Source organism: Flavobacterium sp. PL02, from assembly GCF_035013205.1.
Classification (GTDB): Bacteria; Bacteroidota; Bacteroidia; order Flavobacteriales; family Flavobacteriaceae; genus Flavobacterium.
Window position 1 is genome coordinate 1,441,783 of the sequence record NZ_JAYGJP010000001.1, and the last position, 436,333, is coordinate 1,878,115.

A 436,333-nucleotide genomic window follows, 5' to 3' on the forward strand; every position below is an offset into this window, starting at 1 on the left:
GAAACTTTTGATTCTTTGTTTTATAATATTCAGTTAAATACTGATTTGCTATTTTAAGCGAATTAGTATCGTTTAAATTATCTTTTTTATTACACGATAATAGTATTACACAGCTTATTAAATAGATTAAATTTTTCATAGTTTATTTGTTAGTCAAAATAAATTTTTAGTCTATTTGATACTTACTTCTTTTTAGAATAAAAAAAAGTAATAAGGTGATAATTAAAGCGGTTAAAAACACATAAAGTCTAAGATTGGTACTAGTTGTTCCTCCTACATTATCCCATGGCGCGCCTAATGTAATTGTAGTAAGAATTGCTTCTACAAGACCAATGAATATTCTACCAAATATCTCACTTATTCCTTCGCCACAATCTTTGCAAACAGAAAAACCATAAATAAATCCCGTTAATGGAAACGAAAATATAATTCCTATAATTGCGGAAATAAAGAGCAATTTTCTTTCTGATGTTGTCTTTTTTTCCATCGATTAATTATTTTTCGAGTTACTTAATGGTTATGACTTATTTATGTATTGTGTTTGCTACGAAGTTAGGAGAGTTCATAGAGTAATCAAAATAATTATTTAATTATATGACACATAGGCTTCTATTTTTCGTGTTCTTTTGATTTAAAACGCTTGAATTCGGCATAGTATTTACTTGTGCAACTTTCGTCCAGGAAGATATCCGGTAGTGCTGATTTGTGATCTGTGCCTTTAACGGACTATACAAAAAAAAGATAAGTTATATTGTTTGTGAATACAGAAAGAATTTTAGCGCTATCGTTGTGTACATCCGAGCCATCTAGTTATTCTTTATCTTGTCCCGTTGCTTTCATATAATCTCTAAATTGTTGTTCCCAAATAGGACTTTCATAACTGATTCCTCCATAAAGATAACTTCCGTCTTTTTCAGTATTAAGACCGAAATTTTTGGTGCATTTTTTATTTGTTATCATGTTACTATGACTTTTTCCTCGAATAAAATTATTCTTATTTTTATCTAATGATTTTAAAATTCTATCATAAAATTCTGGTGCTTTCCTAAAGTCTCCAATATTTACTTCAAAATCATATGCCATAAGTATATTGTCTTTAAATTTTAAATTAAACGCAATAGTTTTTTTTTCTTTCAGAAGGATGATATTTTCATTGAATGTTACAATATCAATTCCATAAACACTTTCTTTCTTGAATTTTCTTTTTAATGATTTACTGTCCTTTATAAATTGAGCATAATTTGTCCCCAATGTAAAATCCCTTATACCTATTTCTTTAAAAAATAATTGACAGCTATCTTGTTTCACGTTTTGTGAAATTGCTGTAAAATAGAATAAACTAAAAACTATAATGATTGCTTTTAATTTCATGTTTTATTCCCTTTATCATCATATACAGTTGAATAAGAGTACTTATAAAAGCCATTGTCAATTAACTCCTTTTGCGTTATTGGTTTATTTAGATAGTGATTGATTTTATCTGTTTTTTGACAGGAAATAAGGTGCAGTGCTATTAATAATGGTAATATTATTTTCATTTTGTTGTTATTTTTAATCCATAATCTTCCAATTCTCTCAAGATATCTCTTTTCTCTTTTTTGGGCTCCTTATCTGCTCTTTGAGCAGATATATAACCATTTGCACTTTCTCGTTTATACTCTTGGATTACTGTCATTTCATCCAAATAAACTGGTCCTTTTATAGGGAAAGTGTATTCTGCAAGACTAAATTGTGGTTCTATACTTAAAGGCAGTCCTAGGATTTTCATGGCAGTATCAGCTATTATAGGAGTTTTTCCAGGTGTAAACCACAGCTATTATCCGTTACGTTTTTTTTTGTTTAAAAAGTCTATTCTTATAAAGAACCTATTAATCTAAATCCTTTCTTATTGGAATGGGGATGAAGTCGTGAGACTTCGTACAGCGATAACGATTATAGGAACACTTCGGAGAGCGGAGTTTTTCATTTACAACAAATAATGCATTTCACTTATATGTCCAGAATACCAATATTCTCGAACATTATAATAAGTAGAGTTAGTTAAATAATTTGTAAACATTTCGTAATATTTTTCTTTTTCGGAGAAATAAAAACGTGTTTTGTAATTATCAATCATAAATTGTCCTGGATATATTTCTCCTGTTTTACTATTTTTTATTACCGGCTTTATAGAAATTTTCAGACTATCATAATATTTAATAATTTTTCCTCGACTAGTAAAATCGACTATTTCTTTGTGCTTATTATCAAAAACCTCTACATGAATATTTTTATAAAACAAAGAATCATTTCTAAACAGATAGGTAATAACCCTACTATCCAATTTGTTTTTGAGATAGTAAGCATTTTTTTTCTCTTTAATTGAATCTTCATTATAAAAATTCCATAATTGTGTTGGGCATAATTTTCCTTCTTTATTTCTTTCTGACTTTACATTCGAATACATATCATATTTTACTATTGACCTGATTGTATCATCAACTTTATCTTTATCATCGATTGTGTATGTGTACGAATATTTATAAAAACCATTGTCAATTAATTCCTGTTGTGTCACGGGTTTGGTTAAATAATGATTGATTGTATCTCGTTTTCTACATGAGAAAAGAGATAGTAGAATTATCAATAGTATGATTGTATTTTTCATTTACAATAAATAATATATTTCACTTATATGTCCAGAATACCAATATTCTCGAATATCATAATAAGTAGAATTGGTTAAATAATTAGTAAACAGATTATATGATTTATTCTCTTCGGAGTAAAAAAAACGAGTTTTGCAATTATCAATCATAAATTGGCTTGTATATATTTCTCCTGTTTTACTATTTTTTACTACTGGCTTTATAGAAATTTTCAGACTGTCGTAATATTTAATAATTTTTTCCCTACTAGTAAAATCAACTATTTCTTTGTGCTTATTATCAAAAGCCCCTATATAAATATTTTTATAAAACAAAGAATCATTTCTAAACAGATAGGTAATAACCCTATTATTTAGCTTATTCTTGACATAATCAGCATTTTTCCTCTCTTTAATAGAATCTTCACGATAAAAATTCCATATTTGTGTTGGGCATAATTTTCCTTCTTTATTCCTTTCTGGCTTTACGTTCGAATACATATCATATCTTGCTATTGACTTAATTGTATCATCAACTTTATCTTCATCATCTAATATTGCAGTGTAAGAATACTTATAAAAACCATTTTCGACTAATTCTTGTTGTGTTATAGGTTTGGTTAAATAATGATTGATTGTATCTCGTTTTCCACATGAAAAAAGAGAAAGTATTGTGATTAATAGTATACTTATATTTTTCATGTTGTTACTTTTTTTATTTTTAGTCCCCATTCTTCTAATATTTTTAAAATATCTTTATTTTCTCTTCGAGGCTCACTGATTTTTCTTTGAGATGATACATAGCCATTCACACTTTTTCGTTTATAATTTTGAATTACTGTTATTTCATCAAGATAAACAGGTCCTTTTATAGGAAGAGTATAATCTGCAATGCTTACCCTTGGGTCTATGGTTAAAGCTAATGCTAAAATTTTAATACTCGTATCTGCAATTGTGGTGGCTCTCCCTGGGATGAAACCAATTGTAGATAATCCTATACCTAAAAGGCTTAGTGTTTTATTTATCTCCTCTCTATTTGCCATTACTTTCATATTGGTATAGTTAACATCGGTACGGCGGTTGCAAAGAGAAGCCTGACAAATATATTCGTGAAATTTATTTAATAAATATATTTTCCCGTTCCTGAAATTAATTTGCTTGTTTTTAATGACATGATTATGCAATTCTTCACCATCTACACAAAGTTCTATTTCTTGCTTTACTTTAAATGAAGTGTTTAAAACATCTCTATTTTTGGATTTAAATGAGCTTAAATCTAGTTAACACTTTCTCTCCTTTTATTATTTGGCCTTTATTGTCTATATAAATTGTCAAGGCATTTAAATAAAAATTTCTAAGAGATTGGGAAATAAATATTCGCATTCTTTTTTCGGGTTCCTTTCTTATTAACTTCTTAAGTCATTGATTATCATTGGGTATAAATTTATACGACGAATTTTCACCGTATAAATCCCATACTAACTTATCCTCATCTCCTCTTTTTTTACTTCTATAATAAGTAATCATTTCATTCCTGTCTGATAAATAAAAATAGGATTCATAATTATTAATTATAAATTTAACGCGTAATCCCATACTGTCATTATGATTACGTAGTCTTTCAAGGGGAACTTCTTTGTTTGTGATTTTGAGACTATCGTAATACTTTTTAATGTCCGTTTTAGTTTTAAATATTTCTTTTCTATTTGCCCTAGCATAAATTGGCATCATTATACTTTTAAATTCTAAAGTGTCATTTCTAAAGAAGTATGTAATTATTTTTCCATTTATATCATTTTCAGAAGCATTTATAAATATTGGGAGAGGTCTCTTAGGAATTCCATTTATTATTTGTGGCTTAACATTAGAATAAGCCTCAATGATAATTGTGTCAAATTTAATTGGAACGTTAGGATCCTCTTTAGAACTATCTATAAATTTTAGTTTCTTTTCAGAACTTCCCTCCAAATGAGTCATAGAGTATCTATAAAAACCATTCGAAATCAGCTCTTTCTTTGTTACTTTTTGATTGCTATAATGATTTATATTATCATTTTTCACACAAGAATACATAAATAAAATCAGCAATAACACGATTAATTTTTTCATTATATCATTCTTTTTTTATATTCTACAATTGGCAAAATTCCGTCTAAAATATTCTCTTGTCTTTGTTCTACTTTTCCTTGTTTTTTTTGGTAAAACTCTCCATCTTGCCCTTGTACTAGAAGATAGTCTTGATGGAATGATTTTTTCCCTATCTGATACATGTCATACATAGGAAAGGCTTTGTCTAATGTATTAATTTCAGAATCAATATCCAATAGAAAACAAAACACGTTTACGACTTCTTGCGCAACTATTAGTGTCCCAGCAGATTCAGAAATAGGAATAAAACCTATTATACCTCCAACTATTGCGAGTCTACCAAGTATCTTTTCTATTTCAGATTTATCTTCGGTTATCATTACCCTTGTATAATTCTGATCAAGTGTTCTATTTACGATTGTAGCTTCTTTTATATAACTAAGAAAAGTATTTAATACATATTCGTTCCCGTTTCTAAATCTAACTTTACCCTCTCTAATTACAAGATTATGCAATTCGGTACTTTCTATTAATAGTTTTTTTTCTTTTTTTACGCCATAAACTTTATCTAACGTTTCATTACCATTTCTATCAGCAATAGTTCTATAAGTTGTCAATACACAATCACCTCCAATTATTTCACCTATGTTATTAATGTATATATTTAAAGCACTCGCATATATATTCTTATCTTGTTGATATGGATAGCCATCAGCTTTTTCGTATCCATAACCTGAATATTTTTTTAAACTTGTTAGAGCAGTTACACAATGCCTAAGCCCATTTATTCTCATAGAAATACTTTGCGTATAATATGCCCATTTTAAATCTATTCTAGGGTGTTCCTCCCAAGGTTCTTTTCTTTCTTCTGGCTCATAATCGCCAAGGCTAATTGATGTTCCCATTTTTTATAATTTTTTCTGTACTGTTTAATTCAATATTTCCATAGGTAGCTACTATTTTCATAGTTTCTGCTGTTTTTTCTATTTCGCTTGCCAATATATGATAGCCTTTTGTAATCTTGATTGTAATGTTTTTTGCTCGTTTTATAATTGCCATAATAATAGTTTATTTAATTAAAATTACTTTTTTCACCGCTATTGGCTATAATCGATTTAGATGCCTTTAGGGTCATATCTCCTTGAGTGGTATTTAGACTTATTTTTTCGGCAACTTCGGTATATTCGGCAGAGGTTACTGTAATTTTTTCGTCTATAAAATCTAATTTTTCATTACCCATTTCGGTAATTTTTCCACCAGCACTTATATTAACATCATTATTTGCTTCTTGGATAATATCTTTGCCTGCAGTATTAGTAATACTCTCTGAAGCATTCAGATTAATGTTTTCGGCATTTAAATTTATTGTTTTTAATGCAGTAATATTTAGCGTATCTCCTGTACTGTCAATATGAAATTTGTTTCCTTTTTTATCGGCAAGCGTTATGTTTTTTAACACCTCAAATTCCAGATACTGTCCTGAACGATCTTTTATTACTTTAAAATCATTTTTCTCGGTTGCATATTCACTTTTTTCTTTACCGTTATAATAGGTGCCTGATATGTAAGGACAATCGACATTATTGCCTTCAAAGCTTACTTGTACTTCATCGCCAATTTCGGGTATAAAATAAAAACCCCGACCTGTTCCTGCATAAGGTTGTACCATACGCATCCATTCACTTTTTGTGCTTCCAGCTGCCCAATAAAAGTCTACTTTTATACGTCCTATTCCTTCGGGGTCGTTGTTATCTGTTATTCTTGCAGGTTGGCTTTCGGCAGTAGCAAATACTTCGATATTGGTATAATGTGGTGCAGCTACATCGGCAGGAATGGCTATAAACTCACAGTTATAATTACCGTTTACTTCTGAGTGGTGTATTACTTCTATTGCAATAAGTTCGTGCTCTACAGTTTGATTCTGGATTGTAAATACTTGTCCTAATCCTATTGGCAAATAGGAGATTCCGCTATAAAAAACACTATTTGCATCTCTACCCGCTGTTTGTAGTTTTACTATTTCGGTAATTTCGGTTGCATCTTTTGCCTGATTAGTATAAGCGGCGATACTTAAATCGGGTTGTGCTACCGATGCTTGTCTGTCGCCAACTACTCTCGCAAAACTGTCGGCACTTCCTGCACTGGTTTTTGCTTCGGCACCTCTTAATGGTGTTGCATTGGTATAATTATATCCTGCAAATGAGGTTTTATGCGATACCAAATTGGTTTCAATACTAAAATTGTGTAAAGTTGCTCCATTGATTAGTTTTACTTTGGATGTTTTAGTTTGCCCAAATTGCATACGCATTCCGTCAAAATAAAACCATTGTCCGTAACGTGCCGAGAGTCGTTTTAGGAACTCAAAACTGGTTTCGTTGTATTGTGGTTTGTATTCAAGGTATTTTGTGTATGTAGGTTCAATAGCATCTATTTGGTAAAACTCGCCAGCCGTTTCTTCTGAAAATATTTTTAAAGCTATTTCTTTTATACTACGATCAAGAAAGGTTCTTGATTTTTTCATATCGTCCAATAAAATCGTGTGACTTATACCTTCTACATATAAACCTACTGGGCTACCGTTTACATCAACAGATTTTAGCTTTGAAATTATTCCTTTAGACATTAATCTTGTTCCGTTGACGATGAAGGTAAAAATTACTTCTCGTCCCTTATATTTGCGAAGTGCAGCAGCTTGGTCAGCGGGTTTAATCACTGCTTTGCCTGTATATTGCCATACAAACGAAAAATGATGATGATCCATCATAGTTTGCGAAAGCTTTAAGTCATAATAAACTACATTTTGGGTAAATTCATCAATTGTTATATGTATTTGTTCTGAAAATTTTGACATGATTTCTTAGTTTAATTATATGACAAATAGGCTTCTATTTTCTCGTGTGTTTTTGATTTAAAACGCTTGAATTCTGCATAGTATTTACTTGTGCAACTTTCGTCGAGGAAAATCAGATAACTGAATTTCTTTTTTATTCCGTAATTGTTGTCTGTAAACTTTTCAAAATAGGTTGTTGCAATTGCTATAACTGCTTCTTTGGTAGTAAAATAATATTTTACGCCATTTTTAAGCGTAAACTCATCTCCAACTACTGGATAGTGAACGGTTTGATTGATAATGAAAGATTTGGGAACTGTTACCCAATAGTTTTGGTCTTTATCTCTATAGCTGTATATAGCATTATCTGATACTGTAAATAAAGTACCATTATCGGTATCGAGAATGCATTTACGTCTAATATCTCGATTACTAGCAAAAACAGCTATTTCTGAAGTGTATTTTTGTGTCAGTAATTCGGTTACCTTTTTTTCTATTTGCATAATAATTACTTTAGGTACAGTTGATTGACTGTAAGGTTGAGGTAAAAATATGTTTAAGGCTGTTTGGCTGTAACCCAAATAAATTATAAGAATGATATAATAAGGTATTTTCTTAAAGCGAAAAATAGAAGTATGATTTTTAGGTTTTAGCCCTGATGGGAACGGCATCCTTTTATGGCAGGGTTTGCCATAAAAGATATAGTGTACAGCAGGAAATAGCTCAAAAAAAAAATGCTATAAAACTAAGTCTTACAGCATTTTTATACTAAATGTGATTTATGTTAAGCTACTATGGCTTTTTGTTTTCTAAAGATTGTAAGTTGCATTAGCAAGGAAAGGAATATGGTTAATATTGCTCCGATAAAGTTGAGCCATAAATAACCTAATTTTTCTTGCCCGCTTGGATAAATCCAGATTGAGTAATAAAAGATGATAAATATGGTGATCTGGCTAATAAGTGCACTATAAAAGACGGCTTTAGACTGTACGTGTTTGATATAAAAACCAACCAGGAATATACCTAAAACTGTTCCGTAAAATATGGATCCGATGATATTTACTAATTGTATTAAATTCTCGAATAAGGTTCCTACACAAGCAAAAAGTATGGCGATAATCCCCCAGAATAGAGTAAAAAACTTGGTTGCATACAGATAATGCTTGTCTGATTTTTCGGTTTTGAGGTTACGTTTGTAAATGTCGATTGCTGTTGTCGATGCCAATGCATTTAGCCCTGAAGCGGTAGATGACATGGCTGCCGAAAGGATTACTGCCAATAACAACCCGATTAATCCTTTTGGTAAATAGTGCAGGATAAAGTGGAAGAATACATAATCTTTGTCGTTGGTTTCACTATTACTGTCGGCTTTTATAATGATTTCTTTAGCTCGCTCACGCAAATCTCTTTCTTTATTAGATAATGTTACCAATTCTTTGCGTAGAATCGGATTGTCGTAATCCTGATTTAACTGATCGATGTATAATAAATTGATTACTTTTTTATCTTCAGAAAGTACGTTGAGTTTTTTCTCGAGCGTATGATATTCGTCTTTATACGCCGATTTCTCGATTATGACTTTGTTATTTGGATTAAAATTTAAAGGAACTGGATTGAACTGAAAAAATACAAATACCATTATTCCGGTTAACAAAATAAAGAATTGCATAGGAACTTTTAAAAGTCCGTTCATGATTAATCCCATTTGGCTTTCTTTTACCGATTTACCCGATAAGTACCGTCCTACTTGTGATTGGTCGGTTCCGAAATAGGCAAGGGCAAGGAAAAATCCTCCTGTGATTCCGCTCCAAAAGGTATATTTTTCTTCTGGGTTAAAAGAGAAATCTACGATATTCATTTTATCATTTGCTCCAGCAATATGCATGGCATTAGTAAATGTCATATCGTTTGGCAGGTAATGTAATATCAGGAAAAAGGTAATAAACATTCCCGACATGATGACAAACATTTGCTGTTTTTGGGTAACGTTTACTGCTTTTGTACCGCCTGAGAAGGTGTAGATAATTACCAGTAATCCGATCATGACATTCATTAAAGTTAGATTCCAACCTAAAAGTGCTGATAGGATAATTGCTGGCGCATATATGGTAAGTCCTGTTCCTAAACCTCGCTGAACTAAGAATAGTATTGCTGCTAGTGAGCGGGTTTTTAAATCGAATCGTTTCTCTAAGAATTCATAGGCTGTAAATACTTTGAATTTGTGGTATAAAGGGATAAAGGTTACGCAAATGACTATCATAGCAATTGGTAATCCAAAATAGAATTGCACAAAACCCATTCCGTCATGATATGCTTGTCCCGGAGTTGATAAAAAAGTAATGGCGCTTGCTTGTGTTGCCATTACCGAAAGTCCTACGGTGTACCAAGGAGTTTCGTTATTGCCTAGAATAAAATCTTCGACATTTTTGCTTCCTTTGGTTTTCCAAGATCCGTAACCAACAATAAATAAAAGTGTAACTATGAGTACAATCCAATCAAATAGTTGCATATGTTATGAGTATAAGTGCATTATTAAATAAAAAATCAGAATATAGATGGCGTTGGCTACAAGCACATAGGTGTAGCTTTTTTTCCATGTTTTTATTTTTTTCGTTGCCATATTAAAGCTTTTAATTCTTAATTTCTTTATTTGGGATTTGTACTGGTTGTTTTAATGAGATTATATTTGATAATAATCGATAAGCTCCGGGAACTCCTTCGGGTAATTCTCTAAAGAAGCTTAAGCCGGTGTAAATATAATATCCTTTTCCGTATGGGGCGACTAATAACGCGCCCTTTTTAGCCGATTCTCCTTTGTCATGGGAAGATAGGATAGGAGTGAAGGCTTTGTCGTATTCACTTGGGTAATACAACCCTTGTTCTTGTTTCCAGCCCTCAAAATCTTTGGAAGTAATTTTATTAGGTGTACTTAAAACAGGATGATTTGGTGCCAGAAATGTAACTTCGGCGTTTTCTTCGGTTACTCTATCTGAGGAAATTTTTAGAGGATATGGCGCAATAGTATCGGTTACAAGATCTCCTGCTGTATTGTATTGTACTATCATTGTTTTTCCGTTTTTGACAAAGTCAAATAATACAACTTGTTTATTAGCAAGTGCCTGAATGGTGTTGTAGGCACGGATTCCTGTTATTACGACATCAAAATTATCTAGTCTTGTTGGTGTAATTTCTTCGGGTTTTAAGATGGTTACTTTGTACCCCATTTGTGCCAGACTATTAGGAACTTCATCGCCTGCGCCCATAATATAAGCAATTGAATCTCCTGTTGTTTTTAGGTCAAATCGAATACATTTGGCTTCTGCTGGGGCTAAAACCTGCTGTTTGGTGATATGACTGTAATCGATGATGGTTTGGTCTTTATCGTAGCGTTTATTGCCTACAATCGCTACGCTTTTTACTGTTGCGTTTTCTGGGTTTACTGGTGGTGTAACTTCAAAATAAACAATTTGTTCTATTCCTTTTTTGGCCAGGGTAAACGGAATTTGTTTTGGAGAAATTATCCAGCTTTTAGGTAATTCTAATTGTAAATTACCACTTACATCATCTTTTCCTGCTTTTATTTTTACAGCAACTGTTTTGGTCTGAGTATCTTTAAATAGTAATACTTTTTCTAGAATTGTGGTTGTAACTTCGGGAACAATATCCAAGAAATCATACATTTCGCCTTTTACATCGTCATTATATTTATAAACAACGGTACGCTCAAACGGAATTTCAACATTGTTTATCTTAATATTAAAAATAACTTTTACATCACGAATAATATCTGGAACGCCTATGTTTTCCTGATTAGAAACGGTGTACATTCCTATAGTTGCTTTTTCGGCTAACCAATACGGTTGTGTGTAGGGAATTGTAGTTGGTAATTGAGTTTTTAAATTGATTTTTTGATCTTTATTATTAATTAAATCAATGTTTTGAGGTGTAGTTTTTTGGTCAGGCAATGTTGTTATACTTACTAATTGCATAGGAACCGAAGTACGATTAATAGCTTCTAGTTTTAGGTTTACAGTGCTTCCTTGTGTTGTTTCTTGCTGTTGTGCAACTGCTTCCAGGTATAAACCAGAACAGGCTGCTATTATTTTTTTGATTTCTTCAGATTTCAAGACTTTCCAATGATTTTCATTTAATGACTGAATCATTGTGTAGGCTTTTACCAAATCGGGTATGCTTGCCGATGGATTATTAAAATTGTATTGTGTCAGGATTGTATTGATTAATTCTCCAATAGGTTTTCCTCCTTTAATACGATTCCAAGTAGTATCGATTCCGTCAAAAATATTAGATGGGTCTTTTGGTGTATCTCCGTTAATAAGTTCCAGATATTCGGTATCCTGACCACGGCTTCCAGTTGCACCAAAACCTTGTGATTGATGACGACTGCGGCTTAAGGCTGCGATTTCCTGATTAGATTTTCCTATTCCGGGATAATAAACCCCAGTTTCTAATGTTGTAAATTTAGATTTATTGGCTGCTTCAAATTTTTCCTGACTGCCGTAAAACCACCATGAAGTATTAAAGAATTGGCGCTTAGGTTGCCATGGCGTTACATATTTTAATTGTTCGGGATATATGCTGGGATTATTGGCCAGATCAAAGCTCTCGATGCTTAACATCGCCGATGAGGTATGATGCCCATGTGTTGTACCGGGTGTGCGATGATCAAAACGATTAATGATTACATCGGGTTGAAACTTACGAACTGTCCATATGATATCGGCAAGTACTTTTTGTTTATCCCAAAGAGTTAATGTCTCATCTGGTGTTTTTGAGTAACCAAAATCATTGGCACGTGAAAAGAATTGTTCGCCACCATCAACTTTTCTGGCTTCGATAAGTTCTTGCGTTCTAATTACTCCTAATAATTCTCTTAATTGTGGTCCTATTAAATTTTGACCACCATCGCCTCGGGTTAAAGATAAGTAGCCTGTTCTTGCATTTACTTCATTAGATAAATAAGAAATTAATCTTGTGTTTTCATCATCTGGATGTGCAGCTATATAAAGTACCGAGCCCAAGAAATTTACTTTTTTTATCTGATTGTAAATTTCAACCGAATTTGGTTTTTGTGGTTTTTGGGCAAAAGCAGCTTGTAAGCTAATAAGAACTAAAAGGATAATCTTTAGAAGGAGTCGGTGCATCTGAGAATTATTTAATTTTTTAAGATTGTTTTCAAAAATAGTAATAATAGAAACTGGTAATTGTTAATGACATGTAAAGATGTTAAAGTATTTGTTAAAAAAAAAGAGAGCGCCATATCTTGGCACTCTCTTTTAATTACGAAATGTTGTTTAATGTCTTCCGTGTCCACGACCATGTCCTCTTCCGTGATCATCATCATCGTCATGGTCGTCATCACGGTCATGTCTGTCATGACGATTGTGTTTGTCTTTTTTGTAGTAATCATTACGATCTTTTTTATAATAACCGTATGTTCTTTGCGGTTTACCACGATACCCTTTGCAATATTGAACTCTATGTCTGTCAAAATAAGCATACGGAGTTCTACCGTGATAATCATTTAAAACTACTTTGTATCCTCCGTACAAATCATAATTTCTATATTGTCTTGGTAAACTGGTTGATCTAATCCATCTTCCTCCACCAAAATAAATAAACTGTGTGGCACGAACGTCATAATAAGCCTCAACGTCTGGTAAATAATAATATTCTGTTTCAGCATATCCAACTGGACCCCATTGTGGCGGTGAGCCTATGTTTACGTTTATCGAAACTTGAGAATGCATGGTACTTGAAATAAATAGAAATATTCCGAAAGTAATAATTTTTAGTGTTTTCATTTTTTCTGGGGTTTTGGATTCTTAATTTCAATATTGAAATGTTTGACTATTTCGATATCTGATTTGTGAAATCCAAAAGTTGTGCCACAAAAAGTTTTTAAAATGATAAAAAAAGACAATATTTATTTATTTAAAAATAAAAACGCTGATATATAAAGTGTTAGATTGGTTTTTATTTTTAGTTTTTTTCTGAAAAATAAAATAAAATGAGGGAATATTCTGTGCCTATCTATACTCGACTAATCTTGGTTTAGCTAATTCAAAATTTTGTAATCCAAAATCGGTGGTTTCAAATGTGTTTGTTTTAAAAACATTATCGCCTTCAAAAGGAATTGTTGGGTAGTAAGAAATAGATAACTGAAAGGAACTAAAAACTAAATAGTCATTACTTATTAGTAATCCCAGAGTTATTTTAGAATATACTTTATTTCTCATCATTGCATCGCCAGTACTTCCTAATACTGCAGCGGTATAATTAAAAAAGGGATTCACACGAAAACCTACTACTGCATGTGGCGCATAGGTTTGGGTTTGTAATGACAATACCATTTTGCTAGTACCATATATTGGACTGTTAAAACCTTGCAGACCATTATTTCCATTAATATTAAGTTGGTCACCGACAGTATTTTCTCGATTAGCACCAATAACTAATGCAGGTTTTACAAACTGTCTTAGTTTCCAGTTCCCTATTTTTACTAGGTTTGTAAAATAATTGGCTTCAAAAGCAAATGCGCTTTGGTAGGTTTTAGATTGATGAAAGAAAGTTCCAAATTCAAAATCGGCACTAAAGAATCCCCATTTATGATAATCTCCAAATGATGCCTGAGCACCTATATAAGGACGCCAAAATGTATTTTTATATTGATATCCGGCTGTTATCCCAAAGATTCTTCCTGTGGCAACATCTTCGGTAGCTCCATTTCTAAATATATAATTGTCTTTAACAAACTCTCGGGTGTTGATTCCGATTCCGGTAAGCAATAATTTTTCGTCCGAATAAAAGCCAATAGGGTCGTATTGTGGCTCGGGAGATTCTATATAGTCTACATTTAAAATACGCCCTGAGATAATTAAGTTGGTTTTTCTTTCTTTTTCTTTAAAAATAGGAAATGCTTTTCCTAACCATGCATCTTGCGTATTGTATTTGAAATTCTGAAAGCTGTACTTAAGATCAGGTCCTTGCAAGGAATCTCGTCTAAATTGCTGACCAATATAAACTCCGCCTGCCCATCTTGTTAAAGGGGAGTAGAAAGGTCGCTCAACCGCAATACTTTTATTATAATTGTCATCTAAATCGATATTATATTTTGCAGTGGCATTGATAAAGGTATTTTTTATATTAGGAACTGTATAGGTAAAATCATTGGCGTTTTTTCCATCACTAAAACGGTTTGTAAATTTATATTCTAATTGCTGACCTGTTCCGAAGAAGTTTTTATCTTTTATTCCCACACCAACCTGATTGCTGGAAATAGAAAATTTAGGTATGTAACTCCAGGAATCCAGAACTCGAATTGTAACATCTACCGAATCAGATTGTACGCTGGTTAATTGCTCTGAAATACTTACAGTATTAATATATTTTTGAGATCGGATGATACGCTCCGATTCTTGTACTTTGTAGGAATCGTAAGGCGTATTTTTTTTAAATAATAATAAATTACGTATTGCGAATTGTTTTGTTTTTAGATGAAGCCTATTTCCGGTTCTTTCTCCCCAATTTCTAGGTGTAACTGTCGAGTCACTCTCAGAATACCCAAAAGGATCTAGGGTTACAATGGTAATTTTGCGTATAATTTTTCCATCATAATTGGTAGTATCTACTTTTTGGATTATTTCCTGATTTTTTTTTGGACGCGTAGTTCTAAAAACAAACCGGTGAAAGAAATTAGTGAACTTATGTTTCTTGGTATATGATTTAAGCTTAGAATACATTTCGGTACTATCTTTTTTAGGCTCATTTACCTGCGAAAAAGAACTAGTATAGCAAAAACATACTATGATGAGTAATAGGTATGTTTTATATTGAAATAGTTTTATTATCAAGTTAGGTAATTTTTATGAATTCATTTTAAATAGTATATAAAACGGCATTCTATTCTTTTAATTTTGTTTTCTTTATTTTCCAGCTAAATTTTTTCGGCAAATCATTCCCTATTAAATATCCCCAAGGTTCTAAAGATTCTATCCTGTCAAAAATTATTTTAAGAATAGCCAGTAAAGGTATTGCCAGAAACATTCCTGATATTCCTGCAACTCCGCCACCAACAATAATTCCGATGATGGAGAATAGGGCATTTATTTCGACCTTAGTATTTATAATTAATGGTACAAGTACGTTATTATCTATTAGCTGAACAATTATATTTACTATCAGAATTCCCAGAATTATAGAAATTTCGGGAGTTCCTGTAAGTGATGCTAAAACGGTTAATACGCCTGCAATAAAAATCCCTATGTACGGAATCATGTTTAAAATTCCAGTTATAAGACCTAATAAAACAAAATATTTCACCCCAATAATATAAAGGCCTAAGCTTGTTAATACAGCCACTACAATCATTTCTATAATAAGACCTACAATATAATTGTTTATCGATACTTTTATCTGAGTTAATATCTCTTTTAGTTTAGTATGATGTTCTTTCTTAAACAATTTAGCCAAGAAAAGGGTAAAGTGTTTTTTATATAAAAGAAACAGGAATATAAAAATAGGTATTATGGTACAATCCAAAAGAACATCTGAAAGAGATCCTAATGCTGTTCCTAGTTTTTCTCCTCCATTTTTTACAGAATCAGAAGTAACGTTTTCAATATATTTTTTTTGTTCTCCATTACTGATATTAAAATTTGCTTTTATAAAATTCTGCAAATCATTAAAAACGGCAATTGCATTTTTCTTAATTATAGAAAAATCATTGGCAATATCACTAATTTGATACGAGATAAATGTGAGTATCCCTATTATTACAAGTACAAAAATAAGAACTGTAACTATAGATGCTAAAAAATGTGGAAAGCGTAACTTTAAATGCAATAATGAAAATAAGGGTAGTAATAATACTGAGAATAAAAAGGCTAATAGTACTGATGTTATGATGTCTTTACCAATAACAAATATAAAACCAATACAAATTATACTTATTAAAACACACACAAGTTTTACATAAAAAGGCAATTTAATTGATTCCATAACTGATTTGTTGAGGTTAAAAAGCTTTTATTACCACTAATAAAAGCTAAGTTAAACAAATGTTATGCTTTATTCCTCTTTTTACGTTCTACATTTTTAAAGTTAGCTTATAAAATTCCCATAAAAGAGCTTAATCAAAAAACTCTTTGTCTTCAAATTGAGCTGGTATAATTGAGATTCCTTTTTGCAGAAGCAAATTATTAGGATAGATTATTTTTTCTCCTTCTTTGGTTTTTAAACTTACGTGAAATGCATTTATATCTTCGATTTCGGCTTCGATAGGGAAATCTTTATCATGAATTTTTATTGAATCTCCTATTTTAAACGGAAAGGAGAAAAACAAAATAATTCCTGAAGTTATATTACTTAATATAGACCATTGTGCAAACATTGCCACACCAATAACGGTTGCTATAGAAGATACGGTAAGGAAAATATCATCGGTTTGAACACCCCAAACAACAAATAAACCTATTACAAATAAGATATTGGTTAGTAAATGAATGTATTTGATTATCAAATTGGTTCGATGCTCTAAGAAATGCTCTTTTTTAGCGTATCGTCGTACCAGTTGGGTAATAGTAACTCTTACCGCAGCCGTTATTACAATAAGGATTCCTGTTGCAAATATTTCTTTGGCGTAATCGGTAAAAAAAGTAGTCATAATTGTATATTTTTAATCTAATGTACTTAAATATTCATAAACTCTGTGTGTAGGAAGCCCCATAACGTTGGTATAAGACCCTTCTACTTTTGCAACTCCTACAAAACCAATCCATTCCTGAATACCATATGCGCCAGCTTTATCGTATGGTTTGTAATTTTTGAGATAATATAAAATGGCTTCATCGCTCAATACTGTAAAGGTAACCTTTGTAGTTTCGTTTATAACAACCGATTTTTCATTGGTCCTAAAACAAACAGAAGTAATTACATCATGAGTTGTATTCGATAATGATTTTAATATATTAAATGCATCTTCTTCGTCTTTTGGTTTACCCAAAGCTTTATCATTATGCCAAACAATTGTATCACTTGTAATCAGGATTTCGTTTGGTTTTAATTGACCGTCAAAAGCTGCTGCTTTAAGTTCAGCCAGATAATCGGTAATTTCGCTTCCTTTTAATTCTGGAGGAAAGATTTCTTCTACATCTTTTAATCTAATTTCGAAATCTAGATCCAGGTCTTTAAAAAATTGCTGACGTCTAGGTGAGCCCGAAGCCAGTATTAAAGTATATTTTTCTAATTTTTGCTTAAGCATTGTATTTAATATTAAGATTGATGATTAAAATAGACAGGATCCCGAAGAATAAAATCCATTTTAAAACTGCGCTCAAATGATGAAACTCTTTATTGGTTTTGGCAGTGATTATTTTTGCTATAAAGTAAAATAGTGGTGCCAGCACAAATACAAACGCATATAATGTAGCGATGTACAGATTATAAGCTACAAAATAATTATTGATATAAATTAGTAATAAACCGATTGGAATTATTGCAAGCGCAAAAACTACTTTGGCAGTTCGGCTTGTGCCAATTGCGATAGGTAATGTCTTCATCCCTTGATTATAATCGCCATTTGCATCTTCGATGTCTTTTACAATCTCACGTATAAAATTAATTATAAAAGCAAATATGGCATAATCTAAAAGAATAGAGAACATACTCGCCATTTGTGCTCTATTGCCGACGTCTGTAGCAGGAAAAATATCAAAAACTCCGATTATTATAACACTAAAAGATAATACTAAGGCAACAACAACATTGCCCAAAATCATGATTTGTTTTAAAGTTGTAGAGTAAAAATAAAGACTGGCAGCAATTAGAATAAAAAGGGTTGCAAAACCTGGTCTCATAATTACATTAGATAAATAAAACCCAATAGCAACTCCTGTAATATTAAGCGCTACGTATATGTTATATGCAGCAGTTTCAGAAATGCTTTTGCCAACTACAACATCGCTTGGTTTATTAATTAAGTCAGTTTCCTGATCAAAAATATTATTTATAACATATCCAGCTGCCGCAATTAAAACAGTGCTTAAAACCAATAAACCATACTGCCAATCGGCTAATGCCAACGGTATATTTTGCAATTTTAAGAAACCATAACGAAATAGTATTTGCATAAATGCAAGCATTAATAGGTTTTGGTAGCGAATGAGTTTGAGGTATTTCATTTTTTTTTAAGGTTCAAAGGTTTTCTGTAGAGGTGCACCGCAGTGCGTCTATAAGAGATCCAAAGGGACAAAGGTTTCTCGTAGAAGCGCACAGCTGTACGTATTTATGCGAGAATCTAAGGTTCTAAGTTTTTTGTATTGCGTGAATTACGGATTATTTATATTATATACTACACGCATTAAGTCTTACTTCTTGCATCTATCATCTTTTTATCTACCATTTCACAATTAACAATTAAACTAATCGTGTTTTCCGTTAAAATGCTCCATCCATTTCCCTTGTACTTTCATAACTTGTTCTATTACATCGCGTGCAGAACCTTTTCCGCCTTTTACGTGTGAGATATAACGACAAATTGTTTTTATTTCTGGGCTAGCATCTTGCGGGCAAGTAGGTAATCCTACCAGTTTCATTACGTGGTAATCAGGGATATCATCACCCATGTATAATACGTGCTCAGGATTAATGTTGTATAATTCGGTATATTCTTTAAAAGTTTCAACTTTATCCGGAGTTCCTAAATGAATATCTTTAATTCCAAGATTGCGTAATCGTACACGTACACCTTCATTGCTACCGCCAGAAATAATACATACGTTATACCCACTTTCTACAGCCGCTTTCATAGCATAACCATCACGAATATTCATCGTACGAAGAATTTCTCCTTCATTGGTTACAAAAACCGAACTATCAGTAAGTACTCCGTCAACATCAAAAATAAAAGTAGTGATGTCGTTCATTATTTCTTTATAACTTTTTGCCATTATTTTGTATAGATTTTGTTAGTAATGTATATATGTTTTTTTGATTTTCATCAGATAAATAACTCAAATGAGCTTTAATTGTTGTAGCATCTTTACGTTTTGCAGGTCCTGTTTGAGCATCAATAGGAGGAAGCGTATTGATTTTATTAGCTGTTTCGGCTATTAAAGGCTTAAGGATTTCGAAAGAAACGCTATGTTCCGTGCAAATTTCCTGTCCGATTTGGTATAGGTGATTGGTGAAATTATTTACAAAAACGGCAGCTACGTGCAATGCTTTTCTTTGTTCAGAATTGATAGGATATACGGCATTCGAAATGATCTTAGCAAGCTTTTCGAGTACTAAATAATCGGTTCTGTTTTCGGCTTCCAAACAAAGCGGAACCTCCTTAAAATTGACTTCTTTATTTTTTGTAAATGTTTGTAAAGGATAAAACACCCCACTTCGGTTTTTTATATTAATTGCTTGTAATGGAGCAGTTCCTGATGTATGAGCAACCAGTTTATTTTTAAAAGGTAATTGCTCCGAAATAGTAGAAATAGCATCATCAGAAACAGCAATAATATACAAATCGGCTTCTTTTAAAAGAGCCAAATCAGTTACAATTTTGCTAGAATCGAGTAGAGGAGATATCACTTTTTTTGTTCTGGAATACACCTGAATAAGTTCAATCGCACTACTTTTTGCGAAAGCATTTATTAAATGTTGGGACACATTTCCCGAGCCAATTAGTGTTATTTTAATCATATTGCAAAATTAGCATTTTTTTTTAAAGGACTCTCGTTACAAAGTAAGTTCGTACAGAAACTCTTTTTGGTAAGAAAAATAGCTCTTTGTAGCTTGCTAAAGTGCTTTATTTTGGATATTATTAACAAATCCACGAATATCTGAATCAACATTTTTGAGTACTTTTGTGCCACTTTATAAAATGTAATTCCTCAATAATGGATAAAAAAATATTCTCCTTTTTGTTTTCTACACGATTAATGGCTGTCCTTTTTTTAACATTTGCAATTGCAATGGGAGTTGGGACTTTTATCGAAAGTAAATACAATACCGATACCGCTAGAATTTTTATTTACAATGCATGGTGGTTTGAGGTCATAATGGTCTTCTTCTTAATTAACTTCTTCGGAAACATAAAAAGATATCAATTACACAAAAAAGAAAAATGGGCTACCCTAATGGTGCATTTGGCTTTTATATTTATCCTTTTAGGAGCATTCATAACACGTTACATTAGTTACGAAGGAATGATGCCAATACGCGAAGGCGCTGCCGAAAATCAAATCTATTCAGATAAAACATTCATTACCATTTTTGCCGATGGAGAGTACAAAGGCGAGATGAAACGCCGTGTTTTCGAGAAAAGCTTACTATTATCTCCAGTTGCCGATAACGATTTTAGTATTTCGGGTAAATTCAACGAAACTCCATTTGAAGTTGAGTATAAAGATTTTATCATGGGAGCAAAAGAGGTTATAAAACCAGATCCTAGCGGAATCGTATATTTAAAACTAGTAGAAGCTGGTGAAGGCGGGCGAGAAGAACATTTTCTTAAAGACGGAGAAGTTCAAAACATACACAACGTTCTGTTTGCATTAAACAAACCTACAGACGGAGCTATCAATATTAATACAACAGGCGAAACCTATACGATACAAACCCCTTTTGAAGGAGATTTTATGCGTATGGCCGATAAACTTAAAGGAAAAGTAACTAAGGATAATGTACAGCCATTAATGATGCGTTCATTATACAGCATTGGCGATATCCGAATTGTTTTCCCAGATCCAGCCGTAAAAGGAGTTATAGCTTATGAATCTAATAATGATTATAAAGCCAAAACCCACGAAGACGCATTAATTGTAAAATTAACAGCCGAAGGACAAGAAAAAGAAGTAACCTTATTAGGGTCTAAAGGTAAAATTGGAGACTTTAAAACAGTTAAAATCGGAAATATCGATTACACATTCTTCTACGGAAGTAAAGCTTACGTATTGCCATTTAAGGTTAAACTGAATGATTTTATTGCTCAAAAATATCCAGGAACCGAGAAAAGTTATTCTTCGTTCGAAAGTAAAGTTACCGTTATAGATTCAAGTAAAACATTTGATGCCAGAATTTATATGAACCACGTATTAGATTACAGAGGATTCCGCTTCTTTCAATCTTCATTTGATCCAGACGAAAAAGGAACAGTATTATCTGTAAACCACGATTTCTGGGGAACTAATATCACCTATTTAGGTTATTTTATGTTATTCTTCGGGTTAATGGCAATCATGTTTACCAAACATTCTCGTTTTGCCGACTTAAAACGCAAACTAGAAGTGGTGAAAAATAAAAAAGCAAAACTAATTACTATTTTAGTATTAATGTTGAGCTTTAACGGATTTGCACAAGAACAACATGATCACGACCATGACCACGATCATGCGGCACATAGTACAGACCCAAATCATGACCATGCGAAAGATCATAAACATGATCATGCACCACAAAGCACAGATCCAAACAATCATGCAAATCATGTAACAAGACCACCAAGTCAGAAACAACTTGATTCGTTAATAAATATCTATAAAGCGCCAAAAGAGCATGCTGCTAAATTTGGACGTTTAATCATTCAGGATGCAGGCGGAAGAATGAAGCCTATTAATACTTTCTCATCAGAATTATTGAGAAAAGTAAGCCATGACGATACATATAACGGAATGAATTCAGACCAAGTATTTTTGTCAATGACACAATACGCACAGGTTTGGATAGAGATCCCGATTATATACATAAAATCAGGAAATGATAGTATTCGTAAAATTATAGGAGTTGATAAAGATGCAGGATTTGCACCTTTTATTAAGTTTTTTGACGAAAAAGGAAACTATAAATTATCACCTTATTTAGATGCGGCTTATAAAGCAGCAAATCCGAATCAATTTGAGAAAGATTTTATCGAAACCGATAAAAAAGTAAACCTTATGGAATCGGCTTTAAGCGGAAGTATGCTTAAGATTTTCCCGATACCAAAAGATCCAAACAATAAATGGATTTCATACCTTGAGATTAGTAATGCTGGTTTAAAAGGAATGGACGAAACGTACGTAAAGCAAATACTACCAATGTATTTTGCTGCTTTAAACAACGCTTCGATAACCAAAGATTTTAAACAAGCCGATGAGTTACTAGAAAGTATTAATGGGTTCCAGAAGAAATTTGGAAGCAAAGTACGACCAAGCGAAGAGAAAATTACATCAGAGTTATTGTATAATAAATACGATGTGTTTAAAAAGCTTCCGTATTGGTATATTACAGCTTCAATCCTGATGCTTATTTTTACAATTCTGAATATTTTCTTCGAGAAAAAGTCATTAAGAATAACAGTTAATGTTTTCCATATAATTATTGGAGCCTTATTTGGGTTGCATACATTAGGATTAATAGCACGTTGGTACATTTCAGGACACGCACCATGGAGTAATGCTTACGAGTCTATTATATATGTAGCCTGGGCAACAATGTTCTTCGGGTTGGCTTTTGACAGAAAATCTAAGCTTACCGTAGCATCATCTGCATTTGTAACAGCAATGATCCTAATGGCAGCGTATATGAACTGGATTGACCCAGAAATAGCCAATTTACAGCCAGTTCTTAACTCATACTGGTTAATGATACACGTAGCAGTAATTGTTGCTAGTTACGGACCATTTGCATTAGGAATGATATTAGGATTTGTATCGTTGGTGTTAATATTCTTTACCAATAAGAGCAATAAAGCCAAAATGGATTTAAATATCCAGGAAATTACCTATATCAACGAAATGGCATTAACAATCGGATTGATTATGCTAACCATAGGAAACTTCCTTGGAGGACAATGGGCCAATGAAAGTTGGGGACGTTACTGGGGATGGGATCCAAAAGAAACTTGGGCATTAATTAGTATTATGATTTACGCATTTGTAATTCACGCTCGCTTTGTACCAGCCCTACGCGGAAAATGGATATTTAACCTAATGAGTATGTTTGCGTTTATCTCAATCTTATTTACATATTACGGAGTAAACTTCCACTTAGTAGGATTACATTCATACGCAAGCGGAGAAGCGCATTCACTAGACTGGATTTGGTATTCATTAGCAGCAATTACCTTAATAGGAGCTGTGACATACCCAAAATACCGCAAGTATTATAAAAAATAACAGATTATTAATTCACATAAAAAGGTTCAACTGCAAAGTTGAACCTTTTTTTATTTAGCATTTTTCTTAGTAACAGTACAGCTTTGCGAACTTTGCGTAAAAGCTTGCGTTCATTGCGGTAAAAAAAACTTAGTCTCTTAGCTACTTAGTATCTTTATTCCTAAAATTAGAAGCTATTTCCTGCTGTCCACTATATCTTTTTATTTTTAAAGAAAAAATAAAAAGGATGCCGCTCCCATCAGGGCTAGGACACCCGTTTTCATGATAAAGCAATCAATATAACTCTGCTTAATCAGCTAAATCTGCGAGAGTCATTGAGAAACGGGACTCCATCGATATCAAACCGATTAGTAATAACTCTCCAAACTGTTTAGAGTTACTAGTGGAGACCCTTCCTTCGTCAGGGTGACAAGATTGAGAGATGCTGTGGTAAAACTAACTGCAAAGAGTGCAGGGATTTATACACAAACTAAGCAACCTTAGAACCTTTGCAACTCAGAACCTTAGTACCTTTTAAAAAAAATCCGTTTTTATCCGCGTTTTCGCCCAAGCGAATCAGTTAAATCCGCGTCCAAAACCAGAGTAAGTTGCTCTCCAAACTGTGTAGAGTTACTAGTGGAGACCCTTCCTTCGTCAGGGTGACAAGATTGAGAGATGCTGTGGTAAAACTAACTGCAAAGAGTGCAGGGATTTATGCAAAGTTCACAAAGAAAACCTCACAAAGATTTATACACAAACTAAGCAACCTTTGAACCTTTGCAACTTAGAGCCTTAGTATCTTTAAGAAAAAGAACCTTAAAAAAAGAACCTTTTCCTAAACCAAAAAGCAACATTAACCAAAGCAATCAAAGCGGGAACTTCGACTAATGGGCCAATTACGCCAGCAAAAGCTTGTCCGCTATTGATTCCGAAAACCCCAATGGCAACAGCAATCGCAAGTTCAAAATTGTTTCCAGTAGCTGTAAATGCAATTGCAGTAGCTTTAGAATAATCGGCGCCAAAATATTTTCCTGTAAAAAAGCTAAATACAAACATTATTGCAAAATAAAGCACGAGCGGAATAGCAATTCGTATAACATCCATTGGGATTTGTACAATTAATTCTCCCTTTAGGCTAAACATTATTAATATGGTAAAAAGCAAAGCAATCAATGTAATAGGGGAAATAGCAGGCACATATTTAGTCTCAAACCAAGTGATACCTTTTAGCTTAATAAGAATATAACGACTACCAATACCAAGTGCAAAAGGAATCCCTAAATAAATACCAACGCTTTCGGCAATTTGACCTATGGAGATATTTACATTAAAACCCGTATATCCAAAGTAAGGAGGTAAAACAGTAATAAAAAACCAAGCATAAATGCTATAAAGCAAAACCTGAAAAATACTGTTTAGTGCAATTAATCCAGCAGCATATTCACGGTTTCCATCGGCAAGATCATTCCATACAACAACCATTGCAATACATCGGGCTAAACCTATTAAGATCAAGCCAATCATATATTCAGGATAACCATTTAAGAATAATAAAGCCAAACCAAACATTAAAAAAGGACCTACAACCCAGTTAAGAAAAAGAGAAGCACCCAATACACGAGTGTTTTTAAAAACTTCACCCATGAGTTCATACTTAACTTTTGCTAGCGGAGGATACATCATAAGTATTAAACCAATTGCTAGCGGAATATTGGTAGTTCCGCTAGAGAAAGAATTGATAAAATCTCCGCTAGACGGAACAAAATAACCAATAGAAACCCCAGTTGCCATGGCAATAAAAATCCAAAGCGTTAAAAAACGATCAAGAAAACCTAACTTTTTTCTTTCGATAGTAGGGGCGCAAGTATTTGCAGACATATTATTTGTTTATTTGTGAGAAAACATAAAACATTTCGGTAGCAATTTGCAAACTGCGCTCCTGATATTTCTCAAGTTGTAAAGGTGTATTATCAAATGCTTTTGGGTCTTCATAAGTAATCGGAATTCGCTTCTCGGCACCAGCAATAAATGGGCAATCACCATCGGCTTGAGAACATGTCATGATAGCCGCAAATTTGCTATCGGGATTGAAACTAGCGTCAAATGGTTTAGAAAATCCAATAACAGGATGTTCATTCGATGCAAATTTTATTGAATAAACAGGGTTTTCTCCCTCAGAAATAGCTTCGATTTTAAAACCAGATTTTTCTAATGTTTTTACTACCATTGGATACAAAGCTGTGGCTTCAGTTCCTCCCGAATAACTAGAAACGTTTTTTATGTCAAAATGTACCGCTGCAGTTTGCGCCCAAACTTGAGCCAGATGACTTCTTCTTGAATTATGAGTACAAATAAAAACAAGCCTGGTTTCTTGTAGCGTATTTACTTTATCTTGTATATAAACGATTAAAGGCAGCAAAGCATTCTTTCGTTCATTGGGAATAGATTTAAAATCAAAAGAACGAATTGTGTTTTCGATTTCAGGAAATAGTATGCTCATATTTAAGAGATTCAGAGATTAGCAACAACTACCGCCCGGAGTACAAGAACTAGATTGATTTGATATATCCGAAAGACGAACTTTTGGTTTTTCAGATGGAATTCCGCATTGATCTTGAGCCAAGCAAGCCGTTTGTTTATTTAGTAAAACAAAATCTTTACCATTAAAGCCTAAATCATATTTACCGATAGTAGTATCTTGATATTCAACTTCAATTTCAAAATCTTCGATCCCGATAGCTATCGGGACTAAAACCTTTTCCGAAAGTTCGATGATATGAACTAGTTTTTGAGGTTTTAATCTATGTTCGTAATCATTGGCGTCCCAAAGTTGAAAGTTTACAACCGTTTCCTTGCGAACAGTCCCGCCACAATCGATAAAATTCTTGGTTATTAAACCAACTTCAGTTACGTGAAAATATTCGGGTACAAAAGTCCCATTTGGAAGCTGAAAATTAATAGCTTCAACTGTTTTTAAGATGTTTTTAATTTCTGAAAGTTTCATAATTTTTATTTTTTAATATTTAACAACATTCATTATTTCTTTTCTCCAAATGCGTTTCAACATGTTGGAAAAAGACTTTAATTTTTTCAAATCCCGATTCGTTAATGCAATAGCAAATAGCGTTTCCTTCGATATTACCTTTTATTAAACCTGCATTTTTAAGCTCTTTAAGATGCTGAGAAACCGTAGGCTGCGATAGAGGTAATTCGTTTACGATATCACCGCAAATGCATGCATTTACTTTTAGTAAGTATTCAATAATGGCAATTCTAGCAGGGTGACCCAATGCTTTTGCCAGAATAGCAAGTTCGTTTTGGTTGTCTGTAAAGAAATCTGATTTAGTTGCTCCCATTGTTATATTTTTATATTGCAATATTACGATATAGATTTTAGAAAATAAATAAAATTAAGAAGAATTTATTATAATTGGTTTGTTTTGATGTGAGTAGACTTAAAAATTAGAGTATAAAAAACAGTATTCTTTAAATCGATTTTAGGCGATAATAGTAGTTATTCTGGGGGAGAAATAAATTCTGAATTAAGTATTTTTGTTACAGATTTAAAATGATCATTCATAGACTAAAAAATATATAGATATTATTAATTCAAAAAATATGATAAGACAAATTGCCGAAAAATTATTAGGGCGTTCATTAACAAACAATGACGGATTTGATGTAGAAACAATTGAAAATGCAGAAACGAAACTAGGACAATCAATACCAGTAATACTGAAAGAGTTTTATATTACCGTAGGTAAATTGGATATTTTTATGTCTTCATTTCAGCGATTTCTAAAACCCGAAGATTTGTTTTATGAAGATGGAAAATTAGTTTTTCTAGAAGAAAACCAAATGGTTTGTTATTGGGGAGTTAATATAACAGATACTTTAGTTTATCAAACTCAAAATATAGATAATGCAATATGGAATTCAGAAGAAATATTGCTTTCAGATTTTTTACAAATGATAATGTACGGACAATGCGCAGAAGGTGGCTATCCGTTTTCTGGTGCAATTTATGACATGGATCAGGATGAGTTATCAGAATTTATAGAAGAGATAACCACTAAAGATTGGCAAAAAGTTGTAGATCATAATAACTGGATTATTTATGAAAATGACAGAAAGCTAATTTGGTATTTTACAGATGATAATGGGAACTTATCAGAAGATTATCCCTTATTTGTTTCAACTCCAACCAAAGAAGACTTTTTGAAGATGGAAGAAGAGTTTGGTTTTTCAGATTTAGATTGATTTTTTTATAAGGTTCTGAGGTACTAAGAGACAAAGGTTCAAAGGTTGCATAGTTTGTGTAAAAAAAATAATCGCAAAGGGCACAAGGTTTTACGCAAAGTTCGCAAAGCTATTGTGATTATTTTATGTGCAAACTATGCAACCTTTGAACCTTTGCAACTCAAAACCTTAGCTCCTTTAAAAAACCTTTGAACCTTAGCTTCTTAGTTCCTCAGAACCTTTATTTCTCAGAACCTCCAAAAAATCCTTTTGGAAACATAATTGCCAGTAAAACGCAAATCAGTAAAAAGTTATATTCCATTCCGTTTCTTCCGCCACCTACAACAAACCATCCTTCTTGAAAATGAACCAGAATAATCCCCATAATAAGAACTAAAATAGTAACGATTGCAGCAAAGTTGATGTATTTATTGATAAGCAAAAGTACAGCAGCTACAATGTGTGATAGTTTTATAGACCAAGCGAGAAATACACCAAAAGGAGCAAACCCAATTTGGTTTAAATAGAGATTCCCAAAATTATTAATGCCATTGTCGAATATTCCGAAAACGCTGTGTGTAAGTAAGATAATCGCAACTGCAACTCTTAAGATTAATGTACTGTTCATAAATTGGTTTAGTTATTGGTTAGTTTAGATTTTAAAAATAATAAAAAAACGCATATTAATTTGTTTTAATATGCGTTTTGAATTTTTATAATAAGTTGGTTTTTAAACCTTTCCTAAAGTATATAATTGATCCATTGTAGGACTTGGACTTCCGCCTTCAGGTTCGAGTGTGATTCCAAAAGCTTCGGCATAACCAGTATTTTCTACCTTGAATATTTTTTGATTGTTAGAGTCAAATTCAGTCAACAAACCAATGCTTGTAGGAGTAAGTACAGGACTTAATTTTAAAGCCCAAACCTGATATACTTTTCCTTTTGGAGGTTTTGGTAATCCAGCAGCATCAATATAAGTTACTTTAGTGTCTTTATTCCAATATGCTTTGGCAAAAGATTGTGGCGCAACTGCTTGTCCGCCCAGTGTAACTCCAGTGTTTTTTATATCCCTTACAATCGATAAGTTTTTCTCGGTGATTTTGCTTTCTTGGTCTAAGAGTGCATATTCACTTTTTAATTTATCTTTTTCACTACCTACAACTTCTATTGCTTGTTTTGTTTGGGTAAGTTGCACATACTGATAAGCAAAACCTAATAAGAAGAGTACAGCCGCTGCCCAACCAACATATTGAGACCAAGTAGAAGCTGGTTTCATATCGACAACCTTGCCGTGTTTAAGTTCTAGTTTAGCTTTAATTTTAATTTTTTCAAAATTAGCTACCGAATGAAAAGGAGAAAAACTTGAAGACAATGCAACTATTGCTTTTTCAATCGCAATAATCTCATCATTAATTTCATCATGTTTTTTAGCCATTGCGGCTACTTCTATGCTTTCAGACTCTGTAAGTAATCCGTAAACATAAAGCTCTAAAATTCCTGATTCTATATATTCTTTTGTTTCCATTATAATTTCAAATAAATTCGTAAGTCGTTAATACAATTTCTGTTTTGCGTTTTTATAGTTCCCAAAGGCATCGCAAGCTCTTCTGAAGCTTCTTGTTGCGTATATCCTTTAAAGAATAATAAATCGATTATTGCAATACATTTAGGTTTTAGTTTTTTTACAAACTCATGAATACCAATAGTATCTATTTTATTGACGAGTTTGTTACTGTCGTCAAGTAGATGTACGAAATTATCTGAAGAAAGGTTTTTTTGACTGTTATTGAAATTTTTTGATCGAAGTTTATCAATGGATGTATTCCTGGCAATATTAAGGATCCAGGTATAAAATCGACCTTTACTTTCGTGGTAAGAATCGATGTTTTTCCAAATTTTAACAAATACTTCCTGAAGCACATCTTCGGCTTCTTCTCTATTTTTTATAAGAACATTAATTACAGCAAATAAACTTTTGGAATACATATCGTAGAGATGTGTAAAAGCTTTTTCGTCTTTCTTATAAATTAATACTAATAACTCTTCTTGACTCATATTCTATAGATTTAGGGTGAATAAACGCATGAACTTTAGTTTATAAATGGGGAATATTGGTAAAGTTGGTATAAATATAATTCAAAAATTTAAAGAAATTGTAATTTATTTCTAACAAGAAAACTTCCTAAATACGTGAAAAATAAAATATTACCTTTTTTTTATTTTTTTAAAACCAAACTCAAACCAATCTCGTATATACAAAATAATGAAGGTCTGAATGGGGGATAATTTAGACTTAAATATTTGTTTTTAATCAGGGATAGGTTTCCATTCTAATGTATTTAGGATAGTAATGGTAAATATGGGGGATAATATTTTGCCATTTTCTACAGAGCAGATGAAGGAACGAATTCGGAAACCTTTTCCTAATTAAATTGCATTCTACTTCAAAATTCCATTCACCAAAAGTTAGATTTAACCACAAAACGCTTAAAATTGAGTTATTAATGTCGTTTAAGGTTTTAAATTAAAGTTCGACTTGGCGATGAGTTATAAAAAGAATATTTTTGCCAAAAAAAATGTAAGAATAATCAATTCAAAATCTTGCATGCAAAAATAATTCAGATTATAAAATTCCCCAATGAAAAAATATTTATTAATACTCCTGATGACCTTTGGGTTAAAAAGTTACAGTCAAATTTTAAAAGGTATTGTGGTTGATGTAAATGGAAACACTATTGAAAATGCCTATATTTTTAATACAAAATCCGAAAGTCACGCACATACTAACGAAATTGGAAATTTTAGTATCGAGAAATCTACCATTGGAGATGTTTTAAAGGTTAGCGCTTTGGGATATAAAAAGACAACCTACACAATAACTGACTCAGATATCATAATTGCGCTAGAAGACGATAGTTTTAAATTAGATGAAGTTGTAATTCAGCCTAAAGTACTAGCTATGAATGTGATTTCGAAGATAGATTTGGAGGTAACTCCAGTAAACTCTTCGCAAGAAATTTTACGTAAAGTGCCAGGATTATTTATTGGACAGCATGCTGGAGGAGGAAAAGCCGAGCAAATGTTTTTAAGAGGGTTTGATATAGATCACGGAACTGATATTGCAATTACAGTTGACGGAATGCCTGTAAATATGGTTTCGCATGCACACGGACAAGGATACTCAGACTTGCATTTTGTGATTCCAGAAACGGTAGATAAAATAGATTTTGGTAAAGGAGCATATTATGCCAATAAAGGCGATTTTGCAACAACAGGATATGTTGATTTTAAAACCAAAGACAAACTAGAAAATAGTAGTATCGGTGTCGAAGTAGGACAGTTTAATACCTTTAGAACCGTTGGTTTATTTGACTTATTAGGAAAACAAAAAAAGCAAAGCGCTTATATTGCTACCGAATATATTATAACCGATGGCCCTTTTGATTCTCCTCAAAACTTTAATAGAGTAAATTTATTAGGTAAATATTCGGCGATACTTAATGATAATAGCAAAATATCGATTTTAGCCTCACGTTTTTCGAGCAAATGGGATGCATCAGGACAAATTCCGCAACGATTGGTAGATCAAGGGATAATTTCGAGATTTGGATCTGTAGATGATACAGAAGGAGGAAACACATCTAGAACAAACTTTAATGCTTCTATTCATAAAATAATTGACGAAAACACATTCTTAAAAGCCAATGCTTTTTATACCAATTATGAGTTTGAATTGTATTCTAATTTTACTTTTTTCTTAAATGACCCAGTAAATGGAGATCAGATTAAGCAAAAAGAAAATAGAAATATTTATGGAATGAATGCCGAATTGAACAAAAAGGTTAAAACAGATAAATTAGATTTAGGTTTTCAATGGGGAGTTGGATTTCGTAGTGACGCTACAACCGATTCTGAACTTTCGCATACACTAAACAGAAGAACCGTTTTAGAACAAATTAAGTTAGGAGATATCGATGAGTCTAATCTTTTTACTTATTTAAATTCTGAGATAAACATTGGAAAACTGATTATAAACCCAGCTGTAAGAGTCGATTATTTTAAGTTTAATTATCAGGATAAATTAACGATAGATTACAAAACACAATCAGAGAATAAAGTGAGAGTTTCGCCTAAGCTTAATTTTATTTATACTCAAAACAATAATTTACAGTATTATCTTAAATCGGGTTTTGGTTTTCACTCTAATGATACTAGGGTAGTAGTGGCTAATAAAGGAATAGATATTTTACCTATTTCTGTTGGAGCAGATTTAGGAACAATCTGGAAACCATTCCCTAATTTAATCGTAAACTCGGCTTTATGGTATTTATATTTACAACAAGAGTTTGTGTATGTTGGTGATGCAGGAATTGTTGAGCCAAGCGGTAAAACCAGGCGTATGGGAGCAGATTTAGGTTTGCGTTACCAATTAAACCAATGGTTGTATTTTGATTTTGATGGAAATTATACCTATGCTCGTAGTATAGATGAACCTAAGGGAGAAAACTATATTCCGTTAGCACCAGATTTTACGACAACAGGAGGATTAAGTTTTCATAAATGGAACGGGTTTTCGGGAGGAATACGTTACCATTACTTAAAAAATCGTCCTGCCAATGAGGATAATTCTATTGTTGCAGCAGGTTATTTTGTATGTGATATGAATGTGAATTATGATTATAAAAAATTCACTTTTGGAGTTTCAATCGATAATTTATTTAATACAGCATGGAATGAAACCCAGTTTGCAACGGAATCGAGATTAAAAAATGAGCCAGAAAGTGTCGAAGAAATACATTTTACGCCAGGAACTCCCTTTTTTATGAAAGGAAGAATTATATACAAATTTTAATAAGATAATTTAATTTGTTTGTTAAAGAAGCCTAACGTTTATAGCGTTAGGCTTCTTTGGTTAATTAACAATTGTTCATCATAAAATAAAGTGAAGAACGAAATCAGGTAAATCAAATTTGATTAATTTTATAAAAAATTTAATTATGAAAAATATATTGTTTCTATTCTGTGGAGTTATGTTTTTATTTAGCTGTCAGAATCAAGCACAAACTAAAAAAAATAAAAACAGCAAAAGCGAAAACGTCATGGAAAAACAAACCATTTATCAGTTTAAAGTAGAAGACTTATCAGGAAATCCGTTTGATTTTGCTTCTTTAAAAGGGAAAAAGATAATGATTGTAAATACAGCTTCAAAATGTGGATTAACGCCACAATACAAGGATTTAGAAGCGATTTACAAAGAATATAAAGATAAAGGTTTTGTAATTGTTGGGTTTCCTGCAAATAACTTTGCCTCACAAGAACCAGGTACAAATGAAGAAATTGGCGCTTTTTGCCAACAAAATTACGGCGTTACTTTTCCTATGATGGACAAAATCTCAGTAAAAGGAGATGATATGAACGAAGTATATAAGTTCTTAACTCAAAAATCTAAAAACGGAGTGCAAGATTCAGAAGTAGAGTGGAACTTTCAGAAATACCTAATCAACGAAAAAGGAGAATTAGTAAAAGTAATCTCTCCTAAAACATTGCCAACTGATCCAGAAATTATCAATTGGATTAAAAGCTAATTAGCATTTAAAAAATAAAAAAAAAGCGATTTTCATTATTGAGAATCGCTTTTTTTTTATGGGTAAAAGTCTATTTATTTAAGTGATTTAGATTCTTATTTTTAATCGCAAACAAAATAGAAAGTAAGGATAATGTGATGAGTATTAAACCAAAATTTTGAACTAATCCAGAAATAGCCAACCCAATTCCTATTAGAACATAATACATTAGTCCAAATAAAGCACCAGCAGTACCTGCAACATCTTTGTATTTAATTAGAGCCTGACTTAATATATTTGGAATTGCCAGACCATATGCTACGATAATTAGCATCATAGGTATTAAAAAGTATAAACTATGTTGTAATAATAGAACTCCTAAACTCCCTAAAGATGCAATTATTGTCGCAATTAGAATTAGACGATCAGCAGAAATGTTATTATGAATCAGTTTTTTATTTATCATACTACCTATAAAAGAGCTTATCGCTAAGATAATCCCACTATATCCAAACTGAGTTGAATTGTATCCTAATTTTTCAAAGATAAATGGAGTAAGCGAATAATAGCTAAATAACATTATGTTAAAGACACTAACCAAAAAGGTGTTTAACCAAATAGATTTATCATTAAGTAACTTAATCAGGGTTATTTTGAAGTTAAGCTTGTTTGCTGAGTCTTTTTTTGTTTCAGGAAGAAATTTAAAGGACATTAAGCTCAATATAAAAGCTAGTAGCAGGAGAATTGAAAAAACTCCAATATGTCCATATTTTTCAGCAGCTATTCCTCCAGTTATAAGCCCAATGACAGGACTAATGGAAAGTGCGATTCCTACTATCGAAAATACTTTACCAAGTTCTTTTTTATCATAAATATCTCTGAGGATAGTTTGTGTTACTACAGAACCAACTGCTGCTCCAAAAGCTGATATTATTCGGGCAATTAGGATTATATTAAAATTGCTGGCTAATATGGCAAGAATTGACCCAATTGTGTAGATGATTAAGCCAGAAAGCATAGACTTCCGCCTTCCAATTTTATCAGATAGGATGCCCCAAAATACAACGCCAAGTGCAAACGCGATAAAATATATTGATATGGTTTGGGAAGCTTCTTTATTACTAACATCAAATTGCTCGACTATACTTGGTAGCGCAGGACTATAAATTGTCTCTACAAATTGAGGAAACATTATTAAAACAATCAATATAGTTATAGTTGGTTTCTTTTTCATTGTGGTTCAATTGTAATTATTTTTTATTTTTAGCAAAAGTATCTTTATGATTTAGTATCTTATTAACGACATTAAGACTAAAAACATCAAAATAAGGACAAATGGCATTCATTTTAAAAGACAGTTATTTTAATCCTGATGATTTAGAGGCATCAGTTATTGGTATTGCATCAGATTTTACTAATCATGATTCGGGGTTGCATCAGCATGAAAAGGCACAATTTTTATATGCCCCAAGTGGTTGTATTACAGTTATTAGTGAAAACAAAAAAAGTATTTTGCCTCCCACTATGGGAGTATGGCTTCCTGCAAATTTTCCACATAGAGTCATTACCCGAAATGTTGTGGCTTATCGTTCTATATATTTTGATACCGCTTTGTTCCCGGAAATACCTGTAGGATTAACAATTTTGAATGTAAATAATTTATTAAAAGAGATAATAGAAAGAATCTCTTTTTGGGAATGGGATATGCCTTTTGATTTGCAAAAAAATGTATTATCTGTTTTTTGGGAAGAGTTTTATAGTGCTGCAAAAGAAAATCTAACATTAATAGTTCCTCAGGATTTAAGAATTAAACCATTTGTAGAGCATTGGAATCTGGGAGAATCGCTACCACCTTTTTTAAAAAAATTAGCCATAGATGCTCTTGTAAGCGAAAAAACAGTAAGTCGTATCTTTTTAAAAGAGACTGGCATGTCATATCAGGAATGGAGGCAACAATGGCGGCTTCAAAAAGCAATTGAATTACTGGCTGAAGGTAAAAATGTTGGCGAAACGGCTTATGCTCTCGAATTTTCAAGTGATAGCGCTTTTATCGAATTCTTCAAAAAATATTTAAGAGCAACACCAATGAAGTATTTTCAATAACCTTAATTTAATAATTTCGGGTATCAACAAAGTTTATTCTTCATGAATAAGAGGTGTTGTATCAGGTCATTACTTTAAGAGCTCTTGTTTTAAGGGCTCTTTTTTTATTGTAATACTTGTATGAATAATTTTTATATTTACGTAGTGCATTTAAAAAATGTCTTAATCTGATATTTTTTAAACATATTGAGCCGAAAATATTGTTTCATTTTGCAGTCTGGTTTTTTAGAAATAGAAGATAAATAACCAGATTAAGTAGTATTGACTCTATCATTGCCCCGCGATAGTTGATTAATAAAATACAATCCATTAGATTTTTCATTTAAATATGGAGGTTTTTTGAAATTAAATTAACGCAAAACCAACTTTGTTTTGTAAAAGGCTTAAGTAAAAAATTCATGAAGAAAATCACACATCATTACGGGGTAGAGTTGGACTGGGTAGAGCCCCTGGCAAATCAACTTGAAGGAAAGGTTGATGGTAATTTTATTGTGGTACCAGATCATATTCATACAGGTTATAGGTATTTTTTAAGTTGTGACTTTGGAATCTCAGCACTTTATCTGGATGTTTTGTATCATTCAGACATTCATTACAGGCAAGAGAATAAAACAGATGATTTTATAGGTGTTTATTATAATCTTACCGAAGGAGAAGCAGTTTTTGTATCAAATGGTTTATCGAGTCCTATTGGCAGGTGGAATTATAATTTAGCTTTTGTAGACAGTAGCTTATATCATGATTACTTTGTTAAATCAGGTAGTCAGGTGCTTTCGCTTTGTATTTTTATAAAAAAAGAAGTGATAAAAGGGTATTTTAAAAACAATCCTTCTATAAAAGATCATGCAGATGATATTTTTAATCCAGAGCTTAATACGATAGTTAAATTAACAAGGATGACTAATGAAAGTTATAATCTTTTGATGAATTTAAAGGCTCAGAAGCCTGAGGATGGATCTTTTGAGCTACACTTAAGGGGTACGGTACAAAATCTTCTGGCAGAATATATAGAAAAAATGATTCTGGATGAGATTGTAGTCGACACTGTCAATGAGATTGATTTGGGTAGTATCATAAAATCACAAGCCTATTTAATTGAAAATTTAAATCACACCTTTCCAAGTATCAATTTCTTGGCGCAAGAGGCAAATATGTCCGAATCAAAGTATAAAAGCCTATTCAAGAAGATTACAGGAATGACTCCTAATTCTTTTTTCTTAACCAATAAACTCTTAGAAGCCAAACGACTTTTACATGAAAAACAATTAACGATAGCTCAAGTTTCACATGAATTAAATTTTACCAACAATTCTTATTTTACTGCTAAGTTCAAGGAATTATTCGGAATGTCTCCAAAGGATTTTATTAAACAACTGCAATAATGATCGAAATTAGTCACACTTATACTTTAACATCGGTATGGCAAAAACAACTTGTAAAACAACTTATTGAGCAACTTGGAGCAGAGTTAATAGATGATAAATTCTTGCAGATGCCTAAAAAAGTTGGAGATGGAGGTTTTTACTATACCGAGGTTGTTCCTGGACTATCTGTTGTAATTTGGGATTTAATATTTAAAGAAACTATTCTTATAAGAAAACTTAAATCCGATGAGGCTTTATATATAATTCATTATGATTTTAGCGATGAGATGAATCTAATTCATATTCAGGGGATAAAACATAAAATAGGATATAAAGCAAATTTAGGTTTAGGAGTATTTGATAATGCTATTGATAAGGTTTTTCAACCTGTTGTGGGAGAAAGGGTTTTTGCGATGCGATTATTGGTTGCTAAGGATTTATTAAAATTTTCGGTAGTAAACGGAGCTATAAAAGATGTTAATAAGCGTAAAATAAAAAGCGGAAAAAACACACTTTTTTTTTATGATCATATAGATAGTGAAAGCAAGGTCATTATGCACGCTATTAAAAGTAAATCCTTTCTGGATCCTGCTTTTGAAATATATTTACGAGGAGTAGCGCTTAGATTACTGGCAACATTTATTGATCGGTATTCTAATCTTGCACCCATGCTTCATCATATACCAGAAAGAGAGGCGGAAATTTTGAATACTACCAAAGATTATTTGTTGGATAATTTATATACAGGGTTTGTTGGAGTTGAATTTTTGGCTGATATGGCAGGAATGTCAGTTTCAAAATATATGTCTTTGTTTAAAAAAATGTTTATTAGTCCCCCGAATAATTTCTTTGTAAGAGAAAAAATGATTCTAGCCAGTGAGCTTCTTAAAAGCGGCAAGTTTGATTCATTGCTGGATATTTCTCAAGAACTAAATTATACCAAGCTAAGTTATTTTACTTCAAAATATGTTCAGCAATTCGGAAGAAAGCCTTCTGAAGATTTTGTTAAAGCCTCTTATTAAATCTTTTTATTCGACTCTGTTTTACTACTTCTTTTTGTTTAATAAATAATTCGCATTTATTTGATATTTAGATGCTTGTTGTTTGCTTAATATTCAAAGTATGTCTTATTCTGTTACTTTTTAAACATATTGTGTCAAAAAGTTTGTGTCATTTTGCATTCTAAATTATTTAGTAATGGGAAATAAAAGAATAAGGCTAATACTAGTAGCACTATTGGTATATAGTGCTGCTTGGGCGCAGCAAGATTCGCAATACACACAATACATGTACAATACAACAAGTATAAATCCTGCTTATGCGGGTTCACGTGGCGTAATGAGTATTTTTGGTTTGCATAGGAATCAGTGGGTTGGGTTAGATGGCGCTCCGCTTACCAATGTCATATCTTTTAATACGCCTATTAACAATAGTAATGTTGGTTTAGGAATATCGGTTATCAATGATCAGATAGGACCAATGACTGAGAATGACATTGCGGTCGATTTCTCTTATACAATTAATACTTCGGTTAACTATAAATTATCTTTTGGGTTAAAAGCTACGGCAGGTTTACTTAATGTCGATTACACCAAACTAAATATTTATGATCCTTTAGATCCCAATTTTCAAGATAATATCGATAATAAGTTTTCTCCAAATATTGGAGCAGGAGTTTATTTACACTCAGATAAATTTTATGTTGGATTATCGATTCCAAAAATATTACAGAATAGTTATTTTGATAAAAGTGCCTATAGCTATGTTGCCAAAGAGCGCATAAACTATTATTTAATGGCAGGATATGTTTTCGATTTAGACTACAATTTAAAATTCAAACCCTCCTTATTGACAAAAATGGTTGATGGAGCTCCTTTACAAGTGGATATATCGGCTAATTTTTTATTCGATGATAAATTCACCGCTGGAGTTGCTTATCGCTGGAGTGCAGCTTTAAGTGCAATGGTAGGTTTTCAGGTATCTGATGGTTTGTTGATTGGCTATGCTTATGATGCCGAAACGACTAAGTTGGCAAATTACAACTCGGGTTCACATGAGATTTTTCTACGGTTTGAGCTTTTTAAAAATTATACCAGAATCATTTCTCCCCGATTCTTTTAAGATCCAATTTATTACAAAATAGAACTACATATGAAACTAAAATTACTATTTATATTTCTGTTCAGTATCAGTATTGCTTTTGCTCAAAAGAGAGAAGTTAAAGCAGCAGATAAAAACTATGATCAATTTGCTTATATCGATGCTATAAAGGTTTACGAAAATATAGCGGGGAAAGGATATAAATCGACGGACTTATTTCAGAAACTAGGAAATGCATATTATTTCAATGGTGAATTGGCGAAAGCCGAAAAATGGTACACAGCACTTTTTGATTTAAAAGAAACCGTACCAACAGAGTATTACTATCGTTATGCACAAAGTTTAAAAGCGATTGGAGATTATAAAAAAGCTGATGCAATATTGGATCAATTCAGCCTGAAATCTGGTCAGGATAGCAGAGCTCAATTGTATAATAAGCAAAAGGACTATCTGGAAGTGATTAAGAAAAACTCAGGAAGATATATTGTAGAGAATGCAGGAATCAACTCAGAATATTCGGATTATGGAACTAGTTTTCTAGGTAATCAACTGGTTTTTACTTCGGCAAGAGATACAATGGGATTTGTAAAGCGCAGAGATAAATGGACAAATCAATCGTTTACCAATTTATATGCTGCAATTATTGATGATAATGGACATCTAAGTACTCCGAAACGATTTTCGGAAGTAATAACCACTCATGTAAACGAGTCAACTCCGGTATTTACCAAAGATGGGAAAACGATGTATTTTACCCGAAATAATTTCTTGGATGGGAAGAATCAAAAAAGCAAAGAGAAAATGATTCTTTTAAAAATATACAGAGCAGTTTTAAAAGATAATAAATGGACAAATGTTGTCGAATTACCTTTTAACTCCAATGAATATAGTGTAGCACATCCGGCGCTTAGTCCAGATGAGAAAACATTTTACTTTGTTTCGAATATGCCCGAAACCAAAGGAGATTCGGATATATTTAAAGTATCGATTAATGCTGATGGAAGTTTTGGAACCCCAGAAAATTTAGGAGATAAAATTAATACTGAAGGAAAAGAAACATTCCCTTTTATTTCGGAGGCAAATGAATTGTATTTTGCTTCGAATGGGCATCCTGGATTAGGCGGACTGGATATTTTTGTATCTCCATTAGAAAAAAACAATACCTACCAAAGAGTATTTAATATTGGGGCACCAGTAAACAGCAATAATGATGATTTTGCTTTTTGGATTAATTCGCAATCCAAACATGGTTTTTTCTCGACAAATAGAGAAGGCACTCTGGGTTATGATGATATCTTCAAACTAAAAGAGAAACTTCCCTTAACCTATAATTGTGACCAAGAACTTGTAGGTATTATTACCGATGATGTTGCAGGGATGCCTTTGGCTAATGTACAAGTACAATTATTCGACTCGAAATTTAATTTATTAAAAGAGGTTTATTCCAATGATAACGGAGCATATACTCATGAAGTTGTATGCGAAGAAAATTATTATGTACGTGTTTTACAGAAAGACTACGAAACAAAAGAAGTTAATGTTACGACTTCTCAAATTAAAGGAAAAACACAACAAGATTTTGCTTTAAGTAAAAAAGTAAAAACAATTACTACAGGAGATGATTTAGCAAAAGTTTTTGGGATCTCTAATATTCATTTCGAATTAAATAAATCGAATATTAATCCAATTGCAGAGCATGATCTAGCCAAGATTATAGCTGTTATGAATGAATACCCGACAATGAAAGTTGACATTCGTTCTCATACAGACAGTCGCGCAAGTATAGCTTACAACCAAAAACTATCAGAAAAAAGAGCGCAGGCTACTATGAAATATTTGATTAAAAAAGGTATTGATAAAAGCCGACTAACGGCAAAAGGATATGGAGAATCACAATTGATAAACAGTTGTAATGATGGTGTATCGTGTACAGAAGAGCAACATCTAGCCAATAGGCGTAGTGAGTTTATTATAAATATGGGTAAATAGAAATTATTTAGTTCAAAGAATTACAATATAAAAATATGAAGAATATAAAATTACTAATATTGCTTTTGGTTTTTTTGCCATTAGTAGGAGGAGCTCAAGTACTTGATTTTACGACAGTGAGTACACCAGCCTTTTGTGTAAACGATGGTTCGATTACAGTAACGGCGACTAATGCAGTTGGAAGAGTACAATATGAACTGGTAGATTATAAAGTAACCCGATCAGTAATTGGTACTCCCCAAGATGATCCTGTTTTTTTAAATTTGGCACCGGGTACTTATACCGTAGGAGTATATGATGACAACAATGCATCGACTCCAATAACCAAAGAGGTTATTGTACCAGATTATGGATCAGGAAGGACATTAACAATAAATAATATTTATTCTAACCGATTGGCTTATTGTGCTACGGATACAAATCCTGGGGCAAGATTAACAGTTGTTCCCAATGGAGGTGCTGTTCCTTATACAATAACAATATTAGATACTAATGATGTAATAGTAAGAGAAGAAACTTCATATAGTAGTTATAATTTTCAAGGTATGCCTGCTGGCACTTATAAAATAAGAGTAAAAGACAATTGCGGGACAATTGTAAACAGTAATAGTCCTTATGTTATTGCCCCAAATATTGTTTATAATTTTACTGTTACTACGCCTACATACTGGTATTGGGACAATAATGTTAAAGTTGCTCATGGTGGTGCAGGAACAATATGTGACCCTGTTACTGATGCTTATTATGATTTTAGTTATTCTGGTGGGATTCCTGTAATTACAGGTAATGATGTGTTTCCTATTTCGCAAGTACCAGGAATGACAAGAATGTATGCTGTAGAATATGATGGTGTAAAAACGCCTTATATGACTTATAATGAGCTTATAGCTTATAAGCAACCTTTGCCATTGGATATAAATGCGTGGAAATCTATGACTTTGTGGGTTTCTATTTGCGGAATAGAAAAATCGACTATTTATAACCTGCCATCTCGTAAAAATGAATTTTTGCCTAAGCTTATCGCAAATGCGGGATTAACATTTTACTTAGCCGATGATAAAGCAAGTACGCTTTGTACCCCAACAGGTTTAGTCACATTATCAAGATTATCATTACTTTCGGGTTTTTGTGATCCACTTACTTTAACCATTACTGAAAAAAATGGAGTAGTACCTCCAAAACAATACACTATAACGGCAGCAAACCAAAATGATTTTGAAGCACAGTTAGCGATAGGGAATACTTATACTTTTAAACTTACAGATATTAATGGAAGTGAATTAAACAGACTTTCTTTTGTAAACGTAACAAGAGGGCAATGGATAAACATGAATTCAAGAACAGAAGTGTTTATAGATCCAGCTAATTTTCGTTATTATAATCAAGATGAATTACCGCTTGAATTGGCTAGTATGGCCGATTTTAAAAACTTTGGTAAGAGTCAGCTTGGTATTAAATTAGATTATTATATGCCAATGCCTTATACTATAGCAGTTACAGGGCCCAATGGCTTTTATCTAGAGAAAACGGTTAACACGATGAGCTATAGTGGTACATTGATTAGTGATAATCTGGAAGTGGGCAATTATTCTGTTCATATTACTTCGGCAACAGGATGTTATGACAGGACTTTTACAACTACGTTAGACAGAGCAATAGATAGTATTTCGGTTACTTCAACCATTACACCAGATCCTGTATCTTGTGATCGTTATATAAAAACATTTAATTATAAAATTAGTAATCAGGGATTATTAAGACCTTATCCCAGTACGAGTTTTGAATCTATGTTCAATGTTCCCCAAATAGGTTTTAAAGTAATTGATGGTCCAGCTGGTTATACTGAAACTAATGCAATAGTAAATAGTAGTTATAGTTGGCCAATGTCTTTCCGCGAAACTGTAACAGCAGCTTTTCGAGGCGATATTACAGGACTTTATAAAATAAACCTGGTCGATTATTATACTCCAACAAATGTGTATGGAGGACCTTGGGAACTTGATGTAAAATCAGAATTTCCTGTGTTTGACATGAATGGTTCCGGTGGGACAATTTGTACAGGATCTACAACCGGAACACTAAGTGTTGTGGTAAAAAATGCAACATCGCCAATGTATTACTTAAAAAAGACAACAGATACCGATTATCCTGTAGTAGGGCAAAGTTCCTCTGATTTTCCTAATCTTACCGCAGGTGTTTATATGGTAAAAGTAGAAACGGCTTGTTATCCAACAGCATTGGAAGCTTCTTTTAAAATGGATTATGTTAGTAATTTAGGGCATGTTATTACGGGAACCAATGTTTTATGTGATACAGATACATTGAATTTATCAGTTAAATCAATAGGTCCGATAACTAGTGCCGAATGGAGGCTGCCAGATGGAACTACTCAAACTTCTAATACTTTGGTACTTGATAATCCTCAATCTGGAGAATATACGGTAAATATTATTACTCGTTCTGGATGTATTGTAACAGATACGGTAGAGGTAAAAATAAACAGGAGAGCCACTGCAGCCGATATTACTGGAGCTTCTAATTCAACAATCTGTGAGGGAACTGGAGTTGATATGCTTTTATTCTCTAGTATTACTAATCCAATATTTACTTGGTATAGTGATGTTGCCTTGACAGATGTAATTGCGACAGGCGAAAATTATGGTGCAATGCCAACCGTAACAACTTCATATTATGTAACCGTACAAGGAGATGATATTTGTGAAAATTTACCCGGCACAGCCAAAGAGATAGTTATAACAGTGAAACCAAGACCAGCAATACCAACAGGAGATGCCGTGCAAAAATTTTGTACAGCCACTACAGTAGGCAACATTGTAACTAATGAAACTGGGGTTGTTTGGTACACAGCAGCAACAGGAGGTATTGCAATACCAAACAATACATCTTTAATAAATGGAAGAACATATTATGGGGAGTTACAATCGGGTATTTGTGCTAGTCTCTCTCGATTAGCTGTAACAGTTACAATAAATCGATTAGCAGTTGCTGCCGATATTAGTATTCTTGACCAGACGATATGCCCAGGTATAGGTATTACGTTACCTCCTTACACAACAATAAGCAATCCTATTTTTACTTGGTATGATGATGAAGCGCTAACAAACCCAATAGGTACCTCGCCAATATGGTTAGAACCTCTTGTAACAACAACTTATTATATAACTGTAAAAGGAGATGGTGTTTGTGAAAATTTGGCAGGTACCGCTAAACCGTTTACTATTATCGTAAATCCACATCCTGACACACCTATTGGAGATGCCAATCAATCCTTTTGTGAAGCAGCTACAGTTGCCGATTTAGTAGTATCGGGAATTAATGTTGAATGGTATGATAGCCCAGAGTTTGGTAGGTTTGTTACGCCGAATACTCCTTTGGTTAATGGAACAACTTATTACGCAGCTTCACATGTTTACCCACTTTGTGAAAGCGAAATTCGTCTTGCAGTAACGGCAACAATTTATCCTGCTTTGGTTGTAACGCTACCAGTTCCACAGATCTCAGGCAACCAATGTATTTTTCCTGATATTAATTTTGATAGTAATAATCCAGGGACTTTATATGTGTGGAGCGTTGATAATTGGAGTATAGGTTTAGAAGATAATTGGATTTCAAGTCCTAATATACCCTCTTTTAAAGCAATTAATAGTGGAACAAAGCCCGTAACAGCAACAGTAACGGTCCATCCAATTGGAACTGTTTGCGGAACGGGGTCTTTTACATTTACCATTACTGTAAATCCAGATATAATCTTGACTAAACCAACTGATAAAGAGGTTTGTACCAATAATATAGTTTCAGAAATTGTTTTTGATAGTAATATAACAGGAACTACTTATGGTTGGACAAATGATAATCCTAGAATTGGTTTAGCTGCTGTTGGTACAGGAAATATACCTGCTTTTACAGCGATTAATACTAGTGATTCTACAGAAATTGCTACAATTACAGTAATGCCTACAGCTGCTGGCTGCACAAGTATTCCAGTTGTATTTACTATTAAGGTAAATCCTGAAGGAGTGATAGATAAAATAGAAAACCAGAAAATTTGTGTAGGAGAAACAGCAGTATTAACAGCAAGTAGTTCTACAGTTATCAATCCAGTATTTACTTGGTATAGAGATGCAGCTTTGACAGATGTTTTAGGTGTTGGAGTTAGTTTTACTACACCTGTATTAACATCTAATAAAATTTATTATGTAACAGTTAAAGGTGACAATGCATGTGAAGCGAATGCAGGTATGACAGTGATGGTAACTGTTAACGAAACACTACCTCCAACTGGAGATGTTACTCAGGAATTTTGTTTAGCATTTAATGCTACAGTTTCAGATTTAGTTACTAATGAAAACAATGTCATTTGGTATGATGCTCCAATTGCAGGGAATATAATTCCGACAGGAACAGAATTAGTAAATGGAACTATTTATTACGGATCCTTAACCGTTGGAACGTGTGAAAGTGCCACACGTTTAGCCGTAACGGCAATAATTAATGATGCAAGAACACCAACAGGAGATGCTAACCAAGAATTCTGTTTAAATGAAAAAGCTACAGTTGGAGATTTGGTTACTAATGAAAGCAATGTTATTTGGTATGATGCTCCAATTGCAGGAAATATAATTTCGACTAAAAGAGCATTAAATCATGGAGCAATTTATTATGGTTCGTTAAGAGTTGGAGCTTGTGAAAACGTAGTACGTTTAGCTGTAACAGCAATTATTAAAACCGATTTACCAGGAGAAACCATTGGTTGGAATACTACAGCATGTATTGGCGATGAGGTAACCTACAAAACAACAGTTGCGATGTCCGATTATAATTGGATTGTTACAGGAGGTGTAATTAAGGCAGGAGGGCAATTAAATGATGATTTTGTGACTGTTACATGGACAGCAGCAGGAAATGGTTCAATCGAAGTAGAGTTTATCAATGTTTTTAATTGTAACCCGATTGTTACGATACATTTTCCAGTAACAATAGCGGTTTGTTCAGATATAGCAATAGGAAAAGTGGTAAACAATCCAACATCAACAATTGGAGAAAACGTAATATTTACAATAACAACAACCAATATTGGAACAGGTGATTTTAAAAACGTAAGCATCGACGAAATGTTACCATCGGGGTATAGTTACGTAATGGCAACAACTACTTCAGGCAATTATAATAGTGTCAATGGTGTTTGGAATCTTCCAGTTTTAGCTGCGGGAACAACCGAAACATTAACGCTTACAGCAAAAGTATTAGAAACAGGAGATTATCTTAATGTAGCCTATTTAAAGGATTCAACACCTACAGATCCTAATCCAGATAATAACCGTGCAGAAGCAGCAGTTGTTCCTACAGGTATAGTGATCTATAATGCAGTTTCGGCCAATGGAGATGGGTTAAATGATTATTTTAAAATAGAAGGGCTGCAGCATTATCCGGACAATACCGTAGAGATTTATAATCGCTGGGGAGTAAAGATTTATGAAGCCAATGGATACGGATTAAACAATAATGTATTCCGTGGTATATCTGAAGGAAGATCAACGGTTAAAAATGGAGATATCGTACCAGCTGGAACGTATTTTTATATTCTGCGTTATAAAACAAATACAGAATCAAGAATTGAAAAAAGCGGGTATTTATATATTAATTAAGCCCAGCAATAAGATTAGATTATAAAACAAAAATTGTTCAATAAATGATTTTGGACAGTTTTTGTTTCTCAATTTGTATTGATAAGTAAGGATACAAATCAATACTATAAGAATATAATAACAGTTTTGGGTTTTGCTCAGAGCTAAATTATTAGGAAACGATGAAGAAAAAAAGAGGATTGGTATATGATAGCCAGAAATGCTTTTCGAGATTCTTAAAATATGAATTCAAAGAACATTTTGCATTCGATGTATATAAAAATTTTAAAAACTTCGATGGAGAAGTAGAAGAATATGCTGTTATGTTATTTGTGGTTTATTCGGATAAAGAGTTAATAGATTTAATGCAAATACATAGAAGAGGAGTTCCATTAATAGTTTCGACCCTAAATGAAGAAATGAAATCAAAATTAGAAAAAATAGAGGATATACTATTATTTGATCCAACCAAAGTTAAATCAGAAATGAGAGCTGAATTAAAGTTCTATCTAAATATAGTTGCATAAAAGGGGTTATAATAAAGTAAAAAACAAGTATGCCGTTACTCTTTGATAAAGTTAAATACAGAAATACTAATTTATATAAAATAAAGCTAGATAAGCTAAAAGCTATATACCTATTTATAGATAAGTTTTTATCTAAAAGAATCCCCAAAGCAATTGCTTTAAGAAAACAAAAAGCAAAATTTAAACTATCAGAAGAGCATTTTCAATTTGCATTAGAAGCGTCCTCCATAGGAGTTTGGGACTGGGATATAAGAACAAATACCGTTTTTTATTCGTCGCAATCAATGAAAATACTTGATTTAAAATTGACAGATACTTTTGATAATTCACAACGTTGGGATAAAATAGTCCATCCAGATGATTTAGAAAAATATTATGCAACCATTCAAAAACACTTTGATAAAAAAATACCCTTTTACGAAAATTACCATCGAATAATAACTTCAGATGGAGAGTATAAATGGATTCTGGACAAAGGTAAAGTTATAGAACGGGATATAAACGGGAGACCATTAAGAGTTATAGGAACGCATATTGATATCTCTTCCCAAAAAGAGAAAGAATTAGAATTAAAAAATAAGATAGAATTATACCGCAAGCAAAAACATCGCTTGTTGAATTTCTCATATATCGTTTCACATAATTTAAACACCCATATAAGTAATATTAAATTGCTTTTGGATATTAATGAATTAAAAGGAAATAAAAACGATATCGAAACTTTAATGAATCTGCGAACAGTTTCTAATGACCTAAACGACACATTAACAGATTTGTCTCAGATAGTTAATATTCAGAATAACCTAAACATAGTGGTTAAGCCATTAGATATAAATTTTTATTTCATGAAAGTTTTGTCTTTAATTAATGGATACAATCATAAAAACAAAGTAGCTATAGAAAACAATATTCCCGTAGGAACTGTTGTTAATTTTAATCCGGCCTATTTAGAAAGTGTGTTGTTGAATTTTTTTACAAATGCAATTAGATATGCACATCCCAATCGTTTTCCGATAATTAAATTAAACTTCTTTATAGAAAACGAAAAAAAAACGCTGACAATAGCCGATAACGGTTTAGGAATTGATCTGGATAAATACGGGGATTTATTATTTGGAATGTATAAAACATTTCATAGACATAAAGACGGACAAGGATTAGGTTTATATATTGCAAAAAATCAAATCGAAGCCATGAAAGGGCAAGTAAGTGTAAGTAGTAAAGTAGGTGAAGGAGCAACTTTTAAAATTGTATTTAATGATTGATTCTTCAGAGATAAAAATATAAATGTAGTAAGATGAGTATTATTATAAAACCAATAGTAGATCACGAAAAATATATGGTCAATGAGCATTTAGTCTATAGAGACAGGCTCTGGAACTGGTCCTGCAAAGATGATTTGTCAAACAAAGAACTCCAAGCTTTTAAACTCTATGAAAAATTGATTATAAAGAATTCAAGAATAAAAAAACATATTAAAGCAGTATATAACATCAATAATGTAAAAAATAGGTCCTAATTGAACAGTTTGATACTAATTCAAACAAACTCTTTTTAAATAAATGAATTAGTGAAAATTGATGCAAAAAATTAACCGCAAAGACCACAATCCCGACGTTCAATGTTATTAAGTTAAGGGAAAATAGAGAAAAATGATTGATGATTTTTGATTAACGTCCCGAAGCGTCGGGATTGATTTCAGATGAATGAAACCTAAGAAAAATCGACAATCTTACTATTTACAAACACCATACCTTCAATCTGAAATTTCTTAACTTAATGACATTGAGTGTCAGGACGAGAGAAAATCCGTGTTTGTCTGTGTTTTCGCTTTAGCGAATCTGTGTCATCCGCGTTCCCTTATAGACAATCTTTGTTGAGAATACAATTAACCATAATTGGCTAAAAAAGAGCTTAACTTAATAACATTGAACGTCGGGATATGCAAAGGTCACAAAGTTTATAATTAGTAAAAATTAGTGGCTAACTTCTTTTTAGTTGTTTAAAAATGTAATAATTCTATTTTCAATTGCAGGTTCGGTGTCAGAATGCCCTGCATTTTCAATATATAAGACAGAATTATTTAATTTTTCATGTAGTTCCTGAGCATATTCAATTGGGCAAATTACATCGTTTTCTCCGTGAATTATAGTTATTGGTATACTATCTAGTTTATCCACATTTTTAGTAATATAGCCTTCTTCAATAAAACAATTATTACCAAGATAGTGTGCTTCTAATATTGAAAGAGAATGATAAGGAATTTGTTTTACAATAGCATCAATTTCCTTATCTGATAATTCTTGTTTAAAAATAGATATTTCGTAGAATGCCCATTCGTAACAATAGAATTCCTTGTTTTCGGCTGTTCCGTTTAACATCTGTGATAGATAATATTCAGATATTTTTTGCCTAGAGTTTATGGGGACATTATTTTCAAACCGATTCCATTCTTTTGGGTACTTATCTTTGATACCGCCATTAGTAAAATGGTCAATTGATTTTTTATCTCCCAGAAAAACAGCTCTAAGCAATAGACTTTTAGTTTTTTCAGGATTCTTAATGGCATATACAAGACTTAAAGTTGTTCCCCATGAACCTCCAAAAATGTTGATTTTATCAATATTCAGATGATTTAAAAGTGTATTGATATCATCAACTAAATGTTGAGTGTTATTTTCTTCTATACAGCCAAAAGGTTCACTTTTAGAAGAGCCCCTTTGGTCAAAAAAAATCACTTTATGTTTTTTAAAATCAAAGAAACGCTTGTCATTTTCAGAAAAACCAGCACCAGGCCCTCCGTGAACAAATAGGTACGGAATTCCATTTATATTTCCGCAAACCTCATAATATATTTTATGAAGTTTACTGACCTCAAGAAAACCTTTTACGATAGTGTAGTTTTGTTCCAATAGATTTTTATTTAAGAATCAATTGCATGAAAACCAAATCCAGCCAATGGTCAAATTTATATCCAACTTCACGAATAGTTCCAGTTGCCACAAATCCGAACTTCTCATGAAAAGTAATACTTCCTGCATTGTCGGCATCAATTGCACCAATCATAACGTGATATCCCTGTTCCTTGGCAAGCCGAATTAATTCAGTCAATAATTTAGAACCAATACCTTTGCCAATAGTGTTTTCTGTAACATACACAGAATGCTCTACAGTGTATTGATAGCCAATTTTTTCTCTAAACGGACCATAACTACCAAAACCAATAACATCACCGTCTAGCTCAGCTACAATAACGGGCAGGTTTTTAGCATTCTTATCTTCAAACCATTTTTGCTGAACATCAATAGTCTGAATTTCATAGCTATAATTAGCCGTAGTATGTAAAATAGAATAGTTAACAATATCAAGAATTTTTTCTAAATCCTCAGAGGTGGCTTGTCGAAGTGTAACAGACATATTGAGTTGTATTATTTGTGGTTTTATTTAAGTTCTGCAAGTAAAGCGTCGGCATCTTTAGAATCCCAATCCATTTCCTTGCAAATAGCTTTTGCTTTCTTAGCATATACCAATGCCGATTTTTTGTCTTTAATTTTAATATAAAGGCGGGATAACAGTAAATTGCCATCATAAGAATCATTTAGTTCTAACGAACGTTTTACCCATTCTATTGATTTTTTAAGACTTTCGACATCAGTAATGTTTTTTAAGTATACTTCACCGATTTCTTTTAAGATACTTGGAGTATTCCACATATATTTTTGAGTTCCATCTAAAGTTGTTTTCTTATAATATCCCCAATTAGTACTTCTTTCTGCAATGGTTAAATCATAAGAAAAAATAAGAGAATCAGTTTTTTGAAGCTTAATCGTCTTAGCAATTTCCCTTTGTTTGTAGTAATTAATAGTATCCAGGCTTTCGGTATAAGGACGAAGTAATTCGGTAACGATATTAATTATTTTTTTCTCTACACGATCAGCAGAAGCAACGGTTTCGAACTCTTTTTGGTGTTGTAATACATATTGAAATTCATGCGACTTGATATCACTCACACCATTGGCAATAATGCGCCAGTTCATTTCGGTAAGCAATTGAGCGTCAGATTGTGTGGCAAGATAAGTATGAGTAGCTTTAGATAAATCGACTCTTTCACGGCCTTTTCTTAACGTATTTAAATAAGCCAAACATTTATTAGCATTACTTGGATCAGCCATAAAAACAGACTCCAAATAAGGCAATTGCATTTTTGGATTTAATGCATTTTTAATTTCGTTTAAAAAGTCAGCAGTTTTTATTTCACCTTTCAAATTATATAAAACAGTTTCATTAGCATCAACAATCAAAAAACTAGGCAAGGATTTAGTGTCAAACTTCGTTTTTAGAGCAAGACCTTCTTCCTTATCAATATCTTTCCAGACACAAATATAATTATCCTTTAAAAAAGCCATTACCATAGCGTCCTGAAAAGTGCTATTTTTCATTGCATTACAATGTGGGCACCAAGTAGCATAAAGCATGATAAAAACAGGTTTGTTTTCTTGTTTAGCCTTAACCAATGCATCTTTATAAGTAATATCATCGTGAACAAATTGTTTTTGAGCATTTCCGGTATGAATAAAAAGGATAAGTAAGGATAGATAAATAAAACGCATGATTCTACTGTTTTTAGTAAAGATAATAGTTACAAATATATTTCCTTTTTCTATAATTAGATGGTAATATATTGTTATTTATACCCTAAATCATTTCTGAACTTACTAACTTTGTACTTTATAATTTCCAAGAAAATGATTTACCCCAAAATACCTCTGGCTCAGAGTATCATTCAGATTTGTTTAGAAAAAGGAATCACCAACATAATTATATCTCCAGGATCACGAAATGCACCTTTAACCATAGGATTTGTTAGTAATCCGGCTTTTCAGTGCTATAGTATAGCCGACGAAAGGTGTGCTGCATTTTTTGCATTAGGAATCGCACAACAAACCAGGCAACCAACAGCGTTAGTATGTACTTCGGGTTCAGCATTATTAAATTATTATCCCGCTTTTGCAGAAGCATTTTATAGCCAGATTCCACTTATTGTAATCTCAGCAGACCGTCCTCAAAGCAAGATAGATATTGGCGATGGGCAAACCATTCGTCAGGAAAACGTGTATATAAATCATTCCATATACAACGCCAATTTACACGAAGATGTTTCGCTCGAAAACGATAAAAAAATAAACGAAGCAATAGATACAGCCAGAGCTCAAAAAGGGCCAGTACATATTAATGCACCTTTTGAAGAGCCATTGTATGAAACCGTTTCAGAACTTGCCGTAAAACCTATAATAAACACTTACGTAAAAGAAAACCAGCCAGAAACAATCGGAGATTTAGCCGATATGATTGCTGCTTGGAACAAATCGGCTCGTAAGATGGTTCTTGTGGGAGTAAATGAGCCAGACACTATTGATAAAGAAATAATAGACGGATTGGCAAATGATAAATCAGTAGTAGTTTTAACCGAAACAACGTCTAATTTACATCATCCGAGTTTTATCAATAGCATCGATACCTTAATTACCCCATTTACAGCCACTGATTTTGAAGATTTTCAGCCTGAAATTCTGGTAACTTTTGGAGGAATGATCGTTTCTAAACGTATAAAGGCATTTTTACGAAAGTACAAACCAAAACAACATTGGCATATAGATACATTAAGAGCTTATGATACATTTGGAGCTTTATCAAAGCATATAAAAACAAACCCAAATGATTTCTTTAAAGCCTTTTTGCCACAAACGGAAACTATAGCGAGCGATTACTTTTTAAGAATTAATAAAATAAATGATTTAAGAAAAGTAAGAGCAAAGGAATATTTAAGTAAAATCCCGTTTTCGGATTTTAAAGTATTCGAAAAAGTGATAGCATCATTGCCAAAAAATAGTCAATTACAAATAAGCAACAGTTCAGCCATTCGATATGCACAATTAATAGACATCGATTCATCTATTAGCGTATTCTGTAATCGTGGTACAAGCGGTATCGATGGTAGTACATCGACAGCCATAGGAGCAGCGGTTGGCAATTCTAAACCAGTAGTTTTTATTACAGGAGATATTAGTTTCTTGTACGATAGTAACGCTTTATGGAACAGTTATATCCCTAAGAATTTTAAGATTATAATCATAAATAATGGAGGAGGAGGAATCTTCCGTATTTTGCCAGGACATCAGGAACAACCAGTGTTTAATACCTTTTTTGAAACATCACATCATTTAACCGCCGAGCATTTGGCAGGAATGTTTAAGATGAATTACATAAAAGCAGACAATGAAAGTTCGTTACAATCAGGACTAGAAACACTGTATAATGTAAATGAGGCATCAGCTATTTTAGAAATCTTTACACCAACAGTCGAAAACGATAAAATATTACTTCAGTTTTTTAAAGAGTTATTGTAGGTTTAATTTTCATAAAAATTACTTAAAATAAAGGCTTGTATAGAATAAATGCTTAAATTTGAGAATATAAACTAGTATTAATCAAATATTAAAATTTTATTTATGAGCGCAAGAGATGAATTAATTGTAAAGTATGCTGCTGACTTAAAAGATAAATGCGGCGTAACTCCGAATATGGATTTATTGACAAAAGTAACCATCGGTTGTGGGCCGTCAATATATAACGCAGATGCAGCTACAGTTGCAGGAACTCAAAAATCGGAATTAGATACTGTAAAGAATAATTTTTTAATCAAAAAATTAGGCTTGCCAGATGGTCCCGCTTTAGATGCAGGAATTGATGCAGTATTAGAAAAATACGGGCGCTCAAACAAACATAAATACAGAGCAGTAGTATACTACTTATTAACGCTACATTTTAAAAAAGAAAGTGTTTATAAATAGTATTTAAACTTCCAAATATAGAAAGCGCCTTAATGGCGCTTTTTTTAATAGAATAATTTTTATGCTTCTCATTTTCAAACTTCGTACCTTTGCGACTTAGAAACTTGCTTAAATAGCAATACAGAACTTTAAAGAAGATGATTGAAATAGGAAAATACAACACCCTAACTATATTACGTGATACCAAAGTAGGATTGTTTTTGGGTAACCCCGAGAAAGATCCAGAAGGAATCCACGACATACTATTACCAAACAAATATGTTCCAAATGAATTTGAAATAGGCGAAGAACTTATCGTTTTTGTTTATTTAGATCACGAAGAACGTCCAGTTGCAACAACCCTAGAACCATATATTTTGTTGAACGAGTTTGCTCTTTTACGAGTAAATTACATTAACCAGATAGGTGCTTTTATGGATTGGGGAATGGAAAAAGACATTCTTGTTCCGTTTAAAGAACAAGCGCGCCCTATGGAAAAAGGAAAGCGTTATTTGGTTTATTTATACATGGACGAAAAAACCAATCGTTTGGTGGCTTCAAGTAAAACAAACCAATTCTTAAGTAATGATAACCTAACGGTAGAAAAAGGCGAAGAAGTAGATTTAATCGTTTCGCATATTACCGAGATAGGAATCAATGTAATTATTAATGAAAAGCATAAAGGATTATTATACAAAGATGAGGTTTATGATGATGCCATTCGTACGGGAGACCGTATGCGAGGATATATCAAGAACATACGTCCTGATAATAAAATAGATGTTTCATTACAAGTGCAGGGATACCAAAGTATCGAACCAAATGCTGAGAAAATAATGGACGAATTAAGAGCAAGTCGTGGTTTTTTAAGACTCACAGATAACTCGCATCCAGAAGACATTAAAACGGTGCTTAAAATGAGTAAGAAAACATTTAAGAAAGCGATTGGAGCTCTATACAGAGAGAAACTAATCGAGATAAAAGAAGATGGTATTTACTTGGTAAAAGAGTAATACTAAGTTACAATAACAAAAAAGGCTAATCATTACGATTAGCCTTTTTCTTTTTATTCTAGTTTTATAAAAAAATTGTAATTAAAAAAAAACAAAAATAAAAATAAATCTACTTTCATCACGAAAAGTGAATAGAACCACACAATATGTAATACTGTACTTAATCTTGTTGCGTGTGACTTACTACTTTTTCAGATGGGTTTGTCTTGAATGGGATAACAATTTCTTACATGCTGAAATTGATTTCACGGCAGAACCTTTGGTTTATTTTTAATATTTTTAAAGATGATTAAACAATAATAAGTACCCATTTGTAGAGTAGTTTAATATATCTTTCTTGTTAACCGTAGGTGTTACTATCTCTTTTTTGCAATTTCGACAAATGCTAATCTCATTTGCTCTTTGTCTAAAGGTTTTAAATTTAAAACCATAGAAAAATGAGCGACAAATTTTTTAAATTTTCTCAAAAAATCATTTTTTAGGTTAATAAATCAGTGAAAGAAAATTAATCTTAAATGTGTACGAAAAATAAATGTATTACATTGATTAATAGAGGGTAAAGATAAATATAAAAAATAGAATACACTATAAAATGATTGCAGTTTTTAATTGAAAAACAATATTTAACATTTGATCAAAATTTTTTTAGAATAGACTTCATGATGATTGTATAGTCTAAAGTGTAAAAAATGATTTATTTTTACACTATAATTAATTAAAAATACATCTAATGGATTGGATTACTGCCAGAGAATTTGAAGATATAACCTATAAAAAATGTAATGGAGTTGCAAGAATAGCATTTAACAGACCTAATGTACGCAACGCTTTCCGCCCAAAAACAACATCCGAATTATACCAGGCATTTTACGATGCACAAGAAGATACCTCGATAGGAGTAGTTTTATTATCTGCCGAAGGACCTTCGACCAAAGACGGAGTATATTCTTTTTGTAGTGGTGGAGACCAAAATGCAAGAGGACATCAAGGATATGTTGGAGAAGATGGACAACATCGTTTAAATATTCTAGAAGTACAACGATTAATTCGTTTTATGCCAAAAGTGGTCATAGCCGTAGTTCCAGGTTGGGCAGTAGGGGGCGGACATAGTTTACACGTAGTTTGCGATATGACATTAGCGAGTAAAGAACACGCTATTTTTAAGCAAACAGATGCCGATGTAACTAGTTTTGATGGCGGATATGGATCAGCTTACCTTGCCAAAATGGTAGGACAGAAAAAAGCACGTGAAATTTTCTTCTTAGGACGCAATTATTCAGCTCAGGAAGCAATGGATATGGGAATGGTAAACGCTGTTATTCCTCATGATGAACTAGAAGATACTGCTTACGAATGGGCGCAAGAGATATTACAAAAATCGCCAACATCTATAAAAATGCTAAAATTTGCTATGAACCTTACAGATGATGGTATGGTAGGGCAACAGGTTTTTGCTGGAGAAGCAACCCGTTTAGCATATATGACCGAAGAAGCCAAAGAAGGAAGAAATGCCTTTTTGGAAAAAAGAAAGCCTAATTTTGGCGAAAATAAATGGTTGCCATAAAAAGAGTTTAAAGTTTAAGGTTTCAAGTTCAGGAACCTTAAACTTTAAACCTTAAATTTTAAATTAAATAAAACATAAGAATGAAACATTGGATTGAAGCCGCTAGATTAAGAACATTACCCTTATCAGTTTCTGGGATTATCGTCGGTAGTATGTATGCTTTGGCAAATCCCACAGAAAACGTTTATACGCCTACAGAAGTTTTTAATTGGAAAATTTTTGGTTTTGCACTTTTAACAACGCTAGGATTGCAGGTATTATCCAATTTTGCCAACGATTATGGCGATGGAGTAAAAGGAACCGATAACGAAGACAGAATTGGACCAAAACGTGCTATACAAAGCGGAGTAATAACGCCACAAGCCATGAAAAAGGCTATAATCATTACTTCATTGTTAACTTTATTATCGGCAGTTACATTGATTTATTTTGCCTTTGGCGAGACAAATTTTGTGTATTCAATCTTTTTCTTATTATTAGGGATTGCGGCAATTGTTTCGGCAATACGTTATACAGTAGGAAACTCAGCTTATGGATATAAAGGCTTTGGAGATATTTTTGTATTCGTATTCTTTGGCTTAGTAAGTACATTAGGCGTTAACTTTTTATACTCAAAAGAAATAGATCCACTTTTAATCCTGCCAGCAGTAGCCATAGGATTATTAAGCGTAGGAGTTTTAAACCTAAACAACATGCGTGACGAAGCCTCAGATAGAAAATCGGGCAAAAACACAATTGTAGTAAAAATGGGCGGACAAGCTGCAAAAAAATACCATTACTTCTTAATCATAACAGCAATGATTTCGGTAGTTGCATTTGCTATTTTAAGCGATTATAACTTTGATCAATACTTGTTTTTATTGGCTTACATACCATTAACCAAACATTTAATTGTTGTTTATAAAAACCAAGAACCTAAATTACTAGACCCAGAATTAAAAAGAGTAGCACTTAGCACATTTTTGCTTTCAGTATTATTGACTTTGTGCATGATATCATTAATTTCAGACATTATTGTAAACCTCTTCTTAGGAGGAAGATAATTTATTAAACTTTAAATTTGTATCAATATGAAAATTACATTTTACGGTCATGCATCATTAGGAATCGAAGTAGGAGGAAAGCACATTCTGGTAGATCCTTTTATCTCAGGTAATCCATTGGCATCACATATCGATATTAACACATTAAGAGCCGATTATATCTTGCTAACGCATGCGCATGGAGATCATATTCTAGATGCCGAAGCAATTGCAAAACGTACCGAAGCTGTAATCGTGTCTAATGCCGAAATTGCGAGTTATTTTGCCCAAAGAGAGCTAAAAGCACACCCAATGAATCACGGAGGAAGCTGGCAATTTGACTTCGGAAAAGTAAAATATGTAAATGCTATACATTCAAGTTCATTTCCCGATGGTAGCTACGGAGGGAATCCAGGAGGATTTGTAATCGAAGGTGAACACAAAAATATCTATATCGCAGGAGATACAGCACTTACGATGGATATGAAGTTAATCCCGATGCGTACCAAGCTAGATTTAGCGATTTTACCTATAGGAAACAACTTTACAATGGATGTAGATGATGCCATTATAGCATCAGATTTTATCGAATGTGATAAAATTCTAGGGTATCATTATGATACCTTCGGATATATCAAAATCAATCATGACGAAGCAATACGTAAGTTTTTCGATAAAGGAAAAGACCTAATGCTTATAGAAATTGGAGAATCTATTGAATTGTAAATAGCATTATTCTAAGAGAAATTGAAGAATTAGGAGCTATCCCGATAGCTATCGGGACCCGCCATACGCTTTATCTTTTCCTGGCTAAAGAAACCAGGAAAAGGATATCGCTGCTGTCAGGGCTAAAAAAAAACACACATCCAGTCAAGAAAATGAAATCTAAAAAACTGATTTTAGTACTTTTATTAAGCTCGTTTTATTCAGCTTTTGCACAAAAAGAAGGATATTGGGACAAAGAACGATCCACTACAAAAGAAATAATCGTTTCAGCCCGCGACAGAATCATCATTCCAACCGAAGATTTACCATTAGGAACCACCGAAGTAATATATAGGATCACTCTGTTGGACGAAAACCAACAATTGGCAAGTAGCTTAGTCTCGGTATTAAAATCGATTCCAGATCCATCAGGAATTAGTCAGGGATCTGCCGGTGCAGTATTCCTAATGTCAAAAATATCAGGAGATGATAAGTGTAAATATGCTTTGTTTACCGATCAGGCAATTGCAAAAAGTTATGTACAAACAGGAAAAACCGATAAAGCCTGTTATGCACAAGAAGAACCAGTAAGCAAAGACGCAAAACGATTATCATTAGATAAAACAAGTTGCTTACAACCAAATGTAAATACAATTTGGTTTGGATTCGAAAGCAAGAATTGGCTTTTAAAACAAAAAATAGTGCTAGAAGTAGTGCCGTGGGTTGATGTAAAGCTAAGTCGTGGTTGGAATCAGGAGAATAAAAAAGAAATTATCAGCCAATGCAAGACCTCAAATCTGGCACAGAAAATGGCAAGTTCTGATGAATTTTGCGTTTGTATCCTCGAAAAAATCCAAAAGCAATACCGTTACACAGAGTTTGATAAGCTATTGGCAATGGAAAAAATCAAAGCTTATAAAGATTATGGGAACACCTGTTATAACGATACCAGTATCTCTAAAAACATTTATAACGATTTAAGAAATCAGGCTTCTAAATTAATTAAAAGTCAGAAATATGGTGAAGCGATAACATTGTTAAACACTGTAATTGCTGACAAAAAGGCTACAGCACTAGATTATAGCGCTATTGGATATTGTTATATAATAACCAAACAATACGAGAAAGCGATTAAGTTTCTAAAAGAAGGAGAAAAACTAGATGAAACAGAGTTGCAATTAAAACTCAACCTAGCTCATGCTTATTTGGTAAGCGACGATTATAAAGACGCCAAAGCTATTTATAAAAAATACCAAACACAAAACGTTACTGATAGTTTAAGCTGGATTCAAAAAGTAAAACTTGATTTTGCAGCTTTTAAGAAAGCAAATTTACCTTCAACAAACTTTGATAGAGTTTTAGATCTTTTTAATTAATAATTAATCCTATAAGTGATGCAAGCAAATATAAATTGTATTTTCTAAATGCTTTATTATATGAACTTATATCACTAATATGTTTAAAAAAAGTAAATAATATTGAAAGCCACTTACCACAAATATATTCTCAATTTTAAGCGCCCATCGGGAACTTCCAGAGGTGTAATGAACGAAAAAGAAACTTGGTTCATTGTTATTGAAGAAAATAATAAAAAGGGAATAGGCGAGTGCGGAATCCTTAGAGGACTAAGCGCAGACGATCGAGACGACTACGAAGAGAAATTGCAATGGAGTTGCGATAATATACATCTTGGCGAAAAAGCCCTTTGGGAAGCCTTATTAGAGTTCCCTTCAATACAATTTGGTATAGAAATGGCTTTCCGTTCATTGCACAGTAAAACGCCCTTTTTACTCTATCCTTCACCTTTTACTACGGGAGAGAAATCTATTGCAATAAATGGGTTAGTCTGGATGGGAGAACCAGAGTTTATGAAACAGCAAATAGAAGAGAAGCTGGCTTCAGGTTTTCGCTGTATAAAACTTAAAATTGGTGCTATCGATTTTGATAAAGAGTTGGAATTACTGGGTTTTATCCGCAGCCACTTTAGCCCGGAAGAAATAGAAATACGAGTAGATGCCAATGGAGCTTTTAGTTTAGAGACAGCTTTAAATAAGCTAATTCAGCTTAATGCATATAAGTTGCATAGTATCGAACAGCCAATAAAACCAGGCAATACACAGGTTATGGCTAGTTTATGTGAGACAACACCTTTTCCTATAGCACTAGATGAAGAATTGATTGGAGTGTTTACATTACAGGAAAAAGAAAAATTACTGCAAAATATAAAACCACAGTATATTATTTTAAAACCAAGCTTTATAGGCGGTTTTCGAGGGACTCAGGAATGGATTGCATTGGCAGAGAAGTATAATATCGGTTGGTGGATAACATCGGCTTTGGAAAGCAATATAGGTCTTAACGCAATTGCACAATGGACATTTTTGCAAAATAATACTATGCCGCAAGGTTTAGGAACAGGAGCATTATACACGAACAATTTCGATTGTCCGCTAGAAGTTACACAAGGACAATTATGGTATAACCCAGATTTAAACTGGGAAATAGATATTGATGCCCTATAAATAAAACGGCTATCTACATCTTTGTCAAAGTTCAAAACCAAGGCTGTAGCTTTAGTTTTATACAAAATTGTCATAATCTTTGTCATTCGACTAAGGAGAAATCTCCGCGAAGCTAACTTATTATTCTTTTCATTGCTTAAACTCTTCCAATTTTGGTCATGGCCCACGGTTTCAACCGTGCGGTACTGTGATAATGCATTGCGCTCCAACGGTTGAAACCGTTGGCAATGTTTGTAACATGTTATTTGTGTTTACAATCCGTATCTAGCCATTAGATTGATTTACATTGTTTGAGTTTCCTCATATCAAAAGACAATATTGTGTCCGTTTCTATAAAAATAAAATAAAATCCTGAAAGCTAGTTTTTGCAGTTTTTATTCAAAATTTCAATAAGATTTTATAATCTGTTTAAAATTAGAAATAAAAAAAACTGGCATAAAGCCAGTTTTTAAATTTTAGAGAATAAAAATTATTCTTTTCCGCCATCTAAGACATCTTGCCATTCTTTTAATTCTTTCCATTTTCCTTCATAAGCCAACTTAGCTTGTCTTGCCCAGGTTCCAGGATTATGAATTGCATAGTTTTCACCAGCGTTATCTAGAATAGTTTGAGATTTTTCTGTTGGTGTTTCCGATAAAGCCAACCAGGTTTTGATTCCAGCCTGATGATACAGCTCTTCGATTTTAGGACCAATTCCTTCGATTATCTTCAAATCATCTTTCTTTATTTTTTTGCCAAATACAGTTGCTGCCAATGCAGCATCAAAAGCAATTTCTGGAATTGTAGTTTTACCCACAAATGATTGTGCAGATGCCGAAGCATTATTTAACTTAGCTGCTAAATCTGCTTCAAGCGAAGATATTTTGGCATTTAAGTTCTTAGTATTAGCTCTGCAAGCGTCTAAATCAGCTTGTAAAGAAAGCAAATCAGAATCGTTTCCTTTCGAAGCCATTTTTCCTATCAAGTAACCTAAAATTCCACAGATTAACCCAACTAAAGCTGGTATTAAGATACAAGGTATATTCATAATGTTATTTTTTTGGATTAATTATTTTATTGTAACTACAGTTCTACGATTATTTGCTTTACCATCGGCGGTTGTATTATCTCCTACAGGTTCATCTGGACCTTTTGATTGAGTTTCGATTTTACTACCATCAATGCCATTTTTAGACAAATAATTTTTAGTAAAGTCAGCACGTTTTTGGCTTAACACAACATTCGATTCACGGTTTCCAACATTATCAGAATGCCCAACAACCAATAATGCGCCATCATTTACATGAAGAATGTAATACGAGATGTCTTTAATTTTCTGACGATCGGCAGCATTTAGATTATTATTGGATTTATTGGTATTAAAATGAAGAACCAAAGGATCAGCATTTATTTTGGTTTTTAAAGCAGCAAAATCTTCACCATCTGTTTTTGTTGCAACCGAATCCGTCGAAGTATTAATTTCGAAAGAAACTGGACCTAATAGCGTATCTCCACTTGTTTTCCAGCTATCGATTATTTCGCCATTAGTATTAAACTTTCCAGCCGATAGTCCTTTTGATACAAAATAATTTTTAACATCATTTGCCCTTGCAATACCAAGATTAGGGTACGTTGTGGTGTTCTTTTCATCGGTAGTCGCATATCCAGTTATGGTAACCTTTTGCTCTGGATTGGCATCTAAGAAAGTTTTCAGTTTTTCAATACCAATATTAACAGAGTCTTTAACTGGCATAATCACCGAAGCACTATTCTTCAGGAACTTCAGATTGTCGCTACTGCGGTAGTCAATACCGGTACCATTAATTACAAAAGGAACAATCTCCGTGACCGTTTCTTTAATAACAACTACTTTTTCGATATCGTCTGCGGGTTCTTTCGTACAGCAATTGCAGCAAAATTTCAGATACAGGAATGTACCTAAGATAATTGTGACTACAATGCCTAAGAGATAAAGTGTTTTTTTAGACATAATTTTTATGAGTTAAAATTCTCTCAAATTTAACAAAAAAATAAATGTAAAACGTTACTAATCAGTTATTTTAATATTATTGTTAAAAAAAGAGGTTTTTTATGTTTAAGAATTTACTTACTTTTTAAAATTAACAATTAATTTGAATAATTGTAAGGAGAAAATCTTAATTCGCCAATTAATTAAAATGAGTAACTTGCTAACTGAATTTAGTTATGGATATGATGGTCGAAATAGAAAGAAAATTTTTAGTTAAAACAACCGATTTTAAAGAGCAGGCTTTCGCCAAAAATCGAATTGCTCAGGGATATTTAAGCTCCGAACCAGAGCGAACAGTACGTATACGTATAAAAGGCACGAAAGGGTTTATTACTATAAAAGGAATAGGAAGTGATAGTGGAATGTCACGATTTGAGTGGGAAAATGAAATTCCGCTAGACGAAGCACAAGAATTATTGAAATTGTGTGAGAAAGGTAAAATTGAGAAAACGCGATTCGAAATAAAATCAGGAAACCATGTTTTTGAGGTTGATGAGTTTTATGGAGAAAATGAAGGATTGATAATTGCCGAAATCGAGCTTGAATCAGAAACAGACACGTTTGATAAGCCTGATTGGTTAGGAGAAGAAGTAACCAGTGATCCAAGATATTATAATTCTTATTTAAGCAAGCATCCGTTCTCAGAATGGAATAAAGAATAATGTTTATGGCAATTGAAGCATATGATTTGATTATAGTAGGAGGAGGACCAATAGGTTTAGCTTGCGCGATCGAAGCACAAAAGAAAAATTTAAAGTATTTAATTATAGAAAAAGGAGCAATTGTAAACAGTATTTTTAATTATCCGCTGTATATGACGTTTTTTTCTACAGCCGAAAGACTAGAAATAGGAGATATACCTTTTAATTGCCTGGCTCCGAAACCAGGCCGACAAGAAGCATTGGAGTATTATCGCAATATTCACCGTTATTTTGACTTCTCCATTCATTTATTCGAAAATGTGACCCAAGTTATCAAGCAAGAAAATTCGCTTTTTAAAATAACCACAAATAAGGCATTGTATGAAGCCAAGAATGTAATTATTGCAACAGGCTTTTATGATATTCCGATTTATATGAATGTAAAAGGCGAGGAGTTGCCACAAGTGCGCCATTATTACAAAGAGGCACATGAATATGCTTTTAGGAATGTTCTTGTTGTAGGCGCAAATAATTCATCTGTAGATGCAGCCTTAGAATGTTGGCGAAAAGGAGCTAATGTTACGATGGTAATTCGCAAAAGCGAAATAAACAATCGTGTAAAATATTGGGCTAAACCAGATATCGAGAATAGAATAGCCGAAGGAAGCATAAAAGCTTATTTTGAATCGAATATTACTGAAATCAGAGAGAATGAAGTTGAAATTGAAACTCCAAACGGAAAAGTGACTATCGAAAATGATTTTGTTTTGGCACTTACTGGTTATAAGCCAGATTTAACGTTTCTGGAAAAAATGGGAATTCAATTATCTGATAATGAAAGAAAAGTACCAACATACAATCCCGAAACAATGGAAACCAATGTTACAGGATTGTTTTTGGCAGGTGTTGTGTGTGGCGGAATGGAAACTCATAAATGGTTTATTGAGAATTCCCGTGTTCATGCCAATATGATTGTAGATTGTATTACTTCGAAATAGAAAAATATTGCCATGATCCGAGCGCAATGTTATTAAGTTAAGCTTTTTGGACTATAATTTTACTCGCAAAACCGCAAAAGCGCAAAGTTTACACATTCTTTCTTTGCGTTTTTGCGACTTTGCGGGAGATTTAATTCGACAAAGCATTATAAATATTCCCTTTATTTAATGAAATTGCGCTCGGATTGTGACAAAAAATAGCTAAGAACTACAAGAAAGCATAGAACAGCCTACTTTGTCTCTTGCCCAATCTGGACGTTTGGCAAACCATTTTTCGTATTCTGGTTGCTCATCGTAAGGATTTTTAAGTAATAAATGTAATTCCTCTATTAGAGAATAATCACCTTCATCGGCAGCATCAATACTTAGTTGAGCCATGTAGTTACGCAATACATATTTAGGATTTACTTTGTCTTGGCTTGCAGCACGTTCTTCATTAGGTATTTTTTCAGTATTTAAACGCGTTAAATACACCGAGAACCATTCTAGCCAAGTATTTAAAATAGTGCCTTTAATTTCTTCAGGTTTATAAAAAGCATCCTGAATGCAGGCAAATGCTTCTTCTGCAGATTGTTCTTTTTTGATTTTATTTAAATTTCTAAAAAAGATAGTCATATCTGTTTCAGATAATTGCAAGTTGGTTTCTAGATCTAAGATGATTTTATCATCAATTTCTTTTGATGTAGAAATCCCTAATTTGTTTAGCATCATTTCTTTATACTCTTCATCAAATGAATCAGAGAATGATTCTAATATACTCTCTAAACCTTCGGCTTCATTGATTAAAGGGTATAATGCATTTGCTAACTGAAATAAGTTCCATTTAGCAACATTAGCCTGATTACCAAAACGGTATCTTTTATGTTGATTATCGGTAGTATTTGGTGTCCAATTCGGATCATAATCTTCTAACCAACCATAAGGTCCAAAATCTATTGTTAAGCCGTGAATCGACATATTATCGGTATTCATGACCCCATGTACAAAACCTACACGTTGCCAATCCAGAATCATCTTACGGGTTTTATCAGCTACAGTTTTAAAAAACTGGATATAAGACTTCTTAGGATCTTCCTCGGTTATCTCAGGATAATAATACTTGATGGTATAATCAGTAAGAGATTTAAGATTTTTAAGTTCATTACGTGCCGTTAGCATTTCGAAACTTCCAAAACGAATAAATGACGGTGCTACACGACATACAATTGCCCCTTTTTCATAAGCAGGATTGCCATCATATAGTTTATCGCGCAATACTTCGTCACCAGATAACATTAAAGCAAGAGAACGAGTGGTAGGAACTCCTAAATAAAACATGGCTTCGCTACATAAATGTTCTCGTATAGAGGAACGTAAAACTGCTAAACCATCGGCAGTTCTCGAATAAGGTGTTTTTCCTGCTCCTTTAAGCTGTAAAGTGTAAAACTGGTCATTGTGTTCAACCTCGGTTAAATTAATCGCTCTACCGTCTCCTAATTGTCCCGCCCAATTCCCGAATTGATGCCCTGCATAGCACATCGCGTATGGATGCGTTGTTGGCAAAACTTCTTTACCCGAAAAAACATTCAGAAATGATTCCGATTGAATGTCTTTTGGCGAAAGCCCGATTAACTCAGCCACAGCTTCAGAAGCGTGAATTAATTTAGGTTCAGCTGGAATTCGAGGGTTAACATATGAGAAACAAGTATTTAAAACCTGCCTTATTTCGTTAGTACTTAGTGGATCTTCGGGTAGTTCGGCTGTAAACCGATTATGTATATTTAATTTTTTCATTTTATTTAATTTCAATAACAGTAATACGTGCTTGTTTATGCGAGTTTATCGGCATACATTTTTCTTAGTTTTTGCACTTTAGGGTCGATTACCATTCGGCAATAACCAGCTTCCTGATTATTGTTGTAATAATTTTGGTGATCTTCCTCAGCTTCATAAAACACTTCAAAAGGTTTTAATTCAGTTACGATTGGATCAGCATAAAGAGGTTTTACAGCTTCAAAAACTTGCTCTGCAATTACTTTTTGTTCCTCATTATGGTATAAAATGATAGAGCGGTATTGTGTCCCTCTGTCAGCTCCTTGTTGGTTTAATGTCGTTGGGTCATGACTCGTCATAAAAATGGCAATTAAGTCATGGTATGAAATGATTTCGGGGTCGAAAGTGACCTGAATAACTTCGGCATGACCTGTTCTCCCAGTACAAACCTCGCGATAAGCTGGGTTTTTGATATGACCATCGGCATAGCCTGATTTTATTGATATTATCCCCTTTAAGCGTTGAATAACTGCTTCGATACACCAGAAACAGCCCCCTCCAAAAGTAGCTATAGATAAGTTTTTCATAATATATAATTTAAATAATTATTGTTCTTTGTTGATAATGAGTAACATATTTAAAATAGATACTCAAATTTAATTCTAATTTGTTGGTTTTGCTAAAAAGAAACCTGTTTAAGAGGTGTTTATTTAAAAATAACAGAAATTGTAGTACAGTTTTCACTTAAGTATTAACAAATTCACAATTATATAAAAAATATATACCTTTGTCATCAAATCAGTTTATAATGAATATCAAAAACAATACCACGGCTTTAGAAGCTTATTTCCAAGATTTTCGTAAAAATATCATTGGAATCGACCAGGAATTTACCTCTCCTTATGGTAAAAAACAGATAATTTATACCGATTGGACTGCCAGCGGACGATTATATAGACCGATTGAAGAGAAAATTATAAACCAATTTGGACCTTTTGTCGCAAATACGCATACTGAGACCACTGTGTCAGGTACTGCCATGACAAAAGCGTACCATCATGCCAGAAATATCATCAAACGTCACGTTAATGCCAATCAGGATGATATTTTAATTACTGATGGAACAGGAATGACTGGTGTTGTTAATAAATTTCAGCGTATTTTGGGTTTGAAAATCCCTGAAAACCTAAAGGATTTTACAACTATACCAGCTGATAAAAAACCAGTTGTTTTTATATCTCACATGGAGCACCACTCAAACCAAACGAGTTGGTTAGAAACGATTGCTGATGTTGAAATTATTCCTGCTTGCGAAAAAGGACTTTTTAGCCTTGAAAGTTTAGAAATTTTATTAGATAAATATAAAGACAGAGCTTACAAAATAGCTTCGATCACTTCTTGTTCTAACGTAACAGGGATAAAAACACCCTATTATGAAGCGGCTAAGTTAATGCACCAACATAATGGAGTTTGTTTTGTAGATTTTGCGTGTTCTGGACCGTATGTAAAGATAAATATGCACCCAGAAGATCCAGAAGCGTATTTGGATGCGATTTTCTTTTCTCCGCACAAATTTTTAGGAGGCCCTGGAACATCGGGAGTTTTAGTTTTTAATAAAAAATTATACAAAAACATGATTCCGGATTGTCCTGGAGGAGGAACTGTAAGCTGGACAAATCCTTGGGGAGAGCATAAATATATCGATAATATCGAAGACCGTGAAGATGGCGGAACTCCTGGCTTTTTGCAAGTTATAAAAACTGCTTTGGCAATTGAGCTAAAAGAACAAATGGGAGTAGATAACATGCTACAACGTGAGCATGAAATCGTAGATTATGTGTTTAATGAACTAAATGATATCCCGAATATTAAAATCTTAGCAGGACAACATCAGGAACGTTTAGGAGTAGTTTCGTTTTTTATCGAAGATTTACATTTTAACTTAGGTGTGAAAATTTTAAATGACAGATTCGGAATCCAAACCAGAGGAGGTTGCAGTTGTGCAGGTACTTACGGGCACTTTTTGTTACATGTTGACCAAGAAACATCTAGTAAACTGATTGATCAAATTACTATTGGAGATTTAATCCGTAAACCGGGATGGATAAGAATGTCAATACATCCTACAACTACCAATGAAGAGATTGCTTTTGTTTGCGAAAGCATCAAAGAATTAGCCAAAAACCATAAAACATGGGCTTTGGATTACGAATACAATAAAGAAACCAATGAGTTTATTCATGAAAATGTAACTTCATTCGAAGACGAATTAGTCGCAGGTTGGTTTGCATCATAAAACAAAAAAATAGCTTCAATTGAAGCTATTTTTTTTTGATTTTTTTTAACCATTAAGATATTAAGGAAAATTAAGAATGCTATTAGAAAGGCAAGTTTTGATTATTGAATCTCGTAAAGCAGCCAAGTCGCAGTTTTTAAAGAACATTTTAAGAAATTTAAAATAACAGTAAAAGCTTAATTTCTCTTAATTTCTTAATGGTTTAATTTATTATCGATCAACCATTTTACGCGTCTAATAATCGGCGGTGATAGTTTATTTGTCCTAAATGATAGGCGAGGTGAGTGGTGAGATGTGTTAGGATAAAATCGGTAGAATTTTTACCTTCAAAAACAAATACAGGAAATTCATGTTCCAAATCTTCTTCGGATAAATTACTTAAAGCGGCATCAACAACACTAATTGTCTCTTCAATTTTAGTAATTAATTCTGTTTTTGGGATGTTTTTTAGAGAAAACTCTAATTCTCGATGTCTTATATAACCAGAATTACCCAATGCAGCGCCTATATAAGTGTTTAAATTGCCAATTAAGTGTAAACATAGATTACCACCCGAATTTAGAATTTGTTCGCTTACGAGCCAGATTTTAGCTTCGTTTTGATAAGATTCTATTTCGAGTTTTAATTTATTAAGATCTCGGTTAAAAAGAGCCCTTAATGTCTCGAGATGTGCCATTATTTCTTAGTTTGATAATTATGAAGTGATAATAAGGCTTGTTCTTGTATTTTTTTCTGAAAAAAACCAGTCCAGCCCAATAAGTATCCTGTAATACCAAATGCTTGTTTAGACCATTTCCAGACATCAAATGTATCGGTATGTTTGATGATTAAGCCATCCTGAAACTGAAATTCGGCAGAAATACTATTGATTACCTTTCTGTTTGTTTTGCTAAAGTTGTAAGTAGCAACCCAATGCGCTGAACCTACAAAATCATCGGCTTTTACATCCGAGAATTCTATTTTTATGTTTCCTTTGCTTTTTTTAAGTAGCATTTCCCACATTTTAGAAACCTGATTCTCTTTTAATAAACCAAAAGCAGGATCACGAAATTGTACTTTAGGATGGTAACATTCGCTCATTTTGGCTGCGTCGGCATTGGCAAATGCAGTATAAAATTTCGTAATTGTGGCTTCGTTTGCAGTCATTTTTAATCTAATTAGAATATAAATGTACAGAATTATTGACTATTTACTCCAAAAATAAGCTTATAAACCTTGAATTTCTGTTGCAGTATCAAAGCTTTTTTTAGTTTTGTCAAATTTGGTCGAAAAATAAGACTTCTTATTTACGGCAGTAAAATTACCAATTTGGCTACTAAACTTATTTGCAGTCCCTGTTATATTGAATCTAATAGATTGTATATCAGTTTTCTTTAGTTTATTCATTTCAATAGCCGAAAGATTGTAATAATTTGCCGTTTTATTTTCGGCAGCTTCAGTATTTTTTTTATCAATACATACAATAATCGTATTGTCTACTAAGTAAATATAGGCAACGCCTGTAATTTGTAATTTAGGATCTGTTGTGGCAACACTAAGTTTTAAGAGACCTCCCGTTTCTGTTTTTGCAATTTGCACCTTGGCTTCGCCAGATAAAGCATAATTTTCGCAGATAAAATCCCAAGATTGGGTAGCTGGATATGTTTTTCCTTTAAAATTAAGCGACTCCTGAGCATTAACCAAAATGGATAAGAAAAAAAAGGGTAAAATCAGTAGTGTTTTATAATTCATATGTAGATAGTATTTATTTTTTAAAGGAATATGGAATTTGCATATCTTCATTGGTATTTGCGACCAATTTTCGGTAATGCTCATTTCATAAGGTTTTATTTTTCAATTAAATTCGACTCGAATGTTTCGTCCCAGTCCAACGATTTTATGGCAGAAATCAGATTGTCTTCGTTTACATACACGCGAAGTTCTTTATTGGCTACTTTTTTTTCATATAAAGCTCTGTATCTGTAGATGGTTTCATGTTTGGTTTTATAAACACCATCTAATTTAAGATCTTTAAATGCTCCGTACCATTGTCGGAATTTCTGGCATGTTTTTGTCAATCGTTCTTCTGTTGTATTTGCCATAACCGATGGCGTAACTTCAGTTTCGTTAAAAGGCTTAAATTTTGAGGTATTACAAGTCAATAAAACTCGTTTTCCTAAATCGTAGGCCTTTTTTTGTTGGCTATTATCTACTTCTGTAGGTAAAACTTTTGATATTTTTAAATCCTCTGTTTTGTTTCCTCCTGTTTTAGATTTGCAACCAATCAACAGAAGCAAACTTAGAATAAATAGTACTTTTTTCATCGTTCTTTATGTTATTTTTAATACTAAATTGGGATTTGGGCAGTTGTTAGCATAATAATCTGCGTCGATTTTACTGCAAACACCTGGATAATCGCCAAAATTATCTCCAATATTTTTTATAATCTGAAAGTGCAAGTGTGGTGCATAATCCCCATTTACATTTGATTCTCCTAAAGTGCCCAAAATTTGTTCTTGAATAAAAACATCTCCAACTTTAAGATTCTTTATACTTTCTAACGATAAATGCCCGTATAAAGTATAGAAAATATGATTTTCGATATCATGTTTCAGGATAATTGTAGGGCCATAATCACCCAAACCAATATTGTTTTTAAAACTATGCACTGTTCCTTTAAACGCTGCCAATACTGGAGTTGAGGCTTTTATCCATAAATCGACACCAATATGAATATTACGTTCTGGTGTAGCAGAATTATTGAAATTTTCACTTCGTTTGTATAGATTGCGTTCCTCTAAATACCCGCCAAAAGCAACTTTTGCATTGGCGTGAGCTAATAAATTATCGATATAATTCTCAAAATCGGCAGCAGTTTGTGGCTTGTTGTTTGCTAAATCCTGATTTGTGATTGATAAATCCAAAGGCATATACTGAGCATAACCGATTGTTGCATCGATTACTTTTGCTGGAGCTAATTTTTTTAAAGTAGTTTCTAAATCAGGCATATATTTTACTTTTTTTAATTTTCTATTTAACACTTTGTGGAAGGAACGCGGATTAAGCGGATTCGCTAAGGCGAAAACGCAGATTATAAACGGATTTTTTCCGTACAGATGCTTTGGGATTAGTAAGGGATTGGGATTGTTTTTGAAAATCCGTTTAAATCCGCGTTCCTTCGTAGACAATAAACAACTCGTTAAATAAATTTACCGCTAAGCTAGTTTTTCAATAATTATCAATTCATTGTGCTCTTCGATTCGAGGAAGCATTTTTACAGTATGTTGATCATTGTTTATCTCCGAAATATATTTTTGGTTTCGCACATTATGCTTCTCATCCAGAATCATAGTATTGAAAAGTACAAAACCGCTATTTTTTAAAAGATCACAAACCCTATTACTGAAGAAACTTTCAAATAAAAAATTTGGCATCGTAGTATCTTCAAAAACATCAATTATTATGAGGTCGTATTTTTTATTTGTTTTTAGTACAAATTCAAAAGCATCATCAATAATAACTTCGAGTTGTTTTATTTTATTTAGATTAAAATATTTATTGGCAACCTGAATCATTTCGGGGTCAATTTCGACTCCAGTGATTTTGCCTTTGTATTTTATTTCATCGACCAATGTTTTGATTACACTTCCTCCGGCAACACCAAGAAGTAAAATATGTTTCATTGGAGTAATCTTTTCGAAACCAATATTTTTTAAACCATATCTTAGAATGCGTTGCAAACTTCCGTAAGAGTAATTGGTATTTTCGGAATCTAGGACTAATTCTCCGTTTGCCCAAGTAACTTCAATTGCTTTACTGCGGGCAGATTTTTTTTCAAATATTTTTATAGGAACCAGGTAACTGAATATTTTCTTAATCATTCGTATGCGTTTTTACCAAATTTAAGATTTAAATTATTTATTTTGCAGGTTAAAATAAAATAATGAAGAAACAATTATATAAATTCATCTTTCTGAAGTTGATGGGATGGAAAATTGTAGGGGTTGAAAATGCTGAGGTTAAAAAATGTGTATTAATGGTAATGCCACATACAAGTAACCATGATTTTTATTTAGGAATTTTTACCCGAGGTATTTCAGGATTAGAAATGAATTGGGTTGGAAAGAAGGAATTATTTAAATTTCCTTTTGGATATTATTTTAGAAGTGCAGGAGGAGAGCCGCTGGATCGTTCAGGAGGTTTGAACAAAGTCGATTCTATTGCAGCCATTTTTGATAGAAAAGAAACTTTTCGATTAGCAGTTGCTCCAGAAGGAACTCGCAAAAAAGTTTCGGAAATTAGAACAGGATTTTATTACATCGCTCTAAAAGCAAATGTGCCTATTGTTCCTGTTGCTTTTGATTGGGGTAAAAAAGAGGTTAATCTCGGAAAACCGTTTTATCCGACAGGAAATTATGAAGCTGATATGGAAGTTTTAAAACAACATTATAAAGGCGTAGTGGGGAAAATTCCAGAAAATGGATTTCAATTATAAAAAAATGCTCAGTGAGCTTTCTTTTGGATATAAAAAAAAACACAATTTTCTTTAGTGGTATCGGAAATTGTGTTTTTTATTTAAACGAGGTGCTCGTTTATTTTTTTTTGACGTCTTTTTTCTCAAAAAAGCCTTTAAAAAAGCCTTTTTTTACTTTTTCTTTATCGTCTTTTCCAGTAGCTACAAGATGATCTACATATTCCATGTACGTCTTGTTGCGTTCCTCCAGAAAACCTATCAAATATTCTTCAGAGGCTTTAACTCCGCTAGCTTCCTCAATATGTATTAACTTTTTATACAAAGGCTCTATAAACTTTACTATAATGGCTTCAGGAACAGATTTTCTTGTTCCAAAGAATCCCGCAATTTCTCCATCTGAATCGGCAATTATTTTAAAATCGGTAATTACCCAATAGTATCTACCGGTTTTAGACATGTTTTTGATAATAGCATGTATGTTCTTGCTTGCTCTAATATTATCCCACAAGAATTTAAAAATTACTTTAGGCATATCGGGGTGTCGTATAACATTGTGAGGTTGTCCAATTAGTTCAAACTCATCATAACCTGACACGTCTATAAAGGCTTCATTTGCATATAAAATTGTTCCTTTTGTATCTGTTTTACTTAGCAGTACTTTAGTTTTGTTCCAATCAACTTCTCTATCAGATGGAGTCGGGCGAGTAGTTCTTGTTTCCATAAATTTTTATTTTAAGTTAATATATGAGTTGGTTTTTTTATAAAAGGTGTGATATTTTTTATAAAGTAGTGCTTAGTTAAATTCTTTTTCTAAAGTTGCTAATAGGTCATTTATTTTCTGGAAAACCGTACCTAATTCATCTTCTAGCCAATCAGGCAGCGTATCATCATTTACTAATCTCAAATGTTGGATATCGCTTGCAATATGAATGATTTTCTTGTATTGAAAGTCGAGGTTTTTAACGGTTGCATTGGTGCTGTGTTTGCTTAATAATTTTTCAACTTCTTTGCCAAAACCAGTTTCAGATACTACCATATCCCTTGGATTTAGCGCGATGTTGTTTTTTAAAAAATCATCAAAAGATTTTTTCCAGGTAATCAGTGTTTTATTTGCTGATTGAAAATCATATTCTGCCATAAAATAGAGGTTAAGGTTACTAATTGATTTGGAGGGAAATAACAAATACGCCTAAAATTTGGAAATAAAAAGTTTAATTCGCCATATGGTTTGCCGATTTACCGTGGATATCATTGACCAAGCCATCTATTTTTTTTGTATTTTCTTTAATCATTTCAAAATAACCAAGGAGTTTCTCATTGTCGGTTTGCCCTTTAGAAACTTCGATTAAAGTGAGTACGGAGTGTACAGGTGATTTTAAATCTTGTGACGTTTTATAAATAAAACTATTAAATTCATTGTTTGCAGAGAGAGAACTATATTTTGCCGATGCCAATTTGATATTTTCCAATTCGTATTCATCAGAAATTTTAGAAATATGATTTTCACTATGTTCTTTAAAATAATAAGACCAATAGCCATTCATAAAAAATACAACAGCAGCAAGGACAACGTGAATGATAAAAGTTTCTATATCAAAATTAACTTGCGAAAAATATATTTGAGGACCATTAGCATCATTGTAAACAAAATTTTGCAAGTAAGCCAATGCTCCATGATGAAGTACAACTAAAAGCGTAAGCGGAATTTGTAATTTCCAGTTCTGATAAATAATCAAAATCGTACTGGCGATAAATACTGTAAAATGCATTTCGAACAAACCATGCATTTGGTAAATATACTGCGCCATAAATATAGCCAGAACTACAGAGAGAACGTATTGATAGAATTTAGATTTTTTGAGAAAAAATTTTGCAGAATAATAGGCGATGAGATTAAGTGCTCCAACACCGACTCCAATTTCCCATGTATCATATTTAAATGCCAAAGCTATTCCGAAGAGGAAATAGAACGCAAGAACATAGTTGATAATGGTATCAGATTTTTGTGTCATCGTAGACATAAAATTGTGCAGGTAATCTCGTTCATTCAAACTTGCTTTTGTTTTCATAGTAATTAGAAATTGGTTAAGGTTAGATTTATTTAGTACATTTAGGTAATGAACATCCATAAGCTTTAAGGGCCAAAGCATCAAAAGAAGGTTTGTTGTTTTGGATTAATAAAGAATCAATTGCCATTTGTGCATAATTAGTATTTGCATCAGTGCAATATCTTGTCTTGTTATAATTTCCTCGATAATATAAATTTTGGGAAGCATCAATAAGAACCGCTTGAGGTGTAGAGAACACACCGCATTTTTCAGCAATATCATTATCAAAGAAAACAGGAACCTTAGAATCAAATTTGTCTTGAATTTCTTCTACTGTGAAATTTTTTACTTTGTTGAGAACTACGATATTGAAATTAATCTTATCTCCATATTTTTTTATTAATTCACTTACATGTGGCACGTTAAAACGGGAGCATGGACAATCGGGATTAAAAAAATGGATGAAAACAGGTTTATTTTTAGTAGTAAACTGTTTTCCTAGATTAATGTGAGATCCCATAGCAATATCGTGATGATTTTTTGGGACGGGTGTAGGTAAACTGTATTGGTATTCATTTTGCCAGAACAAAACTAAGATGGCACCGAAAAGAAATGAAAACCACACGGCAAGAAGGAATTTTTTCCTCATAAATTGGTTGTTTTTTTGGTTGAAAATATAGAATTAAACACTTGTTAATTATTTTCATTATAAAACACATTTAGTTAATATGAATAAAAATATCATATTTAAATACTATTTAAATAGATAATAATAAGATATTATTGTTAAAATATGTTTTTCTTAAGCCGTATCAATGTTACAAATAAAATCGATAAACAACAAATAAAATGGACAAATTGCGATAAAAAAAGCAATATGTAAGAATAGGATTAATTATAGGAAAATATCGTACAATTTTAGGTTAAACAAAAAATACTTTGTTTTAGAAGTAGCTTTTGCAAACAAGTCTTGATTTTGCAGTAATAGTTTGAGAGTAAGACAGAAGAGAGGTAGTGTAGAGGATGTTTTTTTCTGTCTTACAAAAATCGAAAAGGGCTCGCTTATTTTTAAGGAGTGTAAATTTTAAAAGTTCCATTTTTATAAAAAAGCACAATTTTTTCTATTTCTTCGGAAGAAGAAGAATTAGGAATTACGTTTTTTATTTCAGGAGTATTTTTTTCAATTGGTTTTTTCTCCGTTGGATTTTCTATCTCTAAGAATATATCTTCGGGGATAAAGCTTTTAGTTGGAAAAATAGGAGCGATGGGTTTTTCAATTTCTTGTGGAATTGAATTTGTAACCACTTCGATATTTTCACTTTTAGGAAAAGTACCTTTTCCGTTCAAGACCCAATACAAATCTACATCGGGAAAAATCTCAATAATTTTTAATATAAAATCTAAGCTAGGTTTGTTTCTGCCAGAAAGTAGGTGAGACATACTAGAGCGTTGCACCCCAATTTTGTCTGCGAAAGAAGAAGCATTTAAACCATAATAATCTAGTATGGTTTCCAATCTTTTTATAAAATCCTCGATGTTTACCATTGTAAATTGTGTTTTAAATTAAGATGGTTTACAAATGTAACTAAAATATACCGAAGCACCAATTATACAATTGTAAATTGCCTAATTCTAGCTATTTTACTGACTACATGGCTTTATGTGATGTTGTGTAAGTTATTAGTATTTAGTGTTATAAGTATGTTTTTGTAAATAGGTAACAAATGTCACCAAAACCAAGGGAAATGGAGGTTATTTCGAGAAAATAAGCGTTTACAAATGTAGATTATGGCAAAATTTAATTGTTTACAATTGTAAAAATAAAGATGTTTACTTTTGTAAACCAAACAATACGACATGAATTTAGAAGAATTATTTAGCTTACATAAAGAACAAAGTATTCAAGGAAGGTATCTTACACTAGATGCAATTACTCCCTTATTAGACAAATTAAATACTAATAATCAAGTTAAGATTATTGGTAAATCAGTTTTGGATCAACCTATATATAGTTACGAAATTGGGTCTGGTAAAACACGAATTTACCTTTGGTCGCAAATGCATGGAAACGAAAGCACGACCACAAAAGCCTTATTTGACTTTATTAATGTCTTAAATAGCGGTTCAGATTTTGCAAATAAAATGCTAGAAACCTTTACTTTTTATTCCATTCCTATACTAAACCCCGATGGTGCGAAGTTATATACCCGAGAAAACGCTAACAAAGTCGACTTAAATCGTGATTCACAACAGTTAACTCAGCCAGAGAGTAAGGTATTAAGAGCTGCTTTTGAAGCGTTTAAACCTCATTATTGTTATAACCTGCATGATCAGCGTACTATTTTTGGCGCAGGAGACACAGGAAAGCCTGCTACGGTTTCGTTTCTGGCACCTGCATATAATGAAGAGAGAGAGATAAATGAGTCCCGTACAAAGGCTATAGATCTGATTGTTGCTATGAATGATGTTCTGCAGCAGTATATCCCTGGGCAAGTAGGGCGTTTTGATGATTCTTTTAATATTAATTGCATAGGAGATACGTTCCAATATCTGGGAGTGCCTACAATTTTATTTGAGGCGGGGCATTATCCGAATGATTATGAAAGAGAAGTTACTAGGAAGTATATATTTTTCGCCTTAATTACTGGATTTAAAGCACTAAGCGAAAACGATATAGTTGTCAATGGAATTAATAAATATTTGAATATTTCACAAAATAAAGTCGTTTTTTATGATTTTATGTATAAAAACATCAAAATAAATTATGATGGTATCGAAATAATCACGAATTTTGCCGCACAATACAAAGAAGAATTGATTGAAAATAAAATTTGTTTCACTGCTTATATTACCGAAGTTGGTGAATTAGAAAATTATTACGGTCATTTTGAATATGATGCTAAAGGGGCAACATATACTGATGATTTTAGTAATATTCCGAAAACAAGTCAGAAAGCAGATTTTTATTTAGATAAAAACATAAAATTTGTTAATGGATTGATAAAAAGTTAGTTTTTTTGTCATTTTGTTATTTTTTATATATATTTTTATACTTTGTAATAGCAATTAGTAATATTAATTAAAGAATTATGAGTAAATTTCGTTTGGATGAAGTAGATCACCAGATTTTAGACATGTTGATAGACAACACAAGAGTACCGTTTACTGACATTGCAAAAAAATTATTGATATCTGCAGGAACAGTACATGTAAGGGTGAAAAAAATGGAAGATGCCGGAATAATAATGGGATCTTCATTAGCCTTGGATTATGATAAATTAGGATATTCATTTATAGCTTATGTAGGTGTTTTCTTGAATAATACATCTCAAACAAAATTTGTTTTAGAGCGTATTAATCAAATTCCATTCGTAACAGTAGCATCTGTAACTACAGGAAAATTCAATATTTTCTGTAAAATAAGAGCAAAAGACACGAAACATGCTAAAGAAGTTATCTTTATGATTGATGATATCGAAGGAGTTTACAGAACAGAAACTATGATCTCGTTAGAAGAAAGTATTAATGATAAGAAGCGTTTGATGCATACTATTTTTAAAAATATGTAATTGACCTTGAATGCTATATTGAATATAACCTCAAGTTTTTCTTGGGGTTTTTTTATGAAAAATTAACTATTAACAACCAACCAACTATAACACATTATGTATACGCTTCCTAAAATTGAACGTTTTAATCAAGACGTTCTTTCTAAATACCATATTTACAATAGTGTCTTTATTACATTACCATTTGATTCTATTGATAATACTGGGGTTTTGCTTCCTTTATTTACCGAAGTTTGCGAAACAGGCTTCAAAAAACAAGAAACACCTAAAGAAATTGTGAATTTTTTCTCAGGAAAGTATTTAAATAATGCTTCCGAGAAAGATAAAATCGACTTAATGTTTCGATTTATTCAATATATCGAGCGTCAAATTGTATTGTTTGATGCTATCGAAGACGCAGCATTTCCTACTGTAAACAATATGGAAGGAAGAGGATCGCTTCGTGATATCAAAGAAAAGTCTGATGCTAAAGAAAAAGAAGATGATTTAGTAGAGTTTTTAGAAGACTTTAATGTTCGTACCGTTTTAACTGCGCATCCTACACAATTTTACCCAGGGCCAGTATTAGGTATTATCAATGATTTAACCGATGCGATTCGTGCAAATGATTTGCTTAAAATCAAGAAATTACTTGCTCAATTAGGAAAAACACCATTTATACAAAACGAAAAACCAAATCCTTACGACGAAGCGGTAAGTTTAATTTGGTACTTAGAGAATGTATTTTATGAAACTTCGGGCGAAATAGTGCATTACCTTCAAAGAAACATCTTTCACGGAAAATCAATTCAAAATCCATTGATAAAACTAGGATTTTGGCCAGGAGGAGACCGTGACGGAAACCCATTTGTAACCACTGCAATTACCTTAAAGGTTGCAGAACGTTTGAGAACTTCGATTCTAAAATGTTACTATGTAGAGATACGAAACCTAAAAAGAAAACTGACTTTTGCGGGAGTAGATACATTAGTTTCAGATTTAGAGTTTAAATTATATCGTTCTGTTTTTTATTCAAAAGGGGAAATTTACATTACTTTAGACGAGTTTAAAACACAATTAAACAAGATAAAAGATATAATTATTGATAAGCATCAGTCGTTGTATTTAGACGAATTAGAGGCGTTACTTATAAAAATTAACTTGTTTGGTTTTTATTTTGCAACACTAGATATTCGTCAGAATAGTAAAATACATGATGCTGTTTTTAAAGATGTTGTAACATATTACTTAAAGTCTGACTCTACAGTTTTTCCTGCTAATTATTATGATTTATCAGAGAACGAAAAGATAGCAATCCTTTCAAAAGTAAAAGGAGATCTTAACTCTAATGTGTTTGAAAACGAAATTACAAAATCAACAATAGAGTCAATTCAAGCTATTAAAACCATACAAGAAAATAATGGCGAGTATGGAGCAAATCGCTATATAATTAGTAATAACGAAAGTGCGCTGAATGTAATGGAGACTTTTGCATTGATTAGATTAAACAATTGGGAAAGTCCAACGGTTGATATAATCCCACTTTTTGAATCTGTTGATGATTTACAAAAAGCCCATAAAATTATGGAGCAATTGTACACAAATCCAGAATATGCAAAACACCTTGTAGAGAGAGGAAACAAGCAGACTATAATGTTAGGATTCTCAGACGGTACAAAAGATGGAGGGTATTTAATGGCAAACTGGAGTATATACAGAGCTAAAGAAGCGCTTACTGAAATCTCAAGAAAATACGGAATTAAAGCTATTTTCTTTGACGGACGTGGAGGACCACCAGCTCGTGGAGGAGGAAAAACGCATAAGTTTTATGCTTCATTAGGTCCAAAAATCGAGAATAACGAAATTCAGATTACAATACAAGGGCAAACAATTAGTTCAAATTTTGGAACATTAGATTCTTGTCGCTATAATTTAGAGAATTTATTAAGTGCCGGAGTTACAAATCAGGTATTTAGTAAAGGTAAAAATGAGTTGACTGTAGATGAAAAAGATATATTAGATCAACTAGCAGAACTAGGGTATCAAGAGTATTTAAGCTTTAAGAATCATCCTAAGTTTATTCCTTATCTGGAAAAAATGAGTACTCTAAAATATTACTCTAAAACAAATATTGGTAGCCGACCATCAAAAAGAAGCAAGTCAGAGAATCTGGATTTTGCCGATTTACGAGCTATTCCGTTTGTAGGTTCTTGGAGTCAGTTAAAGCAAAATGTACCAGGTTTCTTTGGAGTAGGTTCAGCTTTAAGACATTTTGAAGAAACAAACCAATGGGAAAAAGTTCAGGATTTATATGATAATTCATTATTCTTTAAAACCTTGTTAGAAAATAGTATGATGTCATTGGCAAAATCATTTTTACCATTAACAGCTTACATGAGGAAAGACCCTGAATTTGGAGAGTTTTGGCAAATTATCTACGATGAATTTTCGGAAACTAAACGCCTTTTATTAAAAATTGCTGGACATAAAGAGTTAATGGAGAATTATCCTGATGGTAAAGCATCAATTCAGATAAGAGAGCGTATAGTATTGCCATTGTTAACAATACAACAATATGCTTTGTTAAGAATTAATGAATTAAACAAGCAAGATAAAGTCGATGAAGACCTAATTAAAGTTTATGAAAAAATAGTAACGCGTTCGCTTTTCGGAAATACAAACGCAAGTAGAAATTCAGCTTAAATTTAATTATTATGTTAGGATCACAATTATTAGAAAACGAGTATTCTGGAGGATTTACAACTTATATCCGCGAAGCAGGAAATGTTAATTTGATTGAAGAACTAGAAATTTCTTTGCATGATTTTATAAAGTTTGTTCAGAATATCCCAATGGATAAATTTGATTATCGTTATGCCGAAGGAAAATGGACAATCAAAGAAATCATTCAGCACATAATCGACACCGAACGTATTTTTGCATATCGTGCTTTACGTTTTTCTAGAAACGATAAAACAGGATTGCCAAGTTTTGATGAAAATGATTATGTAGATAATACGAATGCAAACGCAAGAAGCATTCAGGATCTATTAACGGAACTTTCGGCAGTAAGACATTCGAATTTATTGTTCTATAAAAGTTTATCAGAAGAGCAGCTCAAACGAATTGGTACAGCATCAAATAATCAGATATCAGTTAGAGCTTTAGGGTTTGTTATTATTGGACACCAAAAACATCATCAAAAAGTCTTTCAAGAAAGATATTTGTAGCTAATAAAATGCTACAATTAAATATTAAAAGTCCTGTGAAATAGTAATTCACAGGATTTTTTTTTGGAGCTAATCCTGCTTCCCGATAGTTATCGGGACACTATATCTTTTTATTTTTAAAGGAAAAATAAAAAGGATGCCGTTCCCATCAGGGCTAAGGATTATCCTAGTTTCTAAAAGATTTTGTGATTAAAGTTTCAAATTTGTCCTCCTGAGTCGAGTCGAAGAGTAATTGCAATTTGTCTTGTTTTTGTTGATATGCGAGTAGTTTGTTTCCTTCGATTCCGCTAGAAAGTCTTAAAGGAACGTAGATGATACGGATTTGCTAAAGCAAAAACGTTGATAAAACGGATTTTTTAAGCGAATAAAAATGGAATTCGTCTCAATTTTGATAGATAATTTTCTGTAAACTTGCTTTTTTGAGTGCGATAAATCTCTGTAAGAAACACAATAATCTTTGTCAAAGTTCAAAACTTTGACAAAGATTTAGAGGTGTAATAGCGCTTAATGAGTACGTGAATTCATCATATTTTAATAATTCTTCTCAATAATCGCCAGGCCTAAACGTATTTTATCATAAGAAATTTGCTCTTCAAAAAAGTCATAATAGGGTTTTAGTGTTTCAGGATTTTCAAGTTTTACTTGGGCTTTTCTTATCTGGATAACTTCGGCATCAGAAACATAATCAGATAAATTAATATCATGCCCATCAACATATAGCTTGGCTAAGTGAGATGCAATTGTCGAAATACCAAGTTTTCTTTTTGCTGCGATAGCCTCAATAGAAATTCCTTCCTGAAATAACTCTAAGGTTACTTTATATGTGCTGCTTTCCTTTTTAGATTTTGCCTTTGGAGCTTTTTTGTTTTTGAAAAAATCGATTATAGCATTTACAAAATCGGAACCATACTTCTCGAGTTTGGCTTTTCCGACTCCGTCAATTGCGATAAGTTCATCATCGCTCATTGGTCGTAATAATTCCATTTGCCTTAAAACAGCATCACTAAAAATTACATAAGCTGGGACTTCTTCTTCTTTAGAGATCTTGTAGCGCAATTGTCTGAGTATTTCAAAAAGAGAATTTGGCTTAGCTTTAGTAGTTTTTTCTTGTATTTCAATTTGCTCAATAGCTTTCTTAACTACGGTTGTAAGCTGAACTTTTTCTCCTTCAAACAATACTTTTTTGGCAAAAGGAGTCAGTAAAATTTTATTATGCTGGTGAAAAGCAATTTCGCAATAGCCTAAATTTATCAACTGAATCAAATATTGGTTCCAATCGTACCAAGAAATATCGGCACCAATACCATAAGTTTTTAAATTCTGATATTCGTTTTCGTAAATATGAGCGTTTTTAGAACCTCTAAGAAAGTCGACAATTACTGCTAAAGTTTCTTTTTCTTGTAAACGTGTAATGGCTGATAGCGCTTTTTGAGCAATAACGGTTCCATCAAAAAACTTAGGAGGATTTTTGCAAATATCACAGTTACCACAGTTTTCATTTACTAATTCACCAAAATAAGAAAGCAAGATTTTTCTGCGACAGCTTAAAGCGTCCGCATATTGTTTCATTCGTTCTAATTTTGCAAGTTGTACTTCGGCGTTTAAACCTTCAGAAGCAAATTTTTGCAACTGAATAACATCGCTGTAACTTTCGAACAAGATAGTTTCTGATGGCAAACCATCACGACCAGCTCTTCCGATTTCCTGATAATAACCCTCGATATTTTTGGGTAAATTGTAATGTATAACCCAACGCACATTTGATTTATCGATTCCCATCCCAAAAGCAATTGTAGCACAAACAACCTGGCAATCGTCGTTTATAAAATCATCCTGAGTTTTAGAACGTAGTTTATTATCTAGACCTGCATGATATGCTTTGGCGTTAATTCCTCTTTTTTGTAATTTTTGGGCAAGTTCTTCGGTTGTTTTTCTGCTTAGGCAATAAACAATCCCAGATTCGTGAGGTTTCTTTTCGATAAAATCTATAATTTGTTTTACTCTGTCGAGAGCAGGACGTACTTCCAGACTTAAATTTTTTCTATCAAAAGAAGCAACAACCGTTTTCGGGTTATTTAAATTTAATTGTTTTGTAATGTCGGTTCTCGTCGCTTTATCGGCAGTTGCCGTTAATGCAAGGACAGGAGTAGAAGGGAAGCGATTTTTTAGATATCCTAAATTAGTATAAGCAGGACGAAAATCATGTCCCCAAGCCGAGATACAATGCGCTTCGTCTATTGCTATTAAGCTTACCGTTAATTGATTGAAAATGATATCTAGATAAGATAAGCTTTCGGGAGCTATGTAAACCAACTTTATAGTGTTAGATTTTAAGCTTTCCATATAAAATTGTTGCTCTTGCTCAGATTGGCTACTGTTTATAAAACAAGCAGCAATTCCGTTTGCTTTCAAGCTATCGACTTGATCTTTCATCAAGGCAATAAGTGGAGAAATAACGATTGTAATTCCTGGTAATACTAATGCCGGTAACTGAAAACAGATAGATTTTCCGCCACCAGTAGGCATAATTGCTAAAGTATCCCGACCAGAAAGTATTGTATTTATAATATCTTCCTGGTTTGGTCTGAATTTTTCAAATCCAAAATTTTCTTTTAGCTTGGCGTGTAATATTTCTGTTTTCATTGGCTTATATTTTTGTAGGTAATTTGCTAAATAAAAAAGGAACTCATAATATGAGTTCCTTTTTTATTTTGAAATATTCAGATTAATTAATCTTCATCATCTTCGTCATCATCCTCATCGGCGATATCTTTCTCACGGTCTTCATCGTCATCATCTCCGTCAAGATCTGGCTTGTCTAAGTTTTCATCTTCATCGTCGTCATCGTCAGCAGCGTCGTCGTCTAGATCAAGACCTTTTATTGGTTCGATTGTGTCAACATCTGCATCGATTTCATCATCTTCATCGTAATTTTCAATTCTATCAGCAAGTTTAGTACTAATTTTTACTAAATAGATAGTATCTTCTGTACGTACTTCAACGGCTTCTATCAATTCGTTTTTAGCATTTCTAAAACGGATAACATCCGAATCATCATAACCATCAGGAAATTTATCAACTAATAAGTTTAAAATTTCATTGGTAAGTTTAGCGTAATCAACTATTACTCTTTTCATAAAGTTATTCTATAAATCTAATAAATATGCAAAAATTAACGGTGCTACAATGGTAGCGTCTGACTCTATAATGAACTTAGGAGTTTTAATATCTAATTTACCCCAAGTAATTTTTTCATTAGGAACGGCTCCAGAGTATGAACCATAACTGGTTGTTGAGTCTGAAATTTGACAGAAATAGCTCCAAAACGGAACATCGTGCATTTCCATATCTTGGTATAACATTGGTACCACACAAATTGGGAAATCTCCAGCAATACCACCACCAATTTGGAAAAATCCAATTCCGTTAGTGCTATTTTTAGGGTACCAATCTGATAAGAAAACCATATATTCTATTCCAGATTTCATCGTAGATGCTTTTAATTCACCTTTGATTACGTATGAAGCGAAAATGTTCCCCATTGTGCTATCTTCCCATCCTGGTACAATAATAGGTAAATTTTTCTCTGCTGCAGCATACATCCAGCTATCTTTTAAGTCAATTTCGTAGTATTCTTCTAATACTCCAGAAAGTAACATTTTGTACATGAATTCATGTGGAAAATAACGCTCTCCTTTATCATCTGCATCTTTCCATATTTTGTAGATATGTTTTTGCAAACGACGGAATGCTTCATGCTCAGGGATACAAGTATCTGTAACTCTGTTTAATCCTCTTTCTAATAAATCCCACTCATCCTGAGGAGTTAAATCACGATAGTTTGGCACTCTTTCGTAGTGAGAGTGTGCTACAAGATTCATGATATCTTCTTCTAGATTTGCACCTGTACAAGAAATGATTTGAACTTTGTCCTGACGAATTATTTCGGCAAAAATCTTTCCAATTTCGGCAGTACTCATTGCTCCAGCCATACTTACCATCATTTTGGCTCCATTTGCCAATTGTTGCTCGTATGCTTTTGCAGCATCAACTAAAGATGCAGAGTTAAAGTGTAAATAATGTTTTTCAATAAACTGACTAATTGGTCCTTTCATTTTTTCTTTTTTTTTTTGAATTCAAAGGTTATAAAAACCCTTAAAGATTGTTATGCAAATTAATAAAATTTATAAAAATATAGTACAATTTGCGATTTTTTTTATTGTTTTTTACTGTACCCTAATATCTTCAATACTTGATCTGATGTTTGCTCTTCTGAAAAGACTTCAGTTGCCAAAAATCCATTCTCATCTCTATCTATCAAAATGTGCTTAGGTTGTGGGATTAAACAGTGGTGTAATCCTCCATAACCACCAATCGTTTCCTGATAAGCTCCTGTATTGAAGAAACCAATATATAAAGGCTTTTCTTTATTATATTTAGGTAAGTAAATAGCATTCATATTTTGTTCGGAATTGTAATAATCGTCACTATCACAAGTAAGTCCGCCTAATAGAACCCGTTCGTAAGTATCATTCCACCGGTTTACAGCCAGCATAATAAATCGTTTGTTAATTGCCCAAGTGTCAGGTAAAGTAGTTATGAAAGAAGAATCAATCATATTCCATTTTTCTCTGTCATTTTGTTGTTTTTGGTAAAGAATCTGATAAATCGCACCACCACTTTCACCTACGGTAAATGAACCGAATTCAGTAAAAATATTAGGAACATCTACTTCAGCTTCATCACAAGCAATTTTAATTTGATTGATAATTTCATCAATCATGTATTGGTAATCGTACTCAAAAGCCAATGAGTTTTTAATTGGGAATCCACCTCCGATGTTTAAACCATCTAGAGTAGGGCATTCCTTTTTTAAAGCTACATAAACTTTAATACATTTTACCAACTCATTCCAGTAATATGCATTGTCGTTGATACCAGTATTAATAAAAAAGTGCAACATTTTTAGTTCCAAATTTTTATTTTCTTTGATCTCTTTTTTATAAAAAGGAACAATATTTTTGTATCCAATTCCTAATCTCGAAGTATAGAACTCAAATTTTGGTTCTTCTTCGGCAGCAATTCTAATTCCGATTTTAAATTTACCTTTTATTTCTGCCTGAAGCAAATCAAGTTCTTCGTAATTATCAATAATTGGAATGGTGTTTTTATGACCATTATTTATAAGTCTTGCAATATTAGTTACGTATTGGTCTCTTTTAAAACCATTACATATTATATGTGTATTTTTGTTAATCTTGCCATTCTCCAATAAATTTTCAGCGATATTGATGTCAAACGCCGAAGAAGTTTCTATATGGATATTGTTTTTGAAAGCTTCATTCATGATAAACTCAAAATGCGAACTTTTAGTACAATAGCAGTAATAGTATTTAGCTTCGTATTTATTTTTTTCCATCGATTTTCTAAACCAACTTTTTGCTTTGTTGATATTATTAGAAATTTGAGGTAAATAAGTAAATTTTAATGGCGTACCATATTTCTCTACTAATTTCATCAAATCGATGTTGTGGAATTGAAGGTTGTCTTTGTTTAAAGTAAATTCCTCTTGAGGAAAGTAATAAGTTTGATTGATTAAATCAGAATATTTTGTATTCATTGAGATATGTATATTTTAAATTAAATTATGTGGTAAACAATAAAATAATCTAAAATTCAAACCCGAATATTTGCATACACGATTTGTAGTTTCTCGTGCTCCGCTTTTGTACATTGAAACAGGTCAAAACAATAGTTTCCTTTTATATTATAAAAACGGTTCAATATCCTCAGGAATGAAGTATTGACTTGGTTCTTGTATGAACGGAATTCTTTTTGTTTTTGATTTTTTTTCACGCTGCAAATGTAAAAAATATTATATACGTAAAGCAAAGCTTTTTTATTAAAAAATACGTTAAGATTTGTAATCTTGAAAGGACTCAAGAATTAATTCATTTTCAACCGATTGATTGATCTTTATTTTCCCGATTCCTTCTATTAATGCAAACTGAATTAAGCCATATTCGTTTTTCTTATCATGAATTAGTAATTCTAAGATAGGTTCGATATCATTTTCTTCAATAACAACATCGTCATAAATAGATTTTATAGCCGATTTTATCTGTGAATATTCCTCTTTTGTAATTAAATTTTTGTGTAATGATATGTAACTTTCCAGAATCATACCTATAGCAATTGCCTCACCATGTAGTAATGTTTTCTTATTTTCATTCTCTAAAAAGTAACTTTCGATAGCGTGTCCTAATGTATGTCCGAAATTTAAAGCCTTACGAATATGTTTTTCAGTAGGATCTTGCATTACAATCTCGTTTTTAATCTCTACCGAGCGATAAATCAACTCGTCAAGATCTGCAAAATCGATAGCTTTTAAATCTAAAAATTTCTCCCAATATGCAGCGTCGTAAATTAATCCGTGTTTTAGCATTTCGGCAAGACCAGAACGCATCTCGCTTTGAGGTAGAGTTTCCAGGTATTGCGTATCAATTAATACCATTTTAGGTACATTGATTACACCAATCTGGTTTTTTAAATTTCCTAAGTCAACACCATTTTTACCACCTACAGATGCATCAACCATAGATAATAAAGTAGTTGGGATGTGTATAAAATCAACTCCACGTTTAAATGTAGAAGCTACAAAACCACCCAAATCGGTAACAACGCCACCACCAAGATTAATAACCAATGTTTTTCTATCAGCGCCAAGCTCCGTTAGAACCTTCCATATTTCGATGCAAGTTTCAATATTCTTATTGATTTCGCCCGATTCAAACTCGATAATTTCGATAGTTAAGTCTGTTTCTAATAAAGGTAAAAATTTAGGTAAACAATATTCATTTGTGTCAGTATCTACAACAATGAACAGGTTTGAATACTTATTTTCTTTTAAATGATTATTTAAAGCTTCGTATGCATTTTGATTAAAATGTATCGGATAATTATTGGCGTGAATTGATTGCATGTTTTCTGTAGTTAATTGAAAGCGCAAAAATAAGGCATTTTAAACTAAAAAATATTCAAACTCACTCTCTAATTTGTGTAAAATACTAACTAATGAGTGAAAAATTATTCAATAACAAACAACATGCTTTTTGGTTAAAAGCAATGATATGGAAATTAAAAGGGCGTGTTTTCCCTTTGTAATTGGCGAAATAAGGCTTGTATTACTTACAGTTTAGATTTAATTGCTGCTGAGCATCAGGAAAGTTTTTGGCTTTTGAAATAGAAAAGTACTTACAGGCATTTTCTCTTTCGTTGGTTTTTAAGTAACAATTACCTATAAAAAATTCGGTACGTCCAGATTTAAACTCACGACGTTTTAATGCTTCCAGAAAATATGATTTAGCATCTTGGTATTTGCCTAAACTATAATAATAGAATGCTAAGTTTTGCATTGTATCGGGATTATTTGGGTCAATTTTTAATGCTTTCTGGTATAATTCCAAGCTCTTTTTTAAATCATTTTTCAGGAATAAATCCCGACCTTCGTTGGTATATTTTTGAATTAAAATGTTGTTTTTCTGTTTAGTCAAAAGAGTGTCGGCAGGATGGTATCGCAAACCGTTGTCTATAAAACGGAGTAATTTGGAGCTGTTATAATTACTTTTTTGTAGTTCCTCTGCGGCAATTCCCCATGCTTCGGGAATGTTTCGGTATTTAATAAAGAGGTTATGTTCTTTAAATATCTCTGAAGTATCGTTTTTAGCACGTGCAAATTGGGCAGACATTTTAAAGAAATTTACATTTCGAGGTCGTAAATAAAATGCCTGTTTTGCATAGATATAAGCGCTATCTATGTTTCCTTTTGCATTCGATATAACCATTTTATAAAAGAAGATTCGTCCGAAATGAGGATTTATTTTATCAGCTTTCGAAAGGTATTTTAATGCGTCGTCATATCTTTTTTCGTTCGTATAATAAATACCAGCATATTCATAAAATGATTCGGCTGTGCTAAGTGTGTTTTTATATTTTGGTATTCTCTTAAGTAGTTCATCACCAGTTAGGTTATTTGTAGCAAATAAACTTTCAACATCTTTTTGGATTAAATATTCAAGACTTGAAGCTTTGTTGTTTAAAAAGGCAAAATAGCTAGTTATTATGCTTATTGTAATCAGTATTAAATAGGATTTACTTTTGTTAGTTTCAAATTCAAGGCTTGATGGAGGTGGAGTATTTATGATTGTTAATACGAATATTAAACACAAGAAAATTAGCATTGCTGGACGAAACATCGGGAAGTTTATAGCAGAATCGACTCCATAAACAATCGTCATCATCAAGGTTAGTAAGGCAATTGTTTTGCGGTTAGTTTCAGCTGATTTGAAGATTCTTTTTATATTGATAAAAGTAATAAGAATAAAAATGGATAGATAGATCAAGCCGTTTAAGATTCCTGTTTCGGCAGCTACTTCCAGGAAATCATTATGTGAGTGTAAAGAAATAGAAGAATTGTTATCTAATGTTTTTTCATACGGAATAGATTCTACTTTATAATTTCCTAATCCAACTCCTGTAATTGGGTTTTCTTTGGCTAATTGTATCGAATTTCCCCAAATTGTTATTCTGGTTTTAATAGATTCATCCTTAAGATTTATTTGTTCTACTCGGTTTCCTAATGATATGTAACGTTCTTCGTTTGCAGATCTTTCAAAAACTAAATTGGTAATAAATACAGCTATAATAATCGGAATTGTAAGAGATATGGAAGTTGCTAATGAGGATTTGTTAACCGAATTATTTTTTAGATAAAAGATTATGTAAACAATATAAACTAAGAATAGACTAATAAATGTTGCCCTCGCTGCAGTAAGAAGTATTGTTGTGATAGCAAGTAGTAATGTGATGTATGAAAACAGTTTTTTATAACCCGAAAAAGTAGTGATTCCGAGTAACAGAAAAGGAATTTTTATAGTTAAGCTTGAGGCTAAAATATTGATGTTTCCCGTGGTTTTCACCATATTCTGAAGTCCAAATGATATTGTTCCTTGAGAAGCCAATAGTTTTAAGTTGTATATCTCTACACAGGATTGTATAAAGGCTGTTATGCCTACAATAAAAACGATTTTATTAAATAAATCAAGTCTGTTTTTTAATAAAACAATAAAGTTAACCACTAAACAAAAAGCAATGATTAGCTCTGTTATTTTTTCTAGAACTAAAGTTGTGTTTTTTGTATTGATAGCTGATATAGCACAAAGGATAATAAATAGTAGGTATAGTCTTAAGAGATAGCTCTTTTTTAATAGCGGAAAGGTGTAGGTAGAAATGACGTTAGGATTAAAATAAAAATACAATCCCATTACTAAGTTTAGTCCCGATAGATATAAAAATTGAGGATAAAGTAGGTCGATTGATTTGGGATGGGGCAGGAAATTTGTGAGTAAAAGTAATATTATGAAAAAAATAGCAACGGAGTCTGAAATATTCTGTTTGTCAATATTGTTTGCCATAAGAAAACATTTTATCGATTAATATTTTTTCTTTAACAAATATAACTTTTTTTATTAAGTGAAAATTTACATTTTTGCGTTGATTTTATTTATTTTAAGCATTTAATGATATAAAATAATGCATTTTTAACAAAAAAAGTATTCAAACTCTCTCTATATTTGCACAAAAAAATCCCTAATAATGGAAAAAATATTTAATAATACACAAGTTGCATTTTCGTTAAAAAGTGATACAGAACTTGAAAGAGCTTATTTTCTTTTTAAAATGATTGCTAATCAGCCTTTAGTTCGTATAGGAACGGCTGTAACTAACTTTGCTTTAAAAGCAAATTTACCAGTAGAAAAATTAATTCGTGCTACAGTTTTCGACCATTTTTGTGGTGGTGTAAATGAGGATGATTGTATTACTGTTGTTGATAAAATGTACACTAAAGGTGTTTGTTCTGTATTAGATTATTCAGTAGAAGGGAAAGAAGAAGAAGAGCAATTTGATGCTGCTTTAAAAATGACTTTAAAAACAATTGAGTTTGCCAAAGAACGTGAAGCAATTCCGTTTGCGGTTTTTAAACCAACAGGTTTAGGTCGTTTTGAATTGTATGAGAAATTAGGTGAGAAACAAACTTTAAACCCAGCTGAACAAGCAGAGTGGAATAGAGTAATAGGACGTTTTGATATTGTATGTAAGGAAGCGCATAAAAATGATGTGGCTTTGCTTATTGACGCTGAAGAAAGTTGGATGCAAGATGCAGCCGATGATTTGGTTACCGATATGATGCGTAAATACAATAAAGAGAAAACCATTATATTCAATACATTACAAATGTACCGTTGGGATCGTTTGGATTATTTGAAAAAATTGCATGAACAAGCTAAAACTGAAGGTTTTTTCATTGGTATGAAACTGGTTCGTGGTGCTTATATGGAAAAAGAAAACAAAAGAGCTGAGGAGAAAAATTACCCAACTCCAATTTGTGCATCTAAAGAAGCTACGGATATCAATTACGATGCAGCCGTTTTATATATGTTAGAGCATTTGGCAACAATGTCTATTTTTGCTGGAACTCATAACGAAAATAGTTCTTATACTTTGATGCAATTAATGCAAGAAAGAGGAATACAACATAATGATCATAGAATTTGTTTTGGTCAGTTATATGGTATGAGTGATAACATTAGTTACAATCTTGCTGCAAATGGCTATAATGTTGCTAAATACTTGCCATTTGGACCTGTGAAAGATGTTATGCCTTACCTTATCCGTCGAGCGGAAGAAAATACTTCGGTTGCGGGACAAACAAATAGAGAGCTTGAGCTTTTAAAAACAGAGCGTAAGAGAAGAAAAGGATAGTAGATTTTAATCTCAGTTTTCAGTTGCAGATTACAATCTCCAGTTAATAAAAAAAAAACTCCAATGAAAATTGGAGTTTTTTTATGGAATTTACTTTCCTAATTTGATATTTAGAACTTATGAATTACTAAATTGTAGGTTACTTAAGTTTTTATATGTTCCGTTTTCTAGTGCGATTAATTCCTGGTGCGTTCCTTGCTCAGAAATAATACCGTTATCTAGAACCAAAATTTGGTCGGCACTACGAATCGTTGAAAGGCGATGAGCAATGATTATGCTTGTTCTTCCTTGCATTAAAATCTCAAGTGCTTCTTGTACTAGTTTTTCGCTTTCGCTATCTAATGATGATGTTGCTTCATCAAGAATTAAGATACTTGGGTTTTTAAGCAATGCACGTGCAATGGCTATACGCTGACGCTGACCACCAGAAAGTTTGATTCCTCTTTCTCCAACCAAAGTGTCGAATTTTTCAGGAAAACCTTCAATGAAATTAAATGCATTGGCTTGTCTTGCTGCTATTAAAATTTCTTCTTCGGTTGCGTCTGGTTTACCATAGGCGATGTTTTCTCTAATGGTTCCACCAAATAAAATTACATCTTGAGGAACTATACTCATGTTTCCTCTTAGGTTTTCTAAATCGTAATCGTAGATGTTTTTCCCGTCTACAATGATTTCTCCAGCATCTATATCATAAAAACGTAATAATAAAGATGAGATTGTCGATTTTCCAGCTCCACTTGGTCCAACAATTGCAATTTTCTGACCGAATTTTGCAGTGAAATTAACATCTTTTAAAACTGTAATTTCTTTTCTTGATGGGTAACTGAATTGTACATTCTTGAAAGTGACATTTCCTTGTATTTTTTCGATTGCAGTTGAATTTTGGTGCGAGTTTATTTTCTCAGGATGTTCGTCTAATAATTCAAAAACACGTTCTGTTGCTCCAATAGCTTTTTGAATTTGAGCATATAATTCGGCGATTCCACCAAAAGAAGCTCCAACAAAAGTGGAGTAGAGTACAAAGGATATTAATTGTCCTACGCTCATTTCGCCAGCAATACTCAATCGTACGCCATACCAAACTACAGCTACGATTGCTCCAAACAAACAGAAAATGATAAAGGAAGCAAAGTAACCACGGTATTTACCACCTTTGATGGCTAGTTTTACTACTTCTTTAATTTTTCCGTTATAACGTGCAATTTCGTACCATTCGTTAGCAAAAGCTTTTACAATGCTAATTCCTTGCATGGTTTCCTCGACGATTACCTGACTCTCGGCAACCTGATCTTGTACTTTCTTAGAATATTTACGGATAAAACGACCAAAAATAACTGCTGCAACTGCTACAAGCGGAACTACAGACAGCATTAATAAGGTTAGTTTTAAGCTCTCAGTAGCCAATAAAATAACACCTCCTATAATTAATATAAACTGACGTAAAAACTCGGCAATTGTAGAGGTTAATGTATCTTGTATCTGAGTAATATCGGCGCTTATACGGCTATTTAATTCTCCTACTCGTTTTTGAGAGAAAAATGACATTGGTAACTTTACTAAATTACTGTAAAGCGCCGAACGAAGGTTGGCCAGTGTATTCTCGGTAAAATTTACAAATAATGATAATCTGAAGAATGAACATATAGATTGTAAAAAAAGGATAACTACTAATCCTAGTGCAATCATATTTGCCTCAGAATTGTCTTTGTTCTTAACGCAATCTATCAGCATTCCCATTAATTTAGGAAAGGCTAGGGCAGTTGCTCCTGTAAAGAGTAAGAAAATCAATCCGACATAAAATTTCCATTGGTGTTTTCCTGCGTATTTAAAAATTATGGTTGCTTTATTGAGTGAAGTAGCGGTTATTTTTGATTTTGGTAAATCATTTTCTTTGAATCTTGCCATTGTGTATTATTTATAAATGCAAATGTATGACTATAGCGAGTTACTACAAAAGAATTGTCCCATTTCGTGAAGTAATTAAAGTATTGGAAAATAAGGAAGTAAAAATAACTTTGAAATTATTTTGAAAAAAGGCTTGCAGATACCAAATCTAGCTGTATATTTGCACTCGCAATCAGATAACGATAGCAACCTAGTAAAATAGGGCGATTAGCTCAGCTGGTTCAGAGCACCTCGTTTACACCGAGGGGGTCGGGGGTTCGAACCCCTCATCGCCCACTAAAAACTCCATTAGTAATATTGGAGTTTTTTTATGTCTTTCCCCACTTGTACTTTACTGTTGGGGTATGGATTGCAAATTTGCACAATCGGCCTCGTGGCGCAACTGAATAGCGCACTTGATTACGGCTCAAGAGGTTACTGGTTTGAATCCAGTCGAGGTCACAAAATAAAAAGCTTCAAATCACTGATTTGAAGCTTTTTTTTATGGTTTTTTCTTGCTACAACTTTTTTATTGATCCATCAGAAAGTAGTAAAACTTCCAAAATGCATATTTATGATAGTATCTGGTAAACTAAAAGTCATTTGATGATTTATTAAGAATTGTTTTTATATTAGTATAAAATCTGAACCAATATCAGACACAATGAAGAAATACTTACAGGTTTGTGCTTTGCTATTTATACTTTTTCTTTACACCTCTTGTCGACAAAACAAAACAGAAAGTGGGGGAATTATTATCTACTCCAAAACTGAGGATGTAATTACTTCCTATGGACCTCAATGGATAAGTCGAAATATTATACAGGACAGAAAGAATAATATTTGGATTGCTGCATTTACTGGTATTTTTCGGTACGATGGAAAGTCTTTTACTAATATTACAAGTAAAGTGATTTCGACTCGTTTTTTTTCTCTTTTAGAAGATAGAAATGGCAACTTGTGGTTCGGTTCTATAGGTTCAGGTGTTTATTATTACGACGGGAAAACCTTTCAGAATTTTACAATTAAGGAAGGTCTTCTTAATAATGAAGTTACAAGTATTTATGAAGATAAAAAAGGTAACATTTGGTTTGGTGTTTCCGGAGGAGCAAGCCGTTACGATGGGAAATCCTTTCGAAATTACATCATAGATGGGAATAGCATGAATGAGGATAGGACAGGGAAAACTTTTCCGAATAGACGTCCTTATGAAGTTAATTCTATTATAGAAGACAAAAAAGGCAAGTTTTGGTTTGCTACAAGAGGTAACACCTTTACTTATGATGGAAAAACATTTTCTGTTTTCACGCATAACGACAAACCTTTTAAAAATGTTCGTTCTTTAATTGAAGATAAAAAGGGAAATATCTGGCTTGGTGGGTTCGATGGTCTTTGGCGCTATGATGGCAATACATTTATCAGTTTCACGAAGAATTTTGTTGGTTATATACTTGAGGATAAAAAAGGTAATATTTGGACTAGTTTACAAAGGGACAATAGTCAGGTTTGGGCACTTTTTCGGTATGACGGAAAATCTTTATCTAATAAAAAGCCTACTGTAAGCGAAATTAAATCAGGAGGAAACGGTCTTTTTGGTATTTTAGAAGCTCGTGATGGGAATATTTGGTTTGGATCTATGAACGGAGTGTATCGTTATGATGGAAAGACCGTCACGGACTTTAAAAATAAAGAGGGTCAGAAATAATATTTACGCCATTTTAAAAACTACAAAAGTATGGATAGCTATAAAGAAACATTTGAAACTTGGAACAAAATTGCTTCGCTATATCAAGACAAGTTTATGGACTTGGATTTATACAATGACACTTATGATTTTGTATGCAGTTCATTTGATAAAGCAAATCCAAAAATTTTAGAAATCGGTTGTGGGCCGGGGAATATTACAAAGTATTTATTATCAAAAAGGCCAGACTTTGATATTTTCGGGATAGATATCGCACCAAATATGATAGAACTTGCAGGTAAAAGTAATCCAACAGTAAGTTTCGCTGTAATGGACAGTAGACATATTGACGAAATCAAAACAAAATATGACGGAATAGTTTGTGGCTTTTGTTTGCCGTATTTATCTCAGTTAGATAGTCAAAAATTTATCAGTGATTGTTATAATCTATTGAATGAAAATGGACTGATTTATATGAGTTTTGTAGAGGGCGATCCGAGTAAATCTGGCTTTCAAGTTGGGAGTAGTGGTGATAGAATTTATTTCTATTTTTATAATTTAGGTGACTTAAAAACGCAATTTGCTGAAAATAAATTTGAAGAACTTCAAACATTCAAAGTAGAATATAAGAAATCAGAAACCGAAATTGAGATTCATACAATATTAATTGCGAAGAAGAAGGGATAGTATTACGGTATAAAAACTAAATATTTATACTCATTTATTAAAATCACGTATTTTTACTTATAGTGTGAGAATTAAAATATACTAGTTTTGAGTACTTTATAATTTATTTTTGAAACTATAGCAATCATTTCTTAATAGTATAGTTTGTAGATTATTGGCAACTTAGATAGGACATAAAATATTCATATTTTATAAATTCTACAATGGTAATTTGTTTGAATATTAGTATTTTAAGGAGTGTGTCTGGTTTTGATGAATGTAAAGTCTAATTATTTAATCAATAATACCATCAAATTATGAGCAATTATCCAGCACTAAATTGGGTTACATTTGAGAAAGGCGGTATAAATAGTTTTTTTAATGACTACCGGCCAGCAATTGGTCCGGACGGTGAAGCCGTAGTATTTGAAAGAACATCATTCAATATTGAATTGGAGCCGTCCGCCACCCAGCTCTTTATTGTCAATAATCTAAAAAATCCTTCTCCGCAACTTTTTCTTAATAACTGTGATTCTCTCCAACAAACCAGACCTGATTGGTCTGGTGATAACATAGTTTTGAATTTAGAATATGAGAAAAAGGTTACTGTTTGGACAGTTGATGCCAGAGGTAATAACTTGAAACAGATTAAAAATACAACGAGTTGTATTTATCCGCAATGGGCTATCGATCCAACATTTAAAGGTTTCGTTGTGATGAACAATAAACAGCCAAAACCGCACAGTACATTATTAGATATTGACGGTAATATTGTTATTACCAACATGAACGGTAAGGATACTAATAACAATATGATGTTAGGCGGTATGCCTGCTGTTTTCCCAAATAAACCAAGATCAATAGCATTTGCTGGCCAGTCTTCATCTAGCGGTAGTTATAATCAGGAGGATAACTATATTTTCCTTAATGTCGAGGACGGGAATGAATTTTTATCGATACCTATGGAGCGTTCAGCAAATTTAAAACCGATCGATAAGCATTTTCAAGGAAGGGCTCCTGCTATTTCGCCTGATGGAAACTATATTGCTTTCGAGAGCAATAGAGATGGGGGCTATGCAATCTATTTGTTTAATTTAAGTAAGCCTGAAAATCCTCCTGTCCAGCTGACAGATTCAAAAGTTAAGCTCAATGCACAGCATCCAAAATTCTTTCCTGATGGTAGTCGACTAATTTTTAGTGCAGTATCTCCTGGAAATACTTATAATAGTATTGTCTGGATTGATATTTCTGAATACTTATAACATTTTTCAATTTTCTTCTTGCATTTATATTACGTCATTTGATTGTTTTTGATAGTGTTTTGTTTTAGAAAATAAAAAAGCAGTTTTAAAACATTGAATTTTAAAAAAAAACGTGTCTTTTGTAAAAAGTCTACTGACTTACAAATAAGATAAGTAAGCAGTGTAGAGTGGAACTTTTTTAAATTATTTAAAAAAAAGGCTTGCAAATACGAAATCTAACTGTATATTTGCACTCGCAATCAGATAACGATAGCAACCTAGTAAAATAGGGCGATTAGCTCAGCTGGTTCAGAGCACCTCGTTTACACCGAGGGGGTCGGGGGTTCGAACCCCTCATCGCCCACCACCTATTTTAGGAATGAGTACATAAAATTCCACAATCTTACTAAAAACCTGCAAAATCAACATTTGCAGGTTTTTTTATTTTTATCTGTTTCTACAAAATTTTCAAAAATGCTCCAAATTATATGGCATTTTTATGGCACTTTTAAATTTTTAAAAAATGTGCCACAAAATAAAGATTAAACAATTGAAAATCAACATGTAAAGCACGTTAACGACTTGATTTTTAGACGCTATAATTCGATATTTACTCATTTAATTTATTGGATTATGTTAGAAAGCAGTTTTGGACTAACCTTCTTTTTGAAGGCTCCACGAAAAAAAAGTAATATCAGGTATATTTACCTAAGAGTTATCGTTGATGGAATTCCTAAGGAAACTTCCACCAAACGCAAATGGGATATCACCAGATGGGATCAAAAAGCAGAAAGAGCAATAGGTACAAAGGAAGATGCCAGAAGCACTAATTTTTTTCTTACTACAATTGAGACGAAAGTTAACCAGTACAGAAATGATTTAGTTTATGCGGATAGCTCGATTACGTCCCAAAAGATAATAGACTTTATTATGGGACGAATAGCCCCAAAAGTAAAAGTCCTTGAAGAATTCCTTAAGCACAATGACGAATTACTTGCTCTTGTAGGCAAGGGAGAATATGCTATTGGAACTCATGAACGTTTTGAAATATCCAAAAAACATGTAAAAGAATTTTTATTGTTCAAATACAATTTGGAAGATATGGAGTTCCGTGATTTGAATTATGAATTTATAAAGGATTATGAATTTTATCTCAAGACCGTTAAGAGCTGTAATAACAATACTGCATTAAAATATATTACAAATTTCAGGAAAATTGTACGACGAGCAATTGATAAGGAAATTATTAAAGAAGATCCTTTCAAAAAATTTACAGGAAAAAAGACAAAAACGAAGAAAAAAGCACTCACAGCAGCAGAATTGTATAAGATTGAAAATCATACTTTTTCTACTCCACGATTAACAGTTATACGAGATGTTTTTATCTTCCAATGTTATACTGGTCTTGCCTACATTGATGCCTTCCAACTTAAGAAAGAAGATATTAAAATCGGTATTGATGGCGAATACTGGATTATGTCTGACCGTCAAAAAACAGAGTCCGAAACAAACATTCCATTGTTGCCGAAAGCTCTTGAAATTATAGAAAAGTACAAAGAGCATCCGCTTTGTCTTAGTAGAGGAACCGTCCTTCCAGTGAAATCAAATCAAAAAATGAATGCTTACCTAAAAGAAATTGCGGATCTATGTAGGATTACGTCTGAATTAAATACCCATAAAGCAAGAAGGACTTTTGGCAGTACAGTTACACTTGCTAATGACGTGCCAATTCATATTGTGAAAGAAATGCTTGGACACCAATCAGTACAACAGACTGAACAATACGCAATAACCGAGCAGCAGACAGTTGGTCGAAAGATGATTGAATTAAGAAATAGATTAAATAAAAAAGCAACATTCGACTCTGAAGATAATCTATTATTAACCTTAAAGAAACTTGAAAATGACATTTTAGATTTAAAGAAAAAAATAGCCGTAAAAACAGAAAAAATGGTTCCTAAAAATTTCTTTTAAATAATTTGAAGTTACAAGCTTTCTGAAATAAACCTGACAAGACCGACCTGACATTTGATCTTGAACGATTAAATCATACTTATTCCTATACTTTGTTAATAACAATTTCTTGTTTTACGGTTTTCCTCATATTACTTGCGTTTGCTTTTTTGTATTATTGTAAGAATATAAATATTTCAAAAATAATCAGAGTTGTCTACAAATAAGCACGCCATAATAAAATACCAAAATTTGGATAATGCTTTCCATAATTCAGGAAAGAATTATAAATATCTTATTATGTACAACATCAGTATTAAGAATTGTTAAAATATACATAGAAACTTTAGTATGTTAGATAGAAACATCCGTATAAATAAGGTTTTAAGGGAACTAAATATTTCTCTTGATAGAGGTGTCGCTTTTTTAAAAGAGAATGGAATTTTTATTGAAAGTAATCCAAATTCTAAGATTAATCAAATTGAGTATGAGATTTTATTGAAGCAATTCTCTTTTTCAAAGAGAATTGCTGATTCTACAATATCTGAAAGTAATCATTTGAATACCAACAATGAAAAAGCATCATTTACTTCTAAAGTTATCATAACTAATCCAAAATTAAAAGAAATCAAAAGTAATATAAACCTTTTTACACCAGGTAGCATTGTAAAGTGTACAATATCAAAAATTATAGTACCGTCTCAAATCATAATTGAATATATAGATGGCTATGTAGGAAGACTTTCGTTGATTGATATTTCTTGGTCCCTTCCTCAAAGTGAACAGGCATTTAAAAAGTATAAAGTTGGAGATACTATAGAATGTGTTGTTTTTGAGGTTAATGAAGCCAATAAGCAAGTCATTTTAACTCAAAAACATCTCGTTGAACCGATTAATCAAACAGTCAAGTGGAAAAGGTTAGAACGAGGACAAGAGTATGATGTAGAAATAATTCAAAATTTAAATAATACCTATATAGTTCAAACCAAAAGTAAATTATTTGGAATTGTTAGAAAGTCGCAACTTAATAACCAAACTGAAAATTTAAGATTAAAAATTAATAGTAAATTTGAAGATTCAAGTTTAATTGATTTTATTCCATCACATCAAGAAAATGATGATGAAGATTTAGTTGAAGATTTAGTTGAAGATCGTCTAAATTTTATTGAAGAAGATTTACAATCATTTTCTAAATTCAAAAGATCTGTTCTTGGTAAAAATGCTTCGGATAAACAAATTCAAAAATTAAAAAAAGGATTTGAATTAGACACTAACCTTTTTAGTAAAGACATTGATACTGGCGTGGTATTGTACTTGCAGTTTATACTTAATAGTTCCCCTTTTGAAACTGATTTAAAGCAAAAAGCAATACCATTTTATTTAAATCAAATAGAACATAATATTGAAAATGAAAAAGCTGTCCTTGAAATAGTTTCAAATAAAAAATATTGGATAAATATTAATAAACGTAAAGAAGAAAATAAAAAAAACAATAAAGAAATTATTGAAGTACTTGATTTTTCAATTTATAATGAAGAAATAAATTTTTATGGACTTATCGAAATACTTAAGGATAAAAAAAATGTAAAATTTGGGATAACAAATTTTAGCGTAGGCCAAAATTTAGGTTTTGCTTCAAGAACAAAAAAAAACAGCACTAAAAATGGTTCATTTCTTTTTAATAATAAATTAAAAGTTATTAGTCCATTAACTCCTTTACCATTTGATAATTCTCAAAAAGAATTTCTTGATTATTGTTTATTAAAACTAGAATGTTTTGAAATAGTTAATGAATTAAAAAAGGAAACTGGTGAAATATTAAAACAAGAAGGTAGAACTTTAGAAATAATTGATAAGTTTTTAGAGTATCAAATTAGTTTATTATCTAATGATGCAGAAAATAATGTTTTTGTTGAAAAGTTTGATAAGATAAACAGTAATTTCATAGGTATTTCTATTAAACTTCCAAGGGAAATTGGAGATAAATTAGAATTAGAAGAAGGTAGTGTAATAAATGTTAAACAGTATGATAAAGAAAAACTATCCAAATTGTCTGATGGCTTTATTTCGATACAAGAAGATAATTACATATTAAACTTCTACAAAGATATAAACCTTGAATTGTTACAAAATGGATTTTACCTTGATAAGAGAGTTTCTACAAAACAATTTGATATCCAAAGGGAAATAATAAAAGATTTTTTAGAAAAAAAAATCAAAATAGATCATATTGAAAATTTATTGGTCAATCCATCAACAGTTAAATTTCCTATTTTAAAAAATATAAAATTTAATAATGAAGATTTAATAAGGACAGAAATTGAACAACCTGATAATACTCAGGTTAGAGCAGTTAAAAAGGCTGTCGGAAATAAAAATGTTTTTTTAGTTCAAGGACCTCCAGGAACAGGTAAAACGACTGTGATTGCTGAAATTATAGAGCAGTTAACTGCTATTGGAGAAAAGATATTAGTTTCAGGTCAAAACCATGTTGCAGTAGATAATGTACTTGAAAAAATTGCTAAAAATCCAAACCTAAATCTTTTACGTGTTGGAAACCCTGAACGTATTAATAAAGATTTATTAAGATATTGCTACGAGAATCTTGTTAAGGAATACAGGGAAGATTATAAATTGTTCATTAGAAATCAAAAAAAACTTGCTGAACTATTTTTAGATTTTGTAAAAAAAAATGTAGATACTAAAATTAGATTGAAGGTTTATAATGAGAAAGTAAACGAAGTAATAAAAGAGTATCGTTTCTTACAACAAACTTTTAAAGATAAACATCATATTCTTAGAGATAATTTAATTGGTTTGTCCATTAATGAGCTTTTCGAAACAATTCAAGCTTTAGTTAAATGGGATGAATCTTTTAGTAATGAAAGTGAAATTTTATTACAACCAATTATTTATAATTCCGTTGATGTCGTTTTTGCGACATGCATTGGTATCAAAGGGGATAAAGTTTTTAAAGAAAGTAATTTTAAATTTGATACGGTAATAATCGATGAAGCTGGAAAAGCTAATATAGCAGAAACTTTAGTCGCAATTGAATTAGGTAAAAAAGTAATTTTAGTGGGTGACCAAATGCAGCTACCACCTTATATGGATAGTTCATTAATTGATAAAGAGGATCCTAAAAGTTTTCCTAATTCTGTTTATGGTCATGGATTTACTGAAAATGAAATTATACATGCTTTAAAAACATCTTTTTTTGAGTTTTTAATTAAAAGAATAGATGATAGTAAATTCCCTTCAGAAAACAAGGAAATGCTTAATTATCAACATAGAATGCATCCAAATATTGGTAATTTCGTTTCAGAATCTTTTTATGACTCTAAAGTGTTAATGGGTAGTCGAACTCATTTAAATAAAATTGATTTACCTGCCCCTTTTGATAAAGAGGTCATTTTTTTTGATACTTCTAATTCAAAAAATCCTTATGAACAAAAAGAAGATAATTCAATAAAGAATGATACTGAAGCAGAATTTATAGCCGAATTCATTTTACCTAAGCTCTTAGATAGCAATATTAATACTGAAAATATTGCAGTAATTGCTCCATATAAGTTTCAGGTGGCAAATATTAAAAAATATTTAAATAAATCAACTTCATGTCAAAATAAAAATATTGATGTTTCGACTTTAGATTCATTTCAAGGTAAAGAATATGATATTATTATTTTTAGTTTCACAAGGTCAACAGATCATTCTATAGTAAGAGCTATTAATGGTAAGAAAAAATACAGCAAAGTAGGTTTTTTGGATGATGCAAGAAGGTTAAATGTAGCTTTTAGTAGAGCGAAAAAAAAATTGATTTTAGTCGGAAATGAAAAAACTTTAGCTGATCCCCGTTCTCATTTTGATTTAATTTTTAAGTACACAAATTTATTTGCAAAATTAGTACAGCTTAGCAAAAATGACAAAATAGGAAATTTTGTAAATATAGCAGATTATCATAGTGTGACAACTCCATTTGAAAAGTTATTAGATAAGTATAAGAAAGATGATGAAGTAAATGCTGTATTTAAAACTTTAGGTGTATTTGAAGGTAATATGTTTGGGGCGTTTTTTTATGTAGAAGGTTATGAGTGTTTATTACCAATTTCTTTGATGCCTATTCAGTTTAGAAATGATGTTAAATCATTTGAAGCAGGTCACCTGATTAAACTTTTTATACATGAATTTAATAAAATAAATGAAAGAGTAACATTAAATTTAAAAGTACCAGAAAGAATAAATGATAATAGAGATAAGATTAAAAAAGTAGAAATTAGAGAATCAAGAATAGATAAGAAGCAAAGGGTATGGTCTGAAAATAAAGACAAAATAAAGATAGGGTTTAAATGTAAAGGAAAAGTAGTTCATAAAGCTGAATATGGATACATTGTTGAGTTAGAAAACACTTTAGACGGATTGCTACACATTACAAAAATTCCTAAACAAATTGAAATTAAATTATTTGAGACTATTGAAGTTACAATAATAAAAATTAATCTTGAAAAACAGCAAATCTCTTTAAAGTTATAATATGGGATTATTCAGTATAGATTTTGAAAAATTATATGAAGATTTATCTTCAAGAGATGAACAAATATTGGGTATGTTTTGCATCCAATATCCTATTTATTGTATTCATTCATGTATATTAGACAGTACTAAGGATCCTTTGGATAGTCTAGATAAAGTAATTATAGATTTTTTTATAGCGAAACCTGATTATTCGATTCAACAGGTAGGAGCTTTATTAGGATCTTCAAAATCTCTTGTAGAGTTCAGAATTAATAAATTAATTTATGACGGTCATTTAATAGCAAAAAATGATGGTTATTTTTTAAGTGAAGAAGGTATTGATGTTTTTATTAATAAAATCTTAATTCGACAACATAAAAAGTCGTATGATTTTTATGTAGATGGAATTACTTTAAAACCACTTCCAAAAGTGTTTTATACGTTTTATAATTCAAAGTATGTTAATGAAAGTGATTCTTATTCATATACAAATTCTTTTGGAAGTACAAACACGATTAGGCCATTTGGTCCGGATATAGTTCATACTCCACTATCAAAATCTTTGATTATTGAAGAAATAAAAAATATTGATTTTCATAATAGAGAGGATATGAAAATTCCATTAGGATTAATTGATATTGAAGATTTATCATTCTCAAAGTTATCATTCAATTGTATAGTTAATATAACCAAAAAAGATGGTTTACTAAAGAAAGAACTATTAGATGGATATCCGTTTTATTTGTTATCCGATAATAATTCATACTATGAGGCTGCTCGAAAAAATATAATTTCTTTTGAAAATAACATTAAAGATAAAGTAAGAGACCTTCAGTTTAAGATTATAATTCCAAGACAAAGGGAAGGTAATAATGTAAATTCTAAACCTATACTAGTATCTAATTGGCAAGAAATAGATAGATATAAAAACAGTGAAAATAAATGTTTTTCTTTTAGTACTGAAGATTTATTAAAAGTAATAGAAGGTGTGTTTAACATTAAAAATGCAAGCCTAGAGAATATTGTAAATGATGATTCTGAAATTAGTATTGATATAAATAGTGAGATGCTTTTAAACTCACCTAATAGAAGAAAATTAATTTCTAATATTATAAGAAAGAGGGATTATGAGTTTGGAAAAAGCGATAACAATGTATTTATTTTATATATATATTATAAAACTACAGATGTATTTGTTAATAAAGTAGTGAAGTTAAAGAATGTTTTGGATAATTATAAAACTCATCAAATGGATATGGTTGCTTTTAAAAATAAACATCCTGAGTATAAATATGATTTAAAGAAATGTTTAGTTGCAGCAGGAGAATATGATTTATTAGAAAAACTGGATATTAAACAATTTATGATAGAGATTTAGTAATGATAATAGAAATTAAACATACGGACAAACTTGAGACAGGTGCATTTATAATTAATGAAAATGCAAAAGCATATAGTGTTTATCCTGAAAATGAATTAATTTATCTAACTCAAAATAGTAATTTAAGACTAAAAGAGGAAATAATAAATATTATTCAAGCAAGCAAAGTTGTACTTAAGATTTGCAGTTTTATAGTAACCGATAAAGAAATTTTTGATTTAATACTTGATAAAGCACAAAATTCAAACATCTCTATCTTTATCTTAACTCAACTTGACAGCTCTAAACTTGAAAATTTTGAATCACTAAGTGAGTATTTAACTGAAGAAGAGTTAAACACCAAAACTTCCAATCAGCATTTGTCGAATATAAAAATGTTATATGATAATGGTGTTCATGTTAGAGCTTCTGAATCAGCTCATGCTAAGTTTATTATTACAGATAGAGTTAAAGGGTTTATTACAAGTGCTAATTTAACCACGCCTTCCTTAAATGAAAATACAGAATCGGGGGTTTATATAGACGAGAAAAGTAGTCAAGAATTAGATAAACTATTTGATTTGATTTACTTAAAAGGAACCAATTATACTAAATTTATAAGTACTTCTAAAAAGAATAAAATGATGGTAGTTAATACCGATATTGACTACACATTTGATAATTTACCAAGATCTATTGATTCAAATTTAAGATTTACGTATTTAAATATAACTACTAATCTATTAGATGAAATCATTAATATTATTAACAAGGCAAATGAGTACATATACTTATCGACATATAGCATCGTTGGACTAGAGAATATTCAAGAACTCATTAATACAATTAATAATGCTATTATTAGAGGTGTTAAGGTTTCTATATTTTGTAGAGGTATGAATTATAGAAATGACCATTTACTTGCAACAGAAAAATTAGTTAAAATTGGCTGTAATGTTTTTGGTAATTATGACAATCATTCAAAGGGACTTATTTCAGAAAATGAAGGGTTAATTTTTACAGCAAACATTGATGGTAATCACGGTTTAATTAATGGCTTTGAAGTTGGATATAAGTTGAATGAAAAACAAAGAGTAGAATTTTTAGAATTTCATAAGTACTTAATCCAAAATAGTAATTATATATATAAAATCAGACCACAAAGAATAGAATTAATAAAGGCATATATTATTTACGAAAAGTATAAAAAAATGGAACCCCCTCAAATTCCTTCTGACCTTTGTATAAAAGCACAATTAAATCTAAATATTGAAAAAGATGATTTCCTAAAGCTACCAATATTTTATAGTATATCAGGAAAAAACACTCACTTAACAGTTGGTAAGTTTACTTATGATTCTGTTTTTGAAGGTAATACCTTTTCAATAAAGAAAAAACTAAAATACCAATTTAATAGAGAAAAATACCTTCTTAAATTCTTTAATTTAATATTAGAAATAGAATAATGAAAAAGCAAATACCTTATTTAGACGAGTGGCTTGAACTTGCCAATTCAGGTAATTTTAATAAAGCTCAAGAAATTTATTATGAAAACCTTTTTGAATCAGTTATAGATAATTTTATAAGCAATTATAAAGATATTATTCCGTCAGGTGGAGTATTGTTCTCCATTTTAGGATTTTCTCCAGAACCAATTATATTAACTGCAAAAGCATTGGAACCTGAAAGACATATCATTTTCACAACCAATAATAAAAGTGATGGTAATGATTACTTAGAAAAATTTCTAGAATCAAAATATGAAATGATTTATATAGAAGATGAAAATTTTAATACAATCTATAAAGCTTTAAAAGAAAGTTTGATTTTGAATCCAAATTCAAATATGACACTCGATATAACTGGAGGAAAAAAATCAATGGTAGCAGCAGTCAGTATATTTGGAAAAGATTATGGTTGTAAAATTGTTTATGTAGATTTTAAAGAATATCTAAAAGAATTAAGAAAACCAATGCCAGGTTCTGAAATTTTAAATATTGTATATGATCCTTTAGTTAATCAACCAGAAATATTTCTTTTATGAAACATCAAATCGTATTGGTTGGAGGTCAGTTGTTACCTATATATATTGGGATTAAAGAATTTAGTCCTGAAAAAATTCATTTCTTAGTTTCAAAAGAATCAGTTGAAAGCCTTCATAATCTGAAACCTATGATTAAGAGAATCTCTCAAAGTGAATATAGATGTAATGCCTTTGATTTCTATGAAATAAAAGCAATATTTGAGAAAATAATTCTAAAAATCAATCCAGAAGACACTGTAACATTTAACTTAACTGGAGGTACTAAAATAATGGTACTCGCTTGTCAAGCTATTATACACGAAAAAGGCTTAAGTGGATTTTATATAAATCAAGATGATTCGTATCTAGTACTTCCTTCGTATGAAAGAAAAAACATAATTTCTGAATTAACAATAAAAGAGTTCTTTGATATTAATGGGCATAGTACTTATAATTTCAAAAAAATAAGTGATTTCACAAAAGAGGATATTAAAACATCCGAAAAAATTAAAATTTTCGCAAATAATACTTCTAGATATAAATTGATAATTGGGTTTTTTAGAAAAAAATTTTTCGATAAAAATTTGGCGTTACCTATAAATGGTTTTGAATCAATTAATAATAGCCTTAAGGTTACTTGGAATCAAACTTCAATAAGCATAGAATCAAATAATAAAAACATCTTAACAATAAACTCAAAATTAGCTCACGATTTGCTATTTAAAGCTCTCTGGTGGGAACTTTTAGTAGCAAATGAAATTAGTATTTCAAACAAATACAAAGAGGTATTATTGAGCTTTGAACTTACTTTTAAATCAAATAAACAAGTTGCTAAAAATGAAATTGATATTTTAATTAATACTGGAAAAAAATTAATTTTCATTGAATGTAAATCTGGACTTGTTAAACAAGAAGATATTAATAAAATGAAAATCGTAAAACAAACGTATGGTGGTGTAATAGCTAAATCTATTCTAGTTTCTCGCGAATTACCAAATCCATCAATAAGAGAAAAGTGCAAAGAGTTAGATATTGAATTGTTCTTCTCATTTGCATTAAAGCAAGAAGTAAATCCATTAAATAAATTATCGAAAGTAATTAATGATTTTGAACGTAAAGCATCAATTTAATTTGTTACTATTATAATGACAACAATTTTTTATAGTAGATATACTAACTTAAAATATATACACTTATAATTCTATTTCATAGCAATTTTCTTTAAATCCTATAAAAAGGTTCTTAAGTTTGCTCCGGAATACCCATTAATGGATAAACCAGTTCATGATTAAGGACCATGACCAATTTTAGGAATGAGTACATAAAATTGGAAAGATCTTGAAATTATAGAAAAATATGAAGCCTTTGTTTTAGTAGAGGAACTGTACTTCCAGTGACATCAAATAAAAAAGTGAATGCTTACCTTAAAAAATCGCTGATCTATGTGGTATTACTAGCATCTTAAATACCCATAAGGAAAGACGGACTTTTTGCAGTACAGTTACAAGCTGACAAATAACGTTCCCTTGCTACAATAGGTTTGGTGTTAAATTGGAGCTTATTTCCGGATTTTTTTAAACTTCCCAATTACAAAATCATATTAACACTATGCCAATTGACCAAATTGTAGTAAGTGTTGAGCAGAAGTCATTCTTCCGAGGTTATTTTTTTGAAATTATTATGACTAAACATAATTGATATTACATTCGCTGGACACGGTCTTTTTTCAATTGCTTTTTTAAGTTTTTCAATAGCATAATCGTATATTTCATCAGTTTTACATACAACTAATTGAATATACCAAATATCTTCTTTGTTGACATTTTTATATCTTTTATCATCAATTGCTATTTCTTTAGCAATCTTTAAACTGTCTACTATTTTTATATAATCCATTTGAGTATCATTTGACACTTTACTCGTGTTGTATTGGTCTCTAATAAATTTTAATTCTATTGCTATTGCTGGACCATCTTGGAAAAACCCCTTATTAGGATAAATTTTTACCATTTCTAAAGTATTGATGTCAATATTAGAAGGATCGCAAATTGTTAAATCAACTTCAAAGCCACTATTTTGATTTGGTTTAAACCAAGTAACTTGAGAATGTATAAATCCACTTTTCCATCCTTTGGATTTAGTAGGTTTAGTTTGTGAGAATTGTTCCGATTGCGAAAGTTTGAGAAAGAGTTGACATTCTAAATCTCCTTCAGTAAGAATTAAGCCTTTTTCTGATGAATATAATGTTTGTAAATCATTTATAGCTTTTAAAACAGCATTTAACCATTCCATATTATGTTTTTTTATGATTTCTACAGATGGCTTTAGCAAAAGTCTTTTATAATTGTTTCTCTAAATTCAGTGTAAAAATCATATAGTTCAGCCAAATTATTTAAATTCTGCGCTTCTATTTTTTTATTTTTTAAAAAGTATAAAAATTGTTCTTTGTCTTTTACAGCATCTTTTTCATTTAAAGTCAAATTATAAATAACACCTGAAATACCATTTTGATTAAAGAAAACAATGTTTTTGATATTTATTAAAGGTGAAATATAAAATAATTCAAAACTCAATCCTTGTTTTATAGAAAATGGATATTGATGTTCTTTTTCGATAACTCCAATATATTCAGAAAGTTGTTGAAATATTAAACTTCTTTGAGTTTCAATTTTTGTTTCTTGAATCGCTTCTTTTTTTAAATCTAATAATTCAGTCGTAAATTTTAAAAGTTCGATTTCGGTTTCAGAATGTGGGTAAACTTGAGGATATGAAACTTTTGATTTTGCAATACTCAGCTGATTATTTTTATGTTCAATTTTTTCGATTAATTCTTTCATATTCAGTATTTCTGGTTTTTTTATGATTTCTGCTAACGTTTGATCGCTTGCGGTGTGGCTGACTAATAAAGCATAATCTTTCGGTTAATGACTAATTTTCCAAGTACAAAACCATCTTCAAATTAAGCCAAATCCCACCATATTACCAAACGAAGGTTACCAGCAATGTTTTTATCTCAGTTTATTTATTCTTTATATGTACTTCTTGAGAAAAAGTTCCGCCTGTATACATTCCATTCATATTTGAGATTGTAGTTGCGTATGTTTTCTTTGCTTTTGATGAATCTACTTTTTCAGAATTTGTTATGTCTTTTTTTAGTACTTCACAAGCCTTTTTAAAATCTTCAATAAAAGTTTCAAGTACAAACAATGTACACGAGTTGGGTTCTTTACTTCCAATGTTTTTAAGATGTTCATCGCCATTTTTTATTTCAGCTTCAGTAGTTAGAGCAATTCTTTCAGAAGGTCTCCCTGAATGTGCAAATCCACATCTCATTCCATAATATATATCTTTGATGACACTTTGGTATTTAGTATTTTCAAATAATTCTAAACCTTTTTTGAATCTCTTATATGGAAGTTCAGGTTCATAATCTCCAAAACTAACATTATCATAAAAGCTTCCTAAAAATTCTATTGTACAAGAAATGACTGAAAAGCAATAAAAAGGTTCAACTTCTTTAATTTTTTCTATTCCAGGAATAAGTATTTGATCAATATATTCGGATGGTTTGTATTTTTTTGATGCCATAAATATTTATGATGTTTAGTAATAAGAGGGTATTTGTTTTCTGCGGTAACATTGCTTGTAGCGTTTGTACTGGCTGGTTATTTTGTCGAAATTACAATTAAATCACAAATTTGCCACGTTTCTATTGGTAAAATACAGCTTTCAAGTTTCTGTTTTCGATTTGTAATTTTCGACGTATTATTTTCAATTATTCATTTTTTAATTTCTGCGCAAAACTTTTTAAGTTTCTGCTGGTAAATTCCAATTTTCACGCTTCGTTGTCGTACTACAAAATTGCTTATTTAAAATATTTCATTTTTTACAGAATAGGAATTCCTATCCAATGCATAATAAGCATTATTACAACAGTTATTCCAAAACTGCACAAAGTAAGAATACGCCAATAAACAGACCTTCCATTCCCAAATCTCCAAATTCGTTCACCAGTTTCTTCTCTGTTTGATTTCAAAGTTAATTTCGACAATATATATGTTGAAATAATAAAAATAAAAATAGCAATTAACCAAAATTTTATCATAATTTATGTTTTTTAAATATCATTAAATTCTTTCGTATTTCTTGAAAAAGACCGCCAACTGCTTTGTAAACTTTCGGCGGAAACAAATGGTTATTTTCAAAAGGAATTTACCTCCGTAATTTCGGTATAACTAGCCAGTAACGGTCGGTCGCTTGGCGATGTGGCGGATTAAGAAAACCTAAACTTTCGGTAAATTACTAATTTCCCAAGTACAAAACCATATTTTAATTAAGCCAAATCTCGCCATAATGCCAAACCACGGTTATCTGCAGTATTTTATTTTTTAATTTCAATTATGACTGAATAAGCAAAAAAAGTTTTATAAGCTATTTCGCCAAAATCATCTCCGTCAAATACATGTAAACCCTCATAATCTGAAAGTTCAATTGTATTTGTATTAATATTAGAAATTATATTTTTATTACTTAAATCAGATAAACTTTGCTTTAGCTTTGTTATATATTTATCTCTTTCTTTAATCAAGTATTCTCTGTTCTGTATTTTTTTTTCTGTGTTGTGGTGTTTGATAAAAACTATAAATCCTCCCTTCAATGAGTTACAGAAATATGGTATTTCTGCGTTGATATAATTTTGTATTCTTTCGAAATCTTCTTTTAATTTATTAATAGTAGGATTTATTGCCTTTACTTCAAATATATATTCAGAAATATTATTAAATGTGTCTTTTTCTGTTGATAAAGCTATATCGACTTTTCCTTTTCTTATTTTTTTTAAATTTTCTAAAAATTCTTGAAAATTACTTGAAAATATTGTTGGACTAAATATGCTGTCTTTATCTTTGGGTTTGTAGTTTTCAAAACAGTCCTTATACAAGTCAAACGTATTCTTTTCTGCCTCAATTTTATATGGATAATGATTTTTTTTATTCCAATTTAAAAGTTCCTTACATAAATTTACTGTGATAAAATATTCAGTCATTTTTGTAACATTACCATCAAATGATAAATTGAAAATTTGGCTTTCTACATACGATTTATTTAGTGCTATAAATATTGATTCTTCAAATTGAGATTTTTTCATCATATTTTTGGTAATATTGCAGATAACGTCAGTCTGTGAAAAAACCTTCGTTTGATTAGAAACAAATATAGGAAAGTATTATTTTAAAACAGGATTTTTCGTATTTTTAGTAATGCAACATATCCTAGGAATTTCCCGTTATCAGATGCGTATTTCAAGTTTAGAAGACGCAATAAGTCCAGACAATCAGGTTCGTTTTATAGATGCTTTTGTATCGTTTGTAGATTTATCTAAGCTTGGTTTTGAAGTTAAAACGCTCAAAAAAGAAGGCCGCCCGAGCTATAACAATCAACTGTTTCTTAAAACCTATCTATATGGTTATCTCAACGGAATAAGAAGCTCTCGAAAATTAGAAAAAGAATGTTTTAGAAATATAGAAATGCAATGGCTATTGGAAGACATTCGACCGAATTATCACAGTATTTCTGATTTCAGAAAAGACAATCCTGTAGCATTAAAGAACTTATTCAAACTCTTTGTTAGCTTTTTGAAAGATGCCGATTTAATAGCAGGGGAAATCATTGCTATTGATGGCACCAAAAGCCGGGCGCACAATAGCAAGAAAGCAAATTTCAATCAAAAGAAAATAGACAAACATTTAGAATACATTGAAGCTAAAACCCAAGAATACCTAGATGCTTTGGAAGAAAATGATGCAAAAGAGAATCCTGTAAAACCCCAAAATATCCAGCAAAACATAGAGCGTTTAAAACAAAACAAAATCCGCTACGAATTGCTGGAAGAAAAGCTAAAAGCAAGTGGCGAACCTCAAATTAGTACCACCGATAGTGATGCTAGAGCTTTGTTGGTACAAGGTCAAGTGGTTGAAATATCGTTTAATGTCCAAGCAGCAGTAGATGCTAAACACAATCTTGTAGTAGCTACGCACACTATCAACAAGAACGATCGCAGTGCTTTATCGGCTATTGCTATAGAAGCTAAAGAGAATTTAGGTATTGAAACCTACACGGCTTTGGTGGACAAGGGCTATCATAACGGTAAACAAATAGAAATATGCAAACAAGCCAATATCACTACCATTGTGGCACAACCCGAGCAGGGAAAAAGTAACGAAAACGGTACGACCAAGGATTATTTAGTAGCCCAGTTTCAATACGATCAAAACACCGATACTTATACTTGCCCGCAAGGCGAAACATTAAAAACTACGGGCAGTTGGCATAAGAAAACTACGGATAGAGACAGCTATAATTTTAAAAAATACCGAACACCTAAATGCAGAGAATGTCCCGTAAAACATTTATGTACTAGTAGAGCAGGTGGCAGAGAAATCGACCGAAGCCAATATGCTGATGCAGTAGAAGAAAACAACAAACGCTATCATGCAAATGCGCAGTTGTATCGCAAGCGACAAGAAATCAACGAGCATATCTTTGGAACTATCAAACGGCAATGGGGTTACAATCACACCAACTTAACGGGATTAGAGAAAGTAAACGGAGAACATAGTTTAATCATGTTAGTTTACAATATCAAACGCAGTATCAATATACTCGGGGTTCCTGATCTTATTGCCAAACTCCAAAAATGGAACTCACCCTACAAGACAAAAGTCTTATTTTTGACAAAAACGAGTTATTTAAAGCTAAATAGAACATCTGATTTTTATCCAGAGAAATTGGCTGCCTAAAAAAAGTGGTACAGCATAAGGCTTTATTTGAATTATATTGCGTTGAAATTTGAGAGGTTTAATTAGAAACAGAGGTTTTTTCACAGCCTGACGTCCCCTTGCTACAAGAGGTTTGGGTTTAAATTAAGCCTTATTTTCGGACTTTCCTAAACTTCCCAAATACAAGAACATTTTCAAATTAAGCCAAATGCCCAAATCTATTGTAGCAAGGTGTTACCAGTAGTTTAATCTTCATAATTATGAATCAAATTTTCATAACTATGACCAATGTAATTCTGTGATTTTACTTTCGGACTTTCTATTATATCTGCGATTAGATTTTTTGTTTCAACGAGCATTAGTTTTAAAGTGTCTTCATTGTAAAATAGTAAAGGTTGATTTTGCTTAAACTGATAGTCAATGCCTTTGTAAGATATAGCTTTGTCATCTTGAGTATGAAAACCCTCTGTATGCATTGTATTTCTTGAATAAGTTACTAGATTTATCAATTCCTTATAGTCAAAGTTTAAATTTAATTCGTTAATTATTTTTTTACTTAATGCGTTGATTTTATCACCCGATAAACCTAAAGATTTTGAAATTATCTTTATAAAATTTTCAAAGCGGATAAATACATTTACAAATAATCCTTCTCTCAATTCATTTACAATAAAAGTCAATCGATTATTTATAAAGTCATTTTTCTGCGTTTGATTAGTAAACTTCTGCAACTCCCACAAACTAATGTCTCCAAAATGTTCATCAATTAAGTACAATAAAATAATTATGCTTTGAACAGGTTCAATCATAAGTTTCAAGGAAATAATTCGAGTGTCTTTTTCTTCGTCCCAGCCATTTTTTTGCAATTCGGTAAGTAAATCTCCGAATTCAAAACGAATGCCTGTGTATAGCTTTATTAATTCTTTTGTGGTTGTTTTTTTATGGTTGATTGTTGTCATAGTTTTCTTTTAGCAGATTGCCGATAAATTGCTGGTAACTTACTTATATGCGTTATAGAATCACACAAAGTCACTTCATGAAGTTAGATATGTGTGACAAATACACGAAAAATTTGAGAACGAATATATAAATAAATTTTTACAAATCATCAATCGGACTTTTAATTTGCTGTAAGTTTTTCACACTTACATTGTATATATTTTGTTTTTTTGCTGCTGTTATCACTTGATATTTTTTTGCATTTCTAGTAAATAGGCGCCACTTTCAAAAAGGTGCATGATATAAATGTCAATCTTTTTACAAATTCCAGATAAAAGAAAGTTATTTACCTATTTCAAGTTTAGATTGACATTTGTTGTTATTTTTTTAGCTCATTATGCCAGTAAACATCCTAATCCTTTTATCCAGAACACAAATTATCTATTAGTGATTTTGGACATATTACAAACCCAGTTTTATAGCTTTATCAGTAAATCAATTTTACTTCTATAACTAGGATGATAAGATGGTATATATCGGATATATTCCATTTCCTGCAATTGCTTAAAATATTTATGGTATGTGGGTAAAGTATGGATATGTGCTAAGTCCATAATTTTGCTTCTACTCACATTTATGGATGTTTTTTGTCCCTGACGATATCCTAAATACAGAATAGCACTCAACAGGGCAAAATGCCAGACATTAAGTCTGCTGTCATTCTCAATGACAGCCAGATAATCTAATAATTCTCCTAAGTCCATGATTATTATTCTTCGCTAAACAGCTTTATGAGGTCGGTCTTATTATAATAATAGGAACCCAATACTTTCTTGAACCTCACTTTTCCTGTCACCCTTAAATTTTGCAATGATCCAGCAGACATATCCAGCAATCTTCTTACGACCCGGCTTTTGAGCCATTCAGGGTCCAGGGATTCTTTCTCAACCGTTTGATTCTCGTCTATTATTTTACGAATATCATTTAACAGAAGCAATCCAAATTGCCTCAAGTCATCCTTTGTTACACTATCACTCATCATCTGCTTTCTTTTTTTAAATCTGATTATTAGAATTTAAAAGTACATCAGAACTTACTACTTCTTACAGCAATGTCTTTTCATGGAACTATTTGGCTGGCTGAGTCAGTTCCAAAACTGTTTTGTTGTTCTGCATTGATACGCAGAATAAAAATCGAATCCAGATACCAGAATACTTTCCAATACGAAAAAGGATAAAAAGGCAGCTAAGGTATTATGGACACCCGCCGCATCCCCCGTCAAAAGACTACGGCATAAACGGTTTCCTCCCCTAAAGGGTACCCCTCCAATTATTCCGTTTCCTTTTGCCCTTCCGCATTGTCCATACCTTTTTATGGCTTTCTTTTTTTCCGTTTTTTCTTTTGGATAAATATTTTTTGAGGCAGGCAGGTTAAGAGAAAAACAAACGTAAGGGGATTGTACAACATTAAAAAAAACAAACTATGAACATCATTGGAAGGGTGACATCAGATGCGCAGGTACGTAATGTGTCGAACAGCAAAACAGTAGTAAACTTTTCAGTAGCCATCAACGGGAGCTACAAAAACAAAGCGGGCGAGCGCATAGAGCAGACAACGTACTTCGACTGCGCTTATTGGATTAGCTCCAAGGTTGCCAAAATACTCACAAAGGGTTCTCTTGTAGAACTCACAGGTACAGTAAGCGCAAGGGCATGGACAGGCAGTAACGGGGAAGCTCGCGCAGGACTGAATTTCAATACCTCCCAAATCAAACTGCATGGGGGCGGTAAAAAATCGGAAACGGCACAGGCTGCCAAAGGAACAAGCAATGAGAAGCCTGAAAACGACCTCCCATTTTAATCAATAAGTATTCAAATAATTATCAAATTTTTAAATCATTTTATCATGGCACATAATATCAATTTCAACGAGAAAACTGGACGCTATTCATTCTTTAGCGTTCAACAGAAAGCGTGGCACGGTTTAGGGCAAATCGTTTCAGAGTACCCAACAAGTGAAGAAGCTATCAAACACGCAGGATTGGATTACCAAGTCGTAAAATCCCCACTGTTTACCAAAGGTTCGGGTATTATTGAGACGGCTGACGGTATTGAGATAGGCAGTAACGAATTGGAAGTACCCAGCTACTTTGCCAACATCCGCACCGATAACAATGCCGTATTGGGCGTTGTGGGAAAAGATTATCAAATTGTACAAAACCGTGAAGCCTTCAACTTTTTTGATGCCATTGTGGGGGGTGGCGATGGGATTCTCTACGAAACCGCAGGGGCATTGGGCAATGGGGAGCGCATATTTATCACAGCCAAACTGCCCGATTATATCCGTGTGGGCAATGGCGATGATGTAACCGAGCGTTACATTTTCCTAACGACTTCACACGATGGTAGTGGAAGTATCACCGCCGCATTTACACCCATTAGGATTGTATGTCAAAATACCCTTAATGCTTCATTACGTTCGATGACCAATGTAGTGCGTATCAAACATACTTCAGGAGCAAAACAGCGTATCGAGAACGCTCACAAGATTATGGGATTGGCAAACACACTCAGCAGTCAATTGGAGGGCATATTCAATGAGTGGACAAAAGTTAAAGTAACTGACCAAGAAGTAAGAAAGCTTATCCAATTGGCACTCTGCCCGAACAAGGAAACCCTTGACCTTATCAAAAAAGGTGCGCAAGATGAGATTTCAACCGTGTTCAAAAACACCGTTGATGATGCTTTTTCCTATGCGATGATAAGCGACACCCAGCAGATGGACACCACAAAAGGCACTTTGTTCGGGGCATACAATGCTGTTACTGGCTACTATCAAAATGTGCGAAGTTATAAGGACAACCAAGCCAAGCTACAGAGCATTGTAATGGGTGGAACGGCACAAATGAAGGGGCAAAAGGCTTTTGAACTGTGTACCTCATTTGCAACTGAAGGTGCGGAAATCCTAAACCTTAATTAATTAACCACAGGCTACCGCCTTAATCGGTGGTAGCCTAAATTAAATTATGAAGAAATTAAAATCATTAGAAGGAGCGAAAAGCCACGCTAAGGCGAAAAGTATTGACAAGAAATACAAAGACAAGACTTTATATATCATCCATTGTAACCGAACAGGAAATTTCTATGTAGATACCGATAGCTTAATACGAGTTTGGGAACAGCTTTTGGGCTACTACAACAATGGAGTTTATACGTCAGAAAAAGCCCCCTTATAAAGCTATACAGGGATAGCATGAGAAAATAATGAGACTTAATTAACTTGAATAACATAAAAATCATGTTACAGCAAGACGGAAACAATTTTGAATTTGCGGAATATCTCTATAATGAATTTGTAGAGAACCACCGTAAATATGGTAAAGATGCCAGAGTGTATTGGTATGTTTTGGGCAGTTATATAAAACTTGGTCTTTCAAAAGAAAATCAAACAGAGGAAAGACAATATGCCCAAAAGCTTTCCAATATAATCGGGGAAGCCGTAAGGGATTGGAACACCCATCTGCTACTCCTTAGAGGAGAGAAGGGAGAACAGGAATACAAACAACGGATGGAGCAATTCATCAAACGCCTTTGGGCGTTAGGGCATGATGAACAAAGTATCATAGAATTAATCATTAAAAAATTAAAATTAAATTATGGCAACGATAACTAATTTTTTCAATCAGATAGCGCAGTTGAATTTTACAGGTAACCTGCAACTGACCATAGCAAAGGGAGCAGAAAACAATCTTATAATATCGATAATGCTCCAAAACGATGGGTGTGCAGATACTGCAAAGAACATCATACCGCCCCTTAATCTTCGGGGAACAGCCGAGGAACTTGACAACGGTTTTTTTGAGACCATAACCACGCCCATACAGACCGCTTCGGGTTTGATGGTAGATATGGAAGGCTTTATGAAGCAGTTGGAAGAAGCCAAAAAGCAATCGGCAATGGAAAAGGAAAAAGCCGATAAACAAAAGAAAGAACAGGAAGCCAAAAACAAGAAGTTTAATGATGCCATGGCAAAGGCAGACGAACTCGAAAAAGAAGGCAAATTCCGTGAAGCATGGATGAAAGTCCCCGAAATGACAGCCTTTCCTGAAAAAGCAGACGAGATACGCAGACGCAGAACAGCATTGTCAGACAAGTTTGCGACACCGAGCCTTTTCGGAGCAATGGAAGAAGTGAAACCCGAACCATCCAAAGAGGGACTTTATCCCGATTATATGGCAGACGATGCAGAACAGGAAATGGAGTTGGAAAATGAGGACCAGCAGGAGTATTAACCCCAAAATCAGAAACTATGTTATTAGCAACGCAATTGGAACGAGTGTTTATACTCAAGGATAAAGGACAGGACATCAGACTGACCGACCCTGAACCACGCTGGAGCGTGGAAGCCGTAATGAATTTTTATGCCAATACGTACCCAATACTGACCACTGCAAAAGTATCTGCACCTCAAATCAGGGACGATGCAGTGGAGTACAAATTTGAGAGCGTAATGGGAACAAAAGGTTAAACCAAAACAGTAAAAACGATGAATTATGCAACGCAACATCATATCGGGAGTTATCAGTCTGCCCGAACAGAAACGACAACAGCAGTTGTACCGACAATTGGGCGAGTTCGCCAATTGGATGCAGAGACCCAAAGATGCAAACGAGGTGCGCAAAGACAAACAGAAATCCGTACCTATAACGATGCTACCAATGGTATTCTAAAGTGTACATTTCTGCCTAAACTGAAAACAGCACCATCCGTACAGGTTTGTAAGAAAACAGCAAAACTGGAAAGGGATTTTTATAAGTCCCTTTCCCAACTTGCCGAGCATTACAGCATTGAACCGATGCAGACACAGCTTTACGGCTATCCCTACAATATGGCTTTGGCGATGTGTGATATAGAAACTAAATTAAAACGCACCCATAAAAATTGGGATAGTTTGCGATTGGTACAGGACAGTAACAAAACTTTTTTTGTAAATGAGGAGCGATACAATACAGGAACTACCTTGTATTATATCCCCATAGTTCCGCTCTTTAAAATGCTCCACGACCCGAAGCGGAAAAAGACCGCACAATTACTTCTGTCGGTTTGCAGTTATCTGTACCATATTGCCGACATTCCGTATTACAGACAGGAAAACACGTACCTCTATTGGATGTATGAAATGATGAACGATTGGGTCGAGCAGGACGATGAAACGGACGAGACCGAAATCTGTAAAAGCGAGTTAAGGCAAGCCGAAGAGGTTGGCGACAGTATTGAGCAGAAACTATTCAACCGTATCAATTTACAGGTATTTGAAAAGCGTTTAAATAGTTTCAAAAGCCTTGATGCCTTTGACCAAGAATGTGAAAAAGTAGCTTTCGATGCCTTTACCCTTTTTACGGAATATCCCACAGCAGGCATTTTCCGAAATGCACCCATTTCCGAACAAGACCCTGATAATGACAATGATGACTATGACTATGAAACCATTGGAATGCAAAAGTACATTTCCTTTATAGCCGATACCAAAGGCTGGCTGTATGAAAACCTTTCCGACAGCATCAACAATGAATTTAATGAGTACGGGGCAATGGAAGAACCCACTATTTGCAAACACTTTGACGCAAGCGAAATAACAGCGGGAAGCCTTGATTTTGAGAACCGCCTGTTTCCCCTATTAAACGATTTATGCGGGTTGTTATATGAATATAAAACGGAATAAAAATGAACAATTTAAATGACATCACTGAGAGTTTCGGGACATTATACCACCCGAAATCTGCTTTGGTTTTCTATGAAACCAACGGAACTGATACTAATATGTATGTGGAGCATTTTGATATGGACAAAAACGGAAATCCCATCAATGCCCATCCTTTGACCGTAAAGGAAGCCAATGTATTGGCAAAGTCATTGCAGAGTGATGAAGAAAAAAGCAAAGCCTTTTTAAAGCCAAAAGGAATTTTACCAATGAATATTCTGCACATCAATCCGAGCGAAAAAGGAACGGTACTTTGGTACACCAAAGCACAGAAGCGACAATTGTTTTTTGTGAATGGTTTGGACATTTCGAGCGGAATGTCTTATGTTCCACCAATGGTTTGGTATGCCAACAAAAACAGCCTCTCCGTATTTGCCCTTGCAGGCGAGAGAAGACCCACAGAAAAAACACCATTATATTATGCTCCTTTTTTCAACGTCTATGAAAACGGAAACGTATGTATGGGAACGGTAAGTATAGACATTAAAAATTCAGCTTCGGTAGAGGAATTTACCACTGCTTGGGAACATTACTTTTTCAACAGCTATTTCAGCCATTTATTGGGAAACTACAATCCGATAAAAGGAAATTGTACAATCCTATGGAAAAACCTAATTGGCACAGATAAAACCTTCCCGAAAGAAGTATTAAAACCCAATAACAAAACAATTAAAAATCTACTCAGATGAACACTGAAAAAATAAAAGTCCATTTTACGGACAACTATCTGATTAATCCCACCAATCCGATTGCCATAAATTTAATTGGTGCAGGTGGCACAGGCTCAAAAGTCTTGACTGCTCTGATGGAAATGAACCACAGTTTAATTGAACTCGGACACGCAGGATTATCCGTTCGACTTTGGGATGATGATGTAATAACGAATGCCAATTTAGGAAGACAGCGTTTTGCAGAGTGCGAAACAGGATTGTACAAATCCGTTGCTTTAATCAATCGTGTCAACCGCTTTTCAGGTACTAATTGGAAAGCGGAAACGGTAAAATTTGAAAAGGACAATTTCGGCAGATTACGCCAATTTGCATCCGCTACCCTTTATATTACTTGTGTGGACAGCGTACAGGCAAGGTTTGGAGTGGCTGAAATCCTAAAAGAAGCAAGCCACCGCAGAAACTACCAAGACGAGCCAAAATATTGGCTGGACTTTGGCAACAGCCAGCACACAGGGCAAGTCCTGCTATCTACTATCACAGAGATAAAACAGCCTAGTTCAGAGAAATACCAAACGGTGGCAAGCCTGCCAATGGTCACAGATGAATTTGCAGAACTGCTCAAAGAGTCCGAACAGCAGGACGACACGCCAAGTTGCAGTTTAGCAGAAGCATTGGACAAACAGGATTTGTTTATCAATTCGTCTTTGACCCAGATGGGATGCTCATTGCTTTGGGGATTGTTCCGCAACGGAATGACCCTGTACAGGGGATTTTTTCACAATCTGAAGGACTTCCGAACCCATCCGATAAAAGTTGGGTGAAAACCAATTTTCGGCGGCAAAAAGACAGACCCTTCCGATGGTCGGGACAGTCTTTTTGCATAAAATTGGAACAACCACATTGGAAAAATGTCCCTTTTCCTATTCCTCTTCCTTACATTTTACCAAAGCGGTTGTGACGTTTTTGGTAGGGATACACATCCCTCAACTACATTTTGGACTTCTTTTCTTTCCACATCAGCAGCTAAAGAAAAGCAAAAGAAGGTCTCTTTGGAGTCAATCATTTTGTTGTCTTTTAATATTGCTGAATTAGTTTGAAATATTTGTAAAAAAAATACGTATAAATACCTAATCTCAGGAAAAAAAACTTTTTTAATTTAGAAGAAAATATTCTGATTAAAAGGAGATCTATTTTTTAACCTGACATAACACCTTTACTTAGTGAATATTAAAACTTGAATCTTATGAAAAAACTTCTACTATTTTTTTTAATTTTAAGTAGTACTGCTATTTATTCACAATCGGTAAAAGAAAAACAATTAAAGAATAAAGATAGTATTGTATTACAAAAAATAAACACGGCTTTATCTAATAAAGATTTCAACGCAATAATTCAAACTAGCTTTTCAAAACTAATTACCGGGCAAACCGCTAATAACGTTGGTAGTTATGCAGGTGTGGATATTGAGAAAACTGAAGTGACTTTCAGTCCTACATTTATTCGTAAAAATGGCAATATCATTACAGGTAAAATGATAGGAGGAATATCTGACGGAACCTATGCTGTTTTTAACAACTCTAAGTTAAATACTAATATCAGTTTAGAAGTTCAGTATCATTTTTTATATAAAAAGACTCCAAGAAAAATATATTATTATCAAAGTGACTATGATAAGAACATAGAAGATAACGATAAAATCATGAAAGACTACGACAAGGCTAAAGCTAAAATCTTAGCATCCTTTGATAACAATGAACGTATTATTGAAAACGATAAATTAAATACGGAAAATAAAACACTTGATGGCGATATTGCAACACTCAACGAAAAGTTGAATACTGCAATCACACATGATGAAAAAGAATTACTTACTGCTCAAAAGAATAACAAAACTTTCAAAAAGGAACAAAATATAGCTAAGATTGCTGAGAATGACACCCTTAATAAAAATTACAAAAAATCAAAAGAACTTCTCAAAATTGGTAATATCAGAGCCGACAAAATAAACGAAAATGATATTTCAAAGTTAAAAGTAGCTGGGTACCAATTCTCTTGGTTTTCATTGGCTTATAAACTAAAAAATGATGAGTTTCGATTGTTAAATCCAAAAGAAATTTATGAGAATCAAATCACCAAAGACAATTATATCAGTCACGAATTTAAAACACAGTATTCTTATGTTAATTTAAATCCAACCAATTACAAAACAACCTACTTTACTTCTTCTTTAACAATGAAATATAAAAGTAATTTTAATGATTTAAAGAAAATGGAAGTAACCCAAACCAGTACCATTGGAACGAGTTCAAATCAAGTAAGAGAAACTTCTGATAAATTCTTTATTTACTCAGGAATCTATAAAACTGGCATAACTGAATTAAATGTTGATATCGATTTTTATCATTTTCCATTTAGCAAAAGCGCTATAGGGTTTCATGTTTTTCCGAAAAGTAAATATACCCAAAATATAAAACCAGTTTACAACGCTGGATTTGGTGTCGTATTTCCATTCATTGATAAAAAGAAAGATAAATCAACTATCAATGCTGAACTGTATTATAATTTCACTAATATTTTTAATTCTAACGACGTAGATTATACATTAATTGAAAGAAACAACATTGGTATACGTTTGGTTTTCCCAATTAATTTTAACCTTAACTAATTAATATCATGGCAAAAAATAACATTTTAAAAAGTGATTCCTTTACATTAGTACGTCAATACACAGCAGTTTGTAAAGAAAAAGATCTTAAAATTGAATGGAGAGACACAGAGGACGAGGCAATCTTGGATGCTTTAGCGCACCAAGATGGGAATATTTCACATAGAGTAGATATAATGGTGCAAGAAAAGCAGAAATATATTCTAACGATTGGACAAGATAAAATTGATAAAGCACTTAAATTAAAGTAGTTATAGTAGTATTTTTTGTCAGGTAATTGCATTTTAATTAATTTTCTGTTTTAAAATTGTAATGTAAAGAAGTTAATGTACAAAGTCTGAATATTGAATAAAACAATAAAAATTGACCTGCATTATTTTAGCAGGTCAATTCACTTTATAGCAATCGTTACTAATTTTATCTCTTTACGCTGTTTAACTCAAAACTCAATTGTTTTTCATTCCCAAAATTATCCGAAATCCATACTTCGAAAGACTGGGAAACGTTGGAATTTGAAGTGTAATACAACCTGAATTGCTCCGCTGATATTGGATACAGATCATTGGGCTGGTAAGGCGGTTCATTGTAATACCGCAAGGTTCCCTGCCCGTCAAACTGAAAGTAGCGGATGAAATAATCCGTGCCCGTGTAATTACCTGCTGGCTGTATCGTTAACCTTATTTCTATAGTATCGCCACTCGAAATGTCTTTGGGTACGGGCATCACCTTTACCTCAAAAGGAAAATCATTCTGTATTTCCAGTTCATCCTTATCACAGGAAAAAAGTGTAACAGAGCTTATCAGGACTGCCAGCATTAACGGCAGTAATTTTATTCTGAACTTATTAAAAAATGTTTTCATCGTTTTTCGTTTTAAAAATTAAACCTTAATCCCACACCCGCCGATGGCCGAAACTGTTCAAGATCCGTACCCCAAAAGACTTTTGCACGTCCCTGCAGCACTAACACAAATCGGTCAGACAGGTAAGTTTCAATAGTCAAACGCCCGCCAGCTCCGTAGATGAAATTGTCCTCGCTTAGTATTTTCGCTCCGTCATACAGCATAATTTCGCCCCGATTGATGCTTTCATAACCAACAACGCCGGTTATTGCGGCATTCAGCGTGATGTTCTTACGCGCATCTCCCAATAGGAAAAAACTGTAACCGCCCTCAGCTGTAAAGGTTTCCTGAGGAATGCGGAGTTCTTTATAATCGTGGTATTGATGGGAATATTCCAACGACCACAGCTGGTAACTGCCATTTTTGCCGTTGACGGTCATACCGATATTGAGGTAATAATCATTTCCGATTTTATCATTGGATAATACACCTGCATTTACTTCCAGTCCTTTTTGCTTAGGCAGCATGCGTTGTGCCTTTGCCATTGTGATGCTCATCAAAACGAGCATTACGGTATAGATAAACTTTTTCATTTTATTTCGATTGTTTTTATGGATTATTAAAATTTCAGGTGCATATCATTAATGAGTCGGGCTTTTATCAAATCCGAATTTTCTACCGTAAACGTTTGGTGTCTGCCTCCGTTTTTCTCGAAAATCTCTACCAGCAGTACTTTATCATCGGCTATGGTAAACTGGTCTAACAAAAACACGTTTTGTTCGCTTGCTTTTCCGCCAATCTCATCTAGCGGCTTGTAGCTGCGAAGCGGTATCAGTGATCGTTGCTGTATCACGGTGCGCTTGGCTATTTTCTTATCCACCACTTTGAAATTGATAAAATCAATATGGAAAGGAACATAGGTGCGGTTTCCCAGCTGGGTATGGAAATAGTATTTACCGTTGTGGATGTAAATGCCTTTCAGGATAAACTGAATACCAAAACTTTTCGCCCCGATATGCTTTACAAAACGTTTGTCCTTTTTATAGATGGTTTCCAGCAGCAGTCCTGCCAGAGATGGCGAGTTGCTGCCCAGCTCTTCAAAAAGCACATCTTGTGCGGCAGATTTATCTACTGCCTTTTGCATGGTGATAAGGCTGTAGCTTAATGTGTCTGGAGAGGGATTATAATACACGTTGAAACTGTAAAAGCGGCCGTCATCGGTAATCACCGAAAAATTGGTTTCGGCTTCAAATTCCTTTACCGATGCTTTTACACGAAGCACATTTTCAGCATCCTCAGCCTTTGCAGCAATCAGGTATTCGCTTCCGAGATCCACATAACGGATGGCAGTGGGGAAAATCAGATGGGAAGTCTTATCATAAGTTACTTCCATTTGATAGGGTTCTATCGCCCCCATAGTAAGTGGCGATTGTACGGCATCCTGTGCCATAGAGGACACAATAGAGCCGATTATTAGGGCAAAAGCCCAAAAGGTTTTTAAATGATTTTTCATTATATAATTGATTTTAAGTTTACTATTATTTTTTATTTTTTGAAACAAGAAAAACCTGATGCCCGGCCTTTAAGGTAACTTTCGGTGTCCTTACTTTTTTGGAGAAGTAACCCGAAATCCCCTGAACCACTCCTTTGCTCATCTCTGCGGCTATCTGCTGTCCTGCCGATTGGGTCAGCATGAGGCTTGTTCCTGATTGCTGGCTCATATTGCCGGCCATTTCGCTAAGGGCGTTCATTTCCGGTGAATACGGAACGGGCAAGCCCTGCTGTCCGTCAAGGTCATAGATGTTGATTTCGACAGGGATGATAGTACCGTCCACTTCTATGGAAGTAACTTTTAGCTGTAAACGCCCTGTCTGAATCTTAGCCGCAGCCGTTAAGATGGTACCTTTGGGAATGATACTTCCAGAAGTCTGGGCAGATTCCAATAAACGCAGCTGTACCAAGCTTTCACCGATAATGGTCTGGGTTTGCTGTACACAGGCTTTGATGCTGTTCTTTGGCTGTACCTCTTGTCTGGAGGAGCCCGCCGTATAAAAACTGCGGTTTCTGGCGCCACTCCATTCTGCCAAAAAAGTACTATCGCTGGGTTCGGGGTACAGGGATGATACTGTACTTTTTCTTGCCGGACTGAGCGGGGCAAAATTTCCTTCCTGTATAGCCGCAGGAGTAACAGTACTTGTACTATTGCTGTTTGGAACCTCAGTGGTAACGGTTCCTGAGGGAAGGTACTTGGCAGCCATCTGATAGGATTTCTCCATGAGTGCCAGTTGGTCAGCTGCCGTTACACTGGCGGGTATTTCCTTTTCAGCCAGCTTTTCCTTTAGCTCATCGAGTTGCCTGCGGAGTTCCTGTGTTTCGCTGTTATCGTCCTGATAAAAGGAACTTAGTGTACTTTGTGCGTTGCGATAGCTATTGAGTGCCGGGTTGCCGGGTTTTCCAGTACCGCCGCCAGTTCCATTTTCTGGATCTTCTTCATCAGCTGCTAGCGCTGTTGGGTTATCGGCTGAATTGTCCTGGTTCCAATAGTCTGACAGCGTGGTAAGGGCACTCTGTTTTTCCTGGTCTTTCTCTTCCAGCATCTCCTGTTCGTAGGCCTTTTGCTTGTCTGCCTGCATTATTGCATCACTTGCCTGTGGTACGGCATCGTTGAGTCCGATGTTTTCGATTTCCTTTTCCGAGGAAGACGGTTTAAATATCAGGTACATACAGCCTAAAAATACGATGCCCATTAAAACGAATACCAGTGGTTTTTTAAGCCGTTCCTGCTTGCTTTTTTGATCATCAGCAAGATTGGATGTGTTGTTCTGGCCGCCTTCTTCAATAAGAATACTGACCTTTTTTTCATTTTCCTTCATAATTTTTATTTTTTAGAATTGTTATCAAACTATCCCCTAAAGTCGGAGGACTTTCTTTCTTTTTCAGGGCAGGGTTTTCAATATGCCTGATCTCCATATCATTATCGGATCCCGCCGTATCGAGTACTGTTTTAAAAATGACCCCTGCAGTAATCAGTACATATCCTGCAAAAAAGTACAGTGTACAGCTGTGCTGTTTTTCTACTGGCAGTGCCTGCCAGCGCTGATCCAGCCTGTCAAACCACTCGCTCATATTGGTTCTTAGATTTTTCATAATCATATTGTTTTCTAGCTATAGCTTGAAATGCCTGCGGGCGGGCACAGTTTCCTGCTCAATCACATCACTAACCATAGCAATTGCTTCACTCGCTTTTGGCATAGTATCTACTGAAAGATTTTCTAATTTCGATTGCTTTAACAGCTGTCCGAACTGGTCTTTTTGGGTTATTTCCATTTTTTGAAGCTCGAAATTTCCGTTTTCATGTTTCACCCGCATACGGCATTCAATTCTCGGGTGTTCATCACCTGTCCATTTAAGATAGCCGGTGAGCGTAAACTCGCTGTTAGAAAAAACTTCCTTTCCTTTTTGGCAGCTTTCCAGATAGTCACTGATACTTTCTTTTAACCTGCCGGGATGTGCAGACTGCGTATGGAAATAGCCGTTATAGCCTTTATCCGAAAGGCTTTTTGAGAATGTTTCTAAATCAATTATCTGTTTCATGTCTTTTTAATTTAGCGTTTAACGACCTCAATATCCCTGTTCTCTGTCACGGCGAACTTTTCGATATTGAAGCCTTGCGGGTTATTGTCCGAACGAACGGAGTTTACCAGAAAACAGGACGTAACCAGGTTACGTTTTGTCACGTTGCTCGAACGGATAATGAACTGTTTGGCATAGGTATGTACTGAATAGGGATAGGTCTCAAAGCTGCAGGACACACTGTCTATTTCGATGCGCTGCTGCACATTGCCCGATATAATACGGTTGTAATATCCCTTCTCGGAAAGATCTTTGTAATAGTCAAAAGCACTTTTATCGGCAAGATTAAATGCCCTTTTCATATTGCTTTCAATCGCATTTTTATCCGGAGCGAGCGTAAAGAAGAGTTCATGGAACCGCCTTACGTGTTCCCGTGCTTCGACGGGACGGTTGATTGAGGCATCCTGAGCGAGTGCCAGCATGAGCGATTTCCCATTATCCAGCACATAAATTTTCTGTCTCTGCTGCTCGGCAAAACTGTAGGACTTCCATACCGCATATCCTGCAACACCTGTGCAGAGCAGGGCAAACACAATAGCATACAGGCGTATCTGCCTGAAACTGTTTTCTATATTTCTTAGCGTTTTAAATTCCATTTTCTTGAATAATTAGTTGTGTTATTTGTTTATCAGCCTGCCGCCGATATTTCCAACTGCCGAACCCGCTCCGGCTCCGGCAATATTTCCCGATTTCATTGCCGTTTGGTTGACATTACGGGTAAAGTTTCCAGCACCGCCGGCTTGGATGATCCAGCCTGTCACCGTAGGAATAGTGAAGTAGCCCACAATACCGATAATCATAAAGATGATATAAATACTGTTTGAGGTATCGGGAATGAAAGTCGGATCGGCTAGCATTTCAATATCCCTTTCAACAATCAGCGATTGTATCTTGGCAAGCATAGAACTGAACAGGTCTGCTACCGGAAGCCATAAATAAACGCTGACGTATCGGCTGAGCCACTGCGTTAGTGTAGACTGAAAGCCGTCCCATACCGATATGGCAAATGCTATTGGTCCGAGTATGGACAGTACAATCAGAAAAAAAGTTCGAATGGTGTCGATCACGAGTGCTGCTGCCTGAAAAAGTATTTCCAGCAGATTACGAAACCATTCTTTTATTGCTTTCTCTATCCTATAAGCCTCTCTGTCCATATACAGTCCTGCCATTGTCCCGACATCGGCGGGTGACCAGCCCAATTCATCGAGTTTTTTATCAAATTCTTCGTTTGACACCAAATAAGCTGTTTCCGGGTTGCGAAGCATTGCTTCACGGTCGAGCTGGTCTTTTTTTGCCTGCAGCTCGTTCAGGTCAAGCACCTGATCTTCGAGGATGGAGTGGGTACCTGTAACCACGGGACTTAAGACCGCATTGATGGTTCCCAGTACAATGGTGGGAAAAAACATGATACAAAGCCCTAAAGCAAATGGGCGGAGCAGCGGGTAAACATCAATAGGCTCTGCACGGCTGAGTGCCTGCCAAACTTTTAGTGCCACATAAAACAAGGCTCCAAGACCAGCCACCCCTTTAGCCACTGCCGCCATATCGGCGGACAGCGGGAGCATCTCATCATACAAAGAGCGCAGTACCTGATGAAGGTTATTAAATTCCATGGCTTACCAGTATTTTTGGTTGGGTGTTCCATAGAGTTCCAGCACTCTTTTGGTATTGTGCTGCTTTTTCGCCCTTAGAATGCTTACCGAGATATTCTTATTGGTATAGTAGCGCACCAGGCTGTGGTATTCTTTGACTTCTTTGTACACTCGGTCAATGATATCCATGCGCTCTTTGTCATTAAGTGACAGGCTGGAGGAATTTACAATCTGTTTGAGTTCTTTCAGCAGCTCGGTACTCTCTCCCAGAAGTGCCGAATAGCCATTGGCAATAGCAGCCAGTTCCTGGGCGGAAAAATTGGGGTCATTCATCATTTTGCCAAAATTCTTTACATACATTTCCGATACATCACCCACCAGCAGGACGGTCTGCTGCACTTTGCGCGCATCTTTCACCAGATTGTTTACCGCTTGGAGTTTGTCGTAATATTCTTTGCCCTGCTTGTATACCTTTTCCACTTCCTTGAAATTTTTGACGACATTGGATACCGTGTTAGAGGTCTGTACTATTTCATTGGCGCTGTTGAGAATACCTGAGGCCAGATTTGCCGGATCGGTAACTACAAATTGAGCTTTTACGGAAGGTGCTGCGGCAAGGATAAGCGCCGTATACACCAAAAACATTAATTTTTTCATGTTGTTCGATTTTTAAATTAGTAATTATTATTGATTTGTCTGATCACGCCGCCTGATGGCAATTCGCTTAATGGCTTGTTCGACATTACCGCCTAGCTCTTGGGCAAGCTGCATCACTTCTAGTTTTTCGGTTTCCTCAGTGGTATAAGCCAGATACTCACAAAGGCTTACTTCTGTAGCATACACAGCAGAATGCGTTCCACCCAGTCCTATCCAGACCTCTTTGTACAATCGCGAAGGGTCATTGTTCATGTTGATGGACAATACCTGCGCTTTTTCCTTGTCGGTCAGACCCAGCATGGCCTGTATATCATCAAACTTGTTCATGTACTTGCGCTGATCCAGCAGGATCTTACAGTCGGAATTGTTGATAATACTTTCCTTGACAATCGGTGACTGAATGATATCATCAACTTCCTGAGTCACTACAATGGCTTCTCCAAAAAATTTACGCACAGTCTTAAATAAATAGCGGATATATTCTGCCATACCTTCTTTGGCTATCGCTTTCCAGGCCTCTTCAATCAATATCAGTTTGCGTATCCCTTTGAGCCTTCTCATTTTATTAATAAAAACCTCCATAATGATAATCGTTACGATCGGGAAGAGTATTTTGTGGTCTTTAATGGCATCAATCTCAAACACGATAAAACGTTTGGACAATAAATCAAGCTGTTTTTCTGAATTCAGCAGGTAATCGTATTCACCGCCTTTGTAATAAGGTTCCAGTACATTGAGAAAATTGGCAATATCAAAATCTTTTTCCCTCACTTGTTTTTCCTCTAATACTTTTCGGTAATCGGTTCTTACATAATCATAGAATCCATTAAAAGACGGTTGAGTATTTTCCAGTTTAATTCTTTCGATATAGCCGCTTACTGCATTGGACAGCGCTACCTCTTCTGAGCGGGTTGGCGGTTCATCATCCCTTTTCCAAAGCGTAAGGATTAGGGTTTTGACACTTTCTCTTTTTTCAATATCAAATACGCCATCGTCGGTATAGAAAGGATTAAAGGCAATCGGATTGTCTTCCGTATAAGTAAAGTACACGCCGTCTTCTGCTTTGGTTTTACTTTTGATAAGCTCACATAATCCCTGATAACTGTTTCCGGTATCTACCAAAAGCACGTGGGCTCCCTGTTCGTAATACTGCCTGACCATGTGGTTGGTAAAGAAAGATTTCCCGCTTCCTGATGGCCCCAATATGAATTTGTTACGGTTGGTAATAATTCCTTTTTTCATCGGCAGGTCGGAAATATCCAGATGGATGGGATTTCCGGTCAGACGGTCTGACATTTTGATTCCGAAAGGCGATAGTGAATTTTGATAATTCGTTTCTTCTGTGAAAAAGCACAAAGCAGGCTCTATGAAAGTATAAAAACTTTCTTCACTTGGAAAATCACCGGAATTGCCAGGAATACCAGCCCAGTACAAGGTTGCTGTATCGGTAGTGTTGTGTCTTGGTTTACATTCCATGAGCGCCAATGCACTCCCGGTATCGTTCCTTACTTGTTTTAATTCGCTGGGGTCATCCGACCATGCCATCACATTGAAATGGGCTCTTATTGAAGAAAGTCCGAAGGAATGTGCCTCGTTCAGGTAACGCTCAATCCACTCTTTGTTTATCTGGTTGCTTCGGCTGTAGCGTGCCAGGGAATGCATATTCCTTGCAGACTTCTCAAATTTTCTAAGGTTCTCATCACTGTTATCCAGAAACAAGTATTGGTTGTAGATATGATTGCAGTTCAATAACAATCCTACCGGAGCAGCAAACGACAATCGGCAATCGCTTCGGTCTGTGGAAAGCTTTTCGTAACGGGTGTCTGCTGATACTGTACCGGGCAGATCATCTGTGTCGGACAAGGTGTGCAGGCACAGTCTTTTGTTCCCGATACGAACTTCTTCAGCACCCAGGACAATGTCCTGCATCGGTGTCCCGGCTTCTCTTGAGAGTGTGAAGTATTGCTCTAGTAATCCCTGCTTTTGATCTGTCCCGATTATTTCTTCTTCACTCAGCCTCGCAAGTTTTACAAATCCGGAATCGTTAAGAATTCTTTCAAATTGCGATACGGCTTCCATAAAGCGATGAATGGTTTCTTTATCGCGAATTTCTTTTGGTATTAAAGTACCTTTACACAAGGAAGAGAAATTACTCTGGGTGCGCATTCTTTCTTTAGTGGTTTTGGTCAAAAAGAGATAACAGTAATGATTCAAAAATGGACGTTCATTAAAATGCTGCTGATAGGATTTCCCTAAAAAACTTACCTCTTCCTGATCCATTTTTGGAGCATAGTCTTCTTTAATAAACCAATCCTGCTTGTGTACCACTGTAAAATCTGGCAGTGTTTTAATTGCTTTATGCCAGGCGGAGTGAATGGCTTCATATTCCGCAGAAGCTACTGTAAACAGCTCAGGTAAATGCACCTGAAAACAAGCCGTTATATCAGCATCCTTAGAAAGGATGCAATGGTTTTCTACTGCCAGTAAAGGAAATTTATTTTCCAATGTGGCGGCTTTTGAGGTATTTCTCATAGCTGTTTGGTTTTTACTGATGAAACATAGCGGTAGATAGGCTTTCGACAAATAATGTATCGTGGGTGCCTTTTTTTTGCACCTGCTTTCATGAGACCATGTTCTCCATACTTTTTATTCAGCGAGAAGGTCTTCCAGATAATAAGTGATGCGCCACCGATACCAAGCCCTAAACAGATATAGGAACTCATCCCAATGATATACAGGATCATCACCAGGACAAGAATACCCAGCAGACCACCTGCAAAAATGAACAGATACTGTGCTTTGAGCCCTTTAAATTCCACTGTACTTCCAATCCCTTTATTGATATTGTAATTGTTCATATATCAGTTTTTAAAGGAAGAAAGAACGAAGAATCGTAGCAGCTACAATAAGGAAGATACAGGCACCAAACCAGCTTGCGGCCGTCTTACTGGTATCGGGATCACCGCTGCTGAATTTGTTGTATACCTTAACACCGCCGATTAGCCCAACTACAGCACCGATAGCGTAGATGAGCTGAGTTGCGGGATCGAAATAAGAGGTGACCATCTGGGTCGCTTCATTGATACCGGCCGTACCATTTCCCTGTGCGGATGCACTAATTCCTGACAGCATTGCCAGGCCTGCCAGCAAAACTTTTTTTCTTTGTTTTTCCATGATTAAAACAGATTAAATTGTTGTTCTTTTCCCGCATCCTGCGGGATTTGAAGACAAAGATGTTATGGAATATGATGTGTTATAACAAATTGGCAGTCAGTGGAATTATTTGGCATTTGGTGGCATTCCCGGCACATCGAAAGCATAAAAAAAGTGCCCACTTTTTGAAAGTTTGACACTTGGGATTGTTGTTTTCTACGGGATCTGTTTCGTTTACATTTTTCGCCATTTGCATCTACTTTGCTCTGGTTGGTCAGCTTGATGCTTTTCTGCAGTTTGCTGCAGGCGCTTCTCAATGCTGCGGTTGAGTTTGATCAGATCATAAATAAAGGTCTCTTTCCAAGGGATATTCTTTGCAGTAAATTGTAATTTTAAACCTTGCTTCACCAGACCATGCCTGATGTCAAATCCATACATTCGGTTCCAGCCAATCCTGTCCAATAATCTTTCAGATGGAAATTCAACCGCGATTAAATCCTTCGGATATGCTCTTATGCTGTTATAATCAGGCTCCTGAAATTGGTGTGTTTTTGGATTATAGGGAATGGTATATGTTCTTTTATCTCCGTCATAGTAGCTTTCAATATCTGAAAACACAATACCTTGTGAAAGGAAATCGTCTTTAGGTCTTAGCTTATCCATTCGTATATCAACATAAAAAGTATGCCCTGCAATTTCTATAGTGGGTAGCAGTCCCTTATTTATGCGTAAATCAAAAGCTTTCTGATCCACCATTATTTCAAAGTTGGTCTTTTGACGGATATCATCAAGTGAACAGTTGTACTTTTTACACATACCCAATGGATCCATTTCGGAAATTCTGGGTATTTTGACGATAGTAAAAATTTGTCCTGCTGTATCAGATGCATCTATTCTATCGGCAGTCCTGGATTGGTCAATACCTCCGGAATTCCTATCGTATACAAACTCATAATGTGTACCGCAATCGTTCATATCCTCCAGTAGTAATCTATAGTCAGGTCTTTCTTTTTCAAGCAAAGCCATTTGGTCAATGTCGAATAGGTATTGTATTCCCTCAATTTCAATTTCGGGCAGTTCTCTTTCCATAATTTCATGTTTTTATAAAATGACAACGGGAAGTCTATACAAACTCCCCAATGTCAAAATCATTCAAATCATTTTTCCGCACAGTGGAAGAACCGGCGTCAGTTTCAGAAGAAAGGCTCCCGTCCAATAGCTCGGCTATCATGCGGGAGGCACTTTCCACAGAATTTTCTAACAGGCTGAATAATTCGGTTCCCTGTAGTTTATGAACTATTCCAATTGCTTTTTCCTTTTGGGATGGCTTCAATACGTTTTGTTGCAGCAGCATCCCCAAGGAGCTTAGTTCTTCAAAGGTAACCCCTTGAGCAAAACCGTTATGCCCGCCAGATATTCCATACCCGTTCCATTCTTCCTCTTCATCATCAAAATCAGGTATTTTTCCAAAAACTTTATCCAGTTCTTCCTGCGGAATTTGTATGTTGAAATTTTTTAGGTCGATTTCAATATCAAAATTATCAGTTTCTATTTCCGGATCTGTTCTTTGGCTTTCGCTGGTGCTATTTGGCTGGAAAAGGCTTCTCATAGGTTTAGGCTGCCCCATAATATCGGGCAGATTTGGATTAACTTTTTCCTGAGATGACTTTTGCTCTGTCCGTTTCTTGATAACAATTTTATCCTGTATCAGCAGGACAATAATGACCAGCAGGCATATTACAATAATTGTTTCCATAACTAAAGAATTGGTTTGTTGCGTTCATTGAAATAATCCGTGATGTCCTGGCTAAATTCCCTGAAGTGATGTTCCATAATATTGTCAATGTATGAATAGAGCGTAATTTTTTCTTCTCCTGGTAATTGGACAATGCGCAGTAGACGCTCATGGTACTCGGGACGCAGGTATACTACTTTTCCGCTTCGCCCTGAGGGAAAGCGATTGACCATAAACAATTTTTTAAATTGTTCTTTACGGTTCTCGTGAATTTTAATTTTTATCTTCATGATTAGTTTATAAAATAGGTTTGTATTTCTCATTGAAACTTTTGGTAATCTGTTCTCCAAATTCCTGAAAGTGATACTCCAGTACATTGTTTAGATAGGCATAAATTGCTAGCTTATCTTCACCGATAACCTGAACGATACGGGATAATTTTTCATGAAAATCAGGCTGAATGTATACCGTTTTGCCATCTCGGGCATTGGTATGGGTCTTCTTAAAAAAAATGGCTTCATAATCTGTATAAGTTCCTTTTTTTATTTTCATGCGCTCCTTTGTTAAAGGCTTCTCCTGTAGCGGCTCTGGTGAAGGTTTGTGCTTTTCTGCCGGAGGTGTTAATCCTTCTTTTTTAACGCCATCGGCCATTATATCCATCATCAGCGCTTCATCGATCTCAGGAGTGACTTTTTTCTTATTTTCTTTTTCCATAGCTTTACAATTGAACAATATTTAAAAATTCTGCCATAAACTGGTCTAACCGGCAAGCCTTCATCAGATGTTTGTCCGGAGGCATTAAAGTGGAGCGGAAAACAGATTTTGTATCGAGTTCGCTTTCTTTTCGAAATCGTGTGCTGTTCATGATGCTGCACTGCATAAGGCTAAATCCCAAGTCATTGATAAGTTTGTTATAGATGCCATATAAAGGGGAGCGTTCCCGGCCATCTACCTGGTTCCAGAACAGGTTGATACTTTTAATGGATGTTTCTCCTTTTTTCATAATGACATCCCGCATCAACTGTGTAAAAACAAGGGTGCTTTCCATCACTACACGATCAGCAGTAATGGGGGTGAAAATGTGATGCATCCCTGCCAAGGCTTTCAAAATTCCGGGTGTATTTACAGTTCCGGGAAGATCAAAAAAGATGACGTCTATCGGGACTGTTGAGGATTCTAAAAAATCATTTGCCGCCTCCAAAACGCCTTCAGCTTTATGCTGGATAATTGGATAGGCTTTTTTGTTTATCGTGGTAAACTGCGTGTATGCCATTCTTTTTAAAATCTCATTTTCCATGACCATTGCCAGGTCACGGGTTTTCATTTTCATTAAGCTAAGTTGTGGAAAATCGGCATCGAATACTGCAACATTGTAACCCAGACGATAATGAAGCGTACTGGCAGCAAGTGCAGTGAAAGTGCTTTTGCCCACACCTCCCTTTTGGGAAGAAAAGGCAATAAATACGGGTTTGTTTTCTGTTTTCATTTTTTACTGTTTTAAATTATTAATACTTATTTATCTCTGTAGGTAATCAGACAGGTAATTCTCTCTCTTTTAAAGTACACAAGTAGTTTTGTCTTGTCCTGCGTACCTGATTAAATGTGTATTATCCTAATTAACTGCCTAGGTAGGTATAGTAATCCCTTTTGAGATAGTAATGCGCATATTTAGATAATCATCCAATTACATCTGCATTCCTATAACCCAATCTGTAGGTTTGTAACCACCGAGCTGCTTTTCTTTATACCACCATAGTGAATTAGCCGCATATCTGCATTCCAATTTCAATATCTACGCTGCTCTGTAAATAAATAGAGAGGTAGTTGTAAAACTACCCGGCTATCCTTCTGCATGCCTGTATCTGCTTTCTTCTACAAAGGAATGTAGATATGTATGCGCTTTTATTAATGCAGCGGTACTTGGCATTCAAAGGCAGTTTTTGGCATTGCAACACATAGCATTACTCTGTTAAAGAGCCCTTTACTTTGTAAAACAATTTTTAGTAACAGTCTCATGCAAAAGCATTATGACATATCAGGTAAGAAAGTGAACGGCCAAAAGCCGTTTTTCCCTGCTAACATTAATCCGCCTGAAAGAGCGGATTTTCCTTTCACCGGAAAGGAGCAAGTTGTGTTTTGAGCTGCTGGAAATGAATTCCGCTGCTCAAAACAACTTGCCCCGCCGGGGGCTGGAAAACATTCTCCAAAGTCGATGTTTTATAAAATTATAAATGGATTTATTATGGATCAAAGCAATAACAGACAACAAAAGAAATCAGGACGCAATCCTAAAACGGATCCCGCTGTATTTCGTTATTCCATATCCTTAAATGCCGAAGAAAACGCCCGTTTTCTTTCTCTTTTTGAGCAGTCACAAATGAAAGTAATGGCCCATTTTATCACTGCCTGTATCTTTCAGAAGACCATTAAAACCGTAAAAGTAGACAAGGCCACAATGGATTATTATATGCGGTTAACCACTTTTTATGGGCAATTCCGGAGCGTTGGAGTGAATTACAATCAAATCGTAAAGCTGCTTTATCGCAATTTCTCCGAGAAAAAAGCCGCAGCTTATCTCTATAAACTCGAAAAACATACCGCTGAAATGGCAGTATTGTGTCAAAAAATCATACAGCTTACAGGGGAATTTGAAGCAAAATATAGTAAAAACAACAAGTGATATGGTAGCTAAAATTGGCAGAGGACAAAATTTGACCGGCGTACTTTCCTATAATCAACTCAAAGTCGAGAAGGAAAATGCAGAGATTCTCTTTACCAATAAGATGCTGGAAACTCCTGATGGTCAATATTCTGTTGCCCTGCTGCAGCGTTCTTTTGAACCTTATTTGCTCGCGAATCGTAAAACGGAGAAAACGGTTCTGCATATTTCTCTGAATCCGGATCCAAAGGATAATGTCAGTGATGAAAAATTTAATGCAATTGCGCAGGAGTATATGGAAAAAATGGGATACGGCGAACAAGCTTATGTAGTGTTCAAACATACCGACATTGAACGCACCCACATTCATATTGTTTCAGTTTGCGTGGACGAGCAAGGCCGTAAAATTTCCGACAGTTATGAGCGTAGACGTTCGATGGATATATGCCGTGAGCTGGAACAAAAATACCAATTAGCTTGTGCTGCTGAGAAAGAGTCTAAACACAACCAGAAGGCATTTCACCCAGTAGATTACAAGAGCAATGAACTTAAAGGACAGGTCGCTTCGGTGGTACGGTACCTGCCCAAATCCTATCAATTCCAAAGTTTAGGGGAATATAATGCTTTGTTATCGCTGTTTAATATTACAGCAGAAGAAGTCAGTGGAGAGTTACATGGAAAACTCAAACAAGGGCTGGTTTATTTTGCCTTAAATGAAAATGGGGAAAAAGCAAGCAATCCTTTTAAAGCCTCACTTTTTGGAAAAAGTGCAGGCTACATAGAGCTGCAAAATCATTTTACAACTTCCAAAGCGTCTCTTAAAGAAAGTGATGCGGGAATTACAATTAGAAAAGCAATTGAAACGACCCTGCAATGGGCAACTGACGAACCGGACTTTAAAAAGCAATTGGCTGAGAAAGGAATTAATGTTGTTGTCCGCCGAAATGAAACAGGCCGTATTTACGGCATTACATTCATAGACCACAATTCTAAATCAGTTTGGAATGGTTCACGTTTAGGAAAAGAATTTTCAGCCAATGTATTCAACCATTGGTGGAACGAGGGACAAAAACCGGAAATCATAAATGCAGAAGAACCACAAACAATTTCCACCCAAGCAGCAATATCCGAAAGCTTACCAACAGACAAAATTCACGATTTGTTTGATTTTCTACATTATGAAAGTCCTGCATATGCTGGTGACGGTCCTAGTACTATAGAGGGTTTAGGTGGATTATTGCCCGAAGCTCAGGGAGAAGATTTTGACGAACAAGCCTTTGCAGATCGTCTCAGGAAAAAGAAAAAGCGAAGAAACAATAATAAATAATTAAAAAATAACAGCTATGCAGGGAGAAGATGACTTAAGGGGATTAGCCAAGATTATGGAGTTTATGAGAGCAGTCAGTATTTTATTAGTACTGATGCACTGCTATTGGTTTTGTTACGGGTTCTTCAAAGAAGAAGGGTGGACATTATCTATTATTGATAAAATATTAGGGAACTTTCAGCGGACTGCAGGACTGTTTTCACATACGCTGTATACGAAACTATTTGCTTTGGTTCTTCTGGCGTTAAGCTGTCTGGGCAGTAAGGGAGTGAAAAACGAAAAAATTACCTCGGGCAAAATCTATACAGCGCTAACGATAGGCTTTGTTTTTTTCTTTCTCAATACCCCATTACTCAGTCTGCCTGTTGAAATGGCAGCATTTTTATATATGTTCACCCTGAGTTTGGGATATATTGCCCTGCTGATGGCAGGTGTATGGATGAGCAGGCTGCTCAAAAACAGCCTAATGGATGATGTCTTTAATACTGAAAATGAAAGTTTCATGCAGGAAACCGAGCTAATGCAAAATGAGTATTCTGTCAATCTGCCAACTAAATTCTGGTACCATAAAAAACAACATAATGGCTGGATAAATATTGTAAATCCGTTTCGGGCAACCATTGTTTTAGGCACTCCGGGTTCCGGTAAATCTTATGCCATCGTAAACAATTACATCAAGCAGCAGATTGAAAAAGGTTTTTCCATGTATATCTATGATTTTAAGTTCGATGATCTCTCTACCATTGCCTATAATCATTTATTGAAGCATACGGATAAGTACAAAGTAAAGCCCAAATTCTACGTCATTAATTTTGATGATCCGCGAAAAAGCCATCGTTGCAATCCGATCAATCCCGATTTTATGACTGACATATCCGATGCTTATGAATCCGCTTATACCATTATGCTCAACTTAAACCGCTCCTGGATACAGAAGCAGGGTGATTTTTTTGTGGAAAGCCCGATTATCCTTTTGGCTGCCATCATCTGGTTTTTAAAGATTTATGATAACGGGAAATACTGCACTTTTCCTCACGCAATTGAATTATTAAATAAAAAGTATGCCGATGTATTTACCATTTTGACGACATATTCCGAACTGGAAAATTATTTGTCACCCTTTATGGATGCGTGGCAGGGAGGTGCACAAGACCAATTGCAAGGTCAGATCGCATCAGCAAAAATACCATTGTCGCGTATGATCTCCCCAAGCCTTTATTGGGTCATGACCGGTGATGATTTTTCATTGGACATCAATAATCCTAGCGAACCTAAAATCCTCTGTGTGGGCAATAATCCTGACAGGCAGAATATTTATTCCGCTGCATTGGGTTTGTACAATTCCAGAATCGTGAAACTCATTAATAAAAAAGGCCAGCTCAAAAGCTCGGTAATCATAGATGAACTGCCAACCATCTATTTTCGAGGACTGGACAATCTGATTGCCACTGCACGAAGCAATAAGGTTGCCGTTTGTTTAGGGTTTCAGGATTATTCACAATTGACCCGCGATTATGGGGATAAAGAAAGTAAGGTAATTCAAAATACAGTAGGAAATATTTTCAGTGGTCAGGTAGTGGGAGAAACAGCAAAAAGCCTTTCGGAACGTTTTGGTAAAATATTGCAGCAGCGTCAAAGTATGACTATCAATCGCAATGATAAATCAACTTCCATTTCCACACAACTGGAAAGTCTTATACCGGCCTCCAAAATATCTACCCTGACACAAGGAATGTTTGTGGGAGCCGTTTCCGATAATTTTGAGGAGCGTATCGAACAAAAGATTTTCCATGCAGAGATTGTGGTCGATAATGAGAAAGTGGCCGCGGAAACTAAAACCTACCAGAAAATCCCAGAAATACTTTCTTTTGTAAATGAACAGGGAGAAGATACGATGAAAGCCGAAATTGAGGCTAACTACAAACAAATAAAGAAGGATATTATTGAAATAGTGTCCGTTGAACTGGAACGGATTAAGAACGATCCGGACCTGCAGCATTTAATACCAAAAACAACTGATAAAAAAAGTAAAGATGAATAGAGTTTAACATTCGACATAAAGAATTTTGTATTCAATAATCGACTAAATAATTTAGAATTAATTTGATAAATAATTGCTATTTTAAAATTTATCGACGCTTCAAAATCTTAAGATTTGTTGATTAATTATTATATATTTAAGCTCTTTTAATATATAATAATTGTACTATGCCAGTAAGCCGTAAGAGAAAGATTGTAAAAAAAAATAAATCTTCTAAGAAAAAATATAAGCCTTACCAAGCAGTGACACAAAATCTTTACCGAATAGACAATCCTTTTCAAGAAGACATAAGTTTTGAGCAGAGAATAAAACCATTTTTAGAACTAGCTGAAAGATCGACTCTCGAGTTTGAAATTGAGTTTAAAAAATTGCAGGAGTATTTTAAGGACTATGATCCACTATATTTATGTTCTTTTTGCGTTTTTTATTTTATTGCTGAAAAAGAAGGCATCGATAAAGAAGCAATTGACGGGAGACTAGATTTTCATATGTTTTATTTAGAGATTCTACAGTGTTATTCCTTATATCAAGAGAGAACTCTAAGTGCAAAGCCATTAAATGAAAAAGTAGAGGATTTTAAAAAATTATTGCAAGATTTAAATCAACATCAATCGTTTGCCTATTTTAAACTTTCCGATAAAGCAGCAACTGAGGAGGAATTTGGTCCTGTCATGTTAAGACTGGAAATGATGCATCATACTCTTGCAGTTCGCAATTGGGCATATGAGGGACAAATGCAAAAAATTGCTTATGAGTTATCAGCTCGTATAAGTGCTAAGTTCGAAGATAAATTAGGATTTAATCCTGAAGTATTTCTGGATGTTTTATTTGGTCTGGCTGATCTAAGTACCAAAAAACTTAATGTGCATAAGAATAATATCCGCCCGGCAATGATGGCAAAAAACTTTAATGCAGTATTTGATGCGTATGAAAATAATATGCCTGGTGTTACCCCAATTAATGCTCTATCAAGATTGAATTTATGGGAAGAATTCGGAAAGAACCTGCAAATGTTAAAAAGCTTCTTTATAGAGCATTCGGATTTAAAACTTAAAGATATTTTTACTATTGATTTTGAGGAAATTAAAGCTTTAACAAATACTTCGCTGAGCAACGAAGATATAAGCCTAATTTTTGATCAGCTGGCATACCGTTTTGGTGACTTATCTAATATAGACAAAAACCATGTTTTTTTAAATAATCCAATTCATTCAAAACCTTTTATCAGGCTTGATGAGAATAAGTATTTTTCTGCAGTGCCATTTTTATTCTCGCATCTTGGAATTGATTTGCTTGAAACTTTTATTGTACAAGAGAAAACCCTTAAAGATCTTTATATTAAAGAAAAAGGTAAATATCTGGAAGAAAAGATAGAGAAACTTTTTAAAGATGCATTTCCTGATGCAAAAATTTTTAGTGGAAGTCTATGGACTTGCCCAACAACTAATAAAATATTTGAGAATGATCTGATAGTCCTAATTGAAGATTTCGCTATAATTGTTGAAGCTAAGTCCGGAACCGTAAGTAATCCTGCAAAACGTGGTGCGCCTGACAGATTATTTCAAACACTGAAGGATTTAGTGGTAGCACCATCTGAGCAAGCTATAAGGTTTAAAAATTACCTGCATAATAATAGAAAATTACATGTTTTTAAGACCAAATCTGGTGTAAAAAATGAGCTTGATTCCAACATGATAAATTACTATGTTCCGCTTGGAGTGACCCTGTCTAATTTAGGATCAATAGGATGTAATTTAAAGAAACTTATTGAAGCAAAAGTTGTCACACATAAATTAGAAGAATTAGCACCATCAATAAGTTTCACAGATCTTGAAGTTATCTTTGACATTCTTCCTTTACAAAGTGAGAAAGTACATTATCTTTCAAGAAGAAGGGAGTTTGAAGCCCATGTTGACTTTCAAGGTGATGAGCTTGATTTATTTGGTTTTTATTTAAAAAACGGTTTTAACATAGGTGAAGATGAGTACAATAACTCCACCTATTTGAATCTTACTTTATTATCTAAAGAGCTCGACCCCTATATGATCGCAAAAGGAAGAGGAAAACAAGTAAAAAAACCTTTTTTGCAAAAAACACAGTATTGGTCAGACATTCTTAATTATATCAATAGCAATGGTAATAATTGGCTGGTGGCATCCTTTATTTTATTAAACTTACCAAAACAAGATCAATTACTATTTGAAAAAAAATTAAATGAACTGAAAAGTATGATAGTAAGAGGCAAAATGAGCAAACCACATAATTGGGTAAGCCTTACCTGCGGGCCCGAAAGAAGACAATATGCAATAGTCGGTTATCCATATAAAGATATTGACACTGCCACGAGGAATGATGTGTTAGACCAGATATTAGAACTGGAAAGTAAAGAGAATTTACGTGGAGTCGTTGTTTTAGGTTTTAATCTTAATAATCCAAATTATCCTTATTCCTTTATTGCAGGAAATTTAGAAACGAATTTGTTTGATAAACTGGATCTGACAGATAATTAGTACTGCAATCAGGAGATTTTCAGTTTCTGAATAGGCTGTGATGTCTGATCATCTTGCAGTTTTTGTTCAGGATCTTCTACTTGTTGTTCCGGAGTAATGGATAATTGAATTTTTCGATCCAGAGCTGCTAATTCTATTTTTAACTCGCTTAGCGTATTATCTTTAGTCCACACACTATTTACAACTTCCTGAAGTACAGGAATATCTTTTTCAATGGCGTTAATCTTCTTTTGTTCCTGTTGGATTAATCCGGGTATTTTTTCCAATGCATTTAAAAAATTTCCGGCAGCCAATTTGTGATCAGTCGCAATTTGTCCATTGTTGTAGGTGTATTTTATATTTCCTTCTCCCTGAATAAAGAAACGGTTGTCACGGATGTCCATCCCTTCTTTTTGTGTCATTTCCGTTTTTACCAAAAGTGTAAAGCCGTACAAAGTGCCGATTTCTTCATACTGTCCTTCGGTACGCGTTTTATTAGCCAGTAGATGAAGTTTTTCACCAATCTGTTTTACATCTGCATTTAGAGGTAATCCAATCAGTTCAATAGGGTTTAGTACTGTATCTTCCTTATCTCTTCGGATGCGTTTTTGAAGGTTCTGCCAGTCCACAGAAAATCTTTCAACCATCGATTTTCCAGTTTCAACTGTTGCCATATAATCTTCGAGTTTATATCTTGACATGGATTTGGAACGGGTAAAAGCCTGTTTTTCGTTTTCAAGTGATGTAATTTTTTTTTCCAATTTGGCTTTCTCCAGCAAATCGGTATTACCTGAGAGTATGGCAACATATTCTGAGAAATTCATTCCTGATTTTTCATCAATACCTCCTTCGTCTATGGTACGCTTACTAAGGCTGTTGTTTTTTAGTTGATCAATAAACAGCTGTTTATTATACAACAGGTTAAATTTATAGCTGTCCAAAGACTTTTCGACGGCGTAAATAATCACATCGACTTTATTATCTGCGAAGAATTTTGCAATTTCATTGCCCTTACGGATAGCCCTGCCGTCCCGCTGGGCTAAATCGCTTGGTCGCCACGGCGTGTCCAGATGGTGTACCGCTACAGCTCGTTTCTGGGCATTGACTCCGGTTCCCAGCATATCGGTTGATCCGAAGAGTATCCTGATTTTTCCTTCGTTCATCATGCTGATGAATTCCTTACGCATCTTGTCGGTTTTCGCCTCCTGGATAAAACGTATTTCATTGGCAGGAATGCCGTGGTCTTGTGCCAGCTTGCGTTTAATTTCCGAATACACATTCCACTCAGTGGGTTTGTAGGTGCCTAAATCAGAAAATACAAACTGGGTTGCCTTTTGAGCATTAAAACGAAAATAATATTCGGCCAGCTTTGCCGCACAATGGGAAACTTTGTTATCGGGATGGTCATCATACTTCTGACTGATCATCCGCATATCCAGTGACATTTTGCGGGCATAGTCCGTGGCAATCAACATTTTCGCTTTCTCTTCACTTTGTGACAATGGAGCGCGTCCAAGCAATGTTGCGTTTCCCGATTTAGCAAACTCCATCAGGTTTTTGATAAAGATTTCCTGCTGTGGTGTTGGTGGTATATTGTGCAGTATCTCTTTCTTTTTCGGGCGGTCGATGCCAATGTCTTTCGCAGTACGATAATCTGTAATCTCCGAGTAAAACTGAGCCAGTTCAGGCACTTTAATAAAATAGCGGAACCGTTCTTTCTGAACGATATTATTGGCTACCGAAAACTCATAATCGGTAGTTTTTCTTGTGTATATAGCTGCCCAAGCATCAAAACAATTAATGCCCTGTTTTTCCAATGCATGCGGGCGAAGATATTTGAACAAAAGATACAATTCAGTAAGCGAATTACTAATGGTGGTCCCGGAAAGAAAAGTAGCCCCTAAATCTTTTCCGCTTCGTTCCTGAATGGTTCGAATGGCAAACAGCAGGTTCAACGCCTTTTGGCTTCCCTGCATATTACCCAATCCCGCAACACGATCGTGGCGGGTATTGAACATCAGGTTCTTGAAACGGTGGCTTTCATCCACCAATAAATGATCGATGCCCATCATCTTAAAATCGACCACATCATCCTTGCGGTTTTCAATATCGTGCTGCAGGGTCTTTAGCCTGACTTCCAAATTTTGTTTTCGTACGATAACACCCTTGAGCATCGCGCGGGATACTTCTTTGCCCTGGGATTCAAGAGCCGATAAATTTTCTTCAACACTATCGAGTTCCGTCTGTAATATCTCTTTTTGCATTTCAGGCGATTGCGGGATCATCCCGAATTGGTCATGGGTCAGGATAATACAATCCCAGTCATTGTTTTTAATCTCCCCGAAAATACGCAGTCGTTTTTGAGGTGTAAAATCCTCTTTGCCTGGATATAATATTTTAGCATGGGGATAGGCTTTTCGATAGGTTTCCGCGATTTCATGAACATTGGCTTTCAGCCCAATAATCATGGGTTTATGTGCCAGTGCCAGACGTTTCATTTCCTGGGCGGCTGTACACATAATGAGCGTTTTTCCGGCACCGACTTCATGATCGCATATCGCTCCGCCGCTCAGTTTGATCATCCATACTGCATCTTTCTGGCTGGAGTACAGGTCTTCAATCCCCAATGCCTTTCTGTCGAGTCCGGGAAAGTCCTGATGGCTGCCATTGTATTGTGGACGGACAAAACAATTAAAGGTATCATTGTACTTATCGGTCAGGCGTTTTTTAAATTCATCATTCTGAGCATACAGCCACTGGGAAAACGCTTTACGGATTTCATCAATCTTGGTATTAGCCATCTGGATAGCTTCCATATCCCGTACTTTTATCTCTTGGTCACCATGCATTACTTTTTTGGTAATATCAGGGGTGGTATTAACCAGACCATGTTTAAGCAGCGTAATTCCATCATAAGACCGGCTTTGCGATTTTATAGCATATTTCTCGGTAATATGTATATTTTTGGTATCACATTTAATTGAGAAATTATCTGTATTCTCGTTATAATAAATGCGAACATCCGTATTAAACATATGCGAAGCAAAATGATTGTAGATTCCTGTTGGTATCCAGCGCTCGCCTAAATTAAAATCCAGTTCTTCAAATTCAATACGTCTGGGAAAGGCCTGTTCAAGAGCGTGAAGGCTTTCTCTGGTTTGGGTATCGTCTGGGTTTAGCTCTACATAGTTTTGTATTGCCTGGGCTTTTTCAACTACATTTCCTGCAATCCACCGTTCTGCTATTTCATATTCTTTTTCCAAAGGATTATAGAAAATACGTCCGTGAAGTGCCTCTTTCAGATTATCAGTCGATAACCCGCTGATCTGCGACATATAATCCAAACGGGTTGCTCCATATTTGTTAAGCGATGCTGCTAATGCCTCATCAGGATTATCTGTTGTCATGGCAGTGATTGAAAAGCTGACCGGATGATGGAAGATATCCGATTTGTGGACCACACCGCCAACTACACGTTCCAGATATGGAATTTCATTTCCGGCACTGTCTGTCTTGATGAGTTGGATGTTTTCGGCACTGTTCAGGTTTCCATATCTCTTCACAAAGGCATCATAGAAACGGTTTAATATTTCTCTTTCCTGTTTGTGTTCGGTTTGTTTTTGAGTTTCTTTCTCATACAATTCCTGATAAGCATCACGCACGTTGATATAGGATTCTGCCCTTATTTTTTGAATTGGTGCAAGGGTAAGGGGATGAAAGAATGCTTTTTGTTCTTCCGGATTTATATCTTTCAGATAGCCTACATACCCGTTGTGAAGCACCAGACATTCATTTCTATAAAAAGACTTCAATTTGTCTTGATAAATACTTACTTCGGTAATAGGTAAAGTTTTTAGTTCACCAGTATCAGAGAATAAATCCCCCATTATCTGTTTATTTTCACTATTGTGTACTTTTTGAACTGATGGCGTAGTTTCATTTTGTCTGATGGGTAAATCGAATAAGTTTCCCTGTCGAACCGGTGGAACTATTTTGCGTTTAGATTGAGGAAAATTTTTCTTTTTTTGAGGTATGCTTTTTATTGCAGGAGTATTTTCATAGAAGTTAAACAGGCTCAATTGTGAAGCTGCTGAAAAGTCATTTGGGGTTACAGATTGGATTTTATCCTGTTTCTCTTTTTCAATATCAATTATTGGTATTATGGGTTCAGATATATGAATCGTAGAAGTAATGTCTGCCTTATTTATTCTATTATATAAGTTAAAATCCAAATTATTGGAGAGATCATCAGAGAGCATATTTTTTAAATCTTTTGCGATTCCTTCCACGCCATCCTTATGCTCATAAATCCACGAGGGTTTACCATATTGATTGGTTCCTTCATACAATGAAGTATGTACGATACGCTGTCCCTTTGCAAAAAGCAGGTTATTGGTGATATTCTCAGAAGTGATATAGGCTTTGCAGAATTGCTGCTCGATTTGGGAAAGCCCTGATTTAGACTTGTTTTTTTGCAGTACAATCAAATCACTCCCAACTTCGGTACCGGCATAATCGGTGAACAAATTATTGGGTAAACGGATAGCTGAAACCAGATTACAGCTTTGCATCAAAGCCTCACGTATTGGTTCATTTTTGGCACTGTTAAGAATCCCTTGTGAGGTAATAAATACTAGTACGCCACCGTCACGGAGCATATCTACTGATTTTATAAAGAAATAATTGTGAATGCTTCGCGCAGCCTGCACGCGGGCAGTTTCTTTACTTCGTACAAAAGAAAGGTCAAAAACTGATGTATCCCCAAAAGGAATATTACTGGCAATGACATCATAGGTTTCTTTCCCGCTGTCTGGGATTTCTTCAAATCCGGCAACCCTGATGTTATTATCAGGATAAAGTTTTTTTAGTATTTTTCCTGTGAGTAAGTCTTTTTCGTACGCTGCTATATGTGATATACCTTCATTCTTAAAGGCTTCAATAAAGGATCCCGTTCCTGCAGATGGTTCCAGGAAGCGCTCTATAGGAATTTGGTTTTCCTGAAAGGAATTTGCAATGGTATCAATGATTGCAGGCGGGGTGTAAAAAGCCGTCAGGACGGAAGCTTTTATACTGTCTAGATAACGATGGTATTGTTTTTCATCTAGGGCATTTTCACGTAAAACCTGATGAAGTTTCTGGGTAAGTGCAAATAAATCCTGTTCAGATTTTACCCAGCGGTCAATATCATCTGCCTTATCGGCCGGATTGAGGACAAATTTAAGACCACCGAAACCACTATATTTCATGAGCAATTGGCGCTCGTTTTCAGCAGCTTGGCGTTTTTCTTTCTCCAGCAGGAAAACAAGCTGCAACGCCTCAATATTCTTCTTTAAATGTTCTCTTTTATTGAAGCCCATTATCTTCTATCCAGATTTGAATAGTGCCGGTGAGTTCGGTGTATAGCAGTTCAAATTCAGGGCTGTCCGCAAAGTCATCCGTAAGTTGGTATTGTTCAAATACAGGGATGCTGACAGGGAGCATTTTTAAGGCAAATGGTCTTAATTCCTCATCAGCCATGATCGTGTCGAACTCGTTGCAGACCACTTTAAAAACAGTGTCGAATTTGGAGAAGTGTAATCCTTCAAATAATACATATTGGGCAATCTCATTGCACTGCTCAATTGTATTACCTGCTATAAAAGCATCATTGTAGACTTTAGCAGCTAATTGTCCACGTCGTTCAATAAATTCTTTGTCTGTGGATAACTCAGGAAAACTGCTGTTGAGCAATTCCTTTAATCGTAGTGCGTAATAGGATATTTTATTCTCTGCCGCCATAAATAATGAGTATTAGGGATGGTAAATTTACTTTATTAAAACAAAAGCAAAAATATAACGAAGGAGGCTTTTCAATATTTTTAAGGCATTATTTGACTGGTAACGGCTTTAATTGACTGGTTTAAATGGTAGCAAAGGAAGCACTAGCTTTCTCTTTGCTAATTTTTTTTATGCGCAGTTATTAAATAAAAATGATTGTAAACGATTTAACTTTGCCGTTTTTTTGTAAGTGTTCTTCTTTTAATTCTTCCTAATTTGCAACTTGGAACAGAATATTTAAATGCATGATTTTTTATGAAAATGAACTTTTTATCCTGTCAATCAGCAATAGCATTATATCTTTAGAATTCAAGTCTAAAACAATTATTAATCTTTCAGCTGCGCAGAATATTGTTGCGACAAGATTACAATTACAGGCGAAAAAAGTCTACCCTTTATTTTTAGATATGAGAGGTGTAACAGATTCTGACAAAGCAGGCCGTGATTATTTAGCCCAATACGGTTTTATGCTCACCAAAGCCGTAGTTATCGTTGTTAATCCAGGAGTTTCATCAGTCATAACGTCTTTTTATCTTAAAAGGTATACAGCTGAAGTTCCGGTTAAAGTCTTTACAGAAAAATTAAAGGCGATGGAATTTTTAAATACATTCATATAGCTCATAAATCTCTGCATGGATTCTCAATTTCTGGATATGGAAAGGGAAATAGATCAACAGCGAATGAGAAACATATACCATATGCTTCTGGAGATGTCAGTAGGTAATTTTACGTACCGTATACCTCGTACCGAAAATGACGATGATTTAGAGGGATTAGCGGTTCTGATCAATATGTTAGCAGAAGAAATGAAAGAGTCAATCTTCCCTGATGGATACATCAATAAAAACCACATCCACAATCACATAACTGAAACCAAAGAAGATTATAAAGCTTTGATCAAATCTTTACCCAAAAATTCAGATGTTATAATTCGATCATTGGAAGCCCGCCTGATTCAGAATGTTTACGATTACATTATAGGACATTTGGATTCCCCATTGCCGTCCTTAAAGGAATTATCACAAATTTTCGGCATCAATGAATTCAAATTGAAGCAGAGCTTTAGGGAATTATTCAGGACAAGTATATACCAGTTTTATAATGAACAGCGACTTAAAAAAGCACATCTCTTAATAGAACAAAGTGTTCTGCCTTTAAAAGAAATAGCCTACATAAGCGGTTTTTCAACCTATGCTAATTTTTCAAAATCATTTAAGAAAAAATTTGATTATGCCCCCAACCGCGTAAAGAGGCAAGCAAGAACATATAAATAAGATTTTCTTTTAAAAAACTATAGTCATGGTCTTTGCTGTCCGTTTTTGACATACGATTATCCTGAATTGACAAGTGTTATTTATTTGTTTTATAGAATTTTACATCACAAATTCTCAATAACCTTTATCATGAAATTTAGCCAGCGTTATAAGTATATTTTTGTAGAAGTAGTCTGTTTTCTATATATACTGCTATTTGTTTATGCAGCGGTAAGTAAATTACTTGACTTTGAGAACTTCCGTGTGCAGCTAGGGCAATCTCCTTTATTAAGTGCTTTTGCAGGTTCGATTGCATGGCTAGTGCCAATACTAGAATTGCTTATCTCCTTACTGCTTGTTTTAAAAAGATGGAGATTAATCGGTCTTTTTGCAGCCCTTAGTTTGATGGTTATGTTTACCGCATACATTTATATAATTTTAAATTACAGTTCTTTTATTCCGTGCTCTTGTGGAGGAATTCTTGAAAAGTTAGGATGGAGGGAGCATCTTTTTTTTAATTTAGTTTTCATAATTCTGGCAGCAGCGGATATTCTGATACTAGCCGGGATGGTGCCAAAACCTCATCTTATTTCAAAACCTGCCGTACTAGTCAGTGCTTTTTCTCTGTCTTTTTTGATTAGTTTTGGTATAGTTGGTGTGCTATTTAAGTTATCCGAAGATATCATAGACCATCGGAATAATTTTGTACGTCGTTTTCCTGGTCGTGCCGTAAAATTGCATGAAATTGATCTTAAGGTTAATTCTTATTATTTTGCAGGTTTTACTGACGACAAAATATATTTAGGTAATCAAACAGCACCTCTTTTGGTTATTGCTCTGGATACCGTTTTGCAAAAAAGAAGTGAATTTAAGATTCATCTTAATCGGACCGATTTTCAATTCCAGTCTACTCAGCTTCGAATTTCACCTCCTGATTTTTATCTCATAGACGGTTCTGTTCCCGTAGTGTATAAAGGTCAGGTTAAGGATTGGAAGGCCTATATGAAATGGAATGGAACTCCAACTTTTTCTCACTATGAGCTTATTGATTCGCTCACCTTAGCATTTCGCTCTAATAGCAATACAAACGGTGAAAGCATATTAGGATCTCTGCACTTTGGAAATGAACCCAAAGTACATTTAAATCCAAATCTATTACAAAAACAGATCGATGGAATTTTTGATGTAGATGGCGTACTTCATTATGACAAATCACTTCACAAACTGGTATACACTTATCTGTATCGTAATGAGTTTATTGTAGCAGATCATGAGCTTAATCTTACCTATCGAGGAAAAACAATTGATACCATTAGTAAAGCTCAAATTAAAGTTGTTGAGGTTACAAGCAGAAAAGAACGGAAACTGGCGGCACCTCCTTTGATAGTCAATAAAGCAAGCGCTGTTTGTAAAAATTTATTGTTTGTGAATTCCGTATTGCCGGGGAAATATGAACCTGCTGAAATGTGGAAAGAAGCCAGTGTTATTGACATTTATGATCTTAACACCAATTATTATAAGGGCAGCTTCTATATCTACCATATCAAAAATGAAAAGCTCAAGAACTTTTTTGTACTTGATAATAATTTTTACGGGTTTATTGGCAAATATTTAGTCCATTACAAATTAAGCAAGGGACTTACAAATTCATATCAAAATAAAAAATAGAATTCAATGATGAAAATATACTGCAGTGTCAGGGAAAAGATCGAAAACCTGTAAAAGAGTAGATCGCTAACATTTAAATTAGAAATCATGAAAACAAAATTTGCAAAACAGGTTTTACCTGTTGCCGTATTCGTTCTTGCGATAGCAGGAGCTTTTACAACCAATGCCATGACTGAGCGCTCTAAAACCGCGGCGCCAATTCAAGGGTATCTTAAATTGAATGAACAGGGAAATTCTTGTGAAGAGCAGAATGACGAATGTTCAACAGTTAACAATGGAGTCGTTTGTACAGTCGATTTAAATCCGTCTGGTGCTCAATTATTTGGCAAAAATTCAGCTGGGGATTGTGTACGTACTATTTACCATCCATAGTTATCTTCCTTTTAGGAAAGGCAATGCAGCTCCAAAAGGAACTGCATTGTTTTTTTAAAGAGGTTATTTTTTTAAAACCATACGGGTTTTTAATTTTCTTTTAAGTAATAATCGAACCATTCTTCTATCCGCTCAGTGAGGTCTTTTTGATATTTTTTGTTCATTAACACATGATCCTCTCCGGGATAAAGCAACATCGTATTTATTTTACCAAGACGTCGGAGTGCTAAATGAAATTCAATAGTCTGATAATAATGCACCTGTGCATCCTGTTCGCCTGCCCATGATAATAGCGGGGTATTTACTTTGTGAGCATGAAATATAGGAGAATTTCTCAGATATCCTTCATAATTTTCATACAAGGATTTTCCCATTCTGAGCTGCCCGAATTCATAATGCCAAAAATTAGGTTTTTCAAACCCCCACGTGATCCACAAATAACTGCTGACATAATCGTTAATAGCTGCACCAGCTACTGCTGCTGCAAACATATTGCTTTGGGTGATGATATAATCCGTTTCAAATCCGCCGTAGGAATGACCCGTAATACCTATGCGGGTTCTGTCAATAGCTTCACTGGCGATGATTTTTTTTGTAGCAGAGACCACACAATCTACAGCTGATTGTCCCGGATTTCCAAGTTCATAAACAATATCAGGCAAAAAAACAAAGTATCCGTTTGAGGTAAAATTGGTAATATTAAATCCTGTGGGGTTGTTCTGCGACGGATTTACATATTTGTATAATTCCTTAGACTGCCTTTCGTATACATGTACAACCATAGGATATTTTGTATCATTTTGATAATTAGCAGGAAAGAATAGAACGCCATTTAAAACGGTGCCTTTGGAATTAGTATAGCTGATCAGTTTGGAATGTCCCCAATGGTATTTGAAATGCTGTTGATTGCTTTGAAAAAGTATTTTTTCTTTTGAATTAGAATTTTCTTTAATGATTAACCTGGGCGGTAAATCATAATTTTCTTCCCTGTAAACATAACTGCCATTCTTTGATGATGGGATAAATTGACTGGTGTGCATATTTTTGTCAAGCAAAGACCGTACACCGTATTTCTTATCCCAAAAGCAATAGCCTGTATGATCTATTGCTTCGGTTTTGATTAGTAACCTTTCGTTTGCCCCAAATAGTCCTTTATAATTACCGTCGTAATTCATTTTTTTAGATTGCTCTTTTGATTGGGAAACTATTCTATAGGTCGTTTTATTTTCACGTCCTTTGGTCAATCGAAGTGCACTTGATCCATCTATGGCAATACTCCATATATCATACTTGTCATAAACAAAAAGTGTTTTACTTTCCTGTATCCATCCCGGATTTCCGAAAGGACTCGATTCTTCAGGCCAGTCAGTTTCTTCATCTGAAAAATACACACCGAGATCTTTGGTAAGGTTTTTATGTAGGCCACTCTCTATATCATATACCCACCAATTTTTATCTTTAAAATAGGCAAGCTGTTTTCCGTATATGGAAACAGTAGTTCCAGTTTCACCGCCTAATTGATTTTGTAGCACTAATTCCCGCTTTTCGGTTTGTAGATCCAATATATAAATATCCAGCGGAGCTTCTCGGTTTGCTTGTGGTTCATAGTGCTGTGGATTGTAGAGGAACGCGTATTTTTGCTCTCCGCTTAACATCATTTTCGGGTATTCATTGTCCGTAATGCGATTAAACTTATTCTCCAATGGCCACCATACCGCTACTTTTGCGATTCTGTCCCAACCTTCATTTTGCACTTTGGCAGTATATAGAAACTTATCCTGTGCGTTCCAAATTTGCGTTTGTGCGGTATCAATAGAAGTAAGCGGCTTTTGCAAACCAAAAAATATTCTTTTCCCATCCTCAGAAATGCTAAGATTTGCAAAAGAGGAGGAGATAATTTTCATATCTACGGGAAAATTATCTTGTGTTACCGGATTGAAAGTATATAATTTACGATCTGCTATGGTATAGTATCTGACATTGGTGTGGGTTGTTTTTTCTTTATCATCCAAAGGCCGCTCCAAAAATGCCAATGAATTTCCGTTCTTTTGCCAGACCAAATCAGAAAATGCAAAGTCTGTATTTGTACTGGCAATGGTAGTGACAGCGTTATCATACAAATTTAGCAGGGCAATTGTTGTAATATTGTCAACTTTTGCGCTGTATGCTACTGCATTAGCTTGTGCATTATACCAATAATGATCAACATTATTTGTAATAACAGATTTACCATTAGCTACGTTTTTTAGTTCTAATTGTTTTTTTCCGGCGTTTCCTTTCTTCAAGATTATTAGATTTCTGGGATCTGCGCCTAAATCGTATCGGAGTGCTCCTTGTATAATTTCCTGTTTGGAAGTAAGTAAGTCAACAATTTTCAGCTCTTCCTTTGAGCTCATCATTAAAAACCAGTTCTCTGCGATAAATTCACCTTTACTTGCACCGGGAAAGTTATAGGTCTTTGTTTGTTTACTGTTCTTAACAAACAAAGTATCTATGCCACTTTGATAATGAAGATTAAAACTTACCCATTTTCCATTTTCAGAAAGTTTATCAGTGTTGAGATATGCCCATAATGAATAATCATTTACGGTAAGTTCTTTTTTAGAATTGTTTTGACTTAATAGGGTGAATGGAACGAAAAATATAACCAAAATTAAAAAGAAGGTTATTATTTTGTGTCCAGATGCAACGCAATTATTTATATCATATTTTTTGTGATGGGATTTCATTTTAATTACCGGGGTTTTGTGGATTTAGATTGGGATTGAGTATGAGTTCTGACTCCGGTAACGGTAGTAATCTATCTGTTGGATTCCATCCTGCTTTGACAGGAGTTAGCGCCCCGTCCAAAAGATTTGCTCTTTTTAAATCGAAAAATCGATTTCCCTGTTCCGTGAAAAACTCTACTCTACGCTCTTGTAGGATGGCATTAAGGATATCTTGTTTGCTTACAGCGGTAGTACCTGAAAGTCCTGCTGTAGTTCTGATTTTATCCAAATCTTCCTTCGCTCCTGTAAGATCTCCTTGCTCAGCACGCGCTTCGGCACGAATCAGGTATTGCTCTGCCAAACGAAATACAATGGAATATTCTAAAGAACTTGGAGTCTTTGATTTTTGTTTGTATTTATTGACGTGATACCATTTGTCTGTACCTTTAGTGATCGCTTTTACCCAATGTACTTTGCGCTGATCTCCCGTCTCAAATGAATTTATGAGTTGAGAACTTAAGCCAGTAAGTGACGGTGGTCCAGCGTTGAATATAAATGTTTCGCCCTCCTGAGTGTTTTGTCCACTGGTGCGTGGTATAAACTGCCAAATTGTTGTGGTGCTTGCTTTAAGAAATATGGCATCCAGATTGGTCTCCCAAACATAGGTCTGTGTATTATTAATTAGGTATGAAGCAGCATTGGAAGCTTCTGACCATTTTTTGTTATAAAGGTACACTCGCGCCAGCAATGCCATTGCTACCGATTTATTGGGACGGATACGGTCGCTGGAAATATAGGCATCGGGTAAGAAGGACACCGCCAATTCCAAATCACTGATAATATGGGAATACAACTCGGCAGAGGGGATTCTGTATACTACTTTATTTTGCTGATAATTGGTGGTGATAATATAAGGGACATCGCCGTACAGGTTTTGAAGATAGAAATGCATTAATGATCTTACAAATAGTGCTTCTCCGGTCAATTGTTTTATATCTGTTTGATTCAACACTGTCGAAGCGTTTACTCCCTCAATAATCGCATTGGCCGCATAAATCTGATTGTAACTGGTGCTCCACCAGTTAAAAACTTCTGCATTGGATGGCAGGATCGCATTGTTATAAAAATCACGGGTTTTACCGGTAATACTTCCATAATACACCAGTTCATCTGTGTAGTTGCCCATTTGATTGGACAAACCCGAAAGATTACCGCTAAGAATACCGGAATCTCTCATTTTTGCATATATACTCGCCATAGCAGCATTTGCGGTAGCCTTATCTTCAAAAACGGCACTGGCAGTAAGTTGAGAAGTAGGAAGATCAACTTCGACAAAACTATCACAACCATGCACAAGAAGCATGCAGAGTACGAGTAATCCAATAAGAAAGTTATGGTTTACTGTTTCTATTTTATGCTGTTGCATAAATCGAAAAACTAATTTTTTTTTCATGATTTTTGAATTATAATTTTAAAAAGTGAGCTGGAGTCCAGTTGTAAATACCTTTAATGGCGGAAGGCTCATACTAAATCTGGACTCTGGATCAGCACCTTTGAATGACGTAATTGTAAAGAGATTTTGCCCCTGAAATACCAGTCGGCATTTTACTCCTTTGAGCCACTGCTCGGGAATATTGTACGATAGGGACACATTTTTGAGACGGACGTACGAAGCATCTGTTATCATGGCATCGCTTTGATAATATTTATTAAATGCATCTGCTGCCTGACTATTTACCCCTGTAGAATATTTTTGATACGTTGCATTATCTCCGGGATTTTGCCAATGGTCGATTACTGCTGTTGGTTGATTTCTCATACTGCCGGGTAATCCTGTTCGGTAAGCACCGTTATAATTCAATTGGTTCACAAACTGGAACAAAAAATCAAATTGCCAATTTTTGTAAGTAATCGTATTTTGAAAGCCTCCAAAATATTTGGGATTCAAATCTCGTATAGATTGTTTATCCTCTACTGCTGTAATTGTACCATCGCCATTGTAATCTTCAAATTGGTAGATGCCTGTTTGTGGATTTATGCCGGTGTAATGGTATACTTTTTTAATATTTAAAGGCTCTCCTATTACAAATTGGTTCTTGTAGGTTGATTCTTTTAGATTAGGAAAAGACAATAGTTTATTTCGCACAATGGTTAAATTAAAACTGCTGGACCAGTTAAAGGACTGCCTTTGAAAATTGACTGTTCTAAGAGTGAGTTCGATTCCTTTGTTTTGTACTGTGGCATCTAAGTTTGACTGTAGAGAATTGAATCCTGTTGATGCCGGAAGTGGAATCCCGACGAGTTGATTCGATGAGCGATTACTGTACCAGCCAGCGGTTATAAAGATTCGGTCTTTAAAAAATCCGGTTTCTAATGCCAGTTCTAGTTTTTTATTAATTTCCCAGCCAAAATTTGGGTTGAACAAGCGTGTGGGCTGCAAGCCGATAATACCACCATAATTATTTCCTGAAGATCCATAGGTGTCTAAAAATTGGTAATCTCCAATCTGGTCGTTTCCAGTTGTACCATAACTTAGCCTCAACTTTCCAAAACTTAAGAAATCAAGATTATTTTTTACAAAAGGTTCATTTGAAAAAAGCCACGCACTTCCTATGGCTCCAAAAGTGGCAAATTGTCTGCCGGGACCAAATCTGCTTGAACCATCCCTGCGCCCGGTTAGATTAAGGATGTAACGCTCGTTCCATGAGAAATTGGCTCTCCCGAAAAAGGCTTGATATTTATAGACTGACTGACTATGTGTGTCATTAAATACGGAAAAAGCAGAAGATAGATTATAAATCAGCCTATTGCTGCTGAATCCGATGGCTTCCTGTACAAGCTGGTTTGCCGTTTGCTGTTGATAGGTAGCACCTAGGAGTATTTCCGTTTTTCCTTTGCCAATTTTTTTTGACCACGATAATTGAGGTTCAATAATCCATGATTCTCTTGACGTGTTATTGACATCGATAAATGAAGATTCGCTTCCTATTCCAGCGGCAGGGTCATACATAGTAGACGGTTGCGTGCGGCTATCATCAAATCGTGTATCGGTAAAACCAAAACTTGTTTTAGCAATTAAATTGGGCACGATTGCATAGGATAATAAACCATTGACAAAAAGGTCATTGCTTGTTGACTTATATTTTCCTTCAAGATTACTCAACGGATTGTTCCATGTACTGTTCTCCCAATTCAAATTTCCCTCAGCGTTATATAATGCTGGAGCATTAGGGGCAAGAAGAATGGCCTGTTGTGTGATATCAACTCCCGGTTGATAGTTTTTTTGTACAGTATAGCCCATTGAAAAATTGATATTGAATTTTTTATTTTGGGACTCATGATTCAGGTTTGCGAGCAAATTACCTTTTTTGTAATCATAGTCACCGGGAAACACCGTCGTTTCTTTATGAAAATTACCACTCACAAGAAATTGTGTCCCTGAAGAACCTCCTGTTAAGGATGCTTGCACATCATTGATCTCAGAAGTTCCACCAATGAATACTTTCTGCCAATTGGTATAGCGGCTCTGATCCCAAGTTCCATTTACATCATAGTCTGTTGGTCCATATGGTATACCATCGTTGGTGAAAGCTTCTCTGCGCATTTGCAGGTATTGCTGAGTATTCATTAAATCCATTAGTCGGGTTACTTTTCCAAGTCCTCCTGAGACATTTGCGGTAAAGCGGGTTTTGCCTTCTTTTCCTTTTTTTGTGGTGATAAGCACTACTCCGTTAGCACCTCTTGAACCATAGATCGCTGTAGCATCGGCATCTTTAAGCACCTCTATACTATCTACATCACTTGGGTTAATACTATTTAAGGGGCTTGTAGGACCAGGAAGAACAACTCCGGTGAGATCTGAACCTACTGAATCAGAAGAGTAAGGAACACCATCAATAATATAAAGAGGTCTGTTTCCATCGGTACGTAAACTATTTTGTCCGCGGATTTGGATATCGAAACCGCCACCGGCTACACCAGTATTTTGGGTTATATTCACGCCAGCCATTCGTCCCTGCATGGTAGCGAGTACATTTGTAACGGGTTGTTTTTCAATATCCTTCGAACTGATTTTTGAAATGCTTCCGGTGCGCTGGCTTTCTTTAACGGAATAATATCCCGCATTTATTTTTACTTCCTGAAGAGCTGTAGCATCTTCCTGCATTTGAACATTGATTACTGATCGACGGGCAATAGGAATTTCTATTGTTTTAAAACCAATGTAATTAAAAACAAGAATATCAGTAGGTGATACTGCTATCGTAAATTTACCGTCGAAGTCTGTAATGACAGTATTTTTCTGGTTTTTTACCGAAATACTGACTCCTGAAAGTGGAAGAGTACCATCAGTAACGGTGCCAGTAACCTGCGCTTGTTGTTGTGATGTGGAAAATCGCAAGGTATTACGTGCTAAGGCTGGTGTACAAAAGAGGTAGAACCCGAAAATAAACGGATACCAAAGTGCCGCCAACCCTTTATTCAATGAAAAAATTTTCATAATTTTGGATTAGTTAAGTGAAACAATGTTTTATTTATTCTCCGGCTCTCTATTCGTGCGTCAACATTGGATAGAGGGCCTTTTTTTGTTTAGTTTCAAGAGGAAACCTTGTTAAAAATGAGAAAGTAACATGAGATTTAAAAGCCCATACTGTTTTACTAATTCAAATAAAATTTAAACAGTACAGGCACTAAATATCACAAAGGTTTATTTCATAGGCAGGCAAATGATTAATTGTTAAACAAAAAATGTTGATGCGACACTAATGAAATAAAGAAGATTGCTAAGAATAAAGCAGAGAAAAATTAAGACCTAAAAAAAGGCGCGGAACTCAGCTTATCGAACAGAGGTACTGGTATACCCACACAACAATAAGAGAGCCCACGCCAATAAAGCGTGAGCATCATACTTATCATCTCGCGTGTTAAAAATTACCAGTTTTCTGTTCGAGATTCAAAGCGAATGCTTCAAATATTTTTATATGAAGAATCGCAAAAATAAACAATCATATTCAGATTTTCTCATTGAATGATTATTTAATTTTCAAATATAATAAAAAAACAAACACATCCACCTGTAGATGTGTATATTTTTAAAAAAAGGCATTTCTTTCATTTTTTATAATCATGGAAGAAGAAGTAATAGAAATAGTAATTTCCCAATTAGATTTTTATTTAATTGAAAAAGTTAGAGATATGAGAATTAGTGCAATTCCTTATATTTCTCAAGTGGCTTTGTCACAAAAGTTAGATTTATCTGAAGGATTTGTGAGTAAAGTAGAAAACCTCAAACAAAGGGCAAGGTATAATATTCGTCTTGTCAATAGAATTGTCAACATATTTAACTTACAAAATTATGCAGATTTGTTTCCACCAGAAATTATTAAGCATGATATTGTTCGAATAAGAATAAAATTGTTTAAAAGTGCAAAGCCTTACTCTAAAAAAGTCCATGAAGAAGTTTCAAAAAAAAAATATGAAGTAATTTCTACAACACCATTAAGCGAAGAAGAATTTTTATTGTGGAAATCAGATAAATTAGAATATCTGACCATTATAAAGTGAGACACTTACTTATACTTTAATATAACAAAAAAATAAAAAGAATGAGGTTTTCCGAAAATTACTTTCGGAAAACCTCATTCTTTTTAAAACGACTCTAAATATTCTTTTAATAGTTCTAATTCCATTATCCGATAAATAATGGTGCCGTTAATTGTTTGCTTTTTCCATATTTTTAAATCCAATCATATAAGGCTACGCTAATAATTTCTAATAGAGAATAGATTTAAAAATTTAATAATTTATTTTTTGCTTTGTCAAACTCAAAAACTGTCTTCCCATCCGCACTAAGCACCACATATGCATCAAATTTCTTTCCAGACTTACTCATCATACCTTTTATAAGAGAGGTACTTCCCTTATTAACTAAATTTTCTAAATTTTCTATACTTAGCTGAACTCCGCAAATATTCCTAAATTGAATCCATTTGCAATTGTCATCGGGACATTTGACAAGTATATCTTTGATGAGTAATTGGTTGTTTCTACATTTAGGACAAATTAGGGTTGGAGAATCTTCAGTTTCAATGGTGGTACTAAGAAGTTCTGCAGTGATAGAAGTTGCATAAGCTTCAATTTCTTTTTGGAATATATCAGAATCAATGTGATTATGTTCTATTTTTTCTAAAGCCAATTCCCATTCGCCGGTCATTGCTACATCTGCAATTTTCTTATCTTTCACAAGATTATACACTTGCAGTCCTTTTTCAGTTGGTATCAGGGATTTTTTTTGCCTCTGAATATACTTTCTGCTAAAAAGTATCTCTATGATACCAGCTCTTGTCGCGGGCGTACCTATTCCAATATTTTGTAACGCTTTTCGAGCATCTTCACTTTCAATTTCCTTTCCGGCAGTTTCCATAGCAGATAAAAGCCCCGCTTCTGTATATAAAACAGGAGGCTTCGTTTTCTTTTCCAGTACAACTGCTTCTTTGATTTTAACTTCATCGCCAACTTTTAGTTCTGGCAGCTCCTGAATGTGTTCGCTGTCTTCGTCAAAAAAACTTCCTTTAATGGCACGCCATCCTGCCTGCATGACTTTAGAGCCTTTCAAAGAAAAATCATGATGCAAAACATTTAACGTTATGTCTGTAATTTCTTTTATACTAGCCTCGGAAACCGCTTCTAATAACCGTAGGGCAATCATGTCATAAATAGAATTTTCCTTAGCAGGTAATACAGATGGTATTTTCTCTGTAATAAGCAGCCCATGATGATCGGTCACTTTCAGGTCATTAACTATACGTTTATTCAATCGTCCCCATTTTATCTTGGTAAAGGCTTCTTTACAAGAGGCTTTCGTTTCCAATGCTCTGACCAGATTAGAAATTTCATCCCAAAGATCTTCCGGGATATATTTGCTAGCGGTTCTTGGATAGCTGATGAATCTCTTTTCGTACAAGCTTTGGACAATAGAGAGCGTTTCTTCTGCTGAAAAGTTCAGCTTTTTATTGGCCTCTTTCTGTAGGCCCGTTAAATCAAAAAGAAAAGGAGGATGTTCTGTAATGGTTTTACTTTCTACCGAAGTAACATTCGCAGTTTTGCTTCGCTGTATGGACTTGAAAATAGCATCAGCTTGTTTTTTATCATCCCATTTGTTTTTGGAGAGGCTCATAAAGTTAATAAACTCTTTTTGATGGCTAAGCTGCAGCTGCCAGTACGTCTGAATTGTAAAACTTTTGTTTTCCAAATATCGTTTACAGATTAAAGCCAGCGTTGGTGTTTGTACTCTTCCTAATGTATAAATACTATTGCCTGCGGAAATACTGAGTGCCTGTGAGGCATTGATACCTACAAGCCAATCGGCACGGCTTCTTGCCCTTGCGGCCAGATACAAACCATCAAAATCACTGCCTGGTTTGAGATTATCAAATCCCTGTTTGATGGCTTTCTCAGTAAGAGAGCTAATCCACAACCGTTCAAATGGTTTCTTACATTGCAGGTATTGGTAGATATAACGGAAAATCAATTCTCCTTCACGTCCGGCATCAGTAGCCACAATGATACTGTCACAGCTTTTTATTACCTGTGCGATGATTTTAAGTTGTTTCGCAGCACCTGTATCAGTAACATAGCCTTTATCATTTTTTACTTTTCGAACTTTTAACAGAAAAGGCTTAGGCAATATTGGCAAGACATCTTTTTGGAAGCCTGAAAATCCATAATCTTCAGGCAAACCAAGTCCTACCAAATGCCCCAACGCCCAAGTTACCGTATAACCATTTCCTGTATAGAAACCATTTTCCTTATTTGCTGCGCCTAATAATAAGGCTATTTCACGGGCAACACTTGGTTTTTCAGTAATCACTGCTTTCATATCTTAATGTTTTTATGATTACATTTTTCTGCCTTTGCTCTTGGCTGGTGTGTTATCTTGCTCTTGTTCTTCCTGTTGTTTCTTGCTGTCAGGTTCTTTTTGTCCTGATTTTAGAGGTTCTGTGCTATTTTTAGTAGCCTCATTGGTTTTACCTTCGGAATTGACAGCTGTCTGGGTTTTATGTTCTTCGGCTGGCTGTACCTTCACACTGTTAGGATTGCTAAATGAAAACCCGGCTTTACCTGTATCTTTATTGAAAGTCAGATACCCTTTGTATTCTTTACCTTGTTTATCCACCAATCCGTCTACATAAATGGTTTTTCCTACTGCAAATTGTTCGTACTGCTGCTCACTGAGCTCTTTGCCTCGTATGGTTTTTGGAACTTCCTGGTTTTGCTGCTGACTGTTTTGGGTTTGACCAGTACTCTGGGTTCTGTCAAATTGGAATTCGACATATCGTTTATCGGCATTAAACTGGACAGTAGCGTTAAATGGATCCCCTTTTTTAGAGATCATACCCTCGATGTAAAGCGGTTTGCCTTCCAGTAAGGTTTGTTTTTGTTCCTCATTAAGTTTGATTCCTTTGATTTCATCCGGGATTTTTATCTTATCCACATGAAGGGCTACTAATTCATTGGTAAGCCTGTCTACACTGATGATTGAGGGAACTGGTTCTCCTGTTTTGAGATTGGTAAGATCTACAACACGACCCATATTGCCGGTTTTAAGCAGGTTGTCCTTATCTTCTTTGCTAAATTCATGCCCGAAAAATGGAAAATTTAATGTTGGTTCTTTCCTTATACCGTGAATGGCAACTACAACCTGTCCTTCTTCATTTGACTGTAATGACAGCCTTGCATCCATTCGTGTGATAGCAGTTCCTAAATTAAGGCTGATGGGAACCAGCTCATTCGACTTGTACCCTTTAAGTAACGGTTCAAGCAGATTCATCTTTTCTAGTTTTTCTTTGCTGAGCCCCAGATTGTTCATGGTATCCCAATCGATTTGTTCTGGTTTAAAGCGATACTCGCTTGTTTCTGTTGTTGTTTGTGTTGTTTCCATGTTTTTATGATTTTCTACTTTGTTATCTTTTTGTAATTCCATTTTAACTTCATATTCTTTCATTAGTTTTTCACCTTCCGGCTTTGGATTATCAATCTGTTTTTGCATTTCTGCAGCAATATCTACAGACAGCAGTTGTGGCACTTTGAAAAAGTTGAAACGGGTCGGATTTTTTAGCTGGCTAAAGAAATTGGAAAAGAAGTTGGACAGCAAATCTCCTTGTTTATCAACCCGCATAAATTGATTTTGATTTTTTTTATCAGCGGGAACTGTTTCCAATTCTCCATTTTTATCAATTCCTTTTACAGCCACAATTTTCATTTTTTCCTGGTCCAGTACTAAAAGAATGTCTGTCAGTTGCTCTGGAGTTTCTTGTTTGGGTTTCTCTTGTTCACTCATAATATATTTTCAGTTTTGTTAAAGTAGGATCGAAAGTAAACCAAAGCTCAATAGCCAGGCTCTTCAAGTCTTTTTGAGGCTTTATTTGTCCGGAATTGTCTTAATCTGTTTTCTCAGTGGAGCAGAAAAGCTATCGCGTACAAACTGGTTTACATCAGATAGTTTATAGTACAGTTTGCCGCTAATGGTATAATAAGGAAGCTTACCCGAGGATCGGTAACGCTGTAAAGAACGAGAGCTGACCTTCAGCATCATAAACAGATCCTGACTGTCCAGCAATTCTTCCCCATCAATAGCGCTCTTTTGTTTCTGGGCATTTTCAAAGTGTTCGCCCAGTATATCGAAGCGATCCATTATACGCTCCATCCATGACATAAATTCCATTCTGTCGATATTCATAATAGCTATGTTTTATCAATTACTAATTCTCGATTAATGATCTATGCAAAATTGGAACGCATTAATGACATTTTCTGCCAAGGCTTGCCAATTGAAAAGTATTTTTTTTGAGATTTCAGAAAAATAAACAATGCCTTGTGTATCAACGTTTGTTCATTTTTATTGGTTAATAAACTAAGTCCGCAGGAGTATTATGCCAATGGGTGGATATGGGCAGATAATAAAAAAAGCAGTGTTTTTATGACACTGCTTTAGCTAAGAATGATATGTGTGAATTTTATAGATCTTTATCCATATACTGATCTAAAGAAGTTTTGAGCTGGTCTAAAAACAAAGTACGATTACCTGTGCGTTCTTTCATACGGTGAAAAGCATGGTGGATATCTCCTAATTGGATACGAAACACGATTTGAAAGATTAAGCTGATTTTGCGTATTCCTGTTTTGCCGTTAGAAATTGCCCCGGAAACATAAAGTGCATAAATCAATTCTATCAGTGCATTTTTCGATTCTGTCCAGAAAACATCTTTTGCGGATTCAGCATTCTGCAAAACCATATCGGGCTTGTCAACAGGATTAATTTTGATAATCAGGTAATTGTAGAGCAGTTCATCCGCTATGATACGGGAAACTTTGTAATCATAGTAAGTAGAAAATTGAGTGTCAACTTCAAAAATAAAACTGTTAAGACCAGTGTTTAGATTTATTTTTCCTAATTTAAAAAAGTCATGGTCTCTGTCGGTTCTCCCTGACCGATAATACCGGTAAAAATCAGAATTGCAAATATGTTCTTTATATTCATTCTTCAAATGCTGCAATTCACCGGAAAAATATTTATAATACATTTTTCCTCCATTTACCGGACAGGATGTTTCTATCCTGTAGACTTTATTATAATAAATCAACTTTCCAAGTATTTGTGGCTTAATAATTCTGAAGAATTCAATTTCTTCATTTGCCTCTGTAAAATGATGCTCCAAAACTTGATTTTTCATTCCTGACAATAAATCCTGAAGGAAAATAATCATACGATAGGACTCGTCTATTACATGCACGGATTCCAAACTGATTTCCTGTTCTTTTTTCACAATACTGTAAAGGACATCTTTGTAAGGGGATTGTATCATATTAATAATATTATGCAAACAATATAATTTCATCTTTCAGGTTCATTCAGATCTCAGCCTTAAACGGTACTCCGAGGGGGACATGAAAGTTGATTTTCTAAAAAAATTGCTAAAAGATGAGGAATTACAAAAATGTAATTCCTCAATAATCTGCAAAATGGTCAAGTCATCATTTTGAAGCAAAATTTTAGCTTCCAAAATAAGTGCTTCTTCGATAAACTGCTTAACGGTCTTATTGGTGACCTGCTGTACGGTTTTACTAAGGTGTCCTTTTGTTATTAATAATGCATCAGCATAAAACTTGACACTATGCTCTTTTGCACAATGAAGCTCTACCAGTTGTAAAAATTGGAATACCAGTTTTTCCTTTCGGGTATGTTTTTCTTTTACATTACAGGAATCTTTGCTGTATATTGAAGCAAGCACATACAACAAAAGATTGAAGCTCAGCGACACTACTTCGTTATAAAATGGATATTCACTTGTTTTGTATCTTTTGTTTCCTGTTAAAGCAAACAAATCATTCAGCAAAAGAGAATCCTCATCCTTGAGCTTTATTTTCGATGGAAATTTTGCAATAAAAAATTCAAAGAAACCTATGTTTGGTTTTCTTATCGTATTCTTAAAGATAAAACCTGGTGTAAAAGAAAGTAGAGAAATCTCCAATGTTTCACTCATCAATACAATCTCGCAAGAAGTTCTAACCGGTATTACAAGCAGCTCACCTGGGTATAAATAATACTCCAAATAGTTTGCCCGCAAGGTTATACATCCTGAATTTATCAAAATTATAATGAAGTAACTACTGTTAAAGTATTGTTCCAGTGCAGCTTTCGAACAAAACCTTTCAAAAGTAAAGACCTGCAGGTCTGAATGTCGATATAATAAACTTTTCTTTATCAAAACATTAATTTTAAACATTTGCTATAATGAACCCTAAAGAAAATTTTGGATCATTTTGTATCATCAGTCTTGATAGGAACTATTGGACATTAATATCCACATCAAGGAAACAGACACAAATAATAAATTGGCAAGATTATCTGTAAAAAACAGAAAAGCCAGCGGTCGTACAGTACGGGTTTTTACCTCATTTATGGATGGATAACCAATCATTTCATCAAACTTAGACAGCTCATAAATGAAATAAAGCTCGATAAGATTAAAAATGATTAAAAACACGCAAAAAACAGTTACAATTCTTTTTTCAATCTTGGGTGATAGATACATAATTTCTCTCTTTATAAATTATTTTGAATAATTCCTGACAGCAAAGCCATTCTTACCGTTTTAAAAGTAATTTCATCTGTGGGGATAAAATTATCATCCCTGTTACCAATAGCTGTGTCCCAATCTTTATCCCCACGCTTTTTTTCGTAAAAAAGGGAAGAGCTTGCAATCGAAGATATAGCGAGTATGACACACTTATCTTCCGATGTATAGGAAGTATCAGTGCTAATATTAGATTGATAAAGTGCTATTGACTGGAGCATACTTTGGTAATCACCATTATTGAATTCCATAATGTTTTCAATAAAGTTTGACAGACTGGATTTCCCTGCTGCTGTCATAGAAGGATTATCGACGTTTAATTCAAATAGTCCCTGCGATTGGTTTACTGCATTTCTGATTGCATCGATTGATGAATTGGTCAGGTTTAAATTGCCCGCAGCCAATGATACTGTTGTATTTCCAGTGGGATGGATCGCCTGATTAATTGAAAGAATTGATTCAGAATTGAAAGTACTCTGATCATAAAATTGCGATAGCAGCTGATCGATTTGCAGAGTAAGTGAATTTTTAGCGAAACTGGATACATTGGATTTGTTCAGCTTAGAGGTTGAGCCCTCAAGGGAATTAATTTCTTTTAATTCGCTATCCGCTATAAAATCATTTGTACAGGAAATCGACAGAATTGTAATGGTAAGTACCCATAGTGATAAATTTTTCATGATTAAATTTGTTAAATGTGACCGGCTACTTTTTTTTTCGCCAGTTCATTTCCCCGGGAAGCAGAACTTTTATTTAGCACGATGCCAAACATTTTTGCTTTTGAATTCGGGACAAAGCTAGAAGCTGGATTTCAATCTCACAAAACATGTATTGTCGATTTTCGGAAAATAGCATATCGATTTTCGGAAAATCCATACCCTATTTTTTGAAAATATTCACCTCATTATCAATTGTTTATATTATATTTGATGTGCTTTTTTTTAGAAAAATGGCTCAAGAACATTTCTGGAAGACAAAACCCCTTTCTTTAGAAATTATCTTACAAGAAAATAGTATACACTTTTATCTTAACCTATGATTAAAAAATATCTTCTCGTTTTTTTCCTATGCCTGGGAGATCAGATTACAGCACAAGAAAGTGCCTTTAAAATTCCGGACTCACTTCTGCGTAAAGATTATGACTATCTCTATGATAGGATTGACCAATCGCAAGGTGATACTATCAGGCAGTCCTTGTATTTAAAATCATTTTTATTAAAATCGAAGTCTGAAAAAAATTTCGAGGAAATAGTCAATGGATACAAAAATTACCTCCATCATTCGCCCGATAAATTAAAACTCATTTATGCCGACAGCATGATATACAGTGCTAAGCAGTCTAAAGAGAATAATCTTATCGGTTCTGCTTATTTATCAAAAGGGATCGTTTACTATGGATTGAAACAACATGATCAGGCATTGGACAATTACCTCATTGCAAATGATTTTATTTCAAAAACCAAAGACAATTATTTAATTCATAAAGTAAAGTATACGATAGGCCATATAAAATATTATTTAGGTTTTTATGACGAAGCCATATCGTTATTTCGGCAATGTGTTGCTTTTTTTGAAAAAGAAGATCCCAGAGGTTATCTAAACTCACTTCATTCACTTGGATTGTGTTACAACAGAATTGGGAATTATGGCTTATGTTCCCAAACAAATAAAAAGGGCTTGTCAGAAGGAAAAAGGTTGGGTATCACTACGATGGATTCTTATTTTATTCATTCTGAAGGAATAAATCAATATGCACTTAAGAATTATAGGGACGCTATCAAGCAAATCAACTATTCTTTAGCTGTTATAAAAGAGAAGAAAGACTTTGCAAACCAGGCTGTTGGATATTTTTATATTGGAAAAAGCTATTGGCAGCTAAATGAATATGAAACAGCATTGCCTTACTTTAAAAAAGTCGTTCAGATTATTGAAGCTAAAAATTATATTCGGCCAGATCTTCGTGAGAATTATGAACTGATGATACGTTATTATAAGTCTAAAGACGATCTAAACAACCAGCTTTATTACATACAAAAGTTACTAAACATAGACAGGATATTAGATCGCAGGTATCGATATCTATCCCATAAGATCCATAAAGAGTATGATACCAAAAAGCTGTTGGCAGATAAAAAAAGTATAGAAAATATTCTTAACAGAAGAAAACACAATGATTTGATTCAGGGTTTGGTTATTGCCTTCTTATTTTTTTTCTTAGTCCTTTTACTATACCGGAATATAAGAAATAAGCGTATTTACAGACAAAAATACGAAGAACTAATGACTAAAGGTAAATCCCCCAAAGTTGAAGAGAAACAAATAACAAGTGTAATTGCTGATATAAATCAGGATAAAATAAAAACATTGTTGAAGCAATTGGAGAAATTTGAAAAGGACGACAAATTTCTTGAAAAAGACGTGACTTCTAGCAAATTAGCTGTAGTGTTTGGCACAAATGCAAAGTATCTGTCAAAAATAATTTACCATTATAGAGGAAAAAAGTTCGTCGATTACATTAATGACCTCAAAGTGGACTATTTAATTTTTCTACTGCAAAATGATAAAGCGGTTAGAAAGTATACCAATAAAGCTTTGGCTGAGGAAGTAGGATTCAGCAGTACACAAAGATTCACCAACGCTTTCTTTGCGAGAACCGGAATGCCAGTTTCCTTTTTCATTCAGGAAATTAAAAAAGAAGAAATGACTGATTTAGATGAAAACATAGGCGATAAACTTGACTATTGAAATTCCCTATTGTAATTACATTCAATAATTACACTTTTTGTTTTTGGATGTGCTAATTTATAGTATTATGACTATAAAATCTTAAAAAGTGATTAAATTCACAATTTTAAGGCACATTTTGTTATTTAACTCAAAAATAGTCTGTAATCGGATTAATTAGCTGTTTTATCGATGATTGCTCGTACTTTTTTAAATATTAATACATATATTCGCAAAAATTATTGTGAATGAAAGTACTATTACACTTATTAATATTCTGTTCTTTTTTTAACGGTGCTCTTTATGCACAAAATGAGACTAATATCACCTACGGATTGAAACTTGGAGGAATTTATTCTAAAATCGGTAATTTACCCGAAAGTATTAAAGGACGGGATAACACTTTTGATAACAGCGTTATGAAAGCCAAAGGCGGATATGGTATCGAAGGCGGCTTCTTTTTAAACTGCAAACTTTACGATACACGTGTAGCCATTCAGCCGGAACTTTTATTCAGACAGTCATCTCAAACTGTCAATTATCACGATACTACAGGCAAGGAATTTGAATTAGGCTTACATTATTCCTATTTGGAAATCGGAGCTTTATATAAAGTATACCCCTACGAAGGATTAAATTTAGGATTTGGTGCTTTCTACGGCATCAGTTTATCTCCCAACAATATTACTTATACCTCTAACGAGGCTGGTGGAATGTACGATGTTGCCACCAGACAATTCTATCAGGATGGTCTGGACGGTGCAGACGATTTCTCCTTGTGCTTTGCGCTGGGTTATGAACTGCATCAAAGTATCCACTTCGATTTACGCTATTATTTAGGCGTAAAAGATGTAGTGAAAAGTAATGCATCTTCTTTTCAGTTTATCGAAAATCAAAACAAAAGCGGTGTCGTTTCTTTTTCGTTAGGCTATAGTTTTCATCAATGGTAATTTCAATAAAAAACATGAAAAAAATTATTTTGCTCTTACTATTAGTGAGCACAAAATCGCTGTTTGCACAAGGCGACAGAGAAATTACGTATGGTCTTTTTGGCGGTGGCATTTATTCTAAAATGTCAAATCTTCCCGATGTGATAGTTCCAAAAGGAATTTATGAAGGCTATACTTTAAAAGAAGAAGGCAAATTTGGCGGAACGGCAGGTCTGGTAATCAACTGGAAATATCCGTATGCAAATGTGGCAATCCAGACTGAAATCTCCTATTCAGGTCAAAGTACCGATTTAAATTATGAAGACATAAAAGGTTTGAAATACAAAATGACTTTTGGTTACAGTTATATCAACGTTGGTGCACAATTCAAATATTATCCCATTGAAGGATTTTACATAGGAGCTGGTCCTTATGTTGGATTTAATATTGCCAGCGATAATATCAAATACAGCTCGAATGCACAGGAAATATTTGCTGATTCGGGCACTTATTTTGAGCCGGATACCAATGTGCAAAAAGTACTCAAAGAGTCCTTAACGGGGAAGAATTATTTTTTTGGAATGCTCTCTGCCGGATATGAATTCAGTTCCAACTTATCTATTGGAGCCCGATATACTTTAGGGCTTACTGATGCTTTGACTACAGAAGAAAACGGGCATCGTTACAGCGAAAATAAAAACAAAATCAATAGTATTTCACTCATTATTGGGTACTCTTTTGACTTTGATGATCTGGCCAATTTCTAAGGGTAGATTTCATTTTAAAACATAGAAAATTATGTATAGAAAGATTTTTTTAGCATTGGTTTTTATAAGTGTATCGGCAAGTAATATGGTTTTTTCGCAGCAAAAAGTAGTGCCTGGCAATGTTCAGGAACCTGATTTTTGGATTAAATCAAGAACTAACGGAGATGCCTATTATTGGGAAAGCCTCACGAAAAAAGAAGGCAAAATATCAGCTAAAAAGCAGACCGGAGCCGTTTTTAATTTTAACCCGAGTATTGTTTTTGATACGGCCCAGGACTCTCTGATCTTACCGCTGGGCATAGAAAGTAAAAGACGTCAGACTTTATTTATGGTCTATAAAGTAAAAGACAGTTTAAAGGAACAATTTTTATGGACGATAAACGACCCTCAAAAAACACTTTCTGTAGCGACCAATAAACGCCTGGTCGATCTCAAAAAACACTCCTATCAATCGTACCCGGAAAAGATAAAACCGCATAAAGCCAACATTCATTTTTTTCAGCAGAATGTAACCGATAGTGTAGCAAAGTTATCATCATTAACGATTGGGCAAAAGTCTAAACTGGAGAAATTACCTCCGGAAGAGTTTAAAGGAAATATAAGTGAAATTCTGGTCTATAACAGGGTTTTATCTGGTAAAGAAACCCAAAAAGTAGCCAGTTACCTCGGAATCAAATATGGTATTTCGCTTGCGCAATTCGAAAGTAAAAACTATCTCAACAGTCAGGGAGAAACGATTTGGGATATCGATCAGCATAAAGGTTTTGATGCCTCCATTACCGGAGTTGGCAGAGATGATGCCAGCGGATTACTACAGCCAAAGAGCAGCAACATGATCGAGGAAGGACTTTTGACCATGGAACTTAAAAGTAAATCCAATATAATCCCCAATAATTATTTTGCCTTTTGGAGTGATAACGGAAAAAATCTCTTAGTCAAAAAACAGGAACAGGGAGAACCAATTGGTATTGCCAGACAATGGCAATTGGATTTTACAAACCCGGGTGACCTTAGTCTTGACTGGTCTTTAAATCCCAATTTTATAAAAGGCAATTTGCCCAAAGACACCTTTTACTGGCTGTTGGTTGATTATTCCGGAAAAGGAACTTATGACGAAAACAATTCCGAATATATTCGTTTGGCAAGTACGTCAAGTACAGAAAAATTAGTTCTAAACGATTTTAACTGGGACAAACAAAAAACAGGAAAAACCAGGTTTACAATAAAAATCGCACCCGAAATGTTTAGCAGGGTCTGGATAACGGAAGCTACTTGTGGCGTATCAGGATCCGGACAGTTAAATTATACTATTGAAGGTGGCGAAACTCCTTTTACTGTTACAGTAAAAAAAGAAGGTAGTGAAACTGTTGTTAAACAATGGAATCAGGCTGCAAAAAGCACCACAGGATTACAACTTTCCTCTGGAACTTATGATTATATTGTTCGTGACGCAAAAGGTAATTTGTACGCAGAAACGGTTTTTGTTGCTGATAAACAAGGAACATTTCCTAATCTAAAATCAGATTATTTATTGACGGGTGGAAATGCCATAACACTTGATGCAAGTGCTGGTTTACCAGCAGGAAATTATGAGTATGAGTGGTTTTATGAAGGCGATTTTATAGACAATAGCGCAAAAATACTGGTCGATCAGCCGGGTAATTATGAACTTCGATTGATAAATGGTCAGGAATGTAAAACGGCTACCAAAATTGCAATTGCTACGGATGGAAAAGAATTTACCGATTCGAGTGTCATTATTTTATATCCTAATCCAACTACAGACGGTCATTTTTCTCTTGCCATGCAATATCCACGAAAGACAGATGCAACTATTCGTATGTACTCCCTGACAGGAGCTCTTATAAAACAAAAACACCTTACTCAGATAGAAACTTATTTGTATGAGGATACGATCAATAGTACATCTGGAATGTATCTGGTGTCTGTTAGTTCAGAATTTGGCACAAAAACTTTTAAAGTTATTGTGAAATAGTTTAAAAATAAACGATCCCCATAATCGATTAACCTGCTTTATGAAAAATAAAATTATAATACTGGTATTTTTAATAGGTACATTTTTGTTCGCTGCCAATTTTGGACCGTACAAAATAGCTTCTTTATTTACTGAAACGGCTTCCGAAAAAGAATCAGCTGCTTTTAAAAAAGATTCGATAGCTATTGCTAAAAACGAAACCAAAAGCACAAAATCATTTTCGGCAGATATTCCCGAGGGAATTATTGGCGTTGCAAGCACAGAAGATGTTGATGATGCCTATGATAATGTTTTTCACCTTAAAGTCGATGTTTTACCATCCAATGAAGAAAGTGCTTATCTAGAATATGAATTATACGGATACGATCAAGCGGCTTCGATTTCCAGAAGTTTAAACAATCAGCCCAGTATTGGAGGGCAGTTTTTATCTCAGAATAAAAACTGGACCAGACAATCGGAACTGCTTTCTGAAAAATCATTACGAGCCGGAGATAACGTATTGTTGTTTACTGCGCCTGAAGGAAATTCAAATTCGTACCGAATCAAAAATGTCCATATAGTTTACAAATCGGCACTTCCTTCAACCGACTTTACGTTATTGAAATCAGAAAATAAACTGTACATCAAAGGGACTAATTTCCCTTCTCAGATAAAAAAAATGAGTATTGGCGGTATTGCCATTGATATGAGTCAGCCTGAATTTGAATTAATTTTTGATGCGGCAACAATAGAAAAATCAATAACCCTTACCAAAGAAATGGCAAACGGCGTTATTGCGACTGAAAAATTAGAATTAAGACAGTTTTTAAAGGTTGATAGCTACAGACCATTAGAAAATGCAAAAGGCAGTGTTTTTAAAACTATAAATTTTGAAACAGAAAACACACTTGCTTATAAAGATTTCTCGGCTGTTTTTCCTGTTGGCGCTTTAAAAAATAATGTTTCGGTTTCGATTAGGGGTTTACGTAAAATAGATATTGCTCCGCTAAACTCAGCAATGGTCAATGTTACTGCAACAAATGCTGGTTTTCGATTATTGCCACACGGAACTATTTTCGAAAAAGGCGTGACATTATCATTACCATTTGATAAGAAAGCAATTCCGGAAGGTTATACCGAAAAAGACATCAATGTATTTTATTTTGACGAAAACAAAAGACTGTGGCAGGAAGTAACCAAAGATTCACTGGATATTAAAAAAGGAATCATTAAAGCGAAAACCACTCACTTTACCGATTTTATTGCCGGAATTATCAAAATGCCGGAATCTCCGGAAACTTCAGGTTATACGCCAACAAGCATAAAAGATTTAAAAGCGGCAAGTCCACTTGTCGGAATACAGTCAATAGCACCACCATCGGCAAACGGAAGAGGAACGGCAAGTACAGGGTTTTCTATCGTAATTCCTGGCGGAAGAGGCGGCATGCAGCCTTCATTGAATTTGCAATACGACAGTGACGGCGGACACAGCTGGGCTGGTATGGGCTGGGATATTTCGGCACCAGCCGTGAGTATCGAAACCCGCTGGGGAGCACCAAGATATGACGCAGACAAAGAAACCGAAACTTATACCATTGCCGGAGAACAATTAATTCCTAATTCACACAGAGCAGAATGGACTTCAAGAACTGCCGATAAACAATTTTACCCAAGACGTGAAGGTGCTTTTCAGCAGATTATTCGTAAAGGATCATCACCAAAAAATTATTATTGGGTTGTAAGGGACAAAAGCGGTGTAGCGAGTTATTATGGAGGAAACGCTTCAGGACTTGCAACTGCAGGAATTTTGCAGGATGGATCTGGTAACATCGGACAGTGGGCACTTTGCCTTCAGGTTGATTTAAAAGGAAATACCGTCGAATATGAATACGATAAAAAGGATGGGGAACTCTATCTTAAAAAAGTATATTATACCGGTTTTGGTGCAACAAAAGGAAACTACAATGTTACTTTCATAAAAAACTCTGATTTAGGAGAAGCAAACAGATCTGACGTTCAAGTTTCAGCAAGGCTAGGTTTCAGGCAATTGAACAATCAGTTATTAAGAAAAATTGAAGTTCGTTACAAAGATCAAATGGTTCGTAGTTATGAGCTGATTTATAAAGAAGGTGCCTTCAAGAAAACTTTATTAAAATCAATTTCAGAATATGACTCAGAGTCTAATTTATTCTATACCAATACGCTGGATTATTTTGATGATGTGCGTGATGCTTCCGGGAAATACAATCCGTTTGGACCAGAACAGAGTTGGACTGTGCCGGATGACCATTTAAAGAATAATATTTTACCTAATATAGATCTTTCGGGTAAGCATACACTGGGTAATAGTTCTAACGGTAAATCAGGGGGAATTAATTATAGAATTGGAGTTGGATTGTCAACTGATTCCGGAAATTTCAAACAAAATACGGTAGGAGCCCATGGAGGAAATAGTTGGGGATCATCTGAAACTATTGTAACTCTCGAAGATTTAGATGGCGATCAGCTGCCGGATAAAGTGTTTAGAAAAGGAGATAATGTTTATTACAGAAAAAACCTTTCTAATCAAGGTTCTAATTCGTTTGGTGAAATTCAGGAAATAACATTAAATACTATAGGGAATTCATCGAGTAAAACTTTTAACTGGGGAGTAGATTTAACGATAGGATACTCAAAAGTCAGCGCCAATGTTGGTTTTGACAAACAATATTCGAAGAGCAACACCAAAAGTTATTTCATGGACTTTAATGGTGACGGATTGGTAGATTTTGCCAATAACGGACAGGTATATTACAACAGATTAGTCAATGGAGTGCCTACTTTTATGACAGGAAGCAAAGGAACACCTTCACCGGTTTCAGGCGATGGGAAACTTACTTTAAGTTTTCCGGCCCCGGCAATGACTTTTGAAGAAATGCAGGTAAAAAATCCGCTGCATGACGTAGTGCGTATGTGGGAAGCACCGGTAACCGGACAAATTCAGGTATCGCATACTTATGAATTGCAGAAAGACGTATCAAAAGAAAGAACAGAATATCTGACCAATGATGGAAAAGATAAGGCCGATGGTGTACAGTTGTTTTTCCAGAAAGGAAATGGTTTAGTATGGAAACAATCTATTGCCGCAGATGACTATATAAGTAAATCTAAAGAAGATTTAATAACAGTAACAAAAGGGGAAAAACTATTTTTCAGGGTAAGTTCTGTTATGGATGGAAGCTTTGACCAGGTTCTCTGGAGTCCGAAAATATCTTATATAACCATAAATGATAATACAGGAAGTTTAGTTCCCATACCAGATAATGCTGTAGATGCCAACTTATATTCATTGAAAAATTACGATGCAGAAAAAGACTTTTTAAGCAGTACAAATTCTGGTTTATTGGTTTCTAACGGCAGTATTACATTTGCCGGGAATTTTGTAAAACCCATTACATCAGATCATGTTACCCTTAAGATTTTTAGAAAAGATCTGGATGCAGGAGCAGTTGAAACCATACTTTATCAGAAACAGTTTAATGCAAATGAAGCCGCTTCTTTTGACCTAAGCAGTATTGGAGTTGTAAATAACAGTACTACGTCACAGATTCGTTTTGTTTTAGAGAGCCAGACCAATATTAACTGGAACACGATTTCTTTTAATCCTTCGATAAATATGCCTGCAATAGCGCCTGCAGCATCGGAGAATAAAAAAATAGATGTGTTTTTGCAACGCTATAAAAAACGAAAAGGAGATTATCTTATAGAAAAAAAATCTTCTGCTATTGACGGAGTTTTAGCACTTAATTTAGCCCTTACCGATCTTAATCTGCTTCCAGCAGGATTTAATAATCTAAGATCAAAATTAAACGGTGCAGTTATCATTACTGCAAAACAGAACAATCAATTAGTAGCCCGGAAACGCTACAAAATGGTTAATGCTGTTTTGACAGAAGATTTAAGTGTTCCAGAGCCGGCAGCTCTATTTACTACAGTACTACAAGACCAGCCCATTGATTTAGAAATCAGTATTCCTGCTTTAGAAAGTAATGAGGTAACACAGCAATGTGTAGCTCTTTTTCAAATGCCGATTTATTTAACTGTACAAAATGATACCCCGGGTTTATGGACAGCAGATACAAACCAATATGCTGTTTATTCTAATTTTTATACAGAAGAACTACAGCTGGGATTAGGACATAGGCAGTGGGGCGGATTTGTGATCAATAATACAGGGACTTTTGCTTCTGATTTAGTAGCGGTTTCTCAATTAAAAACATCCGATACTTACAACGCAGAACCCAACTTAGATCCCGACAATCAATCAGAAACAGAACAGCAAGGCTATGATATTGCGAAAGTGTACTTTGTAAGCATGCAGAGCAGCTATAGTAAAAACAATATGATTGGTCTGGAAGAAACCACTTTTATAGACAGTCGATTTATGGGAACTTCCCGTCTTGGCGAAGATGATATTGTGTCTTATTTTGATGCAAGCCTTCCAAGTTTGGACGGTGGTGGTACTATGGCATTGAACATCTTAAGTGAAAACGAAAGCACCAGTTATTCAGCCGGACTAAAAGTGGGGCCGCTTGGGCCAGGAGGAAGTAAAGGAGAAGGAAAAAGTTACGTAACCCAGACCATGGCCGATTTTAACGGTGATCGTTTTCCGGATTATGTACGTGGAAAAGAAGTGCAGTTTACTTCTCCAACAGGTGGTATCAGTAGTAAAACAACCGAAATTTACAATTACAGCCATGGAGAGAGTAAATCAGACGGAATTAGTTCTGATGGAAGTTATTCGCATGCCTTTACCAAAACCGTTCAAAAAAGTATACCTATTACAGATAGTAACGGCTGCATTACAAATGAAATTGTGTCAGAAAAAGAGGCAACAGGTATCTCTGCAACCATGTCGCTGTCCGGTAATTTAGGAAAGAACGAAGATGAATCGCAGTACATGCATATTGATATCAATGGAGACGGGCTTGCTGACAGAATCAAGAAAACAGGTGAAGTAGCTTTAAACTCAGGTTACGGATTTTTACCGGAAGAAAAATGGAATTTTGAAGGGCTTGCAACTGGAGCTTCAGAAAGCTGGGCAATTAGTCCTTCAAGTGGTATGTCTTATAAAGGAGGATCTTTTACTGGTGGATTCAATTATGGGAAAGGAACAGATAATTCGAATACTTTAATGCTGGATGTTAACTCAGACGGACTGGCTGATAAAGTAGAATATACCGGTGGGAAGATGATGGTGGCACTCAATATGGGAGATAGTTTTATGACTCCTATTGCTTATCCTAAATTCTCAAGGATGAACGAAAACAACAGCACCAATTATGGTATGAATGTAGGTTTTAGTTATGATATTCCTATTTTCCTAATCAGGATTACCCCTAGTCTTGGAGGTTCAACAGGTTTTAGTACCAATCGTACCGAAGCTACTTTTAATGACATGGATGGAGACGGAAATCTGGATTATGTTTTGTCTGATGATGAAGATCATTTGGTTGTTCGTCTCTCGAACATCAAACGAACCAATAAACTAAAAGGTGTAACCAATGCGGCTGGAAACAGTTATGTTGTAGATTACGAACTGCTAAAACCAAGCTACGAAAATCCAGCAGCCAAATGGGTATTGCAGTCTGTAGATGTTTTTGACGGACATACTGGCGATGGTATCGACCATTCGATTGCTAAATTCAGATACGAAGATGGTTATCAGGACCGTCGTGAAAGGGAATTTTATGGTTTTGGAAAAGTGATTCAGGAACAGATTGATGCGGCAGATAATTCTGTTTTCTCGACGACTGTTCAGGAATTTTACAATCAGGATTATTTTCGTAAAAATCTGTTGAAACACAGTTATACGTTGGATAAAAACAACAAAATGCGTCAGGAGTCAGAAAACGAATACAGTTTTATTGATGTCGCGACCCAGGCAATTGTTCCGGTTTCAGAGTTGAGTTTGCCTTCGTGCGATGCCAAACGTATTTTTGTGGGAATGATTCATGCCAATCAAAAAATGTATGAAGGCGGAAACGATGATCTGGAAACCAATACCTATAATAAATATGACACCAACGGAAACATTATAGAGTACATAGATTTAGGCAATGGTGCAGCATATAAAAAAATAACTGCAAAAATCAGTTATTACGAAAGTACATCACCTTATTATGGCGGAATCCCAAAACAATTAGAAGTATTTACAACTGAAGGATTAAAACGTAAAAGAGCCACAATAATCAATCCCACAACGGCAGAAGTAACGCAGATTAAAAACTACGCTGCTGCAGATAAGATTGCCACCACAGATATTGCCTACGATGCTTACGGAAACCTGCAGAAAATTACGGGCCCGGCGAATCATAAAAAACAGCGCATGACTTCGGAGTATGTTTATGATGCAGACAACTATCAATACATGACCGAAATTAAAGATGCTTTTGGGTATCAGAATAAAATGGAGTACAATTATCGTTTCGGTATTCCTGTAAAAACAACAGACCGTAACGATCAAAGCACGATTTATACGCTGGATGGTAAAGGAAGAATGGCAACGATAAAAGCACCTTACGAAATAGCTTCTGGAAAATCTTATACTATTGCTTACGAGTATTTCCCGCAGGCAAAGGTACCATATGCCAAAACAAAGAATTACGATCCGGAATTAGACAAGGATATTGAAACCTACACCTATACTGATGGATTAGGCAGGGCCTTGCAGGTCAAAAAAACTGCAAGTTTATTTACTGCGGCAGGAAGCCCGGACAAGGAAGCACAAATCGTTTCGGGAAAAATAATTTATGATGGATTGGGAAGACCAACAACCAGTTATTACCCAACGACCACAACAACTGTAGATAATAATTTCAGCACGGCAGTATCAACTGTAACCCCAACCAAAACAGAGTATGACGAAGTGGGTCGCGTCATAAAAGTAACGCTGCCGGACGGAAGCACCAATACCACCACTTTTGCACTCGATAATTATGACGGCCTGCTGGTTTTACGCACCACACAAACCGATGCACTAAATAAAACAAGCCAGACCTATACCGATGCAACAGGCCAGAACCTGGCTAGTATGCAGAATGATCTGCTGACCAAGTTTGAGACCAATGCATTGGGCGAAACCATAAAAGTGACTGATGCAATGGACCATATTACCAAAAGCAGTTACGATTGGTTGGGTAGAAGAATTGAGTTCACCCATCCTGATGCAGGAACAGCCACCATGCAATATGATCTGGCAGGTAATTTAACGAGCCGTGTTACGCAGGACATTAAAAATACAGTTCCAAACGATGGTGCTATACTGTACGAATACAACTATAACCGATTAGAAAGCATAAAATACCCGAAGAATCCGCAAAATAATGTGCAATACAATTACGGCAAGGCCGATGGAACAGCATCACGCCGAGGCAGATTGTGGTTTGTACAGGATGCCAGTGGCGGGCAGGAATTTTTCTATGGAAAATTAGGCGAGATTGAAAAAGAAATCCGCACCCTTCGTATTACCCCTACAGACATTCAGACCTATATTTCGGAATTCGAATACGATACCTGGAACCGGATCCAAAAAATGACCTATCCAGATGGTGAGGTTGTTGAGTACACCTATAACCGCGCAGGAAACCTGCAAAGCATGCAGGGCAAAAAAGAAAGCCATACTTATAATTACATCAAACAATTGAGTTATGATGAATTTGAACAGCGCAAGTATTTAAAATACGGCAACGATACCGAAACCAATTATACCTATGATGATGTAATGCGGAGATTACAGCAACTGCAGATAAAAAGCGGCACCAGAGAAGTCATGAATAATAGTTATAGTTATGATTTGGTTGGAAATGTTCTGGGCATAAAAAATACAGCTCCAATTGTAAACAATACCTTGGGCGGAACATCAAATCATGAATACCAATACGATGATTTCTACCGGTTAAAATCGGCAAAGGCAACCTATCAGGGCGAGTTTACAAAAGCCAGTTATGAGCTGAATATGAGCTATAACAAAATGCATAATATAACCAAGAAAGATTTAGTTCATACGGTAAACAAAGAGCAGAAAGGCTATGTGCTGGATTATAATTATGACAACGAACTGCATCCTAATGCGCCAAACAAAATTGCCGAATCAGGAAAAACCGAACCAAGGGAATACGTATACGACGGAAACGGAAATCCAACCAGTTATACTGAAGAAAAGAGTTTCAGAAAAATGACATGGGATGAGGAAAACCGTTTAATGGGAATTAATGATAATGGAAGGATTTACCAATACACCTATGATGCAAATGGAGAGCGTGTTATAAAAAGTTCCGGAGATTCTCAAAATGTGGCGATTAATGGGCAAACAGCCGCTACAATAGTACATACGGATGACTACACGGGTTATGTTTCTCCTTATTTTGTAATCAGTAAAGGAAAATTCACCAAGCATTATTTTGAAGGTGCGGGTCGAATTGTGAGTAAACTAGGCAATGGATCATTTGCGCAGCCATTAAAATTAACTGCAGGAGGAGTAAATTACGGCAAGCTTACTGCCGAACAGCAAAAAGCATTGGATAATTATGTTAAAACATTAGGAGTTCCTCCCGGTCCCCCAACCCAGCATGGAATTTATGCTACACCTGAATTTACTGGCGATCCATATCCGAGTGAAGTAATCAAACCAGTAGAAGAAAATCAGGAACCACCGGAAGGCTGGCCAAGAAATCCTGTGTTCAATGCGCCTGGAGATGTGCCGGGACCTCCGGTACAATTTGGTCCTCCAGTAGAGCCGACGACTGTAAAGTCAGGAGAAGGATTTACCGGAATTGGATTGCCGGAGAATGATATTTTTTATTTTCATCCCGATCATTTGGGAAGTACTTCGTATATTACAACTAAAAACGGAAGTATAGGCCAGCATGTCGAGTATATCGCCTTTGGGGAAGTTTTGTTTGAGGAGCATTCCAGTTCGTTTTCTTCGCCTTATTTATTTAATGGTAAGGAATTGGACAGGGAGACTAATTTAACCTACTTTGGTGCCAGATATTTAGATATGAAGACCAGTTTGTGGTTAAATGTTGATCCATTGGCCGAGGAATTTTTACATCAGTCCCCATATAATTATTGTTTTAATAACCCACTAAATTTAATAGATCCTACAGGGATGGGACCAGAGGATCCCAAAGGAGATCCACCAGTAAATGGAAAACTAACTGGTAGTTCCAATTTATTAATATTTACAATGGATTCTAGTGGTATTGACAAAGAAAAAATGAATAAAACTAGTGGAAAATATGATTGGATAGCAGTAACTAGCCCTGAAGAGGCTGAAGCTGTATTGAGAAAAGCTTACGGTGATAAAAAAGATTTCATTAAAAATTTAGCATGGAGGTCACACGGTAGCGTTGCAGGTGCAGAATTGACCTCGGGATTCACTAATCCAGTAAGTGATCCAGTAAAAAGCCAATCAATGGTTTACATAAAAAGTCTATTAACTGATAATGCAAATGTTATGTTTACAGCGTGTGCCTTGGTTGCAGGATCACTACAGCCTAAAGATGACAATTATGCATCAGGAAAAAAATATGGAGAAAATTTTTCCTCTTTTTTTGTTAGTAATTCAAATAGAAATTTATTTTTAAATTATACAACGACAAGTGCCACTAGTAATCGTTATTTTAATGATTTTAGATTTGATAAGAGACTTAATGCACAAGATAGAGCTGGATTTTTATGCTTTACAAAAAGAGGTACAACATCTGCGTTTTTTAATTTAAAAATTAATAGCTCTGGAGGAATGGATATTAAATATTCAAGACCAATTAACAGATTCGGAGCAGTACCAGAATCTAAAAAGATTTTTCGACCATTAAAAAATTAGTAATTTAAATAATAAATAAAATGATAAAATATAGCCTATTCATAGCATTCCTTTTTGTTTTTTGCACAAACAAAAAAGAGTCAGACTGCAAAGACCAAGGCATCAAAATCGAATATCTAACGGATATTGATAAACTAGTTCAAAATGGTTATAAATGCGATAACCATTTTGATAATTTTGGCGTTGATGAATTAAAGAGATGTCAAGTCGAATTTTCTGATTCGAATTATAAAGTTCTGTATAATGGATTTCGTAGCAGGGTGCTTTTTGATAAAAAAGAGAATTTGAAATTAGCTATAAATTCACTTTCGCCAGATTTTAGACCTGTAAAAAATCGACCTTTTTCATTGTATGTACTTAATGACAGGCTTATGCCAGTTTATGGAATTACCAAATTTACTAATGTTGGTTTATCTGTATTTAAAATAGAATATAAGAACAATAAAATTGTATTAAGTGAAGCAATTAATAAAGAAAGTAAAAATATCGATGTTAATAAATTAACTTATCAGCAAATACTTGAACTAATAGAAAAAATTAAAAATACTTTTAAATATAAAGTTAGGGAAAAAACTTTAGATGACTATTTTTATAAAGTGCCTTATTGGACAGAAGGTAGGGAATAGTAAATGAAACACCTGTCTTGTCCTATAATAGGTTTGCATATTTAAGAATATATATATGAAAAAAGCAATTATTTTTAGTTTACTTATCTCTTTTAGTTGTACCAATAAGCAAAAAGAACCAGACTGCAAAGACCAAGGCATCAAAATCGCATATCTAACGGATATTGATAAACTAGTTCAAAATGGTTACATATGCGATAATCATTTTGATGATTTTGGTATAGATGAATTAAAGAGATGTAAAGTCGTATTTTCTGATTCGAACTATAAAGTTTTGTATAATGGATTTCGAAGCAGAGTGCTTTTTGATAAAAAAGAAAATTTAAAACTGGCTATAAATTACTACTTCCCGATTTTCGAGCTGTAAAAAACCGACCATTTTCTTTGTACGTACTGAATGACAAACTTATGCCGATTTATGGTATTACTAAGTTCGGGCGTGATAGTTTGTCTATATTTAAAATAGAGTATAAAAACAAGAAAATTGTATTGAGTGAAGCACTAGATGAAGAAAGTAAAAACATTAATGTGTGTAAGCTTTCATACAGTGAAATAGTAAAACTAATAAAAAATATTAAATATGATTTTGTGTATAAAAAGCAAGATACAACACTAGATGATTATTTCTATAATGTTCCTTTTTGGACAGAAGGTAGGGAATAGTACAGAAGAAAAAACACCTGTATTGTCCTAAAGATATGTTTACATATTTAAGAATTATATATGAAAAAAGTAATTGTTTTTAGTTTAATTATCTTTTTTGGTTGTACAAATAAGCAAAAAGAATTAGACTGTAATGATCAAGGCATCAAAATAGAATACTTAACTGATCTTGATAAACTAATAAGAAGTAAATATATATGTGATTATTCATTTAATACATTTGGAAAAGATCGATTAGATAAATGTAAAGTTTTATTTTCGGATGTAAACTATAAAATTATTTATGATCAACGTAAAACAAGACTACTTATTGATGAAAAATTAAATTTAAAATTTGCTATTGTTTCAATTTCACCGGATTTTAAGATTACAGAGAAGGTACCAAATTCTTTGTATATATTAGATGATAAACTAATGCCTATATATTCAATAACAAAGTTTGGAAAAGATAAATTTCATACATATAGATATAAATATAATGAAGGAAATTTAATTATAGAAATAGCAATCGATAAAGAAAGTAAAAACATTAATGTGGATAAGCTAACATATAAAGAAATAATATCATTAGTATCAAAAATGAAAAATAAATTTACTTACCAAATAAATAAAGGTGATTTTGATGAATATTTTTATGATGTCCCTTTATGGACAGAAGGTTACAGATAATTTGAATAAATCTTATAGTCTATCGACGCATTTATATTTAGAAATAGCACAATGCCCCAGACTTTTGCATTTTCGCATGGCTGGTGCTAAGGTCCAACTCGTAAACGCAAAGAAATCCTTGAAGCATGATTCTTATGAAAGTTACTTTTAAAATATCGGAGAAAGAATTACTAAACGCAAGAAATAGTATTTTTAAAGATTATGGGATTCCTGAGCTGGAAAAGAATGGCTATGTTAAATCTCCATTTAGAACTTCTTGGTTTGGACAATACGATTCTAATATTCGCGGATACTCCTATGAATTAAGTAAGCTTGCAGATCAAAATCATCTACATATCATTACAGCTGATATGGTTAAAGGAGATAAATGGATAAAAATATATTTAAATATTTTTGAACTCAACAAAAAATTAAATTCAGTTGATGAATTAAAAGATTGTGATGGAATAAATTTTAAGCTCCCGCCTAATGATTCAACTACTATGCAATTAAGAAGCGATGATTATAAAGGCCCTCCTTTGTTTTATATGTTATTTCTCTCAGAACACAAACTAGGAAAAATCAACAGTCAAAGTAATTTCGAAAAAGAAGTCATTAAATTAAAAGATTTGGTAAAAAAAGATATGACCAATATTGATTCTTTTGTACATAGATGGTATGAATTGCATGTGCCCTATATAACAGACAAAGAAGGTAACGTAGTCAAAAAAGACTAACGTAATATATTATTTAATTAGAGTTAAATTTTTTAAATATGAAAAAAATAATACTACTTACGATTGCGCTATTATTCGCAACAACCGGACACGCTAAATTTATTAAAGCTGTTTTATTTATGGAAGACGGATCAACAAAAAAAGGACTTGCTGAAATGGTTGAAAGTGATGATTCTAAAGTCTATTTCAAAACGGATGAAGAAGCTAAAAAAGAAAAAATTGAAAGTGTCAACATCAAAAAAATCGAATATGCAGATTCTGAAAGCAAAAAATATATTGCGGAACGATTATATGCCACAACAGCTAATATTTTAACAGGCAAATTTTCGAGATCAAAGAAAAAACTGTGGTTTTATATTGTTTATGATAAAAATGTAAAAATAGGTGCGATTGCCTCGGATGGCAGTAATCGTAGAAATGCAGCAGGTACGAGTACTGTAGTTACTTTTGCGAATACAGCTTATTATTTTGGTAAAAAAAATAGTGAAGAATTAGTATTTGGTTATGCTACAACAGGATCAAATGGTTTCGCAATTGGAACAGATTCATTAATCAGAAAAATGTCAAGAGAAGCTTTTGCAGACTGCTCAAAACTTATTGATGCAATTTCAAAAGAAGATTTTAAATCTGGATCTGTCATGGATCAATTAAAAACTATTTTTGAGAAAATAAAATGCAAGTAAACATTTTAGTAGTGATTAGTATATTGAGTGTCATTTTTCTTTTTTGACTTGATTTACAAATTTTAGGTGATATTAAATTTAAAAAATAAATTTTTCAATTAAACTTAAAATAAACATTTTAATTCATTACTTGAATACGTAGAAATACCCATTTTAAACTTATTTTTAATAATATCTGGCAATTATCAACATATTTTTTTAATATTTACAATTCAATTAATTTCATTTGTCCGATTTTATAGTTTTCATAGAAAATGTTTTAATAAGTTATTTTGATTTTACGTAAAACCGTAATTTATAAAGTCTGAAATAAAATAACTTTACAAGTTAGAAAATCTTTGAAGCCAAAAGGAATCAATTAAACATATCTTTGATCCCTTTTCAAATTTATAGAGTGAATTATTAAAAAAAGTGCAAAAATATTTTGCAAATGTTTACATGAGAAAATTACGTTTTATAGATTTATTTGCAGGTTTAGGTGGATTTCATCTTGCAATGTCCCATTTAGGACATAAATGCGTTTTTGCCAGTGAATTAAACGAAGAACTTCGAGAATTATACGAAAGAAATCATAATATTGAAATATCAGGAGATATTAATTTAGTAGAAGTAAGAAAAATACCTAAACACGATATTTTGTGTGCAGGTTTTCCTTGTCAACCATTTTCAAAAGCTGGATCTCGATTAGGTTTGGAAGATCCAGTTAACGGAAATTTATTTTACAAAATTATGGAAATCTTGGAGCAACATACTCCAGAGTACATTTTCCTTGAAAATGTATCAAATTTAAAAGGCCATGACGGAGGTAATACATGGGAAGTAATTCACAGTGAACTATCGAGGCTTTACCATATCAAAGAAGAAATTTTATCTCCACATCATTTTGGAATTCCTCAACATCGTTCCAGATTATACATAGTAGGTCGTTTAAAAACTAAGGGGGATCTTTCTAAATTTACATTTCCGGCGATCGAGCGTGCGGAAACAAGTATTCATAAAATAATTATTGAAGACGATTCAGATTTTATTGCAATTAGAGAAAGCACTAAAAATCATCTTTCAGTATGGCAGGAGTTTTTATCAAATCTAAAATCAGAGGATGTACCAAGATTTCCAATTTGGGCGATGGAATTTGGTGCCACCTATCCTTTTGAGGATATAGCACCAATTTTACAAGGTAAAAATGAGCTAAAGAAGTACAAAGGTCAATTTGGTTGCAATATCGAAGGGCATTCTTTAGATGAAGTTTTAGAATGTTTACCTACATACGCAAGGGACGGCATAAAATATCCTCAAAAAGAATTTCCAGTTTGGAAAAAGAAGTTTATTCGTGAAAATCGTGCATTTTACAAAAAACATAAAGAATGGATTGACAAATGGCTCCCTAAAATAGCGGAATTTGACAATAGCCATCAAAAACTTGAATGGAATTGCGGTAATCAAATTGATCTGACTCTTAATGATAAGATTATACAATTTCGTCCTTCAGGAATTAGAATAAAAATGCCCACATATTCACCAGCACTAGTATTAACTACAACGCAAATTCCAATCTTTCCATGGATGAACAGATATATGACAAGAAAGGAAGCGGCTAAACTTCAATGCATGGAAGATTTAAAAGAACTCCCAGTAACAGTACCAAAAGCTTTCAGAGCTTTAGGAAATGCAGTTAATGTTGGAGTTGTAACTAAAATCGCGAAAAAATTTATTGTATGAGGAACTTAGAAAATGTTTCAATAAAATTTAAACCAGCTGCTTATAAATTATTTCAAAATCTAAAGTACAAGGTTTGGCTTGCGTTATCTGAATATGTTGATAATTCTATTCAAAGCTATCTTTCAAATCAGGATCATTTGAAAGGTAATGATCTAAATTATCAATTCACAATTGATATCCAGTATACAAAAGATTACATAATAATACGAGATAATGCGGCAGGAATAGATACGAAAAATATTCAACGTGCATTTGAGCCAGCAAACATTCCAGAGAATAACACAGGATTAAATGAATTTGGAATGGGAATGAAAACAGCTTCTATTTGGTTAGCTAAGAATTGGAGTGTTAGAACAGCCGCACTTGGAGAAGATTTAGAGCGTTTTGTAGAGTTTAATCTTGACGAAGTTTCAAAAAATGGGAAAGAAGATTTGCCAATTAATTTTAATCCCAAAGAAAAAGACATTCACTTTACTGAGGTTACTTTGCAACAACTAACTGAAAACGGTCAAAATAGGCAAATTGATAAAATAAAAAAACATATCACAAGTATTCATCGAAATCTTCTACGAAGCGGAGAACTAGTAATAAAATTCAATGATGAAATTCTTGTATTTGATAATCCAAAAATTTTATCAGCTCCTTTTTACAAAGAAGAAAATGGAAAAGATATTGAGTGGAAGCAAGAGATAGATTATTCATTCGGAAAATATAAAATAAATGGATTTATAGCAATTTTAGATAAAATGTCAACTTCCGTTGAAAATGGATTTTCACTTTTTAGACGTGGTAGAGTAATCGAAGGCAGTCATGACGAAAAATTCAGGCCTAAATCACTTAGTGGTCAAGTAGGTTCTCCTCGTTACAAAAGAATATTTGGAGAATTAGAGGTTGAAGGATTTGATGTTTCATTTGACAAGGGCTCTTTCAGTAAGCCAGAAGAACTAGAATACTTTCTAGAGCAAGTAAAAAATGAAATAATTAAGGATAAAAATAATGTTTTTGCTCAGGCTGAATATTACAGAGTTCCTAAAAAGAAAGCTGAAAACGTTAAAGTTGTTGAAAAAGTAGTAAAAGATTTTGAGAAAGAACAGCAGGAAAAAAAGGAAAACCCACAAAATACATTCGAAGATATTGTTAAACTTATCTCGAATACTCCTGATGAAATAATTCCTGAAGTAATTGACCAATCAACAAAAGTAGGAGGCGTTTCGGAAAGTAGAGAATTATTAGGTAAAACTGTTCACTTAAAAATTGATTTTATAGACGATAAAAACATTACGCATTTTTATCAGTTAGAAACCATAGATGTAGGAAATGAAACTAATGTAATTTGCAACATAAATCTAGCTCATCCTTTTTTTCGCAAATATGAAAATAAGGATAACTTTTCACCAATTTTACAAATTATAAAAAGTTTAGTTTATGCTGAACTAACAGCTCCATCAAAAGGGACTACAAAAGCAGGAAATATTAGAGTGAATTTTAATCAATTTATGAGAGATCTTTAAAATGGAACAACGAATAGAAATTATAGAAAATAAAAATACTACTTCTACTATTGTTGTTGGTGAACAAACCAATCAATTGATAGGTAGATTTAGTCAATTAGATTCAGAAGAAATCGATACATTACTTAGCGAAACAGCCGGCATTTTATCAAATTGCGTTCCTCCAAATGTTGACGGAAGTGAAACTGGCATTGCTATTGGATATGTCCAGAGTGGTAAAACCATGTCGTTTACAACATTAAGTGCAATGGCATACGACAACGGCTACAGTGTCATAATTTATCTGGCCGGAGTAAAAAATAATTTATTATCGCAAACCAATAATAGACTCAAAAAAGATTTACTAACTGGTTCCACTAATTCGAGAATTTACAAAGTTTATGACAATCCTAAAATTCAGGATGATGCAATACGAAATATCTCTAAAAATTTGCAATTAAGTAAAAAACCAGCAATACTTATTACAGTTCTCAAACATCAATTACATATAAAAGAATTAGCAGAAATATTTTCCCATTATGATGTCAAAACGGCCTTAGGAAATAAAGGTGTTTTAATAATTGACGATGAAGCAGATCAGGCAAGCCTAAATAATGCAGCGAGAAAGAATAGTAAATTACAAGATTGGGAGGACAAAGATTTTAGTTCAACTTATTCCAATATTTTAAATCTACGAGCTGCCTTTGATAACCATAGTTATATACAATACACTGCCACTCCACAAGGACCATTATTAATCAATATACTCGACCTGTTGTCGCCAAATTTTCATACAATCCTTACACCTGGTAAAACTTATACCGGTGGAAAAACATTTTTTAGGGATAATCCAAGTTTAATTAACCTCATTCCTCAAGAAGAAGTTTATCATGGAAAAATAAATCCATTAGATGATTGCCCCCAAAGTCTTATTAATGCAATCCAAGTTTACTTAATTGGCGTTGCTATTGTAGTAAATATACAAAATAAGGAAACAATGTTATCGATGATGATCCATGCTGATAAAGAAAGAGATGCAAGTAAAAAGTTTAAAGGATGGGTAATCAATCTTATTGAACAATGGGAGGAAATTTTAAGATTATCAAAAAATGATCCAACAAGGAAAGAACTAATAGATGAATTCAAAAAAAACTATTTGGAAGCTACAAAATTACTGGACTCTGCGCCAAAATTTGAAGAAGTTATTGAAGAAGTTTTAGAAGTTATATTGGACACGAAAATTCATTTAGTTATAGCAGGAAATGCAGGAATTGATTGGGATAATGCTACGTCACATATTTTAATAGGAGCAGATATGCTAAATAGAGGATTCACAATCGAGGGTCTTTCAGTTTCATATATGCCAAGAAATACCAAAAATAAATCTAATGCCGATACGATTCAGCAACGAGCACGTTTTTTTGGATATAAAAATAATTATTTAAAAAACTGTCGTGTTTATTTGCCTCAAGGCTCTATTGACGAATTTGATTATTATATAGAGCATGAAGAAATTATGCGCGAAAATTTGAAGAAGATGACTTTAGAGCAGTATGCTCAGACAGTAATTCTCGATGAAAGTATGAATCCAACAAGAAATAATATACTTTCAATTGATATTATTAGAAATAAGATGGCAGGTTGGAAACAATTTAATACAATACAACATGCAGTTGAAAACATAGATTTCGTCGAAAGATTTATTAGCTCCTTAAATTTGCAGTTATTTTATGATTATGGTTCTACAGATAGAAATCATTTATATTGCGATATATCAATCGACGATGCTATTGGTTTCTTAAAAAAATACAAAGCGTCCAATATTCCAGATACGTTACGAAAATCTTCTACTATTCAATATTTGAAATATGTAAAAGATACTAAAGCAATAGATAAAGTATACATATTCCAAATGGCTTATCAAGTAATTACTGGACGCCAGAGATCTTTAAAAAACGAACGAGACAGGTATGTTATAAAACAAATTTTTTCAGGTTCCAGTGGAAAAACCAGTGGAAATTATCCAGGAGACCGTTCAATTAAAAGAGAAGATGCTCTTTGTATTCAAATTCATAAGATTTCAGTAAAAGATAATCCTGATCCGCAAAAAATAAGTCCTTTATTTTACACACTTGCTGTATATTATCCAAATGAAATATCACACTCATTTGTTGGGATGCCAAATACATTTGAAGAAAATGACTGAACTATATAATGTATTTAGCTCATTGAATTCAAATGACAGAAATGATGAGTATATTGTTGGTGAAATTCCAAAATTAATAAATCATAAAATAGGTGTTTCATCAGAAGGTTACCCTGTTTTTTTTGTAAAAACCTTAAAAAGCAAGAAAAAAATACTGAATAAGTCTCTGGAAATCATAAAGATAGAATTCAATAAAGAATGTGCTTTGTTTGTGAATGGTAATAAAGAAATAAGCAGTTATACATTGATAACCTTAAAGTCGGAAACGCCTGAAATTCAAAGTTATTTTTTAGAAATTTTATTGCTTTCTATTGAAAAAATTTCTCCAATTCCAACAGTTGACGAGATAGAAGGCCAGCTAAATTCACTAATTGCTTTATTTAGAGATTTTTCAAGAATACCATTAAAAACTATTCAAGGAGTTTGGTCAGAAATGATTGTCATCGAATCTGCAAAAAATGTAGACTACCTTGTTCAGTCATGGCATAGTTCAATATTTTCAAAATTTGATTTTAATGATGGTATTGACAAAATTGAGGTTAAATCAACTAGTAAGGATAGAAGAATTCATCGATTTTCTCTTAGTCAATTGTCAAGAAATACTTCCTCACATTTAGTAATAGCATCTATTATGACTTCTGAGGTAGGCATTGGCTGCAATGTTTTTGACATTCGAGAAAAAATATATCAAAAATTAAAAAACAAAAATTTAATAGTTAAAGTTGATGAAATTCTTAGTAAGACGCTTGGAAATAATATAGAGAAATCCATAGATTGTTTTTTTGACTATAATTCTGCTTTCGATAGTTTACAATTTTATCAAAGTGAATCAATACCTAATATAGATGGAGAGATTCCATCACAAATAAGTAATATTAGTTTTGATTGCGATATTTCTAATGTAAGTCCTATTGAAATACTATCAACAGAATCAATACTTTTAAATTCGTTATAAAAATCAAATTAAAATGGCAGACAACATCAAAGCTAACATTGTCGACCCAAAATTAATATGGGAAAAACTTATAAATAAATTAAGTCAAAAATTTTCTATATCGTATACAGGTAATAATCCTTATCATCTAACAATTAACAATAAGGAAACATTTGTGTTTTTAAGAAATCTAACTAGAGCATATACAAACCATTCTCCGGATGTCTGTCGAATCCAATTACATAAAAATAATCATTTTGAAGAAATAAAGGAATCAAAACTACCTTTTATGGCAATTGGTTATTATAATGCACAAAATACAATTGCTACTTGGTTGTCAGAATCAATAAAACCTAGACTTAATGGAAAAGGAAATGTTTCACTTTATTGCAGATTTTCTGAAATGATTTCCAGCGACAAAAGAGAAATTTGGAACTGCAGTTTAAGAAATGGATCAATTGTGCAAATTACAAATTTTGAAGATTTTGATCTTTTCCTTCATGATATAGTTAAAGATCTAACAACGGAGGTTGTAAAAGATTATGATGAACTAGAAAAAGAATTATACAAAAAATTAGAAGGTGTTATCGAAGATTATTCAGAACTAATGTCAATTCAAATCAGTATTAATTTTTATGAGGAACATAAATTGGATTATAATTTGACTTCCATAAGAAATTTAATTAAAAAATTCAAATATCATTATTATAATAAAAACATAGAAAACTAATTGATTACAATTTTAGTTATCTAATTTTTCTGTTGCAATATTATATTACGTAAAATTGAAAAACAGCGTTTTTATTTATCAAAATCATATTACAAATTATAACATCATAAATCAACCTTATAAACTATCACTACTTTTGCTAGCATTTTATTATTTTGAAATGTTAAGCGAGACGAGTGATGATTATATAAATAGTTTACTAAAATGAATTTATTTGAATAGTAAAACCAAAAAATGATATTTTTATCATCATTCATACCATTGAGGCCCAAATGCTATTCCGGAATTTACGACAGACTTATGCAAGTTAATTATTAAAAATCTGTAACAGAAAACCAAGAATCACTGAAGGATGATTCAGAAATCTAGGATTTAATCCATCAGGGTGATGTGTCAGAACAACTAGTACAATTTGCTTCACCTGTCGAACCATAACGGTATATGTCGGCAAAGGTTCTACTGGAATTGAGAAGTCAGGGAATGATATTTTTTTATTTCCATCCAAATTATTTACGCTCAACTTCTTACATGACTCGAAAAATAGAGGAATTGCAATACAAGTAAATTAAAATAATTAAAAACATGTGTTATGGAAATCCGTAATAATATTTTGGAAAGATTAATATCTTTGAAATAGTGAATGATAGATATCAAGATATAATCGACCGGCAAAAAGCCAAATTAAATTTTAAAATTGGCTAAAATTGATCGTAGCCATAAACGAACTATGTTTACTATATATACAACTTTTCTAATTATTTTAATTTGCTTGGTTTGTTTTTTTTGTCATTTTTTAGATTAAAATCGTAGGAAATATTAGATTACCCTTTTATTAGTTTAATATTAGCTATCACAAGTTATTATTAGTACTTATCAAAGTAATGGTTTCACTTAAATTATTTACCGATATGTAATCTAAAATAAAATCGTCTGCTTCTTTTTTGTTTTCAGGAGAAGTGGAAAAAGAGTTAAGATAAAAATTTTCATTTTCATCCTCAATGTGAATAATTTCGGTAAATCCTCTAGTAATTAAACTGCCTTTTAATTTTAATACTTTAAACTCACTATTTCTGTCTATTTCCTTTTTCACTCGGAGTTTTATAGTTTTAGTCATTTTATTAGTTTTTTTGTAAAGTTATAAAGTAAAAAATTAATATTTAAATAGCTATATTTCATTTTTATAACTATTAAGTACGAAAATCAGAATTGATAAGATTGTTTTAAATTTCATTAAATTATATTTTTATGGTTTCATCATTTTTTGTAGTACTGTCCAAATTCTTAGTGTTTTGAAATGGTGTGTGGTTCGCAACCTTTCAATTTTCGGCTTTAGCAAAAAGATGAAAGAAACTAATTTAATAACTTTTTCATTTTTCCAAATTATCCTTCAGAATGAAAAAAATTAAAAAACTCAATTGTGAAAAGATAATATACATTTTCACTTTAATCTCTTTTATATTATTGGTAGTTTTCTTAATTAATAATTATAAGAAGACTGTCATACTTGAAAAAGAGCGTAATAGAATAAATAGAGAAATCTATCTAAAACAAGTGATTTCAAAAAAGAAAGAAGAAGATTTTATTGAAGAAGAGAAAGAAAAAAAATTTATAGAAAAAAAACAAAAATGTACGGAAGTAAGAGAATTAAAAACTGATTATGAACCTTAGTGAAGCCATGAACATCGTTAAAATTTTTAAAAACGAAAGTGTCAAAGAAACCCTTAATGGTTTACAAAAATTAGAAAAGACAATTTCTATTTCTAATTTCGAAACCATTATTTGGCAGCCAAAATAATTAAAGAGCTTCATCACAAATTGATGAAATAGTCCATGCATCGGGTATCATGATAGCAAAAGAAGTTTGGCTAAATTAAGATGAGAAGTAGAATATTTGTCACTTGGTGCTGGAAATCATAAAGAACGTTTTGATATGGAAACCAATTTGAGAATCGCTGAATTCAAATTTGGTAAATGGAATGAAAAAAGTGCAAATGGTATAAGACGCCGAGGTTATTTCGCTAATTATGTTAGTCTTTTAGTGGTAAATGATCGTCACATTAAATATTTTGTTGTTGAAGATAAAGTAGCATTCATAAAGTTTTTCAGTGTAAAAGCAACGTGGAGAAACGTATTGAATAAAAATCCATCAGGTTTTAAAAATCTGGAAAAATTTATAATTGAGAATAAAAAAGAATATTTAGTTACAGTTGGCGAAATTTATAAAGAATTTGAAGGACGGGGTAACCATAATCGAGTTTAATCAAATAATTAAAAACACAAATTAATGTCAAATTTTAAAAATTAACTAAACAGTAAGTAAGAAACCAATATTGTAGAAACTTTGCCTTAGATCATCATATTGAGGATAATATTGGCGAAGTATTGGATGCTTGAAAATTAAAAAAAAATATAATAAGTAAAAAGAATCAAAATGAATAACGAAATATGCTTAAAATCAATAAGCGAATTATTGGAGGAAAGCTTTTATATATCATCATATCAAAGAGGATATAGATGGACTGAGCAACAAATTTTTGATTTATTAAATGATATCTATTCATTTGCTAAAAAGAAAAACAAGTCTGAAAAGGAATTTTACTGCTTGCAACCTATTATAGTAAAGAAACATTCCTGGGTTAGAATTAGCAATGATCAGGAAGAAACAATAGTTGGGTGGGATGTTGTGGATGGTCAACAAAGACTAACAACAATCAGAATACTTTTTAAATATCTTTTAAATGAGTTTTTAACAGGCCGTAGTTTGAAGCAACGGTATAACAAAGACTTATTTACAATAGAATATCAAACTAGACCTCAATCCTATGAATTTCTCGATAATCCTGAAAAGGAGGATCATTCTAATATAGATTTTTATCACATTAGTGAAGCATACAAATTTATAGCAAAATGGTTTAATCAAAAAGTTGAAAGTGATGGTTTGATGTTTGATGATTTATGTGATTCAATTACAAAATTATTGGTTTACAACAAAACTAACCAGAAAGAAGAAGGTGTGGTTCAAGTAATTTGGTATCAATTGGCAGATGAACAGGTAAATCAAATAGCAACTTTTATCAGAATTAATTTAGGAAAAATATCACTCACTAATTCAGAACTTATTAAGGCATTATTTCTGCAAGAAAGAAATTTTGGAGTTGGTGATGCTGCAAAATTAAAACAATTAGAAATAGCACATGAATGGGATCAAATTGAGAATTTTCTACAAGATGAAAATTTTTGGTGGTTCCTCAATAAATCTAACAATGAAGCCTCTTCTCATATTGAATTCATCTTTGATATGATTTGCGAAATTGCGGTAAAAAATAATGATGAAATTGCAAAACTACTAGGTAATGATAAGTTTGTTACTTTTAGATATTTCAATTTACTTTTTGGTGACGATATAGATTATCTGTCTATAAAGCATAATTGGGATACGATAAAAAAATATTTTGAAACTTTTGTTGAATGGTATGAAAATCCAATATGGTACCATTACATTGGTTTTTTAGTTTACTGTGGAGAAAGTGTTTTAGACATATTTAATCTTCTTACAGCTCCTGAGATTGAAAATAAAGAAGATGTAACTATTGCTTTAGTTAAGCAAATAAAAAATAAACATCTCAAAGGAATTAGCTGGATAGAAAAAACAGATGATAATAATGAAAAAACATTTGAACTAAATCTAGGCTATAATAGTGATAAGTATTTGCTGCGCAAAACTTTTTTACTTTTTAATTTAGAATATATTGTTAAAAAAACTAACCAGCAAAATTTAATTTATAAATTCCCTTTCAAGGCATTTAAAGCGAATAAAAAAATTAAAGATGAAAATACTGCTTGGGATATTGAACATATTGATTCTGCAACAGAAAATAGTTTAACCAAAAAAGAAGATCAAAATATCTGGCTTGAAAATGCACTAATAGATGTTCCAGAAATTAGTAAAGATGCAGTTTTATTAGGGGAGATAAATAATTTCATTACTAATCAAATAGGAGATTTTGATCAGCTATTTAAAAAAGCACAAGTACTTTCAAATGAGGAAGAATTGACTGATGAACTTAAAAATAGTTTAGGAAATCTAACTCTTTTAGATGCTGGAACTAATAGAGGTTATGGCAATGCTTTATTTGTTTCGAAAAGAAGGATAATTATAGAAAAAGATAAAGAAGGTGTATTTATACCAATTTGTACCAAAAATGTTTTTCTAAAATATTTTGACGGAAATACTAAAGGTAAATGGATCACAGAAGATATTATTGCTTATAGAAAAGAAATAGAAAATACTTTACAAAAATTTCTTCCAACAAAAAAATTGACAATATGAACAAGTATAATTTAATAAACTTACTTTCAGACACAATTGAGATTAGTGAGGGAGAAACATTAAAAAAAGTAAAACTTGACGGAATAAAAATCCCTATTATTCAACGTGATTATGCTCAAGGACGAAAGAATGAAAAGATAATCAGAGATCGTTTTTTATCAGCCCTATTTGAAGCATTAGACAAGAACAGAGAACTTGAGTTAGATTTCGTTTACGGTTCTATAAAAATGAATAATAATGATGAAAAAGTTTTTCTTCCTTTAGATGGTCAGCAAAGATTAACAACACTTTACCTCTTATATTGGTTTGTTGGCAATAAGGAATTGAAAGATCTAGAATTAACAAATCTTAGAGAAAAATTACTTGGGTTTTCTTATGCAACAAGAACAACGGCGACCGCTTTTTGTGAAAAGCTAGCAGAAATTAATTTTAACGAAGATCCATCAAAAGAGATAAGAAAATCTTATTGGTTCCATAAAAGATTTGAAAAAGATCCAACCGTTATTGCTATGCTTAATATGCTGGATGCTATTAAAATTAAGTATGAGGAAATTAATAAACCAATTTTCAACAATCTAAACAAACTTTGCTTTTATATACTTCCTCTAGACGGTTTTGAACTAACAGATGAGTTGTATATAAAAATGAATGCTCGTGGAAAGCAATTAACCGATTTTGAGAATCTCAAAGCAGATTTAAATAATTGGATGATTAGTGATTCAAATAAAATGAAAGAGAACTTTAAAAAAGAAATTGATTACAATAGTCTTTCAATTCCCTATTACCTTGTTTTACTTTCTAAAGTTGATAACGAATGGACGAATATATTCTGGAATCAGCTTTTAAAGGTAAAAGAAGCAATTAAGGTAAAAGAGGACAGAGATAAATTGAAGATGGTTATTGACCCATTATTCATGAATTTCATCTCTCGTTATATTGTTAATACACACATTTTACGAAGCACAAAAACAAATTTAGAAATTGAACTTTCAAAAATATTTAGATTCTTTTATAATGAGGCATATAATCAAAAATATAATTCATTTGATATATATGAAGAGGTTTTTAAGCAAGATAAAGTTATTCAAAATTTAGAAAAAACATTAGATACATTAACTCAGAATTATCAAGAAATAGCTGAAATCATTAAGCCTATTTGGAATAAAGGAACAAATTGGTCACTTACAGATGAAAGAATTAATCAACAACAAAGAATATTGTTTTGCGGAATATGTTTATACCTTGAAAAAAACATCTTTGAGCCAACTTACTTTGCCAATTGGATAAGGGTTGTGTGGAATTTAGCAATAGACCCAGATATAAGAAGTATTGGTTCGATGATCAATACAATGAAATTAATTAAAGAGTTATCGATCGGAAGTGAAAATATATATGCCTATTTTGCTACTCAAGAGTTTCAAGATATTATAAATAATAGAAAAGATTTTTTCAAAACGCAACTTGAAGAAGAAAAGATTAAAGCAGCATTACTAATTAATCCTATTTGGGAAGAATATATAATTAAAGGTGAATCGCATCCCTTATTCCTTGGAAATATTGGTTTTTTAATTAACGATAATCCCAATATAGATTTATTTAAAAAAAGACTTGAAAATGCATTTCTATTATTTGACAATTCTGGGGCAAACAAAAGTTTTAGCAAGCAACACAATTTGTTTAGATACTTGATAACTAAATTTTCGACTTGGAAGCAAATTGAAAATTTTATCTATGGTGATTCTGAAATTAATTGGCGATTAATTTTACGTCGTGATACTGACTATAAAAACAAAGATTTCATTAAAGAAATATGTTCCTTAGACTCAATTGATAAGATAAAAGAACATATTTCAGCAGGTTTATTGATTGAATCTTCGGCTACAGGTTGGAATGCTAGTTCCTCTTTCAAAGTAAGAAAAGCACACACTAATCTCTATTTTGATGCTAATTTTTGCTCTTGGATGCAAACAGCAGGTGCAAATAAAGTAAAATGGCTTCAAGAACACATTTATATAGTTCGTCCAGGTGCTTGGTACGATAAAGTAATGATAGATTGTTTCAGAAATGAATTAATAACTCTTGCCTTGATTGAATTAAAATTAAAACCTGAGAGCAAAAAGTGTGACAATAGTAACTTTTTTAAAGAAGAAAATATAAAATTCACAAAACATATTGATGAACGTTTATTTGTAATAATTTTTGGAGCAACTGGATATTTTACAATAAAAGAAAAAATTGAAGAGTATTGGATAGAAATAATTTCTGAAGACTATACCAAAATTAATACGATTGATGAAGTGACAATTTTTATGAATAATTATAAAGACAAATTAGAAACTAATACCGATAAAGAACTAATTAAGTTATTTGAATAAATGATAGATGATAAAAGAATTGAAAAGTTAGCTAAGTTAAATCTTAAAATAAGAGTACTAAATTAAATCTACTGAAGCCAATGTAGATTGCTTTAAAAGTTAAAGCTTTTGTTGTTAAATGTGTTTATCAAAAAAGAGTTGTATTTTTGTAATACAAAAGGATTATAACGTTCTTTAAAATACAAGAAGTTTCTGTGCAGGAGATTTTTAAGATATTGTAAAAAATGATAATTGTGGCAGATTCATGGCACAGCTATTTTCTAAAAACAAAAAGACGGTATTAGTGCGGGTTAAGCAGATTAAGTTCTGACCCCTCATCGCCCACCAAGAAACTCCATTAGAAATAATGGAGTTTTTTTATGTTTTAAGGTGTGGATTACAAATTCGCACAATTGGATACGAAGCAGGAAGGCTTTGTATAGCGAGAATTTTTTATTGTCTATAAAATAAATCTCAATTTATTAAAAAAATCAATTGTAGCATTCTGTTTTTGTGTACTATTGTAATAATTTATAGTTGATTACGTAGCGAGCAACATCTATCTCGTGACGGATATATTCTATAATAGTTACGGCGATATAAGTTAATTGTTATTTTATGAAAGGCATTAAGCTAAAGCTACAAGACTTAGTTTTCAACTTCAGGAAATGGCTTTCTGAAAATTACTCTCAACAAAATATTGATGAGCTTTTATTTGATGATGCAGGTTATCCAGACTGGTATGAAATTGAAGATTTTTATTCTGAGTTATTAGAAAAAGATTTAATAAAAAACTTAGATAAAGAAGATGAAGAAAATCTACTTTATCTAATTTCACGTAATTGGGATTGTGGTAGAATGATAGCCTGGCTTTCAACTAGTACACAATTATCTAATATCGGGCATCTTAAAGAAAATGATTTTATAAATCTAAGCAAAACACTTTCTAAAATTAGCAAAGTAGAATTCGACGATGCTAAATCTCAATTTGTATCTTCATTTAAAAAAATTAGCTTTTTAACAAAGGAAATTGAAGAAATATTACTTGTGTTTTACAATGAAAAAGATGAATATATTAAAAGATTATCTTTAATTACACTTGGAATACTTGGTTATTCGGATATAAAAAAAATAATTAAGATTTCATGGGAAACTATTGATGATCAATATCATAAAATGGGATGTTTATATGTTATTCATGAAGTTTTAGATAATGAAGAATTATTAATCCATTATTTATCTTTGTCAAAAAATGAACAAGGAGAAAATTTAAAAAATTATATTTCTGAAATAACAAAACAAAGAAAATTCAGTTAACGATAGTTTTCATAATAGTTAGCTTTATTTTTTATCTAGTAAAAGTTTTATTTTTGATATTTTGCTGCTCAAAGATTAATGTTTTTATATAATTACAATCAGAAAAATATTCAAGCCAAATTAAATTTCCTTTCTGAATTTTATCATAATATTTTTCATCTATTGAAATGTTTTTGTGTATTCTCTCAATTTCAGAATAAATCTTTAATTCATATGAATAGCTATCATTTGATTCATGTCCTTTTATTGTAATTATTTCTTTTTCTAAAACTATTATATTTCCCTCTATTTTTTTTTGTAACAACAAATTTTGTTGTTCTTTAATCATAGATTTAAATCCTCCAATAGTTACGTAAGCCCAAAATCCGAAAATAATTATTACAGCTAAAAGAGGAATTGTTTTGTCAATGATTTCTGGATTATCAAAAATTTGATAAATACAAATACAAGGAAATACAATTGAGAATAATGAAAAAAACAACCAAATCTTATATCCGTAATTCAATTCTTTTTTCAAAAATTTTATATCCTCATCATTAATATCTTTAATCTCTAAAATTTGTTGCATTATTGATTATTTTGAAATCTTAATTTTTGTATCGCCTAAGGTAGAAAAATAGTTTAAAAATAAGCCTAAAAGCCATATGGGAAAAGGAGTGAGGTCGAGAGGTTTTGTAGAAAGGAGTATTTATTTTTCTCTTAAATCAGAATAATAAATAAAAGAATAAATTTAGAATTTGTTGTCTTATCCAATTTCTATGTACTCGGATTTGCCTTTGTCGTTTCCGTTTGTGAGCCATTCCCAATTTAAAGATAATTTGATTTTGTTATTTTCCGTCAACTCGATTTTTGCTATTGCTTTTCCTGCTTTTAATTGATTATCTGTTGTTAAGCATTGATAAAGCATATTTAATTCATCACCTTTTAATTCAGCAATAATTTTTCCATATCTTATTGTTCCTCCAAAATAATCGGCAGTAACAAGATTGTCGTCTTGTTTGTAATTAAAAATGGTTTCTGTATTTACTTGGCCGTTATCGGAATTTTGAATAAGTGCAAACTTTTTATTGTTAAAATTAAAGTCAATCATTTTGTTGGTTTTAGTTATATAGGTAGTTGCTAAATTTACTGTTAATTCGTTTATGCCTGCAGTAGATTTTTATTTTTTAATTGTATTTTGATAATCTGATAGGGATTTCCATATTTGCTCTATTTCTGGCCAAACAGCAGCTGTAAAATCAGTATCTGTGTTTACTAGAACTATTGTGCCCGTTTTAGTTTTAGGGTTAAAATACATCGCTGTAAATACCCCTGGATCAGAACCATTATGACCAATCATATCATTTTTGATATTTAAAAAAGAATCGCGAAATTCAATAAAAACACCATATTCTTCATTTGTTCCATTGCTAACAAATGTTTGTTTTTCAAAGAGTTTCTTGTACCTTTCTTTCTTTAAAAGTTTTCCATTTCCCTCATATCCTTTTATGAGTTCTGATAAAAATAATCCTAAATCATTACTCGATGTTAGAAATCCTCCATCAGGATACGTTATGAGAGAATATTCAGCAATCATCTTCTCTTTGTTTGCAAATAATCTTGAACGTTTACTAACATCAATATCTTTTGATGACCAACCAGAGGAATTCATTTTTAATGGTTTTAGAATATTCTCTTTAGTAAATGAGGCGTAATCTTGTCTCGTTGCAGATTCTATTACTAAAGCACAAAGAGCAGCTGCTATATTCGAATATTCACGCTTTTCTCCTGGTTTAGCATTTAAAAATGTGTTTTTTGAATACCATTTTCCATTTTCAGTAAGACTATTTCGCATGAAATCTGATAATGGAATATTATTTTCGGGTTTATTGAAGTAGTCGTAAACTCCTTCATTTTCATCGTGTTTGTCTTTCGTTAAAATATATGATTTTGCATAAACTTCATCAAGGTCTGTAATTGAAGAGGTATGATAAGCCAAATGTTTTATTAAGATTGGAATTTCTGGATGATTAGGATTAACAATCTTGAATGGTAAATACTTATTGATTGGGTCGTTTAGATTTAATTTACCTAATTCTTGTGCTTTAAATAAAGATATTCCTATTAGTGTTTTTGATATTGAAGCTATATTTTGAATTGTATTTGATGTGTATGCTTTCTTTTGCTCAATATCTGTAAATCCAAAACCTTTATCGTAAATTAAACCTTTTTCGTTTACTAGAGAAACCGAAAATCCAATTATTGCCCCTTTTTTATAAGCTAAGTTTAAGTTTTTAGTTAGTGTATCATTTATTGCAGTATTACTTTTTTCGGTTATTCGATCAGTTTCATTTTTTTGTTTAAATGATAAGATTAGTATTGAAAGGATGAGAATTAAAAATATTTTTTTCATTGTTTGTTATTTTATTATAAAGATAACGTTTCAATTGTTTTACTTTTCTCGCTCTGTAAAGACTTGAAATTTTGTATCGACTAAGATAGAAAAAAGCTTAAAAATAAAGAGCTTAAAAAATAAATAAAAAGTATATTAGTACAAGTGTAAAGTCAGGAGACTTCAGCTTTGCTTTAGAAAAAAAACTTAATTCACATGAAATATTTGTTTCTCACTATCATATGTTTTCTGATTATATCGTGTAAGAATGATGAAGATGTAAAAATTATTAATCAAGATTTAATGCTAGAAGTAGAATCTTTTATTAAAAAAGTAGACAATAACCCTCCTTGTAATTCTAATAATATAATAATTGAAATTTTTAAAAATAAAATTATTATAAATAATTCAGAACCTGTTTTTGCAAGCTCTTTTTTAGGTTCAACTACTATAAAAAATAGTAAAATATATTTTTATTCATCTGCGGATTACTCCAATTTTATTATAGCCACAAAAGAATCTTCAAAAATTATAAATATTGATAGTAATACTAATGATAATTGCGATCCACCTATGGATATCATATTGTTAATTGATAAAAATGACAGAAATAAATTGTATAATCTACCTCCTCCAAATTTGAAAATCTCAAAAAATGATGATGCATAAATCCAATCGACTATTTGTGCCCTTTATTTCACATCTTTTTTCTTCAAACATCTTCCTCTCGGTTGGTCACCTTCATGGAGTACAACTTCGGAATGTAGGAACTGTGCAGCTTCAGCTGAATCTTTTACTTTTATAGCGCTACGTTCTAGCATTTCGGCTTCATAATCATTTAATACACTTTTTCTAATTCCAGCTTTTTTCCATTGTGATAAAGGTCTGCATTCTTTTGTGATTCCTCGGGCGAGTGAGAGGGCATCTAGTAGTGCCTGATTTGCTCCTTGACCTTTAAACGGACTCATGGGGTGGGCTGCATCTCCAATAAGAGTTACTTGCTGTCCTTTTTCTAACAATTCAGGTTGGAGTAATTCCCGATCATAAACAGGATAACCAGAAATTTGAGCTTCTTGAGTAGCTGCCAAAATCTGAGGAATAGGGGTGTGCCACTGAGTTCTGCGACAGGCTTCTTCCTTGAGCGCTAGAGGACCTTGGGCGCTTAATGCTTTGGCTTCTTCTTCGGGCATTGGGAAACTAAGTTGCCACATTACGGAGTCTGATGTATAAGGCATAATATAGATTCGCTCATTACCATTGGCAGTTTGAAACACTGTGGCTGAGTCTAACAAAGGACTATTAAGATCTTCGAGAGCACTTAAAGGGCAAATACCTAATATTACAATACAGTCTAAATAGCGTAAAGGGGTAATGTCTTCACCAATAAGCAATCTGCGGACTGAACTACGTATGCCATCGGCTCCAACTACAAGATCTGCCTTTGCCGTTTTTATTTTGTTGTTTACCTGAAAGCTTAAATCAACAGTTCCATCTTCAGATTCTTTAAAATCGATTAATTGATGTCCCCATTGTACCACGTCATGTTTGCCTAGTTGCTGAAGTAGCTCTAAGCGCAAAGATTGTCGTGCGATGTGTATATTTGAACGTTTTGAAGAGGTTTTTACATCCGATTGTATCCATTTTCGAACTCCCCATTCGCCAATCACTTTTCCTTCTGTAGTATGAACGAGATGTCTTGTTGAAACCACACCATCTTTTAACGAAAAAATTCCCAATCCTTCGATTGCTTTACTAGCTTGTTGCAAAGTAAGTCCGTAGCCTTGTGATCTTGCAGCAAAGTCACTATCTCGCTCATAAAGAGTAAAAGGGATTCCACGGTGTAAACAAGCTACGGCCAGAGCAACTCCTCCTATACCAGCACCAATAATAGCAACGTGTGGATAGTTTTCTTTATCTACCACAGGTGGAGTAGCAGAATGTACCAATCCAGACCCGTGACAGATAGTACAGGAATATAAATGTCCTTTAGGGCGAGTTGGAGCCGTTCCTTCTCCCTTGTTTTTCTCAAATAGATCGAGTGCCATTTGGTATTGGAGTCGAACTTTCTTGCTGATTCTTCTGCTTTTTTTGCCGCGTCCCTGGCATTCCTGGCAAATAGTCCAGCTTACCTCTTCATTTTCTCCTTTTTTTACTTCCACTTTTTTTACTTTATCTGGACATTTAGATCTTCTTTAAGGTGTCAAAGCTATTACCTTTATTCTTTCTTTCCTTAAATTTTAAATAAAAAAATAAATAAAATATCAAATGAATTGAAAATGTCCCGTAAACTAAAAATCTTTGTATAGCCATATAATTTTGAAAATTTTGATTAGCCGAACCTGGTGTAATACCATCGTAAACTAATAATTCACCAGTAATAAAAATTACATTCACAATAAAAAAATAGAATAAAAAAATGTAAAGACTTATAAATTTTCGAATGCCAAAATAAAGAAATATCGGTATAATTATATTTAGTAACAATATAATTGAATAAAACCTACTATCATTTATATGTGAATTCCATCCGGGGAAAATTGAGGAGACATAATCTAATTTAAATAATGATAAAAATAGTACTAAAATTAGCGCTATCAATATAAGTAAAAAAGTTCTCATTCTATGGTTAGTTTTGTGTTATGAGCAGGTTTTCTTTAGGCAAAAAGTACTATTTCAGTTAATTAACTTTTTGTATATTGAAACAGAAAGTATTTCCGTCAATCGGAAATACGGAACTAGAGAATCTAAAAGACATATTGTTCTAGGTACAAAGTCAGGAGACTTCGTACAGCAGCTTTTCGGGATTATTAGAATAGTCTCTAATTATTCGTTACTTTTTTTATTTATATTGTTTTTTATCAAAAGAAAAATCGTTGCTAAAAAAACGATCAGGTATATAATAGAGAGACCTAGTTTTTCAAATCTTAGAGTTTCAAAATTAAACTGTTTGTAAAGCGCACTTCCTAAAATTAGTATTATAATAACGGGTACAAAATTCTTCATATAATGGTTATTATTTAATGGTTAATAATTGTTTTTTATTCAAATAATCGCAATCTTTTTTATCCATTTAGTTTTATAAGGCGTGACTGGTCATCAAATTCGGCTGTTACTGTATCTCCATTTTTAGTTGCGGTTAGTTTTATTCCATTTTCTGAAATATTGTATCCTTTATCAGTTAAATAATTGGTCAAGGCGAGATTATGGTTCATATCAAATTGCGAAATTAGTTGCGGGAAAACAGTCATAATTCTAAAATGATTGTCCTTGCGGTTTTTATCAATTTGATCACTTTTTATTGTTATGATCATTGCACCTTGTCCGTAATCACAAATATAGTAAGCACTTGAATTATGAATTCCCGACGCAATAGTACCTATTAGATGTAAATCTTCTTTTGAGAAATCGAAAGTATCATTTTTTAAAATGTTGATTTCATTATCTTCTCCATATTTTTTTAGTTCCAAAGCTTGTTGGATAACTTTATCTGTAAGCCCTGATTTTGTGTTTGCCCAAGCCCAAAGCCAGGTTTGAGAGGAATGTGAAATAGTACCTAATACTTGAATTGGAAAAACAAGGTTGGTTCCAAAACTAATTTCTCCGTTGGCAATATTTATATTCCAATTATTATTCCCAATTAAGTCTCCAAAATCTAATTGTTTATCAAATACAATCCCACCATATCTTTCGATCAGTTCTTGGTCTGTTTTAAAAGCTGTCAAATCCTGTTGTGTTTCTGTCTTGTTATTTTTCCCAAATATTTTATTGAAAAATCCCATATGTTTCTTTTATTATTGTTTAAAATTAAAGCTTAGTTTGTAAAATGTTTATTAACTGATTATATTTTTGTCAAAATTATTTTGAACCAATTTTCATTAGTTCACTATATAAATTATCTAGAAAAGCTTGCTGTTCTTCATTTTCCTTAAAATAGCGTTGATAGTTTACACTACAACTTTCGACATCTGAAATGTTTTTTGTATTAAAAGACCAATCATCTGTGTCTTTGACTGTAATTCCTAAGTCATTACTGCAACTTTGCCAAAGCTCAGAGAATTTAGTTTTTTTATTATTGCTTAATTTATCAAAGTCAGCATTAACAGTAAAACCGCTCATTTCTGAATTAAAAAATTTATCAATTGAAGTTACGGGAACACCACCCCAATTTAATGGTTTACCAACTGGAAATTCTATGGTTATAAGGTTTTCCTCGTTCATTATTTGATCTTGTTCATCTTCTTTAAAGTATTGTTCTTCATAAACTAGCTTTGTTCCTACTGGAACTGCTATTTTCTTAACGACCAATGGTTTTGTAGTAATAAAATATGGATAATGTGGTGAAGAATTTCCACCAGTAGGACTCATATTTCCGATACATCCCGTTAAAAAGAATAAGACGAATAAAGCAGAATAGGGTTTAAAAGATTTCATAAGTGTTTTCTTTATTTTAAAATTTAAATTTTATAATCTCCTCCGCATCCGCTACAGCCACTTCCGCAACCACTGCATCCACTACTACAACCGCTGTCAAAACTAGAGGAGTAATCATCAAAACTCCAATCGTAACTACTACAGCCACTTCCTCCATCGGTTGAATTACTTCTATTAATTTCGGTTACTAAATCAGTATCAATCTGGTTTAATAGTTCGTAATCAAGATTTACTAACAGGAATATATTTGCTCCAATTATTTTTATTAGTTCAATCGCTTTTTGGTTTTCGATATTGTCTATGTCTGAAAGCTTATTTCCTGCGTCTTGAATTTCTTTTTTGACCTTTTGTTTTAATTCAGTTCCATATTCTGTAAGACTATAACCATAATAAAATTGCTGAAAAATGTTTTGAGTAAAGCATTTTTTCAGAGTTGGAGTTTTTATTAAATCATTTTTTAAATCTTGTACTGTTCTAGTTTTTTGAAAAGCAATTTTAACCAAATTCCTAAACAATATTTCCACCGTATTATCAGTTCCAAAAGTAGATAGAAACGATCTTTCGTGATTTTGAGAATTATAAGTTTTATAGTTTTGTCCTATGCCAACATATTTATAAACTTTCACTTTTTCTCTAATGTGTGGCTGTCTTTTTACTTCAAAGGTTTTTAAAACTTGTTTAAATAATAAATCTATGAAAGTTATTTTTAAAAGTTCCTGCTGAGTAACATTTTTTTTAGTTAATATTAATATTTCTGCTGGCGTTAGTTCAGATAAATATTTCATTTAAAAAGGTTTTTTTATAATCCAGTTTCTATCCAGATTTATTCTTTCAAAGTTAATTTCAGTAAACCTAATTTCGCTTGACGGCCAAATATCTTTTGGTGTTTCGGTTTTGAAAATTTCAAGATATAATTCTTTGGTTTTCTCGTAATAATTAGTGTATTTACTTTTCTCGGTATTACCACCTTTAGTTGGTCCGTGATGTATTCTTCTTTTGATTGTGTTTTCGCAAAAATCTTCCCAATATGACTGTGTGTAGAGCAAATACAAATGCCAAACCTGATCTACTTGATCGGATGGAGTTAATGGATGATTTGCAATAGTTAATAGAAAAATGAATTTTTTATATTCTAAAATCGCTCGGATAGAATATTCAATTGTCCAACCATTTTCTCTGGCAAGTCTATCTGTAAAACTAAATGAGATTTCAGGTTCATCGAGCTCAAAATTCTTAATCTTATTCCACAATATTAATTGTTCGTCACTCATATTTTTATTCAGATATGCTTTTTTTGATCATTTTTTAATTTTCAAATTCCAAAATGTAACAGTTCTTGCTAATCTAGTTATGCTTTTAGTAAACTACTCAGAACTTTTTTACCATTTTCGTTATTAGGATTTAATTCAACAGATTTTTGATACATTTTAATCGCATCTTCTTTTTTGCCACATTGAAGTAATGCTTCACCATAGCTATCATAAATATTCCAACTCTCAGTAAAAATTAATGATCCGGTTTTGAATGTCTGCAAAGCATTTTCATTTTTTTGGAGTCTAAGAAATTGATAACCTAATCGATTAAAATCTCTTTCGTTTGCCTCAAAACTTTTGGGATTTTTTAAATAAACATCAATCAATTGATTTGCTTTTTCTATATTTCCGTTTTCAAGTAAATTGCCATATACTCTTGAAAGATTTTGTGCAGGAATTGTATAAGGTTTGTTGTCCATTAATTGTAAGACGGTATTGAGGATAGAATACACAGGGCAATTTCCTGTATTGGATAGAAGGATTACAGTTTGATTTTTAGTAATGTTATGTGCCAAAATACTGGTAAGACCTGTAATAGAACCATCATGAAAAACTATTTTTCCGTTACTTTCATCGGTGTACATTCCCCAACCCAAACCATAACTCATTTCTTTTCCTTCTAGATTATAAGTTGCTTTTTTTCCATCATTAAGTATTGTAGCTGTAAGAGCTTCCTCTAGTTCTTTTTTGCCTAAAATCTGATAGGTAAATAATGCGTTTTGATATTTTTGCAAGTCTAAAGCGGTGCTTACGATTCCTCCATTGCCATAAAAGTTACTTTTTTCGAATATTAAAAAAGGTTCTTTTAAGGTATTTATATTAGCAAAATCTGTCGAATAGAAGTTAGGATACATGTATAATTCTACTTGATTTGGTCCTTTAATTTTTCTGTTAATCGGAACAAATGAATCTTTCATTTTTGCAGGGTCGAAAATATTTTTTTCCATATAATTAGCATAACTAATTCCTGATACTTTTTCGATAATTAATGCAGCGATGCAAAAATTAATATTGTTGTAGTCCCATTTACTTCCTGGTAAAAATGCAAGCGGTGTTTTAAAACGAATGAATGTTGGAATAATATCCTGATTCGAAATTATTTTTTCGGGTTGTTCTTTTATTATACTATCAAATAAATTATAATATTGAGCTAATCCAGAGGTGTTATTAAGCAGTTGTTTGATGGTGATATTTGGATAAGGAAAATCTGAAAGGTATTTCTGAACCGGATCATCAATTTTAAGCTTGCCTTTCTGTTTAAGCTGCAGTATAGCTGTTGCTGTAAAGGTTTTTGTTACAGAAGCAATTGGAAATCGAGAATTGTCATTAAACTTTTCTTTCTTCTCAATATTAGAAAACCCATAAGTATTAGAAAAAATAGTTTTTTCTGATTTAGAAATTACAACACTGCCCTTAAAAAGATTCCTTTCAGAAAGTGTCGAAAATAAATTGTTTAATTCTTGAGCAGAAACTGTATTCGTTAAGAAACTATAGAGTAAGATAAAAAAAAGTATTTTTTTCATTTATTTTAATTTTTAAAGGTCCATTTAATTTAGATTAAACAAATTAGGTGTTTTTTATATAGACAAATAATTAACATAAATGTTACATTAATAACTGTTTTGTTTTGATATTATTCCACTTTCTAGTGGTTTGTTTTTAATACGATGGAATAATAAAAGGGAGGTTATGATATCAGTTGACAGCAGTAATTTGTTAGATTAATAATCATTAAAAGATTCATCTTCCCAAGCCTTTTGACCTAAAAATTTTCCACAAAAGTCATAACGTTTTATTATTCCTTTTTCAGGATTTGTATTGTAATGAAAAATCCATATTTCATTATTTACAATTTTTACTCGGCGATATTTTATATCATCACAAGAGCAGGATGAACAAACTTGAATTGTAGTTTTCTTTAAAATTCTCTTTCCGTTACTATCAAAAACTTTATCAATATGTATTATTTTTTTGTGTGGTAATTTCCAAAAAAGGAATTTTCGTTTCTTCTCAATTCTTTCTGTTTTTAAAGTTACGCTAGTAACAGAACATTTGTTTTCAATAGAGTTTTTGCTATTTATAGGTGGTAATTTATGCATGGCATAAACTGACGACAAAATAAACAACATGATTATTTGTATGGTAATTTTCATTTTCTAATAAATGGACTATATCTTATTTTACTGATTTGATAAGGGTTTCAATTGTCGATTTTTTTTGGTTCAATATTATCAGTTGGCTTTTATCGTCTAATAGAATTTTGTAAGCAAACTCATTGTCTGCGTTAGCTTGCCAGTTTTTTAATTCTTTAAATTTAGTTTTTAATAGTTTTATCTTTTCAGAACTGTTTTTGGAAATAATGACCACTTTTGTAAGCGATGTTTTTTGCATTTTTTCAATACTACTTTCTGTAATTTGGTCTTCGCTTTCGGTTCTGGAGCGATAGCGAAACAATTGGTTTATGGTTTTAATATCTTTTTCATTTTCGGTAAGCACATATCTGTAAGACATTATGTTATTAAGCTCATTTATCCAATCAGGAAAGTTTGTTTCATATAGGTTGATGTAAGTATCAATAAAGTTTTTATCTATTGGTTTCTTCTGATTAATATATTCTGTAACCAACGGATAGATTTGCTTTGCCATAAGGTTGATATATTTTTTATTATACCAATCTCCAGTGTCAATTTTCCCGTCTAATTTTTCATAAACATACCCATTTCCTAAAGCGGTTGCCAAGACTTCATTCATAAGCTGATAGGCATAATTGCTACATTTTGATTTATTTTCTTTAAAATAAGTATTAATATCTGTTTTTACTTCAAGCGACTGTTCATCATAAATTATATGATAGGTTTCGTGTAGCATAACACTAAATAAGTCTTTATACGATGTTAAATCGGTTTGTATTGCACTAATAAAATTGTTGCAAAATGCTTGTGCAGTAAATCCTTTAGAATTTGGTAACGGATAAAAAGCTACGTTGAAAGGAATTGAATTGTCCCAACTCGAATTATAGAATAATAATCCCGTCTGGAAGTAGTTTTCTATCTGGTTTTCGTTAGAATACTTTGTGAGTTCCTTAATTTGGTTTTCGAATTTCTCTTTGTTTGGATTATGAATTAGCTCATTATAAATTGGTATAAATTCCAAAATACTTTCAGCTAAATCATTCAGTGTATTATTTGGAATAAAACCAATCGAACGAATTTTAAAATCCTTTAGATTTTCTGTTTCTATTAGATTTTTTTTCAATAGATCCTCCGTTTGCATCGTCTTTTTTGAGCCATATGGATAATCATCATATGGGAAACTATAGTAAATGTTTAATTTGTTAAATCTTGAGATTATAGTTTTATATTTCTCAACGTTATATTTTGATTTTTGAAATTCAGTCTTGAAAACATTCTCAGGATAATCTTCAGAAAGATTTTGTAAAAAAACATAAACGGCCAACTGTTCAGAATATTTAATATTAAAAGTTGCCTTTTGTCCAAAAGCTAAAGATGTCAAAAATAAAAATGCTAGTAAAAGTCTGTTCTTCATTCTTTTAGTTTTGGTTTTTTGGTGAATGTTTTAGGTTATAAATGGCTCTGAATAGTATGTTTTTAAATTATTTTAAGATATAAATTGAATTATGTTTAAGCGAATATAAGAAAAATCTTGAGTATTGGTAATTTAATAGTTAAGTTGATACAATGAATATAATTAGACGGTATTTTATCAAAATATTACCGATAAAGACCATATCTAAGTTGTCTTTGAGCATAAAAAAAATGCGCAAAGTATATGATACTTGCGCATTTTTATAAGAGTTAAGTTGTTTGAATTAAGCAATATAAAGCAAACAAGTTTATTGTTCTTTATTGTATTATGGATATATCATAAGGAATACAAAGGCAAATAGATTGACTAGCAGTACTACTCCGTAAACAATATTTGACTTTCCTTTGCTTAACGACAACATTACGGTAAATACTGATAATGCTAATAATACAATAGATTTTATGTCGAGACCAAGGATAATAGGCATATCCATCATGATACAAACAGCTGCAACACTAGGAATGGTTAATCCGATACTTGCCAATGCTGAACCTAAGGCTAAGTTTAAACTCGTTTGTAGTCTGTTTTTTCTTGCCGCAGTAATTGCTGCAATTGCTTCGGGTAACAAGATTATTGCTGCAATTACAACTCCCACTAAAGTTTTAGGAAGATGATAGCTTACAATAATGCTCTCGATAGTAGGCGAAAGTGTTTTTGCTAGTAGCACCACAATACCTAAGCTTACGATAAGGAAAACCAAACTTGTATAAAAGGTTTTATTATCGATTGCTAATGGTTCTGCAGCATCTTCATTTTCATCGGCTCCAATCGTAAGGAAATATTGGCGGTATCTTGTGGTTTGCGCAAACAGAAATGAAGAATAAATAACAATACAGGCACCAGATGCAAAAACAAGTTGAGGTACTGAATAATAAGAACCCTTAACACTTTCGGTGAAAGTAGGGAAGACCAATGTAAATACGATAATCGAAACTAGCGAAACCAAACCAATAGTTACAGAAGAGACAGAAAAATTTTGTTCATAATGTTTTAAACCACCAATTAATAGGCAAAGACCAATGATACCATTAAGAATAAGCATTGTGGCGGCAAATACAGTATCTCTGGCTAATGAAGCTGCTTCTGCGCCTTCGGACATCATTAAGGAAACAATAATCGAAACTTCTATAACGGTTATAGATATAGCTAAAATAATGGTTCCGTAAGGTTCTCCAACTCTTTCTGCGATTATTTCTGAATGATGTACTGCCGACATAACGCTCAGGATAAGTAGTATACTTGCAATAACTTGAAAAATACTGCTGTTGTCAACAAGTCCGCTAAAAAATAGAATCCAGGAAAGTGCTGGAATGATGATTGTCCACTGTAGTAATTGTTTCATTTTTTTTTAATATAAATACGGGTAAATTAATATTCTCGCCAATTGCTTTTAATCACAAATTGGCTCTGATTTTCCGTAATATAGAACTTTTTTCGCTAAAAACGGCAAAAAACTCACACTTTCTTTGATTTTAGGTTAAAAAGTGTAAGCTTAAAAAGGGCAATTTTGGAGCTAATCTCTTTAAAATCACTTGTAGAAAATGAACTTATATTTAGGTTTTGCATGAACAAAAAAAATGCGCAAAGTCAGAGACATTTGCGCATTTTTTTATATAAACTCTTTTATAAATTGATTAGATGCCTTCTAATTCATTTTTGAATTGTTCGATTAATTCGTAAAATAATTTAATAGATTTTAAATGCTGTTCTTGAGTAATATCATAAACAAAAAACTCTTCCCAAATTATATTCTGAGGTTTGAATCCTATACTATATGCTAAAATCATATTTGCCCATCCAGCAGTTGATTCAAAATAGCCAAGCTTATTTGCAACCCAATCAAAAAAAGGTTCATCTATGTGCTCATTTACAACCTTATTATCAATAAGCGCTAGATAATAGCCCGAAACAAAGGTCTTTATACTCTTAAGACTTGCTTCGCCAGTCCACATAATAGGTCGCTGTTCTATTGTTTTTAATAAATTGTAACATTCTAGAATCATAAATATTGATGAGGTTATTTTATAAAAGGGTATTTTGTATATATATCCACATCTTCAATCTTTCTTAATGATGGTCCTTTACTAGTAAGGATTTGTTTGCTTTCGACTATCAATTCATCTAAATCGAATCCTTGTATAGTTCTTCCTAATAAAAATGAAATGGTATAATCGGTCCAGTTTTCCCCTTTTTTAATTGCTATTTCAGAAGCTTTTTTCATGATTTCCCAAGTTTCATTTTCGGTTAAATAACCTACCCAATAACACCATTTTGCTAATGATACTGCTCTGCAAATATCCCATGCATAAGCTGATTTTATTTTTGTAACATTATCCAGATCTAATCCTAAACCTTTTGAAATATCTTTCTGAATACTGCTTAATTCTTTTGATGATTGCAAGAAAACAGGTTCGAACTCATTACTTCTCTGCAATGATAATAAATCATTCAAAGTTTCTTTGGCTTCAGCTTCGTTTGTTATTTCCCATTGAAGTTTTAAACCTCCTATGTATTCATTTAAACTATTCTCAGGTTTAATACCAAGTATTTTTTCTCCTCTGTAATAAAACAAAATTCCTCCAAAAGAAAGTAGTCTTTTTTGCTCATCGGTGAGTGGTGAGTTGGAGTGATTGTTATTAAAGTCTTCTAAAAGTTTATTATTGCGTTTTTTCATAATGGTTTTTAGAAAAATCATGTATGCAATAAATAAAACGGCAATACCGCCAATAATAAAGTAAGTGTTTGTAGTCATAAAAATTTATAGTATTAATTATTTTGAGGTTAATAAATTCTGAGGTTAGTATTATAGTTGTAATCAAGGTTAATTAGTATTTAATACTAACTATCGTCTATGATGGCGTTATGCCGTTTTTTTATATTTTTACTTTAGTTTTTAAAAAGGCTCCTTTTTCATCCTCATTCCTCATGTCATCCCCAATTAAAAAATAGTTGCCATTTTCTTTAATTATTCTGTTTTTAAAATCTTTATCTTCAGAAATAAAGGCCTTTGTTTTTGCAATTTTTCCCCACTTTTGATTATAAAAACTCCAAATAGAAATTTCATTCCACCAGCCTTCATGAGTTCTGGAAAATATTATGATTTCATTTCTATTATCGCCATTCAAATCATTTACTTTTTGAATATAAACACCTAAACTTTCAAAACTTAAGGGAGGAATTATTTTAGAAAACTCAATAGCTACTTGGTCAAGATTGTTATGACTTATAACACGTACAAAAGCGGTATCTTGGATTTTATCATTATTAACATCACCAATAATAAACCGTTTAATTTCGGTTTTGGTTTCTCTTGCTGTATTGTCTTTTTTTGTTTCGCATCCAAAACAAAATATTAGAAAAACAAAAAGGACAAATTTCATATTAGCATTAGTTTGTGTAAAATAATAGATAACTTGATTTTAAGAAAAATCTTCGTTTTATTGGTGGCAAATATAATAAAAGAGTAATATAAAAACAGGATTTTTCGTGTTATTAAAAAGAAACTATATTTCATTAAGAATTTCTCAAGACTAAAGGCACAATAATCTTAAGCTTGTATTTAATGCATAAATATAAAAGCCGTGCAAAGTCAGAGATACTTGCGCAGTTTTATAAGAGATGTTTAAATAATTGAGGAATTTTTAAAAACGATTAATTTTAACTAACTCCACATTTTATTCAACTATCTTTTTATGGTTTGAGTTGATTGATTTTTTTTTAATGGAATAATATTAAATTCTATTATATTTATTAAAAATTATATATGAAAATAGTTAAAAGCAATAGAATTATACTCCTCATTGCCTTATTAGTAACTTGTGGTAATTGTTACAGTCAATCCTCTCAAAAAACGACTAATCTTGATAGTTTATTTCAAAAGGCGCATAAGTTAAAAGCTTTCAACGGAAACGTTTTAATTGCTCAAAAGGGAAAAATAATTTACGAAAAAGCCTTTGGGCAAGCCGATGCAAGTAATACGACTCCATTAATCACAAAATATCGCTTTCATATAGGTTCAATTGCAAAAGAGTTTAACGCTATTGGAATTATGATGCTTAAAGAGCAAGGGAAATTAAAACTGGACGATTCAATTTCTAAATTTCTACCCGAACTTCCTTCTTGGGCAAATAAAATTAAAATTATTCATTTACTGCAATATACAAGCGGACTTCCTCAAATAAAATGGAATGAAGTTAATCAGGATTCTGATAATATGATGTTACTGAAAAAAACTTTGATTCTCGATTTTGAGCCAGGAACGAAGTATGATTATAACAACAATAATGTATTTCTGCAGAGAAGAATCATAGAAAGAATCACCAATATGCCTTTCAATTCTTTTGTGATAAAAAAGATCCTAGAACCTATTGGTATAAAAAATGGGCTTGTTGATCCTGATGAAAAAGAGAAACTTTTTGCAATATCATTTAATAATAAAGGAAAACAAGATGCCATTAAATACAATATTTCGGGCTGGACAGCACTAAATTTAAAGGATTTTTATAAATGGTCTGAAGCAATTAATTCGTTTAAAATTATTAATCCAGAATCTACACTTGAGCTTTTTACCCCGTTTTCTAAAGGAAATCAAACGGGACTTGGAGAAGGAAGTATAGAAGATGGCAAAGTTACAAGTCATATACATGATGGAGCTGCTTTTAATTACCAAGCTTTACTGGTTAGTAATCAAAATTTCACGATTATTTTAATGACCAATAACAAACAAAATAATTTAGATGAAATAAGCGATTCAATACAATCTATCCTTGAGGAGAAGCCTTACAATCAAATTAAGTCCCTATAAGTACTTTACTAATCAATGTGCCTTTGCAGTAAGTTTGTGCTTTTTTGTAATGACAATAAATATCATATAACCATTCTGTGATAGTTGATTATAGCAGTCTTGAATTAGTTTTTCTCTTTTGGGATTATTTAATAAATGAATCAAGGCATAGCAAAATATTGCATCATATTGGTAATTGTTAAACGGCATATCTGTTACCGAGTTGTGATGGATAGCAATTAAAAAAAATCAGTATTAAAATTTAATCATATATCATTTTGATAGAAACTAAACCAATTTCGCAAAGTCAACGAACACCAATTATAGATATTTTAAGAGGTTGGGCATTATTTAGTGTGGCTGTGATGAATTATTCTACAATATATAGCTGGAACAATCACTCGAAGGATTCTGATTCAAATTCTCTTTCGGAAACTTTAAAAATAATATCCGAAACTATTTTTGAATCCAAGGGATGGACATTATTAGCTATTTTATTTGGTTACGGATTTTCTGTTTTGCTCAAAAACATTAAGCAAAATGGACAGAATCATTATACTTTTTTTATAAATCGCATGCTTTGGTTGTTTGTATTTGGGTTCATAAATAGCCTATTTTTTGGAGGTGATATTTTAACTGATTACGCATTCATGGGGCTAATATTGCTTATGTTTTATAATTGTAGCACAAGATCACTCTTTATTTTGTCAGTAACTATTTTATTACTGACACCGGCATTACAGTCATTGTTGGGACGGCATCATTTATTGTTTACACCAAAGTATCGTGATATTTTTTATGAACTTTATAATAGCCATACAACTTTGGATAGTGTTAAAGCTAATTTATATATGCGATATAAATGGATGTTACGCTTAAGTTATTCGGTAATATTGCATTTAATTCAATTAGGGTGTTTTATATTAGGAATGGCATTTCAGAGAAGTAATTTCTTCGAAATGATAGATAGAAAACCAAGGATAGTTCTAAAAAAAATAGTGTTCTATAGTTTAATTATTTCTATAGTCATGTTTCTATTACAAATGGTTGTAGATAAAAATGACTGGACTATTAATGACTACTACAATCTGTATTACCCAGTAGCATTAAGTTTAACGGTTTTCTCAAGTTCACTTATTTGCTGGATATATTTTTCAGGATATTTTAAGAGTACATTTAATCTTATAAAAGCTACTGGGAGAATGACGCTAACAAATTATGTTTTGCAAAATATAATCTCCTTCTTTTTGTTCATCTGTATTAGACCAAATTGGTCTTGGTATTGGTATTTCCTTGCTGGAATTATTATTTATATTCTGCAAGTATTTTTTAGCAATTGGTGGTTAAAAAAGTATAACTATGGCTTATTAGAATGGTTATGGAGAAGTTTATCATACAAAAAATGGTTTCCATTAATTAAAGTAAAATAAAAAAAGGATTACCATGTCAACAGACTTTTATCAACTTTAATAGAAAATAAAGAACTGCGCAAAGTCAGGGACATTTACGCAGTTTATTTTAGCTCATAGCAGGAAAGGTGTTTATTTCTTTTCTCTCTGATAATACGTTACAATACTTGCCTTGGCAATAGTATTTGCCCATAGATTGTAACCAACAACAGCAGGATTTGTATTGGAGTCTAAGCCTAGTTTATCGGTTTTTAAAGCATAAACGGTTATTATATATTGATGAAAACCGTGATTTTCGGGAGGACAAGGTCCGCCATATCCTGCCACACCATAATTGGTAACACCTTGAATTGCTCCTTTTGGGGTAAGATTTAAAGTTACGTTTCCTGCATTTGTAACTAACTCGGTAATGTTTGCCGGAATATCAAATACTACCCAATGCCACCATCCGCTACCAGTTGGAGCATCAGGATCATACATGGTTATGGCAAAACTTTTAGTGCCTTCTGGTGCATTTGCCCAAGATAATTGTGGAGATTGGTTTTTACCTGTACATCCGAAACCTCCAAATTCTTCGGTTTTAGTGGCTTGTCCGCCTAAATCTTTACTACTTAAAGTAAATGTCTTTTGGGCGAAAATCGTACTTGTAGTAAATAGTAAACCAAGCAATGCTAAACTAATCTTTTTCATTTTTTAATTCTTTAAAATTATAGACTACAAAGATATTTTGCAAGGAAGGTTTAGTATGTTCTAAGAAGTTCTAAAAGTGTTTCCAGAAGTTCATTTTTCTAGCTGGAACTGTTTAGGGGTAGTATTGTATTTGGTTTTAAAGGCTTGTGTAAAACTAGATAAACTTTCAAATCCTATTTCATAATAAATATCAACAGGGCGTTTCTTTTTGGTACTTAATAAGTATGCAGAGTACTCTAATCTTTTTTCTTGAAACCATTTTCTGGGGCTTGTTTGATACTGTTGTTCAAAGTTTCTCTTGAAAGTAGAAATACTCATATTGCATAAAAAAGCAAGCTCCTGAATGGTTAAATTATTAAGTTTATTACTTTCTATTACATCTGTAAAGCGCCTGTTTTGGCTGTCTTGGGCGAGTATATTATTTAAAAAACCAGTACCATTTTTGTATAATAAATAGGTTAATATTTCCTCAAGTTTGGTTTGCAATAAGCTATCTCGAAGAGTATGATCGTATGTCTTTATTTGGATTAAACTCTTTACAAAATGATGAACATAATCATCGTATTGGAATATTTCATAAGGTTTGGAACTAGGATCTGCAGTTTTTGAAACATTGTTTTTTTGCAATAATTTTAGAAGGATATCATCATTAAAAAATAGCAATACACTACGATATACATTGGTATCCGAAAGGTTTTCGGTCATTAAACAATTTCCAGATTTTATCAATAAGAACGCATCATTATTAATAATTGTTGCTTTATCTTTTGTAATGAATTCTTTAGTTCCTTCAAGTAAAAAGCTTAAAACATTTGTATTGAGCATTACCTTATTCTTGATAGAAGAACTGGTCACACTATAATCAAAAAGTTGTATCTCACTTTTGGAATCTATATTTAAGTCGTTAGGAAGATTATGAATGTTCATTGTATTGTATACGATTAACGAAGATATATTATAATTACCAACTTACTCGTGTAATTATTACAGATTTATTATCATTTAAAAAGCCAACCGAATAATACTTTCCTGCATATATTTCTTTAATATATTCAGCTGAATATTTTTTGTCACCTTTTCTTTTTTCTATATAATCAAGTTCTTTAGCAGACATTTTGCTTTCCTTTTTAATGAAGGCTTTATTTTTCAGATTTGCTTCAAGTTTTTTTATATCTGTTATGCCAAATTCAACTAAAAACGAAGATGTATAATCTCCAATTAGATCAGGATATGAAGCGGTTTTGTATATTATTTCTCCCTTTTCAGGAAAATCCATTTCTGTAACTTCTTTAAAATCTATTTTGTAGAAATCAGAATCTGGATAAATCGCATCATATACAAAGTATCCCGTAATAATTATCGGGATAAGTGCTAATAGCCTATATCTTTTGTCAAACCCTTTTTTCTTGATCCATTTATAGATGAAATAAGAAGTACAAATTGGGATTCCAATTAATAAAAGGAAAACGATAATAAATAAAATTAATAATTGCATTTAGTTTTTTATAGTATTTCTTATTCGTTTAAATGTAAAAAATAGCATCAAAATATAGGCGATTATTGGTAAATAAAACTTTTTAGTGATTTCTATAATTTCTTGCCATTCTATTTTGAAATTTTTTTCGTCAATTGGGATTATCCTACGGAAATCCCCACAAACACGAAAGATAGTTTTCTTTTTTTCTCCTCTTGAATAAGCAAACCAAATATCATTTTTATATGGAACATAAAATTTGGCATTTTGGGTTTCTAGAATTTCAAGAACCTTAATAAAGCTCCAATATTCAGATTTATCTTCAAAATGAAATTTTATTCCATTTATAGAATCTTTAGTCGCAATAAGTTCTTTAATTCTTTTTTCAGCTGCATTTAGTTTCGCTTTATCGGAAGTTGAATTTCCTGTTAGGTTAACAGCAGTAAATTTTTTTGAATTTATAATAGGAACAATTTCTTCTTTATAATTTTCTTCATTCCAAGGTTCTAATTTTATAGAATTATAACTTGTAAAAGCATCATTCTTTTTTAAATATAGAATGCATAAAATAGGAAGTAACATGATACTAATTAAACCTGCCGAATAATAAATTTTGCTATTGCGTTTCTGCATATTTTAAATAGAATTGGATAATATTATATATTTATTTTTTAATCTTTTTTATACACATTAGGATTAAATAGTTCCATATATACTTCTGGTTTTGGCAATTTAGTAAAACCGTATTTTTCATAAAGCCAATCGGCTGTGGAGGTCAATAAAATCCAACGTCTTAATCCTTGTAAACTTGGGTGCCCCATTACAACTTCCATTAGTTTTTTAGAAAGCCCTTGTCCTCGATAATCATCTAAAACATAAATATCGCCTAAATAGGCAATAGTCGAAAAGTCAGAAATCACTCTTGCAAAACCTATTTGTTTGTCTTTATAAAATAGTCCAAAGTTTAGCGAATTGTCTATAGAAGTTTTTACGTTATCAAAAGGAATATTGTCACTCCATCCTGAATGTTTTGATAAAAAATCATGAATGGCAACAATGTCTAATTTAGCTTTATCAGTCGTAATAAAAAAATCTCCAAAAGAGTGTTCAGTTATTTTCATTTTTGGTTTTCTATTTTAGTATTGAAGGTATTATTTTGCTATTTTTCTAACCTCAGGATTAACAAGTTTAGGGTCAATTTTATCAGTTATTTCAATGTATTTTCTTAAACTATCTTTTTGCATTATGTAAGCATAAGAACTTGCTAATTGTCCGTATGCTCTACCATTTTTCGGGTCAATTTTCACTGCCTTTTTCAAGCTTTCAATTGCCAGGTTTAGATATTTGATATCTTTTGTTTTAAGGAACATTTGACTATAACTTGTTGCTATACATTCGTAAACAGGAGCATTATTGGGATCTAATTCTATCGATTTTTTTAGATATTTGATAGATTCTTCAAATTTATTTTTTTTGCCCAATAAGTTTCCAAATCCCCAATATACTTGCGGGTTTGTATTGTCTAAAAGCCAAGCCTGATTAAATCTTTTCATAGCAGTATCATTATCATCTTTATAGAAATATTCCCAAGCTTTAGAAACATATAATTCGGCTGCTTTTTCTCTGCTCTTAAATTGTTTTTCGGACTGCAAAAGAAACTCTTTGTCTGATTGAATTTGCTGTTCGCACTTCTTTACTTCTCCATACATAGGTAATAAGTTTATCCCTTGCGGACAGTCGTTTTGTGATTGACAACTAATTTGGATTAACATTATTAGAAATAATACCTTCTTCATTTTGCTTTATATATTGATTTAGTTTGTTGATTTTTAAAACCATAATAAGATATTTAGTATCTAACTTAATACTTTATTAAGCGCTAATATAAAACTAATTTTATTAAGATTAATACGTTATTTAAGACTAACTCTATATAATGTAAAAGCCTCCAAAATCACTGATTTTGGAGGCTTTTATTTTTATTAAATTGTAGTTTTAATCTTTTTTGTAAACTCTTTCTTGTCCATCCTGAAAAACTCTTTTTATTCCTGTTACAGATTTATTTTCAGAAATAATTTTGATGCGAAAATCATCTATACCATCAATTAAAAATAAATCTTGTTCCAGAGGAGTAAGTAATAAAGTGACGATATTATTCCATTTGTAATATAAGCTATTATCTTCAAATACTATTTCGGCTTTCCCGTATTTACCTTGATATGATTTTAAAATTGCACTATCAACATGTGCCGGTTTTTGTCTGTTCTTTATGATAGGAACAAACCAATCGAGGTTGTTTAAAGAATCTTTATTTTTAGAAGATAGTTTTTGTAAGGCTATCAAATGCGATGTATTCAGTGCCTCTTCACTTTTGCATAAAACATCTGGCATAACACCTTTACCTTCAAAATCCGTATTTGTAATAGGATCTTTTACTTCTCCAAAAGGGATATTTACAGAAAAACCATGAGCCAAAACTTTTCGATCGATAGGGTGGGCGCCACCAGCTGTTTTTTCGCCTATAATTGTAACACGTTTTAAATTTTGGAGCGAATAACTCATCCATTCCGCTGCAGAAAAAGTAGCACCGCTTGTTAAAATATAAACATCGATATCATCCAGACGTTTACCAGGAACAGATGGTAATAACCACATTTCTCGCTCCAATTTTTTTCTGCCTTTCTCGTAATAATAGTATTTATAAAGAGGTAATTCTTTGTTAGAGTACAGATAACTACTAATAAATTGTCCCATCTCCATCGCTCCGCCATTATTTTTGCGCAAATCTATAATTAGAGCGTCTGTATTGCTTAAAATTCGCATCATTGCAGCTGCAGTTTCGCTTCCTATTGCAGGATCTTCAAAATAATTAAATTCTAAATAGCCAATATTTCCTTCCAGAATTCGCGCTTGTTGAAACCCAAAGTTCTTCTTTTTAGCTTCAGCTAATTCTTCCGCTTTTATTTTTTTAAATGTTTCTTTATCAGTGTCTTTTAGCTTACTTTCTGCCCATTCAGGATCAAACATTACTCTAAAATGTAAATCTTTGCTAATATCTATAAGATTCGAGGAGAGTTTAGAGGCAAATTCATTTGGATTTGAGATGTCCTTATACATTCCTTGCTTATAATTCTCATTCAGCTTTTTCTTTATCTCACCAATAGCATTTGGTCTGATATAGAATTCTTCGAGTTGTTTGGTTAACGAATCGATAATTTGTTTTTTATTTAATTCGGTAAGGTTTATTTCTTCTTTTGCAGTAGGATTTTTTTGAGAAAACGTGCAAACGGAGAATAGTAGCAATGCTAAAGTTACAATGTGTTTCATTTTTAGGAAGTTTTACAATTTGAAATTATTTTATGTAGAATTTTATCAAGTAATTCAATTTCATCAGCAGATAAACCGTCTAGAGCAGTATTGCGATTTAGCTTAAAAACAGGAGTTAATAGAACAATAGTTTTTTGTCCTTTTTCGGTTATTACAAGTTTGGATTTTCTTTTATCTAGTTCATTTGTCTCTCTCGTTAGATAATCTTTTTTAACCATTAATTCTATTATTCGGGTTACCGAAGCATTATCCTTAAAGATTAATTTGGCCATTTCTATCTGAGAAATTGTTGCGTTATCGTTTAAGATAATTAATACCAAACATTGATCAACTGTAATATCATCTACAATCTTTTGGATGTTTTTTTGGCAAATTTTCCTGTATTCTTTAATGGTCTGTTCTATTGTATAAAGTACAGTTCCAGTTGGAGTTTTCTGCTTCATGTTTACTGATTTAGATTTAAAAGTATTTGATATATCAAATATAATTATTTATTTCAATATTGGTTATTATTTTTATTAAATTTGTTATGACTTTGTAAATGAGTGAATTATGATAAATAAAGTGATTTTTGCCGCATTAATACTAGGTTCTGTATTATCGGCTAGTGCACAAAAGAGAATTACAATTACTGAATTACCGAAAGCATCACAGGAATTTCTGCAAAAATATTTTAGCCATTCAACAGTAGAGATTGTCAAAAAAGATGCTGAACATGGCGAAAAAGGGTATGAGGTAATACTTAAAGATGGTACCGAGATAGAATTCTGGAAAGATGGTTCTTATCGTGAAGTAGATGGAGGAGACAAACCAATTCCTACCGAGTTTATTGCAGCATCAATTAAAGAGTATGTTGCCAAGAATTATCCAAACGAAAAAATTACTCATATCGATTACGGACATAAAGATGTTGATGTGGATTTAACAAACAAAATCGATTTGGAATTTACTAAGGATGGGAAAATTATAAAAGGGAAATAAAAGTTAATCATTATTGTTAATGTCTTCTTCTGACAGGAATGACAAGTTTGTGAATATGATTGCTTCTGTACCTTTGTCAAAGTTAAAAAACTTTGACAAAGGTGTACACATAAATTCATTAAGATGGCTTAATCTTTGTGCTAATTATTATATCATCCCTCAACCAAGCAAAGTTCAAAAGTAGTTTTTCCATCTTCATTTTTATGAGCGAGATAACCTCCGTGGGCTTCGACAATACTTTTGGACAAGGTTAATCCAATTCCTGCACCTTCTTGACGGGTGGTAAAAAAAGGCAAGAATATCTTGTTTTCAATTTCTTTCTCAATGCCTTTACCGGTATCGGTAATTCGTATAAAAGTTCGGTTTTCTTTGGCTTCAGCCGAAATAATAATTTGTTTGTTTAAAGAATCTTCGAGTGCATAAATACAATTTGTTAGAAGATTAATCAGTACTTGTTCCATTTGCTGAGAATCGACATTTATCTTGCGATTTAAAGCGATTGTATTTATAACTTCTATTTGATTTTTTTGAAACAACGGAGCCATAACCTGAAGACTATTTTCTACCCAATGCTGCAATTCTATCTTTTCTTTTTTAGGAGTGGGTAACATGGCTAATTTGCGATATCCTTCGATAAATTTTTGCAAATGGTCGCTTCTTCTTAGCATTGTTCCCACGCTATTTTTAATGTCTTCCAAATCTTCTGTTGACATCGTATCTTGATCGACCAAATCTTGCAGGTTTTGGCAAATAGAACGAATAGGAGTGATGGAGTTTAAAAGTTCATGAGAAATCACTTTCATTAAATTTCCCCAAGCTTCTTTCTCTTTTTTCTCTACCACATTTTGGATAGAATCCAGCAAGACAATAAAATAATCTAAATCGCATATTTCTGTTCTGGAAGTTTGCATAACAAAGGTTTGCACGTTTTCCTGATTTACACGAATTTCTAGTGATGTTTTAATTTCCTGAAAATCCTGATCTTCGATAACTTCGCATAAAGTTGGTAAATGGTTCTTTAGATATTTCCATTTAGAAATTTTAGGCACATCAAAATATTTGGAGAAATAGTCATTCATCAAAAAAATGTTCCATTCATCACCATCTTTTTGCAGAATAAAAATTCCGGTTTCGATATTATTCAATATAGAGCGATATATAATATCTCTTGAAACTTGTTCTTTTTGGTTGTTTTTTAGAGTATCATATAAAGTAAATAAATCATCATAATTTTTGTTGAATTTATGCTTAGAAAAATCCGAACTAAAATCATTTTGCAATATCGATGCAATAGTTTTATTATAAAGCAAAACGAAATTCCGAACATAAAAATACATTTCGCGTACAAGGAAAAAAACGATAAATAAGCTAAATATAGCAGTAAAAATCAATTCCTTTTTAAAGAAGTAAATAGCGATTTCTACACCAGATAAAATAAGTAATAATCTCAGAAAAAGAAGATTGTATATTTTTAATGATTTAAACATAGTAGATAGTAATGTATTATTGGTTAAACTAGGTTGTCTATAAAGGAACGCGGATGATATGGATTTACAAAAGTAAAGACGCGGATAAAAACGGATTTTTAAAAAAAAAGTTAACCACAACCCGAGCCCGAAAGAGCGAACAGACGAAGTAATTGCACAAATTTTCACTAATTAAAAACTTTGCGACCTTTGCGTATCCCGTCCCGACGCTTCGGGATCGGGATTGCGTCCTTTGCGGTTAATTTCTCTACCACAAATTGCACAAATTAAAAACTTTGCGACCTTTGCGGTTAATCTTTTGTATGCTTTGCGGTTAATTTCCCTAAACACTTATGGATTAATATTGTATTTCTCTAAACGTCGGTATAAAGAACCTCTTGATAATCCTAGTTCTTCAGCTGTTTTACTTATATTATTATTGTTCTTGAGTAACGCTTTTTCGACGGTAGCTTTTTCGACTGTGGAAAGCTGAATATCATCTGGATTTTCGTCATAAGTTGTTATTTCGTTTAAATCCAAATCAGAAACCGTAATGAGATTGTTTTCGCAAAGGATAACAGCGCGTTCTATTTTGTTTTCCATTTCACGGATATTACCTTTCCAAGCGTGCTTTTCGATTTGTTCGAATACTTTTTTATCAAAAGTAATTTCGTCTCTTCCGTATTTAACAATCATTTTTTCCAAAAGATATTCAGCCAGAGGAATTTTGTCTTCGTTTCGTTCTCGTAATGGCGGCAGCACTATCTCCATCGTATTAATACGATAATACAAGTCTTCTCTAAATGTTTTATCCTCAACCTCTAGTTTAAGATTTAAGTTGGTTGCCGTTATGATACGTACATTAAGTGGTCTGGCTTTCGTTTCTCCTAATCGGGTTACGGTTTTGGTTTGTATAACCTGCAAGAGTTTTGATTGTAAATGCAACGGAACATTTCCTATTTCGTCTAAGAAAATAGTTCCGTTCTGAGCCATTTCAAAACGTCCGGGAGTATCGACCTTAGCATCGGTAAAAGCTCCTTTGGCATAGCCAAATAATTCACTTTCGAATATATTAGAATTCAGAGAACCTAAATCGACTGCGATAAATGGATTGTTTTTTCTTTCAGATTGTGTGTAAATATGATGTGCCAAAACAAATTTACCAGTTCCGTTTTCGCCCAGAATCAAAACATTAGCATCGGTTTTTGCCACTTTATCTGCCAATGAATATGTTTTTTTTATAATCTCTGAATTGCCAATAAAGAAATCTTCTGCGGGTTCGTGGTCTTTCAGTTTCTTTTGGTCTTTACGAGATTTATCTACTGCTTGTTTTACAGATTCTAGTAGTTTTTTATTTTCCCATGGTTTTAAGATATAATCAAAAGCACCCGATTTTAAACCTTCTACAGCCGTTTCGACTTTACCAAAAGCCGTCATTAAGATTACTACTGTTTTTGGCGAAAGCGTTTTTATCTCTTTTAATAAATACAAACCTTCTTTTCCGTCCTCAAAACCTATTCTATAATTCATATCGAGCAAAACTACATCGATGGTGTTTTTTGCCAATAATTCGACGATATTTTTTGGATTATTGAGCGTATAAATGTTCTCAAAATACTTTTTTAAGTACACTTTTGATGCAAAAAGGATGTCTTCCTGGTCATCTATAATCAATATTGAGGCATTTGTCTTTTTCATTCTTGTTCGGTTTTGGACGAAAGGTGTCCAATAATGGACACTTTTAAATTTGGCTTTAAATAAAAACTTAAAAATAAGCCAGTTACATATTTTTAATTTTTGGCATGAAAATCACTTTAAGACTAGTAAATCATCAAGTATGAGAATCATTATTGCTAGTAAATGTAACAAAAATAGATATTTATAGATTATGTTATCAATTATCTTAATTTAGGATCTGTTTTTTACTTCAGCGATACAATTCTTAGACAGAAAAACAAACATCAAAAATCAAATTATTATGATCAAAATTGAAAAGCTTTCTAAAATATTTAGAACTGAAGAAGTAGAGACAAAAGCTTTAAGCGAAATTTCATTAACGGTAAACGAAGGCGATTTTATATCGATCATGGGACCATCTGGAAGCGGAAAATCGACTTTATTAAATATCATCGGATTATTAGACAGCGCTTCTGGCGGAAGTTATGAATTGTTAGGACAGGAAATGGTTGGATTAAAAGAGAAATTTGTATCGAAAGCCAGAAAAGAAAACATTGGATTCATTTTTCAGAATTTCAATTTAATTGATGAATTATCAGTTTATGACAATATCGAATTGCCATTAATTTACAACAATGTTCCATCATCAGAAAGAAAGAAAAAAGTAGAGAATATTGCAACTATATTAGGTATTTCTCATCGTTTAAAACATTATCCGCAACAACTTTCGGGAGGACAACAACAACGTGTGGCTGTTGCCAGAGCTTTAATTAATGACCCAAAAATTATTCTTGCCGATGAACCTACAGGAAATCTGGACAGTAAAAACGGTAATGAAGTAATGGAATTATTGACGGATCTTCATGCTAGTGGTTCTACAATTTTAATGGTTACGCACTCTGATTATGATGCTTCTTTTTCGCAGAGAACCATTTTAATGAAAGACGGTATTATTCTTTCGGAAAAAAAGAATAATCGAAATGTTGATGTTTTAGTAAGTAACTCAATAAACTAAATCATGCTAAAGAACTGGATCAACGTATTTATTTATCACATCAAAAACAATAAGCTTTTTACGGCTTTGAATGTTTTGGGCTTGGGTATTGGAATTGCAGGTTTAATTTTCGCGATTTTATATTGGAACGACGAACAGAGTTATGACCAATGGAATCCTAATAAAGAAAATGTCTTTTTAGTTGCTAATCAAATGGATGCAACTACTTATTGGGCTTCGAGTTCATCACCAATAGGATCTGCGATACAGGCTGTAAGTCCTGAAGTAGAATCGTACTGTTATTTAAGCGGAAGTTATGATAATGAGATACTGTATTTTAATAATAAAAAAGTGCAATCTGACAAGGTTGTCGTAGCACAAAAAAACTTTTTTGATTATTTTCCTTATGAGTTTATAGAGGGGAATCAAAAAGCTGCATTACCAGATGTAAACAGTATTTGTTTATCGCAAGATCTGGCTATTACCCTTTTTGGAAACGAAACGGCTCTGGGTAAAAAAGTAGTTTTACAGAAAAAAGTTCTGATTGTAAGAGGTGTTTATAAGCTGGATAAAAAATCAGTATATAATCCTTCTTGTGTGGTCAATTTTATGGATGCAAGAATAAAAGAAACGATTCAGCAATGGGGTAATTTTCAATTTGTTCTATTGTTAAAATTAAAAAATCCGAATGACCAAAAACGAGTGACTCAAAATCTTCAAAAAATATATTTTGAGAATATGACAGCTCGTTATGCAAAGGATCAAGGTATTAAAATTGAAGAATTTATTAAGAAATTTGGCGAAGTAAAACCCCTTTTAGAACCCTTATCATCCATTCGTTTACATTCAAAAACTGGTAGTTTAATAGAAGCAAAAGGTAATCTTCAATTTTTACTTATTATGGTTGGGTTATCGGTTTTGATCCTACTGTTATCTATTGTAAATTATGTTAATTCGGCAACGGCAAATGCTATAAAAAGGGCTAAAGAAGTTGGAGTTCGCAAAATTATCGGAGCTTCGAAACTCTCTATAATCCAACAATTTATTTTTGAAACCGCTATCATTTCGTTGTTTTCAATTTTAATAGCACTGGTTATTGTCGAGATTTCTTTACCGTATTACAATGCTTTTTTAGAAAAATCGCTCGTTTTACAAACTGGACAGTTTTACTCGCAGCTTGTTGTTATATTTTTTGTAACCGTTGTCGTGGCAGGAATATTTCCGGCTATTTATGTTGCTAATTTTGAACCGCTAAAGGTTTTAAAAGGAAACTTTGGGCGAAGTAAAAACGGTATCTGGCTTAGAAACGGAATGCTGATATTTCAATTTGCTGTAGCTACTTTCTTTATTATTGGATCTTATATTGTGTATGAGCAAATAGAGCTTATGAATTCAAAAGATCTGGGTTTTAACGGAAAACAAATCCTTAATATCTCTTACAGAAATATTTACGGGGAAGCAATTACTGAAAAAGAACAATTTGCCCGATACAACAGTATTAAAAACCAATTGCAACATATAAAGGGAGTACAACAAGTTGCAGGAGGAGGCTTTGTTTTTGGAAGCGGGGCAAAATCTGTAATATCATATCATTATAAAGATAAAAATATTGATGGTAGTAATATGCCAATAGATTTTGGACTGTTGGAAATGATGAAAATAAAAATTGTAAAAGGGCGCTATTTGAGTCCGAAATTTGCGCAGGACACCATTACTTCGATGCTAATTAATGAAACTGCCCTAAAATTATTAAATGAAAAAAATCCGATAGGTAAAAAACTAAACTGGAACGGAAATGATGCTATTATTGTTGGGGTTGTAAAAGATTTTAATATCGGAAATCCGGGAGATCCAATACCTCCAATGTCCTTTTTCCATTTTAAAACAGTACCCTGGTTTCCCGGACTTTTGAATAATATTTATATTACGGCCGATCCTAAAACTATGCAGCAAACCATAGCTGATATAGAAAACCTTTGGACAAAAAAAGTAGATACTGAATATCCGTTTTCATACGATTTTGTAGATAAAGAATATAAAAGATCTTATAGTAATTATGTGAAGCAAAAGAATCTTTTCACTTTGTTGAATGTCATTGTTATTATAATTGCCCTTTTTGGGTTATTTGCTCTAGCATCGTACTCTATTGAGCGTCGCATGAAGGAAATTGCTATTCGAAAAACACTTGGCGCCGATACAAATGTTTTATTAAAAGAACTTTGCAAGCAATATGTTGTTTTTAGTATAATAGGTTTTTTAATTGCTTTATTTCCAGTGTATTATTTCCTCAATAAATGGTTGGATAATTTTGCTTACAGAATTAGCATTTCTGTTTATCCTTTTATAATCGGATTTACCGTCTTACTGGTATTAACATTATTAGTTGTACTTACAAGAGCTTATCAGGCAACCAAAATTGATGTTCTAAAATACCTTAAATACGAATAAGATGCTAAAGAACTGGATCAACATATTTATTTATCACATAAAAACCAACAGGCTTTTTACGGCTTTAAATGTTTTAGGATTGAGTATCGGAATTGCTGGATTAATTTTTGCCACTTTGTATTGGAATGAGGAGCACTCTTATGATCAGTGGAATCCAGAGAAAGATAAAATTTATACTGTTCTTAATGATATTGGCGGCGGTAATATTTGGGCTGTAAATTCTGCTGTACCAGCCCCAATCTTAAAATCAACTACCTCAGATTTACAGGATTATTGTTATTTTACAAGTAATTACAATAAAGAAACGATACAATATAACGGTAAAATTGAATTAGTAAATAAGATTTTCTCAGCACAAAGTAGTTTCTTTTCTTTTTTTCCTTTTGAATTTATTCTGGGTAGTGCCAAAAGTGCACTTCATGATCGTAATAGCATTGCTATATCTGAAGAGCTAGCTTCTCGTTTGTTTAAAAATGAAAATCCAATGGGCAAACAGGTTAAATATGCTGGCAATTTTTTCGTTGTTCGTGGTGTATATAGTTTATCTCAAAAATCATCCGTAATGCCTGCTGCAATTACAACTATAATTGAAGAAGAGTTGGAAAAAAAGAAGGATAGTTGGGGATTAAATTTCGGATTAATGCTAAACCTAAAAAAGCAAAGTGATACAACTGCTATACTCAAAAGTCTGAATCATATCTATATTGAAAATAACTTTAAAAAACAGGCTAAGGAAGAAGGAATAACCTATGAAGCTTTTTTAAAGTTATATGGCGAACAGGTAAAACCAAAATTGCTTCCGTTTTCCAACTCGAGACTTAATCAGGGAAATTGTCCTTTTCCGGAAGGAACTGCGAACCTTCAGTTTTTAAAAATCTTAATGGGGTTATCAATACTTATTTTGCTGTTGTCTATTGTAAATTATATTAATCTTGCTACCGCAAATGCTATAAAACGTGCTAAAGAGGTAGGGGTAAGGAAAATAGTAGGCGCTACAAAATTGCAAATTATTATTCAATTTGTATTTGAGACAACCTTAATTACGCTTTTTTCATTTTTATTGGCATTGGTAATGGTAGAACTTTCATTACCTTTTTATAATTCACTTTTAGAAAAAAATCTGGTTCTTGAAGGTGCTCAATTTTATTTGCAATTAATATTGATTTTTATAATTGTTATTCTGGTTGCCGGAGTTTTGCCTGCTATTTATGTCTCAAATTTTGAGACTTTGAAGGTTTTAAAGGGAAATTTTTCTCGTAGTAAAAGTGGGATTTGGCTTAGAAACAGTATGCTGGTTTTACAATTTGCTATAGCTACATTTTTTATCATTGGTTCACTTATAGTTTATCAGCAGGTAAATTATATGGCAAATAAGGACTTAGGTTTTAAAGGTGCTCAGGTTATGGATATTTCTTTTAAGCCTAAAAAAGGAAGAAACCAATTTGAAAGATACAAGACAATAAAACAAGAGCTTTTAAAAATAAAAGGCGTTCAGGCTGTTTCTGCGGGAGTATTTTCTATTGGATCCAATGTTAACTCGTGGTCAGGAATGCATTATAAAGATAATAAAGAAGTTATAACGCAACAAATGGCAATTGATTTTGGAATGATGGATGTTTTAGGTGTACGAATAATTAAAGGAAGGGATTTAACAAATAAAATTGCGTCGGATAGCATTAGTAACGTTCTACTGAATGAAGCTGCTGCTAAAACATTGCAGGAAAAAGACCCTATTAATAAAGAAATCATTTGGGAAAACAGAAAATTAAAAGTAGTCGGAATTGTAAAAGATTTTAATTATTTTGGACTGCAAAATAAAATTGCACCAATGGTTTTTATGCACATTACAGCATTCGACTGGGTGCAAAAAGATTTACTTAATATTTCGGTGAAAATTGCACCACAAGATATGCCTAAAACGATTGATGCCATAGATAAATTCTGGAAATCAAAAGTAGATGCTGAATATCCTTTTGAATTCAATTTTGTAGATAGAAGTTTCGCCCGAACTTATAAAGATTATCAAAATCAAAGTCAATTATTTTCGTTCTTAAATGTCATTGTTATTCTTATTGCCGTATTTGGATTATTTGCCTTGGCTTCTTTCTCTATGGAACGTAGATTACGCGAAATTGCTATCAGGAAAACACTAGGAGCAGAGACTAATGTTTTACTCAAAGAATTATCTAAACAATATGTAATCTTCTGCGTAATAGGATTTATAATAGGGATTATTCCAGCGTATTTCTTATTGCAACAATGGCTTGACTATTTTGCTTTTAGAATTAATATTCAGATATTTCCGTTTGTAGTTGCCTTTTTGTCTTTATTGTTTTTAACACTAACGATTGTTTTGGCAAAAGCATATCAGGTTACTAAAATTGATGTTTTGAAGTATTTGAAATATGAGTAGTTTTTTAGGGTCAAAGGTTTTTTTGAGGTTCAGAGGTACAAAAGGGATAAAGGTTCAAAGGTTCAAAGATACTGAGTCGCAAAGGTTTTCCGTAGAGACGCACCGCAGTGCGTCTTCATAATATGATTCTACAAAGATGGTGACACACTATTGATATTTTGGAAAAAAAGATTGAGTATATACTCTATTTTATAAAACAGTTTCACAGTGTTGCGCATAAAATAGGACGCGGATGATACGGATTCGCTATCGCGAAAACGCAGAAAAGACGGATTTTTTTCTTATTCTTACTTTAAGAAATCAGTTTTTATCTGCGTCTTTACGAAGTAAATCTGTGTCATCCGCGTACCATTTTTTTATACTCTAAGCGAGCTACGGAATCCTCTTACGGCATAGTAAGAATCGGCACCGTTATGGTATATAAAGATAGTATTGTAACGAAAATCGGCAAAGATAGCACCACCGAGTTTTCTTATCTCCGCTGGGGTTTGTATCCAGCTGGATGTTTTTGTATCAAATTTTCCGAGTTTATGTAATTCCCGATATTCTTCTTCGTTTAAGATAGTAACACCCATAGTTGTTGCCATATTAATTGCACTATTCTTTGGCTTGTGTTCTTTTCTTGCTTCTAGTGCTACATGGTCATAACAAATACTTCTGCGCCCTTTGGGAGTTTCGGCTGAGCAATCGTAAAATATGTATTCGTCGGTGCTTTTATCATGTCCTACAACATCGGGTTCTCCACCAGTTTCTTCCATTTCATTAAGCGACCATAATTTTTCGGGATTGGCTTCTAGTTTAGCTTGTATTTTGGCCCATTCAAGGCTTTCGTGACGAGCCTTATTTTTTTCAAAACGAGTTTTTAATAGGTCAAGAAGTTCTTCTTGTTGTTTTGGGGATAATTCTTTTTTCATTTTATTTCTTGATTAAAAATTAAACTAAAATGGTTTTTCTGTCTGTAGGTCTGTAATACCAAGATATAACAGTTAGAACAAGTAATAATATTGGTCCAAAATATTCTTTGGCGCCATCACCGCTTGCAAAATGAGAAAATACTGCACCCGACATTGCAAAAACGAAACCTGCATATGCCCATTCTTTTAATAACGGAAGTTTAGGGATAAGAATTGTTATAACACCTAATATTTTCCAAACACCTAGTATGGTCAAAAAATACAGCGGATAACCTAAATGTGCCATCATATCGGCCTCTTCTTTTAGTTTTAATACTTGTACTATTCCAGTTGATAACATTCCTAATGCTAGCCAGAGTGTAGCAATCCAATAGATAATTTTATTTCTCTTTGTCATAATATTTTATTTTAATTTGTTAGCAATGTCTTGTAATCTGTTGTGAGCCATATTTATGCCTTGGGCAAAAGGTAGTTTTAGCATTTGATCTCGAAGTTCAACCGATTTATATATGATATGTATATCTAGTTTACTTGTATTGTTTGTAAGTTTTTCAAATTCTAAGAATTCAAGTTGTACAGCAAATGGCGTGTTTTCCATTTCAAACGTTCGTGTGATTTTTTGGTTGGGAACAAACTCATGAATGGTGCCATTGGCTTGAAATACTACATTTCCGTTAGCGTCGCTTGTTTGATATTGCCAACTGCCGTGTTTTTTATTTTCGAGTTTCAGTACTTTGGTTCCCATCCATTGTGCTACAATTTCGGGTTCGGTGTAGGCTTTAAAAAGCAATTCCAGAGGCAAATCAAATTCTCGTGTAATTACTAGTTCCTGTTTGCCATTTTCGGCATTGATTTTTGTTTTTTTCTCCATGTTAGATAATGTCTTTATAGTTTTTCATTATTGTTTCTAATTTATTAAATCGGTCTTCCCACATTTGGCGGAATGGCTCAATAAAATCGGATACGTCTTTCATCTTCTTTGGATTAAGGTGATAATAAATTTCTCTTCCATTTTGTTCTTGTTTCAGTAATTCACACTCTGTGAGTATTTGTATGTGTTTAGAAATAGTTTGTCTCGATGAGTCAAAATTTGCTGCTATTGCACCAGGAGTCATTGCCTGTATCGCAACTAGACTTAATATTGCCCTGCGAGTAGGGTCGGCTATTGCCTGAAATACATCTCTACGAATTTCCATTTTGCAGTTATTTGACTGCTAATATAGTGCAGTTATTTGACTGCGCAAAATTTTTTCTAATATTTTTTTATTTAATTGTTTGATTACTAAAGGTAATAAGCGTTTTTTGGTTGATTTTTCTGCCACAGATTGCACAGATTAAATGGATTTAAAACAAATGTTAGCCCAATTCTTTACAGTAAATTTTCGTATCAGTAGAATTGAAAGCTTTGCGACCTTTGCGTATCCTGATAGCTATCGGGACTTTGCGAACTCTGCGTTTATTTCTTTGCTACAAACCACAATCTTGTCACCCTGACGCAGGAAGGGTCTCCGTGAGTGACTCGGCAAAGATTATGAAGTTTGTCGCGGAGATTGCTTCGCCAATTCGCTATCGCTTGTGTCTTCGTTCCTCAGAAAGACAAGATTGTAGAAAAACTTTGCGCCCTTTGCGTTAAACTCTTGCGCGCTTTGCGGTTAATTCTTCGCCAAGGATTACATACTCTTTGCGGTAAACTCTCATGTATGTAGTAATTATTCTTACTTATTACTCAAACGATGTAGTTTTTTGTAACTTGTTTATTACAAAATAATTAGAATAATTTGTTTTTAAAGAAAACTATCCCTATTATTGTTATTATTTAAAGTTTTTACTTACAAAAAAAACACATTGTATAATTAAGCAATCTGAAAAAATGAAAAAACACTACTTATTACTCCTGTTTATTTGTCCATTATTCATGCACTCCCAAGATATCCTTTGGGAAAAATCGTATGGGGGAATACATGCAGATTATCTTTTTGATGCACAACCCACAGCCGATTATGGTTTTATACTCGCAGGAAGTTCTTTATCTGATAAAACAGGTAATAAGACTGACAACAATAATGGAGATCTAGATTATTGGATTTGGAAAATGGATGAAAAAGGGGAGTTAGTTTGGCAGAAAAGTTTTGGAGGTAGTGGTTTTGACTTGTTACAAAGCATAAAAAACACAAGAGATGGTGGTTTTATTCTTGCAGGAACTTCGAATTCTCCAAATGATTTCCAGAAAAAAGATCCTTGTAAGGGAGGTACTGATTTTTGGGTAATTAAGCTAGATGCCAATGGTGAGGAACTATGGCAACGAACTATTGGTGGCAGTGGTCAGGATGAACTTTTATGCGCTTTCCAGACCAGAGATGGAGGATATATACTTGGAGGTTCCTCTAGTTCGATTCCAGAAATAACAGACGAAACGATAGAAATTACACAATCATTAGATTTTAAACCAAATATATATACCAAATCGGAGAAAAGCCGTGGCAACATGGATTATTGGATTGTAAAATTAGATAAAGCGGGAGTTGTAGAGTGGCAAAAGACATACGGAGGCGAATATGCCGATGTATTAAGAAGCATGGAGCAAACCCAAGACGGAGGATATATTTTGGGAGGATATTCTAATTCTCCACAATCGGGAGATAAAACAGAACCTAATGCAGGGATAGGAGATTATTGGATCATAAAGATTGATGGTGTGGGTGGTATCGAATGGCAAAAAACATACGGAGGTAATGGAGACAATCAGTTGTATGTAGTTCATCAAACACTAGATGGCGGATATATAGCAGGGGGAAATTCAAATAGTACCAGTCCGCTTACTTCTTTGGGGGGTATGGTAGGCAATGGTACCGATTATTGGGTATTAAAGCTCGATGATAAAGGAGATGTTGTATGGAGTAAGACTTATGATTTTGGTAAAACGGATATTTTGACCTCTTTGGTCGAAAACCAAGATCAAACCTATTTAATTGGAGGGTATTCTCAAAACGAAAATGAATACGCTAAAGATGGAATTGCCGGAAAAGTAGCAGGACTTGTCAATAAAAACAAAGAGGCAGGATATATTGCTTTAAAAATTGATGATAAAGGCGAAGAAATCTGGAAGAAAAATGTAGCTAGCAATGGTGATGATGTGCTACAAAAACTATTCGAAACCAGAGATGGAGGTTACTTAATGGCAGGAACATCTAACTCCGGTACATCCAAACAGAAAAAATCGACTATAGGAGGTAATGATTTTTGGGTAGTCAAGCTAAAAGACAAGACCAAACCCGAAAAAGTTAAAGCCAAAGGCATAGAAGCCATTCCTAATCCTGCAGTAACATTTACCAATATTATTATAGGATATGAGTATGAAAAAGGAACGGCTACGGTTGTAGATATGGCGGGACGCATCCTCCAGCAGTTCGCAATCACAGACCGGACCGTTCCTATTGATTTAAGCCGTTACCCTGAAGGAATTTATGTGGTGAATATAAAAACCAATGTACAAACGGATGGTGTGAAAGTAATAAGAAGAGGGAGAAATTAAAAAAATAAAATAGAGGCCATGAGATATAGCATATTAACAATACTACTTTTAGTTTATTCTTCAGTTTTTTCGCAAACAGAGGTAAATAACATTGTCCCCTTAGCACCAAATACTGCTGCCTTTGTAAGGTATGGAGAAGTACCTGTCAATAATTTTACAGGTACGGCAAACATATCAATTCCTATTTATAACATTAAGACAAATGCATTTAATTATCCTCTGGAATTAAATTATCATACAGGAGGTAATAAAGTTGAAGATATTGCTTCGTGGGTTGGTTTAGGTTGGTCTTTAGGAACAATACCCATGATTTCTAGATCAGTCAAGGGTATACCAGACGAAGAAACTGGTGGCTTTTTTAATAAGTTCAGTGAACTGTCTATTGAGAAGGTGTATAGGTTAAGTAATAGTGATATTAAAAAACAGCGATTTATGAGCGCATTAGCTGCTGGAACTGCAGATTCTGAACCAGATATATTTTACTTTAATATATTGGGTAAAAGTGGCAAATTTATATACAGTCAAGAGTATAATCAATTTGTAACACTAGAAGAATCACAAATAAAAATCACTTATAATGATAATGGAATTTTCAAGATAATTACAGAGGAAGGTTACGAATATACATTTTCTGAAAAAGAGATTTCCTATGTTGACAATACAGAAACTACAACGGCATGGTACGTTTCTAAAATTGTTTCACCAAATAAGAGTGAAGATATTGTTTTTGAATACGATTTGGAAGTACAAACACTAAAAACAATGACGCCTAAAACGAAGTTAATTTTTATGAGTGGAGTAGCTAGTGATACAAGAGATATTACCGAAGGGCCTATAACAACTATTACTACATTACATTCTAATCTTTTAAAAAGAGTTTCTTTTAATGATGGAGTTGTTGAATTTAATCGAAATATAATCGAAAGATCAGACCTTCAAGGCGGGTATAGTTTGAAAAATATTAAGGTAAAAGATTCTAAAAAAAATGAAGTATTAAGTTATGATTTTGAATATAAGTTTGTTACAGGTGGAAGTTGTTACAGTAAAGAAACGTATTCAAATAAATGGATGTTGTTAGAAAAAATTAGAAATACTACTTCATTAACAAGCTCAATTGGGCATGCTTTTTTTTACGATGAATCTTATTTTCCACCTTGTCGTAATAGTCCAGCTCAGGATTATTGGGGATACTATAATGGAGCTACTGACAATATCGATTTAATTCCTACAATATTTTTGGAGAGCAGACCAATCGAAATTAAAGGAGCCAATAGATTCGTTAATCCTTCTAAATCTCAATTTGGTATATTAAAGAAAATAATATATCCTACTGGAGGATATACCGAATTTGATTTTGAAAATAATGATGGCTATTCGACTAAATTACCTGATGTATATTTGGTTGATGCTGCTTCCATAGACAGTAGTACTGTAATAGGACTTGATGAAAGTTACGAAGAGACTTTTACTATAAATAACCCTCCAGACCCTTTTTTAAATGGAAATAATCCTTTAGGTGGAGCATACGGTGATTTTAGTATGGGATGTAGTGGATGTGGTCTAAAAAATGGAATTGCAGACGCTAATATTAATTTTAGTTTAACAAGATTAGCAAGTTCTACATCACCAGCATATACTTTTTATATATCAAGAAATTTTAATTCCTATCTGCAAAATGGAGACTATATATTAAATGCCCATATAGCTGGTGCTGGTCAGGATTTAGAAATAAAAGATTTTTTTGTTTCTGTTACTTGGAATAAATTAAATCCAAATAACAATCCTAAAAATATTAATAAATATATTGGTGGATTAAGAGTTAAGGAAATTAGAAGTTATCCAGATGCTTTGGCTTTACCTATAACAAAAAAGTACAAGTATAAAAAGGATTATTTTTCTGACTTGAGTTCAGGTAAAGTTTTTAATGAACCAAAGTTCATTTTTGAAGACGATATTATAGTGGGCGCAGGTGAATGTGTTGGTGGACATTGTGATGGCTATTACCATAGGTTAAAATCATACAACAATATTCAGCAAGTAACGTATTCAGGAGCTAATGTAGGTTATGAAACTGTTATAGAAGAATCTAATGATCCTAACAAAACAGGGGTGACTATTTACAATTATACACATTCGATGGATTTTGTGGTTAATAAATTCCCTTTTCCGCCCCCAATTAGTATGGAACTATTTAGAGGACAACCAAAAGAAATTTCATATTATAAAAAAAATGGATTAGCATCATTAACTTTAGTAGAAAAGAAAGAATTTGAATATGATGCGTTTTTGATTAATACTCAGATAAGCGCTTTAAAAAATATATTTGCTTTTAAAATTGGTAGATTTTATTTTTCTAATAATATACTTCTCACATTTTGGGATACTCACATGGCACTAGAATATGAGATTACTGCAAATGTTAATTTATTGTCTAGTGAAAAAACTACAAGGTATTTTGATAGTGGAAATTTAGTCACTGTAAAAAAATATAACTATAACAGTCTAAAACATTTTTTATTAACCTCGGAAACTATAACAAACTCCAAAGAAGAAGCCTTAGAAACCAAATACTTTTACCCTCAAGATCCACAAATGGCAAGTGAGCCATTTGTAAAAGAACTAATTGCCCAAAACAGGGTTGGAGTACCGTTGGATGTACAAACATTTAGAAGAGGGATTAAACTGTCTGAGCGAAAAACAGTTTATGATAAAAGTACGGCTACGAGTAATTTATTATTACCTAAAACGGTACTTGAAAACAAAGGAACAGTAGCTTTAAATTCTGTTACCGACAAGAAAATCTCTTACGATTTTTATGACGACAGAGGGAATCTCCTGCAATATACTCAAGATGGAGGTACACCAACATCTATAGTTTGGGGATACAATAAAACATTGCCTGTTGCCAAGATAGACAACATTGCTTATAAAAATGTTCAGGCATATTTAGTTAATGGGGTACAAAACGCTTCATCCTCGGATAAAGGAACTGAAAGCGATATGATTATCGCATTAAATAAATTTTGGTATGGGTATTCAGGATTGGGTAATACCAAGATTATGACTTACATGTACAAGCCATTAATTGGAGTTAGTCTTATAACAGACGAAAATGGATCTAGAACCTATTACGATTACGATAGTTTTAATCGATTAAAGTTTGTAAAAGATAATGATCAGAATGTTTTACAAGCCTATTTCTACAATTACAAAGGGCAGGTTATGGATATTTCGCTAGATGTTGCTCCAGTATATCGTAACACAGCAATAAGTAAAACTTTTTATAGAGCTAATTGTAGTTCAGGGCTTACTGGACCTTTAGTATATTCAGTTTCTGCAGGAACTTATACTTCTGTAATCTCACAGCAAGATGCCGATAATAAAGCGTTGAACGATATGAACATGAATGGGCAAGTTAATGCTAATAGAAATGGATATTGCGCTTTTTGGAATAAGGAGAAAAGTGGTGTTTTTACCAAGAATAATTGTGCATCTGGAACAGCAGGCACTTCTGTAGTGTATACGGTTCCTGCAATGACTTCTTATTCTCTTACTTCACAAGCAGCAGCTGATGAAATTGCACAAATATCTGTAAACAAAAACGGGCAAGCTTATGCAAATGCTAATGGTAGTTGTATGTATTTAAGCAATGAACTAAGTGGTTATTTAAATATGTTTTCGGAGTACCTCGGTATGGTAAAGGTAGCCTATATCGTCCCAGCGGGTGAGTTTAGTTCAACTATTTCACAGGATGATGCCGACAATCAGGCTCAAGAAGGATTATCTCAATGCTGGCAAGAGTTTAGTTGTAGCGCTGAGCAATATCAAGATTTTGCACCAAATATTCCACCAAATAAAATACCAGACTTTAAGGGATATGATTGTAAGAATGTAGTATTTACAATTATGCAACCTTCTTATGAAACAAACTAATCATAAACTAAATAATATGAAAAAGTACTTATCACTAATTATTTTGCTACTATTTTCGAATGCTACTGTAGTGGCACAGGCTTTTAGCGATGATAATTTTATTTATACAGCTTCACCCAAAAAAGGAGTTACAGCAGATTATTTTAAAACGCTGAAAAAAGAAGAAATGAACCAGAGTGTAACATACTTTGATGGTTTAGGGCGTCCTGTACAAACTATTGCCATTGGGCAAGGAGGAAATGGAGAAGATATCATAACCCCAATAGAATATGATGATTTTGGCAGACAAGAGAAAGACTATTTGCCTTTTTCGTTCCCTAATTCTAACAAGAAATATCCAAGAATAAATACAGAAATAGCAATTAATGCTACAAAAGCATTGTATGGTACCGAAAAATACGATTATACAGCAAATCCTTTCTCAGAGAAAAAGTTCGAAAATTCGCCGCTTAACCGAGTTTTAAAACAAGCCGTACCTGGAAACGATTGGGCAATGGGTAGTGGTCATGAGATAAAGTTAGATTACCAAACGAATACTACAAATGAGGTACGATTATTAGAAGCCGCCACAATTTGGAACGCTACAGCAGGATTGTATGATATAACTTTTTGGGATAATAAGTATTATGACAAAAATGAGTTGTATAAAACCATTACTTATGACGAAAATTCCTCAGCAAATCTCTCTGAAACAAAAGGAAGCACAGTAGAATTTAAAGATAAAGAAGGAAGGCTTATTTTAAAGAGAACTTATGAGTCAGACAAAAAACACGATACGTACTATGTATATGATGAGTATGGTAATTTAACTTATGTAATCCCACCTAAAGTAGATGGAGCTATTACCGATAAAATTCTTAATAGTTTATGTTACCAGTATAAGTATGATAATCGCAACCGATTGGTAGAGAAAAAATTACCTGGGAAACAATGGGAGTTTATCGTTTATGACAAACTTAATAGAGTCGTGGCGACGGGACCTGCAAATTCTCCATTTCAGGATGATACAACTGTAGGATGGTTATTAACAAAGTATGATGCCTTTGGCAGGCCAATATATACAGGATGGGATAACACAGTAAGTAGTAGTACAACAAGGCAAACTTGGCAAAAAAATCAAAACGCAGTAATTCCAGTAATAGAGACTCAAAAAAAGACAGGAATGATCGAAGGGATAAAAGTAGAGACTAGTAGTATTCCGTCAGCATCAAGTTTTAAGTTACTTACAGCGACCTATTACGATACATATCATTTTCCTAATCTTGCTCCTAAACCTTCGGCTATTTATGGACAATCTGTTTTATCTATGGAAACTCGTCTAGTAACAGGTGGCTGGACTAGGATATCTACCAATAAATCGATTGTTTTGGGAGAAACTATTTCTCTGTTTTATGATACTAATAGAAGACCAATAGAAAATTATATAATTAATTATTTGGGAGGATATACCTATGTGCAGGATAGGCTAGATTTTACAGGTAAAAAAATAACTTCGTTAACAGCTCACAAAAAAACGATATCAGATACAGGCACTAGTACACTCGAAAATTTTACGTTTTCAACACAAGATCGCTTGCTTACACACACTCACAGAATTGGTTTTGCTGATGAACAATTATTATCAAATAATATCTATGATCCATTAGGGCAACTTACAAATAAAAATGTTGGTAACACAACTGTAAGCCCTTTGCAAAAAATTGACTATAAGTATAATGTACGAGGCTGGCTTACAGGAATTAATAATACCGATAACTTACAATATGGTAATGACCCAAAAGATTTATTTGCTTTTAAAATAAATTACAATAAAGTCGAGGGAAATGCAACGGCAACCAAAGCGCTTTATAACGGGAATATAGCCGAAACTTTTTGGGCAGCAGGTTCAGATGGTATAGGAGTCGTACGTGGGTATGGCTATCAATACGACCAATTAAATCGTTTAAAAAATGCTTCGTACCAGACTCCAAAGCTCACAGACAATAAAAATTATTTTGGAGAAAATATGGATTATGATAAAAACGGAAACATTACCCGACTGCAACGCAAGTTTATGGCAGGAGTATCCAGTAATCCTTATGTAGATGATATGGATAATTTGGGATATTTTTATCCCGAAAATTCTAATCAGCTTATGAAAGTAACCGATACATCCAATAATACGCAAGGTTTTAAAGATGATAGCAATGGGTATAACGATACCGAAGACGATTATGCCTATGATGATAACGGAAACCTAATAAAAGACCAAAACAAAAACATTACCAAAATACAGTATAACCATCTTAACTTACCTACCAAAATAACATTTGGAACAGGAAATACGATTGCTTATATTTACAATGCAACGGGACAAAAATTAGAAAAAAATGTAACCGAGAATGGAGTAGTAACCAATACGAAATATTTAGCAGGTGGTTTTCAGTATAAGAACGATGTTTTACAGTTTTTCCCAACGGCAGAAGGTTATGTAAGAAATACAAGTACCAATCCAGCGACGTATGTCTTTGGTTATGTTTTCAACTATTTAGATCATTTAGGGAATGTAAGACTAAGCTATGCTAAGAATCCAGTAACAAATAAACTGGAAATATTAGAAGAAAATAATTATTACCCTTTTGGATTAAAACATCAAGGGTATAATACTCTTAATAATCAACTGGGATATAAGTATAAATATAATTCGAGAGAATGGCAAGATGAGCTAGAACTTAACATGACAGCGATGGATTATCGCCAATATGACCCTGCGATAGGAAGATTTAATTCTATGGATGTTTTATCCGAATTAGCCTTTTCGATTACTCTTTATCGTTTTGCATATAACAATCCCATTTATTTTAGTGACCCAACAGGTTTATTTGAAACAAGAAAAGAAGCTAGAGAATATCGAAGAGAACATGATATTAATGGAAGTATAGTTAAGAATAGCGACGGAGGTTATTCTATAAATGATAAAACAAATAGCATTGCTTATTTTAAGCCCGAAGCAGGAATGGAGCTTAGTACAACAGGAGAAGATGGTGTAGCAACTTCTGCATTAGCAACAACAAGCAGCTCTAGTTCTCCAGTAATACAAGAAGGATTTACTTTATGGGGAAATAATTTGTTTGGAGATTTAGGAGGTTTTAAAAATGGTAATAGAACGCATTCAATCCAAACAGATAATATACCAATTATGGGTCCCGCAGCAAGATCTGTTAATGGTCCCAATGCATTTGAGCGATTATTTAGTGCGCTTAAAAACGCATGGGATTTATGGACTAAAAAAGAAAATATCGATAATGTAGCCAATAGTGGAAATGTAAGTAAAGGGACAATTGAAACTCAAAATGTAGAACCTGTGAAGATTAAAGTGCCATTATTGAATCACATTGCGACAAGTACTTCTGGAGGAAACGTCTCTACTATTCAGGAAAAAAAGATAAAAGATACGGCTGTAGCTCCTTCTCAAACAGGTATCATTGATAGAATTAATAGAGGTAATCGTATAGAAGCAGAGAAAGAAAGAGATGCAAATAACCGTGCACTTCAACAAAGACTAGATTATTATAAACAATAAAACAATGAAGAAACTAACATTTTTTTTAATGATAATGTTCTTACTACTAATTTCTTGTAAGGATGAGAAAAAGATAGTAAAAAAGGATAAGGATGTAAATTCAGAAATAAATATTAATTTCCCTGATACTGTATATATAAATGTGGGGTATGATGGTATCATAAATTATAAAAATGATTTAGACACATTAACAAGTGATATACGTAAATTACAAAAGAACACTAGATTTCTTGAGTATACTCTCTTGGTAACTAAAGACATAAATTACAATGATAGCGATCTAAAAAAAATAGCTAAAGATACATTTGTAGCAAAAAACAACAGATTGATTCCTTTGTATAATATTCGATTTGATAAGTTAGGTTTAAACTATATGGATGGTATGATAACAGATGAAGTAATAATCCAGAACGGTGCTAAAGGCAAAAACGGAGAGCCTATGGATAGAATTATTACCCATGAATTTAGAGTTACTAAAAAGGTTGTTGTAATAGAGGAAAAAGACAAGAAAAAATAGAACATTTTTCAACTTAGGCTTCAAGACAAATTACAGCTTAACACAACAGCGATGGATTATCGCCAATATGACCCTGCGATAGGAAGGTTTAATTCTATGGATGTTTTATCAGAATTAGCCTTTTCGATTACTCCTTATCGTTTTGCATATAACAATCCCATTTATTTTAGTGACCCGACAGGTTTATTCGAAACTAGAAAGGAAGCTAGAGAATATCGAAGAGAACATAATATTACAGGAAGTATTGTTAAGGAAAATGATGGAAGTTTCGCTATAAATGATAAAAACAATGCTATCTCTTATTTTAAACCACCAGAAGGAGTTGAAGTTAGTACTATGGGTAGTGATGGTGTAGCAACTTCAGCATTAGCTACAGAAAGTAATAATGGAGGTTTTCCGGGGATTAAAGAAAATACTGTTTTGTGGGGAGGTAATTTAAAAGGAGATTTAGAAGGATGGAAAAGAGGAAAAGTAACAAATTCCATAAATACTGATGCCATCCCAATTATGGGTCCCGCAGCAAGATCAGTTAATGGTCCTAACGCATTTGAAAGATTATTTAGTGCGCTTAAAAACGCATGGGATTTATGGACCAAAGTAGAAAATATCGAAAGTGTTGCTAAAGATGGAAATGTAAGTAAAGGAACAATTGAAGTTCAGAATGTAGAACCTGTGATGATTGATATGCCATTATTGAATCACACTGCGACAAGTACTTCTGGAGGAAACGTCTCTACTATTCAGGAAAAAAAGATAAAAGATACGGCTGTAGCTCCTTCTCAAACAGGTAATATTGATCAAATTAATAAAAGGTCTTATAGAAAAGCTGCACAAGAAAGAGATGCAAATAACCATGCACTTCAACAAAGATTAAATTATTATAAACAATAAAATAATGATGAAACGACCATTTTTTTTAATAGCAATCTTCTTATTGCTAATTTCCTGTAAGGATGAGAAAAAGACAGTGAAAAAAGAAGAAAATATAAAATCTGAAATAAGTATTATTTTTCCCGATACAGTATATGTAAATGAACTTTATAATGGAAAAATAAATTATAAAAATAGTTTAGATAGCATAGATACTAGTTTAAATAATGTAAAAAAGTATAGATATATTGATTACTATTTTGTAAAGACTAAAAATATAAATTATACAGATGAATATCTAAAAAAAATAGTTACAGATACGTTTACAGCCGAACATCATAGGAGTATTCCGTTGTATGCTATTAGATTTGATCACTTGGGCATTAATTATATAGACGGAATAATTGTAGATGAAGTAAATATATCACTTGGGGCTAAAGGCAAAAACGGTGAACCTATGGATAGGATTATTACAAATGAATTTAGAGTTACTAAAAAAGTTATTGTTATAAAGGAAAAAGAAAAGAGAAAGAAATAAAAGGATAGGGAATATAACGTAAAAGTACTTTCTAATTATTTAAAATAAATGAAAAAAATAATATTATTAAGTTTTATAATTTGTTTAGTTTCTTGCAAAAAGGAAACTAAAAACATCAAAAAGCAAGAACCCAATTACAGCATAAATGTAGATTTTCCTGATACTGTTTACGTGAATGAATATTATAATGGAAAAATAAATTACAAAAATATTTTTGATACAGTCACAACAAAATTACTGGATATAAATAAGCTTAGATACATACAATATGCTTTTACAATAACAAAGGATATTAATCATGATAATAAGCATTTAAAAGAAATTGCTATAGATACTATATATACTAAAAGCAGTAAATATATACCGCTTACTGTTATAAAATTTAATCAATTGGGAGTTAATTATATTGATGGTATTATTAGTGACCAAGTAGAGATAGACGGCATAATGCTTCGAGAAGGTAAAATGCAACCTAGTACACGTATTATCACTCATGAATTTAGAGCTACTCATAAAGTTGTTGTGATCGAGAAGAAAGACAAGAAAAAATAGAATATTTTTCAACTTAGGCTTCAAGACAAATTACAGCTTAACACAACAGCGATGGATTATCGCCAATATGATCCTGCTATAGGAAGATTTAATTCTATGGATGTTTTATCAGAATTAGCCTTTTCGATAACACCTTATCGTTTTGCCTATAATAATCCGATTTATTTTAGCGACCCAACAGGTTTGTTCGAAACTAGAAAGGAAGCTAGAGAATATCGAAGAGAACATAATATTACAGGAAGTATTGTTAAGGAAAATGATGGAAGTTTCGCTATAAATGATAAAAACAATGCTATCTCTTATTTTAAACCACCAGAAGGAGTTGAAGTTAGTACTATGGGTAGTGATGGTGTAGCAACTTCAGCATATGGTCCCAATGCATTTGAAAGATTATTTAGTGCGCTTAAAAACGCATGGGATTTATGGACCAAAGTAGAAAATATCGAAAGTGTTGCTAAAGATGGAAACGTAAGTAAAGGAACAATTGAGGTTCAGAATGTAGAACCTGTGAAGATTAAAGTGCCATTATATCATTATGGTGTAGACGATACTCCTGGGAATAGACCCTCAGTAGGAAGAAAAGGACATCACGATACAGTTGTAAAAGCTTCAGAAAGAACAGTTATTGAAGCTATCAACGATATGAATTATAAAAAGCAACAAGGAAAAGCAAATTCGTTAGCTAACGAACAAGGATATAACTAAATCAAATCATGGTACTATTTAAAACGATAACACTACTAAGTGTAGTAATTTGTCTAGTTTCTTGCAAAGAGGAACTTAAAAATACAGATAAAAATATTGAGGAAACAAAGTTTAAAGAACTTGAAATAACTATTGATTTTCCCGACACAGTTTATGTTGGTACTTATTATAATGGAAAAATAAATTACAAAAATGATTTAGACACTATAACAACTAAGCTTCTTGATACAAAAAAAAATAGATTTATTCAATTTGTTTTTTCAGTAACTAAAGACATAAATCAAGATGATGAACATTTTAAAAAAATAGATAAGGATACATTTATAGCAGAAACTAATAGAATGATTCCACTCTATAATATGCGATTTAATAAAGCAGGGATTCGCTATATCAATGGAATAATTACTGATGAAGTTAGTATAACAAATGTTAGTAAAAATAAAAAGGGAGAACTCATGAGCAGAGTCATTACTGATGAATTTAGAGTTACCCATAAAGTTGTTGTGGTAGAGGAAAAAGAAATGAAATAAAACTACCGCTCTCCGAAGTGTTCTAAGGAAACGCTGTGCGAATGTCTCCGACTTCGCACCCACAATATTAAACCAATTAAACCTCGTCAGAACTGGCGAGGTTTTTTTATGTGTTAGAATAATCTAAATCACGCCCGATACCTTTTAATCGTGAGCTTATTTTTGGAATAATGCTTAATTGAAAATTAAAAATGTACGAAAAATAGATAAAATTTGTCTTTTAATTGAGTAAATATCTATATATTTTGCTATGTTTACGAACGAAGGAAAAAATAAAAAAAGATGTTTTTATTAAAAAAATCTCCCAAATTATAAGTTATTATCTTTTTGGTTTAATACATCAAGGGAATAAGATAATAAGCAGCCCAATTATAAGTATAACGGAAAAGAGATCCAAGATAAAATGAGGCTTAATATGTGTGATTGTTGGTTTTGTATTAAGTGCTTTAGAAGCGACATATAGAAATCAACTTAGTAATTATATTGACACGTAAAATATTAAATATGAAAAAAATATATAATTTTCTATTTTATAAATTGTTTCGTTTCGCAAAAGCGCAAGAGGAAACCGTATCTGTTGAGATAGGTTTTTTAGGGCTTGCAAGTATTTTTGAATTGTTTCATTTAGCAATAATAGGAGTCTTTTTTAAAATTTTAGGATATGAGCTTGAATTTTCAAGCTATTTTGCTAAATATTTTGGTTGGATTTTCGTTGTGTTAGGTTTTTCTTTTAATTATTTTGTTTTTATAAAAACAAAATTGATTTATAATATCAATGATTATTATCAATCACAAAACCGTCAAATTTGGAAAGATAATTTATTATTTTTTGGGTATATCTTATTTTTATTTCTCCTTATGATTATTGAAGCATTCTTTTTTAAGAAATAACCTGAGGTCTCGAATATAGTCAACGATAGCTTCGCCTCAGCGAAGAGTTCTTGTGAAAAGCTATGCAAATGTCTCCGATTTCGCACCCACAATATTAAACCAATCAAACCTCGTCAAATACTGGCGAGGTTTTTTTATGATTTAAAACCCAATCAAATTCGATATTCTTTAATCCTGAGCTTATTTTTTTGGAGTACGCTTAATTATGCGATGATATAAAAAAATGAAATAATTGACAGATTTATCCTGTATAAGTCTGATTTAAAGGATTATAACATGGCAATGTTAGAACATTAAAACAGAATGTAATAACTTGTTTTACAGTGTTGTATGGTAAATTTGATAGGTAAAAGAGTCCCCGAATTTTTACTTAAAAACTTTGCATTTATGTACTACTGTAAAAATTTAAAAAATGAAAACATTATATCCATCCGCTATAATTTTAGGCCTTTGTTTTTTTGTTTCTTCTTTTGGGAGATATGAAAAAAATGACTTAAGTGAGATTAAAATTGCTACATATTCTAATGGTCAAATTACAAATGATAATGACCGTTTAGTTGACAAGGAAGTTTTAAATGATTTTTTCGAAAGATATCCTGATTTTAAAAAATATCAAAATGATGTTGTCTTATTATACAAAAACAGATCGTATGGAACGATTTGGTATGATAGAAATAAAATCACTGAATTTGGAAATTTATTATATCAAAAATTAAAAGTTACAGATGAAGAAGGAATACAAATTACTATTCCTTATGAAAATACAATTGACCAAATTTTTGATAAAAAATCAAAACAAAAACCTTCAATAACTGATACCGATATGCTGTTGAGTACTGCTTATATCATTTATATGAGTAATGTATATGGAGGACTTGATGAGGCTGCTGTAAAAAAAACTGGTTGGCTTTTGCCTAAAAAAAAGATATCCTATGATACTCTATTAGACTCTTTAATATCTAAACCTACGTTATTAGAAGTAAATGGAGAACTTCTTTTTGATCAATATTATAAACTTCAGGAAGCGCTAAAAAAATACAGAAAAATAGAACAAGATAATACTTGGCAACCTATTATCACAGACATTCCTTATAATGATTTGAGACCAGACGCAACTTCGGCAACCATTGGACAAGTCAGGACACGATTATTTGTAATGGGAGATTTAAAGAGAGATTCAGAAAGTAATTTTTACGATCAGGAATTAATGGATGGTGTTATGAAATATAAATTACGTAACGGTTTTAAACCAAACTACATTATTTCTGAAGTTCATATCAAGGAAATGAATATCCCAATTACTGATAAAATAAAAACGTTGATGGTTAATATGGAGCGTTGTAGATGGATTTCTCCTAATCTGGTAAAAGATAAAGAGTATATTATGGTAAATATCCCTTCTTTTGAATTGATTTATGTAAGAAACGGAAAAGTTGAATTGCTTTCTAAAGTCTTTGTAGGAACGGTACTGACTAAAACCACCATTTTTAGCGGAAGTATTGATAAAATTGTTTTTAGTCCCTATTGGACTATACCACAAAGTATTGTAGAAAATGAATTGAAGTCAAAAATTGCTTCTGATAAAAATTATTTGGCTGATCATAATATAGAAATGGTAAATGGTCAGTTGAGACAAAAGCCAGGTCCGAACAATTCGTTGGGATTGGTGAAATTTATCTTTCCAAATTCAGATGACATCTATATGCATGATACGCCATCTAAAACGTTATTTGATTTTGAAAAAAGAACTTTTAGCCATGGTTGTATAAATATGAGCAAAGCCAAAGAATTAGCTGTTGCCATGCTGAAAGATTATCCGGAATGGACACAAGAAAGAATAGATAAAGCTATGGATGGGACAGAGGAAACAACGTTTAAATTACCTAGTAAAGTTCCAATTTATATTTGCTATTTTACTGCATGGGTAAAAGATTCGGGTGAAGTTAGCTTCTTTCAGGATGTTTATGACCAAGATGCAGATTTGGATAAAATTCTTTTCCCTCTAGTTGAAATATGATAGTATTTTGGAATGACATGTATTAAGATGCAAGTTGTTCAGAACAAATAAAAACACTAAAAAAAGCTCTCATTTTGAGAGTTTTTTTATTGCATTCTAAGTCCCAGAGGGACGATATATTTATAGAAATTCACAAATTCATTTTACAAATCCCATTGGGGTGACATACATAGTAATTGGAAAAAGAGATCAAATAGCGCTACGCTGTAGCTTTAACACTAGATTCTAAAAAAATGCTATAAATATTATGCTCCTAGCCCAGATAATAGCGGCATCCTTTTTATCTCGTTTTTTTCGAGATAAAAAGATATAGCGGATAGCTGGAAAAAGCTCCAAATTTGGCTAAAATGTCTTTTGGGTTTCGGTCTATTTTCCTCAATAAAATATACCTTTGTGATAAATTGATTATCTACAAAAACATAATTGTATGGATTATGATAAATTTATTTTCTGCCTCGAGGCTGTTCCCGATGTAGAGATTGACGTGACTACCGAAGTGGTTAAAAACTTAGAACAACTGGCTTTTGATCAAGGTATTTCGAGTATTCATAAGACTTGCGATACTATCGAAGGTTTAGAGGATAGCTTAAACGCTTTGCTTTATGACGACCATAACTTTAAGGATTACGAAATAATATATTTGGTGATGCCTGGGGAAGGAAACAATGTGTGCCTTAATGATTATTACTACAGTCTGGAGGAAATAGCCGAAATTTTTGAAGGTAAAATGAAAGGTAAAATTTTGCATTTTGCCAATGCAAAAATATTGGATTTAAGTGAAGAGGAAGCGCAATATTTTCTTGATATTACCGGAGCGAGAGCCATTTCGGGTTATGGAACTGCACTTAAAAAAATAACTAGTTGTAGTACGCTTGACAAAGCTTTCTTTAGTTTGTGTCAGGAGGAAGATGATGTAATTGAGATTGTTGAAGAATTACACCAAAAACACTATGACCTTTGTAAACATCTAGATTTTAGATTGTATTATTAATAGAATCTGTTGGATGCAATTATTAATAATTGCATCCAACAGATTAATATTTGCCTATTTAAGTTTCTGAATCTGTTCGAATATTTCGTTTAAGGTATCTTTCATATCTTTTGGTGTGTTTTCGCCACTTTGGTTTGTGATAATAAATACACCCAAATTATATTCTGGAATTATATAAATAAAACATTGTGAGCGAGGAACGCCTCCATGATGCATATATAACGTTCCTAGTTTTTCATCTTTTGTTACTCGCCAGCAATATCCTGAACTAAAACGATCATTAACTTTTACCAATGGTCTGTGAGATTCGGCTACTACAGCATCATTTTTTAGTTGGTATTTTATGTATTTAACCATATCGGGAACGGTAGATTTTACGTTTCCGCCTGCGCCCCAAGGCAATGTTGTCATTTGGGAAGTGATTTCGTTAAAAGCACAATGATAACCTACTGCAAGATTTTTTTGATCCTCTGCTGATAAATTTATCATTGTATGATTCATCTGGGCATTTTTGGCAAAATACTCTTTTAATATTACCTCAAACTTTTTGTTATATACTTTCTCTAAAACAGCTGCCAAAAGTTCTATTCCGGCGCTTGAGTAAGAAAAGTTGTATCCTGGAATGGTATCAATTTTTATTTGGTGCAAGTCTCTGAAAAAATCTTTTTGTGTGTAATTTTTTAATGCATTGTTGAGGTCTGCTGGTGTCTCTTTTTTTGTGAAATTTTTCAGCATTTCGTTTACGCTTAAAGGGATCATATTTGGCAAACCACTTGTATGGGTAACTAAATCTTTTATGCGAATTGGGTGGTTATCAAATGTTAGATTTGGATAATCTTCGCTTAAATATTTTTGAAGGGGATCATCTAGATTTATTTTTTTATCTAAAACTGCTTTGGCTATTAATGTACCTGTATGGGTTTTGCCTAATGAACCAATTTCATAAATTGTATTATTAGTTGGTGCATTTGATTTTCCTTTTTCTAATTCTCCATAATGTCCTATAAATTCTTGTCCTTGATATACTATCCCGATTGAGGTAGAATTGATCAATGGTTTTTCGATCATTTTGGTTGCGGCACTATCAACTATAGTTTTAATGGTTGTTTTTTGTGCAATACTAATAAGTGGTAATACTAATAAAACGATAAGGGTTAATTTTTTCATGATTTCTAAATTTTTATTGGTTATTGTTATTTGATACAAATGTGCGTTGGATAATCATGAAATACGTACGACAAAAAAAAGTCGAACGCATTTTTTTGATTAAAATGAGTTCGACTTATTATAAGACGGCGTACGAGTAATTACAAATCCCTATTAATTAGTGGCTTATAAGCTTTTTTGGAGTTTTTTTTGTATGCTTTTTTTAGGATGGATTAATAACTTATTCTTTGCAATGATCTTTAAAAATTGATTTTTGTTCGATTAAAAAACTGCTTTGGAACTTATTGGATGTATTTATTTTTTTATAGACATATAGTAAGTTGGTATTATTGTAATCATAATCTTCGGTATTTTCTTCTCCAGCTACATAGTTTAGATGGTTTATGTAAGCGTTTCTTTTTTCATCTAAAGTGTAGTTTAGTTTAAAGAGCTCGCTTTCGATATCTTCATCGTATCTTTTATATTTTGGTGTATACAATAGAACGTTTGGAGCAAAATCGATACCCGATATTTGTGCAAATTCAGATTCGGTTAAAGCATCATTCAGGCCTTGTTTTTCTCCAAAATGTTTAGAATAATATAAACCTCCATCTTTATAGAGATAAGAAAACGGATGGTAGTTATCTTTATCTTCAAAGTGATTTACTATAAAATCATTGAATTTTTCGGTATTATTGAAGGTGTAAATTGTAGGTTTATAATCTTTGTTTTCTGAATATGAATAAGGTATGGAAGTAAATGATATGGTATCTACTTTTTTAGTTGTAGTATATACTTCTGGAAATTTAATGCATCGATGTCCTTTTACATAAACTCGTTGTAGTTTTGGGTTTACTGCCTTAAGTTTCCCAATATGCATAAATGTTTCTTCCTCATGTAATCCGTTTGAGAGCATAAATTTTGTACTGTCTTTTAGTTCTGGGGTATGTCTTCCATAAACCTGAAATGATTCTTTAGGGGCATCGGGAACAAAGTTTACTTCACCATGTTCTTTTAATGTCCATTTTCCGGTTATTAATGTTGCGTAACCTATTATTACAAATGTACCATCGGGTTTTAGGTAATGGCTTCCGCCTCTTAATTTGTAATAACCAACGACATCGTTTGGAGTTTGCGCTTTTGCATTATAATTAGATAGCATAAGTATAATTAGGATAAATATTTTTTTCATTTGTTGTTTCTTAGTGTACATCAATTCCGTTAAAATAGATTTCGGTTATAGCGGTGTCGTTGAATTTATCTCCTTTATAGACTTCAACAATTTCGAATTTTAAAATTAAATCGGTTCCGTTTTTGTTATGTCCAAAAGTGCCAAGATCGAATATTTGGTCATTTTTACTGTCTTCTAAATTCAGGATTCCAAATACTTTTCCGTTTATGCTTAATCGTAGTTTTTTTACTCGGTTATTGTTTTTCCAAGCGACATCGGATTTTACATATCCGTTAGAGATTATAATTTGTGTAATTCTAGGACTTTTGTTGTAAAAATAATACGCTAAATATTCTCCAATTCCTTCATCTGGTTTGCCTTCGACCCAAGCAGTTTGGTAGCTTAAATCATTGGCATTCTTTGCTTGGTATTTTGTATCTTTTTCGGTGTTTAAAGTCGATGATGCTTTTACTTTATAATTTCCTCCCGAACAATACCAACTACAGCCACCATCTACAACATCCCAGATACTCTCTACAACCTCACCATATTTTTGTAATAAAATATCGAGTTCTTTTTGTTCTGTAGTCGATAGTTTGGCTTTTTGTAAAAGTTCGTTTTGTCGCTTTATTTCGTTATCGGTTTTTGTACTTAAATCGACTTTTCGGGTTTCTTTGGGATAAAAGTTCTTGTCTGAATTTTGGGCATAAGTAAAGCTTACAATTATTGTAAATAAAAATAGTGCTAAGTGGTTTTTCATAATAGTATTATCAGTTTTGGCACTATTCTTTATTTTTCGGTTGGATATTTTCCAACTGCTGTTATTCCGTTTTCCGAAATAAACAATATTTCTGTTGTAATTGGATAACCTGAATTCTGATATTCTTTGACTACAGTTGTTCCTATTCTGTTTGCGAAGAAATCAAAATCTTTTTCAGAAAAAATATAACAAAAATCTCTTACCGGGATTACTGCGTAAAATGGAAATCCAATATCGGCTTTCAATTTCTCTTTTATTTTTGAGGCAAATAGGAGTGAACTTTTCAGAAATGTTTTTTCAACTTCAATCATACCAAGTTTCCTGTCTTCTATTATTTCAAAATCTATCTTCGTTTTTGCTAGTAGTTCGTTAGCGTTTAAATCAGCTTGTTTAATTAAATCTATCTCGGTTATTTTCCACTTTTTTAAATTATCTGCAGAAATCCAAGTTAGTTTTTCATTTTCGCTTACTGCATAAATCTTACTAAATTCATCTGTGACTTTTTCAGAAATTAAATTATTGAAATCAAAATCATTTGGAAATAGCTGGATGTAGACATTATTTTTTGAATTTTCCCAATTTGGAACGTCAGCTGGATAGGATAGTATAGTTTGAACCAAATCGGTTATATGACTTTCGTCGGAATCTCTTTCGTAATTTCGTCTTACGTTTTCCAAACTTATTTCTAAATTATTTCCGTCAATATTAATATGAATGAGATTTTCGTTGTCAATTGAATCGATTTTTAGACCACTTTGTTCAAGTTGTTCTCTAAATTTTTCAAAAACAATATCTTTTTTTTGATTGTTGTGTCCAGAAAGATCAAGCATAAATATTTAGTGTTATTGTAATTTTAAATTGCCTTATTTTTTTAACAAAGTGTTTTAAAACACCTTCTTATATAAGCTATAAGAAAGGTTTGCAAAGTCTGGTTCTGGTAGACTTTGTATCATAAATACCCTTTTCGTAGGCTAATATAGCACTATTTTTAGTACAAATAATGTACGAAATAATGATAAATTAAGGAAGTAATTACAATAAAGAATAGGAGTGGAGCTAGTATCCTAAAGATTTAGGAATGCGTATGCAATATCTTATGGACTGACAAAAAATAAAAATAAGTGAGAAGAGGATAAACGCAAGAAACGTTTTTAGGAATAAAAAGAAGGGAATCAGGAATGGGACATATTTTAAATGCAACTTAATTTTACTTAAATTAAGTTGCATTTTTTTTACTACAAGTTTCATTAATGTGAAACTGATTTTAATCCGATGATTGAACCAACCAATGTTGCAATAAAGAACAATCTCCAGAAGTTTGTTGGATCTTTAAACACAAAAATACCGACCAAAACTGTTCCAACAGCTCCAATTCCTGTCCATACAGCATAAGCAGTCCCAATAGGTAATGTTTGTGTACTCTTGATAAGAAGCAACATACTTATAATAAGTGATGCCAAGAATCCTCCATACCATAAATAAACATCATTTCCTGTTGCTTCTTTAGCTTTCCCCAAGCACGAAGCAAACGCCACCTCAAATAATCCTGCAATAATCAAAAGAATCCAATTCATATTTTTAAATTTTAATAAGGCAAAGATCCTCTAGCGGATTCAATTAAAATTTAACAAATGATAAAAAATGAATTTATTTTATTTCGGCTCGTATTCGGCTTAAACTTACTTGGGTAATCCCGAGATAGGAGGCAATATGACCAAGTTGTACTCTCTTGATTAAATCAGGATTATTGGTTATTAGTTCGTTATATCTTTCAGACGCTGTTTTAAATTGTCTGGAGATTAATCTTTCTTCTGTTTTTATGAGTTCTTTTTCGGCAAATTTTCTTCCCCAATTTGCAATATGTATATCTTCTTCAAACAATCTTTGCAAATTGATTGTATTTAATTCATACAGATCACAGTCTTCCAGAAGTTCGATATCTTCATAGCCTTTTTGGTTTTCTACATAGCTTTTCATCGAGAGAATTGTTTCTCCTTCTTTTCCAAACCAAAAAGTAACATCGCTGTCATTCTGGTTTACATAAGCTCTTACAATTCCCTTTTTTATAAAATAGATATTTGATTCGATTTTACCTGCTTTTAATAAAATATGTCCTTTGGGGAAACTAACCAAAGTAATGTTTTCCTCCAAGGTTTTTCTGGAGCTTTCTGGCAGTTTAGATATTTGATCAAAAATAAGGTTACTGTTCATTTAGGGGTGTTATTCTGGGATATTGTTTAATTGTTTTTTATGGCTTTTTCGATCTCATTTTTCCAAATTTCTCTGTTTGTTACAACAAATCGTTCATTCATGCCATTAGAAGTGATTATAGATAATCCGTTATTAACGATTCCTAATGTTTTTTCAAAATGGGTTTCGGTTATATTTTTAATATCAATTGCAGTTTCATGCTTTTGAATAAAGTTTAGCATGTTGGTTTGAAAAATAAGTTGATTATCTGTTAGATAAAGATTCCCACCAACTGTTACTCCATCTTTATAATGATTTGCACGTCCTGAATATGCTACGTTTTTTAGTTGTTGAAATTTTACTTCTTGATTTGTTATATGTGCAAACATTTTAAAATAAGACATTAAAGTCATCATAATAAAAACAAAAATAGCACATACAATAAGTACATCATTACTAAAGTCTTCTGTAAGCGTTATGTATAAACTTAGAAGAAGGCTTGTTACTAATCCTAAAACAATCGAATATTTAAATCTTTTCATATTTAATTACTAAGAACAGGAATAATATGCTCCCAGTTTAATTGTTTGGCAATGTCTAATGCTGTTTTACCTTGAGTTGTTTTCATGTTTTTATCTACACCAGACTCTAATAAAAGAGTTATAGAAGTTAAATTTCCAGCAACGGTTTCAGTATGTAATAATGAGAATCCTTCTTCATCCTGATAAGTAATTTCGTCAGGATTTTGCTTTAAGAAATCCTGGAGTTTTTCTTTCATGTTTTTGCTCATAGGATGTTCTATAAGGTTTTCCGGCTTTTCTTTTTGCTCGTTAACAAGAAGCACTTCATTGTAATCTCCAAAATCTAATCCCCAGGCTTTATCATGATCTTTTCTTTCCTGATTTGTCATTTCTGAGCGTATTGCCTGAATAGTAAATCCTCCATATGCTCTAGGTTGAGGCGATGAGAATAGTTTTGAAAGCCCTTTTGGCGAACTACCTTGAATTGCAAATAACCAATCGCTAATTTGGTTTAAAGGAACTACAACTTCGTCTCCGTTCTCGATGTTTGTTAATTCGTTTGGATCATTTATTAAAACACCTTTTATTTGTTCACCGTCAAAAGAGATATCGTTAATCCACATATGTTCTACAATAGGATGTTCATTTCCTTCTACATCTTGAGAGAAGGCTACTTTTACGCACGCTACAGTTAATGCAGGAACAATTCGGCGGTATTCCCAAGATAATTCTCTCCAAAAATATTTAAATGTTTCTTGAGCATTTTTAAAAGCTTCTATCATTTTTGGACTATCTCCTTTGGCAAAGAATATTTCTTGGTTTTGCATTTGTCTGAATATTAGATTGTTAATAAAATAAGTAAACTCAATTTAGTTTGAGTTTGTATTAAAATGTAATTTTTGTATTGCTAATATATGATTATTTTATAATTAATAACAAGCGATTTTTTGACTAATGCCACGTTTTTGACATAAAAAAACTCCCTAATTTCTTAAGGAGCTTAATTTTATAGATTGCAATTAGAAGGTAAGAAGATTTAATTTTTTTATTGAAACTAGTGGATTTATTATTGGATTGAATGAGATTTATTCATAGAATTTCAGGAATGAGAAGTCTGAAGCATGCATGGCTATTTCGTTCTGGCTTGTTTCTAGTTGCGCTTCGGTTGCATAAATCATCATTTTTTGTTCATAATCATTGATTGCGGCTTCTATGGTTTCAAATTTTCCATTAGTCAGATTATCAGATAAAATTAATGCGTCTAATAATCCTGTATTTGCGCCTTGACCAGCAAAAGGAGGCATTATATGTGCAGCATCGCCAATAAGTGTGATAGGCAAAGGGCGGTTATTTTTCCAAGGTTTTCCTAAAGGTATTCTTCTCGTTGGCCATAAAATAAAAGACGATGTAGCGCTAAATAATTGTTTATAACTGTCATGCCAATGGGCAAATTTATCGATAAGATATGTTTTTATATTTTCGGTATCTTCGGGGTTTAATGCAGTTTCAGAGTTCCAATTTTCAGGTGTTTTAAAAATTACATTGTAGCTCAATATATTACCATTTTTAGGGTTTGCAACTAGCGAATTACCTTCGGCTGCAATCATTAGTATATTATCATTGCATAACTTGTAGCACTCGTTACAGGCAATTTCTGGCTTAGAAATGTCACCTTGTATAATAAGCGTTCCGGTGTATTCTATTTGGGCATCTGTTACATATTTTCTCACTTTAGACATTCCGCCATTAGCACCAATAACAAAATCTGCGATTACATCTTTTTCATTTTCAAATTGTAAAAGCCATTTTCCGTTTTCTTCTTTTATATCAGTAAATTTTCTGTCCCAAATTACGGTATCATTTGCTAAACTATCTAGTAGCAATTTTCTTAAATCATTTCTGTTTATCTCAGGATTATCATTTCTGTTTTTGACAGTAGGTTTGTTACAGAATAGCACTTTAGCTTGCTCGTTAGCAACGGTTCTTCCCATGGGTGTTCCCATTGCATAATACTTTTCGAGCAATCCAGCTTTTTTCATTGCTTCTTGCCCAGAACCTTTATGCAGGTCGAGTGTTCCGCCAGAAATCCTTGTTTGTGCATCTTTGTCTCTTTCGTAAACTGTTACATCTATTCCTTCTTGCTGTAATAATTTTGCCATGGTAAGACCGACTGGTCCTGCACCTATAATGGCTATTTTTTTATTTTTAAGTAACATGATTTTGTATTATTAATTATCATACAAAATTCAATAATGTTAGTAGGTTAGGATTGTATAAACGCGACAAAATCATTACTTAACGTTTCTTTCTTTGCCTTTCGTGCAAATACCGCTGGTGTAGTGCCACTATAACGCTTAAATTCTTTACTTAGATGAGATTGATCGGTATAGCCAAATTCATGAGCTAAACTGGCAATATTCGAATTTGGATTGTCCCATAATTGGTTTCGTACCTGCTCAAACCGCATGAGTCCTGATACGTCTTTTACACTATAACCAGAGGATTGTTTAAACTTTCTTTCTAAAGTACGAACTGTTGCATGTGCAGCTTCGGCAACCTGACTTACGGGTATAGAACCGTTTGCTTTATTCATAGCAACTCCAGCTTTGTATAACATACTGTTAGTAGGGATTTGCGATTGTGCATTCAGAAAGTATTGCTTTACCAGAGTTATGGCGCCATCAATTTTATTACTAAGTACTAAATCTTTTAATACTGATTGAAGTTGATTAATAGGATGTTCAAATGCTTGAACTCCGTTTTTTCCAGAGGATAATCCTAGTAAATCAAATACTGTCCAGGGATAACATCTTATGCCAATAATTTCTAAACAATCTTTGGCATAAAAAAGAACCGGTTTATTAAGTAATCCTATCAAAAATGGTGACGGGAGCGGCTGTAAATTTCCATTATAAGATATGCTGCACGTGCTGCCGAAATAGAAAATTATTTCGGCATAACCATCTGGAACTACTTCAAAACTAGTTTCTAATTCTCCTAAATTTCTTTTATCATACCAAAAACATTTTATGGCAGCGAGCAATTCTGTAGGAGATTCAAATTCTTGATGTTGTACTTTTAAAGATTCCATATATTTTACAATAAAATTGTTCGCTCAATATTTATTTGTTCTAAAAAGTATTCGTCGTGTGATATAACGATTAATGTTCCTTTAAACTCATTAATTGCTGCAGTTAGGATCTCGATGTTTTGAATATCAAGATTATTTGTCGGTTCGTCGAGGATTATACTATCTGGCGACTGATTACTTATTGTTAGACAACAAAGCATCAAACGCATTTTTTCTCCACCACTTAATACATTGCAAGGTTTATCCCAATCTTCTTTGGTAAATAAGAAACGGTTAAGCCTCATCTTGATTTCATGCTCTTGTAATGCGGTGGTATTAAATTGTTGTGCTTGTTCGTATATTTTAAGCTGATTGTCTATAAGCGAATAATCCTGATCTATATAAACTGACGTATTTTCTGCTCGGGATAATATACCTGTTTTTGGTTCTAATTTCCCCAGTATTAATTTTATCAAAGTGGTTTTTCCTGAACCATTAGATCCTTTTAATGCAATGCGTTCGCCACTAGTAATCTGAATATTTAGGTTTTGCTTCCAAACAAACTCATTATCATAGCTATAATTAATGTCTTTGGCATTAAACAGAATTTTGCCTTTGTGTAATGACGAATTATCAAAACCAAATTTCATTTTGTCAATATCTGGCAAAGCCGAACGTAATTCTTGCAGTTCATGTGAGATACCATCAATCTTTTCGGCATGCATTCCCTTTATTTTCGAGGTACTATTCTCGGCATTATTCCTTAAGGTATTTATCATTATTCGGGCTACACCAGCTTTTTCCTGTTTCTTTTTGCCACGAGCGTCTAGTTTTTGTTGGCGTTCCAGCGTTTCACGTTCTTTTTCTTTGGCTTTTCGTAACGCTTTTTCTTTGCTATGTAAATCCTGGTTTAGGGCGTTTTGTTCTATTTGCTTTTGCTCAGCATAAAAATCATAATTACCACCATAAACACTAATACCTCGCTTACTTAGTTCGAAAACGGTGTTTAAAAGATTTAATAATTTTCGGTCGTGACTTACTACAATTAAAGCGCTCGATGTAGACTGAATAAAATCATACAATAATTGTCTGGCAGCTACATCAAGATGATTACTGGGTTCGTCTAACAGCACTAATTCTGGTTGATGAATAGAAATACCAGCAAGGAAAACCTTTGTTTTTTGTCCGCCGCTTAAAGTTTCTATTTTTTGAGATAAATCTAAGTCAGTTAATTGCCAGTATTTTAAGGCATTGTTGCAGCGTTCCTCGATTGTCCAATCATCATTTAATGCGTTAAGATTATTTTCGGATACGTTTCCTTCCAGAATCTCTTTTAGAGCGGTTAGTTTTTCTTCAATTTGTAATGCCTGAGCAATTGTAAGATCATTATACTGACCAAATATTTGTGGTATATAATAAGGTTCAGAGCCGCATCTTACTTGCCCGTTTGAGGGTTGTAATTTGCCTGCAATGATTTTAAGCAAAGTCGATTTTCCTGTGCCATTGTTGCCTATTAAGGCAATTTTTTCGTTAGTATTGACAGTAAAGCTAATAGTGTCAAATAACAGTTCCTTGTTGGGATGTATATATGAAATGTTTTGTAGAATAAGCATAATTTCTTTCTTTTGAGATGAATGAATTAAGCAGACTCGATTTGTAGTCTACCTTCTTGATTGTCCGAAAGAAATTATTTTTCACATATAATGTTGCTTTTTATTTTGAGATTACAAAGATACATTTTTTTGTTTAATAGAGCGTATAATGTGGTTTAGGGCATAATTTTCAAATCAAATTTTCTTAAAGCATTTTAATTAAAAAGAAATAAAAATCTTATAAAAAAAGGTGATAAAGCCATATACTTCAATATCTCAGCTATAAAAAGTGTAAAAATTAGTTATATTTACGACAATAGATTTTATGTTATGTATGAGGAATTAAAGTATTGGTATTTGCGTGATCACAAATTATTTAGAACATTAAGTTTTGGGCAAATAAAACAATTATGTATTATCACTGGTTTTAAGAAAGCAAACAAAGGAGAAATTATTTATTTTTCTTCTTCTGATGTGCCTCGTATTTTTTTGTTAAAAAAAGGGAATATCAAAATAGTTTCTGTAGACGAAGAAGGCAATGAAAACATAAAAGACATTATTCAGAAAGGTGATTTATTTGGAGAATTAACTCTCGAAACCGATGAACAGATAAATGAATACGCTAAAGTACTCTCAGACGATGTTGCAATATGTAGTTTTTTGATGTCGGATTTTGAAGATTTATTATTACGAAATCCAGCTTTGGCACTGTCTTACACCAAATTTGTTGGACTAAAAATGAAACGCATCAAAAACAGTTATTCAAATTTGATTTCTAAAGATGCCAGAACCAGAATGATTCAGTTTTTAAAAGATTGGGCAGAAAAAGAAGGTGTTAAAACTGGAAATTCAGTTAGAATAGAGAATTATTTAACCCAAAATGACATTGCTCAAATTATTTGTACTTCAAGGCAAACAGCTACACAATTGCTTAATGAATTAGAAACAAATCAGATTCTTGTTTATAATCGAAAAGAAATTTACATACAGGATATTACTAAATTATAGTTATTTTACCTGAACTGTAATATAGCCGACATTTTGACTCGGAAGGCTATTGTAGTTTTACATTATTAAAATGTAAGACTATGAAAAAAGTAATTTGTATTGTTTTAATAACAATAGGATCTATTGCAAACGGCCAAAGTGTAATACCAAAATTGGCAACTGATATTTCGCCTTTATTAATAGGCGAAAAAATCCCTAATACTACATTAAAATCATCTGAAGATAAAGAAGTTGTTCTTTCTGATTTATTCAAAAAGAAAAAGACAATTCTAATTTTTTATCGTGGCGGATGGTGCCCTTATTGTAATTCTCATTTATCTGCTCTGGCAGAATCTGAGCAACAACTTTTAAGTTTAGGATATCAAATTATTGCCATTAGCCCAGATTCTCCAAGTAATTTAGCCGTTACCGAAAAGAAAGATAAAGTTAATTATTTGCTGCTATCAGATAGTAGTGGAGAATTAGCCAAAGCTGTGGGGATTGTTTTTGAAGCTCCAGAAAACTATAAAAACATTGTAAAGAAACATTCCGATGGAGTAAATAACATGTTTTTACCAGTTCCTTCGGTTTTTATTCTAAATAAAGAAGGTGTTATACAGTTTGAGCACATTGCTCCAGATTTTAAACACCGTATTGCTGCCGAATTATTAATTGCTGTTGCTAAAAATTTAAAGTAAAATGAAAAAAATAATCTTAATACTATTTGTTTTAGTATCGATTTCATGCTTTTCGCAAAATGAAACTACTAGAATTGCACACTTTAATTTAGAAAATAAAGTAGCGATACATGGGTATGATCCAGTTGCTTATTTTAAGCAAAATAAAGCCATAAAAGGCAATAATGATATAACAGCTTCTTATATGGGAGTTATTTATAAATTTTCATCGGTTACAAATAAAGATGTTTTTATAAAAAATCCATCAGCATACGAACCGCAATTTGGCGGATGGTGCGCATTTGCAATGGGAGAATCTGGTGATAAAGTAGATGTAAATCCCGAAACTTTTAAGATTATCGACGGGAAACTATATCTTTTTTACAATGCTTTCTTTAATAATACATTGAAGAGTTGGAATAAAGACCAAGCTAATTTAAAAGTGAAGGCAGAGAATAATTGGAAAAAAATATTCAGATGAAAACAGTAATTTTAGTTTGGGTTTTGCGACTCACTGCTGCGATAATTTTATTACAAACATTATATTTTAAGTTTTCTGGTGCAGCCGAGAGTGTTTATATATTTTCCATTTTAGGGATTGAGCCTTATGGAAGGATTGGATTAGGAGTAATAGAATTAATAACGGCTATTTTAATTCTTGTTCCTAGAACAACTTGGTTAGGAGCTTTTATAGGATGTGGTATAATGATTGGCGCCATATTAAGCCATGTTTTTGTGTTAGGAATTACAGTGCAAAACGATGGTGGGTTATTGTTTGGTTTAGCAAGTATAACCTTCTTATGTTGTTTGGTATTAGTTTTTTTTAATAAAAGTAAGTTTTTAAATCTCAGAAAAATGCAATATTAATATGCTACTAATTTCAATAAGTAATAGTTTAGATGAGTTGGTTTATTTATTAAATCAGCTCACAGATAAGGTATATTCAAATTCACATGAATCCTTGAGCGATGCTTCTATTGGTGAACATACTAGGCATATACTAGAAATGTTTCAATGCCTTGAAGAAAGCTATGATTCTGGAATTTTGAATTATGATAATAGAAAGCGAAACAAGTATATTCAAACGAATACACTTTATGCAAAACAAATTATTTTAGGTATAAAAGAGAACTTGAAAAAGGAAAATAAAGTGCTGTATTTACAGCAAGTTGTAAATGATGAAATTATAGAAATTGAGAGTAATTATTTTCGAGAACTTCTTTATAATTTAGATCATTGTATTCATCATCAGGCGCTCATAAAAGTGGCTGTTTTAGAATGTAAAAATGTAATAATAGATGAAAATTTTGGAGTTGCCCGTTCAACAATAACATATAGAAAGCAATGTGCACAGTAAGTTTTGTAAATAATAATGGGAAAATCATTATCACTTCTAATCGTGACGAAAAAATAATACGACCTAATGCTATAGCGCCCAAAAACTATACACAGAATGGTAAGAATGTTATTTTTCCTAAAGATTCTAAAGCAGGAGGAACATGGTATGTTGTAGATGATAAAGGAACTGTTCTGGTTTTGTTAAATGGTGCATCGGTAAAGCATGAAGTAAAATTACCTTATCGGAAAAGTCGCGGATTGATTGTTTTGGATCTTATCGGGCATAAATCGCCCAAAGAGTATTGGAATAGTATTGATTTAGAAAATATAGAGCCATTTACATTGGTTTTATATCAGGATCAAAAACTTTTTCAGTTAAGATGGGATGCTTTAGAGAAAGAATTGATAACATTAGATGCGAGTAAAAATCATATTTGGTCGTCGGTTACTTTATATCCACAGGAAATTAGAGAAAAGCGAACGAATTGGTTTACTACTTTTTTTAAAGATAAGGCAGAAGTTTCTCCATCCGAAATGTTTCATTTTCATAGATACACCGAGGAAAAGAATACGCAAAACGGATTGGTTATTAATCGCGATAATGAACTGAAAACACTCAGTATTACTCAAACAGTAATCGAAAAGAATAAGGTTATGATAGAATACTATGATTTAATAAGAAACTTAGAATTTCATACATTCTTCATTAGAATTTAAAACTATTAAAAATGAAATTATTTATCCATAAAATATGTCATTGGGAATATTGGCCGTTTCAGATAGTATATATTCCGATTTATTTTCTTTGGGCATTTTATGCATGGAGAGTAAAGTCGGTGTTTTTCTTTAATGCATCTAATCCAACAATTAAAAACGGTGGATTTATAATGAATAGTAAGAAGGCAATTTATGATATGATTCCTCAAAAGTATTACCCAAAAACGGTTTTAATTAAAGAGAAAACAGGTTTATTGGCAATTACAAAAGCAATTGAAGAAAAAGCAATTCAGTTTCCATTAATAGCAAAACCCGATATCGGTTTAAGAGGCTCGGGGGTAAAAAAAATTAAATCTGTTGGTGAATTAAAAAAATATGCCGACCATGCAAATTTTGATTTCTTATTGCAGGATTTAATTCCGTTTAAGAACGAAATAGGTATATTTTATGTTCGTCATCCTAATGAAAAAAAGGGTCGAATCACCGGTATTGTTGCCAAAGAGTTTCTTATAGTTATAGGAAATGGAGTTGATACAATTGAAAAATTGATTAATGAAATTCCTAGATATAAACTACAATTGAGTGCTTTGCAAAAAGAATATGGAAATAAACTGGAACAAATTTTACCAGAAGGACAGCCATTTAATTTAGTGCCATTTGGGAACCACGCCCGAGGTGCAAAATTTTTGGATGTGAGTCATTGGATAACTCCTAAGTTAACCGAAACAATTAATACTGTTTGTTCCCAAATTCCTGAGTTTTATTATGGCAGGTTTGATATTATGTACAATACTTTGGAAGAGTTAGAAAGAGGAGAAAACTTTTTGATAGTTGAGCTAAATGGTGCTGTAAGTGAGCCTACTCATATTTATGATCCCAAACATTCTTTGTGGTTTGCCTGGAAAGAACTGGCACGACATATTACATATATGTATGAAATAAGTGTAGCAAACAATCAAAAAGGTGTAGCGTATTTAACTCCAAAAGTTGGGATAAACCAATACAGATTACATCTTGTACAGCGTAATAAAATTGTAAACTTTTGAGAATGTTTTTGTTTGAAATAAAAAAGCTCCTTAATGATTTAAGGAGCTTTAAAAGATTATGTTTTGTAGTTTAGAAACATTAGATAAATTCTAGGTTTATTTTTTATCTAATGTTAATTTCATTTCTTCACCATCTAATATTAATTGATCTTTTTCGATAGTACTTGCAAAAGGGTAGGGCGTACCTACTTCATCTTTTATGATTAAACTTTTTCCAGCTTTGTACAAAGCAAACGTTCCATTTAATTCTGAATCCAAATACCCAGTTACTTTTCCATCTTTTGTAAACGTAAGGTTTCCTTTGGATAGTATTACATTTTTGATAGAATCTGTAAGTGGTTTTTTGACCTCTACATTGGTAACTTTCCAGGAATTAACGAGTGTATTTCTTCCTTTATGACATGAAATCATTGTTATTGATAATAAGGCAAACGCAAAGATAAGTACTGTAGATTTTTTCATGGTTTTTTTGATTAAAAGTTAAACAGGAAAAGTTACAAAAAAATAATATTCAATCAAATAGATAAAATAGTTTTTTTTAGGCTAAAATATCTGTTTGTTAGAGAGTTAGTCTTTTTTAGGTTCAAAGGTTCTGAGGTTCTGAGCTGCAAAGGTTCTGAGGTACTAAGGTTCTGAGTTACTAAGGCTCAAAGGTTCAAAAGGCTCTGAGGGATTAAGGTAAAAAAATAAAGCTTTGAGGACTTTGCGAACTTTGCGTAAAACTTTGTGTTCTTTGCGGTAAATTTTACCACAATGCCCCCAAACTTGTCACCCTGACGTAGGAAGGGTCTCTGTAAATAACTCAATTATCCAATGAAACAATTGAAGAAAAAAAACGAGCATTTACTCTATTTAATATGAGGATATTTACTCTGTGTTATATGCTAACTTATTATCAGCTAAATTAAATACTGTTCTTCTTTTTGTAGAGCTACTACTGGAGACCCTTCCTAACGTCAGGGTGACAAGTTTGGGGTTATGTTGTGGTTATATTGTAGTTCTGTTGTGGTAAAATTAACCGCAAAGGACGCAAGGTTTTACGCAAAGTTCGCAAAGCTTTTTTTTTAACCTTAGCATCTTAGATTCTCAGAACCTTAGTAACTTAATAAAAAAAGCCCAATTCAATTGAATCGAGCTTTTTTTGGGTAATAGAGAGGGCAAAATGGGTATTTTATTTTATAGAGTAGCTTCTTGTTTTACTGAAGCTTGACTTTCTATAGCAATAAATTTTGTAAGCATAATATCTGCGGTTTGCAAAGCGCCTTCAACCCATCCTTGTCCGTCTGAATAGGCTTCTCCACAAATATATAAGGAGCAATTGTCTATTGGGTGAACAATTTTTTCTTTTACTTCCCAGCTTTTTACTCCAATGTTCCAGCTATTCCATCCTCCTCCAAACGGGTCTTCTCCCCAATCACGGAACGATGCGTTCTTAACTGCTGGTGCATAATCGACATCATGTATTTGTTTTAACTGACGGCTTAATTCTTCGACCATTTTGCGCGGAGCCTGATATTGATGCCAGGTTTGATTTAAAGCTTTGCTTAAAAGAGATTCTGTTTCCGAATATTCTCCAATAAACGGATCGTCCAGAAGTTCGGCATGTGAGATGCCTTTTTTCCAGGCTTTTTTACGTTGAGGTCTAAGTCCATCCCAGAATCCGATATTCGAACCATCATCATAACTTGCTAATAGCATTGATTCTCCACTTACTGAAGGATGTCCGTTATTTAATGGCCAATAATAAGTTTGTCTTATTGGTAAATCGGTAACGGTTCTTCCTGATTGTAATGGAACATATTCTCCTTCAGAATCATTATATCCTGCATTTCTCCACCAAGGACTAGTATAAGTCGTAAATATTTTAAATAATGGTCGTGGTGTTACACTGCTTATAAGGGATTGAATTTCCTGTAATCTAGGCGAAGTATTGGTTAATAAGTCTAGCGAACGACGTGGCATTGCCAATATTAATTGTGTCGCCTCGATTATTTCGCCATTTACAGTAAGTTCAAATAAATTATTTTTAGACTCAAATCCTTCGAGTTTGGAGTCTAATCTTATTTCGCCTCCATCTGCTTCGAAGAAGTTTGCTAATGAAATCGGAACTTGTTGGAATCCATTTTTAAATCCTTTATATACAGGTTTAATACCAAAATCTGAGAGGTACCACGGGATTGCATCAGCAGCATTCCAATTGACTAATGTTGAGTTATATCCTCCGGAATCGATACTAAATTGATATGCTTCACCGCTAATTACGCGATAGAGCAGATTCCAAAAACCTAATTTGTATAACGGCTCTCCTTCAAAAGTGGCTTCCTGACACATTTTTAAACGCTCTTTTTCCGTCAATTCCGTATTTGTTATACCCGGAACCAATTGTTCGATTGCATTTACAATTATGGCTCCAGAGGTATTGCCTTTTTCTAAAAAGGATAATTTATAAGGTACTTTGTCTGGTTCGCTTGTAAAATCAGATAAACGCAGGTGCTCTCCACGCAAATAAGCGATGTTTTGTGGCTGATCTACTGGGAAATCATATAACTTGATTTGATCCTCCTGAGATAATTTTGCATTAATATCATCTATTAATTTTACAATTAAATGTTGTGTGTTTTCAAGAATTCTCATTCCGCCTAACTCTGCTACCATATTAGGAATTCCTGGGGGGATTACAGATAATAAACGCCCTCCAATATGATCTCCTCCTTCAAAAAGAACAATCTTTTTGTTTGGATATTTTGTTTTTAGTTTCCATGCGCTGTATACGCCCGAAACACCTCCACCAACTATGGCGATATCAATTTTTTCGTTTTCCATTTTGTTATATATTTATGTTGTTTTCACAACGATTATTTCTTTAAAAGAATGATGGTAAATTAAGTATTGTACTTTCGTTTTCTAGAAGGTCAGTGTTTTTTAAAGATGCTTTCATGTTTAATGAATTCCCTCTTAATGAATCTTCCAGAGATATATTTAAAGTTGGTTGTAACGCATATCGTTTATCGACCAAAAAGGTTGCATCATTAGATTTTATTTGTATTGGCGGTGTATCCGATGCAATACGCATATCTAGTATATAAGAGGTATTATTACCTAAAACATGATTTATTCCTCTCTCGACAGCTTCTTTTACAGTAGCGGGAGTAAGAACAACTTCGCCATGTTCTCCACCAAAAGCTTTTGCCAGATTCACAAAATCCATTTTGGGTCTTTCTAATCGCAAATAAGAGGGATCCATAGTTTTAGGGTTCCATCCATATCCGGGAGCTTTACCATAGGCAGCAACTACTTGTTGTAAGCCTAACTGTAATGTATGGTATTCGTGATTATTGGTAATGATATATAAGATTGGTAATTTTTCGTGCGCTGCTGTCCACCATGTTTGCGGATAGAATAAAGATGATCCATCGCCAATGGCATTAATGACTAATTTAGTACCAATTCCTTGTGAAGTTTTGTCTTCTAGTTTTATTCCTAATGATGCTGGCATTGACCATCCTAGTGAACCTCCTGCTACACAATAGTAACTAATAGGTTTTGCTCCTTTGGTTCCAAAAGGTAGATAATACTGAAATGGGGCTCCATCTGATACAGCTTCGTGTACATAGACAAAATTATCGGCTAAGTTGCGATTTTCTATAGCTTCTTTTAATGCTTTGGCTATAACAACTGCCCAGATATCTGGCTCATTCATAGCTTTTTCATGATACAGATCCCATTTTTGTGCACGAACAAGATCTAAGGCCTTGAGTTTTTGATTTCTTGCATCGGCTTCTTTAGGTCTTTGCGGGGAGATATAATTGTTCAGTATCGGCAATGTGGCTTTAATATCTCCTAAAATGGCTGTTTCGCCATAAAAATTCTTGGCAATATCCCAAGTGTTATTGGTAAGATAGGCTAGTTTTACCTGTTCTGGTATAAGCGGTCCATCTGAATATTTGAATACTGCTACTTGTGCCTGAGCTCCAAAACCGATTAAAAAAGCAACGTCATGGTCTTTAAAAGCAGCTTGAACTCCTGCTTGGCTTCCTGCTAATTCTCCTTGCCAGTGATAGTCATTGTTTGGGAAGTTTGCAACACTACTAAATGATTGTAAAACTACAGGTGCACCAATTAATTCGGCTAGGTCTTGAATTTCTTTCCAGGCATCGGCATATCCTACTGCATCGCCAGCTACAATAAGCGGGTTTTTGGCTGTAGCCAATAAATTAGCAGTTTCTTTAATAGACTCATCATCTCCTGTAAAGTGTGGAGAAATGCGGGTAACTCCTTTTATTTTTTGATTTTCCTCGATGGCTACCATTGTAAATTCCCATGGTATAGAGATAAATACTGGACCATTTGGCGGTGCCATAGCTTCTTTAAAGGCTCTTTGTAATACAAGTGGCATTTCTTCGGCTGTGCGCACTTCATGAGCCCATTTTGTGTATTGTTTGGCAAGATCTACTAAGTTTGATGCTAGTAATGGTTCTTGTGTTACCAGCTCGTTCTGTTGCTGACAACAAAGTATTACTAATGGCATTTGCGATCGATGAGCGTTAAAAAGATTACCAATACTGTGGGCAATTCCTGGTGTTACATGTACTATAAGTACTCCTGGTTTACCTGTCATTCGGGCTGAACCCATTGCAGCTCCAATAGCAATATTTTCGTGTAAACATTCTATATACTTAACTCCATTTTCGGGGTAAGAGGTTCCATCTATTAGTGGAATTTCGTTGGTACCAGGAACACCAAATATGTAATGGATTCCTAAATCTTTGAGAATATCAAATAAATAATCTCTGGTCCATCGCGTAGGTGGGGCAATAGCGTCTTTTTTCATTTCTTTTTGATTTTTAGCGTAGGTTACTAAATCAAAGATAGAAACAAGGTTTTACAGAAAATTGAGTATAAATACGTGTTTTACAATTAGTTGTTTTAATATTTTTGAAATAAAAAAGGAAGTGTTTTTAATGTAAAGAATAGAAGTTAATGTTGTATTTCGAAATTTTATTAGATATTACCTTTTATAATTCCTCTAGTTGATTGTTTTATAAAGTGTATGATTTTATCGCGTTCTACAGTTTGTTTAAAGTGGTTTTCAATTAATTCTAAAGCAAGGGTTGTATTTTTCTTTTCTTGAAAAATAATACGATATATTTCTTTGAGTTCATTTAATTTTTCAGTTTCAAATCCTCTCCTTTTTAAACCTACAGTATTTATGCCCACATAACTCAGTGGTTCTCGAGCTGCCATTATGTATGGAGGAATATCTTTTACAATGCGACTCATGCCACTAATCATGCTGTGCTCACCAATAACAGAAAATTGATGTATTGCAGTTAATCCACTAATATTAGCCCAATTGCCTACAATTACCTCTCCAGCCATCCCAACACTAAATCCTATAATACAATTATCTCCAATCAGGCTATCATGACCAATGTGTGCATTAGACATTAATAAATTATTATCTCCAATTATAGTTTTTTGTTTGGATATTGTTCCTTTATTAATGGTTACAAATTCTCGTATAATATTGTTATTTCCGATTTCGAGTGTTGTATTTTCTCCATTATATTTTAAATCTTGTGGCATTCCTGCCAACACTGCTCCCGAATGTATTTGGCAATTTTCGCCAATTCTTGAGCCATTTAAGATACTTACATTATTACCAATCCAAGTATTATTGCCAATTATGACGTCACTTTCTATAGTAGTAAAATTTCCTATATGAACATTTTTCCCAATATTGGCTTTCTTTCCTATTATTGTATTTTTCACTTTTGCTTTATTAGTTGGCAAATGTTGAAAAAATATAAATGATTTTGATTGATGTAATATCAATTAATTGAAGCTCTTATTCGGCTTAAGGTTTCTGGACTTACATTGATAAGGGAAGCAATATGTTTTAATTTTGCTTTTTTTATGATGGAAGGAAATGAATGAAGTAAGTACATATATTTTTCCTGAGCACTCATTAGTTTATATGAATGATGGAATTCATTAAGTTTAGAAAGATATAGTCTTAGTAGTTTTATATGAAATTTTGCAAATAATGGGTATTCTAATAAAAGTTGCTCATCAGTATAAGATAAGGAATATAGTATAGTTTCTTCACAGGCTTGAAAGATTTCGAATGATGGTTTTTGTTCAAAAAAACTACTTAATGATGTAACGAACTGGTCGTTGGTATAAATCCATTTAGTTATTTCTTCACCATCATCAAGATAGAACCTACGGACTAATCCTGATTTTATGTAACTGATTTTTGAACATATTTTTCCTTCTTCAACGATAAACTCATTTTTAGCATAGGTTTCCTTGACAAAGCATTTTTTGATAGCTTGTTCGGTTTCGAAATCTAATTCTTGTAGCGTATTTATAAATGCAATTAGTTCGGTCATTTTTTACGAAGTTTTAGGAATCATCTTCCAGGTAATTTCTAGCACACTAAAATACTATTTAAACTGATATTTCCATAAAATCTCTAGCCCAGATAGCAACGGCATCCTTTTCTTTGTTTCCTTAACAAAGAAAAGATAGAGTGGAGAGCTGGAAATAGCTCCTTATTCTTCTCCTGTTCCGAAAAAATCTCACGTAAAGACGCTAAATAGAAATGACAAAATTGTAGTGAAACTTTGCGCCCTCTGCGGTTAATTTTTTTGCCACAGATTAAAAGATTTAAATGATTTTAAAAAAAAAATACTTAGCGTCCTTTGTGTATCTCTTTGTGAACTTTGCGGTTAAATCGTTCGGGTTCTCTACGTCGAAATTGACAAACTATAGGGTTTTATTTAAGTGTAAGTTCTCCTAGAATTTCTTCGGACATGAATGGTCCTCCAGGATATTTGGCTGTATAATCAAGGTTTAGCCATACTTGTCCGCGTTCATCGATATGATAGTGCAATGTTTTCTTGTAGCTTTCGTTTACAAAAAGGACATTTTTAATCAAGTAATTTACTTTTTCGAGGTCTATCATTGACCCAATTAATATTTCTGGGTAAATATGCCCTTTGGTATGAATAAGCCTTGGTGTGCCGCCGATAGAGCGTACAGCTGCTGCCATTAAAATAGAATGATCGTCGCAATCGCCCGAAAAATACATTAAGGACTCACTTGCTGTAGCGATATAGTCGCCTTCTTTGGGATCATTTACATAATTCCATCGACTATTGATTTCTTTAAAAACAGCAAAACATTGTATTATGGTTCTATAATCCGAATATCCTTTGATGTTCTTAAAATGTTTAGACGTTGCCATTATAGCAAAATTCCTCACTTTAGGATTTTGATATTCTATGGCATTAATAATCTTAGATTTGTTAGGAAACGGAAGCAGTTTGGCAACAATAATATCCTGAGGATAAGGATTATCGGACATGGTATAGATAATCGAATTGTAATCTTCGGCAACTTCGCTAAAGCCATAATTACCCAAAGCGGTGCCGTAAAATAGGATTATGAGGTATAAAACGATACAAATAATGATGATCGTTTTTAATTGCATTAGAAGAAAATAGAGTCCAACGAGTACAAATATAAAAAGTAATACTCTATCGAAATTAAACGGCCAGTTGAGGTCGATTAAATTTTGGTGCAATATGATAAAAGTAGGAATTGTGATTAAAAAACTCAATAGCAAAATAATAACCTCGTTCCAAGGTGATTTTACCTGAAGGCTACTTTTAAGTTTTGTTAAGTCAATTTTTCTATTTTTTATCATAATGCCCCAAAAGCAATTTTTAAAGAACTTTTACCGTTTCTACAAAAGTACCTTTTTTATCAATAATACTCAGTTCAAATAATTGATTTTGAATTTTATTAAATGTTTTTTCATTTAATGGTTTTTGCGACCATTGTGTTAGTTTTAACCATTCTTGGATATCTTCGACTTTTTGCTCAAATAATTCGGCTAATGTTCTGTCGATGCTAGGAATAGACTTGAAATCTTCGGTTGTGGCGTTTATAACTTCTAGAATTGAAGCAATTGCCTCTGGATTATTTTTTAATACTTCGTCACGCACTGCAATTACAAATGATGGCCATGGAGTAGGACAGTCGGTTATGCGTCTGAAAACGCCTTTGTCTACCAATGGTTTTGTCATAAAACGTTCCCACATAAAGTAATCGGCAGTTTTATTTGTTAGTGCTTCGACTGCGCCATCGATAGTATTTACGATTTCGAATTGTAGATTATCTGTTTTCCAACCTTGATTGTTGGCATTTACGTAAGCCATTAATTGTGAACCTGATCCTAGGCGGGAAATAGCTACTTTTTTGTTTTCTAAATCTCCGATTGTTTTATAATCGGATTTTGCAGCTACGTGTATTCCCCAAATTAAAGGTGATTGTACATATACTTGCACAATCTTGCTTGGGTTTCCTGCAGCAATATCTTTTACGATTCCTTCGGTTAATATTACAGCTATATCAGTTTCTCCATCTCGAAGCATCTGGCACATTTTGCCTGTTCCTTCGGGAACATCTGTCCATTGTAAATCGATTCCGTCGTTTTCGAATTCTCCATTTTCAATGCATAAATGCCATGGTAAATTAAAATGTTCGGGAACGCCTGCTATTTTTATAGTTTTCATTTTTAGACTTCTTAGATTTTTAGATTAGTTGGACTACTTAGATTTTAGAAAATTTATTTAGCTTTTAATGGCGAAATAATAATACGGAAACCATCTGGATCAAGAAACATTTTTCCGTTTTCTTCCAAATTCCAATATGGATTTTTTGCCGTTATAAATGATATGTCATTATTTATAATATTAATTACTAATCTATTATATTCTAAAATTGTTTCTGGATATAGTACTATAGCATCGTCTTCATCTGAAGTATGATTGGCTTTATCATTTGACTTTGTAAATTCAAAATGCCAGCCTAAATCAGGTTTTCCAATAAAAGCTCCATCATAATTATTATGATTTTCAAAACCTCCTAGTCTTTCAAATCCCAAAATATTGATGTAGAAATTTACTAGTTTTCCTAAATCATTAGTATGGCGTGCAACTCTTAGTGTCATGCTATTTTTTTATTTGATTAATGTGATGTTCTAAATGCTCAACATAATCTTTCATTAAGAAATCTAGGTTAATCATAGTGCCATCACTTAATAGGATTTCATAATCTAATGCTTTTTCATCAACAGATTTAAACAGTCTAATAATTTGCTTATTTATCGAGTACCAAAGCTGTATTAACTCTTCCATTTCCATAGTTTGATATTGGTTAATGGTAACCAAATCTTTCTGGTTGTATGGTCTGTGATGATACGGCTTTGGCAGATAATTTATCTCTGTAAAACGAACTAAATTATGTATGGATGAATCTACAAGATGCCCTAAAATTTCTTTTTTCGACCATTTTTCAGGAGGTTTATTTTCTAAAGTTTCTTTGTCTAAAGATTTTAAATATTCTGAATTTTCAAGGAGCAATTTTTCGAACTTGTAGATTGCATTTTGCATATTAATTCGTAATTAATTTGTTTAAAGTATATTTAATTAATTCATCGACAGCTTTGTATGGATCTTCACTAAAAGTTCCCGAAGCACGATTGGCAATAATTGCATTTAGTGATAAAGCATTATGTCCTAATAGTGCCGAAAGTCCGTAAATAGCAGCAGTTTCCATTTCTAGATTTGTAATTCGGCTTTCATTAAAAGTAAAATTATCCATTTTTGCATTTAACTCTTCATCCTGAATGTTTAAACGTAAAACACGTCCTTGTGGACCATAAAAACCTCCTGCTGTAGCAGTGATTCCTTTGTGTATTTTGTCGCTTTCGATAAGTTTTTCTAGTTTCTCTGAACAAGCAATTACGTATGGCTTTCCTTTACGGATGTCCCAATTGGTATGGTTTATAAAAGCTTCTTCCATGGCAACATTCGATACTTCGTCGATTAAATATGAGCGAAGCATATTGTCAAGTCCTAACCCAAAAGTTGACATTACAAAGCTATCTACAGGAATATCTGCTTGTAATGAACCCGAAGTTCCAATTCTGATAATGTTTAATGAAGTTAGGTTTTCTTTTGGTTTACGAGTTTCTAAATCAATATTTACCAAAGCGTCTAATTCGTTTACTACAATATCAATATTGTCTGGACCAATACCAGTAGACATTACTGTAATTCTTTTCCCTTTATAAACTCCGGTTTGAGTTTTAAATTCTCTTTTTTGTGTAGAAAATTCGATGCTGTCAAAAAACTGTGTAATTTTTTCTACACGATTTTGATCGCCTACAAAAATAATGTCATTTGCAATATGTTCTGGGCGAAGATTTAAATGGTAAACGCTTCCGTCTGGATTTAGTATTAATTCTGATGATTGTATCATTGTTTTTTTTTAAGGTTCAAAGAGGCAAAGGTTCTGAGGTTCTAAGGTTTTCTGTAGAAGCGCATAACCATATGTTTTTGTTTTTAGGGTTCTGTAGAGGCGCACCGCAGTGCGTCTTTTTTATTTGTTTTTAAGGTTCTGAGAGACAAAGGTTCTGAGGTTCTAAGGTTTTCTGTAGAAGCGCATAACTGGATGTCTTTTTTATTTTTTTTAAGGTTCAGTTCTGTAGAGGCGCACCGCAGTGCGTCTTTTTATTTGTTCTAAGGTTTTCCTATAGAAACGCATAACTGAATGTCTTTTTTGTGATTTAACCGCAAAGGGTGCAAAGGTTTCATATCTAGATTTTCATAAACGCAAGGTTCGCAAAGAAAAATTTTGCGGTCAAAGTTATGTAACTGAAAACTGAAACTGATCACGGGGACTAAACTCTAGCCTCCTACACGTTTTACTTTAAATCCTTTAGCTTTTAGTATTTCCATTATTTTATCTCGGTAATCACCTTGTATAATAATAGAATCGTCTTTAAAAGTACCGCCAACGCTTAATTTGGTTTTAATTTCTTTGGCTAGGATTTTAAAATCTTCATCGGTTCCTTCGTAACCTTCGATTATGGTTGTGGCTTTTCCTTTCCGTTTTTCGTATTTACAAATCATAGGTTCTTTTTGAATAAAAAGCGTATGATCTTCTGGAACCACAATTTCGTCGGGAGATACTTCGTGATCTGGGAAAAGATTTTTTAGTTGGTCTTGTAAGTCCATTTGTAATTTATTTTAAAATTAAAAAGACATTAAGTATAAACTCAATGTCTTTTTATTATTAGGTAAATTTAAAGATTATTTTTTGATTAAACCCAAATCTACCAAACGTTCGTATAAATATTCTCCAGCAGTAATATCCTCGAATTTTTTAGGATTCTCGGCATCAATACAGTTTTCTAAACAATCCAAACGCATATCGCTTACTGGGTGCATAAAAAACGGAACAGAGAAACGAGATGTTCCCCATAATTCTCTTGGAGGGTTAACTACTTGGTGAATAGTCGATTTTAGTCTGTTGTTGGTATGACGAGAAAGCATGTCTCCAACATTAATTACCAATTGATCATCTTCGGCAATGGCATCAATCCATTCTCCATCATGATTTTGAACTTGTAATCCTTTTCCTTGCGCTCCCATTAATAAGGTAATAAGGTTAATATCACCGTGAGCAGCAGCACGAATTGCATCTTTAGGTTCAGATGTAATTGGTGGGTAGTGAATAGGACGTAGGATAGAATTTCCGTCTTTGGCATATTTGTCAAAGTAAAATTCATCTAATCCAAGGTGTAATGCTAAAGCTCTTAAAACATAAACTCCAGTTTTTTCAAGCATTTGGTACGCTTCTTTACCAACTGCATTAAATTTAGGTAGTTCTGTTACTTCAACATTTTCTGGGTATTCTGAGGCATACTTTGAGTCTTCACTCACATACTGACCAAAATGCCAGAATTCTTTTAAGTCACCTTCTTTTCTTCCTTTGGCGTGTTCTGTACCAAAAGAAACATAACCTCTCTGACCTCCAATACCTGGAATTTCATAATTATGTTTAGATTCTATTGGCAATGCGAAAAATTTTCTAATTTCGCCATAAAGTTCGTCAACTAACTGATCATCTAAAAAATGACCTTTTAGGGCAACGAAGCCAATGTTTTCAAATGCATTTCCGATTTCATTTACAAATTTTTGTTTACGTTCCGGGCTGTCCGAAAGGAAATCACGTAAGTCTACACTAGGAATGTTTTGCATACTTTACATATTTATTGATAACTTGATTGGTTTAAAAACCATATCTTGAGCAAATGTAAAACTAATTTGTTATTTTTATTTCAACAAATGCTAATAATTTACAATTATATAACAAAATATAGCTTAATTGTTATATTTTTACAACATTCATTGACTAAATAATAAACCAAAAAATGATTTTTGACAGAAAAAAACTGACCAACGACCAACTACTAGATTTATACAAGAGAATTTTAAAACCAAGATTGATAGAGGAGAAGATGCTCATCTTAATCCGCCAGGGAAAAGTTTCTAAATGGTTTTCTGGAATAGGGCAAGAAGCAATTTCGGTAGGAGTTACTGCCGCTTTAGATTCCGATGAATACATTTTGCCAATGCACCGTAATTTAGGTGTTTTTACAGGAAGAGATATTCCATTATACCGTCTTTTTTCGCAATGGCAAGGAAAAGCAAATGGTTTTACCAAAGGTCGTGACAGAAGTTTCCACTTCGGAACACAACAATATAAGATTATCGGAATGATTTCGCATTTAGGACCACAATTAGGTGTTGCCGACGGAATTGCTTTGGCTAATAAATTAAAAAAGAATAATAAGGTAACTGCTGTTTTTACTGGTGAAGGAGCAACGAGCGAAGGAGATTTTCATGAAGCACTAAATATTGCTGCTGTTTGGGAATTACCTGTAATGTTTATTATCGAGAATAATGGTTACGGACTTTCGACTCCTACAAATGAGCAATATCGTTGCGAAAACCTTGCCGATAAAGGCATTGGTTATGGTATAGAAAGCCATATTATAGATGGGAATAATATTCTGGAGGTTTATAATCTTTTATCAGAATTAAAACTTTCGATGATTGAGAATCCACGTCCTGTCTTATTAGAGTTTAAAACATTTAGAATGCGTGGTCATGAAGAGGCGAGTGGTACTAAATATGTTCCGCAAGACTTAATGGATATGTGGGCAGTAAAAGATCCTGTAAATAATTACAAGAACTACCTGACAGAAATAGGGGTATTAACGCCTGAATACGATGAGAAATTACATGCAGATATTAAAACGGACATTGAAGAAAGTTTGGTTATTGCCAATGTAGAATTTGAAATCGAGGCTTCGTATGAAGAAGAGTTAAATGATGTTTATGCGCCATATAGCTATAAAGAAATCACGCCTGATCCTGAAGAAAAAAACATCCGTTTTATAGATGCTATTTCTTCAGCTTTAAAACAATCGATGCAATTACATCCTAATTCGGTTATAATGGGACAAGACATTGCCGAATATGGTGGTGCTTTTAAAATTACGGATGGTTTTGTAGATTTATTTGGAAAAGAACGTGTACGGAATACGCCAATTTGCGAAAGCGCTGTGGTTTCTGCCGGAATGGGACTTTCTATAAACGGCTACAAAGCGATTGTCGAAATGCAATTTGCTGATTTTGTTTCAACAGGATTTAATCCAATTGTAAATTTATTGGCAAAATCACATTACCGTTGGTTAGAAAAAGCTGATGTTGTAGTTCGTATGCCTTGTGGAGGCGGAACTCAAGCAGGACCTTTCCATTCGCAAACCAATGAAGCTTGGTTTACAAAAACTCCTGGTTTAAAAGTAGTTTACCCAGCTTTTCCGTATGATGCCAAAGGGCTGTTAAATGAGTCTATTAATGATCCAAATCCAGTTTTGTTCTTTGAGCACAAACAATTATATAGAAGCGTTTACCAAGATGTTCCAACAGATTATTATACAATTCCGTTAGGAAAAGCAGCTTTATTAAAAGAAGGTACAGATGTTACTATCATTGCTTTTGGAGCTCCTGTTCATTGGGCCCTGGAAACGCTGGCTAAAAATCCTGAAATCTCAGCTGATTTATTAGATTTAAGAACATTACAACCGTTGGATACCGAAGCAATTTATGAATCGGTTAAGAAAACAGGACGCGTAATAATCTATCAGGAAGATTCCCTTTTTGGTGGTGTTGCTAGTGATATATCAGCATTAATTATGGAAAACTGTTTCTGTTATTTAGATGCTCCTGTAAAACGTGTGGCGAGTTTAGATTCTCCTATTCCGTTTACAAAAGCACTAGAAGATCAATATTTACCAAAAGGTCGATTTGAGAAAGAACTCCTTGATTTGTTAGCTTACTAGAAGGTTTTGAGGGTTTAAGTAACTAAGGTTCAGAGGTTAAAAGGAACAAAGGTTCAGGGGTTTTCCTGCGGATGATTTAGTTTAAAGATACCTAGTAAAGGCTCAAAGCAAAGGAGTTCATAAACTAGATGCTTTGCATCTTTGTTTTTTTGAGGAAATAAAAACGAATATTTATATAAAAGAATGATGAGACTTATAATCTCATCATTTTTTGTTTATAGCAGTATCATAATGATACAATCTTATCATTATGATAGGGATAGAATCTATCAATAAATATTCTATTATTGGCGCAAACCAAGCAAAGACAGCTTGTAACGCTTACACAGCAACCATAAACCTACATTGGTATGTAATTTGAATATTTCATATTGTATTAGCATTATTAATAAAATCAAAATACGCTAAATTAGATATGAAAACCCGACAACGTACCATAAATTTTTCAGACAACCCCTTTTTATTGTCTGATCCATTCCCAGACAAAACAGCCTTATTATTAGGTATTCAACCAGCTGAGGAATTACTAACTTTCACCATTGAAATCGCCAATGCCAACCATCTATTTTGGATAAAAGAAATTTGCGAAACGACCTTATCATCGGCTATAGCACGGGGAACAGGAATTTCAGGACGTTCTCCAGAAACGCTGGAGGAAAAAATGAAAAAGGGAGAAGCTATTATTGCTTTTGCATCTGACGGAACATGGGCAGGTTTCTCTTTTATCTCTTCTTGGGGTAATGGACAATTTGTTTCTAATTCAGGATTAATAGTCGCTCCACAATTCAGACATACTGGTCTTGCCAAAAGAATTAAAAGAAAAATCTTTTGGCTGAGCCGCCAAAGATATCCTAATGCTAGCATATTTAGTTTAACCACAGGGCTGACAGTAATGAAAATGAATCATGAACTCGGTTTTGAACCCGTTACTTATTCTGAATTAACTACTGACGAACGATTTTGGGAAAGCTGCAAATCCTGTATTAATTGCCCCATATTAATGAGTAAAGAAAGGAAAAACTGTTTGTGTACGGCAATGCTTTATAATCCAAAAACAAAATCTAATGAATTTTAAAATATAATCTATTGGTTGTAATTATTTTAACACATAGAAACATAGATTTTGGATTCTCAAAATAGGCGTTTTACTTGTTTAAAATAAACATAGTTCAAATGTATTTCTTTTCGTTGCTCTTTTTTACATATAAAATCTATGTTTCTATGTGTTAAGTATTTTTTTTAGGATCTGAGCGAATATTTAATAAAAAAAACACAAGTTTTAGAAAATTCGGCAAGAGATTAAGTATTGTTTTTTGGGGGTTTATCTTTTGGTTTGTTTGATGATTTCTTTCAATGTTAACCATTGTTCTTCTTTTATGAAATGATCTCCGCTCTCTTGTGTATGATGTCCCGTAAAAAAGATTACGGGCATTATTTTCTGAAATTTCGGGTCATATTCTTCATTCCCGTCTCTGATTACTTTATGGTTTAAAGAGCAAAACAGTTCAATATCGGTTCCGATTTTACGGGCAATTATATTTTTTACGTCCCAAGAATACCCCCAATACTTTTTCTGATTTTCAATGATAACCGGATTGATATAAAGCAATATTTTGTCTTTTCCTGTTATTAAATCCTGATCCCTAATAGTGTAATCTGCACCATCCTCATCACCGTTTGTTTCAAACATTTCAGGTTCAGGATCATCATCTAAATTTATAAACCAACGATAATGAAAACCGTCATAATGTTTTGCTTTTTTTATAGTTTTATATTCCGATGAAATCCAGTATTCATTTCCAATTCCTAACGAATCTATCGCCGTTTTACAGATATAATCAGGAATTTTATCGCCTGTAAAATCAACACTTTCCACGCTTTCAATTTTTTCTGTGATGACTTTTCTAAGTTCATCCGTAGCGGGTATCATTTTGGTTTTTATAAAATAAACAGCAGTTGATGAATCTGTAATTACTGATGCTGTATTTTTCTCTTTTTGTTTTATACTGTCAGACTTTATAGGGTTGTTTTCCTGTTTTACAGTATCCTTACAAGAAATTAAAAGCGCCGTTAAAAAAATAAAAAGTATAGATTTCTGTTTCATTTGGAGTTTTTAGAGGATGTTTTAAGCCTTAATGGGGTCTTTTTGATATTTTTTTGTGTTTTTTAAAATCAATCAAAAATAATAAAAAAGGGTTAAGTTGGGACTAGTCTAAAAAAATAAACCCGATACAAGATCGGGTTCATTATGATTAAGTTTACTTATAAAAAAATTAATTTATTCCTCCTCCTAAAGCTTTATACAATAGTATTTGAGAATTTACATTCTTTAATTGCATATCTACAAAATCAAGCTCAGCCTGAAGTCTGTTTTTTTGCGCACTGATAATTTCAAGGTAATTAGCATATCCACTCAAATACAAATCATTCGAAACATTTACTGCAATTTCAAGGTGCTCAATTTCCTTTGATTTATATTCAAGCACATCTTCAAAAGCTTTTGTACGATATAATAATGCACTCAACTCATTGTAAGCAACAGTGATAGATTTTTGATATTCAAGAAAACTAATTTGTTGTCTTTTATTGGCTGTAAAATATTCATGCTTAATTTGGCCTTTGTTAAATACCGGAGCTGTAATTCCTCCAAGTAATTGCCAAGCAAACGAGCCGCTATCAAAAAATGTGGAGAAAGAGAAGGAGTTAAATCCAGCATAACCACCCAAGTTTACAGTCGGAAAGAAAGCAGCACGAGCAGATTTAGCATCGGCTTTTGATGCCAATAATTCAAAATACGCTTGCGATACATCAGGTCGGTTGTGAATAATAGAATCAACACTTATTTTTTGATTCAAAACCTCAAGATGTCCTGATAAGAATTCTTTACTTCTGGTAATCTTACCACCGTATTCTCCCAAAAGGGTCAACAAAGCTTTTTCGGTTTGATCAATACTTAGGTTTAATTCTTCGGCTTCAGCCAAAATATTATTGTTTTGAGCATTAAATTGCTGTACGGCTAATTCAGTTGCCTTTCCAACAGACCTTTGTGCAGAAACGATATCAAGTGCACGTTGCTGTGTTTTAAGATTTTTTTCATAAATAATAGCTTGTTTATCTAGCGCTATCAGTTTATAATATAGTTCGGCAACATCGCTCAAAAGTCTGGTTTGTAATAATCTCATTCCTTCTTGTGAAGCAAAAAATCGCTGACGAGCAGCTTTTTTTCGATTGCTTAATTTCCCCCATATATCAGCTTCCCAAGATACTTTTCCGCCTAAAAACAAATTAGGGGTAAGATCAGTATTGATTCTTTGCTTTTCTGATATATTCTGAGAAAAATTGGTATCAAAGTTTCCTACGCCATCCATTGTATATTTACCATAACGCGTCCCCGAAAGGTCAGCCCCCAAATCAAATGATGGGAGCAAAGCCAGTTTAGCAACTTTTAGATGAGAATTTGCTATCAGAATTCTTTCTTGCATTGCCAGATAATCAGGATTTTGAGCAATAACGATATCTAATATTTTTTCTAATTCAGGATCTTTAAAATATGTTTCTGTTTTTACAGGAATAAAAACCTGCAAACTGTCTGTTGTTGTTTTACGATTAACATCAAAGTTCTCTGGCAATGTTTTAGCCTTTTGCTGTTCTGCCACCTTAGGCGCAGAACAAGCAAAGAGTAACGTGGTAAATACAACTGGCAAAATATACATTGCTTTTCTTCCTTCGAAACTTACCGAAGGTGTTGTATTTTTATAGAATTTATTAAGTGAATTTTTCATTGTTTAAATTTATTTTTTCGAAGCTTTTTCAAGTTTTGCGAATAGTATATAAAGACCAGGAATGATTAAAAGACCAAAAACAGTCCCGATAAACATTCCTCCAGCTGCCGCAGTACCAATAGAACGGTTACCAATTGCACCCGCACCAGAAGCAACACATAAAGGTATAAGTCCGGCAATAAAGGCAAATGATGTCATTAAGATAGGTCTAAAACGAAGTCTGGCACCTTCTATAGCAGCTTCAGTTATACCTTGTCCTAGTTTGTTTTGAGCCATCGCAAACTCTACAATCAAGATGGCATTTTTGGCCAGTAGTCCTATAAGCATTACCAAGGCAACCTGGGCATAAATATTATTGTCTAACCCCACAGCGAGAAGTGCAAGATAAGAACCAAAAACACCTACAGGAAGCGATAATAGTACAGGGAAGGGTAGTAGTAAACTCTCGTATTGTGCAGCAAGTAATAAGTATACAAACAATAAACACAGGGCAAAAATGTATATCGTTTGGTTTCCTGAAAGAATTTCTTCTCGAGTCATTCCTGACCATTCCAGTTCAAATTTACCCGGAAGTTTCTCGGCTGCAATTTTCTCTACGGCTGCAATAGCTTCTCCAGAACTAAAGCCCGGAGCAGGCTCGCCATTAATCATAGCCGACATATACATATTATAACGTGTAAGAACTTCTGGTCCATACACACGCTCTAATTTTACGAATGTAGAAAACGGAACCATTTCGCCTGCATCATTTTTAAGATACATATCAAGTATACTTTCAGGATTTTTTCGGAATTGTGGACTTGCTTGTACCATTACTTTATACATCTGAGAAAAACGAATAAAGTTTGTTGCGTAAAATGACCCCAACATGGTTTGCAAAGTCGACATAGCATTATCTACAGAAACTCCTTTTTTGGCAGCAAGATCATAATCAATATGTATCATATATTGAGGGAAAGTAGCATCAAAACTTGTAAATGAATTTTGTATTTCGGGCGTGGCATTTAATTCCTTTATAAAGTTTTTAGTAACTTCATCTGTGTTACTAATCGGACCTCCAGTTTTATCTAGTAAACGGAGTTCGAAACCACTTGTATTACCAAATCCAGGAACTGTAGGCGGAGCAAAAACTTCAATTTGTGCATCCGAAATACCTTTAGTTTTCTCCGTTAATTTTGCAATAAAATCGTTTACAGATATATCTCGATTACTCCAATCTTTTAGGTTAATCATTCCCATACCGTAAGATGCACCAGCGATTTCGGTAACAATACTATAACCTGCAAGTGTAGTAACATTATCTACACCTTCTATTCCTTTTGCAATACGAGTTACTTCGTCAAGCACTTTTTCTGTACGTTCTACAGTAGCACCTTGTGGTGTAGTTACACTTACATATACCATTCCCTGATCCTCAGAAGGTATAAATCCTGAAGGTAAAAGAGCAGATGTACCCCAAGTAAGAATACAAAACAAAACCAAAATTCCTATGGTAACAGAGCTACGATCTGCAAGTTTAGAAAGTACTCTGATATATTTTGAAGTAATTTTGTCAAACCATTTATTAAATCGATAAAAGAAACGATCTAGCAATGATGTTTTCTCTTTGTTAGGATCATGTCGCCTAAGCATTATAGCACATAGAGCAGGAGTTAGCGTAAGCGCATTTATACCCGAAATTACAATACTAATGGCCATTGTAAGCGAGAATTGCCTATAGAAAACTCCAACTGGTCCGCTAAGGAAAGCTACAGGAATAAATACGGCAGCCATTACAATAGTAATTGCAATAATGGCACCAGTGATTTCTTTCATCGCACTTATCGTGGCGGGTAATGGATCCATGTGTTCTTCCGTGATTTTAACGTGTACGGCTTCGACGACGACAATGGCATTATCGACGACAATTCCTATCGATAGTACTAAAGCAAAAAGAGTAAGAAGGTTTATTGAGAAACCCATCATCGACATAAAAGTAAATGAACCAATAAGAGCTACAGGTACTGCCAATACAGGAATAAGTGTAGAACGCCAGTCTTGAAGGAATATAAAAACTACAAAGGCTACAAGAAGAAAAGCTTCTACAAGAGTTACTAAAACTTCGTCTATAGATGCATCAAGAAAACGAGATACATCATAAGCAATATTATAATTCATTCCCGGAGGAAAAGAACTTCCTTTTAGTTCTGCCATTTTTGCTTTTACGCTGGCAATTACCTCAGATGCGTTAGAACCTGGTCTTTGCTTAAGCATAATCGAAGCCGAAGGTTTTCCGTCAGTCTTAGAAACCATTCCGTAGCTCATAGATCCCAATTCTATTTTTGAGATATCTTTCAGTTTTAAGATAGTACCATCAGAATTGGCTCTTAGCGGTATTTCTTCATACTGTTTAGGCTCATAGAATTTTCCTCCGTATTTTATAACATACTGAACGTGACTGTCCAGTTGTCCTGATCCTTCACCAACTTTACCCGGAGCAGCAGATATATTTTGCTTTTGCAATGAGTTTATAACTTCGTTTGCCGAAATATTATAAGACAGCATCTTTTGCGGATCAAGCCATACTCGCATCGAATATTCTTTCTGCCCCATAATTTCAGCACGTCCAACACCATCAATACGCTTTAATTCCTGAAGAATATTAATATCCGTAAAATTGAAGATAAACTGTTCGTCCTGAATCTTATCTGTACTAGTAACATTCAGGTACATCAACATACTGTTAACTTCCTTCTCGGTAGTTACTCCGGCACGTATAACCTCTTCGGGAAGTTCATCCAGAATTGTGGTAACCCTATTTTGTACGTTTACCGCGGCCAGATCGGGATCGGTTCCTACTTCAAAAAATACTTGAATCAGCGTTAAACCATCATTTGATGTAACTGTAGACATATAAGTCATTCCCGGCACACCATTTATGGCTCGTTCCAAAGGAAGCGCAACTGCATTGGCAGAAACCTCGGCATTGGCACCAGTATATTTAGCAGTCACTGTTACCGATGGCGGAACTATATCTGGAAATTGTGTTATAGGTAGCTGGAATAAAGCTAATATTCCGAGCAAAACTATCATAACCGAAATGATTAATGATAATATTTTTCTTTTGATAAACATCTCTATCATTTTATATCTTTTTAATTGTAATTAAGTGATTGATTACAAGCTTGCGCTTTGCATTTGTTTTATATTGATTTTATCTCCGTCTCTCAGTGATTGAGTACCTTCTTGTACGATAAGATCATTCTTTTTCAACCCTTTATTTAAGATATATACATCATCTAGAGTGCTAGCAATGGTAATATTGGTCATTTTTACGATACCCTCTTTGTTTACAACAAATACAAATTGTTTATCCTGAATAGAGAAAACTGCTTTATGAGGAATTAGCATAACATTGGTTCTTGGCTCAGAAATAATCAATTTTCCTGATGTTCCATGTTTTATAAAACCTTGCGGATTATTAAATTTAGCTTTGTATTGGATAGAGCCCGTTTGCCTGTCAATCTCTCCATCGGCAGTTTTAAGTTCACCTTGTTGGTCATATACCATTCCGTTTGGTAATACCAGTTTTATATCCCCTTTTGTATTCAGGCTTTTATCTGCCATCATCTGGAAATAAATATTCTCTGGTATAGAGAAATAAGCATATACATCATCTAACTGAGAAAGTGTAGTTAGGAGCGAACCATTTTCTACAAGACTTCCTTCCTTAAACGGAATACGATCTATTGTACCATCAAATGGAGCTCTTAATGTGGTAAAACTTATTTGCTGATTAATCGATTTTTTCTCAGCAGCAGCATGGGCAACTTTGGCTGTAGCCGCATCATGTTTTGCCTTAGATAATTCTAATTCCTGATTTGCAATTACCTTTTTATTAAAAAGAGTTTGTGCTTGCTCAAGCTCCACATTTGCCATTCTTAGGTCGGCCAACATACTTTTGTAAACAGCATCTGCCTTTATAAGTTGTATTTGTAATTCGGCATCGCTAATCTTAAAAAGGATTTGTCCTTTTTTTACCTTTTGTCCTTCACTAACATACACTTTATCTAATAATCCTGGTATACGTACATGGATTTCAACATTATTTTTGGCGTGAACATCTGCAACAAATCGGTTAGAAACTACAGTGTCTCTTAAAGTTATCTTGTAAACTGGTAGTGTTTTTATATTGGCAGAGTCTTTTTGGGCTTTATCTCCGCAAGAGGTTAAAAATAGTAACGATAAACCGTACAATAGGAATTGTTTTTTACTAATAATCATGATTAATTTTTAAGGTATTATATAAATATGTTGCCTCCCAAATAATATTTATAGGGAGTTGCAAATGAGAAAATATTGAATATGGAAGTGTATCGTATATTCCCTGCTGAGAGAATACCGTTCGTTAAGAATTATTTTTATAAGTTATAACCCCTTTATAATAATGAAAAACATTATTACAAAAGAGACTTCATATAAAAATACACAATCTTAAAATCTAGAAAAGTTGATATAAGTGTAGGTGAGTATGTCGCTGATTTTCATATATAGTAGCGATACTATAAATAACATTGTCCTTTAAAACCTTAAAGTGAACTAACTGGGTGTAGTAATCTTTTTTTAAGGCACTTGATTCAGAACTTACAATGCGATTTTTTATCTTTTTGATTATAAAATGCACGTCCAAATCATTAGACATTGATAGAGTAGAAGATACAGTCTCTAAAATATGTTCTTGTCCATTATAATTATCTAGTTCAAAAGAGTATTTGTAAAATTCCGTGCTACCTAAAAGGGAAAGCAAGAATAATAAAATAACAGATATAAACTTAATATGTTTCATAGGTAAATAGGCAGATACTTTTCTTTTTTAGTATCTAAATAAATAGTCTTATAAGTGATAAGCCGCCAAATATAATACTTTGCAAAATTAATGTTTATTAAATTTTCTTTAAAAAAACATGATTTAAAAGTTATCAATAGTTAATTAACTAATTCATAGCATTTTTAGAATTCCTTTAATTTAGATAGATCATAAAATTTTGTAGTCTTATTTCCCGATAGTGAAACTTTTGAGTTACTATTTATCAGAATTTCAGATTTTGAATTAGAAATAATAGCAAATAAATCTATCGTTTTTGGGTAACATAATATGTGTTTATGATAATATATTGTTGAGTAAAATATTTAAAAGCAAAGATATTTACTTCAAATAAATCTGAGTAATAGAGTAGAGTCATTGGTCATAAAACAGTTAAAATTATACGCTTTTAATATTTATGTTTAGAAAAAGAACGATTCAAATTAAATTTATAAAACATTGTTTTTCAGCATCTTGTTTCCTATTACTAATTGGGTGCAAAACAATTAATCAAGATGTTATTAAACATAATTATATAACTGGAGAAAGAAACTACGGAGATTTGTTTTACAATGATTCACTCGATGTTTCAATTGATATCTTAGGAAATGTAACTTATGAAGATCTTTCGAAAGAGAAGAAAAACAACTTAAAAAAGAAAATTGGAGATTTTAAAGATGTTTCTATAGCTAATTTAATCCTTAGTTATAAAACAGATCAAAATGTAGAAACATCATATTTTTTTGAAAAAGTTGAAAATCCTATTGATACAATTGCTCATGAAAAACTTGTAGAAAATGACAGCATCAATGGAGTTGTTATTTTTGAAAAACAAAAAGGAACAAAGAAAATTATTTGCATTACACGTATGTTGGATCGTGCTAATAATTTGGAAAAGGCTACTGAAAATATAAAAACAGTTAATCTTGATAATACCAATTTGGATAAACTGTCCTTTATGAAACTGTACAATTATTATACAGTCGAGCCTCATAAAAATTTCCTTCAAGGAAGAGAGAAAATAAAGGAAGCTCCCATAAAAGATCCTAAGAAAATAATGCTCAAAGAACCATTGTATTTTACAATTAACTCTTTTATGGGCAATAATAAAGAATATGATTTACTCATTAAAGATTATGAAAATAAAAAAGATGATTTTAATGCTACAGTTCTAAATTCTTTATCAGAAGAGGAAGTTAAAACCAATGAAGATGTTTTGACTACAATTGCCGACTTAGCCAATAATAATCAGATAATCATGCTTAACGAGAATCATTTTTATCCTAAACATCGATTATTTGCTATGTCATTATTAGATATTTTAAAACAAAAAGGATTCACAACTATCTCTATGGAAACATTTGTGCTAAATGAAGATAATAACACAACTGTAGTCCCAAATTCTAAAAATGGATTCTATATTAAAGATCCTTATTTTGGTCATTTTGTAAGAAAAGCAAATGCTTTAGGATTTAATCTTTTAGGACATGAAAATCAAGATCGAAACGTTCCAAGAGAAATAGGGCAAGCCAAAAATATCATGAAAATATTAGAGAAAAATCCAAAAGAAAAAATTTTCATTTATGTTGGTCATGGTCACTTGGAAGAGGACGGAGAAAGTCGTGTTATGGGAAGTTATTTAAAAGAATATTCAAACATTGATCCGATTACAATTAATCAGGAAACAGTTATTGGTAACACGAAGGAAAAATTAGTTTTGCTTCCTAAATCCATATTTGTAAATGATACTTTAATGAAATCAAGTGCGGATTATTTTTTAATAAATAATCTTGAAGCAAACCTAAAATCAGTTTACCCGAATGACGTTTTTAAGAAGGTTGTTTTAAAAAATGAAAAACTCAATGCTTTTAAAAATGAAGAATTACTAGTTGAAGTTTTTCTGTTTGATGAATATAACAAAACTAAAAATGCAGATTTATTAATCCCAATAGAATCAATCTTAATTATCCCTAAAGGCGATAAAATTGAAATCAATTTACCTATTGGAAAGTACTACATTACAGTAAAATCAGCAAATAATGATAGATTTGAATTTCATGACATCGAAGTTAAATAGCTCTCATTAGTATTTCCTCGAAAATTACAATAAAAAACCAGAATTGATTTAGGAAATCAATTCTGGTTTTTTTATGCTGTATCACGCCATAATACTTAGATAATAATCTTATTAAAAAAATGTCATAACAATGAAAAACAGGTATTTATACTGGGCAAATTTATTAATTAAAAACTTAGCTTAGATTCTTCTAATACCAACTAAAAACCAATACACTAGACAGTTATAACAGAATGAGTTTAGGTTATTAAATTATCATTTGAATTAAAAGGCTAAAATCCAGTAATGATTAGCATTTATAATTGAGTTGGTAGTAAGTACGATATAATTAAATAGAAATTTAACTAAACAATATATTATGAATTACAATCCGAAAAGAGACCATTTTATTTCCCCAATATTAGAATGGGCAAAAGCCAATAATAAACCGACGGAGAACGCCGCAAACAAAATGTTTATGGCAACAGATAGTCTTACCGACACTTATGAAAATCTAGAAAAAGCAAAACGTTTTAAGGTACCATCAGAATTTAATGGAAAAGATTACATTACTATGTTACTACAGATAGATGCCGAAATAGAGCAAGGACTTATGTTACAGTATCTTTACTCTGCTTACAGTATAGGTGGACCTCAAATTCCAGAAAAATATCAAGAAAAAGTACATACTTGGCAAAATATAATTTTAGGTATTGCCAAAGAAGAAATGGGACATTTTATCTCGGTACAAAATGTATTAAAAGTGATTGGAGCTCCCTTAAATTTTGGAAGAGAAAGTTATCCTTGGGATAGTCCTTTTTATCCTTTTCCTTTTACTTTAGAAAAATTTTCTCTTAAATCCCTTGCTAAATATGTTTATGCCGAAGCTTCTTCGGATTGGTTGGATGGTGATGATCCTTTGGCTGCCGAAATTAAGAAATCCGTACAAACAACTGTAGATGATCCGCATACCGTTGGAGCATTGTTTATAGTATTGCTTCAATTAATTAAGGATCCTGATGTAATATCCGATGAAACTTTTCAGGCTGCTACTTATAACTATCAGGCTAAGTTTGGCGAATGGGGTCGTGGATATAAGGAAGGTGACAGAGGAAGTGATGGAAAAAGCATTTATACAAAAAGTCCCGACGTATTAGTTGCAGCATTATTATCTCGTGATGACGCTTATAATGCATTAAATGAAATTGCAGAGCAGGGAGAAGGTTTAGATGTAAAAGAAGGTACACCATCTCATTTCGAAAGGTTTTTACATATCTACAGAGAGTATAAAGAATTATTAGAAGATACCAAAGGCACTTTTAATCCTTCTCGTGATGTTGCTACCAATCCTTATGTAGGCAAAAAAATCGAAGTAATAGAAGAATCAACGTTTAAAGCCTCGGCAGTAGAAGCAGAAAGTGAAAAAATTACAGATCCGCAGGCAATACTTTGGGCGAACTTGTGTGATATTCGTTATCGATTATTGCTTAATTTCTTAAATCATAGTTTTTTACTAGATGATGGTTATAATCATTCTGGGAATACTTCTCCTCGTGGTATGATTATCAATTCTTCATTTGGAGAAATGTATAATTTACGAAGTCTGGCTACTATATTGGTTCAGACTCCTATTGCTAAAAATAGCAGCAAAATGGCTGGACCACCATTTACACTCCCATATACATTTGATTTGCCTTTTGGAGAACACAATAGATGGAGATCACACAAAGACCTTCTCGAAGCATCAAATAATCTTATCGTACAGTTAAAGAACTTTAAAGACCAACCACATATTCAATATTTGAATGGATTACAAGAAGCTGATAAAAAGCTATTACAAGCAATTGTACACTTAACCCAGGAAAATCTGGTATAGTTTCAAATTAATTCAACTCAATTAAAACATTTAAAATACTACAATATGAAAATTATAGAATTACGAATTCTTCCTCCCATTGCAATTGGCAGACTAGGAGAATCAAATACACCAATGGAAGCGTATGACCTTGAATTATCTAAAGAAAAACCACTTGACTTTAGAGAAATAATACCAAAAACGACTTTAACAGTAGACCCCGTTTCAGGAGAAATTAAAGCACATGACCCTATAAATATAAAATTTAAAGAGGTAACAAGTCTGGCAGATAGAAAAGGAAAAATACGCCCAGTTTCACCTTTCCTGGAAGTGTTTGCTATAACAGATGAAAACCCTGGCGAGTTAGTGCCTCTTACTGAAGAATTGCTTGTTAAATCAGGATTAAGTCTGAAAGACATTAGTTGGGATGTAGATGTGGCTAACATAAAAATATTTAGAAGAACCACCGATGTCAATGATAAAATGACAGCAAAAATTACTAACATTACCTCGCATGAATCAAAACCATTGCTAGCCGATTGTAATAACTTTTTGCCAAATAAAAAATTACCATTAGGTTCTGTTCAGTACATAAAACCAACAAAAGAGTTTCCAGAATTAAGATTACGATATACACCTGCAGGCGGTAAAGTTTATGGTTCAAATTTAAAAAGAAAGACAGGTCCTGGTGAAACAGAAATACAAGAAGACCCAACTTTTGAAAAGAAAGAAGATTTAATAATATACGATACAAGCGAAGGTAAAGGGACATGGCGTGGTTATCAGGAAAGTGGCACTCCTAATATATTTTACACTGCTCCGGCACAAATTTTTGCTGGTTATTCCTATACCGATGAAAAACAAGTAAGTTGGCAAGTAAGCTGGGGATATATTGATGATGAATGTGATGGTTTTGTAACCGTTAAACTAAAGGTTTCGGATGAAAAAACATTAACAGCCAAAGCACATATTAGTGCAGGGCCACCATCTTTTGCTCCCGATACTTTACCAATTCGTGTAGTGTCTGATGAGCTAGAACAAATAATATTAAGTACAGATATAGATGGAGAAGTAAGTATAGAAGAAGCCGAAGAAATTATTCGCAGGGCTTTTGAAACTATTCGATTGATGAATACAACAATTATGAATGGGAATAGTTACGAAGGAAAACAAAATGTTGCCAGTACAATGGTACGCCAAAACACAAATGATTTTGGTCGTTTTTTTGAACCCATTATGGCAACCTCCCTTGTTGATAATCTTGCTTTGCAATTATTACACGAAAGAGTCTTTAATGGGTTAAGTTCGGGTGCTTCGCCCTGGTTTGGTGATTTATTGCGAAAACCTACAGAAATAGGTGATTTATCGAGTAAAGCACTTCGAAAAATGCCTGCATTAATGCGTGGTGCCGATGGTAGATCACTAACTTTTACCTACCGCCAAATTAATACGATAATAAAGGCTGCAACAACATCAATCTTTAAGGATAATAATCCAGATACGCTGCCAGTATCATACGGCTCCCCATTAAAAGCTACAAATTTAACCGCACAATTACATTATAGAGGAACAGGAAACCCTATTGCAGTTTTGCCAAGAACGGCGATTTCGAATTGCTTTCCCGGACTGGAATTTGATTTTAGAAATCTTTGGAGAAGAGCATTTAATGGTATTGTTCTTATTGAAAATAATAATTATGTACTAGAAGCTACCGATATAAAATTTCAAAGTTTAGTAGGACACCGATTGGTAGCTATAGAAGGAAAACCTACAATGGTACAGACATTTGGTCCCGTTTTTCCTGATGGGGACAATACTCCCTTAAAGACGGATGCAAACCCTAACGGTGTTTCGTTTATGGAATGGTCGAACTCTATGGTTCACGTTTTGCAAAAACAAGGTCAGGAAGTAATATGTCATTTTACAGCCAAACCTTCAATGGAGGAAGTTGTAGTTGATTTAAAGGAATTACATGATGTAGAAAAATATATTGCTGTAATATTAGTAGTTAATAAAGTATTTGATGGTAATAGTGCAGCATTTTCAGATACAATTTTAAAACCCGGAGAATTAACTCAAGGACTTTGCGCACCGTGGCAAAATGATTACCGTGAATGTTCTTGCTATTATTGGGCAGCCAGCAGACCTGATTTTGTAAATATTGTTCCAGATGAAAATGGCTTAAGTACAGGTGATTTATGGATGTCCAAAAAACGAACAGGCTCTTATATTCCAGATGATTGGAAAAATTCAAGATTAATTTCTTATCAAGATTTATTTGAGAATTGGCAAGGCGAACTCAACTTTATTATAAAAGGAAATGATGCAATAGAAAGCAGCAAAATAAAACCTAAATCAAACAAAACGAAATGATAGGAGTTATTGATACGTTTGCCGAACAGAAAAAAAATGCGTCGATTGCAACGAAATTGGCACAAATAATTGTCCCGCAATCAAAACCACGTTCAGCCAAAGCGCATTTGGTAAAAGGAGGACAATCGACTCAGATTTTTATCCCAAATGGAAGCCGACTTTATACTATTTCTCCAGAAGTAGAGCAAAAAATAGCTTTCCTAATGGATAAAAAAGATGATAAAGGCCTGCAAGATGAGCTAAACTTTTTGGGTCTGGATGCTCCCGAATATATTACAGACGAGCCTTTACAAAGTCCGCCATTGCATGCTTTATCATTAGCAATAGCGCAAAAATGTAATATGGGCTGTACGTATTGTTATGCCGACCAAGGTGATTTTGGAGGGCCTACAAAAAACATGTCTTTAGAAACCGCTTATAAAGCCATCGATTTATTATTAAAAGATTGCCCGGAAGGAGGCAAAGCACAACTTACTTTTTTAGGAGGAGAACCACTAATTAACAGACAAGCAATTAGAGAAGCTACTGTTTATGCTGATACAATTGCAAAAAAGAAACAAATACAAGTCAGTTATTCCATTACTACAAACGGAACTTTAGTTACAGAAAGTGATGCTGTTTTTTTTGAAGAATATGGTTTTTCAGTAACCATTAGTTTAGACGGAATAGGCAAAGATCATGACCTTAATCGCCCCATGAAAGGAGGTAAAGGAAGTTATGATAGAATCATAAAAAATATTCAGCCTTTATTGTCTTTGCAAAGAAAAATGCAGGTATCTGCAAGAGTAACAGTAACTCCCGAAAATACAAACCTTCCTGCTGTTCTGGATGAATTTATTAATATGGGTTTTCATGGTGTAGGTTTCTCGCCTTTGTTAAGATCTAGTAACGGACAAAATGAAATGAACAATGAGCAGCTAGCCATCATGTTAGAAAATATGATTGCTTGCGGACTTAATTTTGAGAAAAATGTACTGGCAGGAAAACGTTATCCTTTTTTGAATATGGTAAATGCTTTGAAGGAAATCTCTAAAGGAACACATAGACCTTATCCTTGTGGTGCAGGCGCGGGTTATATGGGCGTATCTGCAGATGAAGAATTATTTGCCTGCCATCGTTTTGTAAACGAAGACGTAGGGAAAATGGGCGACTTAAATAATGGCGTACAAGCTGACTTGCAAAATAATTGGTTAGCTTCCAGACATGTAAACACACAAGAACCATGTTCTAAATGTTGGGCTCGATATCTTTGTGGTGGTGGATGCCATCATGAAGTAATTGAAAAAGGAAGACCAGCCTGTGATTATATAAGATCATGGTTATTTTATACCATACAAGCGAATGAAAGATTATCACGATTAAAACCAAATTGGAATAATTAATTGTAAATGAAAACGGTACCTGATACTTTCGATGTATTTATTCTAGGAGCTGGTCCTGCCGGATTATGCGCTGCAATACGTTTATTAGATATGGGATATACGGTTGGAATGCTTGAACAAGAACAATTTCCGAGACCACAAATAGGGGAGTCACTTTCACCAGGAATTCACAATATTTTCGAATATTTAAATGCAGGTCATTTACTGGAAGATTCTGCGTATTTAAGCAACATTCCCGCCAAGGTGATTTGGGAAAATACAGCCGATATATACTATCGTTCTGGTCAAAATAACGAAGGGATAATTGTAGATAGAAGCAAATTGGATCAGGAGTTACTAGAATTTGCTATTGCAAAAGGATTACATTCCATACAACCCGCAAAATTAAAGCAATCCATAAATACAGAAAACGGATTCATATTAGAAATCATAGCCGATTCGGTTGAAATTAAAGTTAATTCGAAGATAGTACTAGATGCACGAGGTCGCAAAGGGACACTTTTAAGCGAGAGAGTTCCCATTGCACCTTCGGCTATTGCAGTATGGACACATATAGATAATAACTCAATTACGAAAGAAGCATTAATCGAAGCGGTTGATGATGGCTGGTTATGGGGATCTCCAGTTGCGGGAAATCGCTATCGCATTATGTGCTTTACAGATCCAATTACATTAAAAAATAATAGCGATTTGCATCTTTTAGATTTAATGAATAAGACCGAATTATTTTCTCCATTAGCAAACAAAGCAAGAAACGGTCATATAGAAACTTGTTCTGTTACCTCGTTTGTTAATCAAAACCCCTGGAATAAGCAGTTTGTAAAAATTGGAGAAGCTGCTTTTACATTAGATCCACTTTCTTCAACAGGGGTAGAAAAAGCAATGCGCTTTTCATTGCAAGTTGCGATTGCAATAAATACCTATTTAAAAAATCCCGATTCTCAGCATCCAAAGAATTTTTATGAAGAAAAGTTAATAGAATCGGTTGTTAATCATACACATTGGACAGCCGATTATTATCGTAAAGCATGGGCTTACTCAGAAAAAAAAGAGTTTTGGATGAAAAGAGCCAACTTTCAACTTGATATTTCTAAAAACCAAACCAATTTTGCCCTCAAATTAGAAAAGGAGTATAATCAAGATCATCCAATATTTGAAAAAAAACAAGTAGAACCAATTCCTGTTGATTTGTTTTTATTTTCACTTTGGAATAAGGAAATTAATATTTCTACCGATGTTACATTTAAAGATGTTTATGCAATTAATAATGATCGTATAATAATAAAACAAGCCCTAATACATCCTAATTTAGAGCGGCCTACAGTTTATCTTGATCAAGTCGAATTATTTCCCTTTTACAAAAGTATGAATGGAAAAGTAGTTTCAAATGTTATAGCTGATTTAAATAAATTTATGGAAATAGAAAAATCTAAAAAAATATTAGTTTTTCTTTTATCAAATCAGCTACTTGTTGTTGACAAAAAATATGCAAATGTTTAAATCGTTATTTCGTGCTTTTTGACAAATCTTAAACGAATTTTAAATTTCGTAAAGATTAATCTTTTGTATAGTTATAAATAAACTATTTTGATGCATCTCCTAAATTTCTAAAGCAGTATAACAACAATTAAAATTAAGAGTACCATAATAATAGCTAGTGCAATTTTTGTTGCACTATATGGTCTTTTGCCTATCATTTTACCATTTCTTCCATTTACATAAAAATGGTAAATTTTGCCATCATAATGATAAGAACTAACATAAACTGGTAGTAAAATATGTTTAAAATGTATGTTACTATATTGTGTGTTAACAGAATTTATACGCTGATCATCTCCACCAATGTCATTATATATCTTTTTTGTAATGTTGTTATCAATGAGACCTTTTATAGATTGAAAACTTTCTTTTAATTTAATCTTATATTTTTCAGTTACAAAACCACTCAAATACTGGTCATTAACTTTCACCAAAGCATTTACATCCCAAGGCCCCAATTGTGCCAATGAACTTGGATCAATACTTCCTGATGCTGGAACCATGATATCATCAAAAAATATTGAAACATTGCCTGCTGTGTCATACCAACGGGTTTTAATTTGAGTTCTTTCATTATCACCACTACCAGTTGTAACTTTATAATTTTCTCCTCTTTCTCCCGTATACATAGTGTGAGTATTGACATCAAAAGTCCAATAAGGAACATAAATACCTCGTAATCCTATTGGAGAGAGAGCCGCCTTTTTTAAATTATTTGGAGCCCACCAAAGACCATCTATCCAACTCGAAAGTAAGTTATAAACTTTTGGAGTGTCTAAATTAAAAGGCAGTAAATAACTAGGTTTTATAACTCGTTCTTCTCGAATATCTTCCTCAACCAAAGGAGTACTACAATAAGGGCAATGAAAAGATTTTATGCTTTCATTGATAGAAGATGTAGCTCCGCAACTTTTACATTGAATCATTTTCTCTAATCCAAGACTTTCTGATTCAGATTTTTCTAGATAATCATTAAAATCTAGTTCTTCAATTATTGTTTTTTCCTGAGGAATTTCATTTTTAGTATTGCAGTGGTCGCAAACTAAAGTTGTAGTGCCAGGTTTATATTTAAGTTCGCCTCCACAATTAGAACAAGCAAAAACATTAAATTCTTTTTCTTTTAGCTCAATAGATTCCATTAGTTTTTTCTTGTAAGTTATCCAGTTTTTGTCATGTAAGCAATTTGTATTTCACTAAATGTTATACACTTAAAATTATAATACGCTCTAAGAGCCATTATTGAGATTCTTAGTTTTACCGCTATTGATTTTGGAAATTTTCTTTCTTATTTTTTTAAGTTTTATGCATAACTTATTTACAATCATCTGAATTTTAAATAAATAATTTAAAATAATATAAATTTTATATTGTTTTAAAGATACACGTTTTCTTACAGTACAAAATTAAACAATAAGTAAAATTAATTATTTGGAGTGTCATCATCCTTTTAATAAATTACCAATAATCGGGAAAATCCCAACTGTTTTTTATGTAACTAAATTCTCTTCATTAAACACATTTCGTAATCATACTTTATTTAAATTATCCTCTTTTTTCACAAACAACGTAACTAGTTACGTATTTTTTTTATATTTGCGTAACTAGTTACGTAATTTATGATACAGAACGATTTTTTAATAGAATTACAGTTGGTGGGACTTACCAGCCGATTAAAGCGCCTTACAGATAATATTCTTTATAGTACTAAAGACTTTTATAAAGCTGTTGGAGTAGATATTGAGCCAAATTGGCATCTTATATTCTTGCTTTTAAAAAAACATGAAGAACTCACAGTAACCGAAATATCAGAGCGTTTGCAAATGTCACATCCTGCAATTGTTAAGATTATCAGGAACATGAAAGCAAAAGAGTATATAGAAACCAAAACTGATACTACCGATTCACGGAAACAACTGCTATATCTTACAGAAAAAGCAAAGTTAGCCTTGCCTCAATTAGAAAAATGTTGGGAAGCTTGTATTCTTACCATGAACGAATTACTAGATGGAAATGAACTTTTCTTAAAAAATCTAGAACTGATTGAGGAAAAAATCGGAAAGAAAAGCTACAAAGAGAGAACTTTAAATAATTTAAAAAAAATATAATGTTTAGATACGTTTTAATGGTACTTGTGGGCGCTGCAAGTTTTGGTATTCTTTCTTCGTTTGTAAAACTTGCTTATCAGCAAGGATATACAACTCCTGAAATATCTTTTATCCAAGCTCTTTTAGGAGCAATTGTGCTATGGTCTATTGTTTTTTTTACAAATAAGGAGCGTCGAAAACCTAAAGAAATAGGATGGCTTTTAATTACAGGAGCGGCAATTGGTATTACAACTTTTCTTTATTATTTATCGGTAAAATTCATTCCTGCATCTATTGCAATTGTACTACTTATGCAATTTACATGGATTGGTATTTTGCTAGAATGGCTTTTGTACGGTAAGAAACCGCTTAAAATGGAATTAATAGTAACTGGAGTTGTTATTTTTGGGACGATTTTGGCAAGTGGAATAAAATTTAATGAAGGGAGCTCTTTATCATTAAAAGGTATTGGATTTGTGCTGTTGGCTTCCCTTATTTACTCTATTTATATTATACTTAATAGCAAGACTGGAAAGGAAGGAAACTGGCAAAACAGAAGTGCATGGATTATGACAGGTTCTGCGCTTTGTATTTTAATAGTAAACTTTCAGCCTATCGTTTTCTCTAATCATTTTGATTTTCATTTATTAAAATGGGGACTTTTCCTTTCTGTATTCGGAACCATATTACCGCCAGCTTTGTTTGCTGTAGGTATTCCTAAAGTAGGAGTGACAACAAGCGGCCTTTTAATGACTGTTGAGTTGCCAGTAGCTGTTCTTACTGCTAGTTTGGTGTTAGGAGAAAATATAACTTTTGTCCAGATCATTGGAATTATAATTATGATAGCAGCAATTATAGCCATGAATCTAAAAAAGGCAAAAAGCACTTCTGTTTGACATTTTTTCCCCTTCAAAAGTAAAATCAGAAATTAGAAATGAATTAAAATTCTGTCTAAATAAACTATCGCGAGAATACTTTAAGAGAAAATTAAAATGACTATAATTCTTATACAGTATATTGCAAACTCAAACAAGCTCACTTTTTGTACCCGATATAAAAAGATTTGCTATAATAAATTTGATTAGAATGAAATTGAGGAGAAAACCAAAAATGACATTAAAATACTATTTTGAAAAAAACTTTAATAATGCCCAGTTATGGGAATTTAATAGCGAAAATGTAGAATTACTGGTAGAACTGGTGAATTTAATTCGCCCGAAAAACCCAAAAACTGTTACTGCTGTTGATTTATCGGAGCTAATTAGTCTACTTAAGGAGAATGAAAATTATCGTAACGGACTGATGGTTTGCGTTAATGCCCATTTAGAAAAGAAAAAGTTTAATAAAATCCTTTCTGATGCAGGTATTCTTCAAGATGCCAATTTCTTTTTTGAAGTTCGCAAAAGGATTTTCGCTAAATTAATTCCCGAGCAACCTGAAAAGGACACATTACAATTTATTTTAAATCAAATATTCTTTGTTAATACTGACCCGATATGGATTAAAAAAATACCTCAAGAACAAATCCTAGAGCTATTTTATTTGCTTAAATTTCATTCTATTTATGGATTCACTGACGAAAACTCTTCGTTTAATGAGTTAATTTTTGCAATGGAAGTAATTACTTATCGCATTTGTGGGTCTGCCATGGAGACTGATGTAATACAAATGGTGCCAGAATATGAAAATCTCGAAAGCCCGTTTATTGCTTTTCAGCGAGAATTGTTATTAATGAATGAGAAACTAATTGATTCTCCTGAGAATGCTATCAATGAAGATGATTTAGGTTACAAACAATTAATTATTCTGCACAAGCAATGTGTAGATTATATAGAAACCGCTTTTAAAAACAGTAATAAATTTGGTATTTCATTACACGTAAATCAAAGTCTTTTACGAATTCGTCAACAACTTCAGCGACTTAAATCGCTATTACCGCTTTTGATACAAGGCAATCAAGAAGATGCTAAAAGAAATACAATTTCTCTAGCATATAAACTGATTAAATACAATTGTGATAAAAATAATATCCAGAAATTAGTTAATGAGAGTACTCAGCTTTTATCTTATGAAATAACCCAACATACTGCCAATACTGGAGAACATTATATTACAAACAGTCGTAAGGAGTATTATAAAATGTTTTATTCTGCTGCTGGTGGAGGTTTTATCGTAGGAATACTGTGTATCATCAAACTGTTATTGGGTAAAGTAGAAGCAAGCGGATTTGGACATGTCTTTTTATACAGCATGAACTATTCTATCGGATTTATAATCATTTATATTCTTGGGTTTACGCTTGCAACAAAACAGCCTGCAATGACCGCTTCTGCACTGGTAAGGGCTTTACAAGAAGGCTTTAAGCAAAAAACACAGGACAAAAAAGACTATAAGTATAAAGAATTTGCAATATTTTTTGCTCGTGTATTCCGCTCACAGTTTATCGCTTTTGTAGGGAACGTTATTATAGCTTTTCCAGTTTCATTACTCGGAATCTGGCTTATTGACCAAACCTTTCATTATAATATAGCTAAGGAAAAATGGCCAACTTTAATGCAAGATCTAAATCCGATTTATTCTGCAGCAATTTTTCATGCTGCCATAGCAGGAGTTTTTCTGTTCTTGTCAGGAATTATTGCGGGTAGTATCGCCAATCGTGACAAACACAATCATATATACTATCGTATTCAGGAACATCCATTATTAAAATTGAGTTTAGGTAAAAAATGGACTAAGAAATTAGCCTCTTTATATGAAAAAAAATGGGCAGGTATTATTTCTAATTTCTGGTTTGGTGTTTTTATGGGAAGTACCGCTTTTATTGGGATATTCTTCGGATTAAATATAGATATCAGGCACATTACTTTTGCAAGTGGAAACTTTGCGTTGGCTTTATACGGAACCGACTTTTATGTTACCCAATGGATGTTTATCTGGTCTGTTTTAGGTATCGGAATCATCGGTTTGGTCAATTTCATGGTTAGTTTCAGCTTATCGCTTGGACTTGCATTTCGTTCTCGAAACATTCCGCTTTCAGAACTAAGACAAGTGGCAAGAGCAATCTTCAGGTACTTTTTAAGTAAACCTATGCATTTCTTTTTCCCACCAAAAAACAGCAGTATTTCACAATAGCTATTTACAAAACTCATTATTTCTTAAGTAATAAAAAAGGTGCTGTCTAATTTTTGGACAGCACCTTTTTTTTAGAAGTTTTAGAAAATTATAATCCGTAATTACTCCATCAGAACATTGTATTTATAGCACACATATCATAAAATTAAGGCCTAAATCTGCCATATTAAACAAGGGGTATGTGTTGTTTATTTTTTAGTTTACATCTATTTATTTAGGTCTTCATATAATTTATCAACCACGTTTTCCAAAATTTCTCCTGTTTCATTAAAGCTGGTATTTGTTAATATAGATATTCCCATATTTTTTTTAGGATAAATCACAAACCAATTTTGCATTCCGTATATACCTCCGTGATGTCTATAAATTAATTCATTATCATTTTCTAATATATACCAATGATAACCCTCCCAAAAATCAGAACCTTCTTTGTATAATTTTTTATGAGATTCATTTACAACAAGATTTGACTTGTCAAGTTGCAATTTCATATATTTTACTAAATCCGTAGGCGTCGAGTGCAATCCTGAAATTCCGCCCCATAAAGTTCTATTGAAGTTTGGCATTAACTCGTTTTTATCATTGTAGCCCTTTACTAAAATTGCTCTTTCATTATCATTTAAGGTGAATTTGGTTTGGTTCATTTTATTTGGTTTCAAAACAAATTCAATTACCAATTCCTCATAAGGTTTTTGATATACTTTTTCAAGTATATATGCTGTTAACTCTGGAGCTGTGTTTGAATAGGAATATATTTCTCCGGGTTTCGTCTCAATTTTGATTAGTTTTAATCCTTCAAAAAAAGCTTCTTTATTTTCGCTTTTTATAGGGAAATTAGGAAACCCACTTGTATGCGTGAGGAGGTGCTTGATTGTTATACATTCTCCATTAAATTCTAAATTAGGATAAGGTTCGCTTAAATAGATTCTAATATCATCATCTAAATTTATTTTTTTATCAAGTACAGCTTTAGCGGCTACATAGCCCGTAAAAGTTTTAGTTACAGAAGCTAATTCATAAAGTGTAGAATCGTTTGGTTTGTTTCCTTTTCCAATAGATAATTCTCCAAAATGTTTTATTGTAGATTCTCCATCTTTAAACACAGCTATTGAAACAGAATGAAATCTTTTGTCCTCTAATAACTGTAAGGCATTTTTTGTAATCGCATTTTCAACATTTTGCTTATTACTTTTACACCCAAGTAAGGCAAAAAACAAAAATATCGTTAAATGTTTTATTGTCATAATTTATAGTTTAATTATATGATTAAATGGCACATAACGTCAGTTTGTAAAAAAACTTTGGTTTTGTTGTAAACAAATATAGGAAAGTAATATTTTCAAAAAAGTCTTTTTTTTACTTTAAGTGATGTAACATATACAAGGAATTTCCCGCTATTAGATGTGATTTTCAAGTTTAGAAAATACTGTAGCTCTCAGGAAGTTTTAGAAAATTATAATCCGTAATTACTCCATCGGAGCATCATATTTATAGCAGATATACAGATTCTTGAGGTAAAACTACAGCGTAGCGATATTTAGTTTTTTTCTGCAGATTAATATATCACTCAATGGACAATGTTATTAAATTAAGAAAAATAGCTGCAATACTGTGTACCGAATAAATCTCACGCAAAGTCGCCAAGCCGCCAAGTTTACACCTAAAACCTTTGCGCTTTTGCGTCTTTGCGCGAAAATAATTAACCATAATTAGTATTAATTAAGAACCATCTTATTGTACTTATTTCGGTATTCGATTGGGTTTAATCCTGTAACTTTTTTGAAAATACTACGAAATGCTTTGGTATCTGTATAACCTACATCGTACATTACTTCGTTAATATTCTTACGGCTGGTTTCAAAACTCTTTTTAGCAAATTCAATTTTTACTCTGTTTATGTATTCTAAAACAGAATTATTGGTCGCGGCTTTAAATCGTCTTTCAAAACTTCTTCTGCCTAGTAGCACTAGTTCTGCCAATTCATCAATTGTAATTTTCTCCTGAATATTATCTTCTATAAATTCCTGTGCTTGTTTAATTGCAGCATCATTATGATTTTTTTGTCCCTGAAACATTGCAAATGCTGCCTGGCTATCTCTATCTATATCAATAGCAAAATATTTAGATGCCAATATAGCAGTTTGTCTATCAGTATATTTTTCTACCAGATGCAATAACAAATTCCAATAAGAATTTGCTCCTCCACTAGAGTAAATACGTAGTTCTTCGGTAATTATACTTCCATCTACAACTTCTACTTCGGGAAACATTTCTCTAAACTCGTTTTGAAAACCCCAATGTGTAGAACATTTTTTATTATTTAATAAACCTGTAGATGCCAATAAGAATGCGCCAACACATAAGGAGGCTACTTCGGCTCCTTTATCATATTGTTCGTTTATCCAAGGTAAAAATTGTTGATTTAGAGCTATCGCATTCTTCATATCCCCAAACAATGCGGGTATTACAATTAGATCAGTCTTTGTAATATCTTTTAAAAGATGAGATGTATTTACAGAATATAATCCGTCATTTAGCTTTACTTCATTTTTTAAGCCAACTAACTGTACTTCAAACAGCGGTTCTTTACCAGATGAAACCATAAATTGGTTTACTGCCGAAAATAAATACTGAGGGTCTGCAATGGCTTGCAAAACAGAGCTTTCAGGAACAAGAATACTAACTTTTTTTATCATAGCTTTAATTTCTTACTATTTCAAAGATAAATATAGTTTGTCGCAAATCACCCTTTTGTTGTCATTTTTGTATATTCATATTCTATTATTTCTGTTCGATCTTTGTATTAATCAATTAACAATTAAAAAATTAGACAAATGGCTACGAAAATTTTTATCAATCTGCCTGTAGCAGATTTACAAAAGGCAATGTCCTTTTATTCAGCAATCGGATTTACAAATAACCCACAGTTTACAGATGAAACTGCTGCTTGTATGGTTTTAACCGAAGAAATCTATGTAATGCTTTTAACGCATTCAAAATTTAATGAATTTACCAAAAAAGAAATCGGTAATACTTTTAAAACCGCTTCTGTAATTAACTCTTTATCTGTAGATAGCACTCAGGAAGTGAACACAATGATCGATAAAGCCGTAGGAGCAGGAGGTAAGGAATCATCTGAAGCTAAAGATTATGGTTTTATGCAACAACGAAGTTTTGAAGATTTAGATGGGCATCTTTGGGAAGTTCTATATATGGATCTAACTAAATTTCCACAACAATAACACAATAAAAATGGTACAGCTTAATTCTTATTTAACATTTAATGGCAATTGCCGGGAAGCTATGACATTTTACAAAGCTTGTCTTGGTGGTGAACTCAAACTACAAACCATAGCCGACTCACCAATGGCAAAAGATTTGCCTCAGAAAATGAAAAAATGTATTTTGCATGCCACACTTAAGAGTGACTCTATTGTAATTATGGGATCAGATATGGCTCCAGAAAATTTAGTTAAAGGTAATAATGTTGCTATGATGCTTACTTTTAACACTGAAGAAGGAATAAGAAATGCCTATGCTTATCTGGCTAAAGATGGCGTTGCAACTCATTCTTTAGAAATGACTTTTTTTGGAGCCTTATTTGGTCATCTTACGGATAAATTTGGTTATCAATGGATGCTCTATTATTCATCTGCTAAAGATTAATTATTACTTAACCCGTTAGATGTAATTATTTTAACACATAGAAATATAGTTTTTTTATCTAAAATAAGGCGTTTCACTTATTTAAAGTACTCATAGCTAGTAGCTATGTGAAATAAATATATTTATTTTTGTATTCTTTTTTACACATAAAAATCTATGTTTCTATGTGTTTAATTGAGATTTCATAGCCCGGATGAAGCGAATAGACCAAGTAATTACATCTATCAGGTTATTATTTATAAATTGTATCATAAACTAAACCAATAAGATTATGTCATTTCAAGCGTATATAGATAATATTAAAGCCAAGACTGGCAAAACACCAGCAGAATTTAAAGAACTGGCTGAAAAGAAAGGATTCCTGAAAGACGGAAACATTATTGAAACTGTAAAAGCTACCCAAATTACCAATTGGCTTAAAGAAGAATTTGAATTAGGTCATGGACATGCTATGGCAATCTACGCTTCATTCAAAGGGAAAACGGAATAAAATATTGTATAAAAGCAAAATAAAAAGAAGCCGTATCGATGTAATATTTGATACGACTTCTTTTTTATTATTGTATATTTTAATTCTTATTGTTCCGACTTTATTGAGTAATCGACATTAGAATAATTTTATTATTTTAAATTACATCTTAGTGATAATAAATTCACTACGTCTGTTTATTTGATGCTGTGCTTCAGTACAAGGAACACCGTTTGAGCAATTATTAATAAGCTGTGTTTCTCCGTAACCAATTGCACTTTCGATTCTATCAGGGGCAATTCCTTGAGAGATTATATAATCTCTGGTTGATTTTGCTCGTCGGTCAGAGAGTTCAAGATTATACTGATCATTAGCTCTGGAATCGGTGTGGGATTCTATCTTAATAATTATACTTGGGTATTGGCTCATTAATAAAACCACTTTATTTAATTCTATTGCGGCATCATATCGGATATTCGATTTATCAAGATCAAAGAAAATAATACCAATTTTTATTTTTAATAAACCGTCTTTGCGTTCTATAAGAGCAGGGTCAAGGTCAATAGGAACTTGTATTACCCCAGAACTTTCGGCTGTAGTAATTGCTTTTGTATTCGTTGCAAAATTATCTTTTGCAGCTTCAATCGTGTAAGAAGTACTGCAAGCAATGTTTCCATCAAATTCATAGCTTCCATCAATTTTAGAAACGGTTTCGTGGATTTTTTGATTCTCTTTATTTTTAAGCGTGACAATGGCTCCCGCTATTTTAGCATTAGAAATAGCATCAAAAACATATCCTTTAATCGATTGTGTACAGCTTCTTTCGAAAGAATAAATATCATCATCGCCTTTGCCTGTTTTTCTGTTGGAACAAACAAAACCTTTATTGGTTTCTTCGTTTACGATATAACCAAAATCATCCAGACTACTATTTAATGGAGCGCCAAGATTAACTGGCGTATTAAAGATTTCGTTGTTTAATCGGCTTTCAAAAACATCAAGTCCACCCAGACCCAAGAATCCATCAGATGAAAAATATAATGCTTTATCAGTTATAAAAGGAAACATTTCGCGTCCGCTAGTATTTACTTTCTCTCCTAAATTTTTAGGATTCGAATATTGATCTTCTCCTAAAATATCGACAACAAAAACATCTGTAGAACCAATTGTTCCAGGCATATCCGAAATAAAGTATAGTTTCTTTCCGTCTTTACTTACAGATGGTTGCCCAACAGAATAGTTATCGCTATTAAAAGGAAGTTCTTTTACGTTTTCCCATTTTACAGTACCGTTTCCACTTTCTACCGCTTTTGCCGAATACATTTTTAAATTATTAATTCCTTTAGCATCTCTTTTCAGTTTTCCGTTATAATTATTTCTTGTAAAATAAATTGTTTTTTCGTCAGGCGAAAAAGCCACGCAAGCTTCATGATATTGTGTTGTAATCTCTTTCCCGAAACGTTCTTTAAAAGTCACATCGGTTTGTGTCGGGCTAATTTTGCCTAGTTGAAGGTTTAAAAACGGCTGGTCATTCCATCCGTATTTATCTGTTTTTAAATAAGAGGAATCTACGGTTGTAGAGTAAACTAAATCGCCTTTATAAAACATGGGACCAAAATCGGAATAAGCTGAATTTATATCCAAATTTTCGAGTATAAACTGTGGTTTTATAGCTTTAATATCTTCAAGTGTTACTGTTTTTAGTGAGAAATTCTCACCTCTGGAATCTGATGCTTTTTGTTTTTCAGAAAAGCTTTTCATCCATTTTTTAGCCAATTCATAATTCTGGATTCCTTGTAATGATTGTGCATAACGGAAATAATATTCAGATGAAACTTCATTTGAATAATCGGCAAGGAGCTTACCATACCATTTACTTGCATTTTCCATTTGCGTATTAAAATAATGAGCATCACCAACACGCTGCAAAATCTCTTTAGAAACGTCTCCATTTTTTATAGACATTTCATACGATTTTGCTGCTTCTATATAATACATTTTATCAAATAGAGCATCGGCAGTTTTGTTTTTCGTTTGCGAATAAACCAACTGCATAACTAATAATACAAGTATAATAATCGTTCTTTTCATATAGCATAGTATTAAAAGAATCTAGGCGATTTTAATCCTTTTTTGCGTGATACCAATTCAAATCTTAGCATAATTTCATGTGTGCCACTATTGTAATTTTGTAATTCGGTTGTGGTATAATCATACGCATAACCTACTAGTATTTGCGGTGATATTTGCAAAGAAACCAATCCGCTTACTGAATCGGAGGTACGATATGATGCGCCAAGAGTCAGACAATCGTTAAACATAAAGTTGGCCGAAAAATCAGCAATTAATGGTGCACCTGCAACGTACTTAAGCAAAGTTGCTGGTTTAAATTTTGTATGAGCCGATAAATCAAAAACAATTCCACCAATAAGATATAAGTGCATGCGTTGGTTTACAAGATCGTCCGCAATATCATCATAATCATATCGTTCCCGTGTCATAAAATTCGGAATTGATAGTCCGATATAATCTCTTTCTCCGTGCCAGTACAAACCAGCGCCAATAACGGGCAAGAATTTGTTAGTAATGTTTTCGCGAAACTGAGCATCAGGATCTCTATAACTTCCTTTTGTCCAATCGATATTTAATACTCGTCCGCCTCCTTTTATACCAAAAGATAATTGATGAGTTGGTCCTGATTGTATTGTATAAGAGAAATTAGCATCTATGTATTGTTCTTCCGAAGGTCCGATTTCTTCACTAATTACAGATAAGCCTAATCCAACACGTTTTCCTAGTGGCGTATCTAAACTAAATGATGCCGTTTTTGGTGCTCCTTCCAGACCAACCCACTGGGTTCTGTATATTCCGGTTACAGCCAAATGTCCTAACGATCCGGCATACGCAGAGTTAACACTAAGCGTATTATACATATACTGTGTGTATTGCGGATCTTGTTGTGCCAAACCGCTAAATACAGATAGCATCGTTATGATGGTGAAAATCTTTTTTATATTTTGAATCATAGCCAATTTAATTTTGGTTATTTATTTTAAATAAAGCCATCCTGAGGTTTTAGCCGAACCATCACCGAGATCAAGGATGTAGAAATAGGTTCCTTCTGGAAGCACTTTCGCAGATCCATCTGCTTTTCCATCCCAAGTATTATTATATCCTTTTTTATTGTAAATTAAATTCCCCCAACGGTTAAATATCTGAAGGCGATTATCTGGATATTGTGATATACAATCGATATAAAAAGTATCATTTTGTCCGTCGTCATTTGGAGAAAACTCATTGTAAATTTTCAGGCAATTAGGAGAAATCGTTGCAGTATCCTGATTGTTTGACGGATTGGTATCTATCTGATCCATTTTTATTAAACTTGCCGTATTTAGATAATCTTTAAAGTCTAATACTTTTACATTAATTGTCAATGTTTGAGAACTTCCTGCGTTTACGCTTGGTATTGTCCAGATTCCTGTTGAACTATTATATGCTCCCGATGTTACAGTAAAACTAGTTAATGAATATCCTTTTGGGAGAATGTCTTGCACCTCAACATTTGTAGCTGTTAGACCACCAAGATTTTCTGCTGTAATCGTGAAGATTACCTCGCTGCCCATAGGAACATCTGTTTTATCAACTTCTTTATTTATTGCAATATCAGTTGATGGGATGTTTATGAATTCTGAATCTTCGTCGTCTTCACTTTGATCTCCATTATCGTTATTTGGTTTACTATCTGGATCAAACTGATTACTAGCTGTAACCTGAGCAATATTTTGATAATCGAAGCTATCAAGTCCATGCGGATTCTCGACCGTTACCTGATACGTTAGCGTTATTCCGCCAACTGGTACGGTTAAATTCACCCATTTTATGATACTTTTGCTAAATACTCCTCCGTTATTGATGTTGGTAATATGGGATAATCCTATAGGAATCATATCTTCTACAGCAACTCCTGTAGCCGTACTTGGGCCATCGTTGTTGAGTTGTATGGTATAAGTTACGACTTCATTTACATTTGCATTTTTATTGCTGACTGTTTTCTCTAAACTTAAATCGGCAACAGCTACTTTAATTTGTAAACTGTCATAATCATCTTCTGTAACAACTCCGTTATTTGGTGTAGAGTCAGGATCAGGCAGGTTACTAGCAATAATTTCGGTTGTATTTGTATATTCATTAGCAACTCCCGTCGGAGGGTTTACTTTAGTATATATATCAAGAGATTGTGTAGTACCATTAGCAACTATTCCTGTATTCCAAACACCTGTAATATAGTCGTAAAGACCACTTGTAGGACTGCTGGTTGTATACTCAAAACCGGGTGGTAATAAATCTTTAACTAATACGCCAGTTGCATCTGCCGGACCATCATTGGTAACAGTAACTGTAAAAATAACTGTTGAACCTACATCATGAGTAGCATCTTGATTTAATGCTATTTTACTAATAGATAAATCGGCCATAACAATTACTGGCGTTACTGATATGCTATCATAATCATCTTCTGTAGTAACTCCATTACCTGGTGTACTATCTGGATCTAATTGATCTGAAGTCATTATCTCGGCAGTATTAAGATATTCATCTGTAGCTCCTGTTGGATTTTTTACATAAACATTAATTAATAAAGTATGGCTATTACCAGACAGAATCGTTCCAGGCGACCATATTCCGTTAACGCGATTATAACTTCCAGAGGTTACATTATAGAATACAAAATCATATCCTGAAGGCAAAATATCTTTTATTGTTACACCAGTTGCAGTACTCGGTCCTGAATTGGTTACTGTTACCGAAAAAGTAATTAAAGATCCTACATTAGGCGTAAGGGTATTATTAACCACTTTTTTATCTATCGAAAGATCTGCAACAGCGGAAACTGGAGTAAGTACGAGTGTAGAAATATCATCTTCGTTAGGATCATTATTATTTGGAGTACTATCCGGATCTAATACATTTGAAGCATAAACCTCGGCCGTGTTAGCATAATTACCAGTAGTATTTACTTTTACAGTAACAAATAAAGAGGCAGAAGTACCACTAGAAACAGATCCTATATCCCAAATTCCAGTTGTATTAAGATATTGTCCCACTGTTGAGCTGTAGGTGATATATTGATATCCGCTTGGTAATAAGTCTATTACTTTTACACCAGTTGCCGTTTGTGGTCCGCTATTACTTACCGTGATTTCAAAAGTAACTGTTGAGTCGAATACAGGACTTAAATTGCCTCCTAAAACAGTTTTTACAAGAGATAAATCGGCCATGGGACTAGTAGGAGTAACTACGGCTGTTGCATAATCATCTTCGGTTACAACGCCATTATTAGGGGTTGAATTTGGATCTGGCAAACTACTTGCCGTTACTTCAGCAACATTTACATAATTGCCCGTTGCGTTTACAACGGCGGTAATTTGTAAAGTTTGTGAATCTCCATTTATCAAAGATCCAATATTCCATTTTCCGTTAGTCTTATTATAAGTTCCTTTAGTAGCTGTAAAACTGCTATAAGTATATCCAGTAGGTAATAAATCAGTTACTTCAACTCCAGTAACATTCTGAGGGCCACTATTAGTTATTATTACTTCAAATACAACTTGATTACCAATTAATTGACTTAACTTATCTACAGCTTTAGTTAAAGATAAATTTGCAGCCTGATTTATTGGAATCGTAGTTGCTGTTGCATAATCATTCTCTGTTGCATCTCCATTATTCGGTGTAGAGTCTGGATCAGGAAGACCAGCTGCGGTTACCTCAGTACTATTTATATAATTGCCTGTTAGGTTTACAGTTCCTGTTATTTGTAGGGTTTCTGATTTTCCGTTAATTAAATTCCCAACAATCCATAGCCCTGTTACAGGATTGTAAGTTCCTGTAGAAACTGTAAATCCGTTATAAGTATATCCTGAAGGTAATAAATCGGTAACCTGAACACCAGTATTATCTTGCGGACCATTATTGGTCACTACAACACTAAATGTTACTTGTGAGCCAACTAAAGGCGTTGGATTATTAACTGATTTAGTCAATGATAAATCCGAGGATTGATTCGTTGGTGTAATCGTTGCTGTTGCATAATCGTTTTCTGTTGGCAATCCGTTATTTGGGATAGAGTTAGGATCAGGAAGACCAGCTGCGGTTACTTCAGCAATATTTAGATAATCGCCTGTTGCATTTACAGTTCCTGTTACCTGTAAGGTTTCTGATTTTCCGTTAATTAAATTACCAACCGTCCATAAGCCTGTTGTAGAATTGTAAGTTCCTGTAGAAACTGTAAATCCGTTATAGGTATATCCTGAAGGTAATAAATCGGTTACCTGAACCCCAGTATTATCTTGCGGACCATTATTGGTCACTACAACACTAAATGTTACTTGTGAGCCAACTAATGGCGTTGGATTATTAACTGATTTAGTCAATGATAAATCTGAAGCTTGATTAATAGGGGTAGTGGTCGCTGTTCCGTAATCGTTTTCTGTTGGTATTCCGTTATTTGGTGTAGAATTAGGATCAGGAAGATCAGACGCGGTTACTTCAGCAATATTTATATAATCTCCCGTTGCCTTTACAGTTCCTGTTATCTGCAATGTTTCTGATTTTCCGTTAATTAAATTACCAACTGTCCATAAACCTGTTGTTGAATTGTAAGTTCCTGTCGAAACAGTAAATCCGTTATATACATATCCATCTGGAAGCAAATCGGTTACCTGAACTCCCGTATTATCTTGCGGACCGTTATTGGTCACTACAACACTAAATGTTACTTGTGAGCCAACTAAAGGCGTTGGATTATTAACCGATTTGGTTAAAGATAAATCTGAAGCTTGATTAATAGGGGTAGTGGTCGCTGTTCCGTAATCGTTTTCTGTTGGTATTCCGTTATTTGGTGTAGAATTAGGATCAGGAAGACCTGCTGCAGTTACCTCTGCAATATTCAGATAATTACCTGTTGTATTTACAGTTCCTGTTATCTGTAGGGTTTCAGATTTTCCGTTAATTAAATTACCAACTGTCCATAAACCTGTTGTTGAATTGTAAGTTCCTGTAGAAACTGTAAATCCGTTATAAGTATATCCGTCTGGCAACAAATCGGTTATCTGAACACCAGTATTATCCTGCGGACCATTATTGGTTACTACAACACTAAATGTTACTTGCGAACCAACTAAAGGCGTTGGGGTATTAACCGATTTAGTTAAAGATAAATCTGAAGCTTGGTTAATAGCCGTAATGGTCGCTGTTCCGTAATCGTTTTCTGTTGGTATTCCGTTATTTGGTGTAGAATTAGGATCAGGAAGATCAGACGCGGTTACTTCAGCAATATTTATATAATTTCCTGTAGCATTTACAGTCCCTGTTATTTGCAGCGTTTCTGATTCTCCATCGATTAAATTACCAATTACCCATAATCCTGTTACAGGGTTGTAAGTTCCTGTAGAAACTGTAAATGAGTTATACGTATATCCATCGGGAAGCAAATCGGTTATCTGAACCCCAGTGTCGTTTTGCGGGCCATTATTAGTCACTACAACTTTAAAAGTAACCTGAGAACCTATTACAGGCGTTGGATTATCAACCGATTTGGTTAATGATAAATCGGTATAAGGCTGAATAGGGGTAATAAATACACTATCTTCATCATCTTCAGTCTGATTACCGTCATCATTATTTGGTGTACTATCAGGATCGGGTAAATCACTGGCTGTAACCTGAGTTATGTTTAAGTAAGTACCTGTAGGCAATACTTTTGCATCAAGAATAAGAGATTCTGAAACTCCTGTATCGATACTACCTACATTCCAAAAACCTGTACTTTCATCATAAAGTCCAGCAGATGAACTATAATTTATAAATTCATAACCAGATGGCAACAAATCTTGTACCTGAACACCTGTTGCATTGTTTGGTCCGCTATTGGTAATAATAAGTTCAAAAGAAATCTGAGTTCCTATAAAAGGACTTGAATTCCCTGCAACTACATTTTTAATCAAAGACAAATCTGCAGATGGACCAATAAAGATAATTTTTGCATTGGCTTCATCATCTTCACTCTGATCCCCATCATCATTATTTGGTGTACTATCAGGATCAAGTAAATCACTTGCCGTTACCTGAGCCGTATTTAAATAACTACCTGTAGGGTTTACGGTTGCTTTAAATGTCAAATTTGTAGAAGCACCGTTAGCCAATACTAAGTTTTTCCACTCTAGTTTTGCACTTGCTACTTCATATAATCCGCCATTAGATACTGATCCCGGAACTAAAGTATAACCAACCGGAATAACATCTTGTATATTTACTCCAGTAGCATTTCCTGGACCTTTATTTATGAGAGTGAGGGTAAAATCTACTACATCACCAGCTGCCGCACTTGTAGGCAATACTGTTTTGCTAAGTTCTAAATCTGCCAGTTTTAAAGTTATTGCGGCATCATCCATATCGTCCTCAGGGAGTCCGTTGCCAGGAGTACTGTCAGGATCTAATTGTCGGGCAGTTTGTATCTCGGCGATATTTATATAATTGGCAGAGGTTGCCACATTAACCTTTGCAGTAATCTGAAGCGAGATAGAATTCCCATTATTAAGGTTTCCAACATTCCAGATACCTGTAGTATTATTGTATTTACCAGCACCATTATCGCTCACATAAGTATATCCTGGAGGTAATTTGTCCAGAACAGTTATTCCGCTGCCATTATTAGGGCCACTATTGGTAACACTTATAGTAAATATTACATTATCATTGATACTCACTACTGAAGGCGATACTGATTTGGTAAGCGATAAATCGACAATATCTAGTATTATAGCTGCTTTATCCTGATCATCTTCTGATGGGATATGATTATTTGGTGTACTATCCGGATCAAATTGATTTGAAGCAACAATTTCGGCAACATTTACATAAGATCCTGTTGAATTAATAGTAGCTTGAAAAATTAAGTTTAATCTGCCTCCGTTAGGAACCATTAGATTAGACCATAAAATTGTATTATCACCAATATTATATTGCCCAGCGAGATTAACAGAACCCGGCACTATAGTATAACCTGTAGGAAGGAAATCCCGAACTGCTACACCAGTAGCATCGACTGTACCACCCAATGAGTTGTTATTAAAAACCTGAATATTAAAGGTTACAATATCACCTGCGCTTCCTTTACCAGGCGTAACTGATTTTGTTAATTCTAAATCAGCAACAGCAAGAATAGTTATGGTAACAGTATCTATAGAAACAGCACAATTGCCATTAGTTACTGTCCATTGTAAAACATAAGTTCCCGAGATAGTTCCAGCAATAGCAGTTGTTGGAGATGTTTTATCATCAAACCCAATAACTGTTGGGCCAGAAACCTGACTCCAAACTCCTGTTCCTACTGTTGGTGGAACTGCATTTAGATTTACTGGCGAAAATTGGGGAATTGTCTGATCTGGTCCAGCATTAGCCGTTGAAGGCAATTCATATATCGTAACTTTTACAGAATCCTGAGAAATACATCCATTTAAATTAAGAGTTGTAACAGTCCATAAGAATTCATACGTTCCGGGAATCAATCCTAACATTAAAGATTTTTCATTATTTGGCGATGCAATATTGGCTGTATTAGGGCCACCAGGTACTTGTGTCCAAGTTCCTAAACCTGAAGTTACAGCCACTGCATTCATAGTAGCAAGACTAACATCGCATAACTCTTGATCGGGTCCTGCGTTTGCTATAGAAGGGGGGATATCATTAAAAGTTATTTGAACAGTATCTGAGGTAGGCTGGCATAAAGACGGATTGCTAAATGGGCCATTTGTTACTGTCCAAGTTAAGATATATGTTCCTAAGGTTGTAATATTAGATAAGGTTGTTACGGGGCTATTTGGACTGTCGATTACCACGTCTCCTCCGGATGGATCGTCACCAGGGTTAGCAAAAGACCAAGTTCCGATACCTACTGTTGGTGGCACCGCGGCAGTTTTATACGTTGTTTGACAAGCTGCTGCATCATCAGGACCTGCGTTTGCTATACTTGGCACAGCATTCATCTCTATTCGAACAATATCTGATAAGGTACGGCAACTATTGCTTTCGAATACCCACTCTAAGATATAAAGTCCGGGAACAGTTAAACCTGAAACTGTACTATTGGGAGCATTAGGAGTATCAATAACGGCAACACTTCCTGAAGGCTGAAAAGCAAAACGCCACTGGGCTAAAGAAACATCAGGAGGTGGAGTATTCCCATTTAAAGATGTAATTCCTCCAACATCCTGAATACATAAAATTTGATCTGCTCCAGCATTAGGATCAACACTAGCTCCACTAAAAATATCAATATTTACTGAATCTGATGATCCGGGACAAACCGAACTATCTGGATAAGTAACAGGATCGGTCATATAAGTAAAAACATAACTGTTTCCGGGTACAACAGTAGCATTGGCAATATAACTGTCAGGTGGAGATTGCGTAATAATTACATCATTTACGTTTCCGGTTGTACTAGTAAGAACCCATGTTCCTGTCGAATTATTATTTCCTATAAGTTGTATACTGCTTACATCACAAAAGGACTGATCTGGTCCAGCATTGGCTGCAGGAGCAACTACAACAGTCATATCATCAAAACTACCAGTACATAGATAAATATTTTTTGCCAAAATAGTCCATCTAAAAATATAAGTACCAGCAACAAGTCCATTAATTACAGTGTTTGGATTTGATGGATTTAGAATATTTGGTTGATTAGGAGCTCCAGAGAGTAAAGTCCATTGTCCGCTTTCAAAAAAATCATCATAATTATTTCCAACCATAGTAACACTCGTGTTACTACAAATATATTGATCTGGTCCTGCTACGGCAGTATGAGGAGGAATCCCGATTGATACGGTTACATCATCAAAGGCAACACCACAAACATCTGCATTTATAGTCCATCTAAAAATATAATAACCGCTGTAAGTAAAAGTAAATACAGCATTTGGGTCATGTTCATCGCTTATGCTATAATTTCCAGCACCCGAAATTCTTGTCCAGGTTCCAATTCCGCCACTACTGGCTGTTGCAGCCATGGTAATGGTGTTACCGCATATTTCCTGATCAGGTCCTGCATTTGCTGCTGGAGGAGTATTTGCTATAGTTACAGAAACGCTGTTTTTGTTGGGTTCGCATAGTCCGCTTACCGTTTCAATAGACCATGTAAAAACATAAGTCCCATTTCCGGGAACTGTCACCATCGTATTAGGATCATTTGGATCAGCGATTACAACTCCTGTCGTAGGAGTTACAGTCCAAGTTCCAGATTCTGATAGCGTAGGCGTATTACCTCCTAGATTAAAAGTACTTGTACCAGAAGGATAACAAGCATCTGGGCCTGCATCAGAGTTTGACGCAGCTTGAGAGCTATTTGTAGTAATTGTAACTGTATCAGAAATAGATGCACTACAGGATGGACCAGGATGAAGATAAGATATCGTCCATTGAAATACATATGCAGATGAAACTGTAGCAAAACCTGTAGCAACAGCATTTGGATCATTAAGACTAGAAAATATAACTATATTAGGCCCACCTATCTGAATCCATTCTCCAATTTCACCACTTTGTGGGGGTGAACCAGCCATAGTGACTTGAGAGCTAGCACACACAATTTGATCAGGCCCCGCATCAATTGTTCCAAGAGCACTTGCAGAAACATATATTGTTACTGAGGCTACAGAAAAACCACAGGTTGCACCACCACCTTTTGTTATATATTGAAAAACATATGTTCCGGGAATAAGTCCGCTTATTTGTGTATCGACAGCAAAAACATCTGCAATAGTTGCGGTATTAGGACCACTTAACTGACTCCAAAAATGCATTCCATCATCTGTTACCACTCCAGATAACATTGCTGTGGTATCACCACAAGGCAAACTTACGTCAGAACCAGCGTTAGAAGGTGTTGGAGCTCCAGAAACCAGAATAGTCAGCGTGTCAAATCCGAAATCACAATTAACAGGAGATCCATTTTGGCTCCTGATAAATTCAACGCTATAATCTCCAGATGAGGTTAGCGTTAGGGTTAAAGAATTCCCAATATCTTGTAATGGAGTAGGGAATGGGCCTAATGGTGAACCGCTCGGGCCACTTACAATCCTGTACTGATTTACGCCAGTTCCTGTAACTGCAAGAGGAATGGTAAATACGGTTGCATTACAACTACCCACCATATCTTCACCATTATTAGCCAAAATGGTTCTTGTTGCGCCATTATATTGTACATTATAATCTTTGGTAAAAACACAACCTGTATTATTATTGGTTAGTGTATATCTAAAAGTATAAGGATTTCCTGCACTTGATATATTAGTTACCAATGTTGTAGAATTAGTTGGCGAAACAATGACAGCACCAGAATCTCCTGCAATCTGTGTCCACTGTACAGTTTCGCCAGTATACAAAGGTGTTTGTGCTATAAGTGTAACCTGAGTAATACTATTATTACAGAAATATATGTTTTCATCTCCGCCCGGCAAAGTAGTTACATTTTGCGTTGCAGCAGGAACAGTAATCGTAACCAAATCATTTCCAGACGCACAGGATCCTGTAACAGACCATCTAAAAGTATAGATTCCCTGAACAAGATTAGATATTTGAGTTTTATTTGAGTTTGGACTATCAATAGTAGGAGTATTAGGACCACTTACAAATGTCCATACACCTGCCTGCCCATTTATATTACATCCTCCGTAAGAACCTGTAAGATCTGTAGTTTGTGTAGTAGTGTAACAATTGCTCAGGGTTTGATCTGCACCCGCAGTAACGGGAGTAACTCCACCATAATTAGTTACTGTAATTTGCGATGTAGTTCGGCATCGTTGCCCTGGCGAATATTCCGGTCCTTCTATAACCCACTCAAGCGTACTGGTACCACAACTAGTTTGAGGTAACGTAATGGTTGATGTAGGTAGGTTTGGAAAATTAATTACAACTCCAGCACTATTAGCACCAACTATATCCCAAAATCCTGTTTCTCCAGGATTTTTTGGTGCATTTGCCATAATCGTAAGTGTTCCGTTACTATTAGGGCAGCTTGATATATTATTACCAGCGTTGGCAATCGTGATTGGTTGCACATTAACAACTTTATCCTGATAGGTTGCAATTCCGTCAGCGCAAGTGGCGCTATACCTAAAAATATAAGTGTTGCCACCTGTGTAACCACCTACAGTTGTTGTGGGGCTATTAGGAGAATCTATAACTACAGTGGGGCCCGATATTTGAGTCCATAACACATTTCCTGTAATAGGAGATGGTGTGTTTCCGGCAAGGATTAAATCGTCTGTTGCACATATAGTGACATTAAGTACACCTGCGTTTACAGAACAGTTTTGTCCATAAGACCTCGTAGTAAAAGAAACAATTACAAGTGAAATAAAAATTAGTTTCCTGAAAAAAAACTTAAATAGTATAGATTGTTCCATAGACATTCTGGATTGAAAGGTGGACATGAACAATTTATTAAACCACGGCAACTTAAAATTTTAATACTGCTAAAATTTCAAAAAAAGGGGGGTAAAAGAATATGTGGTCTCTCAAAATTAATTAAATATAACTTTGAGATATTTATTTATATGTTTCATATTATAACATGAAACATGAATAATACCATTGCTTAAATGTTATTATTTATATAATACAGAAAAAATGAGTCAGAATGCCAGACTGGGTTAGCCTTTTTTTGAAAATTTATAATCAAAGTACTATTTCGATTGTTTTATTGAAGAGAAAAACAAAAAAATCAATTTAGAGAAAATTATTGCTGCAAAACGGAAATAATGCATAAAAAAAGCCCAAATTGGAGGGATTTGGGCTTTTAAACTAACACCAAAACACTTTAGTATAAAGGTGTAGTCGATTTTTTTTAAATTTTATTCTTTTTTATAAGGACATTCCGAAGCTGCCCCAGAAGATTTAATTTTATTAGAGTTAAATTGTTCCTCGATTAAACGTCTTTGATCATCAGAAACATCTTCTATTTTGCGAAGCGTATTTACTTGTATATGTGGCCAGCTGGTAGTACCACCATCATCTCCAAAATGAAATTCGAATAATATAACTTGTTCGTATTGCAACTGAAGAATTTCTTTTCCGTTTTCTACAACCGTTTCAACCCACATTTGCATATTCATTTCGACAGTAGGCGCAAAACGATTCACAAACGGAACATTTAATATCCCACCCTGAGCACCCGTTTTATTTTTGGATGACATCTGGATGTGTACATGATTTATTATATCTTCTCCTTTGTTGGAATCACGAAGGCGTAAATCAGGTCTTACTGAATAAGGATATAAATGATGTGCAAGTATTCGTTGTGTGTATATTTTATTCTCTCTGGGGTCATTATCTGCGTTAAGTTCCTCAAATACCCAAGCAGGAGGAGCTGCATCAAGATTTATAGGCTCTTTTTTTGCATCAGCTCCACCCATAGTTTTCGAGATAGAAAGATGATCAAAGTCCCAAGCATCAAAACCTTCTGGAAATTTTGGAGCACCAGTATTTAGACCACTAGGTCCAGTTTGAACTAAATCTCCCAATAAAGTTATCGTACTTCCATGCGGAATCACTCCGCTACGAGAAATAGAATAATCAGGTATAAAATAAGGACCTCTTTGACCATCTCCCGGTTTAAGTTCTTTCGCAGGTATAATTTCAGAATATTCTCGTCCGTTTAAATTTTCCTGAGTTACATATTCTTTACTACCTAAAGGCAAATAAAGAGTTTCATCTTTGTATCCGCTTTTATATAAATCTTTATGCTTGTCATCTGGATCTATAGGGTGCAAACCACGATCCTCTTTAATAGATTTTTCGGTAGCCGCATAGTTAAATATATCACTAAGCCATAAATACATACCATTCTCCTCATGAATTGGAGTATATTTTAGCTTGGTATCGTTTGGTACTTTATTTACACTTTTAATACTTTGTTCGTATTTAACAGCGCCACAAAATTGTTCATTTACGCCACCGCGATTACGAACTCCACCATCTATTAAATCAAATGTTAGTTTCTCTATATACTCCTCACATTCAAAACTATATTTCCCAGGAATACTACCTAAATTTGTACCTGGCGAAGGCATAATAGTAGTATGGATTCCAGTTCCAATTAATTTTTTTTTACTTGAGTCATTATTGCTATTATAGCTTACCCAGGTTCCTTCTAATACTTTTAAAACACCATATTTTACATCATCTACTATATTCTGTAAATTACTTTCATGAAAAGCTCTGATTGGATCGTTAATTTGAACTTTTTCATATCCAAACATCAAATCATACAAAATATCTTTCTTATTCTTTTCAGCAGATTTTAATAATGCGTCGTTTCCTTCTTCTGTCAAATATGAAGATGCCTGGAACAAATCATTACCTTCTTCGGGGGCTTTACGTTTAAACATAATATTATTATTTTTTAAAGTTAATAGACTATTTATTAAAAAGTTACCCATGCATTATAGTACGCATCTAAAGACATCTTCATTAAACAAGCCTCAATAATGCTTTAACTTTTTTCGAAAATTATATTCTACAATGATAGAATTAAATTTCAAAAACCAACTAGGTATTTTTACTCGTTTTTCAATAAATACTCAACATTCACACAGATATAGAAAAAAATAGAATTACTAATAAATGAAATATGCCGATAGAGAAAGTGGTCTATTATTTAGTTATTGAATGTAAAATTTAGTCACGCCATTTATTTATATTTGAAGTGATAATGCAGTAGCAGAAACTGAGATATAATTTTTTTAAACTATTTTTTTCCTGTTAAAAAATTTTAGAATAAAATTTCTGTTCTTTGTACCTAAAGGTTTATTAAAAAAATAAGCCTGTCAGACTTAGCTATAACTGTAATGTGCCATATTATTTTGGCGATTAGGTTAAGACTATGATCATATTTACGTTATGGACAACAGAAAGTTTATATTAAGTTTAAAAAAAGGGAATGAAGCATCTTTCAAGGAGGCTTATCTTAATTACTATGATAAACTGATAAACATAGCCAGACGATTTAATTTTACAGTACTTACTCCACAAGACTTTGTTCAGGAAACTTTTTTAAGATTATATAATAAAAGAGAATTACTTAATGAAGATGTTCTATTTGATAAACAACTGTTTACAATATGCAAGAACATCATTATTAACCATGTTAACCGAGAAAATAAAATAATTCAACTTGATACTTTACCATTACAAGTTGAAGAAGAGGATACAGAAACAATAATTTTTGAAGAAAGAAAAGAAAAACTTTATAATTTCATAAATCTTCTTCCGGAACAGCAACAAAAAATATACACTTTACACAAACTGGAAAACCTTAGTTATAAGGAGATTGCAGAAATGACGGATCTTTCTGAAAAGACCATTGCCAATCATATTTATCTTGCCAGTAAATTTATTCGAAAAAAAATAGAAGAGCATTAGGAACTTTTATGTTCTCGTTTGTTATAGATATAAACGGAAACATAAAATGCGTACTGAATCTTATAAAACAGATGTTAAAACCAAGGAAGATGCAAGCTTTATTGTAGTTCTCCTGCAGTTTATCATTTCTGATTGTATAATGAATTTTGATTTGGATAATAGTGACCATATTCTAAAAATCGAAACCAACAGAGATATTAAAGAAATGGTTTATGGTGTTTTTAATAAACAAGGATTTAATTGTCAAAAACTTTAACGCACAAAAGATATGGACGAAAAGAAATTAGAAGAGGAATTAAAAAAATTATGGGACGAAACTCCCATTACACATTCCGATACTGAAAAAGAGAATTCTTGGGAAGAGTTCCAATTAAAAACATTCCCATCTCAAAAACAAAAAAATAAACCGTGGCGCTATTATGCAGCAGCGGCAGTTTTAATTTTTGCTCTTATCGGAACTGGATTATACTTTACTAATGATCCGATAAGTAATAATATTGAAATTGTAGAAAATACAATTGAAAACTCTACTTCTATAATCAAAATTATTGACTTACCAGATAGTACAAAAGTAGAATTGAGTCCGAATTCTAAAATCATGTATGCCAGTAATTTTGCTATCAATAGAAAAGTAGAAATAAATGGAGAAGCTTATTTTAAAGTTAAAAAAGATAAAAAACATCCATTTCAGGTGTTTTGTAACGAAACTACAACTACAGTATTAGGTACCGCTTTTACAGTTAAAGGATATCCTCAAAAAGAAGTGGCAGTAGAACTTTATGAAGGAAGTGTTGAGATGAGTGTGAAAAACCAAGATAAAAAATGGATACTGAAACCTGGAGATAAATTTATCTACGGGAACGAAACTGCTTCAGTAACAGAATTTAACAGGTTTACGGATTTTGATAATGAAAAACTCAGTGTTATAAGCACTTATATCGAGTCTAATTATGGTTATAAAGTGACTATTCCGAAAGAATATTATGACCAACGAATTACTGTGCGAATAAATAAAAAGGAAGATTTAAAAACAATTGTTCTATTAATATCAGAAATGTATAACCTAAACTATGAAGTAAATGAAAAATTAAAACAGATTACTTTTCAATAGAAAAGAAAAGGATGCACTAGCCGCGAAACTAAACATCCTTCCTTAGTCAAGATAGTATAAAACTATCCATTTAATAATATTCAAAAATACAAAAATTCATGAAGCATATAATTTCAACATGCTTTTTTTTATTCAGTTGGACTATGTTCTCTCAAAACATAACCGTAACTGTAGATCAAACTGTAACATTAAAAGAGTTTTTTAAGCAAATTGAGAGTCAGACAGATTACAAATTTGCCTTTACAGATCAGATTAATATGAGCCAAAAATATTTTACCCAAAAAAAGGCTTATACTAATATCGAAATAAAACAACTTATAAATGAGCTTAACAAAAGCGGTTCAATCCACTTTTCGATCGTAGGTAATAATATTTTTGTAAAACAAAAAGTTACAAAAGGGTCCAAAAAGAATAAACTAACAGGGCAGGTTCTTGATCAAAATAGAGAACCTGTTATTGGGGCAAACGTATTTGTTGAAGAAATAGAAATAGGTGCCACAACCGATAAAAACGGAAAATATTCTTTAGACTTAGATAACGGAATTTATACTATTTTGGTTAGTTACGTGGGGTTTAAGAATAAAAAAAAACAAATTACGGTTTCTCAGGATGCAAAAAATGATTTCAGCATAGAGTCAGACAGTCAGGAGTTGGAGCAGGTAATTATAAGAACCAACAAAGCTGTTGATGTTAGAAACACCCAAATGAGTGTAAATAAGCTTTCGATGGCGGAGATTAAAAGATTACCGACTGCTATGGGCGAACCAGATCCTTTAAAATCATTATTGACGTTACCCGGAGTTACAAATGCCGGAGAAGCCTCATCGGGTTTTAATGTTCGTGGAGGTGCTGCCGATCAGAATTTGATTCTTTTAGATGGCGCTCCAGTATATGGTGACTCTCATATGTTTGGATTTTTCTCTATTTTTAATGCTGATGTTGTTAGCGGATTAGACTTATACAAAGGAGGAATTCCGTCTAAATTTGGAGGGCGAGTTTCTTCAGTTCTAGATGTAAGTCAGCAAACAGGAGATCTTAATGAGTATAAAGTAAATGGAGGTATTGGTCTTATATCGAGCCGACTTTTAGTACAAGGTCCTATAAAAAAAGATGTTGGTTCGTTTATTATTGCCGGACGTGCTTCGTATGCGCATTTATTTTTAAAACTCACTGATATTAAGAGTAGTGTCATGTTTTATGATATCAATGCCAAGTTAAATTATCGTTTGGGGGCAAATAATACAATTGCTTTTTCTGGTTATCTGGGAAATGATTTGTTTGATATTAACAATTTTTTCGCCAGTACATACGGTAATACTATGGGAACAGTTAGCTGGAAACATAAATTTTCGGAAAAGTTAAATACCAATCTTTCTGCTTTTTACAGTGATTATAAGTTTAATCTGCAAATACCATTTCAGAAATTTGAATGGGATAGTAAAATAACCAATTACGGGGTAAAATATAACTGGAATCACACCATATCAGAAAATTTTAAACTTAATTACGGTATTGATGCTTTATATTATGATTTTAATCCAGGAACTGTAAAGCCGTTTGGTCTTAATTCGGGATATAATTATAATCAATTAGATAAAAAATATGCTTTAGAAACGTCTGCCTATCTTGATGTAGAACATCAGGTTACAGAAAAGTTGAATCTTCGTTACGGACTTCGTTATAGTTCATTTTATCGTTTAGGTGGCGAAAGTATCAGTACTTACGAAAATGATCAAGCAGTAGTATATAATCCGTTATATCATATTTATGAAGAAGCAACACCAACCGGAAGTAAGTATTACGGAAAAGGACAAACCATTAGCAGTTTTAATAATTTAGAACCACGATTGGCACTATCATACGCTTTTAATGATGAAACTTCTGTAAAGGCAAGCTACAACAGGATGGCGCAATATATTCATATGTTGTCTAATACCCGTGCTCCGTTGCCTATGACAATCTGGACACCAAGCGGACCTTTTACAAAACCACAAATGCTGGATCAATATGCAATAGGATATTTCAAAAATTTTAAAGAACGGGAGTATTCTTTTGAAGGAGAATTATTTTATAAAAAAATTAAAAACCGTATTGATTACATTGATGGTGCAAATCTATTGGGTAATAATAATATAGAGCAGGATATCCTGAACGGAGAAGCCAGATCGTATGGTATGGAGTTATTATTCAGAAAAAATACGGGTCGTTTTACGGGATGGGTTTCTTATACTTTGTCTAAAGCTGAACAAAAAACTCCGGGAAGAACACCACAAGAACCTGGTATTGCTAATGGTGAATGGTATTTATCAGGATATGATAAATTGCATAATTTAAATATTACTGCAAATTATGATTTAAACCCAAAATGGTCTTTTAATGCTAATTTCACCTTACAATCAGGTCAGCCGGTAACATATCCAAACGGTTATTATGAATTTGGAGGAAGAAATGTGCCTAATTATACGTTGAGAAATGCTAACAGACTTCCTGCATATCACCATTTGGATATTGGTGCAACCTATACTCCAAAACCAGATAAAAAGAAAGGATGGCAAAGCTATTGGGTATTTAGTATTTATAATCTTTATAATAGGCAAAATGCTGCATCGATGATGTTTTCACAAAATACTAACTCGGGAACGAATGAGTCCAGACAACTGTCTATTTACGGATTAGTACCTGGTGTTTCTTATAATTTTAAATTTTAATAATATGCTAAGATTAAAAAAATACAACCTTAAAAGCAAAACAGTTACTTTATTTAGTCTTCTTTTTGTTTTACTTTTTTTATCCTGTGATAAGGTTGTTGAACTTGATTTAGAAACTGGTCCTCCCAGAATAGTTATAGATGCTGAGATAGTTTGGGAAAAAGGAACCAGCGGTAGCGAACAGACAATAAAAATAAGCCGAATGGCTCCTTATTACAGTGCTGTTGTACCAAAGGTTTCAGGAGCACACGTAAGAGTTGAGAATAGTGAGGGAACTATTTTTACATTCAACGAATCAGCACCGGGTTTATATACCTGCACTAATTTTGTACCCGTGATTAATATGGAATATAAATTATTTGTAGACGTCGATGGACAAAGTTTAACAGCAACCGAAAAATTAATTGCTGTCCCGCCAATAGACAAGATAGATCAGGAATTTATGCCCGATATAACAGGACCTGATCTTATTGTGGTAACATTTTATTACAAAGACCCAGCAGACCAGACCAATTATTATCTTACAGATTACAAAAGTGATCTACTTGCTTTTCCAGAATACACATCAACAAGTGATGAATTTGTTAATGGGAATGTAATAGATGAAAAATTTTCTGACTCAGATCTTAAGCCAGGAAAAGTTCTTGATATAACACATCGAGGGATTTCTAAAAACTTTTATAATTATATGAATTTAATTTTAGAGGTAACAAATTCGAACCCTTTTGGTGCAGCACCAGGTAATATTAGGGGTAATGTTATAAACACAACTGACACTAATAATTTTGCATTGGGCTACTTTAGACTTTGTGAAACAAATCATATTATTTACACTGTAAAATAAGAATTTAATTGAAGGTTGATTTGTAAACACCTCTTGTTAAGGTTTGGATTCCGTAGAGTTATCTCTCTACGGGACTTCAAACTTTTTTATTTTTATAGATTTATAAAGACCTCTTAATTAATTCGGATAGTATCGAAAACAGTATTATTACTAAGGTATAAAACAAAAAAAAGAGATAAAGAAGAAAATCTTCTCTATCTCTTTTTTATACAATATGCTAATTAGTCTGTAGTATAATTTTTAGTGAGAAATGTATAAAACAATTTCTTAATTTGTTCCAGCAGCACTTTTATCTACAAGAAATAATAATTCGCCTGAAACAGGTTTAATTAACTGCATTGGGTAAGTCGTAGGATTATATGTTCCTGTTGTAACTTCTTTTAATGCTGGCGCTTTTTTCTCTCCAAAAGCCACTACTACAATTTTTTCTGCTTTGTTTATTAATGGTGCAGTAAGTGTAATTCGATGCATTTTTTGAGGTTCAAGGTAGTAGGCAGAAACCCATTTATTTTGTTCCTCTAATACTGCTTGTCCAGGAAAAAGTGAAGCTGTATGTCCGTCGTCTCCCATTCCTAATAAAATAAGATCAAACTTTCCTTCATTTCCTAATACCTCTCTAATAGACTCTTCATAAGTAACTGCATAATCTTCTGGTGTAACACCAGCTGCATACATTTCAAATATATTAGCTTTCGGAATAGGAACGTGGCTTAATAATGCTGCATAAGACATTTTTGCATTACTAAGATCATCATTAAGAGGAACCCAACGTTCGTCACCCCAAAATATAAAAACTTTACTCCAGTCTATTTTAGTTTTATAATCATCAGAAGCTAATAATTTGTAAATCCCTGCAGGAGATGAACCTCCGGTAAGTACGACAGTAAATTTGTCTTTTTCTGCAATTGCTTTCTGTGCAGCAGCTACAAATAAATCTGCGGCTACAGTATTTATTTCTTCTGTGTTATTATATATCTGTATCATCTAATACTTCTTCTTTTATTTTATTTTGTGAGTTTTGAATCCAAGCGTGTCCTTGGCGAGCCAATAATTCGTCAGCTTCTTCAGGTCCCCAGCTTCCTGCTTTGTAATTAGGGAAATTGGTTGGCGCTATAGTTTTCCATACTTGCTGTATAGTATCAATAGCATCCCAAGCTTGTTCTACCTGATCCCAACGCATAAATAGGGTAGGATCTCCTGCCAGAGCATCGGCAATTAAGGTTTCGTAAGCTTCTGGTGACATTGTAGAGCAGGAAAAATAATCAAATATCATTTCTGCTGGTTCTAATGAAAGTGACAGTCCTGGTTTTTTGGTCATAAACTGCAACTTGATATCCATTGCAGGCTGAATATTAATAATAAGCCTGTTTGGTGTCATACCCTCTTTTCCATACGAAAATGAAGAATGCGGAACTGGTTTAAATTGTATGATAATAGAAGACTGTTTTTCTTCCATTCTTTTTCCTGTGCGCAAATAGAACGGAATTCCTTGCCATCTCCAGTTGTCTAAATAAATTTTCATCGCTACATATGTTTCTGTATTAGAATCTGGAGCAATTCCTTTATCCTGACGGTATCCCGGAACTGGATTTCCCTTTATAAAACCGGCATCGTATTGACCTCTTACAATATAATGATCAACCTCATCTGGTTTAATGCGTCGAATAGATTTTAAGACATCTGCTTTACGGTTTCGGATATCGTCTGCTTCTAATGATGCTGGTGCTTCCATAGCTGTCATACATAGAATCTGAAGCAGATGGTTCTGAATCATATCTTTTAATGCACCAACGCCTTCATAGAATCCGCCGCGTTCTTCTACACCAACTTCTTCGGCTACTGTAATTTGAACAAAATCGATAAAATTACGACTCCATAAAGGTTCAAACATCGAATTTCCAAAACGGAAAGCAAGTATGTTTTGAACGGTTTCTTTACCTAAATAATGATCAATTCTGTAAATCTGTTCTTCTTTAAAAGTGTGCGAAAGCATTTCATTAAGCTCAATCGCTGAAGTTTTATCGTAACCAAAAGGTTTTTCAATAATGATACGATCCTGCTTGGCATTAGCCGCAAGGCCAATTTTTTTAATATTACTAGATATTGTAGTGATAAAAGAAGGAGTAATAGAAAGGTAAAAAAGACGATTAGCGCGTTCTTCAAATGCCTGATCAATACTATTTATTCTTTCATTTAATCTTTGATACGATTCTTCTTTGTCTATATCAAAACTTTGGTAGATTATGTGCGAAAGAAATTCTTGAGTTTCTAAATCAGAAAGTCCTTTCTTTCTTGAAAAAGTATTTAGATTTTCTAAGACATAGCTACGAAAGTCTTCATTACTTTTTTCTGCTCTTCCCAGGGCAATAATCTGAAACTTATCAGACATACGACCGTCTAGGTACAGATTTTGAAATGCGGGAAAGAGTTTTCTCTTTGCCAAATCACCCGTTCCTCCAAAAATAACAATGATTGTTGGATTTATATTTTTGAACTTATTCATTTTAGTGTGTTGTGTTGCTTAAAGTTCTTTATTCAGACCATTGTGTATGGAAAACTCCTGTCGTATCAATACGCTCGTAGGTATGTGCTCCAAAATAATCACGTTGTGCCTGAATTAAATTTGTTGGAAGATTTTCTGATCTGTAGGCATCAAAATAAGCTAATGAATTCATTAGTCCAGCTACAGGCAATCCTTTTTGAACAGCAAATTGTACAACTGCTCTCATCCCAGATTGGTTTTCTGTTAATTTTGAAGCGATTCCAGAATCTAAAAGTAAGTTTGGTAAATCATTCTTAGTTGCAAATGCTTTTCTAAAATCTTCCAGAGCATTAGCACGAATAATACAGCCACCTCGCCATATCTTGGCAACAGTTTCGAGATTTAATCCGTAATTGTATTCTTTAGAAGCAGTATGAAGTTGTGCTAATCCTTGCGCATAAGTAACTACAATAGAAAAGTATAAAGCTGATTTTAATGCCGCAATTGCTTCACTTGTATTTACATCTGTTTCGGCAGCGTTCCAAGCTAGTTTAGTAGCGGCTTCAATTCGTTCCGGTTTAGTTTTAGACATATCACGCATAAAAACTGCTGCATCGATAGTAGGAACTGGGACTTGTAAATCCATTGCGTTTTGCGAAGTCCATTTTCCTGTTCCTTTAGATTTTGCCCAATCAGAAATTTTATTAATCAGCCTGCTTCCGTCAGTATCTTTTTCTTTCAGTATGTTTCCAGTAATTTCGATCAAGTACGATTTAAGATCGTTTGTTTGGTTCCATTCCTCAAAAGTTTTCTGAATCGTATCTTCATCCAGATTATAACCTCTTTTCATTAGGTCATAAATTTCAGAAATCAACTGCATAATTCCGTATTCGATTCCGTTATGAACCATTTTTACATAGTTACCCGCAGATCCGTTTCCTAAATATTCTACGCAAGGTTCTCCGTCTACTTTTGCTGCAATAGCTTCAAAAATTGGGCGAAGTCTCTCGTATGCTTTCTGATCTCCTCCAGGCATCATAGCCGGACCAAATCTTGCGCCTTTTTCTCCACCAGAAATTCCCATTCCAAAGAAGTGAATTCCCTTAGCAGATAATTCTAAAAATCTTCTGTCTGTATCGGTAAAATAAGTGTTACCACCATCAATTATAATATCTCCTTGGTCTAAATGAGGTAATAAGCTTGCTATTGCGCTATCAACAGGTTTTCCTGCAGGAACCAATAACATAATAGCTCTAGGTTTTTGTATAAGCTCTACAAAATGTTTAACATCTGTAGTAGCTTCAATTGTATGGTCAGAATCTGCTTCTTGTTGAAGTGAATTAACTTTTTCAGTATCTAAATCTAAACCTGCTGCCGCAAAATTATGGCTCGCAATATTCAAAAGTAAATTACGTCCCATTACACCGAGTCCTACGATTCCAAAATCAAATTTATTCATAGTTTTCAATTAACTAAAATTATTATAAAAATGCTTTTCCAAAAAAATGTAAGAAAAAAAACAGTAACGCTTTTTCATTCAGTTATTTGCGAAAAACAAAGTTTGTTTTAATCTTATATTTTAAGATTTACAGCGCTAAGTTAGAGAAAAATGATGAAACACTATATTATTTACTATCCTCTTTAAGCCTTTATTATGTTACTTTTTATGTGATAAAATAAATTTTATTGTCGAAAGTCTTTAGCAAATACAAAAAAACTCCATTAGGAATAATGGAGCTTTTTATGTTTAATATTTAATACATATGTTTTTTCTTTCAGACAGGGATTGTAAATTTATATAACTGAGATTATAGATTACTTTCCTTTTAATAAATTGATACTTACCGTTGCTATATCAGCATCTGGAAATCGTTTAAAAATTGATTTATCCGGGAATAATCCTGCTTCGGCAGCAACATTATTAAAAACATCTATCTCAACAATATATTGGTCAGAAAAACCATGAGTGGCATCGTACGCTGTTGCAGGAGTTTTACCTAAATTACTGGCAGCAAGTTTTGGATTTATGGTATGTAATTCGATAAGAAGCAATCCAAATTTACGCACATACGGCGACCATTTTTGTAAATGTTCCAGAAGATTATCTTCTACAAGGTTATTACTGACTCTTTTTCCTCTATAGGCAAATGCACCTGTAGATTCACTAATCCTGTCTTTGCGAATGTGTTCCGGATCTTTCCAAATTCGATTATGATCCAGAAAAGTCCTTACGTTAAGTAAATCTTTCAGATCAATATTGTAATTTTCTCTTAAATCATCCGAGAGCATATCCGGACGACCAATGTCTCCCCAAATTACCTTTGCCCAAATATCTGCTTTTATAAGATTGGCTCTGGTTACTTTCAGCGCAGCCTGATTATAATCTGCCCCAACGAGAAATAATGGGTATTCATCGAGCATTTTACCTCGCAAGGTTTGCCTGTCGATTACTTCAAAAATATGTTGCAGAAAGGCGCCATTACCACAACCCATATCCAGGATTCCTTTTGGTTGTTCTTTAATTGGCAAATTGAAAAGTTTAACGATAATCTCATCTACGACTTTAAAATAAGTGTCGTGAGCACCACCGCTGCCCCAAACATTCATTTCGCGATCAACGTGAATTTCATTTTCGCCGTCAGCGATCATTCTTAACGCGGCTGGGTCGCCAAAAATTAATTCTTCAATTTTTGCAAATGTTGGCAAGTAAGAAACTGTAACACCATAGGCACTGGCTCTTTTTGCAAAAAACAAACCGTCTTCGGTAAATTGATAATTGCCATTTTTTTCCAGAAACCATCCAAGATGTACAAAAAAGTCTAATATTTTTTTGAAATTTTCAGGAGATTTATGAAATTCTTCTGGCTTAAAAGAAGTCTCCATGAAATATTTATGAAACATTCCTTTCATTGCCAAACGCACTATCGTAGGTCCAATTAAATAGCCTTCTATATGTTTTAAAATCTGGGTCTGAATACTATTTATCAGAGTATCACTAGAAGGTTCAATTCCGTAGTTTTTTTTATATTTTTCAAAAATAGCATTGAGTTTTTCAAACGGCACATCTTCAAATAGGCGAGGGTGGAACTGGATAGAAAACTGAAGTAAATCAACAACATCTTCATAAAGATGAAACATTGAAAAAGCTATTGCTGTCTTTTCATTTACCGAAATTTTAATTTCCTGTTTTTGGTTATCGACTTCATAATCTAAGAAACCTTGAGAAGCCAAAATCCTTAAGCCTACATTTAGATAACCTTCATTTGCTTTAAAAGCGATTGCAAGTTCAGTTAGTTGTACTTGCTTTTTGTTCAGGATAAACTCTAAAACATCTTTATTTCTTAATGCGATTGCTACTGGTGCAACTGCTAAGCCGTCTAGATGTCTGAAAATGGAACCTCGGAGTAGTGATTTATCGGTCATAGTAAAAGGTTGAAGGTTTGATAAAAATAGTCATTTTTTTTAACAGAGAACATATCTGTTTTAGCAAATCGCACTAGAATGGTATATCACGTTTGATTCAGTAAAAACACGGCTTATTTTTGATAATAACACGGTTTGGAAACAGCTAAAATCTCTTATTATTGCTATCCGTTTAGAAAAAATCTTACACAACAGAAAAGTATATATTGATATTAACTATTTTATTTTTAGATATTTAAAAACTTCTGAATATTTTAATTAACATTTTTTTACAAAAAAAACAGTTAAAATTTTGGGACTAATTTTTTTCAATATACTTTTGTTCTATCAAATTAGTAGAATTTAAACTAAAATATAAATATAAAGTATTTCATTTTTTGAATAAGAGTAAGTCATTTATCGATCTAGATGACATATCGTTGATAAAAATTCTTCAATCTCTAATTCACGCAAATTTTTAAAAAGATAGGTTTTCAATTTTAGAGTTGAAATCTTATAAAGACCAATTCAAATAATAGTAATCCAAAATAAATAAAAATGAAAAGACGAATGCAATGCAGATAAAAAAAAACCATTTCTGTTGCAGCAGAAATGGTGAAGCTTAAAGAAATTGTACATCTCTATAAGGAAGCGAGAATGGATTAAATCCGTTTTCGGCTCGCCTTATTTATTAAACTAAAACAAAGTAATGAAAAAAAAATTAAATAGATATGCATGGCTATGCATTTTGTTGATTTCCATTGGGGTTAGAGCACAAGAAACCAAGCCATTAATTCAATCCAAACTAGAAGGAAAAGTAATCGATGCTATTACAAAGGAGCCTATTATTGGTGCTTCGGTAAATATTAAAGGTACTACACACGGAGTTATAACAGATACTGAAGGACAATTTCATTTCCAGACAGGACAAAAACTTCCTTATACGCTAATAGTAAGCTATATGGGATATAAAAAAACGGAAATTGTAGCTAATGGAAATTCAATAACTATTAATCTAACTGAGGAACAGAATGTATTATCAGAGGTTGTAGTTACTGCACTGGGTATTACAAAAGAAAAGAAATCTTTAGGATATACCACTCAATCACTTAAGGGCAAAGAGTTGGCAGAAACAAAAGAAACCAATTTCCTGAATAGTCTTACTGGTAAATTAGCAGGAGTACGTATTACAAATTCGCAAGGAGACATGGGGTCTTCACGTATCATTATTCGTGGTGAAACCTCTATATCTGGAAATAACCAGCCTCTATTTGTAGTAGATGGAATTCCGGTAGATAACTCACAGTTAAACGCTGGTGGAGCTACCCGCGATTTTAAAAATGCTATTGCCGATTTAAATCCGCAAGATATTGAATCATTAAGCGTACTAAAAGGACCTAATGCTGCTGCTCTTTACGGATCGCGTGCTGCACATGGTGTTGTACTTATAACTACAAAATCAGGAAAAGGACAAAAAGGATTGGGCGTAAGCTTCAGTTCGGGTATAACTATCTCTCAAGTTGCTACTTTACCTAAATTTCAGAATTCATTTGGACAAGGATCCAATGGGAAATTTAGCTATGTAGATGGTAAAGGTGGTGGAATTAATGATGGTGTTGATGAAAGTTGGGGACCTAAACTAGATGGTCGTCTTATTCCTCAGTTTTATTCAAATGGAGAAGCTGTGCCTTTTGTGGCTAATCCTGATAATGTGAAAGACTTCTTTAATACTGGTCTTACTTATGATAACAGTATTTCGGTAGCTAAATCTGATGAGAAATCAGATTTTCGATTAGGAGTAAATAATCAAAAACAATTAGGAACTGTGCCTAATAGTGAAATAAACAAAACAAATTTTACGGTTAATACTAATTATCAAATCTCTAAGAATATAAAAGTAGGGGTAACGGCAAACTATATTGTTACCGATGCTCCAGCACTACCAGGTGGCCCATTTGGTAACCGTGCTGCTGGTGTAATGCTACAGTTTCTTTGGTTCGGACGTCAGGTAGATATCAATGAGCTTAGAAATAATAGAGATGTAAACTGGAACAACAGCTATTATAGCAATCCGTATTGGAATGCTTATTATAATACTACCAGCCAGCAGCGTAACCGCTTGATAGGAGATATTCACTTAGATGCAAAAATTGCCGATGGGCTTAATTTTAAATTCCGTACTGGAGTTGACTATTATAACGATCGCAGAAAATACGAGATTAAATATGGTACTAATGGAACTCCTTTTGGGTCGTATGCAGAAGATGCTTATACGGTAAACGAAAGAAACACTGAGGGTATCTTGCAATATACCAAAAAACTGAGCCAGGATTTTAGTTTGGATGCTCTTGCCGGATTTAATATCCGTAACCACAGCGATGCAAACAATTATCAAAAAGCACCACGTCTGGCTGTACCTGATTTATACACATTGACAAACTCTCGAGATCCGTTAACTTCATCAAACACATTCTCAGAATTAAAAGTATATAGTGTATATGCATCAGCACAATTTGGTTATAAAAATTATGCTTTTTTAAACGTAACAGCACGTAATGACTGGTCATCGACATTACCAAGCAGTAACCGTTCTTATTTCTATCCTTCTATTAATGGTAGTTTTGTAGTATCTGATGCCTTTAATCTAAAAAGCAATACACTCGACTTTTTAAAACTACGTGGTGGTTGGTCTGAAGTAGGTAATGATGCAGATCCGTATCAATTGGCTACAGTTTACACTTTCAAATCTGCATTCGACGGAAATCCAATTCAAACCTCTTCTCAAAAGAAACTTAATGAGAACTTAAAACCAGAAACAACTCGCTCTACAGAGATTGGTCTAGAATCTTCTTTCTGGAAAAACAGATTACATCTTGATGTTGCTTATTATAACACCAATAGTTTTGACCAGATTCTGGAGATAAAAACTACAACTGCAAGCGGTTATAATTCGCAATTAATCAATGCAGGTAAAATAAACAATCATGGTATAGAAATTCAATTGGATGGAAATCCTATTCAAACTAAAGATTTTAAGTGGAATGTAGGCGTAAATTATTCAAAGAATATAAGCAAGGTAGATGTTCTTGACTATGAAGGAAACATTCAAAACTACACAATTGGTTCTTCTGGAGGTGTCGATGTATTAGCATCGGTAGGGCAAGCCTATGGCGCACTTTACGGTACTGCTTATCAGCGTGACGCAAACGGAAATATTGTAGTAGGGGCTAATGGATTACCAAAAGCTGATCCGCAAAAGAAAGTATTAGGACATTATACTCCTGATTATTTAGGTGGTATTACAAACACATTAACTTACAAGAATCTTGAATTTTCATTCCTTGTTGATGCTAGTGTAGGTGGGGAGCTTTTTTCGGGAACTAACAGAACTGGTAATTATACTGGTGTGCTAGCTCAAACTCTCCCGGGTCGTGATGCTGCCAATGGTGGATTAAATTACTACTATGCAGGTAATAACAAAACCTTATTAACAGGTGCAGCTCCAAATGGAGCAACTGTATATGATGATGGTGTTATCTTTAACGGTGTATATGCAGATGGAACTCCCAATACTCAGGTAATTAGTGCACAAGAGTATTATAAAGCATCATATAATATCAGCGAAGCTTATGTTTACAGTTCAACTTTTGTAAAATTAAGAGAAGTAAGACTTACTTATAATGTCAACAAAAACCTAATTAAGAAATTTGGATTGCAAGGAGCTAGTATTACTGCAACAGGACGTAATCTGTTTTTTATCTACAAAGACGTGCCCAATATCGATCCTGAATCGGCTTTTAATACAGGAAACGGACAAGGGTTGGAGAGTTTAGCCTTGCCAACTACCAGAAGTTTTAGCCTTAATGTTAATCTTAAATTTTAAAAACACGAAATCATGCTAAAAAAACTATCATATATAACACTATTTGCATTGTCTCTGTTTTCATGCAGTGACAGCTTGGACGAAATTAATAAAAATCCAAATGCAACAGAAACTCCATTGGCGCCTTACTTATTAACAGGATCATTAAAACAAGGTGCTGATTTATACTGGGGATCAATAAATAACTTTGACTCGTCTTTATTATTTGTTCAGCATTGGGCTAAAATCCAGTATACAGAACCAGACAGATATGATGTATCTAATACATCATTCACTTCTTTATGGGATACGGGATACGCAACCTTAATTACAGATTTAAATACGATTCTGAATTTCCCAAACCAACAAGCAAATTCAAATTATAAAGGGATTGCACTAACGCTGCGTTCATGGACTTTTTTATTGTTGACAGATGCTTACGGAAGCATTCCTTATAAAGAAGCTGGTTTAAAAGTAACACCTGCATATAATACTCAAAAGGAAGTATATACAGGATTACTAGAAGATTTAAAACAAGCTCAGTCCTTGCTAAATCCAACAAATGGAACTGTAATCGGTGATTTGGCTTATAAAGGTGACATTACAAAATGGAAAAAACTGGTAAATTCGCTTCGTTTGCGTATTGCGTTAAGAATTTCTGATAAAGAACCTGCTTTAGCTAAACAAACTGCAATTGAAGCAACAACCGATGCAGCAGGATTAATTAGCAACAATAGTGAAATCTTTAAGTTTACTTACACGAGTTCGCCTCAGCAAAATCCAGCTTCGGCTTGGTTTGAAACTAGAGATGATTATCGTATTTCGAAGACATTAGTTGATAAGTTAAATGTATTATCAGATCCTCGTTTGCCTGTTTATGCTCAACTACCATCAGATGCAAGCGTAGGCAAATATGTGGGAGGTGCCAATGGATTATCTAACAGTGATGCTAATAGTCAGGGTTTTGCTAAAACGTCAAAACCAGGTACATATTTCTTAACCTCGGCATCGCCAGCAGTAATTGTTTCTTATTCCGAAGTACTATTTAATCTTGCTGAAGCTGTAGCACGTGGCTATATTCCTGGAGATGCAGAGCAATTTTATAAAAATGCAATTACGGCATCGTTCAATCAATTTGGTATTACCGACGCAACAATTATTTCTAATTATCTTAATCAGACAACGGTTAAATATGATGCAACAAATTATGCAAAATCGATAGGTACTCAAAAATGGATTGCATTTTATGGGCAGGGTCTTGATGCTTTTGTAGAATGGAGAAGACTGGATTATCCAGTTTTAGCAGCTGGTCCAGCAACAGTTTTGGACGGACAGATACCTTCGCGTTTCTTTTATCCAGGTACAGAACAATCGCTAAACGGAAATAGTTATAAAGCTGCAGTAACTGCTCAAGGAAAAGACTTGCTTACTACAAAACTATGGTTTGATGTGAAGTAAACAGAATTCCGAAAGTGATATTCAACTTTAAAAATATAAAAAAGCTAAATCGAAGGATTTAGCTTTTTTTATGTCTAATAAATGCGACACATTGAAGCTCTATTTCCCAATGATATAAGATTAAATTAAAAAACACCTCAGTAACTACTTGATATTTTGTTAACTAACTGTTTATTTAATAAATTTTAACATATTGTGTATTCTATAATTTATTATTTTTGCAGAGTAGATTAGAGCAGTGATTCTATTTTGTTAAACGACTATCTTTAAATGCATTTAAAATTTGCTTTTATGAAAATACTTTATTTAATTTTATTTCTTAATATCGGATTTTTTTCTACCTCCAATAATAACAATTTAACGACTACATCTGGTACTGAAGTCGAAAGATTTAATAGTCAGTTAAGTGATCTTAAATGCATGATAGATGGAAATCCTAAATTTAATCCTAAGGTTGCCTTTTTTATCGATATGAAGATTAAATCAGGCATGAACCGCTTTTTTGTGTATGATTTAGAGAATAATAAAATCATAGATAAAGGATTAGTAGCTCATGGATCAGGGTCAGAAACAGGGATTAATGGAGATTTAAAATTTAGTAACATGCCAAATTCTAAATCTACTTCTTTAGGAAAATATATAATAGGTAAGGACTACAAAGGAATGTTTGGAAAATCTTATAAATTATTTGGTTTAGAGGAAAGCAATAATAATGCCTATAAAAGAGCTATAGTATTACATTCCTATTCTGCTGTTCCTTATGAAGAGCAAGATTATTACATTAGTCACAGCCAAGGATGCCCTATGGTAAATGAAGTGTTTTTTAAGAGAATAGAAAAAATAATAGATACTTCTAAATCGAGTATTGTTTTAGATATTTATTATTAAATAAAATACTGATACAGTTACAATAAGTTGAGACTTATTAAAAATCAACTGGATTAAAAATCCCGCATTATATATTTGATGATAAATAAAAATTATCAAACTAAAAACCTCCAAAGTCTATTGATTTTGGAGGTTTTAAAATTTACAGCCCTAAGCAATCTGTTTATAAAGTCAAATATTTATTTACAATACATTTTCTTTTAAGCTGAAGTTTAGATAGAAAAAAGAAATAAAATATCTTATTTTCGTACATACAAGTGGATGAAAAATTAGAATAATTATAGCGTTTCTATTTATCTATTTTACTGTAAAGTAATTCATTTGAATAAGCTAAGTAGTCTTAGATTACTTTGAAACTAGGAGTAAAGCTTATGGTATAATAAAAATTTAGAGAATTAAAAAATGAAAAAGCAACTTACTGAAATAATAAGGCAAGTTTATCATAAAAAAAATAGAAACTTATTTACATTTTTAACGGGAGCGGGAATTTCTGCCGATAGCGGTATACCTACATATAGAGGAGTAGATGGAATATGGGTAAAAGGAACTAAATTTCATAAACCGGAAGAATTTGGAACCTTTAAATATTTTAAAGAAAATCCCGAAGAAGTTTGGCAGTACTCCCTTTTTAGAAAAAAAATGTTCGATAATGCCAAACCAAATGAAAGTCATCATGAAATAGTAGAAATTGAGAACCTTTTGCAAGATAAGTTTCATTTAATAACTCAAAACATAGACGATTTGCACAGACATGCAGGAACAAAGAAAATTTATGAAATACACGGAAAAACCAGAGAAATTAAATGTTCAAACGGTTGCAAAGAAATAGAATACCTTCCCACAGAAATTAAAGGCAAAGACATAGACGAAGATTTAACGGAAAAAGATATCGAATTACTTAAATGTAAAAATTGTAGTAGCTGGATGAGACCAAATATTTTATGGTTTGATGAGCGCTATGATGAAAAAACAAACAAAAAATTTAGTTCCTTAAAAATAGCTAAAAATTCAGGTATCCTTTTTATTGTTGGAACATCAGGAGCAACAAATTTACCAATGGCAATTGCAGAAACAACATTAAAATACGGAGGAACAATCGTTGATATTAATACAGAAGATAATTTATTTACCATGCTAATTAAAGACAAGAAAAATAAGATTATCATTCGCGAAACTTCAACCCAAACTCTAAAAACAATAAGAGAAGTATTGCAGAATATAATTACAGAATAAAGAATTCTATGTTGTTACATAACATTTAAACAACTATTTCTAATATTATACAGAAATTGATAATTAAATAGAAGATATCAGCTTGTTGGTATTAAAACCTATAACCTACATTTAGTGTGTTTTTAAGCAGATATAATTAGTTTTTTATTCAGAATGAAACATACTAGAAATCTCTGATATTTGTTTATTCAGAATGGCTTTTGTAAAAGTTAAATTTGCTTTTGAAGAATCAGCAATTAAATAAATAAAGTAACTGTTATTTTTCGAAATTTTTAAAAACTGATACTGATTCGTTAATGTTATAGTAATATCGTCTATGCTTTGATTCAGTTTTAGAAAATCATTAGCATTTAACTGAGCTCGAATCATTTCTAATGCAAATTTTGATGCTACTTCTATATTAAAGCTATCATTGATTTTTTTTGAATAATATAGATTTCCACTTTTCACATCAATAACACTCAAAGCTACAAATCCGGGCATTTCCCTAGATATATTTTCTCCAAATAATTTTAAAAAATCTGACATCTATAAAAATTTAAGAAGCAAATTTAATTTTTTTCTGCTTCAAATACTACAAAACCTTTTTTATTCTTCTAAATAGTTATTAATCTAATAACTGAAAGGCTGAGTACATTAAACACATAAAAAACATAGTAAAATTACTTACAATTCACATCTTTGTTTTATTAATTTAAGAACGGCTTGGAATATAGTTAAATTCTTATGATTAATGTAATGCTGAAATTGTATTAAACTGTAAATCACATCAAGAGGTAAATTATATTTATCTAACATTAAAAAAAATCACTAACGAATTATATACTAAATAATTAAAGAAATATTCAGATGAAATCTTACATTTTATTCTTTAAAAATTGAGGTATCCTGATTTTTTTTTGTAGCTTCGCAGCCCAAAAACACTAGCAATTGCGATGAAAGTGACATCCTAAAATTTGCTTTACAACTAACTTAAAAATCTTTCTTTTTTCATTCTCAAAAGATATGATATTTCTGCATTACTAAATCACTATAATAAATTACGGGATTTTAAATGTCAACCCGAGACAAATAAAACTTAACCTATGAAAAATCTAAAATTGTATTTTACACTATTTCTTTTATTTTTTATTACACCAATACTTTTTTCACAAGAAAATATTTTTGCTGGAATTGAAATTGGAAGTAAAGGAATTAAAATGTCAGTTATTGATGTTTACAACATTAAAAGAGGAGACTTCACTGTCAAATCATTTTGGACAGAAAATGTAGCTATAGCAAAAGGTATTTCTATAGATGGAAATATGGCACTAGTTGATATTGATAGAGCTATTGCAGTTATTACAGCTAACTACAACAAAATGAAGACGACTATGAAAGTCCCTGATGAAAACATTTTTATAGTAGGTTCTTCTGGAGTGGCTATGGCTCAAAACACTCAAATTCTTACCGATAAAGTAAAAGCTGCCACAGGTAAAGATCTTGAGTATATTGAAGTACAAATGGAAGGGAAAATGCTTCTAAAAGGTTGTATTCCTCCTGTTGATTATAAAAATTCTATAATACTAGACATAGGTGGAGGTAATACTAAAGGTGGTTATGTAGATGTTAGTAACAATAACACTTTTGTATTTTTCCCATTATCCCTTAATTACGGAAGTGTAACTCTTACAGAAAGTGTAAAAAAAATAGCTCGTAGTCAAGATATTGATGAATTCAACTCTAAATCATTCAGCTTCTTGCCAATCTTAAGAGAGCAGGTAAATGCGATGTACAAGTCTAGTCCTCAGGCCTTAGATAAAGATAAAGTCTATTTGTCTGGTGGAGCTGTTTGGGCATTCTATACTTTGTATAAAGGTGCTACTAAAGAAACATACAATCAGTTTAAACTTGAAGATGTTATAAACTATGATGCTATCTTAAAAAACAATTTCAAAAAATTTGAGGATCTGGCAAAAACAGATATTGAAGTCAAAAAAGTACTAGAAACATACTCGCAAAAATACTTAATTTCTGGTAGTAATATCTTATTGGTTAGTCTGGAAGCCTTTCCTGATATTAACAATAAAAAATTGTATTTTGCAAAAGAAGGACAAATAGCATGGTTAATATCTTATATTGCTGATCGTTCTAAAAGAGTAAAAAAAATCTACTAAATACAACGAACTCATATTTAATGAGTTATTTACTAAAACCCAAATAAATTGAAATTTTATGGATAAAATATGTCCAACCCCAATTGATAAAGAAGTTAAGTGGGATACTACCAAAACTATTGTAAGTAAGGCAGACTTGTACGGAACTTTAGAGTACGTAAACGACACTTTTTCTAAAGTTTCAGGATATGATGAATCTGAATTAGTAGGTCAGCCACATAATATTATTCGTCATCCTGATATGCCTAAAGTGATCTTTAAAGTCTTATGGGATAATATTAAGATGGGAAGAAAGTTTCACGGTATCATTAAAAACTTAGCCAAATCTGGAGAATATTACTGGGTAATTACTGATTTTGATTATATAGTAAATGAAGATGCAAAAATCACGAAATATATTGCTCGCCGTAAAGCTATTTCGGCTGGAGTAGTAGAAAAAATCGAAGATTTGTATAAAAAACTATCTAAAATCGAACAAGTAAGCGGAATAGAGGCAAGTGAAAAATACTTAACTGGTTATCTTGAAGATCATAATCTTGATTATGTAGAATTGATTACAAAATTGATGATGGATGATTTAAATGAACAAATTAAATTAGAGTCATCTACTGAGGAAATTGAAGAAACTAAAAAAAGTTTCTTTGGTAGGTTCTTTGGAAATTAGTACTTCTTTAAAGTACTCAAAAAAATATATGCCCCAACTAAATATTTTTGAAAATGCTTAACCGTTATTTAGGGAATTTTAAAAATTTCCCAAGAGAAATATGGATTCTAGCCCTAATTACTCTGGTAAATAGAATAGGAGCTGTAGTAGTTCCTTTTTTATCTAAATATTTTAAAGACGAATTAAACTTAAGTTACTCAGAAATAGGTTGGGTTATGGTTTGTTTTGGAATAGGATCTTTATTCGGAACTTTCTTCAGTGGAAAATTATCTGATATTTTTGGGGCGTACAAGGTCATGGTTTTTAGTTTGTTTTCTAGTGGAATAATCCTTCTTTCACTGCAATTTGTAAAAACTTTTGAACTATTATGTCTTTCCATTTTTCTTTTAACGGCAATAGCAGATATGTACAGGCCTGCAATGATGGTAAGTCTAAATAGTTACGTAAATAACGATTCACGACTGCGAGCCTTATCATTATTAAGAATGGCAACCAATGTTGGTCTTGTCGTTGGTCCTGTTTTAGGAGGACTACTAATTATAAATTCAGAGTATAATACCTTGTTTATTGTAGATGGTTTAACTTCTATTATTTCTATAGTAATTTTTGTCATTTTTGTAAAAGAAAAGAAGCTATTATATAAACTTGAAATGAATACTGTAAATCAGGATAAATTTGCACCGCTAAAAGATTTTCCTTTTGTAATGAATTGGATAATTGCTTTAGTAACAGGATATCTCTATTTTCAGGTTTTTTCTATTGTACCCATTTATCATAAAGAAGCATATCATTTAACAGAATTTGATAGCGGAATGTTCCTTGGTTTTAGCGGAGTTATATTTGTCTTATTTGAAATGGTGGTGGTAAATTTTGTTCAAAAGAATAAAATCACTGATCTGGTTGCTATAATGATAGGATTACTATTAATAGGAACTTCATATCTCATGCTGTTCTTAGTACATCAGGCATGGGTATTTTGGATCTTTATGTTTTTAATGTCTTTTGGAAACATGCTAACTTTTGCTTTTGCTAGTGGTTTTGTTATGAATAGAAGCCATAAAAACCTAGAAGGGATATTTATGTCAACTTTTCAAATGAGTTATGGTTTTGCACATGTATTTAGTTCTAAAACAGGTTTGACAATTATTCAAAATTACGATTACAATACAAATTGGATGTTTAATTATATACTTGCATTTGCTACAGCTTTTATTACTTATTTAATTTATTTAGTGGTTAAAAAAGAGCAAAAAAAGGTAAAAGAAGACATTGTGGTTTCTTTTTTTAAGTAATAAATTTTCTGGATTTTGCAATCCATTAAATTAAATGGAATTTAAAAATTTATAAGGAACATTTTACAAAACACGTAAAACTACGCGTACAACTTTGGTTTTAATTATTTTAATTTACTTATGTGTAGTAATGTAAAATACTTTAAAATGAAAAAAGAAATAATATTAGTATTATTGTTAATCACGACTTTAATAAGTTGTAAAAAAGAAGTTGAAAATCCAGCAGACCTTATTTATTTTGGCGGTGATATAATCACAATGGAAGGAGATCAGGCTCAATACGTAGAAGCAATCGCTGTAAAAAGTGGGAAGATTTTATTTGTTGGTTCTAAAGCTGAAGCTGAAAAATTAAAAGGAAGCAATACTGAAATGAGAGATTTGAAAGGTAAAACATTATTGCCTGGATTTATTGATCCGCACAGTCATTTTATGAGCTCTCTGGCCATGAATTCCCAAGCTAATTGTCAACCAGCTCCTGCAGGAGAAGCAAATAGTGTGGAAGGGATTATTAAGGCATTAAAAAAACTGAAAGAGGATAAAAAAATCCCTGATGGTGAAACAATAATTGGTTATGGTTATGATGATAATGCTATGCCTAATGGAAGATTATTGAATAGAGATGATCTAGATAATGCATTTCCAAATAACCCAGTGATGGTAATTCATGTTTCTATGCATGGTGTAGTATTGAATTCTAAATCGATGGCTATATATAATATAAATGACAAAACGCCAACTGTTCCTGGAGGTATAATCGTTAGAAAACCAGGCACAAATGAGCCTTATGGGCTGATTATGGAAATGTCATATCTCCCTATTTTTGCGGCAATGCCAAAACCATCTATAGAAACACAGCTTTCTCAATTAAAAGAAGGACAAATGTTTTATGCAGCCGCGGGAATAACAACAGCGCAAGAAGGAGCCACACACATGGACGAGGTTACAATGTTAGATCGAGGTGCCAAAGAAGGTAAATTGTTTATTGATGTTATTTCATATCCGTTGTTTACAGAAATGGATACTTTATTTAAAGTGTATCCGCCTAAAGTCTTTGGGAAATATAATAACCATTTTAAATTAGGTGGTATAAAAATTACGATTGATGGTTCGCCACAAGGGAGAACAGCATATTTTACAACTCCATATTTAACAGGAGGTCCGGGAGGAGAGACAAATTGGTGTGGACAACCCTCATTTAATCAGGATGAAGGTAATAAACTATTAAAACGTATTTATGATGCAGGTTTGCAATCAGGATTTCATGCCAATGGAGATGCGGCAATTGATATGTGTATTAAAGCTCATGAATTTGCTTCGGCTGGAAATCCAACAAAAGAGCGAAGAACAATTATTGTCCATGCTCAATTTGCCCGAGAAGATCAATTAGATAAATTTGTTGAGTACAAATTAATCCCGTCATTTTATACTGAACATACATACTTTTTTGCTGATACACATATTAAGAACAGAGGTAAGGATCAGGCATTTTTTATAAGTCCTTTTAAAACTGCACTTGATAAAGGACTTCGTCCAACAAATCATACTGATTTTAATGTGGTGCCAATAAATCAGATGTTTGTTATTTGGTCTGCGGTAAATCGTATTTCCAGAGATGGAGTTGTTATAGGAGCTGACCAAAGAATTTCTCCTTACAAGGCTTTACAAGCTATTACAACTAATGCGGCATATCAATATTTTGAAGAAAATAATAAAGGTTCTCTTAAAGTTGGAAAATTGGCAGATCTTGTGGTTCTGGATAAAAATCCTATTAAAGTAGCCGCTATGGATATAAAAGGTATCAACGTAGTTGAAACTATTAAAGAAGGGAAAACCATTTTCGGAAAATGATTAGTAAAGAATATATATAAAAACAAAACTCCAAAGTCATTTGATTTTGGAGTTTTTTTGTATTGAAATTTATTTTGAAAATATCTTAACACTTGATAGATGCACAACTAAAAAAACGGGAGTCTTTTACAAAATTCTATTGGCTTCAAACTATTTTGCTTCTGTCAGATTCATAATCCAATTTGTTATTAAATCCTTTGCCTGTTCTATGTATTGAAATTTGTTTCCAAACATATTAATTCCTTTAATTCCCCAACCATGATCTCCCTGAGGAAATATAAATAAACTTGAATCTATCCCATTGTTCCTAAGTGCTTCATAATACATTATGCTATTAATGGGAGAAACAATGGTATCATCATTACTTGTCAATATCAATGTAGGCGGGGTATTTACAGACACTTGGTTTTCACAAGAAAATGCTTCGATATCCTCTATTGATGGTTGATTTCCTAAAAGATTTTCTCTGGTATTTATTTGTGTATTACTATTCATGGTAATAACCGGATAAAACAAAATAGAGAAGTCTGGGCGGTATTCTATACCATCTTTAGAGGATAAGGTAGAAACTAATGCTGCAAGATGTCCTCCTGCAGAAAACCCAGCTATACCTATTTTGTTATCATCTAAATTTAATGTTTTTGAATTTCTACGTACATAGCGTATAGCTTCCTTAACATCATCGAGAGGAATTTCTTTGTTTGTGTTTGGCATTCTATACTTTAATACGATTGCCATAATACCAATTGAGGATAACCATTCTGCAAAATCATATCCTTGAGGCGTAATTGCTAAACCAGCATAAGCGCCACCTGGACAAATAATAATTGCCCTTCCAGTATTTAAGGAAGGGGTAGGAGAATAGATAATAATCTCCGTTTGTGTAATATTACTGATTTCAATAACCTCATTAGGATGCAAAATTTCATTACCGATTAAGCCACTATTTGTAGGCATATTGTTATTCCAGAGATTAACTCTTTTAATTGTTTCCATTTTTTATAATTACGTATTATTTATTTGCTAATGCAGCTCTAACTTTAGGAGCAATTTTTGTCCCGAATATTTCAATAGATTTCATGATATGACTATGAGAAGGCGCTCCTACATCCATATGAGCTGTAAAACGAGTCATTCCGTATAGTTCATGTGAATACAATATTTTATCGATAGCTTGGTTTTCATCTCCTACAAAAAGGGCTGCTTCTCTTGATCTTCCATAATCAAATTGGTTTTGACTAAAAGGTGACCATCCTCTGGTTTTTCCTATCCTATCCATTTGAGCAGCATATAATGGGAAATAATATTTTCCTATGTCATTAGCATCATTACCAAATAGCGAATGAGAAAACATACCCACTTGAAATTTGGACATATCATGACCAAATGCTAAATAAGTCTCTTTATAAAACTCAAAAAGAGGTTTAAAGTTAATTAAAGGAGTTCCTGCTACAATTGCAAAAACTAATGGCAATCCCAAACGACCTGCACGTTCTACAGACGCGGGAGTTCCTCCAGCAGCAACCCAGACTTTTAGGTTATTATTAACCGCTCTGGGAAGCACCAGTTGATCTTGCAAATCTGGACGGAATTCTCCCCTCCAAGTAATCTTTTCTTCGGCATTGATTCGAAGTAACAAGTCTAATTTTTCTTCATATAAAAGATTATAATCTTTCAGCTCGTAACCGAATAGAGGAAAAGATTCTATAAAACTTCCTCTACCGGCCATCAATTCAGCTCTGCCATTAGAAAGCAAATCGACCAATGCAAAATTCTGATACAATTTAACGGGATCCGAAGAGCTTAAAACAGTCACAGAACTTGTCAATTTTATATTCTTTGTTACTGTCGCTGCAGCAGCAAGTACAATCTCAGGACTTGATACTGCATATTCTTTTCGATGATGTTCTCCAATTCCTGCAAGATCTAAACCCACTTCATCAGCAAGTTTTATTTCTTCAATTAATTCTTGTAAGCGCACTTGCGCAGATTGTATTTTGCCAGTAGAAGGGTCAACATGTAAGTCCCCAAAAAGGCTAATTCCTAATTCCATATAAAGTATTATTATTTTTAAAAATGTTATTAAGTAAGATTTATTACTGTATTATCCTCTTTTTTGTTTCCATACCTCTAAGTAATCATACGTTAGATATGCTTCGGAATTAAAGGCACCCCAAGCTCCCTTTTCGATGGCAAGATTTACTTCTCGTAATTGAGATGGAGCAAATCTAAGCGTGATTAAATGTCCAAGACCAACTAATACATTCCAACTCAGAACTTCTACATTAGGAGAAGGGAAAATTTGCCAGAATTTGTTATCCTCCAAAATTTCAGAAATACTATCGAGATTTTTGTCTTGTTGATGCTTTAAGATGTAGCTAACTACTATTTTATTATTTTCTTCCATTTTATTATTTTTAAATAGCACTTATTAGAACGAACGTTCTATTTTAAATCAAAAAAATATGGAGATTGTTTTGTCTCCATTAAATAAGCTAATATGCTTTGATTATTAATTATATAAATATCATTTTAAACTTTCCAAAATACGTTCTGCCATTGCTTCGACCATCATTCTATCATTAAATAAAGACTGCATTTGCCAAAGTCCTGCAAAGCTTCCAACAATAAATTGAGCAGATTTTAATGCATTTTTTTCTGTTGAAATCTCACCAGCTTCCTGTGCTTTTATAATTAGATTCTGAAAAATTATAATTAGTTTTTGTGTATGTTGTTTTAATAAATCTCTCATGCTTTGATCAAGTGGAGCCAGCTCAAATGAGGATTTGACAATCATACAAATTTTCTCCTTTTCAAACGAACGTTCAATTGCTTTTGATATAATGCCTTCTATGGCTTTTTTGGGTGATTTTTCTAATTGAGCAATGCTATTAAATTCACCATATGTTTCGATTGCATAGCTTTCAAGACTTTGAATAAACAACTCATGTTTATCTCCATAAGTGTCATACATACTTCTTCTATTAACTTGCATTTGGTCTACCAAATCCTGTATAGAAGTTACATGATATCCTTTTTTCCAAAAAAGATCTCTAGCTTTTACTAGTTTTTCTACTGGGTTAAATTGTTTATTTCTTGACATAATGTGGCAAAGTTATGTAATTAGAACGACTATTCTAATATAAATTAAAAATATTTAGCGCTTCACAGCTAGTATTGGTTCTGTTTATAATTTTAAGCAGAACTTATCTCAATACTGTTGCTGGTTTTAAGAGCTAATTTGTCAATTACTTATGCTTTAATAAAGCTCTCTTGAAGGACTTTTTTTGCATCATTTAAAATGAAAAATAGAAGATGATAATTGCTTTTTTAAACTGCTCATTAACATAATCAAGGAAGATATTAAAACAGGTATTTTTACGTGATAGTATATGATTTTCTTTTTTTAAATTTGGTAATTGCTTAATTATCAATAGTTTGTTTCTTTGTTGGACTTATTTTTAATACAGAAACTAACCATTTAATTTTACGGAGTTAATAAAACATATATCCCAATAAGGTAATTTTTTTGGTTTAATAGCAGGACTTAGACTTCTTCTTAAAGAACTTTTTTTAAACCATTTAACCCTTGTAATTTTTATCATTTTTATTAGATAAATAACATATAATCAGTGTATTATTTGCCATTAGAGAATTATATAAGAATCAATGACAATAAATTGAACAGCCAAGACAACACATTAGTAAAGTATAAAGTGTTGTAATCTCACCTACAAGTCGATAAAGTTACCCTCATTTGCTTTTGCCTCAACGCATTAAATAATAAGAAATGAAAGAACAGACTAAAAACAACTCTAACAATGAATTTCTCCAAACTGATGGAGGAAAAACTAAATCCAATGCAATAGAGGTGCCGTCAATTTCTTTACCAAAAGGAGGTGGCGCTTTAAAGGGAATTGATGAAAAGTTTACTGTTAACGCTGTAAATGGCACATCTTCATTTTCAATTCAACTTCCGTTTTCATCTGCAAGGGGTACATCGCCTTCATTAAGTCTTTCTTATAATTCAGGTACCGGTAATGGTATTTTTGGATTAGGTTGGGGGCTAAGTTTAGGATCAATTAAACGTAAAACAGACAAAGGACTGCCTCAATATCTTGATTTGATTGATTCGGATACCTTTCTATTTTCGGGTGCGGAGGATTTAGTTCCTGAATTTACAAAAGATCCGGATGGAAGTTTTCAGTTAGATGCTAATGAAGACTATATTATACACGAAAGAATCTCATCTGACGGACTATTTATTATAAGAAATTATAAACCCAGAATTGAAGGTCTTTTTGCTCGCATTGAGCGCTGGACGGAAAAGGCGACTGGAAGAATTAAATGGCGGGTAATTTCAAGAGATAACGTTACGACTCTTTTTGGATGGACTAATAATTCTATTATTTCGAATCCAAAAGACCTGACAAAAATTTTTGAATGGTTTCCCGAATTTGTATTTGATGATAAAGGAAACTGCACTCAATATATTTATAAGAAAGAAAATGAGATTGGTTTTGATGATTCTTTATTGCATAACAAAAACCGATTTAAAGACGGTAAAATTACGTACACCAATCTTTATTTAGAAAAAGTTTTGTATGGTAATAAAACACCCTACAAAAAATTTGGTGATGCATTCCCAAGTGAATCTGATTATTTGTTTTCAACAGTTTTCGATTATGGAGAGTATAATGATGTCGCACCTTTCAATAAAATAAAAGATTGGACTTTCAGATTGGATGCTTTTTCAGATTACAAATCAGGATTCGAAATTAGAACGACAAGGCTATGCAACAGGATATTACTATTTCATCATTTTACCAATTCCAATGAATACGAGGGTTTAGTAAAATCTCTCAATATAGGATATGACCTTGCAACCGAGCAGGATTTTACATTTCTTAAATCCATAACTTCCATCGGCTATATCAAAAAAGGGGATGGTTCCTATTCTTCTAAAAAGATACCTCCTATAGAGTTCGACTATCAAAGGCATGAATGGAATAATATTGTTAAATCCATAGATGCAGGAAATTTAGCTCATGCACCATCAGGCTTGGATGAACAGCAATATCAATTTACCGATTTATTTAATGAAGGATTGTCGGGTATTCTAACAGAACAAGCCAATGGATGGTATTATAAGCACAATCTGGGAGATGGAAAATTTGAACATGCAAAATTAGTCTCCCCTAAACCCGCTTTTTCTGGATTGGGTAGTAGGATGCAACTAGTAGATTTAGATGCAGACGGTGGTAAACAACTAGTCAGTTTCAATACCGAACCTAAAGGTTATTTTGAATTGGATGACGATAATGCATGGCAGGGATTTCGCTCGTTTAAGGCGATTCCAAATATTGATTTTAACGATCCCAATACTCGAATGCTGGATCTGAATGGTGATGGAAAACCCGAAGTAGTTATTTCAGAAGATCAGGTTTTTACATGGTATGCTTCTGAAGGTAGAAATGGTTTTTCAGCTGCACAAAGAGCACCTAAATCATTTGATGAAGAAGCTGGACCGCATATTGTTTTTGCCGATGCAAAGCAAACGATTTATTTAGCAGATATGTCAGGTGATGGTATGACAGACATTTTAAGGATTCGAAATGATGAGATCTGTTATTGGCCAAATATGGGTTACGGAAAATTTGGTGCAAAAGTAGCGTTGGATAATCCACCAATTTTTGATAGTGAGAACGATTTTAACCCTTCCTTTATAAAACTCGCAGATATTGATGGTTCTGGAACAACAGACATCATCTATTTGGGTAAAAACAAATTTACTTGCTGGAAAAACCTAAGTGGCAACCGTTTTAGTACAACTCCGTTTGAAATAGACTCCTTTCCAGAAATCGATTCCCATGCTAAAATTACTGTAACCGATTTATTAGGCAATGGCGTTGCGTGTATTGTATGGTCCAGCATATTATCAAAAAACACTCCCTCTCCATTAAAGTATATTGACTTAATGAACAGTAAGAAACCACACATCATGGTTTCCTATAAAAACAATTTTGGGAAAGAAGTATCATTAGAATATACACCCTCGACTAAATTTTACATCGAAGATAAGTTGGCAGGAAAGCCTTGGATAACTAAATTGCATTTCCCCGTACATTGTGTTTCCAAAACCACTACCGAAGACAAAATATCAGGCTACAAATTTGTAAGCGAATACAAATACCATCATGGTTATTATGATCATTCAGAAATGGAGTTCAGAGGTTTTGGTATGGTTGAACAAATTGACGCCGAGAGTTTTGAACATTGGAAAAAGAGTAATGCCACTAACATTGTAGAAAAATCATTGCATCAGGAGCCAGTCGTTTCTAAAACCTGGAATCATACCGGGGCTTTTTTAGAAAAGGATAAAATTCTGACTCAATTTTCGAAAGAATACTGGTATGAAGAAATGTCTCGCAATGGATTTGATGTTATTCATCATGAAATACCTCTGACAGATGCCCGATTGATAACCGCTCCTGAGGTTCAACCAACTATACTTAATCACCTTTCTGCTCAAGAATGGTGTGAGGCACTCCGAGCCTGTAAAGGCATGAGTTTACGCTCTGAAATTTTTGCAAAAGATGCTATTAATTTTGAAAACACAGCTGAAGCAAAAAGAAAAGAGCTTATTCCTTTTTCTGTAGCTTCACATAATTATGTTATTGAATTACTACAGCCCAAAGGAAAAAACAAACATGCCATTTTTATAGTTAAAGAAAATGAAGCAATAACTTATAACTACGAACGCAACCCTGAAGATCCACGAATTGCTCATAATTTAAACATTAAGCTAGATAAATACGGCAATGTATTAGAGTCTGCTGCGGTTGTCTACCCGCGATTGTTAACTGATGTAACTCTTCCTGTCGAAACACAGCAAGAGCAAAATAAAACTGTTATTATCTATACACAAAATCAGTTTACAAATGATGTCATTAATGCTGATACACTTCGATTGCGATTGCCTTCAGAGGCAAAAACATATGAACTAAAAGATGTCCCAAAAGCAAATGCATTTTATATACCAAATGATTTTAATGAAATACTCACTGAAGTAAAATCAGCAACAGCTTTATATCATGAAATAGATAAACCAACAGTTCCTGGTTTATCGCAAAAGCGATTGATAGAACACACAAAAACGATTTACAGAAGCAATGATCTGAAAAGCCCTTTGGCTTTGTATAAATTAGAATCTTTAGCCATGCCGTTTGAGAGTTATCAGTTGGCATATACTCCCGATTTATTGCAACATATTTACCATGAAAAAACAGACGATTGGGCACTACAAAATTTAATGTTAGAAGGCAAGTTTTCGCATGCATTAAATGAAAGTGGTTTAGAAGATGCTAATTGGTGGGTACGTTCTGGTACGATACAATTTCTAGCAGATGTAGAAGCTGTGATAGATGCAAGCAAAAGATTTTATGTCCCAATATCTTACACAGATCCTTATGGAGCCCTAACAAAAGTAAAATACTATGGGAATTATTTTCTGTTTATAGAAGAAACCGAAGACGCAATAGGGAACATGGTTAAAGTGAATTTATTTAATTTCCGAACACTATCGCCTCAGCGGATGAGTGATATAAATACCAACTTATCAGAAGTAATAACAGATGAATTAGGTTTGATAAAAGCTGTTGCAATAATGGGTAAAGGGAATGAAGCGGATGAATTGACCGATTTAACCGAAATAACAGATGCAGCCGAATTAATACTGATTAATAATTTCTTTCAGGCTTCTGACTCTGTTGATTTAGCGAATATTGGAAAAGACTTATTAAATAAAGCAACGTCAAGATTTGTCTATGATTTTGATACTTATATCAATTCCGGTAAACCTGCTGTAGTAGCGTCAATAAGTAGAGAGCAACATTATAAGCAAGATAACAATTCACCAGTTCAAATCGGCTTTGAATACTCCAATGGTTTAGGTGAAGTAATAATGAAGAAAGTACAGGCAGAACCTGGACTTGCCAAAAATGTTATTGTGCTTCCGGATAATACGATTACTATTTCGGATATAGATACATCAAAAACTCTTCCTAAACAACTTCGTTGGATTGGCAACGGCAGAACCATCAAAAACAACAAAGGTAAAGCTGTAAAACAATATGAACCCTATTTTTCGGTAACACATCAATTTGAAAATTTAAAAGAATTGGTTGAAACCGGAGTAACAGCCATAATGTATTACGATGCAGCTGGACGATTGATAAAAACAGAAATGCCAAACGGTACATTGTCAAAAGTTATTTTTGATAGTTGGAAAGTAAGTATGTATGATCCTAACGATTGTGTATTGGAAAGTGAATGGTATAAAAAAAGAACCAATATTGCACATCCAGAGTTTATCAATGACTTAAAAGAACAACAAGCGGCATTAAAAGCCGAAAAGCACGCAGATACTCCCAGCGTTCAGTATTATGACACATTAGGAAGACCAATTCTATCTGTAGAAAACAATAAAAATGCAGTAACAAGCATTGACGAATTACAATATACACGATTAAAATTAGACACCGAAGGCAATTTGCATTCAGTAATCGACGCACGATTTAATGCGGTCATGGAGTACAAATATGACATGTTGGGGAACAAAGTATACCAGCAAAGTATGGATGCTGGGCAACGTTGGTTATTAATAAATATTTTGGGTAAACCGTTACGCACTTGGGACGAACGCAATCACGAATTTCAATATTTTTACGATACACTGCAAAGACCCTTATACAATAAAATTCTAGGAGGCGATGGAGATGTTAGTTTAAATCACATATTTGATAAAATAATTTATGGAGAAACCCAACCTAATGCGCAACTCAAAAATTTAAAGGGACAGGTTTGGAAACATTATGATACAGCTGGTGTAATGGAAACACCAAGCTATAATTTTCAAGGTAAACCAACAAGTACCAAAAGAACACTTTCCAAAAAATATAAAGAAGTCGCCAATTGGATCGACGATAATTTGGTCGATGATTTAGAAAATCAATCTTTTACTTTTATTACAGATATCGATGCATTTGGACGGATTACCAAGCAAATTGCGCCTGACGGAAGTATCATTACACCTTCTTACAACGAATCCGGCTTATTAGATGGTGAAAGCGTATTGCATCCCGATAAAGTATCAACGAATACTTATATTAAAAATATTGATTACAACGAAAAAGGCCAACGTAATAAAATTATTTACGGAAATAACGTAATCACTAAGTTTTATTACGATAAAGAAACATTTCACTTAAAACGTTTGGAAAGCAAACATCAGAATAACAACCCTTTGCAAGATTGGTTCTATACTTATGACCCAGTCGGAAATATTACTCATATAGAAGACAGAAATATACCAGTTACATTTTTTAACAACCAAAAAGTAACAGGTATTTCAGAATATACCTATGATGCATTATATCGATTAATAGCAGCAAGCGGGAGAGAAAATAATGCCGCACTAACGATAAATGGCCAAGACAATTGGAATGATGCTCCTTTTATGCACCAATTAAATCCTGATGACCCAATGGCTGTTCGAAATTACACTCAAAACTATCGCTACGATAAAGTAGGGAATATGATGCAGATGAAACATGTTGCAGCGGGTAATAACTGGACACGCGATTATACTTATGAAACGAGTAATAATCGTTTGAAAATGACACAGGTTGGTAGTGAAATGTTTACTTATTTACATCATGCGAAGCACGGTTTCATAACGACATTACCCCATTTACAGGAAATGGGATGGAACTACAAAGAAGAATTAATCAAGACAATTAAACAAAAACGTACCGATGGCGGTACACCAGAAACTACGTATTATCAATACGACGGACAAGGGCAACGCATTAGAAAAATAACAGAGAACACTGCCAATGCAGGAGAAACACCAACATTAAAAAACGAACGTATTTATGTATCGGGTTATGAATTGTATAAAAATCATAGTGGTACCGATGCCGGATTAGAAAGAATTAGTTTGAGTTTAATAGATAAAGGGCATCGTTTTGTAATGGTAGATATGGAAACTAAACCTAAATATATTTTGGGCATTCCCTTTGGCAGAACATCGATTGAATTTACTACACGTTACCAGTTATATAATCATTTAGGATCTTCTGCCTTAGAACTTAACGAAACTGGTGATATTATCTCTTATGAAGAGTATCATCCCTATGGAACAACCGCATATCAAGCTATAAATGCATCTATTAAAGCGGCAGCTAAACGCTATCGTTATACAGGCATGGAGCGTGATGAGGAAACTGGGTTGGAGTATCACAGTGCCCGGTATTATTTGCCCTGGTTAGGCAGGTGGATGAGTAGTGATCCTATTGGGATTGGGGATGGCGTGAATTTGTATGCCTATTGTAATGGCAACCTTATTATAAAAAATGATAAAGCAGGAACAGATGGATGGGATTTCTTAGAAGGTATTGCAATAGGCATTGGAACTGGTCTTGTAGTTGCTGCTGTAATTGCGACTGCCCCTATTACTATACCTGCTTCTGTCGCAACAGGTTTAGTTGTTGCTGGTGTTGCAGTAACTACTGCAACTGTTGTTCAATCTGCTAGACAAAGAGATTTATTTAATAATGAAATAACTCCTGCACAGGCAGATAGACAAATGGGCATGGCCTTAGGAGGGATTGTTGTTGGCGCTGCAGCTGGTCCAACTTCTACTCTAATGACTGAAACTGCCGAATCTTTTGCTATTCCGGGCATGGTCTTAGCAGAAGGGGCACTTGTAACTGGAGCAGCACCAGCAATTCCAGCAGTAGTGTCTGCTGCTCCTGGAGCAATTACAGCAACTGCAGGGCCTATACTCATGTCGATGAGTGGAAATGGAGGTTCAAATGAATCTGGTAATAGAAGTAGTTCCTCAACCAGTAGAGGAAGTTCTTCTGGCAGTAGAAGTAGTCGATTACAGAATCAATTACCTGAAAGATTACCTGAAGAATTAGCTGCTGCTGAAAGTGTTGGCGTTAGACCAGAAATTGCCACAGCTGAAACCATAGAATCAGCTACTTTAGCATCAGACGTTGGAAATATTAAATGGGTTCTAACTGAAGAAGGGCAGTTAATTGTTGCTCCTCATACAGTTGAAGGAGTTGAAATTTCTCATGCTGTTCTTGCTGAAAATCAAGCTATTATAAGTGCTGGTGAAGCTAATATTGCAAACGGATCAATTGGACTTGATATTTCTAATAGTAGTGGACATTTTATGCCTCCAAATAGTACATTGAGTTCAGCATTAAGTGCATTCGAAGAAAGTTTAGGGATATGTTTTGATCCATCAAGCATAACATTAGTGGGAAGATAAACTTAAAGATATTGAATTTAATATTCTAAATTATTTAAACTAAATGCAAAGCTATTAATAGAATCATAATTATTTTTTGAATTAAACAAAAAGACAATCCATTCTTTATAGTTCATTTTGTGTATCAATCAAAAAAAAATAAAGAATGTAATGACCTTAAACTTTTTAGCACAACATTTATTAACCATTTAAAAATTTTAAATTATGACAGCAAAGAAAAAAAGTGACGAAGAATCAATCTTCTTAGTATCCTTAGAAGGGCTTGATTTATCTAAAGATCAGAAGAAAAGAATTGAAGAAGGTATAAAAAGCCTTGTTTTAAAGGAAATTGCGGGAATAGATTTTGAAGGTGACATAAAAATCAGTAGGAGATTTACAGGAAAGCCTGGCTGGGAAGATTTATGGAAAAGAGGACAACTAGCAGGTTTCTGGATTGGAGGTTTCCCAAACTTCCCATCTGAGATCCCAAAATAATGTTATCAAGGTTGCTAAAATTCATAATTATGAATTTTAGCAACTTATAATTGTCATTTAAAAAATAAAGAAATGGAAAACAATAAAGATAACGACAATAGTTATTGTCCTAGTTATGCCGCTAAACCAGGTGCAAAACTTTATGGTATTGTAAATGAAAACGGCTTCATTAATTATCTAAAAAGTCCCATTGAAATCAATCAGGATTTTATTGAAGAAGCTTACAAAGGAAGAGAACCCGAAAAAAGATTCAGATTTGCTGGCAATTGTTCTAAATCTGGCTGTAATCAATGGAATGGTACTTCAAAAGAATGTGGACTGGTTGATCAATTGATTGATATCATAGGGAATGAAGAGTCTATACAGTTACAGGATTGCCCAATTCGGTCAAAATGCAGATGGTTTAGTCAACGTAAAGGTCATGCTTGTGCTCAGTGTAATGAGGTGATTCGGGATATAGAAATGAAAATTATTGGGGTTGATTGACATAATCGCTTCAAATAACTGATTTTATAAAACTGTCAAAATTCTAAAGTTTTGGTTTTTTCGATAGCACGGATTTACACTCCATGCCACATCAAAGTATTTCTGCTAAGTCTAATAATTTAGGAAAAATTAGAGAATAATTTTAAAAAGTTGAAAATTATGAAACCTACAAACGATAAAAAAACACATCAAAATACACTACCCGTAAAAGACAAAATATTTCAGGCAGTATATGATTCTCCCTCTTCATTACCGGGAAAGCAAAAATGGATAACAAAAGACGAAGATGTTCGCATAATAGAAAAATTATTAGGTATGCCGGACAAAACAATTGGTGCCCCGCTTTGGGTAAGTGGAGATAATAAAAAATGTCCAAAATGCAGACGCGAAATCAATTGGCTAGATATTGTTTCCTCAGCAGTAGATAGCATTCATGCTAAAGAAATGATTGCACAAGTTATTCTTGGCGAAACCAAATTTGTAAATATTGAAGTTCCAAGAGCTATAGCAAATCTACATTGCTTTAAATGTAAAACCGCTATTGAAAATCTTCGCAGTTTTAAATGCCATAATTGGGCTTATGCAAAACCAGCTTTGCTTAAAGTGCTGCAGGAAATGGAGAGAAAGCAATAACCGATTCAGAAAACATATAATAACAATATCATGGCAACACAATCTGACAACCAAGATCCAAATAAAAATAAACTCAATTTTTTTAAATTCGATTTAAAAGCCGGAAACCAACTCAAAGCATTCGATGCTATTTATAAAATACATCAAGGCAATTGGGATGCGGTAAAAAGTGAACTATCCAAAGACAAAAGTTTTACACCAATACTGGTTAAGAATCTTGAGTTTACACACTACTTGTCTAAATGGAGTAATGATAATAAAGCGGTTGTTGAGCTTTTTCAGAAAGATGATAAGTTACTTTCGATGCGTGATATTGCTTTAAATTTTAATAAAGAGGCTTTTATCCAAAAAGTAAAAAGTAGTTCACCGGCAACATCAAACGAGGATAAAAAAGCATTTGCCATTGATTTGCATCATAAGCTTTTTGAGTTTGAACCCACTGCGGTTGTCGTAAACATGATAAAAGACCCACAAGTAACAGTGTTAAATACTGCTGTAGGAACAAAAGTTGCTACATTATTAGAAAAAAATCCAGATTTTAATATCAGAACCACTTCGATATATGAAGTATTCAAAAATAATAAGGAATTCAAAAAAATCCCGGTCGAATTGCAACAACCTGTTCAAACAGAATTAAAAACGTTACAAAGAATTGTTGCTATTAGTCCCATAGCCGATGCTATTCCGGTTTTGTACGATGCCAAAATTCATACTGCATTTCAAATTTCAAACGTGCCACCTGCGCAATTCAAAACCGCAATGAGTGGTAAAGGATTGGATGAAAACGTATTGTTGCAAATTCATACCAATGCGCAGCATTTACGTGTACGTAATGAACACGCTTTAATTGCCTTAAAAGAAGCCAGTCAGAATACTGGTATTGACATGATTGACAGAAGCGTGCGCCTGGGTAATGGGGCTGAAATAAAAAAGGGGCTGGGAGCAATGAAGACAGAGAGTAATACTATTATATATTCTCCAGAAGAAGCTACAAAAGAGATTATAGAAAAAAATAATTTAACATGGGATATGCTTTTTGGCGATGCTGATATTTGCGAATGTGGCGAATGTACTTCCGTCTACAGTGCCGCGGCATATTATGTAGAGTTATTACAGTATTTGCGCAACAACAATCTTGATCCTGATCCTGATCCTGATGCCACGGAAGATGTTGCCATAAAATCCAACCCTAAAAATATTTCCGGAACTCCGTTAGAAAAATTATTCAATCGTCGTCCAGATTTAGGCTGTCTGGAATTGACTTGCAAAAATACCAACACCATTTTACCTTATGTAGATTTGGCCAATGAAGTCATGGAGAGTTATGTGGCATTCAAACATTTAAAACCTTTTAATGTAGCCGATGAAACTAGTAGTGAATTGCTTGCAGAACCTCAGCATACAGAATATCAGGCGTATTGCATCCTGAAAAATGAAGTATATCCATTTACACTACCATACCATCAGCCCATTGATGCCACAAGAATATATCTGGATTATTTAGGAACAAGTCGTTATGAAGTAATAGATACATTCCGAAAAAACAATAGTAGTAACAATGTCGAATTAACTCAATTAAAAGATGAGGTTTTAGACAGGGCTTCTGATTCTGAATTTTTAAATATTACTAAAGAAGAATATATCATACTCACAAAGGAATGCTTTGAAAGTAAAGCCCTGATGAATAAGCTCAAAAATAAAACATTCACAGATTCAGAATATCAAGAACTGATTGGTGTAAAATCAGTAGGTGAATATTATGGCTATGATAATGATGCAACAATGTTGAGCGATAACGGACTCACATTAATCAAAAAAGAATTTTTACGACGCACAGGAATTGATTATTTCAACCTTGTAGATTTACTTAAAACACAATTTATCAACCCGTTTTTACCCAAAGGAAAATCAAAAAACATAACGGAAAGTCTGCATTTTAGCTATCGATTTTTACAAAACTATGCCAAAAAATACGGCATGGATAAAATGGCGGAAGATTTGGTAAAATTGGAAAAATTTGCTGATTTATTGCCAATGATTATAGATCAGATAGAAGTATTAACCAACAAAAAAGCACTAAGCTGCCCTGATACATGCAAAGATAAAGTCGAAATAAGCGATAAAGATATTATTTGTTGGGTGAAATGCCATTTTGAGAAAATAGGCAAAATGATAGTCATAGAAAGCGGTAGAGGATGCGTGAACGGGGAAATACTGTTTGCGAATAATAATAGTTTATTTGATAATGACTTCAGCATAAGGGTTGAAAATTGTAAAATACTTTATGATACAGCAAAAGAAAAACTTCCACTTGGGCAAATTGATAAAAAAACAGGAAAAGTTACTTTTTTGATTGATAATGGAGAAACAGATCCTAAAAGTTGGGAGCAAATAAAATTTGTAGGGGACAAGGGCGAAAAAGGCGTATTCTTAATAATAGACGGAGAAGTATATCTCATTTTTCTGGAACAAAAAGACAGTTGCGATTTAAATACGGCGCTATTGCAGCATTTAGACGGAACACCGCTGACTGTTGACGAATATGATCGTATACATCGTTTTATACGCTTGTGGAGAAAATTAGATTGGACAATTGATGAAATTGATAAAGCAATTATTGGATTAAGCATCCAAAAATCAGTAGATAATGAAGACGATGTAAGCGAGGATGATTCTATTTGTGATGATTGTGGTGATGAGTGCAATACTTCAGATTGTGATGAATGTGATTGCGATGATTGTAGCGAAGAATGTCATCATGATTATGCTATTTCAACAACCTTACTACATCAATTGGTAGCCGTAAAAAAACTATTGGATAAAACAGGAATTGAAGTAATAAAATTACTTTCTTTTTGGACAGATATCAGCACAGCAGGAGAAAATTCGCTCTACAAAAAACTTTTCTTAACACACAATGTACTAGGAATCGATAAGGTATTTAAGGCCAATGCAAATGGAAATTATCTTACTGTAAATACTACAATTACCGAGCATTTTCCGGTATTAATGGCGGCTCTAAATTATACAGCCGATGATTTGCAAACTGTCATGCAGGCAACAGCAATGACAGATGAAATGACTATCAGTAACCTCTCAACACTATATCGCTACCGATTGCTTTCAAAAGTTCTGGGCTACAAGATTCCTGCATTTATGGATATCGTTCCTTTATTAGGTACTATATTTAATGACGCATACAGTACACTTGAATTTATAGAGAATCTATCTAAAATAGATGATGCAGGTTTTACACCACAAGAACTCAATTATATCATTAGAGATTTTGATGATATTAAAAAACCGTTTAAACCTACACAGAAATCAATTTTAATTTTAGCAAAATCCATATACGATGGGTTAAACACCATCGACGAAACACAACAGGATTTAAAGGCTGATGTCAAAATTAAAAATGCAGCATTAGAACAAATTAATCTCAAAGAAAAAGCAACGTCAGAATTTGTAAGAGCTAAAGCAAGTTTACTTTTTGAAACAGATATTGTTGAAAAAATCATCGGTATATTGAATGGTACAAATGTATTTATAACCAATGCTCCTAAAAACATAGCGTTCATTCTAGGAGAAGATAAAACGCTTCAAAATAAATTAAAATATGATAAAATAAATGGTAGTATCCAAATAACAGGGATCTTAACCGAAGCTGAAAGCATTGATTATAAAGCAATCAGCAACGACCCAGAGTGGATATTTGCATTGATTAGGGTTGAAAAACAGCAAAACAAGCAATTCAAAGAATTATTGTCTAAAATTTTTGAGACTGAAAAAACAAAAACAGACGCTCAAAAAGAAGCATTAGAAAAAATAATTAAAACAGGTGACATAAGTTTACCTATTGATAAAATACTTGAAGGAGATCCTGATATTAATACAGCTCCTCAAAAAAGAATAGCATTTTTAGAAATTTTCATGCCATACCTGCGTCAGGAACTGAGTCATCGTTTTATTGTAAACACTTTGTCTGGCATAGTAGGTTTACAATCTAATATTACTGACATATTGATTTCTGATATACTAAAAATTGGTAATATACCAGTTTCGTTATTCAGTATTTTTGAAAAAATAAAAGAAAGTAGTAAGCCTGTTGAAAGCAATTGGAACGGATACCTAATTCCTGCAACAACTGCTACATATACTTTTGTTATTAAAGAGAGCAATGTCCTACCTATACTCAGTATTGATGGAACAACATTGAGTTTTACTGTTCAGGAAGACCCTACAAATGAATGGTGGAGTAATGATATTGTGCTCCAATCCGGTAAATTATATAAATTATTAACTACGGGTGTCGAATTAAAAAATATCTATTGGAGAACAACTGCCTCAGCCATTACAGCTGTTCCATCATCAGCATTAATTCCTGACTTTGCTTCTCAGCAATGCGAACCGGCATTAATTGCATTAAAAAAAGCAGCCATGCTGGTTACTGGTTTTGATTTGAGTGCAGATGAAATTCAGTTTTTGGAAAAAAATAAAGTTTATTTTGATAATCTGGATTTTAACAAATTGACATTAATCCATTGGTTGCGACTGGAGGCATATACCAGATTGCGAAACTCTTTGCCTCAATCCGAATTTAATATACTAGCCTTTTGGGACTGGACTTACAATCCATTATCTGATGTAACATCATTGAGCAGTAAAATTGATAAACTCACAACATGGAAAAAACAACGAATTGATAAGTTAATTGCTCCAAATCATTTTAATATAACACAACTACAAGATTACAACAACGAAAAAAATCTATTAAAACTGCAGTCTGCTCTAGTTGTTGCCGATAAGATAAGTGTAGATATTGATTTGCTTTTTGAATGGGCAATACCTACTTCTAAATTCAATAAATGCAGGATAATTGCCGATAGTATAAAAAATGCAATTCGTGCCAAATACAATCAAACCGATTGGGAACAGGCTGTAAAACCATTGAGTGATAAATTGCGTAACAACCAGAAAGAAGCCTTAATTGGATTTTTGTTGCAACAACAAACATTGTTAGATTGGGGAGTAACGGATGCAGACAGCCTATTTGAATATTTTCTGATAGATGTTCAAATGGATGCTTGCATGGAAACTTCACGTATTAAACAGGCATTATCATCGGTACAATTATTTATACAACGTTGTTTCTTGGGATTGGAAGAAGAATACAGCGGAATCGCGCCAGATATATTAGATAGAGAACGTTGGGATTGGATGCAGCGTTACAGAGTTTGGGAAGCCAATCGTAAAGTTTTCTTATATCCCGAAAATTGGATCGAAAGTAACTTACGAGATGATAAGAGTCCGTTTTTTAAAGAATTAGAAGGCGAATTACTGCAAAAAGACATCAACAAGCAAAATGTTATTGATGCGTTAAAATCCTATCTCTACAAAGTGGATGAAGTGGCTAATATGGAAGTAGTAGGATTGTATATTGACGGCGAAAAAACATCCGAAAAATGGAATGAAGGAGCAAAATTACATGTGTTTTCCCGCACCCGCAATGCTCCCTATTTTTATTATTATCGTTATTTGGCATTGGATAAAATGAACTGGTATCCATGGGAAAAAATGCACGTGGATATTCCGAGTTATGATGTAGAAAATGAAAACGGAGAAGTTATCGATAATGGTTGTTATCTGACACCAGTAGTATGGAATAATCGTTTACTCATTTTCTTTCCTCAAATAATAAAAAAAACGAAACCAAGTCAAGATCCTAATGTTAAAGGTAAAAAAATTGTAGATATCGGAAACAATGCAACACAAGAGCAGTTAAGCCCCATTGAATACTATGAAATCAAAATGGGTTGGAGTGAGTATTACAATGGTAAATGGACTCAGAAACAATTGTCAACCAACGCATTGATATTTGATTTAAGCGGTTTTCCAAACAGAAGAATTGACAAATTAACGTTTATTCCTAAAATAGATCTTTCAATAGATCCTTCGGAGATAAAAATTCATGTAGAAGATCAAGTAGAAAATGATCTAGATACATTTAAAGGGTTTACATTTTCAGGAAGCGCATTTCTTAATGATAAAGACATCAGTATTATCGATACAACTTTACCTACGGCTATTTCAACTGAATTTGGCGAAACAACTTTTCAAAAATTCTCTGGTAAAATACAATCCTTACAGTTAAATGGAAATGCTTGGGGTAATGATGATGCTACTTTTACAGTGAACAGTAATAATGTAATATTTAGTTATGCGAATGCATCTATTTATTCATTGAATTTTTATCATGATGATGCCCCAAAACTATTAAACAAAATTAACTTGGGTAAATTGGAAGATTTCTTTAGTTACAATCTTGGCATTACAAATAAGCATGATGCATTTGGTTGGTCAGACCATGACGGAGATCCAAATACACCCAAAATATACAATGAACTCAAACGTCCCTATTCGTTATATAATTGGGAGTTGTTTTTGCACACACCAATGATGTTGGCAGATGCATTAAGTAAATCGCAACAATTTGAAGATGCTATGAAATGGTATCATTTTGTGTTTAATCCTATTGCTGAAGGTTCTGATGATAAACGTTTTTGGCAATTTGCTCCCTTTAAAGAAACAGACAGCCAAAGAATTTTGGACAATATTTTTAATAATCTCAAATCAAATAAGGCTAATCAAACTATAAGCGAATGGCGTGATAATCCTTTTATGCCACACTTTGTAGCTCGTAACCGTCCGGTGGCATACATGAAATGGGTCGTAATGAAATATATAGATAATCTGGTAGCGTGGGGCGATTATCTATTCCGACAAGACACTATAGAAAGTATTAATCAGGCTACACAATTGTATATTTTAGCCATGCATATTATGGGACCTCGCCCCATGATTATTCCAAAGCGCGGTATTACAAAACCGCAAACCTATATTGGTTTATTAGACAAATGGGATGCTTTTGGGAATGCCATGGTAGAGTTGGAATTGGCAGCTCCATTCAGCAATCAAACTCCCTTACCTTTTGGGGCAGTAAATGGCGAATTGGCGTTTGCAAATATATTTGGTTTAGCTTCTTCACTTTATTTCTGTATCCCGAACAATCCTAAACTTATGGGCTATTGGGATACCATTGCCGATAGATTATATAAAATACGCCATTGTGAAAATATCGAAGGAGTATTCCGAAAATTACCATTGTTTGAACCGCCAATTGATCCTGCATTATTGGTAAAAGCTGCGGCACAAGGATTGAGCATTGCCTCGGTAATAAATGATTTGAATACTCCAATGCCTAACTATCGTTTTTACTATTTACTCCAAAAAGCATTGGAATTGTGCGGAGAATTAAAATCTATGGGAAATGCTTTGCTTTCCGTAATCGAGAAAAAAGATAATGAAGCCATTGCACTTATCCGTTCCAGACATGAAAATGCTATGCACAATCTGGTAATGGAAATTAAAAAAATGCAATTGGAAGAGGCACAGAAAAATATGGATGGTTTGGAACAGAATCGTAAAAGCCCGGAACATCGCATGAAGTATTACCTAAAATTAATAGGGGAGGATTTAGGCAAAGTACCGGGATTGGATGCTGAATTTGCTGAAATTGTCAATAGCATTGAAGCACCTGTAGATGAAAGCGGATTGAAACTTATACCTTTTGAGAAAGAAGATATGGATAAGGCCAGTGCTGCTGCCGATTGGCAAACAGGTATTGGAGTAGTAGAGACATTGGCTTCAGTTTTTCATGCATTACCAACGATAAATGGTCACGGAACACCTTTAGGAGTAGGGGTTGCTGTATCTTGGGGATTTCCTAACTTGGCAAATGCTACATCAGCAGTTGCTAGAGGTTTACGAATTTATGCAGATCATCTTTCTTACCAATCTTCATCAGCTGGTAAAAAAGGGAATTTCAAACGTGCTTTACAAGAACGAGTTATGCAAGCTAATGCTGCTGGTTATGAATTGAAACAAATAGACAAGCAAATAACAGCTCAAAAAATTCGTATTGCCATTGCCAATCAGGAAATTACCAACCAACAAAAAATGATCGATAATGCACTGGAAATAGAAGATTTTTTAAAAAATAAATATACTAATGAAGAATTGTACACCTGGATGCGCGGAAGCCTTAAAACATTGTACCATCAGGTTTATAGTTTGGCACATGAACTGTCTAAAAAAGCAGAAAAAGTATATCGCTTTGAGCGAGGTATAAGCAATTCCAATTTCATACAATCAGGCTATTGGGATGCTGGACGAGAGGGTTTACTCGCTGGAGAACAACTTTATGTTGGATTAAAACAAATGGAAGCCGCTTATCAGAACGAACGAGGTTATGATTATGAAATCACAAAACATGTTTCTTTATGTTTATTAAGCCCATTGGCACTTATTCAACTTAGGGAAACAGGCAAGTGCGAGTTTGAAATACCCGAAGTATTATTTGATATGGATTATCCGGGGCAATACAAACGTCGTATTAAATCGGTATCAGTATCATTACCATGTATTGCTGGACCTTATACAGGTGTCAATGCCAAATTCAGTCTGTTGGAAAATAAATTCAGAAATAATGCGATCGGAGGTAAGACATATGAGGAGAATACAGATGATACAGATGACCGTTTCAGCACATACCGAATTCCAATTAATGCTATTGCCACCAGTACGGGTCAAAATGATAGTGGTATGTTTGAATTGAATTTTAAAGATGAACGTTACATGCCATTTGAAGGTGCTGGTGTTGTTAGTAAATGGCGTCTTGAATTACCAGAAATTCGTCAATTTGACTATGGAACAGTTACCGATGTTATTGTACATATTAGATATACATCCAACGAAGGTGGAGAACGATTAAAACTAAACGCTACAAAGACCGTATTTAAACAATTGGAAAATATTAAACAACAATTGAACGAAACTGGTCTCCATTTGGCATTAAACATGAAGCATGATATGGCTAATGAATGGCATTTATTAAAAAAATCAGGAACAGTTGAGTTGAATATTGACAAAGTACGATTGCCTTATTTGGCTCAGTCTATTAATTCAGTACATATTGAACAAGTTATGTTCTTGGCAAAAGTCAAAGACAATCCAGTTAGTTTTGTACTTAATATTGATGAAACCGAAACAATAGATCTTTCTAAAGTCAATGAATTGAATATGTGTCGTGGCATCAACTCGGATATTAAACTTAATATTCCATTTAGCCTATCTGTTGAAGAAGTAGATAAATTAAAATTGGAGGAATTGATAATGATAGTGAAATATGGTTTTTAAAGTTAAATGATTCTATATTTAGATGGAGAGGTAGTTGACTATGTCCCACTTTTTTTGTTGACTAAACAAAGACAGAGGATGGGTGTTTAGATATTTTAAATAAAGGTAATTGAGAATAATTGTAAACCAGATATACTAAATATTGATAAAAGTGGCTCAAATATCAGTACTGCCAGAGTTTATAGTAAACGTTTGTTTTCCAAAATAGCAATCCAACAGAACCTTATAATTTAACCATCATAAAATGGCGTCACTACAAAAAGATTTAATTTTTTGTTGTAAATAAGGGGAGGAACTCCAATAAACACTTTCTATAAAAGGCTGTAGACTCACTCGATAATGATGCGTATATTTGGAATTATAAATTATAATAATGCTATCTATGAAGAAAATAGGATTTTTATCGTTTGGGCATTGGGCCAATCATCCTTCCTATCAAACTCGTACTGCTGCTGATACACTGCTTCAATCTATTGATTTGGCCGTGGCTGCTGAGGAAATTGGTCTGGACGGCGCTTATTTTCGAGTGCATCATTTTGCTACACAGCTAGCATCACCTTTTCCTTTACTTTCGGCCATTGGTGCTAAAACCAGTAAAATAGAGATTGGGACAGGAGTAATCGATATGCGGTATGAAAATCCGTTGTATATGGTGGAAGATGCTGGTGCTGCAGACTTAATTTCAGGAGGACGTTTGCAATTAGGAATCAGTAGAGGATCGCCAGAGCAAGTCATTGATGGTTGGCGTTCTTTTGGTTATGAACCCATGGAAGGTGAAACAGATGCCGATATGGGACGCAAGAAAGCTTTGGAGTTTTTGGATAAGTTAAACGGTGTGGGATTTGCTGAGCCAAACCCGTATCCGATGTTCCCAAATCCACCAGGTTTATTGCGCCTTGAACCACATTCTGAAGGTTTACGAGAACGAATCTGGTGGGGAGCAGCCTCTAATGCTACTGCCATTTGGGCGGCCGAAAATGGGATGCACTTGCAAAGTTCTACCCTGAAGTATGACGAAAATGGTAAACCTTTCCATGTTCAACAGGCCGAACAGATCAGGTTATATAAAGAAGCCTGGAAAAAAGCAGGACATAAGTACGAAGCACGAGTTTCGGTAAGCCGTTCTATTTTTGCACTGGTTAATGATCAGGACAAATACTATTTTGGAGATCAGGGTAAAGGATCAGATAGTTTTGGTAATATTGAGAGAGATAAACGAGCAATTTTCGGAAAGAGTTATGCTGCTGAGCCGGAGAAACTCATTGCAGAATTGGCACAGGATGAAGCTATTCAGGAAGCTGATACGGTGCTGTTGACCATACCCAACACATTGGGTGTTGACTACAATGTACATATACTGTCGGCTATATTAAAATATATTGCTCCAGAATTGGGCTGGCGTTAGTTTTTTATAAAAAAGTGAACCTCCAAGATTAAATAATTTTGGAGGTTTTTTTGTTTCAAAAACTCTTAATACCATCGATTTATAAAAAGGAGGATACAAAATCACTTAGACTTTAAAAGCTTTGAATCTGCAAAACAGAATGTTATATAATATATAAGCAATAGAATCTTAATTTACACAACTACAGTTACTTGATCTGTTCTTAAAATCAAATCCAATAGTTAGCATATGTGTTCCTGAGTTATGATTTTGAAGTTGATTTAAACTAATATTAAAGGAGTAAGCGGCATAAAACTTATTTTGTCTGAATCCTACTAAGGGTGCGATTGAATTGGGCTTAAATGATTGATCTGCTAACAATCGTAAGTTTATACCTCCCCAAATATAATTTTCACCAGTCATTTTCCGAATCTTAAGGTTAAGATCAAGACTTGACCGACCATCACTTTCGTATATTTGATATAGAATAGATGGTTCGTATTCTATAGAAGTAAATTTATTTTTTAAAAGAAATCCTGTATATAAATAATAGTTTCTAATATTCATTGGTTCTTTTAAGATTGTAGGTTTTACTGATTTATTTAAAATATTAACCGCATTGAAACTGACGAAAAAATTTTCTAAACGATATAAAAAACTTAAATCAAAATTTGAGTTATTCACATTATAAGACTGGACACTCGGATCAGATGTGTTAATGTCGGATATATCAATATTAAAATTCGTAAACTTATAAGAGAGCCCAAATGACAAATACTGATTATTAAACTCTGATAAAGTAATATGATGAGCATAAGTTAACTGTCCTCCCTTTTGAGAAGTATTTCTATTTTTATCATTAAAAAAAATGGCACCAATGCCTGAGCGATCTGCAATTCTGGCATCAAAGGATAATGATTGTGTTTGTGGTGCATCTTCTACTCCTAACCATTGTGTTTCGCCAGTAAGACGTATTTTATAAAATTCACCAATACCCGCATAGGCTCCAGCAATAACATACGGATTATCTGCTAAATATTGGCTAGTTGGTGCTAGTTGTAATTCTTGCCCATAAGTGGGAAGACTAGCTATTATGAAAAGTAATAATACTATTTTGTTTGTTTTTTTCATTTTATCTAAATAAAGTCATTCCGCCAATAAATTCTCTTCTATCCTTATCATTATTAGTTTTAATAACGTACCAATAATCCCCGGTTGGCAAAGGTTTTCCTTGATATGTACCATCCCATCCCATTGTTGTATTCCCTTTAAAATTCATGATTAATCTCTGATATCTATCAAATATTGAAACTTCTAAATTTGGATAATCTTCTATTCTTGTAGGATACCAATAATCATTACTTCCATTTCCATCTGGTGAGAAAAATTTAGGAAACTCTATTCCTTCATAAGCTAAATATGCTGTTTCAGTAGAGAAACACCCTTTGTTATCTTTAACATAAATGGTATAATTTCCAGAGTGATCAATCTTAAAAATTGGATTGGAGGTATAACTATTAGCGCTATTAATGCTATATTGATAAGGAGCAGTACCACCTGATGCAACAATTGTATATTGATTAACTCCTGTTTCGGAAAAAGAAAAATCTGGATTCTCAATATTTTGTGTAACTAAAACAGTATCACTAGAAGCACATCCCAAAATACTATTTGTGACTGTTAAAGTATAGACTCCACTGGAACTAACAACTGGGGTTAAAGTATTGGCACCACTATCGATAGTTCCCCCAGTCCATAAATAAGTAACACCCGAAATATCAGAACCAGCTCCATTAAGCATAATTGTTGATGAAGCACAAGTAATTATAACTGGACTACCTGCTTCTGCAATGGGAGCTGTTTGAATATTTAAGGTTACAATAGCAGTAGCGGTTTGGCTGCAAGGCGAACTACTATTTACAGTATAAGTATAAATATTACCAACATTAGTCCAAACACCACCTGCATCTGGCGTTCCACCTAACTGAGCAAATAATTGTGCATTGGTAGGAGTAGTTCCTGAGCATAAAGTCAACGTTCCGTTTGTTCCTGCATTTGGAGTTGTTTGCCTATTTATAGTTACAGTAGCTGTAGCAGATAGACTGCAAGGAGAAACTGCATTTACAGTATAAGTATAAATATCACCAACATTAGTCCAAATACCACCTGTATCTGGCGTTCCGCCTAACTGAGCAAACAATTGTACATTGGTAGGAGTCGTTCCAGAACATAAAGTTAACGTTCCGTTTGTTCCTGCATTTGGAGTTGTTTGCCTATTTATAGTTACAGTAGCTGTAGCAGATAGATTGCAAGGAGAACTACTATTTACAGTATAAGTATAAACATTGCCAACATTAGTCCAAATACCACCTGTATCTGGCGTTCCGCCCAACTGAGCAAACAATTGCGCATTGGTAGGAGTAGCTCCTGTGCATAAAGTTAAAGTTCCGTTTGTTCCCGCATTTGGAGTTGTTTGTCTATTTATAGTTACTGTAGCTGTAGCAGATAGATTGCAAGGAGAAACAGCATTTACAGTATAAGTATAAACATTACCAACATTAGTCCAAACACCACCTGTATCTGGGGTTCCGCCCAATTGAGCAAACAATTGAGCATTGGTAGGGGCAGTTCCTGAGCATAAAGTTAAAGTTCCGTTTGTTCCCGCATTTGGAGTTGTTTGCCTATTTATAGTTACAGTAGCTGTAGCAGCTATATTGCAAGGAGAAACAGCATTTACAGTATAAGTATAAATATCACCAGCATTAGTCCAAACACCACTAGTATCTGGCGTTCCGCCTAACTGAGCAAACAATTGTACATTGGTAGGAGTAGTTCCTGAGCATAAAGTTAAAGTTCCGTTTGTTCCTGCATTGGGAACAGCTTGCGTATTTAAGGTTACAGTAGCTGTAGCAGCTATATTGCAAGGAGAAACAGCATTTACAGTATAAGTATAAATATTACCAACATTAGTCCAAACACCACCTGTATCTGGCGTTCCGCCCAACTGAACAAACAATTGAGCATTGGTAGGAGTAGTTCCTGAGCATAAAGTCAACGTTCCGTTTGTTCCTGCATTTGGAGTTGTTTGAATATTGATAGTCTTAGTTATTCCTGTTAGAACCTGACTACAGATACCATCCGTAGTATTTGTTAAATTTAAAGTCGTATTAGAACTTGCTGAAGGAATTGTTACCACTACAGAACCTGTTGTTTCTATTACAGCTGTTCCTGAAACTGCTCCTGTATAACTCACATTATCACCAGTTTTCCCAGTTATTGTAAAATTAGCATCCGATCCTAAGCAAATGGAATTTGGACCCGTTAATGTTGGAACTGTTGGTAATGAATATGCTCCTGTAACATTAACGGTTACCGGAAGAGAACTACAACCTCCACCAGCTGTATTGGTTACAATTAACTTATAAGTGCCTGCAGCATCCACAATTGGGTTTAATGTTGTTGCTCCGCTGACAATTGAGCCATCAGTTGTTGTCCATTGATAATCGATACCAGCACCGGTTGTGGAACCTGTACCGTTTAGCGTAACCGAAGGACTCAAGCAAGTAATTACCGCTGTAGTAACTACTTGTGCTACCGGAATGCTACAAGTTGGTGCTGTACTTGCTTGGCAACTATATTTTTCAACGTCAAAACAAGTACCAAGACTACCTACTGGAGTTACAAAAATATCGACATTATCAGATGGTTGCAATCCAGTTACACTATAGGTTAAGACATTACCAATGGCTCCAATATTTTGGATTAGATTAGTATTTACTTGATAAGAAATCGTATAATCGGTAGCTCCCGCAACTGCTTCCCATAGAAAAGACACCGCATTTTGTGATGGTACTCCGCATGAAATTTTAGGTTTTAATATTGAATTTATACCAACCTGTATCTGTTCTTTTTTTATAATGTCTGTACTACCATCACAATCCTTAACTGTACAGGTTACTTCATAAATACCTGCATTAATTGTTTGCGCATTAGTAATACTCGGATTTTGGGTTGTATTAGAATAGCCGTTGGGTCCAGTCCATGAATAAGTAGTACCTGTAGGTAAAGTTCCGCTTACTTTTAAATCGATAGTGCTGTTGGCACAAAGAGAAATTGGCGTAACAACGCTTGGTTCAAGAACCACGCTAGGGGTAACCACTAGTTCTTTGGTTCTTGTAATCAGGCAATCAAAAGAAGTAATTTCTAAGGTATAAATACCAGCATCTTGAGGTGTTACAGCGGAGATAGTATATTTATTAGACGTAGAAACGACTGTCCCCAATGGATTCTTCCATTTATAAGTAACCCTGGAATCAGTATCGAGATACTTTGGGAAATTATTTTCGACGCTAAAATCTGCTTGGTATCCTTCGCACAATAGAGTAGGCATAGATTCAGTATAAAGTATATCTTCAAAATCATCTACATTAAACAAAAACATTTGCACCCCCGAAACAGTACTTCCGTATGTAATATTCCTGAAGCCTATTTTTTGAGGTTTAGAACAATCACTGTTTACATAAATAGCATGCACTTTTCCAGGTTTAGAGTAGCGGGTATCAACTCTTCCTGCTTTAAATTGTGATTGGGTTTCGGCAATAGAAGTCCAAATTCTTGGAGCGATGAGAGTTCCGTTATTTATAGTAATAGCCGTTTCTTCTCCTGCTATTGGGCTCACAGTATTTTTTTGTTCTACGTACATTTTACCTAAAACAGGAGTATCATCATTATTGCGCACCCCAGCATATAAGCCATCTTTACCTATAAACCCATTACCATGCAATCGGTAGTATTTACCTTTAACAGCCCCACCAGATTGAAATTCAATGTTATAAATATATAAACCAGTCGTTTGTATCTTATAAATAATCCTGTCGGGATTAAGTCCCAATCCATTATACCAACTTCCATCGTTTATTCCCCCATTAGTGATTGCACGATCTGCAGAAGTTGTGTACAAGCCATGACCATCTATTCCTGTTGGAAAACAAGGCGTACCTGTTAAACTTGGTGGCAAACAAGGACCTTGATTAGGTCCATAATATCCAGCATCATTGTTTCTAAAATTTAGAGTGTTATTAACCGCTCCAGTAGTATAATTTACGATGTCAATTTTTCCAGATGAATTATTAAGTTGATGAAACCAACGTTGAGTAATATTACCAGAGTTATCTAATTTATCCCAGGACCACTCGTTTCCTCCAGGTAAATTTTGAGTTTCAATTAAATGGATTCTATTATCATGTCCCATATCGCGCACTCCATCGGCACCCTGAAAACTGAGCATATGCACTTTTTTCCCTGGTATCACTTTACAATCTAAAATACGTTGTTTGTCTATCCACAAATTGGTTTCTTTTTCTTCAACTTTAGGCAGTACCGTACTAAAAATGTCCACGAGTAAAGATCGCGATGTTAACAGCGTATGATCGGCATTCATTCTTCTGTAATATTCAGCATTGAATTTTTTGAAAACATCAGAATCTTCAACATACATTTTATAAAAAGCAGCCGAACTCGTGCCATAGCGTTCCCAATGTGCTCCAATACCTTGATCACTTGACCAAAAATCAGTAGTGGTAAGTTGAGAGTGGTTCTGAAAATCATAATCCCAATCAAAGGCATAACCGTCCTCATGTCCCCAATGCTTATTTAGATAAGCAGTTCCTGCTGGGAAGTAATTAGGATAAGCAGCAGCAAACTTATCCATTACAATCTGCGCAACACATTCTGCCATACCTTCTTCAAAACCACTTAAAGTATTTTGGTAATGCCAAAGATTATCAGAAGACAAACACACATTATCACGCCAGGCATGCAAAAGTTCATGAACCATTAAGCGTGGTTGAGTCATCTTGCCAAAAGCATCAGCAGTATATTGAGTCGAAATCCAGTTAGGGCCATTATAAAATGTATTACTCCCAGAAGCATTACCATCATTCACTACATTTACTGTATAAGAGTGAGAAGACGGACCATATATTTGCGCTATAATAGGGATTACTTTGCTGTAAAAATCCATCATATTGGTAGCTTGCCAATTGGCAAAACCTCCCAATCCATTGACTCCAAATTGCGTCTCTATAGTAACATTTACCATATTGCCAGCTGTACCCAAATTTTGCCATGTAAAATTTAACGGACCAATCACTGTGTCTGTACCGCCATTTAATAAGTGAAAATAAAAATTTTGCCCTTGCATAAATGTAGTTCCCAAAGCGAGAGCCGTTAAACGTAATTCTTCATAGCTATAGCCGTAAGTCGTCTTATCTGTATTATTCAAACCTTGACTCCAACGAATATTTTGCGAATTAGGACCATTAGGAACTGAGCCTGTTCCGATAGAGAAGCTTGTAAATCCTCCAGTTTGCCAGTTTACAAAAGCACTATGAATACTTTCTACATTTCCTGTTATTCCTGTGGCTGCTACAGCCTTTAATTTGCTTTGTAGGTTTGATTTAATCGGGACCGGAGCAGGAACATTTGCGGGTTTACATCCCATTGGCAAAGTACCAGACTGTTGTACTTGAGCGACTAAAGTGAAGGAAAAAAAAGCAAACAAGGCTAGGATGTGTAATTTTTTCATTGCATAAAGTTGTAGGTTAATCGACAATGGACATGTTTTATCGAAGCACTACAAAATTAGTTTTGTCATGAAAAGAAAATAGTCATAAGTTATTCAGTATTGATATTAAATTAACATAAAAAATACACTTACAGTAATTATTTATAATATATGTAGTATTAATCGTTGTTTTTGGTTTTCTGATTAATGAGAGATGAGGTATGGTTTATTAGTTGATGTAAGAGATTAAGCGTTATAATCTGATTTAAACTTAGAACTAAATAAAAAAATTAAAATAACGGCTGGGATCTCAAAGCCCGCTTCAAAAAAGTGATAAAAAAAATTAAATGACACTGTTTCTTTTTAGCTTGAATGTGGTCAACTCAAGAACTTTTATATATTTGTTGCGCCTTATAAATCAGTTTTTTATTGGGAATAAATGAACATTATTTATAAAATTATAACATATATAACAATGAATTTGAACACCAAATACGGGAAGAAAGAATTCCTGAAGCTATAAAAAATGTTTTTATTTTGAATGACCTGAACTAAGAGAATTACTTTATTTATTATCCATTCCATTGGAAGGAGTCTGAGAAGAATTGGATTTTAAGCAATATAAATTAATAGATTTTATCTTCAGAAGTTGTTCAGAATAAGCCGTTTTTATTTTGTGGATATTTAACTTAATTTATTAGAATGAGAACAATTTCTAAATTACTAGTTGCAAATAGAGGAGAGATTGCACTACGTATTTTTCGCGCTGCTGCGGAATTAAAAATTAAAACTGTAGCTATTTATACCTATGAAGATAGGTATTCCCTGCACCGCTACAAAGCCGATGAGGCGTATCAGATAGGCAAAGATACAGACCCCTTAAAGCCCTATCTTGATATTGATGAAATCATTAAAGTTGCCAAAGCCGAAGGAATAGATGCTATTCATCCTGGGTATGGTTTTTTATCAGAGAATGTACTATTTGCTACTAAATGTGCCGAGAATGGTATTTTATGGATTGGCCCCAATCCAGAAGTCATGGAACAATTAGGTGATAAAGTGGCAGCCAAAAAAATTGCACTTGCTGCCAATGTACCTTTAATCGAAGACAGTAAGATAGACCTTTCTTCATTTTCTATTGCTCAGGAAGAAGCAAATCGCATTGGATATCCTTTGATGTTAAAGGCTGCTGCAGGCGGAGGAGGGCGCGGTATGCGAGTGGTTAGAAAGGCTAGCCAATTAGAAGCTTTGTTCAACGAAGCAAAAAGAGAAGCAAAAACAGCTTTTGGAGATGATACGTTATTCCTTGAAAAATTCATTGAAAATCCCAAACATATCGAAGTACAATTATTAGGTGATAATTATGGAAACATTGTCCATTTATTTGAACGTGATTGTAGTGTTCAGCGAAGATTTCAAAAAGTGGTTGAAATTGCTCCAGCCCCAAATTTAAAACAAGAAACAAAAGATAAGTTATATAAGTACGCACTTAGTATTGCAACTAAAGTAAACTATAATAATGCTGGAACGGTTGAATTTTTAGTCGATGCGGCAGAAAATATTTATTTTATAGAAGTAAATCCCCGCATTCAGGTAGAACATACTGTTACGGAGGAAGTAACAGGAATTGACATTGTTAGAAGTCAAATTCTTATTGCTTGTGGTCATAAACTCTCTAGTCCGGGAATTTATATTATGGGACAAGAAAGTTTAAAATGTAGTGGTTTTGCAATTCAATGCAGGATTACTACCGAAGATCCAGCAAATGATTTTACACCCGATTACGGGACAATTATTGCATATCGAAATGCTGGAGGTTATGGTATCAGAATAGATGAAGGTAGCTCATATTCGGGAGTTAAGATTTCGCCTTTTTTTGATTCTATGCTCGTAAAGATTACTGCCAGAGGAAGAACATTAGAAGGAACCAGCCAACGTCTTTTAAGAACGCTTAAAGAATTTACTATTGAAGGAGTAAAAACTAATATTCCATTTTTAGAAAATTTAATTGTACATCCTGATTTTCAGGCAGGAAATATCACGGTGAATTTTATAGGAGATAATCCGTCATTGATGAAAATCAAAAGAAAATCCGATAATGTAACCAAGAATTTGGCATTTATTGGAAATATAATTGTCAATGGTAATGCAGATGTTCCTTTTATCGTTCCTGATAAAAAATTTCTGACTCCAAAATTACCAATTCCATCAAGTGCCTTTCATACTAATGGAACCAAACAACTACTAGATCAGTTAAAACCAAAAGGATTTTCGAACTGGATCAAAGAGCAAAAACAAATTTTGTATACAGATTGTACTATGCGAGATGCACACCAGTCATTACTTGCTACCAGAGTGCGTACAATCGATATGATGCCTTTTGCAGAAACATTTACAAAAGACTTTCCACAAATGTTTTCTATGGAAGTTTGGGGAGGAGCGACATTTGATGTTGCGATGCGATTTTTGAATGAATGTCCTTGGAGTCGTTTGGAACAAATGCGAAAAGCGATGCCCAATGTACTGTTGCAAATGTTGATTAGAGGTTCTAATGGAGTAGGTTATACCGCATATCCAGATAACTTGGTCGAAAAATTTATTGAAGTATCCGCTCAAAAAGGGATAGATGTTTTTAGGATTTTCGATTCATTAAACAGTATCGACAATATGAAAAACAGTATTAATGCCGTACTTACAAATACAGATTCCCTTGCCGAAGTATGTATGGGCTATTCAGGAGATATATTAAATCCTGAGCGTCCAAAATTTAATCTTAACTATTATTTAGATCTCGCAAAGAGAATAGAAGATACAGGAGCTCATATTCTTTGTATAAAAGATATGGCAGGTTTATTGAAACCGTATGCTGCTGAAAAATTAATTACCGAGTTAAAAAAATCCATTGACATTCCAATACATTTGCACACACATGATACAGCAGGAATCCAGTCTGCAACCTATCTCAAAGCAGTAGAGGCAGGGGTTGATATTATAGATGTTGCATTATCCTCTATGTCAGGACTTACTTCACAACCCAATTTTAATGTATTTGCAGAAGCTTTAAAAGGAACTCCTCGTGATTCGGGACTTGATGTCGAAAAACTAAATCAATACAGTAATTACTGGGAAGATATCAGGGAATATTATTACCCTTTTGAGTCCGATTTAAAATCAAGTACGGCAGAAGTCTACAAACATGAAATTCCTGGCGGACAATATTCTAATCTTAAACCTCAGGCTTATTCCTTGGGCTTAGAGACCAGAATGACAGCTATAAAACAAGCATATCAGGATGCCAATAGTTTACTTGGAGATATTATTAAAGTAACACCATCCTCTAAAGTAGTGGGTGATCTGGCCATGTTTATGGTAAGTAGTAACCTGAGCAAGCAAGATGTTTTAGATCAAGGCACCACCTTGTCCTTTCCTAATTCTGTAAAAGGAATGCTTAAAGGCGAGTTAGGGCAACCAGACGGTGGATGGCCAATTGATTTTCAGCAAATGGTTCTCAAAAAAGAAAAACCATTTTTAGATTTGCCCAATGCACATTTAACTCCTATAGATTTTGATAACGAATTTGAAGCTTTTCAGGAAAAATTTTCATCATCCTGCACATTAGCTGATTTTATATCATACCAATTTTATCCAAAAGTTTTTGAAGATTATTTTAAAACTATCGAAAAATATGGAGATGTGAGTGTAATTCCTTCGACTACATTTTTCTACGGATTAAAACCTAATGAAGAAGTAATCGTTAATATCTCGGAAGGAAAATCTATTATTGTAAAATTCTTGTATAAGTCAGAACCTGATTTACAAGGAATCAGAACAGTCTATTTTAAGCTTAATGGCCAGACAAAAGCCATTGAAATAAAGGATAAGTCTATAAAGACAATGAATGTTCAGAACCGAAAGGCATTAACAGCTGCTGAAATTGGTGCTCCTTTACCAGGATTACTGAGTAAAATATGGATTAAAGAGGGAGAGGAAATCAAACAAGATCAACCTTTATTTACTATTGAAGCCATGAAAATGGAAAATACAGTATTAGGAAAGACTGGAATAATCCATAAAATCCATCTCAATGAAAATAGTTTGGTAGAAAAAGGAGATTTACTTATTGAGTATCTTGTTGAATAACATACTTATGTCAACTTTCAGTTTCGTCTAATAAAAAAAGCTCTTTTGTTACAAAAGAGCTTTTTTTTATAATTGATTTTGACCAATTAACTTTTAAACAATTTAAATACTTATTATTCAATTCTGATAGATGTGACAGAACTATGTTTTGTACGATTCCTTTTTTAACTTATCTTCGCTGTTTATACATTTGTGAGTACATTTAACTCATTTAAAAAATCTAATTTGTGAAAGAAAAACATGAAGACGTAAAAGAGAATCAGCTTAAACGTGGGCTGACTAACCGTCACATTCAGTTAATTGCCTTAGGCGGATCAATAGGAACAGGTCTTTTCCTAGGTATTGGTCCAGCAGCTGTATTAGCAGGGCCATCTGTTATTTTAGGATATGCTGTTGCCGGAATTATCGCTTTTTTTATTATGAGACAACTTGGCGAAATGGTTGTTGAAGAACCTGTTTCAGGAAGCTTTAGTCACTTTGCCTATAAGTATTGCGGTTCTTTTGCAGGTTTTGCATCAGGTTGGAACTATTGGATTTTATATATTTTAGTTAGTATGGCTGAACTTACAGCCATTGGTGTTTATGTACAGTTTTGGTGGCCTGAAATTCCGCTGTGGGCATCTAGTTTATTTTTCTTCCTGGTTATTAATGCTTTAAATTTTGCCTCTGTAAAAGTTTACGGAGAAACTGAATTTTGGTTTTCAATTATAAAAGTTGTTGCAATTATTGCAATGATTCTCTTTGGTACTTATTTATTAATAAGTGGTACAGGAGGAGAACATGCTACAATTCATAATTTGTATAACGATGGAGGCTTCTTTCCAAAAGGAGTTTTTGAAAAAACGGGAGATGGTAATTTTCAAGGTTTATTATCAGCAATGGCTCTAATTATGTTCTCCTTTGGAGGTTTAGAACTAATTGGGATTACGGCTGCTGAGGCAGAAAATCCAGAAAAAAACATTCCAAAAGCAACAAATCAGGTTATCTACAGAATTCTTATATTTTATGTTGGTGCCTTAGTAATTTTATTTGCTTTGTCACCTTGGCAACAAATTACTACAGATAGTAGTCCATTTGTAATGGTTTTTCAAAATTTAAACGGAATGGAGTTTGAGTTGTTTGGCAACAAAATATTTTTCACAAGCCTTATTGCTAATGTGCTTAATTTAATTGTATTAACTGCCGCTTTATCAGTATATAATAGTAGCGTATATAGTAACTCACGTATGTTATATGGTTTAGCAGACCAAGGCAATGCTCCTAAGTTTTTAATGAAGCTAAACAAACAATCGGTACCAATTAATGCTATTTTAATTTCCTCCTGCTTTGCAGCGATTTGTATTTTAATAAATAAGCTAATTCCAAAAGAGGCTTTTAGTATTTTAATGTCTTTAGTGGTGTCTTGTTTAATTATTAACTGGGTTATGATTTCTTATACGCATCTAAGATTTAGACGTTCAAAAGACAAGGAAGGTACAAAAACTAAGTTTGCTTCATTATTTTATCCAGTAAGTAATTACATCTGTTTTGTATTTTTATTGGGTATTTTATCAATCATGTGGATCACTAATATGAAGTTATCCGTAGAATTAATTCCTATTTGGTTAGGTATTCTTTTTATATGTTATAAAGTTTTTAAAACAAAAAAATAAGTAGTTTTTACTACATTATTCTAGCTATCTGTGTACATCTGCTAAAATCTTTTAAAATTTGCGAGAAACAAAACTAATATCTTCTAAGTATGCAGATATTAGATTATTAAACTAGCAACTTTAATTAAAGGATTTAACACATAGTCGACAAAGATTGGATTCGTGTTGCGGAGTTATTTACGAAGTAATCGGACCCAATGGGTTAAAAAAAAACAGATACAATTAAGATTTATAGTATAGTAAAAGTAAAAAAAACAAACCTTGCTTAGTTTTATTTAAGCAAGGTTTTTTTATTAATTATGGGCTTATTTTTTAGATTCTTCTACAGATACTTTTCTAAACTCTTTTAATAGTTTTTCAATTTCTAAAGTTGATTTACGAGCTCTTGGTCCTGCTGCTTTCACACCTTTCTCGATTAATGATTCTGATTCAGTTTTGAATGTTTCGAATTCTGCATTGATTTTTGATACTAGATCTTTCATGATGTTATTTTTAATTTAAGAATCCAAAAATATTCTTTTTGCTCTTAATACATAAATTAGATGCAATTAATTTTACTCAATGCTTTTAATCTTTAAATCAATTACTTTAATTTCACCGTCGGTTAAGAATCCTAGATTTCCTTGTTGGCTTAAATTACTTTTTTCTATAGAACACTCTAATGTTTTTTCATTATTGACAGAGAAGTATAATTGATTGTTTGTGACTCTAATTTTTACCGAATACCATTTGTCATTTTCTAATTTCATTGGCTTATTAAACAAAGTTGGACCGCCGCGTTTTTCGTATTCGTCACTTCCTTCTTTATAAACACCTTTCCCTATTACAATATTCTGATCAATATTATACAAATACGTTCTTATATATTGTTCTTTATCAATGTTTAGCATTACCTCAAATAGAGATCCTTTGGTCATGTTTACTCTAAATTCGATTTCATAATTTTTCGAGAGTTTCTTTTTAGATTCTATAACTCCCCAATGCATTGGTCCTCCAGTACCTATCAAAGTATCTTTTTTTAGTAACCACTCTTTTGAGTTAAAATTCCAATTTGATTTCAGTTTAGAAGCTTGAACAATTTTATATTCTTTTTTTGCAGTTGAAATTGTGCTAGAACACGAAATCATAACGAGAGATAGTATCAATAAACCGAAATATTTATTCTTCATTTTTGTTTTTAGTAAATTTATAATTATTTTTTTTAAGTCTTTTAGAAAACATAATTTTTAAAGGTAATTACATAATTTTGTAATGCACGAAGCAACGAGCTTCTTAAATTATACTATGAGCAATATATTTTCTGACAGTAACCAAATTGGGATGGTACCAACTTTCTCTGATCTTGTACAGACCAGTTTCAAGGGAGAAATGAATGCGCTATGCTGGCACAGAAATTTGGATGGAGATTTTAACGAGATTGTAACCCAACTAGGTTTAAAAGAAAATATAACCGAAGTTTATCCTGAAGATTTACTCGCACTCCAACTATCAGAAAAGGGGAGTATAGCAAGAGAAATAATCTTAAATGATTTACAATTATTAACTGATTTTGGCGCTTCGCCGGCTCTTAATTTATTGAAGTGTTATGAACGTGATGACGAATTTGATTTCATATCTACAGATGTGTATTCTTTTCATGTTGATCGTTCGCCCATTGCAACAGATACTTTTTTATGTACCTATCATGGAGCGGCAAGTGATATTGTTTCTAATTCGCAAGCAGCCCAAAAAATCCTGATTCCGGAAATTCGAGCAAAGCTAAAAGAACTCTATGACGGACCAGAGGAAGAATTCGAAGACTACTTGAAGGAAAATTATTTTGATTTGCACTATCAGATACACGACGATGCGGAACCTATTAATTTAGGTATAGGACATCTTTGGCGATTGGCTGTAGATCATCCAAAACAACAAGTGCTGCCTTGTATTCATAGAGCACCAATAGAAAATGAAGGGGAGTATAGGTTGTTGTTGATTTGTTAAGGAAATTGTTGAGACAATGTAGTTGAGAAAAGCTTATTTAAATCCTTGAAAACCGAATAGATTTATGGCAATAAGCAAAGTAGTTAATCACGAAACTCCTTAATTATACTATCTAATTTTTCTTTGCTTTCGTAATCTCCATTAATACTATCCATCTTTCTTTGCGATTTAAACCATTCGAGATTGTTCGTTTTAGTAGTATGGTTCCAAATCATTTCGTAATCATTCATGTATTTATATCTGATATAAATCACTCCGTTTTTTACAGTATATTCTTGATGTTCTCTTTCCAAAACCCACTTTATGTTTTTATAAAAATTTGGTGGAATTTCATTTGTTTTTGCGATTTTAAATAATTGATTATGAGATGTTTCTGAAAATAATACCGGTTCACGCAAATCCTCATTTACAAGTACAGGACGAAGTTCTACATATCTATTTTCCCAATAATAGTAAGCCGAAAACAAAAGAACTAGAGCGATTAAGGTTACGTATATTTTCTTTTTCATTGTTTTTATTTTAATGAATAAATCCCTTAATAATACTATCTAATTTTTCTTTGCTTTCGTGATCTCCATTAATACTATCCATTTCTCTTTTTAATTTAAACCAAGTAGGATTGGTTGATCTAGTAGTGTAATTCCACATAAGATTCATGTCGTTCAAATAGTGATTGCGAACATAAATTATCCCATTTTTTTCAATATAAGGCTGACCTGAACGATCTAGAACAAATTTTATATTTTTATAATAATTTGGCGAAATTTCATTTGGTTCTGCAAATTTATAGAGATCATTGTCAAAAAATATTAATTGGGGGGAGTAGTTTTCTTCTGCCAAAATTACGGGACGAAATTCAACATACCTGTTTTGCCAATAAAAATATGAGGCAAACAAAAGAATTATAACTATTACTCCTATGTATATTTTCTTTTTCATTTTCTATTTTAATTTAAGATTAATACCTCCAATAAATTGGAGTTGAAAGGTTTTATTAAAATTTTGTTGCCATTCACCTCTCATATCATAAGGTTTTGCCCCGCAATATTTCTCTACTAATAAGGCATCTGAGTCTTTAACATAACCGAAACCATTAATATAAGCATTAGCTCCTTTGTGCCAATCATATCTGTCCCACCATTTATGAATAATTTTACCCGATAAAATGAAGTTTTCTTTTTTCTTGCTAACTATGAAATAACATGTTGAAGTTATTGTACTAGTGCCACACACATAATAGAGTTCACGAAAAATACCTCCTGTAAATTTACAGTCAAAATGAGTGACATAAGTATCACTATTCGTATCAGTTAACTTTTTAAGGAAAATTATAAAATCAGGGTCATTTTCAAAACGTTCAAGATTTAAATTTTCTGCGGCAATAACCTCACTTTGCTTTCTCAACCAGTTAAAGTCTATGGTTTTTGTAAATCCTGTACCGTCTAACCACCATTGTAAACAATCTGCTGCCATATTGAAATTTCTTTCTCTGGCTTTTTTAATCATTTCAAGGTAATTCTTTTTTAACATTAAAGCTTTGTCTTTTTCGCTCAGCTGGAGATAGAAGTTTCTAGCTTTTGAACTTCCTTGTTCATTCCAAAAAGGATCTCCAAATAATTTTTTGTACTCTGAAGGATCTAAATTAGTTTTTGATTTAAAAATATCTTCATTCATATTTTATAATTATTTAATTATCTCTCAAATTTGAGATATCCAAATAACTACCATGCCTGAAATAAGATTTAAGAATGTTACTAAAAGTCTAAATATTGTTTTTTGTGTAAATCCGATCGCTCGGATATGCGCAACGAGAGCACGGAAAATCTTTCTGTGTCTATAAAGTAATTAGTTTCGTCAAAATTAAATTTAACGGTATTAAATTATTGACTTCAAAATGGAATAAATTTTGTTTTTTTACATATAAATTCTCCCCTAAACAAAGAACTATGATAAGAAATTTTTTAATAGCCATTAGCTTTTTATTGTTATTGAGTTGTCAAAATACTACAGTTCCGGCTACTGAAAATATCAAAAAGACTGTACCACAACAAACAATAAAATTAGAAAAGCATTACGATAGTAAGCCAGAAGATAATGAAGTTTATAATGCTTCTGTGGTAGAAACTCTGCCAAAATTCCCGGGAGGTATTGAAAAGTTTTATGTTTTTTTAAAGAAAAATTATGTTATACCACAAGAATTAATGGATGATGAAGGTTCCAGAGGCGGTGTTTTTGCAACTATAAAAATTGAAAAAGACGGCAGTTTGTCTGAAATAAAAATCCTTCGTGATTTTGGTTACGGATCGGGAAAAGAATTAGAAAGGGTTTTAAGATTATCCCCAAACTGGATTCCGGCAATCAAAGATGGAAATCCAGTACGATGTTTATATAATATTCCGTATTATGTACAGTAATTAATAATAACTGTTTATAATAGTTGTCTTTAGAATGTTTAAACCACTGCTGCAAAGTCTCCCGACTTCTTGCCGTTCCGATATTCTATAATATGATGCTATTACTTTTTGAGACTTCTCTTTGTTGATTCTCTATGCGGGTACGAAGTCAGGTGACCTTCCCACAGTTTTTCATAAGAACTCTTCGGAGCGCGCGTTTTATTTAGTTCTATAATATATCTATACGAGAGGGGAGAACAGGGTCTGATAGTGTTTTCATTGCACTTTATCTTGTTTAATAGTGGCTGTTGTATTTTTTTTTTAAGAGTTAAGTTTTAAGCATAGTGCGATAGAAGTTTTGTTTGAGATTATACAATTTAGGATAATATAGTATTATTTGATGATAATATTGTATTTCTAAAATCGTATGAATTATTCTTTTTTTTGCTTAAAAATTAATTATGAATAATCATATATTTAAAAAGACTTCAAATACTATTTTGATTGCTAATGGCTATCATGCTTTAACATTATGAATGTAATAGAATAAATAAGGAAATATAAACACTTGAGTTTTTTTATCAAACCAAACAGTGCAAATAAATATAAACCGAAAGATCATGGGAAAAGATGATTTTAATATCGAAGTTTCCCAATTTATTAATTTAAAATCCGCATAAAATGCATTCTAAACTTTTTAAAACCTGTTTCGTTGTGATGATATTTTTTACAGGCAAGGCTACTAGTCAGGAAACCATTACGGTATCCACTGAAAACACAGTTCTAGTTCTGCAAACAGATAAAGACAGCTCTTTATTGGCTACCTACCTTGGGAAAAAACTAAAAAATACAGATGAGTATGCGGTCATCAATTCGCTGGATAAGTTTAAGGTGGGTAATGATGATTTGTTTAACAAGCGGGAAGCCTACGTAGCATCCGGCTCGCTTAACCTGATGGAACCTGCCCTGTCTGTAACCCACAGCGATGGAAATAAATCCGCCGTATTGAAGTATGTGAATCACGAAGTAAAAAAAATTGATGATAACCAGACGTTGACTACTATTGTGTTGAACGATGCGAGGTACAAATTCCAGGTTACATTATTTTACAAGGCCTATTATAAAGAAGATGTAATTGAACAATGGTCGGAAATAGAGCATAAGGAAAAGGGTAATGTTGTGCTGAATAAATATGCTTCTGCGAACCTTACACTCCAGGGTAAAAAGTTTTTTCTTAAAAATCATTACAGTGGTTGGGGGCGTGAGATGCTGTCGGAAGAACAGCAGTTATTGCATGGCATCCGCACACTTGATTCAAAGCTGGGTACACGCAGCAACCTGTTGCATTCATCCTCCTTCATGATATCGATCAACAAGCCCGCAGGCGAAACAGAAGGTGAAGTAATTGCTGGTTCATTGGAATGGTCAGGTAACTTTAAAATTGATTTTGAAACCTTTGATGAATACTACTTGCGGGTAACAGCGGGCATCAATAATTTTTCATCGAACTACACATTAAAACCATCTGAGAAGTTCACTACACCACGTTTTGTTTACACCTATTCTGATGAAGGTAAGGGCAGGGCAAGCCGAAACTTGCAACGCTGGGCCAGAAACTATCAATTGGCGCAAGGCAGCGGCCAACGCCAAACCATATTAAACAATTGGGAAACCACTTATTTCGATTTCAATGATGAAAAACTGAGCGAGCTCACTAAAGACACAAAGAAACTAGGAGTGGATGTTTTTCTGTTAGACGACGGGTGGTTTGGTAATAAATATCCTCGTAACGGAGCCTCAGCAGGGTTGGGTGACTGGCAATATAATAAGCAAAAACTCAAGAATGGTATCAGCTCTATAGGTAAGGAAGCTACTGCCCATGGCGTAAAGTTTGGTATATGGATAGAACCCGAAATGGTGAATCCTAAAAGCGAATTGTATGAAAAAAATCCTGACTGGATCATCAGGCAACCAGGTATAAAAGAATTTTATATGCGCAACCAACTTGTGCTTGATCTTACTAATCCTGCGGTTCAGGATTTTGTATACAACACTGTGGAGCAATTGTTTAAAGATGTACCTGAATTGGCGTTCATCAAATGGGATTGTAATTCGCTTATCTATAATGCCCACTCACCATTCTTAAAAAACCAGGATCACTTTTATATTGAATATGTTCGTGGTTTAAACAAAGTATTGGAAAGAGTAAGAGCCAAACATCCAAAAACACCTATGATGCTTTGTGCAGGTGGTGGCTCAAGAGTTGATTATGCTGCCCTGCAGTACTTCACGGAGTTTTGGCCGAGCGATAATACCAACCCGTTTGACAGAATATTTATGCAATGGGAATATTCATATTATTTTCCTTCTATTGCTGTGGACAATCATGTAACGGATATGGGCAAACAATCCATCAAGTTTAAAACAGATGTTGCCATGATGGGCAAACTGGGTTTCGATATTCGGGTAAATGAATTAGATGCTAAGGATTTACTGTATGCACAAAATGCAGTGAAGCTGTATAATGGAATTAAAGATATCATCTGGCATGGCGATCAATACAGGTTACAAAACTCCGATGATGAAAAAGTGGCATCGATGGCATACGTAAAGGAGACACAAGAAGAGGTAATTGTGTTCAATTATTATGTAGCCACTACATTCAATACCACCATTGGGTTGCCTATTAAAATGCAGGGACTGGATCCAAAAAAACAATATAGAATTGAAGAAGTAAATCTTTATCCCGAAACACAGTCACCCATTGATAGCTCCAAGATTTATTCGGGAGATTTTCTGATGAAGGTTGGTTTTAACCCTGAAGTCAATGCTAGAAGAACCAGTGTAATCTTGCAGGTGAAGGCTGTGAATTAAGTTAATTTTATTTGTTTTAGTCAGAAAAATAATGTGATGCGTGAAGTCTCCCGACTTCGTACCCGTTCCAACATTCTATAATATGATGCTATTACTTTTTGAGACTTCACTTTGTTGATTCTCTATGTGGGTGCGAAGTCCGCTCTCCGAAGTGTTCTCATGAAAAGCTGCGCAAATGTCTCTGACTTTGCGCATTTTTTTTGTTTCTTAGAAATTGCAAACCTGATAAAAGTCTCCCGACTTTTGATGCTTAGATCTTATATTGCCTGGATTATTTTTATAAAACGGTATATATTTTCTATCTTCATAGTTTTTAATATGTTCGAAAATTATGTCTGTAAAAATTAAAAGCCGCAAAACAATTAAAAATGCTATTGTTCAACAAATTGAATGCTATAATGGAGAAGGTAAAATAGTAAGAGATGAAGAATATGAAGAAGGAATAGTTGTATCAGTAGAAATTTACAGATATGAAAATCAATACAGTTTGAAGGAACGATTTAATAGCGAAGGAATATTACGTAGAAGAGATGAAACATGGTATAATGAAAATAATGAAATAGAAAAAGAAGATTTCGGTTTCGCAACGTATTATTATCAATATGGAGCGGATAAACGGCTTCTTTCTATGAAGAAGTTTGATTCAGAAAACAATATTGAAAATAGTATAGAATACAGTTATGTTGAAGATTACGAGTACAGAAAGTTTTTTAATTCTTCAGGTATTTTGATATCACTCTCAGTTACCAGATATAATGATGCTAAAAAACCTTTCAGAACAATCTATTTTGAGATACCACATCATGATTTTATTGGTGCAGAGGAATCTGAAGGATATATGGAGTTTTTTGAAATGATGAAAATATTTGGTTTTGATATAGACGGAAATATGGTAGATACCAAAATCTCTATGTACTTTTTAGTAGAGGAAATAGTTTTTGAATACGATCAATTTGGAAATACGATATCAGAAGAAATGTATCATTATGATGGAGAAAGTTTAGAAGATAAATTAGCGTTTAGAGGTGGAGTCTATAATTACTATAATGAAAATAACTTGCTGATTAAATATCACTCTTTAGAAATAAAAACAGATTGGGACGATGAGCTTTGTTGTTTGTATGAATATGTTTTGGATGAAAAAGGATTAATTATAGAAAAATCAACAGACAGCGGTTTTAATAAAATAATTGAGAAATTTAATTATAACAGTAAAGGAAAGTTAATCAGTTATGTTGAGAATCGAAATAATGGTGAAGAAGTAAAAGAAATTCTTTATGACGATTTTGGTAATAAGATTTCTGAAATTACAGAGTTAAATTTTGACGGTGAATATGAAAAAGACATTAAAGAATATGAAATTGAATATTACTAATTTTCCCGATCTCTTAGGTATGCACAACGATAGCGCGGAAATCCTTTCCGTGCCCGTTCTTAGTATTAATAAAAACGGGATTTTATTTTTTTAAATATGTTAAGATATACTTTGCGGGTACGGATTACAAATCCGCGATCGGGTATTTTTAATATTCTTGTTGTACTTCTTATTCCTAAACCTTCTTTTGTGAACTGAATGATACTTTCATCAATATCAGGTTTGTAAGCTTGATAAGTATAACTTTCAACTCTTGTTTTCCTGCAAAGTCTACAAATATATCTTTGATTACCAGACTTTGTTTTTCCATATTTTATCATGTTTTTAATTTCACCAACACATCTGCAACACCAAGTCGGATTTGAAGTCATTCTTTTCGATTTAAGACATTAGAAAATAAAAAAACAACCCGAAGGTTGTTTTAATTTTACTACGATATTAGTATAAATCTCTGATTACGTACAAATATTAGATGGAATTATTGACCACCAACACATCTGATACATTACCTCTTTATCCAACGCAAATATCAATACGCCAGATGTTTTTCGGTCTAACGGATGAATAGGATAAACGTGTTGTCCTCCTATTTGATTTCTCAATTCTTGAATAGCATACACTTTTGCATCGCGCGCATAAAATGATTTGTGAACCAACAATCCACTTGGTTTATTAATAGCTATAATATATTCGTCTTGATAAAGAATTTCTAACATTTGGCAATAATAAAAGAGATTTCGTTTAAAATTACTTTTATTACTTATTTATATACTTTTCTTTTAGTTCGAAAAATAAAAGATTACCGAATATATTTAGTTTCAAAAACAAAGAAAGCAAACCACCAATACCTCATCATTTATACCTCCTAAAAAAACTCTTTCGGTCTTTATTTTACTTTTTTAGTTGTAGTATGCGGGCAGCCAATAATTTTCTCAATCGCTGTAGAAAGCAAATCTTGTGGTCCTTTTAAAGAATCTGCCAGCTCAGAATCCTCAGAAAAAACCATAGCGGCTGCGATGTTGTCTTGTACAATCCGAGCCAGGTTGTCTAAAGCTACGGGCACAGTGTTTTCGGCAAAACTGGCAATTCCTATGGTAAACAAATGAGAATCGACCGTTGTAGGGTCCATCATATGGTTTAGGATAAGCCAATTCTGGTTTAAGTATTCGGTAGTCCAAATGGCCAAAACAATACCATATGTTTTTCTCCATTCTTCTGGCCCTAATTTGTTGCGCCAACGTATTAGCAATTCTTCCACACCATCAACCTGCGCTTTGGCAGCATAACTCATATTGGTTTGGATATCACTCTGGACACTAGCTGTAAATGCCTCGAAACTATCAATGCTGAAACGGTCCGCTTTTACAGAATCGTCTATGAAACGAATACCGCCTTCCAGCACTTTTTTACAAGATTCCTGTGCGTGAAATGGCAATTCGGCATCGGGTAAGTTTTTCAGGGCTTCCTGAAGGGTCTCTTTGAATTTTTCCAGAGGTTTGATCCAATCTTTTACATGAGGCTCCTTTAAATAAGGTGCAATAATAACATAAATACCAAGAGGTGTGTGGCTTACTGATTTAACGAGTTGGAATAGTTGAGGTACTGGCTGAACACTTTCCTGCGTGCCTTGATATACCAAAGTAAAAGTTCCTCCCTGTCCATCGTTTTGTACTACAATGACTGGGCTTAAATGTTCGATTAATTCTGATTTTAAGATCGTATAGTTTTCCTGCATGGCTGCATCTACAGCCAATACAGCATTTCTAGCTCTTATTTTTTTATTTGAATTAAACGCGACCATGTCTAAATCATGCGGGTCGATGCGGGTTTCAGATTTTGCTTCCATTTGGGGGTTTTTATAATTACAATAACAAATAAAGGATTGTTTTAACGATAAAACATGCGTATTTATACCTGATTGTCTAATTATAAGTAGTTTAAGAAATAGTTAAACGGATGGACATAGGTAAATATCTCTAACTTTACCTGTTTTTTTATGTTGTTATAAATTGTACATTTTCTAAAAATATCAGTTGTGAATCTTTTGAATGCTAAATCTTTTAACCAATATGATTTATAATAAATTTGAGGTAGAGTCAGAGACTTTATGACGTTTTAGTTTTTTAGAATAGATTTGTTTTAAGAAATAGTACAAAGTAAGACACATTTGCACAGTGCTTGCGATAACACCCCGGATAGCGGGTTCATTTGAATTGTAAAAACATCACTTTATTCCATAAAACAAGCTCCAGATTTCTCTGAAGCTTTTTGACTTAGTACCCCACGGATATAAATTCCAAACCATTTTCTATAGAATTTAAAAAAATAGGCATTTCTCTTTAGAGCATCCTTAACACTTAAAAAAGAGATTCTTAATATAGAATTCATTTTAAAAGTTCAATATTATCATTAATACAGGATATGCATATTTTCTTATTAAAATTTGTGTTTTATGAGAAAAAAGTTTTAATTTTAAAGGAAATAAGGAATAAGATTAACCCAAATCTTACAATATTAACTTAAAACCTAAAAATTATGCAAGAAGCAAAATTAAAAACTGTAAAAAAAACCAGGCATGGTTATGCATTCAACACGCGCGGAAGACTAGCTTATGATCTCGGTTGGTTACTCGATTGGAACATAAATCAATTTGAGGGAGGCAAATTTTTTACGACAATAGTAAGTTCCGGTTTAGATAAATATCCACAAGATGAACAAGGTGGTCCTCACACCAGACCTGTACCTCCGGATAATTATATAAATAGCGGAGGGTGGACAAACGAATCTGGATCTGATTGGGATATTGTAAATTGTACCGACCGTGAGTTGCAAGCAAAAAAAGGGCAAGTATGGCCAAAAACAAAAGTTAATTCGGGTCAAAATTTTAGAATGAGATGGAGTTATAATGCTCCTCATGCCACCAGAGGATATAATCACTGGATTACTAAAGATGGCTGGAATCCTGATGAAAGAATAACTAGAGATCAGCTTGAGCCTGTACCGTTTAATATGCATCATTATGCAACTCCTCTTCCATATGGAGCAGCACCAACCGAGACTAGTGTAGTACTTCCTCAAAAAAAAGGGCATCATGTAATGATAGTAGCATGGATTGTCTCTGACACTGCTCATGCATTTTATCAAACATTTGATCTTGATTTTGATGATTCCGAAAATCCAGAACCTGCACCTATAGTAAATATTACACCTAATGAAGTAGAGGTAGAAAAAGGAAACACTGCCTTTTTTAGTTGTTCTGCTGAGGGAGAAGCTCCATTTACTTATTTATGGAACTTGCCTTCAGGATTGGGTTCTAGTGGTAATAGTCTTGATAAAGAGAATGTAACCTATACTACAGATAATGTGGTAGGTAATAAAAGATTTGATATTACGTGTAAGGTGACTGATAAAAATGGTAAAACTACCGAAGCTTATGCTGATTTAATAGTAAAAGATAGTTCAGTCCCTTCATTACCAACATTAGAGATTATGCCTGCTTTGCTGACTGTGAAAAAAGGTGTCGATGCTAAATTTAATGCTATGGTTTCAGACGGGGAGGGGCCATTTACTTATAAATGGAATTTACCTGATCCTTTGACATCTCCAGATATTGATCACAATATGTTTCATATCACTTATGTAACAGCTAATGTAGAAAATCATAGAGTATTTGATATTACATGTACAGTTACAGACAGTAAAAATCAGACAGCCACTGCTGTTGCAAAATTAACTGTATTACAAGATGACCCAGAACCCGGGAAATGTGTTGATGATACTGCAGGTGATTATCCGGTTTGGAATTCTACTATAGCTTATCCTGGAGAAAGAACTCATAAAGTAAGTTATAAGGGCTTAGTATGGGAGAACAAACATTATATTAATCCCGGAGAACTGCAACCAGATATAAATGATAGCTGGAAGTTGATTAGCAATATAGCAACAATCTGGAATAATATAAGAAGTTATGAAGCCAACAGTTATGTAAATCATAATCATTCTCAATGGAAAGCCAGTTATCAAGCTGAGCCAGGTAACGAACCTGGTAGTTCTACAGGCTCTATGTGGCAAGATCTTGGTTCAGAAGCATGTGAACCAAAATCATAAGTGTACCTAAATTAATAATAGTGGCAATAAAGCCGACTCTTAAACAGAGTCGGCTTTATTTTGAAATTTTAATTAATCCCGTATTGAATATTATAAAACTAATTTTCCCGCAGCCTTTTTCCAATTAAGCCACGACACGATCAATTCTTTTTGAAGTTGATTATAGGCTAGTTCCAAATTTTGCAATTGAATTTCTTTATCATTTAGTTCATTAAACGATATTTGGTCAAATTTATATCGCTCCTGATAAACCAGTACCATTTCGGAAGTGAGTCTACTATTTTCACGCACTGTTTTTAATTGTTGTAAGACGTTACTATATGTAGCACTAGCATTCAGGGCATTGTATTTGTTTTTATTAACATCCTCAACAATTCGATTATTATTTTGCTCTTGCTGAAATTTTAATTGATCTATTCTTTTTGCCGTATTCTCTCCAAAAAAAATGGGTAATTTTAATGAGATACCAATATAACTATTCCCATACCAACTGTCTTGCTGAAAAGGGTTCATGTTTTCTGTGAACTGATCTGTTCCTAAATAACCATTGGCACTAATCATCGGACTATGTTTGGCTCTTTCTAGTTTCTTTTTATTCTCTAGGACTTCATTTTGTGTTTTCAAAATTTCGATCTGAGGCAATGCCAGAATTTGATTTTCATCAAGATCAGTAATATTTTCATTCATATTATACTTCTCTAATATCATTGAAGATGCTAGAGAAGATTCATTTCCTGTAACATACAAAAGATATTGTTTTAGAACCAATGCGTTATTTGTAGCATTAAGATATTTTTGCACAGCATTATTATGCGTTATTTTGGCGTCATTTACATCAACTTTTAAAACTCTTTTATTATTATATTTTTGAGTTATAGTTTTCAGACTTAATGCTGTACGAGCGGTATCACCTATAGCTTCTTTTGCTTGTTCCTCTGTTACCAATATATTAAAATACACTTTTGAAACTTCATAAGTTAGTTCCAATCTTGCTTCTTTCTCACTTAAATTGGCTAGTTTCTCGTGTAACTTAGACTCTGTAATTAATTTTGAAATGGAGATATCCAGTAATGGTTGTTGCAGCAAAATACCTGCATTTTGAGAATAATTAGCGCCTAATTTTATCGGAATCATATCACTTGAAGAAGTTCCAGAGTTAAATGCGCTTGCAGGTAAAACATTTGTAGCAATAATTGGATTATACTGATAATTGTAATTCAGCGATACTCTGGGTAAATATTTTGCATTTAACTCTTTTGTCTTTAATTGATTGATTTTATATTCAGTTTCCAACGAAGTCAATAATTTTCGATTCTTTTGTGCTTCTTCAATTGCTTTATTTAATGACCATACTACACTTTGTGCATTCATTTTTGAAATGCCTATTAGTATAAGACATCCTATAAAGAAGATATTAATTGAATTGTTTTTTATCATAATAACTTTTTTAGCCTCTAAATACTGAAGCAGGTTCTACATTTTTTATTCTTCTAATAGCAAACACAGCCCCAAAAAGCGAAATAGAAAAAGTGACCATTAGGATGGAGAAGAGTATTATTGGGCTAAAATCGATTACTATTCCCGATTGATACATACCTTTTTTAAAACCCATTAAGAAAACCAGTGCAATTAGAAAGCCAACAACAGCAAACAAAGTGGCTTGAGTAAGTATTAACTTTCGGATGTACGAATCGGTAGCGCCAATTGCTTTTAAAGTTCCATAATCTTTAATCCTGTCAAGTGCCGACGAATACATTGTGAGACCAATAATAAAAAAACCGGCAATGATAGCAAATCCCACCAAAGAACCTGTGCTGGCACCTAAGCCAGTAGAAGCCAAAACACTTTTTATAGTAGAGGAACTCAGGGATGATGTACGCCAAGCTCTTACTCCATAAATAGAATTATTGATTTGATTTACAACATGATTCACATCTTCGCCTTCTTTTACATTTACCATTAAGGCACTTATATTAGTGGAAGAAATATTACCATAATATCTTGCTCTATCTATTGAGGTGTACATTAAATAACCGCCCCAACCTCGTATTCCTTTAGTTTGTAACATTATAACGGCTCTTTTTCCGTTAATTTCAAAATAGGTTCCAACATTTGATGAACCTCCAAAATTGCTCCGATCAAAGTAATCTGCAGAGACACCCGCTTCTTGCAATAAATCAGGAAGTTGTCCCTGTATTATTTTAGTGCTGTCAGGACCTGCTTTAAAATAAGGGTATTCGCTGCCTATAATGTTTACCACAGCACTGGTTCCTCCAGAAAATTTAGCTTTTCCATTTGTCATAACAATAGGAAATGCTTCTTTAACACCTGGCAGGCTCTTAATCTCTTTTTCTTTTCTCGAGTCAATCAGGCTAAGTTGGTTGGCATCTGTCGTCTTATTATCAACAACCCAAATGTCTGATGTTGTATTTTTTACCAACACACTCATTAGTCCTGTCAAAAAATTAAATGTGCCGATTTGCTGACCAATAAGAAAGGTACTTATCACTATTCCTACAACTACTCCTATACTTTTTGTTTTATCAAAGCGGATAAACTTCCAAGCTATTTTAATAATAGAATTCATTTTTAGAGGTTATTTGTTTATAATGGAACATAGTATTTGCGTATCCAGATTGGTATTTGTAACCAATTTTAAGGTATATACAATTCCATTCTTGTTTATCTTACTTATTTGATGTTTGAATAACACATTCAATTCGGGAATTAATTAAATACTTTGTTTGGTTTGCCAATAGAATTTTTATTTCCCGAACTCTTCTGTCTTCCTGATCACCAGCCTTTTCAGAAAAAAGTGATTTGCGCTTAAGTGCCGAAGAAGTAAAAACTACAATACCAGAACCAATAGTTTTATTGGAACCAATTTGACGGATAATAGCTTTTTGTCCTTTTTTAATTTTGTCAGCAAACAGCTCATCAATTTCGCAAGTAGCAACCAATTTACTTTTTGGAATAAAATCTGCAAATGATTGATTTGGTGATAGTGCAGCACCTTTAGTAGCATTCATTGTCAAAATTTGTCCATCGCTTAGTGCTTTTACCAAATACTGTTGCAATTCCTTATTTGAAACTTTCAACTCTTGTTTAATTTCCTGAAGTTGTGAATTTGCTATCATAACCCGAGTTTGTAATTGTTCTACATTCGTTTGAAAAATTTTGGTTTCTGTTTCCAGATTATCAAAGTTTTGTTTTGTTTCAGCTCCTTCTTTAAGTAAGTTTCTCAATCGCTCCAACTCAATTTGTTTATTGGATAAATTTATTTTTTGTTCTCTTAAGTTTAGTTGCGCAACATTAATTTCGATTTTTTGTGTTTCAATTCTACTTTTAATTTGGTCTTTTTTTGCATCCTGAACAGCATGATCCAATTCAATAATTAGATCCCCTTTAATAATCACATCATTTTCTTTCTTATGGATAGCTACAACAATGCCTCCTACTTCTGTTGCTAATGAGGATAATTTCTCGTCAGGTTCTATGCGACCAAGTCCTACAATACCTGATAGAGGAACTTCTTTGTGATCTGATGTCTGATTTGATATCTTTTCTTCTTTCTTACTACAACTGCAAAAAAACAGAGCTATTAGATAAATTAAAATATATTTCATTCTTTATAATATTGGTTTAATGATTTTCAATAAATGCTAGATTTTCATTCTCGGTTGCAATCCCATTATCTACATAAATAATTCTGTCAGCAAATTGTTTAAGGCGCATATCGTGTGTAACAACAATAACACTCTTACCATTTTGGGCAAGCGCTTTTAACTCATTCATTACCAAACCAACGCTCTTAACATCTAATGCTGCCGTTGGTTCATCACAAAGTATTATTGGCGGATTAGTTACCAGAGCTCGTGCAATTGCAACCCTTTGCTGCTGACCACCACTTAGCATTTTGGGTAGGTTTTTCATTCGATCTTTCATCCCGACTAATTCCAAAGCTTTCTCTGCTTTTTTCTTTGCTTCAGTATCACTTAAATTCATAAGTTGTAGCGGCATCATAACGTTTTCTAAAGAGTTAAGTGGAGCCAAAAGGTTAAAGCCTTGAAATACGAATCCTATTTTATTTAACCTCAAAACGGATAATTCTTTGGCCGAAAGTGTATTTACTTGTTGACCATCTATAAAAACATCTCCTTTTGTGGGGTAGATAACACAACCTAACAGGGAAAGCAAAGTAGTTTTTCCTGAACCCGAAGGACCTACTATCAATGTAAGTTCTCTGGTTTTAAATTGAACGGTTGTAGGTTGTAAGGCTGTAATTAATGTATCGCCCGTTTGATATTCCTTGCAGGCATCTTTTATTTCTGCAATAATTCTATTTTTAAAAGTTGCCTCTTCCATAATTTGATATCATAATTTAAGTTTTCTTAATTGAGGTCAATTGTAATTGTAGAATCATTATTTAAAACATAAATTGAGCAATCACCAAATGTTGGCGCTCCACCATCAGGCTTAAAATTAGTGCTGTTTCCTACGGGCTCTTTAGGAATTCCCAACCAGTTGCTATTAAGATTACCGTTATTATCTAAATCCTGAAAAACGGTAATAGCATAAGTTCCTCTTGGTAAATCGATTTGAAATTTTATAGTTCCCTGATTTGCCTTTTGAACCTTGGTAAAGTAAGCGGTTTTAAGAAAATTTTCTTTTTTGTTGTAAACATTCAACACGACACTGCCTTTTCCTTTTTGAACATTGGTCACATCAACATTCATTTTTAATTGTTGCGCATTAGTAAAATACGACACTCCTAATAGTAGAACACTAAGAATTAATTTCATCATTTTTCCTTTTTTTTATTTATTGTTATTGATTTATATTCTGCAATTATTTTCCAAAACGATAGGTTAGCATCATCTTTACATAAGGTATTTCTTTTGCTTTATAGTTGCTAATAGTATCATTATTAGAGTTATATAAAGTGTATTTGTTTGCAAATCCGAGACCTCCTTGCAGTTGAAGCCAAAAACCATCAAAAAGACGTTGATTAATTTGTAAGCCTCCGTGAATAGCTGAGAACTGAGCATAATCAATCTCCAGGTTTTCATCATTCTTGTAATTTTGTAAGTTGTGAAGTGTCCAGTCTATTGATCCCGCTACACCAATTTGTGTGTTATTGCCGAGATTTCGAAAAATATTAACTCTTGGCCAGTATAGCTGAGCAAACCACTTACCGTTGTTACTTTTATAATCGACAGATACTGCAGGTGTTATCAGAAATTTTCCAAAAGCATACATAATATGAGGACCAATCCCGATTTCGAGATTTGATTTTTCTCCGAATTTTCTTGAGACTCCAAAAATGCCATCATATACCATATCATTCATCGAAAAGGAGCTTTTAAAATCGGAAGCAATAGTTGGTATTAAAACTCCAAAAACTGCCCATCGTTTCCCAAAAGGATGCCGCACTACAATAGTTGGTTTTATCTCTTGTATTTTTGTGATGTAATTCGGACTAACTTCAATTTCCTTATCGAATGTAAAGTCTAAAACACGGTAGTTGACTGTTCCAAGAATACGAGTTTTTCCAATTTTAAAAGATGGTATTGGCAACCAAAAATCGTACGTATTATATTTGAATTTATTCCCATAATACGGATCTGCCGAAGATAAATTCTTAAAGCTGCTTTTCCCATTAACTGTAACGCCAATCCCCGCGCCATCAGTTATTAATTGAGCATAAAATTTATTAGGAAGGCAAATAAACAAGGTTAATAAAACCAATGATAGCACTTTTTTCAAAATAACATTTATTAAATTTAAACACACGAGCCGCATTAGCCCTCTAAGATTTTCTTAAGACAAAGGTGTGGTTAAAACAATAATTGTTGCTAGGATTTAGCTTGCCTTTATTCGGACAAATCGTGCCTAAGTGAACTTCGATACTGTGAAGGAGTTGTACCAGTTATTTTTTTGAAAAGTCGTCCAAAATACGAAGGGTCTTCGTAATTCAATTCAAAAGCAATTTCGGAGATATCTTTAGTCAAATCTTGTAAAAGAATTTGGCTTTGCAGGATACTAACGTTGTTTATCCATTCTTTTGGGGCTATTCCGGTGGTTTGCTTAATACATCTGTTGAGATAATTTACAGAAATTTTTAATTTATCTGCATAAAAGGATACCGATTTATCCTGGCTATGGAATTTATAAACCAACTCTTTAAAGGAAAAAGTGATTTCATTACCACGATGTACAGTTTTATTAAGTTCTTTATTTGAAGAAATTATTTTTTGAAAGGCTGCTTGCATAAGCGAATAACAAATTTCAATATTGGAATTTTCATTTCGAAATTCCTGACCTAATAAGCAAAATAAAGAATTAAGCCATATACTAGTTTCTTTGGGTAGTTTAATAACCGAATTAGTGGCAAAAATTTGTATCAACTCTTGTTTAGACAAAATATGATTGAGGACGCTTTCTTCAAATAAAATAAAATGACCCGTAATTACCAGATCAATTTCTTTCATTGCTGTAATATGGCCTTGTTTTATAAACAAAACATCATTTTCTGTTAATGATATTACCTCATTATCTACTTGCTGTTTTGCATTACCCTTAGTAACATGGACCATAAAATTATAATCAGGTCTAAAAAGGGGAGTTGGAATTTGAATATACTCAGTTGTTGTATTCAGATCATATATCTGTAATGGAGTTTTTAAAAAATCAAACTCTAAAGAAGCATCAGACATAAATTGTCTTGGAAATTCCTCTGATGAAATAATTTTGATAGTCTTCTCCATGCTACAAACTTAATTATTTTTTTATTGGAATGATATGATTTATTTGTTTGAAGGTTGAGTAGGGGAGCTCATGTTGTGAGCCTTACGAGACAATTTATAAACCATTTCCTTTAAGATTTGAAGAAATGAATGAATTGATCTCAACCAAGAAATAAAATTAATTAAATATTTACATCATAATTTAGAGCGCATTTTATATATCTTCCTGAGATATTTTTGTAAGAGTATTTTTTAGCCTCACTAATTGATTCACTCTCCAAATTAAAAATATGGTGCAAAGCGTTATTGCAGCAAATACATATCCTAGTATATCATAGTTTTCCAGCGGTGATTGTTTAGTATCCTGATGTACAATAAACCCAGCACAGACAGCAGCAATCCCTCCGGCAATTTGTTGCAATGAAGAAGTTACAGACATATAGGCACCACGATCTTTTATTTCTGGAATGGCTGTATTTAGAGTAGAGGCTGGTATCATTCGGCTCATTATTGCCATATACAATACTATAGTTATTGCTACGATTTCCCATAATGCTATAGGATTTAAATTGGTGTAGATTATAACCATAATTATCGAGAGAAGAGATGCTATTGTAAATAGCTTGAATTTATTAAATTTATCACTTAATTTTCCAATCAACGGCATTATTATAAGTATTGAAAGACCTATAAGGAAAAATATCATAGGTAACTGCAGTTGACTAATATGTAAATTATTAACCATAAAAGCAGTTCCAAAGGGTTGGAGCATAAATGCGCCAATAGACAAAAGAGCAATGGCTGTAAAACCTATCCTATATTCTTTATTGTTTAATGTGCCCCAAAGATGGAGAAAAGGATTCTTACTGGATTGGAATTCTAGATGCTTGTTTATAGACTGCATTTGAGTGACAATCGCAATAAGGATTAAAATACCTATACCTGCAATCATAATAAAGGCCGAATGCCATCCCCAGTTATTGGCAAAATAAACTCCTACCGGTATTCCTAAAATCAGGCTTGCAGCAAATGCCATTTGAATATAAGCCATAACACGTCCTCTTTGATTAATCAAAAATAAATCAGCTACTATGGCAAGGGAAATGGATCCGATTACACCGCCAAAGAGTCCTGTAACAATCCTCGCTATAAGAAGCATTAAGTAACTGGAAGAGATAGCACAGAAAATAGTACCAATAATAAATCCGGTATAGAAGAAAATTAAAATCTTTTTTCTATCAAATTTATCTGCAAATCCTGCAGCCAGTAATCCTGACATTCCTGCGCTAAAAGCATAAGCTGAAACTACAAAGCCAAAACTAGATGTAGTCATATCAAGGTTTTTAATCAGCATATCCCCGAGAGGAGAAATAACAATAAAATCTAATGTGACCGTAAATTGTAAAAGGAATAATATAACAATTATAAATTTTTGGTAAGGAGTAAAAGATGTACTCTCAACTATTGATTTTTTCATTTATAGATGTGTATAAAATGATGTTTTTTTTCTCTCTTTTTTTTAAAGATATGGAGGTTCTATTAAAATAGGATATTTCATTGCATCTAGAATCATTTTATCTGATTGATAAATGACCATAAATTATCTTTTTATGCTGGCTATTTAGAGATTAATATTAGCTTATAGATTTTTTTTCCAAGACCTTATTCATTACATATCGGAACCTTAAATACAGTAAGACAGACGATGTTAACAAACCAAGAGTCAGACCATACCAGATTCCATTTACACCTAAATTGAAGTGCATACCTAAAACATAGGCTGCAGGCAGACCAATAATCCAATAAGCAACAAAGGTTATAAAAGTGGGAATGTTTACATCTCCCATTCCTCTTAGTGTTCCTAGTCCAACTACCTGTGTACCATCAAAGAGCTGGAATATTGCAGCAATTATCAATAATTGTGCAGCCAGCGCTACAACATTTACGTCATTTGTTATTAAGTAAGGTAAATATTGATTAAAGATTGTAAAAATTACAGCAAAGAACATCATGAAAATGATAACTAAATGATAGGATGCATAAGCAAACTTCTGAAGTCTTTTGTAATTTTTATTTCCGAAACTATTTCCGACTTTAATAGTTGCAGCCGATGCAATTCCTCCTGCCATCATGTAGGTCATTGCGGCAAGGGTTATTGCTGTTTGATGGGCTGCCTGTTCTACTGCGCCTATATGACCGGCCATTAAAGCGGCAACTGCAAATACTCCAATTTCGAACACATACTGCATGGCAACAGGTAATCCTATTTTTACCACTTTTGCAATTTTTGAAAAATCAATAAACTTAACGGAGAAATGGTGCAGATAAACTCTAAAATTTTCTGATCGAAGTACATACCACATCATGACTAGCATCATTAAAATCCTATCTATCAATGTTGCAATTCCAACTCCTTTAACTCCCATTGGCTCGATCCCAAACATTCCCTTTACCAGAATTACTGCAATAATTACGTTGAGCACATTTCCCCATATCGTTATGGACATTGCTTGTTTTGTAAAACCCAGTCCTTCTGCAAACTGTTTGAAAGTTTGAAATATCATTAAGGGGATAATAGATAAACTTAAAATAAGTAAATAAGGTTTTGCTGTTTCTACCACCTGAGGATCCTGATCTGCATGCTGCATGGCAAACATAGAACCATAGTACACTACTAAGAAAAGAAAAATTGAAGACGCGACATTAAGCCATAAACTGTTTGACAGAAGCTCGGCGCATTCCTTAAAATTTGATTTTCCATTTTCTTGTGCAATCAAAGGTGTTAATCCGTAGGCAACTCCTAAGCCTATGACCAAAACTACCATGAAAACAGAATGAACCAGCGAGACTGCTGCCAATGATATAGTTCCTGCATAATGCCCAATAATAACTGTATCAAGAGTCTGCACCAGGGTATGCCCCAGCTGAGAAATTACAACTGGTCCTGCAAGTGTTATTGTACTTTGGTAATATATCTTATTGGATTTGTATTTTTTGATCATATTGAAAAATTAATTGCCTTGAGGCAGATTTAAATGTATTGAAATTGCCATGCTGTAAACTTTCATTTAAAGTATAGTAATTCTTTTGTTGTAAAATTATCTTATTCTGTAACAGTTTTATAAAATGTTATGAAAATATACCATTTTGATAATCTGAGAGGAACTGACTGCTGGTTATCCCTGTCTGTGTTTTAAAAAATCGCATCATGTGTCCAGGTTCAGAAAAATGAAGATCATAAGCAATCTCAGCAATAGTCTTTCCGGAATGTATCAGGTCATTCTTTATCTCAAAAAGCAGTCTTTGTTTTATGAGCTCTGTCGCGGTTACATTAAACTGCTTTTTTACACAAGTGTTAATTGTAATCCTGCTCACATTTAATAAATCGGCATAGTAGTCAATTCGCTGCTTCTGCCTAATATGTATTTCTAATAACTGTTTAAATTGGTATGCAAAGTTATTTTCTGCCCTATCAATTGAAAGATTATTTGCATTAGCATATATTCTGTTAAACTTCAAAAGTAGGTAATAAGTAAGAGATCGTATAATATGAATACTATCTGTTTTGCTATTAACAAGTTCGTATTTGATTTCCATAAGCTGACCAAGTGCTTTTTGAAGTTCTTCCTTTTCAATACTAATATTTAAAGGATAATTCAATTGATAGAAATACAAAAGGCGATATGTAAAGAATTTGTCTGAGAAAAAATCATTAAGAAAATTTTCCTGAAAAACCAGAACCGTATAATCCAATCCCTCTTTTTCTAAAGTCCATTGCCTTTTTTGAAAGGGAGAAATAAAAACAATTGTATTGTCCCTTATATCGATCTTCTGCTGATTTAAAATCAGAGACCCTTTGGCAGTCTTAAAAAGCAATATTTCAAAAAAATCAGTATTGTAAGTATCGCGTTCTAGATATCTTTCGCTCAGCATATCGCCGTGCAATACATTTAGAAGCACTTCAACACCACATTCTGTTTTATGAAATTTGACCGTTTTCATTTTTTTAATTAGTTAATGTATTGGAATCTGTTCCTTATTACTTTCTTTAAGAGGTGCTTAAATATAATAATTAAAGCAAATTTACAACTTCATTTACAAATTACTTCCAACGAAAAAAAATAAGCTGTAATAAATTACAGCTCATTTTATAAAAGTGATTCCTTATTTGCTCTTTATTTTACGACTGCAAATAATCTTCTGTTGTTGTAATTTTTGCATAAAAGAATTCCAGTGCCGCCAAAAATGCATTATGAACATCTGCAGCCTTAACTTCCTGACCATTTATTTGAAGATTCAATGTAGCACAGGCATCTCCAATTACAGTACATTCAAATCCAAAGTCAACAGCGGCTCTTGTTCCTGCGTCAATACACATATGAGTCATCATTCCCGCGATTACCAAATGTGTTATCTCCTTTAACTGAAGATATTCTAGTAAATCAGTCCCTCTAAAACTATTAGGAAACTGTTTTGTAATTACTTTTTCTCCTGCTAACGGTTTTACATTTTCATGAATATCCACTCCTTTTGTAACGGGAACAAAAATGGGAGCACCTTCTCCAGATATATGCTGAACATGAATAATAGTCCCATTTTCTTTTCTAAAAAGCTCCAATAGTTTCTTGGCGTTTTCACTTGCAGCAATAGGATTTACAAGTTCTAATGCTCCGTTTTCAAAATATTCTTTCTGTATATCAATTAATAATAATGCCTTATTCATTTTATTTTTATTTTAAAATTTATATCTGACAAAATTAAAACTTAGACTAGCGATACCAGATACCAAAGCACTGTCAATACATACCATTTTGATAAGCAATATTTTTTTGTCTATGTTAATGGAAAAATTAGTCACTCGGATCACGCTCTTTCGGTAAAGTTTGAGCAGTAGTTTAGGAAACGTTGTTTAACACATTATGTAAACATCTAAAAAAGTACTAAAAGTAGCGTAAATGAAGATAGAGTTCCTAAACTTTTTGTGACAAAAAAAGCAGCGATTTTACAGGTTATATCTTATAATCAATATGCATCCAAGGTGTTAGGTTTTGCCTATGTCAACATTGTTTTTATCAGTTTGAATTTATAAATGTGCTCATATACATTTGTCCTCTAAAACAAAATGCTATATGAAAAAAAGATCAATTCTGTATGCTTTGGTTATGTCATCAATATCAATAATGGCACAACAAAAGCAGATTACAACTAATACAGGTACTCCTGTTGGCGATAATCAAAATTCAAAAACAATCGGTCAGAATGGACAGGTTTTATTAGAGGATATTCATTTAATCGAAAAACTGGCTTCTTTTGATAGAGAACGTATACCAGAAAGAGTAGTTCATGCCAGAGGTACTGGAGCTTATGGCGAATTTATAGCATCGGGAGATTTTTCAGGCTATACAAGAGCTTCATTATTTGAAAAAGGGAAGAAGACTCCTGTTTTTGTACGTTTTTCTACTGTTGTACATGGTACAGGTTCGCCGGAGACTTTGAGAGATCCAAGAGGATTTGCTACTAAATTTTACACAGATCAAGGGAATTATGATTTGGTAGGTAATAATCTGCCTGTATTTTTTATTCGTGACGCGATTAAATTTCCTGACATGGTGCATGCTTTCAAGCCATCTCCAGTAACTAACAAGCAGGATGCAAGCAGAGTTTTTGATTTTTTTAGTAACATTCCTGAGGGAACACATATGCTTACACGTGTTTACTCTGATTACGGAATACCTGCTAATTACAGACAAATGGATGGTTCTGGAGTACACGCTTTTAAATGGGTTAATAATGCAGGCGAAGTAACCTATGTAAAATATACATGGAAATCCCTGCAAGGTGTAAAAAACCTAACTGCTGCAGAAGCTACCGAAATTCAAGGAAAAGATTTTCAGCACGCTACAGTAGATTTATATGAAAACATAAAGATGGAGAAGTATCCGTCATGGGAACTTTATGTACAATTGTTAAAACCTAGTGACTTTGATAAATTGGATATCAACCCGTTAGACCCTACTAAAGTGTGGCCTGAAAGTATGATTCCCTTACAGTTGGTTGGAAAAATGACTTTAAACAGAGTTCCGGATAATTTCTTTCAGGAAGTAGAACAGTCGGCATTCTCACCAGGAACATTAGTACCCGGAATAGAACCATCGGAAGATAAGTTATTACAAGGACGTTTGTTTTCTTATTTTGACACACAACGATACAGGATAGGAGCAAATTTTCAGCAATTACCTATAAATGCCTCTAAAGTAGCAGTAGTTTCTAATAATCAAGATGGTGCATTTTCTACAAAGAAAGGAAATGGAGATATTAACTATGAGCCTAGTGCTTCTAAAAATGGTTTTGTCGATAACGAAAATTATCAGTATTCAAAATCAAGCTTTGTGAATACAACTACTGTTCAACAAAAAATTAGTAAGCCGAACGATTTTAAGCAAGCAGGTGAATTTTACCGTTCTCTAAATGAAAAAGAAAAGCAAAATCTTATAAGTAATCTATCGGGTGATTTAAAAGGTGTAGCCAATAAAGATGTGGTTAAGAAAATGGTTGGTTATTTTTATATGGCTGATGCTGATTATGGAAAACGTTTGGCAAAGGAACTTGGTTTATCTAGAGAGGATGTAGAAAAAATGTTTTTAAGATAACCAGTTCAGATATTCATTTAGAAGTAATATCACTCTAAAAAAGGAGTTCAATTTTTAATTAAATGAACTCCTTTTTTTCTACTTCACTCATAACTAAATCAATAGTTTTTATGGTTATACTAATTTATAATACATCAAGAAAATGAAGACAAAACACAATATGTATATTTTACTTTTAATGCTATTTACATCTTTTATAACTTTTGCTCAAGAAGATATTTTTACAGCTGCACGTACCAATAATGTCAAACTATTGAACAAGCTGTTAGTTGAAGATATTAATAGAGCGGATGAAAGAGGGAGTACTGCATTAATAATAGCATGCTATAACGACAATTTTGAAGTTGCCGAATTGTTGTTAAAAAAAGGGGCGAACCCTAACATTCAGGATAAAATGGGGAATACGGCACTTATGGGAGTGTGCTTTAAACGATTGGATAAAATGGTTCAACTATTGTTGAGTTATAAAACAACCATCAATCAAAGAAATTATAATGGAGCAACAGCATTAATTTTTGCAGCAACTTTTGGCACTGATTCAATAATAAAAATTCTACTTGATAATGGAGCGGATAAAACAATACGAGATAGGTTTAATAAAACGGCATTTGATTATGCAATTCTTCAGGAAAATGAAATTGCAGTGCAACTTTTAAAATAGATAAAAATGTTTATTGTTTCTCTTCAAAACTTAAATAGTTTTTTATTAACATGTCATCTTAATTGTAATAAGGTTTTTTTTAATTTGATATTTACTACTAAAAAAAAATTAAAAAAAAATATTCATTGTAATACAATTTAGATATATTTATATATAAATTCCTTATTTTCTTTTTGGAATATTAAAACGCCGAATCTTATTATACGCTGTTATTTTTAAACTTGTAAAACATTAAGTGTCTGTTTTATAAACGTATGAGTACCTATGTGGTATGTGTTTTTTAGGATGTTACCTAGTTTTTATAATATGTTTGCCTAACGTTTTTATGTAGTGTGAATATTGTCCCCAAATCAATCTCACATTATAAATTGCTTACTTAACCTCAAGAGCTATTGAGAAAATTTTTTAGTTTTTTACTTGTTAAAAAAAAAGTAACACAAGTACAAACCTAAATTTTATTTTCTTCTAAAAGAATTACTGAGTTATTAACACAAACTAAAAATTTAAGATATCCTTATGGGTATTGTTATTGACCAAAATCGCAAAGAAACTTGTTTTTCTTAACGTTTTTAGGCATGATGCAATATGACAATTTCAGTACCAGATAAATCTTAAATCTATAGCTAATAGCAGTAATCGCTTATTACGCATGTAATTTTTAAACAACTTATATATTATGGATCATTCTATTTTTTTGAGGCGCTTTGTGCCTTGGGCTAAATTGTTTTATAAAATATTTAAACCAATTAGTATTCGACATGGATTACAAATCCCGAATCATCAAGTAACGGCTAGTGGTAACAATAGTGCTTATAGTACTACACAGTCATTCTTGACAACACTGATCAGTTATTAACATTAAGCCCAATTTTAAATCAATTTAAAAACTTTATAACTGCGAAACATGAAAAAAATTACTTTAATTAAAAAATCCTGCTTGGCAAAGGTTTTTCACCGTAGATCGGTTTTATTGCTATTTCTACTGGTGAATTTTGCAATGCAAGCGCAAGTGACCTTGCCTACATTTACTCTCAGCGTGACGCCAACTCCAGAGACTTGCAGGAACAATGGCGCATTAGCATTTAGTACTACGGGAACAGATCCCGGTGCTACTGTTACCTATGCGATCTACAAAGCTCCAAATTTTAGCACGGCGCTTGTTACAACAACAAGCAATTCTCAAACGGGACTAAGCGGAGGTGTTTATCGTATCGTTGCCACCCAAAGTATGGTCGGACACACGAGTAACTCTCAAACTTGGGATGGCAATATAAGTGCAAATGTGAGTCCGCTAGGTTTTACTGTTACCAAAACAGATGTGACTTGCCCTAATTCAGGCGCAATTAATGTCACGATTAATGCAGGAAACCCAGCTGCTGTTAATGCGTATTCAATTACAGGCCCTATGAATGTAGGTCCTCAATCGAGCGGATCTTTTACAGGTCTTAGCGGAGGTTCTTACGTAGTGTCGGTTACAGATAATTGTGGGGAAATTGTAACTCAAACAGCTACTCTTACTGTATTTACACCTAATATAGAATTTGCTGATGGTAGTAATGGTATTAGTAGTTATAATACAGAAAGAAGTGCTTGTGGTTTTGGCGATTTTCGACAATTTATAAAAGCAGGAGCAGATAGTAACGTAATGGTTTACCCGCTTCAGTTTGACTATATTGTTCATCCACCTGGTGGAGGAGCAGACATAACAACTTCTAAAACAATTACAGGTCCTAATCGGTTTGGTAGTAGTACTGAGGACATAACTACCTCTATTCCTTTTTATACTGCACCTTTTGTATTAGATCTAAAGATCACAGATGCTTGCGGAAATGTCTTTCCTGCTACACGAAATATTAATAATCCTGCAGAAGTATTTGCTCAGATTTTACCTGCAGATTGTATGGGATCCTATATTTCTTTAGGCACTCAATACATGGTAAAAACTTTGCAATACGAGGTTTTATCGGCACCGCCGGGATACACCATTGGTGCACCATCTAACTCTAACCTTGTAGGAGGTGTTGGAAATCCAATACCAGATGGGGTTTATATGATTCGTGTAACGGATGCTTGCGGTGTTTTTATTGATGAAGAGGTTACTGTATCTACTCCAACTCCGAGTGTATGGGTATTTCAGGGAATAGGTTGTGGAGCTGGAAATGGTACATTTTCGATATCACAAAATACGTCAACATATACTTTTGTAAGTGCAAGAATTTTGGCAGGACCTTCGGGTTTCTCCGGTTCTTATCCTGTTGACGTTACATCTCGTATTACTGCAGACGGATACAATGTTGTCTTTGATGATGTTGCAGGAGGAATATATAAAGTTGAAACGACAGATAATTGCGGACATATCATTCCTACCGATGTGACTGTTATAGGTTATGATCAAGGGACTGTAGTTGCAGCTAAAGTTCAAAAGTGTGGTAGTTTTGATGTTAATTTGAGTGTAACAGGAGATAATCTTGTTCAAGCTAATCAAAATGTGTTTTATTGGCTACAAATAAAAGATCCTTCAAGTAATAATTGGGGACATCCTACAGCAGGAGGTTTTTCCAGCGATGTACCTAGTGCATCAAATGCTCAATCATTAATAAATGGTCAGCAGCAAGGTTCTTGGACAGCACCGGGAACTTATAGAATAGTAAAGACTTTTACAACGCTTGAATTATATCCAGGTGTTGCTAATTATGGTTATGGAAGAAATTGTTTTGATGTTCTTTCTACTTTTGATTATGCTACAATGGGGTTGAAACCGAAAGATTTATATTCGTTTAAATGTGCAGATGGGGTACATTATAATGCTTCTATAACTGGTTATGACGGTGTTGAACCTTATACGTATGCGATTACTACTAAAGATGGTAACCCATTTGTAGTAAATAATGGTAGCAGTAGCCTTTTTACAGGTTTAACCGGTGGTATCTATAATTTTAGGATTACAGATAACTGTGGTAATGTGGTTAACTCTTTACTTGATATTGAAAAACTAGGTTTACCAAAATTAACAGCTGTAAATATATGTAATGGTTCAACAACAGGAAAACTTTCTGTAGATGGAGTTCCATATCTTAATTTTAGCTGGACAAAAGACAATGATCCAACTGTATTGAGTACTACTTCAACGTTATCTTTTCCAACATTTAATACAGCTACCGATACGGGTACTTATCATGTAAGACTTACTTCGTCTCCTCCAGGATCTTGTGTAGATGTTGTTTTAGATTATCAAATAACCTCAAATTTAGATAACCCAAATTCTGGGGCAGATAGTTCAACAGCTGTTTGTAGATCAGTTACTACTTTAGATTTAAATACATTGCTTCCTGCTACAGCTGATCCTTATGGAACGTGGGTTGAAACAACAAACCCATCAAGCGGAAACTTAAATGGTCATCTTTGGTCACCATCAGTATCTGCAACAGGATCATTTACATTTACATATACTGTGAATGGGTTATGTTCAGGAACTTCTGTGTCAACTTATACAGTTGTTAATACAGCTGCTCCAGCTGCTCCAACAGCCGATGTAACGGAACCAACTTGTACTTTAAGCACAGGTACTATTACTGTTCTTACTCCTGTAGTAGCTCCAGATATTACCTATACGCTTACGGGAACAAATCCTGTAATTCCAGCTGTTACCAATGCAACCGGTATATTCTCAGGATTAGCATCGGGTACTTATGATCTTACTGCTTCTGCAGGAACATGTATCTCTGCAGCAGCTAGTTTTACCGTGAGTGCACAACCAGTAACACCTGCAATAGCTTTATTTGGTGCAGTAACACAACCAACGTGTACTGTTGCTACAGGTAGTTTTACAATTACCAATTATGATGCTACAAAGACCTATAATTTTACACCATCTGCAGGAGTTAGTATCTCTGCAGGAGGAGTTGTAACTGCACCTGCCGAAACATATACAGCAACAGTTACAGATGCAAATACAGGATGTACGTCGGCAGCTTCGGCTAGTTCAACAATAGATGTTCAGCCTGTAACGCCGGTTGCACCAACATTAGGAGCTGTAACTCAGCCTACATGTGCCACAGCAACAGGAAGTTTCACAATTACCAACTATGATGCGACTTACGTATACACTTTTACACCAAATACAGGAGTAAGTGTTTCTGCATCAGGAGTTGTAACAGCACCGGAAGGTAACTATACAGTTACGGCAACATTAGGAGCTTGTATTTCACCTTCGGCTAGTACAATTGTTAATGCGCAACCTGTTACACCAGTACAACCAACATTAGGAGTTGTAATACAACCAACAACTTGTGCTTCTCCAAATGGTAGTTTTGCAATTACCAATTATAATGCAGCTTACACTTATGTTGTTACACCAAATACGGGAGTAACTATATCGGCTACAGGAGTTGTAACAGCACCAGCGGGAGATTATTCAGTAACAGCTACATTAGGAGCTTGTACTTCAGTAGCTTCTTTAGAGGTAACAGTTAATGCAGCACCATCTGCACCTGCAATAGCATTATTCGGCGCAGTAACACAACCAACGTGTACTGTCGCTACAGGTAGTTTCACCATTACCAATTATGATGCTACAAAGACCTATACTTTTACACCAAATACAGGAGTTAGTATTTCTGCAACAGGAGTTGTAACAGCACCGGCAGATTCATATACAGCCACAGTTACAGATGTAACTTCAGGATGTACGTCGGCAGCTTCAGCTATTTCAACAATAAATGTTCAGCCTGTAACGCCAGTTGCACCAACATTAGGAGCTGTAACTCAGCCTACATGTGCCACAGCAACAGGAAGTTTCACAATTACTAATTATGATGCGACTTACACATACACTTTTACGCCAAATACAGGAGTAAGTATCTCTGCATCAGGAGTTGTAACAGCACCAGAAGGTAACTATACAGTTACGGCAACATTAGGAGCTTGTATTTCACCTTCGGCTAGTGCAACTGTTAACGCACAACCAGTAACACCAGTACAACCAACATTAGGAGTTGTAACACAACCAACAACTTGTGCTTCTCCAAATGGTAGTTTTGCAATTACCAATTATAATGCAGCTTACACTTATGTTGTTTCACCAAATACGGGAGTAAGCATATCAGGAACAGGAGTTGTAACAGCACCGGCAGGAGATTATTCAGTAACAGCTACATTAGGAGCTTGTACTTCAGTAGCTTCTTTAGAGGTAACAGTTAATGCAGCACCATCTGCACCTGCAATAGCATTATTCGGCGCAGTAACACAACCAACATGTACTGTTGCTACAGGTAGTTTTACAATTACCAATTATGATGCTACAAAGACCTATACTTTTACACCAAATACAGGAGTAAGTATATCGGCTACAGGAGTTGTAACAGCACCGGCAGATTCATATACAGCCACAGTTACAGATGTAACTTCAGGATGTACGTCGGCAGCTTCAGCTATTTCAACAATAAATGTTCAGCCTGTAACACCGGTTGCACCAACATTAGGAGCTGTAACTCAGCCAACATGTGCCACAGCAACAGGAAGTTTTACAATTACCAACTATGATGCGACTTATACGTATACAGTTACACCAAATACAGGAGTAAGCGTATCTGCAACAGGAGTTGTAACAGCACCAGAAGGTAACTATACAGTAACGGCAACATTAGGAGCTTGTATTTCACCTTCGGCTAGTACAATTGTTAACGCACAACCAGTAACACCTGCAATAGCATTATTTGGCGCAGTAACACAACCAACGTGTTCTATAGCAACGGGTAGTTTCACCATTACCAATTATGATGCTACAAAAACATATACGTTTACACCAAATACAGGAGTAAGTATATCAGCAACAGGAGTTGTAACAGCACCAACAGGAGGATATACCGCTACAGTTACAGATGCAACTTCAGGATGTACATCAGCAGCTTCGGCTAGTGCAACTGTTAACGCACAACCAGTAACCCCTGCAATAGCATTATTTAGTGCAGTAACACAACCAACGTGTTCTACAGCAACGGGTAGTTTCACCATTACCAATTATGATGCTACAAAAACATATACGTTTACACCAAATACAGGAGTAAGTGTATCAGGAACAGGAGTTGTAACAGCACCAGCAGGAGGATATACCGCTACAGTTACAGATGCAACTTCAGGATGTACGTCAGCAGCTTCGGCTAGTGCAACTGTTAACGCACAACCAGTAACACCTGCAATAGCATTATTTAGTGCAGTAACTCAACCAACGTGTTCTACAGCAACGGGTAGTTTTACCATTACCAATTATGATGCTACTTACACATATACATTTACACCAAATGCAGGAGTAAGTATATCAGCAACAGGAGTTGTAACAGCACCAGCAGGAGGATATACCGCTACAGTTACAGATGTAACTTCAGGATGTACATCAGCAGCTTCGGCTAGTGCAACTGTTAATGCACAACCAGTAACACCGGTAACACCAATATTAGGTACTGTAACACAACCTACTTGCGCTATCGCAACAGGAAGTTTCACAATTACCAACTATGATGCTACTTACACGTATACATTTACACCAAATACAGGAGTAAGCGTATCAGCTACAGGAGTTGTAACAGCACCAGAAGGTAACTATACAGTAACGGCAACATTAGGAGCTTGTACTTCACCTTCGGCTAATACAATTGTTAATGCTCAACCTGTTACACCTGCACAACCAGTATTGAGTACTGTAGTACAACCTACAACTTGTGCCATGACAGCAGGAAGTTTTACAATCACTAATTATGATGCAACTTACACGTATACAATTATACCATCTACAGGAGTAAGTATATCGGCTACAGGAGTTGTAACAGCACCTGCAGGAGATTATACAGTATCAGCTACATTAGGAGCTTGTACTTCAGTAACTTCTTTAAGTACAAAAATCAATGCAGCACCATCTGCACCTGCAATAGCATTATTCGGTACAGTGACTAAACCAACGTGTACTGTTGCTACAGGAAGTTTTGCAATTACCAATTATGATGCTACAAAGACATATACTTTTACACCATCTACAGGAGTTAGTATCTCAGCATCAGGAGTTGTAACAGCACTGGCAGGAACATATACAGCAACAGTTACAGATGTAACTTCAGGATGTGTTTCATCAGTGTCTGATGATGTAGTAATACAATCTGTAATTTGTGCCAAAATAGATGATTACACTCCAATGCCAATCATAGGAAGAGATGGAGGTACAACATTGAGTGTACTAAGAAATGATACTTTAAACGGATTAGCAATCATTGCATCTGAAGTGAACTTATCAGAAGTAAATGTACCAACAGGATTAACCTTAAATGGTGATGGAACTATAACTATAGCTCCTAACACACCAGCGGGTATTTATGTTGTTACTTACAGGATTTGTGAGAAGTTGAATTCATCAAATTGTGATACAACAACTGCCACGGTAGTTGTAGTTACAGCTAGAATTGATGCAATAGTCGATGATTATTCTGCAACACCTATCAATGGGAAAAATGGCGGTACAACTACGAGCGTATTAACAAATGATACTCTTAACGGATTCCCTGTTGTACCTGCTGAGGTAAACTTAACAGGAGAAAATGTACCAACAGGATTAACCTTAAATGCAGACGGAACTATCACGGTAGCACCTAATACGCCAACAGGTAATTATGTAGTTACTTACAGAATCTGTGAAAAGTTAAATTCATCAAATTGTGCTACAACAACTGCTACAGTAGTAGTAGCAACAACTGTAATTCAGGCAAACGATGATGATTATACTGCAACGCCAATTAATGAAAAAGATGGAGGTACAACGCCAAGTGTATTAACAAATGATACCCTAAACGGAGTACCGGTTATACCATCTGAAGTAAACTTAACAGAAGTATCTGTTCCGGCAGGATTTACATTAAATACCGATGGTACAATCACGGTTGCGCCTAATACGCCGGCAGGAAACTACACCATTAGTTACAGCATCTGCGAAAAAGCAAATCCAACAAATTGTGATACAGCGACAGTTTCAATAGTTATAGATCCATCTTGTATTATAGAAGTCTTTAATGCTGTTTCACCAAATGGAGACGGAGAAAATGATGTATTTAAAATTGATGGATTAGAATGTTTCCCTGATAACACAGTAGAGATTTATAATCGTTGGGGAGTTTTAGTATTTGACCAAGATCATTATAATAATTCAGACAGAGTCTTTAAAGGAATATCTGAAGGACGTGTAACGATTAATCAAAGTGCAGAGCTGCCAGTAGGAACTTACTATTATATTCTAAAATATAAAGACAACGCTTCAAATGCACATTCGAAAGCAGGGTACTTGTATTTAAACAGATAACAGATAAATTTAAATTAATCCCTGAGAGCTGGGAAAACTTTTCTTCTCAGGGATTTAAATAAAAAAACAGATGAAAAAAATAATATTAAGATTTGTTTTGCTACTGGCAACAATCGCAAGTTATGGACAACAAGACGCACAGTATACACAGTATATGTATAATACTATAAACGTCAATCCGGCCTATGCAGGATCAAGAGGAGTAATGAGTATTTTTGCTTTGCATCGTTCACAATGGGTAGGACTGGATGGTGCACCAGTAACTAATTCAGCATCGATAAATACCCCAATAAATGGAACTAATTTAGGAATAGGAGTTTCAGTTGTTAATGACAGAATTGGCCCATCAGACGAAAATAATATTGCTTTAGATGTTTCGTATACTATTCATACATCAGAGCGTTATAAATTATCTTTTGGAATAAAAGGAACAGCTAATTTATTGAATGTTGATTTCACCAAGTTGAATCAATACGATAAAAATGACTATGTTTTTGAAACCAACATTGATAATAAATTTTCGCCTAATATTGGAGCAGGAGTCTATTTGCATTCAGATAATACTTATGTTGGTTTGTCGGCACCACAATTGTTGGAGACCAAACATTTTGACAGATATGCTGATGCAGGATCTAATAGTCATGTGGCTAAAGAAAATATGAATTTGTATTTAATTGCAGGTCATGTATTTGATTTAAGCTATAATGTAAAATTCAAACCTTCTTTGCTAACCAAATACGTACAAGGAGCTCCTTTGCAAGTAGATGTATCAGGAAATTTTTTAATCAATGAAAAATTTGTTGCAGGTGTTGCTTATAGATGGAGTGCTGCATTAAGCGCCATGGTAGGATTTCAGGTAAGCAATTCTTGGTTTATCGGGTATGCATATGATTTAGACACCACCCGATTAGGAAATTACAATTCAGGATCACATGAAATCTTTTTGCGATATGAATTGTTCAATAAATATGATAAAATGATATCTCCAAGATTCTTCTAAACTACTACTATTATGAAAATAAAAACTCTACTTTATAGCACCATTTTTAGCGTTCTGGCTTTACATAGCTATGGACAAAAAGCAGGAATAGTTGCGGCCGACAAGAAATATGAAAGATATGCCTATGTCGATGCTATTGCCATCTATGAGCGTGTAGCCGAGAAAGGTTACAAAGACGAAAAAATGTTTCAAAAGCTTGGTAATGCTTATTATTTTAATGCTGAATTACCCCAAGCTGAAAAATGGTATGGTGAACTTTTTGCTATGAACCCAAACCAGGAACCTGAATATTATTATCGTTATTCTCAAACACTCAAGTCTGTAGGTAATTATGCCAAAGCAAACATGATGTTAGAGGAATTTAATAAGAAATCAGGCAATGACCTAAGAGCTAAATTATATGAGAATAATAAAAATTATCTGGAAATAATTACAGCAAATTCAGGTCGTTTTGATATAGCTGATCTCGGTATTAATTCTGCATCTTCAGATTATGGGAGTTCATTTTTAGACAATAAATTAGTTTTTGCCTCAGCAAGAGATACAGGAGGAGTTTCTAAGAAAGTGTTCAGCTGGACCAATCAATCGTTTACTGATATATATACTTCTGAAATAAAAGCTGGAGGAGAAATGGGGAAACCTGAGCGCTTTAGTAAAAAAATCAATTCAAAATTTCATGAGTCAACACCAGTATTTACAAATGATGGTCAAACGATGTACTTTACCCGAAACAATTATTTGAACAGTAAAAAAGGAAAAGACAACAAGAGTATAACACTATTAAAATTATACAAAGCAACGCTAACGGATAATCAGTGGGGTAATGTAACCGAATTACCTTTTAATAGTAATGACTATAGCGTTGCACATCCTGCATTAAGTTTAGATGAGAAGACATTATACTTTGCCTCAGATATGCCAGGTACATTAGGGCAGTCAGATTTGTTTAGTGTAAAAATCAACAGCGATGGCAGTTATGGTGTTCCAATGAATTTAGGAAAGACTATTAATACTGAAGGAAGAGAAAGTTTCCCATTTATATCTGGAGATAATGAGCTTTATTTTGCAAGTGATGGACATCCCGGGCTTGGAGGTTTAGATGTATTTGTATCTAAAATAGGAAATGACAACAGCTTTGGCGAGGTTCAAAATGTAGGCGCTCCAATAAACAGTTCTCAGGATGATTTTGCTTTTTTGATAGATAGCAAAAATCGAAATGGGTTTTTCTCTTCCAATCGAAGTGGTGGTAAAGGATATGATGATATTTATCGTTTTTTAGAAATGCGAAAACTAATTTGTGAGCAATTATTATCCGGAATTATAACAGATCGTGAAACTGGTGCTGTCCTTGCAGACTCAAAAGTAAGCTTGTACAACGAGAAAATGGAGTTAATAACTACCACAACAACCGATGATAAAGGAAGTTATAAATTTGATGTAGTGTGCGGAAAAATATATTCAGTACGAGCAGAGAAAAAAGACTATGAAACTAAGGAAGAAAGAATTACGATAAATAATGCAACGGGAAAAACGGTGCTATCATTGCAATTAGAGCAACGAATCAAACCTATAGATGTAGGTACAGATTTAGCAAAAACCTTAAATATACCAATTATCTATTTTGATTTAGATAAGTCATTTATTCGCAAAGAAGCAGCCTTCGAACTAGAGAAAGTACTTGCTGTAATGCAACAATATCCAAAGATGAAAATCGATGTTCGTTCGCATACCGATAGTCGTGCAACATTTAAATACAATATTGCATTATCAAACAGAAGAGCCAAATCTACTATCGCATGGTTAGTGAAAAACGGAATTTCTTCAAGCAGGCTAACAGGAAAAGGTTATGGCGAATCGCAATTGGTAAACCATTGTTCTGATGGGGTAAAATGTACAGAAGAAGAGCATCAGGCTAATAGACGCAGTGAGTTTGTTATTGTTTCGATGCAATAGTGAAATAATGTTACACTATTAAAATTACATTTATTTCAATAAATGATGGCATAAATATTTAGAAGGGATAGGCGATTTAGGATAATGATTTTAATTATTATTACAGCTGACTCCCTTCTTCTTAAATTAGGTTTGTAATTGTCATATTTATTTTAGTATTGAGTAAAATCTTTAAATTGAAAATACAAATAGAGCCGTTATTCTCTTTACAATAACATTTTCCCCTTTTCAAAGTAAATATATTTAACCTAAAATGAAACAATCAAATAATTTTTGTTTTGTAGTTGCTGATCGTCATTGTGTAGTCCGGCATGGACTTTCTCTAATTATAAAAGAATCATTCTCAAACCCTGTAGTTTATCAAACAAAAAAATTTAGCGATATTATTAAAACACTTACAGAAACTAAAGTTGATTTATTAATTATGGATGTGAATTTTCCAGAAGGCAGTAGCCTGAATATTTTAAAAGAAATAAAATCCATTCAGCCCAATGTAAATATTTTAATATTCTCAATCTGTGATGAGGATTCGTATGCGATGCGCTATTTAAACGCTGGAGCATCTGGGTTTCTAAGCAAGGAAAGCTCAGAAGAAGAAATAAAAAATGCCTTAAATGCAATGATTTTTTCAGGTAAGTTTATTACACTTAGTTTAAAAAATAAAATTTTAGAGTCTTGCATCTCAAAAAAACCAGTTAATCCACTAGATCTTTTATCTAACAGAGAACTTGAAATTGCTCGTTTACTAGTCGATGGGTATGGAAATTTAGAAATAATGGCATACCTAAAAATAAAATCAAACACTATTAGTACTTACAAATTTAGAATTTTTAAAAAATTAGAAATAGATAATTTGGCTAGTCTAATAAAGCTCTTTTTGCAATATTCAGATGTAGTAAATTAGTTAATTTCTATTCAAAAAAAATCATACAAAATTATGAATTCATTATTTATCTAATTTGTTTTAATGAATTAGTAATGAGTCATTTTGTAATGATTTGTTGTTGTTTTTATAAAGTTTCATCTTTAAAAAGACAAAAGTATATTTGCATACTTATACGCGTAAGCTAATAAATTTAATTATTATATAGATAAAATCTAACACAGTGAATATACAGCAATTAGAATACATAGTTTCATTAGACAAGCATCGCCATTTCTTAAAAGCATCAGAAGCCTGTTTCATTACACAAGCGACCTTAAGCGGAATGATTAAAAAACTGGAAGATGAACTCAATGTCATCTTATTCGACAGGAGTAAGCAACCAGTTCGACCTACAGATATTGGCATGAAAATAATAGAGCAGGCAAAAATTGCTTTGCAGGAAACCAACAGGATAAAAGAGATAATACGTGAAGAAACAGGTGAGGTGAGGGGAGATCTCCGAATAGGAATTATACCATCACTAGCTCCATATTTATTACCTCTTTTTATAAAATATTTTATGGCAAACTATAAAGAAGTTAAGTTGGTCATTAATGAGTTGACTACCGAAAAAATTCAGGAGAAATTGAAGGATGGCTCAATAGATGTAGCCATATTGGCAATTCCATTATTAGATAAAGGTTTAAAAGAAGAAACCTTATTTTATGAAGAATTCTATCATTATGGTGATTTGAATGCTGCTTCGGCTAAGAAAAAATACATTGTTCCAGAAGATATAAATCCTAATAAATTGTTACTGCTGGAAGAGGGGCATTGCCTTAGAAACCAGATTGTAAATTTATGTGAATTAAGAACCAAAGGCGCTTCAGATCTAAAAATAGATTATCAGTCGGGTAGTATCGAGACCCTTAAGCAAATGGTAGATTTGAATATGGGCACAACGATTCTCCCTGAGTTAACAGTACTAGCGTTAAATAAAGAACAAAAGAACAAGATTAGCCGTTTTGTATCCCCATATCCAGTTAGGGAAATAGGATTAGTTTATTACAATCATTTTGTAAAAAAAAGACTGATTGAGGCATTAAAAAAATCTATCCTTGAGACTATTCCAGACACTATGTTATTGAAGAAAAATATGTCTATTATTCCAGTAAAACAATAGTCACTTTGTTATAATCTGAATAGCACAAAATAATAAATAAAATAAACGCGTATGAATCGTTATTGAAAAACTTTAATAGCCATTTCTGGATTATTACTAATGACAGTTTGTAGCAAAACTGAAAAAAAACAAATTCAGGAAAAGAAAGTACATGGAGAAGAATAAGTTAAATAGATGTAACGTTTAAATAATAAATGATGGAATCAAAACAGGTAATAGTGTATGATAATCAGCATGGTTATTCTAGATTTTTAAAAAAAGAATTTGGAAAAAGAATAGATTTTGAAGTTTATAAAAAATTTAATTTTATTAGCGATTTTGATAACAGTAAAAGTGATTACTCATTTATTTTTTTTGTAATTTATTCCGAGAATGATTTATTAGACTTTATTAAAATACATGACCAAGGACTTCCTATTGTCGTTTGTAGTTCTAAAGGAGTATTTGATAAGTTTGACAATAATTGCGGAGTAAATTTCATTGATATTTCTAAACCTAAAAAAGAACTAGTAAATGATTTTCAATCTTTTCTTTATAGATAACAACAAGCCATCAAAGAATACTAATATCTCATTTTTAGACTATTGATTAACTATTAGTTTTTAACTATATTATCATAGAAAATACCAGTTTGATTTAGATATACTTGTTTTGTAAATTTGCAAAGAACTTGTTTACTGGGTCTTACAAAATAAGTAGAGATGATTTGTATTTTAATAATATCTTAAAATAAATACTTTAATTCGCTGTTTTATGGGTATCCTTTATGTTTATAAAATGTAGTTATCAATAATAAATTCATTAAAAAAATGGAAAATAATTCAAATGATATTAGTAAGTGTCCATTCCACAACTCAAGCAAAGAGCAAAGTATTGCGAATGGAGGCACAAAAAATCAAGACTGGTGGCCAAATCAATTAAAAGTTAATATACTACGCCAACATTCTTCTTTATCAAACCCGATGGGTGAAGACTTCGATTATGCCGAAGCTTTTAAAAGTCTAGATTTAGAAGCCCTAAAAAAAGACCTTCATTTTCTTATGACTGATTCACAAGATTGGTGGCCAGCAGATTTTGGACACTATGGAGGTTTGTTTATTCGTATGGCATGGCATAGCGCCGGTACGTATAGAGTAGGTGATGGTCGTGGTGGAGCAGGAGCCGGACAGCAGCGTTTCGCTCCGCTTAATAGTTGGCCAGATAACGTAAACCTTGATAAAGCCCGAAGATTACTTTGGCCTATCAAACAAAAGTATGGAAGAAAAATTTCATGGGCAGATTTGATGATACTTACAGGTAATGTTGCACTGGAATCTATGGGATTCAAAACATTTGGCTTTGCAGGTGGTCGTACAGATGTATGGGAACCAGAACAAGATATATATTGGGGGTCTGAAAAGACATGGTTAGCTGGTGATGAAAGATATGCAGATAGTAATAGTGCTCGTAATCTGGAAAAACCACTTGCAGCAGTCCAAATGGGTTTGATTTATGTTAATCCAGAAGGACCAGAGGGACAACCAGACCCAATAGCTGCGGCCAAAGATATTCGCGATACTTTTGGACGTATGGCAATGAATGATGAAGAAACAGTTGCTCTTATTGCAGGAGGTCACACTTTTGGTAAAACACACGGAGCAGCACCAACCGAACATGTAGGAGGAGATCCGGAATCTGAGAGACTTGAAACGCAAGGTTTTGGATGGAAGAATAGTTTTGGTTCTGGAAAAGGTGCAGATACAATCTCAAGTGGTTTAGAAGTAACCTGGACAAAGACACCGACTCAATGGAGTAATAATTTCTTTGAAAATCTTTTCGGTTTTGAATGGGAACTTTCTAAAAGTCCAGCAGGCGCACATCAGTGGGTTGCAAAAAATGCTGAAGCTTTTATACCTGATGCCTATGATAGTTCAAAAAAACATCTTCCAACGATGTTAACTACCGACTTGTCTTTAAGATTAGATCCTGAATATGAAAAAATATCACGTCGCTTTCTAGAAAATCCTGATCAGTTTGCAGATGCATTTGCCAGAGCATGGTTTAAATTAACCCATCGTGATATGGGACCACGTGCTTTATATCTTGGAACAGATGTACCTAAGGAAGAGTTGCTTTGGCAAGATCCAATTCCAAGAGTTGACCATGACTTGATAAACGAAAATGATATTACATTGCTTAAAGCAAAAGTATTAGCTACTGGATTAAGCATATCAGAACTTGTATCTACTGCATGGGCTTCAGCTTCAACATTTAGAGGTTCAGATAAAAGAGGTGGGGCTAATGGTGCACGAATTCGACTAGCTCCTCAAAAAGATTGGGAAGTAAATAATCCTGCGAAGTTGCAAAAAGTATTAAATGTATTGGAAGGTATCCAAAGAGAATTTAACCAGACACAATCTAATACTAAAAAAGTTTCTCTTGCCGATATTATTGTATTAGCGGGTAGTGCAGGAGTAGAAAAAGCGGCTAAAGATGCTGGAAGTAACATTAATGTTCCTTTTGCTCCAGGCCGTATGGATGCTACACAAGAACAAACGGATGTAGAATCATTTGGATTCCTGGAACCAATAGCTGATGGTTTCCGAAACTATAAAAAAAATAAATACGCTGTTGCAACTGAGACTTTATTAATAGACAAAGCGCAATTATTAACACTTACAGCACCCGAATTAACTGTACTTGTAGGAGGAATGCGTGTATTAGATTCCAATTTTGATGATTCTAAAAAAGGTGTTTTTACAGAACGTCCCGAAGTACTAACTAATGATTTCTTTGTAAATCTGCTAGATATTGGTACTGTTTGGAAAGCAGTTTCTGAGGATAAAGAAGAATATAACGGACATGACTACACAACTGGAAAAGTGAAATGGACAGGTACACGTGCAGATCTTGTATTTGGTTCCAATTCAGAACTTAGAGCTCTAGCCGAAGTTTATGCTAGTGCAGATGCTCAGAAACAATTTGTTACTGACTTTGTTGCAGCATGGACTAAAGTAATGAATCTAGATCGCTTTGATCTACTATAATGTAGTATATCGTACAGACAACCATTATAAATAAAAAGTTGTTAAGTATAGAATGAAGAAAAGAAACAGCCTTAGGGCTGTTCTTTTTTAGATAACAAATCTCAATAAAAGATTGTGAGTTAATTAATTCTTGTTCGATTTGATTGAAAAGTAAGGTTAAAACAATAATTAATTGTGAGGAATATTCCTGTAGTACAAAGTCTACAGAGCAATCGTTCACAGTTCTACTCATTTATAATTTTATTGATGCTATTTTTGCATGCTGATAAAACACCAGTTTTTAAAAGTTTTAAATCCCACTAAATCGAAAAAAAGTACTTACCATAAATACAAAAATCTTAACCTAAAACAGTATCCCACGTCTATTTTTACAATAAATAAAGGCTTTTTTTATAGCATTAGCCTTATTATTGATTTTATTAAAACTAGATGTAAAATCACAATAACGCTTTAGTTTATAGCGAGTGTTTTTTATAAAGTTTACTTAATAATTTGCCAATAAGATTTATCGAGAGAATAAAGTAAGAATTAAAGCCATTAATAAAATTGGTAGTACTCAACGATCAGTAAAACTAGTAAAAGTAGAGGTAATGCCTAATAAAAAAAAGAATAAATGAATAAACAATATGTCCCAAAATAAGTTTTTATTAGTAAAATATATACGGTTATATTTTACTGTTTTTTATATTGTTTTTGGGTTATGGAATAGTTATGGTCAAAGAAAAAATTTGACTATAAAGGAAATAGATAGCACTTTAAATTCGGTAAATCAGTATTTAAAAAAATCACCAAATGAAGGTTATGAAATTTCAAAAAATATATATCATATTGCACTAAAACAAGACTATCGTGTAGGTTCGTGTTTCGCTTTATTAAACATGGGAAATTGTAAAGGGAAACTTCGTGACTTTGACAAGGCATTAAATTATCTAGAACAATCCAAAGAGATAGCCCAAGAAATAAGAAATGATTCTCTTTTGCTTTATGCAGATTTTGTTATTGCAGTTCAACATGGGAGAATGCACCTTAATAAATTAGCACTCTCTCAATTAGACAATTGCTTAACAAGAGTTAATTGTTTAAAAGGAAAATCAAAATACTGTTTTTTAGGTAGAGTGTATAGTTTTAAAGCTTGTTTCTCAGCTGGTCTCAAGAATAAACCAACTGTTGATGAATTTATAAAGTTACATAAAAAAGCAGCTTATTATTTTAGTAAGAATCCACGAGTTCCCAATTTTGCGTTGGTGAATATCGGAGATACATATATGTCAGCGGGCAGACTTGATTCAGCCGAATACTATTTTAAAGTGGCATTATTAGATTATAAAAAAAAGAACATAAGCTGCACAGAAATAGTACTAAGTAATCTAGGTGAAATTTATTATAAAAAGAAAGATTATGCTAGGGCAATTACATATTTAGACAAATCTACTGTCGTGGCCAAACGCGAAAAAACTTATTACATTCTAGAATACAATTATGGATTATATAAAAAAATAGCAGAAGAAAAAGGTTTAAACCAGGCAGTATTTGATTATCAAAAACTAGAATTAATTTATAAAGACAGTACTCAAATAGCAGAACAAAAAAGTATGATTGCGGCAACTAATTATGTTGTTTCAAAAGCAGAAGCTGAAAAGGAAGTATTAGTAAACAGAAGTATGATTTTATTAATAATTGCAGGCTTACTTATAATTAGCTTGTTGGTATTTTCCTATTGGCAGTTTTGTTATAAAAATAAACTAAAATTAGATACTCAACAAAAAAAGAAAGAAATAGAACAAAAAGCGACTCAAATTGTATCCCTAAAACAGAAAGTAACAACATCTTATGATGAGGTAATAGAAATGGCTAAAAAGAATGATCCATTGTTTGTAGTTGTATTTAAAGAGTTGTATCCTGATTTTTATTTAAAATTGATTGCCATACAACCCGATTTAACGATTACCGAACAAAAAATTTGTTTTTATCTTAAACTTAAATTTTCAACTAAAGAAATTGCAGATTACACTTTTGTTACCGCTAAGGCAATACAGAATAGGAAAAATCGCTTGCGGAAGCGGCTTTTTCTGAAGGAAGGAGAAGATATTTACAAATATTTCGACTAACTAATATATTAAAGATAGTATAAGTAGAGACAGAGCGGATTAGATATTCGAAGGCTACTTATCTTTTAAATCTAAGAACATAAAAAAAAATAAAACAAATGAAAAAAACAATTTTGATCGTTGGAGCCATTGTAGTAATAATTTTACTGGCTGGAATTTATAAATTCAATTTTACAAATGACGACATTTATGGGAAAGATCCTGAGGAAAAGTCTGTACCTATTGATGAAGCAAAAGACATTAGTAAGAATACAGATACCAAGGAATTTAAAACTAAGACAGGAAAAATTATCATTATTACCGAAACTCATCCAGTTGGACAAAGTATTTCGTCTATAACCATTACCACAAAAGGATTCAAAGAAAATAAACTCATTGAATTAAGTGATATCGATCCAATTGAAAAAATAGAACTAAAAGATTTAGACAACGATGGTTTTGAGGAGATATATTTGTTTACTCGATCTGTTGGATCTGGAAGTGGAGGTGATTTTTATGTATATGGCTCGGACAAAGATGATAGACTAATGGAATATGAAAAAGAAAAATTAGATGAAAAGGAATATTTAAAAGGAGGAAGACTAGAAGGATATATGGGACATGACACTTATTTCTTTGATAAACAAATGTTAGTAATGGAGTTTCCAATTTATAAAGAAAATGATGCAAATTTAAAACCTACTGGTGGGACAAAAAAAATATATTATATGTTGAATCAATCAAAGTTCAAAATTAAAAAAATTGATATAAACTAGCTTAAAGTTTTACAATCTTAGAATACGTGTGAGTTATCGTAAATAGGTTTTTAATTCGCACACGATGAGATAATATCAATAAGTATATTTAGCCAGTTGCTTCAAATCCTGAAAAAACAGGTTCGTAAAGACTGTCAAGAGGCTCCATTGTTACAAATGGAGTTTTTTTTATGCTTTATTTTTATTGAACGGATTAGATTTTAAAAATTCTGAATCGCCTATACCTATATATAGTAGGTATGAAACAATAATTAAAGTGACTAAATTCGGAAAAACTCAGTCTTTTTAATAGTGACATTGCGAAAAATACAGTTGTAATAAGAAAATTCTTAAAAATATAAAAAATGGATAAAATATAAATGTTACATTATCAGGTTGTTAGTAAAAAAAAATAAAAAACATTCAAAAAAGTCTGTAAAAAGGCTTGCGAATCTAAATAAAGGGAGTACTTTTGCACCCGCAATGAGAAACAAACGAAACGAACAGAGCGAGAGTCACACAGAGTGAGGTACATTAAAAAGAAGAACACGTTCCTAGACATATTGAATTGACAGCCGTTTTAAGAGAGATCTTAGAACAACAAAATAAGAGTAATAGAATCGATAGATTTGAAAAAAACCGATAGAATCATTAGTCGCAATATAATATTAAAATATACGATGAAGAGTTTGATCCTGGCTCAGGATGAACGCTAGCGGCAGGCTTAACACATGCAAGTCGAGGGGTATGCTTCTTCGGGAGCAGAGACCGGCGCACGGGTG

343 protein-coding genes, 3 tRNA genes, 1 rRNA gene and 1 pseudogene (1 of these 348 cut by a window edge) are annotated in these 436,333 nt (G+C 33.3%); 161 read left to right on the forward strand and 187 right to left on the reverse strand.

Translation table 11 applies throughout. The annotated features are described in order from the left end of the window. The 22 genes from SHI72_RS06100 to SHI72_RS06205 all read right to left on the reverse strand — a co-directional run. Positions 1 to 139 carry the start of a hypothetical protein gene (locus tag SHI72_RS06100; RefSeq protein WP_323489370.1) on the reverse strand. It extends 458 nt beyond the left edge of the window, so the window shows 139 of its 597 coding nt (coding positions 1-139); the start codon lies at positions 137 to 139; the stop codon falls past the left edge of the window. Between the two features lie 27 nt (positions 140 to 166). Next, positions 167 to 487, reverse strand: a complete 321-nt coding sequence (locus tag SHI72_RS06105; protein WP_323489371.1) for a hypothetical protein — start codon at positions 485 to 487, stop codon at positions 167 to 169. Between the two features lie 323 nt (positions 488 to 810). Further along, the gene (locus tag SHI72_RS06110; RefSeq protein ID WP_323489372.1) at positions 811 to 1,371 is read right to left on the reverse strand and encodes a hypothetical protein; all 561 of its coding nucleotides are present in this window, start codon (positions 1,369 to 1,371) and stop codon (positions 811 to 813) included. Positions 1,372 to 1,534: 163 nt separating this feature from the next. Further along, positions 1,535 to 1,768 carry a hypothetical protein gene (locus tag SHI72_RS06115; protein WP_323489373.1) on the reverse strand — a complete coding sequence of 78 codons (234 nt, stop codon included), beginning with the start codon at positions 1,766 to 1,768 and terminating at the stop codon, positions 1,535 to 1,537. 198 nt (positions 1,769 to 1,966) lie between these two features. Further along, positions 1,967 to 2,647, reverse strand: a complete 681-nt coding sequence (locus tag SHI72_RS06120) for a hypothetical protein (protein ID WP_323489374.1) — start codon at positions 2,645 to 2,647, stop codon at positions 1,967 to 1,969. Next, positions 2,648 to 3,328: a hypothetical protein gene (locus SHI72_RS06125; protein ID WP_323489375.1), complete on the reverse strand. Its 681-nt coding sequence runs from the start codon at positions 3,326 to 3,328 to the stop codon at positions 2,648 to 2,650. After that, positions 3,325 to 3,678 (reverse strand): hypothetical protein, encoded by a 354-nt coding sequence (locus SHI72_RS06130; RefSeq protein ID WP_323489376.1) that lies wholly within the window; start codon positions 3,676 to 3,678, stop codon positions 3,325 to 3,327. The genes SHI72_RS06125 and SHI72_RS06130 overlap by 4 nt, the downstream gene beginning before the upstream one ends. Before the next feature lie 367 nt (positions 3,679 to 4,045). Continuing rightward, positions 4,046 to 4,735: a hypothetical protein gene (locus tag SHI72_RS06135; RefSeq protein WP_323489377.1), complete on the reverse strand. Its 690-nt coding sequence runs from the start codon at positions 4,733 to 4,735 to the stop codon at positions 4,046 to 4,048. Beyond that, on the reverse strand, positions 4,735 to 5,619 hold the full coding sequence (locus SHI72_RS06140) for a hypothetical protein (RefSeq protein WP_323489378.1): 885 nt from the start codon (positions 5,617 to 5,619) through the stop codon (positions 4,735 to 4,737). The genes SHI72_RS06135 and SHI72_RS06140 overlap by 1 nt, the downstream gene beginning before the upstream one ends. Further along, positions 5,603 to 5,773 carry a hypothetical protein gene (locus tag SHI72_RS06145; protein ID WP_323489379.1) on the reverse strand — a complete coding sequence of 57 codons (171 nt, stop codon included), beginning with the start codon at positions 5,771 to 5,773 and terminating at the stop codon, positions 5,603 to 5,605. The genes SHI72_RS06140 and SHI72_RS06145 overlap by 17 nt, the downstream gene beginning before the upstream one ends. A 13-nt stretch (positions 5,774 to 5,786) precedes the next feature. Continuing rightward, positions 5,787 to 7,565, reverse strand: a complete 1,779-nt coding sequence (locus SHI72_RS06150) for a type VI secretion system Vgr family protein (RefSeq protein ID WP_323489380.1) — start codon at positions 7,563 to 7,565, stop codon at positions 5,787 to 5,789. Positions 7,566 to 7,576: 11 nt separating this feature from the next. After that, positions 7,577 to 8,215, reverse strand: a complete 639-nt coding sequence (locus SHI72_RS06155) for a hypothetical protein (protein WP_086894527.1) — start codon at positions 8,213 to 8,215, stop codon at positions 7,577 to 7,579. A 113-nt stretch (positions 8,216 to 8,328) separates the two neighbouring features. After that, a complete protein-coding gene (locus SHI72_RS06160; RefSeq protein ID WP_323489381.1) occupies positions 8,329 to 10,053 on the reverse strand; it encodes a sodium:solute symporter in 1,725 nt (574 codons plus the stop codon). Positions 10,054 to 10,174: 121 nt separating this feature from the next. Continuing rightward, positions 10,175 to 12,706 carry a PIG-L family deacetylase gene (locus tag SHI72_RS06165; RefSeq protein ID WP_323489382.1) on the reverse strand — a complete coding sequence of 844 codons (2,532 nt, stop codon included), beginning with the start codon at positions 12,704 to 12,706 and terminating at the stop codon, positions 10,175 to 10,177. A gap of 150 nt (positions 12,707 to 12,856) precedes the next feature. After that, positions 12,857 to 13,366: a hypothetical protein gene (locus SHI72_RS06170; protein ID WP_039118668.1), complete on the reverse strand. Its 510-nt coding sequence runs from the start codon at positions 13,364 to 13,366 to the stop codon at positions 12,857 to 12,859. 225 nt (positions 13,367 to 13,591) lie between these two features. Then, a complete protein-coding gene (locus SHI72_RS06175; RefSeq protein ID WP_323489383.1) occupies positions 13,592 to 15,415 on the reverse strand; it encodes a POTRA domain-containing protein in 1,824 nt (607 codons plus the stop codon). Between the two features lie 49 nt (positions 15,416 to 15,464). Further along, positions 15,465 to 16,562: an AI-2E family transporter gene (locus tag SHI72_RS06180; protein WP_039118667.1), complete on the reverse strand. Its 1,098-nt coding sequence runs from the start codon at positions 16,560 to 16,562 to the stop codon at positions 15,465 to 15,467. A 130-nt stretch (positions 16,563 to 16,692) separates the two neighbouring features. Beyond that, positions 16,693 to 17,226, reverse strand: coding sequence for a mechanosensitive ion channel domain-containing protein (locus SHI72_RS06185; RefSeq protein WP_323489384.1), 534 nt, complete (start codon positions 17,224 to 17,226; stop codon positions 16,693 to 16,695). A 12-nt stretch (positions 17,227 to 17,238) separates the two neighbouring features. Then, positions 17,239 to 17,823, reverse strand: a complete 585-nt coding sequence (locus SHI72_RS06190; RefSeq protein WP_323489385.1) for a Maf-like protein — start codon at positions 17,821 to 17,823, stop codon at positions 17,239 to 17,241. Continuing rightward, positions 17,816 to 18,742, reverse strand: a complete 927-nt coding sequence (locus SHI72_RS06195) for a geranylgeranylglycerol-phosphate geranylgeranyltransferase (RefSeq protein ID WP_323489386.1) — start codon at positions 18,740 to 18,742, stop codon at positions 17,816 to 17,818. The genes SHI72_RS06190 and SHI72_RS06195 overlap by 8 nt, the downstream gene beginning before the upstream one ends. Positions 18,743 to 18,982: 240 nt before the next feature. Then, entirely contained in the window at positions 18,983 to 19,510 is a 528-nt protein-coding gene (locus SHI72_RS06200) for a KdsC family phosphatase (RefSeq protein ID WP_039114264.1), read from the reverse strand. After that, the gene (locus SHI72_RS06205) at positions 19,494 to 20,255 is read right to left on the reverse strand and encodes a Rossmann-like and DUF2520 domain-containing protein (protein ID WP_039114263.1); all 762 of its coding nucleotides are present in this window, start codon (positions 20,253 to 20,255) and stop codon (positions 19,494 to 19,496) included. Before SHI72_RS06205 ends, SHI72_RS06200 begins: the two co-directional genes overlap by 17 nt. Before the next feature lie 197 nt (positions 20,256 to 20,452). Between SHI72_RS06205 and ccsA the strand changes: the two genes are divergently transcribed. After that, a complete protein-coding gene (ccsA, locus tag SHI72_RS06210; protein ID WP_323489387.1) occupies positions 20,453 to 23,710 on the forward strand; it encodes a cytochrome c biogenesis protein CcsA in 3,258 nt (1,085 codons plus the stop codon). A 795-nt stretch (positions 23,711 to 24,505) separates the two neighbouring features. On the opposite strand, the gene arsB is transcribed toward ccsA, so the two are convergent. From arsB to SHI72_RS06230, 4 genes are read right to left on the reverse strand one after another with little or no spacing between them, the layout of a single operon-like run. Continuing rightward, complete coding sequence (gene arsB / locus SHI72_RS06215; RefSeq protein WP_323489388.1) at positions 24,506 to 25,567, reverse strand: ACR3 family arsenite efflux transporter; 1,062 nt, start codon at positions 25,565 to 25,567, stop codon at positions 24,506 to 24,508. Between the two features lies 1 nt (position 25,568). Beyond that, complete coding sequence (locus tag SHI72_RS06220; RefSeq protein WP_323489389.1) at positions 25,569 to 26,189, reverse strand: protein-tyrosine-phosphatase; 621 nt, start codon at positions 26,187 to 26,189, stop codon at positions 25,569 to 25,571. Between the two features lie 18 nt (positions 26,190 to 26,207). Further along, positions 26,208 to 26,693 (reverse strand): DUF6428 family protein, encoded by a 486-nt coding sequence (locus SHI72_RS06225; RefSeq protein WP_323489390.1) that lies wholly within the window; start codon positions 26,691 to 26,693, stop codon positions 26,208 to 26,210. 19 nt (positions 26,694 to 26,712) lie between these two features. Beyond that, entirely contained in the window at positions 26,713 to 27,045 is a 333-nt protein-coding gene (locus SHI72_RS06230; RefSeq protein ID WP_039114258.1) for an ArsR/SmtB family transcription factor, read from the reverse strand. Positions 27,046 to 27,307: 262 nt separating this feature from the next. Between SHI72_RS06230 and SHI72_RS06235 the strand changes: the two genes are divergently transcribed. Continuing rightward, the gene (locus tag SHI72_RS06235) at positions 27,308 to 27,949 is read left to right on the forward strand and encodes a hypothetical protein (RefSeq protein ID WP_323489391.1); all 642 of its coding nucleotides are present in this window, start codon (positions 27,308 to 27,310) and stop codon (positions 27,947 to 27,949) included. 220 nt (positions 27,950 to 28,169) lie between these two features. Here SHI72_RS06235 and SHI72_RS06240 read toward each other — a convergent pair whose 3' ends face one another. The 3 genes from SHI72_RS06240 to SHI72_RS06250 form a co-directional block, all read right to left on the reverse strand. Next, on the reverse strand, positions 28,170 to 28,556 hold the full coding sequence (locus tag SHI72_RS06240; RefSeq protein WP_039114256.1) for a DoxX family protein: 387 nt from the start codon (positions 28,554 to 28,556) through the stop codon (positions 28,170 to 28,172). 102 nt (positions 28,557 to 28,658) lie between these two features. Next, on the reverse strand, positions 28,659 to 29,453 hold the full coding sequence (locus SHI72_RS06245; RefSeq protein WP_323489392.1) for an anti-sigma factor: 795 nt from the start codon (positions 29,451 to 29,453) through the stop codon (positions 28,659 to 28,661). Then, a complete protein-coding gene (locus SHI72_RS06250; protein ID WP_039114254.1) occupies positions 29,453 to 29,983 on the reverse strand; it encodes an RNA polymerase sigma factor in 531 nt (176 codons plus the stop codon). The genes SHI72_RS06245 and SHI72_RS06250 overlap by 1 nt, the downstream gene beginning before the upstream one ends. A gap of 583 nt (positions 29,984 to 30,566) precedes the next feature. Between SHI72_RS06250 and SHI72_RS06255 the strand changes: the two genes are divergently transcribed. Next, a complete protein-coding gene (locus tag SHI72_RS06255) occupies positions 30,567 to 32,780 on the forward strand; it encodes a TonB-dependent receptor (RefSeq protein ID WP_323489393.1) in 2,214 nt (737 codons plus the stop codon). Between the two features lie 145 nt (positions 32,781 to 32,925). Next, a complete protein-coding gene (locus SHI72_RS06260; RefSeq protein WP_039114252.1) occupies positions 32,926 to 33,513 on the forward strand; it encodes a glutathione peroxidase in 588 nt (195 codons plus the stop codon). A 70-nt stretch (positions 33,514 to 33,583) separates the two neighbouring features. On the opposite strand, the gene SHI72_RS06265 is transcribed toward SHI72_RS06260, so the two are convergent. Further along, positions 33,584 to 34,726 (reverse strand): multidrug effflux MFS transporter, encoded by a 1,143-nt coding sequence (locus tag SHI72_RS06265; protein ID WP_323489394.1) that lies wholly within the window; start codon positions 34,724 to 34,726, stop codon positions 33,584 to 33,586. Positions 34,727 to 34,827: 101 nt separating this feature from the next. On the opposite strand from SHI72_RS06265, the gene SHI72_RS06270 reads away from it, so the two are divergent. The 8 genes from SHI72_RS06270 to SHI72_RS06305 all read left to right on the forward strand — a co-directional run bounded on the left by SHI72_RS06270 (position 34,828) and on the right by SHI72_RS06305 (position 48,485). After that, positions 34,828 to 35,595, forward strand: a complete 768-nt coding sequence (locus SHI72_RS06270; RefSeq protein ID WP_039120059.1) for an AraC family transcriptional regulator — start codon at positions 34,828 to 34,830, stop codon at positions 35,593 to 35,595. A 398-nt stretch (positions 35,596 to 35,993) separates the two neighbouring features. Then, positions 35,994 to 36,977 carry a helix-turn-helix domain-containing protein gene (locus tag SHI72_RS06275; RefSeq protein WP_039114249.1) on the forward strand — a complete coding sequence of 328 codons (984 nt, stop codon included), beginning with the start codon at positions 35,994 to 35,996 and terminating at the stop codon, positions 36,975 to 36,977. Beyond that, on the forward strand, positions 36,977 to 37,981 hold the full coding sequence (locus tag SHI72_RS06280) for an AraC family transcriptional regulator (RefSeq protein WP_323489395.1): 1,005 nt from the start codon (positions 36,977 to 36,979) through the stop codon (positions 37,979 to 37,981). The genes SHI72_RS06275 and SHI72_RS06280 overlap by 1 nt, the downstream gene beginning before the upstream one ends. 175 nt (positions 37,982 to 38,156) lie before the next feature. Continuing rightward, on the forward strand, positions 38,157 to 39,080 hold the full coding sequence (locus SHI72_RS06285) for a type IX secretion system membrane protein PorP/SprF (protein WP_323489396.1): 924 nt from the start codon (positions 38,157 to 38,159) through the stop codon (positions 39,078 to 39,080). Between the two features lie 30 nt (positions 39,081 to 39,110). Then, on the forward strand, positions 39,111 to 41,048 hold the full coding sequence (locus SHI72_RS06290) for an OmpA family protein (RefSeq protein ID WP_323489397.1): 1,938 nt from the start codon (positions 39,111 to 39,113) through the stop codon (positions 41,046 to 41,048). 35 nt (positions 41,049 to 41,083) lie between these two features. Further along, the gene (locus SHI72_RS06295) at positions 41,084 to 46,714 is read left to right on the forward strand and encodes a gliding motility-associated C-terminal domain-containing protein (protein WP_323489398.1); all 5,631 of its coding nucleotides are present in this window, start codon (positions 41,084 to 41,086) and stop codon (positions 46,712 to 46,714) included. Between the two features lie 161 nt (positions 46,715 to 46,875). Further along, on the forward strand, positions 46,876 to 47,220 hold the full coding sequence (locus tag SHI72_RS06300; RefSeq protein WP_039114244.1) for a hypothetical protein: 345 nt from the start codon (positions 46,876 to 46,878) through the stop codon (positions 47,218 to 47,220). Positions 47,221 to 47,249: 29 nt separating this feature from the next. Continuing rightward, positions 47,250 to 48,485, forward strand: a complete 1,236-nt coding sequence (locus tag SHI72_RS06305) for a PAS domain-containing sensor histidine kinase (protein WP_323489399.1) — start codon at positions 47,250 to 47,252, stop codon at positions 48,483 to 48,485. Between the two features lie 729 nt (positions 48,486 to 49,214). Here the strand turns inward: SHI72_RS06305 and pip are convergent. From pip to SHI72_RS06320, 3 genes are read right to left on the reverse strand one after another with little or no spacing between them, the layout of a single operon-like run. Beyond that, the gene (pip, locus tag SHI72_RS06310; RefSeq protein WP_323489400.1) at positions 49,215 to 50,132 is read right to left on the reverse strand and encodes a prolyl aminopeptidase; all 918 of its coding nucleotides are present in this window, start codon (positions 50,130 to 50,132) and stop codon (positions 49,215 to 49,217) included. Positions 50,133 to 50,139: 7 nt separating this feature from the next. Next, the gene (locus SHI72_RS06315) at positions 50,140 to 50,637 is read right to left on the reverse strand and encodes a GNAT family N-acetyltransferase (protein WP_039120070.1); all 498 of its coding nucleotides are present in this window, start codon (positions 50,635 to 50,637) and stop codon (positions 50,140 to 50,142) included. Positions 50,638 to 50,660: 23 nt separating this feature from the next. Further along, positions 50,661 to 51,830, reverse strand: coding sequence for a thioredoxin family protein (locus tag SHI72_RS06320; RefSeq protein ID WP_323489401.1), 1,170 nt, complete (start codon positions 51,828 to 51,830; stop codon positions 50,661 to 50,663). Positions 51,831 to 51,965: 135 nt separating this feature from the next. On the opposite strand from SHI72_RS06320, the gene menD reads away from it, so the two are divergent. The 8 genes from menD to SHI72_RS06360 all read left to right on the forward strand — a co-directional run bounded on the left by menD (position 51,966) and on the right by SHI72_RS06360 (position 60,876). Beyond that, positions 51,966 to 53,627: a 2-succinyl-5-enolpyruvyl-6-hydroxy-3-cyclohexene-1-carboxylic-acid synthase gene (menD, locus tag SHI72_RS06325; protein WP_323489402.1), complete on the forward strand. Its 1,662-nt coding sequence runs from the start codon at positions 51,966 to 51,968 to the stop codon at positions 53,625 to 53,627. 102 nt (positions 53,628 to 53,729) lie between these two features. Further along, positions 53,730 to 54,071: a DUF2853 family protein gene (locus SHI72_RS06330; RefSeq protein WP_039114238.1), complete on the forward strand. Its 342-nt coding sequence runs from the start codon at positions 53,730 to 53,732 to the stop codon at positions 54,069 to 54,071. Between the two features lie 137 nt (positions 54,072 to 54,208). Beyond that, positions 54,209 to 55,063 (forward strand): S1 RNA-binding domain-containing protein, encoded by an 855-nt coding sequence (locus SHI72_RS06335; protein WP_035625111.1) that lies wholly within the window; start codon positions 54,209 to 54,211, stop codon positions 55,061 to 55,063. Between the two features lie 730 nt (positions 55,064 to 55,793). Continuing rightward, the gene (locus SHI72_RS06340) at positions 55,794 to 56,627 is read left to right on the forward strand and encodes a 1,4-dihydroxy-2-naphthoyl-CoA synthase (RefSeq protein WP_035681238.1); all 834 of its coding nucleotides are present in this window, start codon (positions 55,794 to 55,796) and stop codon (positions 56,625 to 56,627) included. Between the two features lie 80 nt (positions 56,628 to 56,707). Then, positions 56,708 to 57,670, forward strand: a complete 963-nt coding sequence (menA, locus tag SHI72_RS06345; protein ID WP_039114236.1) for a 1,4-dihydroxy-2-naphthoate octaprenyltransferase — start codon at positions 56,708 to 56,710, stop codon at positions 57,668 to 57,670. 27 nt (positions 57,671 to 57,697) lie between these two features. After that, complete coding sequence (locus tag SHI72_RS06350; RefSeq protein ID WP_039120074.1) at positions 57,698 to 58,375, forward strand: metal-dependent hydrolase; 678 nt, start codon at positions 57,698 to 57,700, stop codon at positions 58,373 to 58,375. Positions 58,376 to 58,527: 152 nt separating this feature from the next. After that, positions 58,528 to 59,730, forward strand: coding sequence for a tetratricopeptide repeat protein (locus tag SHI72_RS06355; protein WP_323489403.1), 1,203 nt, complete (start codon positions 58,528 to 58,530; stop codon positions 59,728 to 59,730). Between the two features lie 102 nt (positions 59,731 to 59,832). Continuing rightward, on the forward strand, positions 59,833 to 60,876 hold the full coding sequence (locus SHI72_RS06360; RefSeq protein ID WP_323489404.1) for an o-succinylbenzoate synthase: 1,044 nt from the start codon (positions 59,833 to 59,835) through the stop codon (positions 60,874 to 60,876). A 469-nt stretch (positions 60,877 to 61,345) separates the two neighbouring features. Here the strand turns inward: SHI72_RS06360 and SHI72_RS06365 are convergent, their stop codons facing one another. Together SHI72_RS06365 and SHI72_RS06370 are read right to left on the reverse strand one after the other, a co-directional pair. Continuing rightward, positions 61,346 to 61,903: a hypothetical protein gene (locus tag SHI72_RS06365; RefSeq protein ID WP_039114232.1), complete on the reverse strand. Its 558-nt coding sequence runs from the start codon at positions 61,901 to 61,903 to the stop codon at positions 61,346 to 61,348. A 21-nt stretch (positions 61,904 to 61,924) separates the two neighbouring features. Next, a complete protein-coding gene (locus SHI72_RS06370) occupies positions 61,925 to 62,845 on the reverse strand; it encodes an OmpA family protein (protein WP_039120079.1) in 921 nt (306 codons plus the stop codon). Positions 62,846 to 63,069: 224 nt separating this feature from the next. Between SHI72_RS06370 and SHI72_RS06375 the strand changes: the two genes are divergently transcribed. Beyond that, complete coding sequence (locus tag SHI72_RS06375) at positions 63,070 to 63,546, forward strand: CYTH domain-containing protein (protein ID WP_207621522.1); 477 nt, start codon at positions 63,070 to 63,072, stop codon at positions 63,544 to 63,546. A 5-nt stretch (positions 63,547 to 63,551) separates the two neighbouring features. Then, positions 63,552 to 64,523 carry a YpdA family putative bacillithiol disulfide reductase gene (locus SHI72_RS06380; RefSeq protein ID WP_323489405.1) on the forward strand — a complete coding sequence of 324 codons (972 nt, stop codon included), beginning with the start codon at positions 63,552 to 63,554 and terminating at the stop codon, positions 64,521 to 64,523. A gap of 201 nt (positions 64,524 to 64,724) precedes the next feature. On the opposite strand, the gene SHI72_RS06385 is transcribed toward SHI72_RS06380, so the two are convergent. Together SHI72_RS06385 and msrA are read right to left on the reverse strand one after the other, a co-directional pair. After that, positions 64,725 to 66,296, reverse strand: a complete 1,572-nt coding sequence (locus SHI72_RS06385) for a protein adenylyltransferase SelO (RefSeq protein WP_323489406.1) — start codon at positions 66,294 to 66,296, stop codon at positions 64,725 to 64,727. Between the two features lie 35 nt (positions 66,297 to 66,331). Beyond that, positions 66,332 to 66,862 carry a peptide-methionine (S)-S-oxide reductase MsrA gene (msrA, locus tag SHI72_RS06390; protein WP_086894499.1) on the reverse strand — a complete coding sequence of 177 codons (531 nt, stop codon included), beginning with the start codon at positions 66,860 to 66,862 and terminating at the stop codon, positions 66,332 to 66,334. A gap of 221 nt (positions 66,863 to 67,083) precedes the next feature. On the opposite strand from msrA, the gene SHI72_RS06395 reads away from it, so the two are divergent. Then, on the forward strand, positions 67,084 to 68,571 hold the full coding sequence (locus tag SHI72_RS06395; protein WP_323489407.1) for an aminotransferase class V-fold PLP-dependent enzyme: 1,488 nt from the start codon (positions 67,084 to 67,086) through the stop codon (positions 68,569 to 68,571). Positions 68,572 to 68,797: 226 nt separating this feature from the next. Here the strand turns inward: SHI72_RS06395 and SHI72_RS06400 are convergent, their stop codons facing one another. From SHI72_RS06400 to SHI72_RS06425, 6 genes are all read right to left on the reverse strand, one after another. Further along, positions 68,798 to 69,247, reverse strand: coding sequence for a DinB family protein (locus SHI72_RS06400; protein WP_323489408.1), 450 nt, complete (start codon positions 69,245 to 69,247; stop codon positions 68,798 to 68,800). Next, on the reverse strand, positions 69,247 to 69,717 hold the full coding sequence (locus SHI72_RS06405; protein ID WP_039114226.1) for a nuclear transport factor 2 family protein: 471 nt from the start codon (positions 69,715 to 69,717) through the stop codon (positions 69,247 to 69,249). Before SHI72_RS06405 ends, SHI72_RS06400 begins: the two co-directional genes overlap by 1 nt. A 60-nt stretch (positions 69,718 to 69,777) precedes the next feature. Then, complete coding sequence (locus SHI72_RS06410; RefSeq protein ID WP_323489409.1) at positions 69,778 to 70,386, reverse strand: hypothetical protein; 609 nt, start codon at positions 70,384 to 70,386, stop codon at positions 69,778 to 69,780. Between the two features lie 11 nt (positions 70,387 to 70,397). After that, positions 70,398 to 70,874: a hypothetical protein gene (locus SHI72_RS06415; RefSeq protein WP_039114224.1), complete on the reverse strand. Its 477-nt coding sequence runs from the start codon at positions 70,872 to 70,874 to the stop codon at positions 70,398 to 70,400. A 6-nt stretch (positions 70,875 to 70,880) separates the two neighbouring features. After that, positions 70,881 to 71,558, reverse strand: coding sequence for a peptidoglycan DD-metalloendopeptidase family protein (locus SHI72_RS06420; protein WP_323489410.1), 678 nt, complete (start codon positions 71,556 to 71,558; stop codon positions 70,881 to 70,883). Positions 71,559 to 71,765: 207 nt separating this feature from the next. Beyond that, complete coding sequence (locus SHI72_RS06425) at positions 71,766 to 72,431, reverse strand: spermidine synthase (protein ID WP_039120090.1); 666 nt, start codon at positions 72,429 to 72,431, stop codon at positions 71,766 to 71,768. A gap of 62 nt (positions 72,432 to 72,493) precedes the next feature. On the opposite strand from SHI72_RS06425, the gene SHI72_RS06430 reads away from it, so the two are divergent. Beyond that, positions 72,494 to 73,045, forward strand: coding sequence for a 1-acyl-sn-glycerol-3-phosphate acyltransferase (locus SHI72_RS06430; protein ID WP_039120091.1), 552 nt, complete (start codon positions 72,494 to 72,496; stop codon positions 73,043 to 73,045). 97 nt (positions 73,046 to 73,142) lie between these two features. Here the strand turns inward: SHI72_RS06430 and SHI72_RS06435 are convergent, their stop codons facing one another. The 5 genes from SHI72_RS06435 to SHI72_RS06455 form a co-directional block, all read right to left on the reverse strand. Continuing rightward, complete coding sequence (locus SHI72_RS06435; RefSeq protein ID WP_039114220.1) at positions 73,143 to 73,745, reverse strand: PAS domain-containing protein; 603 nt, start codon at positions 73,743 to 73,745, stop codon at positions 73,143 to 73,145. Positions 73,746 to 73,817: 72 nt separating this feature from the next. Continuing rightward, positions 73,818 to 74,162 carry a hypothetical protein gene (locus SHI72_RS06440; RefSeq protein ID WP_039120092.1) on the reverse strand — a complete coding sequence of 115 codons (345 nt, stop codon included), beginning with the start codon at positions 74,160 to 74,162 and terminating at the stop codon, positions 73,818 to 73,820. A 73-nt stretch (positions 74,163 to 74,235) separates the two neighbouring features. Beyond that, the gene (locus tag SHI72_RS06445; RefSeq protein WP_039114307.1) at positions 74,236 to 75,093 is read right to left on the reverse strand and encodes a hypothetical protein; all 858 of its coding nucleotides are present in this window, start codon (positions 75,091 to 75,093) and stop codon (positions 74,236 to 74,238) included. Positions 75,094 to 75,121: 28 nt separating this feature from the next. Further along, complete coding sequence (locus SHI72_RS06450; protein WP_039114218.1) at positions 75,122 to 75,721, reverse strand: TlpA family protein disulfide reductase; 600 nt, start codon at positions 75,719 to 75,721, stop codon at positions 75,122 to 75,124. A 419-nt stretch (positions 75,722 to 76,140) separates the two neighbouring features. Continuing rightward, positions 76,141 to 76,617, reverse strand: a complete 477-nt coding sequence (locus SHI72_RS06455) for a helix-turn-helix transcriptional regulator (RefSeq protein ID WP_323489411.1) — start codon at positions 76,615 to 76,617, stop codon at positions 76,141 to 76,143. Positions 76,618 to 76,929: 312 nt separating this feature from the next. Here SHI72_RS06455 and SHI72_RS06460 point away from each other — a divergent pair, with 312 nt between their 5' ends. The 4 genes from SHI72_RS06460 (at position 76,930) to SHI72_RS06475 (ending at position 81,850) form a co-directional block, all read left to right on the forward strand. Further along, positions 76,930 to 78,084 carry a M14 metallopeptidase family protein gene (locus SHI72_RS06460; RefSeq protein ID WP_323489412.1) on the forward strand — a complete coding sequence of 385 codons (1,155 nt, stop codon included), beginning with the start codon at positions 76,930 to 76,932 and terminating at the stop codon, positions 78,082 to 78,084. A gap of 77 nt (positions 78,085 to 78,161) precedes the next feature. Beyond that, positions 78,162 to 78,641, forward strand: a complete 480-nt coding sequence (locus tag SHI72_RS06465) for an Lrp/AsnC family transcriptional regulator (protein ID WP_007805990.1) — start codon at positions 78,162 to 78,164, stop codon at positions 78,639 to 78,641. 96 nt (positions 78,642 to 78,737) lie between these two features. Then, on the forward strand, positions 78,738 to 81,323 hold the full coding sequence (locus SHI72_RS06470; RefSeq protein ID WP_039114215.1) for a phosphoenolpyruvate carboxylase: 2,586 nt from the start codon (positions 78,738 to 78,740) through the stop codon (positions 81,321 to 81,323). 11 nt (positions 81,324 to 81,334) lie between these two features. Further along, entirely contained in the window at positions 81,335 to 81,850 is a 516-nt protein-coding gene (locus SHI72_RS06475) for a DinB family protein (protein WP_323489413.1), read from the forward strand. A gap of 531 nt (positions 81,851 to 82,381) precedes the next feature. On the opposite strand, the gene recQ is transcribed toward SHI72_RS06475, so the two are convergent. The 6 genes from recQ to SHI72_RS06505 form a co-directional block, all read right to left on the reverse strand. Further along, positions 82,382 to 84,493 carry a DNA helicase RecQ gene (gene recQ / locus SHI72_RS06480; protein WP_323489414.1) on the reverse strand — a complete coding sequence of 704 codons (2,112 nt, stop codon included), beginning with the start codon at positions 84,491 to 84,493 and terminating at the stop codon, positions 82,382 to 82,384. 86 nt (positions 84,494 to 84,579) lie between these two features. After that, positions 84,580 to 84,987 (reverse strand): hypothetical protein, encoded by a 408-nt coding sequence (locus SHI72_RS06485; protein ID WP_039114212.1) that lies wholly within the window; start codon positions 84,985 to 84,987, stop codon positions 84,580 to 84,582. Between the two features lie 9 nt (positions 84,988 to 84,996). Continuing rightward, positions 84,997 to 85,965: a deoxyhypusine synthase family protein gene (locus tag SHI72_RS06490; RefSeq protein ID WP_039114211.1), complete on the reverse strand. Its 969-nt coding sequence runs from the start codon at positions 85,963 to 85,965 to the stop codon at positions 84,997 to 84,999. 101 nt (positions 85,966 to 86,066) lie between these two features. Then, complete coding sequence (locus SHI72_RS06495; RefSeq protein WP_039114210.1) at positions 86,067 to 87,470, reverse strand: decarboxylase; 1,404 nt, start codon at positions 87,468 to 87,470, stop codon at positions 86,067 to 86,069. Between the two features lie 294 nt (positions 87,471 to 87,764). Further along, positions 87,765 to 88,832: a 3-dehydroquinate synthase gene (gene aroB / locus SHI72_RS06500; protein ID WP_323489415.1), complete on the reverse strand. Its 1,068-nt coding sequence runs from the start codon at positions 88,830 to 88,832 to the stop codon at positions 87,765 to 87,767. Between the two features lie 202 nt (positions 88,833 to 89,034). Further along, positions 89,035 to 91,323 carry an O-antigen ligase family protein gene (locus SHI72_RS06505; RefSeq protein WP_323489416.1) on the reverse strand — a complete coding sequence of 763 codons (2,289 nt, stop codon included), beginning with the start codon at positions 91,321 to 91,323 and terminating at the stop codon, positions 89,035 to 89,037. A gap of 181 nt (positions 91,324 to 91,504) precedes the next feature. Between SHI72_RS06505 and SHI72_RS06510 the strand changes: the two genes are divergently transcribed. Continuing rightward, positions 91,505 to 92,671: a proline dehydrogenase family protein gene (locus SHI72_RS06510; RefSeq protein WP_323489417.1), complete on the forward strand. Its 1,167-nt coding sequence runs from the start codon at positions 91,505 to 91,507 to the stop codon at positions 92,669 to 92,671. 117 nt (positions 92,672 to 92,788) lie between these two features. Here SHI72_RS06510 and SHI72_RS06515 read toward each other — a convergent pair whose 3' ends face one another. After that, on the reverse strand, positions 92,789 to 94,576 hold the full coding sequence (locus SHI72_RS06515) for an ABC transporter ATP-binding protein (RefSeq protein WP_323489418.1): 1,788 nt from the start codon (positions 94,574 to 94,576) through the stop codon (positions 92,789 to 92,791). 201 nt (positions 94,577 to 94,777) lie between these two features. Here SHI72_RS06515 and SHI72_RS06520 point away from each other — a divergent pair. The 12 genes from SHI72_RS06520 (at position 94,778) to SHI72_RS06575 (ending at position 109,127) form a co-directional block, all read left to right on the forward strand. After that, a tRNA-Val gene (locus SHI72_RS06520) sits at positions 94,778 to 94,852 on the forward strand. Between the two features lie 91 nt (positions 94,853 to 94,943). Continuing rightward, a tRNA-Arg gene (locus tag SHI72_RS06525) sits at positions 94,944 to 95,017 on the forward strand. A gap of 202 nt (positions 95,018 to 95,219) precedes the next feature. Beyond that, a complete protein-coding gene (locus SHI72_RS06530) occupies positions 95,220 to 96,260 on the forward strand; it encodes a ligand-binding sensor domain-containing protein (protein WP_323489419.1) in 1,041 nt (346 codons plus the stop codon). Positions 96,261 to 96,290: 30 nt separating this feature from the next. Beyond that, positions 96,291 to 96,926 (forward strand): class I SAM-dependent methyltransferase, encoded by a 636-nt coding sequence (locus SHI72_RS06535; RefSeq protein WP_323489420.1) that lies wholly within the window; start codon positions 96,291 to 96,293, stop codon positions 96,924 to 96,926. Between the two features lie 296 nt (positions 96,927 to 97,222). After that, positions 97,223 to 98,167, forward strand: coding sequence for a hypothetical protein (locus SHI72_RS06540; protein ID WP_323489421.1), 945 nt, complete (start codon positions 97,223 to 97,225; stop codon positions 98,165 to 98,167). A gap of 268 nt (positions 98,168 to 98,435) precedes the next feature. Next, a tRNA-Val gene (locus SHI72_RS06545) sits at positions 98,436 to 98,513 on the forward strand. A 266-nt stretch (positions 98,514 to 98,779) separates the two neighbouring features. Further along, on the forward strand, positions 98,780 to 100,120 hold the full coding sequence (locus SHI72_RS06550; RefSeq protein WP_323489422.1) for a site-specific integrase: 1,341 nt from the start codon (positions 98,780 to 98,782) through the stop codon (positions 100,118 to 100,120). A gap of 330 nt (positions 100,121 to 100,450) precedes the next feature. After that, positions 100,451 to 104,632 (forward strand): AAA domain-containing protein, encoded by a 4,182-nt coding sequence (locus tag SHI72_RS06555; protein WP_323489423.1) that lies wholly within the window; start codon positions 100,451 to 100,453, stop codon positions 104,630 to 104,632. A gap of 1 nt (position 104,633) precedes the next feature. After that, entirely contained in the window at positions 104,634 to 105,992 is a 1,359-nt protein-coding gene (locus tag SHI72_RS06560; RefSeq protein WP_323489424.1) for a hypothetical protein, read from the forward strand. 2 nt (positions 105,993 to 105,994) lie between these two features. After that, on the forward strand, positions 105,995 to 107,440 hold the full coding sequence (locus SHI72_RS06565) for a phospholipase D-like domain-containing protein (protein ID WP_323489425.1): 1,446 nt from the start codon (positions 105,995 to 105,997) through the stop codon (positions 107,438 to 107,440). Then, entirely contained in the window at positions 107,440 to 108,018 is a 579-nt protein-coding gene (locus SHI72_RS06570; RefSeq protein WP_323489426.1) for a hypothetical protein, read from the forward strand. Before SHI72_RS06565 ends, SHI72_RS06570 begins: the two co-directional genes overlap by 1 nt. Then, positions 108,015 to 109,127: a Card1-like endonuclease domain-containing protein gene (locus tag SHI72_RS06575; RefSeq protein WP_323489427.1), complete on the forward strand. Its 1,113-nt coding sequence runs from the start codon at positions 108,015 to 108,017 to the stop codon at positions 109,125 to 109,127. The genes SHI72_RS06570 and SHI72_RS06575 overlap by 4 nt, the downstream gene beginning before the upstream one ends. 517 nt (positions 109,128 to 109,644) lie before the next feature. Here SHI72_RS06575 and SHI72_RS06580 read toward each other — a convergent pair. The 5 genes from SHI72_RS06580 to SHI72_RS06600 form a co-directional block, all read right to left on the reverse strand. Then, entirely contained in the window at positions 109,645 to 110,289 is a 645-nt protein-coding gene (locus SHI72_RS06580) for a hypothetical protein (RefSeq protein WP_323489428.1), read from the reverse strand. A gap of 32 nt (positions 110,290 to 110,321) precedes the next feature. Continuing rightward, positions 110,322 to 110,834 carry a hypothetical protein gene (locus SHI72_RS06585; RefSeq protein ID WP_323489429.1) on the reverse strand — a complete coding sequence of 171 codons (513 nt, stop codon included), beginning with the start codon at positions 110,832 to 110,834 and terminating at the stop codon, positions 110,322 to 110,324. Positions 110,835 to 111,015: 181 nt separating this feature from the next. Continuing rightward, positions 111,016 to 111,585, reverse strand: a complete 570-nt coding sequence (locus SHI72_RS06590) for a hypothetical protein (protein WP_323489430.1) — start codon at positions 111,583 to 111,585, stop codon at positions 111,016 to 111,018. A gap of 298 nt (positions 111,586 to 111,883) precedes the next feature. Then, complete coding sequence (locus SHI72_RS06595) at positions 111,884 to 112,102, reverse strand: hypothetical protein (protein WP_323489431.1); 219 nt, start codon at positions 112,100 to 112,102, stop codon at positions 111,884 to 111,886. 276 nt (positions 112,103 to 112,378) lie between these two features. Beyond that, positions 112,379 to 113,146, reverse strand: coding sequence for a hypothetical protein (locus SHI72_RS06600; RefSeq protein WP_323489432.1), 768 nt, complete (start codon positions 113,144 to 113,146; stop codon positions 112,379 to 112,381). 109 nt (positions 113,147 to 113,255) lie between these two features. On the opposite strand from SHI72_RS06600, the gene SHI72_RS06605 reads away from it, so the two are divergent. Continuing rightward, positions 113,256 to 114,794: an IS1182 family transposase gene (locus tag SHI72_RS06605; RefSeq protein ID WP_323489433.1), complete on the forward strand. Its 1,539-nt coding sequence runs from the start codon at positions 113,256 to 113,258 to the stop codon at positions 114,792 to 114,794. A gap of 224 nt (positions 114,795 to 115,018) precedes the next feature. Here SHI72_RS06605 and SHI72_RS06610 read toward each other — a convergent pair whose 3' ends face one another. The 3 genes from SHI72_RS06610 to SHI72_RS06620 form a co-directional block, all read right to left on the reverse strand. Then, entirely contained in the window at positions 115,019 to 115,732 is a 714-nt protein-coding gene (locus SHI72_RS06610; RefSeq protein WP_323489434.1) for a hypothetical protein, read from the reverse strand. 456 nt (positions 115,733 to 116,188) lie between these two features. Then, the gene (locus tag SHI72_RS06615; RefSeq protein ID WP_323489435.1) at positions 116,189 to 116,476 is read right to left on the reverse strand and encodes a hypothetical protein; all 288 of its coding nucleotides are present in this window, start codon (positions 116,474 to 116,476) and stop codon (positions 116,189 to 116,191) included. Between the two features lie 5 nt (positions 116,477 to 116,481). Continuing rightward, the gene (locus SHI72_RS06620; protein ID WP_323489436.1) at positions 116,482 to 116,754 is read right to left on the reverse strand and encodes a DNA-binding protein; all 273 of its coding nucleotides are present in this window, start codon (positions 116,752 to 116,754) and stop codon (positions 116,482 to 116,484) included. 440 nt (positions 116,755 to 117,194) lie between these two features. On the opposite strand from SHI72_RS06620, the gene SHI72_RS06625 reads away from it, so the two are divergent. The 11 genes from SHI72_RS06625 (at position 117,195) to SHI72_RS06675 (ending at position 125,059) form a co-directional block, all read left to right on the forward strand. After that, positions 117,195 to 117,572, forward strand: coding sequence for a single-stranded DNA-binding protein (locus SHI72_RS06625; RefSeq protein ID WP_323489437.1), 378 nt, complete (start codon positions 117,195 to 117,197; stop codon positions 117,570 to 117,572). A gap of 45 nt (positions 117,573 to 117,617) precedes the next feature. After that, positions 117,618 to 118,691, forward strand: a complete 1,074-nt coding sequence (locus SHI72_RS06630) for a DUF932 domain-containing protein (protein WP_323489438.1) — start codon at positions 117,618 to 117,620, stop codon at positions 118,689 to 118,691. A gap of 46 nt (positions 118,692 to 118,737) precedes the next feature. Continuing rightward, the gene (locus SHI72_RS06635) at positions 118,738 to 118,947 is read left to right on the forward strand and encodes a DNA-binding protein (protein ID WP_323489439.1); all 210 of its coding nucleotides are present in this window, start codon (positions 118,738 to 118,740) and stop codon (positions 118,945 to 118,947) included. Positions 118,948 to 119,009: 62 nt separating this feature from the next. After that, entirely contained in the window at positions 119,010 to 119,384 is a 375-nt protein-coding gene (locus tag SHI72_RS06640) for a hypothetical protein (RefSeq protein WP_323489440.1), read from the forward strand. Further along, entirely contained in the window at positions 119,368 to 120,003 is a 636-nt protein-coding gene (locus SHI72_RS06645; protein ID WP_323489441.1) for a PRTRC system protein E, read from the forward strand. Before SHI72_RS06640 ends, SHI72_RS06645 begins: the two co-directional genes overlap by 17 nt. Before the next feature lie 17 nt (positions 120,004 to 120,020). Beyond that, complete coding sequence (locus SHI72_RS06650) at positions 120,021 to 120,239, forward strand: PRTRC system protein C (RefSeq protein WP_180908164.1); 219 nt, start codon at positions 120,021 to 120,023, stop codon at positions 120,237 to 120,239. An 18-nt stretch (positions 120,240 to 120,257) separates the two neighbouring features. Continuing rightward, on the forward strand, positions 120,258 to 121,433 hold the full coding sequence (locus SHI72_RS06655) for a hypothetical protein (protein WP_323489442.1): 1,176 nt from the start codon (positions 120,258 to 120,260) through the stop codon (positions 121,431 to 121,433). 2 nt (positions 121,434 to 121,435) lie between these two features. Beyond that, positions 121,436 to 122,161 (forward strand): PRTRC system protein B, encoded by a 726-nt coding sequence (locus tag SHI72_RS06660; protein WP_323489443.1) that lies wholly within the window; start codon positions 121,436 to 121,438, stop codon positions 122,159 to 122,161. Further along, a complete protein-coding gene (locus tag SHI72_RS06665) occupies positions 122,158 to 122,964 on the forward strand; it encodes a PRTRC system ThiF family protein (protein WP_323489444.1) in 807 nt (268 codons plus the stop codon). The genes SHI72_RS06660 and SHI72_RS06665 overlap by 4 nt, the downstream gene beginning before the upstream one ends. 422 nt (positions 122,965 to 123,386) lie before the next feature. Further along, complete coding sequence (locus SHI72_RS06670; RefSeq protein ID WP_323489445.1) at positions 123,387 to 124,808, forward strand: hypothetical protein; 1,422 nt, start codon at positions 123,387 to 123,389, stop codon at positions 124,806 to 124,808. Between the two features lie 8 nt (positions 124,809 to 124,816). Beyond that, positions 124,817 to 125,059, forward strand: coding sequence for a hypothetical protein (locus SHI72_RS06675; RefSeq protein ID WP_323489446.1), 243 nt, complete (start codon positions 124,817 to 124,819; stop codon positions 125,057 to 125,059). A gap of 166 nt (positions 125,060 to 125,225) precedes the next feature. Here SHI72_RS06675 and SHI72_RS06680 read toward each other — a convergent pair whose 3' ends face one another. The 17 genes from SHI72_RS06680 to SHI72_RS06760 form a co-directional block, all read right to left on the reverse strand. Continuing rightward, a complete protein-coding gene (locus SHI72_RS06680) occupies positions 125,226 to 125,669 on the reverse strand; it encodes a DUF3872 domain-containing protein (RefSeq protein WP_323489447.1) in 444 nt (147 codons plus the stop codon). 11 nt (positions 125,670 to 125,680) lie between these two features. Beyond that, a complete protein-coding gene (locus tag SHI72_RS06685; protein WP_323489448.1) occupies positions 125,681 to 126,241 on the reverse strand; it encodes a conjugal transfer protein TraO in 561 nt (186 codons plus the stop codon). A 26-nt stretch (positions 126,242 to 126,267) separates the two neighbouring features. Continuing rightward, positions 126,268 to 127,161, reverse strand: a complete 894-nt coding sequence (gene traN, locus SHI72_RS06690; protein WP_323489449.1) for a conjugative transposon protein TraN — start codon at positions 127,159 to 127,161, stop codon at positions 126,268 to 126,270. 25 nt (positions 127,162 to 127,186) lie between these two features. Further along, positions 127,187 to 128,521 (reverse strand): conjugative transposon protein TraM, encoded by a 1,335-nt coding sequence (gene traM, locus SHI72_RS06695; RefSeq protein WP_323489450.1) that lies wholly within the window; start codon positions 128,519 to 128,521, stop codon positions 127,187 to 127,189. Beyond that, entirely contained in the window at positions 128,508 to 128,795 is a 288-nt protein-coding gene (locus SHI72_RS06700; RefSeq protein ID WP_180908153.1) for a nitrogen regulatory IIA protein, read from the reverse strand. The genes traM and SHI72_RS06700 overlap by 14 nt, the downstream gene beginning before the upstream one ends. An 18-nt stretch (positions 128,796 to 128,813) precedes the next feature. Beyond that, positions 128,814 to 129,242, reverse strand: a complete 429-nt coding sequence (locus SHI72_RS06705) for a hypothetical protein (protein WP_323489451.1) — start codon at positions 129,240 to 129,242, stop codon at positions 128,814 to 128,816. 11 nt (positions 129,243 to 129,253) lie between these two features. Continuing rightward, the gene (traK, locus tag SHI72_RS06710) at positions 129,254 to 129,877 is read right to left on the reverse strand and encodes a conjugative transposon protein TraK (RefSeq protein WP_323489452.1); all 624 of its coding nucleotides are present in this window, start codon (positions 129,875 to 129,877) and stop codon (positions 129,254 to 129,256) included. Between the two features lie 21 nt (positions 129,878 to 129,898). Next, positions 129,899 to 130,894: a conjugative transposon protein TraJ gene (gene traJ / locus SHI72_RS06715; RefSeq protein WP_323489453.1), complete on the reverse strand. Its 996-nt coding sequence runs from the start codon at positions 130,892 to 130,894 to the stop codon at positions 129,899 to 129,901. Positions 130,895 to 130,897: 3 nt separating this feature from the next. After that, the gene (locus tag SHI72_RS06720; RefSeq protein WP_323489454.1) at positions 130,898 to 131,530 is read right to left on the reverse strand and encodes a DUF4141 domain-containing protein; all 633 of its coding nucleotides are present in this window, start codon (positions 131,528 to 131,530) and stop codon (positions 130,898 to 130,900) included. 27 nt (positions 131,531 to 131,557) lie between these two features. Further along, a complete protein-coding gene (locus SHI72_RS06725; protein WP_323489455.1) occupies positions 131,558 to 134,062 on the reverse strand; it encodes a TraG family conjugative transposon ATPase in 2,505 nt (834 codons plus the stop codon). After that, the gene (locus tag SHI72_RS06730) at positions 134,059 to 134,388 is read right to left on the reverse strand and encodes a DUF4133 domain-containing protein (RefSeq protein ID WP_323489456.1); all 330 of its coding nucleotides are present in this window, start codon (positions 134,386 to 134,388) and stop codon (positions 134,059 to 134,061) included. The genes SHI72_RS06725 and SHI72_RS06730 overlap by 4 nt, the downstream gene beginning before the upstream one ends. A gap of 10 nt (positions 134,389 to 134,398) precedes the next feature. Next, positions 134,399 to 134,704: a DUF4134 domain-containing protein gene (locus SHI72_RS06735; RefSeq protein ID WP_323489457.1), complete on the reverse strand. Its 306-nt coding sequence runs from the start codon at positions 134,702 to 134,704 to the stop codon at positions 134,399 to 134,401. Between the two features lie 213 nt (positions 134,705 to 134,917). Next, positions 134,918 to 135,772: a hypothetical protein gene (locus SHI72_RS06740; RefSeq protein ID WP_323489458.1), complete on the reverse strand. Its 855-nt coding sequence runs from the start codon at positions 135,770 to 135,772 to the stop codon at positions 134,918 to 134,920. A 34-nt stretch (positions 135,773 to 135,806) separates the two neighbouring features. After that, positions 135,807 to 136,439 carry a conjugal transfer protein TraD gene (locus SHI72_RS06745; protein ID WP_323489459.1) on the reverse strand — a complete coding sequence of 211 codons (633 nt, stop codon included), beginning with the start codon at positions 136,437 to 136,439 and terminating at the stop codon, positions 135,807 to 135,809. A 2-nt stretch (positions 136,440 to 136,441) separates the two neighbouring features. Beyond that, positions 136,442 to 136,708: a DUF3408 domain-containing protein gene (locus tag SHI72_RS06750; RefSeq protein ID WP_323489460.1), complete on the reverse strand. Its 267-nt coding sequence runs from the start codon at positions 136,706 to 136,708 to the stop codon at positions 136,442 to 136,444. 7 nt (positions 136,709 to 136,715) lie between these two features. Continuing rightward, entirely contained in the window at positions 136,716 to 137,132 is a 417-nt protein-coding gene (locus tag SHI72_RS06755) for a DUF3408 domain-containing protein (RefSeq protein WP_323489461.1), read from the reverse strand. A 4-nt stretch (positions 137,133 to 137,136) separates the two neighbouring features. Then, the gene (locus SHI72_RS06760; protein WP_323489462.1) at positions 137,137 to 137,904 is read right to left on the reverse strand and encodes a ParA family protein; all 768 of its coding nucleotides are present in this window, start codon (positions 137,902 to 137,904) and stop codon (positions 137,137 to 137,139) included. A 756-nt stretch (positions 137,905 to 138,660) separates the two neighbouring features. Between SHI72_RS06760 and mobA the strand changes: the two genes are divergently transcribed. The 4 genes from mobA (at position 138,661) to SHI72_RS06780 (ending at position 144,955) form a co-directional block, all read left to right on the forward strand. Next, positions 138,661 to 139,098 carry a conjugal transfer protein MobA gene (mobA, locus tag SHI72_RS06765; protein WP_323489463.1) on the forward strand — a complete coding sequence of 146 codons (438 nt, stop codon included), beginning with the start codon at positions 138,661 to 138,663 and terminating at the stop codon, positions 139,096 to 139,098. Between the two features lies 1 nt (position 139,099). Then, complete coding sequence (gene mobB / locus SHI72_RS06770; RefSeq protein ID WP_323489464.1) at positions 139,100 to 140,404, forward strand: conjugal transfer protein MobB; 1,305 nt, start codon at positions 139,100 to 139,102, stop codon at positions 140,402 to 140,404. Positions 140,405 to 140,420: 16 nt separating this feature from the next. Then, positions 140,421 to 142,445, forward strand: coding sequence for a conjugal transfer protein MobC (gene mobC / locus SHI72_RS06775; RefSeq protein WP_323489465.1), 2,025 nt, complete (start codon positions 140,421 to 140,423; stop codon positions 142,443 to 142,445). Positions 142,446 to 142,612: 167 nt separating this feature from the next. Beyond that, on the forward strand, positions 142,613 to 144,955 hold the full coding sequence (locus SHI72_RS06780) for a hypothetical protein (RefSeq protein WP_323489466.1): 2,343 nt from the start codon (positions 142,613 to 142,615) through the stop codon (positions 144,953 to 144,955). Between the two features lie 8 nt (positions 144,956 to 144,963). Here the strand turns inward: SHI72_RS06780 and SHI72_RS06785 are convergent, their stop codons facing one another. Together SHI72_RS06785 and SHI72_RS06790 are read right to left on the reverse strand one after the other, a co-directional pair. Further along, the gene (locus SHI72_RS06785; RefSeq protein WP_323489467.1) at positions 144,964 to 150,291 is read right to left on the reverse strand and encodes an N-6 DNA methylase; all 5,328 of its coding nucleotides are present in this window, start codon (positions 150,289 to 150,291) and stop codon (positions 144,964 to 144,966) included. Further along, positions 150,278 to 150,712 carry a DUF1896 domain-containing protein gene (locus SHI72_RS06790; protein ID WP_323489468.1) on the reverse strand — a complete coding sequence of 145 codons (435 nt, stop codon included), beginning with the start codon at positions 150,710 to 150,712 and terminating at the stop codon, positions 150,278 to 150,280. Before SHI72_RS06790 ends, SHI72_RS06785 begins: the two co-directional genes overlap by 14 nt. A 284-nt stretch (positions 150,713 to 150,996) precedes the next feature. Between SHI72_RS06790 and SHI72_RS06795 the strand changes: the two genes are divergently transcribed. The 4 genes from SHI72_RS06795 to SHI72_RS06810 all read left to right on the forward strand — a co-directional run bounded on the left by SHI72_RS06795 (position 150,997) and on the right by SHI72_RS06810 (position 154,044). Next, entirely contained in the window at positions 150,997 to 151,368 is a 372-nt protein-coding gene (locus SHI72_RS06795; protein WP_323489469.1) for a hypothetical protein, read from the forward strand. Between the two features lie 15 nt (positions 151,369 to 151,383). After that, positions 151,384 to 152,025, forward strand: coding sequence for an AraC family transcriptional regulator (locus tag SHI72_RS06800; RefSeq protein ID WP_323489470.1), 642 nt, complete (start codon positions 151,384 to 151,386; stop codon positions 152,023 to 152,025). A gap of 129 nt (positions 152,026 to 152,154) precedes the next feature. Beyond that, positions 152,155 to 153,672: a MauE/DoxX family redox-associated membrane protein gene (locus tag SHI72_RS06805; protein WP_323489471.1), complete on the forward strand. Its 1,518-nt coding sequence runs from the start codon at positions 152,155 to 152,157 to the stop codon at positions 153,670 to 153,672. A gap of 87 nt (positions 153,673 to 153,759) precedes the next feature. Beyond that, positions 153,760 to 154,044 carry a DUF6520 family protein gene (locus SHI72_RS06810; RefSeq protein ID WP_180908119.1) on the forward strand — a complete coding sequence of 95 codons (285 nt, stop codon included), beginning with the start codon at positions 153,760 to 153,762 and terminating at the stop codon, positions 154,042 to 154,044. An 89-nt stretch (positions 154,045 to 154,133) separates the two neighbouring features. Here the strand turns inward: SHI72_RS06810 and SHI72_RS06815 are convergent, their stop codons facing one another. From SHI72_RS06815 to SHI72_RS06825, 3 genes are read right to left on the reverse strand one after another with little or no spacing between them, the layout of a single operon-like run. Then, positions 154,134 to 156,773 carry a S9 family peptidase gene (locus SHI72_RS06815; RefSeq protein WP_323489472.1) on the reverse strand — a complete coding sequence of 880 codons (2,640 nt, stop codon included), beginning with the start codon at positions 156,771 to 156,773 and terminating at the stop codon, positions 154,134 to 154,136. Position 156,774: 1 nt separating this feature from the next. Continuing rightward, on the reverse strand, positions 156,775 to 158,205 hold the full coding sequence (locus SHI72_RS06820; protein ID WP_323489473.1) for a RagB/SusD family nutrient uptake outer membrane protein: 1,431 nt from the start codon (positions 158,203 to 158,205) through the stop codon (positions 156,775 to 156,777). Positions 158,206 to 158,223: 18 nt separating this feature from the next. Next, positions 158,224 to 161,250, reverse strand: a complete 3,027-nt coding sequence (locus tag SHI72_RS06825; RefSeq protein ID WP_323489474.1) for a SusC/RagA family TonB-linked outer membrane protein — start codon at positions 161,248 to 161,250, stop codon at positions 158,224 to 158,226. Between the two features lie 626 nt (positions 161,251 to 161,876). Here SHI72_RS06825 and SHI72_RS06830 point away from each other — a divergent pair. After that, entirely contained in the window at positions 161,877 to 162,314 is a 438-nt protein-coding gene (locus SHI72_RS06830) for a hypothetical protein (protein WP_323489475.1), read from the forward strand. Between the two features lie 223 nt (positions 162,315 to 162,537). Here SHI72_RS06830 and SHI72_RS06835 read toward each other — a convergent pair whose 3' ends face one another. The 7 genes from SHI72_RS06835 to SHI72_RS06865 all read right to left on the reverse strand — a co-directional run bounded on the left by SHI72_RS06835 (position 162,538) and on the right by SHI72_RS06865 (position 169,566). Continuing rightward, entirely contained in the window at positions 162,538 to 164,628 is a 2,091-nt protein-coding gene (locus tag SHI72_RS06835; RefSeq protein ID WP_323489476.1) for a type IA DNA topoisomerase, read from the reverse strand. Positions 164,629 to 164,646: 18 nt separating this feature from the next. Then, on the reverse strand, positions 164,647 to 166,089 hold the full coding sequence (locus SHI72_RS06840; RefSeq protein ID WP_323489477.1) for a DUF4099 domain-containing protein: 1,443 nt from the start codon (positions 166,087 to 166,089) through the stop codon (positions 164,647 to 164,649). Between the two features lie 81 nt (positions 166,090 to 166,170). After that, positions 166,171 to 166,488, reverse strand: coding sequence for a helix-turn-helix domain-containing protein (locus tag SHI72_RS06845; protein WP_323489478.1), 318 nt, complete (start codon positions 166,486 to 166,488; stop codon positions 166,171 to 166,173). A 277-nt stretch (positions 166,489 to 166,765) separates the two neighbouring features. Next, positions 166,766 to 167,614 (reverse strand): RteC domain-containing protein, encoded by an 849-nt coding sequence (locus SHI72_RS06850; protein WP_323489479.1) that lies wholly within the window; start codon positions 167,612 to 167,614, stop codon positions 166,766 to 166,768. Between the two features lie 42 nt (positions 167,615 to 167,656). Then, on the reverse strand, positions 167,657 to 168,400 hold the full coding sequence (locus tag SHI72_RS06855) for an AraC family transcriptional regulator (protein WP_323489480.1): 744 nt from the start codon (positions 168,398 to 168,400) through the stop codon (positions 167,657 to 167,659). Between the two features lie 180 nt (positions 168,401 to 168,580). Beyond that, complete coding sequence (locus SHI72_RS06860; RefSeq protein ID WP_323489481.1) at positions 168,581 to 168,844, reverse strand: hypothetical protein; 264 nt, start codon at positions 168,842 to 168,844, stop codon at positions 168,581 to 168,583. An 11-nt stretch (positions 168,845 to 168,855) separates the two neighbouring features. Next, positions 168,856 to 169,566 (reverse strand): hypothetical protein, encoded by a 711-nt coding sequence (locus SHI72_RS06865; protein WP_323489482.1) that lies wholly within the window; start codon positions 169,564 to 169,566, stop codon positions 168,856 to 168,858. A 355-nt stretch (positions 169,567 to 169,921) separates the two neighbouring features. Here SHI72_RS06865 and SHI72_RS06870 point away from each other — a divergent pair, with 355 nt between their 5' ends. From SHI72_RS06870 to SHI72_RS06945, 16 genes are all read left to right on the forward strand, one after another. Beyond that, positions 169,922 to 171,631 carry an AraC family transcriptional regulator gene (locus SHI72_RS06870; protein WP_323489483.1) on the forward strand — a complete coding sequence of 570 codons (1,710 nt, stop codon included), beginning with the start codon at positions 169,922 to 169,924 and terminating at the stop codon, positions 171,629 to 171,631. A 227-nt stretch (positions 171,632 to 171,858) separates the two neighbouring features. Continuing rightward, a complete protein-coding gene (locus SHI72_RS06875) occupies positions 171,859 to 172,560 on the forward strand; it encodes an outer membrane beta-barrel protein (RefSeq protein WP_323489484.1) in 702 nt (233 codons plus the stop codon). A 14-nt stretch (positions 172,561 to 172,574) separates the two neighbouring features. Beyond that, complete coding sequence (locus SHI72_RS06880) at positions 172,575 to 173,306, forward strand: outer membrane beta-barrel protein (protein ID WP_323489485.1); 732 nt, start codon at positions 172,575 to 172,577, stop codon at positions 173,304 to 173,306. A 31-nt stretch (positions 173,307 to 173,337) separates the two neighbouring features. Then, positions 173,338 to 175,302 carry a T9SS type A sorting domain-containing protein gene (locus SHI72_RS06885; RefSeq protein WP_323489486.1) on the forward strand — a complete coding sequence of 655 codons (1,965 nt, stop codon included), beginning with the start codon at positions 173,338 to 173,340 and terminating at the stop codon, positions 175,300 to 175,302. Positions 175,303 to 175,342: 40 nt separating this feature from the next. Further along, positions 175,343 to 185,149: a SpvB/TcaC N-terminal domain-containing protein gene (locus tag SHI72_RS06890; protein ID WP_323489487.1), complete on the forward strand. Its 9,807-nt coding sequence runs from the start codon at positions 175,343 to 175,345 to the stop codon at positions 185,147 to 185,149. 20 nt (positions 185,150 to 185,169) lie between these two features. After that, a complete protein-coding gene (locus tag SHI72_RS06895; RefSeq protein ID WP_323489488.1) occupies positions 185,170 to 185,775 on the forward strand; it encodes a hypothetical protein in 606 nt (201 codons plus the stop codon). A 55-nt stretch (positions 185,776 to 185,830) separates the two neighbouring features. Continuing rightward, entirely contained in the window at positions 185,831 to 186,142 is a 312-nt protein-coding gene (locus SHI72_RS06900) for a hypothetical protein (protein WP_323489489.1), read from the forward strand. A gap of 41 nt (positions 186,143 to 186,183) precedes the next feature. Beyond that, entirely contained in the window at positions 186,184 to 186,438 is a 255-nt protein-coding gene (locus SHI72_RS06905; RefSeq protein ID WP_323489490.1) for a hypothetical protein, read from the forward strand. Positions 186,439 to 186,498: 60 nt separating this feature from the next. Beyond that, positions 186,499 to 187,107, forward strand: a complete 609-nt coding sequence (locus SHI72_RS06910) for a hypothetical protein (RefSeq protein ID WP_323489491.1) — start codon at positions 186,499 to 186,501, stop codon at positions 187,105 to 187,107. Between the two features lie 134 nt (positions 187,108 to 187,241). Further along, positions 187,242 to 187,823, forward strand: a complete 582-nt coding sequence (locus SHI72_RS06915) for a hypothetical protein (RefSeq protein ID WP_323489492.1) — start codon at positions 187,242 to 187,244, stop codon at positions 187,821 to 187,823. Positions 187,824 to 187,861: 38 nt separating this feature from the next. Beyond that, a complete protein-coding gene (locus SHI72_RS06920) occupies positions 187,862 to 188,506 on the forward strand; it encodes a hypothetical protein (RefSeq protein ID WP_323489493.1) in 645 nt (214 codons plus the stop codon). Between the two features lie 438 nt (positions 188,507 to 188,944). Next, positions 188,945 to 190,225, forward strand: coding sequence for a DNA (cytosine-5-)-methyltransferase (locus tag SHI72_RS06925; RefSeq protein WP_323489494.1), 1,281 nt, complete (start codon positions 188,945 to 188,947; stop codon positions 190,223 to 190,225). Continuing rightward, positions 190,222 to 191,736, forward strand: a complete 1,515-nt coding sequence (locus tag SHI72_RS06930; protein ID WP_323489495.1) for an ATP-binding protein — start codon at positions 190,222 to 190,224, stop codon at positions 191,734 to 191,736. Before SHI72_RS06925 ends, SHI72_RS06930 begins: the two co-directional genes overlap by 4 nt. 1 nt (position 191,737) lies before the next feature. After that, positions 191,738 to 193,921, forward strand: coding sequence for a Z1 domain-containing protein (locus SHI72_RS06935; protein ID WP_323489496.1), 2,184 nt, complete (start codon positions 191,738 to 191,740; stop codon positions 193,919 to 193,921). After that, a complete protein-coding gene (locus tag SHI72_RS06940; RefSeq protein WP_323489497.1) occupies positions 193,914 to 194,876 on the forward strand; it encodes a PD-(D/E)XK motif protein in 963 nt (320 codons plus the stop codon). Before SHI72_RS06935 ends, SHI72_RS06940 begins: the two co-directional genes overlap by 8 nt. A 13-nt stretch (positions 194,877 to 194,889) precedes the next feature. Beyond that, positions 194,890 to 195,585: a hypothetical protein gene (locus tag SHI72_RS06945; protein ID WP_323489498.1), complete on the forward strand. Its 696-nt coding sequence runs from the start codon at positions 194,890 to 194,892 to the stop codon at positions 195,583 to 195,585. A gap of 850 nt (positions 195,586 to 196,435) precedes the next feature. Here the strand turns inward: SHI72_RS06945 and SHI72_RS06950 are convergent. Next, the gene (locus tag SHI72_RS06950; protein WP_323489499.1) at positions 196,436 to 196,699 is read right to left on the reverse strand and encodes a hypothetical protein; all 264 of its coding nucleotides are present in this window, start codon (positions 196,697 to 196,699) and stop codon (positions 196,436 to 196,438) included. Positions 196,700 to 196,977: 278 nt separating this feature from the next. On the opposite strand from SHI72_RS06950, the gene SHI72_RS06955 reads away from it, so the two are divergent. The 6 genes from SHI72_RS06955 (at position 196,978) to SHI72_RS06980 (ending at position 203,586) form a co-directional block, all read left to right on the forward strand. Further along, the gene (locus SHI72_RS06955; RefSeq protein ID WP_323489500.1) at positions 196,978 to 197,253 is read left to right on the forward strand and encodes a hypothetical protein; all 276 of its coding nucleotides are present in this window, start codon (positions 196,978 to 196,980) and stop codon (positions 197,251 to 197,253) included. Next, complete coding sequence (locus tag SHI72_RS06960) at positions 197,243 to 197,380, forward strand: hypothetical protein (protein ID WP_323489501.1); 138 nt, start codon at positions 197,243 to 197,245, stop codon at positions 197,378 to 197,380. Before SHI72_RS06955 ends, SHI72_RS06960 begins: the two co-directional genes overlap by 11 nt. A gap of 96 nt (positions 197,381 to 197,476) precedes the next feature. Beyond that, complete coding sequence (locus SHI72_RS06965; RefSeq protein WP_323489502.1) at positions 197,477 to 197,845, forward strand: hypothetical protein; 369 nt, start codon at positions 197,477 to 197,479, stop codon at positions 197,843 to 197,845. 171 nt (positions 197,846 to 198,016) lie between these two features. Beyond that, positions 198,017 to 199,915, forward strand: a complete 1,899-nt coding sequence (locus SHI72_RS06970; RefSeq protein WP_323489503.1) for a DUF262 domain-containing protein — start codon at positions 198,017 to 198,019, stop codon at positions 199,913 to 199,915. After that, positions 199,912 to 202,290, forward strand: coding sequence for a DUF262 domain-containing protein (locus tag SHI72_RS06975; RefSeq protein WP_323489504.1), 2,379 nt, complete (start codon positions 199,912 to 199,914; stop codon positions 202,288 to 202,290). The genes SHI72_RS06970 and SHI72_RS06975 overlap by 4 nt, the downstream gene beginning before the upstream one ends. A gap of 597 nt (positions 202,291 to 202,887) precedes the next feature. Then, on the forward strand, positions 202,888 to 203,586 hold the full coding sequence (locus SHI72_RS06980; protein WP_323489505.1) for a hypothetical protein: 699 nt from the start codon (positions 202,888 to 202,890) through the stop codon (positions 203,584 to 203,586). A gap of 31 nt (positions 203,587 to 203,617) precedes the next feature. Here SHI72_RS06980 and SHI72_RS06985 read toward each other — a convergent pair whose 3' ends face one another. The 3 genes from SHI72_RS06985 to SHI72_RS06995 form a co-directional block, all read right to left on the reverse strand. Continuing rightward, positions 203,618 to 204,154: a hypothetical protein gene (locus tag SHI72_RS06985; protein ID WP_323489506.1), complete on the reverse strand. Its 537-nt coding sequence runs from the start codon at positions 204,152 to 204,154 to the stop codon at positions 203,618 to 203,620. 177 nt (positions 204,155 to 204,331) lie between these two features. Next, positions 204,332 to 204,676, reverse strand: coding sequence for a hypothetical protein (locus SHI72_RS06990; RefSeq protein ID WP_323489507.1), 345 nt, complete (start codon positions 204,674 to 204,676; stop codon positions 204,332 to 204,334). A gap of 69 nt (positions 204,677 to 204,745) precedes the next feature. Beyond that, entirely contained in the window at positions 204,746 to 205,978 is a 1,233-nt protein-coding gene (locus SHI72_RS06995; RefSeq protein WP_323489508.1) for a serine hydrolase domain-containing protein, read from the reverse strand. 282 nt (positions 205,979 to 206,260) lie between these two features. Between SHI72_RS06995 and SHI72_RS07000 the strand changes: the two genes are divergently transcribed. Further along, positions 206,261 to 206,626, forward strand: coding sequence for a hypothetical protein (locus SHI72_RS07000; protein ID WP_323489509.1), 366 nt, complete (start codon positions 206,261 to 206,263; stop codon positions 206,624 to 206,626). A gap of 23 nt (positions 206,627 to 206,649) precedes the next feature. On the opposite strand, the gene SHI72_RS07005 is transcribed toward SHI72_RS07000, so the two are convergent. The 12 genes from SHI72_RS07005 to SHI72_RS07060 all read right to left on the reverse strand — a co-directional run bounded on the left by SHI72_RS07005 (position 206,650) and on the right by SHI72_RS07060 (position 218,687). Then, on the reverse strand, positions 206,650 to 208,116 hold the full coding sequence (locus SHI72_RS07005; RefSeq protein ID WP_323489510.1) for an NAD(P)/FAD-dependent oxidoreductase: 1,467 nt from the start codon (positions 208,114 to 208,116) through the stop codon (positions 206,650 to 206,652). Between the two features lie 903 nt (positions 208,117 to 209,019). Further along, positions 209,020 to 209,736 carry a DUF6882 domain-containing protein gene (locus SHI72_RS07010; protein WP_323489511.1) on the reverse strand — a complete coding sequence of 239 codons (717 nt, stop codon included), beginning with the start codon at positions 209,734 to 209,736 and terminating at the stop codon, positions 209,020 to 209,022. 76 nt (positions 209,737 to 209,812) lie between these two features. Next, positions 209,813 to 210,388: a hypothetical protein gene (locus SHI72_RS07015; RefSeq protein ID WP_323489512.1), complete on the reverse strand. Its 576-nt coding sequence runs from the start codon at positions 210,386 to 210,388 to the stop codon at positions 209,813 to 209,815. A gap of 23 nt (positions 210,389 to 210,411) precedes the next feature. Beyond that, positions 210,412 to 211,173 (reverse strand): hypothetical protein, encoded by a 762-nt coding sequence (locus SHI72_RS07020; protein WP_323489513.1) that lies wholly within the window; start codon positions 211,171 to 211,173, stop codon positions 210,412 to 210,414. Continuing rightward, positions 211,174 to 211,659, reverse strand: a complete 486-nt coding sequence (locus tag SHI72_RS07025; RefSeq protein WP_323489514.1) for a hypothetical protein — start codon at positions 211,657 to 211,659, stop codon at positions 211,174 to 211,176. It lies immediately after the preceding gene. 77 nt (positions 211,660 to 211,736) lie between these two features. Next, positions 211,737 to 213,224 carry a serine hydrolase gene (locus SHI72_RS07030; RefSeq protein ID WP_323489515.1) on the reverse strand — a complete coding sequence of 496 codons (1,488 nt, stop codon included), beginning with the start codon at positions 213,222 to 213,224 and terminating at the stop codon, positions 211,737 to 211,739. Positions 213,225 to 213,422: 198 nt separating this feature from the next. Beyond that, the gene (locus tag SHI72_RS07035; RefSeq protein ID WP_323489516.1) at positions 213,423 to 213,854 is read right to left on the reverse strand and encodes a hypothetical protein; all 432 of its coding nucleotides are present in this window, start codon (positions 213,852 to 213,854) and stop codon (positions 213,423 to 213,425) included. Positions 213,855 to 213,876: 22 nt separating this feature from the next. After that, positions 213,877 to 215,247: a hypothetical protein gene (locus tag SHI72_RS07040; RefSeq protein ID WP_323489517.1), complete on the reverse strand. Its 1,371-nt coding sequence runs from the start codon at positions 215,245 to 215,247 to the stop codon at positions 213,877 to 213,879. Between the two features lie 325 nt (positions 215,248 to 215,572). Next, positions 215,573 to 216,649 (reverse strand): calcium:proton antiporter, encoded by a 1,077-nt coding sequence (locus SHI72_RS07045; protein ID WP_039114188.1) that lies wholly within the window; start codon positions 216,647 to 216,649, stop codon positions 215,573 to 215,575. Between the two features lie 292 nt (positions 216,650 to 216,941). Continuing rightward, complete coding sequence (locus SHI72_RS07050; protein ID WP_039118272.1) at positions 216,942 to 217,310, reverse strand: hypothetical protein; 369 nt, start codon at positions 217,308 to 217,310, stop codon at positions 216,942 to 216,944. Between the two features lie 14 nt (positions 217,311 to 217,324). Continuing rightward, positions 217,325 to 218,059, reverse strand: coding sequence for a DUF1266 domain-containing protein (locus SHI72_RS07055; protein ID WP_039118271.1), 735 nt, complete (start codon positions 218,057 to 218,059; stop codon positions 217,325 to 217,327). Between the two features lie 121 nt (positions 218,060 to 218,180). Further along, a complete protein-coding gene (locus SHI72_RS07060; RefSeq protein ID WP_323489518.1) occupies positions 218,181 to 218,687 on the reverse strand; it encodes a hypothetical protein in 507 nt (168 codons plus the stop codon). A 383-nt stretch (positions 218,688 to 219,070) separates the two neighbouring features. On the opposite strand from SHI72_RS07060, the gene SHI72_RS07065 reads away from it, so the two are divergent. Then, positions 219,071 to 220,111, forward strand: coding sequence for a serine hydrolase domain-containing protein (locus tag SHI72_RS07065; RefSeq protein WP_323489519.1), 1,041 nt, complete (start codon positions 219,071 to 219,073; stop codon positions 220,109 to 220,111). Positions 220,112 to 220,123: 12 nt separating this feature from the next. On the opposite strand, the gene SHI72_RS07070 is transcribed toward SHI72_RS07065, so the two are convergent. Further along, positions 220,124 to 220,300 (reverse strand): class I SAM-dependent methyltransferase, encoded by a 177-nt coding sequence (locus SHI72_RS07070; protein WP_323489520.1) that lies wholly within the window; start codon positions 220,298 to 220,300, stop codon positions 220,124 to 220,126. Between the two features lie 68 nt (positions 220,301 to 220,368). Here SHI72_RS07070 and SHI72_RS07075 point away from each other — a divergent pair, with 68 nt between their 5' ends. Then, positions 220,369 to 221,520 (forward strand): DUF418 domain-containing protein, encoded by a 1,152-nt coding sequence (locus SHI72_RS07075; RefSeq protein WP_323489521.1) that lies wholly within the window; start codon positions 220,369 to 220,371, stop codon positions 221,518 to 221,520. A 111-nt stretch (positions 221,521 to 221,631) separates the two neighbouring features. Here the strand turns inward: SHI72_RS07075 and SHI72_RS07080 are convergent, their stop codons facing one another. The 8 genes from SHI72_RS07080 to SHI72_RS07115 form a co-directional block, all read right to left on the reverse strand. Beyond that, positions 221,632 to 222,189, reverse strand: a complete 558-nt coding sequence (locus SHI72_RS07080) for a YbhB/YbcL family Raf kinase inhibitor-like protein (protein ID WP_323489522.1) — start codon at positions 222,187 to 222,189, stop codon at positions 221,632 to 221,634. A gap of 90 nt (positions 222,190 to 222,279) precedes the next feature. Continuing rightward, entirely contained in the window at positions 222,280 to 223,116 is an 837-nt protein-coding gene (locus SHI72_RS07085; protein WP_323489523.1) for an AraC family transcriptional regulator, read from the reverse strand. Positions 223,117 to 223,150: 34 nt separating this feature from the next. Beyond that, on the reverse strand, positions 223,151 to 223,684 hold the full coding sequence (locus tag SHI72_RS07090) for a hypothetical protein (protein WP_323489524.1): 534 nt from the start codon (positions 223,682 to 223,684) through the stop codon (positions 223,151 to 223,153). Continuing rightward, complete coding sequence (locus SHI72_RS07095) at positions 223,685 to 224,296, reverse strand: hypothetical protein (protein ID WP_323489525.1); 612 nt, start codon at positions 224,294 to 224,296, stop codon at positions 223,685 to 223,687. Positions 224,297 to 224,334: 38 nt separating this feature from the next. Beyond that, positions 224,335 to 224,784, reverse strand: a complete 450-nt coding sequence (locus SHI72_RS07100; protein ID WP_323489526.1) for a GNAT family N-acetyltransferase — start codon at positions 224,782 to 224,784, stop codon at positions 224,335 to 224,337. 30 nt (positions 224,785 to 224,814) lie between these two features. Continuing rightward, positions 224,815 to 225,459 (reverse strand): tetratricopeptide repeat protein, encoded by a 645-nt coding sequence (locus SHI72_RS07105; RefSeq protein WP_039114179.1) that lies wholly within the window; start codon positions 225,457 to 225,459, stop codon positions 224,815 to 224,817. A 199-nt stretch (positions 225,460 to 225,658) separates the two neighbouring features. Continuing rightward, the gene (locus tag SHI72_RS07110; protein WP_323489527.1) at positions 225,659 to 226,990 is read right to left on the reverse strand and encodes a S41 family peptidase; all 1,332 of its coding nucleotides are present in this window, start codon (positions 226,988 to 226,990) and stop codon (positions 225,659 to 225,661) included. 2 nt (positions 226,991 to 226,992) lie between these two features. Next, a complete protein-coding gene (locus SHI72_RS07115; protein ID WP_323489528.1) occupies positions 226,993 to 227,433 on the reverse strand; it encodes a MarR family winged helix-turn-helix transcriptional regulator in 441 nt (146 codons plus the stop codon). 109 nt (positions 227,434 to 227,542) lie between these two features. On the opposite strand from SHI72_RS07115, the gene SHI72_RS07120 reads away from it, so the two are divergent. Next, complete coding sequence (locus tag SHI72_RS07120) at positions 227,543 to 227,971, forward strand: PepSY-like domain-containing protein (protein ID WP_323489529.1); 429 nt, start codon at positions 227,543 to 227,545, stop codon at positions 227,969 to 227,971. 152 nt (positions 227,972 to 228,123) lie between these two features. Here the strand turns inward: SHI72_RS07120 and SHI72_RS07125 are convergent, their stop codons facing one another. Both SHI72_RS07125 and SHI72_RS07130 read right to left on the reverse strand, forming a co-directional pair. Then, positions 228,124 to 229,458: a HAMP domain-containing sensor histidine kinase gene (locus SHI72_RS07125; protein WP_323489530.1), complete on the reverse strand. Its 1,335-nt coding sequence runs from the start codon at positions 229,456 to 229,458 to the stop codon at positions 228,124 to 228,126. Between the two features lie 330 nt (positions 229,459 to 229,788). Next, positions 229,789 to 231,135: a sigma-54 dependent transcriptional regulator gene (locus SHI72_RS07130; RefSeq protein ID WP_323489531.1), complete on the reverse strand. Its 1,347-nt coding sequence runs from the start codon at positions 231,133 to 231,135 to the stop codon at positions 229,789 to 229,791. Between the two features lie 280 nt (positions 231,136 to 231,415). Here SHI72_RS07130 and SHI72_RS07135 point away from each other — a divergent pair, with 280 nt between their 5' ends. From SHI72_RS07135 to SHI72_RS07145, 3 genes are read left to right on the forward strand one after another with little or no spacing between them, the layout of a single operon-like run. Then, positions 231,416 to 232,129: an ABC transporter ATP-binding protein gene (locus SHI72_RS07135; RefSeq protein ID WP_323489532.1), complete on the forward strand. Its 714-nt coding sequence runs from the start codon at positions 231,416 to 231,418 to the stop codon at positions 232,127 to 232,129. 3 nt (positions 232,130 to 232,132) lie between these two features. Continuing rightward, entirely contained in the window at positions 232,133 to 234,556 is a 2,424-nt protein-coding gene (locus SHI72_RS07140) for an ABC transporter permease (RefSeq protein WP_323489533.1), read from the forward strand. Between the two features lies 1 nt (position 234,557). Beyond that, positions 234,558 to 236,969, forward strand: coding sequence for an ABC transporter permease (locus SHI72_RS07145; RefSeq protein ID WP_323489534.1), 2,412 nt, complete (start codon positions 234,558 to 234,560; stop codon positions 236,967 to 236,969). Between the two features lie 356 nt (positions 236,970 to 237,325). Here the strand turns inward: SHI72_RS07145 and SHI72_RS07150 are convergent, their stop codons facing one another. From SHI72_RS07150 to SHI72_RS07165, 4 genes are read right to left on the reverse strand one after another with little or no spacing between them, the layout of a single operon-like run. After that, entirely contained in the window at positions 237,326 to 237,883 is a 558-nt protein-coding gene (locus SHI72_RS07150; RefSeq protein ID WP_039118256.1) for a DUF4256 domain-containing protein, read from the reverse strand. A gap of 19 nt (positions 237,884 to 237,902) precedes the next feature. Further along, a complete protein-coding gene (locus SHI72_RS07155) occupies positions 237,903 to 238,280 on the reverse strand; it encodes a DoxX family protein (protein ID WP_323489535.1) in 378 nt (125 codons plus the stop codon). Between the two features lie 6 nt (positions 238,281 to 238,286). Further along, positions 238,287 to 238,754, reverse strand: coding sequence for an SRPBCC family protein (locus SHI72_RS07160; protein ID WP_323489536.1), 468 nt, complete (start codon positions 238,752 to 238,754; stop codon positions 238,287 to 238,289). Between the two features lies 1 nt (position 238,755). Further along, positions 238,756 to 239,079, reverse strand: a complete 324-nt coding sequence (locus SHI72_RS07165) for an ArsR/SmtB family transcription factor (RefSeq protein WP_039118253.1) — start codon at positions 239,077 to 239,079, stop codon at positions 238,756 to 238,758. A 674-nt stretch (positions 239,080 to 239,753) separates the two neighbouring features. On the opposite strand from SHI72_RS07165, the gene SHI72_RS07170 reads away from it, so the two are divergent. From SHI72_RS07170 to SHI72_RS07225, 12 genes are all read left to right on the forward strand, one after another. Continuing rightward, positions 239,754 to 241,415, forward strand: coding sequence for a T9SS type A sorting domain-containing protein (locus SHI72_RS07170; protein WP_323489537.1), 1,662 nt, complete (start codon positions 239,754 to 239,756; stop codon positions 241,413 to 241,415). Between the two features lie 18 nt (positions 241,416 to 241,433). Further along, positions 241,434 to 245,348 carry a DUF5977 domain-containing protein gene (locus SHI72_RS07175; RefSeq protein ID WP_323489538.1) on the forward strand — a complete coding sequence of 1,305 codons (3,915 nt, stop codon included), beginning with the start codon at positions 241,434 to 241,436 and terminating at the stop codon, positions 245,346 to 245,348. A 16-nt stretch (positions 245,349 to 245,364) separates the two neighbouring features. Next, the gene (locus SHI72_RS07180; RefSeq protein ID WP_323489539.1) at positions 245,365 to 248,910 is read left to right on the forward strand and encodes a DUF6443 domain-containing protein; all 3,546 of its coding nucleotides are present in this window, start codon (positions 245,365 to 245,367) and stop codon (positions 248,908 to 248,910) included. Between the two features lie 4 nt (positions 248,911 to 248,914). After that, positions 248,915 to 249,427, forward strand: coding sequence for a hypothetical protein (locus SHI72_RS07185; protein ID WP_323489540.1), 513 nt, complete (start codon positions 248,915 to 248,917; stop codon positions 249,425 to 249,427). A 51-nt stretch (positions 249,428 to 249,478) separates the two neighbouring features. Beyond that, on the forward strand, positions 249,479 to 250,318 hold the full coding sequence (locus SHI72_RS07190; RefSeq protein WP_323489541.1) for an RHS repeat-associated core domain-containing protein: 840 nt from the start codon (positions 249,479 to 249,481) through the stop codon (positions 250,316 to 250,318). A gap of 4 nt (positions 250,319 to 250,322) precedes the next feature. Then, the gene (locus SHI72_RS07195; RefSeq protein WP_323489542.1) at positions 250,323 to 250,835 is read left to right on the forward strand and encodes a hypothetical protein; all 513 of its coding nucleotides are present in this window, start codon (positions 250,323 to 250,325) and stop codon (positions 250,833 to 250,835) included. 48 nt (positions 250,836 to 250,883) lie between these two features. After that, entirely contained in the window at positions 250,884 to 251,387 is a 504-nt protein-coding gene (locus tag SHI72_RS07200) for a hypothetical protein (protein WP_323489543.1), read from the forward strand. A gap of 51 nt (positions 251,388 to 251,438) precedes the next feature. Continuing rightward, positions 251,439 to 252,092, forward strand: coding sequence for an RHS repeat-associated core domain-containing protein (locus SHI72_RS07205; RefSeq protein WP_323489544.1), 654 nt, complete (start codon positions 251,439 to 251,441; stop codon positions 252,090 to 252,092). An 8-nt stretch (positions 252,093 to 252,100) separates the two neighbouring features. Further along, entirely contained in the window at positions 252,101 to 252,622 is a 522-nt protein-coding gene (locus SHI72_RS07210) for a hypothetical protein (protein ID WP_323489545.1), read from the forward strand. A 504-nt stretch (positions 252,623 to 253,126) separates the two neighbouring features. Continuing rightward, positions 253,127 to 253,513: a hypothetical protein gene (locus SHI72_RS07215; protein WP_039118246.1), complete on the forward strand. Its 387-nt coding sequence runs from the start codon at positions 253,127 to 253,129 to the stop codon at positions 253,511 to 253,513. A gap of 412 nt (positions 253,514 to 253,925) precedes the next feature. Next, complete coding sequence (locus SHI72_RS07220) at positions 253,926 to 255,530, forward strand: L,D-transpeptidase family protein (RefSeq protein WP_323489546.1); 1,605 nt, start codon at positions 253,926 to 253,928, stop codon at positions 255,528 to 255,530. A 427-nt stretch (positions 255,531 to 255,957) separates the two neighbouring features. Then, positions 255,958 to 256,521 (forward strand): DUF6642 family protein, encoded by a 564-nt coding sequence (locus SHI72_RS07225; protein ID WP_039114163.1) that lies wholly within the window; start codon positions 255,958 to 255,960, stop codon positions 256,519 to 256,521. 54 nt (positions 256,522 to 256,575) lie between these two features. Here SHI72_RS07225 and SHI72_RS07230 read toward each other — a convergent pair whose 3' ends face one another. The 11 genes from SHI72_RS07230 to abc-f form a co-directional block, all read right to left on the reverse strand. Next, positions 256,576 to 257,688: a serine hydrolase domain-containing protein gene (locus SHI72_RS07230; protein ID WP_323489547.1), complete on the reverse strand. Its 1,113-nt coding sequence runs from the start codon at positions 257,686 to 257,688 to the stop codon at positions 256,576 to 256,578. Positions 257,689 to 257,908: 220 nt separating this feature from the next. Continuing rightward, positions 257,909 to 258,859: a hypothetical protein gene (locus SHI72_RS07235; protein WP_323489548.1), complete on the reverse strand. Its 951-nt coding sequence runs from the start codon at positions 258,857 to 258,859 to the stop codon at positions 257,909 to 257,911. Positions 258,860 to 258,869: 10 nt separating this feature from the next. Next, positions 258,870 to 259,598: an NADase-type glycan-binding domain-containing protein gene (locus SHI72_RS07240; protein ID WP_323489549.1), complete on the reverse strand. Its 729-nt coding sequence runs from the start codon at positions 259,596 to 259,598 to the stop codon at positions 258,870 to 258,872. Between the two features lie 29 nt (positions 259,599 to 259,627). Continuing rightward, positions 259,628 to 260,428, reverse strand: coding sequence for a hypothetical protein (locus SHI72_RS07245; protein ID WP_323489550.1), 801 nt, complete (start codon positions 260,426 to 260,428; stop codon positions 259,628 to 259,630). A 417-nt stretch (positions 260,429 to 260,845) separates the two neighbouring features. Further along, positions 260,846 to 261,172: a DMT family transporter gene (locus tag SHI72_RS07250; RefSeq protein ID WP_035627059.1), complete on the reverse strand. Its 327-nt coding sequence runs from the start codon at positions 261,170 to 261,172 to the stop codon at positions 260,846 to 260,848. A gap of 73 nt (positions 261,173 to 261,245) precedes the next feature. Further along, the gene (locus SHI72_RS07255) at positions 261,246 to 261,809 is read right to left on the reverse strand and encodes a Crp/Fnr family transcriptional regulator (protein ID WP_039118238.1); all 564 of its coding nucleotides are present in this window, start codon (positions 261,807 to 261,809) and stop codon (positions 261,246 to 261,248) included. 26 nt (positions 261,810 to 261,835) lie between these two features. Then, positions 261,836 to 262,330, reverse strand: coding sequence for a GRAM domain-containing protein (locus tag SHI72_RS07260; protein ID WP_323489551.1), 495 nt, complete (start codon positions 262,328 to 262,330; stop codon positions 261,836 to 261,838). Positions 262,331 to 262,332: 2 nt separating this feature from the next. Continuing rightward, positions 262,333 to 263,136, reverse strand: coding sequence for a DUF2314 domain-containing protein (locus tag SHI72_RS07265; RefSeq protein ID WP_323489552.1), 804 nt, complete (start codon positions 263,134 to 263,136; stop codon positions 262,333 to 262,335). Between the two features lie 258 nt (positions 263,137 to 263,394). After that, on the reverse strand, positions 263,395 to 264,525 hold the full coding sequence (locus tag SHI72_RS07270; RefSeq protein WP_323489553.1) for an NAD(P)/FAD-dependent oxidoreductase: 1,131 nt from the start codon (positions 264,523 to 264,525) through the stop codon (positions 263,395 to 263,397). A gap of 47 nt (positions 264,526 to 264,572) precedes the next feature. Next, the gene (locus SHI72_RS07275; protein ID WP_323489554.1) at positions 264,573 to 265,400 is read right to left on the reverse strand and encodes a helix-turn-helix domain-containing protein; all 828 of its coding nucleotides are present in this window, start codon (positions 265,398 to 265,400) and stop codon (positions 264,573 to 264,575) included. Between the two features lie 5 nt (positions 265,401 to 265,405). Then, positions 265,406 to 266,992 carry a ribosomal protection-like ABC-F family protein gene (gene abc-f, locus SHI72_RS07280; RefSeq protein ID WP_323489555.1) on the reverse strand — a complete coding sequence of 529 codons (1,587 nt, stop codon included), beginning with the start codon at positions 266,990 to 266,992 and terminating at the stop codon, positions 265,406 to 265,408. A gap of 309 nt (positions 266,993 to 267,301) precedes the next feature. On the opposite strand from abc-f, the gene SHI72_RS07285 reads away from it, so the two are divergent. The 7 genes from SHI72_RS07285 to SHI72_RS07315 all read left to right on the forward strand — a co-directional run bounded on the left by SHI72_RS07285 (position 267,302) and on the right by SHI72_RS07315 (position 271,736). After that, positions 267,302 to 267,979 carry a Crp/Fnr family transcriptional regulator gene (locus tag SHI72_RS07285; protein WP_323489556.1) on the forward strand — a complete coding sequence of 226 codons (678 nt, stop codon included), beginning with the start codon at positions 267,302 to 267,304 and terminating at the stop codon, positions 267,977 to 267,979. A gap of 80 nt (positions 267,980 to 268,059) precedes the next feature. Beyond that, entirely contained in the window at positions 268,060 to 268,656 is a 597-nt protein-coding gene (locus tag SHI72_RS07290) for a peroxiredoxin-like family protein (protein WP_323489557.1), read from the forward strand. 1 nt (position 268,657) lies between these two features. After that, positions 268,658 to 269,116, forward strand: coding sequence for a YHS domain-containing (seleno)protein (locus tag SHI72_RS07295; protein ID WP_323489558.1), 459 nt, complete (start codon positions 268,658 to 268,660; stop codon positions 269,114 to 269,116). Then, positions 269,113 to 269,502, forward strand: a complete 390-nt coding sequence (locus SHI72_RS07300) for a DoxX family protein (protein WP_323489559.1) — start codon at positions 269,113 to 269,115, stop codon at positions 269,500 to 269,502. Before SHI72_RS07295 ends, SHI72_RS07300 begins: the two co-directional genes overlap by 4 nt. A gap of 1 nt (position 269,503) precedes the next feature. After that, complete coding sequence (locus tag SHI72_RS07305) at positions 269,504 to 269,992, forward strand: DinB family protein (protein WP_323489560.1); 489 nt, start codon at positions 269,504 to 269,506, stop codon at positions 269,990 to 269,992. Further along, positions 269,980 to 270,690 carry an NRDE family protein gene (locus SHI72_RS07310; RefSeq protein WP_323489561.1) on the forward strand — a complete coding sequence of 237 codons (711 nt, stop codon included), beginning with the start codon at positions 269,980 to 269,982 and terminating at the stop codon, positions 270,688 to 270,690. The genes SHI72_RS07305 and SHI72_RS07310 overlap by 13 nt, the downstream gene beginning before the upstream one ends. A gap of 11 nt (positions 270,691 to 270,701) precedes the next feature. Continuing rightward, positions 270,702 to 271,736, forward strand: a complete 1,035-nt coding sequence (locus SHI72_RS07315; RefSeq protein WP_323489562.1) for a D-alanine--D-alanine ligase — start codon at positions 270,702 to 270,704, stop codon at positions 271,734 to 271,736. A gap of 96 nt (positions 271,737 to 271,832) precedes the next feature. Here the strand turns inward: SHI72_RS07315 and SHI72_RS07320 are convergent, their stop codons facing one another. The 12 genes from SHI72_RS07320 to SHI72_RS07375 all read right to left on the reverse strand — a co-directional run bounded on the left by SHI72_RS07320 (position 271,833) and on the right by SHI72_RS07375 (position 283,855). Then, positions 271,833 to 272,198, reverse strand: coding sequence for a hypothetical protein (locus tag SHI72_RS07320; protein ID WP_323489563.1), 366 nt, complete (start codon positions 272,196 to 272,198; stop codon positions 271,833 to 271,835). A 714-nt stretch (positions 272,199 to 272,912) separates the two neighbouring features. Continuing rightward, positions 272,913 to 274,559, reverse strand: a complete 1,647-nt coding sequence (locus SHI72_RS07325) for a flavin monoamine oxidase family protein (protein ID WP_323489564.1) — start codon at positions 274,557 to 274,559, stop codon at positions 272,913 to 272,915. 40 nt (positions 274,560 to 274,599) lie between these two features. After that, positions 274,600 to 276,567 carry a thiamine pyrophosphate-binding protein gene (locus SHI72_RS07330; protein ID WP_323489565.1) on the reverse strand — a complete coding sequence of 656 codons (1,968 nt, stop codon included), beginning with the start codon at positions 276,565 to 276,567 and terminating at the stop codon, positions 274,600 to 274,602. Positions 276,568 to 276,737: 170 nt separating this feature from the next. Then, a complete protein-coding gene (gene lpxA / locus SHI72_RS07335) occupies positions 276,738 to 277,508 on the reverse strand; it encodes an acyl-ACP--UDP-N-acetylglucosamine O-acyltransferase (RefSeq protein ID WP_323489566.1) in 771 nt (256 codons plus the stop codon). Positions 277,509 to 277,567: 59 nt separating this feature from the next. Continuing rightward, a complete protein-coding gene (locus SHI72_RS07340; RefSeq protein WP_039114146.1) occupies positions 277,568 to 278,131 on the reverse strand; it encodes a Crp/Fnr family transcriptional regulator in 564 nt (187 codons plus the stop codon). A 386-nt stretch (positions 278,132 to 278,517) separates the two neighbouring features. Beyond that, on the reverse strand, positions 278,518 to 279,450 hold the full coding sequence (locus SHI72_RS07345) for a transglutaminase (protein ID WP_323489567.1): 933 nt from the start codon (positions 279,448 to 279,450) through the stop codon (positions 278,518 to 278,520). 19 nt (positions 279,451 to 279,469) lie between these two features. Continuing rightward, a complete protein-coding gene (locus tag SHI72_RS07350; RefSeq protein ID WP_323489568.1) occupies positions 279,470 to 280,321 on the reverse strand; it encodes a substrate-binding domain-containing protein in 852 nt (283 codons plus the stop codon). Positions 280,322 to 280,374: 53 nt separating this feature from the next. Next, the gene (locus SHI72_RS07355; RefSeq protein WP_323489569.1) at positions 280,375 to 280,758 is read right to left on the reverse strand and encodes a VOC family protein; all 384 of its coding nucleotides are present in this window, start codon (positions 280,756 to 280,758) and stop codon (positions 280,375 to 280,377) included. Position 280,759: 1 nt separating this feature from the next. Beyond that, a complete protein-coding gene (locus SHI72_RS07360) occupies positions 280,760 to 281,200 on the reverse strand; it encodes a DinB family protein (RefSeq protein WP_323489570.1) in 441 nt (146 codons plus the stop codon). A 1-nt stretch (position 281,201) separates the two neighbouring features. Beyond that, positions 281,202 to 282,071 carry a nucleoside phosphorylase gene (locus SHI72_RS07365; RefSeq protein WP_323489571.1) on the reverse strand — a complete coding sequence of 290 codons (870 nt, stop codon included), beginning with the start codon at positions 282,069 to 282,071 and terminating at the stop codon, positions 281,202 to 281,204. A gap of 428 nt (positions 282,072 to 282,499) precedes the next feature. Then, on the reverse strand, positions 282,500 to 282,829 hold the full coding sequence (locus SHI72_RS07370; RefSeq protein ID WP_039114137.1) for a translation initiation factor: 330 nt from the start codon (positions 282,827 to 282,829) through the stop codon (positions 282,500 to 282,502). Positions 282,830 to 282,904: 75 nt separating this feature from the next. Then, complete coding sequence (locus tag SHI72_RS07375) at positions 282,905 to 283,855, reverse strand: isopenicillin N synthase family dioxygenase (protein WP_323489572.1); 951 nt, start codon at positions 283,853 to 283,855, stop codon at positions 282,905 to 282,907. 173 nt (positions 283,856 to 284,028) lie between these two features. Between SHI72_RS07375 and SHI72_RS07380 the strand changes: the two genes are divergently transcribed. Next, a complete protein-coding gene (locus SHI72_RS07380) occupies positions 284,029 to 286,005 on the forward strand; it encodes a dehydrogenase E1 component subunit alpha/beta (protein ID WP_323489573.1) in 1,977 nt (658 codons plus the stop codon). A 415-nt stretch (positions 286,006 to 286,420) separates the two neighbouring features. Beyond that, on the forward strand, positions 286,421 to 287,080 hold the full coding sequence (locus SHI72_RS07385; RefSeq protein WP_323489574.1) for a GNAT family N-acetyltransferase: 660 nt from the start codon (positions 286,421 to 286,423) through the stop codon (positions 287,078 to 287,080). Positions 287,081 to 287,326: 246 nt separating this feature from the next. Here the strand turns inward: SHI72_RS07385 and SHI72_RS07390 are convergent, their stop codons facing one another. The 4 genes from SHI72_RS07390 to SHI72_RS07405 form a co-directional block, all read right to left on the reverse strand. Continuing rightward, a complete protein-coding gene (locus SHI72_RS07390) occupies positions 287,327 to 288,109 on the reverse strand; it encodes a hypothetical protein (protein ID WP_323489575.1) in 783 nt (260 codons plus the stop codon). A 169-nt stretch (positions 288,110 to 288,278) separates the two neighbouring features. Further along, on the reverse strand, positions 288,279 to 289,787 hold the full coding sequence (locus tag SHI72_RS07395) for a TolC family protein (protein WP_323489576.1): 1,509 nt from the start codon (positions 289,785 to 289,787) through the stop codon (positions 288,279 to 288,281). Between the two features lie 9 nt (positions 289,788 to 289,796). After that, complete coding sequence (locus tag SHI72_RS07400) at positions 289,797 to 292,910, reverse strand: efflux RND transporter permease subunit (RefSeq protein WP_323489577.1); 3,114 nt, start codon at positions 292,908 to 292,910, stop codon at positions 289,797 to 289,799. Between the two features lie 33 nt (positions 292,911 to 292,943). Continuing rightward, positions 292,944 to 294,050: an efflux RND transporter periplasmic adaptor subunit gene (locus tag SHI72_RS07405; RefSeq protein WP_086893811.1), complete on the reverse strand. Its 1,107-nt coding sequence runs from the start codon at positions 294,048 to 294,050 to the stop codon at positions 292,944 to 292,946. A 998-nt stretch (positions 294,051 to 295,048) separates the two neighbouring features. Between SHI72_RS07405 and SHI72_RS07410 the strand changes: the two genes are divergently transcribed. The 5 genes from SHI72_RS07410 (at position 295,049) to SHI72_RS07430 (ending at position 303,796) form a co-directional block, all read left to right on the forward strand. Then, the gene (locus tag SHI72_RS07410) at positions 295,049 to 296,707 is read left to right on the forward strand and encodes a hypothetical protein (protein WP_039117376.1); all 1,659 of its coding nucleotides are present in this window, start codon (positions 295,049 to 295,051) and stop codon (positions 296,705 to 296,707) included. Between the two features lie 358 nt (positions 296,708 to 297,065). Continuing rightward, positions 297,066 to 298,562: a ferritin-like domain-containing protein gene (locus SHI72_RS07415; RefSeq protein ID WP_039112071.1), complete on the forward strand. Its 1,497-nt coding sequence runs from the start codon at positions 297,066 to 297,068 to the stop codon at positions 298,560 to 298,562. A gap of 45 nt (positions 298,563 to 298,607) precedes the next feature. Beyond that, complete coding sequence (locus SHI72_RS07420; RefSeq protein WP_323489578.1) at positions 298,608 to 300,914, forward strand: hypothetical protein; 2,307 nt, start codon at positions 298,608 to 298,610, stop codon at positions 300,912 to 300,914. Beyond that, the gene (locus tag SHI72_RS07425) at positions 300,911 to 302,296 is read left to right on the forward strand and encodes a radical SAM/SPASM domain-containing protein (protein WP_323489579.1); all 1,386 of its coding nucleotides are present in this window, start codon (positions 300,911 to 300,913) and stop codon (positions 302,294 to 302,296) included. Before SHI72_RS07420 ends, SHI72_RS07425 begins: the two co-directional genes overlap by 4 nt. A gap of 6 nt (positions 302,297 to 302,302) precedes the next feature. Further along, positions 302,303 to 303,796: an NAD(P)/FAD-dependent oxidoreductase gene (locus SHI72_RS07430; protein WP_323489580.1), complete on the forward strand. Its 1,494-nt coding sequence runs from the start codon at positions 302,303 to 302,305 to the stop codon at positions 303,794 to 303,796. A gap of 107 nt (positions 303,797 to 303,903) precedes the next feature. Here the strand turns inward: SHI72_RS07430 and SHI72_RS07435 are convergent, their stop codons facing one another. Next, on the reverse strand, positions 303,904 to 304,974 hold the full coding sequence (locus tag SHI72_RS07435) for a hypothetical protein (protein ID WP_323489581.1): 1,071 nt from the start codon (positions 304,972 to 304,974) through the stop codon (positions 303,904 to 303,906). 477 nt (positions 304,975 to 305,451) lie between these two features. Between SHI72_RS07435 and SHI72_RS07440 the strand changes: the two genes are divergently transcribed. From SHI72_RS07440 to SHI72_RS07450, 3 genes are all read left to right on the forward strand, one after another. Next, positions 305,452 to 305,940, forward strand: coding sequence for a MarR family winged helix-turn-helix transcriptional regulator (locus tag SHI72_RS07440; protein WP_323489582.1), 489 nt, complete (start codon positions 305,452 to 305,454; stop codon positions 305,938 to 305,940). Next, positions 305,940 to 306,815 (forward strand): DMT family transporter, encoded by an 876-nt coding sequence (locus tag SHI72_RS07445; protein WP_323489583.1) that lies wholly within the window; start codon positions 305,940 to 305,942, stop codon positions 306,813 to 306,815. Before SHI72_RS07440 ends, SHI72_RS07445 begins: the two co-directional genes overlap by 1 nt. Before the next feature lie 214 nt (positions 306,816 to 307,029). Further along, entirely contained in the window at positions 307,030 to 309,051 is a 2,022-nt protein-coding gene (locus SHI72_RS07450; protein ID WP_240474670.1) for a site-specific recombinase, read from the forward strand. A gap of 206 nt (positions 309,052 to 309,257) precedes the next feature. On the opposite strand, the gene SHI72_RS07455 is transcribed toward SHI72_RS07450, so the two are convergent. Beyond that, positions 309,258 to 310,295, reverse strand: coding sequence for a serine hydrolase domain-containing protein (locus SHI72_RS07455; protein WP_323489584.1), 1,038 nt, complete (start codon positions 310,293 to 310,295; stop codon positions 309,258 to 309,260). Between the two features lie 471 nt (positions 310,296 to 310,766). Further along, the gene (locus tag SHI72_RS07460; RefSeq protein WP_323489585.1) at positions 310,767 to 311,747 is read right to left on the reverse strand and encodes a GlxA family transcriptional regulator; all 981 of its coding nucleotides are present in this window, start codon (positions 311,745 to 311,747) and stop codon (positions 310,767 to 310,769) included. A gap of 138 nt (positions 311,748 to 311,885) precedes the next feature. Here SHI72_RS07460 and SHI72_RS07465 point away from each other — a divergent pair, with 138 nt between their 5' ends. The 3 genes from SHI72_RS07465 (at position 311,886) to SHI72_RS07475 (ending at position 313,207) form a co-directional block, all read left to right on the forward strand. Next, entirely contained in the window at positions 311,886 to 312,293 is a 408-nt protein-coding gene (locus tag SHI72_RS07465; protein ID WP_039112063.1) for a VOC family protein, read from the forward strand. Positions 312,294 to 312,303: 10 nt separating this feature from the next. Next, on the forward strand, positions 312,304 to 312,717 hold the full coding sequence (locus SHI72_RS07470) for a VOC family protein (RefSeq protein ID WP_323489586.1): 414 nt from the start codon (positions 312,304 to 312,306) through the stop codon (positions 312,715 to 312,717). Positions 312,718 to 312,988: 271 nt separating this feature from the next. Next, positions 312,989 to 313,207, forward strand: coding sequence for a DUF4287 domain-containing protein (locus tag SHI72_RS07475; RefSeq protein WP_039112061.1), 219 nt, complete (start codon positions 312,989 to 312,991; stop codon positions 313,205 to 313,207). Positions 313,208 to 313,348: 141 nt separating this feature from the next. On the opposite strand, the gene SHI72_RS07480 is transcribed toward SHI72_RS07475, so the two are convergent. The 4 genes from SHI72_RS07480 to SHI72_RS07495 all read right to left on the reverse strand — a co-directional run bounded on the left by SHI72_RS07480 (position 313,349) and on the right by SHI72_RS07495 (position 328,641). Next, on the reverse strand, positions 313,349 to 315,277 hold the full coding sequence (locus tag SHI72_RS07480) for an OmpA family protein (protein WP_323489587.1): 1,929 nt from the start codon (positions 315,275 to 315,277) through the stop codon (positions 313,349 to 313,351). Positions 315,278 to 315,288: 11 nt separating this feature from the next. Beyond that, positions 315,289 to 316,212 carry a type IX secretion system membrane protein PorP/SprF gene (locus SHI72_RS07485; protein WP_082001768.1) on the reverse strand — a complete coding sequence of 308 codons (924 nt, stop codon included), beginning with the start codon at positions 316,210 to 316,212 and terminating at the stop codon, positions 315,289 to 315,291. A gap of 21 nt (positions 316,213 to 316,233) precedes the next feature. Next, positions 316,234 to 326,685: a PKD domain-containing protein gene (locus SHI72_RS07490; RefSeq protein ID WP_323489588.1), complete on the reverse strand. Its 10,452-nt coding sequence runs from the start codon at positions 326,683 to 326,685 to the stop codon at positions 316,234 to 316,236. Between the two features lie 420 nt (positions 326,686 to 327,105). Further along, positions 327,106 to 328,641, reverse strand: a complete 1,536-nt coding sequence (locus tag SHI72_RS07495; protein ID WP_323489589.1) for a peroxidase, FMP-type — start codon at positions 328,639 to 328,641, stop codon at positions 327,106 to 327,108. A 511-nt stretch (positions 328,642 to 329,152) separates the two neighbouring features. Here SHI72_RS07495 and SHI72_RS07500 point away from each other — a divergent pair. From SHI72_RS07500 to SHI72_RS07520, 5 genes are all read left to right on the forward strand, one after another. Beyond that, a complete protein-coding gene (locus SHI72_RS07500; RefSeq protein WP_039112058.1) occupies positions 329,153 to 329,674 on the forward strand; it encodes an RNA polymerase sigma factor in 522 nt (173 codons plus the stop codon). A 46-nt stretch (positions 329,675 to 329,720) separates the two neighbouring features. Further along, entirely contained in the window at positions 329,721 to 329,930 is a 210-nt protein-coding gene (locus SHI72_RS07505; protein ID WP_323489590.1) for a hypothetical protein, read from the forward strand. A 12-nt stretch (positions 329,931 to 329,942) separates the two neighbouring features. Then, a complete protein-coding gene (locus SHI72_RS07510; protein WP_323489591.1) occupies positions 329,943 to 330,785 on the forward strand; it encodes a FecR family protein in 843 nt (280 codons plus the stop codon). 98 nt (positions 330,786 to 330,883) lie between these two features. Beyond that, positions 330,884 to 333,493, forward strand: coding sequence for a TonB-dependent receptor (locus tag SHI72_RS07515; RefSeq protein WP_323489592.1), 2,610 nt, complete (start codon positions 330,884 to 330,886; stop codon positions 333,491 to 333,493). A 4-nt stretch (positions 333,494 to 333,497) separates the two neighbouring features. Beyond that, positions 333,498 to 334,337: a DUF4249 domain-containing protein gene (locus tag SHI72_RS07520; protein WP_323489593.1), complete on the forward strand. Its 840-nt coding sequence runs from the start codon at positions 333,498 to 333,500 to the stop codon at positions 334,335 to 334,337. A gap of 267 nt (positions 334,338 to 334,604) precedes the next feature. Here the strand turns inward: SHI72_RS07520 and pgl are convergent, their stop codons facing one another. The 4 genes from pgl to SHI72_RS07540 all read right to left on the reverse strand — a co-directional run bounded on the left by pgl (position 334,605) and on the right by SHI72_RS07540 (position 340,242). Then, positions 334,605 to 335,321, reverse strand: a complete 717-nt coding sequence (gene pgl, locus SHI72_RS07525; protein ID WP_039112054.1) for a 6-phosphogluconolactonase — start codon at positions 335,319 to 335,321, stop codon at positions 334,605 to 334,607. Next, complete coding sequence (gene zwf / locus SHI72_RS07530) at positions 335,305 to 336,840, reverse strand: glucose-6-phosphate dehydrogenase (protein WP_039117361.1); 1,536 nt, start codon at positions 336,838 to 336,840, stop codon at positions 335,305 to 335,307. The genes pgl and zwf overlap by 17 nt, the downstream gene beginning before the upstream one ends. Positions 336,841 to 336,868: 28 nt before the next feature. Next, positions 336,869 to 338,278, reverse strand: coding sequence for an NADP-dependent phosphogluconate dehydrogenase (gene gndA / locus SHI72_RS07535; protein ID WP_039112052.1), 1,410 nt, complete (start codon positions 338,276 to 338,278; stop codon positions 336,869 to 336,871). A 356-nt stretch (positions 338,279 to 338,634) separates the two neighbouring features. Next, the gene (locus SHI72_RS07540) at positions 338,635 to 340,242 is read right to left on the reverse strand and encodes a class I SAM-dependent methyltransferase (protein WP_323489594.1); all 1,608 of its coding nucleotides are present in this window, start codon (positions 340,240 to 340,242) and stop codon (positions 338,635 to 338,637) included. 688 nt (positions 340,243 to 340,930) lie between these two features. On the opposite strand from SHI72_RS07540, the gene SHI72_RS07545 reads away from it, so the two are divergent. The 4 genes from SHI72_RS07545 (at position 340,931) to SHI72_RS07560 (ending at position 347,662) form a co-directional block, all read left to right on the forward strand. Then, positions 340,931 to 344,104, forward strand: a complete 3,174-nt coding sequence (locus SHI72_RS07545; protein WP_039112050.1) for a SusC/RagA family TonB-linked outer membrane protein — start codon at positions 340,931 to 340,933, stop codon at positions 344,102 to 344,104. Between the two features lie 12 nt (positions 344,105 to 344,116). Further along, positions 344,117 to 345,541: a SusD/RagB family nutrient-binding outer membrane lipoprotein gene (locus SHI72_RS07550; protein ID WP_323489595.1), complete on the forward strand. Its 1,425-nt coding sequence runs from the start codon at positions 344,117 to 344,119 to the stop codon at positions 345,539 to 345,541. A gap of 291 nt (positions 345,542 to 345,832) precedes the next feature. Next, positions 345,833 to 346,429 carry a murein L,D-transpeptidase catalytic domain-containing protein gene (locus SHI72_RS07555; protein WP_323489596.1) on the forward strand — a complete coding sequence of 199 codons (597 nt, stop codon included), beginning with the start codon at positions 345,833 to 345,835 and terminating at the stop codon, positions 346,427 to 346,429. Between the two features lie 402 nt (positions 346,430 to 346,831). Beyond that, positions 346,832 to 347,662, forward strand: a complete 831-nt coding sequence (locus SHI72_RS07560; RefSeq protein WP_323489597.1) for an SIR2 family NAD-dependent protein deacylase — start codon at positions 346,832 to 346,834, stop codon at positions 347,660 to 347,662. A gap of 144 nt (positions 347,663 to 347,806) precedes the next feature. On the opposite strand, the gene SHI72_RS07565 is transcribed toward SHI72_RS07560, so the two are convergent. Next, complete coding sequence (locus SHI72_RS07565; RefSeq protein ID WP_039118225.1) at positions 347,807 to 348,190, reverse strand: hypothetical protein; 384 nt, start codon at positions 348,188 to 348,190, stop codon at positions 347,807 to 347,809. 557 nt (positions 348,191 to 348,747) lie between these two features. Between SHI72_RS07565 and SHI72_RS07570 the strand changes: the two genes are divergently transcribed. The 4 genes from SHI72_RS07570 (at position 348,748) to SHI72_RS07585 (ending at position 353,622) form a co-directional block, all read left to right on the forward strand. Beyond that, a complete protein-coding gene (locus SHI72_RS07570; RefSeq protein ID WP_039114130.1) occupies positions 348,748 to 349,818 on the forward strand; it encodes an exopolyphosphatase in 1,071 nt (356 codons plus the stop codon). A 58-nt stretch (positions 349,819 to 349,876) separates the two neighbouring features. Continuing rightward, a complete protein-coding gene (locus tag SHI72_RS07575) occupies positions 349,877 to 350,482 on the forward strand; it encodes a PAS domain-containing protein (RefSeq protein WP_039114129.1) in 606 nt (201 codons plus the stop codon). Between the two features lie 53 nt (positions 350,483 to 350,535). Continuing rightward, positions 350,536 to 351,774, forward strand: a complete 1,239-nt coding sequence (locus tag SHI72_RS07580; protein WP_086895043.1) for an MFS transporter — start codon at positions 350,536 to 350,538, stop codon at positions 351,772 to 351,774. A 147-nt stretch (positions 351,775 to 351,921) separates the two neighbouring features. Continuing rightward, on the forward strand, positions 351,922 to 353,622 hold the full coding sequence (locus tag SHI72_RS07585; protein ID WP_323489598.1) for an amidohydrolase: 1,701 nt from the start codon (positions 351,922 to 351,924) through the stop codon (positions 353,620 to 353,622). A gap of 150 nt (positions 353,623 to 353,772) precedes the next feature. On the opposite strand, the gene SHI72_RS07590 is transcribed toward SHI72_RS07585, so the two are convergent. From SHI72_RS07590 to SHI72_RS07605, 4 genes are all read right to left on the reverse strand, one after another. Further along, entirely contained in the window at positions 353,773 to 354,618 is an 846-nt protein-coding gene (locus tag SHI72_RS07590) for an alpha/beta hydrolase (protein WP_323489599.1), read from the reverse strand. A gap of 16 nt (positions 354,619 to 354,634) precedes the next feature. Continuing rightward, entirely contained in the window at positions 354,635 to 355,675 is a 1,041-nt protein-coding gene (locus tag SHI72_RS07595; RefSeq protein ID WP_323489600.1) for an LLM class flavin-dependent oxidoreductase, read from the reverse strand. Positions 355,676 to 355,726: 51 nt separating this feature from the next. Continuing rightward, positions 355,727 to 356,029, reverse strand: coding sequence for a hypothetical protein (locus SHI72_RS07600; RefSeq protein WP_052259462.1), 303 nt, complete (start codon positions 356,027 to 356,029; stop codon positions 355,727 to 355,729). A gap of 120 nt (positions 356,030 to 356,149) precedes the next feature. Further along, entirely contained in the window at positions 356,150 to 356,725 is a 576-nt protein-coding gene (locus SHI72_RS07605; RefSeq protein ID WP_039114125.1) for a TetR/AcrR family transcriptional regulator, read from the reverse strand. Positions 356,726 to 357,412: 687 nt separating this feature from the next. Here SHI72_RS07605 and SHI72_RS07610 point away from each other — a divergent pair. From SHI72_RS07610 to SHI72_RS07635, 6 genes are all read left to right on the forward strand, one after another. After that, positions 357,413 to 364,966: a SpvB/TcaC N-terminal domain-containing protein gene (locus SHI72_RS07610; RefSeq protein ID WP_323489601.1), complete on the forward strand. Its 7,554-nt coding sequence runs from the start codon at positions 357,413 to 357,415 to the stop codon at positions 364,964 to 364,966. Between the two features lie 204 nt (positions 364,967 to 365,170). Continuing rightward, positions 365,171 to 365,440: a hypothetical protein gene (locus SHI72_RS07615; protein ID WP_039116224.1), complete on the forward strand. Its 270-nt coding sequence runs from the start codon at positions 365,171 to 365,173 to the stop codon at positions 365,438 to 365,440. Between the two features lie 72 nt (positions 365,441 to 365,512). Continuing rightward, positions 365,513 to 365,926 carry a hypothetical protein gene (locus tag SHI72_RS07620; RefSeq protein WP_323489602.1) on the forward strand — a complete coding sequence of 138 codons (414 nt, stop codon included), beginning with the start codon at positions 365,513 to 365,515 and terminating at the stop codon, positions 365,924 to 365,926. Positions 365,927 to 366,085: 159 nt separating this feature from the next. After that, positions 366,086 to 366,559 carry a hypothetical protein gene (locus SHI72_RS07625; protein WP_323489603.1) on the forward strand — a complete coding sequence of 158 codons (474 nt, stop codon included), beginning with the start codon at positions 366,086 to 366,088 and terminating at the stop codon, positions 366,557 to 366,559. Positions 366,560 to 366,589: 30 nt separating this feature from the next. Next, complete coding sequence (locus tag SHI72_RS07630) at positions 366,590 to 375,814, forward strand: neuraminidase-like domain-containing protein (protein ID WP_323489604.1); 9,225 nt, start codon at positions 366,590 to 366,592, stop codon at positions 375,812 to 375,814. 382 nt (positions 375,815 to 376,196) lie between these two features. Next, positions 376,197 to 377,219, forward strand: a complete 1,023-nt coding sequence (locus SHI72_RS07635; RefSeq protein ID WP_039116221.1) for an LLM class flavin-dependent oxidoreductase — start codon at positions 376,197 to 376,199, stop codon at positions 377,217 to 377,219. A gap of 168 nt (positions 377,220 to 377,387) precedes the next feature. On the opposite strand, the gene SHI72_RS07640 is transcribed toward SHI72_RS07635, so the two are convergent. Together SHI72_RS07640 and SHI72_RS07645 are read right to left on the reverse strand one after the other, a co-directional pair. Next, positions 377,388 to 378,329 (reverse strand): type IX secretion system membrane protein PorP/SprF, encoded by a 942-nt coding sequence (locus SHI72_RS07640; protein WP_086895050.1) that lies wholly within the window; start codon positions 378,327 to 378,329, stop codon positions 377,388 to 377,390. 1 nt (position 378,330) lies between these two features. Further along, positions 378,331 to 383,784, reverse strand: coding sequence for a T9SS type B sorting domain-containing protein (locus tag SHI72_RS07645; RefSeq protein ID WP_323489605.1), 5,454 nt, complete (start codon positions 383,782 to 383,784; stop codon positions 378,331 to 378,333). Positions 383,785 to 384,465: 681 nt separating this feature from the next. Between SHI72_RS07645 and SHI72_RS07650 the strand changes: the two genes are divergently transcribed. Next, entirely contained in the window at positions 384,466 to 387,903 is a 3,438-nt protein-coding gene (locus tag SHI72_RS07650; RefSeq protein WP_323489606.1) for a pyruvate carboxylase, read from the forward strand. Positions 387,904 to 388,130: 227 nt separating this feature from the next. Beyond that, positions 388,131 to 389,555 (forward strand): amino acid permease, encoded by a 1,425-nt coding sequence (locus SHI72_RS07655; protein WP_323489607.1) that lies wholly within the window; start codon positions 388,131 to 388,133, stop codon positions 389,553 to 389,555. 305 nt (positions 389,556 to 389,860) lie between these two features. Here SHI72_RS07655 and SHI72_RS07660 read toward each other — a convergent pair whose 3' ends face one another. Both SHI72_RS07660 and SHI72_RS07665 read right to left on the reverse strand, forming a co-directional pair. Further along, positions 389,861 to 390,037: a histone H1 gene (locus SHI72_RS07660; RefSeq protein WP_035621526.1), complete on the reverse strand. Its 177-nt coding sequence runs from the start codon at positions 390,035 to 390,037 to the stop codon at positions 389,861 to 389,863. A gap of 72 nt (positions 390,038 to 390,109) precedes the next feature. Beyond that, positions 390,110 to 390,724: a hypothetical protein gene (locus SHI72_RS07665; protein ID WP_323489608.1), complete on the reverse strand. Its 615-nt coding sequence runs from the start codon at positions 390,722 to 390,724 to the stop codon at positions 390,110 to 390,112. 115 nt (positions 390,725 to 390,839) lie between these two features. On the opposite strand from SHI72_RS07665, the gene SHI72_RS07670 reads away from it, so the two are divergent. After that, positions 390,840 to 391,538 carry a DUF1826 domain-containing protein gene (locus SHI72_RS07670; RefSeq protein ID WP_323489633.1) on the forward strand — a complete coding sequence of 233 codons (699 nt, stop codon included), beginning with the start codon at positions 390,840 to 390,842 and terminating at the stop codon, positions 391,536 to 391,538. An 83-nt stretch (positions 391,539 to 391,621) separates the two neighbouring features. Here SHI72_RS07670 and SHI72_RS07675 read toward each other — a convergent pair whose 3' ends face one another. From SHI72_RS07675 to SHI72_RS07685, 3 genes are read right to left on the reverse strand one after another with little or no spacing between them, the layout of a single operon-like run. Next, positions 391,622 to 392,047 (reverse strand): hypothetical protein, encoded by a 426-nt coding sequence (locus SHI72_RS07675; protein ID WP_323489609.1) that lies wholly within the window; start codon positions 392,045 to 392,047, stop codon positions 391,622 to 391,624. Between the two features lie 10 nt (positions 392,048 to 392,057). After that, entirely contained in the window at positions 392,058 to 392,477 is a 420-nt protein-coding gene (locus SHI72_RS07680) for a hypothetical protein (protein WP_039116212.1), read from the reverse strand. Between the two features lie 3 nt (positions 392,478 to 392,480). Then, positions 392,481 to 393,212, reverse strand: a complete 732-nt coding sequence (locus SHI72_RS07685) for a hypothetical protein (protein ID WP_323489610.1) — start codon at positions 393,210 to 393,212, stop codon at positions 392,481 to 392,483. 272 nt (positions 393,213 to 393,484) lie between these two features. On the opposite strand from SHI72_RS07685, the gene SHI72_RS07690 reads away from it, so the two are divergent. From SHI72_RS07690 to SHI72_RS07700, 3 genes are all read left to right on the forward strand, one after another. Beyond that, positions 393,485 to 393,952, forward strand: a complete 468-nt coding sequence (locus SHI72_RS07690; RefSeq protein WP_323489611.1) for a hypothetical protein — start codon at positions 393,485 to 393,487, stop codon at positions 393,950 to 393,952. A gap of 660 nt (positions 393,953 to 394,612) precedes the next feature. After that, positions 394,613 to 396,805: an alpha-galactosidase gene (locus SHI72_RS07695; RefSeq protein ID WP_323489612.1), complete on the forward strand. Its 2,193-nt coding sequence runs from the start codon at positions 394,613 to 394,615 to the stop codon at positions 396,803 to 396,805. Between the two features lie 331 nt (positions 396,806 to 397,136). Beyond that, positions 397,137 to 398,180 carry a hypothetical protein gene (locus SHI72_RS07700; protein WP_039116208.1) on the forward strand — a complete coding sequence of 348 codons (1,044 nt, stop codon included), beginning with the start codon at positions 397,137 to 397,139 and terminating at the stop codon, positions 398,178 to 398,180. A 65-nt stretch (positions 398,181 to 398,245) separates the two neighbouring features. Here SHI72_RS07700 and SHI72_RS07705 read toward each other — a convergent pair whose 3' ends face one another. The 3 genes and pseudogenes from SHI72_RS07705 to SHI72_RS07715 all read right to left on the reverse strand — a co-directional run bounded on the left by SHI72_RS07705 (position 398,246) and on the right by SHI72_RS07715 (position 399,981). Next, a complete protein-coding gene (locus SHI72_RS07705; protein ID WP_240474778.1) occupies positions 398,246 to 398,551 on the reverse strand; it encodes an IS1-like element transposase in 306 nt (101 codons plus the stop codon). Between the two features lie 123 nt (positions 398,552 to 398,674). Next, positions 398,675 to 398,896 (reverse strand): annotated as a pseudogene (locus SHI72_RS07710) (pseudouridine synthase); the annotation flags it as partial. 170 nt (positions 398,897 to 399,066) lie between these two features. After that, positions 399,067 to 399,981, reverse strand: a complete 915-nt coding sequence (locus SHI72_RS07715; RefSeq protein WP_240474777.1) for a hypothetical protein — start codon at positions 399,979 to 399,981, stop codon at positions 399,067 to 399,069. 734 nt (positions 399,982 to 400,715) lie between these two features. Here SHI72_RS07715 and SHI72_RS07720 point away from each other — a divergent pair. After that, entirely contained in the window at positions 400,716 to 402,287 is a 1,572-nt protein-coding gene (locus SHI72_RS07720) for a lytic polysaccharide monooxygenase (protein WP_323489613.1), read from the forward strand. A 90-nt stretch (positions 402,288 to 402,377) separates the two neighbouring features. Here SHI72_RS07720 and SHI72_RS07725 read toward each other — a convergent pair whose 3' ends face one another. The 11 genes from SHI72_RS07725 to SHI72_RS07775 form a co-directional block, all read right to left on the reverse strand. Continuing rightward, positions 402,378 to 403,724: a TolC family protein gene (locus tag SHI72_RS07725; RefSeq protein ID WP_323489614.1), complete on the reverse strand. Its 1,347-nt coding sequence runs from the start codon at positions 403,722 to 403,724 to the stop codon at positions 402,378 to 402,380. A 10-nt stretch (positions 403,725 to 403,734) separates the two neighbouring features. Next, a complete protein-coding gene (locus tag SHI72_RS07730) occupies positions 403,735 to 404,874 on the reverse strand; it encodes an ABC transporter permease (protein ID WP_323489615.1) in 1,140 nt (379 codons plus the stop codon). 100 nt (positions 404,875 to 404,974) lie between these two features. After that, entirely contained in the window at positions 404,975 to 405,913 is a 939-nt protein-coding gene (locus tag SHI72_RS07735) for an HlyD family secretion protein (RefSeq protein ID WP_323489616.1), read from the reverse strand. Positions 405,914 to 405,929: 16 nt separating this feature from the next. Beyond that, positions 405,930 to 406,652, reverse strand: a complete 723-nt coding sequence (locus SHI72_RS07740) for an ABC transporter ATP-binding protein (protein ID WP_323489617.1) — start codon at positions 406,650 to 406,652, stop codon at positions 405,930 to 405,932. 26 nt (positions 406,653 to 406,678) lie between these two features. After that, the gene (locus tag SHI72_RS07745) at positions 406,679 to 407,092 is read right to left on the reverse strand and encodes a DUF2141 domain-containing protein (RefSeq protein WP_323489618.1); all 414 of its coding nucleotides are present in this window, start codon (positions 407,090 to 407,092) and stop codon (positions 406,679 to 406,681) included. Positions 407,093 to 407,135: 43 nt separating this feature from the next. Further along, positions 407,136 to 408,044: a DUF6268 family outer membrane beta-barrel protein gene (locus tag SHI72_RS07750; protein WP_323489634.1), complete on the reverse strand. Its 909-nt coding sequence runs from the start codon at positions 408,042 to 408,044 to the stop codon at positions 407,136 to 407,138. Between the two features lie 116 nt (positions 408,045 to 408,160). Continuing rightward, on the reverse strand, positions 408,161 to 409,054 hold the full coding sequence (locus SHI72_RS07755; RefSeq protein ID WP_039116196.1) for a helix-turn-helix domain-containing protein: 894 nt from the start codon (positions 409,052 to 409,054) through the stop codon (positions 408,161 to 408,163). Between the two features lie 193 nt (positions 409,055 to 409,247). Continuing rightward, positions 409,248 to 410,510 carry an MFS transporter gene (locus SHI72_RS07760; RefSeq protein WP_323489619.1) on the reverse strand — a complete coding sequence of 421 codons (1,263 nt, stop codon included), beginning with the start codon at positions 410,508 to 410,510 and terminating at the stop codon, positions 409,248 to 409,250. A 157-nt stretch (positions 410,511 to 410,667) separates the two neighbouring features. Further along, positions 410,668 to 412,035 (reverse strand): MATE family efflux transporter, encoded by a 1,368-nt coding sequence (locus SHI72_RS07765; protein WP_323489620.1) that lies wholly within the window; start codon positions 412,033 to 412,035, stop codon positions 410,668 to 410,670. A gap of 127 nt (positions 412,036 to 412,162) precedes the next feature. Beyond that, positions 412,163 to 413,035 carry a helix-turn-helix domain-containing protein gene (locus SHI72_RS07770; RefSeq protein ID WP_039116192.1) on the reverse strand — a complete coding sequence of 291 codons (873 nt, stop codon included), beginning with the start codon at positions 413,033 to 413,035 and terminating at the stop codon, positions 412,163 to 412,165. 178 nt (positions 413,036 to 413,213) lie between these two features. Then, positions 413,214 to 413,756 carry a cysteine hydrolase family protein gene (locus SHI72_RS07775; RefSeq protein WP_323489621.1) on the reverse strand — a complete coding sequence of 181 codons (543 nt, stop codon included), beginning with the start codon at positions 413,754 to 413,756 and terminating at the stop codon, positions 413,214 to 413,216. Between the two features lie 406 nt (positions 413,757 to 414,162). Between SHI72_RS07775 and SHI72_RS07780 the strand changes: the two genes are divergently transcribed. The 12 genes from SHI72_RS07780 to SHI72_RS07835 form a co-directional block, all read left to right on the forward strand. After that, positions 414,163 to 415,683, forward strand: a complete 1,521-nt coding sequence (locus SHI72_RS07780) for a catalase (RefSeq protein WP_323489622.1) — start codon at positions 414,163 to 414,165, stop codon at positions 415,681 to 415,683. 142 nt (positions 415,684 to 415,825) lie between these two features. Continuing rightward, positions 415,826 to 416,344 carry an ankyrin repeat domain-containing protein gene (locus SHI72_RS07785; protein WP_323489623.1) on the forward strand — a complete coding sequence of 173 codons (519 nt, stop codon included), beginning with the start codon at positions 415,826 to 415,828 and terminating at the stop codon, positions 416,342 to 416,344. Positions 416,345 to 417,248: 904 nt separating this feature from the next. Further along, the gene (locus SHI72_RS07790; RefSeq protein ID WP_323489624.1) at positions 417,249 to 424,682 is read left to right on the forward strand and encodes a gliding motility-associated C-terminal domain-containing protein; all 7,434 of its coding nucleotides are present in this window, start codon (positions 417,249 to 417,251) and stop codon (positions 424,680 to 424,682) included. Positions 424,683 to 424,752: 70 nt separating this feature from the next. After that, positions 424,753 to 425,682: a type IX secretion system membrane protein PorP/SprF gene (locus SHI72_RS07795; RefSeq protein WP_039116710.1), complete on the forward strand. Its 930-nt coding sequence runs from the start codon at positions 424,753 to 424,755 to the stop codon at positions 425,680 to 425,682. Between the two features lie 12 nt (positions 425,683 to 425,694). After that, positions 425,695 to 427,635 carry an OmpA family protein gene (locus SHI72_RS07800; protein WP_039116712.1) on the forward strand — a complete coding sequence of 647 codons (1,941 nt, stop codon included), beginning with the start codon at positions 425,695 to 425,697 and terminating at the stop codon, positions 427,633 to 427,635. A 253-nt stretch (positions 427,636 to 427,888) separates the two neighbouring features. Beyond that, complete coding sequence (locus SHI72_RS07805) at positions 427,889 to 428,539, forward strand: response regulator transcription factor (protein ID WP_086894705.1); 651 nt, start codon at positions 427,889 to 427,891, stop codon at positions 428,537 to 428,539. A gap of 202 nt (positions 428,540 to 428,741) precedes the next feature. Next, positions 428,742 to 429,683 (forward strand): hydrogen peroxide-inducible genes activator, encoded by a 942-nt coding sequence (locus SHI72_RS07810; protein ID WP_323489625.1) that lies wholly within the window; start codon positions 428,742 to 428,744, stop codon positions 429,681 to 429,683. Between the two features lie 194 nt (positions 429,684 to 429,877). Continuing rightward, on the forward strand, positions 429,878 to 430,225 hold the full coding sequence (locus SHI72_RS07815; protein ID WP_123912091.1) for a hypothetical protein: 348 nt from the start codon (positions 429,878 to 429,880) through the stop codon (positions 430,223 to 430,225). A 267-nt stretch (positions 430,226 to 430,492) separates the two neighbouring features. Continuing rightward, the gene (gene katG / locus SHI72_RS07820) at positions 430,493 to 432,709 is read left to right on the forward strand and encodes a catalase/peroxidase HPI (protein ID WP_323489626.1); all 2,217 of its coding nucleotides are present in this window, start codon (positions 430,493 to 430,495) and stop codon (positions 432,707 to 432,709) included. A 728-nt stretch (positions 432,710 to 433,437) separates the two neighbouring features. Further along, on the forward strand, positions 433,438 to 434,817 hold the full coding sequence (locus tag SHI72_RS07825; RefSeq protein WP_086896338.1) for a tetratricopeptide repeat protein: 1,380 nt from the start codon (positions 433,438 to 433,440) through the stop codon (positions 434,815 to 434,817). Positions 434,818 to 434,915: 98 nt separating this feature from the next. Then, entirely contained in the window at positions 434,916 to 435,572 is a 657-nt protein-coding gene (locus SHI72_RS07830; RefSeq protein ID WP_323489627.1) for a hypothetical protein, read from the forward strand. Between the two features lie 656 nt (positions 435,573 to 436,228). Next, a 16S ribosomal RNA gene (locus SHI72_RS07835) occupies positions 436,229 to 436,333 on the forward strand; the annotation flags it as partial.

What these genes read in the sequence shown, in the direction of transcription:
- SHI72_RS06105 (WP_323489371.1), bottom strand. Translation starts at nt 487, where the DNA reads ATGGAAAAAAAGACAACATCAGAAAGAAAATTGCTCTTTATTTCCGCA.
- SHI72_RS06110 (WP_323489372.1), bottom strand. Translation starts at nt 1,371, where the DNA reads ATGAAATTAAAAGCAATCATTATAGTTTTTAGTTTATTCTATTTTACA.
- SHI72_RS06115 (WP_323489373.1), bottom strand. Translation starts at nt 1,768, where the DNA reads ATGAAAATCCTAGGACTGCCTTTAAGTATAGAACCACAATTTAGTCTT.
- SHI72_RS06120 (WP_323489374.1), bottom strand. Translation starts at nt 2,647, where the DNA reads ATGAAAAATACAATCATACTATTGATAATTCTACTATCTCTTTTCTCA.
- SHI72_RS06125 (WP_323489375.1), bottom strand. Translation starts at nt 3,328, where the DNA reads ATGAAAAATATAAGTATACTATTAATCACAATACTTTCTCTTTTTTCA.
- SHI72_RS06130 (WP_323489376.1), bottom strand. Translation starts at nt 3,678, where the DNA reads ATGAAAGTAATGGCAAATAGAGAGGAGATAAATAAAACACTAAGCCTT.
- SHI72_RS06135 (WP_323489377.1), bottom strand. Translation starts at nt 4,735, where the DNA reads ATGAAAAAATTAATCGTGTTATTGCTGATTTTATTTATGTATTCTTGT.
- SHI72_RS06140 (WP_323489378.1), bottom strand. Translation starts at nt 5,619, where the DNA reads ATGGGAACATCAATTAGCCTTGGCGATTATGAGCCAGAAGAAAGAAAA.
- SHI72_RS06145 (WP_323489379.1), bottom strand. Translation starts at nt 5,773, where the DNA reads ATGGCAATTATAAAACGAGCAAAAAACATTACAATCAAGATTACAAAA.
- SHI72_RS06150 (WP_323489380.1), bottom strand. Translation starts at nt 7,565, where the DNA reads ATGTCAAAATTTTCAGAACAAATACATATAACAATTGATGAATTTACC.
- SHI72_RS06155 (WP_086894527.1), bottom strand. Translation starts at nt 8,215, where the DNA reads ATGCCGTTCCCATCAGGGCTAAAACCTAAAAATCATACTTCTATTTTT.
- SHI72_RS06160 (WP_323489381.1), bottom strand. Translation starts at nt 10,053, where the DNA reads ATGCAACTATTTGATTGGATTGTACTCATAGTTACACTTTTATTTATT.
- SHI72_RS06165 (WP_323489382.1), bottom strand. Translation starts at nt 12,706, where the DNA reads ATGCACCGACTCCTTCTAAAGATTATCCTTTTAGTTCTTATTAGCTTA.
- SHI72_RS06170 (WP_039118668.1), bottom strand. Translation starts at nt 13,366, where the DNA reads ATGAAAACACTAAAAATTATTACTTTCGGAATATTTCTATTTATTTCA.
- SHI72_RS06180 (WP_039118667.1), bottom strand. Translation starts at nt 16,562, where the DNA reads ATGGAATCAATTAAATTGCCTTTTTATGTAAAACTTGTGTGTGTTTTA.
- SHI72_RS06185 (WP_323489384.1), bottom strand. Translation starts at nt 17,226, where the DNA reads ATGACTACTTTTTTTACCGATTACGCCAAAGAAATATTTGCAACAGGA.
- SHI72_RS06190 (WP_323489385.1), bottom strand. Translation starts at nt 17,823, where the DNA reads ATGCTTAAGCAAAAATTAGAAAAATATACTTTAATACTGGCTTCGGGC.
- SHI72_RS06195 (WP_323489386.1), bottom strand. Translation starts at nt 18,742, where the DNA reads ATGAAATACCTCAAACTCATTCGCTACCAAAACCTATTAATGCTTGCA.
- SHI72_RS06200 (WP_039114264.1), bottom strand. Translation starts at nt 19,510, where the DNA reads ATGGCAAAAAGTTATAAAGAAATAATGAACGACATCACTACTTTTATT.
- SHI72_RS06205 (WP_039114263.1), bottom strand. Translation starts at nt 20,255, where the DNA reads ATGATTAAAATAACACTAATTGGCTCGGGAAATGTGTCCCAACATTTA.
- ccsA (WP_323489387.1), top strand. Translation starts at nt 20,453, where the DNA reads ATGGATAAAAAAATATTCTCCTTTTTGTTTTCTACACGATTAATGGCT.
- arsB (WP_323489388.1), bottom strand. Translation starts at nt 25,567, where the DNA reads ATGTCTGCAAATACTTGCGCCCCTACTATCGAAAGAAAAAAGTTAGGT.
- SHI72_RS06220 (WP_323489389.1), bottom strand. Translation starts at nt 26,189, where the DNA reads ATGAGCATACTATTTCCTGAAATCGAAAACACAATTCGTTCTTTTGAT.
- SHI72_RS06225 (WP_323489390.1), bottom strand. Translation starts at nt 26,693, where the DNA reads ATGAAACTTTCAGAAATTAAAAACATCTTAAAAACAGTTGAAGCTATT.
- SHI72_RS06230 (WP_039114258.1), bottom strand. Translation starts at nt 27,045, where the DNA reads ATGGGAGCAACTAAATCAGATTTCTTTACAGACAACCAAAACGAACTT.
- SHI72_RS06235 (WP_323489391.1), top strand. Translation starts at nt 27,308, where the DNA reads ATGATAAGACAAATTGCCGAAAAATTATTAGGGCGTTCATTAACAAAC.
- SHI72_RS06240 (WP_039114256.1), bottom strand. Translation starts at nt 28,556, where the DNA reads ATGAACAGTACATTAATCTTAAGAGTTGCAGTTGCGATTATCTTACTT.
- SHI72_RS06245 (WP_323489392.1), bottom strand. Translation starts at nt 29,453, where the DNA reads ATGGAAACAAAAGAATATATAGAATCAGGAATTTTAGAGCTTTATGTT.
- SHI72_RS06250 (WP_039114254.1), bottom strand. Translation starts at nt 29,983, where the DNA reads ATGAGTCAAGAAGAGTTATTAGTATTAATTTATAAGAAAGACGAAAAA.
- SHI72_RS06255 (WP_323489393.1), top strand. Translation starts at nt 30,567, where the DNA reads ATGAAAAAATATTTATTAATACTCCTGATGACCTTTGGGTTAAAAAGT.
- SHI72_RS06260 (WP_039114252.1), top strand. Translation starts at nt 32,926, where the DNA reads ATGAAAAATATATTGTTTCTATTCTGTGGAGTTATGTTTTTATTTAGC.
- SHI72_RS06265 (WP_323489394.1), bottom strand. Translation starts at nt 34,726, where the DNA reads ATGAAAAAGAAACCAACTATAACTATATTGATTGTTTTAATAATGTTT.
- SHI72_RS06270 (WP_039120059.1), top strand. Translation starts at nt 34,828, where the DNA reads ATGGCATTCATTTTAAAAGACAGTTATTTTAATCCTGATGATTTAGAG.
- SHI72_RS06275 (WP_039114249.1), top strand. Translation starts at nt 35,994, where the DNA reads ATGAAGAAAATCACACATCATTACGGGGTAGAGTTGGACTGGGTAGAG.
- SHI72_RS06280 (WP_323489395.1), top strand. Translation starts at nt 36,977, where the DNA reads ATGATCGAAATTAGTCACACTTATACTTTAACATCGGTATGGCAAAAA.
- SHI72_RS06285 (WP_323489396.1), top strand. Translation starts at nt 38,157, where the DNA reads ATGGGAAATAAAAGAATAAGGCTAATACTAGTAGCACTATTGGTATAT.
- SHI72_RS06290 (WP_323489397.1), top strand. Translation starts at nt 39,111, where the DNA reads ATGAAACTAAAATTACTATTTATATTTCTGTTCAGTATCAGTATTGCT.
- SHI72_RS06295 (WP_323489398.1), top strand. Translation starts at nt 41,084, where the DNA reads ATGAAGAATATAAAATTACTAATATTGCTTTTGGTTTTTTTGCCATTA.
- SHI72_RS06300 (WP_039114244.1), top strand. Translation starts at nt 46,876, where the DNA reads ATGAAGAAAAAAAGAGGATTGGTATATGATAGCCAGAAATGCTTTTCG.
- SHI72_RS06305 (WP_323489399.1), top strand. Translation starts at nt 47,250, where the DNA reads ATGCCGTTACTCTTTGATAAAGTTAAATACAGAAATACTAATTTATAT.
- SHI72_RS06315 (WP_039120070.1), bottom strand. Translation starts at nt 50,637, where the DNA reads ATGTCTGTTACACTTCGACAAGCCACCTCTGAGGATTTAGAAAAAATT.
- SHI72_RS06320 (WP_323489401.1), bottom strand. Translation starts at nt 51,830, where the DNA reads ATGCGTTTTATTTATCTATCCTTACTTATCCTTTTTATTCATACCGGA.
- menD (WP_323489402.1), top strand. Translation starts at nt 51,966, where the DNA reads ATGATTTACCCCAAAATACCTCTGGCTCAGAGTATCATTCAGATTTGT.
- SHI72_RS06330 (WP_039114238.1), top strand. Translation starts at nt 53,730, where the DNA reads ATGAGCGCAAGAGATGAATTAATTGTAAAGTATGCTGCTGACTTAAAA.
- SHI72_RS06335 (WP_035625111.1), top strand. Translation starts at nt 54,209, where the DNA reads ATGATTGAAATAGGAAAATACAACACCCTAACTATATTACGTGATACC.
- SHI72_RS06340 (WP_035681238.1), top strand. Translation starts at nt 55,794, where the DNA reads ATGGATTGGATTACTGCCAGAGAATTTGAAGATATAACCTATAAAAAA.
- menA (WP_039114236.1), top strand. Translation starts at nt 56,708, where the DNA reads ATGAAACATTGGATTGAAGCCGCTAGATTAAGAACATTACCCTTATCA.
- SHI72_RS06350 (WP_039120074.1), top strand. Translation starts at nt 57,698, where the DNA reads ATGAAAATTACATTTTACGGTCATGCATCATTAGGAATCGAAGTAGGA.
- SHI72_RS06355 (WP_323489403.1), top strand. Translation starts at nt 58,528, where the DNA reads ATGAAATCTAAAAAACTGATTTTAGTACTTTTATTAAGCTCGTTTTAT.
- SHI72_RS06365 (WP_039114232.1), bottom strand. Translation starts at nt 61,903, where the DNA reads ATGAATATACCTTGTATCTTAATACCAGCTTTAGTTGGGTTAATCTGT.
- SHI72_RS06370 (WP_039120079.1), bottom strand. Translation starts at nt 62,845, where the DNA reads ATGTCTAAAAAAACACTTTATCTCTTAGGCATTGTAGTCACAATTATC.
- SHI72_RS06375 (WP_207621522.1), top strand. Translation starts at nt 63,070, where the DNA reads ATGGTCGAAATAGAAAGAAAATTTTTAGTTAAAACAACCGATTTTAAA.
- SHI72_RS06380 (WP_323489405.1), top strand. Translation starts at nt 63,552, where the DNA reads ATGGCAATTGAAGCATATGATTTGATTATAGTAGGAGGAGGACCAATA.
- SHI72_RS06385 (WP_323489406.1), bottom strand. Translation starts at nt 66,296, where the DNA reads ATGAAAAAATTAAATATACATAATCGGTTTACAGCCGAACTACCCGAA.
- msrA (WP_086894499.1), bottom strand. Translation starts at nt 66,862, where the DNA reads ATGAAAAACTTATCTATAGCTACTTTTGGAGGGGGCTGTTTCTGGTGT.
- SHI72_RS06395 (WP_323489407.1), top strand. Translation starts at nt 67,084, where the DNA reads ATGAATATCAAAAACAATACCACGGCTTTAGAAGCTTATTTCCAAGAT.
- SHI72_RS06400 (WP_323489408.1), bottom strand. Translation starts at nt 69,247, where the DNA reads ATGGCACATCTCGAGACATTAAGGGCTCTTTTTAACCGAGATCTTAAT.
- SHI72_RS06405 (WP_039114226.1), bottom strand. Translation starts at nt 69,717, where the DNA reads ATGACTGCAAACGAAGCCACAATTACGAAATTTTATACTGCATTTGCC.
- SHI72_RS06410 (WP_323489409.1), bottom strand. Translation starts at nt 70,386, where the DNA reads ATGAGCATTACCGAAAATTGGTCGCAAATACCAATGAAGATATGCAAA.
- SHI72_RS06415 (WP_039114224.1), bottom strand. Translation starts at nt 70,874, where the DNA reads ATGAAAAAAGTACTATTTATTCTAAGTTTGCTTCTGTTGATTGGTTGC.
- SHI72_RS06420 (WP_323489410.1), bottom strand. Translation starts at nt 71,558, where the DNA reads ATGCCTGATTTAGAAACTACTTTAAAAAAATTAGCTCCAGCAAAAGTA.
- SHI72_RS06425 (WP_039120090.1), bottom strand. Translation starts at nt 72,431, where the DNA reads ATGATTAAGAAAATATTCAGTTACCTGGTTCCTATAAAAATATTTGAA.
- SHI72_RS06430 (WP_039120091.1), top strand. Translation starts at nt 72,494, where the DNA reads ATGAAGAAACAATTATATAAATTCATCTTTCTGAAGTTGATGGGATGG.
- SHI72_RS06435 (WP_039114220.1), bottom strand. Translation starts at nt 73,745, where the DNA reads ATGGAAACAAGAACTACTCGCCCGACTCCATCTGATAGAGAAGTTGAT.
- SHI72_RS06440 (WP_039120092.1), bottom strand. Translation starts at nt 74,162, where the DNA reads ATGGCAGAATATGATTTTCAATCAGCAAATAAAACACTGATTACCTGG.
- SHI72_RS06445 (WP_039114307.1), bottom strand. Translation starts at nt 75,093, where the DNA reads ATGAAAACAAAAGCAAGTTTGAATGAACGAGATTACCTGCACAATTTT.
- SHI72_RS06450 (WP_039114218.1), bottom strand. Translation starts at nt 75,721, where the DNA reads ATGAGGAAAAAATTCCTTCTTGCCGTGTGGTTTTCATTTCTTTTCGGT.
- SHI72_RS06455 (WP_323489411.1), bottom strand. Translation starts at nt 76,617, where the DNA reads ATGGTAAACATCGAGGATTTTATAAAAAGATTGGAAACCATACTAGAT.
- SHI72_RS06460 (WP_323489412.1), top strand. Translation starts at nt 76,930, where the DNA reads ATGAATTTAGAAGAATTATTTAGCTTACATAAAGAACAAAGTATTCAA.
- SHI72_RS06465 (WP_007805990.1), top strand. Translation starts at nt 78,162, where the DNA reads ATGAGTAAATTTCGTTTGGATGAAGTAGATCACCAGATTTTAGACATG.
- SHI72_RS06470 (WP_039114215.1), top strand. Translation starts at nt 78,738, where the DNA reads ATGTATACGCTTCCTAAAATTGAACGTTTTAATCAAGACGTTCTTTCT.
- SHI72_RS06475 (WP_323489413.1), top strand. Translation starts at nt 81,335, where the DNA reads ATGTTAGGATCACAATTATTAGAAAACGAGTATTCTGGAGGATTTACA.
- recQ (WP_323489414.1), bottom strand. Translation starts at nt 84,493, where the DNA reads ATGAAAACAGAAATATTACACGCCAAGCTAAAAGAAAATTTTGGATTT.
- SHI72_RS06485 (WP_039114212.1), bottom strand. Translation starts at nt 84,987, where the DNA reads ATGAAAAGAGTAATAGTTGATTACGCTAAACTTACCAATGAAATTTTA.
- SHI72_RS06490 (WP_039114211.1), bottom strand. Translation starts at nt 85,965, where the DNA reads ATGAAAGGACCAATTAGTCAGTTTATTGAAAAACATTATTTACACTTT.
- SHI72_RS06495 (WP_039114210.1), bottom strand. Translation starts at nt 87,470, where the DNA reads ATGAATACAAAATATTCTGATTTAATCAATCAAACTTATTACTTTCCT.
- aroB (WP_323489415.1), bottom strand. Translation starts at nt 88,832, where the DNA reads ATGCAATCAATTCACGCCAATAATTATCCGATACATTTTAATCAAAAT.
- SHI72_RS06505 (WP_323489416.1), bottom strand. Translation starts at nt 91,323, where the DNA reads ATGGCAAACAATATTGACAAACAGAATATTTCAGACTCCGTTGCTATT.
- SHI72_RS06510 (WP_323489417.1), top strand. Translation starts at nt 91,505, where the DNA reads ATGGAAAAAATATTTAATAATACACAAGTTGCATTTTCGTTAAAAAGT.
- SHI72_RS06515 (WP_323489418.1), bottom strand. Translation starts at nt 94,576, where the DNA reads ATGGCAAGATTCAAAGAAAATGATTTACCAAAATCAAAAATAACCGCT.
- SHI72_RS06530 (WP_323489419.1), top strand. Translation starts at nt 95,220, where the DNA reads ATGAAGAAATACTTACAGGTTTGTGCTTTGCTATTTATACTTTTTCTT.
- SHI72_RS06535 (WP_323489420.1), top strand. Translation starts at nt 96,291, where the DNA reads ATGGATAGCTATAAAGAAACATTTGAAACTTGGAACAAAATTGCTTCG.
- SHI72_RS06540 (WP_323489421.1), top strand. Translation starts at nt 97,223, where the DNA reads ATGAGCAATTATCCAGCACTAAATTGGGTTACATTTGAGAAAGGCGGT.
- SHI72_RS06550 (WP_323489422.1), top strand. Translation starts at nt 98,780, where the DNA reads ATGTTAGAAAGCAGTTTTGGACTAACCTTCTTTTTGAAGGCTCCACGA.
- SHI72_RS06555 (WP_323489423.1), top strand. Translation starts at nt 100,451, where the DNA reads ATGTTAGATAGAAACATCCGTATAAATAAGGTTTTAAGGGAACTAAAT.
- SHI72_RS06560 (WP_323489424.1), top strand. Translation starts at nt 104,634, where the DNA reads ATGGGATTATTCAGTATAGATTTTGAAAAATTATATGAAGATTTATCT.
- SHI72_RS06565 (WP_323489425.1), top strand. Translation starts at nt 105,995, where the DNA reads ATGATAATAGAAATTAAACATACGGACAAACTTGAGACAGGTGCATTT.
- SHI72_RS06570 (WP_323489426.1), top strand. Translation starts at nt 107,440, where the DNA reads ATGAAAAAGCAAATACCTTATTTAGACGAGTGGCTTGAACTTGCCAAT.
- SHI72_RS06575 (WP_323489427.1), top strand. Translation starts at nt 108,015, where the DNA reads ATGAAACATCAAATCGTATTGGTTGGAGGTCAGTTGTTACCTATATAT.
- SHI72_RS06580 (WP_323489428.1), bottom strand. Translation starts at nt 110,289, where the DNA reads ATGGAATGGTTAAATGCTGTTTTAAAAGCTATAAATGATTTACAAACA.
- SHI72_RS06585 (WP_323489429.1), bottom strand. Translation starts at nt 110,834, where the DNA reads ATGAAAGAATTAATCGAAAAAATTGAACATAAAAATAATCAGCTGAGT.
- SHI72_RS06590 (WP_323489430.1), bottom strand. Translation starts at nt 111,585, where the DNA reads ATGGCATCAAAAAAATACAAACCATCCGAATATATTGATCAAATACTT.
- SHI72_RS06595 (WP_323489431.1), bottom strand. Translation starts at nt 112,102, where the DNA reads ATGATAAAATTTTGGTTAATTGCTATTTTTATTTTTATTATTTCAACA.
- SHI72_RS06600 (WP_323489432.1), bottom strand. Translation starts at nt 113,146, where the DNA reads ATGATGAAAAAATCTCAATTTGAAGAATCAATATTTATAGCACTAAAT.
- SHI72_RS06605 (WP_323489433.1), top strand. Translation starts at nt 113,256, where the DNA reads ATGCAACATATCCTAGGAATTTCCCGTTATCAGATGCGTATTTCAAGT.
- SHI72_RS06610 (WP_323489434.1), bottom strand. Translation starts at nt 115,732, where the DNA reads ATGACAACAATCAACCATAAAAAAACAACCACAAAAGAATTAATAAAG.
- SHI72_RS06615 (WP_323489435.1), bottom strand. Translation starts at nt 116,476, where the DNA reads ATGGACTTAGGAGAATTATTAGATTATCTGGCTGTCATTGAGAATGAC.
- SHI72_RS06620 (WP_323489436.1), bottom strand. Translation starts at nt 116,754, where the DNA reads ATGATGAGTGATAGTGTAACAAAGGATGACTTGAGGCAATTTGGATTG.
- SHI72_RS06625 (WP_323489437.1), top strand. Translation starts at nt 117,195, where the DNA reads ATGAACATCATTGGAAGGGTGACATCAGATGCGCAGGTACGTAATGTG.
- SHI72_RS06630 (WP_323489438.1), top strand. Translation starts at nt 117,618, where the DNA reads ATGGCACATAATATCAATTTCAACGAGAAAACTGGACGCTATTCATTC.
- SHI72_RS06635 (WP_323489439.1), top strand. Translation starts at nt 118,738, where the DNA reads ATGAAGAAATTAAAATCATTAGAAGGAGCGAAAAGCCACGCTAAGGCG.
- SHI72_RS06640 (WP_323489440.1), top strand. Translation starts at nt 119,010, where the DNA reads ATGTTACAGCAAGACGGAAACAATTTTGAATTTGCGGAATATCTCTAT.
- SHI72_RS06645 (WP_323489441.1), top strand. Translation starts at nt 119,368, where the DNA reads ATGGCAACGATAACTAATTTTTTCAATCAGATAGCGCAGTTGAATTTT.
- SHI72_RS06650 (WP_180908164.1), top strand. Translation starts at nt 120,021, where the DNA reads ATGTTATTAGCAACGCAATTGGAACGAGTGTTTATACTCAAGGATAAA.
- SHI72_RS06655 (WP_323489442.1), top strand. Translation starts at nt 120,258, where the DNA reads ATGAATTATGCAACGCAACATCATATCGGGAGTTATCAGTCTGCCCGA.
- SHI72_RS06660 (WP_323489443.1), top strand. Translation starts at nt 121,436, where the DNA reads ATGAACAATTTAAATGACATCACTGAGAGTTTCGGGACATTATACCAC.
- SHI72_RS06665 (WP_323489444.1), top strand. Translation starts at nt 122,158, where the DNA reads ATGAACACTGAAAAAATAAAAGTCCATTTTACGGACAACTATCTGATT.
- SHI72_RS06670 (WP_323489445.1), top strand. Translation starts at nt 123,387, where the DNA reads ATGAAAAAACTTCTACTATTTTTTTTAATTTTAAGTAGTACTGCTATT.
- SHI72_RS06675 (WP_323489446.1), top strand. Translation starts at nt 124,817, where the DNA reads ATGGCAAAAAATAACATTTTAAAAAGTGATTCCTTTACATTAGTACGT.
- SHI72_RS06680 (WP_323489447.1), bottom strand. Translation starts at nt 125,669, where the DNA reads ATGAAAACATTTTTTAATAAGTTCAGAATAAAATTACTGCCGTTAATG.
- SHI72_RS06685 (WP_323489448.1), bottom strand. Translation starts at nt 126,241, where the DNA reads ATGAAAAAGTTTATCTATACCGTAATGCTCGTTTTGATGAGCATCACA.
- traN (WP_323489449.1), bottom strand. Translation starts at nt 127,161, where the DNA reads ATGAAAAATCATTTAAAAACCTTTTGGGCTTTTGCCCTAATAATCGGC.
- traM (WP_323489450.1), bottom strand. Translation starts at nt 128,521, where the DNA reads ATGAAGGAAAATGAAAAAAAGGTCAGTATTCTTATTGAAGAAGGCGGC.
- SHI72_RS06700 (WP_180908153.1), bottom strand. Translation starts at nt 128,795, where the DNA reads ATGAAAAATCTAAGAACCAATATGAGCGAGTGGTTTGACAGGCTGGAT.
- SHI72_RS06705 (WP_323489451.1), bottom strand. Translation starts at nt 129,242, where the DNA reads ATGAAACAGATAATTGATTTAGAAACATTCTCAAAAAGCCTTTCGGAT.
- traK (WP_323489452.1), bottom strand. Translation starts at nt 129,877, where the DNA reads ATGGAATTTAAAACGCTAAGAAATATAGAAAACAGTTTCAGGCAGATA.
- traJ (WP_323489453.1), bottom strand. Translation starts at nt 130,894, where the DNA reads ATGGAATTTAATAACCTTCATCAGGTACTGCGCTCTTTGTATGATGAG.
- SHI72_RS06720 (WP_323489454.1), bottom strand. Translation starts at nt 131,530, where the DNA reads ATGAAAAAATTAATGTTTTTGGTGTATACGGCGCTTATCCTTGCCGCA.
- SHI72_RS06725 (WP_323489455.1), bottom strand. Translation starts at nt 134,062, where the DNA reads ATGAGAAATACCTCAAAAGCCGCCACATTGGAAAATAAATTTCCTTTA.
- SHI72_RS06730 (WP_323489456.1), bottom strand. Translation starts at nt 134,388, where the DNA reads ATGAACAATTACAATATCAATAAAGGGATTGGAAGTACAGTGGAATTT.
- SHI72_RS06735 (WP_323489457.1), bottom strand. Translation starts at nt 134,704, where the DNA reads ATGGAAAAACAAAGAAAAAAAGTTTTGCTGGCAGGCCTGGCAATGCTG.
- SHI72_RS06740 (WP_323489458.1), bottom strand. Translation starts at nt 135,772, where the DNA reads ATGGAAAGAGAACTGCCCGAAATTGAAATTGAGGGAATACAATACCTA.
- SHI72_RS06745 (WP_323489459.1), bottom strand. Translation starts at nt 136,439, where the DNA reads ATGGAAACAATTATTGTAATATGCCTGCTGGTCATTATTGTCCTGCTG.
- SHI72_RS06750 (WP_323489460.1), bottom strand. Translation starts at nt 136,708, where the DNA reads ATGAAGATAAAAATTAAAATTCACGAGAACCGTAAAGAACAATTTAAA.
- SHI72_RS06755 (WP_323489461.1), bottom strand. Translation starts at nt 137,132, where the DNA reads ATGGAAAAAGAAAATAAGAAAAAAGTCACTCCTGAGATCGATGAAGCG.
- SHI72_RS06760 (WP_323489462.1), bottom strand. Translation starts at nt 137,904, where the DNA reads ATGAAAACAGAAAACAAACCCGTATTTATTGCCTTTTCTTCCCAAAAG.
- mobA (WP_323489463.1), top strand. Translation starts at nt 138,661, where the DNA reads ATGGATCAAAGCAATAACAGACAACAAAAGAAATCAGGACGCAATCCT.
- mobB (WP_323489464.1), top strand. Translation starts at nt 139,100, where the DNA reads ATGGTAGCTAAAATTGGCAGAGGACAAAATTTGACCGGCGTACTTTCC.
- mobC (WP_323489465.1), top strand. Translation starts at nt 140,421, where the DNA reads ATGCAGGGAGAAGATGACTTAAGGGGATTAGCCAAGATTATGGAGTTT.
- SHI72_RS06780 (WP_323489466.1), top strand. Translation starts at nt 142,613, where the DNA reads ATGCCAGTAAGCCGTAAGAGAAAGATTGTAAAAAAAAATAAATCTTCT.
- SHI72_RS06785 (WP_323489467.1), bottom strand. Translation starts at nt 150,291, where the DNA reads ATGGGCTTCAATAAAAGAGAACATTTAAAGAAGAATATTGAGGCGTTG.
- SHI72_RS06790 (WP_323489468.1), bottom strand. Translation starts at nt 150,712, where the DNA reads ATGGCGGCAGAGAATAAAATATCCTATTACGCACTACGATTAAAGGAA.
- SHI72_RS06795 (WP_323489469.1), top strand. Translation starts at nt 150,997, where the DNA reads ATGATTTTTTATGAAAATGAACTTTTTATCCTGTCAATCAGCAATAGC.
- SHI72_RS06800 (WP_323489470.1), top strand. Translation starts at nt 151,384, where the DNA reads ATGGATTCTCAATTTCTGGATATGGAAAGGGAAATAGATCAACAGCGA.
- SHI72_RS06805 (WP_323489471.1), top strand. Translation starts at nt 152,155, where the DNA reads ATGAAATTTAGCCAGCGTTATAAGTATATTTTTGTAGAAGTAGTCTGT.
- SHI72_RS06810 (WP_180908119.1), top strand. Translation starts at nt 153,760, where the DNA reads ATGAAAACAAAATTTGCAAAACAGGTTTTACCTGTTGCCGTATTCGTT.
- SHI72_RS06815 (WP_323489472.1), bottom strand. Translation starts at nt 156,773, where the DNA reads ATGAAATCCCATCACAAAAAATATGATATAAATAATTGCGTTGCATCT.
- SHI72_RS06820 (WP_323489473.1), bottom strand. Translation starts at nt 158,205, where the DNA reads ATGAAAAAAAAATTAGTTTTTCGATTTATGCAACAGCATAAAATAGAA.
- SHI72_RS06825 (WP_323489474.1), bottom strand. Translation starts at nt 161,250, where the DNA reads ATGAAAATTTTTTCATTGAATAAAGGGTTGGCGGCACTTTGGTATCCG.
- SHI72_RS06830 (WP_323489475.1), top strand. Translation starts at nt 161,877, where the DNA reads ATGGAAGAAGAAGTAATAGAAATAGTAATTTCCCAATTAGATTTTTAT.
- SHI72_RS06835 (WP_323489476.1), bottom strand. Translation starts at nt 164,628, where the DNA reads ATGAAAGCAGTGATTACTGAAAAACCAAGTGTTGCCCGTGAAATAGCC.
- SHI72_RS06840 (WP_323489477.1), bottom strand. Translation starts at nt 166,089, where the DNA reads ATGAGTGAACAAGAGAAACCCAAACAAGAAACTCCAGAGCAACTGACA.
- SHI72_RS06845 (WP_323489478.1), bottom strand. Translation starts at nt 166,488, where the DNA reads ATGAATATCGACAGAATGGAATTTATGTCATGGATGGAGCGTATAATG.
- SHI72_RS06850 (WP_323489479.1), bottom strand. Translation starts at nt 167,614, where the DNA reads ATGATACAATCCCCTTACAAAGATGTCCTTTACAGTATTGTGAAAAAA.
- SHI72_RS06860 (WP_323489481.1), bottom strand. Translation starts at nt 168,844, where the DNA reads ATGTATCTATCACCCAAGATTGAAAAAAGAATTGTAACTGTTTTTTGC.
- SHI72_RS06865 (WP_323489482.1), bottom strand. Translation starts at nt 169,566, where the DNA reads ATGAAAAATTTATCACTATGGGTACTTACCATTACAATTCTGTCGATT.
- SHI72_RS06870 (WP_323489483.1), top strand. Translation starts at nt 169,922, where the DNA reads ATGATTAAAAAATATCTTCTCGTTTTTTTCCTATGCCTGGGAGATCAG.
- SHI72_RS06875 (WP_323489484.1), top strand. Translation starts at nt 171,859, where the DNA reads ATGAAAGTACTATTACACTTATTAATATTCTGTTCTTTTTTTAACGGT.
- SHI72_RS06880 (WP_323489485.1), top strand. Translation starts at nt 172,575, where the DNA reads ATGAAAAAAATTATTTTGCTCTTACTATTAGTGAGCACAAAATCGCTG.
- SHI72_RS06885 (WP_323489486.1), top strand. Translation starts at nt 173,338, where the DNA reads ATGTATAGAAAGATTTTTTTAGCATTGGTTTTTATAAGTGTATCGGCA.
- SHI72_RS06890 (WP_323489487.1), top strand. Translation starts at nt 175,343, where the DNA reads ATGAAAAATAAAATTATAATACTGGTATTTTTAATAGGTACATTTTTG.
- SHI72_RS06895 (WP_323489488.1), top strand. Translation starts at nt 185,170, where the DNA reads ATGATAAAATATAGCCTATTCATAGCATTCCTTTTTGTTTTTTGCACA.
- SHI72_RS06900 (WP_323489489.1), top strand. Translation starts at nt 185,831, where the DNA reads ATGAAAAAAGCAATTATTTTTAGTTTACTTATCTCTTTTAGTTGTACC.
- SHI72_RS06905 (WP_323489490.1), top strand. Translation starts at nt 186,184, where the DNA reads ATGCCGATTTATGGTATTACTAAGTTCGGGCGTGATAGTTTGTCTATA.
- SHI72_RS06910 (WP_323489491.1), top strand. Translation starts at nt 186,499, where the DNA reads ATGAAAAAAGTAATTGTTTTTAGTTTAATTATCTTTTTTGGTTGTACA.
- SHI72_RS06915 (WP_323489492.1), top strand. Translation starts at nt 187,242, where the DNA reads ATGAAAGTTACTTTTAAAATATCGGAGAAAGAATTACTAAACGCAAGA.
- SHI72_RS06920 (WP_323489493.1), top strand. Translation starts at nt 187,862, where the DNA reads ATGAAAAAAATAATACTACTTACGATTGCGCTATTATTCGCAACAACC.
- SHI72_RS06925 (WP_323489494.1), top strand. Translation starts at nt 188,945, where the DNA reads ATGAGAAAATTACGTTTTATAGATTTATTTGCAGGTTTAGGTGGATTT.
- SHI72_RS06930 (WP_323489495.1), top strand. Translation starts at nt 190,222, where the DNA reads ATGAGGAACTTAGAAAATGTTTCAATAAAATTTAAACCAGCTGCTTAT.
- SHI72_RS06935 (WP_323489496.1), top strand. Translation starts at nt 191,738, where the DNA reads ATGGAACAACGAATAGAAATTATAGAAAATAAAAATACTACTTCTACT.
- SHI72_RS06940 (WP_323489497.1), top strand. Translation starts at nt 193,914, where the DNA reads ATGACTGAACTATATAATGTATTTAGCTCATTGAATTCAAATGACAGA.
- SHI72_RS06945 (WP_323489498.1), top strand. Translation starts at nt 194,890, where the DNA reads ATGGCAGACAACATCAAAGCTAACATTGTCGACCCAAAATTAATATGG.
- SHI72_RS06950 (WP_323489499.1), bottom strand. Translation starts at nt 196,699, where the DNA reads ATGACTAAAACTATAAAACTCCGAGTGAAAAAGGAAATAGACAGAAAT.
- SHI72_RS06955 (WP_323489500.1), top strand. Translation starts at nt 196,978, where the DNA reads ATGAAAAAAATTAAAAAACTCAATTGTGAAAAGATAATATACATTTTC.
- SHI72_RS06960 (WP_323489501.1), top strand. Translation starts at nt 197,243, where the DNA reads ATGAACCTTAGTGAAGCCATGAACATCGTTAAAATTTTTAAAAACGAA.
- SHI72_RS06970 (WP_323489503.1), top strand. Translation starts at nt 198,017, where the DNA reads ATGAATAACGAAATATGCTTAAAATCAATAAGCGAATTATTGGAGGAA.
- SHI72_RS06975 (WP_323489504.1), top strand. Translation starts at nt 199,912, where the DNA reads ATGAACAAGTATAATTTAATAAACTTACTTTCAGACACAATTGAGATT.
- SHI72_RS06980 (WP_323489505.1), top strand. Translation starts at nt 202,888, where the DNA reads ATGAAAGGCATTAAGCTAAAGCTACAAGACTTAGTTTTCAACTTCAGG.
- SHI72_RS06985 (WP_323489506.1), bottom strand. Translation starts at nt 204,154, where the DNA reads ATGCAACAAATTTTAGAGATTAAAGATATTAATGATGAGGATATAAAA.
- SHI72_RS06990 (WP_323489507.1), bottom strand. Translation starts at nt 204,676, where the DNA reads ATGATTGACTTTAATTTTAACAATAAAAAGTTTGCACTTATTCAAAAT.
- SHI72_RS06995 (WP_323489508.1), bottom strand. Translation starts at nt 205,978, where the DNA reads ATGAAAAAAATATTTTTAATTCTCATCCTTTCAATACTAATCTTATCA.
- SHI72_RS07000 (WP_323489509.1), top strand. Translation starts at nt 206,261, where the DNA reads ATGCTAGAAGTAGAATCTTTTATTAAAAAAGTAGACAATAACCCTCCT.
- SHI72_RS07010 (WP_323489511.1), bottom strand. Translation starts at nt 209,736, where the DNA reads ATGGGATTTTTCAATAAAATATTTGGGAAAAATAACAAGACAGAAACA.
- SHI72_RS07015 (WP_323489512.1), bottom strand. Translation starts at nt 210,388, where the DNA reads ATGAAATCTTTTAAACCCTATTCTGCTTTATTCGTCTTATTCTTTTTA.
- SHI72_RS07020 (WP_323489513.1), bottom strand. Translation starts at nt 211,173, where the DNA reads ATGAAATATTTATCTGAACTAACGCCAGCAGAAATATTAATATTAACT.
- SHI72_RS07025 (WP_323489514.1), bottom strand. Translation starts at nt 211,659, where the DNA reads ATGAGTGACGAACAATTAATATTGTGGAATAAGATTAAGAATTTTGAG.
- SHI72_RS07030 (WP_323489515.1), bottom strand. Translation starts at nt 213,224, where the DNA reads ATGAAAAAAATACTTTTTTTTATCTTACTCTATAGTTTCTTAACGAAT.
- SHI72_RS07035 (WP_323489516.1), bottom strand. Translation starts at nt 213,854, where the DNA reads ATGAAAATTACCATACAAATAATCATGTTGTTTATTTTGTCGTCAGTT.
- SHI72_RS07040 (WP_323489517.1), bottom strand. Translation starts at nt 215,247, where the DNA reads ATGAAGAACAGACTTTTACTAGCATTTTTATTTTTGACATCTTTAGCT.
- SHI72_RS07045 (WP_039114188.1), bottom strand. Translation starts at nt 216,649, where the DNA reads ATGAAACAATTACTACAGTGGACAATCATCATTCCAGCACTTTCCTGG.
- SHI72_RS07050 (WP_039118272.1), bottom strand. Translation starts at nt 217,310, where the DNA reads ATGATTCTAGAATGTTACAATTTATTAAAAACAATAGAACAGCGACCT.
- SHI72_RS07055 (WP_039118271.1), bottom strand. Translation starts at nt 218,059, where the DNA reads ATGACTACAAACACTTACTTTATTATTGGCGGTATTGCCGTTTTATTT.
- SHI72_RS07060 (WP_323489518.1), bottom strand. Translation starts at nt 218,687, where the DNA reads ATGAAATTTGTCCTTTTTGTTTTTCTAATATTTTGTTTTGGATGCGAA.
- SHI72_RS07065 (WP_323489519.1), top strand. Translation starts at nt 219,071, where the DNA reads ATGAAAATAGTTAAAAGCAATAGAATTATACTCCTCATTGCCTTATTA.
- SHI72_RS07070 (WP_323489520.1), bottom strand. Translation starts at nt 220,300, where the DNA reads ATGCCGTTTAACAATTACCAATATGATGCAATATTTTGCTATGCCTTG.
- SHI72_RS07080 (WP_323489522.1), bottom strand. Translation starts at nt 222,189, where the DNA reads ATGAAAAAGATTAGTTTAGCATTGCTTGGTTTACTATTTACTACAAGT.
- SHI72_RS07085 (WP_323489523.1), bottom strand. Translation starts at nt 223,116, where the DNA reads ATGAACATTCATAATCTTCCTAACGACTTAAATATAGATTCCAAAAGT.
- SHI72_RS07090 (WP_323489524.1), bottom strand. Translation starts at nt 223,684, where the DNA reads ATGCAATTATTAATTTTATTTATTATCGTTTTCCTTTTATTAATTGGA.
- SHI72_RS07095 (WP_323489525.1), bottom strand. Translation starts at nt 224,296, where the DNA reads ATGCAGAAACGCAATAGCAAAATTTATTATTCGGCAGGTTTAATTAGT.
- SHI72_RS07100 (WP_323489526.1), bottom strand. Translation starts at nt 224,784, where the DNA reads ATGAAAATAACTGAACACTCTTTTGGAGATTTTTTTATTACGACTGAT.
- SHI72_RS07105 (WP_039114179.1), bottom strand. Translation starts at nt 225,459, where the DNA reads ATGAAGAAGGTATTATTTCTAATAATGTTAATCCAAATTAGTTGTCAA.
- SHI72_RS07110 (WP_323489527.1), bottom strand. Translation starts at nt 226,990, where the DNA reads ATGAAACACATTGTAACTTTAGCATTGCTACTATTCTCCGTTTGCACG.
- SHI72_RS07115 (WP_323489528.1), bottom strand. Translation starts at nt 227,433, where the DNA reads ATGAAGCAGAAAACTCCAACTGGAACTGTACTTTATACAATAGAACAG.
- SHI72_RS07120 (WP_323489529.1), top strand. Translation starts at nt 227,543, where the DNA reads ATGATAAATAAAGTGATTTTTGCCGCATTAATACTAGGTTCTGTATTA.
- SHI72_RS07125 (WP_323489530.1), bottom strand. Translation starts at nt 229,458, where the DNA reads ATGTTTAAATCATTAAAAATATACAATCTTCTTTTTCTGAGATTATTA.
- SHI72_RS07130 (WP_323489531.1), bottom strand. Translation starts at nt 231,135, where the DNA reads ATGAAAAAGACAAATGCCTCAATATTGATTATAGATGACCAGGAAGAC.
- SHI72_RS07135 (WP_323489532.1), top strand. Translation starts at nt 231,416, where the DNA reads ATGATCAAAATTGAAAAGCTTTCTAAAATATTTAGAACTGAAGAAGTA.
- SHI72_RS07140 (WP_323489533.1), top strand. Translation starts at nt 232,133, where the DNA reads ATGCTAAAGAACTGGATCAACGTATTTATTTATCACATCAAAAACAAT.
- SHI72_RS07145 (WP_323489534.1), top strand. Translation starts at nt 234,558, where the DNA reads ATGCTAAAGAACTGGATCAACATATTTATTTATCACATAAAAACCAAC.
- SHI72_RS07150 (WP_039118256.1), bottom strand. Translation starts at nt 237,883, where the DNA reads ATGAAAAAAGAATTATCCCCAAAACAACAAGAAGAACTTCTTGACCTA.
- SHI72_RS07155 (WP_323489535.1), bottom strand. Translation starts at nt 238,280, where the DNA reads ATGACAAAGAGAAATAAAATTATCTATTGGATTGCTACACTCTGGCTA.
- SHI72_RS07160 (WP_323489536.1), bottom strand. Translation starts at nt 238,754, where the DNA reads ATGGAGAAAAAAACAAAAATCAATGCCGAAAATGGCAAACAGGAACTA.
- SHI72_RS07165 (WP_039118253.1), bottom strand. Translation starts at nt 239,079, where the DNA reads ATGGAAATTCGTAGAGATGTATTTCAGGCAATAGCCGACCCTACTCGC.
- SHI72_RS07170 (WP_323489537.1), top strand. Translation starts at nt 239,754, where the DNA reads ATGAAAAAACACTACTTATTACTCCTGTTTATTTGTCCATTATTCATG.
- SHI72_RS07175 (WP_323489538.1), top strand. Translation starts at nt 241,434, where the DNA reads ATGAGATATAGCATATTAACAATACTACTTTTAGTTTATTCTTCAGTT.
- SHI72_RS07180 (WP_323489539.1), top strand. Translation starts at nt 245,365, where the DNA reads ATGAAAAAGTACTTATCACTAATTATTTTGCTACTATTTTCGAATGCT.
- SHI72_RS07185 (WP_323489540.1), top strand. Translation starts at nt 248,915, where the DNA reads ATGAAGAAACTAACATTTTTTTTAATGATAATGTTCTTACTACTAATT.
- SHI72_RS07190 (WP_323489541.1), top strand. Translation starts at nt 249,479, where the DNA reads ATGGATTATCGCCAATATGACCCTGCGATAGGAAGGTTTAATTCTATG.
- SHI72_RS07195 (WP_323489542.1), top strand. Translation starts at nt 250,323, where the DNA reads ATGATGAAACGACCATTTTTTTTAATAGCAATCTTCTTATTGCTAATT.
- SHI72_RS07200 (WP_323489543.1), top strand. Translation starts at nt 250,884, where the DNA reads ATGAAAAAAATAATATTATTAAGTTTTATAATTTGTTTAGTTTCTTGC.
- SHI72_RS07205 (WP_323489544.1), top strand. Translation starts at nt 251,439, where the DNA reads ATGGATTATCGCCAATATGATCCTGCTATAGGAAGATTTAATTCTATG.
- SHI72_RS07210 (WP_323489545.1), top strand. Translation starts at nt 252,101, where the DNA reads ATGGTACTATTTAAAACGATAACACTACTAAGTGTAGTAATTTGTCTA.
- SHI72_RS07215 (WP_039118246.1), top strand. Translation starts at nt 253,127, where the DNA reads ATGAAAAAAATATATAATTTTCTATTTTATAAATTGTTTCGTTTCGCA.
- SHI72_RS07220 (WP_323489546.1), top strand. Translation starts at nt 253,926, where the DNA reads ATGAAAACATTATATCCATCCGCTATAATTTTAGGCCTTTGTTTTTTT.
- SHI72_RS07225 (WP_039114163.1), top strand. Translation starts at nt 255,958, where the DNA reads ATGGATTATGATAAATTTATTTTCTGCCTCGAGGCTGTTCCCGATGTA.
- SHI72_RS07230 (WP_323489547.1), bottom strand. Translation starts at nt 257,688, where the DNA reads ATGAAAAAATTAACCCTTATCGTTTTATTAGTATTACCACTTATTAGT.
- SHI72_RS07235 (WP_323489548.1), bottom strand. Translation starts at nt 258,859, where the DNA reads ATGAAAAAAATATTTATCCTAATTATACTTATGCTATCTAATTATAAT.
- SHI72_RS07240 (WP_323489549.1), bottom strand. Translation starts at nt 259,598, where the DNA reads ATGAAAAACCACTTAGCACTATTTTTATTTACAATAATTGTAAGCTTT.
- SHI72_RS07245 (WP_323489550.1), bottom strand. Translation starts at nt 260,428, where the DNA reads ATGCTTGATCTTTCTGGACACAACAATCAAAAAAAAGATATTGTTTTT.
- SHI72_RS07250 (WP_035627059.1), bottom strand. Translation starts at nt 261,172, where the DNA reads ATGAATTGGATTCTTTTGATTATTGCAGGATTATTTGAGGTGGCGTTT.
- SHI72_RS07255 (WP_039118238.1), bottom strand. Translation starts at nt 261,809, where the DNA reads ATGAACAGTAACCTTATTTTTGATCAAATATCTAAACTGCCAGAAAGC.
- SHI72_RS07260 (WP_323489551.1), bottom strand. Translation starts at nt 262,330, where the DNA reads ATGAAAAGATTTAAATATTCGATTGTTTTAGGATTAGTAACAAGCCTT.
- SHI72_RS07265 (WP_323489552.1), bottom strand. Translation starts at nt 263,136, where the DNA reads ATGCAAAACCAAGAAATATTCTTTGCCAAAGGAGATAGTCCAAAAATG.
- SHI72_RS07270 (WP_323489553.1), bottom strand. Translation starts at nt 264,525, where the DNA reads ATGTTACTTAAAAATAAAAAAATAGCCATTATAGGTGCAGGACCAGTC.
- SHI72_RS07275 (WP_323489554.1), bottom strand. Translation starts at nt 265,400, where the DNA reads ATGGAATCTTTAAAAGTACAACATCAAGAATTTGAATCTCCTACAGAA.
- abc-f (WP_323489555.1), bottom strand. Translation starts at nt 266,992, where the DNA reads ATGCTTATTCTACAAAACATTTCATATATACATCCCAACAAGGAACTG.
- SHI72_RS07285 (WP_323489556.1), top strand. Translation starts at nt 267,302, where the DNA reads ATGTATGAGGAATTAAAGTATTGGTATTTGCGTGATCACAAATTATTT.
- SHI72_RS07290 (WP_323489557.1), top strand. Translation starts at nt 268,060, where the DNA reads ATGAAAAAAGTAATTTGTATTGTTTTAATAACAATAGGATCTATTGCA.
- SHI72_RS07295 (WP_323489558.1), top strand. Translation starts at nt 268,658, where the DNA reads ATGAAAAAAATAATCTTAATACTATTTGTTTTAGTATCGATTTCATGC.
- SHI72_RS07300 (WP_323489559.1), top strand. Translation starts at nt 269,113, where the DNA reads ATGAAAACAGTAATTTTAGTTTGGGTTTTGCGACTCACTGCTGCGATA.
- SHI72_RS07305 (WP_323489560.1), top strand. Translation starts at nt 269,504, where the DNA reads ATGCTACTAATTTCAATAAGTAATAGTTTAGATGAGTTGGTTTATTTA.
- SHI72_RS07310 (WP_323489561.1), top strand. Translation starts at nt 269,980, where the DNA reads ATGTGCACAGTAAGTTTTGTAAATAATAATGGGAAAATCATTATCACT.
- SHI72_RS07315 (WP_323489562.1), top strand. Translation starts at nt 270,702, where the DNA reads ATGAAATTATTTATCCATAAAATATGTCATTGGGAATATTGGCCGTTT.
- SHI72_RS07320 (WP_323489563.1), bottom strand. Translation starts at nt 272,198, where the DNA reads ATGAAAAAATCTACAGTACTTATCTTTGCGTTTGCCTTATTATCAATA.
- SHI72_RS07325 (WP_323489564.1), bottom strand. Translation starts at nt 274,559, where the DNA reads ATGGAAAACGAAAAAATTGATATCGCCATAGTTGGTGGAGGTGTTTCG.
- SHI72_RS07330 (WP_323489565.1), bottom strand. Translation starts at nt 276,567, where the DNA reads ATGAAAAAAGACGCTATTGCCCCACCTACGCGATGGACCAGAGATTAT.
- SHI72_RS07340 (WP_039114146.1), bottom strand. Translation starts at nt 278,131, where the DNA reads ATGACCGAACTAATTGCATTTATAAATACGCTACAAGAATTAGATTTC.
- SHI72_RS07345 (WP_323489567.1), bottom strand. Translation starts at nt 279,450, where the DNA reads ATGATAAAAAATAGAAAAATTGACTTAACAAAACTTAAAAGTAGCCTT.
- SHI72_RS07350 (WP_323489568.1), bottom strand. Translation starts at nt 280,321, where the DNA reads ATGAAAACTATAAAAATAGCAGGCGTTCCCGAACATTTTAATTTACCA.
- SHI72_RS07355 (WP_323489569.1), bottom strand. Translation starts at nt 280,758, where the DNA reads ATGACACTAAGAGTTGCACGCCATACTAATGATTTAGGAAAACTAGTA.
- SHI72_RS07360 (WP_323489570.1), bottom strand. Translation starts at nt 281,200, where the DNA reads ATGCAAAATGCAATCTACAAGTTCGAAAAATTGCTCCTTGAAAATTCA.
- SHI72_RS07365 (WP_323489571.1), bottom strand. Translation starts at nt 282,071, where the DNA reads ATGATACAATCATCAGAATTAATACTAAATCCAGACGGAAGCGTTTAC.
- SHI72_RS07370 (WP_039114137.1), bottom strand. Translation starts at nt 282,829, where the DNA reads ATGGACTTACAAGACCAACTAAAAAATCTTTTCCCAGATCACGAAGTA.
- SHI72_RS07375 (WP_323489572.1), bottom strand. Translation starts at nt 283,855, where the DNA reads ATGCAAAACATTCCTAGTGTAGACTTACGTGATTTCCTTTCGGACAGC.
- SHI72_RS07380 (WP_323489573.1), top strand. Translation starts at nt 284,029, where the DNA reads ATGATTTTTGACAGAAAAAAACTGACCAACGACCAACTACTAGATTTA.
- SHI72_RS07385 (WP_323489574.1), top strand. Translation starts at nt 286,421, where the DNA reads ATGAAAACCCGACAACGTACCATAAATTTTTCAGACAACCCCTTTTTA.
- SHI72_RS07390 (WP_323489575.1), bottom strand. Translation starts at nt 288,109, where the DNA reads ATGAAACAGAAATCTATACTTTTTATTTTTTTAACGGCGCTTTTAATT.
- SHI72_RS07395 (WP_323489576.1), bottom strand. Translation starts at nt 289,787, where the DNA reads ATGAAAAATTCACTTAATAAATTCTATAAAAATACAACACCTTCGGTA.
- SHI72_RS07400 (WP_323489577.1), bottom strand. Translation starts at nt 292,910, where the DNA reads ATGATAGAGATGTTTATCAAAAGAAAAATATTATCATTAATCATTTCG.
- SHI72_RS07405 (WP_086893811.1), bottom strand. Translation starts at nt 294,050, where the DNA reads ATGATTATTAGTAAAAAACAATTCCTATTGTACGGTTTATCGTTACTA.
- SHI72_RS07410 (WP_039117376.1), top strand. Translation starts at nt 295,049, where the DNA reads ATGTTTAGAAAAAGAACGATTCAAATTAAATTTATAAAACATTGTTTT.
- SHI72_RS07415 (WP_039112071.1), top strand. Translation starts at nt 297,066, where the DNA reads ATGAATTACAATCCGAAAAGAGACCATTTTATTTCCCCAATATTAGAA.
- SHI72_RS07420 (WP_323489578.1), top strand. Translation starts at nt 298,608, where the DNA reads ATGAAAATTATAGAATTACGAATTCTTCCTCCCATTGCAATTGGCAGA.
- SHI72_RS07425 (WP_323489579.1), top strand. Translation starts at nt 300,911, where the DNA reads ATGATAGGAGTTATTGATACGTTTGCCGAACAGAAAAAAAATGCGTCG.
- SHI72_RS07430 (WP_323489580.1), top strand. Translation starts at nt 302,303, where the DNA reads ATGAAAACGGTACCTGATACTTTCGATGTATTTATTCTAGGAGCTGGT.
- SHI72_RS07435 (WP_323489581.1), bottom strand. Translation starts at nt 304,974, where the DNA reads ATGGAATCTATTGAGCTAAAAGAAAAAGAATTTAATGTTTTTGCTTGT.
- SHI72_RS07440 (WP_323489582.1), top strand. Translation starts at nt 305,452, where the DNA reads ATGATACAGAACGATTTTTTAATAGAATTACAGTTGGTGGGACTTACC.
- SHI72_RS07445 (WP_323489583.1), top strand. Translation starts at nt 305,940, where the DNA reads ATGTTTAGATACGTTTTAATGGTACTTGTGGGCGCTGCAAGTTTTGGT.
- SHI72_RS07450 (WP_240474670.1), top strand. Translation starts at nt 307,030, where the DNA reads ATGACATTAAAATACTATTTTGAAAAAAACTTTAATAATGCCCAGTTA.
- SHI72_RS07455 (WP_323489584.1), bottom strand. Translation starts at nt 310,295, where the DNA reads ATGACAATAAAACATTTAACGATATTTTTGTTTTTTGCCTTACTTGGG.
- SHI72_RS07460 (WP_323489585.1), bottom strand. Translation starts at nt 311,747, where the DNA reads ATGATAAAAAAAGTTAGTATTCTTGTTCCTGAAAGCTCTGTTTTGCAA.
- SHI72_RS07465 (WP_039112063.1), top strand. Translation starts at nt 311,886, where the DNA reads ATGGCTACGAAAATTTTTATCAATCTGCCTGTAGCAGATTTACAAAAG.
- SHI72_RS07470 (WP_323489586.1), top strand. Translation starts at nt 312,304, where the DNA reads ATGGTACAGCTTAATTCTTATTTAACATTTAATGGCAATTGCCGGGAA.
- SHI72_RS07475 (WP_039112061.1), top strand. Translation starts at nt 312,989, where the DNA reads ATGTCATTTCAAGCGTATATAGATAATATTAAAGCCAAGACTGGCAAA.
- SHI72_RS07480 (WP_323489587.1), bottom strand. Translation starts at nt 315,277, where the DNA reads ATGAAAAGAACGATTATTATACTTGTATTATTAGTTATGCAGTTGGTT.
- SHI72_RS07485 (WP_082001768.1), bottom strand. Translation starts at nt 316,212, where the DNA reads ATGATTCAAAATATAAAAAAGATTTTCACCATCATAACGATGCTATCT.
- SHI72_RS07490 (WP_323489588.1), bottom strand. Translation starts at nt 326,685, where the DNA reads ATGTCCACCTTTCAATCCAGAATGTCTATGGAACAATCTATACTATTT.
- SHI72_RS07495 (WP_323489589.1), bottom strand. Translation starts at nt 328,641, where the DNA reads ATGTTTAAACGTAAAGCCCCCGAAGAAGGTAATGATTTGTTCCAGGCA.
- SHI72_RS07500 (WP_039112058.1), top strand. Translation starts at nt 329,153, where the DNA reads ATGGACAACAGAAAGTTTATATTAAGTTTAAAAAAAGGGAATGAAGCA.
- SHI72_RS07505 (WP_323489590.1), top strand. Translation starts at nt 329,721, where the DNA reads ATGCGTACTGAATCTTATAAAACAGATGTTAAAACCAAGGAAGATGCA.
- SHI72_RS07510 (WP_323489591.1), top strand. Translation starts at nt 329,943, where the DNA reads ATGGACGAAAAGAAATTAGAAGAGGAATTAAAAAAATTATGGGACGAA.
- SHI72_RS07515 (WP_323489592.1), top strand. Translation starts at nt 330,884, where the DNA reads ATGAAGCATATAATTTCAACATGCTTTTTTTTATTCAGTTGGACTATG.
- SHI72_RS07520 (WP_323489593.1), top strand. Translation starts at nt 333,498, where the DNA reads ATGCTAAGATTAAAAAAATACAACCTTAAAAGCAAAACAGTTACTTTA.
- pgl (WP_039112054.1), bottom strand. Translation starts at nt 335,321, where the DNA reads ATGATACAGATATATAATAACACAGAAGAAATAAATACTGTAGCCGCA.
- zwf (WP_039117361.1), bottom strand. Translation starts at nt 336,840, where the DNA reads ATGAATAAGTTCAAAAATATAAATCCAACAATCATTGTTATTTTTGGA.
- gndA (WP_039112052.1), bottom strand. Translation starts at nt 338,278, where the DNA reads ATGAATAAATTTGATTTTGGAATCGTAGGACTCGGTGTAATGGGACGT.
- SHI72_RS07540 (WP_323489594.1), bottom strand. Translation starts at nt 340,242, where the DNA reads ATGACCGATAAATCACTACTCCGAGGTTCCATTTTCAGACATCTAGAC.
- SHI72_RS07545 (WP_039112050.1), top strand. Translation starts at nt 340,931, where the DNA reads ATGAAAAAAAAATTAAATAGATATGCATGGCTATGCATTTTGTTGATT.
- SHI72_RS07550 (WP_323489595.1), top strand. Translation starts at nt 344,117, where the DNA reads ATGCTAAAAAAACTATCATATATAACACTATTTGCATTGTCTCTGTTT.
- SHI72_RS07555 (WP_323489596.1), top strand. Translation starts at nt 345,833, where the DNA reads ATGAAAATACTTTATTTAATTTTATTTCTTAATATCGGATTTTTTTCT.
- SHI72_RS07560 (WP_323489597.1), top strand. Translation starts at nt 346,832, where the DNA reads ATGAAAAAGCAACTTACTGAAATAATAAGGCAAGTTTATCATAAAAAA.
- SHI72_RS07565 (WP_039118225.1), bottom strand. Translation starts at nt 348,190, where the DNA reads ATGTCAGATTTTTTAAAATTATTTGGAGAAAATATATCTAGGGAAATG.
- SHI72_RS07570 (WP_039114130.1), top strand. Translation starts at nt 348,748, where the DNA reads ATGAAAAATCTAAAATTGTATTTTACACTATTTCTTTTATTTTTTATT.
- SHI72_RS07575 (WP_039114129.1), top strand. Translation starts at nt 349,877, where the DNA reads ATGGATAAAATATGTCCAACCCCAATTGATAAAGAAGTTAAGTGGGAT.
- SHI72_RS07580 (WP_086895043.1), top strand. Translation starts at nt 350,536, where the DNA reads ATGCTTAACCGTTATTTAGGGAATTTTAAAAATTTCCCAAGAGAAATA.
- SHI72_RS07585 (WP_323489598.1), top strand. Translation starts at nt 351,922, where the DNA reads ATGAAAAAAGAAATAATATTAGTATTATTGTTAATCACGACTTTAATA.
- SHI72_RS07590 (WP_323489599.1), bottom strand. Translation starts at nt 354,618, where the DNA reads ATGGAAACAATTAAAAGAGTTAATCTCTGGAATAACAATATGCCTACA.
- SHI72_RS07595 (WP_323489600.1), bottom strand. Translation starts at nt 355,675, where the DNA reads ATGGAATTAGGAATTAGCCTTTTTGGGGACTTACATGTTGACCCTTCT.
- SHI72_RS07600 (WP_052259462.1), bottom strand. Translation starts at nt 356,029, where the DNA reads ATGGAAGAAAATAATAAAATAGTAGTTAGCTACATCTTAAAGCATCAA.
- SHI72_RS07605 (WP_039114125.1), bottom strand. Translation starts at nt 356,725, where the DNA reads ATGTCAAGAAATAAACAATTTAACCCAGTAGAAAAACTAGTAAAAGCT.
- SHI72_RS07610 (WP_323489601.1), top strand. Translation starts at nt 357,413, where the DNA reads ATGAAAGAACAGACTAAAAACAACTCTAACAATGAATTTCTCCAAACT.
- SHI72_RS07615 (WP_039116224.1), top strand. Translation starts at nt 365,171, where the DNA reads ATGACAGCAAAGAAAAAAAGTGACGAAGAATCAATCTTCTTAGTATCC.
- SHI72_RS07620 (WP_323489602.1), top strand. Translation starts at nt 365,513, where the DNA reads ATGGAAAACAATAAAGATAACGACAATAGTTATTGTCCTAGTTATGCC.
- SHI72_RS07625 (WP_323489603.1), top strand. Translation starts at nt 366,086, where the DNA reads ATGAAACCTACAAACGATAAAAAAACACATCAAAATACACTACCCGTA.
- SHI72_RS07630 (WP_323489604.1), top strand. Translation starts at nt 366,590, where the DNA reads ATGGCAACACAATCTGACAACCAAGATCCAAATAAAAATAAACTCAAT.
- SHI72_RS07635 (WP_039116221.1), top strand. Translation starts at nt 376,197, where the DNA reads ATGAAGAAAATAGGATTTTTATCGTTTGGGCATTGGGCCAATCATCCT.
- SHI72_RS07640 (WP_086895050.1), bottom strand. Translation starts at nt 378,329, where the DNA reads ATGAAAAAAACAAACAAAATAGTATTATTACTTTTCATAATAGCTAGT.
- SHI72_RS07645 (WP_323489605.1), bottom strand. Translation starts at nt 383,784, where the DNA reads ATGAAAAAATTACACATCCTAGCCTTGTTTGCTTTTTTTTCCTTCACT.
- SHI72_RS07650 (WP_323489606.1), top strand. Translation starts at nt 384,466, where the DNA reads ATGAGAACAATTTCTAAATTACTAGTTGCAAATAGAGGAGAGATTGCA.
- SHI72_RS07660 (WP_035621526.1), bottom strand. Translation starts at nt 390,037, where the DNA reads ATGAAAGATCTAGTATCAAAAATCAATGCAGAATTCGAAACATTCAAA.
- SHI72_RS07665 (WP_323489608.1), bottom strand. Translation starts at nt 390,724, where the DNA reads ATGAAGAATAAATATTTCGGTTTATTGATACTATCTCTCGTTATGATT.
- SHI72_RS07670 (WP_323489633.1), top strand. Translation starts at nt 390,840, where the DNA reads ATGAGCAATATATTTTCTGACAGTAACCAAATTGGGATGGTACCAACT.
- SHI72_RS07675 (WP_323489609.1), bottom strand. Translation starts at nt 392,047, where the DNA reads ATGAAAAAGAAAATATACGTAACCTTAATCGCTCTAGTTCTTTTGTTT.
- SHI72_RS07680 (WP_039116212.1), bottom strand. Translation starts at nt 392,477, where the DNA reads ATGAAAAAGAAAATATACATAGGAGTAATAGTTATAATTCTTTTGTTT.
- SHI72_RS07685 (WP_323489610.1), bottom strand. Translation starts at nt 393,212, where the DNA reads ATGAATGAAGATATTTTTAAATCAAAAACTAATTTAGATCCTTCAGAG.
- SHI72_RS07690 (WP_323489611.1), top strand. Translation starts at nt 393,485, where the DNA reads ATGATAAGAAATTTTTTAATAGCCATTAGCTTTTTATTGTTATTGAGT.
- SHI72_RS07695 (WP_323489612.1), top strand. Translation starts at nt 394,613, where the DNA reads ATGCATTCTAAACTTTTTAAAACCTGTTTCGTTGTGATGATATTTTTT.
- SHI72_RS07700 (WP_039116208.1), top strand. Translation starts at nt 397,137, where the DNA reads ATGTCTGTAAAAATTAAAAGCCGCAAAACAATTAAAAATGCTATTGTT.
- SHI72_RS07705 (WP_240474778.1), bottom strand. Translation starts at nt 398,551, where the DNA reads ATGACTTCAAATCCGACTTGGTGTTGCAGATGTGTTGGTGAAATTAAA.
- SHI72_RS07715 (WP_240474777.1), bottom strand. Translation starts at nt 399,981, where the DNA reads ATGGTCGCGTTTAATTCAAATAAAAAAATAAGAGCTAGAAATGCTGTA.
- SHI72_RS07720 (WP_323489613.1), top strand. Translation starts at nt 400,716, where the DNA reads ATGCAAGAAGCAAAATTAAAAACTGTAAAAAAAACCAGGCATGGTTAT.
- SHI72_RS07725 (WP_323489614.1), bottom strand. Translation starts at nt 403,724, where the DNA reads ATGATAAAAAACAATTCAATTAATATCTTCTTTATAGGATGTCTTATA.
- SHI72_RS07730 (WP_323489615.1), bottom strand. Translation starts at nt 404,874, where the DNA reads ATGAATTCTATTATTAAAATAGCTTGGAAGTTTATCCGCTTTGATAAA.
- SHI72_RS07735 (WP_323489616.1), bottom strand. Translation starts at nt 405,913, where the DNA reads ATGAAATATATTTTAATTTATCTAATAGCTCTGTTTTTTTGCAGTTGT.
- SHI72_RS07740 (WP_323489617.1), bottom strand. Translation starts at nt 406,652, where the DNA reads ATGGAAGAGGCAACTTTTAAAAATAGAATTATTGCAGAAATAAAAGAT.
- SHI72_RS07745 (WP_323489618.1), bottom strand. Translation starts at nt 407,092, where the DNA reads ATGATGAAATTAATTCTTAGTGTTCTACTATTAGGAGTGTCGTATTTT.
- SHI72_RS07755 (WP_039116196.1), bottom strand. Translation starts at nt 409,054, where the DNA reads ATGGAGAAGACTATCAAAATTATTTCATCAGAGGAATTTCCAAGACAA.
- SHI72_RS07760 (WP_323489619.1), bottom strand. Translation starts at nt 410,510, where the DNA reads ATGAAAAAATCAATAGTTGAGAGTACATCTTTTACTCCTTACCAAAAA.
- SHI72_RS07765 (WP_323489620.1), bottom strand. Translation starts at nt 412,035, where the DNA reads ATGATCAAAAAATACAAATCCAATAAGATATATTACCAAAGTACAATA.
- SHI72_RS07770 (WP_039116192.1), bottom strand. Translation starts at nt 413,035, where the DNA reads ATGAAAACGGTCAAATTTCATAAAACAGAATGTGGTGTTGAAGTGCTT.
- SHI72_RS07775 (WP_323489621.1), bottom strand. Translation starts at nt 413,756, where the DNA reads ATGAATAAGGCATTATTATTAATTGATATACAGAAAGAATATTTTGAA.
- SHI72_RS07780 (WP_323489622.1), top strand. Translation starts at nt 414,163, where the DNA reads ATGAAAAAAAGATCAATTCTGTATGCTTTGGTTATGTCATCAATATCA.
- SHI72_RS07785 (WP_323489623.1), top strand. Translation starts at nt 415,826, where the DNA reads ATGAAGACAAAACACAATATGTATATTTTACTTTTAATGCTATTTACA.
- SHI72_RS07790 (WP_323489624.1), top strand. Translation starts at nt 417,249, where the DNA reads ATGAAAAAAATTACTTTAATTAAAAAATCCTGCTTGGCAAAGGTTTTT.
- SHI72_RS07795 (WP_039116710.1), top strand. Translation starts at nt 424,753, where the DNA reads ATGAAAAAAATAATATTAAGATTTGTTTTGCTACTGGCAACAATCGCA.
- SHI72_RS07800 (WP_039116712.1), top strand. Translation starts at nt 425,695, where the DNA reads ATGAAAATAAAAACTCTACTTTATAGCACCATTTTTAGCGTTCTGGCT.
- SHI72_RS07805 (WP_086894705.1), top strand. Translation starts at nt 427,889, where the DNA reads ATGAAACAATCAAATAATTTTTGTTTTGTAGTTGCTGATCGTCATTGT.
- SHI72_RS07815 (WP_123912091.1), top strand. Translation starts at nt 429,878, where the DNA reads ATGATGGAATCAAAACAGGTAATAGTGTATGATAATCAGCATGGTTAT.
- katG (WP_323489626.1), top strand. Translation starts at nt 430,493, where the DNA reads ATGGAAAATAATTCAAATGATATTAGTAAGTGTCCATTCCACAACTCA.
- SHI72_RS07830 (WP_323489627.1), top strand. Translation starts at nt 434,916, where the DNA reads ATGAAAAAAACAATTTTGATCGTTGGAGCCATTGTAGTAATAATTTTA.